A 341,988-nucleotide genomic window follows, 5' to 3' on the forward strand; every position below is an offset into this window, starting at 1 on the left:
ATACCTCGATGAGCGTTATCCCCATCCGCCGCTGTTGCCGGTGTATCCGGTAGCGAGGGCGAACAGCCGGTTGTTGATTCACCGTATCCAGCGTGACTGGTGCTCGCTGGTGGACCTGATCCTCGATGCTCGCAGCAAGGATGCGGCCCGCGTCCAGGCGCGCAAGGAGTTGCGCGAGAGCCTCACGGGTGTGTCCCCGCTATTCGGGGACAAGCCATGTTTCCTGAGTGAGGATCAAAGTCTGGTGGATTGCTGTCTACTGCCCATACTGTGGCGTTTGCCGATACTGGGTATCGAGCTGCCACGGCAGGCCAAGCCGTTGCTGGACTATATGGAGCGGCAGTTTGCCCGCGAAGCTTTCCAGGCAAGCCTGTCCTCTACAGAACGAGAAATGCGCAAGCTTTAAGGAGCTGTTGATGAACTCCAGTCGCCCCTACCTGGTGCGTGCACTGTATGAGTGGATCGTGGACAACGATTGCACGCCTCACATCCTGGTGAATGCCGAATACCCGGCCGTCCAGGTTCCCCAAGGTTTCGCCAGCGACGGTCAGATTGTTCTGAACGTATCGCCCAGTGCTGTGCGCAGCTTGCACATGGACAATGACGCGGTGAGTTTCGAAGGCCGGTTTGGTGGTGTTGCGCACAGCTTGTTCGTGCCCATCAGTGCCATTCTCGGAATCTATGCTCGTGAGAACGGCCAAGGCATGGTCTTCGAGCTGGAGCCGCCGGTGATTGATGATGAAGATGATGTCGAGCCGGATGACGACGGTCCGCCGGACGGTGGACAGCCGCCTCGCCCGAGTGGTCGGCCAAGTCTGAAAGTAGTGAAATGAAAAAAGGCGACCTTAGGGTCGCCTTTTTGCTGCAGAGCGTTCGTTGTTCAGTCGATGTATTCGAACAGCTTGACGATCTTCTGCACGCCGGACACACCCTGGACCAGGTTGGTGGCACGGCCGGCTTCCGCCTGGGTCAGCAGGCCCAGCAGGTAAACGATGCCGTTCTCGGTGATGATCTTGATCCGCGAGCCAGGAATACTGGCGTCGGTAAGCATCTGGGTCTTGATCTTGGTGGTCAGCCAGGCGTCGTTGTTGCGGGCGAGCAGGGAGGAGGGCTGTAGCACCTGCAACTCGTTGTGCACCTTCTTGACCTTCTGCACCTGACTCGCGGCCTGTTCGGCCAAGCTCTTCAGGTCGGCACGGGGTGTCTGGCCGGCGAGCAGGACGACGCCGTTGAAGCTGCTGACGACGATGTGTGAGTTCTGGTCCAGGTCAGGGCTGGCCTTGGCGACGTTGACCGCCACCTTGGTTTCGATCAGTGAGTCGTCGATTTTGCTGCCGAGGGTGCGGGTGCCGCGGTCGTCCTCGATCGGAGACTCACGGCTGGCATTGATCACCGAGCTGCAGCCGGTCAGGCTCAGGCACAGGGTCAGGGCCATCAGGCCGAGGCGATTTGGGGTCATTCTTCACTCCCGAACAGTTGGCTGTCGATCAGGTCGCAGAGGCAGTGGATCGCCAGCAGGTGGACTTCCTGGATACGTGCGGTGACGTTGGCCGGTACGCGGATTTCGACGTCTTCAGGCAGCAATAGCGAAGCCATTCCACCGCCATCGCGTCCGGTCAAAGCTACGACAATCATTTCGCGATCATGTGCGGCCTGGATCGCCTGAATTATGTTCGCCGAGTTGCCGCTGGTGGAAATGGCCAGCAGTACGTCGCCCGGCTGCCCGAGCGCGCGGATCTGCTTGGAGAATATTTCGTTGTAGCTGTAGTCGTTTGCGATCGAGGTGATGGTCGAGCTGTCGGTGGTCAAGGCGATGGCCGGCAGGCTCGGGCGCTCGCGCTCGAAGCGGTTGAGCAGCTCGGAGGAAAAGTGCTGTGCGTCGCCGGCCGATCCGCCATTGCCGCAAGCGAGCATCTTGCCCTCGTTCAGCAAGGCATTGACCATGATCTGGCTGGCTTGCTCAATGTGGGGTGCAAGGACTTCCATGGCCTGTTGCTTGGTGTTGATGCTGGCCTGGAAGAGCTGGCGAATTCGGGATTGCATGTCCATCAGTGTGACCTTAAATGGGGCTGGCCGGGCGGGGATTGAGAGGCTCCCGGCACATGACTGTGCAGCCCGCGAAGCAAAGAGCAAAAAGTTGAATAGGTAAAGGCGCGTTCGTCGCAGTGGAGTCAGCTGTCGAAGGCATTTTGCAGCCAGTCGAGCGGTTGTCCTGAATGACCGCTCCCTTGCAGGGCGATCACATCGAAACGGCAGGGGTGACTGGCCCAGCGTGATTCCTCTTGCAGGAAATGCTGCGCGGCGAGCGTCAGTTTTTCCTGCTTGCGGGCATCGATGCTGCCGAGGGCGCCGCCAAAGCCTGCGTGCAGGCGATAACGAACTTCGACGAATACTACTGTATCGCGGTCGAGCATGACCAGATCAAGCTCGCCGCGTTTGCATCGCCAGTTTCGCGTCAGAAGCGAAAGGCCCTGGGTTAGAAGGTAATCCAGGGCCTGTTGCTCGGCCGCCATTCCGGCGGCCTGGCGCGAAGGTGTGGGCATCAACGAGGCGTATCAGGCAGGCGTTTGACCTGGCCACCGGAGAACTCGGCCCACGGCAGTTGCCGCTCGATGCGCTGTGACGGGTTCATGCTCAAGCTGCCGGAGAGGCCTTCGATGCGGTTATCCGGCAGGGCCTTCAGCTGGGTGAGGCGTGGCGCCAGGCTGTAGGCGTCGACACCCATGGCGTACAGCCGACCCAGGCTGCCAGCTGCTTGTGGCCACTGGCGAACCACCTGCTGACGCAGGCCGTTGCTGCTGTCGAGCAGCCATGGCGTTTCGCAGAAGCGAATGCCGGTCATGTCGTTGTACTGGTTGACGTCGCCACTGGCGCTGTAGACGTTGGAGGTCGCATAGACCGGCACGTCGCCGGCGTATTGGAAGTTCAGCGTCGGCTTGATCTGCTGGGCCTGCTGCGGCGTTGCGGCGAGGAAGATGAAGTCGATGTCCTGGCGACGCGACGGTTGTGCGGAAATGTTGCCGCCAACGGTGCTCTGCAGGCTCTTGGCGCGGCCTTCGCTCTGGCGCAGTTGGAACAGATCAGCGATCTGCTGGGCCAGTGCGACCGGTTGTGCGACGCGTTCGGCAGCCAGCAGGGTGCCGCCTTTGGCTTCCCAGTCCTGGCGGAATGCCTTGAGTACGCGATCGCCCCATTCGCCGCTCGGGACCAGTGCTACGGCACGGCGCATGCCGTCGGCGTAGGCGCGACGGGACACTTCGCGCGCTTCGTCTTCGGCGGCGAGGCCGAACTGGAACAGCTGTGGCGGGGTGCCCTGGCCGGAATCGCTGTAGTTCAGCGCCAGCGTGGTGATCGGCAGTTGCGGGTAGCTGGCGAGTTGCTTGACCAGCGGTTTTTCCAGCGGACCAACCACCAGTTGCACGCCGGCGGCCTGTGCCTGGCGGTAGAAATCGTCGAGGGAGGTCAGGCGAGAGCTGTCGAAAACCTGGATGGCGGGCGGGTTCTGTCCCGCCTGCTGGGCCTGGAAATGTGCGGCCATGAAGCCGTCACGCAGGGCCCGGGCAACACCGGCCAGTTGGCCTTCCTGTGGCAGCAGCAGGGCGATCTTGGTCAGCGGCTGGCTGGTCAGGCTTTTGAGTTTGACCAGTGGCGATGGCAGTTGCAGTGCGGCTGGGTGATCGGGGTGTTGTGCTTTCCAGGTGTCGATGGCGGCTTGCTGTTGTTCAAGCGTGCCTGCGCTTTTGACTGCCAGGGCCAGGCTGGTCCAGCCGGCAAGGGTGTCGCTGCCCGCGCTCTGCAGTTGCTCTGCGGGCAGTGCCGAGACCAGGCTCCAGATGGCGTCATTGTTGGCGTTGGCGGCATTGCCACTCAACAGGGGCGCCAAGGCAATGCGTTCCTGTGCAGCGGCAAGGGCCTGGCCGTCGGCTTCGAACGCCGCAGCGTGCACGCTGCGGGTGCGGGCCTGCTGGTCTTGCGGCAGCTCGTTCAGTCGCGCCAGGCTCGGGTGGCTCAGGGCGGTCAGCGCGGCCTTGGGTTGGTTGCGGCTCAGTGCCAGTTCGGCGGCCAGGGTGCTGGCGAAAACCTGCTGGGCCGGTTTCAGCGAATCCAGTTGGACCTGCTCGAGAATCCGGGCGGCACGCGCAGTGTCTTTTTGCCGGTAAGCCTGATCGGCGGCGCTCAGTCGCAGCAGCGCAGCTTTCTCTGGCGTCTTGCTGGCGGCGGCCTGTTCGAGCAGTTGCTCGATGCTGGCGTCCGGAGTGCGCGGCAGGTCGCCCAGGCTGGACGAAGGCGAACTGGCGCAGGCTGCCAGCAGGGTAGCGAGGCAGAGGGCTGAGAACAGCCGCAGGCATGCGATCATGTAAGGGTCCTGTTACTCGATCAAATTAACCTGCGATTGTACCCAAGCGCTGGCCCCGGCGCGATCTTGCTGGCGTGAATCCTTCGATACAAGTCGTAGCACGGGGTTGTCGGCAGTGTGGGGAGGCATTGTTTTCGGCGATCACGCTACAATGGCGGCTTTATCCAGATGACAGGTATGTGCTGTGACCGATGCTCCAGGTGTTTCCAACCCCGCCGCCGGAACCCTTTATGTGGTGGCCACGCCAATCGGAAACCTGGATGACATCAGTGCCCGTGCGCTGAAGGTGCTGGGCGAGGTCGCGCTGATCGCTGCCGAGGACACCCGGCACTCGATCCGCCTGCTGCAACATTTCGGTATCAATACGCCTCTCGCGGCCTGTCACGAGCACAATGAGCGTGATGAGGGCAGCCGTTTCCTGACCCGGCTACTGGCGGGTGACAACGTTGCGCTGATCTCCGATGCGGGAACGCCACTGATCTCCGATCCGGGTTATCACTTGGTGCGCCAGGCGCGTGCGGCAGGTGTCGATGTGGTGCCGGTGCCCGGTGCCTGCGCATTGATCGCCGCACTTTCTGCGGCCGGCCTGCCCTCGGACCGCTTCATCTTCGAAGGTTTCCTGCCTGCCAAGGCCGTTGGGCGACAGGCTCGCCTGAACTTGCTCAAGGAAGAGCCGCGCACACTGATTTTCTATGAGGCACCACATCGGATCCTCGAATGCCTGCAGGACATGGAAGCGATTTTCGGTGCTGAGCGCCCGGCGGTGCTGGGGCGTGAGTTGACCAAGACGTTCGAGACCCTCAAGGGGCTGCCTTTGGCGCAGTTGCGAGCGTTTGTCGAGGGAGACAGCAATCAGCAGCGTGGGGAGTGCGTAGTTCTGGTTGCAGGCTGGACGGCTCCGGAAGACGAAGAGGCCGTCAGTAGTGAAGTATTGCGCGTACTTGATTTGTTGTTGGCCGAGATGCCGCTCAAGCGAGCTGCTGCATTGGCTGCGGAAATTACCGGTGTGCGCAAGAATGTTTTGTATCAAGTCGCGCTGGAAAAACAGAAAAACAAGTGATGTCACTGTGACATTATTTGTATTGTTCACTTGTTCTCGGATCGCTCTCCCGTTACTCTTTGCGGCGGAGAGTCGATTGGACAGTCGCTGCCTTCTTTTGTTCCGCAAAAGAGGGGGGAGGAAAGTCCGGGCTCCATAGGGCAGAGTGCCAGGTAATGCCTGGGGGGCGCGAGCCTACGGAAAGTGCCACAGAAAATAACCGCCTAAGCACTTCGGTGACGGTAAGGGTGAAAAGGTGCGGTAAGAGCGCACCGCACGTCTGGTAACAGTTCGTGGCTAGGTAAACCCCACTCGGAGCAAGACCAAATAGGGTTCCATATGGCGCGGCCCGCGTTGGAACCGGGTAGGTTGCTAAAGACGTCCAGTGATGGCCGTCGTAGAGGAATGACTGTCCTCGACAGAACCCGGCTTACAGATCGACTCTCCACCTCTTTCCCTCCCTGCTTGATTCGATAGCAGATGCGCTCTGGTAATACCGAAAAAGTCTTACTCTTAATAAATCACTTTAACTTCGCACTCTATTCATTTGAGTGAATTTGCATTTCGTCCTCGAAAACCCCTCCGAATTACCCTGTTGTCTGTCCTTGTTACGCTAAATCGCCGATCTGTAAGGGTTTTCCTTATATGCGCGCCTTGACGGTGCGGTAGGCGGATTCCTATAGTGTGCGCAAGTGGCAGAAAGTGGCATGAAGTGGGTTTTCAGACACCAAAAAGCTAACAATTAGGGAATCGCAGCCGTGTTCCGCGGAGCAAACGCCATCAACCTCGACGCCAAGGGCCGTCTCGCGATGCCGAGCCGGTACCGTGACGAGCTTGAATCGCGTAGCTCGGGACAGTTGATTGTGACGATCGATGCGGTTGACCCCTGCTTGTGTGTGTATCCGCTCGATGAGTGGGAACTGATAGAAGCCAAGTTGCGCGCCTTGCCGTCGTTACGCGAAGAGAACCGTCGCCTGCAGCGTTTGCTGATTGGCAATGCGGTGGATCTGGAGCTCGACGGCAGCGGCCGTTTTCTCGTTCCGCCGCGTTTGCGCGAATACGCCAAGCTCGACAAGCGGGCGATGCTGGTGGGGCAACTGAACAAATTCCAACTGTGGGACGAGGATGCCTGGAACGCTGTTTCCGCAGCGGATCTGGCAGCCATTCAACAACCGGGCGCCATGCCTGATGAACTGCGTGATTTGATCCTGTGACTATAGATAGCGGCTTTAACCACATCACTGTGCTACTGGACGAAGCCGTAGAGGCTCTCGCCGTGCGCGCCGATGGTTGCTATCTCGATGGTACCTTCGGGCGTGGCGGTCACAGCCGACTGATTCTCAAACACCTTGGGCCTGATGGCCGTTTGCTGGGTTTCGACAAGGACCCTCAAGCGATTGCCACCGGGCAAGCGCTGGCGGCCGAAGACGGCCGCTTTGTCATTGTGCAGCGCAGCTTTGCCGAGCTGGGTTCGGAAGTGGCCGAGCGCGGCCTCTCGGACAAGGTCAGCGGTGTGCTGTTCGATCTGGGCGTGTCCTCGCCGCAACTCGATGACCCGGAGCGGGGCTTCAGCTTCCTCAACGATGGCCCGCTGGACATGCGTATGGACCCGTCCCGGGGTGTCAGCGCCGCCGACTTCATCGCTTCCGCGCCTGAAGAAGAAATTGCCCGGGTATTCAAGGAATACGGCGAAGAGCGTTTCGCCAGGCGCATGGCCCGCGCCGTAGTCCTGCGCCGTGCGGAACAACCCTTCACCCGCACCGCCGACCTGGCCGAAGTGCTGAAGGTCGCCAATCCCGCCTGGGAGAAAGGCAAGAACCCGGCAACTCGGGCGTTCCAGGGGCTGCGCATCCATGTAAACAATGAGCTGGGCGACCTTGAAGTCGGTTTGCAGGCTGCACTCGATGCCCTGGAGATCGGTGGTCGTCTGGTGGTGATCAGCTTCCACTCCCTGGAAGACCGCATCGTCAAACTGTTCATGCGCAAGCTGGCCAAGGGCGAGGCGGACAACCTGCCGCGCAACCTGCCGGTTCAGCACAAACCGTTCGAGCCGAAGATCAGGACCATCGGCAAGGCACAGTTTGCTTCCGACGCTGAACTCAAGGCCAATCCGCGGTCGCGCAGCGCCGTCATGCGTGTGGCGGAGAAGCTGCGGTGAGCAGGCTATATGCCAAGCCTTTGCCCGGCGGGAGCTTCCTGATGCTCCTGCTGTTCATTGGCGTGCTCGTTTCCTCGGTCGCGGTGTCCTACAGCGCCCACTGGAACCGGCAACTGCTCAATACCCTGTACGGCGAGCTCAACGAGCGCGACAAAGCACAGGCCGAGTGGGGCCGTCTGATTCTTGAACAAAGCACCTGGACCGCCCATAGCCGCATCGAAACCCTGGCCAGTGAGCAACTGAAAATGCGCATCCCTGCCGCAGATGAAGTGCGGATGGTGGCGCCATGATGAAGCTCGAGGGCGCTCTCTACCCCTGGCGCTTCCGGGTAGTGCTCGGTTTGCTGGCGTTGATGGTCGGTGCCATCGCTTGGCAGATCATCGACTTGCAGGTAGTCGACCGTGACTTCCTGAAAAGCCAGGGCGATGCCCGCAGCATGCGGCACATCCCCATTCCTGCGCACCGTGGCCTGATTACCGACCGCAACGGCGAGCCTTTGGCTGTCAGTACCCCGGTGACCACCTTGTGGGCCAACCCCAAGGAAATGCAGGCTGCCAAGGATCGCTGGCCAGCGTTGGCCGTTGCCATCAACCAGAATCCGAAGCAACTGGCCGAGCGTCTCGAGCAACAGGCCAATAAAGAATTCATTTACCTGGTCCGTGGCCTGACCCCGGAGCAGGGCCAGGTCGTACTCGACCTGAAGGTTCCTGGTGTCTATGGCATCGAGGAATTCCGTCGTTTCTACCCCGCAGGGGATGTCGCGGCTCACATGGTTGGCTTTACCGACCTTGATGACCATGGTCGCGAAGGGGTCGAGCTGGCCTACGATGAGTGGCTGGCCGGCGTGCCCGGCAAGCGGCAAGTCATCAAGGACCGACGCGGTCGCTTGATCAAGGATGTCCAGGTCACCAAAAACGCCAAGGCCGGAAAGACCTTGGCGTTGTCGATCGATCTGCGCCTGCAATACCTGGCGACCCGCGAACTGCGCAACGCGATTGCCGAGCAGGAAGCCAAGGCCGGCAGCCTGGTGATCATGGACGTGAAAACCGGCGAAGTGCTGGCCATGGTCAACCAGCCGACTTACAACCCGAACAACCGTCGCAGCATGTTCCCGGCAGCGATGCGTAACCGCGCCATCATCGACGTGTTCGAGCCAGGTTCTACAGTGAAGCCGCTGTCCATGAGTGCTGCGCTTCAAAGCGGCCGCTGGAAGCCGACCGACAAGGTTGAAGTGTATCCGGGCACCCTCCAGTTGGGGCGCTACACCATTCGTGACGTTTCCAAGAGTGAAGGCCCGGTTCTCGACCTGACCGGCATTCTGATCAACTCCAGTAACGTGGGCATGTCCAAAGTCGCCTTCGATATCGGTGGCGAAGCGATCTACCGCGTCATGTCGCAACTCGGCCTGGGTCAGTACACCGGACTTGGTTTCCCGGGCGAGCGGGTCGGCAACCTGCCAAACCACCGCGAGTGGCGCAAGGCCGAAACCGCGACCCTGTCCTACGGCTACGGCCTGTCGGTTACCGCGCTGCAACTGGTGCATGCCTACGCGGCCTTGGCCAACGACGGCAAGATGGTTCCGCTGAGCATTCTGAAAACGGACAAGGCGCCGGAAGAAACCCAGGTGGTGCCGAAAGAGACTGCCGAGACCATTCAGCAAATGTTGCAACAGGTTATCGAGGCGCCGCGAGGCGTTTTCCGCGCTCAGGTGCCGTCGTACCACGTTGCCGGCAAGAGTGGTACTGCGCGTAAGGCGACCATCGGTTCGAAGGGCTACACCGAAAACGCCTACCGCTCGCTGTTCGCAGGCTTCGGCCCGATGAGTGACCCGCGCTACGCCGTGGTCGTGGTGATCGACGAGCCGAGCAAAGGCGGTTACTTCGGTGGCCTTGTATCCGCGCCGGTCTTCAGCAAGGTCATGTCTGGCACCCTGCGTCTGATGAACGTGCCGCCAGATAACCTGCCCGCCCCGACACCTCAGCAGCAAGCCGATGCTGCGTCCGCCAAAGGAGGGCGTGGTTGATGACGATGCCATTGAGTAAATTGTTCGCCAACGCCAGCAGCGATCCCCTGATTCGCGAACTGACCCTGGACAGCCGCAACGTGCGGGCAGGTGACCTGTTCCTGGCGGTGCCCGGGGCCAAGGTCGATGGTCGCGACCATATCGCCGATGCGTTGAAGCGCGGTGCAGCCGCCGTGGCTTATGAAGTGCAAGGTGCTACGGTCCTGCCGATCACCAGCGTGCCGCTGATCCCGGTAAAGGGCCTGATTGCTCAGTTGTCGGAAATCGCCGGTCGCTTCTATGGTGAGCCGAGCCGTTTGCTGGATCTGGTTGGTGTCACCGGCACCAACGGCAAGACCAGCGTCACGCAACTGGTCGCCCAGGCGCTGGACCTGCTGGGTCAGCACTGCGGCCTGATCGGTACGTTGGGCACTGGCTTCTACGGCGCACTGGAAAGCGGTCGTCTGACCACGCCTGATCCGCTGGCCGTGCAGGCGACCTTGAATAACCTGAAAAAGGCCGGGGCTCGCGCCGTGGCCATGGAAGTTTCGTCTCACGCGCTGGAGCAAGGCCGAGTGGCTGCTTTGGCGTTCGACATCGTCGTGATGACCAACCTGTCCCGCGATCACCTCGATTATCACGGCACCATGGAAGCCTATAAAGCCGCCAAGGCGCGCTTGTTCTCCTGGCCGAACCTGCGCTGCCGGGTGGTCAATCTGGATGACGATTTCGGTCGCGAACTGGCCGGCCAGCAAGGCGAATCCCGCCTGATCAGCTACAGCCTCAAGGATCCCGCCGCAACCTTGTATTGCCGCGAAGCCACCTTCGATGACGACGGCGTACGTGCGGTGCTGGTGACGCCACAAGGCGAGCACATGCTGCGCAGCCGTCTGCTCGGTCGCTTCAACCTGAGCAATATGCTGGCCGCTGTCGGCACCTTGCTGGCGATGGAGCATCCGCTCGACGAAATTCTCAAGGTCACCGCCAAGCTGGAAGGCCCGATCGGCCGGATGCAGCGCCTTGGCGGCGGCAGCAAACCGCTGGTCGTGGTCGATTACGCACACACGCCCGATGCCCTGGAAAAAGTGCTCGAGGCCCTGCGCCCTCACGCTCAAGGCAAGTTGACCTGCCTGTTCGGTTGCGGCGGTGATCGTGATCGTGGCAAACGCCCGCTGATGGCCGAGATGGCCGAGCGCCTGGCGGACCGGGTGATCGTCACTGATGACAATCCGCGTACTGAAGATCCGCTGGTGATTTTCGACGACATTCGTCCTGGCTTGACCAACCCTGAGTCCGCCACCTTTATCTCCGGTCGCGGTGAGGCAATTGCTGGTGCCATCGCATCGGCTGCTGCGGACGACGTCATTGTCCTCGCTGGCAAAGGGCATGAGGACTATCAGGAAATCAACGGCCAGCGGCATGACTTCTCCGACCTGGTTGAAGCCGAAAAAGCGCTGGCAGTCTGGGAGGCCTCTCATGCTTGAGCCACTTTCCCTCACCCAGTTGATCGAACCGCTGAAGGGGCGCCTGGTGGGCGCTGATGCGCGTTTCGACGGTGTCAGCATCGACAGCCGCAAGATCGACGCGGGGCAACTGTTCGTCGCGCTGGCGGGGCCGCGCTTCGACGGGCATGACTATCTGAATGAAGTCGCCGCCAGAGGCGCCGTCGCGGCGCTGGTCGAGCGGGAAGTCGCCGGCGCGAGCCTGCCGCAACTGGTTGTGGCCGATACCCGCCTGGCGCTGGGCCAACTGGCTGCGCTGAACCGTCGTGCATTCAAGCAGCCTGTAGCCGCAATCACCGGTTCCAGCGGCAAGACCACGGTCAAGGAAATGCTTGCCAGCATCCTGCGCACTCGTGGCCCGGTCCTGGCGACCCGCGGCAACCTGAATAACGATCTCGGCGCGCCGCTGACCTTGCTCGAACTGGCGCCCGAGCACACCGCCGCGGTGATCGAACTGGGCGCTTCGCGTATCGGCGAAATCGCCTACACCGTGGGCCTGACCCGTCCGAGCGTGGCGTTGATCAACAACGCGGGCACTGCTCATGTCGGTGAGTTCGGTGGGCCGGAGAAGATTGTCGAAGCCAAGGGCGAGATTCTCGAAGGGCTTGGAGAGGACGGCGTCGCGGTATTGAACCTCGACGACAAAGCCTTTGGCATATGGAAACAGCGCACAGGTAAACATGCGGTATTGAGTTTTGCGCTGAACAACCCGGCTGCCGATTTCCATGCCAGCGATATCGGCAACGACGAGCGCGGTTGCCCGGCCTTCGTGCTGCACGGCCCGCAAGGCCATGTGTCGATCCAGCTCAACCTGCTGGGTACTCACAACATCAGCAACGCACTCGCCGCCGCAGCCGCCGCCCATGCCTTCGGCCTGACGCTGGACGGTATCGCGCAGGGCCTGAACACGGTGCAGCCGGTCAAAGGGCGCACGGTGGTGCAGATGACCGACACGGGCACCCGGGTCATCGATGACACTTACAACGCAAACCCCACCTCGATGTGCGCGGCCGTTGATATACTTGCCGGCTTTTCCGGTCGCACCGTCCTGGTGCTCGGGGATATCGGCGAGTTGGGCCAGTGGGCAGAAGAGGGCCATCGTCAGGTTGGGGAATACGCCAAAGACAAGGTTTCCGCGCTGTATGCCGTAGGTCCGATGATGGCCCACGCGGTCAAGGCGTTTGGCAAGAATGCCCGCCATTTCGCAAGTCAAGCTGACCTGATCGACGCCATTCGCGGCGAGCAGGCCACTAACACCACTATTTTGATCAAGGGTTCGCGCAGCGCTGCGATGGAGAACGTCGTGGCGGCTTTGTGCGGTTCCAGCGGGGAGAAACATTAATGCTGCTGCTGTTGGCCGAGTACCTGCAACAGTTCTACAAAGGCTTCGCGGTCTTTCAGTACCTGTCCCTGCGCGGGATTCTGGGGGTACTGACTGCGCTGTCGCTGGCCCTTTGGCTGGGCCCGTGGATGATCCGCACCCTGCAGATCCGCCAGATCGGTCAGTCGGTCCGTAACGACGGCCCGCAATCGCACCTGTCCAAGTCCGGTACGCCGACCATGGGTGGCGCACTGATCCTTTCCGCCATCGGCGTCAGCACGCTGCTCTGGGCTGACCTGAGCAACCGCTACGTCTGGGTCGTGCTGATCGTCACGCTGTTGTTCGGCGCCATCGGCTGGGTCGACGACTACCGCAAGGTCATCGAGAAGAACTCCCGTGGCCTGCCGAGCCGCTGGAAGTATTTCTGGCAGTCGGTGTTCGGTCTCGGCGCCGCGATCTTCCTTTACATGACCGCACCGACCAGCGTGGAAACCACCCTGATCGTGCCGATGCTCAAGGATGTCACCATCCCGCTGGGCGTCGGCTTCGTGGTCCTGACCTACTTCGTGATTGTCGGTTCGAGCAACGCGGTCAACCTGACTGACGGCCTCGACGGCCTGGCCATCCTGCCGACCGTACTGGTGGGCGGCGCCCTGGGTATCTTCTGCTACCTGTCGGGTAACGTGAAATTCGCCGAATACCTGCTGATTCCTTACGTGCCGGGCGCGGGCGAGCTGATCGTGTTCTGCGGCGCGCTGATCGGTGCCGGCCTCGGCTTCCTCTGGTTCAACACCTATCCGGCACAAGTCTTCATGGGTGACGTCGGCGCGCTGGCACTGGGTGCGGCGCTGGGCACCATCGCCGTGATCGTTCGCCAGGAAATCGTCCTGTTCATCATGGGCGGCGTGTTCGTCATGGAAACCCTGTCGGTCGTCATCCAGGTCGCTTCGTTCAAGCTGACCGGCAAGCGGGTGTTCCGCATGGCGCCGATTCACCACCACTTTGAACTCAAGGGCTGGCCCGAGCCGCGCGTGATCGTCCGCTTCTGGATCATCACCGTGGTGCTGGTGCTGATTGGCCTTGCCACCCTGAAACTGAGGTAGAGCGCGTGTCACTGATCGCATCTGACCACTTCCGCATCGTTGTCGGCCTCGGCAAGAGCGGCATGTCCCTGGTTCGCTTCCTGGCGAACCGGGGCGTTGCGTTTGCGGTGGCTGATACCCGGGAGAACCCACCGGAGCTGGCGACGCTGCGACGCGACTACCCACAGATCGAAGTGCGCTGTGGCGAGCTGGATGTGGACTTCCTCTGCCGCGCCGACGAGCTCTACGTCAGCCCAGGCCTGGCGCTCGCTACGCCGGCCTTGCAGCAGGCCGCCGCTCGCGGCGTGAAGCTGTCGGGTGATATCGAACTGTTCGCCCGCAATGCCAAGGCTCCGATCATTGCCATCAGTGGTTCCAACGCCAAGAGCACCGTGACCACCCTGGTCGGCGAGATGGCCGCAGCGGCGGGCAAACGTGTGGCAGTCGGCGGCAACCTCGGCACTCCCGCCCTGGACCTGCTCAGCGATGACGTCGAGCTGTACGTGATGGAGTTGTCGAGCTTCCAGTTGGAAACCACCGATCAGCTCAACGCTGAAGTGGCGACCGTGCTCAATGTCAGCGAAGACCATATGGATCGCTACAGCGGCCTGCCGGCTTATCACCTGGCCAAGCACCGGATCTTCCGTGGTGCGCGGCAAGTGGTGGTCAACCGTCAGGATGCCCTGAGCCGTCCGTTGCTGACCGAAGGCCAGCCGTGCTGGACCTTCGGCCTGAACAAACCTGATTTCAAGGCCTTCGGTCTGCGCGAAGAGGGTGGCGAGAAGTACCTGGCGTTCGAGTTCCAGAACCTCATGCCGGTACGCGAGTTGAAGATCCGCGGTGCGCACAACCAGTCCAATGCCCTGGCGGCGTTGGCACTGGGTCATGCGGTCGGCCTGCCATTCGACGCCATGCTGGAAAGCCTGCGCAATTTCGGTGGCCTCGCCCATCGTTGCCAGTGGGTACGCGAGCGTAACGAGGTCAACTGGTACGACGATTCCAAAGCCACCAACGTTGGCGCCGCTCTGGCCGCCATCGAAGGGCTGGGCGCGGATATCGACGGCAAGCTGGTACTGATTGCTGGCGGAGATGGCAAAGGTGCCGATTTCTCTGGCCTGCGCGCGCCCGTTGCCGAGCATTGCCGCGCGGTGGTGCTGCTGGGTCGTGATGCCGAACGGCTGGCTGAAACGCTGGGCGACAGCGTGCCGCTGGTGCGGGTGAAGACACTCGATGAAGCGGTGCAGCAGTGTGCCGAACTGGCTCAACCGGGCGATGCGGTGTTGCTGTCGCCGGCCTGTGCCAGCCTCGACATGTTCAAGAACTTTGAAGAGCGTGGGCGCCTGTTCGCCCAGGCCGTGGGAGGGCTGGCATGATCTTCGGCGCCATCAAGCCCTACCCGTCGCCGCTGATCAGTGGCCGTGGCATCGACCTGGACTTCCCATTCCTGGTCGGCTGCCTGGCCTTGCTCGGTCTGGGCCTGGTGATGATCACCTCGGCGTCCTCGGAAGTGGCTGCGGCGCAGTCGGGTAACCCGCTGTACCACATGATTCGTCACCTGGTGTACGTGACCCTCGGGCTGGGCGCATGCATCGTCACCATGATGGTGCCGATCTCGACCTGGCAACGCATGGGCTACCTGATGCTGATCGGTGCCTTCGGCTTGCTGATACTGGTGCTGGTCCCTGGCATCGGTCGCGAAGTGAACGGTTCGTGGCGCTGGATCGGTTTCAGCTTCTTCAACGTGCAGCCGTCGGAAATCGCCAAGGTCTTCGTGGTCATCTACCTCGCGGGCTATCTGGTGCGTCGGCAGCAGGAAGTGCGCGAGAGCTGGATGGGCTTCTTCAAGCCATTCATCGTGTTGTTGCCAATGGCGGGGCTGTTGCTCATGGAGCCGGACTTCGGCGCCACCGTCGTGATGATGGGCTCGGCCGCGGCCATGCTGTTCCTCGGCGGGGTGGGCCTGTTCCGCTTCGGCCTGATGGTGGCGCTGGCGGTAGGTGCGGTGTTCGTCCTGGTTCAGGCCCAGCCGTACCGGATGGCCCGTCTGACAACCTTCACCGACCCGTGGGCGGACCAGTTCGGTTCCGGCTATCAGTTGACCCAGGCGTTGATCGCCTTCGGCCGCGGCGAGTGGTTCGGCGTCGGTCTGGGTAACAGCGTGCAGAAGCAGTTCTACCTGCCGGAAGCACATACCGACTTCGTGTTCTCGGTGCTGGCCGAGGAGCTGGGCGTAGTGGGCTCGCTGGCGACGCTGGCGCTGTTCGTCTTCGTCACCGTCCGCGCCTTGTACATCGGTCTGTGGGCCGAGAAAGCCAAGCAATTCTTCGCCGCCTACGTGGCGTTCGGGCTGGCGTTCCTGTGGATCGGCCAGTTCCTCATCAATATTGGTGTGAACATCGGCCTGCTGCCAACCAAAGGGCTGACCCTGCCTTTCCTCAGTTACGGGGGCAGTTCGCTGGTCATCTGCTGTGCCTGCGTGGGGTTGCTGCTGCGCATCGAGTGGGAGAGCCGCACGCACCTGGGCAGCGAGGAACACGAGTTCGACGAAGACGACTTTGCCGAGGAGCCAAATCATCATGGCCGCTGACGGCAAGAACGTATTGATCATGGCCGGCGGAACCGGCGGCCATGTGTTCCCGGCACTCGCTTGTGCCCGGGAATTCCAGGCGCGCGGCTTCACTGTGCACTGGCTGGGAACGCCACGCGGCATTGAAAACGAACTGGTGCCGCAGGCTGGCCTGCAATTGCACCTGATCAACGTCACTGGCCTGCGGGGCAAGAGCAAGCTGTCGCTGCTCAAGGCGCCATTCACCCTGATCAAGGCCGTGCTGCAGGCGCGCCGGATCATCCGTCAGCTCAAGCCGGTTTGCGTGGTCGGCTTCGGCGGTTACGTGACCGGCCCCGGCGGCGTTGCCGCGAGGCTGGCGGGCGTGCCGGTGGTGATCCACGAGCAGAACGCCCGTGCTGGCACCGCCAATCGGCTGCTGGTTCCGCTGGCCGGTCGGGTCTGCGAAGCGTTCCCGGACACCTTCGGCGCTAGCGAAAAACGCCGTACCACCGGTAATCCGGTGCGCAGCGAACTGTTTCTGGAACCTGTGCGTGAAGCCTTGCCAGGCCGCCGTGCGCGCCTGCTGGTGCTGGGCGGCAGCCTCGGTGCCGAACCCTTGAACAAGCTGTTGCCCCAGGCGCTGGCGCTGGTGCCGGAAGCCCTCCGTCCCGAGGTGTTCCACCAGGCCGGGAAGAATCATGACCAGATCACCGCCGAGCGTTATCGCGAAGCCGGGATCGAGGCTCAGGTTGAGCCGTTTATCAAGGATATGGCCCAAGCCTATGGCTGGGCCGACCTGGTGGTGTGCCGTGCCGGCGCGCTGACTGTCAGTGAACTGGCGGCGGCAGGCCTGCCTTCGATGCTGGTGCCCTTGCCCCATGCGATCGACGACCACCAGACCCACAACGCCCATTATCTGGCCCGCGAAGGTGCTGCCTTCCTGATGCCACAAGCGACAACTGGCGCAGCGCAGCTCGCTGAACGCCTGAACGAGGTACTGATGCAACCGGAAAAACTCGACACCATGGCCGCCACCGCGCGCCGCCTGGCCAAACCTGCTGCTACCCGCACCGTGGTCGACATCTGCCTGGAGGTGGCCCATGGTTGAGAACCAGAAAGCCATGCCTCAGCCCGAGATGCGCCGCATCCGCCGCATTCACTTCGTCGGTATCGGCGGCGTGGGTATGTGCGGTATCGCCGAAGTGCTGCTGAACCTGGGCTACCAGGTGTCCGGCTCGGACCTCAAGGCCTCGGCAGTGACCGAGCGCCTGGAGTCCTTCGGCGCTGAAATCTTCATCGGCCACCGTGCCGAGAACGCCGCGACCGCTGATGTGCTGGTGGTTTCCAGCGCGATCAACACCGCCAACCCGGAAGTTGCCACCGCGCTGGAACGTCGTATTCCTGTCGTGCCGCGCGCCGAGATGCTCGCCGAGCTGATGCGTTATCGCCACGGTATCGCGGTCGCCGGCACCCATGGCAAGACCACCACCACCAGCCTGCTGGCCTCGGTGTTCGCCGCGGGCGGCCTCGATCCGACCTTCGTGATTGGCGGTCGCCTGAATGCCGCGGGCACCAACGCGCAGCTCGGCACCAGCCGCTACCTGATCGCCGAAGCTGACGAAAGCGATGCCAGCTTCCTGCACCTGCAGCCGCTGGTGGCGGTCGTCACCAACATCGACGCCGACCACATGGCGACCTACGAAGGCGACTTCAACAAACTGAAGAAAACCTTCGTCGAGTTCCTCCACAACCTGCCGTTCTATGGCCTGGCGGTGGTTTGCCTGGACGACCCGGTCGTGCGCGAGATTCTGCCGCTGGTCAAGCGCCCGGCAGTCACCTACGGCTTCTGCGAAGAAGCCGACGTGCGTGCGATCAATGTGCGTCAGTCGGGCATGCAGACCCACTTCACCGTGCTGCGTCGCGACCGCGAGCCGCTGAACGTGTCGGTGAACATGCCGGGCAACCACAACGTGCTCAATGCGCTGGCGACCATCGCCATTGCCACCGACGAAGGCATCAGCGACGAAGCTATCGTCCAGGGCCTTTCGGGCTTCCAGGGCGTGGGTCGTCGCTTCCAGGTCTACGGCGAGCTTCCGGTCGAAGACGGCAGCGTGATGCTGGTGGATGACTACGGACACCATCCGACCGAGGTCGCCGCGGTGATCAAGGCGGTCCGCGGTGGTTGGCCGGAGCGCCGCCTGGTGATGGTCTATCAGCCACACCGCTACAGCCGGACCCGCGACCTGTACGACGATTTCGTCCAGGTGCTGGCCGACGCCAACGTGCTGCTGTTGATGGAAGTCTATCCGGCCGGCGAAGAGCCGATCCCGGGTGCCGACAGCCGCCAGCTGTGCCGCAGCATTCGTCAGCGCGGTCAGCTCGACCCGATCTACATCGAGCGCGGCATCGAGCTGGCGCCGCTGGTCAAGCCGCTGCTGCGCGCCGGCGACATTCTGCTCTGCCAGGGTGCCGGTGATATCGGTGGACTGGCGCCACAACTGTTGAAGAGCCCGTTGTTCGCTGGTGCGGTTGCCAGTCAGGAGAAATCGAAATGACTGAAGCCTACGCCAAACTGCATTCCACCATTGCGCCAAAAGACTTCGGTCGCGTCGCCGTGCTTTACGGCGGCAAGAGCGCCGAGCGCGAAGTGTCGCTCAAGTCCGGCGCCGCGGTGATCGACGCGCTGCGCAGCGGCGGTGTCGACGTGGTTGCCATCGACGTCGGTGACGACCTGCTGACCCGCCTGCAGAGCGAGAAGATCGACCGCGCCTTCATCATCCTCCACGGTCGTGGCGGCGAAGACGGCAGCATGCAGGGCTTGCTGGAGTGCCTCGGCATTCCCTACACCGGCAGCGGTATCCTCGCTTCGGCACTGGCCATGGACAAGCTGCGGACCAAGCAGGTCTGGCAGAGCCTGGGCATTCCGACCCCGCGTCATGCCGTGCTGGCCAGCGAAGCCGACTGTATTTCCGCGGGCGCGGAACTGGGCTTCCCTTTGATCGTCAAACCGGCCCATGAAGGTTCCAGTATCGGTATGGCGAAAGTGACCAGCGTCGATGAATTGGTCGCCGCCTGGAAAGACGCCGCCACCTACGATTCGCAAGTGTTGGTCGAGCAGTGGATTCATGGTCCGGAGTTCACCGTTGCGGTGCTGCGTGACCAGGTGCTGCCGCCGATCGCGCTGGGCACCCCGCATACGTTCTACGACTACGACGCCAAGTACCTGGCATCCGATACCCAGTACCGGATTCCGTGTGGCCTGGACAGCGCCAAGGAACAGGAACTGATCGACCTCACCGCCCGCGCCTGCGACGCCATTGGCATCGCCGGTTGGGGCCGTGTGGATGTGATGCAGGACGAGCAGGGCCGGTTCTGGCTGCTCGAGGTCAACACCGCGCCAGGCATGACTGACCATAGCCTGGTGCCAATGGCGGCGCGTGCGGCCGGACTCGATTTCCAGCAGTTGGTGCTGGCGATTCTGGCGGCGAGTGTCGAGGCGCGAGGTTAAGCCCATGCAAGGCGCGATGGTACGTCATCAGCAACCCGCTCCCGGCCGCAAGCCGGTGCCGCGTGGTGCCAGCCGGATGGTGGCGAAAGAGCCACTGTCGGCGCGCCTGCCCAAGCCTGGCTTCAGTGTTTTCAAGCGACTGTTGTGGCCGATCCTGCTGGTGGCCGCGGGCTTTGGCGCCTATGAAGGCGCGCAGCGGTTGATGCCGTATGCCGACCGGCCGATCACCAAGATCGCCGTGCAGGGCGACCTCAGCTACATCAGCCAGCAGGCGGTGCAGCAGCGGATCGCGCCTTATGTCGCGGCGAGCTTCTTCACCGTCGACCTGGCGAGCATGCGCGCCGAGCTGGAGCAGATGCCCTGGATCGCCCATGCCGAAGTACGCCGTGTATGGCCGGACGAGGTGGTGATCCGTCTCGAGGAGCAGTTGCCGGTGGCGCGCTGGGGTGATGATGCCTTGCTCAACAACCAGGGCCAAGCCTTCACGCCGCGCGAGCTGGCCAATTATGAGCACCTGCCGCAGTTGTTCGGGCCGCAGCGGGCTCAGCAACAAGTGATGCAGCAATATCAGGTACTGAACCAGATGCTGCGTCCCCTGGGCTTTTCGATCGCACGTCTGGAACTGCGCGAGCGTGGTAGCTGGTTCCTGACCACCGGCGCCGGAAGCGCCGGGCCGGGTATCGAACTGCTGCTGGGGCGTGACCATCTGGTGGAAAAGATGCGCCGCTTCATTGCCATTTATAACAAGACGCTCAAAGAACAGATCACGAACATCGCCCGCATCGATCTGCGTTACGCCAATGGCCTTGCCGTTGGCTGGCGGGAACCGATTGCACCGCCCGCGGCCCAATCCGCCGTGGCGAAGAATTAGAGAGAGGCAGGACCATGGCAAACGCGCATAGCGGCAAAATGATCGTCGGGCTGGATATCGGCACGTCCAAGGTGGTTGCACTGGTGGGCGAAGTCGCTGCTGACGGCACACTGGAAATCGTCGGTATCGGCACCCACCCGTCGCGCGGGTTGAAGAAAGGTGTGGTGGTCAACATCGAGTCCACCGTGCAGTCGATCCAGCGCGCCGTCGAAGAGGCGCAATTGATGGCCGGCTGCCGCATCCACTCGGCATTCGTCGGTGTGGCCGGCAACCACATCCGCAGCCTCAACTCCCACGGTATCGTCGCGATCCGCGACCGTGAAGTCAGCGCCGCGGACCTCGAGCGGGTACTGGATGCCGCCCAGGCCGTTGCCATTCCTGCTGACCAGCGCGTGCTGCATACCCTGCCGCAGGACTACGTCATCGATAACCAGGAAGGCGTGCGTGAGCCACTGGGCATGTCCGGCGTGCGTCTGGAAGCCAAGGTGCACGTCGTGACCTGCGCGGTGAATGCTGCGCAGAACATCGAGAAATGCGTGCGCCGCTGCGGTCTGGAAATCGACGACATCATTCTCGAGCAACTGGCGTCGGCCTATTCCGTGCTGACCGATGACGAGAAAGAGCTGGGCGTGTGCCTGGTGGACATCGGTGGCGGCACCACCGACATCGCGATCTTCACCGAAGGCGCAATCCGCCACACCGCGGTGATCCCGATCGCTGGCGATCAGGTGACCAACGACATCGCCATGGCGCTGCGCACACCGACCCAGTACGCCGAAGAAATCAAGATCCGCTACGCCTGCGCCCTGGCCAAGCTGGCGGGTGCCGGCGAGACCATCAAGGTGCCAAGCGTGGGCGACCGCCCGCCGCGCGAACTGTCGCGCCAGGCCCTGGCTGAAGTGGTCGAGCCGCGCTACGACGAACTGTTCACCCTGATCCAGGCCGAGCTGCGCCGCAGCGGCTACGAGGATCTGGTTCCGGCCGGCATCGTGCTGACCGGCGGCACTTCGAAGATGGAAGGCGCGGTCGAACTGGCCGAGGAAATCTTCCACATGCCAGTACGCCTGGGCGTGCCGCACAGCGTTCGCGGCCTGAGTGATGTAGTGCGCAACCCGATTTACTCCACTGGTGTGGGTCTGCTGACCTACGGCCTGCTGAAGCAGTCCGATGGCGTGCCCGTGCCAGGTATTAGAAACGACAGCTATGGCGATGAACCAAAGGCTCCTGTGCTTGAGCGTTTCAAGCGTTGGGTCCAGGGCAACTTTTAAGTTTCAAAGCAGTAGTGGTAGGCGCAAAAACTAGAGAAAAATGAAAGGAGAGGGAAAATGTTCGAGCTCGTAGACAACGTCCCGCAAAGTCCGGTCATCAAAGTGATCGGCGTCGGTGGCGGCGGTGGCAACGCCGTCAATCACATGGTGAAGAGCAACATCGAAGGCGTCGAATTCATCTGCGCCAACACTGATGCTCAGGCGCTGAAAAACATCGGCGCACGTACCATCCTGCAACTGGGTACCGGTGTGACCAAGGGCCTGGGTGCTGGCGCCAATCCGGAAGTCGGCCGTCAGGCGGCTCTGGAAGACCGTGAGCGCATCGCCGAAGTGCTGCAGGGCACCAACATGGTGTTCATCACCACTGGCATGGGCGGCGGTACCGGTACTGGTGCTGCACCGATCATCGCCGAAGTGGCCAAGGAAATGGGCATCCTCACCGTTGCGGTGGTGACCCGTCCGTTCCCGTTCGAAGGTCGCAAGCGCATGCAGATCGCCGATGAGGGCATCCGCGCGCTGGCTGAAAGCGTTGACTCGCTGATCACCATCCCGAACGAAAAGCTGCTGACCATCCTGGGCAAGGACGCGAGCCTGCTGTCCGCGTTCGCCAAGGCTGACGACGTGCTGGCGGGTGCCGTTCGCGGTATCTCCGACATCATCAAGCGTCCGGGCATGATCAACGTCGACTTCGCCGACGTGCGTACCGTGATGAGCGAAATGGGCATGGCAATGATGGGTACCGGCTGCGCCAGCGGTCCGAACCGTGCTCGTGAAGCCACTGAAGCGGCCATTCGCAACCCGCTGCTGGAAGACGTCAACCTGCAGGGCGCGCGTGGCATCCTGGTGAACATCACCGCCGGTCCTGACCTGTCGCTGGGTGAGTACTCCGACGTGGGTAGCATCATCGAGGCGTTCGCGTCGGATCACGCAATGGTCAAGGTGGGTACCGTGATCGATCCGGACATGCGCGACGAGCTGCATGTAACCGTAGTGGCCACCGGCCTGGGTGCGAAAATCGAGAAGCCTGTGAAGGTCATCGACAACACCCTGCAATCCGCCGCGGCCCAGGCTTCGACCCCGGCTCCAGCGCCTGTGCGCCACGAGCAACCGGCAGTGAACTACCGCGACCTGGAGCGTCCTACCGTGATGCGCAACCAGACGCACGCCGGTGCTGCAGCGGCTGCCAAGCTCAATCCGCAAGACGACCTGGACTATCTGGACATCCCGGCTTTCCTGCGTCGCCAGGCCGATTAATGAAATTTATCAGGGGTATTAGGGTGATTGGTGTTCAGCAAAGGCCGGGTCTGCTATTATCCCCAGCCTTTGTTGATACCAGTTCGCAATCTGTGCTGAAGCGGCCAATGCCATGATTAAACAACGCACCCTGAAAAATATTATCCGTGCCACAGGTGTCGGCCTGCACTCCGGGGAAAAGGTTTACCTGACCCTCAAACCTGCACCTGTGGACACCGGCATCGTATTTTGCCGAGCCGACCTCGATCCGGTGGTGCAGATCCCTGCCCGTGCGGAAAACGTCGGTGAGACGACCATGTCCACGACACTGGTCAATGGCGATACCAAGGTCGACACGGTAGAGCACCTGCTCTCGGCCATGGCTGGCCTGGGCATCGATAATGCCTACGTCGAGCTCTCCGCGTCGGAAGTTCCGATCATGGATGGTAGCGCTGGTCCCTTTGTATTCCTGATTCAATCTGCCGGCCTGGAAGAACAGGACGCGCCGAAGAAATTCATCCGCATCCTGCGCGAAGTGTCAGTCGAGGACGGCGACAAGCGCGCCACCTTCCTGCCTTTCGACGGGTTCAAGGTGAGTTTCGAGATCGATTTCGACCACCCGGTGTTCCGCAACCGGACTCAAAGTGCCAGCGTGGACTTTTCCAGCACCTCGTTCGTGAAGGAAGTCAGCCGCGCCCGTACCTTCGGGTTCATGAGCGACATCGAGTACCTGCGCAAGCATAACCTCGCACTCGGCGGTAGCGTGGAAAACGCCATCGTGGTGGACAAGGACGGCGTGTTGAACGAAGACGGCCTTCGCTATGAAGACGAATTCGTCAAACACAAGATCCTCGACGCCATCGGCGACCTCTACCTGCTGGGCAACAGCCTGATCGGCGAATTCCGTGGCTTCAAGTCCGGTCACGCGCTGAACAACCAGTTGTTGCGCAAGCTGATCGAGGAGAAAGACGCCTGGGAAGTGGTGATCTTCGAAGATGCCAGCACCGCACCGATCTCGTATATGCGCCCGGTAGCAGCTGTATAAGTTCGAACTCTCTCTCTAGTTTGAAGGCCACCTCCGGGTGGCCTTTTTTATTGCGCGGGATTCACTCGGTCGGCGGGTTCTTGTTGCCCTTGCCATGGCTGGCCAGGCGCTCCAGCGCCGCGCGCAGGTTCGGGTCGCTGATACCTTCCGCCGTGGCCTGGATGTTCTCCGCCGACTTGCTCGAAATATCCATTACATGACCGCCGGGGCGCGGGCTGCTGGCGGTCGGCTGGACCTTGAACTGGATGCGGTTGAGGCTGACGAACACGTCGAGTTGTTGCAGCGCACGCTGTAGGCGTTTCTGCTGGTAGCGCAGACGCGTTGCCCAGTGGCCATCGGTGACCACCAGCAACAACGTACCCTCGCGCCACGAAGCGACATGGCAGTGCTCGCGGGCTGCGGGCTGCAACTGGCTTTCTACCAGGCGCTGCAATTGCGCCAGACGCTGTGCATGGCTGAACAATGCCTTGAGGGGACGGGCTTCGCGCAGGAGTACGGCGGGGGCGCGAGCGGGAGAGGGGCGGTAGGCCATGAAGACACCTGCAATGACAGTGCTGGCAATCTTATCAGATCCCTCGCCGCACACCGGACGGATGCGATTGGCAGCAATCTTGCGGCTGACGGGTTGAAGTTGGCGAAAAAGCCCTTATTGTAAAAAAGCCCCGTCAAAGCGCTGTGCCAGCATCGTGGAATTCCACCACTTTCCTCACCATCGTTTCCGGGTAGAATGCTCGTTCGCATGCGGCCAATAAGGGCTGCACGGGCGACTCACGGGGCCGCCCTCCATCCCTATGTGTGGAAGATCCTGCCGATATGTTTGCGCCTTTGTTAAAAAAACTTTTTGGAAGCAAGAACGAGCGTGAAGTCAAACGCATGCTCAAGACGGTACAGATCGTCAATGCCTTCGAAGAGCAGATGGTGGCCCTCTCTGATGAACAGTTGCGGGCCAAGACCGCCGAGTTCAAAGAGCGCCTGGCCAAAGGCGAGACCCTCGACCAGCTCCTGCCTGAAGCCTTCGCCGTCACGCGTGAAGCGGGCAAGCGGATCATGGGCATGCGTCACTTCGATGTGCAGTTGATCGGCGGCATGACCTTGCACGAAGGCATGATCGCGGAAATGCGCACCGGTGAGGGCAAGACCCTGGTGGCAACCCTGGGCGTATACCTCAACGCACTGTCCGGCAAGGGCGTGCACGTGGTCACGGTCAACGACTACCTGGCCCGCCGCGACGCCAACTGGATGCGTCCTCTGTATGAATTCCTCGGCCTGACAGTCGGTGTCGTCACACCGTTCCAGCCGCCGGAAGAGAAGCGTATTGCCTACGCTGCCGACATCACCTACGGCACCAACAACGAATTCGGTTTCGACTACCTGCGCGACAACATGGCGTTCAGCATGGAAGAGAAATTCCAGCGCGAGCTGAATTTCGCTGTGATCGACGAAGTCGACTCCATCCTGATCGACGAAGCCCGTACCCCGCTGATCATTTCCGGTCAGGCTGAAGACAGCTCCAAGCTGTACATCGAGATCAACAAGCTGATCCCGCGCCTGAAGCAGCACATCGAAGAAGTCGAAGGCGAAGTCACCCAGGAAGGTCACTTCAAGGTTGACGAGAAGACGCGTCAGGTCGAACTCAACGAAGCCGGTCACCAGTTCATCGAAGAGATGCTCACCCAGGTCGGCCTGCTGGCCGAGGGCGAGAGCCTGTATTCCGCGCACAACCTGGGCCTGCTGACCCACGTCTATGCCGGTCTGCGTGCGCACAAGCTGTTCCACCGCAACGTCGAGTACATCGTCCAGGACGGTCAGGTTCTGCTGATCGACGAACACACCGGCCGTACCATGCCGGGTCGTCGTCTGTCCGAAGGCCTGCACCAGGCCATCGAAGCCAAGGAAAACCTGAACATCCAGGCCGAAAGCCAGACCTTGGCGTCGACCACCTTCCAGAACTACTTCCGCCTGTACAACAAGCTGTCCGGCATGACCGGTACCGCTGACACCGAGGCGTTCGAGTTCGCCCAGATCTACGCCCTCAACGTGATGGTGATTCCGCCGAACAAGCCATTGGCGCGTAAAGACTTCAACGACCTGGTGTACCTGACCGCCGAGGAGAAGTACGCGGCGATCATCACCGACATCAAGGAAAGCATGGCTTCCGGCCGTCCTGTCCTGGTTGGTACTGCGACCATCGAAACCTCCGAGCACATGTCCAACCTGCTCAAGAAAGAGGGTATCGATCACAAGGTCCTCAACGCCAAGTACCACGAAAAAGAAGCGGAGATCATTGCCCAGGCCGGTCGTCCGGGTGCGCTGACCATCGCCACCAACATGGCCGGTCGCGGTACCGACATCCTGCTGGGCGGCAACTGGGAAGTCGAAGTGGCTTCCATGGAAAACCCGACCCCTGAGCAGATCGCCCAGATCAAGGCTGACTGGCAGAAGCGCCACCAGCAGGTGATCGAGTCCGGTGGCCTGCACGTAATCGCTTCCGAGCGCCATGAATCCCGCCGTATCGACAACCAGTTGCGTGGTCGTTCCGGTCGTCAGGGCGACCCGGGCTCCAGCCGCTTCTACCTGTCGCTGGAAGACAGCCTGATGCGCATCTTCGCCTCTGACCGGGTGAAGAACTTCATGAAAGCCCTGGGCATGCAGTCCGGCGAGGCGATCGAACACCGCATGGTGACCAACGCCATCGAGAAGGCGCAGCGCAAGGTCGAAGGTCGCAACTTCGACATCCGCAAGCAACTGCTCGAATTCGACGACGTGGCCAACGAGCAGCGCAAAGTGATCTACCACATGCGCAACAGCCTGCTGGCCGCCGAGAACGTTGGCGACACTATCGCCGAGTTCCGTCAGGAAGCCCTCGACGCGACCATCAGCCAGCACATTCCGCCACAATCGCTGCCCGAGCAGTGGGATGTGACCGGTCTGGAAGCGGCCCTGGCCAGCGACTTCGGCGTGAAGTTGCCGATCCAGCAGTGGCTCGACGAAGACGATCACCTGTACGAAGAAACCCTGCGCGAGAAGCTGCTGAACGAGCTGCTGACCGCCTACAACGAGAAAGAAGACAGCGCTGGTGCCGAAGCCCTGCGTACCTTCGAGAAGCAGATCCTGCTGCGCGTCCTCGACGACCTGTGGAAAGACCACCTGTCGATGATGGACCACCTGCGACACGGCATTCACCTGCGTGGCTACGCTCAGAAGAACCCGAAACAGGAGTACAAGCGCGAGTCGTTCACCCTGTTCCAGGAACTGCTGGACTCGATCAAGCGCGACACCATCCGCGTTCTGTCCCATGTCCAGGTTCGCCGCGAGGATCCGATCGAAGAAGAAGCCCGTCTGCGCCGCGAAGCCGAAGAACTGGCCCAGCGCATGCAGTTCCAGCATGCCGCCGCGCCTGGCCTGGAAGCTGCTGAGTTGCAGGAAGACGGTGCCGAAGTCGCCGTTGCCGCTGCGCCGGTACGCAACGACATCAAACTGGGCCGCAATGAGCCGTGCTGGTGTGGTTCGGGCAAGAAGTTCAAGCACTGCCATGGTCAGATCGACTGATCTGACCCGCCAGTGTCACGCTGAAACATGAACACCACGCCGCGACAGGCCTGACCCGTCGCGGCGTTGTTCCATCTCAAGCGCCGTCGATCAACGGCGGCATCTCAATGTTCTAGGAGCGCTTTCATGGCTGTTGGTCTTGGTCCTTTGCCAACGTTGCACCCGGTCCCCGGTTTCGAACTCGGTATCGCCTCGGCGGGCATCAAGCGTCCTGGGCGCAAGGATGTGGTGGTGATGCGCTGTGCCGAAGGCTCCAGCGTCGCTGGCGTTTTCACCCTGAACGCGTTCTGCGCTGCACCGGTGATCCTGGCCAAGCAGCGCGTGCAAGGCACCGTACGCTACCTGCTGACCAACACCGGTAACGCCAACGCCGGTACCGGCGCACCCGGCCTGGCCGCTGCCGAGCGCACCTGCGCCAAGCTGGCTGAGCTGACTGGCGTCGACGCCAGCGCCGTGCTGCCGTTCTCCACCGGCGTGATCGGTGAGCCGCTGCCGGTCGAGAAGATCGAAGGCGCGCTGCAGGCCGCTCTGGACAACCTGTCCGAAAACCACTGGGCTGAAGCCGCCACTGGCATCATGACCACCGACACCCTGCCCAAGGGCGCCAGCCGCCAGTTTCAGCACGAGGGTGTGACCATCACCGTGACTGGCATCAGCAAAGGCGCCGGGATGATCCGTCCGAACATGGCCACCATGCTCGGCTACATCGCCACCGACGCCAAAGTTGCGCCGGCGGTACTGAAAGACCTGATGCTGGACGGCGCCAACAAGTCGTTCAACCGCATCACCATCGATGGCGACACCTCGACCAACGACTGCTGCATGCTGATCGCCACCGGCAAGGCCGATGTCGCCGAAGTCACTGAAGCCAGCGGCCCGCTGTTCGAAGCCCTGAAAAAGGCCGTGTTCGAAGTCTGCATGGAAGTGGCCCAGGCCATCGTCCGTGACGGCGAAGGCGCGACCAAGTTCGTGACCGTTGAGGTCAACGGTGGTGGCAATCATCAGGAGTGCCTGGACGTCGGCTACGCCGTTGCCCACTCGCCGCTGATCAAGACCGCACTGTTCGCCTCCGACCCGAACTGGGGCCGCATCCTGGCGGCCGTTGGTCGTGCCGGCGTGGCGAACCTCGACGTCAGCCTGATCGACGTGTACCTGGGCAGCGTCTGCATCGCCAGCAAAGGCGGCCGCAGCGCGACCTACACCGAAGACCAGGGCTCCGCGGTCATGGCTCAGGAAGAGATCACCATCCGTATCGAGCTGGGCCGTGGTGATTGCAGTGAAACCATCTGGACCACCGACCTTTCTCACGAGTACGTGAAGATCAACGCCGAATACCGGACCTGATCGAACACGCGTCTCCGGCGAGCCCGCCAACCGCGGGCGGGCTTGCCGGTTCGGGTTATGTACCCAAGTGTGGATTTCTGGCGGAGAGTGAACGTTGAAACGAATTCATGTAGCAGCCGCGGTCATCCGCGGTGCGGACGGGCAAATCCTCATCGCCCGTCGCGACAAGACCCAGCATCAAGGCGGTCTCTGGGAGTTCCCCGGAGGCAAGGTTGAAGACGGCGAAACCGTGGATGCGGCCCTGGCGCGCGAACTGCGCGAAGAGCTGAGCATCGAAGTGACCGCAGCGCGGCCACTGATCAAGATCAAGCATGACTACCCGGATAAACAGATCTTGCTGGATGTCTGGGACGTCAGCGGTTTCACGGGTGAACCCCATGGCGCCGAAGGCCAGCCGCTGGCCTGGGTGTCGCCGAAGGACCTGGCGCAGTACGAATTCCCCGAAGCCAACCGGCCGATCGTCGCCGCTGCGCGTTTGCCTAGTGAGTACCTGATCACGCCGGATGACCTGGAAGTCCCGCATATGCTGCGCGGTATCCAGAAAGCCATCGCCGGCGGGATCAAGCTGGTGCAACTGCGTGCGCCGAACATGTACGACCCCAAGTACCGCGATGTTGCGGTGGATGCGGCTGGACTCTGTGCGGGCAAGGCGCAATTGATGCTCAAGGGACCCCTGGAATGGCTGGGTGATTTCCCGTCGGCCGGCTGGCACCTGACTTCCGAGCAACTGCGCAAGTACGCCGCCAATGGCCGACCGTTCCCCAAGGAGCGCTGGCTGGCTGCGTCCTGCCATAACGCCGAAGAATTGGCCCTGGCTGAGCAGATGGGCGTGGATTTCGTCACCTTGTCACCGGTGCAGGCCACCCAGACTCATCCAGAGGCACAGCCATTGGGTTGGGATGCAGCACAGCAACTGATCGAAGGCTTCAACCGGCCGGTGTTCCTGCTGGGCGGCGTGGGCGCCGCCGAGCGCGAGCGCGCCTGGCGAGTTGGTGCACAAGGTGTGGCGGGGATCCGGGCGTTCTGGCCCGAGGTCTGAGTCGAATCCATTGGGGCTGCTTTGCAGCCCTTCGCGACGGTCCAGTGTCCCGGCAATCGGTGCAACCGTAGGCGCGAGCTTGCTCGCGATGTGGCCTGGCTCAGGGTTTCGCCGAGGCCTGCCATAGCACTTCGCCGATACCCTGGCGCCGCCCGATCAGGCGTGCCGCGACGAACAGCAGATCCGACAGCCGATTGATGTAAGCCAGCCCGACACCCGCCAGCGGCTCGATCGCGTTGAGCTGCTGGCAGCGCCGCTCGGCGCTGCGGGCCAGACTGCGGCAGACATGGGCCTGGGCCACCAGCGCCGAACCGCCGGGCAGGATGAAGTTCTCCAGCGGACCCAGCTCTTCGTTCCAGCGATCAATGGCTGCTTCCAGCCGCTCCACTTCAACGGCGTTCAGCGCCTGATAGCTGGGCATCGCCAATTCGCCACCAAGGTCGAACAAGCGATGCTGACAGGGCGCCAGCACCTCGATCACTTCCTCCAGCCCCTGTTCTGCCAGGCCAGCCAGCAGCAATCCCAGCTGACTGTTCAGCGTATCGACTTCGCCGATAGCTTCGATGCGCGGATGGTCCTTGGGCACGCGGCGGCCGTCACCGAGGCCGGTTTCGCCCTTGTCGCCGGTACGGGTGTAGATCTTCGACAGGCGAAAGCCCATGGTTCATGACTCCAGTTTGTTGGGCGCCGGGAGCGGCGCGAGGCTGGCGGCCAGCGGCAGGCGCAGGGTGAAGCAGGTGCCTTGGCCCGGCGCCGACTGCACTTCCATCTGGCCCTTGTGGTTGTTGGTGATGATGAAATACGACACCGACAGGCCGAGGCCCGTGCCCTGGCCGATTTCCTTGGTGGTGAAGAACGGTTCGAAGGTGCGTTTGCGCACCGCTTCGGGCATGCCGACGCCGTTGTCCTCGACCTGGATTTCCGCCCACGGCGGGTTCAGCCGGGTGCGCAGGGTGATCCGTCCGGGTTCGCGGTCGTCTTCGCGCAGGTGAATGGCCTGGGCGGCGTTCTTCAGCAGGTTGAGCAGCACCTGTTCCAGTTCATTGGCGGTGCCTGGCACCGGGCCGAGGTCGGGGTCGAACTGGCGGACGATGGCCTGGCCCTTGAAGTCGAAACCGATGGTCAGGTCGAAGTCGTTGCCGGCGATTTCCACGGCCTGGTCGATCAGCGCCGGCAGGTCGCAGGGCGCCAATTGCCGGTTGCTGCGCCGGCTGAAACTGAGCATGTGGGTCACGATCTTCGCCGCGCGGGCTCCGGCCTGCTGGATGCCGTCGAGCAGTTGCGGCACCTGGCGGCCTTCCAGGTAACGGTTGACGGTGGCCAGGTCGATCCCGGTCTCGTTGGCCTGTTCGAGGTTTTTCGGCAGATCGGGGGACAGGCGCCGGCGAATGTTCTGCACGTTGTGCAGGATGGCGCCCAACGGGTTGTTGATTTCGTGGGCCATGCCCGCCGCGAGGCCGCCGACCGAGAGCATCTTTTCCGATTGCACCATCATTTCTTCCAGCGACAGGCGCTGGGTGATGTCATCGATGCGAATCACCACGCCACGGCCGCCGCCACCCATCAGTGGATAGAAGGTCAGGGCGTAGTGGCGGGCGTCGTCGTCTTTGGTCCAGGTCACGCGCTCGATCTTCGCCACCCGATGCTTCTCGACGCTCTCCTTGAGCTGCGGCAGGAACGGCTTGAGCGGTTCGAAGGCGAGGAAGATCGGCTGGTTCAGGGCTTCGTCCAGCGGCGTCCCGGAAAGGGCGCTGGCCTCCTGGTTCCACTGGGTGACGTAGAGCTGTTCATCGAGGGCGATCAGCGCCGAGGGCATGGAGTCGATGATGCTGTTGAGGTAGTTCTGGAAGCCGGTGAGCTTGCGTTCGATCTTGCCGCGCACCTGGACTTCCAGCTCCAGCTTGCGGTTGGTGTGACGGGTTTCCTCGGCCAGCCCTTGCGCCTGGTCGAAGGCATGCTGGAACTCGTCGCGGGCGCGCTTGAGTTGCTGCTCGCGTGCTTCAATGCGCGACAGCATGGTGTTGAACGCTTCGGCCAGGCTGCCGATTTCATCATGGTTGCCAGGGCTGGCGCGCAGGGCGTAGTTCTCTTCCCGGGTCACCTGGCGCGAGAGCTGTTCGAGTTGGTAGATCGGCTGGGTGATCAGGCGCTTGATCTGCCGGGCGATGATCATCCACAGCAGCACGCTGAAGACGAGGATGCCCAGGCTGGCGGTGAGGGTGCCGGTGTAGAAGGCCATCGGCAGTTCGCTGCTGGCCACCAGCAACAAGTGCCCCGGCGGGCTGCCGGGGCGGCCCAGGCTGACCAGTTGGGTGCTGCGGAATTCGGTCAGGCGCCAGCCTTCGATATTGCGGTAGCGCTTGGGCAGGGCGATCGGCTCGCCGTGCTGCAACTGCGCGAGCAGCTTGCCATCGGAACCGTACAGGGCGGCGGCGCGCAGCGGCGAGTAGGTGTCGAGCTCCTGCAGCAGTTTGTTGGCGGCTTCGGGAGAGTCGGTGGCCTGCTGGGCGATCTGCGGAGTGGAGACCAGTCGGCCGATCGTTTGCAGGGCCTGTGGCGCCATGGCTTCCTGGGATATCCAGTAGGCGGCGCTGATAAAGGTAAGGTTGGCCACCAGCAGGATGGTGATCAGCAGCACCAGCAGGGCGGCCAGCAGTTTCTGGCCGACCGGCAGGTTTTCCAGGCGTTCGCGCAAGGGCATGGGGAAGGCGTGGTCCTGTGGTGGGAAGGGCAGGGTAACGCTGCCCTCAGTCGCTGGGCAATCCGTGGTTGTTCAGGTGTTCGACCAGGCGCCGGTAGAGCCGTTCCAGGTGCGCCAGGGTGTGTCCGTGGCGGGTGGCGGTGCGGCAGGCGTGGCCGAGCAGGTAGTGGATCTCGGTGCGGCGCCGGTTTCGAACGTCCTGGTACATCGAAGAGTAGTTGGCGGCGGTGGCCTGGATGACCCGTTCGACTTCCGTGGCCAGATTTTCGGCAGCCTGCGGCTGACCGCAGACCTGCAACAGCTCGGCCAGCTCCGCGCACAGCGTCGCGACCTCGCAGTGGTGGTCGGTCAGGCCACCGTTGCGGCAATCGTGGAGCACGGTCAGTGGGTTGATCGCGCAATTGAGCGCCAGCTTGCGCCACAGGCGGGTGAGGATATCGGGCGTCCACTGATGGGGGATGCCAGCGTCGCTCAGGTCATCAAGCCAGTCTGGCGGCGGCGGGTTGGCCGGATCGCCCAACCAGTTGAAGCCATGCCCGGCAAAATTCACCTGCCAGTCGTGCTCGCGAAAGGCGCCTTCGGTGCTGGATGCGAAGATGCAGCGGGCCAGCGGCACGCGGGCGGCGACTTCGTCCTGGCTGCCCAAGCCGTTTTGCAGCAGGATGATTTCGGCATCCGCCGTCAGACGATGGGCGATGCTGGCGACGGCCTTTTCCGCGTCGTAGGCCTTGCAGGCCACCAGCAGCCGGCTGATCGGCCCGGGGGCGGTGGTGATTTCCGCTGGGATGGGGAAGGTCCGCGGTTGTCCTTGCTCGACCAGCGTCAGGCCGCCTGTCGCCTCGTAGGCGTGCAGCCGTTGTGCGTCGCGCAGAATCAGCCGGACCGGTTTGCCCGCCCGCGCCAGGCGGCAGGCCCAGAGGCTGCCGAGGCTGCCGGCGCCGAGAATATGCCAGGTGCTGCTCATCAGCGTTTCCCAAGCGTTTATAATGAGCCCGCATTTTAACCGTCAAACCCGGTGCGCTCCATCGCGCTCCCCTCACAGGGGCGCCAGCGCGCCTTTATTTTTTGGAGAAAGATATGCCGTCGTTCGACGTGGTATCGGAACTGGACAAGCACGAAGTCACCAACGCCGTGGAAAACGCCGTCAAGGAACTGGATCGCCGCTACGACCTCAAGGGCAAGGGCAGCTTCGAGTTCAAGGAAAAGGACCAGACCGTCACCCTGACCGCCGAAGCCGAGTTCCAGCTCGAAGCGATGGTCGAAATCCTGCGTATGGCCCTGGTCAAGCGCAAAATCGACGTGCAATGCCTGGAAATCAAAGACGCCTATGCATCGGGCAAGGTGACCAAGCAGGACGCGGTGTTCAAAGAGGGCATCGATAAAGAACTGGCGAAGAAGATCGTTGCTCATATCAAGGACGCCAAACTCAAGGTTCAGGCCGCCATCCAGGGCGAGCAGATCCGCGTGACCGGCAAGAAGCGCGACGACCTGCAGGAAGCCATCGCGGCCCTGCGTGCCAAAGAGTTCGGCATGCCGCTGCAGTTCAACAATTTCCGCGACTGACAGCCCGCCTGGCGGGAACCTTGGCGTTTTGATGGCGTCCGAGGTTCCTGTAGCGCTGAAACGTTTGCGGCGCAATATTTTCAGATTTTTGCCGCACGGCTAGGAGAACAGAATGGATTTGAATGCTGAGGTCGATCAACTGGTCAGGACTTCGCAGGCCTGGATTCCGTTGATCATGGAATACGGCAGCCGCGTGCTGCTGGCGCTGATCACGCTTGCAGTGGGCTGGTGGCTGGTCAACAAGCTCACCGCCAAGCTGGGCCGTCTGGTCGCGTTGCGTAACGGCGATCCTGCCCTGCAAGGCTTCATCAGCACCTTGGCCAATATCATCCTCAAGGTGCTGCTGTTCATCAGCGTCGCCTCGATGATCGGCGTGGAGACCACGTCCTTCGTGGCCGCCATCGGTGCCGCGGGTCTGGCTATCGGCCTGGCCCTGCAAGGCAGCCTGGCGAACTTTGCCGGTGGTGTGCTGATTCTGTTGTTCCGTCCGTTCCGCCTGGGCGACTGGATCGAGGCGCAGGGTGTCAGCGGCACCGTCGACAGCATCCAGATCTTCCACACCGTGCTGCGTACGGGCGACAACAAGACGGTGATCGTGCCCAACGGCAACCTGTCCAACGGCATCATCACCAACTACAACCGCCAGCCGACCCGCAAGGTGGTGTTCGATGTCGGCGTCGACTACGAAGCGGACCTGCAGAAGGCCCGTAACGTCCTGCTCGACCTGGCCAAGAATGACCCGCGGGTACACGCGGATCCGGCGCCGCAAGCGGTAGTCGCGACCTTGGGCGACAGCGCCATCACCGTTTCCCTGCGCGTCTGGGTCAACACCGGCGACTACTGGGACGTGATGTTCATGCTCAACGAGCGTGCGCGTGATCGTCTGAAAAGCGAGGGTATCGACATTCCCTTTCCGCAGCGCGTGATCCGCGTGGTTCAGGAAACCGCCGCTCAGTAAACGCAGCCGTTGCAGCCATCGCCGGCACAGGCCTCTCCGGGGCATGTGCCGGCGATGTCGTTTGTGGCCGGGCATTACACTTATTCACCTCTTCTCGCTACCGGCGTCCGGGCTTTTCTGGCATACAGGCCGGTCTGATATCCAATGCTGGCCGAATCATGACACCGCTTCTCAAGATCACCCCGTTCAGGGCCTTCTGCTTCGCCATGACCCTGGCGCTGTTCGAACTCCTCACCTACCTCGCCAGTGACGTGGTGATGCCGGCCATGCCGCAGGTGGTGACAGACCTGCAGGCCAGTCCCGAATTCATCCCCCATGCGCTGAACCTGTACCTGCTCGGCGGCGTGCTGTTGCAATGGCTGATCGGCCCGCTGGCCGACCGCTATGGCCGACGTCCGTTGCTGTTGGGCGGTTGCGCGTTCTTCTGCCTCGCGTGCCTGGCGACCTTCTGGGTCGACGGTATCGAAGTGTTCAACCTGCTGCGCCTGTTGCAGGGCATTGGCCTGGGCTTCGTGGTCACCGTCAGCTATCCGGCCTTGAACGAAGCGTTCAGCGAAGCCGACGCGGTACGGATGATGGCGTTGTTGGCGAACATCGCCCTGTTGTCGCCGTTGCTGGGGCCGTTGGTGGGCACGCTGATGCTGGAGTGGGTGTCCTGGCGCTGGCTGTTCGTGCTGTTTGGCGGCGCTGCCGTACTGGCCTGGTTCGCCCTGTACCGCTTCATGCCGGAAACCCTGGGGGTGGAGCGCCGCGACGGCACCCGCCTGGAGTTCCAGCCCATTCACCTGTTGCCGCTCCTGGCCGGCTATGGCCAGTTGCTCGGTAACCGACGCTTCGTCGCCGGCAGCGCGGCGCTGGGCCTGATCGGCCTGCCGCTGATTGGCTGGATCGGCTTGTCGCCGGTGTTGCTGATCCACGACGAGGGCCTCAGCACAATGCAGTACGCGCTGTGGCAACTGCCGGTGTTCGGCGGGCTGATCCTCGGCAACCTGATCATCAACCGGATCGCCGATCGCTATCCGCTGACCACCTTGGTGCGCGGCGCGCTGTGGCCGTTCCTGGCGGGGCTGCTGGCGGCGGTGCTGGCGACCTGGATTTATCCGAGCGTGCCGAGCCTGGTGGTCGGGCTGTCCGTCTACGCGTTGGGACTGGGCGTGGCCAATGCGGTGCTGTACCGCATGACCCTGTTCAGCAGCGAACAGAGCAAGGGACTGGTGTCGGCCATGCTGGGGATGATCACCATCGCCCTGCTCGGTTTCGGCGGGGCGCTGATGGCGATGCTCGGGGCCGGTGCCGGACTGCTGGCATTCGCCCTGGCAGCGGGGCTGTCAGGGGTGCTGGCGCTGTGGCCATTGTGGGTGGTGCTGAGGGAAGGACGCGGGACGCTGGCGGTGCAGCCCTGATTCAGGGCTGCTGCTGCTCGCCGACCTGACCATTGCCGGGTTGCTCCGGCTCCTGCTTGCCGCGGCGCAGCTCCTGATGCCAGTGCAGGGCGATCAGGATCAGCGTCGGTACGCCCAGCAGCGCGGTAATCAGGAAGAAGTCGTGATAGCCGTACTTCTCCACCATCACGCCTGAGTAGCCACCGATCAGACGCGGCAGCAGCAGCATGATGGAGCTGAGCAGTGCGTATTGGGTGGCGGAGAACTTCAGGTTGGTCAGGCTCGACAGGTAGGCGACGAACGCCGACGTGGCCAGGCCCGAGCTGAAGTTGTCGAGGGAAATGGTCACCACCAGCATCTGCAGGTTGGGGCCCATGTCGGCCAGCATCAGGAACAGGATGTTGGTCGCCGCCGAGGCCGCGCCGCCGATGAACAGGATCGGCAGGATGCCGAAGCGCACGATCAGCAGCCCGCCGAAACCGGCGCCGACCAGGGTCATGATCAGGCCGAAGATCTTGCTGACGCTGGCGATCTGGTCCTTGGTGAAGCCCTGGTCGATGTAGAACACGTTGGCCATCACGCCCATCACCGTGTCGGACATCCGGTAGGTCGCGATCAGCCCGAGCAGCAGCAGGGCCTGCCAGCGATAGCGCTGGATGAAGTCGTTGACCGGGGTCAGCACCGGCGCCAGGCCGCGGCGGCCCATGGCCGAGAGGCATAGGCAGGTCAGGGTGATGTAGAGGATGGCGCGCAGGAAGGCGCGGTCTTCCAGCAGCAGGTCGAGCAGGCTGACGCCTTCGAACAGCACGCTGGCGAAGTCGGTGTTGTAGAGCTGGGTGAACATGGCCGGCACGGACACCAGCAGCACGATCAGCACGAAGACCGAAATCAATTGATGGCTGAAGCCGTAGCGGGCCGCCTGCAACTGGGTGCGCAGCGATACCGGGGGTTCACGCATCAACAGCGAGGTGAGCAACGCTGGCAGCATCATCACGCCGAACAGCACGTAGGTGCCAGTCCAGGCCTTGTGCATGTAGCTGAAGCCGGTGGAGCCAAACCACTCGGCGAAGAACAGCGCGCCGGCGGTGGCGAGCAGGGCGGCGACCCGGTAGCCGGCCATGTAGCTGGCGGCGAGGGCAGCCTGGCGCTGGTCGTCGGCGATTTCCAGGCGGTAGGCGTCGACGGCGATGTCCTGGGTGGCCGAGGCGAACGCCACCAGCACCGCGAGGGCGATCAACCAGGACAGGTGTTTTTGCGGATCGCAGAAGCCCATGCCGACCAGGCCGACCACCACCAGTATCTGCGACAGGACCAGCCAGGAGCGGCGTCGACCCAGCTTGCCGAGCAATGGCAGGCGCCATTGGTCGAGCAGCGGGGACCACACCCATTTGAATGCGTAGGCCAGGCCGATCAGGCTGGCGTAGCCAATGGTTTCGCGAGCGACTCCGGCTTCGCGCAACCAGACCGACAGCGTCGAGAACACCAGCATATAAGGCAGGCCGGCGGCGAAGCCGAGCAGCAGGAGCACCACGGTCGACGGGCTGGCATAGGCAGCAAGCGCAGCGCGCCAGGTTTTACGGGGCATGGGCCAACATCTGCCTCAAGATTACGAACACAAAGCGCGCACTCTAACTGTTGTGATCCATCGGACGCCAGCCATGGCGCGACATATCGACGCGATTATTGCGCAGGCTGACACCTTCGGCGCGCAAGCGCGCCCGTTGTTCATCCCCGGAGGGTGTGCCCTGGGCCAGACTCAAGCGACCACCGGCGCCCAGCACCCGATGCCAGGGCAGGCGGGTGTCGGGGGGCAACTGGCTCAGGGTGCGTCCGACCCAACGCGCAGCGCGGCCCAGACCCGCCAGATCAGCCAGCTCGCCATAACTGACGACTTTGCCCTCTGGTACCTGGCCCAACACCATATAGAGCGCCGTCCGTCGGTCTTCGGCGCGCTGCTGGGTCACGTCGGCTGAAGCTTTCATCGGGCACGAACCTGCCTGGCACGGGGGGAGTGGAAACACTTGGCAATTGAACTCATTGGCATTGGTCAGGTCTGTCCTTGCTCGGGGGCTGAGCATCTGGATAATGCCCCACTTTTTTCGCGAACCTTAATGTCCGTATTGCCTATGTATTCTAGAACCTTGTTGTGCCTTGCATTGGTCGGCGTTTGCGCACCGGCTGTAGCCGATACCGTCTGGATGAAGAACGGTGACCGCCTGAGCGGCAAGATCAAGGTGTTCGACGGCGGCAAGCTGTTGCTGGAAACACCTTATGGTGGCTCGATCCCGCTGGACTGGAAGCAGGTCAAGACCCTGGAAAGTGACCAGGAACTGCTGGTCAAGCAGGACGAGTACAACGGCGAGCGCGCCAAGTCGCTGCAGGCGGCGGACGCCGGCAAGGTGATCCTGGCCAACGGCGAGGCGCCGAAGACCGTGGAACTGGCCAGCATCCAGCAGATCATGAAGCCCAAGCCCGTGGTCGAAGACCTGGTCTGGAAGGGCAATGTCGACCTGGCGCTGGATTACAAACGCGCCGAGTCCAACACCGACGACTACGACGTCGACTTCAAGACCACCGCGCGTCACGGCCGCTGGCGGCACAATGCCGAAGGCGAATACAACCGCGACAGCAAGGACGACGTCACCACCACCAACAACTGGAGCGCCGAGTACGCACTCGACCGCTTCATCACCGACAAGTGGTTCTGGCAAGGCCGCCTGAACTACAAGCGCGACCATGTCGAAGACCTCACCCGTCAGCGCACCGTCGGTACCGGTCCGGGCTACCAGTTCTGGGATGACGAACTGGGCGCCTTCTCCCTCGGCTCGCTGCTCAACCGCACCGATTACGAATACTCCGACGGCGGCAAGGACAACTTCTATTCCGTCGGCGTGAAGTGGGATTACAACCGCTACCTGATCGGCAAGACCATCGAGGTGTTCACCAACGGCGAAGTGGGCAAGCCGCTGGGTAGCGTCGCCGACTACAGCCTGGATGCCGAAGTGGGCCTGCGCTACAAGGTCACCGAGTGGGCATCGCTCAATCTCAAGGCCGAGAAAGACATCATCAGCGGCACCAATGACAGCGACCTGGACAAGACCCGCTACACCGCAGGCTTCGGCGTGACCTGGTAAACCCGACCAAGCTGGCCCCTTGGCATTGCGCGGTGATAATGATTAGCTTGTCGCCATCACCGCCCGTGCCGGGCGGCCCGTTTTACCCAGGAGTCCAGACGTGAGCGCCAACGCTGCAAGGCAAGCCCGAGAACTGCTGCTCAAAGAGTACCGTGGGGTGCTCTCGACCCATTCCAAGTCGATGCCCGGCTTTCCTTTCGGCTCCGTGGTGCCGTATTGCCTGGACGCTGACGGCAACCCGCTGATCCTAATCAGCCGGATCGCCCAGCACACCCACAACCTGCAGAAAGATCCCAAGTGCTCGCTGCTGGTGGGTGAGCGCGGCGCTGAAGATGTGCAGGCGGTAGGCCGCCTGACCGTGCTGGCCGAGGCGCACAAGCTGGAACAGCCGGAGGCCATCGAGGCCGCAGCCGAGCGCTATTACCGCTACTTCCCCGAATCCCGTAATTACCACAGTGCCCACGATTTCGATTTCTGGGTGCTGCAGCCGGTGCGCCATCGCTATATCGGCGGTTTCGGCGCCATTCACTGGATCGATCAGGTCACGCTCGCCAATCCGTTCGCCGGCAAGGCGGAACTGAGCATGGTCGAACACATGAACAGCGACCACACTAACGCCATCGCCCACTACGTTGCCCTGAGCGGTTTGCCGGACACCGTGCCTGCGCAGTTGGCCGGTATCGACAGCGAGGGCATGCACCTGCGCATCGGTCAGGGCCTTCACTGGCTGGCCTTTGCAGAGCCTTGCAACAATCCGACACAAGTGCGCGAAGCCTTGGTTTCACTGGCTCACGCCGAGCAGTGGCCACAGGTGCAGCAGGCCGAGGCTTGAAATTTCGAGCTGAAGTTACCATTTGAGGTCTTATTGGAAGGATGTCTTCCGCAGAGGAACCCTCGATGCGTGCTTTTCTACTGCTTTTCCTGATTTTCCCGATCCTTGAGCTGTACGTCTTTTTCAAGGTGAGCAGCTCCATCGGCTTCTTCCCGGCGCTGCTGCTGATCTTCGCCGGTTCTGCGCTGGGTGTGCTGGTGGTGCGCGTGGCCGGGCTGGCCACGGCGTTGCGTGCGCGTGAAAGCCTGCAGCGCGGCGAGTTGCCCGCCGAAGACATGTTTCATGGCCTGATGCTGGCTTTGGCCGGCGGCCTGCTGTTGATCCCGGGGTTCATCTCCGATGTGGTCGGCCTGCTCCTGATGCTGCCGTTCGTTCGTCGCTTGTTCGTCAGCAAACTGCGCAGCCGTGCAGAAGCCCAGGCGATGCGCCAGCGGGCGTTCGCCGACGATCCGTTCGAGGGTGCCCGGCCCGGTCCACAAGGCCGTGTGCCGCGCGAGCCGAACGTGATCGAAGGTGAATACGAACACCGCGACAAGTGATTCACGCCTACGCGCAAAAGAAACGGCCCCGAGTGGGCCGTTTTTCATTCCGTCCGGCTCATAGCAAAAAAATTCCTTTGTGAGCCTTGTAATCGCCTTGGCCGACCTTATGTATGGGTCACCGCAAGGTTTCTGGGCATCCGCACCAGACAAAGACAACCGTGACCCGCCCCGCGAGTCACGACCGGCAACGCCGGAAGCATCAACCCGCCGGTATTGATACCGGCCGATGAAAACCACTATCAGGAGAGATCGACAATGAAGCTTCGTCCTCTGCATGACCGCGTCGTTATCCGCCGCAGCGAAGAAGAATCGAAAACCGCTGGCGGTATCGTTCTGCCAGGCTCGGCTGCTGAAAAGCCAAACCGCGGCGAAATCGTCGCCGTCGGCACCGGTCGCATCCTGGACAACGGTGAAGTGCGTGCGCTGGCCGTGAAAGTGGGTGACAAAGTGGTTTTCGGCCCTTACTCGGGCAGCAACACTGTGAAAGTTGACGGCGAAGACCTGCTGGTAATGAGCGAGAACGAAATCCTCGCTGTTATCGAAGCTTGATTCCGCTGGTTTTCCGTTACTCCCAAGTATTCAAGGATTAAACGATCATGGCTGCTAAAGAAGTAAAATTCGGCGATTCCGCCCGCAAGAAAATGCTTGTTGGTGTCAACGTTCTGGCTGACGCAGTAAAAGCGACCCTGGGCCCGAAAGGCCGTAACGTGGTTCTGGCCAAGAGCTTCGGCGCTCCGACCATCACCAAGGACGGCGTTTCCGTCGCCAAGGAAATCGAGCTGAAAGACGCCTTCGAGAACATGGGCGCCCAGCTGGTCAAGGAAGTTGCTTCCAAGGCCAACGATGCTGCCGGTGACGGCACCACCACCGCTACCGTTCTGGCTCAAGCCATCGTCAACGAAGGCCTGAAAGCCGTCGCTGCCGGCATGAACCCGATGGACCTGAAGCGCGGTATCGACAAGGCCACCGCCGCTGTCGTCGCCGAGCTGAAAAACCTGGCCAAGCCATGCGCCGATTCCAAGGCCATCGCCCAGGTAGGCACCATCTCCGCCAACTCCGACAACTCCATCGGTGACATCATCGCCGAAGCCATGGAAAAGGTCGGTAAAGAAGGCGTGATCACCGTTGAAGAAGGCTCGGGCCTGGAAAACGAACTGTCCGTCGTCGAAGGCATGCAGTTCGACCGTGGCTACCTGTCCCCGTACTTCATCAACAAGCCGGACACCATGGTTGCCGAGCTGGAAGGCCCGCTGCTGCTGCTGGTGGACAAAAAAGTCTCCAACATCCGCGAACTGCTGCCCGTTCTGGAATCCGTTGCCAAAGCCGGCCGTCCGCTGCTGATCGTGGCTGAAGACGTCGAAGGCGAAGCGCTGGCTACCCTGGTAGTCAACAACATGCGCGGCATCGTCAAGGTTGCTGCCGTCAAGGCACCTGGCTTCGGCGACCGCCGCAAGGCCATGCTGCAGGACATCGCTGTCCTGACCGGCGGCACCGTGATCTCCGAAGAAATCGGCCTGAGCCTGGAATCCGCTACCCTCGAGCATCTGGGCAACGCCAAGCGCGTCACCCTGTCGAAAGAAAACACCACCATCATCGACGGTGCTGGCGTTGAAGACGACATCCAGGCTCGTGTGAAGCAGATCCGCGCCCAGATCGAAGAGACTTCCTCGGACTACGACCGTGAGAAGCTGCAAGAGCGTCTGGCCAAACTGGCTGGCGGTGTTGCCGTGATCAAGGTCGGTGCCGGCACCGAAGTTGAAATGAAAGAGAAGAAAGCCCGCGTTGAAGACGCCCTGCACGCTACCCGTGCAGCCGTTGAAGAAGGCGTGGTACCTGGCGGCGGTGTTGCCCTGGTACGTGCTCTGTCCGCCATTGTCGACCTCAAGGGCGACAACGAAGACCAGAACGTCGGTATCGCTCTGCTGCGTCGCGCTGTTGAAGCGCCGCTGCGTCAGATCACTGCCAACGCCGGCGACGAGCCAAGCGTTGTGGCCGACAAGGTCAAGCAGGGTTCGGGTAACTTTGGTTACAACGCTGCTACCGGCGAATACGGCGACATGATCGAGATGGGCATCCTTGACCCAGCCAAGGTCACTCGCTCGGCGCTGCAAGCTGCAGCTTCGATCGGCGGCCTGATGATCACCACCGAAGCCATGATTGCTGACGCTCCAGTTGAAGCTGGTGCTGGCGGCGGCATGCCTGACATGGGTGGCATGGGCGGTATGGGTGGCATGGGCGGCATGATGTAAGCCAGCCTCACCCGCTGCACCCAAAAGAGCCCCGCCTAGTGCGGGGCTTTTTTTATGGTGGATTCTTCAGTGAGTGCTGTGGTCATGATTCTTTGGGGTTTTGGCTTGGGCTTGGGTGCTGGCTTGGGCGTTGTGAGCTTATCCATTCGGTGTGGCGAGGCTGCCGGCCCCTTCCGCCTCTACGGCGGGTCCATTTTGTCTTGGCAAAATAGACGAAAACCGCTCGCTCCTGCATCCGGCCCTACGCTGCGCTCCGGGTCCCCTCCCTCCGGTGTCTTGCGGGGCCACGCGGCCTACGACTTGCTTCGCAAGTCTACATCTCGCGTCTTCGGCTAACGCCGAAGGGTGCTGCGCACCTGCCCCTTCAGACACCTCCACTCGGCCTCCTGACGTCGCACCTTGTGGCGTCTGAACTTGCGCGCACGAAGATCAAGAGCTCTTTGGGTCCCACCTGTTAGTTAGATTCTGATTTCGAAGATCAGTCATCACAGGCGCCGCCCGTAACTTCGCGACTTCAGGAGGCCGAGCGGAGGTGTCTGTAGGGGCAGTGCGCAGCACCTTCGGCGTTAGCCGAAGACGCGAGGTGAAGACTTGCGAAGCAAGTCGTAGACCGCGTGGCCCCGAAAGGCGCCGGAGGGAGGGGACCCGGAGCGCAGCGTAGGGCCGGATGTGGGAGCGAGCGGTTTTGCCTACTTTTTCCAAGAAAAAAGTCGGCCGCCGTAAAGGCGGAAGGGGCCGGCAGCCTCGCCACATCGAATGGATAAGCTCACAGCACCCAAGCCCGTAAATGAATCAGTTGACCTGCACCACAGCATCGCTGGCCCTGGCCGGGGCATGCCGGCGGTACAGCACCAGGTAATAACAACCCAGCGCAATCAACCAGCAAAACACCGCAGTCCAGACGTTGTGCGAGAAAAAGTGCGCCCCCTGCAGCATGCGTCCGATAGAGAACAGCGTGCCGAGACCGAAGGCTACGCCCAACGCCACTTTCGCCAGGCGCGGGCGACGATCACGCAGGGCGAAGAACAGCGCGAACAGGGTGAAACCGGTGGCCGCGTGACCGCCGGGCCAGCAACGCCCAGGTTTATCGGTATCAGGTCGTGCTTCAAGCAACTTGCTGTAGGTTTCATTACCGCCGAATTGGCTCAGGCTCCACGGGCACTGCACGGCGGTCACCGCTTTGAGCGGGGTGACGAAGGCCGTCGAGAGACCCATGGCCAGCACCAGGCAGCCCAATTCCCGGCGCACCGGTTTTAGCCGTTCAAGCGCAAAACTGGCGGCAAACCCACCGATCGCCAGCACGCCGAAGACAATGACCAACTGCTTGGCGCGGTCATGCAGGATGTCTTCGAGAAAGTAGCTGTGCTTGCCAATGAACTGGCCAGCGGCTGGATCGAACGCCATCCGGGCCAACATCATGTCGAGATCGGTCAGTTCGAGCAGGACGAGCACCACCGCAACCAGCAGTGGAATGCCCAGAACCAGCCAGGGATTGAGTGGACGCGAGGGAACGAAATCGGGGTGTGCGGGCATGACGAGTCCAGGCGATGAGGGAAGACGACCGGCGATTCTCCATCCCGGCGCATGCCTTGTTTGTGAATCCACCGTGAAAAAAACGTCAGGTGACAATATCGCCCGGTTGGCCTAGCGGCTTGTCTACTATGACCGTAAGCTGCGCCAGCCAGACGGCCACAGCAACAGAAACGAGAGGACGCCATGCGCATACTACTGGTTGAAGATAACCGCGATATCCTGGCCAACCTGGCCGACTACCTGGGCCTCAAGGGCTATACGGTCGATTGCGCACAGGATGGACTGTCGGGCCTGCACCTTGCCGCGACCGAACACTACGACCTGATCGTGCTGGACATCATGCTCCCCGGCATCGACGGCTACACCCTGTGCAAACGCCTGCGCGAGGACGCGCGCCGCGACACGCCGGTGATCATGCTCACCGCCCGCGACCAGCTCGACGATCGCCTGCAAGGCTTCCGCTCCGGTGCCGACGATTACCTGCTCAAGCCTTTTGCCCTTTCCGAGCTGGCCGCGCGCATCGAAGCGGTGCTGCGCCGTGCCCAGGGCGGCGGACGGCGCAGTCTGCAGGTGGGCGAGCTGAGCTATGACCTCGACACCCTCGAGGTTACCCGCCAGGGCCGCCTGCTCAAACTCAACCCGGTGGGCCTGAAGTTGCTGGCGGTGCTGATGCAGAAGAGCCCGCACGTGCTGCGTCGCGAGGTGCTGGAAGAGGCCCTGTGGGGCGATGATTGCCCGGACAGTGACAGCCTGCGCAGCCACGTCCACCAATTGCGCCAGGTCATCGACAAACCGTTCGAAAAACCGCTGCTGCACACCGTCCACGGCGTCGGCTACCGGCTGGCCGAGGGCCGTGATGGAGTTTAAGCAAAGCCTTGCCCAGCGGATCATCATCGCCTTCGCGCTGATGAGCGCGCTGGTGGCGGGGGCGTTCGCGTTCGGTATCGTCGCGACGGTGCACCTGGTGGAAGAGCGCTTGATCTCCACCGTGCTGGGTGGCGACTTGCAGCGCTTGCTGCTGATGGACAGCGTCAGTGAATGGAGCCACCGGCCGCGGCCCGACCAGCTGTTCTATTACAGTGGCGGACGTGATGACTTCGCCCTGCCGTCGGACCTGAAGCACCTGAATCCCGGTTTCCACGAAGTGTTCCGTGAGCACCTGTCGTACCACGCCATGGTCGAGGTGGTGGATGGCCGGCGCTATGTGCTGCTGCAGGACCAGAGCGATTTCGAAGAACGCGAGCGGGTGCTGTTCGCCGTGGTGGTAGTGGGGTTTGTCCTCAGCCTGGCGCTGGCGGTGTTCCTCGGTTGGGTGCTGGCGCGGCGGGTGATGGCGCCGGTTATTCGTCTGGCGCGGCAGGTTCGTCATCGCGACCAGCTGCTCGGCCTGGCGCCGCCCTTGGCACCGGATTATGCCGCCGACGAAGTGGGGCAGTTGGCCGTGGCCTTCGATGCCACGCTGGGTCGCTTGCGCGATGCGCTGACCCGCGAGCGGCTGTTTACCAGCGACGTCAGCCATGAGCTGCGCACACCGCTGATGGTCCTGGCCAGCTCCTGCGAACTGCTGATGGAATACCCCGGCCTCAATGACCGTGCTCGCTCCCAGGTAGAGCGGATTGCCCGCGCCACCGAAGAGATGCAGGAACTGGTCAAGACCTTCCTGATGCTCGCCCGCGCCCAGCGCGATGAAGGCGCTGTCGCGTCGCGGACGACCCTCAAGGAAGTCGGCGATGAACTGATTGGCGTGTGGCGCGACACCATCGAGCAGAAGGGCCTCTCGCTGAGCCTTGTGGTCAATGCGGTCTCGCCGCAGCTCTACAACGCGACGTTCCTGCAATCGGTGATGGGCAACCTGCTGCGCAATGCTGCGCATTACACCGACTCAGGTTTTATCCGCCTGACACTGGACGTGGACAGCTTCATGGTCGAGGACAGTGGCGTGGGGATTCCCGAGGAGCAGCGCGAGGCGATGTTCCAGCCGTTCGTGCGCGGCGGCGAGAAACGTGGCGATGGTCTTGGTTTGGGTTTGTCACTGGTTCAGCGTATTTGTGACGATCAGGGCTGGGTGGTCAGCCTCAGCGCAACCCAGCCGCACGGCTGCCGTTTCCACGTGAACCTGGGCGACAGAGGAGTGACTCCTGACGCCTGAGTACGTTTTGGATCCAGGTAATACTTTGTAAAGCTTGAGAATTTGCGTGACATTTTTTTCACACGCACATGACCTGACGGCAACGTTGTCCCGCGTAACGTGGCGCTCATTGCAGTCAGGAGATGTGCCATGTCCAGTCCTATCAAGCTCGATTTTTCCGATAAGTACGATCAGAGCCACGCCCAGCAATACTACGAGAAGCACCAGGCCAGCTTTGCCCGTCGCCTGTCGCACCAGCGTGATGAGCAACTGGCCCGACGCGCCCTGATGCTGGCGGGAGAGCCGGGACTGGTGCTGGACCTGCCTTCTGGTGCCGGCCGCTTCTGGCCGCTGCTGGCGGAAAAGGCCAACCGCGTGATCATCGGGGCCGACAATTCCGCGGCCATGCTGGAGACCGCGTGTCGCTCGCAACCGGCTGAAGTGGTTAAACGGGTACGGCCCTTGCAGACCTCAGCGTTCGACATCAATCTGCCCGACAACGCGGTAGACAGCATTTTCTGCATGCGGCTGTTCCACCACATTGGTGAAGCCGCTCACAGGATGACAATTCTCAAGGAATTTCAAAGAGTTAGCCGTGATAGCGTGATTGTTTCGCTATGGGTGGACGGCAATATCAAGGCATGGCGTCGAAAAAAACTCGAAGCGCGTCGCGGGGCCACAGGTGAGACTGGAAGTTACCAGAATCGCTTTGTGTTACCTGCTGCTACGGTCGAGGAGGAGTTCAAGGCTGCCGGCTTCCGGATTCAAGAACAAATGGACTTTCTGCCGTTCTACGCCATGTGGCGAGTTTATGTATTGCGCAAGGGTTGAAAAAAATGGATGTGACAGACGCGGGCCGGACCTCCGGCACTGACCGGTTCGACTATTTCTGGAAGCAGCAGGGCGAGTGGGTGGAAGAGCCCAACCAGCGCCGTGGCGGCGAGAGTGGTGTGCAGCGCTTGCGTGATGAGCGCGGGCACATGCTGTATGCCAAGCGCCAGATTGGCCATATCTACCGCAGTCTGTTGCATCCTTTTGGCCGCCCTACGGTGTTGCGCGAGTACGAAGCGCTGCACAGTTTCGAGCAACTGGGCGTGCGTGTACCGAACATCGTCTATTGCGGTGTCGAGCGCGATGCCGATCACCAATGGCGTGCGCTGCTGGTCAGCGAGGCCCTGGACGGTTTCGAAGAGATCGACAACTGGTATGCCGCGGGTGGCCGTGAGCGCTATGGCGAGGTCCTGCACGACCGCGTGCTGGAAGACCTGGCACGTAACCTGGCGCGGATGCACCTGGGGCATTGGCAGCACGGTTGCCTGTATGCCAAGCATGTCTTCGTCAAGGTCGTGGGTGAGGGCACCGATGCCCGCGCCGAGATCGCACTGCTGGACTTGGAAAAATGCCGTCGGCGCCTCAGCCGGCACAAGGCCGCTGCCAATGACCTTCGCCAACTGCGCCGCCATTCGTCGTGGAATGATGCCGACTGGCAAAAGCTGCTCTACTTTTACCGAATGGCGTTTGGCAGCGCTGTCAAAGGTTTAGAGTGATGAAACTAGAAATAGCTCGAAGTTTGTTTCTCCTGGCGGCCCTGGCTACCGCGACCGTTGCGGTAGCGGCATGGGAGCAGCCTCGCCCGGGTGTGATCAGCGCCTCCGATGTGTCGGAGCGTTGCCCATTGCCGCGGGTGGCGAAACCGCAGGTCCAGGCCCAGCCCGACCATGATCTGCTGCTGTTTCTGTTTGGCATGAGCCAAGGGCTGCGCGCTCAGGGCTGATCCTGGGTGTATTTGGGGCTGCGATGCCCTTCGCGAGCAAGCTCGCTCCTACAAGGCTCGTAGGAGCGAGCTTGCTCGCGAAGGGCATGACAGCCGCAAATCATTTCAGATGGTTTGCTCGACGGTACGCGGTTCATCCTTACGCGCCAGCAGGGTGTAGACGCAAGGCAGCACGAACAGGGTAAACAGCGTCCCCACCGACATCCCCGTCGCAATCACCGTACCGATATCGAACCTGCTGACCGCCCCGGCACCGCTGGCGAAGATCAGCGGAACCATGCCGAAGACCATCGCCGCCGTGGTCATCAAGACCGGCCGCAAACGAATTGCCGCCGCTTCCTCGATCGCTTCACGGGCCGTCAGGCCTTTCTGTTCGCGTAGTTGGTTGGCGAACTCGACGATCAGGATCCCGTGCTTGCTGATCAGGCCGATCAAGGTTACCAGCCCCACCTGGGTGTAGATGTTCAGGCTCGACAGCCCCAGGAACAGCGGAATCAGCGCCCCGCAAATCGACATCGGCACGGTCACCAGAATCACCAGTGGATCGCGGAAACTCTCGAACTGCGCCGCCAGCACCAGGAAGATGATCGCCAGCGCCAGGCCGAAGGTCACCCACAGCGCACTGCCTTCCTGCACGTATTGGCGCGCCGCGCCGCTGTAGTCGAAGGCGAAGCCCGCTGGGGCTTCTTCCTGGGCGATGGTGCGCACGGTGTCCAGCGCCTCGCCCATGCTGACGATCGGGAAGCCCTGGATGATCGCCGAGTTGAGTTGCTGGAACTGATTGAGCTGGCGCGGTCGCGCACGGTCGCTGACGGTGATCAGGGTCGACAGCGGCAGCATCTGCCCCGCCTGGTTCTTCACGTAGTAGTTGTTCAGCCAGTCCGGGTTGTCGCGGTAGGCCCGTTCGACCTGGGCGATCACCTTGTAGCTGCGTCCGTCGATGGTGAAACGGTTGATTTCCGCTTCGCCCAGCAGCGTCGCGAGGGTGCTGCCCAGCACATCCATGGACACGCCCATCTGTGCCGCCTTGGCGCGGTCGATATCGACCACCACTTCCGGCTTGTCGAAGGCCAGGTCGATATCGAGGAAGGCGAACTTGCCCGAAGCCTCGGCCCGCTCCTTGATCCGCTGGGCCACGTCCAGCAGCGATTCATAGTCGTTCGGCGTGTTGATCACGAAGGCGAAAGGCAGGCCCTCGCCCGTACCCGGCAGCGATGGCAGGTTGAAGCCGAAGATCTGCAGGCCGGCGATGCCATTGAGTTTGGCCTGGACTTCCGGCAGCAACGCCATCTGCGAGCGCTTGCGGTCGTCCCACGGCTTGAGCAGGAAGCCGCCGATCCCCGACTGAACCCCATTGAATCCGTTGATCTGGAACGATGAGTAGTACTCCGGGAACTCCTTGAAGATCTTGGTGAACTCGTCGGTGTAGCTGTTCAGGTAGTCGAGGTTGGTCGGCTGCGGCGCAGTGGCCATCATGAAGATGATGCCCTGGTCCTCGTTCGGCGCCAGTTCCGAGGTGCTGAACTTGAGGAACACCGGAATCAGGCACAGCACGATGGCGCCGAACACCAGCACCACCGGGCGGGTATCGAGGGTGGCGTGGAGCAGCCGTTGGTAACGCTGCTTGAGCCGTTCGAAGAGCTTGTCCAGGCGGTGAGACAGGCCGGACGGGTTTTCTTCGTGGCGCAAGAGCATGGCGCACATCATCGGCGACAGTGTCAGGGCGACGATGCCGGAGATGACTACCGCGCCGGCGAGGGTCAGGGCGAACTCCTTGAACAGCGCGCCGGTGAGCCCTTCGAGGAAGCCGATTGGGGCGTAGACCGCGGCCAGGGTGATGGTCATCGAGACCACCGGCATGGCGATTTCCCGCGCACCTTCCAGCGCCGCGTTGAATGGGGTCTTGCCCTCTTCGATATGGCGGTGGATGTTTTCCACCACGACGATCGCGTCGTCCACCACCAGGCCGATGGCCAGCACCATGGCCAGCAAGGTCAGCAGGTTCAGCGAATAGCCCATCAACTGCATGAAAAACAGCACGCCGATCATCGACAGCGGGATGGTGATGACCGGGATCAGCACGGAGCGGAAGGCGCCGAGGAACAGGAACACGACCACGATGACGATCAACACGGCCTCGATCAGGGTTTTTACCACCTCATCGATGGACGCTTGAATGAACAGGGTGGCGTCGTAGGCGATGGAGGCCTTGAGGTTCGGCGGCAGCTGGCTTTCCAGCTCCGGCATCAGCTTGCGCACTTCCTTGATCACGTCCAGCGGGTTGGCGCCCGGCGTAGCCTTGATGCCGATGTACACCGACGGCGTGCCGTCGAAAGAGCTGACCGTGTCGTAGTTTTCTGCGCCCATCTCCACCCGCGCCACATCGCCGAGCAGCACCCGGCTGTCGCCGCTGGTCTTGAGCGGGATGTTGGCGAAGGCTTCGGCGGACTTCAGTTCGGTGCTGGCGTTGATGCTGGTGACCACGTACTCGCCTTTCACCTCACCGGCGGCGGACAGGAAGTTGTAGCGGCGTACCGCCTCGGTGACGTCGCTGGCGCTCAGCCCGTAGCCGGCGAGGCGCACCGGGTCGATCCACAGGCGCATGGCGAATAGCTGGTTGCCGAGGATTTCCGCTTCGGCCATGCCCGGCAAGGTGGCCAGCTTGGGCTGGATGACCCGCGACAGGTAATCGGTGATCTGCGGGTTGCTCAGTTCGCTGCTGTAGAAGCTGATGTACATCAGCGCCGAGGCATCGGCCGCTTCCTTGCTCAGCACCGGGTCTTCGGCGTCTTGCGGCAGCTTGTTCTTGACCTCGTTGGCCTTGGCCAGCAGCTCGGTGAACAGGCGGTCGCTGTCCGAGCCGATGCGCGCGTAGATCGAGATCACCGAGAAATTCTGCCGGCTCACCGAGGTCATGTAGTCGATGCCCTCGGCGCTCGCCAGGCTCTGTTGCATCGGTTGGGTGATGTAGCCCTGGATGGTTTCGGCGTTGGCCCCGGGGTAGGCGGTGGTCACCGTGATCAGGGCGTTTTCCATCTGCGGGTACTGGCGGATGGGCAACTTGCTCCAGGCCTGGAAGCCGAGCAGCACGATCAGCAGGCTGACCACGGTTGCCAGCACCGGACGGCGGATGAACGGATCGGTAAAAGCCATGACGGCTCCTTGTTCAGTCGGTGCCGGGCTGGCTGTTCGATTCGGCTTTCTGGGTCTTGTCGGGGCTGACGGCGATCGCCGCGCCTTGGGTCAGCTTGAGCTGCCCGGCGGTGACAACCTGTTCGCCCACCGTGAGCCCCTTGCTGATAACCACCAGGCCATCGCGGTGCTCGCCGGTGGTGACGAAGCGCCGTTCGGCGATCAGCACCGGCTTGCCTTCGGCATCGTGCTCCGGCTCGCCGTTCTCGGCCTTTTTCGGCACCGCGACATACACCGAGTTGCCGTACAGGGTGTAGGTGATCGCGCTTTGCGGCACCACCACTTCATTGCGCGGGTTGGGCAGCAGCACCTGCACACTGGCGAACATGCCGGGCAGCAGTTTGCCGTCGGGGTTGGCCAGCGTGGCGCGAATCTGCACGTTGCGGGTGGCGTCGTCGACCTTGGGGTTGATGGCGCTGATGGCGGCGGTGAAGGTCTCGCCGGGGAAGGCGGCGACGCTGATCAGCGCCTGCTGTTGCAGGCTGAGTTTCGGCAGGGCCTGCTCGGGCACGGAGAAGTCGACGTAGAGGCTGCTCAGGTCCTGAAGTGTGGCGATCACCGTGCCGCTGGGCAGGTATTGACCAACATCCACCTTGCGGATGCCGATGGTGCCGCTGAAGGGCGCGGTGATGCTTTTTTTGTTGAGCGAGGCCTTGAGTTGGTCGACCACGGCCTTGTTGCGCAGGTACTGCGCGGTCAGGCGGTCGTATTCACCCTTGGAGATGGCCTGGCTGCCCACCAGTTGGCCGCCGCGGTTGTAATCCACCTTGGCCAGGCCAAGGTCGGCCTGGGCGGTGCCGAGCAGGGCGTTTTCCACTTCGCTGTCCAGTTCGAGCAGCGGCTGGCCGCGCTTGACCTGTTGCCCGGACTCGAACAGCAGGGTTTTCACCGTGCCTTCGGTTTCCAGGCTCAGGTCGACACCTTGCAGCGCCTTCAGGCTGCCCACGGCGGGCAACCGGCTTTGCCAGGCGAGTTCCCGCGCCTCGGTCGCCGCCACGCTGACGGGCGGCTTGGGGGCGGAGAACACCTGGATCTGCTGATAGATGGCGAAGGCCTTGTAGCCCCCCAGAATCAGCACGATCAGCAGCACGATGCCCAACATGATCAGCATGCGACGGCGCAGCATATTCCAGTTCCTTGGATTCGGTATTGGCGAAGTCTACTCGCTTGCCCTACGCCCGGCGACCACGCTTCAGACCAGATGCAAGTGGTTATCCCACAGGCCTGAAGGCAGTTGCAGCGGCTGTCCTACCAACTCGTCCTTGCGGCAATCGTACAGGCGGCAGCGACCCTGTCCGGAGGTGACCACGAAACCATCGGCCACCGCGCCAACGCCGGCGCAGTCTGGCATCGGCGCGTCCAGGCGCACGCTGGCGTCGTCGAGGTTCCAGATGAACAGGCGGTTGGCCCGTGGCGCGGTCATCGCCACCAGGCGCAGTTCACTGTGCACGGCGACGCTGGCGGTGTACTGGGCCATGGACTGCAACTGATGCTCCGGCACCGGGAAGGCCGCGAACGGCTGGCCAGGACGCTTGATCGCCAACAGTTCGGCAGTCTCGTGGGCATCGCCCATGAACTGCTGGCAGGCGACCACGGTGCCATCGTTGCCGATGGCCAGGTGACGCACGCTGTTCATCTGTTGGCCGAGGGTTTCCTTGCTGATCAGGCTGCCATCGCGGTGCATCAGCACCAGGCTCGGCTCCATGGCGTTCAGGTTCATCTCGACCCGGCTTTCGGCCTCGGTGCGGATACCGCCGTTGGCCACCACCAGGGTCTCGCCGTCCGGCATCCACGACACCTGATGCGGGCCGACGCCGTGGGTGGAAATCTCACCGGTATACACCAGACGCTCGCCTTCGAAGCGGTACACGCCGAGCACGCCACGACCGGGATCGGTGGTGTCGTTCTCGGTGGCATACAGCCACTCGCCGCCTTTGTGGATCACCGCGTGACCGTAGAAATGCCGGTTCGGTTGCGAGGCGATGGTCTGCAGCAAGGCGCCGTCGCGCAGGTCGATCAGGTAGCTTTCGGTACCCGGGCGACGTGCGACGAACAGGGCGATGGGCCGTTCGGGGTGATTGATGATGTCGTGGCAACGCTGGGCGACCCGGGTGGCGAACACCTGGGTGCCGTCCAGGCGATAGCCGACCGCGTAGTGCTGGCCGTCCGCGTCATCGCGGGCAGACAACAGCAGCGGCGGCCGCTCCTTTTGCCGCAGCAGGGTCCAGCCGCCCAGGGTGAGGGCGCTGAGCAGAACACTACCGAGTTTCAGGGCCTGGCGTCGCAGCATGATCAGTCACCGTCGTTGGCGTTGAAGCCGAGTTGGATGTTCAGCGCCTTGGCCAGTTCGCCTTCGTGCAGGCGGTGGACCACGTTCAGGCTGTCATAGATCGCGTTGAGCTGCTGGCGGCCGGCATCGTCCTGCAGCAGTTCGTCGAGGGTGCGCTGGTTGGCGTCCAGCAGCTTGATCGAGTCGGCGTAGGCCGCGTCGATCTTGTCGGCCAGGGCTTTCTGATCCTTGCCCAGCAGACCACGCAGGCCCTGGTTGTCGACGCCGACCCAGACGGTCTGCGACGCGGCCAGGCTGGCGGCGATGCTCTTGAGCGACGACTGGCTGCGCCAGGCTTCGGCTTGCAGTGGCTGCGGGATGCCCTTGCTCAGGCGGCCCATCGGCGTGCCGAGCTTTTTCTTCAGGGTGTCCAGGGCGGTGACCTGGGCGCGCAGCAGGTCGGCGATGGCTTCGTGGGAGTCGGCGTAGCGCTGGTTGGGGAACTTGGTCAGTTGCGCGAGCATGCCGTCGTTGCTGTTCCAGTTCTTCAGGATGTCTTCGGCGAGGGTCTTCTGGTAGGCGGCGATGGCCACCAGCAGCGGGCAGTAGCGCGCTTTCTGCTCAGGGTTGGCGGCGTCCGGCTTGCTGTCGAAGAGGATGTATTCGTAGGCCGAGAGGCCGCGCACCACGACGCTGGACTTGGCCACGGTCTCGGCATCCACCGGCTTGTCACCGCTGACCAGTTGCTCGACCTGACGACCGACGAGGTTTTTCTTGTCCGGCCAGAACTGCACCTGCCAGGCGCGGTTGCCCTCGGCCAGCGGGCCGATAAGCAGTGGTTGCAGCTCGGCCCAGGCTTTCTGCGCGTGGAGGAAATCGGCGCGGGCGGTGTCCAGGCTTGCCTTGCCTTCGCAATAGGCGAGGGCGCTGACGGCCAACTGGCGGTCGGCTTCGACCCAGCGGCTGTAGGTCGGCATGATCACCTGCTTGGCGATGGCGGCGGAGGTCACGGCCTGCGGGTCTTGCGGCGAGCAGGCGCCCAGCGCGAGGGCGGCGAGGCTGGTGAACAACAGCTTGGGACGGAACATGTCCGGCTCCTTCTCTAGAGTGAGTTGAGGAACGCCAGCAACGCGGCGCGTTGCTCGGCATTGAAGGTCAAGACGTGACGCTGGGCGGCGTGTGCTTCGCCGCCGTGCCAGAGCACGGCTTCGAGCAGGTTGCGCGCGCGGCCGTCGTGGAGAAACTGGGTGTGGCCGCTGACGGTTTGGTTCAGGCCGATGCCCCACAGCGGCGCGGTGCGCCAGTCCTGGCCGCCGGCGGCGAATTCGCTGCGCTGGTCGGCGAGGCCGGGGCCCATGTCGTGCAGCAGCAGGTCGCTGTAGGGGCGGATCACCTGATTGGCCAGTTCCGGCTCGGCGGCATTCGCCGCGGTGGTGAACTGCGGGGTGTGGCAGCCCTGGCAGCCGGCCTGGAAGAACAGGTTCTTGCCGGCCAGCACCTGCGCCGACTCGACGTCCTTGCGCACCGGCACCGCGAGGTTGCGGGTGTAGAAGAGGATCAGGCGCAGGATGTTGTCGCTGACTTCCTGTTCGCCGTTGGCGCCATTGCCGTTGGGCGATTGCTTGCAGGCGGTCTGCGCCGGGGTGCAGTCGTCCATCGGCCGCAGGCTGCTGGTCAGGCCCATGTCGCCGGAAAGGGCGTGGACGTTCTGCTGGTTGAGGTTCGGTTGCCCGGCTTTCCAGCCGAAGCGGCCCAGCACGGTTTCGTGGCGGGCGTCGTCCCAGACCCGGTTGGGCCGGCCGCGAATGCCGTCGCCGTTGCGGTCGTCCGGGTCGGCGTTGGCGAGGATGGCGTATTCCGGGATCGCTTCGAGCAGGCCGAGGCCGATCATCGGCGGGGCGATGCGCGCGGAGAACAGCGTGTCGGGGTGCATCGGACCATAGCCGAGCTGGGTGATATTGAGTTGCGGCGTGCGCAGTTCGACCTGGGTGCCGTCCTTGAACGTCACCGTGTGCATCGTGTAATCGACCCGGACCTTGCCTTCCGGCGTCACGCCGGGGATTGCCATGTCCTGCAACTGTCCGCCATAGACTGGTTCCGGGACGATGCCCAGTTGCTCGATGACCTTTACGTATTCGGGCTGATTCGGGATCGACAGGCGCACCAGCATCGACACGGCATTGCTGTCACCGGGCTCTGGCGGATGGCCGCGGCCGTCGCGGATGTGGCAGTTCTGGCAGGCGTTGGTGTTGAACAGCGGGCCGAGGCCATCGCGGGCGGTGGTGGTCGACGGGGCGATCACCCACGGGTTGCGAAAGAAGCTGTTGCCGACATGAAAGTCCAGGCGCCGCGCCGCGCTCAGGTTGGCCGACGGCATCGAATAGGCGTTCTGGTCGCCGCGGTTCACCGTGGTATCGCCACCGGCACGGGCCTCGCCGGGCTCGGCCTGGGTGAAGCGCGGGGCTTCGTCGCAGGCGGCCAGGGGCAAGGCCAGCAAGAGGGGCAGACACAGGCGAAGCGGTGAGGGCATCCGACAATCCCGGGCGGTGTACGAAAAATAAGCCCGCAAGCTTAACAGGACGAGGCGGCGTGAATAAGAGGAGTTTGCGTTTGCTGGATGAAATCGGTGACTCGCTACAAGTCTCACGTTTCAGGCGGCTTAACGGAAAAAGGCGACCCGAAGGTCGCCTTTCTTGTCCGTTGCCGGCGCTGATCAGAATTCGTGATCGGCGGTGTCCGGGTTCAGGTCGGTGATGCCCAGTTTGCCCGCGGCCTGTTCGATGGCGCCGGTCTGCTTGACCAGCGACGCGATGGCGTCACGCACGATCTGGTTGCCGGCCGCATTGTCGGCGGCGATCAGTTGGTCGTAGTGCTCGCCTTTCAGGGCGTGGTCGACGATCACCTGGATCTTGGCTTCGGTGGCTTCCAGATCGGCCTTCAGGGTGGCGTCGGTGGCCGGGTCGACCTTGGCAACCAGCGAGGACAGGCTCGGGCCGGTCAGCTTGGTGCCGTCAGGACGGGCGTACTCGCCCAGGTAGACGTTGCGGATGCCCTTGGCGTCGTAGAAGTGCGAGTAGTGGGTGTTGTCGCTGAAGCAGTCGTGCTCGTCTTCCGGCGAGTTGGCTTCCAGGGAAACCTTCATGCGCTCGCCCGCCAGTTCACCCAGCGACAGGCTGCCCATGCCGAACAGCATTTTGCGCAGGCCGTTGGCCACAGGTTCGGCTTCCAGCGAGGCGCGGTAGTTGTCGGAAACGCCCGGGGCCCAGTTCTTGACCATTTCTTCCAGGTCGCTGACCAGCAGGTCTGTGACCGACTTCAGGTAAGCGCGACGACGGTCGTTGTGGCCGCCGGTGGCGCCCTGGCCTTCCAGGTAGTCCGACGCGGGACGGTTGCCGGCGCCCGGGCCGGTGCCGTTCAGGTCCTGGCCCCAGAGCAGGAATTCGATGGCGTGGTAGCCGGTGGCGACGTTGGCCTCGGAACCGCCCAGCTCGTTCAGGCTGGCCAGTTTCTCGGGGGTGATGTCTTTGACATCGACCTTGTCTTCGCCGACCTGGATCTCGGTGTTGGCGATGATGTTGGCGTTGGCGGCCGGGTTGCCCAGGGCGTGCTCGTAGCTCTTGTCGACGTAGTCGATCAGGCCTTCGTCCAGCGGCCAGGCGTTAACCTGACCTTCCCAGTCGTCGATGATGGTGTTGCCGAAGCGGAACACTTCGCTTTGCAGATACGGAACGCGCGCGGCGACCCAGGCGGCCTTGGCGGCGTTCAGGGTTTCGTCGTTCGGCTTGGCGAGGAAGGCGTCGATGGCGGTTTGCAGGGTTTTCGCGGTGCTCAGCGAGTCGCTGTAGACGGCATGGACGATCTCGGCGTAGTGCTTGACCACGGCCTGAGCGGCAGCCTCGTCCACCGCGCCGGCGGCGGCAGGTGCGGCTGGCGTGGCAGCCGCTGCCGGCGCCTGGGCTTGCGGTGCGGCAGCCTTGTCCTTGCTGTCGCCGCAGCCGGCGAGGGAGATGGCAATGGCCAGCAAACTGGCGGTGGCCAGAGGCATACGAATCATGGCGAATTCCTGCGTCGAAGGGTTGAACAGGCGTGCCGGGGCACGCAAAAGTGGCGACATAATGCGAAAGATTTGCATTTTGTGTAAAGAGGGCGCCGCGTAAATATTAGTGCGCTGTCGTCCTTGGGCAATTTTTGTGTCGTCTCAGAGTATCGACACGTGGTTGCGCTGCGATTGTTTGAGGAACGCCACCAGTTCCCGGGCGGGCAACGGCTTGCTGTAGTGATAGCCCTGACCTTCGTGGCAGCCCTGGGCAATGATGTAGGACTCTTGCTCGGCGGTTTCCACACCCTCGGCGATGACCTGCATGCCGAGGCTTTTGCCCAACTGGATGATGGCGCGCACGATGGTGGCGTCATCGTCGTCTTCCAGCAGGTCCTGGACGAAGCTCTTGTCGATCTTGATCTTGTCCAGCGGCAGCGATTTCAGGTAGCTGAGCGATGAGTAACCGGTACCGAAGTCATCGATGGCGATCAGCGCGCCGGAGCGACGCAGGCTCAGCAGTTGCTGGGCGGCGGTGCTGATGTCTTCCATCAGGCCGGTTTCGGTGACTTCCAGTTCGAGGCTGCGCGGCGGCAGGCGGTACATCTGCAACAGGTTGTTGACCACCCGCGGCAATTCGCTGTGGTGCAGTTGCACGGTGGACAGGTTGACCGCCATGCGCAGTTCGCTGAAGCCTTGATCGTGCCATTCGCGCAGTTGTCGGCAGGCCTGGTCGAGCACCCATTCGCCGATGCTGACGATGTTGCCGTTCTGCTCCGCCAGCGGGATGAACTGGTCCGGCGGGACCATGCCCAGCTCCGGGTGCTGCCAGCGCAACAGCGCCTCGACGCCGACCACGCGCTGGTCGCGGTAGCTGATCTGGGGCTGGTAGACGAGGAACAACTGGTTGCGCGACAGGGCTTCGCGCAGGTCTTTCTCCAGCTCGCGGCGGCGGCGCATTTCGCTGTCGACGCTGGCGATATAGAACTGATAGCGGTTGCGCGAGCGGGACTTGGCCAGGGTCATGGTCTGCTCGGCTTTCTGCAGCAGCTTTTCGGTGCTGTCGCCATCTTCCGGGAACAGGGTGATACCGATGGTGGCGCGCAGACGGATTTCCTGATGATCGAGGGCGAAGGGCGCCTCCAGGTCGTCGAGAATGCTCTGGGCCAGCTCGGCCGCCTCGTAGGGTTGCTCGATATCGGCCTGGACCAGCGCGAACTGGTCGCCGCCCAGTCGCGCCAGGGCGCCGAGCCGGCCGCTGTGGGCGCGCAGGCGATCAGCGAGCGCCAGCAGCAACTGGTCGCCGGCCTGGTAGCTGAATTGTTCGTTGATGCCTTTGAAGTCATCGAGGCCGACGCAGATTACCGCCACCCGGCGTTGCAGGCGGCCGGCATCGATGAGGATCTTGTCCAGTTGCTGTTGCAATTGCTGGCGATTCGGCAGACCGGTGAGGAAATCGTACTGGGCCATGCGCAGCAGGCTGTTTTCCGCCTCGTGGCGCAGATGGGTATTGCGCTCGATCGAGGCCAGCAACTGGTTGGCGGTATTGACCCACAGGCCCAGCTCGTTTTTCTCGTGACCCTTGAGCAGCGGCAACTGGTGCTGACTGGGGCGATCGGGATTGATCTGGGTGAGGTGTTCGATGATCCGCGAAAGCGGTTTGGTCAGCAGCCAGTGATAGATCAGATACAGCACCAGGCCCATGGCCAGGGCGCGCAGGACGCCGGAAATGAAGATGATCACCGAGCTGAAAATGAACCCTTCGCCGTAGGAGGCGGTGTCGAGGGTGATGTTCAGGTCGCCGTAATACTCGCTGTACGAACCGCGCCCGACCAACTGGGTGCTGAACGCACGCTCCTTGCCGAGGATCGGGTCGGTGAGCCAGCGGGTGCGCGTCTCCTGCAGCGGGCGGGATTTTTCCGCGAGCATGGTCTCGTTGGGATGGCCGATGGAGGCCATGCGCACCGCCCGGTCCTGGAACAGACCTTCGATGACCTGCATGCCCATTTCCCGGTCGAGGCTGTAGACGGCCTGGGTCGACGGGTCGCGGAACATGTCGAGGATGCGCTGGGCATCATTGGCGACGGCCTGCTGGGTCTTGTAGGCGTCGAACACGATCTGCGCACAGCTGAGCACCACTCCGACGATCAGCGCCGAGAGCAGGACAACCCTGAGCAACTTGACCGATAAGCTGTTCTTGAGTTCCAGCTTCAATGGGGTTTCCTTAATCCATGCGCATGGCATCATTTTGCCATCAAATGTGGCAATCCACTATCGGCCTTTGCAGCAGGCCGTGCGTGGTGGTTTTGCAGTGTTCCTGCTACCGGTCCGACCGTTGCGACGGTCGTTTAGGCACTGTATCGGTTGACCTGCCGCGCGACTTGAGTGCCGGAAGATGAAAGTTTCCAAGGTCTTGATGTTAGCGCGCCTTGCGCAAGCGGCAAGAGCAATGCTGCTGTGGAGAAGCGAAATAAAGGCTCTTCGCGGAGTTCCGGAGGCGGTGATGTTCGGGTTTGGGCTTTGGGGGCTTATCCATTCGATGTGGCGAGGCTGCCGGCCCCTTCCGCCTCTACGGCGGCCTACTTTTCTGCTTGGGAAAAGTAGGCAAAACCGCTCGCTCCCGCATCCGGCCCTACGCTGCGCTTCGGGTCCCCTCGCTACGGTGCCTTTCGGGGCCCCGCGGCCTACGACTTGCAAGCAAGTCTACATCTCGCGTCTTCGGCTACGCCGAAGGTGCTGCGCACTGCCCCTTCAGGCACCTCCGCTCGGCCTCCTGAAGTCGCGAAGTTACGGGCGGCGCCTGGGCTGACGCATCTTCGAAATTACAGCTTGGTGAAACCACCGATTTGCTCTTTTTTGCTCTTGATCTTCGTGCGCGCAAGTTCAGACGCCACAAGGTGCGACGTCCGGAGGGAGGGGACCCGGAGCGCAGCGTAGGGCCGGATGCAGGAGCGAGCGGTTTTCGTCTATTTTGCCAAGACAAAATGGACCCGCCGTAGAGGCGGAAGGGGCCGGCAGCCTCGCCGCGTCGAATGGATAAACCCGCAACATAGACTCCTAAAAGCCCAAGCTCAAATATCATCGTCCTCGTCGAAGAACCAAAAAAAACCCGGCAAGGCCGGGTTTTTTCAGGAGTGCGTGACTCAGGCAGTGAAGGTCTTGCCTTCGAACTGCTCGGCGACGAACTTCCAGTTGACCAGGTTCCAGAACGCCTCGACGTACTTCGGACGGACGTTGCGGTAGTCGATGTAGTAGGCGTGTTCCCAGACGTCGCAGGTCAGCAGCGGGGTGTCGCCGTTGGTCAGCGGGTTGCCGGCGCCGATGGTGCTGGCCAGGGCCAGGGAACCGTCAGCTTTCTTCACCAGCCAGCCCCAGCCGGAGCCGAAGGTGCCGACGGAAGTCTTGGTGAACTCTTCCTTGAACTTGTCGAAGGAACCGAACGCAGCGTTGATGGCTTCAGCCAGGGCGCCGGTTGGTTGACCGCCGGCGTTTGGCGCCAGGCAGTTCCAGTAGAAGGTGTGGTTCCAGACCTGAGCGGCGTTGTTGAAGATGCCGCCGGAGGAGGTCTTGACGATTTCTTCCAGGGTCTTGCCTTCGAACTCGGTGCCTGGCACCAGGTTGTTCAGGTTCACGACATAGGTGTTGTGGTGCTTGTCGTGGTGGAATTCCAGGGTTTCCTTGGAAATGTGCGGCTGCAGGGCATCGTGGGCGTAAGGCAGCGGCGGCAATTCAAAAGCCATGGTGAATCTCCTAATCAGGTCTGGTGCGGTGAACGCAAGGCCGATCACGGGCGGCCGGAAGAGCGTCGGCGAGTTTGTACTCTTTGCGACGCAGACCCGGGATCATAGCACCGGGCCCACGTCTAAACCACGCAACAAGTGTATGGACAAGAGGTTCCAGAGCCGTTTCAGCCGGCGGACAAGTGGCTGTTTCAGTTGAAGATCAGTTGCGCCGTCACCGCGAACATCATCACCGCGACCATCAGGTCGAGCAGCCGCCAGGTGCTGGGCCGCGCCAGCCATGGTGCGAGCCAGGCCGCACCGAGTGCGAGGGTGAAAAACCACAGCAGTGAAGCGCTGGCGGCGCCGGCCACATAGGCGCCCGGCACGGTTTGCTGAGCACCGAGCGAGCCGATCAGCAACACGGTGTCGAGGTAGACGTGCGGGTTGAGCAGGGTCACGGCCAGGGCGCTGAGCAACACCGCGCGGCGCGAGCGCAGGCCCTGGCCCTCACCTTGTTCCAGGCTCTGCTTCGAACAGGCACGCTTCAGCGCCTTGGCGCCGTACCAGATCAGGAAGATCGCGCCACCCCAGCGCGCCACCGCGAGCAGCGTCGGGTTCTGCGCCAGCACCGTGGCCAGGCCGAAGACGCCGAGCGCCACCAGCACCGCATCGCAGAACACACACAAGGCCGCCACCGGCAGGTGATGCTCGCGGCGCAGGCTCTGCGCGAGGACGAAGGCGTTCTGGGTGCCGATGGCCATGATCAGGCCAAATGCGACGAGGAGGCCGTTGAGGTAGCTTTGCCACATGGGGAATTGACTCCGGATTGCAGGATTCAAGGGACCGCGTTGCGGTCCATCGCGACGGTTCGGCGCCCCGACAAACTCGCTCCTACAACACCAATCTCTGTAGGAGCGAGCTCGCTCGCGATGGACCGCCTGGCGGCACTCTGTCGCTGGCAATACTGGCGATTCCTGCGCTATAAGAAAAACCAATAAACCTCATCCCGCATTAGGAAAAGTGATGTTCGACTACAAGCTGCTCTCAGCCTTGGCCGCGGTCATCGAACAGGCCGGTTTCGAGCGGGCCGCGCAAATGCTCGGGCTGTCGCAATCGGCCATCTCCCAGCGGATCAAACTTCTTGAAGCGCGGGTCGGACAGCCGGTGCTGGTGCGCGCGACGCCACCGACGCCGACCGAGATCGGCCGGCGCCTGCTCAACCATGTGCAGCAGGTGCGCCTGCTCGAGCGGGACCTCCAGGGCCAGGTCCCGGCGCTGGATGAAGAAGGCTTGCCGGAGCGCCTGCGGATTGCGCTCAACGCCGACAGCTTGGCCACCTGGTGGGCGGAAGCGGCGGGCGATTTCTGCGCCCGCACCCAGGTGTTGCTGGACCTGGTGGTGGAAGACCAGGAAGTCGGCCTAAAACGCATGCGCGCCGGCGAAGTGGCCGGTTGCCTGTGCGCCAGTGAACGCCCGGTGGCCGGTGCGCGCAGCGTGCTGTTGGGTGCCATGCGGTATCGGGCGCTGGCCAGCCCGGCGTTCATGACCCGGCATTTCGCCGAAGGCGTCGAACCGCGTCGGCTGGCGCGGACCCCGGCGATCGTGTTCGGCCCGGATGATTTCCTGCAGCATCGCTACATGGCTTCATTAGGCATCAGTGATGGATTCCTGCATCATCTGTGCCCCTCGTCCGAAGGCTTTTTACGCCTGACCGAGGCGGGGCTGGGCTGGGGGCTGGTGCCGGAGTTACAGGCACGCGAACAACTGGCGAGCGGGCGGCTGGTGGAAATTCTCCCTGACCGTCCCATCGACGTGCCACTGTACTGGCATCATTGGCGCAATGGCGGGCAACTGCTGGGCCAACTCACGGATCATCTGCTGCGCAGTGCCGGCACCTGGCTGGTGCCGTGGAGCGAGTCGGCGGCGTCTGCAACATCTGGAAAAAAATAGTAGGCGGAGAGCTTCATGGGAATTCTGGTCACCGGCGCAAGCGGCTTCATCGGCGGGCGCTTCGCACGCTTTGCGCTGGAGCAGGGCCTGGAGGTGCGGGTCAATGGCCGGCGCCCCGAGGGCGTCGAGCATCTGGTGCGGCGCGGGGCGCAGTTCATTCCCGGCGACCTGGCCGACCCGGAAGTGGCCCGGCGCCTGTGCCAGGGCATCGACACCGTGGTCCATTGCGCCGGCGCGGTGGGCAATTGGGGTCGTTATCAGGACTTCTATCAAGGCAATGTGGTGCTCACCGAAAACGTGGTCGAGGCCTGCCTGAAAGAACATGTGCGCCGGCTGGTGCACCTTTCGTCGCCGTCGATCTACTTCAATGGCCGCTCGCGCACCGGGATCACCGAAGATCAGGTGCCCAAGCGTTTCTACGACCATTACGGCAGCACCAAGCACCTGGCCGAACAGAAAGTCTTCGGCGCCCAGGAGTTCGGTCTGGAAGTGCTGGCCCTGCGCCCGCGCTTTGTCACCGGCGCCGGCGACATGAGTATTTTCCCGCGGCTGATGAAGATGCAGGCCAAGCGCCGCCTGGCGATCATCGGCAACGGCCTGAACAAGGTGGATTTCACCAGTGTGCAGAACCTCAACGAGGCGCTGTTCAGTGCGATCAACGCCGGCCCCGAGGCGCTCGGCCAGGCTTATAACATCAGTAACGGCCAGCCTGTGCCGGTCTGGGACGTGGTCAATTACGTGATGCGGCGGATGTCGCTGCCGCAGGTCACCCGTTATCGCTCCGTGGGCCTCGCGTACACCGCCGCTGCGCTGAACGAAGGCTTCTGCATGCTCTGGCCGGGACGCCCGCAACCGACCCTGACCCGCCTCGGCACCCAGGTGATGAGCAAGGATTTCACCCTGGACATCAGCCGCGCCCGCCACTACCTGGACTACCGCCCGCAGGTCAGTGTCTGGGCCGCGCTGGATGAATTCTGCAGTTGGTGGCAGGCGCAGCACGGCGGTCACTGAACCAGAACCGCTACTTATGGTCGATGAGGGCGCCGCGCAAGCGGTTTATACTGGCGCCCATTTTGCTATCACCGTGGTTGAAAACTATCCATGCGCAACGATGCTCGAGACGACTTTGATGACGTGCCCACCCTCAAGGCGGTGGAGCGCGATGACGACGAATTCGCCCCGCCGGCTCATCCGCGGGCGGTGCGCGTGAAAGCGCCAAAGGCGCCGCTGACCGGGCCGCTGTGGGCGCTGCTCGGCGCTTCATTCATCGCGTTGGGCGGTGTGGCCTGGTGGAGCTTCCAGCAGATTTCCCTGATGGAGCAGCAACTGGTGGCGACCCAGGAGAGCTTCGCGCGTATCAGCGAAGAGGCGGCGGGGCGCTTGCAGGCGATTTCCGGCAAGGTCAGCGCCACCGAGACGTCGGTCAGCACCGAGAATGAAGCGCTGAAACTGCAAGTGCGTCAGTTGCAGAGCAGCCTCGTCGAACAGGGCAAGCAACAGGAAGGCGTTGCCGGTCAGGCGGGCGACCTGAGCAAGCGCCTGGAAGCGGCGATGGCCCAGGTCAGCCAGCAGCAGGCGGCCAATGCCCAGTTGCAGAGCGAATTGCAGACACAGTTGAAGACGGTGGCGACCGAGTTGGCGGCGTTGAAGGCGGCCCAGGTGGACGGCGGCAAGATCGACGCGCAGCTCAAGAGCGTGGCGGATGAAGTGGCGAGCCTGAAAGCCGCGCGGGTGGATGGCGGCAAGATCGATGCCCAGTTGAAAAGCCAGGCGGCCGCGACCCAGCGACTGGAGCAGGACCTGCTGGTGCTCAAGAGCGAGCAGGAAAACCGCCCGGCGGCCCCTGCGGGTGCGGCGGCTGGCGGAGCATCGACAGCCGAGTTCGATGCGTTTCGCGGGCAGGTGACCCGCAACCTCAATACGCTGCAGAGTCAGGTGCAGAATCTGCAGCAGCAGATCAATGCGCGGAACTGATGCTTTCTGAAAAGGCTGACGGCCTTATCGCCAAACCACAGCGATAAGGCCATCACCTCCTTTTACATCCGCGGATAGTCGATGTAACCCACCGGTCCACCGCCATGGAAACTCTCCGGGCGCGGTTCATTCAGTGGTGCATCCGCCGCGAGACGAGCCGGCAAGTCCGGGTTGGCGATGAACGGCACGCCGAAGGCCACGGCATCGGCCCAGCCATCGGCCAGGGCTGTGTTGGCGCTCTGCTTGTCGAACTTCTCGTTGGCGATGTACAGGCCGCCGAAGGCTTCCTTGATCTGCCGGCCGAGGCTGTCGTCGGCTTCCTTCTCCCGCGAGCAGATGAAGGCGATTCCGCGCTTGCCCAGTTCCCGGGCGACATAGGTAAAGGTCTCGACGCGATTGGCGTCGCCCATGTCATGGGCATCGGCCCGTGGCGCCAGGTGCACGCCCACGCGGTTGGCGCCCCACACTTCGATGACTGCATCGGTCACTTCCAGCAGCAGGCGGGCACGGTTTTCCAGCGAGCCGCCGTAGCAGTCGGTGCGCTGGTTGGTGCTGGTTTGCAGGAACTGGTCGATCAGGTAACCGTTCGCGGCATGCACTTCAACGCCGTCGAAACCGGCCGCCTTGGCGTTTTCGGCGGCGGTGCGGTAGGCATCGACGATATCGGCCAGCTCGGCGGTTTCCAGCGCCCGTGGGGTCGGGAACTCGGTGATCGGGCGCACCAGGCTGACATGGCCTTTGGGCTGGATCGCGCTGGGCGCCACCGGCAGTTCGCCGTTCAGGTAGCTTGGATGCGAGATGCGGCCCACGTGCCAGAGCTGGACGAAGATCCGTCCGCCAGCGGCGTGCACCGACTTGGTGACGTTGGTCCAGCCGCGGACCTGGTCGTTGGACCAGATGCCCGGGGTATCCGGGTAGCCGACGCCCATCGGCATCACCGAGGTCGCTTCGCTGAGGATCAGGCCGGCGCTGGCGCGCTGCACGTAGTACTCGGCCATCAGCGCGTTGGGCACGCGGCCGGCGTCGGCGCGGCAGCGGGTCAGCGGCGCCATGATGATGCGGTTCGGCAGTTCGAGATCGCCGAGGGTGAGCGGATCAAACAGAGTTGTCATTGCACGGACCTCGTATCCATCAGTGGGTAGCGGGCGCCAGTTCGGCTTTATTGCCGCCCTGGCTGAAAGTGATGAGGGTGACGATCAGCGCCAGCACGGCCAGGGCCGCGGCGGCCAGCGGCACGCGGGTCAGGCCCAGGCCTTGTTCGATGACCACGCCACCGGTCCAGGCACCCAGGGCGTTGCCCAGGTTGAAGGCGCCGATGTTGAGGGTCGACACCAGGTTCGGCGCGGCCTTGCCGAAGTTCACCACGTTGATCTGCAACGCGGGAACGGCAGCGAAGGCGGCGGTGGCCCAGAGGAACAGGGTGATTTCCGCCGGGATCAGCGCGGTGCTGGTCCAGCTCAGTACGGTGGAGACCACCGCCATGCTGGCGAACACGCCCACCAGGGTGGCGCCCAGGCGCCGGTCGGCGAGTTTGCCGCCGAGGACGTTGCCCAGGGTCAGGCCGAGGCCGATCAGCAGCAGGGTCCAGGTCACGCCGCGCGGCGAAACGCCGGTGACATCGCCCAGCAGCGGCGCGACGTAAGTGAACAGGGCGAACATCGACGCCGAAAACAGCACAGTCATCGACAGCGAGAGCCAGATTCCGGCGCCTTTGAGCGCGGCCAGTTCGGCGCGCATGTCGAGTTTTTCCTCGTCGTGGCGCAGTGGCAGGAAGCGGATCAGACCGATCAGCGCAATCACGCCAATCACCGTCACCGCCCAGAACGTCGAACGCCAGCCGGCAACCTGGCCCAGCGCGGTGCCCAGTGGCACGCCGAGGACGTTGGCCAGGGTCAGGCCGGTGAACATCAGGGCGACCGCCGACGCACGGCGGTTGGCCGGCACCAGGCTGGCGGCGACCACCGAGCCGATACCGAAGAAGGCGCCGTGGCACAGCGCCGTGACGACGCGGGCGAACATCAGCACGTTGTAGTCGCTGGCGACCGCGCAGAGCAGGTTGCCGATGATGAACACGCCCATCAGCGAAACCAGCGCCAGCTTGCGTGGCAGCCGCGAGGTGGCCATGGCCATGAACGGTGCGCCGATGGCCACGCCGAGGGCGTAGCCGGTCACCAGCCAGCCGGCGCCGGGGATCGACACACCGAGGTCCTGCGCCACTTCGGGCAGCAGGCCCATGATGACGAACTCGGTGGTGCCGATGGCGAAGGCGCTGAGCGCCAGTATCAGAAGTGAAAGGGGCATTGCGGTGTCCTTTGTCAGAGCTCGCGGCTCAGTTGCTGGAGGAACGCCTTGATGGTGTCCTCGTTGCGTTTGAAGAAGCTCCACTGCCCGACCTTCTGGCTGCTGATCAGGCCTGCCCGTTGCAGGGTCGCCAGGTGCGCCGAGACGGTGGATTGCGACAGGCCGCAGCGCTGGTCGATCTGTCCGGCGCACACGCCGTTTTCCAGGCTGTGATGCTGCTCGGGGAAGTGCGCCTGCGGGTCTTTCAACCAGTTGAGGATTTCTCGTCGTACCGGGTGGGCCAGGGCTTTTATTATTTCGTCGAGATCAAGAGGCATGGTCGGGCTCGTGGGATGTGTAGCGGTATATCGCGATGGAGCGAAATATAAATCGGTATTTCGCGATATACAAATATGAAAAGGTTTGGGGTCAAGCGTGAATCGTTATATCGGGTTATATCGATATAGGAGGCGAAGGTTTTTCAGCCAAATCTCGCCGACTTTTCCCGCAGGCTTTAGACTCAATTCCCATGAACTACCTCGCACACCTCCATCTGGGCGGCGACCAGCCCGAACAATTGCTCGGCAGTCTCTACGGCGATTTCGTCAAGGGACCGCTGCAGGGTCACTATCCCCAGCCCCTCGAAGGGGCGATCCGCCTGCACCGGCGCATCGATGTGTTCACCGACAGCCATCCGCTGGTGCTGGCGTCCCTGGCGCGTTTTCCGTCCGCGCGGCGGCGCTATGCCGGGATCATTCTCGATGTGTTTTTCGATCATTGCCTGGCCCTGCACTGGAGCGACTACGCCGAGCAGTCGCTGGATGATTTCACCATGCGGGTCTATCAGGTGCTGGCCCAGCAACCGCAGCTGCCGGGGCGCCTGGCGGGGATCGCGCCGATGATGGCGGCGAATGACTGGTTGGGTTCCTACCGCGAGTTCGCGGTGCTGGAGCAGGTGTTCCGCGGCATCGCCCGGCGGTTGTCACGCCCGGATGGCATGGCTGGGGCGATGGCGGAAGTGGAGGCGTTGTACCCGTTGTTGCTGGAAGACTTCCGCCAGTTCTACCCACAATTGCAGACGTTCGCCGGGCAGCAACTGGCGCAGGATCAGGCCGCCTTGGCGCGGCGCTGAGGCAGGGTTTCGGCTTCGCTGCCGAACAGCGTCAGGCTGATTGCCTGCTGAGCCTTGAAGGCCAGCGCGGCACGTTCCTCGCCTTGGCTGGCAATCGGCGCCAGCAGATGGATTTCCACCTCGCCACACGACTGCCCGAACAGGCGCATCAGATGCGACAGCAGGTCGTCGTCGCCAATGAACGGCGCGATCGCATCCGCCTGGCCGTTGCGCAGGTAGCGCAGGGCGATCGGCTGCAGCGGCACTTCGGTGTCGATGGCGCTGGCCAGCAGGCGGCCGTGAAAGGTGCGCAGGCTGCGGCCATCGGTGGTGGTGCCTTCCGGGAAAATCAGCAAGGCGCAGTCTTGTTGCAGGTGCTGGCTGATCTGCCGGCGCAGCAACTGGCTGTCGCCACCGCCGCGACGGATGAACAGGGTGCCGGCCTTGTGCGCCAGCCAGCCGGCCACCGGCCAGGTGCGCACTTCGGCCTTGGACAGGAATGACAGTGGCGCCAGCATGCCCAGCAGCGGGATGTCGGTCCATGACACATGGTTGCTGACCCAGAGCATCGGTCGCGTCGGCAATTCGCCAATGACCCGGACGCGGAAGGGCAGGGCGTGGGCCAACCGCTTCATGAATACCTGCGACCAGCGCTGGCGCCGCTGCGCCGAGGCGTTGATGCCCAGGCGCTCGAACACGCCGAACAGGGTCGCCATGCCCAAGCCGAACGCCACCACCAGCAGCACCCGGACGATGCGTGCGTACACACGCAGGCGCTGCATCAGACGGCCGCCTTGAAGTGGCGGGCGTAACGCGGGCAAAGCTCGTCGCGCTTGAGCAGGATGAACACGTCGGCCACCTGGAAATCCTCGTCCCAGCACGGCTCGCCGCAGATCTTCGCGCCCAGGCGCATGTAGGCCTTGAGCAGTGGTGGCATCTGCGCGATCACGTTGCTCGGCAGGGCCAGGTTGGGCAGCGGGTTCTTCGGTTCGGCGCGCAGGTGTTCGGTGCACAGGTGCTGGTCGCGCAGGCGCTGCATGATCGCGTGGGCCTGCACGCCGCCGTCCTGCATCGGGATGCTGGCGCAGCCCATCAGGTAGCTGTAGCGGCCTTCGTTGAGGATTTCCGCCAGTTCGCTCCAGAGCACGGCGATGGTGCCGCCGTTGCGGTAGGCGGCATCGACGCAGGTGCGCCCCAGTTCCAGGATCGGGCCTTTCAGGTGGCCGAGGCCATGCAGGCTGAATTCTTCTTCACTGTAGAAACGCCCCAGGCTGCTGGCGGCGTGATGATCGAGCAGACGGGTGGTGGCGACCAGCCGACCGCTGTTGAGGTCGCGCACGCCGATGTGCATGCAGTGATCGTCGTAATCGTCCATGTCCAGGCCCAGTTCGGCGCCTTTGAGCTTGGCCTTGAATTCACCACTGAAGACACTGAAACGCAGGGCCTGGGCCTCGCGCAATGCAGCCGGGCCCACCAGGCGTTCGGCTTGCAGACGGCGTTCAGTGCTGTTGTCGCCAGAGCGAGCGATCTGAGTCATTGCGAGTCTCCATAAGCCAGCCATGGGGTTGCGGCCGGTCGACTTTGTTGTGCAAGCTCAGGCTAGGTAGCGGCGGTGTCACCCCCATGAATGTTTGGTGATGCTTGTATGACAGCCCCAAGGAGTACTTCGATGGCCTGGCTGGAACGACTCGATCAAGCGCATTCGCAACCCCTGCTGGAGAACCTTGGCGACACCTGGGCGAGCCTGCTGGAACGGCTCGGGCCGGTGTCACCGTTCGAACTGGCGGTGCTCGGCGGCCAGGCCATGCCGACCCCGGGGCTGGCGTTTCTCACCGGCTACCAGGCGGCGCTGCGGGTGCTCTGGCCCAGCGCACCGGCCAGCCTTGGCGCGCTCTGCGCCAGCGAGAAACGCAGCGTGCGCCCCGCCGACATGCACATGCGCCTCGACGTGGACGCGCTGCGCCTGAGCGGTGACAAAGACTTCGTCACCGGCGGCATGGACGCAGACTGGCTGCTGGTGGCGGCGCGTTGTGAAAGCATTTCCGAAGACCCGCGGCTGAGCCTGGCGGTGGTCTATCCCGGTGAGCCGGGCGTGCGCCTGGAGCCATTGCCGGCCCTGCCGCTGATGCCCGAGGTGGGGCATGCCCGGCTGCATCTGGATCAGGCGCTGTGCGAGCGCCTGGCCGGTGATGGTTGGGACGCCTACGTCAAACCCTTCCGCTCCCTCGAAGACTTGTATGTGCTCAGTGCGTTGACGGCATGGATGTATGGCATTGGCCGGGCCAACGGCTGGTCGCAGCGTCTGCTGCTGCGTTTGTTGGCGCTGCTTGCCGGTTGCGCGGAAGGCAGTCGGCAGAGCCCGGAAGTCTCCGCCAGTCATTTGTTGCTGGGCGGGCTGTTCGCCCAGTTCAGCGACCTGCGCGACGAACTCAACAAGGCGCTGGCCGACACCGAAGGCGAGTGGGCGAATGTGTGGATGCGTGATCAGGGCATCCTCGATATCGCCAGCGCGGCGCGGGCGAAGCGTTTGGAGAAAGCGTGGAGGTTGGCGGGGTTTTCGTGAGGGGATGTGGTGGCTGCTATTTGCTAGCCGATAGGTTTTTAGCGCTCTCAAGATCGAGCGCCGCCCGCGCGGCGCATCGCGAGCGAGCTCGCTCCTACAGTGGTTGCAACGTGCCTATGTCTGTCAGGCCATAGTTGACCGCTTTGTTCGTACGACGCGGTATCGAGTCGGCCCCAACAGCCTCCCCGCGACTCATCGCCAAACTCAAAGAGCGGGCAACACAACTCATTGTAGGAGCGAGCTCGCTCGCGATGCGCCGCGCGAGCGGCGCCCCCAACCATCCTGTCATGAACCCCTGCTACCCTTGCCCGATCACGCTCTCCGGGTAACGGCCATGCGCACCGCGCTCATCGGGTTTCTGTTGTGGACGATCTGCACCGTCGCCAGCGCCAGCGACGCGCCGGCACTGGCGGCCTTGCAGTCCTACACCTTCCCCCCACGCAACGATCAGACCCGCGACGGCGTGCGCACCGATGCGCTGTTGGTGATCCGCGACGGCCAGGTGGTCTTCGAGCGGTACGCCACCCCCAACACCGCAGACACCCCGCACCTGACCTGGTCGATCAGTAAAAGTGTGCTGGCGACGGTGCTCGGTGTCGCGCAGGGCGAGGGGCGTTTCACACTGGATGACCCGGTCTCCCGGTTCTACCCGCCAATGCAGGCCCATCCGAATGTGCGTATCGCCGACCTGCTGCACTGGGCCAGCGGCCTCGACTGGCAGGAAGACTATGAATACGCGCCGCTGAAGTCCTCGGTGGTGGCGATGCTCTATACCCGCGGCCGCAGCGACATGGCCGGCTTTTCCGCCGCGCACGGCGTGGCCGCGGCGCCGGGCGAGCGTTTTCTTTATTCCAGTGGCGACAGCAACCTGTTGGCCGCGGCGCTGCGGCAGATGGTCGGCCCCGAGGCGTACGCCGATTATCCGTGGCAGGCGCTCTTCGAGCCGCTGGGCATTCGGCAAGCGGTGTGGGAGCGGGACGCGCAGGGCACTTTCGTGGGATCTTCCTACCTCTACATGACCGCTCGCGAGCTGGCGCGGATCGGCCAGTTGATGCTGGACGACGGTCGCTGGCAGGGCCGGCAACTGTTGCCGGCGAGCTGGGTGGCCTTTAATCGCGAGCCCTTCGACAAGGCTGCTGCCTCATCCGGCGAGGCGATGCCGGGCGGGCACTGGTGGCTCAACCGTGCCGCGTCGGGCCAGCCATTGCCCTGGCCGGATGCCCCGGCGCAGGCCTTCGCCGCCCTCGGCCACTGGGGGCAGGCGCTCTACGTGCTGCCGGAGCAGAAGCTGGTGGTGGTGCGCTACGCCGATGACCGCGACGGCAGCTTCCAGCACAACACGCTGCTGCGTCATGTGCTGGCAGCGTTCGGCGGAGAGCGGCCATGAAGCGCCTGTTGCTGGTGGTGGTCCTCGGCCTGCTGGTCTGGGGCTGGTCCGAGCGTGACGCGCTGACGGCGTTTTCCGGCATTCTCAGTGCCTACTCGGCGAAGGAATATTGTTCTTGCCGCTATGTTATGGGCTTCGATACAGGTTACTGCCGGGGCTATGTGAAGCAGTACCTGCCATTGAGCGAGCTGCGCGACGACCCGTCGAGTCGCCGGGTCGAGGCCGCGGGCCTTGGTCGGCGCAGCAGCGCGATATGGCTGGGGCCGCGCGAGGGCTGTCGCTTGCTGCCATGAGGGCAGCCGGGTAAGGTTGACGACCAAAGTGTTTCAGGATTTCGCATGCCCAGCCCGCTTCGTCTCGCTCTCGCCTTGCTGGCGATCGTCTGCCTTCCCGCCCAGGCCAATTGGTACCTGGACAACGAGTCATCCCGCCTTTCCTTCATCACCAGCAAAAACGGCGACGTGTCGGAAGTGCATCGTTTCCTGGTCCTGCACGGCAAGGTCGATCGCAAGGGCGCGGCCGAGCTGGAGGTCGAGATGGAATCCGTCAGCAGCGGCATCCCGCTGCGTGACGAGCGCATGCGCAAGGAGCTGTTCAATGTCGAGACCTTCCCCGACGCGATCATCAATGCCCAGTTGAACCTGCGCCCGATCAACGACCTGGCCAACGGCGCGCAGCTCGAACTGCGTCTGCCGCTGACCGTCACCCTGCATGGCAAAAGCCACAGCTACAACGCCCAGTTGCTGGCGACACGGCTGGACGAGCGGCGCTTCCAGGTGGTGACGCTTGAACCGCTGGTGCTGCGCGCCGAGCATTTCGACCTGGCCCCCGGCCTGGAAACCCTGCGCAAGACGGCCGGGCTCAAGTCGATCAACCTGTCGGTGCCGGTGGGTGCGGTGCTGATCTTCACGGCCCGCTGATATGGCAGGGCCGGTCTTTCCCTGGCGTTCCGGCAATCAATTCGAACTGCTGATCGACGGTCCGGCCTTTTTCCCGAACATGCTCACCGCCATCGCCCGGGCCGAACTCCAGGTAGATCTGGAGCTGTACCTGGTGGAGGCGGGCGCTTGCGCGGACGCCATGGTTCAGGCCCTGGTCAGCGCCGCCGAGCGCGGCGTGCAGGTGCGTTGCCTGTTCGATGACTATGGCTCCATGGCCTTCACCCTGGGTTTGCGCCAGCGTTTGCAAGCGGCGGGCGTCGAGCTGCGCTGGTACAACCGCCTGCGCTGGCGCCGGGGCGTGCGAAACCTCTATCGCGATCACCGCAAGATCTTGCTGGTGGACCAGAGCGTCGCCTGGGTCGGCGGCACCGGCGTCACCGATGAGTTCTGGCATCCCGGCAACGATGTCAGTGAATGGCATGAGGTGATGGTGGAAATGCAGGGGCCGCTGGTGACCGACTGGCAGATGCTTTTCGACCGCCAGTGGCGGGCCAATCCGCGCCGCGTCGCCTGGCGCCCGCCGACCCACTTCGGCCTGCCCCGGTTACCGCGAATACCGGTCAGTGGCGAGGGCATGGGCCGGGTTGCCTATGCCGACGCCCGGCAACACCGCGACATCCTGCAGTCGCTGGTGCGTGCGCTGAACAGCGGCAAGCGCCGGATCTGGCTGGCGACCCCGTATTTCCTGCCAACCTGGAAAGTCCGCCGTTCCCTGCGCCGTGCCGCCTCGCTGGGCGTTGACGTGCGCCTGCTGCTCACCGGGCCGCGCACCGATCATCCGTCGGTGCGCTATGCCGGCCATCGCTATTACCCGCGCCTGCTGCGCGCCGGGGTGAAAATCTTCGAATTCCAGCCGTGTTTCCTGCACCTGAAAATGGTGCTGGTGGACGACTGGGTGAGCATCGGCTCATGCAACTTCGACCACTGGAACCTGCGCTTCAACCTTGAGGCCAACGTCGAAGCGATCGACCCGGCGCTGACCGCAGCGGTGGCCGAGAGCTTTATCCGCGATTTCAGCCAGAGCGTGCAGATCGACCTCGATGACTGGCGCGCCCGGCCCTTGTGGCGTCGCCTGCAACAGCGGGTATGGGGCTGGCTGGACCGGGTGGTGGTCAATCTGCTGGATCGCCGCGACTGACAGACGTAGTAGCGACCTATTACCCGCGAGTGTCCGGCTGGGTCTAACGTGTCTGGGTACCTTTTCCCTTGCACACGAAGGAGATCGAGAAATGGCGGCCAAGAAGATTCTGATGTTGGTGGGCGACTACGTCGAAGACTACGAAGTCATGGTGCCGTTCCAGGCGCTGCAGATGATCGGCCACACCGTGCACGCGGTGTGTCCGGGCAAGCAGGCCGGGCAATCGGTGCGTACCGCGATCCATGATTTCGAAGGCGACCAGACCTACAGCGAAAAGCCTGGGCACAACTTCGGCCTCAATTTCGACTTTGCCAAGGTGAAGGCCGAGGATTACGACGCGCTGGTGATTCCCGGCGGTCGCGCGCCGGAATATCTGCGTCTGAACGAAGACGTGCTGGCGCTGGTGAAAGCCATCGACCAGGCGGGCAAGCCGATCGCGGCGGTGTGCCATGGCGCGCAACTGCTGGCGGCGGCGGGGGTGCTGGAAGGCCGCGAATGCAGCGCCTACCCGGCGTGCGCCCCGGAAGTGAAGCTGGCGGGCGGGCGCTATATCGATATCGAAGTGACGCAGGCCCACGTCGAGGGCAACCTCGCTACCGCGCCGGCATGGCCTGCGCATCCGGCGTGGCTGGCGGCGTTCCTCGGCCTGCTCGGCACCCGCATCACCCTGTAAAAGGAGGGCCCATGTGCGAGCTCTACGTCAAAGCCGATCCGATCCTCTATGAATCGCGCAGCCGCTCGCTGCGCATTCGCGGGGTGGTGACCACGCTGCGCCTGGAAAACCAGTTCTGGGATGTATTGCGGGAAATCGCCGAGGTCGATGGGATGACCACCAACCAACTGATCACCAAGCTCTATGACGAGGTGATGGAGTACCGCGGCGAGGTGGTCAACTTTGCCTCGTTCCTGCGGGTCAGTTGCATCCGTTACCTGAGCCAGCGGCGCAGCGCCGAGCCGATCCCGCTCAAGGCTGTGGCTCGCTGAAATCCGGGCAGAAAAAGGTTCTTCACGGAGTGGTGGGGGCGATGATCTTTGGGGTCGGGTCGGGTCGGGTCGGGTCGGGCCGAGCTGGCTTGGGCTTTGGTGCTGTGAGCTTATCCGTTCGATTTGGCGAGGCTGCCGGCCCCTTCCGCCTCTACGGCGGGTCCATTTTGTCTTGGCAAAATAGACGAAAACCGCTCGCTCCTGCATCCGGCCCTACGCTGCGCTCCGGGTCCCCTCCCTCCGGTGTCTTGCGGGGCCACGCGGCCTACGACTTGCTTCGCAAGTCTACATCTCGCGTCTTCGGCTAACGCCGAAGGGTGCTGCGCACCTGCCCCTTCAGACACCTCCACTCGGCCTCCTGACGTCGCACCTTGTGGCGTCTGAACTTGCGCGCACGAAGATCAAGAGCAAAAAAGAGCAAATCGGTGGTTTCACCAAGCTGTAATTTCGAAGATGCGTCAGCCCAGGCGCCGCCCGTAACTTCGCGACTTCAAGAGGGGACCCGGAGCGCAGCGTAGGGCCAGATGCAGGAGCGAGCGGTTTTGCCTACTTTTCCCAAGCAGAAAAGTAGGCCGCCGTAGAGGCGGAAGGGGCCGGAAGCCTCGCCACATCAAATGGATAAGCCCACAGCACCCAAACCCATAAAAAAAGCGGCAGGGAAAACCCCACCGCTTTTGCCTTTCACTTGAAACTTACCGCTTCAAGCTCGCAGCTTTATTTCACTTCTACCGCCAGGCTTTCGGCAATCTTGCTCTGCCAGATCGCAGGGCCGGTGATGTGCACCGACTCACCTTTGCTGTCGACCGCGACAGTCACCGGCATGTCCTTGACCTCGAACTCGTAGATCGCTTCCATGCCCAGTTCGGCGAACGCCAGCACCTGGGATTTCTTGATCGCTTGAGCCACGAGGTACGCAGCGCCGCCGACGGCCATCAGGTACACGGCCTTGTTGTCCTTGATCGCGTCGATCGCGGTCGGACCACGCTCGGACTTGCCGATCATGCCCAGCAGACCGGTCTGCTCGAGGATCTGGCGAGTGAACTTGTCCATACGGGTCGCGGTGGTCGGACCGGCTGGGCCGACGACTTCTTCACGCACTGGATCGACCGGGCCGACGTAGTAGATGAAGCGACCTTTCAGATCGACCGGCAGCTCTTCGCCACGGTTGAGCATCTCGACCATGCGCTTGTGCGCAGCGTCGCGGCCGGTGAGCATTTTGCCGTTGAGCAGGACGGTCTCGCCCGGCTTCCAGCTCTGCACGTCTTCCGGGGTCAGGGTGTCGAGGTTGACGCGACGCGCCGAAGGACCCGCTTCCCAGACGATTTCCGGGTAGGCGTCCAGCGACGGCGCTTCCAGCTCGGCAGGGCCCGAACCGTCGAGGACGAAGTGGGCGTGACGGGTGGCGGCGCAGTTCGGGATCATGCAGACCGGCAGGGACGCTGCGTGGGTCGGGTAGTCCATGATCTTCACGTCGAGCACGGTGGTCAGGCCGCCGAGGCCCTGGGCACCGATACCCAGCTGGTTGACCTTGTCGAACAGCTCGAGGCGGATTTCCTCGATGCGGTTCTGCGGGCCACGGGCTTTCAGTTCGTGGATGTCGATGGATTCCATCAACACTTCCTTGGCCATGACCGCAGCTTTCTCGGCGGTGCCGCCGATGCCGATGCCGAGCATGCCAGGTGGGCACCAGCCGGCGCCCATGGTCGGAACGGTCTTCAGCACCCAGTCGACGATCGAGTCGGACGGGTTGAGCATGGCCATTTTCGACTTGTTCTCGGAGCCGCCGCCTTTGGCCGCCACGTCCACTTCCACGGTGTTACCCGGGACGATGGAGTAGTGGATGACCGCCGGGGTGTTGTCCTTGGTGTTCTTGCGTGCACCGGCCGGGTCGGCCAGGATCGAGGCGCGCAGGACGTTTTCCGGCAGGTTGTAGGCGCGGCGCACGCCTTCGTTGATCATGTCGTCGACGCTCATGGTGGCGCCGTTCCAGCTCACATCCATGCCGACGCGGACGAACACGGTGACGATACCGGTGTCCTGGCAGATCGGGCGGTGGCCGGTGGCGCACATGCGCGAGTTGATCAGGATCTGGGCAATGGAATCGCGCGCAGCGGGCGACTCTTCACGCAGATAGGCTTCGTGCATCGCCTGGATGAAATCAACGGGGTGGTAGTACGAAATGAATTGCAGGGCATCGGCGACGCTCTGAATCAGGTCGTCTTGCTTGATCACGGTCATGCAGCGCGCTCCTCTTAAACACGGGAACATTCAATAAGGTATTCCGACGCGGACAGGCCGAGTTGTCGAAACGACCTTTCAGACGCGCCAGGACGGGGTGTCCGACGCAAAAAAGGCGCGGCAGTATAGCGCGGCTCGGCTTTTGGTTCACGCGCCAGTGGTCCAACCATGGTCGGTTATCGCCCGGCATCGATCTTGCTGGTTTTGCTGCGAGCGCTGGCCTGACGTGAGTAACAGGCCTAGATTGGCCGGAGAATATTCCAGGGAGATGAACAGCAATGCCCGAACTGCGTGTAGGCGAGCGCCACTGGTCGGTGGCGGCCGGCAGCAACCTGCTCGACGCCCTCAATGAGGCGGGTTGTGCCGTGCCTTATAGCTGCCGCGCTGGCAGTTGCCATGCTTGTCTGGTGCGCTGTCTCGACGGTGCGCCGGCGGACGCGAGCCCCGAGGCGCTGAGTCTGGCACAGCGGGACGCGGGCTGGCGGTTGTCCTGCCAATGTCGGGTCGAGACGGACCTGCGCGTGGCGCTGTTCGATCCGCACCGCGACGGTCAGCCGGCGCGGGTGCTGGCTGCCGACTGGCTGGGCGGCGAAGTGCTGCGCTTGCGCCTTCAACCGTTGAACGGCCTGCGTTATCAGGCGGGCCAGCATCTGCTGCTGTGGAATGCCGAGGGCGTGGCCCGGCCTTACTCGCTGGCCAGCGTTCCGGGCGAGGATCCGTTCCTGGAGTTTCATATCGATTGCCGTCATCCCGGCGCGTTCTGTAGCTCGGCGCGGGCGTTTTCGGTGGGCACGGAATTGCGCCTGGGTGAACTGCGTGCCGGCGCGCTGCATTACGACCCGGACTGGCAGGAGCGGCCGCTCTGGCTGCTAGCGGCGGGCACCGGCCTGGCGCCGTTGTGGGGCATTTTGCGCGAGGCGTTGCGTCAGGAGCACCGTGGGCCGATTCGCCTGTTGCACTTGGCGCGGGACCGGGACAGCCATTATTTGGCGTCGGCATTGCAGGAGAGGGCGGCGCGGCACCCGCAGGTGCAGGTGGAGCTGGTGACACCGGATGAACTGCCGGCGGCCCTGGCCTCATTGAAGGTGCAGTCGCGGCAGACCGTGGCGCTGGTGTGCGGGGCGCCGGGGAGTGTGGAGCAGTTTTCGCGGCGGTTGTTTCTGGCGGGAGTGCCGAGGAATCAGGTGTATTCGGATCTGTTTGTCGGGCATGCGTGATTTTCGAGCCCCACTGGCCATAAACAAAAACGCCCGGCCTAAGGCCGGGCGTTTTCATTTACAGCAGCCAGATCAAACCAGCGGGTCACCGACGTGCAGGATCTTCATGCCGTTGGTGCCACCGATGGTGTGGTAGCTGTCGCCCTTGGTCAGGATCACCCAGTCACCCTGCTTGACCACGCCACGCTTCAGCAACTCGTCCACTGCTGCTTGGCTGACCTGCTCCGGCGCCAGTGCGGCCGGGTCGAACGGCACGGTGTAGACACCACGGAACATCGCCACGCGGGCCTGGGTCTCGCGGTGCGGAGAGAAGGCGAAGATCGGGATCGAGGAACGGATCCGCGACATGATCAGCGGGGTGTAGCCACTCTCGGTCAAGGCGATGATCGCCTTCACGCCCGGGAAGTGGTTGGCGGTGTACATGGCGGCCAGCGCGATGCTTTCGTCGCAGCGGCTGAACTGGGTGCCCATGCGGTGGCTGGAGGTTTTGCTGGTCGGGTGCTTTTCAGCGCCGAGGCAGATCCGCGCCATGGCCTGCACCGCTTCCAGCGGGTAGAGGCCGGCAGCACTTTCCGCGGACAGCATGACGGCGTCGGTGTAGTCCAGCACGGCGTTGGAGACGTCGGACACTTCCGCGCGGGTCGGCATCGGGTTCTGGATCATCGACTCCATCATCTGGGTCGCAACGATCACAGCCTTGTTGTGGCGGCGCGAGTGCAGAATGATTTTCTTCTGGATGCCCACCAGCTCGGCGTCGCCGATTTCCACACCCAGGTCACCACGGGCAACCATCACCGCGTCACTGGCGCGGATCAGGCCGTCGAGGGTCTCGTCGTCGGCCACGGCTTCGGCACGTTCGATCTTGGCCACCAGCCAGGCGGTACCGCCGGACTCGTCACGCAGGCGACGGGCGTATTCCATATCGGACGCATCGCGCGGGAAGGAAACGGCCAGGTAGTCCACGTCCATTTCCGCAGCCAGCTTGATGTCGGCCTTGTCTTTCTCGGTCAGGGCCGGCGCGGTCAGGCCGCCACCCTTGCGGTTGATGCCTTTGTGGTCCGACAGCGGGCCGCCGATCAGTACCACGCAGTGCAGCGAATCTTCGGTGGCGGTCTCGACGCGCATGACCACGCGGCCGTCATCGAGCAGCAGTTCGTCGCCGACGCCGCAGTCCTTGACCAGATCCGGATAGTCGATGCCGACGATTTCCTGGGTACCGGCAGTCAGCGGGTGTGCGGTGGAGAAGGTGAAGCGGTCGCCGACCTTCAGTTCGATACGCTTGTTGGCGAACTTGGCGATACGGATCTTCGGACCTTGCAGGTCGCCCAGCAGCGCCACATGGCGGCCGTGGCGAGCGGCGATTTCACGGATCAGCACGGCGCGAGCCTTGTGCTCGTCCGGGGTGCCGTGAGAGAAGTTCAGGCGGGCGACATCCAGGCCGGCAAGGATCAGTTGTTCGATCACTTCCGGTGAATTGCTGGCGGGGCCAAGGGTGGCGACGATTTTGGTACGGCGGATGGTCATGCACAGACTCCTGTAGTGAAGCGCAGCGAAAGGCTACTCCTGAAAAACGCTGTAGTCATTGTTCCTTTGCACTACCTTGGGAGGGGTGTGGGTGGCGTTTGAACGGCCATCGCGGGCGTTGTCGGGCCACTGCAGTCAAACCTGACAACGGCTATAGATTTGTAGGAAAACGCCGATATAGTGCTCAGCAAAGGAGAACCCCCATGCGAGCCCTGATCATCCTGGCGCTGGCGACCAGCGTCGTCGGTTGCACCCGCTGGTCCATGGACCATCATCTGAACAACGCCTACCGGGCTTACGACCGGGGCGATTGCGAGCGCGTCATGCTGGAGCTGTCGCAGGTCGACCGGACCAGTCGCGCACGTCCGTTCATTCACCCGGAAGCCTCGATGCTGCGTGGCCAGTGCCTGGAGCGACAAAAGCTGTTCGTCGACGCGGCGCAGACTTACCAGTTCATCATTCAGCAGTACCCGCAGAACGAATACGCCTACCGCGCCCGCGCGCGTCTGGAGACCCTGGAGCAGTTGGGGCACTACCGCGCCGGTGAAGCGGCGGTGACCCATCCGGTGGGCGTGACGCCTCTTCGCTGATAACGCGCCGGGGCATTTTTGCTGTGGAACCTTTGTACCAGTCTGCGCTACTCTGATTGAAACAGACTGTGTACAAAGAGTTCACATCTGTACAAGAGCGGCACTAGCGCGACCCTGCTCAAAGGGTCATCCATTGCGATCCTCGCCATGCATACAGAGCGCCGAATAGAGCGTCACCTGCTCCCCTGTTTCCTCAAGGTATTCAACCGCTTCACGGATCAGCCCATCGGTTACCTGGGCAATGCTTCGGAAGACGGCCTGATGCTGATCAGCAACCTGCCACTGCTGGTTGGTCCGGACTTCGAACTGCAACTCAGGATCCCGAGCCGCACCGACGGGGTCCAGCGGGTCAACCTCACGGCCAGTTGCCTGTGGTGCCACGAAGACGAAAGTCCTGGCTTCTACGATTCCGGTTTCATGTTGTTGCAGGCGCCGCGGGAGTACGAGCAGTTGGTGGAAGCCTTGCGCGGCTACTTCAGTTTCCGCCCGTTGAACGCGTCGGCTTGAGTTAGACTTCGGCGATTTCCCCGTTCAGGACGAGGCCCGCCGTGAGCTCCATTTTCTGGCACGACTACGAAACCACCGGCATCAATCCACGCTGCGACCGGCCCTTGCAGGTCGCAGGCGTGCGTACCGATCTGGACCTCAACGAGATCGAGGCTCCGGTCAATCTCTTCTGCCAGCCCAGCGACGATATCCTTCCGCACCCGGCCGCGTGCCTGATCACCGGTATCAGTCCGGCGCAACTGGCCAGGGACGGTTTGGCCGAAGCCGACTTCATGACCCGGGTGCATGCCGAGCTGTCCCGGCCAGGTACCTGTAGTGCGGGCTACAACACCCTGCGCTTTGACGATGAAGTGACGCGCTACAGCCTTTATCGCAACTTCTTCGACCCCTACGCCCGTGAGTGGCAGGGCGGCAATACCCGCTGGGACCTCATTGATACGGTGCGCACCGCCTATGCCCTGCGCCCGGAAGGTTTTCAATGGCCCGAGGTGGACGGCAAGGTCAGCCTGCGCCTGGAGTTACTCAGCGCGGCCAATGGCATCGAACATGGCCAGGCGCACGAAGCGCTCTCGGATGTGCGTGCCACCATCGCTCTGGCCCGTTTGATCCGGCAGAAACAACCGCGCCTCTACGACTGGTTGTTTGCCCTGCGCAGTAAACAGAAAGTTCTCGACCAGATTCGCCTGTTGCAGCCCCTGGTACATATTTCCGGACGCTTCTCGGCCGCGCGTAATTATCTGGGGGTGGTGCTGCCGCTGGGCTGGCACCCGGCTAATCGCAACGCACTGATTGTTTGTGATCTTCATCAAAGCATTGAGCCGCTGCTGACGGAGGATTCCGAAGTATTGCGTCAGCGTTTATACACGCGGCGTGAGGAAATGCCTGACGGACAACTGTCAGTTCCCCTCAAGTTGGTGCACGTCAATCGTTGCCCGGTGCTGGCACCATTGAAGGTATTGCGCGCTGAAGATCAGCAGCGTTTAGGGCTGGATATGTCTGACTTGCTACAGCGGAGTGAACAGCTGATTGCCGCGAAAACGCAGTGGGAGAATAAATTGGCGTCAATTTATTCCGCTACTGAGTTCGCCGCCAGTGAAGACCCGGAACAACAGCTATATGACGGATTCTTTGGTGACCGTGATCGACGTTTGTGCGAGCAGGTGCGCAGTGTCGACCCACAACAATTGGCGGGTGAGCGCTGGATGTTCGATGACTCGCGGTTGTCCGAGTTGTTGTTCCGATATAGGGCTAGGAACTTTCCGTCGACCCTTAGTGAACAAGAGCAGTTGCAGTGGCGTGAATTCTGCCGGCAGCGCCTGACGAATGAAGCGATGGGCGCACCGCACACGCTGGCGGCGTTCGAATCCGCTTTGGCGCAGGCGTTAGGGGATGCTGACGGGGCGAAACGAGTATTGCTGGAGGAGTGGCGTAGCCACGCGCAAACGTTGAAACAACGATTGGCGCTATAAGATTTGTAAAGGAGAGGTAAATAAAAACGCCAGCAATGCTGGCGTTTTTCATGAATCCGCAAGGCAGGACCCGGGAATTAACCCAGCAGGGTTGCCCAGCCTTCAACAACATCACCACCCCATTTGGCTTTCCACTCTTTCAGCGTTTTGTGGTTGCCGCCTTTGGTTTCGATGACTTCACCGTTGTGCGGGTTCTTGTATTGCTTGACCTTGCGCGCGCGCTTGGTGCCGGCTGGTTTTGCCGCGGCGCCACGAGGTGCCTTGTTCAGTTTGGCTTCCGGATCCAGCAGGGCAATGATGTCACGCAGGGATTTGCCGTGGGCCCCCATCAGGTTGCGCAGGTCCTTTTCGAATTCCAGTTCTTTCTGCAGCTTGTCGTCTTCAGACAGATTCTTCAGACGGGCTTGCAGTTCTTTGATGGCTTCTTCAGTCGCGCGATATTCGTTGATCAGGGACATGCGGCATTCCTTGGATTAGGTAGTTCGGGATAAACAGTGGGGCAATAATAGTCAGACAATGTGACCAAGTAAACATACAAGTGCGAGGGGATTTCAATGTTTGTTTGCCACGGCAGATTGTAGAGATAGAAATTTACAAATGTGTGCGGCGGCAACTACCCAACTTTTTAATGCAACGGTCGTTTCCGGGTGATGTTGTGCCCCGTCTTCGGGCGTGCCGTGGATGCGCCCGGACGTCACATCACTACTGTTGTTTTGCCGGGCAATCGTTAGAATGTGCGCCTTTGCGAGTTTCTGGAGCCCCCTGCATGCGTACCTATCGGCTGGTGATCGCTTGTCCCGACCGTGTCGGCATCGTCGCCAAAGTCAGTAATTTCCTGGCGTCCCACAATGGCTGGATCAACGAAGCGAGCCATCACTCCGATGACCTGAGCGGCTGGTTCTTCATGCGTCACGAAATCCGTGCCGATACCCTGCCATTCGATATCGAAGGTTTCCGCGAGGCGTTCGCGCCAATCGCCGAAGAGTTCTCGATGACCTGGCGGATCACCGACACCGACCAGAAGAAACGTGTCGTGCTGATGGCCAGCCGCGAATCCCACTGCCTGGCCGACCTGCTGCACCGCTGGCACAGCAATGAGCTGGACTACGATATTCCCTGCGTGATTTCCAACCACAACGACCTGCGCAGCATGGTCGAGTGGCACGGCATTCCGTTTTTCCACGTCCCGGTCGATCCGAAAGACAAACAGCCGGCGTTCGCCGAAGTGTCGCGTCTGGTCAAGGAACACCGTGCCGATGTCGTGGTGCTGGCGCGCTACATGCAGATCCTGCCGCCGCAGTTGTGCCAGGAATATGCCCAGCAGGTCATCAACATCCACCACAGCTTCCTGCCGTCCTTCGTCGGCGCCAAGCCGTATCACCAGGCATCCTTGCGCGGTGTGAAGCTGATCGGTGCGACTTGCCACTATGTCACCGAAGAGCTGGACGCCGGTCCGATCATCGAGCAGGACGTGGTGCGTGTCAGCCACAGCGACAGCATCGAAGACATGGTGCGTTTCGGTCGTGACGTCGAGAAGATGGTGCTGGCCCGTGGCCTGCGTTATCACCTGGAAGACCGCGTGCTGGTGCACGGCAACAAGACTGTGGTCTTCAACTGACAGCACGAGGGCGGTGCGATGCGTGATCCACTGGATAAAGCCGCCGCCCATGCCCCGCCCACCCTGGGCGAGGGTTGCCTGAGTCGCTATGACCCCGACGCGCTGAGCAGCGAGGATGGCACCGAGTTTCCCGGTGCCGCTGAGCTGTGGCAGGCGCAGCTAGCGGGTGATGCGCTCGAGCAAGTGTCGACCGAGCAGCCAGAGGAACACCGGCCCGCCGGCGACCAGGTAGAAGTAGTAGGTCACCACACGCCAGACCAGCACCGCCGCCGCCGCGGTTGATTTGCCCACCATGGGCGTCAGTAGCGTGGCCGAGGTCAGCTCCGCGGCGCCGGCGCCACCGGGCAGCAGGCTGACTTGCCCGGCGCTCAACGAAAGCACCTGCACCAGGAAGCTCGTTATCCACTGCAAGTTCCCGCCCAATCCGATCAATACCAAATACAGCACGCTGTAGCGCAGCGCCCAGTGCAGGCAGGTCAGGCCGAACACCAGCGCGAGAACGCGCCGTGGCAGGCGCAGGGTGGCCCGGAAGGCGCGGAAGAAATGCAGCAGGCGCCGCGCCCAGCGACGCCGGGTCAGTGGCGAAACCTTCACGCGCTTCAATAGCCGGCCGTTGAACCGCATCACTCCCCGTCGCCAGCGCACCAGCACCAGGCCCAGTCCCAAGGTGGCCAGCATCAGTACCGCGCTGCTGATCAGCAGTCCTTCGAGGCTACGATTGAAGCTGTGGAACAGGGTGTAGACGACGATCCCGAGGACGGCGAAGAGAAAGAACAGCAAGTCGTTCAACTGATCCATGGCGAACACCGCGCCGCTGTGGGCGGGCCGCACCCGGTCGCGGGACAGCAGCGCCATCAGCGTAAGCGGTCCGCCGCTGCCGCCTGGCGTGGAACAGATGGCGAACTCGGTGGCCATGATCACGCCGAGGCTGCGTAGGCGGCCGATCTTCTCGCCCTGGCTGCCCAATAACAGACGCAGACGCATGGCGTTGAGGGTCCAGCACAGCACGATCATGCCGAACAGCGCCAACAGCAGACCGGGCGGGAAACTGCGCAGTCGCGGCAGCAGTTCGCTGCCGCCAAGCACGGCTGGCACCAGCGCCGCCATGACCAGCGCCGCCAGCAACCAGCCGATGCGATTCACGGGCCGGGCCTGCTGGCCAGCCAGGCCATCTTGGTCATGGGCGTGCGCCCGTCCGCCAACAGGCGTTGCAGGGTCTGCAGCCAATAGCGCCGGGAAAAACCGTGGCGCATGTCCACCGGGTGCAGGCCGAGGCGAAGGGTACTGGCCTGTTGCTGGCGGCTTTCCTGATAGGTGCAGACCATTTTCGACAGACCCCGGCGCCAGGCGCTGCGGGCGCTCCAGACCAGCCCCGGGGCTTTCACCGTGCTGAAATCGGGCAGGCGATATAAATGCTGTGGATCGCTGGTGTAATGCAGCGGCAGTGTGCGCAGCGCCTGCCGCGTGCCTTCGCTCATCAGCCAGGCAGGCGCGACGAAGCCGCTCAGGGGCCAGTCCATCCGCTCGAACACCTCGATCCCGGCGCTCAGTCGCTGTAAGGCCTGATCCTGATCGAGGCTATGGAATTCGCCTTCCCACGTATAAATGCGGCGCATGAAGTACTCGCCGGGCGAGCGCGGCGGCGGGCCGTCGTCGGCGTGGTAGTAGCCGTGCAGCGCCAGTTCGTCGCCACGGGCCAGGCGCTGATCCATGACGCGGCGAAAGTCAGGGGCGTTCTCCAGCGCGTTGCACTTATGGAAGTCGGGTACCACCAGCAAGGTCATGGGAATGTTGCCGAGGGCATCCACCGCTTCGACAAAGGGCTGGTAGTCCGGCCAGGTCTTCGGCGCCACGTCGTGCAGCACCAGTAGCACACTGCGCTCGGGCGCGGGATTGGCATCAGGCATGGGCGCGCACCGGCAGGATGCTGTAGCCGAGCACGGCCCGGTAATGCTCCAGCAGGCCGCTGACCACGCTGTCCCAGCTGTAATGCTGCTCCACATGCAGGCGCGCCCGCTGGCCGAGGAGGGTGACATTGCGTTCGAACACTTGCGCCACGGCAGCGGCCATCGCCTGTCCGTCGCCCGGGGCGCAGAGTTGGCCGCAGCCAGGATCGACAATCTCGCGAAACGCCCCGGCCGCCACCGCCACCACCGGAATGGCGCTGGCCATCGCTTCGAGGATCACCAGGCCGAAGGTTTCCTGATCGCCGGCGTGCACCAGCAGGTCGGCGCTGGCCAGCAGCCGCGCCACTTCGCTGGCCGGGCGGAAGTGATCGAAGACGGTGACGTTGTCCGGCACATGGGCGGGCATGTGCGAGCCCACCAGCAACAGGTGATACGGCTTGCCCAGGCGCTGGATGCAGTCCAGCAGCACCGGCAGGTTCTTCTCCCGCGAACCGCGTCCGGCGAACACCAGAAGGCGGGTGTCGTCCGGCAAGCCCAGTTCGGCGCGCAGGCCCGGATCGCGATGGTCTGGATGGAAAGTGGCGAGGTCGACCCCGAGGCGCTGTACGTGGACATTGTCGATGCCGAGCCTGCGCAGCTTGCTGGCCATCACCTGACTGGGCGCCAGGACCCGGTCGAAATTGCCGTAGAGCTTGCTGACATAGGCTTCCACGTTCGGCGTGAACCAGTTGCCCATGCGGTTGCTCACCAGCAGCGGCAGGTCGGAGTGATAGAAACCGATCACGGGTACGTCCAGGCGCCGGCGCGCGCCGAGGGCGGCCCAGGCGGTGAGGTAGGGGTCACCGACCTCGATCAGGTCCGGTTGCAGTTCGTGCAGCACATTGCACCAGGGCGCGAGGCGCAGGGGGAAGCGATAGCCGTTGCCGAAGGGCAGGGGAGGTGCCGGGACTTCGTGGATGCCGTTGTGCTGGCAGGCGGTGGCGCCGGGGATCAACAGGCTGTGGCGTACGTTCGGGGTAAGTCCCAGGCGTCGGTGTTTGGCATCAAGATAGGTACGCACACCGCCGCTGGCGGGGGCGTAGAACATGGTGATGTCCGCGATATGCACGATCAGCATCCCTCCGGGATCGTCTTCAGAGACTGTCATCCGGCGTACTGGCTGCCGCGATGACGCGCCCTAAGGTTGACCTTCGTTAAGGATAGTTTGTTCGATCGGCGACAAAGGGCCCGGCGGCATTGCGCCGCCGGGCGGGGAGGGGTCAGATGCGGAAGCTGCCGACCAGATGTTTCAGGCGGCCGGCCTGTTCTTCCAGGTCGGAACAGGCGCGCAGGGTCGATTGCAGGTTCTCGACGCCTTCCTGGTTGAGCATGTTGATTTCGTTGATGTCCATGTTGATCGAGTCGACCACGGCGGTCTGTTCTTCGGTCGCGGTGGCGACCGACTGGTTCATGCCGTCGATCTCGCCGATGCGCTGGGTCACGCTGTTCAGGCGCTCGCCGGCCTGGTTGGCGATGGACACGCTGTCGTGGCTGTGGCGCTGGCTTTGACCCATGGTTTCCACCGACTCGCGGGCGCCGACCTGCAGTTCCTCGATCATGCTCTGCACTTGCTGCGCCGACTCCTGGGTGCGGTGGGCCAGGTTGCGCACCTCGTCGGCAACCACCGCGAAGCCGCGACCGGCTTCACCGGCACGCGCGGCCTCGATGGCGGCGTTCAGCGCCAGCAGGTTGGTCTGCTGGGAAATGCTGGTGATCACTTCGAGGATCTGACCGATGTTCACGGTCTTGCTGTTCAGCGTCTCGATGTGGGTGCTGGACGTGGAAATCATGTCTGACAGACGGTTCATCGCCTGGATGCTGCGGTCCACGACCTGCTGGCCTTCTTCCGCCAAGTGCCGCGCGGAGCTTGCCTGTTGCGACGCCTGGGCGGCGTTGTGGGCAATTTCCTGGGCGGCCGCACCGAGCTGGTTGATCGCTGCGGCGACACTGTTGGTGCGGTTGGTCTGCTCGTCGGAGTTGACCATCGACGAGTTCGAGGCACTGACCACGCGCAGGGCCACTTCGTTGACGTGCTCGGTGGCCGAGGCCACTTCGCGGATCGACTCGTGGATACGCCCGACGAAGTGGTTGAAGGCCTTGCCGAGCGTGCCGAATTCGTCGTGGTTGTGGATGTTCAGGCGGCGGGTCAGATCGCCCTCGCCCTGGGCAATGCCTTCCATCGCGCGGGTCATGGTGTGCAGCGGACGCATCAGGACGCTGATCAGCAAGCCCAGCAGGCCGATGATGAAGCCGACCGCAATAATGGTGGCAACGACCGCCGAGGTGCGGAACTTGCTCAGCATTGCGTAGGCTTTGTCCTTGTCGACGGACAGACCGATGTACCAGTTCGCCGACGGCAGACCTTTCACCGGGGTGAAGCTGAGGATGCGGGTCTTGCCGTCGAGTTCGACTTCAACCGGGGCCTTGGACAGGCGCGGCGTGTTCTGCGGGAACACGTCGGTCATCGACTTCATCGTCAGGTCTTTGTTCGGGTGCACCAGGATCTTGCCCTGGTCGTTGACCAGGAAGGCGTAGCCCATGCCGCCGAAGTTCAGCGAGTTGATGATTTCCACCAGGCCGTCCAGCGCCAGGTCGCCGCCCGCCACACCGATTTGCGGCGACACCGGCGAAATGATGGAAATCACCATCTTGCCGGTACTCGCATCAATATAGGGTTCGGTCAGAATGGTCTTGCCAGCGGCCAGGCCGTCCTTGTACCAGGGGCGTACGCGCGGATCGTAGCCGTCCGGCATTTTCATCAAGGGGCGAATGGTGAAATCACCATTGGGGTGGCCCAGGTAAACAGTGAGGAAACTGGAAGTCAGTGCCTTCTGGCCAAGCAGGTTGCCGGCATTCTGTGGATCGGCGGCAATGTTCTGAACAGCACTTTCTACCAGGAGCATCCGGCCATCGAAGAGGTTCTTGATGTTGGTGGCCGTGGTATCGCCCATTTCCTGAAGATAGTTCTCCAGGTTTTCGCGAATCGCATTACGCTGCAAGTAATCGTTGTACAGCGTAAACAGGGAAAACGCGATCATCACGATCAGTGAGGCGGCCAACAATATCTTGTGGCTGAAACGTAGGTTTTTATTCATGGCGTGTTGGGTCCGCTAAGGTCTTGAAGTCCGGGTCGCTTGCACGAAAGAGCAGCTTTAAAGCTGCGTGTGTCCCATATCCTTGTCGGGTTTTTCCTCACTTTCGGGTAATCAATCACACTTCGGTATCGGCTGAGTCACACCAAAGCTTTATATGGAGGATGAAAAAACATGCCAGATTCTTCGCAATTCGTGCTTGGCGGCGACTTGAGCGGAAAACCCGTGTCGCAGGCCATGCGCCTGGCCAACCGCCATGGCCTGGTGGCCGGCGCCACCGGTACCGGCAAGACCGTGACCCTGCAGCATCTGGCCGAGGCGTTCAGCGATGCCGGAGTGGCGGTGTTCGCCGCTGACGTCAAGGGCGACCTGTGCGGCCTCGGCGCTGTGGGCAACCCTCAAGGCAAGGTCGCCGAGCGGATCGCCGGGATGCCTTTCCTTGATTACCAGGCGCAGGCGTATCCGGTAACTCTGTGGGACATTCACGGTCAGTCCGGCCATCCCTTGCGCACAACGCTGAGTGAAATGGGCCCGCTTTTATTAGGCAACCTGCTGGAGCTGAACGACAGCCAGCAGGCCGCGCTGTATGCCGCGTTCAAGGTCGCCGACCGCGAAGGGCTTTTGCTGCTGGATATCAAGGACCTCAAGGCATTGCTCGGTCACTTGAAAGACAATCCGCAAGTGCTCGGCGAAGACAGCGCACTGATGACCAGCGGTTCCTCCCAGGCCTTGCTGCGCCGGTTGGCGACGCTGGAGCAGCAGGGCGCCGAAGCGCTGTTCGGCGAGCCGGCGCTGCAACTGGAAGACCTGTTGCACCCCGCTGCGGATGGGCGCGGGCGGATTCATCTGCTCGATGCCAGCCGGCTGGTTCACGAGGCGCCCAAGGTCTATGCGACGTTCCTGCTGTGGCTGCTGGCTGAGTTGTTCGAGCAACTGCCGGAGCGCGGCGATGCCGACAAACCGCTGCTGGCGCTGTTCTTCGACGAGGCGCACCTGCTGTTCAATGGCACGCCCAAGGCATTGCAGGATCGCCTGGAACAGGTGGTTCGGCTGATCCGCTCCAAGGGCGTCGGGGTGTATTTCGTCACGCAGTCGCCCAGCGACCTGCCGGACGATGTGCTGGCGCAGTTGGGCCTGCGGGTTCAGCACGGGCTGCGTGCGTTCACCGCCAAGGAGCAGAAATCGCTGCGTGCGGTGGCTGACGGCTTCCGCCCGAATCCGGCTTTCGACACCCTGGCGGTGCTGACCGAACTGGGAATCGGCGAGGCGCTGGTCGGCACCCTGCAGGACAAGGGCACACCGGCGATGGTCGAGCGGGTGCTGATCGCGCCGCCGCAATCGCGGATCGGTCCGTTGAGCGAGGCCGAGCGCGCGGCGCTGATTGCCGCGTCGCCATTGGCCGGTCGTTACGACAAGCCGATTGATCGCGAGTCCGCCTACGAAATGCTTAACGCGCGCAAGGGCGAGGCGCCCGGCACGCCGGTGGCGGCACAGAAAGAAGAAGAGAGCCTGGCCGACAAGGCGGGTGAGTTCCTGCAAAGTGCAGCGGGGCAGGCGATCAAGTCTGCGGTGCGTCAGGCGGCCAACCAGTTTGGCCGGCAGTTGGTGCGCGGTTTGATGGGGTCGCTGTTAGGCAGCAAGCGCAAATAGTGGTTTCGCAGGCATGAAAAAGGCGCCCTTGGGCGCCGTTTTCAGTGCGGTGCGTTTTAGCTGATGAACTTGGTCGCCAGCCAGAACAGTCCCGCCGCCAGGCCCATCGTGGCCGGCAGGGTCAGGACCCACGCCAGCAGGATGGTCTTGACCGTGCCGCCTTGCAGGCCGCTCTTGTTGGCGACCATGGTGCCGGCAACACCCGAGGACAGCACGTGGGTCGTCGATACCGGCAGGCTGAAGATGTTGGCCATGCCGATCGCGCACGCCGCGGTGATCTGCGCCGACATGCCCTGGGCATAGGTCATGCCCTGCTTGCCGATCTTCTCGCCGATGGTCAGTACCACGCGCTTCCAGCCAACCATGGTGCCCAGGCCCAAGGCCAGGGCGACGGCCAGGATCACCCAGAACGGTGCGTATTCGGTGGTGGCGGTCAGGTCTTTACGCAGCTTGTCGAGGTCGGCCTTTTCACGGGGTTGCAGGACCGGCAGCTTGCCAACCTTCTTCGCCGTGTCGTCCAGGCAGAGCAGGTAGCGGCGCACTTCGACACGTTGCTCGGAGCTCAGGGCGCGGTAGTCGGTCACGCCTGCCAGCGACTGCTGCAGCGCGGCGATGGTCGGCTCGGTCTGGTGCGGGTTGCAGCTGAACTGCTCCGGCAGATCGCCCTTGGCGGCCTTGCCCAGAGCGAGGAATTCGCCCAGGGTTTCGTGATTGCGCTCGTAGAACTGGCTCAGGTGCAGGGTCGCGTCGCGGGTCCGCTCGATCTGGTAGGTCGTGCTGTTGAGGTCCAGAACGAACTGCGCCGGGACGATACCGATCAGCACCAGCATGATCAGGCCGATACCTTTCTGGCCGTCGTTGGAACCGTGCACGAAGCTCACGCCCATCGCGGACATGATCAGCACCAGGCGGTTCCAGAAGGGTGGGTGTTTCTTGTCGTCGAGCATGCGGCGCTGTTCTGGCGTCTTGTGCATCTTCGACAGCGGGCGCCACCATTTCAGGCCCAGCAGCACCAGCGCGGCAACGACAAAGCCGGCCATTGGCGAGAGCACCAGCGACATGCCGATATCGATCGCTTTCTGCCAGTTGACCCCGTCACCCAATGGAATGTCGTTGATCAGGGCGTTGGCGAGGCCAACACCGAGGATCGAACCGATCAGGGTGTGGGAGCTGGAAGCCGGGATGCCGAAGTACCAGGTGCCCAGGTTCCAGGCGATGGCTGCGGCCAGCAGCGAGAAGACCATGGCCAGGCCGTGCCCGGTGTTGACGTTGATCAGCAGCTCGACCGGCAGCAGGTGAACGATGGCGTAGGCAACGCCGACGCCTCCCAGCAGTACTCCGAGGAAGTTGAAGATCCCCGAGGCGAAGACCGCCAACTGAGGAGGCATGGCTTTGGTGTAGATGACTGTCGCAACCGCGTTTGCGGTGTCATGAAAGCCATTGATGAACTCGAAGGCGAGGACGAAGGTCAAGGCGAGCAGGAGACTCACCAGTACCCACGCATCAAGTCCGCTGAATAATTCGATCATGAAGGTTTTCTGACCCGGTCATAAGGGGGCGCGATTATGCCAGAAATCCCCGGTAATCGATGCACTGGCTGCCGACCGGTTGATCGCTTCAGCGAAAGTTCCGTTCAGGTATCGAATGTGGCGGGTATCGGAAAACGTCGGCAAAAAGCCGGGAGAATGTGGCTTTCTGAAGGCAACAGGATGAATTTTTGATGTCGGAAAGGTTTCAAACAAACGTATGAAATTTGTGAGAATCCATTACGGTTTCATGTTCGCACGCGCAATGATAGACCCGGGTACCTGTTCGAACAGGTACCGGGAGGTCTTCGCGGCACGTTAATGAAGGGCGTGCGTCAAGGCTCTTCGGGCTTGAGTTCCTCTTCGATCTTGCGAAGTTCCTGGGCAAACGCCTGGTCCATGACGGTGGCGCGTTTGCGCCAGGGTTTGCGTTCCGGGTCGGGTTGAGCGGCATAAGTCGTGACTTCTCCGCCATAAACATCCTTGTAACGTTGTTCCTGGCGCTCAAGTTCCGCGCGCAGTTCTTCTTTCGTCACAGTGCTACCTGTTAATCAAAGTTAACGCTGGCTTTTCGCGAGGGCGTTGTTGCGAGAGTGCGTAACGCGCACGCGGCTACGTTGCCAGTGTAGTAATGGCTGTCGCAGCTACAGACATTCAGTAGGTGCCGACGCGCACTGGCGTCTGACACGCGGGATCTGGCAACTGACAACTTTACGTCAGTATTGGATCCGTTCTCGATGGCGCCGGGTGGGCGGCATCAGGTTTTGAGTATAGCAATTGCAATCAGGAAGGATACCGTTCAAGTAAGCCTTGCAAGAATGGACAATAAAAGAAGGGTCTTTGTTTCAACCGTTGTGGCGTACACCACTACTTCCGGGAAACATCCGGAGCGGGTTGCTCGATTGTGCTTTAAATGAAAAACGGCCTCGCTGGTGGGCGAGGCCGTGCCCGGGGACTTCTACGGTGGGTACCTGACCAGTCTCTCCAAGAAGCCACATTGTGGCTGGGGAAAGGTATAAGCAATTGTGGTCAGCGGTCAATTGCGATTATCGGTCGATGGTTCGATAATCGCCCTTGTGTGTGAGTGACCGAGGTGAGTCATGAGTGATGAAGCAACACCCAAAGGACCTGGTTTGAACGACAACGTGCGCAGCTCCTTTGCGTCCCTGGCGCCGCCCATCGTGGCTTCGCCGGCCCGGCGCATCCAGGCGTTCACCGGTGATCCGGATTTCATGACCTCTCTCGCGCGAGGTCTGGCAGTGGTGCAGGCGTTCCAGGAGCGCAAGCGGCACCTGACCATCGCCCAGATCAGCCACCGCACCGAGATTCCCCGGGCGGCGGTGCGCCGCTGTTTGCATACGCTGATCAAGCTCGGCTATGCCACCACCGATGGCCGCACCTATTCGCTGCTGCCCAAGGTGTTGACGCTGGGCCATGCCTATCTGTCTTCGACGCCGTTGGCGGTGTCGGCGCAGCCTTATCTGGACCGTATGAGCGACCAGCTCCACGAGGCCTGCAATATGGCCACCCTGGAAGGCGATGACATTCTTTATATCGCCCGCTCGGCCACGGTCCAGCGGCTGATCTCGGTGGACCTGTCGGTAGGCGGCAGACTGCCGGCCTATTGCACGTCCATGGGCCGGATCCTGCTGGCGGCGCTGGATGACGCGACCCTCCACGAATACCTGGAGCACGCCGACCTGCAGGCCAAGACCAGCCGCACCATCCACGACCCGCAAGCGCTGCTGGAATGCCTGCAACTGGTGCGGCAGCAAGGCTGGTGCGTCGTCGACCAGGAACTGGAGCAGGGCCTGCGTTCGATTGCCGTGCCGGTGTACGACGCTTCCGGCCAGGTGCTGGCCGCGCTCAACGTCAGCACCCACGCCGGCCGGGTCAGCCGCAGCGAACTGGAGCAGCGGTTCCTTCCGATCATGCTGTCCGCCAGCCGCGACCTCAGCACCCAGTTGTTCGCCTGACGGCAGCGCGATCCTGTTCGATAAACGCACACTGTTGCGTTTATCGAATTGCGCCGTCCGGTGCGCCTGATTAATGTCCCTCGCAACGGTTGGCCCGCCCCGACTGTCAATAATAATGAAGCGAGAGGCATAGCCCCATGACCCGCACCCTTTCCCCGAGCCGCCCGTCTCCCTGCCGACGATGCGGACGCTAGAAATTCCCGTCTGACTACACTGATCCGCCTTCGCTACGACGTGCGCGCCTGTCCGGTGCTCGCGCGCTTTCTTCTGGATAAAAAAACAATGAATAGTCCGCAAGCTGCTATCGGAACGCCACTGGATGTCCAGTCGTTCATCAACGCCCAGCCCCTGTCGCGCTACCAATGGCGGGTGGTGATTCTCTGTTTCCTGATTGTCTTCCTCGACGGCCTGGACACCGCCGCCATGGGCTTTATCGCCCCGGCGTTGTCGCAGGACTGGGGCATTGACCGCGCCAGCCTGGGCCCGGTGATGAGCGCCGCGCTGATCGGCATGGTCTTCGGCGCCCTGGGCTCCGGGCCGCTGGCCGACCGATTCGGACGCAAAGTGGTGTTGGTCGGTGCCGTGCTGGTATTCGGTGCCTTCAGCCTGGCCTCGGCGTACAGCACCAACGTCGACCAGTTGCTGGTGCTGCGCTTCCTGACCGGCCTGGGTCTTGGCGCCGGCATGCCCAACGCCACCACGCTGCTGTCCGAGTACACCCCCGAGCGCCTCAAGTCGCTGCTGGTGACCAGCATGTTCTGCGGCTTCAACCTGGGCATGGCCGGTGGCGGTTTCATCTCGGCCAAGCTGATCCCGGCGTACGGCTGGCACAGCCTGTTGCTGATCGGCGGCGTGTTGCCGCTGCTGCTGGCGCTGGTGTTGGTGGTGTGGCTGCCGGAGTCGGCGCGTTTCCTGGTGGTGCGTAACCGCAGCATCGAGAAGATCCGCAAGACCCTCGCGCCCATTGATCCGGCGACCGTGGCCAAGGCCAGCGCCTTCACCGTGCCGGAACAGAAAACCGTCAAGAGCCGCAACGTGCTGGCCGTGATCTTCTCCGGCACCTACAGCATCGGCACCTTGCTGCTGTGGCTGACCTACTTCATGGGCTTGGTGATCGTCTACCTGCTGACCAGCTGGTTGCCGACCCTGATGCGCGACAGTGGCGCGAGCATGGAGCAGGCGGCGTTTATCGGCGCGCTGTTCCAGTTCGGTGGCGTGCTCAGCGCGGTGGGCGTGGGTTGGGCGATGGACCGTTTCAATCCGCACAAGGTTATCGGCACCTTCTACCTGCTGGCCGGGGTGTTTGCCTACGCGGTAGGGCAGAGCCTGGGCAACATCACCTTGCTGGCGACCCTGGTGCTGGTTGCCGGGATGTGCGTCAACGGCGCGCAATCGGCCATGCCATCGCTGGCGGCGCGGTTCTATCCGACCCAGGGCCGGGCGACCGGTGTGTCGTGGATGCTGGGCATCGGCCGCTTCGGCGCGATCCTCGGCGCCTGGATGGGCGCGACGCTGCTGGGGCTGGGCTGGAACTTCGAGCAGGTGCTGACGGCGCTGGTGATTCCAGCTGGTCTGGCGACTGTGGCGGTGGTGGTGAAGGGGATTGTCAGCCACGCGGATGCGACCTGAGAGTCTTTGTGGGCCATCGCGAGCAAGCTCGCTCCTACAGGGAGGTGCTGTTGGCCGGCCTTCTGTAGGCGCGAGTTTGTCGGGGCGCTGAACCGTCGCGATGGCTCATAAAGCTTGCTAACAATCTGTTCGATAATCGAACGCTATGCCGATTATCGGATTGAACAGCCCCGCCCCCCGCCTTAATCTGAATTCATACCGGCGCCGCTCAAGGCGCCTTGAAACCGACCTCGACTCAGCACATCCAGGAGTCTTCCATGGCTGCAATTCTCTCGCTCCACGACGCCGTGAAGCAGTTCGTCCACGACGGTGACAGCGTTGCCCTTGAAGGCTTCACGCACCTGATTCCGACCGCCGCCGGGCATGAAATCATTCGTCAGGGCAAAAAGGATCTGACGCTGGTGCGCATGACCCCCGACCTGATCTACGACCAACTGATCGGCGCCGGCTGCGCGAAAAAACTGATCTTCTCGTGGGGCGGCAACCCAGGTGTCGGTTCCCTGCACCGTCTGCGTGATGCCGTCGAGAAGCAATGGCCGCACGACATCGAAATCGAAGAACACAGCCACGCCGACCTGGCCAACGCCTACGTCGCTGGCGCTTCCGGCCTGCCGTTCGCGGTGCTGCGTGCCTACGCCGGTTCCGACCTGCCCAAGGTCAACCCGCTGATCAAGACCGTGACCTGCCCGTTCACCGGTGAAGTACTGGCCGCCGTGCCGTCGGTACGCCCGGACGTCACCGTGATCCACGCACAGAAAGCCGACCGTAAAGGCAACGTGCTGCTGTGGGGCATCCTCGGCGTGCAGAAAGAAGCGGCCCTGGCGGCCAAGCGCTGCATCGTCACCGTCGAAGAAATCGTCGACGACCTGAAGGCACCGATGAACGCCTGCGTCCTGCCGACCTGGGCCTTGTCCGCGGTCTGCCTGGTACCGGGCGGCGCGCATCCGTCCTACGCCCACGGTTACTACGAGCGCGACAACCGCTTCTACCAGGCCTGGGACCCGATCGCCCGCAACCGCGAAACCTTCACCGCCTGGATCGACCAGTACATCCGCGGCACCGCCGACTTCAACGAATTCAAGGCAAAACTGGCCAGCGCTTCGGAGGCTGCACAATGAGCTACTCCACCAATGAAATGATGACCGTCGCCGCCGCCCGCCGTCTGCAGAACGGCGCCGTATGCTTCGTTGGCATCGGCCTGCCGTCCAAGGCTGCCAACCTGGCCCGCCTGACGTCCTCGCCTGACGTGGTGCTGATCTACGAATCAGGTCCGATCGGCGCCAAGCCGACCGTACTGCCGCTGTCCATCGGTGACGGCGAACTGGCCGAAACCGCTGACACCGTGGTGCCGACCGGCGAAATCTTCCGCTACTGGCTGCAAGGCGGGCGAATTGACGTCGGCTTCCTCGGCGCCGCTCAGGTCGACCGCTTCGGCAACATCAACACCACCGTGGTCGGTGACTACCACGCGCCGAAAGTGCGCCTGCCGGGTGCTGGTGGCGCGCCGGAAATCGCCGGTTCGGCGAAGACCGTGCTGATCATCCTCAAGCAGTCCAACCGTGCGTTCGTGGACAAGCTGGACTTCATCACCTCCGTCGGTCACGGCGAAGGCGGCGATTCGCGCAAACGTCTGGGGCTGCCAGGCCAAGGGCCGGTGGGCATCATCACCGACCTGTGCATCATGGAGCCGGAAGCCGGCACCAATGAATTCGTGGTCACCGCGATCCACCCGGGCGTGACCCGTGAGCAGATCGTCGCCGCCACCGGCTGGGCCATCCGTTTCGCCGACAACGTCGAAACCACCGCCGAGCCGACCGAAGTCGAGCTGACTGCCCTGCGTGACCTCGAAGCCCGCACCGCCGCGGCCCACGGCCAGGCACCAGGAGAAGCGTGATGCGTGACGTATTCATCTGCGACGCGATTCGTACCCCGATCGGCCGCTTCGGCGGTGGCCTGGCCGGCGTGCGCGCCGACGACCTGGCCGCCGTGCCGCTGAAGGCGCTGATCGAGCGCAACCCGACCGTCCAGTGGGACCAGATCGACGAAGTATTCCTCGGCTGCGCCAACCAGGCCGGTGAAGACAACCGCAACGTGGCGCGCATGGCGCTGCTGCTGGCCGGTCTGCCGGAAAGCGTGCCGGGCGTGACCCTGAACCGCCTCTGCGCCTCGGGCATGGACGCGGTGGGCACCGCCTTCCGCGCCATCGCCAGCGGCGAGATGGAGCTGGCGATCGCCGGCGGCGTCGAGTCGATGTCCCGCGCGCCGTTCGTGATGGGCAAGGCCGACAGCGCCTACTCGCGCAACATGAAACTGGAAGACACCACCATCGGCTGGCGCTTCATCAACCCGCTGATGAAAGCCCAGTACGGCGTCGACGCCATGCCGCAGACCGCCGACAACGTGGCCGATGACTACAGCGTTTCCCGCGCCGACCAGGACGCCTTCGCCCTGCGCAGCCAGCAGCGCACCGCCGCCGCCCAGGCTTCCGGCTTCTTCGCTGAAGAAATCGTGCCGGTGCGTATTGCCCACAAGAAGGGCGAGACCATCGTCGAGCAGGACGAGCATCCCCGTGCTGAAACCACGCTGGAAGCGCTGACCAAACTGAAGCCGGTCAACGGCCCGGACAAGACCGTCACCGCCGGCAACGCCTCGGGCGTCAACGACGGTGCCGCGGCGATGATCCTCGCCTCGGCCGACGCGGTGAAAAAGCACGGCCTGACCCCGCGCGCCCGCGTGCTCGGCATGGCCAGCGCCGGCGTGGCGCCACGGGTGATGGGCATCGGCCCGGTGCCCGCGGTGCTGAAACTCACCGAGCGCCTGGGTGTTGCGGTCAGCGATTTCGACGTGATCGAACTCAATGAAGCCTTCGCCAGCCAGGGCCTCGCCGTGCTGCGCGGTCTCGGCCTGGCCGACGACGCGCCGCAGGTCAACCCGAATGGCGGCGCCATCGCCCTCGGTCATCCGCTGGGCATGAGCGGTGCGCGACTGATCCTCACCGCCTTGCATCACCTGGAAAAAACCGGTGGCCGCAAGGGCCTGGCGACCATGTGTGTTGGCGTCGGGCAGGGCCTCGCCCTGGCTATCGAGCGCGTGTAAAACCAATGACCCCGGACGGGCGGCCTCCACGCAAGGCCGGTTGTCCGGGGTGATTGTCTGGCGGAACGAGAGTGTTACCGAGTGTGTCTAGACTCAGTGATACCCTCCAGGAGTAAACAGCCATGACTTCAACCTATTACACCGGTGAAGAACGCAGCAAACGCATCTTCGCCATCGTTGGTGCGTCCTCGGGCAACCTGGTCGAATGGTTCGACTTTTACGTCTACGCCTTCTGCGCCATCTATTTCGCGCCAGCGTTTTTCCCCTCCGACGACCCCACGGTGCAATTGCTCAACACCGCCGGTGTGTTTGCTGCGGGCTTTCTTATGCGCCCGATCGGTGGCTGGCTGTTCGGCCGCGTCGCCGACCGTCATGGCCGCAAGAATTCGATGATGATTTCCGTGCTGATGATGTGCGCCGGGTCGCTGGTGATTGCCTGCCTGCCGACCTACGCCAGCATCGGTGCCTGGGCGCCGGCGCTGCTGCTGGTGGCGCGGCTGTTCCAGGGCCTGTCGGTGGGTGGCGAATACGGCACCACCGCGACCTATATGAGTGAAGTGGCGCTGCGCGGCCAACGCGGGTTCTTCGCCTCGTTCCAGTACGTCACGCTGATCGGCGGGCAACTGTTGGCGGTGCTGGTGGTGGTGATCCTCCAGCAACTGTTGAGCGAGGACGAACTGCGGGCCTGGGGCTGGCGCATCCCGTTCGTGGTCGGCGCCATCGCCGCCGTGATCTCGCTGTTCCTGCGCCGCTCGCTGAAAGAAACCAGCAGCGCCGAAACCCGCAACGACAAGGAAGCCGGCAGCATCGCCGGGCTGTTCCGCAATCACACCGCCGCGTTCATCACCGTGCTTGGCTACACCGCCGGCGGCTCGCTGATTTTCTACACCTTCACCACCTACATGCAGAAGTACCTGGTGAACACTGCCGGGATGAGCGCCAAGACCGCCAGCTTCATCATGACCGGCGCGCTGTTCCTGTACATGTGCATGCAGCCGCTGTTCGGCATGTTGTCCGACCGGATCGGCCGGCGTAATTCGATGCTGCTGTTCGGTGCCCTGGGCACGCTGTTCACCGTGCCGATCCTGCTGGCGCTGAAGACCGTCACCAGCCCGTTCCTGGCCTTCGTGCTGATCACCCTGGCGCTGTGCATCGTCAGTTTCTACACCTCCATCAGTGGCCTGGTGAAGGCCGAGATGTTCCCGCCACAAGTGCGCGCGCTGGGCGTCGGCCTGGCCTACGCGGTGGCCAACGCGTTGTTCGGTGGCTCTGCTGAATACGTGGCCCTTGGCCTTAAATCCATGGGCATGGAAAACACTTTTTACTGGTACGTTACCGCGATGATGGCCATCGCCTTCCTGTTCAGCCTGCGTCTGCCGAAGCAGGCCGCGTACCTGCATAACGATCATTGACCCAGCGGCGCGCCCTGACCGGCGCGCCCCGTTGAAGGACCTGTCATGACTCCACGACCGGGCAACCAGTTGTTCGATGCCTACTTCACCGCGCCCGCCATGCGCGAGATCTTTTCCGACCGTGGCCGCATCCAGGGCATGCTCGATTTCGAAGCCGGACTGGCCCGGGCCGAAGCCGCCGTCGGGGTGATCCCGGCGGTGGTGGTGGCGCCGATCGAGCTGGCCTGCAAGGCCGAGCGCTATGATTTCGCCGCCCTGGCCGAAGCCATCGGCATCGCCGGCAACTCGGCGATCCCACTGGTCAAGGCGCTGGGCAAGGTGATCGCCAGCGGCGTGGCCGAAGCCGAGCGCTACGTGCACCTCGGCGCCACCAGCCAGGACGCCATGGACACCGGCCTGGTCCTGCAATTGCGCGATGCCCTGGCCCTGATCGACGACGAACTGGCGCACCTGGCCGACGCCCTCGCCACCCAGGCCCGCGCCCACGCCGACACACCGCTGGCCGGGCGCACCTGGCTGCAACATGCGACCCCGGTGACCCTGGGCATGAAGCTCGCTGGCACCCTCGGCGCCTTGACCCGCCATCGCCAGCGCCTGCGTGAACTCAAGCCGCGTCTGCTGACCCTGCAGTTCGGCGGCGCGTCCGGCACCCTCGCAGCGCTGGGCGACAAGGCGTTGCCTGTCGCCGAAGCGCTGGCCGATCAGTTGGGCCTGAACCTGCCGGAACAGCCTTGGCACACCCAGCGCGACCGTCTGGTGGAATTCGCCTCGGTGCTCGGCCTGGTCGCCGGCACCCTCGGCAAGCTCGGCCGCGATATCAGTCTGCTGATGCAGACCGAAGCCGGCGAAGTCTTCGAGCCGTCGGCGCCGGGCAAGGGCGGTTCCTCGACCATGCCGCACAAGCGCAACCCGGTGGGCGCCGCCGTGCTGATCGGGGCCGCGACCCGCGTCCCCGGCCTGCTCGCCACGCTGTTCGCCGCCATGCCCCAGGAGCACGAGCGCAGCCTCGGCCTGTGGCACGCCGAATGGGAAACCCTGCCGGAAATCTGCTGCCTGGTGTCGGGCGCGCTGCGTCAGGCGCGGATCATTGCCGAGGGCCTGGAAGTGGACGCCGCGCGCATGCGCCGCAACCTCGACCTGACCCAGGGCCTGGTCCTGGCCGAAGCGGTGAGCATCGTTCTCGCCCAGCGCCTGGGCCGGGATGCCGCGCACCATCTTCTGGAGACTTGCTGCAAACGCGCGGTCGCCGAACAACGCCATCTGCGCGCCGTGCTCGGCGACGATCCGCAGGTGAGCGCCGAACTGTCGGCGGACGAACTCGACCGTCTGCTGGACCCGGCTCACTACCTCGGCCAGGCTCGCGCCTGGGTTGAGCGTGCGCTGGCCGAACATCAACGATTCAAAGCCTGAGGAGGCTGCTGTGGGAAGCGTACAACTCGCCGATGGCGTTCTGAACTACCAGCTCGATGGCCCCGAAGGCGCACCGGTTTTGGTGCTGTCCAACTCGCTGGGCACCAACCTGCGCATGTGGGACACCCAGGTGCCGGCCTTCGCCACGCATTTCCGCGTGCTGCGTTATGACACCCGCGGCCACGGCGATTCGCTGGTCACCGACGGCCCGTACAGCATCGAGCAACTGGGCCGCGACGTGCTGGCGCTGCTGGATGCTTTGAAGTTGGACAAGGTGCATTTCTGCGGCCTGTCCATGGGCGGCCTGATCGGCCAGTGGCTGGGCATCAATGCACCGGAGCGCCTGAACCGCCTGATCGTCTGCAACACTGCGGCCAAGATCGGCACCCCGGAGATCTGGAACCCGCGCATCGAGATGGTCCTGCGTGACCGCGAGGCAGCGATGGTCGGCCTGCGCGATGCGTCCATCGAGCGCTGGTTCACCCCGGCGTTTGCCGGCGCCAACCCGGACCAGGCCAAGCGCATCACCGACATGCTCGCGTCCACCTCGCCTGAAGGCTACGCGGCCAACTGCGGCGCGGTGCGTGATGCCGATTTCCGCGATCAGTTGGGCGCAATCAAGGCGCCGCTGCTGGTCATCGCCGGCAGCGCCGACGCGGTGACCCCGCCGTCGGGCAGCCTGTTTATCCAGGAGCGGGTGGCCGGTGCCGAGTTTGCCGAGTTCCACGCTGCGCACCTGTCCAACGTTGAAGTGGGCGAGCCGTTCAGCCGCCGCGTCATCGATTTTCTGCTGGCCCGTTGAGGAGCTGTTTTCGTGGATGAGAAACAACGTTACGACGCCGGCATGCAAGTGCGTCGCGCGGTACTGGGCGATGCCCACGTGGACCGCAGCCTGACCAACCTGACCGAGTTCAACAGCGAGTTCCAGGAAATGATCACCCGCCACGCCTGGGGTGATATCTGGACCCGTCCGGGCTTGCCGCGGCACACCCGCAGCCTGATCACCATCGCCATGCTGATCGGCATGAACCGCAATGATGAGCTGAAACTGCACCTGCGCGCCGCCGCCAACAACGGCGTGACCCGTGACGAGATCAAGGAAGTGCTGATGCAGAGCGCGATCTACTGCGGGATTCCGGCGGCCAATGCCACCTTCCACCTGGCGGAGTCGGTGTGGGATGAGTTGGGGGTTGAGTCCAGGGCTTGATCGTCAGGGCCTCATCGCCGGCAAGCCGGTGCTTTGTGGGAGCCGGCTTGCCGGCGATGAGGCCATCTGAATCAAACCACAGCCTTCTTCTGCCGAATCGCCACCGGCCCCGCGTTATGCTCCACCGCCGCCTTCAGCTCCGGCCGCAGCCCGAGCATGAACGCCAGTTCCGCGACCACGAACAACGGCCCGACGATCAGCCCGCTGATATCGTCGACGAACGCCGGTTTGCGCCCCTCGTAGTAATGCCCGACGAACTGGATCACCCAGCCGATGAAAAACAGTCCCAGCCCGGCCACCAGCCACACCGATGTGCCTTGCACCGCCAGCGCTTGCCCGGCCCACAGGCAGGCACCCAGCAGTGCACTCATCAGCACGCCGAAACGCAGGTCCAGGCGCAGGTAAAACCACACCGACGCCAGCGCCGCGGCGAAGGCCGGCGACAGCCGGATCCCGCCTAGTTCCAGTCCCGGCCGTGACAGCAGCACGGTGACCGCCACCACAATCATGGGGATGCCGATGAAGTGGGTGGCGATGTTGCGCGGATCACGGTGGTAGCTGGCATATTGACTCAGGTGTTCCACGAGGTTTTTCATTGTTATTCCTCCGGTTGGGATGGCCCAGCATGGACCGCGGCCGGGCGTCAGTCTGTCGCCTGGCCGACAGAGTCACTTTTCGAGGCTTTGGATGAACGATCGTTGCGCCTGGCGCGAGCAACTCTTGCATGGCCACTGGTTCCGGCAACTCTCACCTGCGTTGCAGGATAGCCTGCTGGACGCCGCCCGCCCGCGCACCCTGGCCGCCGGCGAGCGCCTGTTCCAGCGCGGCGATGCGCCCTGCGGGCTGTATGCGGTGCTGGCGGGCGCGGTGCGGATTGGCGCGGTGAATGCCGGGGGAAAGGAGGCGCTCTTGACCCTGATCGAGCCGCCGCACTGGTTTGGCGAAATCTGCCTGTTCGACGGCCAGCCGCGCACCCATGACGCTTTTGCTGAAGGGCCGACCACACTGCTGCGGGTGCCGCAGGCGACGCTGCTGAGCTTGCTTGACCAGCAACCGGCGTACTGGCGCGAGTTTGCCTTGTTGATGAGCCACAAGCTGCGTCTGGCGTTTGTCGCCCTGGAACAGCAAAGCCTGATGGGCGCCGCCCCGCGTCTGGCGTACCGGCTGTTGCAGATGGCGGCGGGGTACGGCGAGGTGGATGGTGAGCGGCGGGTGTTGCAGTTGTCCCAGGAGCAACTGGCGCTGATGCTGTCGCTGTCGCGGCAGACCACCAACCAGATTCTCAAGGCGCTGGAGCAGGACGGGGCGGTGCGTTTGAGTTATGGCGAGATCGAGATTCTTGATCCGGGGCGGTTGGAGCGGTTGGCTGGGAAGTGAGGGTGGTCTTCCATGCTCCTCTCGGCGACTATGTTCTAGTCGACGGTATATCAGCGTTCTCAAGATCGAGCGCCGCCCGCGCGGCGCATCGCGAGCGAGCTCGCTCCTACAGTGGTTGCAACGTGCCTATGTCTGTCAGGCCATAGTTGACCGCTTTGTTTGTACGACGCGGTATCGAGTCGGCCCCAACAGCCTCCCCGCGACTCATCGCCAAACTCAAAGAGCGGGCAACACAACTCATTGTAGGAGCGAGCTCGCTCGCGATGCGCCGCGCGGGCGGCGCTCGATCTTGAGAACGCTAAAAGCCTGTCGGCGAGCACTTGGCAGCCATTACCCGATTTACTGACTGGTGCCTGATGGGCTTTATACAACCATGAGGTGTGTAGAGACCCATGCAGCGATCAGCCCCCAAAAGCCACCCCATCAATCCGGCTGAAACGGCGACTGACTCAAAATCACCCCCGTCTCTTCCACATACTTCTGCCACTCCGCCAACAGCGCCTCCAACTTCGCCGGCTGCTGCGTCGCCAGGTCATGAATTTCCCCCGGATCCCGACTCAGGTCATACAACTGCCAGGTCGCCGGCCCCACCGGCCCCGGGATATACACCGCTTTCCAGTGGCCCTGGCGAATCGCCCGGCGGCCGAACAGTTCCCAGCCGGTGACGGTGTGTTCGTCATGCACCTGCTCGGTCTCGCCCGACAGATACCCCAACCACGACTTGCCCCGCAGCGGCGCGACATCGCGACCGCGCCAGCGCTTGCCGGGATGGCGCACGCCCGCCAGGTCGAGCAGGGTCGGGGTGATGTCCATCACGGTGCTGAATTCATGGCTGATCTGTTTCTGCCGCGATAGCGCCGGGTAGTGCAGCAGCGCTGGCACGCGGATGCCGCCTTCGGTGGTGAAGGCCTTGAACAGCCGTGACGGCGCGGTGGCCGCCTGCGCCCAGTGCGGGCCGTACCAGACGTAGGAGTTGGCCCGGCCGATGTTTTCCAGGCTGTTGTCGTAATGCTGGTCGAGATAGCTGGCCAGGTGCGGGCCGAATTTCGGGAAGGCTTCCAGCAGCGCGCCTTCGGCGCCGTTGTCGGACATGAACAGCACCAGGGTGTTGTCCAGTTGGCCCTGGTTGCGCAGGTAGTCCAGGACCCGGCCGATGTTCCAGTCCATGCGCTCGACCATCGCCGCGTAAACCTCCATCGACCGTGCCGAACGCTGGCGTTGTTCGTCGCTCAGCGCCTGCCACTGGCCGTCCACCGGATGAGCTTCGGTGTCGGCGGCGATCAGGCCGAGGGCGCGGAGTTTTTCCAGGCGCTCCTGGCGCAGCACCTCGGGGCCGGCGTCGTAGCGGCCCTTGTAGCGCTCGACCACCTCGGCCGGCGCCTGCAACGGCCAGTGCGGTGCGGAGAAGGGCAGGTAGGCGAAGAACGGCCGGCTCTGGTCGCGCTCCTTGAGGTACTGCAGCAGCTTGTCGCCGAAGGCGTCAGAGGAATAGAAATCCTTCGGCAACTCATCGATGAATTGATCGTCTTCGATGTACAGCGCCGGGGTGGATTTCAGCAGGCCCGGGGTGTTGTCATCGTAGGTCGGCTCGAAGCCATAGTGGTTGGCGGCGCCCGGCAGCAGGGCGAAGGAACGTTCGAAACCGCGGGCGTGAGGCGCCAGTTCGGCGGTCAGGCCCAGGTGCCATTTGCCGCTCATCAGCGTCTGGTAGCCGGCTTCGCGGAGCAATTCTGGCAGGGCCACCACGCGGTCGTTGAGGTAGCCCTCGTAGCCGGGCTTGCCGATCAGTTCCGGGGTCAGCGCCTCGGCCATGGTGCCGATGCCGGCGATATGGTGGTCGGTGCCGGTGAGCAGCATCGAGCGGGTCGGCGAGCAGGTGGGCGCGGTGTGGAAATCGGTCAGGCGCAGGCCGGCGCTGGCCAGGGCGTCGAGGTTCGGCGTGGCGATCTCGCCGCCGAACGCGCCGATGTCGGAGAAGCCCAGGTCGTCGGCAACGATGACCAGGAAGTTGGGGCGATGGCTCATGAAGCGCTCCTCAGCAGGCCAGGTAGGTCAGGGGCAGGTCGTGGATGCGCGCGACGGACGGCGGCAGGTAGCGGTCGTCGCGGGTCAGCTCGTGCAGCAGGATTTCGCGCAGGCGGTGGAAGTCCAGGCTGGCGCGCTCGCGCGGGTGCGGCAGGTCGATCTCGACCACGCGCTTGATCCGCCCCGGCCGCGGCTCCAGCACCACCACGCGGTCGGCGAGGAAGATCGCTTCCTCGACGTCGTGGGTCACCAGCAAGGTGGTGATGCGCGCCCGTTCGCGGATCGCCAGCAGCTCGTCCTGCATCTGCTGGCGGGTCAGGGCGTCGAGGGCGCCGAAGGGTTCGTCCAGCAGCAGAATGCGCGGGCTGGCCACCAGGCCGCGGGCGATCGCCACGCGCTGGGCCATGCCGCCGGAAAGTTGGTGCGGGTAGGCGGCGCTGAACGCTTCCAGGCCGACCAGGGCGATGAAGTCCTTGACCCGCTGCTGCTTCGCCGTCGCGTCCAGCGCTTCGTTGACCAGGCCCAGCTCGATGTTCTCGGCCACCGTCAGCCAGGGGAACAGGCGGTGTTCCTGGAAGACGATGCCGCGCTCGCTGCCGATGCCGCTGACCCGCTTGCCGTCGATCAGGATCTGCCCCTGATAGTCGTTGTCCAGGCCGATCAGCAGGCGCAGCAGGGTGGACTTGCCGCAGCCGCTGGCGCCGACGATGGCGACGAATTCGCCTTCGCGGATGTCCAGGTTGAAGTCGCGCAGCGCCTCGACTTCGCCATCGCTGACGGCGAAGCGCTTGCTGACCTGTTGAAAGCTGACCAAAGGGGAAACCCGTGCGTTCATGCGCGTCTCCAGCGCGTGGCACGCGCTTCGATATGTTGTCCGAGGGCGCTGAGCAGGGCGCCGTTGACCCCGACCAGGAGCATCCCGGCCATGATCTGGTCCATGCGCAGCAGTTGCTGGGCGGCGATCATCAGGCTGCCGATACCACCGCCCGAGGGCATGAAGTATTCGGCGCCGATGGTGCCGAGCCAGGAATAGATCAGGCCGATGCGCAGGCCGGCGAAGATGCCCGGCGCGGCGTTGGGCAGCACCAGCCGGCGCAGGCGTTGCCAGCGGCTCAGGCGCAGCACCCGGGCGGCTTCGTGCAGTTGCGGCGAGACGCTGGCGACGGCGCGCTGGGTGGCGATGAACAGCGGGAAGAACGCCGCCAGGCCGACGAACACCCACTTCGCCAGTTCGCCCAGGCCGAACCAGGCGGTCAGCAGCGGCACCCAGGCGAACAGGGCAATCTGCCGCAACCCCGAGAGGCTCGGGCCGAGCAGTTGCTCGGCGCGCGGCGAGAGCCCCAGCCACAGGCCGAACAACAGACCCAGCCCGCCCCCCAGCAGCAGGCCGCCGAGGGCGCGGCCGACGCTGATCGCCAGCGAGCCGCTGAGGCTGCCGTCGAGCACGCCGTTGCCGAGGGTGTCGAGCACCGCCAGCGGCGCCGCGAGAATATTCGCGTCGACCCATTCGGCCTGGCTCGCCACCTGCCAGAGGGCGAGCAACGCCAGCGGCAGGAACAGCGCCTGCACCCGCTCCACGCCGCGCAAGCGTTGGACCCGCAGTTCGGCGGTCGGCGGGTGCGGCCAGTGCAGCAGGCGGCGGTCGAGCCAGCCGAGGCCACGGTCCATCAACAGGCCGAGCACGCCGATCACCGCGATGCAGACGAAGACGATATCCAGCATGAACAGTTGCCGCGCCCAGACCATCAGGTAGCCGAGGCCTTCGCTGGAGGCCAGCAGTTCCACCGCCAGCAGCGAGGTCCAGCCGGTGGCCAGCGCCAGGCGCAGACCAGCGAAGAACGACGGCAGCGCCGCCGGCAGGATCAGCCGGGTGATCAGCAGGTGCGGCGGCAGGCGCAGCACGGCGGCAGCTTCACGCAGACGGGGCTGGGCATCGCGCACGCCGACCAGGGTGTGCAGGGTGATCGGGACGATGATCGCCTTGACCAGCACCACCAACTTGAGGGTTTCGCCGATGCCGAACAGCGCCATGAACAGCGGCACCCAGGCCAGGGTCGGAATCTGCGCCAGCGCACTGAACGTCGGCAACACCAGGCGTTCGCTACGCCGGCTGAAGCCCAGCCAGGCGCCGAGCGCGGCGCCCGCACTGACCCCCAGCAGCAAGCCGACGAACAACCGCCAGAGACTGATGCCCAGGTGTAGCCAGAGTTCGCCGTGGCCCAGTTCGACCGCGCTGCTCCAGACCAGCGAAGGCGGTGGCAGGATCTGTTCGCTCATCCATTCATGGCGGCTCGCCAGCCACCACAGCGCGGCCAGCGCCAGCGGCAAATACCAGGCGTTCAGCCGCTGCCAGGGCAGGCGGTTGAACCCTCGCGCGGTGGGCGGGGCGGTCAGCGGCAGGGCTGAGCGGGAAGCGTGGGCCATGAAGACCTCCGGGTCGGCTGCACAGGCGGTTCTGTGCTTATTTCTTATGGATCTATTTATTGATTGGTAAATTCGATCGGGTAATAAGAGAGGCATTTAAAGCCCAGTGTCGAAGCAGCGGCCAATGCATTCGAAGCATATTTTTCTTGTGCTTCATGCATAGCCAGTTGGAACGCTGGATACAGCGCTTATATGTAATCCGGTTATTAAAATGTAATTTCTTAGTATTTAACTTGCGCGGCCGAATAGCGTTAGGTGGCGGCACCATTACAAGGAGCCGCGTGCCATGAACCTGTCGCTCAACCGTGTTTTCAGCCTGTTCGCCGTCCCCGCCCTGGCCGCTGTGGTCGGCTGGCTGCCCGCCGAGGCGCTGGGCGCCGAGGTCAAGCAAATCCGCATCGCCGTGCCCGACCTGAGTGCCGGCACCCAGCACTCGGGCGGCGGCATCACCGACGTGTTGCAGGAACAGCAACTGCTGGAAAAAGCCTTCGCCGCCGATGGCATCAGCATCCAGTGGAATTACTTCAAGGGCGCCGGCCCGGTGATCAACGAGGCGTTCGCCAATGGCCAGGTGGACTTCGCCTACCTGGGCGACCTGGCGGCGATCATCGGCAAGGCCAACGGTGTCGATACCCGCCTGCTCGCGGCGACCGCGCGCGGGGTCAAGCACTACCTCGGTGTCGCCCCGGACAGCGGCATCAAGACTCTGCAAGACCTCAAGGGCAAGCGCGTGGCGATCTTTCGCGGCACCGCCACGCAACTGTCGTTCGATGCCGCGCTGGCCAGCCAGGGCCTGAGCGAGAAGGACCTGAAAGTCATCAACCTGGACTTCAACGCCGCCATTGCCGCGCTGGCGGCCAAGCAGATCGACGCCACCTGGGGCTCCACCGGCATCACCGCGCTGAAGGAACGCGGCCTCGCCGAACTGCCGCTGAGCACCCGCGACCTGGGCGGCGCCGGCAATGTCCAGGCGGTGCTGGTGGGATCCGGTGCGTTTATCGATGCCCATCCCGAGATCGTGGCGAAGTTCCTTGCCGCGCAGCAGCCCGCCGTGCAGTGGCTGACCAGTGACGGCAACAAGGACGCCTATGTGCAGCTGGTCTCGTCCCGCGCCAGCTATCCGCCGGCGATCCTCACCCATGACCTGAAGGACGAGCAGCTGAGCCAGATCTTCCCCGCCACCCTCGACGAGCAGTTCCTTGCGCGCTTGCAGGCGTCGGTGGACCTGGCGGCCAAGGAACGGCTGATTCGCAAGCCGTTCCAGGTCAACCAGTGGCTGGCGCCTCAGGCTATCCGGCCAGTTCCTGTGGCACAGGCTGGCGGTCAAGAGTGACCAGGGTTTCGATCATCGCCCGGGCGGCGGGGGACAGGCGGTAACCGCTGCGGCTGACGATGCCGCAGCGGGCGCTGAGGCTGTCGAGGTTGGTGGGCAGGTTGCGCCAGTGCAACTGGACCAGCTCGCCGCGACCGATGTACGAAGAAAAGGCCTCTTCGGTGCCGATGCCAATGGCATTGCTGTCCTGCACCACCCGCAACAGGGTCGGCAGGTGTTCGGTCTGCACCTGGGGCGAGAAGTCGGTCTTGCCGCTCAGGTTGGCCAGCAGCTTGCGCACCCCGGGCGGGATCAGCGAGGTGGCCAGCGGGTAGTCGAACATGTCGTTGGTGGACAGACTGTCCTTGGCCAGCAGCGGGTGGCCGGGGCGGCAGAAGAACAGGCCGCGACGGGGCGTGAGGGCTTGGGTGTGGAAATTCGGATCGGCCTCGAAATGGCGGATATCAGCGACGAAAAACTCCACCTCCTCACGGTTCAGCGCGCGGCTGAGCTTTTCCCAGTTATCCACTTGCAGGCGGGTGTGCACCTTCGGGTGCGCATTGACGAACTGCGCCAGCGCTCGCGGCACCAGTTCCGCTGCCGGCGCCGGGCCGCAGCCGAAGCGCAGTTCGCCGGCATCGAGCTTGGTCATCTGCAGCACTTCGCTGCTCAGTTGCGCCGCGCCTTGCACCAGGCGCAGGGCGTGTTGCAGCACCACTTGACCTTCGGGCGTGGGGCGCAGGTCCTTGTTGCCGCGGTCCACCAGCACGCAGCCGAATTCCTGTTCCAGGCCCTGGATACTGCGGCTGAACGCCGGCTGGGTAATGCCCATGGCCTCGGCGGCGCGAACGAAACTGCGGTGTTCAGTAAGGGCGATGAAGTAGCGCAGTTGACGAAGATCCATATGCATTTCCGGCATTTCAAAAATAGGGCGAAGGTATTTGCCGCCACGGGAGACTGGGGTTTTAAATGCAAGCTCTTATTCCGTCAATGAAGCAGCTATTTATCTGTTAGTACTTATTTGCATAACGATAGAGCACTGTTCCAACGACAACTTCCGTGTCGTCAGCCAATGAGGGTTTGAACCATGAGCAATGCCGCACTCGCCGCAACCCCTGTCAGCCAAGCGCTGGACATTCACCCGGTCGCCGGACGCATCGGCGCCGAAGTGCGTGGCGTGCAACTGAGCGCCGATCTGGAGCCGGCGCTGATCGAGGCCATCCAGGCCGCGCTGGTGGAGCACAAGGTGCTGTTCTTCCGCGCCCAGCACCACCTCGATGACCAGGGTCAGGAAGCCTTCGCTCACCTGCTCGGCGAACCGATCGCCCACCCCACCGTGCCCGTGCGTGACGGCACTCGTTACCTGCTGGAACTGGATGGCGGCGAAGGGCGCCGCGCCAATTCCTGGCACACCGACGTGACCTTCGTCGACGCCTACCCCAAGGCCTCGATCCTGCGCTCGGTGGTGGCGCCGGTGTCCGGCGGCGACACGGTCTGGGCCAACACCGCGACGGCCTACAACGACCTGTCGCCGGCGCTCAAGGCTCTCGCCGAGGAGCTATGGGCAGTGCACAGCAACGAGTACGACTACGCCGGGGCCAAGCCCAATGTCAGCGTCGAGCAACTGGAAAATTATCGTCGGGTGTTCACTTCGACCGTGTACGAGACCGAGCATCCGGTGGTGCGCGTGCACCCGGTCAGCGGTGAGAAACACCTGCTGCTGGGGCACTTCGTCAAGCGCCTGAAGGGTTATTCGCAGAACGATTCACAGCACCTGTTCAGCTTGTTGCAGGGGTATGTGACGCGTCTGGAGAACACCGTTCGCTGGCGCTGGCAGGCGGGGGACGTGGCGATCTGGGACAACCGCGCGACCCAGCATTACGCGGTGGATGACTACGGCACCCAGGGCCGAGTGGTGCGCCGGGTGACGTTGCAGGGGGATGTGCCGGTGAGTGTGGCGGGGGAGCGGAGCCGGACGGTGAAAGGCGCCTGATTCATTTTTTGGGGGGGAGCATCGCGAGCAAGCTCGCTCCTGCAGGGGACTGAACTGTAGGAGCGAGCTTGCTCGCGATGAGGCCCGTGAAGCCTCAGAGAATCCCGATCGGATAGCTGATGATCAGCCGGTTTTCATCAAACGAGTTGGTGCTGTAGTCCCGACGCATGGTCGAGTTACGCCACTTCATCGACAGGTTCTTCAGCGCGCCGCTCTGGATCACGTAGGCCAGTTCCGATTCCCGTGCCCATTCTTCACCGTCGTCCACCGTCGCGGTGTGCACGTTGTCGCCCTTGATATAGCGGTTCATCAGGGTCAGGCCGGGTACGCCGAGGGCGGCGAAGTTGTAGTCGTGGCGCACTTGCCAGGAGCGTTCCTGGGCGTTGTCGAAGCTGGAGTTGTAGCTGTCGTTGGCCAAGGTGCCGCCGCTGGTGCCGTTGACGCGCATCCAGGCATCGTCGCCGCTGACTTTCTGCAGGCCGACGTAGAAGGTGCTGCCACCGTAGCGGGCCGAGAGCATGGCCGAGGCGGTGCGGTTGTCGAGGTCGCCGGCCCGGGCCGAGCCATCTTCCTTGCCGATGAAGTAGCCGAGGTTGGCGCCCAGGGTCCAGTCGCCCAGCGGCTGGCTATGAACCAGGTTGATGTACTGCTGCTGGTAGATGTCCTTCAGTTGCGCGTTCCACAGACCGATCAGGGTGCGCTTTTCGTTGAAGGTGAATTCACCACCGGCGAAGTTGAAGCGGTCGGAGGTGATTCCGCCGCGGCCGTTCATGAACATGTCTTCCATGCTCGCGTCGTTGCGCGGGCTGTTGCCGCGGAACTGACCGGCATAGAGGGTCAGGCCGTCGATTTCCTGCGAGGTGATCTGGCCACCGCGGAAGGTTTGCGGCAGCGAGCGACCGTCGTCGGAACGGAGGATCGGCAGCACCGGCATCCACTCGCCGACTTTCAGTTCAGTCTTCGACACCTTGGCTTTCAGCGCCACACCGAGGCGACCGAAATCGTCGGCCGGGCGGCCGTCGTCATGCACCGGCAGCAGGTGGGTGCCTGCGGTGCCTTTGCCGCCGTCGAGCTTGACCGAATACAGGCCGAGGATATCGACACCGAAGCCGACAGTGCCTTGGGTGAAGCCGGACTTGGCGTCGAGGATGAAACTCTGGGTCCATTCCTCGCCTTTGCCCTGGGCGTTGGCCGGGTCGACGAAGTTGCGGTTGATGTAGAAATTGCGCAGGTTCAGGGAGGCCTTGGCGTCCTCGACGAAGCCGCTTTCAGCAGCCAGGGCGGGGAGGGCGCAAGTCATGGCAATGAAGCCGGGAAGCAGGTGTCGTGCTGGGTGCGGAGTGTTCATCGTCAATGTGTCTCTTGTTTTTATGTAAGCGAAACCATCCGCCATGACTGAAAAGGGTCACAGGCCGGGTTGCGTCTTTGGGGTTTGCGTTGGGAAAAGCGGCAAGAGGATGGTGCTGTGACGGACGGGGGCGAATCAATTCGTTACAGGCGGAAATGGGCGATTATCGAACGATAACTGAATGGTTAGTTTCTTTTGTTGCGTTGAAAACGCACGGGGCGGGAGAGTTGCAGGAGAGCGGTGTGCAGCCATGAAAAAGCCCACCGCAGAGGGTGGGCTTTTCTACATCAGGTTCAGCCAGTTCAGCCTTTCGGCGTCTCGACCGAAGCTTGCTGCTGAGCATCACCGGTGCGCTCGTACCAGCCGCCACCGAGGGCCTTGTACAGATTGACCTCGCTGACCACCTGCGACAGCCGGTCAGTGATCAGCGACTGCTGGGCACTGAACAGGTTGCGCTGGGCGTCGAGGAACACCAGGTTGCTGTCCACGCCGATACGGTAGCGACGCTCGGCCAGGCGGTAGTAATCCTGGTTGGCGGCGACCAGATCGCGCTGGGCCTGCAACTGCTGGTTGAAGGTCTGCCGCGCAGCCAGACCATCGGAGACTTCCTGGAAGGCGGTCTGGATGGTCTTTTCGTACTTGGCGATGTTGATGTCTTTCTGGATCTTCGAGTAATCGAGGCTGGCCTTGAGCGAACCGGCATTGAAGATCGGCAGGTTGATCTGCGGCTGGAACAGCCACGTGCCGGAGCCACCCTTGAACAGGCCGCTCATGTCGGAGCTCAGGGTCCCGGCATTGGCGGTCAGGCTGATGCTCGGGAAGAACGCCGCGCGGGCGGCGCCGATATTGGCGTTGGCCGCCTTGAGCAGGTGCTCGGCTTCCATGATGTCCGGACGCCGGGTCAGCAGGTCCGACGGCAGGCCGGCCGGCATTTCCGCGAGCAGGTCGCCGTCCAGCGGCAGGGCCGCCGGCAGGTTGCCCGGCAGACCGGCGCCGACCAGCAGGGTCAGGCTGTTGAGGTCCTGGGCCACCAGGCGCTGGTACTGCGCCAGCTTGACCCGGGCGCCTTCGACCGCGGTACGCGCCTGGCTCAGGTCCAGTGCCGAGGCCACGCCGACGTCGCTGCTGCGCTGGGTCAGCTTGAAGCTTTCCTCGTAGGTCTTGAGGGTTTCGCCGGTCAGCTTGAGCAGCGCCTGGTCGGCCTGCCAGGTGTAATAGGCGTTGGCGACGCTGGCCACCAGGGCGATCTGCGTCGAACGGCGCGCCTGTTCACTGGACAGGTAGGTTTCCAGAGCCTGTTGGCTCAGGCTGCGCACCCGGCCGAACAGGTCCAGCTCATAGGCGCTGACGCCGATGGTGGCCGAATATTGGCTGCTGATGCTCGACTGGCCGGTCTGCGACATGTCCGCCGGCGTGCGCTGGCGTTGGCCGCTGGCGTTGGCCGAGACAGCCGGGAACAGGTCGGCGCGCTGGATGCGGTACTGCGCACGGTAGGCGTCGATGTTCAGCGCCGCGACCCGCAGGTCGCGGTTGTTTTCCAGCGAACCCTGGATCAACTGCTGCAGCGCCGGGTCGTGGAAGAACTGGCGCCAGCCTTGCTCGGCGGCGGCCACCTGGGCCGACTCGGCCGGCGAGTAGGCCGGACCTGCCGGCCACTCGGCCGCGACCGGCGCCTCGGGGGTCTTGTACTCGGGGATCAGCGAGCATCCGCCCAGGATGAACGCGGTGACCGCCAGGGATATCAGGGACTTGGTCATTGCCCAGCCTCATAGCGTGGAGTTTCAGGTGTGGCGTCTTCTTCGGGCTGTTTGCTGCCGAACAGCGACGACACGCTAACGAAGAACAGTGGCACCCAGAAGATGGCCAGAACGGTGGCCGTGATCATACCGCCGATCACCCCGGTACCAATGGCGTGCTGGCTGCCCGAACCCGCGCCGGTGGCGATGGTCAGCGGCACTACGCCGAGGATGAACGCCAGCGAGGTCATGATGATCGGACGCAGACGCATGCGGCAGGCTTCGATGGCGGCGTCGGCCAGGCTGCGGCCCTGTTCGTGCAGTTCCTTGGCGAACTCGACGATCAGGATCGCGTTCTTCGCCGCGAGGCCGATGGTGGTCAGCAGCCCCACCAGGAAGTACACGTCGTTGGACAGCCCGCGCATGCTGGCCGCCATCAGCGCACCGATGATACCCAGCGGCACCACCAGCACCACCGCGATCGGGATCGACCAGCTTTCGTACAGCGCCGCCAGGCACAGGAACACCATCAGCAGCGACAGCGCGAACAGTGCTGGCATCTGCGAACCCGACAGCTTCTCTTCATACGACATGCCGGTCCACGCGAAGCCGACACCGGCTGGCAGTTTGGCGGCCAGGCGTTCGACTTCGGCCATCGCCTCACCGGTACTGTAGCCAGGGGCTGGCGCACCGAGTACTTCCATTGCTTCGACGCCGTTGTAACGCGACAGCTTCGGCGCGCCGTAGATCCACTCGCCCTTGGCGAAGGAGGAGAACGGCACCATCTCGCCGGCGGCGTTGCGCACGTACCATTTCTGCAGGTCTTCCGGGCTCATCCGCGACGAGGCTTCGCCCTGGAGGTAGACCTTCTTGACCCGGCCACGGTCGATGAAGTCGTTGACGTAGCTGGCACCGAGGGCGATCGACAGGGTGTTGTTGATATCGGAGATGGTGACGCCCAGCGCGCTGGCGCGTTCATCATCGATGGTCAACTGGTACTGCGGTTCGTCGTTCAGGCCGTTCGGACGCACGGCCGAGAGGATCTTGCTTTGCGCCGCCATACCGAGGAACTGGTTGCGCGCTTCCATCAGCTTGGCGTGGCCGACGCCGGCACGGTCCTGCAGGAACACGTCGAAACCGGTGGCGTTACCCAGTTCCAGTACCGCAGGCGGGGCGAAGGCGAACACCATCGCATCGCGGAAGGTGAAGAAGTGCTGCTGGGCACGGGTTGCCAGGTTGAACACGCTGTTTTCGGCAGAGCGCTCGCCCCACGGCTTGAGCATGATGAAGGCCATCCCCGAGCTCTGGCCACGGCCCGCGAAGTTGAACCCGTTCACGGTGAACACCGAGGCCACCGTGTCTGACTCCTTGTCCAGCAGGTAGGCGCGCATTTCATCGACCACCGCCTGGGTGCGCTCGGCACTGGAGCCGGCCGGGGTTTGCACCTGGGCGAACAGAACGCCCTGGTCTTCCTCTGGCAGGAACGCAGTCGGGATGCGCATGAACAGCCAGACCATGCCGACCACGATCAGGATGTAGGCGAGGAAGTACGGGGCCTTGTGACGCAGGATGTTACCCACGCCGCGCTCGTAGCTCTGCACGCTGCGGTCGAAATTGCGGTTGAACCAGCCGAAGAAGCCGCGTTTGGCGGTGTGGTGCTCACCCTTCTTGACCGGCTTGAGCATGGTGGCGCACAGCGCCGGGGTGAAGATCAGTGCGACCAGCACCGAGAGGCCCATGGCCGACACGATGGTGATCGAGAACTGCCGGTAGATCACGCCCGTGGAGCCGCCGAAGAATGCCATCGGCAGCAGTACCGCCGACAGTACCAACGCAATACCGACCAGTGCGCCCTGGATCTGGCCCATGGACTTCTTGGTCGCTTCCTTGGGTGAAAGCCCCTCTTCGGACATCACCCGCTCGACGTTTTCCACCACGACGATGGCGTCGTCCACCAGCAGGCCGATGGCCAGGACCATCGCGAACATGGTCAGGGTGTTGATGCTGAATCCGGACGCCGCGAGGATGCCGAAGGTCCCCAGCAATACCACCGGCACGGTCATGGTGGTGATCACCGTGGCGCGGAAGTTCTGCAGGAACAGGTACATCACCAGGAACACCAGCACGATCGCTTCGATCAGGGTGTGGATCACGCCGCTGATCGATTCGGTCACCACCGGGGTGGTGTCATACGGAAACACCGCCTTCATGCCTGGCGGGAAGAACGGTTCGAGGTCGGAAATGGTCTTGCGCAGCGCCTTGGCGGTATCCAGGGCGTTGGAGCCGGTGGCCAGTTTCACGGCCAGGCCGGAAGCCGGCTTGCCGTTGAACTGGGCGCTGACCGCGTAGTTTTCACCCCCCAGGGCGACCTTGGCGACATCGCCCAGGCGTACTTGCGAACCGTCGCGGTTGACCTTGAGCAGGATCTTCTCGAACTGCTCGGCGGTCTGCAGACGGGTCTTACCGATGATGGTCGCGTTCAGTTGCTGGCCGGGCAGGGCGGGCAGGCCGCCGAGTTGACCGGAAGACACCTGGACGTTCTGCGCGGCAACGGCGGTCTTGACGTCAACCGGGGTCAACTGGAACTTGTTCAGCTTGGCCGGATCGAGCCAGATGCGCATCGCGTACTGGGCACCGAAGACCTGGAAGTCACCGACACCGGCGGTCCGCGAGATCGGGTCCTGCATGTTCGAGACGATGTAGTTGGCCAGGTCGTCCTTGGTCATGCTGCCGTCTTCGGACACCAGACCGATCACCAACAGGAAGTTCTTCACCGCCTTGGTCACGCGGATACCCTGCTGTTGCACTTCTTGCGGCAGCAGCGGGGTGGCCAGGTTCAGCTTGTTCTGCACCTGGACCTGCGCGGTGTCAGGGTTGGTGCCCTGCTCGAAGGTCGCGGTGATGGTCATGCTGCCGTCGGAGTTACTTTCCGACGACACATAACGCAGGTTGTCGATACCGTTGAGCTGTTGCTCGATCACCTGGACCACGGTGTCCTGCACGGTCTGCGCGGAGGCGCCCGGGTAGGTCACGGCGATGGCGATCGCCGGCGGGGCGATGCTCGGGTACTGGTTGATCGGCAGCTTGAGGATCGACAGCGCCCCGACCAGCATGATCACCAAGGCGATCACCCAGGCGAAGATCGGGCGATCGATAAAGAATTTCGACATGGTTTATTCCCCTTTGGCCCCTGCGGTCGCGGCATTGGCCTGGGCTGGCTGGGCAGGCTTGATGTTGGTGGCTTCGCTGGCCTTCACCTCGGCACCCGGCTTGACGTATTGCAGGCCTTCGGTAATCAGGCGATCGCCTGGGTTCAGGCCTTCCTCGATCAGCCAGTCACTGCCGACGGTACGGCTGGCCTTGAGCTGACGCAGCTCGACCTTGTTGTCCTGGTTGACCACCAGGGCGGTCGGCTGGCCTTTCAGGTCGCGGGTCACGCCTTGCTGCGGGGCGAGGATGGCGGCGGCGTTCACACCGTTGTTGAGGCGGGCGTGGACGAACATGCCGGGCAGCAGGTTGTGCTCGGGGTTGGGGAACACGGCGCGCAGGGTCACCGAACCGGTGGTCTGGTCGACCGAGACTTCGGAGAATTCCAGGCGGCCTTCCTGAGCGTAGGTGCTGCCGTCTTCCAGCTTCAGGGTGACCTTGGCGGCGTTCTCGCCGACCTTCTGCAACTTGCCGCTTTCCAGTTCGCGACGCAGCTTGAGCAGCTCGGCCGAGGACTGGGTGACGTCGACGTAGATCGGGTCCAGTTGCTGGATAACCGCCATGGCGTCGGCCTGGCCGTTGCTGACCAGCGCGCCCTCGGTGAAGTTGGAGCGACCGATACGGCCGCTCAGCGGTGCCAGGACCTTGGTGTAGCGCAGGTCGATCTCGGCGCTTTTCAGCGTCGCTTCAGCCTGCAAACGTTTGGCCTGCGCGTCGTCGAATTCCTGGCGGCTGACGGCTTGTTCGGCCACCAGTTGCTTGTAGCGCTCGGACAGCGAGCGAGTCGATTGCAGGTTGGCCTTGGCGCTGGCCAGGGTTGCTTCATAGACCGCCGAGTCGATCTGGTAGAGCTGCTGGCCTTCTTTGACCTCGCTGCCTTCCTTGAACAGACGCTTGAGAATGATGCCGTTGACCTGCGGACGCACTTCCGCGACCCGGTACGCAATGGTGCGACCTGGCAGATCGGAAACGAGGGTATAGGGTTGGGCCTGGAGGGTGACAACGCCGACCTGAGGAATCTGCGCCACGGGCGCCGCTTCTTCCTTTTTACAGCCGCTGAGCAGTGTTGCCAGGGCGACGGCGGAAACCAGAGCGGAAACAGCTGGCTTGAATTGCATGAAGATCCTCGGGTCAGAAAGAGCTGAAGACGCTCAAGAGTAATGGAAAACAGGATGTAGGAAAAAACTCTATCCGGGTGGATAAGTAGCATGCTAATGAATATACTTACATTCATGCTTGTTTGTAAACACCCGTTACCTTGTCCTCCCATTGCACAAGGCACGAAACTAGAACACCCGGAACGCGGCCCCACCCCGGTCGCACCGGATCAGAAATCGGTCGTCCGATGCAGGCGACCGGCTCCTTGATGAGGTTGTACTGCCATGGTCCGTCGAACCAAAGAGGAAGCTCAGGAAACCCGTAACCAGATCCTTGAAGCTGCGGAAAAAGCCTTTTACAAGCGCGGGATTGCGCGTACCACCCTTGCCGACATCGCCGAACTGGCCGGCGTGACCCGCGGCGCCATCTACTGGCATTTCGACAATAAAGCCGAACTGGTGCAGGCCCTGCTCGACAGCCTGCAAGAACCGCTCGACGCCTTGGCCAGGGCCAGCGAGAGCGAGGAAGAACTCGACCCGCTGGGCTGCATGCGCAAGCTGCTGGTGCAGTTGATGCACCAGATGGCCAGCGATCCGAAGACGCGGCGTATCAACGAAATCCTTCATCACAAGTGTGAATTCACCGACGAGATGTGCGAGATCCGCCTCCAGCGCCAGAGCGCGACCGTCGACTGTCATGAACGCATCACTCGCTCGCTGGGCAACGCCATCAAGCGCGGGCAGTTGCCGACAGATGTCGACCCGGAGCGCGCGGCCGTGGCCCTGTTCGCCTACATCGACGGGCTGATCCGGCGCTGGCTGCTGCTGCCGGACAGCTTTGACCTGTTCAACGATGCCGAACGCTGGGTCGATACAGGGCTCGACATGCTGCGCGTGAGCCCTGCCCTGCGCAATTGAGGTTTTGTGAGCATTTGTGAATCTTTGTATTTCAAATTGAGCTGAGTTGTTTCCAACGCCGGGCTGAGCAAGAATCGGCCTGGCGTTCGTCATTATGGGCGCTGGGGTCCAGACGGATACTTAGCTGGCTAATTAAATTTTCTTCATCGAGTCCGGACATGACCGCGCAGACCCCGACCCTCAGAGGCGCCGAGCAACCGCTGCGGGGGATTGCCCTGATCTGCCTGGCGGTGCTGCTGTTCGCCAGCCACGACGCCCTGTCCAAATACCTTTCCGGTTTCTACCCTATTGTCATGGTGGTGTGGGCGCGCTACGTGGTGCACACGTTGCTGATGCTGGTGGTGTTCGTGCCGCGTACCGGGCTGTCGGCGGTGGTGCGAACGCGGCGGCCGCTGCTGCAACTGGCCCGGGCGCTGTGCCTGATCGGCACCAGCCTGCTGTTCACCACGGGGCTGCGTTATATCCCGCTGGCCGAAGCCACGGCGGTCAACTTTCTCGCGCCCTTGATGGTGACCGCGTTGTCGGTGCCGCTGCTGGGTGAGCGGGTCAGTCGCGGGCAATGGATCGCGGTGCTGGCCGGCTTTGTCGGCGTGCTGATCGTGATTCGCCCCGGCGGCGCGCTGTTCACCCCGGCGATCCTGCTGCCGCTGGGCTCGGCGTTCTGCTTCGGCTGCTATCAGTTGCTGACCCGCAAGCTCAGCGCCACCGACAGCCCCACCACCAGCAACTTCCTCACCGGGATCTTCAACAGCCTGATCATGACCGCGCTGGTGCCGTTCTTCTGGACCGTGCCGACCTTTGGCCATGCCTTGTTCATGCTCGGCCTTGGCACCTGCGGGATGCTCGGTCACATGCTCCTGACCCAGGCCTTCCGTCACGCCGCGCCGGCCATGCTGGCGCCGTTCAGTTATGGCCAGATCCTCTTCGCCGGGATGTTCGGCTACCTGATCTTCGACCACAGCCCGGACGTCTATGGCGTGGTCGGCATTTCCGTCATCTGCCTCAGCGGCCTGGCCGTGGCCTGGGTGCAGCGGCGCGGTTGAGCACCTGTCAGTGACCGCGCAGTTCGCGGTTGGGCAGGGCCAGCGCCGCTGCCAGGCCGAACAGCGAAATCGCCGCGCTGCCCAGCAACAGGTTGCGGAAGGTCACCGACAGCTCGGCCTGTACCGCCAGGTTCGCCTCGCCGGCGCGCAGGCTGCCGAGTAGGGCTTCGCCCGCGAGGGCGTAGCCGCCGTCCTGCAACATCGCCAGCAACAATGCCGACATCAGGGCCACGCCCACCGCGCCGCCGAGCGAGCGGAACAGGTTGGTCGTGCTGGTGGCGACGCCGATATCCTGCTGCTGCACCGCGCTCTGGGTCGCGACCAGCGAGGTCGGGAACTGGGTGCCGGCGGCGATGCCGGTCAGCAGCATGAACAACCCGCTGAGCAGGCCGGAGGAGGGCGGGCTCAGCGCCATGCCGACAATGGCCAGCGGCATCAGCAGGCTGCCGAAGAGAATCTGTGGCTTGAAGCGGCCGGTCATGTTGGTCAGGCGACCGGCGCAGTACGCCCCGATCGGCAAGCCCATGGCCAGTGGCAGCAGGTGCAGCGCGGCGCTGTCGGCACCGGCGCCGGTGATGCTCTGGTAGCGCAGCGGCATCAGCATGGTCAGCGAAATGGCCTGGAAGCTGGTGAAGAAGATGGTGCACCAGCACAGCACCGCGACCCGGTTGCCAAACAGCTTCAGCGGCAGCAGCGGTTCCGGCGCGCGGCGTTCATACAGCACGAACAGCGTCAGACCGAACAGCGCGGCCGCCAATAGCGCCAGCACCGCTTGGCTATGCCACGGGTGGCCCTGGCCGATCAGGGTGATGGCCAGCAGCAGGCCGGTCAGGCCGAGGATCAACAGCAAGGCGCCGGGATAATCGACCTTGGCCTGGCGTTGCGGCGTCGCCAGCCCGCGCAGGCTGTTGCGGGTCACCCACCAGGCGGTCAGGCCCAGCGGCAGGTTCAGCCAGAACACCCAGCGCCACGACAGGTACTCGGTCAGTAAACCTCCGAGCACCGGCCCGGCCACACTCGCCGCCGCGTACATGCTGCTGAAGTAAGCCTGGTAGCGCCCGCGTTCCCGGGGTGGCACCAGATCGCCGAGGATCGCCTGGCTGACCGAGACCATGCCGCCAGCGCCGATGCCTTGCAGCACCCGCGCCAGCACCAGTTGTTCCATGTTCTGCGCCGCGGCGCAGAACACCGAGGCGAGGGTGAAGATCGCAGTGCCGGACAGGATCATCCGCCGCCGCCCATACAAATCGCCGAGCTTGCCGTAGATCGGCGTGGCCACGGTCATCGCCACCATGTAGCCGGAAATCACCCAGGCCAGCAGGCCGACATCGTTGAACTGCGTGGAGATCGCCGGCATCGACACGGCGATGATGGTCTGGTCCAGGGCGCCGAGGAAGATCGCCAGCATCAGCGCGACGAGGACGGTCTTGATGGCGGGCTGGGGTGTGCTCAGTTGGGTCACGGCAGGCTCGTTACTTATTGGAGTCTTCAGGGCCTCATCGCTGGCGTGCCGGGGCGCCGAACCGCAGCGATGAGGCCCTTGGGGGCAAATAAAGTATGTCCGAGTCTATCCGATAGCTTGCTAAGCGTCTGCAATGGCCTCGTAAGGCAGCCCGACGTAGTTTTCCGCCAGGGTCTTGCGGCCCGCCTCGGAGCTGACGAAGTAATCCAGTTCAGTCTGCTGGATGCGTTGGCTGAACGGGTCGCTGTCAGGGAAGCGGTGCAGGATCGAGGTCATCCACCACGAGAAGCGTTCGGCCTTCCAGATCCGCCGCAGGCAGATGGACGAGTACTGCTCGAGCAAGTCAGTGCGGCCTTCGGCGTAGACCCGGCGCAGGATGTTGAACAGGGTGCTGACGTCACTGGCGGCCAGGTTCAGGCCCTTGGCGCCCGTCGGCGGGACGATGTGCGCGGCGTCGCCGACGAGGAACATCCGCCCGTATTGCATCGGTTCGACCACGAAGCTGCGCAGCGGCGCGATGCTTTTCTCGATCGACGGCCCGGTCACCAGACGCTCGGCCAGCTCGGCGGGCAGGCGGGTCTTGAGTTCGTCCCAGAAACGCTCGTCGGACCAGTCCTCGACTTTTTCGTCGGCGCCCACTTGCACGTAATAGCGGGTGCGGGTCGGCGAGCGCATGCTGCACAGGGCGAAGCCGCGTTCGTGACGGGCGTAGACCAGTTCTTCGTTGACCGGCGGGGTATCGGCGAGGATGCCCAGCCAGCCGAACGGGTAGACCCGCTCGAACACCTTCAGCGCATCAGCCGGGATCGATTGCCGGGCGACGCCGTGGTAGCCGTCACAGCCGGCGATGTAGTCGCAGTCCAGGCGGTGCACCTGGCCGTCTTTTTCATAGGTCAGCCAGGGCTGCTCGGACTTCGGCTCATGAGGCTGCACGTTTGTCGCCTCGTAGACGGTGACGGCGCCGCAGGCTTGGCGGGCGGCCATCAGGTCGCGGGTGACTTCGGTCTGGCCGTAGATCATCACGCCCTTGCCGCCGGTCAGGCCCTTGAGGTCGATGTGTTCGCGGCGACCGTCGAAGGCCAGTTCGAAACCGTCATGGGGCAGGCCTTCGGCGACCATGCGCTCGCCGACCCCGGCCTCGCGCAGCAGGTCGACCATGCCTTGCTCCAGCACCCCGGCACGGATGCGGCCGAGCACGTAGTCAGGGCTCTGGCGTTCGACGATGACGTTGGAAATCCCCGCGTTGTGCAGCAACTGGCCGAGCAGGAGACCGGACGGACCGGCACCGATGATTGCGACTTGAGTTTTCATTGTTATTGTCCCAGGCAGCTTCAGCACAACGCCGAAGGCATCTTAGAGTGGTGAGCGCCTGTATTTTTCGCCTGTAATTGCGGCGGAAGAAGGGATAAAGGCACAGCAAAACTGTACTTTTCGCCAATACGGGCGATTATCGAGCATTCAGCCAAGGGGCGGACGATGGTGGCAAAAGCGGCGATTCCGGTGTTCAAGCTCTACGGCGAGTCCCTCGACTGGCCGACCCCCGACCTGCTTCACAGCGAGTCGATTCCGGCCCGCAGCCGCCTGCACCATTGGGAAATCGAGCCGCACCGGCACGCCGACCTGTGTCAGGTGCTGTTCCTCTACAAGGGCACCGCCGAGGTCGAACTGGAAGGCCAGGTCCGGACCCTGCGCGAGCCGGCGCTGCAAGTGGTGCCGCCGCTGTGCGTGCATGGTTTTCTTTTTTCCGAGGATGTCGACGGCTACGTGGTGACCCTGGCCGCGCCGCTGGTGGCCTTGCTCCACCAGCAACTGGCGGGCGCCCCGGCGCCGTTGATCCAGGCCGGGACCTGGCTGGCCGGCGCCGATGCCGACTATCTCTACAGCCTGTTCAGCACCTTGCAGGCCGAATACCAGAGCGACCAGCCGGGGCGAGACCTGCAACTGCGTTCGATCATCAACCTGCTGGTGGTGTGGATCAGCCGCCGGCACCTGCAACGTCAGGCGGGGGCGCAGGTGCCCGAGCGCGGCCGCGAGCAGTTGCGGCGCTTCAATCAACTGGTGGAACGCAGTTTTCGCCAGCATCCGGCAGTGGAGGACTTGGCGCATGAGGTGGGGGTTTCGGTGACGTCGCTGAACACCCTCTGCCGCGAACTGGCCGGGCAATCGGCGCTGCAGATCATTCACCAGCGGCTGTTGCTGGAGGCCAAGCGCGAGCTGATCTACACGACCTTGAGCATCAACCAGTTGGCGGACAGCCTGGGGTTCGCCGATCCGGCGTATTTTTCGCGGTTCTTCCGCCGTCTGACGGGCTTGTCACCCCGCGCCTTTCGCCAGCGTGAACCCAACGAGAGCGGGCTTACCTGAGCGCACTGAGGGTGGCGGTGTGCGGCACGCAGTGGGCGAGGCCGCAACTGGCGGCGGACCACGGCTGGTTACGGGTCTGCTCGACCCGGTAGGCAGCGGTTGCGTAAAGCCCCATGACGGCGACGATACCCAGGACGATGGCGCATTTTGCGGTTTTGACACCCATGATGCTGTCCTCCGGCGACCAACACATGCTGTTACTCGCATGTTTTTACGAAGGATAGTCCAGCACCGCGCAAGTTGCTCAGGCCAGCGCCTGGTCCCATTCCGGGATGTCGGTGAAACGCTCGGCGAGGAAGTCCAGCATGCTGCGCAGCGTCGCCGGCATGTGCTTGCGCGAGGTGTACACGGCGTAGAGGTTCAGCGTCATCGGCCTGGCTTGGGGCAGCAGGCGTATCAGTTCGCCGCTGCGCAGTTTTTCCGCCGCGAGGTAGGTCGGCAGCATGGCGATGCCGGCGCCGGCCAGGGTCGCTTGTTGCAGGGTCAGCGCTTCATTGGCGCTGATGTTGCCGTGCACCGGCACCGCGACATTCTCGCCAGCCACGTCGAAGTGCCAGAGGCTGCGGCCGAAATAGGAGTGGGTCAGGCAGTTGTGGCTGCTCAGGTCTTCTACCCGCGTCGGCGTCGGGTGCCGCCGCAGGTACTCGGGCGAGGCGCAGATCACCGAGTTGCAGACGCTCAGGCGCCGGGCGATCAGGTTCGGGTCGATGTCGTTGCTGGTGCGGATCGCCAGGTCGATGCGTTCGTCCACCAGGTTGACGGTGCGATCGAGCATCTGCAGATCGACCTTCACCAGCGGATAGCGTTTGACGTACTCGGTCACGGCGTCCACCAGTTGCGCCTGGCCGAACGAGGTGCTGACGCTGATCCGCAGCTCGCCCCGCGGCGCTTCGTCCGGGGCGCTGACCGCCGCTTGCAGGTCGCCTGCGAGGTCAAGCATCTGTCGGCAACGCGGGAGAATTTCATTGCCGGCGGCGGTCAGGCTCAGCTTGCGCGTGGTGCGCTGCATCAGGCGGGCGCCGACCCAGTTCTCCAGGTCCGCCAGATAGCGCGAAATCACCGGGCGCGACATGTCCAGATGGTCGGCGGCGGCCGATTGGCTGCCCAGGTCGACGACGGTGACGAAGACCCGCATTGCGGTAAGACGGTCCATGATTTGTCCGATTTCTGAAACAAACTATGTCCAAGCATCGCATTTTTTGCGTCGAATCGCGCAACTAAGCTGTGAGCCATTGCCCCTCACAGGAATTGCCCGATGCTTCGCCTTTTCTCGCCACGCCGCCTGTTGCTGGCCCTGTTTGCACTGCTCTGGATCGCCCGCGCCAACGCGGCGGGTGCGCCGCTGGAACTGACGGTCTACAACCCGGGGACCGATGCGCTGTTCCCGGTCAGTTCGGTGATCGTTGCCGGCAAGCACGACGCCATTCTGGTAGACGCCCAATTTGGCAAGGCCCAGGCCGAGCAGGTGGTGGACAAGCTGCGCGCCAGCGGCAAACACCTGACCACCATCTACATCAGCCACGGCGACCCGGACTACTACTTCGGCCTCGACACCCTGGTCAGCGCCTTCCCTGACGCCCGCGTGGTCGCCAGCGCGCCGACCGTCGAGCACATCAAGAAGACCATGGACGCCAAGCTCGCCTACTGGGGCCCGCAAATGGGCAGGGACAAACCGCAGCGGCTGATCGTGCCGCAGGTGCTGGACGGTGATCGCCTGCTGCTGGAAGGCCAGGCGTTGCAAGTGATCGGCCTCGACGGCCCGCAGCCGGATCGCAGCTTTGTCTGGATTCCGTCGATCAAGGCGGTGGTGGGCGGCATCCTGGTCGCGGAAAACCTTCATGTGTGGATGGCCGACACCCAGACCGCGCAATCCCATGCCGACTGGCTGACCGGCTTGCAGCGTATCGAAAATCTGCACCCGGTCACCGTGGTGCCGGGGCATTTCCTCGGCAAGAACAGTGGTTCGCTGGACGCTGTGCGCTTTACTGCGGGATACATTCGCGCCTTCGATGAAGAAAGCGCCCGCACCGCTAATGCCGCCGGTCTGACGGCGGCGATGAAGCAACGTTACCCAGGCCTGGCCGAGGAAAGCTCCCTGGAGCTGGGGGCCAAGGTCGCCAAGGGCGAAATGCAGTGGTAAGTCATTCAATCCTGATCGGAGGTGTTTCATGAGCAAGATCGCAATCATCGGCGCGACCGGCCGTGCTGGCAGCCAACTGCTGGAAGAGGCCCTGCGCCGTGGTCACAGCGTTACCGCCATCGCCCGTGATCCGTCGAAGTTGCAGGGCCGTGCCGGGGTGACCCCGCTGGCGCTGGACATCAAGGATGCTGCGGCGCTGGAAAAGGCGCTGGCCGGGCATGACGCGGTGCTGAGCGCCGCGCACTTTACCGGCATCCCCGTCGAGACGTTGCTGGCGCCCGCGAAGAAGGCTGGCGTCAAGCGTGTGCTGGTGGTGGGCGGCGCTGGCAGCCTGCTGCTGCCGGACGATTCGCGGGTCATCGACAGCCCGGACTTCCCGGAAGCCTACAAGGCCGAAGCCAGTGCCGGCGCCGCGTACCTCGATGCGCTGAAGCAGGAGAAGGAGCTGGACTGGACCTTCCTTTCGCCATCGGCGGAATTCGTTGAAGGCGAGCGCACTGGCAGCTACCGGCTGGGCAAGGATCACCTGCTGATCGGCGCGGACGGCAAGAGCTGGATCACCTTTGCCGATTTCGCCATCGCCTTGCTGGATGAAGTTGAGAAACCTGCGCATTCGCGCCAGCGGTTTACTGTCGGGTATTGATCTTCAGGCCTCATCGTCGGTTTGCCGACGATGAGGCCCTTGAAGTCATCGGCTGTTCGCCTGCTCCACCAGCCACTCAAACAACGCCAGCAACCCCGGCGGCGCCTCTTTCTCCGGCCGCACCAGGTAATACGCTTTCCCCGTCGCCACTCGCAGCTCGAACGGCGACACCAATCGCCCGCCCGCCAGATCCTCGCCGATCAACGACCAATCGCCGATCGCCACCCCGGTGCCCTGCACCGCCATCGCCATGGCCATGTCCAGCGTTTCGAAATGCTGGCGCTTGCCCTGTGCCGACAGGCTCGATCCCGCCGCTTCCAGCCAGGTCTGCCAGTCGCGCTCGTCTCGCGCCGGGTGTAGCAGCATGTGTTTTTCCAGGTCTGCCACCTCCCGCAGTGGCAGTTTTCCCGCCAGCAACTGCGGCGAACACACCGGCGTCAGTTGTTCATCGAACAGCTTCAGCAGCGGCATCGCGGTCTCGGGCTCGGCGCCATAGACCACCGCAGCATCGAAGCCTTCACGACGAAAATCCCCGCCGTGCTGGAGGGTGGTGGTCAGTTCCACCGGCACGTCCGGGCGCAGCGCCTGCCATTCCATCAGCCGCGGCAGCAGCCAGCGCATCACGCAGGTCGGCGCCTTGAGTTGCAAGGTCGTTCCGGGCGCGCCGATCTGCTGCACGCCGTCCTCGATCAGCGCGAATACCTGCTGCACCCGCGGCAGCCATTCCTGGCCCTCGCGAGTCAGGCTCAGGCCACGGGCCTGGCGCACGAACAGCGGGTAACCGAGCTGTTCTTCCAGCCCGGCGATCTGTCGGCTGACGGCACCCTGGGTCAGGTGCAACTGCTGCGCCGCGTGGGTGAAATTGCAGCACTGGGCGGTGACCAGGAAGGTGTGCAGGGCGGGGAGGGGCGGAAGTCGTTTCATTTGTCATGAGCCATGATCTGGACGCATGGCTAGTATGAGGAACTTTGCATTGTGCCGGTAGCCGCCCGGCGGTCCAATTAACGCCTGCTCCGAAAACCAACAACAGGCGAACGAACATGGCGACTTGCGGCGAAGTGCTGGTAAAACTCCTCGAAAACTATGGCGTGGACCATGTCTTCGGCATTCCCGGCGTGCACACCGTGGAGCTGTATCGCGGTCTGGCCGCATCGACCATTCGTCATATCACCCCGCGCCACGAGCAAGGCGCCGGCTTCATGGCCGACGGCTATTCGCGTACCCGCGGCAAGCCGGGCGTGTGCTTCATCATCACCGGTCCCGGCATGACCAACATCACCACCGCCATGGGCCAGGCCTACGCCGACTCGATCCCGATGCTGGTGATTTCCAGCGTGCAATCGCGCAACGCTCTCGGCGGTGGTCGCGGCAAGCTGCACGAACTCCCGGCGCAGAGCAATCTGGTGGCCGGCGTCGCCGCCTTCTCCCACACCTTGATGAGCGCCGATGATTTGCCGGCGGTGCTGGCCCGGGCTTTTGCGGTGTTCGAGGGCGCGCGTCCGCGTCCGGTGCATATCGAGATCCCGCTGGACGTGATCGTCGAAGAGGCCGATCACCTGCTGGCGAGCGAGCCGGTGCGTGTCGCCCGGGCCGGTGCTGCGCCTTCGACCGTGGCGAAAATGGCCGAGTTGCTGGCGGGCGCGCGGCGTCCGCTGATCCTCGCCGGTGGCGGCGCCATCGACGCCAGCGCCTCGCTGACCCGCCTCGCCGAATACCTGCAGGCGCCGACCGCGCTGACCATCAATGCCAAGGGCATGCTGCCGTCGAATCACCCGCTGCTGATCGGCTCGACCCAGTCGCTGGTGGCGACCCGCGAACTGGTGCGCGAGGCTGACGTGGTGCTGGCCATTGGCACCGAGCTGGGCGAGACCGACTACGACGTGACCTTCAAGGGCGGCTTCGAGATCCCTGGCACCTTGCTGCGCATCGATATCGACCCGGACCAGACCGTGCGCAATTACCCGCCGAAACTCGCGCTGGTCGCCGACTCCCGCGAAGCCAGCGATGCGTTGCTGCTGGCCCTGGCCGAACAGCCGGCGCCGGTGCGTGCCCTCGAATGGGGCCCGGCCCGTGCCGCGCGCCTGCGGGAAACCCTGGCCGGCCAGTGGGATGTGGCGGCGCAAGCGCAGACCCTGTTCCTGCGCACCATCCTGCGGGCGCTGCCGGATGCGGTGCTGGTGGGCGATTCGACCCAGCCGGTCTACACCGGCAACCTGACCTTGGACCTGGACCAGCCACGCCGCTGGTTCAACGCCTCCACCGGTTACGGCACCCTCGGTTACGCCTTGCCGGCGGCGATGGGCGCCTGGCTGGGCAGTGCCGAAGATCCGCAGGCGCGGCTGCCTGCGGTGTGCCTGATCGGTGACGGCGGCATCCAGTTCACCCTGCCGGAACTGGCCAGTGCCGTGGAAGCCCAGGTACCGCTGATCGTCCTGCTGTGGAACAACCAGGGCTACGAAGAGATCAAGCGCTACATGGTCAACCGCGATATCGAACCGGTGGGCGTGGACATCCACACCCCGGACTTCATCACCATTGCCAAGGGCTTTGGCTGTGCGACCGAGGCGGTGAGCGATATCGAGCCCCTGCGTCAGGCCCTGCTCAAGGCCCGTGAGCGCAAAGGCCCGACGCTGATCGAAATCGATCAGTGGCAGTGGACCGAGACGGTGCTGGCCTGAGGCTGCTGACTGCGGTAGCGGCTACAGTGCGCTGCGCAACCGCGCCATGTCCCGCAGCGGCGGCGCGCCGTAGGCCCGGCTGTATTCACGGCTGAACTGCGACGGGCTTTCATACCCCACCCGATAGCCCGCCACCGCCGCCTCCAGCCCGTCGTTGAGCATCAACCGACGGGCTTCCTGCAAGCGCAACTGCTTCTGGTACTGCAACGGGCTCATCGAAGTCACCGCCTTGAAACGGTGGTGCAGGGCCGAGGCGCTGAGGTTCACTTCCTTGGCCAGGTCTTCGATGCGCAGCGGTTTGTTGTAGTGGTCGTTGAGCCACTGGATCGCCTGGCAGACGCGGTGGGTCTGGCTGTTGGACATGGCGATTTCGTACAGCCGGTAACCTTGTTGCCCACGCAGCAGGCGGTAAAGGATCTCGCGACGAATCAGCGGCGCGAGGACCGCGATGTCCTTCGGCGTTTCCAACAGGCGGATCAGGCGCAGCAGGGCGTCCAGCAGCGGTACATCCAGCCTTTCCACATACAGCCCGCGCCCCGACGCGGCCGGTACGCCCATGGGCCCGCCCTCGGCAATCAGCTTGTTGATTTCTGCCGGGTCGATATCCAGGCGAATGCCCAGGCTCGGGTTCTCCGGGCTGGCATCGAGGTAGACGCCACTGATCGGCATCGCCACCGACACCACCATGTAATGCAGCGGGTCGTACACATAGCGTTCGTCGCCCAGGTGCACCGCCTTGCTGCCCTGCGCGAGGATGCACAGCGCCGGCTGGGCGAGGGTCGGCATCGAACGGATGTTTTCTTCGTGACGCACCAGATACAGGCCGTTGATTGCCGAGCACTCTGGCGCGGCGTGGCGGCGGACGAGATCGGCCAGCGCCTGGCGCTGGGATTCGAGGGCGGAGTCGAGCAGTTCGGGGGATGACATGGAGAGGCTTCCTCGGCGGATCCTCGCAGCATAGTTTTGTGCAAGTGCGCACGCTAGCCGGATGCTGTCGTGTTCTTGCACGATCCTGCTGCCACCTTGGTGCCGTCACCAAATTGAAGCGATTGCCATTGCCTGATGCCCTCTCGGCGAAATCGCCGTGGGTGCTGGCTCGCCGCAATGAACTCAGTGAGGCATGCAGGATCAGGCAATCGTTCGACAGCTTTCGCCTAACGTCCTCGCGCGGCGGCCCGTACTCTTGGCAGCCTGGCAGTTTCCCTCTGGCCGTCTTCAGGAGCACCGCACATGACGTCATCTCAACCGGTCAGCCACCTTTCCTTCGTGCGCGCCAGCGCGGGCCGTTCCGCCGAACTGGGCGAACGTCTTCAGCAATTGCTCGAACCCAGCCGGCGTACCCCGGGTTGCCTGGCGTTCACCCTGCAACGTTCCACCTGCGATGCCGACTTGTGGTTGCTCAGCAGCCACTGGCGCGACCAGGCGGCGATGAGCGGTTACTTCAACTCGCCCAGCCTGCAGGTGTTTGGCGAGCTGGTGCAGGCGCGGGTGCTGGACAGCCTCGATCTGCACACCTTCAGCGAGCCCGGCGCAGGTTAGAATGAGCGCCTTTTTTCGTCACTGATGGGGATCGAGCAACATGGCTCGCAGAGTATTCGTAGGTTTCGAAGCAGTATCGGCGGTGGTTCCCGGCGAAGGCGGCTACAGCGCCGCCATCGCGGTGAAAGGCCTGGGCGCCAGCGGCGCGCCGCGTTTCCACAAGGTGCTGCCGGAGCAGACCTTCAAGACTGCCGCGGACGCCGATGAAGCGGCGTCCGCCGAGCTTGAGCGGCTCAGCGGCGTCAACGCGGACGCCGAGCTGGTCTGGTAAGCGCAAGACTCAGACCTGTGGGCGCCTCATCTGGAACAGGTTGCCCAGCTCGAAATAATCCGCCGGACCGCCGCCACGCAAAATAGGCTCGGCGGCGGCGGTGTCGTAGATGCCGTCTTTCAGCAGGTGTTCGGCGATATGCACGGCCACCACTTCACCAAGAATCAGCCAGCTCGGCACCAACGCGTGGTCAGCGCGCTGCAATTGCACGATCTGGCTGACCTTGCATTCGAACGACACCGGGCTTTCCTGCACCCGCGGTACGGCGATCACCCGTGAGGCGGCGGGGGTGAGCTGGCTCAGGGCAAACTCATCCACTTCCGGCGCGACGGCCGCGCAGCTCTGGTTCATCGCCTCGGCGAGCGGACGGGTGGCCAGGTTCCAGGCGAATTCACCGGTCTGCTCGATGTTGTTCAGGCTGTCTTTGCGCCCGACGCTGCAGAAACCGATGATCGGCGGAATGTAGTTGAAGGCGTTAAAGAAGCTGTAGGGCGCAAGGTTCAGGCGGCCTTGGGCGTCCTGGGTGGAAATCCAGCCGATGGGACGTGGGCCGACGATGGCGTTGAACGGATCGTGGGGCAGGCCGTGGCCTTTTGCGGGTTCGTAGTAGTACATCGATCAAGCCTTGTGGCGAGTGCACGGACGCCTAGTGTGCCAAGTGCCGCGTTCCCTGAAAACGATTAAGCCCGGCCGAAGCCGGGCTGTGAAGACGTTGCATCGGTGTTAGCTGATGCGGCCAGCCGGGGTACGGTCGAAACCGTCAGCGGCGACTTTGCCAGCCGGGGTGCGGTCGAAGCCGTCAGCGGCGATTTTGCCGGCCGGGGTGCGGTCGAAGCCGTCGGCGGCGACTTTGCCAGCCGGGGTGCGGTCGAAGCCGTCAGCGGCGATTTTGCCAGCCGGGGTGCGATCGAAGCCGTCAGCCGCCACGGCCGCCGAGTGGGCTTGTGCCTGGCCGAAGTTGTGAGCGTTGGTGCGGTCGAAACCATCGGCGGCGAAAGCGTTGGCGGTCAGGATCGAGAAGGCCAGGGTCAGGATCAGTTTGCTTTTCATGGTCGTTGCTCCGGGGTAGTGAGGGTTGTTTGTTTCTATGGGTTTGATGCTACGCCGATTAATTCGATTAAAAAGCGCAAAAAATCGGCTATAGAAATCGATTTAATCGATGTATTTGGGCGCGATCAGTCCGTTTCAACTGCTCGGATTGCTCTGGACTGCGTGCTTGCGGGGAACAGCGCTGCCCGTCTCACAAAGCATGCGCGCCCAAGGTTATTGCCGGATTAACGGGATTTTCTCGGGCCAAACGCTTTTTTCATTTCGCGCTGACCTCTTTTTCATCGCCGCTTGCCCAGTCTCTGCCGCACTTGCCCTCTGGAGCTTCGAGCCGATGAATAAACTCCCGCAAATCACCCTGGCGTTCTGGATCATGAAGATCTGCGCCACCACGCTTGGAGAGACAGCGGGCGACCTGCTGTCCATGACGCTCAACGTGGGTTACGCGCTGAGCTCCGTGATCCTGATCAGCGTGTTCCTGGTCACGCTGGTGACGCAGTTGTTTTCCCGGCGTTATCACCCGGTGCTGTACTGGCTGGTGATCCTCTCCACCAGCACGGCCGGCACCACCATGTCGGACTTCATGGACCGCACCCTGGGCCTGGGCTATGCCACCGGCTCGGCGATCCTGATCGGCATCCTGGCGTTGACCTTCGCGCTCTGGCGCCTGAGTGGCGATCCGATCAACGTCAACAACATCAGCACCCGCCGTACCGAGCTGTTCTATTGGGTGGCGATCCTGTTTTCCAACACGCTGGGCACGGCCCTGGGTGACTACCTGGCCGACGACTCGGGCCTGGGCTTTGCCGGTGGCGCCCTGGTGGTGGGGGCGGCGATCGGGGTGGTGGTGCTGGCGCGTTATTGGACACGGATCTCGGGCGTGTTGCTGTTCTGGATTGCCTTCGTCCTGACCCGGCCATTCGGAGCGACCCTGGGCGACTTCCTGACCAAACCCCACGAAAAAGGCGGGCTGGATTTCGGCACGGTGGGATCGTCGCTGGTGCTGGGCGGGATCTTGCTGGGCTTCATCCTCATGGCGCATCACTTCAACCGGCGCGAGCAGCCGGCGCGGGTGGCGGAGCTGTCCTGAGTTCTGAGCGCTCATGAAAAAAGCCCCCGGCCAATTGGCCGGAGGCTTTGTTTTTATAGCGAGCGAGTGTCGTGTGGATCAGTCCGTCACGATTCGCGAATGTTTCTGGGTGTCTTTCATGAACACATACACCAGCAACGAGCAGGCGATGCAGGCGGTGACGTACCAGTAATACCCGGTTTCCATGCCGACGCTCTTGAACCACAGGGCGACGTACTCAGCGGTGCCGCCGAAGATCGAGACGGTCAGGGCGTAAGGCAGGCCGACGCCCAAGGCGCGGATTTCGGTTGGGAACAGTTCGGCTTTGACCACGGCGTTGATCGAGGTGTAGCCGCTGACGATGATCAGTGCCGCCATGATCAGGAAGAACGCGCCCCACCAGCTTTGGATGGTGTGCAGGGTGGTGAGGATCGGTACGGTGAAGATCGTGCCGAGAACACCGAAGGCGATCAGGATCGGACGCCGGCCGATCTTGTCGGAGAGGCCACCGATCACCGGTTGCAGGCACATGAACAGGAAAAGGGTGGCCGCCGAGATCATGGTCGAGTCGGTGATGCTCATGCCGACGGTGTTGACCAGGTATTTCTGCATGTAGGTGGTGTAGGTGTAGAAGGCCAGGGTGCCGCCCATGGTCAGGCCGACCACGGTGGCGAGTTCCTTCGGATGGCGCAGCAGGGTGCGCATCGGCCGCTCTCTGCCTTTGGTTTTTTCCTTCTTGGTGAAGGAAGCGGTTTCTTCCATGCCGCGCCGCAGGTACAGCGCAACCACCGCGCACAGCGCGCCGATCACGAAGGGTACGCGCCAGCCCCAGGCGTAGAGCTGTTCGGTGGTCAGGGTCTGTTGCAGGACGATCAGCACGGCGAGGGCGATGAGCTGGCCGGAAATCAGCGTGACGTACTGGAAGCTGGAGAAGAACCCGCGGCGTTCCTTGGTGGCCATTTCGCTGAGGTAGGTGGCCGAGGTGCCGTATTCGCCACCGACCGACAGGCCCTGCATCAGGCGGGCGATGATCAGCAGGACCGGTGCGGCGACGCCGATGGTTTCATAGCTCGGGGTCAGGGCGATGACCAGGGAGCCGAAACACATAAGCAATACCGAGGCCATCAGCGCGGCCTTGCGGCCCTTGCGGTCGGCGTAGATGCCCATCAGCCAGCCGCCGATTGGGCGCATCAGGAAGCCTACGGCGAAGATCGCGGCGGTGTTGAGCAGTTGCGCGGTGGTGTCGCCGGCGGGGAAGAAGGCCTTGGCGAAGTACAGGGAAAATGCGGCGTAGACGTACCAGTCGTACCACTCGACCATGTTGCCGACCGATCCGCTGAAGATCGACTTGAGGCGACTGGAAGTGGTTTTTACCGGCGCGGGCGTGGCAATCGCCCCAGCAGGCACGGAGGTGGAGTTATCCATTGACGGGACCTTCATCGTTGTTTTTGTGGAGCGCGCCGAAACGCAGCCTGGCGGGTCTATAGCAGGAGCTGTGCCAGGGGAGCTCCGTCACCGCCATCGCTGGCCAGCCAGCGCCCACAGAAACACCGGCAGCCCTGGAAATAGAGGCGTGCGAAGAACCTGTGGGAGCTGCCTTGCCAGCGATGGCGGCGACACAAACAACAACGATTAGAGATCAAATGAGCGGAAATCCGCTTATTCGGAAGATGGCCTGAGCAGGAATCCGCCGATGCTCAGGTGCGCTCGAGGAAATCTTCACGGACCAGGCCGTGGCGCTGCATTTTTTCGTTGAGGGTGCGCCGCGGCAGTTGCAGTTCCTCCATCACCGCCTTGATTTCGCCCTTGTGCCGGCGCAACGAGGCGCGCAGGCAGTTGGCCTCGAAAGCCTCCTGTTGCGCGGCCAGGGACTGGCCGGGTTCTTCGGGAGGCGATGTCGGATCGGCCAGGCCGAGGGCGTGGCGTTCGGCGGCGTTGGCCAGTTCGCGAACATTGCCCGGCCAGTCGTGGCCGAGCAGTTGCGCCAATTGTGCGATGCTCAACTGCGTTGCTTTGCGGCCGCTGCGTTCGGCGGCGTGGCGGGCGAAGTGCTCGAACAGCAGCGGGATGTCCTCGCGCCGCTCGCGCAGCGGTGTCAGACGCAGCTCGGCAATATTCAGCCGATACACCAGGTCTTCACGGAAACGTCCGGCACGGGCTTCTTCGAGCAGGTCGGGTTTGGTCGCGGCGATGATGCGCAGGTCCACCGCGATGCTCTGGTTGGAACCGAGGCGTTCCAGACGCTGCTCCTGGATCACCCGCAGCAGCTTGGCCTGTTGGGCCAGCGGCAGGCTCTCGATCTCGTCGAGGAACACCGTGCCGCCGTCGGCGTATTCCAGCTTGCCGATGCGTTTGCCCTGGGCGCCGGTGAAGGCGCCGCTTTCATGGCCGAACAGTTCGGCTTCGAACAGGTGTTCGGGGATCGCCGCGCAGTTCAGTGCGACGAAGGGTTTGCTGGCACGCGGGCCGAAGTCGTGCAGGCAGCGGGCGACACGCTCTTTGCCACTGCCGGTTTCGCCGCGGATCAGCACGTTGACCGGCAGGTTCGCCAGTTCCAGCACCTGGCGCCGCAGTTGCTGCATGCCTTGGGTCATGCCAAGCAGGGCGGACTCCAGCCGACTCTTGATGTCGGCCTGTTCATGCAGGCGGCGGTTTTCCAGGACCAGCCGGCGTTTTTCCAGGGCGCGGCACAGGCTGCCCATCAGGGCGTCGGGGCTGAAGGGCTTTTCCAGGAAGTCGTAGGCGCCGTTGCGCATGGCTTCGACGGCCATGGGCACGTCGCCATGGCCGGTCAGCAGGATCACCGGCAGGTCGGCATCGCGGCTGCGCAGTTGTTCCAGCAGTTGCAGGCCGTCGATGCCGGGCATGCGCACATCGCTGAGGATCACTCCGGGAAAGTGCGCCGGCAGGTTCGCCAGGCATTCGTCGGCGCGGCTGAACAGCTTGACCTCGAAGCCCGACAGGCTCAGCCACTGTTCGACCGCCGTGCGGATGCTGGCTTCGTCGTCGACGACAATCACCGAATTCAACATACGGGCTCCGGATCGCGGGGAAGGGTGAAACTGAAGCGGGCGCCGCCAGGCTGGTTTTCGACCTGCAGCCGGCCGCCCGCCTCGTGGATGATGCCATAGGAAATCGCCAGGCCCAGCCCGAGGCCTTCGCCCACCGGTTTGGTGGTGAAGAACGGGTCGAACACGCTGCCCAGGTGCTCCGGGGCGATGCCGCCGCCGCTGTCGAGCACGCTCAGGCGCCAGCCGTCACCTTCACAGTCGATGCGGATTTCCAGGCGGCGATAGCCTTTGCCGGCCATGGCATCCAGGGCGTTGTGCAGCAGGTTGATCAGCACCTGCTCCAGGCGGATCGCGTCGCCGCGGACCCAGGCCGGACGGGCCAGATACAGCGCAGTGCTGACGCTCTCGGCGCGCAGGCGGGTATCGAGCAGTTGCAGGGCGTGATCGACCACCGTGGCCAGGTCGAGGCTCTCGCGCAGGCCGCTGGGGCTGTTGCGGGCGAAGGTTTTCAGGTGCCCGGTGAGCGCGGCCATGCGCGTGAGCATCTGCTCCAGCGGTTGCAGGGCCTGGCGGGCATCCTCGATGCGGTCGTGGTCCAGCAGCAGGCGCAGCGACGCCAGTTGCATACGCTGGGTGGTCAGCGGCTGGTTCAGTTCATGGGCGAGGGCGGCGGACATCTGTCCCAGCGCCGCCAGCTTGGTCGATTGCACCAGGCCTTCCTGGGCGGTGCGCAGGTCGCGGGTGCGTTCTTCCACCAGGCGCTCCAGCTCCTCGCGGCTGCGCTGGCGCAGGCGGGCGAGGCGCAGGCGCTGGTTGACGAAGAGCGCGGCGAACACCAGGGTCAGCCAGATTGCCGCGGCGGCCAGCGCGGCGTTGCGTCCGTCATCGCCGGTCTGCGGCGTGCGCAGCAGGTGCAGGGTCCAGCCTTCGGCTTCCAGCGGCAGGCTTTCCCACAAGTAGTCTTGCGTGCCTTCCGGGCCCTGGACGCGGACCAGATTGCTGTTGTCGTCGAAGCGGTTGAGCACCTGGCTCTGCAAAGGCACCAAGGGCTGTTTGTCGTACTGGCGGGTCTGTTCCAGTTCGTTGAAGTCATGGGCCGAGAGGGCGTTGAGCTTGCGGTAGCGCCAGCCCTCCTGGTTGGCGATGAAGACGATGCCGCGCGAGTCGCTGACCAGCAGCACGTCGTTGCCCATGCGCCATTCCCGTTCCAGCTCGGGGAATTCCAGCTTGACCACCATGGCGCCAAGGAAGCGCTGGTTGTCGTCCTTCACCGCGCTGGACAGGAAGTAACCGGGAATGCCGCTGGTCACGCCCACGGCGTAGAAGCGCCCGGTGCCCTGGCTGAGGGTCTGCTTGAAGTACGGCCGGAAGCCGTAGTTGTGGCCCACATAGGTGCTCGGCAGGCGCCAGTTGCTGGCGGCCACGGCCAGGCCGGTGTGGTCGAGCAGTTCCAGGGTGGAGGAATTGGCCGCGCCGTTGATGCGCTCCAGCTTGCGGTTGAGCAGGTTCTGGGTGGCGGCATCCACCGGCCCGCCGAGGGCGGCGATCAGTTCCGGGTCCAGCGCCAGCACCGCGGGCAAGGCGCGGTAGCGTTCGATCAGGGTGTGCAGCGAAGTGGCGTACAGGCCCAGTTGCTGGTTGGCCCGTTCCGCTTCCTCGACCATGGCCTGGCGTTGTGCGTGGTGCATGGCCCAGGCCGCGGCGAGCAAGGTGCCGGCGCTGATCAGCAGAAGGATCAGGCCAAGGCGCAGGGTGCGAAAGGAAAAAAGCATCGATAAGCCATCCGCGGCGATGGGGAAGGCCGCGAGGCGCTTCCCCTTGGGCAGGGCGGCGCGTTACAGCAGCTCGAAGCTCTGCTGTTGCACCGTCTCGGAGTCCAGGCCGACCTGTACGTTGAACTCACCCGGTTCGGCGGCGAGTTTCAATTGGCTGTTGTAGAACTTCAGGTCGTCTTCGCTGATACGGAAGGTCACGACCCGCTCTTCGCCAGCCTTGAGCAGGACTTTCTGGAAGTTTTTCAGTTCCTTGACCGGGCGGCTCATGGATGCGGCGACATCCTGCAGGTAAAGCTGCACCACGGTTTCGCCGTCACGCTTGCCGGTGTTCTTCACCTTGACGCTGGCTTCCAGGCTGCCGCCCTGTTTCAGGGTCTTCGCTGAAAGGGTCAGTGGCGACACGGAGAACTCGGTGTAGCTCAGCCCGTAACCGAACGGATACAGCGGGCCGTTGGGCTCCTCGAAGTACTGCGAGGTGTAGTTGCCCGGCTTGCCCGGGGTGAACGGCCGGCCGATGCGCATGTGGTTGTAGTACATCGGAATCTGGCCGACCGAGCGTGGGAAGGTGATCGGCAGCTTGCCGGACGGGTTGTAGTCGCCGAACAGCACGTCGGCGATGGCGTTGCCGCCTTCGGTGCCGGAGAACCAGGTTTCCAGCAGGGCGTCGGCCTGTTCGCGTTCCCAGTTGATCGACAGCGGACGGCCGTTCATCAGCACCAGCACCAGCGGCTTGCCGGTGGCTTTCAGCGCCTTGATCAGGTCGCGTTGCACGGCCGGGACTTCCAGGGTGGTGCGGCTGGACGATTCGTGGGACATGCCACGGGATTCGCCAACCACGGCCACGATCACGTCGGACTGTTGGGCGGCCTTGACCGCTTCGTCGATCAATACCGCGGCAGGGCGCGGGTCGTTGACGATTTCCGGGGCGTCGAAGTTGAGGAAGTTCAGGTAGTCGAACATGGCTTTGTCGCCGGTGATGTTCGAGCCCTTGGCGTAGACCAGTTTGGCCTTGTCGCCGACCGCGCGGCGCAGACCTTCGCGGACGGTGACCGAGTGCACCGGCTTACCGTCGGCGGCCCAACTGCCCATCATGTCGATGGGCGCATCGGCCAGCGGCCCGACCAAGGCGATGGTGCCGGCCTTTTTCAGCGGCAGGGTCTGCTTGCGGTTTTCCAGCAGCACCAAGCTGCGGCGCGCCACGTCGCGGGCGGCTTCGCGGTGCAGGCGGGAATCGGCGTAGTAGTCCGGCACATCGTTTTCCGGCTTGCCGATCCGTACGTACGGGTCCTTGAACAGGCCCATTTCGTACTTGGCGCCGAGCACCTCGCGCACCGCCTGGTCTAGCTCGGCCTGGCTGACTTCGCCGGACTTGAGCAGGCCCGGGAGTTCTTCGCCGTAGAGCGAGTCGTTCATGCTCATGTCGATGCCGGCCTTGATCGCCAGCTTGGCCGCCTCGCGGCCGTCGCGGGCGACGCCGTGACGGATCAGCTCCTGGATGGCGCCGTGGTCGCTGATGGTCACGCCGTTGAAGCCCCACTCCTTGCGCAGCAGGTCGTTCATCAGCCAGGTGTTGGAGGTGGCGGGCACGCCGTTGATGGAGTTCAGCGCCACCATCACCCCGCCGGCACCGGCGTCGATGGCCGCGCGGTAGGGCGGCAGGTAGTCGTTGTACATCTTCGGCAGGCTCATATCGACCGTGTTGTAGTCGCGCCCGCCTTCCACCGCGCCGTACAGGGCGAAGTGCTTGACGATGGCCATGATGCTGTCGTGCTCGGCCGGGCTTTTGCCTTGGAACGACTTGACCATCACTTCGCCGATCCGCGAGGTCAGCCAGGTGTCTTCGCCGAAGCCTTCACTGGTGCGGCCCCAGCGCGGGTCGCGGGCGATGTCGACCATCGGCGCGAAGGTCATGTCGAGGGCGTCGGCGGAGGCTTCGATGGCCGAGGTGCGGCCGACGGTGGCGATGGCGTTCATGTCCCAGCTCGACGCCAGGCCCAGGCCGATCGGGAAAATGGTGCGGTTGCCGTGGATGGTGTCATAGGCGAAGAACATCGGGATCTTCAGCCGGCTGCGCATGGCCGCGTCCTGCATCGGCCGGTTTTCCGGGCCGGTGCGCGAGTTGAAGGTGCCGCCGATGCGGCCGGCGGCGATCTCCTCGCGGATCTTCTCCCGCGGCATCTCCGGGCCGATGCTGATCAGGCGCAACTGGCCGATCTTCTCGTCCTGGGTCATCTGGCCCAGCAACTTGTCGACGAACACCTTCTTCTCTTGCAGGTGCGCGGCGGCGGCGGAGGTGTCGGCCAGGGCCGTCTGACTGGCCAGGCTGACGAGCAGGCCCAGCAAACACAGCTTGTTCATGGATTCAGTTCTCGAGGCTCGCGCCGGCATTCACGGTGGATACCGGCCAGCCGAAATTGGGGGAGCGGCTATTGTTGTAGTTTGCTGGGGCATGTTTTTAGCCGATTGGGCCTGCACTATCCAGCGGCGGCCACGGATTATGCCTCAAGTCCGGTGCGTTACGGATAATCAAGGAGCGTTGCGACGATGCGGGTATTCAAGGGTGCGAAGCCGTGGTTGCTGGTGCTGCTGGCCAGCCTGCTGGCCGGCTGCGGGATCAACAATATTCCCAACTATGACGAACAGGTGAAGGCGGCCTGGGGCCAGGTACAGAACCAGTACCAGCGCCGCGCCGACCTGATCCCCAACCTGGTGGAAACGGTCAAGGGCTATGCCCGGCATGAACAGGAAACCCTGACCGCGGTGATCGAGGCGCGGGCCAAGGCGACGTCGATCCAGGTCGACGCCAGCACCCTCGACGATCCGGAAAAACTGCGCCAGTTCCAGGCCGCGCAGTCGCAGTTGAGCGGTGCGCTGAGCCGGCTGATGGTGGTCTCGGAACGGTACCCGGACCTCAAGGCCAATCAGAACTTCCTCGCCCTGCAGTCCCAGCTCGAAGGCACGGAAAACCGCATCGCCGTGGCGCGCAAGGATTTCATCGCCGCCGTGCAGCGCTACAACACCGAGATTCGCACCTTCCCCGGACGGATCTGGCACAGCGTGATGTACAGCGACCTGCCGCTGCGCGAGAGCTTCGAAGCGACCAGTGCCGATGCCGACAAAGCCCCTGAAGTGAAATTCTGATGCGCCTGTTCAAGGCCGTGGTGCTGCTGGCGCTGTTCGCCATGGCCCTGACGGTGCGCGCCGAGCCGTCATTTCCGGCGCTTAGCGGGCGGGTGGTGGACAACGCCAACCTGCTCGACGCCCATACCCGCGGCCAACTCGGGCAGATGCTCGAAGCCCATGAACAGAGCACCGGCGAGCAGGTCGTGGTGGTCACGCTGACCGACCTGCAAGGTCTGCCCATCGAGGATTACGGCTATCAGTTGGGCCGCCATTGGGGCATCGGCCAGAAGGGCAAGGACAACGGCGCGCTGCTGATCGTCGCCCCCGAGCAACGCAAGGTCCGCATCGAAGTGGGTTACGGGCTGGAAGAACGCCTCACCGACGCGCAGTCGTCGGTCATCATCAACCGGATCATCCTGCCGGCCTTCAAGCGCGGCGAACTCAGCCAGGGCATCGTCCAGGGCGCGGCCGCGATCCTGCAGGTACTCGGCGGCAACCCGCTGGCCCAGCCGTCCGCGCTCAGCGGCGGGCAAAGCGAGGGTGAGTCGCCGTCCTTGCTGTCCATCGGGCTGTTCATTCTGATGGTGGTGGTTGTGCTGTATTTGCAGGGCCTTGGTGGCGGCGGCCGGCGTGGCGGGCCGGGTGGCGGTTTTGGCGGTGGCTTCGGCGGGCTGGGCGGCGGCGGTGGATTCGGTCGCGGCGGTGGAGGTGGTGGCTTTGGCGGCGGTGGCGGCAGTTTTGGCGGCGGCGGATCGTCCGGTAGCTGGTGAGTGCGCGGGTGTGGCGGGAAACCCTGTAGGCGCGGCCGGCCGGTCGATCCCGTGGAAATCGCGGCGCATTTGAATTGTGTTCAAGGAACAACCTGATGGCATTGCTCAATGAGTTGCAACAACGACAGGTCGCGGAGGCGATCGCTGCGGTCGAGAAACACACCGACGCGGAGCTGGTCACGGTGCTGGCCCGCAGCGCCGATGACTATGCCTATGTGCCGCTGGTCTGGGCCAGCCTGCTGGCGCTACTGGTGCCGGGGCTGGTGTATTACGTCACGGGCTGGTTCAGCGCCCACGGTCTGCTGATTACCCAATGGCTGACGTTTATCGTGCTGTGCCTGGTGCTGCGCTTGCCGCTGTTCACCAGTCGCCTGGTGCCGAAGGCGGTGCGCCACTGGCGCGCGTCGAACCTGGCGCGGCGGCAGTTTCTCGAACAGAACCTGCACCACACCGAAGGCCGCACCGGTGTGCTGATTTTCGTCAGCGAGGCGGAGCGTTATGTGGAAATCCTGGTGGACGACGGCATCGCCTCGCGCCTGGACAATCAGGCCTGGGAGGCCATCGTCGCCGGCTTCACCGCCCAGGTGCGCGCGGGCCAGACGCTCGCGGGTTTTCTCACCTGCATCGAGGCGTGTGGCGAATTGCTCAAGGCTCATGTGCCGCTGACCCATAGCCGCAACGAGCTTCCCAATCGTCTGGTGATCCTCGACTGATGCCGCGCTGATCGACAAAAGCTGTGCGCTGGCCGGGCATCAACGTAAAATGCCCGCCATTGCGCGCCGGCTGGCGCCCCCGCAACCCCCGAGGCACCCAATCCCCATGTCCGCTACCCCCACCGCCCAGGCCGCGCCGGATGCGCGTGCGCAGTTTCTCGCCCTGTTGGCCGAGAGCCTGCACCAGCAGTCCTTCGTCAAGCTGGTACTGGCCCGTCACGTCGGCGCCGAAGCCGACCTGCAACGCATCATCGCCAAGCCGCTGACGGTCAAGGGGCAGGCCTGCCTGTCATTCGTCCATCGCTACAAGACCCGCGACATCACCCGCAACCTGCCGCTGGACGAAGCGCTGGCGCAGATCGGCGAATGGCTGCCGGGCGCGTTTCGCAATGCCCACCTGCTGAGCCTGGCCGATGACGCGCAACTGGAGTTCAGCAAGAAGGGCAAGCCGATGCTGCACCGCAACGCCGCGCAGCAAGAGCGCCAGGCCGCGGGCGGCGAGCATGACCGCGAGAAGAAACGCTACCTGGAACTGAGCCGGCCGTTCCTTCAGGACCTCGGCGTGACCGACAAGCAGCAGGCGCTGATCCCGGCCATGTCGCGCAAGTGGAAGCAGATCAACAAGTTCATCGAGGTGTTTTCCCATGCCTTCGCCAGTGTTTCGCTGGCGGACGACAAACCCGTGCGGGTGGCGGATTTCGGCTCGGGCAAGGGCTACCTGACCTTCGCCATCCACGATTACTTGAGCAACACGTTGCAGCGTCAGGCGCAGGTGACGGGTGTCGAACTGCGTCCGGACATGGTCGAACTGTGCAACGCCGCCGCTGCTCATCTTGAACATCCGGGCCTGGTGTTCGAACAGGGTGACGTGCGCACCGTCGTGCCGGCCGAGATCGATGTGATGATCGCCCTGCATGCCTGCGATATCGCCACCGACTACGCGATCCACACCGGCATCCGTTGTGGCGCGGCGATCATCATGTGCTCGCCGTGCTGCCACAAACAGATCCGTCCGCAACTGCACAGCCCGGGGTTGCTCAAGCCGATGCTGCAATACGGTCTGCACCTCGGGCAGCAGGCGGAAATGCTGACCGACAGCCTGCGTGCGCTGTACCTGGAAGCCTGTGGTTACGACACCAAGGTGTTCGAGTTCATCTCGTTGGAACACACCAACAAGAACAAGATGATCCTTGCGACCAAGCGCAAGGACGCGGGGGATCCAGCGGCGTTGCTGGAGAAGATCGCGGAGCTGAAGGCGTTCTATGGGGTTTCTGAGCATTGTCTGGAGACATTGCTGCGGGCGGATCAACTGATTCCGGCGTGAGTGAATCGGGGCCGCAAGGCGGCCCCCACGTTACTCAGAAGAACCGGGTAATGCTCACCTTGGCATTGCGCCCCGTGCTGTAGACGTTGTTGTCGCTGAGCATCGGCACGTAATCGCGGTTGAACATGTTGTCGAGGGTGAAGTTGACCTCGGTGCCCTTCAGGTACTGCTGCTTCGGTTTCCAGCTGGCGAACAGGCCCTGGACGTTGTAGGCGTCGTTGGCGCGATGGTCCCAGGCGCTGTCACCCAGTGCGCTGCCCATGAAACCCGGTGGGTATTTGTCGCTCGGCAGACGATCGGTCTGGCGTACCCACAGGCCTTTCCAGCCCACCACCACATCCCATTCGGGAATCTTCACACCCAGACGCGCCACCCATTTCGGTGCTGGTACATCCCGCGCCCAGACATCCGGGCCCCACGGGTTGTTGTAGGCGCCTTCGTGTTTGCCGGTCATCCAGGTGTAGGAGAGGGTGCCGAACAGGTAGGTGGAATCGTAGAAGCTTTCCACCTCGAAGCCCTTGTAGGTCACGCCGTCGAGATTGCGGTAGTTGCCGATCAGGTAGTTGCCGCAGGCCTGGCTGATACTGCCGCCGGTCACGTTCTGCGCCTGGCACTCGACACCGAGGTTCTTGAAGATCTCGTCCTTGATCTTGTTGTGGAACAGGGTGGTGCGGACCTGCAGGTTGTCGTCGGCGAAGAACAGGCCGGAGAAGTCGGTGACGTTACCCGCACGCAGGGCGGTGACGCGCTCTGGATCGAGGTCGCGGCTGGTGGCGCTGCGCGTGCTGGCCGCGCTCTGTACTTCGTATTGCTCGTCGATGACCGGCGCACGCCAGGTCTTCGAATAGTCGGCGAAGAACGCAACGTCGTCGGTGGCACGCCAGAACACGGACAGGCGCGGCGACCAGCCGGTGTAGGTCTTGGCGCTGTAGTCGTGGCCAGCCGAGGCTACGTTGTAGAACGGCGCGTCGTTATCTTCGCCGCGGTTGCGCACATGGTCGTAGCGCAGCGACGGGGTTATGGTCACCTGGCCGAGGGTGATGGCGTCCTGCACGTAGGCGCTGTTGGTGTCCACTTTGCCGTGGGGCATGAAGTTCGGCTGGAAGTGGCCGTAGTTGTAGGCTGCGGTGTTTTGCGCGGTGCCCGGCATCCACATTTCGGTTTCGCGGGAGTGGCGGTGCAGTTCGGCGCCGGTGGTCAGCGAGTGCTCCAGCACGCCGGTACTGAACTGCGCGGTGTTGCGCACTTCGAAGTTGCGGTCCTTGTATTCGGTCTCCATGCGCCGGCCGCCGGTGGCGAGCTGGAAGAAGGCGTTGGGCCCGCGTTCGTCGGTCTGATCGACATCGGACTCCGAATAGCTGACTTCCAGGTTGACCAGCGGATTGTCCACCGGCTGGAAGCGGTACTTGGCCGACCAGGTGGTGTCGATGGTTTCGCGGTGGGCGAGGAAGCGGCGAATGGCGTCGCTGTAACCGTAGCGGTCGATATTGGCCTGGGTCGGCGGCGTCGAGTAGTTGGTCGACGAGTAGCGGGTCATGCGTTGGTTGTTCGAGCGCGAGTAGGACAGGCCGAGCGACTGCTCATCGGTGAGCTGGACATTCAGCTTGAACAGGCCGCCTTCCAGGTCCTGGGCGCTGTCGGGCAGGCGCTTGGGATTGATCGGGTACTGGTTGCGTGGGTCGGGCTGCGACGAGGCCAGCTTGAAATCGTCGCCGTCGCGCTTGGTCAGGTAGACCAGACCGTCGATACGGCGGTCTTCAGTGCGCCCGAACAGGGCCGTACTGTAGACCTGTTGATGGTCGTTGCTGGAGTAGCCGTATTTGACCATCGCGCCGGTGTCGCGGCCTTCCTGCAGCAGGTCCGGGGCATTTTTGGTGGTCATGTGCACGCTGCCGGCAAGGCCCGTGTTGCCCACGAACGGCGAGTGCGGGCCTTTCTCGACCTCGATGCTCTTGATCAGCTCCGGCTCGACGAACATCGTGCCTTGCTGATAGCGCTCGAAGCCGGTCTTGGTGGCGCCGTCGACGGTCAGTTGCACGTCCTCGGCGTCGCCCATGCCCCAGATATTGATCTTCTGCCCGCCGGGCATCATGGAACCGGCCATTTCCACGCCGGGCAGGGTGCTCAGCAGGGACGGCACGTTGTTCGCCTGTTCACGGTCGATATCGCGCTGGGTCAGGGTCGAGCGGCCGACGGTGGCCGGGGTCACCTGCTGGCCGTCGCCGACGATGCTCATGGCGCCGAGCTGGATGGACGTGTTGTTGTTGCCGGGAGGCGTGGTTTCGTCTTCCTTCGGGCGCACCACGTAGGTGGTGCCCACCTTGACCAGCGTGAAGCGGCTGCTGGCGAGCAGGCGGGCAATCGCTTCCTCGGCGCTGAAATTGCCGCGCAGGGCTGGCGCGGAAACGTTGCGCAGCAACGACTCGTCGAACAGCAGTTGCACTTTGGTCTGTTGCGCCACCTGGCTCAGCGAGGTGGCCAGTGGCTGGGCTGGCAACTGCAGCTCAACGGGTGCGGCCTGGGCCTGAAGGCTAAGGGCCAGGCACACGGCAAGCAGCGATGGACGGGCAGACAACGGCTTGGAAGGTCGAAACGCGCGAAACATGAAATCCCCCAGTGCGGCCAAAGGCCAGAAAAAGTCAGTGCGCAGGGCGCGGACGGGGAGGAAGACGCGGGGCGAGGAAAAACCCTCACATGCGAATGAAAAATATTCTCAGAATTTTTCAGCGGCTTGCTGCGAAGCGGTGGTTCTACTTTCCGGCGCGCTCGATTCGCATCCGCCCATCCGCCAACACGGCGGTCTTCACCGGCAGCAACGCCGGCAAGGCATTGAGCAGGGCGTCAGGGTCATGCACATCGAGATTGCCGGAAACCCGGTACTTCGCCAGCGCCGGGTCAGCCAGCAGTACCGCCGCCGGGCGGTACAGCGACAGCTCATCCACCAGGCTCGCCAGCTCGCGGTTGCGGAACGAGACATGGCCGCTGCGCCAGTCGGCGACTTCGCCGTCGCTCAGGGTCTGCCGCACCAGGTCGCCGCGGGCCAGGTTGTACACCGCGCGCTCGCGGGCACCCAGCAGCATCGGTTCGCGGCGCTCGCCCGGCGCGTCGAACGCCACCAGGCCGTGGTCCACGCTCAGCACCAGTTCCTGTTGGCCGCGGCGCAGGTCGAACGCGGTGCCCACCACCCGGACCCGGGCGGGGCCGGCATCGACGAACAACGGTCGCTCCTTGTCCGGGCTGACTTCCAGGTAGAGCTGGCCTTGATCGAGGTGCACCAGCCGCCGTTCGGCATCGAAATCGATCCGCACGCGGGAGTTGGCGTTGAGGTTGAGACGGCTGCCATCGGGCAGGGTGATGGTGCGCGGCTGGCCATCCAGACTGGCCAGTTGTTGTTCCGCCGACGCGGCTGGCTTGCCCAGGTTGCTTGCCAGCAATGCGCAGACCAGCGCTGCCGCCGTGGCCAGCGCCGGGCGCCAGTACGAGGCTTTGCGCGGGCGTAGCTGCACCGGCTTGTTCAGTTCCTTGAGGGCGGCAAGGTCGTCCCAAAGTTGCTCGAACTGATGGTATGCGCGGGCGTTTCCGGGGTGTTCCAGCCACTGGGCGAAGGCTTTGCGCGAGGCCCGCGAGCGCTCATTGCGGTTACGGGTAAACCAGCTCGCCGCCTGGGCGTCGACCGAACGGCTGTCCATGTCAGGAAGGGTCATTCTGGTTGCTCCGCAACGTTGTCACTGTCCAGGCGCTGCTTGAGGTACAGCAGCGCGGCGGCGATGTGTTTCTCCACCATGCTGACTGAAATGCCCATGCGTTCACTGATCTGTGCCTGACTTAAACCTTCGAAGCGGTGCAGCATAAGGGCTTCGCGCCGTCGCGGCGAGAGTTCGGCAAGGACAATTTTCAAATGATCCAGGCGTTGCAGGTGCTGCGCGCTGGCCATCGGGTCGCTGCTTGGGGCTTCGCAGGCCTGGGTTTGCTCCGCCGACTCGGCATGTTCGTCGAGCACCGTGTGGCGCACTTTCTGCCGCCGCCAGTGATCGCGCAGCAGGTTGCGCGCCATCTGGAACAGGAACGCGCGAGGCTGCTCCACCCGGGCTTTGTCGCGGTAACCCAGCCATTGGGTGAAGACGTCCTGGGTCATGTCCGCGGCATCGCTGGCGTTGTCCATGCGCTTGCGCAGGAAATGCAGGATGTCGCTGTAAAACCCATGGCAGGTTTCTTGCGCGAAAGGATCGGGTTTGGGGCGGCGCATGCGAGCTTTCCAGGAAAGTGCCGGAGAGAAAGGTCGCAAATGTTATCGAGAATTATTGTTATTTACTATGGGTGTTTCAGCATGTTCCTGCCGCGGGCGTCTTTCAGCGGCGCCGCCGGGTGATTGGCGCGGGGGCCGGCACGTTCAGTTCGGCACGGCCGAGCGGGTGACTGCTGGCATCGAAGAAATGCAGGGTGATCTCCGGCGATTCACCGAAGATGCGCGCGTAATGCTGCTTCTGGCTGATGATCGAGGCGTCGTTCAACGGCAGGATCGCGATCGCCAGATGGGCCGGACGGGCCTGCTGGATCGCCCGCAGCAGATGGCTGTCGGCGCGATCAAGGTGATGGCCAAAAATACACAGGCCCTCATCGTGGGCGGCCAGCGCGGCGTAGCTCCAGGTCAGGTAATCCGAGGCGCGGATCGCTTGCAGCTTATGTTCGCTGGTGTCTTCGTTGACGAACAGCGGCACGTCGCCCGGCGTGTTGATGGCAAAACCGTCGAGCAACTGGCTGCCGTTGGCCGCGCGCTGACGGGTGCCGCCGTCCTGGGTCTTGAGCAGGTGCAGGCCGCCGTGCAGGTAGTGCATGCGCGTGCCTTCGCCGTGGGTGCGGCTGACGTCGAAGTGGCCTTCTTCATCGAACAACGGCTGGAAACCCTGCGGGTCGTGGCTGACGGCCCAGTGGTTGAGCAGGTCGTAGTTGCCGGAGAACACCGCGCGGTAGTTGCGCAGCTCGGTATTGATCGCTGCCAGGGTGCTGGATGGCAGCAGTTTCCACGGGATGTGCACGCTGCGCACGGCGTGGATCAGCGCTTCCTTGATCGCGTAATAGCGGTTCAGCGGCGCCGACGAACTGATCGCCAGTGCGGCGTTGACCCGCACGGTGGTGTTGAGGGCGCTGAGCACCGGCTCGAACAGTTCGCTGCCGAGGGATTTGAACAACGCCTGGTCGCTCACCCCCAGCGGCTTGTTGCGCACGCGCTGGGCCAGCTCGAACAGCGAGAAATAGCTGAACGGCCGCCAGATCGCCCGGCTGGCGCCGTTGCCCAGCAGCAGGCCGCTGCACGGGTGACGGGTGTTGAGATCCGGCCAGGAGGCGAGGGTGGCGTCGACGTCGGCGAGGGGCATGCTTGTCTCGTAGGAATCTGTTGCAAATTGGCAGGGCGGGACTGTAGCACGTCACGGGCTGTCATCCGTGTCGGCGACTATGCTCTGGGCCGGTTTTGATGAGGAGCGGTCGATGTCATTCAAGGGGATCTTTCTGGGGCTGGGCATTGCGCTGCTGGGGTTGAGCGCGCCGGTCATGGCCCGCGACGGCGCGGTGCTGGCCAAGGCGCAGGGCATTGCCTATCCGGCGGTAATCGCTCATCGCGGGGCATCGTTCGATGCGCCAGAGTCCACGGCACCGGCCTATGCACTGGCTCGCGACCTGGGCGCCGATTACCTGGAACTGGACCTGCAACGCAGTAGCGATGGCGTACTGGTGGTGGTGCACGACAATGATCTGCACCGCACCAGCGATGTGGCCGAGCGTTTTCCCGAGCGCAAGGACAGTCCGGTCAGCGCCTTCACCCTCGCCGAATTGAAATCGCTGGATGCGGGAAGCTGGTTCAACCAGGCCTATCCCGAGCGCGCCCGGGCGGCGTTCGCCGGCCTCAAGGTGCTGACGCTCGAGGAAGTGATGGACATCGCCGAAGCCAATCCTGCCCTGCGGCCCGGGCTGTACATCGAAACCAAGGTGCCGAACCTGTTTCCCGGTATCGAACAGGACCTGCGGCGCGCCTTGCAGGCCCGCGGCTGGCTGGATGTGCCGGGGCGGGTGGTGTTGCAGAGTTTCGACCGCGACAGCCTCGCGCTGCTGCACACGGCCATGCCGCAGGTGCCCAAGGTGCTGCTGTTGTGGCTGGGCAAGGGGCATATCGAGCCGATGCCAGGCCCGACCTTCGCCGAGTCGGGCGAGCGCGATAAAGCCGCCTTCCTCGCCCGCCAGCACCCCAGGGATCGCGCCGAGTTCGAGCGCTGGCTCGATCATGCCAAGGCGGCGGGCGCCGTCGGCGTCGGCCCGTCCGCAGCGTTGGCGGCGGGAGGCGAGCAGAGTTACGCCGACCTGGTGCAGCCATGGATGAACCGCATGGCTCACGACAAGGGCCTGCTGGTGCACGTCTACACCGTTGATGAGGCGGTGGATTTCCAGCGCGTCAGCGACGCCGGGGTCGATGGCATCTTCACCAATCGCACGGGTGCGCTGTTGCGCTTTTATGGGCGAGGGGTGCCGCAGGACGAGGCGATATTGTTGAAGTCCGGGGGCTATTGAGCCTCTGGTCGATTGCCCTGGAGGCGGCGTAGACTCTGGCGTCTACCTGATACGGACCTCCTCCCCATGACGCTATCGCTGCTGTTCGCCGTGCTCGCTTCCGGCTTCATTTATGGCATCACACCGGGCCCTGGCGTGCTGGCCGTGCTGGGGATCGGCGCTACCCGTGGTCGTCGTGCTGGCGCCGGCTTTTTGTGCGGTCATCTGTTGGGGGATGTGCTCTGGTGCAGCACCGCGCTGGTGGCGATTGTCGGTGCGCGGCAGATCGGCAGTTCGGTGTTCGACATCCTCGGCCTGATCAGCGGCCTGTACCTGTTCTGGCTCGGCCTGCGGGCACTGCGCAGTCGCCCGGGCGCCGCGGGTGGCGAGCAGGGCGCGGTACGCCAGCCGTTCTGGCACGGTGTGGTGTTCGGTTTGACCAATCCCAAGGCATACCCGGTGGCCGTGGCGACCTTCACCGCGCTGCTCTCCAGCCGCGCCGAAGCGCTGGACTGGTCGATGCTGCCGGCGCTGATCGCGCTGAGTTTCCTCGGTGGCCTGATGGCCTACCTGATCCTCATCGTGGTGGTCGGCGCACGGCAGGTGCGCACGGTGTATACCCGCTACGAGCTGTGGATCACCCGGGCGTGCGGGCTGATGTTCATTGGCTTTGCGGTGAATGCCTTGCTGCATGCGCTGCCGGGGCTGCTGCCGCGGCGCGGCTGATGTAGGAGCGAGCTTGCTCGCGATCTGGTGTGTACGGGATCGCGAGCAAGCTCGCTCCTACAGGGTTTGTGTCCGCCATCCTCAAGGCAGATCAGGCACCGGCGCTACGCGCCCGGCATCCTCTTCATCCCGTCTGACCTTGTTGCGCCACAACCGGTACGCGCGGATCCCGGCGCGTACCGAGCCATACAGCAGATGGTTGTCCATCTCCCGCGCCAGGCCCGAGCGCACCAGCATCCTGAGGAAATTCCCGCGGGCCCGGGCGATGCCCATTTCGATGCCCTGGGCATTCAAGGTATCCCGCACCTCGCGCAACGCCGCGATGCCACTGACATCGATGGAACTCACTGCCTCGGCATCGAACAGCACGGCCTTCGGCTCGGGCTCGCGCTGCACGGCGTCGAGCAGGCGCATCTTGAAGTAGTCGGCGTTGAAGAACAGGATCGCGTCGTCGAAGCGATACACCACCAGGCCCGGTACGGTGCGGGCGTCCTTGTGGCGGCTGATGTCCACTTGGCCCTCGACCCCCGGCGCCCAGCCGAGCACCGCGTCGGTGGGCTGATAGATGCTGTAGAGCAGGCGCAGGATCGCCAGGGTCACGGCGATGATGATCCCCGGCAACACACCAACGCCGAGCACGCCGATGGTGGTGAACACGCACAGGAAGAATTCGAAGCGGCTTAGCGCCCAGATCTTGCGCAGCGACTGCACGTCGATCAGGCCCCAGCCGGCCATCAGCAGCACCGCGCCCAGCGCCGCCTGCGGAATCCAGGCCATGGGCGTGGTGAAGAACATCAGGATCACGGCGATCACCAGCGCGGCGATGATCCCCACCAACTGGCTCTTGCCGCCGACCATGTCGTTGACTGCGGTGCGCGAGTCGGCGCCGCTGATGGCGAAGCCCTGCGACACCCCGGCGGCCAGGTTCGAGACGCCCAGCGCAACGAACTCATGGTTGGCGTTGATCGCGTAGCCGTGCCGAGCGGCGAAGCTGCGGGCGGTGAGCATGGCGCTGCAGAAGCTCACGGTGGCGATACCCAGGGCGTCGCGCAGCAGGCTTTTCATTTCTTCCAGCGAGGTCTGCGGCCAGGCCAGTTCCGGCATGCCGCCGGGCACATGGCCGAGCACCGCGACGCCGTACTGGTCGAGGCCGAACACACCGGCGATCAGGGTGAACACCGCCACCGTCACCAGCGCCGAGGGCAGTTTGGGGTAGCGTCGCGGCAGCCAGATCAGCATGGCCAGGCCGGCGAGGCCGATGATCAGGGTCAGCCAGTGGATCTCGCCGACCCGCTCGAAGAAGTTGATCAGGCTGAGGATGAAACCGTTGCCCTCGATCTTGAAGCCCACCACCTTGCCCAGTTGCCCGGCCAACAGGCTCAGGCCGATCCCGTTGAGGTAGCCGATCAGAATGGGTCGCGAGAAGAAGCTGGCGATAAACCCGGCCCGTGCCACACCCGCGGCGATCAGCATCAGCCCCACCAGCACCGTGACCACCACCGACAACTGCATCAGCCGTTGCGGATCGCCCATGGCCAGCGGCGCGATCGCCCCGGCGACCATGGCGCAGGTGGCCGCATCCGGGCCGACCATCAACTGCCGCGAACTGCCCACCAGCGCATAAACGATCATCGGCAGGATGCACGCATACAGGCCCACCTGCGGCGGCAGGCCGGCGATCTGCGCGTAGGCGATGGCGATGGGAATCTGGATGGCGGCGACCGAAAGGCCAGCCTGCACGTCCGGGCGGAACCACTCGCGACGGTAATGCAGCAGGTTGGCCAGGCCCGGAAGCCAGCGGGAAAGAAACATGATCAGGTCCTTTTGATGTATCGGGCAGACGCTAGCGCAATACCTCGACGCCCGGCGCGTCCTCGGGGGGACGGTCGGGGTCGTGGACAGCATTTGGCCAGCATCCTATACCCTGAGCAGTTGTGAGGCCAATCTGAAGCGGTTGTTGTGGTTTTTAGAGCCTCATCACTCCGCCCACTCCGGATCCCCGGTAAACACCACCGTCAACCACCGATCCGGCCCTTCACCGCCAATGGCATTGCCGATCTCATCCCGCCACGCGTCCCACTCGGCGATGTTTCGGGCGGGCATGGTCCGGGGCACGATGAAGTACAGCTCGATTTCCCGCGACCGCCCGACCTTCGCCACATAGGCCCGGTACGACAGCATGCTGTGGCGCTCGACAAAAGCCTGGGCGACTTCATCGACGTGTTGTTTCAAATCGGCCGGTGTCACCAGGAACATGTCCGCCAGCGCCTGGCGCACCACCGAGATCGGCATCGGGATGATCACCACGCAGACCAGCGCCAGCACCGCCGGGTCGATGTACGGCGACAGCCATTCCCAGCGCGTTCCCTGGACCGCGAGGCCGAAGCAGAACGCAATCAGCAGCGCGGCGGTGATGCTTGCCGACATGACCCAGCCTTTCACGTCCATCGCCACGAAGTCCGAGCGGATCTTGCGGTTGGCGCGGGCTTCGAGGATGGCGATGGCCAGGCAGGCACTCACGGTGACCACGGCGTACACCAGTGCCACGCCGAACTCCAGGTCTCGACCGCCTTCGAGCAGGCTGCTGGCGGCGTTGATCAGTGCATACAGCGCCACGCCGGTGAGGAGGATGCCATTGAGCGCCAGGACCATCGGTTCCAGGTGCCAGAAGCCCATGGTGAAGCGCTCGCGCAGCTTGCGCGACATGCGTTCGGTGCGGGTGTGGGCGGTGATCAGCTTGACCACCACGAGGGACAAGCCGCTCATGCTGGCATCGACCATCGAGTAGACACCATCGAAGACGATGGAGAACGAGCCTGAGGCGAGGCCGAAGCCGATGCCGATTGCGGCGATGAATAAAGTGACGACGATGGACGTGCGCAGCACGCCCTGTTCGCTGGTCAGGTCAAAAAAACGCGTACCCATCTAATCGGGGCTCCCATGATTTCCGGGCGTCCACCACGGCACGCCCGATTTGTTGCTGGTCATATCCTAGACCCGGAATTGCTCCATCAAAGCTTGTTGTTGGTTGGCGAGACGGTTCAGTGCCTGGCTGATGCGCGCCGACTCATCGGCCTGCCCGGACAGCGACTCGGTCACGTCGCGAATCCCGGCGACGTTGCGGTTGACCTCCTCGGCCACGGCGCTCTGCTCTTCCGCGGCCGAGGCGATCTGCAGGTTCATGTCGCTGATCACTGTCACCGCGTCGCCGACCCGTTGCAGCGCGGGCACCGCCTGTTCCATCCGGGTCGCGCTGTCCTTGGCCTGGCGCTGGCCTTCGTGCATGGCGTCGACCACGTCCTGGGTGCCGAGCTGCAACGCCTCGATCACATGGCGAATCTCTTCCACCGAAACCTGGGTGCGCTGGGCGAGGTTGCGCACTTCGTCGGCGACCACGGCAAAACCGCGACCCGCCTCGCCGGCGCGGGCGGCCTCGATGGCGGCATTGAGGGCCAGCAGGTTGGTCTGTTCAGCGATGGCGCGGATCACGTCGAGCACCGAGCCGATTTCCTCGCTGCGTCCGGCCAGGGCGCGGACCCGGTCCATGGCCAGGTCCATGTCGGCGGCCAGCCGGTCGATCGATTCGCGGGTGACCGCCACCAGTTCCAGGCCCTCGCGGGTCGCCTGGTCGGCGCCGCGCGCGGCATGAGCCGCCTGTGACGCGTTGTGGGCGACGTCATGGGCGGTGGCGCTCATTTCGTTGGCGGCTGTCGCCACCTGTTCGATTTCCCGTTGCTGTAGCTGCATGCCGCCGCTGGTTTGACTGGCGATGGCGGCGGACTGGTCGGCGGTGCCGCGAGCCTCGTGCAGTGATTCCTTGACCTGGATGATCACCGGCTGGAGTTTGTCGAGGAAGCGGTTGAACCAGCCGCTCAACTGGCCCAGTTCGTCTTCGCGGGTGTAGTTCAGGCGCTGGGTGAGGTCGCCGTCGCCGCTGGCGATGTCGCGCAGGCGCTCGGACACCGCGAGGATCGGCCGGGTCACGCTGCGCGCGGTCAGCCAGACCAGCAGCAGGCCGACCACCGCGGCGGCGATGGCGATCAACAGGCTGGTGAGGTTGGCCGCCTGGTTGTGGGCGGCCAGACGTTGATTGAGGGCGATGGCGGGCGCCTGCAGCACCGCTTCCGGTACTTCCAGCAGCACCTGCCACGGCGCCGCGCCGGGAATGGGCGCGAAGGGGCGGGTGATGTGCATCTCGCCATTTTCCAGGCGCTCTACCGTTTTGCCGGAGCGGATCGCGGTAACCAGTTCGCCTGCCAGCGGGCCGAAGGCCTGTTCCAGGGTCTTGCTCAGTTGCGTGGCGTCGCGGCTGTAGCCGGCCAGCAGCCCGGCGGGGCTGACGATGCTGACCTGGCCCTGGCCGTCGAACAGCTCCTTGCGGCTGTCGAGGCTCAGTTGTTGCAGATTGTCGAGGCCGATATCCAGGCCGATCACGCCGATGACCTTGCCGTCTTCCAGCAAGGGCAGGGCGATGCTGGTCATCAATACCTGGCGCCCGTTGACCTCGTCGAAATAAGGATCGAGCACGCAGGCCCGGGCGGTATCCAGCGGGCAGGTGAGCCAGCGGTTGTAAGGCGAACCATTGGCGGCGGTGCTGGTGTCGGCCAGCATCGACTCGGGCATCGCTTCCGATTCCAGTGTGCCCGGCTTGGGCTGCGACCAATACAGCGAGAAGCGGCCACTGTCGTTGCTGCCCAGGCTGTCCTGTCCGGTGAAGCGGGCATCCTGATGGTCCAGCGCGCCGGGCTGGAACACCAGGTACAGGCCGATCAGGTCGGGATTGCCGGCCAGCGCGGTGCGCGCCTGGCTGACCAGCTCGCCGCGCAGGTCGGCGTCGCCGCGAGTCTTGAGGACCTGGACCACGCGGGCGAAGCCATTGCCGTACTGCCAGGCATCCATGAAATAACGCTGGATCCGCAGCGCCTGGGTTTCGCCGTGGGCCTGCAGGCGCAGGCGGGCGTTTTGGTCGAGCAGCTCGGTGTTGGCCGCGAACACCTGCTCCGCGCTGCGCCGGGCCTGGGTCAGCGAGGTGAGCATCAGGAACACGATGATGGCCGAAACGCACAGGCCGGTAAGGAGAATGATCTTCCACTGAATGGAGAGGCGGCGCGGGAACATGGGGTGATTTCCTTCTCGATCATGAGCAACGCCCGCTCAGCGGCGGGCGTTGTCGACGGGCTGGCTCATTCGGCGATGTAGGTGGGCGGCGCGACCCGGAAAGACTTGGTCAGCCAGGTCAGGTAGAGCACGCCGAACAACGCCCAGGCGCCGCCGAACAGCAGCGAGTGTTCGTCGAGGTCGAGCCAGAGCATGGCGATGATGCAAAAACCGATGGTGGGCAGGACCAGGTACTTGAGCTTGTTGGCCAGCCCCTGGTTGCGACCTTCGCGCAGGTAGCAGTGATTGATCACCGACAGGTTGACGAAGCTGAAGGCCACCAGCGCGCCGAAGTTGATCACCGACGTGGCGGTCACCAGGTCGAAGAAGATCGCCGACAGGGCGATGAAACCGACGACGGCGATGTTCAGCACGGGCGTCTTGAACCGTGGGTGCAGTCGCGCGAAGACGTTGTGCGGGATCACTTTGTCGCGGCCCATGACAAACAGTAGACGCGACACGCTGGCCTGGGAGGCGAGGCCTGAGGCGATGGTGTTGATCACCGTGCAAGCGATGAAGATCGACTGGAACAGCTTGCCGCCGACATACAGGGCGATTTCCGGCAGCGCGGCTTCGTGGTCATGGAAGCGGTCCATGGTCGGGAAGTAGGACTGGATGAAGAACGACATGAGGATGAACACCACGCCGCCGATCAGGGCGATCAGGAAGATCGCGCGGGGGATGACTTTCTCCGGCTGGTGGGTTTCTTCCGAGAGCGTGGTGACCGCATCGAAGCCCAGGAACGAGAAACAGAGAATCGTCGCCCCTGCCATCAGCGCGCTGAACTGGGTTTTCTCGTCGGCGAACGGGGTCAGCGACCAGGCCGTACCCAGGCCTTCACCCTGGTGCAGGCCGCGCAGGCAGAGGTAAACGAACACCGCCATGATCAGAATCTGCACGGCGACGAACAGCGTGTTGAAGTTCGCCACCAGATTGATGCTGCGCATGTTGACCAGGCTGATCAGCGTGACGAAGCCCGCCACCCAGATCCACTCCGGCACTTCCGGGAACATCGCCGAAAGGTAGAGCTTGGCGAGGAGCGCGTTGACCATCGGCAGCAGCAGGTAATCCAGCAGCGACGACCAGCCGACAAGGAAGCCGACATAGGGATTGATTGCCCGTTGGGTGTAGGTGTACGCCGAGCCGGACTGCGGGAAGCGTCGTACCAGCGTGCCGTAGCTCACCGCCGTGAAGAGGATGCCGAGCAGGGCCAGGACATAGGCGCTGGGCACGTGGCCGGCAGTGATGCCAGAGACGATGCCGAAGGTGTCGAACACCGTCATCGGTGCGATATACGCAAGGCCTATGACCACCACCTGCCAGAGGCGAAGGGATTTGCGCAGTTGGACGTTGCCGGCGCTGCTGTGTTCAGGCTGCATGGGGGCGATGCTCCTGAAGCAGGACGGCGGATACGGCGCGCGGCGGGCACGGCAAGGTTGAGCGGATCAGCTCCATGTTGTTTACCTTTTATGGCGGAGCGGAAATGGGCGCGGGCAAGGCGCCGGTGTCAGGTTTTGCAGGACCGGAACGACGAAGGCGGTGCGTGTGGGCAAGGGCGGACGGGCGTCATGATGGCGGCGGCGCTGTTCTTCTTCGTTTATCGGGCGCAGGGCAAGGTGTGAAAAATAAGAAACGAAGGGGCGGTAGCGTGTCAAGTAAAACGCTACATTATTTTTATTTCATGAATATTTATCGAGATTTTTTGTATTTTTGCGGCGTATTTTTGCAATCGACAGCTATTAGTCGATTTAAATGTCCGTAAAAATTGACGGTATTTACCGTGCTATTGGCCAGTTGATCTGGCAACTGGTTAATTGGGGAAGGGGGAACGGCCCATGTCAGGCCTCTTGCAGCACCTTTAGCGCGGCGGAGGCCAGAAAGCCGGAGCGGCTGCGTTGTTCGGGGTGGTGTCTCACATACTCGTCGATCCGGGTCAGCAGATGACGGGGCAGGGTGATATTGAGCTTCTCGGCTTTGCCCAGGTATTTGGAGACATCGATTTCGATCAAGGCCCAGATGCAGCCGTCGAATTCAGGGTTTGCGGAGTGAAATGTTACTTTTCGCGCAGCAGGAATTGGCGTTCCATCTTCAGCCAGCAACTCCAGATGCCCTTCGATCGCTTCCCGGGCCATTGCCATGGCGTCATCCAGATCATCGCCTGCCGAGAAGCATCCCGGGATGTCGGGCACTTCCACCCCCCAGGCATGGCTGTCATCTCCAGGACGAATCGCGATTGGATAGAGCATTGCTGTGTCCTCCTCGGACGGCCTGACGAAAAGCTTGGGCTCCTTGATCGGAGTCATTCAGAGCTGGGCTTGTTTCAGAATGCTGGCAACCGTTTTTGCCAGAAGATCCTTCTTGGGATGTGGAATGGTGACGAGTCCCGGTTTCTCCGGGTGCTTGAAGTGATGGTGGCTACCTCTGGTGCGCACGAGGAACCAACCGTCTGACTCAATCTTCGCTATCAGCTCCCGGCTATTCACCCTACCTCCTGGTGGTTAGTATACCTACCGACTTCATGCGATCAACACTATACCTACCCGCCCGATTACGAGTGCAGGGGAGGTGTATCAGGGTGCGATAGAGGAAATCGAAGCACGCCAAACGTAAACCGGCCCCCTGGAAAGGGTCGATGGAGGCATATTCAGGATGGGAGTTGAAGCGAGGGGGAATCTGGAGCGGGTGAAGGGAATCGAACCCTCGTTATCAGCTTGGGAAGCTGGAGTAATGCCATTATACGACACCCGCGCAGGCCGACTTTTTACCAGAACCGTGAAACGATTTGAAGCTTTATCCGTGAATCGTGCGTGCGACCTGTAGCGACAGGGCGGTGATCTTCATTTTGCCCGGCAGGGCGATCGATACCGCTGGCTGTGCTACAGGCGCCCGTTCCTCTCAGATGGCCAGTGCATGCTGGCCCTGTACAGGCTGGTAACGCAGACGTTGTTCACGTTGCGTCGGCTTGAGGAAGTTCAGCAGCACATCGCGGGTGTCGCGGCAGGCCGATTTGTTTTCCATGTCGAGAAAGTGCCCGGCGCTGCGGATCTCGCTGAAGTGCGAGTTGCGCACGTGACGGCCGAACTGCCGCGCATCGGTGGCGGTGGTGTATTCATCCCACTCACCGTTGACGAACAGCACCGGGATGTCGATGGCCCGGGCCGAACTCAGCGCCTTTTCCAGGTCGTGGTCCAGCACCTGGTGGATGTGGAAGTGCATCTGCGCGTATTCGTGGTTGTCCAGGCTGCTGACGTGCCGGTAGTTGAAGCGCTTGAACAACGGCGGCAGGTACTTGCCGATGGTGTCGTTGACCAGATTGCCGACCTGATAGCGGTCGCAATCCTTGAGGAACCTCGACCCGCGTTGCAGGTAGTCGCGCATCGGTTCGTTGATCACCGGTGAGAACGAGCTGACCACGGCACGCTCGATGCGCCGTGGCTTGTGCGCCAGGGCCATGAGGGTGCAGGCGCCGCCCCATGAGAAGGACATGACCTGGTCGGCGGCGAAGTGGTCGATCAATTCCAGCAGGATCTGCCCTTCGGTTTCCTTGGTCAGCAGTCTTTCGTTGCTGTTGTGCGGCTTGGACTTGCCGGCATACGGCTGGTCGTAGAGCACAACGTTGAATTGCGGGAGCAAGTTGCGCACGGTCTGCGAAAAAGAAGCCGTGGTAGCCAGCGAGCCGTTGACCAGGATGATCGTTTTCTCGGCCTCTTGCGAACGGTGGAACTCCGTGTAAACCCGGTACTGCCCCTGTATATCCAGCACAGCGATTTCTGGCCTCATGTCATCGACTCCTGGCGCAAAAAAGGGTATCCGTCCAAGCAAGCTTGCACGTTCTTTATGACAGGTAGGCATACGCCTGGAAGTGAAGCGAGGGGCCCTTGTCGATCCGATACCGGCTTGGTCGACGGGTGTTGTTCTTGGTGGGCAATCTGCCGGTCTCCTGCGCATCGAGGCACGGGTAGCCAGCAAAAAGGTGTCTTGGACTACGACTGTGACCGGCAAGTCACATGAAGACCGACGATTCGATTCAAGCAGCCCGTGGACGATGCCGCAAGTGCCGTTCGGGCAATTAATGAATTTTTTCTGTCGGACGCGGGCGGTTCAGATTGCCAGGATTTCGTCCGCACGCAGCGGCCGGTAGTGCCCGGGGGCAAGCGCCGGGTCCAGTTCCAGCGGGCCCATGCGCTCGCGATGCAGGCGCACCACCTTGTTGTCGTAGTGGCCGAACATGCGTTTCACCTGGTGGTAGCGGCCCTCGATGATGCTCAGGCGTGCGCTGTGGCTGCTGAGCGGCTCCAGGTCGGCGGGCTGGGTGGTGAGGTCTTCGAAGGCGAAGTAGAACCCCTCGCGAAAGCGCGCGACGTAGTGCTCCTCGATCGGCTGCTCGGTCTCCACGTAATAGACCTTGGGCAGTTTGGTCTGCGGCTGGGTCAGGCGTCGCGACCATTGCCCGTCGTTGGTCAGCAGCATCAGGCCGGTGGTGTTGAAGTCCAGGCGCCCGGCAATGTGCAGGTCGTCCTTGTCTGGCTCGTCGAGCAGGTCCAGCACCGTCGGGTGAACCGGGTCCGTGGTGGCGCTGACGCAGCCGGCCGGTTTGTGCAGCATGAAGTAACGGGCCGGATGCCCGGCCTGCAACACTTGCTCGTCCACTTCGACGCGGCTGAACACCCGGACTTCATGCCGCGGATCATTCACCACCTGGCCATCGACCCGCACGCGGCGCTCCACCAGCAGCAAGCGCACTTGCTGGCGATTGAAGCAGGGCAGGTTGGTGAGGAAACGATCGAGGCGCATGGGTAAGGACGGGCGATAAAAGGGCGCGCAGTTTAGCCGTTTGGTGAAACGTCGGCAGCTTTCAGTTGGGCATCGACCTGCGCACAGGACGGGCACAGGCAGGCGACGTTGCGCAGCTCGGCGGGCAGCGCCTCGATCAGCGCCGGATCGATCTGCACGCTGTAGCACCAGCAGGCCCGGTCCGCGGTGCGCGGATCGGCGAGGCTGCACTGATTAAGGGCGCCGCAGGCGGGGCAGCGGTCGGGATCAGCCATGGTCGGGCGCTGAAGGTTCGCAGCAGACGCGATTGCGCCCGCTCTGTTTGGCCCGGTATAGCGCCAGGTCGGCGCGGGCGATAAGGCTGTGCAGGGTGTCGTTGGCGTGGAGGCTGCTCAAACCGATGCTGGTGGTCAGTTCGATGGCGGTTTCACCGAACATGAACGTCCGCTCTTCGGTGCGCTGGCGGATCTTCTCGGCCACGGCGAGCCCCTTCGTCGCATCGGTGTCCTTGAGCAGGACGACAAATTCCTCGCCGCCCCAGCGGCAGAGTATGTCGGCCTGGCGCAGGCTGCCTTCAAGCACCCGGGCGAACTGGCGCAGCACTTCGTCGCCGGCCAGGTGGCCATAGGTGTCGTTGAGTTCCTTGAAGTGGTCGAGGTCGATCAGCAAGGCGGTCAACGGCGCTGGCGTGCGCTCTGCTTCCAGCAGCGCCTGGGCCGCCAGCAGGTCGAAGGCGCGGCGGTTGTGCAGGTGGGTCAGGCTGTCGAGGGTCGCCAGTTCCTGAATACCGTCCTGATGCCGGCGGATCATGCCGTTGATCATCGCCAGGACAATCAGCGAGATGACCCCGCAGATCGCCAGGTTCAGGTACAGCGACTGCTTCGCGCTGTCGAGGCTGTCGCCGATGGGCTTGTCGACGAACAGGTACCAGTCCAGTTCGGGAATGAAGCGCACATTGAGGTAGTGGCTCTGGCCGTTGCGCTCGTAGTCGCGGCTGCCGGTGGTCGGCGTCGGCATGCGCGCCAGCAGGGGGCTCAGCGCTGGAATGCTGTCCAGCGAAATCCCGGCGCGGGCGCCTTCCGGGCCGCCGGACGAGCCGGTGAGGACAATCTTGCCGCGGGCATCGACGAAGTACACCGCCCGCTGGTAACGCAACTGGTAGGCATCGATCAGCCTGACCACCGCATCGACCGTTAGCCCGACCCCGGCTGCGCCGATGAAATTGTGGTTGTAGTCGAACACCTTGTAGTTGATGAACACCGTCATGCGGTCCTGGTTGGCCATGTCCAGGTCGACGTTGATTTCGTAGGGCGCCGTCATCTGCTTGACCCGCGCGTACCAGCGGTCGCGCTCGGTGCTCGGGTCGATTTTCTTGAGGATGCCCTTGGCCTGGTAATAGGTGCCGCTCGCCTCGGACACGAAGAACGCGGTGTAGGCGCGCTGCTGGCGCTCGACCTCACTGAGGTAGCGGGTGACCTGCTCCGGGTTGGTTTCGCCAGCGAGAGTCCAGTCGCGCAGGAAGGTGTCCTGCGCCATCATCGAGGACACCACGATGGGCCGGATCAGGTCTTTCTGGATTTCCGAATAGACCGTGTCGGACGTCAGCGGCAGTTCGGTATTGACGATGTTGTCGCGGATCGAACTGCGCGAGGCGTAGTAGCTGACCAGCGAAGTCGAGATGAAGCCGCAGCCAAGTAACAGCAGTAATGCCAGCAGCAGGGACCGTTGCGAAAACAGGGCGGAACGAAGCGGCATGGGAATCCCGGGAGCAGCTACCAATGCCTCCTATTCTAGAGGTGTAACAAAAAAATAACCGGAGGATTTTTGTCGGCTTCAACCTATTTCAAATTATTGCTGAAATCGCACGGCACGGACTTTTCGCGGTCTGATTCAATGTCGATGAACGTTTGCCGATCGACGCCGACCAGCGCCGCTGGGATGGGCAGTTCCGCGGTCCAGGAGGCCGCCATGTATCGCCAACTCTCTCTGCTTGCCGTATTGGGTTTGTTGCTCACCGCTTGTGCGCCTTATGGGGGCGGTGGCTACTATCGAACCGATGTCTATTCGGTCGATCGCTATGACTATCCGGGTTACTACCGGCCGGCTTATCCCTACAACCGCGGTTACTACGTAGTACCCCAGCAACCGCGTTACTACGCTCCGGCGCCGCGCTACTACCAACCGGCGCCAGGCCCGTCCCACCGCCCGTATCCCGGCCCTGGTCGCTATGACGGTCATGGCCCTGGTCGTCCAGACGGCGGTTGGAACCGCGGGCCTGACCGCAATGATCACGGCTGGAACCGTGGTCCTGATCGCAACGACCATAACTGGAGCCGCGGACCAGGTCGTGACGACCGGGGTGGCGGTTGGCGTGGCAATCGCGGTGACGGCCGCGGCGATGGACGCAATGGCGACCGCAACGGCGACCGTGGCCGGGACCACTGATCGCTAAATCCGACACCCCCTGACGCCTGGCCTCACGCCAGATCCGCCAGGGGGTGTCGTCCTTCCCAGGCCTTGTTGAAATGCGCTTCGACCACCGCCTCCGGCACCTGGGCAATGTCCGGCCAGTGCCAGTGGGGCGTGTTGTCCTTGTCCAGCAAACGCGCCCGCACGCCCTCGCTGAATTCCGGGTGCCGGCAGCAATTCAGGCTCATGGCGTATTCCATCTGGAACACCTGCGCCAGTGACAGATAACGCGCCCGGCGGATCTGCTCCCAGACCAGATGCGCGGTCAACGGGCAGCCCTTGAGCAACGTCCGCGCGGCATTGGCCAACACCACGTCGTCCTGCTGCGCCAGTTGAGCGATGCCCTTCCAGGCGCAGGCCGGATCACTGACATCCAGAACCTTGTCGATCTTCTCCCGGCGCGGCAGCCATTGCGCCGCGGGCAGCGCTTCGTGCGCCTCCTGCTCCAGCGCCTTGAGCAGGCTGTTGAGTTGCATCGCGGTCTGTTCCTGCCAGTTCAGTTGCAGCAGACCGTCGATCAGTTGCTCTTGTTGTTCGTCTTTCATGAAGCGGTCGGCCAGGCCCAGGTCAATAGCGTCGCGGCCATTGATCGGCGCACCGGTCAGGCCAAGAAACAGGCCGAGACGGCCGGGCAGGCGGGCGAGAAACCAACTGGCGCCGACGTCCGGATAAAGCCCGATACTGATCTCCGGCATGGCCAGGCGGCTGGACGGGGTGACGATGCGTACCCCGGCGCCCTGCAGCAGCCCCATGCCACCACCGAGCACATGGCCGTGGCCCCAGCACAGCAGCGGTTTGGGATAGTGATGCAGCGAATGGTCGAGACGGTATTCGGCGGCGAAAAAGTGCGCGGCCAGCGGCGGCACTTCGCCGGGGTGGGCGCGACACGCCTCCACCAGGCTGCGCACGTCGCCGCCGGCGCAGAACGCCTTGGCGCCGTTGCCGCGCAGCAGCACGCAGACGATCGCCGGATCCTGGGCCCAGGCACGCAGGTGCAGGCTCAACTGCTCGATCATCGGCAGCGACAGGGCGTTGAGGCTCGACGGCGCATCGAGGGTGGCAATGCCGAGACGCGCGCCGTCGACACCGGTGAGTACTTCGAACTGCACAGCCATGGGCGACCTCACTCAAGTAGACCCGACAAGTATGGTCGCTGAGGCTGATCGTGCAGGTCGCCGGTCGGATCGATTGACAAGCGCGGACAGCTTTCCTAGTGTCCGCCCCATTGTTCAACGGATACCCCCATGACCGACGACGACCGTATCAAGCTCGAACCCAGTTGGAAGGAGGCCTTGCGCGCCGAATTCGAACAGCCCTACATGCACGAACTGCGCGAATTCCTGCGTCAGGAAAAGGCCGCCGGCAAAGAGGTCTATCCGCCTGGCCCGCTGATTTTCAACGCCCTCAACTCCACGCCGCTGGACCAGGTGAAAGTGGTGATCCTCGGCCAGGACCCGTACCACGGCCCGGGCCAGGCCCACGGCCTGTGCTTCTCGGTGCAGCCGGGCGTGGCCACGCCGCCATCGCTGGTCAATATCTATAAAGAGCTGCATCGCGACCTGAACATCGAGATCCCCCGCCACGGCTACCTGCAATCCTGGGCCGACCAGGGTGTGCTGCTGCTCAACACCACCATGACCGTGGAGCGCGCCAACGCCGCGTCCCACGCCAACAAGGGCTGGCAGTTCTTCACCGACCGGATCATCCAGGTGGTCAGCGAGCGGCAGTCCAATGTGGTGTTCCTGCTCTGGGGCGCTCACGCGCAAAGCAAGAGCAAGCTGATCGATGGCAGCAAGCACCTGGTACAGAAATCCGTGCACCCGTCGCCGCTGTCCGCCTATCGCGGATTCCTCGGCTGCGGGCATTTCAGCCGTACCAACAAGTTCCTCGAAGAGCGTGGACTGACGCCGATCGACTGGCAGGTTCCGCCGCTGTAATCAACTCAGGGCCCGCGCCTTGCAGGTGCGGGCCTAGGGTTCTGGCGGTGGCTCGCTGGCCGCCCAATGCCGGAACAAGGGTTCCGCCAAAAACAACACGAACAACAACCGCATCATCTGCAGTGCCGTCACCAGCGGTACCGACAGTTGCAGGGTTTCCGCGGTCAGGCTCATCTCGGCGATACCGCCGGGCATCATGCCCAGGGTCAGCGAACGCAGGTCGAGGTTGGTTGCAGCACTGAGCACCAGGGCTGCGATGGCGGCAATCAGCATGGTCAATACGGTGGCCGCCAGGGTGCGGGCGAGGAACGAAGGCGCGCGCCGGAAGAACGCGCGGTTGAAGTGACAGCCCAGACCGCTGCCGATCAGCCACTGGCCGATCTGGCTGGCGCCGTCCGGCAGACCCAGGTGCAGGTTCCAGCCAATACTGGCGACACCCGCCACCAGCAGTGGCCCGAACAGCCACGGATTGGGCTGCTTCAGGCGTTGCCAGGTCCACGCCACCAGCGCGCCGAGCGGGAACAGCAGCGCCAGCCAGGCCCAATTGACCGCACCGGCATGGGCGATCGGCACACCGTCTCCCAGCAGGTACTTGAACGCCGCTGGCACGCACAGTACCACCGCCAAAACCCGCAGACTTTGCCCGGCCGCCACGCGGCTGAGGTTGGCGCCATTGCGCGCGCCAAGGTTTACCATCTCGCCCGAGCCGCCCGGCATGCTGGAGAAGAACGCGGTGGCGCGGTCCTCACCGGTGCGCCGCAGCAGCCAGACGCCGACCACACTGGAAAAACTGGTGATCAGCGCGCCGAAGAAGATCAGGCCGAAATGGCTGGCAACCTGTTCAGCGACATGCGGCGTGAAGTGCAGACCGATGCCGATCCCGACCACCCATTGCCCGCACTTGCGCCCGCCCGGGATCTCCGCCAATTGCCACGGCGTAAGGCAGCGCACCAGGATGATCGCCAGCAACGAACCGACCATGAACGGCAACGGCCAGCCGATGGCGCTGGCCGCGAACCCGCCGGCCAGGCCGACCAGCGGGGTTGCCCACCATTGTCTGAAAGACGACTCAGACATCGGCCAGGGCGCGACGCTGCAGGACCCGGCGACGCCAGATGCGGATCAGCGGCAGGGTCATCATCAGCACGGTCAGGGTCCACACCGCGACACTGATCGGGCTCGACCAGAGGATGTCCAGAGCGCCATTGGAGATCGACAGCGCGCGGCGCAGGTTCTGTTCCATCAGGCCGCCGAGGATGAAGCCAAGCAGGATCGGCGACAGCGGGAAGTCCAGCTTGCGCAGGATGTAACCCATGATGCCGATGCCGACCATCAGGAACAGGTCGAAGGTGGTGGCGTGCACGGCGTAGACGCCGATCGCGGTGATGATCGCGATCACCGGCACCAGCGCCCAGTTCGGTACGGCGAGGATGCGGGTGAAGATGCGGATCATCGGGATGTTCAGGATCACCAGCATGATGTTGGCGATGAACAGCGAGGCGATCAGGCCCCAGACGATGTCCGGTTGTTGTTCGAACAGCATCGGCCCGGGGGTGATGTTGTACAGGGTCAGTGCGCCGATCATCACGGCGGTGGTGCCGGAACCTGGAACGCCGAGGGTCAGCATCGGCACCAGGGCGCCGCAGCAGGAGGCGCCGATGGCGGTTTCAGGGGCCGCGAGACCACGGGCGTCACCTTTGCCGAACTTGCCGCTGGCACCGGCGATGCGCTTCTCGGTCATGTAAGCCACCGCGCTGGCGAGGGTCGCGCCGGCGCCGGGGAGCACGCCCATGATGAAGCCGAGCAGGCCGCAGCGGATATTCACCACGAACACCGAGGCCGCTTCCTTGAAGTTGAACAGCATGCGTCCGGTGGCTTTCACCGCTTCGTGGCCGTGGTGGGTCTTTTCCAGCAGCAGGAGGATTTCGCTGATGGAGAACAGGCCCAGCACCAGCACGACGAACTGGATGCCGTCGGCCAGGTGCACGCTGTCACCGGTGAAGCGGTACACGCCGCTGTTGGCGTCGATGCCGACGCTGGACAGGAACAGGCCGATCAACGCGGCGATAAAGGTTTTCAGCGGTCGGTCGCCGGCCATCCCGCCGAGACAGACGATGGCGAACACCATCAGCACGAAGTACTCCGCCGGTCCGAAGGCGATCGCCCATTTCGCCAGCAGCGGGGCGAACAGCACCATGCCGCAGGTGGCGATGAAGGCACCGATGAACGAACTCCACGCCGACAGCGACAGCGCCACACCGGCCAGGCCCTGGCGGGCCATCGGGTAACCGTCGAGGGTGGTCATCACGGTGGAGGCCTCGCCCGGGATGTTGAGCAGGATCGAACTGATCCGGCCGCCGTATTCGCAGCCCAGGTACACCGCCGCCAGCAGGATCAGCGCCGACTCCGGCGGCAGGCCGAGGGCGAACGCGATGGGGATCAGCAGTGCAACGCCGTTGATCGGGCCGAGGCCCGGCAGCAGGCCGACCACGGTGCCGATCAGGGTGCCGCAGAGTGCGGTGACGAGGTTGTACGGGCTGAGGGCCACGCCGAAGCCCTGGCCCAGATAACTTAAGGTATCCATGTCAATTCTCCAGAACGTCGAGCAGGCCAAGCGGCAGTGGAACGTCCATCACCCGGTCGAACAGCACATACAGGGCGATGCTCATGAGGCCGACGATGATCACGCTGTGCAGCCAGCGACCACCGTACAGGCGGGCCATCGGCACGCCGATGAGGATGCTGCTGATGATGAAACCGAGGGATTCGAAGGTGGCGGCAAAAACCACCAGCAGGCCGACGCAGAGGCCGATTTTGTTCAGGGTTTCGCGGTCCAGTTCCGGTTCGTCCTCACTGCGGACAATCGGGGTGGGGCGAAAGGCCAGGTAGAGCAGGGCCAGGCCCATCAGGCCAAGCATCAACAGCGGGTAGGCGCGGGGGCCGACCGGTTCGTAGGAAAATGCGGCCTGGTAGGGCCAGGCCATGACGGCCAGGGCGGCACACACCGCCAGCAGGATCAGGGCGAAGACACGTTGCAGGATCATCAAGAAATCCTCGGTGAGGGCAGGGGGCCGCGTTGCGGCCTTCGCGAGCAAGCTCGCTCCCACAGGGTTCGGTATTCAGGATTGGCTCGCCCCGGCGGGAGCGAGCCTGGCGGGTTGCCGCACGGTCGCGAAGGACTGCGCAGCAGCCCCGGGGAACTACTGAATCAGCCCGAATTCCCGAGCCAGCGCCTTGTAGTCGGCGACCTGTTTCTTGACGTAGGTGTCCAGCTCTTCACCGGTCATGGCGAACGGGAACAGCTCGCGCTGGTCACGCAGTTTGGCGAACTCTTCGGAGGCCAGCAGTGTGTCGAAGGACGCTTTCCACCAGGCGTAGTCTTCGTCGCTCACCTTCGGCCCGAGGTAGAACCCGCGCACCACTGGCCAGACGATGTCGTAGCCCTGTTCCTTCGCGGTAGGAATGTCCTTCATCTCCGGCTCGTCCAGGCGCTTGTCGGAGAACACTGCGAGCAGGCGCATGTCGCCGCTCTGGATATGCGGCATGGAGTCGGAAATGTCGGTACTGCCGACCTGAATATGGCCGCCGAGCAACGCGGTAGCAATTTCGCCACCGCCTTCCAGGGCCACGTAGCGCAGGTCACGCGGGTTGATGCCGGCGGCCTTGGCGATCAGCGCGGTCTGCATCCAGTCCTGGCTGCCTACGGTGCCACCGGAACCAATGACCACTTTGCTCGGATCTTTCTTCAAGGCCGCGACCAGATCGTCGAGGGTCTTGTAGGGCGAATCGTTTTTAACTGCGATGGCACCGTAGCTGGTGCCCACCGCCGCCAGCCAGCGCACGGCGTTCTCGTCGAACCGGCCGAACTTGCCCTGGGCCAGGTTCAGCAACGAACCGCTGGACCAGGCCACCAGCGTCCCGGCGTCGCCCGGACGCTGGGCGACCACGGCGTTGTAGGCCACCGCGCCGACACCGCCGGGCATGTAGGTCACACGCATTGGCTTGCTGAGAATTTTCTCGTTGACCAGTGCGCTTTGCACCAACTTGCAGGTCAGGTCGAAGCCACCGCCCGGCGAGGCCGGGGCGATGCATTCAGGGCGTTTCGGTTCGGCAGCCAGCACCTGGCCGGCCAGCAACAGGCAACCGGTGGCGAAGGCGATTCGGCGTAGTGAAAAGGTCATCGTCAGTCTCCGTAGCTTTAATTGTTATAGGCGGATTACCACAGGGCCACGCTGTAGCTCACCAGCAGCCGCACCTCGTCCGCGTCGCGGGCGAAGTTGGAGCGGTAGGTGGCGTTGCGCAGGCGTACGGCGACGTTTTTCAGCGTCCCGCTCTGCACCACGTACTTGAGCTCGGTGTTGCGTTCCCATTCTTTGCCTTCGCTGCCGTTCGCCAGGCTGACGTTGTCCCCGTTGACGTAACGGGTCATGAAGCTCAGCCCTGGAATGCCGATTTTGGCGAAGTCGTAGTCGTAACGCACTTGCCAGGAGCGCTCGTCGGCCCCGGCGAAGTCGTTGATCTGGACGAAGTTGACGAGGTACGGGTCGGAGCCATCCACGTAGGGGAAGGCGCTGTCGCCGGACATGCTCTGGTACGCGGCGCTGAACTTGTGGCCGTTGAGGCCGTAGCTGAGCATGCCGTTGAGCGAGGTGTTGTCGATCTTGCCGCCGCGGGCCTGGCCCTGGTCGTCGCTGATCGCCAGGCGCAGGTCGGCGCCGAAGGTGCCCGGGCCGAACGGCTGGGTGGCGACCAGGCCGGCGAAATGCTGGCGATACACGTCGTCGAGCTGGGCGAAGTGATAGCTGCCGGTGATGCGGTCAGTGAATTTGTAGTCCAGGCCGGCGAGGTCGAAATGATTGCCGGCGACGGTGCCCAGGAAGCGACCGTTCTTGTTGTTCAGTGCGATGTCTTCCTTGTTGGTGTCATCGCGATCCTTGGCCTTCTCCAGGCGCCCGCCGGTGAAGGTCAGGTTCTTCAATTCTTTGGAGGTCAGCAATCCGCCTTCGAAGGTCTGCGGCAGGATCCGCCCGTCGTTGGGCTTGAGGGTTGGCAGTTCCGGGATCAGCGTGCCGATCTTCAGCTCGGTGGCGGAGATCTTCACCTTGCCGGTCAGGCCGAGCTTGGAGTATTCGTCGGCGGCGCGGCCGTCATCATGGGTCGGCAACAGGCCGGTGCCGGTGCGGTCGGGGCTGGAGTCGAGCTTGATGCCGAGCATGCCCAGCGCATCGACGCCAAAACCGACGGTGCCTTCGGTGTAGCCGGACTGGAGGTTGAGCATGAAACCCTGGGCCCATTCGTCGCGCTTGGATTGCTGCGCGCTGGTGCCGTCGCGAAAGTCGCGGTTGAAGTACATGTTGCGGGTTTCGAAGGTGGCGCTGCTGTCTTCGATGAAGGCGGCCTGGCTCAGCGGGGCGACGCTGCAAAGGGCAATGGCGCTGGCGAGGGAAGTCGGACGAGCGGAAGGACGACGAGTAGGCGCGAACGCCTGCGGCTGTGATGACAGCATCGTGGAGTAACCCCGTTTATTGTTCTTATCGGTTCGAACACTGCGGTTCGTTCTACGGCTCCCGGAAAGGGCCGTGAACGGATGCTAGGGGCTCAACCTTTCGCTAACCTTTCAATCGACTTTCATCCGCGCGGTGGCTTCACAGGCCATGCTTCCTCTGTAAACTCCGCGCCACTGAACGCGATGCGACCGGGAGAAATCGATGCGAGTGCTGCTCGTCGAAGACCATCTGCAACTGGCCGAAAGCGTGGCCCAGGCGCTGAAAAGCACCGGCCTGACCGTGGACGTGCTGCACGATGGCGTGGCCGCCGACCTGGCCCTGGCCAGCGAGGAATACGCCGTGGTGGTGCTCGATGTGGGCCTGCCGCGGATGGACGGCTTCGAAGTGCTGGCGCGCCTGCGTGCCCGTGGCAAGACCGTCCCGGTGCTGATGCTCACCGCGCGCAGTGACGTCAAGGACCGGGTCCACGGCCTCAACCTTGGCGCCGACGATTACCTGGCCAAGCCGTTCGAACTGACCGAACTGGAAGCGCGGGTCAAGGCCCTGCTACGGCGCAGCGTGCTCGGCGGCGAGCGCCAGCAGCGCTGCGGTCCGCTGGTCTACGACCTCGATACCCGGCGCTTCACCCTCAGCGATGAACTGCTGACCCTGACCTCCCGCGAACAGGCAGTGCTGGAGGCGTTGATCGCCCGTCCTGGCCGGGTGATGAGCAAGGAGCAACTGGCCTCCCAGGTCTTCGGCCTGGACGAGGAAGCCAGCGCCGACGCCATCGAAATCTACGTCCATCGGCTGCGCAAGAAACTCGATGGCCACGCTGTCGCCATCGTTACCTTCCGTGGCCTCGGCTACCTCCTTGAGCACCGTGATGCGTAGCGCCGGCAGCCTGCGCGGCCGCCTGCTGTGGAACCTGGCGCTGCTGCTGGTGGTGTTGATGATCGCCAGTGGCCTGAGTGCCTACTGGAACGGTCGCGAAGCTGCCGACACCGCCTACGACCGGACCCTGCTGGCCTCGGCGCGGACCATCGCCGCCGGGTTGTCGCAGCGCGATGGCACCCTCAGCGCCGACGTGCCCTACGTGGCGCTCGACACCTTTGCCTACGACAGCGCCGGACGCATCTACTACCAGGTCAACGACATCCACCAGAAGCTGATTTCCGGCTACGAAAACCTGCCGGCGCCGCCGCCCGGCACCCCACGCACCGACGATTACCCGGCGCTGGCGCGGTTCTACGATGCGCGCTACCTGGGCCAGGATGTGCGCGTGGTCAGCCTGCTCAAGGCGGTCAGCGAACCGAACATGAACGGCATGGCCGAGATTCGCGTGGCCGAGACCGAGGAAGCGCGGGTCCGCATGGCCCGCAGCCTGATGGCCGATACGTTGCTGCGCCTCGGCATGCTGGCGCTGGGGGCATTGCTGCTGGTGTGGTTTGCCGTCAGTGCCGCGTTGCGACCGCTGGAACGGTTGCGCGGCGCCGTGGAAGAGCGCCAGCCGGACGACCTGCGGCCCTTGCCTTCGGTCGAGGTGCAGCACGAACTGGGGCCGCTGGTGCGCGCCTTGAACCACTTCACCGAACGCTTGCGCGAGCAGTTCGAGCGTCAGGCGCAATTCATCGCCGATGCCGCTCACGAGTTGCGCACGCCGTTGGCGGCGCTCAAGGCTCGAGTCGAGTTGGGGCTGCGCTCGAAAGAGCCGCAGGTCTGGCATGAAACCCTGCAGGCCACGGCGCAGAGCACTGACAAGCTGACCCACCTGGCCAATCAGTTGCTGTCCATGGCCCGGGTGGAAAACGGCGCCCGGGCGATTGCCGAGGGCGGCGCGCAATTGCTCGATCTCAGTCAGTTGGCGCGGGAACTGGGCATGGCCATGGCGCCGCTGGCCCATGCCCGCGGGATCGCCCTGGCGCTGGAGGCCGAGGCGCCGGTGTGGGTGCGTGGCGAGCCGACGCTGCTCAACGAGTTGCTCAGTAATCTGGTAGACAACGCTTTGGCGCACACGCCCAAGGGCGGCAACGTGATCTTGCGGGTCACGGCACCGGGCGAGCTGGAAGTCGAGGATGACGGGCCGGGTATACCGGAGCAGGAGCGCGAGAAAGTCTTCGAACGCTTTTACCGGGGCAGTGCCCAGGGCACCGGGTTGGGTCTGGCGATTGTCGGTGAGATCTGCCGCGCGCACCTTGCCGCCATCAGCTTGCATGATGGCGAGAAGGGCGGGTTGAAGGTTCGGGTCAGTTTCAATCCGGCGGGGTGATGGTTTCAGGCCTCAATGTCAGCGGAACATCCGCTTCGCATCCATCAGCTCTTCCGACAGCACCGGACTGCTCGCCGACAACCGCAGATGCCTGAACGCCGGCAACGCCGCCAGCGGCCGTTCCCACTCGTTGCTATCGCACAGCACCCGGGCGATCTGGACGATGTCGATGTAGTCCACCTTGGCGGATTCCCGGTCCAGGTTCTGCACCTCTCCCGGTAACCCGGCCAGTTGCTCGGGGAACTCCCAGACGCTGAGGATCTTGTCGCCCAGCACCGGTTGGATCTGCTCGATCACATGGTTCAGGCAAACCGGGTCCGACAGCAGTTCGTTGTGCTCCTCGGCATAGGTCAGGATCGGCAGCACGCCGATCTGATGGACCAGCCCCGCGAGGGCGGCCTGATCGGGCTTCAGCTCGGTGAAGCGTTGGCACAGTTCATAGCTTATCCCCGCAACCTCAAGGCTTTTCGCCCAGATTTCCCGCATTTTTTGCTCGATCACTTCCGAGCGGGCATGGAAGATCTGCTCGATCACCAGGCCAATCGCGAGGTTGCAGCTGTAGTTGACCCCCAGTCGGGTGATCGCGGTCTGCAGGTCGGTGACTTCAGTAATAGCGCGCAGCAGCGGGCTGTTGACCACTTTGATCAGGCGAGCGGCGAGGGCGGCGTCGCTGCCGATCACCTTGCTCAGGGTGCTGACACTGATCTCGCTGTCTTCCGCCGCTTCGCGGATGCTCAAGGCAACCTCGGGCAGGGTCGGCAAGACCAGATCGTCATTGTCGATGGCGGCCAGTAACTGCGTTTGGACCATCTCGGCCAGCGTGTTCATCGTGATTCTCTCCCGCGTTCAGGGATGGCCCCGTCGGTATGCGCGGTGGGGCGTGGCGGGTTCAGCGCTGGATCTCGCGGTCGCGGTCCAGTTCGTAAGGTAACGGCAGCAGGCTCAGGCGTGGACCTTCGAGACTGCCCAGGTGCAAGTTGTCGTCTTCGACGGCGTCGGCCGTCAGCACCGCGAGCAGTTCGCCGCGGGCGGCAATCACCACTTCACCGACGGATGAACCGTGGGTCGGCGAGAAAATTTCGCTGCCGGGGGCCGGCATCTCGCCCTCGCTCAGGGCCAGCCGGTACAGGCGGCGCTTGAGCTTGCCGAGGTATTGCATGCGGGCGACGATTTCCTGGCCGGTGTAGCAGCCTTTCTTGAAGCTGACGCCACCCACCGCCTGCAGATTGATCATCTGTGGAATGAACAACTCGCGGGTCTGTTCCATGACCTGTCCGATACCGGCGCGGATTTGTCCGAGCAGCCAGTCGTCCAGCTCGCCTTCCGACAGATGGTCGCTCAATTTCGCACGCACCGAGTCGGCCTGGGCGGCAGGCACCCACAGTTCGACACGGTCAGGAGAAACATTGATCGCGATCAGACCGTCATGGCGCACGGTGGCGCCAGCCTGATCCGGCACTTCCAGGCCCAGGGAGGCGAGGGCAGCTTCACCGTGGCTCAGGCCGAAACGGACCCAGGCAGCGCTTTCGTCGGTGAGCTTGGCCTTGGAGAACACGGCGTACTTCTTCAGGTCGGCCAGTTGCGGCTCCAGCAGCTCGCGGGTCATGGCCAGAAGGAAGCCATCGCCTTCGGGAAGGATGCGGAAGCTCGATTGCATCCGGCCTTTCTGCATGCAGCGCGAGCCGAGGCTGGAGGTGTTTTCGCTGAGATAACCGATATGGCAGGTCAGTTGACCTTGAAGGAACTTGCCAGCGTCCGAACCGCGTACAGCGAGGACGCCTTCATGGGAGAGGGTGCAGAAAAAAGCGGAGTCGGCCATGGTTCATCGCAGGTGAAATAAGACTGGGGGCCATCATAGAGTGCCATTGGCAAAATAGGTAGCGGACCTAGACCAATGCCGTGTGCCCTTGTGGGGTCCGGTCTGTATACTGGCCGCCTATTCGAGGAGGGCCCCATGGTCGAACAAACTGAACTCAATCGACTGTTCTGGCACAGCCGCCGCGGCATGCTGGAACTGGACGTACTGCTGGTACCTTTCACCCAGGAGGTTTACTCGACCCTGAGCGAGACGGATCGCGAGCTGTATGTTCGTCTGCTGAGCTGTGAAGACCAGGACATGTTCGGCTGGTTCATGGAACGCTCCGAGTCCGAAGACCCGGAACTGCAACGCATGGTTCGCATCATCCTGGACCGTGTCCAGCCCAAGTAACAGTTTCGAGTGCCGCTGGCAGGGCTCGAAGCTACTGCTGGCGGCTTATCTCGCCTGTCTCGCGCTGGCCATCACGGCGCTTGCGCTCCTGGCGATCCCGCCACTGCTTGCCCTCGCGGGCCTGGCCCTTTGCCTGGGGCATGCCTTCTGGGTCATTCCCCGCCAGATCCTCCTTTCCCACCCCGACGCCATCACCCGACTGCGCCTCGATGCCCATGGCTGGCAGCTATGGAGTGCCGTTCGTGGCTGGCACGCGGTGCAATTGCGCCGCGACAGCATGGCGCTGCCGGGGTTGGTGATCCTGCGTTTCCGCAGGCCCGGGCAATTCTTCGCCCGCAGCCAGTGCATCGGCCATGACGCGCTGGAGCCGGTGCAGCACCGGCGCCTGCGCTTGCGGCTGAAGTTCAGTCGGAAAAGGTGGGCGGCTGCAGAATAGTGTCCCTGGCATCCGGCAGCAGGTTCGGATAGTCCAGGGTGTAATGCAGGCCGCGGGACTCCTTGCGCTGCATGGCTGACTTGATCATCAGCTCGGCAACCTGGGCCAGGTTGCGCAGCTCGATCAGGTCGCGGCTGACTTTGTAGTTGCTGTAGAACTCGTCGATTTCATCCAGCAGCAGGCGCACGCGGTGCTCGGCCCGTTGCAGGCGCTTGTTGGTGCGCACGATGCCGACGTAGTCCCACATGAACCGCCGCAACTCGTCCCAGTTGTGCGCGATGATCACGTCCTCGTCCGAGTCGGTCACCTGGCTGGCGTCCCAGCAGGGCAGGGCGTTGGGCATGCCGACCTGTTCCAGTTGCGCGACGATGTCGGCAGCCGCCGAACGACCATAGACGAAACACTCCAGCAGCGAGTTGCTGGCCATGCGGTTGGCGCCGTGCAGGCCGGTGAAACTGGTTTCGCCGATGGCGTAGAGGCCCGGCACATCGGTGCGACCGTCCTGGTCGATCATCACGCCGCCACAGGTGTAGTGGGCGGCCGGGACCACCGGGATCGCCTGGCGGGTAATGTCGATGCCGAAGGTCAGGCAGCGTTCGTAGACGGTCGGGAAGTGGCTTTTGACGAAATCGGCGGGCTTGTGGCTGATGTCCAGATAGACGCAGTCCACGCCCAGTCGCTTCATTTCATGGTCGATGGCGCGGGCGACGATATCCCGTGGCGCCAGTTCGGCGCGCGGGTCGAAGCGGGGCATGAAGCGTTCGCCGTTGGGCAGCTTGAGCAATCCGCCTTCGCCACGCAGGGCCTCGGTGATCAGGAAACTTTTGGCCTGCGGGTGATACAGGCAGGTCGGGTGGAACTGGTTGAATTCCAGGTTGGCCACCCGGCAACCGGCGCGCCAGGCCATGGCGATGCCGTCGCCACAGGCGCCGTCCGGGTTGCTGGTATAGAGGTAGACCTTGGCTGCGCCGCCGGTGGCCAGCACCGTGAAGCGAGCGCCGAAGGTGTCGACCTCGCCGGTCGCGCGATTGAGCACGTAGGCGCCGAGGCAGCGTTCGCCGTCCAGGCCGAGGCGGCGTTCGGTGATCAGGTCCACCGCTACGCGCTGCTCCAGCAGTTCGATATTCGGCCGCTGCCGGGCCTGGTCCAGCAAGGTTTTGAAGATTGCCGCCCCCGTGGCATCGGCGGCATGGATGATGCGCCGGTGGCTGTGACCGCCTTCGCGGGTCAGGTGGAACTCGAAACCACCGTCGTCGACGCTGGCATGTTCGTCGCGGGTGAAGGGCACGCCCTGGTCGATCAGCCACTGGATCGACTCGCGGCTGTGCTCGACGGTGAAGCGCACCGCGTCTTCGTGGCACAGGCCGCCGCCGGCATTGAGGGTGTCTTCGACGTGGGATTGCACGGTGTCGGTATCGTCCAGCACCGCGGCGACGCCGCCCTGCGCCCAAAAGGTCGAGCCGTTGGCGAGATCGCCCTTGCTCAGTACCGCGATGCGCAGATGGGAGGGCAGGTTCAGTGCCAGGCTCAGGCCCGCGGCACCGCTGCCGATCACGAGGACGTCATGTTGTAATTGTTGGCTCATGTCTGGATTTTCCGCGCGGGGCGACCACGAAGGACACTGGTATAAGGACGGTGGTATCGGCACAATGGTCAAGCGTTTATGGCATTGTGAAACTATCGTGAATCTGGGTGGGGTGCCTTTATAGCAGCCTCAATGCCCTGATTTCCATGTCACTGACGCGCTTCTGGCAGCCACGCGTGGAACTTTACTGGAAACGTACCTATCCATAGAGGGTTGCCTGTACGCCAGCAGCCGCAGCGGCAGGAGGCGACGGTCGTTTTGATCGTTGCCCATGTATAGAAGACTGATTTATTGACGCAGCCGGCAGCGACCGCGCTGCGTTTTTCGTGCGAGCCGATCAAGGGCCGCCGGAAACTTGTCTGGAGGGGGAGAACTTTTGCAAAAAGCCCGAGTCTATGGTTGCAAGCCTGAACGATGGCCAATGCAGCACCCCTCCAGGTTCACCGAGGAGTGTTCATGCTAACCCAGGAAGAGGATCAGCAGCTTGTCGAGCGCGTGCAGCGCGGCGACAGGCGAGCGTTCGATCTGTTGGTGCTGAAGTATCAGCACAAGATTCTCGGGTTGATCGTGCGATTCGTGCACGACACCCATGAGGCCCAGGATGTAGCGCAGGAAGCGTTCATCAAGGCCTACCGTGCTCTTGGCAATTTTCGTGGTGACAGCGCTTTCTATACCTGGCTGTACCGCATTGCGATCAACACGGCGAAAAACTATCTGGTGTCCCGCGGTCGGCGGCCACCGGACAGCGATGTCAGTTCCGAGGATGCAGAGTTTTACGATGGCGATCATGGCCTCAAGGACCTCGAATCCCCAGAACGGGCGCTGTTGCGGGATGAGATCGAAGGCACCGTCCATCGAACCATCCAGCAACTGCCAGAAGATTTGCGTACGGCGTTAACTTTACGTGAATTCGATGGTCTGAGTTACGAGGACATTGCGAGCGTCATGCAGTGTCCGGTGGGTACCGTGCGCTCTCGTATTTTCCGCGCTCGGGAGGCCATAGACAAAGCCCTGCAGCCGTTGTTGCAGGAAACCTGAGACAGCGGCGACAGCCAAGAGAGGAACCGCCATGAGTCGTGAAGCTTTGCAGGAATCGCTGTCCGCGGTGATGGATAACGAAGCGGACGAACTGGAATTACGTCGGGTATTGAGTGCCATGGACGATTCCGACACCCGAGCCACCTGGTCGCGTTACCAGGTCGCCCGTGCAGCGATGCACAAGGAACTGCTGCTGCCGAAACTGGATATCGCCTCCGCGGTCTCCGCCGCGCTGGCCGATGAAGCTACGCCGGCCAAGGTTACTCGCGGCCCATGGCGTACTGTTGGTCGCCTGGCGGTAGCCGCCTCGGTGACACTGGCAGTGCTGGTCGGTGTACGCCTGTACAACCAGGACGAAATCACGGGTGCCCAACTGGCTGCTCAGCAACCGGTTCAACAAGGCCTGGTTGCACCACAGGTCCAGGGTCCGGCGGTTCTGGCAGGCTATAGTGAAAGTGCTGAACAGCCTACCGGGCCGATGGCCAATGGCGTGCTGCAAGGCCAAAGCGGCTGGCAAGACCAGCGTCTGCCAGGCTATATGCGCCAACACGCTCAGGAAGCAGCAGTGAAGGGTACTGAAAGCGCACTGCCTTACGCTCGTGCCGCCAGCCTGGATAATCGCTAGGAACACCAAGGAGGATCATGCGCGCGCTACCTCTCATACCGCTCTTGCTCAGCGGCTGTCTGACGCTGCCGGCCTTGGCCGCCAACTCGTCGACAGATGCCGCTGATTGGCTCAACCGTCTGGCCAAGGCCGAGCAGGAGCAAAGTTATCAGGGCACTTTCGTTTACGAGCGCAATGGTAGTTTCTCCACCCACGATATCTGGCATCGGGTCCAGGACGGTAAAGTCAGTGAGCGGCTGTTGCAGCTCGATGGTCCGGCCCAGGAAGTCGTGCGTGTCGATGGGCAGACCCAATGCGTGAGCGGGGCCCTGGTTCCGGGTGTGGGCAATGCGACGCAGTCGTCGGCGCGAGTCCTCGATCCTCTGAAACTCATGAACTGGTACGACTTGAGCGTCGCGGGCCAATCCCGCGTCGCCGGGCGCGATGTGGTGATTCTTACCCTGCGCCCGCGTGACCAGCATCGTTATGCATTCGAGTTGTACCTGGATCGTAAAACAGCGCTCCCGCTGAAGTCCCTGTTGATCAACGACAAGGAGCAACTGCTGGAGCGCTTCCAGTTCACCAGCCTGGAGACCAGGGTCCCCAGCGACGGTGAGCTCAAGTCCAGTGCCAATTGCCAGCAGGTTGCCCCGGCGTCAGGTCAGGCCAATGAGGCAGTGGTGGGCTGGCGTTCGGATTGGCTGCCGCCCGGTTTCGAGCTGGTCAACAGCAGTGTGCGCAAGGACCCGGACGGCAAGCACAGTATCAGCAGCATGATGTATGACGATGGTCTGGCGCGGTTTTCGGTGTTCCTCGAGACGATCGACAGTGGTGCCGGCTCTGACGCTCGCACCCAGTTGGGCCCGACTGCCGCTGTCTCGCGTCAACTGACCACGCCAAAGGGCGAAATGATGGTCACGGTCGTGGGAGAAATCCCGATTGGCACCGCTGAGCGTGTGGCGTTGTCGATGCGCCTGCAGGACGCTCAAGCCAGCCAGTGATAAACCCTGGAGTTGTTTTAGTACATGGATGACAAGGATGAAAAGCATGTCCCAGAGCCGCTGACATGATTGGTAAGCCTTCAAGTTTGCAAAAACATCCAGATTTTTCTATAGGTCAGCCCCTTCGGGGTCTGGCCTTTCCTGCTGTTGCAGCATCAAGAATGCCAATGTTTCTGGCCTGGTCGCAGCCCTTGGGTTTGTCACCAGGCCTTTTTCGTTGGCAGGTCCCTACTGCTTAACCACGCTCGTTGTGACGGGAGCCGTATGTCAATACCACGCTTGAAATCCTATCTATCGCTGTTTGCGGCCGTGCTGATGCTCGGCCAGATGGCTGCTGCCCAGGCTGAAGCCCTGCCGGACTTCACCACCCTGGTCGAGCAGGCTTCGCCGGCCGTCGTTAACATCAGTACCAAGCAGAAACTGCCGGATCGCCGCGTCGCTGCCGGTCAGATGCCGGACCTCGAAGGCCTGCCACCGATGTTCCGTGAGTTCTTCGAGCGCAGCATTCCGCAGCAACCTCGCGGTGGTGATCGCCAGCGTGAAGCGCAGTCGCTGGGTTCGGGTTTCATCATTTCCGATGATGGCTACGTGCTGACCAACAACCACGTGGTCGCCGATGCCGACGAAATCATCGTCCGCCTGTCCGACCGCAGTGAGCTGCAAGCCAAGCTGGTCGGCACCGACCCGCGCACCGACGTGGCGCTGCTCAAGGTCGAAGGCAAGAACCTGCCGACCGTGAAGCTGGGCGACTCGTCCAAGCTGAAAGTGGGTGAGTGGGTACTGGCGATCGGCTCGCCGTTCGGTTTCGACCATTCGGTGACCAAAGGTATCGTCAGCGCCAAGGGCCGTACCCTGCCGAACGACACCTATGTGCCGTTCATCCAGACCGACGTGGCGATCAACCCGGGTAACTCCGGTGGCCCGCTGTTCAACATGAATGGCGAAGTCGTGGGTATCAACTCGCAGATCTTCACCCGTTCCGGCGGCTTCATGGGCCTGTCGTTCGCGATCCCGATCGATGTGGCAATCGACGTTTCCAATCAGTTGAAGAAAGACGGCAAGGTCAGCCGTGGCTGGCTGGGCGTAGTGATCCAGGAAGTCAACAAGGACCTCGCTGAATCCTTCGGTCTGGACAAGCCGGCCGGTGCCCTGGTAGCCCAGGTGCTGGAAAACGGTCCGGCCGCCAAAGGTGGTCTGCAGGTGGGGGACGTGATCCTCAACCTGAACGGCCAGCCAATCATCATGTCCGCCGACCTGCCGCACCTGGTGGGTGGTCTGAAAGACGGTGCCAAGGCCAAGCTGGAAATTATCCGCAACGGCAAGCGCCAGAACCTCGACGTGACCATCGGCGCGCTGCCGGATGACGATCAGGAAGTCAGCGCCAGTGCTGGTGGTGGGCTCGAGCGCAACAGCAACCGCCTGGGCGTTACGGTCTCCGACCTGACCGCCGAGCAGAAAAAGTCCCTGGAACTCAATGGTGGCGTCGTCATCAAGGAAGTCCAGGACGGTCCGGCGGCCTTGATCGGCCTGCGTCCAGGTGACGTCATCAGCCACCTGAACAACCAGGCGATCGCTTCGGCCAAGGAGTTCACCGAAATCGCCAAGGAACTGCCGAAGAACCGTTCGGTGTCCATGCGCGTACTGCGTCAGGGTCGTGCCAGCTTCATCACCTTCAAGCTGGCTGAATAAGCCGGTCTGACCAGAAAGGGCAGCCTCGGGGCTGCCCTTTTTTGTGCCCGCCACTTGATGAAATCGGCAGCGTCGGGCGTTTGCCTGGCGAATGGAATCTCCCACAACCCATCGGCATCAGGTACAATTCCCGGCTATTTTTCGGCGGGCGTCCGGCCTGCAGCCTTTTTGAGTGTTGATCCGTGAGTGATTTGAGTCATATCCGCAATTTCTCCATCATCGCCCACATTGACCATGGCAAGTCGACGCTGGCCGACCGCTTCATCCAGATGTGCGGTGGCCTCAGTGCCCGCGAGATGGAAGCGCAGGTTCTCGACTCCATGGACCTCGAGCGCGAGCGCGGGATCACCATCAAGGCCCACAGCGTCACCCTGCATTACAAAGCCAATGACGGCGTTACCTACCAGCTGAACTTCATTGACACCCCCGGCCACGTTGACTTCACCTATGAAGTCAGCCGTTCGCTGGCGGCCTGTGAAGGTGCGCTGCTGGTGGTCGACGCGGGTCAAGGCGTGGAGGCCCAGTCGGTCGCCAACTGTTACACCGCCATCGAGCAGGGCCTGGAAGTCATGCCGGTCCTGAACAAGATGGACCTGCCCCAGGCTGACCCGGACCGCGTCAAGGACGAAATCGAGAAGATCATCGGCATCGATGCCACCGACGCCGTTGCCTGCTCGGCCAAGAGCGGCATGGGCGTCGATGAAGTGCTGGAGCGTCTGGTACAGACCATTCCAGCACCGACCGGCGATATCGAAGCACCGCTTCAGGCGCTGATCATCGACTCCTGGTTCGACAACTACCTGGGCGTCGTCTCCCTGGTGCGCGTGCGTCATGGCCGCGTGAAGAAGGGCGACAAGATCCTGGTCAAGTCCACCGGCAAGATCCACCTGGTGGACAGCGTCGGTGTCTTCACCCCGAAACACACTGCCACCGCTGACCTCAAGGCCGGTGAAGTGGGCTTCATCATTGCCAGCATCAAGGACATTCACGGCGCGCCAGTGGGCGACACCCTGACCTTGAGCTCGACTCCTGATGTCGATGTGCTGCCAGGTTTCAAACGTATTCAGCCGCAGGTTTATGCCGGCTTGTTCCCGGTCAGTTCCGACGACTTCGAAGATTTTCGTGATGCGTTGCAGAAACTGACCCTGAACGACTCCTCGCTGCAGTACCTGCCGGAAAGCTCCGACGCCTTGGGCTTCGGCTTCCGTTGCGGCTTCCTCGGCATGCTGCACATGGAGATCATCCAGGAGCGCCTGGAGCGCGAATACAACCTGGACCTGATCACCACCGCGCCGAGCGTGATCTTCGAGGTCAAGCTCAAGACCGGCGAAACCATTCACGTCGACAACCCGTCCAAGCTGCCGGACGTGTCGTCGGTCGAGGATTTCCGCGAGCCGATCGTCGCCGCGACCATCCTCGTGCCCCAGGAGCACCTGGGCAACGTCATCACCCTGTGCATCGAGAAGCGTGGCGTTCAACGCGACATGCAGTTCCTCGGTTCGCAGGTACAGGTACGCTACGACCTGCCGATGAACGAAGTGGTACTGGACTTCTTTGATCGCCTGAAGTCCACCAGCCGCGGCTACGCCTCGCTGGACTACCATTTCGATCGCTACCAGTCGGCCAACCTGGTCAAGCTCGACGTGCTGATCAACGGCGACAAGGTCGACGCCCTGGCACTGATCGTGCACCGTGACAACGCGCACTACAAAGGTCGCGCGTTGACCGAGAAGATGAAGGAGCTGATCCCTCGGCAGATGTTCGACGTGGCAATCCAGGCCGCCATTGGCGGGCAGATTGTGGCGCGGACCACGGTCAAGGCACTCAGAAAGAACGTACTGGCCAAATGTTACGGTGGCGACGTGAGCCGTAAGCGCAAGCTGCTCGAGAAACAGAAGGCCGGTAAGAAACGCATGAAACAGGTCGGCAACGTGGAAATCCCACAGGAAGCCTTCCTCGCCGTGCTCAGGTTGGATAGTTAGGTCCTATGTCACTAAATTTCCCGCTGTTGCTCGTCATCGCTGTCGCTGTGTGTGGGCTGCTGGCCCTGATCGATCTGCTGTTCCTGGCACCTCGCCGGCGTGCGGCGATCGCCAACTATCAGGGCAGCGTCACCCAGCCCGAGATGGCGGTGGTCGAGCAGTTGAACAAGGAACCGTTGCTGGTCGAGTACGGCAAATCGTTCTTCCCGGTGCTGTTCATCGTGCTGGTGCTGCGCTCGTTCCTGGTTGAACCGTTCCAGATCCCGTCGGGCTCGATGAAGCCGACCCTGGAAGTGGGCGATTTCATCCTGGTGAACAAGTTCTCCTATGGCATCCGCCTGCCGGTGATCGACAAGAAGGTCATCGAGGTGGGCGATCCACAGCGTGGCGATGTGATGGTGTTCCGCTACCCAAGCGACCCGAACGTCAACTACATCAAGCGTGTGGTAGGTCTGCCGGGCGATCAGGTGCGCTACACCAGCGACAAGCGCCTGTACGTCAACGGCGAGCTTATCGCCGAGCAACTGGTTGGCGCCGAGCCGGGCACTTTGGGCAGCGCCGAGCTGTACAAGGAAAAGCTCGGTGAGGCCGAGCACCTGATCCGCAAGGAGATGAGTCGCTACCGCATGCCGCCGGACCAGCAGTGGGTGGTGCCCGCCGGGCACTATTTCATGATGGGCGACAACCGCGACAACTCCAACGACAGCCGCTACTGGGATGATCCTTCGATTCCCAAGGAACTGCTGGGCATGGTCCCGGACCAGAACATCGTCGGCAAGGCCTTTGCCGTCTGGATGAGCTGGCCGGAACCGAAACTGAGCCACTTCCCGAGTCTGTCGCGGGTAGGGCTGATCAAGTAGCACCTTCACGGCGCTGTCCTTCGGGACGGCGCCGAGTGCTTTTCTGGCATAGGCTGTATCGAGGGACTGCGCAAGTGGTTCCCAGCCATCCAGGCCAGCAGGCATGAATCCACACCGTCTTTCAGGATCTGCATTTGAACAACGCTTTATTTTCGACGGCCGCCGGCCGGATTGAACCGTGCGGCACCGGCGCCCAGGCGTCGCCGCTGACCATCGACCACGAACTTCGCGTGGGTACACCGTGAGCGTTTCCTTGAGCCGCCTCGAGCATCAGCTCGGCTACACCTTCAAGAACCAGGAGCTGATGCTGCTGGCCCTGACACACCGCAGCTTCGCCGGTCGCAACAACGAGCGGCTGGAGTTCCTGGGTGATGCCATCCTCAACTTCGTCGCCGGCGAAGCCCTGTTCGAACGCTTCCCTCAGGCCCGCGAAGGCCAGTTGTCGCGTCTGCGTGCCCGCCTGGTGAAGGGCGAGACCCTGGCCGTGCTGGCCCGTGGCTTCGACCTTGGCGAGTACCTGCGCCTGGGCTCGGGTGAACTGAAAAGCGGCGGTTTCCGCCGCGAGTCGATTCTGGCCGATGCCCTTGAGGCACTGATCGGTGCGATCTACCTCGATTCCGACATGCAGATCGCCCGTGAGCGCGTGCTGGCATGGCTGGCCGGCGAGTTCGAGAGCCTGACCCTGGTCGACACCAACAAAGACCCGAAAACCCGTTTGCAGGAGTTCCTGCAGTCGCGGGCCTGCGACCTGCCGCGCTATGAAGTGGTGGATATCCAGGGCGAGCCGCATTGCCGGACGTTCTTCGTCGAGTGCGAAGTGACCCTGTTGACCGAAAAAAGCCGGGGGCAAGGTGTCAGCCGGCGTATCGCCGAGCAGGTTGCAGCCGCAGCGGCACTGATCGCCCTGGGCGTGGAGAATGGCAATGACTGATACGAACACTACCCGTTGCGGCTATGTCGCCATCGTCGGCCGCCCCAACGTGGGCAAGTCGACGTTGCTCAACCATATCCTCGGGCAAAAGCTGGCGATCACCTCGCGTAAGCCGCAGACCACCCGTCACAACATGCTCGGGATCAAGACCGAGGGTGATATCCAGGCGATCTACGTCGATACCCCCGGCATGCACAAGAGCAACGAAAAGGCGCTCAACCGCTACATGAACAAGACCGCTTCGGCGGCGTTGAAAGACGTCGACGTGGTGATCTTCGTGGTCGACCGTACCCGCTGGACCGACGAAGACCAGCTTGTTCTGGAGCGCGTGCAGTATGTGCAGGGCCCGGTGATCCTGGCGATCAACAAGACCGACCGGATCGAGGAAAAGGCCGACCTGATTCCGCACCTGCAATGGCTGCAGGAACAACTGCCGAATGCCGAAATCGTGCCGATTTCCGCCCAGCAGGGACACAACCTCGAATCGCTGGAAGGCCTGATCGCCAAGCACCTGCCGGAAAACGATCATTTCTTCCCGGAAGATCAGATCACCGACCGCAGCAGCCGCTTCCTGGCCGCCGAACTGGTCCGCGAAAAGATCATGCGCCAGCTCGGTGCCGAGCTGCCGTACCAGATCACCGTCGAGATCGAAGAGTTCAAGCAGCAGGGTGCTGTGCTGCACATCCATGCCCTGATCCTGGTCGAGCGTGATGGCCAGAAGAAAATCATCATTGGCGACAAGGGCGAGCGCATCAAGCGCATCGGTACCGAGGCGCGCAAGGATATGGAAGTGCTGTTCGACGCCAAGGTGATGCTCAACCTCTGGGTCAAGGTCAAAGGCGGCTGGTCCGACGATGAGCGCGCGCTGCGCTCGCTGGGCTACGGCGACCTGTAATCCCCCAAGGCCCGATACCGTCCGGTATCGGGCCGACTTTTCCCGAAGCCGATCATGGAACAACCAGAGGCCCGACCGGCCTACGTTCTGCACAACCGCGCCTACCGGGAAACCAGTGCGCTGGTGGACTTCCTCACCCCCGAAGGGCGCGTGCGCGCGGTGCTGCGCCGTGCCCGTGGCAAGGGCGGCAGCTTGGCGCGGCCATTTTTGCCACTGGAAGTCGAACTGCGCGGGCGTGGCGAGCTGAAGAACGTCGGACGGCTGGACAGCGTCGGTGTGGCCGCCTGGCTGCATGGAGATGCGTTGTTCAGCGGGCTCTACCTCAATGAACTGCTGATCCGCCTGTTGCCGGCGGAAGATCCTCATCCCGCGTTGTTCGAGCACTACGCCGCGACCCTGCAGGCGCTCGGTGCCGGGCGTCCGCTGGAGCCGTTGTTGCGCTCGTTCGAATGGCGACTGCTGGATGAGCTGGGCTACGCCTTCGCCCTGGACCAGGACATCAACGGCGATCCACTCGCGCCAGATGGTTGGTACCGCCTGCAAGTGGATGCCGGACTGGAGCGGGTCTACCTGCTGCAACCCGGCCTGTTCACCGGCGCTGACCTCGCCGCCATGGCCGAAGCCGACTGGGAGGCGCCGGGTGCTCTCGCCGCGGCGAAACGCCTGATGCGCCAGGCGCTGGCGGTTCACCTGGGCGGTCGTCCGCTGGTCAGCCGCGAACTGTTTCGCAAGCGCTGAGCTCGTCGTATGCTGTCGGGCTCAATTTCCAGGAGAGTTTCTTCGTGACCCACAGCAACCGCATCCTTCTCGGCGTCAACATCGACCACGTGGCGACCCTGCGCCAGGCCCGTGGCACCCGATACCCCGACCCGGTCAAGGCCGCGCTGGATGCCGAAGAGGCCGGTGCCGACGGGATCACCGTGCACCTGCGCGAAGACCGCCGGCACATCCAGGAGCGCGACGTGTTGCTGCTCAAGGACGTGCTGCAGACGCGCATGAACTTCGAAATGGGCGTTACCGAGGAAATGATGGTGTTCGCCGAACACATCCGCCCGGCGCACATCTGCCTGGTTCCGGAAACCCGTCAGGAACTGACCACCGAAGGCGGCCTCGACGTGGCCGGCCAGGAAGCGCGGATCAAGGCGGCGGTGGAGCGCTTGTCGCGGATCGGTGCGGAAGTCTCGCTGTTCATCGACGCCGATGAGCGCCAGATCGAAGCCTCGCGCCGTGTCGGCGCGCCAGCGATCGAGTTGCACACCGGTCGTTATGCCGATGCCCACACCCCTGCTGAAGAAGCCGATGAGCTGAAGCGCATTGCCGATGGCGTGGCCTTTGGTCTGGGCCAGGGCCTGATCGTCAATGCCGGGCATGGTCTGCATTACCACAACGTCGAGGCGGTCGCGGCGATCAAAGGGATCAACGAGCTGAACATTGGTCATGCGCTGGTGGCGCATGCGTTGTTCGTCGGGTTCAAGGGTGCTGTGGCGGAAATGAAGGCGTTGATTCTGGCGGCTAGCCGGGGTTGATCGCATTGGGGTCGCTTGGCGACCCTTCGCGAGCAAGCTCGCTCCCACTGAGCCATGGTGTTGCTTGGGGGGAGCGAGCTTGGCGGTCCGAGTAACCGTCGGGAAGGGCTGCAAAGCAGCCCCAAACCATTTACCCCGGAAAAACCAGACTGAACCGCGTCGGCCCCTCCACCGCGCTGCTCACTTCGACCCGCCCGCCATGCACTTGCATGATCGACCTGACGATCGCCAGCCCGAGTCCCGTCCCGCCATCCTGCCGCGAACGCCCGCAGCCCACTCGATAGAACCGCTCGAACAGATGGGGCAAATGCTCCGCTGCGATCCCCGGTCCGCCGTTCTGCACCCAGCAGTGCATTCCGTCATTCTTTGCTTCGATGCCGATTTCAATCTGTTGCCCCGCCGGGCCATGGCGAATGGCATTGCTCAGTAAATTCGACAGCGCCCGTTGCAGCATCAGGCGGTCGGCCTGCACCGTGCCCCAGCCGCGTACCTTCAGCTCGATATCCTTGCTTTCGGCACTCAGGTCGAACAGCTCGGCAACCCGCCGTGCTTCGTCGCCCAGCGCCACCGTCGTCAGTTGCACATGCGTCAGCGGTTGGTCGACCTGGGCGAGAAACAGCATGTCGGTGATGATCCGGCTCAGCCGGGTCAGTTCCTCGATGCTGTCTTCCAGCGCCACCCGGTAATCCTCGGTCGGGCGTTCGCGGCTCAAGGTCACCTGGGCCTTGCCCATCAGGTTACTGATGGGCGTACGCAGTTCATGGGCCAGGTCATCGGAGAACTGCGCCAGTTGCTGAACGCCGCTGTCCAGCCGGTCGAGCATGATGTTGATGCTGTGTGCCAGTTCGCGCAGTTCCCGGGGCAGTTTCTCTTCCGGCAGACGGTGGCTCAGGTCCTGCGCCGACACTTGCGCGGCGATATGGCCGAAGCGGCGCAAGGGCGCCAGTCCGCCCTGCACCAGTTTCCAGGCGCACACGCCGATCAGCAGCAGCAACAGCGGCAACGCCAACACGGTGGAGCGCAGGTAGGCCTGGAGCAGGTCGAGGTCGTCGCTGCGGTTGACCGTCAGCAGTACTTGCACCGCCGTGCCGTCCTGCAGGCGCATGGCACGGGCAGCGGAGAGCAGCGGATTGTCCTGGCTATCACGCCACTGGGTGAAGGACAGCGCGGGACCGGCGACGACGGTGTCCGGCGGCGCCTCCAGCGGCGGGCCGAGGCTGAGCAGTTCCGGATGGCGGCCATGGCGTGCGGCGACGCTCAGGCTCAGGTTGTCATGGCCCATCACCACATCCAGCAGGGGATGGGCGCGGGCGCGCAGGTCGGCGACCCTGAGGTCGACATTCAGGCTGTGCTCGATCTGATCCATCTTGCGGGTCAACTGCGCCCGTGCGCGGTTGTCCAGTTCGTGCTCCAGCGCCACCACTGCCAGCGCTGCCAGCAGCAGCACCAGCGCCGCGCCCATGACAATCACGCTAAGGCCCAGGCGCAGCGACAGCCGCGTCGTTCTCATTCGCGGGCTTCCAGCACGTAACCGACGCCGCGCAGGGTGTGGATCAGTTTGTCCTCGAACGGGTCGTCGATCTTCGCTCGCAGGCGCCGAATCGAGACTTCGACGACATTGGTGTCGCAATCGAAATTCATGTCCCAGACCAGCGAAATGATCTGCGTGCGCGACAGCACGTCGCCGCTCTGGCGCATCAGCAGGTGCAGCAGGGAGAACTCCTTCGCGGTCAGGTCGATGCGCTGGCCGCCGCGCCAGGCGCGGTGGCGACCGGGGTCGAGTTCCAGGTCGGCGACTTTCAGGGTGGTGGGTTGCAGCGATTGCTCGCTGCGCCGCAGCAAGGTGCGCACGCGAGCCAGTAACTCGGGAAACTCGAAGGGTTTGAGCAGATAGTCGTCGGCCCCCAGGTCCAGGCCCTTGACCCGGTCGGACAGTCGGCCATGGGCGGTGAGCATCATGATTCGCGTGGCGGAATGGGCGCGCAGGCGCTGCAGCACGCTCCAGCCATCCAGCTCGGGCAGGTTGACGTCGAGGATGATCAGGTCATAGGCCTGCTGCCGGGCCAGGTGCAGACCGTCCGGGCCGGTGCGGGCGCAGTCGACCACGTAGCCGTTTTCGGAGAGACCCTGTTGCAGATAGTCGGCGGTGCGGACTTCGTCCTCGATGATGAGCAGGCGCATGAGGTTCTCGGCATGGCGGAAAGAGGGGGGCGATTCTCGACCCTGAAGTCACTTCAGGGTCAAGCGGCGCTCGGCATGGTAAGCCAGGCGGCGGTGCTCGAAGGCGGAAATGACAGATTTGTAATATTTCAGTCACCTTGCCGATAAAGCCCCCTCCCTAGAGTGGCTCGCTCCGAAAAGTCAGCCGCCCTGCCGGCCTGCGACAGGGCGCAGGGGAGTACAGCCATGCGTTGCACAATCACCACCGGACGTGTCGGCCGCGGTCCGCGAAAAGCGCGGGCCTGGCCGCTGTCATTGAGCCTGGCGCTGTGGGTGCTGGCCCCGGCCAGCCTGGCCTCGACCCTAACGCTGGATGACGCCTTGCGCAGCGCCCGCGAACTCAACCCGGAACTGGCGGCCGCGCGCTGGGGCACCGACATCGCCGCTGGCGAGCGCATCCAGGCCGGTGTGCTGCCCAACCCGGAGTTGAGCTGGGAAGTCGAAGACACCCGTCGCCGCAGCCAGACCACCACCGTCACCCTCAGCCAGCCGATTGAGCTGGGCGGCAAGCGCGGTGCGCGGATCGCCTTGTCCGAGCGCGATCAGGCGGTGGCCGCGCTGGAACTGGAGCGCCGGCAAAACGCCCTGCATACCGACGTGACTGCGGCCTTTCATGACGCCGCCCGCGCCCAGGAAAGACTGGAACTGGCCGGGCAGTCGCTGCGCCTGACCGAGCGTGGGTTGCAAGTGGTTCAAGGCCGGGTTCGGGCCGGGACGGCATCGCCCATCGAGGCGACGCGGGCGCAGGTGCAGGTGTCGCAGATGCGCCTGGAGCAGCAGCGGGCGGAGCAGGCCGTCGCGGTTGCCCATCAGCAACTGACGGCTATCATCGGTATCGCCCAGGCCGGTTTTGACCGGGTCGAGCCGGTGACGAGCGGCCTGTCGCCGGTGCCGGCGTCCGAGCCGCTGCTCGATCGCCTCCCACAGACCGCCGATGTGCGCCTCGCCAGCCTGCAGATCGACCAGAGCGAAGCGGCCCTGGGCGTGGCCCGCAGCCAACGGATTCCCGACCTGACCCTGAGTGTCGGCAGCCAATACGACCGCACTGAGCGCGAGCGGGTCAACGTGCTCGGGGTGTCGGTCCCGCTGCCGTTGTTCGACCGCAACCAGGGCAATGTGCTGGCCGCCGCGCGCCGCGCCGACCAGGCGCGCGACCTGCGCAACGGCACGGAGCTGCGGGTGCGTAGCGAAGTGGTCCAGGCCTTGGCCCAATGGCGAACCGCCGGGCACGAAGTGCGCTCGTTCGAGACCTCGATCCTGCCGGCCGCGCAACAGGCGGTAGACGTCGCCACCCGCGGTTTCGAACGCGGCAAGTTTGGCTTCCTCGATGTGCTCGACGCCCAGCGCACCCTGGTCGAGGCACGCACCCAATACCTCGCGGCGCAGGCGTCGGGTACCGACGCCCAGGCCCGCATCCAGCGGATCTTCGGTGACCTGACCGGCACCCCGCTCTGATTCCCCCACGTTTCGAATCTGACTGCGCACGGCCGGCCCCGGCCCGTCGCGCCTTTGCCGAGGAATTTGCATGAACAGGAAAACCATCACGCTGCTGTCCGTGACGCTGGTGCTCGGGCTCGGCCTGGGCACCGTGCTCGGGCAACGGATCGCCGCTCCGCATGCCGAGCAACCGGCCCGCGCCGCAGGGCACGATGAACATGGCGAAGAAGGCCATGGTGACGAGAAGCATGAAGAAAAGGGCCACGGCGACGAGGCTGAAGCCGGCCATGGGCACGGCGAAGAAGGCGCCGAAGGCGAGGGCGAGGAAGGTCATGTACGGCTGAGCGACGAGCAGATTGCCGTGGCCGGAATCGAACTGGCCACGGTGGAGGCGCGGACCCTGAGCCGCAGCCTGCACTTGCCGGGCGAGGTCCGTTTCGACGAAGACCGCACCGCCCATCTGGTGCCGCGCGCGGCTGGCGTTGTCGAGTCGGTGGCGGTCAGCCTCGGTCAGCAGGTCAAGGCCGGCGAGCTGTTGGCGGTGATCGCCAGCCCGCAGGTGTCCGAGCAGCGCAGTGAACTGGCGGCCAGCCAGCGTCGGCTGGAGATGGCGCGCAGCACCCTGGCGCGGGAAAAGGACCTGTGGGAGGAAGGTATCTCCGCCGAGCAGGATTACCTGCAAGCCCGGCAGGCCTTGCAGGAAGCCGAGATCGCCGCGGCCAATGCCCGGCAGAAAATCAGCGCCCTCAGTGGCAGCGTGGTGCTGGCCGGCGGCAATCGCTATGAACTGCGCGCGCCATTCGCCGGACAGGTAGTGGAAAAGCATCTGGTGCCCGGCGAAGTGGTCAGCGAAAACAGTGCCGCCTTCACCCTGTCGGACCTGTCGAAAGTCTGGGCGACCTTCGGCGTGGCCCCGCGTGATCTGGCCTCGGTGCGGGTCGGCATGCCGGTCACGGTGGTGGCGAGCGACCTCGGCGAGCAGGTCAGCGGCACCATCAGCCATGTCGGCAGCCTGCTGGGCGAGCAGACGCGCACCGCCACGGTCCGGGTGACCCTGGACAACCCGCGTGGCGCCTGGCGTCCGGGGTTGTTCGTGGCGGTGCAGGTGCCGACCGAGCGCCTGGCCGATGCCCTCGCCGTCCCCGAGCAAGCGGTGCAGACCGTCGAGGATAAAGCCGTGGTGTTCGTCCGCAACGCCGAAGGCTTCGTCGCCCAGCCGGTGCAGCCGGGTGTGGCCGCCGAGGGCTTTGTCCAGGTGAGCGGCCTGCAGGCCGGCCAGCAAGTGGCCGCGCAGGGCAGCTTCATTCTCAAGTCGGAACTGGGCAAGGCCAGCGCCGAGCACTCTCACTGAGCCGCCACGGGTAATCGTCATGTTCGAACGCATCATTCAATTCGCCATCGAGCAGCGCCTGATCGTGCTGCTCGGTGTGCTGCTGATGGCCGGGCTGGGATTGGCCAGCTACCAGAAACTGCCCATTGACGCGGTACCTGACATCACCAACGTCCAGGTGCAGATCAACACCGCGGCGGACGGTTTCTCGCCGCTGGAGACCGAGCAGCGCATCACTTTCGCCATCGAAACCGCCATGGCCGGTTTGCCCGGCCTGGAACAGACCCGTTCGTTGTCGCGCTCAGGGCTGTCCCAGGTGACGGTGATCTTCGAGGACGGCACCGACCTGTTCTTCGCCCGGCAACTGGTCAATGAGCGCCTGCAACTGGCCCGTGAGCAATTGCCCGAGGGCGTCGAAACGGCCATGGGGCCGATTTCCACCGGGCTGGGGGAAATTTTCCTGTGGACGGTGGAAACCGAGGAGGGTGCGCGCAAGGCGGATGGCAGCCTCTACACACCGACCGACCTGCGCGAGATCCAGGACTGGATCATCAAGCCGCAACTGCGCAACGTCCGTGGCGTGGCCGAGATCAACAGCATCGGCGGCTTCGCCAAGGAGTTCCAGATTGCGCCTGATCTCAAGCGCCTGGCCGCCTACAAGCTGACGCTCAATGATCTGCTCACCGCGCTGGAGCGCAACAACGCCAACGTCGGTGCCGGCTACATCGAGCGCCAGGGCGAGCAGTTGCTGATTCGCGCGCCGGGGCAACTGGCAGGCATCGAGGACATCGCCAACATTGTTCTGGCCAATATCGACGGCACGCCGATCCGCGTGCGCTCGGTGGCCGAGGTCGGCATTGGCCGCGAACTGCGCAGCGGCGCGGCCACCGAGAATGGCCGCGAAGTGGTGCTCGGCACGGTGTTCATGCTGATCGGCGAAAACAGCCGCAGCGTGTCGCAAGCGGTGGCGCAGAAGCTCGAGCAGATCAACAAGACACTGCCGGCCGGGGTCAAGGCGGTGACGGTGTACGACCGCACCGACCTGGTGGACAAGGCCATCGCCACGGTGAAGAAGAACCTGGTGGAAGGCGCGATCCTGGTCATCGCGGTGTTGTTCCTGTTCCTTGGCAATATCCGCGCGGCGCTGATCACCGCGATGGTGATCCCGCTGTCGATGCTGTTCACCTTCACCGGGATGTTCAGCAACAAGGTCAGCGCCAACCTGATGAGCCTGGGCGCGCTGGACTTCGGCATCATCGTCGACGGCGCGGTGGTGATCGTTGAGAACGCCATTCGCCGCCTGGCCCACGCCCAGCAGCATCATGGCCGCCTGCTGACCCGCGCCGAGCGCCTGCGGGAAGTTTTCGCCGCTTCCCGCGAAGCGCGCCGGCCGCTGATCTACGGGCAACTGATCATCATGGTGGTGTACCTGCCGATCTTTGCCCTGAGTGGTGTCGAGGGCAAGATGTTCCACCCCATGGCCTTTACCGTGGTCATCGCCTTGCTTGGCGCCATGCTGCTGTCGGTGACCTTCGTGCCGGCGGCCCTGGCGCTGTTTGTCACCGGCAAGGTCAAGGAAGAAGAAAACGCCCTGATGCGCGGCGCCAAGCGTGGCTACGCGCCGCTGCTGCGCTGGGTGATGGACCATCGCCCGCTGGCGTTCAGCCTGGCCGCGGTGATGGTGTTGTTGTCCGGCGTGCTGGCCGGGCGCATGGGCAGTGAGTTCGTGCCGAGCCTGAGCGAAGGCGACTTCGCCTTGCAGGCCCTGCGCGTGCCGGGCACCAGCCTGAGCCAGTCGGTGCAGATGCAGCAGCAACTGGAGCGCAGCGTGCTGGAACAGGTGCCGGAAGTGCAGCGGGTATTTGCCCGCACCGGCACCGCCGAGATCGCCGCCGACCCGATGCCGCCGAACATTTCCGACAGCTACGTGATGCTCAAGCCGAAGGCGCAGTGGCCGGATCCCGGCAAGTCCCGTGAGCAATTGATCGCCGATATCCAGCGCGCGGCGGCACGGGTGCCTGGCAGCAACTACGAGCTGTCGCAGCCGATTCAGTTACGGTTCAACGAGCTGATTTCCGGGGTGCGCAGTGATGTGGCGGTGAAGCTGTTCGGCGACGACATGAGCGTGCTCAACCGCACCGCCGCCCAGATCGCCAGCACCCTGCAAGGTGTGCCGGGTGCTTCTGAAGTGAAGGTCGAGCAGACCAGCGGCCTGCCGGTGCTGACCATCGATGTCGATCGCGACAAGGCTGCCCGCTACGGGCTGAACGTTGGTGATGTGCAGGACAGCATCGCGGTGGCGGTGGGCGGGCGAAAGGCCGGCATTCTCTATGAAGGCGACCGCCGCTTCGATCTGGTGGTGCGCCTGCCGGACGAGTTGCGTACCGATATTCAGGGCATTTCGCGGATGTTGATTCCGGTGCCGGCCAGCGGCGGCAATGCGCAGATCGGCTTCATCAGCCTGGCCGACGTGGCGCGAGTGGAACTGGTGCAGGGCCCCAACCAGATCAGCCGCGAGGACGGCAAGCGTCTGGTGGTGGTCAGCGCCAACGTGCGTGGCCGGGATATCGGCTCGTTCGTCGCCGACGCGCAGGAACGGATTGATGCTCAGGTGCAGATTCCTGCGGGCTACTGGGCCAACTGGGGCGGTCAGTTCGAGCAGTTGCAGTCGGCGGCGCAACGCTTGCAGGTGGTGGTGCCGGTGGCGCTGCTGCTGGTCTTCGCCCTGTTGTTCATGATGTTCAACAACCTCAAGGACGGTCTGCTGGTGTTCACCGGCATTCCCTTCGCCCTGACGGGCGGGGTGGTGGCGCTGTGGTTGCGGGACATTCCGCTGTCGATTTCCGCAGGCGTCGGTTTTATCGCCCTGTCGGGTGTGGCGGTGCTCAACGGGCTGGTGATGATCGCCTTCATCCGCAGCCTGCGCGAGCAGGGCATGCCGTTGCGCCAGGCAATCGATGAAGGTGCGCTGACTCGCCTGCGGCCGGTGTTGATGACGGCGCTGGTGGCGTCGCTGGGCTTTATCCCGATGGCCCTGGCTACCGGCACCGGCGCCGAGGTGCAGCGGCCATTGGCGACGGTGGTGATCGGCGGGATTCTCTCGTCCACGGCGCTGACCCTGCTGGTGCTGCCGGCGCTGTATTACCGCGCCCATCGCAAGGATGAAGCGCTGGAGGATGCAGAACGGGAGGAGGCCAGAGCCTGATCGATGACGCCCGCTGGCGAGCCTTGCAGCACTGTAATGTGCGGCTCACCTTGTCGTTAGGCGGGCGTCCTTATGATCGCGGTGAATTCATTCACGAGGTCAGATCCATGAACTTCAGCAAATACGCACTGATCGCCGCGCTCACCCTGGGCAGCACCAGCGTCATGGCCGAAGGCGGCGCCGAGCGGGCCCGGTTGTTCGTCCAGCAATTCAAGGAAAGCCAGCAGCAGCTTTGGGGCGACAAGGGCGTCAAGGCGCAGAAGACCGAGCAGGTTGCCAAGAGCGATCAGCGCACGCCGAAAGGCAGCAACAAGTAACAGCCATTCACCGCTCCACAACTCCTTTGCGAGGTGAATGTTTTGGGCGCCCCTTGGGGTGCCCTTTTTTTTGGTTCTTCACGGAATCGCGGGGACGATGGGCTTTGGTCCTGGTTTTGGCTTTGGCTTTGCGAACTTATCCATTCGATGCGGCGAGGCTGCCGGCCCCTTCCGCCCTTACGGCGGCCTACTTTTTTCTTGGAAAAAGTAGGCAAAACCGCTCGCTCCCACATCCGGCCCTACGCTGCGCTCCGGGTCCCCTCGCTCCGGCGCCTTTCGGGGCCACGCGGTCTACGACTTGCTTCGCAAGTCTTCAACTCGCGTCTTCGGCTAACGCCGAAGGTGCTGCGCACTGCCCCTACAGGCACCTCCGCTCGGCCTCCTGAAGTCGCGAAGTTACGGGCGGCGCCTGGACTGGCGCATCTTCGAAAGCAAAGTCTGGTGCTGGTTTGCCAGATGAGGTCAGGTGGTTTGCGAGCAAGGAACAGCTTACTCGGCGGCGGACGCTATCGCCGGCAAGCCGGCTCCCACAGGGGGCGCGGTGTGAGCAGTTTTTGTGGGCCACTGATTTGCTTTTGCTGTTGCTCTTGATGCGCGCAAGTTCAGACGCCACAGATTGCGACGTCAGAAGGCCGAGCGGAGGTGTCTGTAGGGGGCAGGTGCGCAGCACCCTTCGGCGTAGCCGAAGACGCGAGGTGAAGACTTGCGAAGCAAGTCGTAGGCCGCGTGGCCCCCGAAAGGCGCCGGAGGGAGGGGACCCGGAGCGCAGCGTAGGGCCGGATGCAGGAGCCAGCGGTTTTCGTCTATTTTGCCAAGACAAAATGGACTCGCCGTAAAGGCGAAAGGGGCCGGCAGCCTCGCCGCATCGAACGGATAAGCTCAGATCTCCCAAGCCCAAAGCCCCCAGTATTCCGTGAAGAACCCTTACTTGCGCGCCACCAACACCGCCCGCCGTGGCGCCGGCAGGCCTTCGATGGTCAGGCTGTGATCATTCGGATCGAGAAAATCGCTGAGCGACTGATAGCGCATCCAGTCGGTGCTGCGCTGTTCTTCCACGCTGGTCACGCTGACATCCACACAGCGCACATCCTGGAACCCAGCCCGGCGCAGCCAGCGCTCCAGCGCCGGCACCGACGGGAGATACCAGACGTTGCGCATCTGCGCGTAGCGGTCTTCCGGCACCAGCACCTGGTTTTCGTCGCCTTCGATCACCAGGGTTTCCAGCACCAGTTCGCCGCCTTTGACCAGGCAATCCTTGAGCGCCAGCAGGTGCTCGATGGGCGAACGGCGATGGTAGAACACGCCCATGGAGAACACGGTGTCGAAGCCTTCCAGTGCTGCGGGCAGGTCTTCTAGGGCGAAGGGCAGGTGCCAGGCCGGCAGTTCCGGCAGGTAGCGCTGCACCGCCTGGAACTGGCAGAAGAACAGCCAGTTGGGGTCGACGCCGATCACGCTGTCGGCGCCGGCGCCGAGCATGCGCCACTGGTAGTAGCCATTGCCGCAGCCGACATCCAGTACGCGCTTGCCGCGCAGATCGAGGTGCGGCGACACCCGCGACCATTTCCAGTCCGAACGCCATTCGGTATCGACGTGCACGCCGAACAGGTCGAACGGACCCTTGCGCCACGGCGACAGGCCCATCAGGGCACTGCGTGCCTGTTCGCGGGTGGCGTCGTCGCAGTCGAAGTCCAGGCGCAGGCCATTGACCAGATCAACGTCGCGCGGGGTCAGGGCCGGCAGGGCATCCAGCGCGCTTTGCCAGCGCTCCAGGTCGCCATGGCCTTTTTCCAGTTTGCTGTCGAGTTGCGCTTGCAGGCCCTGGGACCATTGCGCCAGGGGCGTGCCCGCCAGGCGGCGGACGAGGGGAGAAAGATCGATCATGGCAAGGCAATCAGAGAGGCGAAGTTCAGGCACTGGAACCACGGCACCACCTTGGAGAAGCCCGCGGCCAGCAGGCGTTCGCGGTGTTCTTCGAGGCTGTCGGGTTTCATCACGTTTTCGATGGCGCTGCGTTTCTGGGCAATTTCCAGTTCGCTGTAGCCATTGGCGCGCTTGAAGGCGATATGCAGGTCGGTGAGCAGCGCGTGCTCCTCGGCGTCTTCGAAGCGCAGTTTTTCCGAGAGGATCAGCGCACCGCCCGGCACCAGGGCCTGGCGGATCTTGCCGAGCAGGGCCAGGCGCGCGGCCGGCTCGACGAATTGCAGGGTGAAGTTCATCGCCACCACCGACGCCGGTTGCAGCTCAAGGGCGGTAATGTCGGCCTCGATCACCTGTACCGGCAGCAACTCCTGGTACATGGCGTCCTGCGCCTTGAGGTACTCGGTGCAGCGCTCGACCATGGCCGGCGAATTGTCCACCGCCAGTACCCGGCAACCTTCGCTGCGCACATGCCGGCGCAGCGCCTGGGTGACGGCGCCGAGGGAGCTGCCGAGGTCATAGAGCAGGGTGTCCGGGCGGGCGAACTGCGCGGCGAGGACGCCGATGTTCTCGACGATGGTCGGGTAGCCGGGCACCGAGCGCTTGATCATGTCGGGGAAGACCCGCACGACATCTTCGTTGAAGGTGAAGTCGGGCACCTGATCCAGCGCTGCGGAGAATAGACGGTCGGGTTCTTGGCTCACGGTATGTACACGGGATGGTCGAAACGGGGCGACATTCTAGCCAAGTGGGGAAGGGATGCCTATGAGTTACCGGACCAGCGCCCGTCTTCAGCAGCTTCTACAGGATGTTTCCGCCCTTCAGGACGGAACCCGGCGGCTCCCATAGCGCGAGCAGGTCCTTAGGGTAGTCCTCCTGTCATGTCGTCCATGACAGCAATCAGGTCCGGGAAGGACTTCTTGATGAGGACACACCAATGATCATTCATGAACAGAATGAGTCGCTGCAGGCGCTGGATAGCCAGCAGCGAGCCGAGTTCGTTCCGAAGCAGTATTTCGATGTCATTTCCAGACGTACTGAAAAAAACAGGATGCAACCGGCGCTGATTTTTACCGCCGACAACCTGAGATCCATCAAGCGGTATGTGGAGTACGTCTATCGCTTGCCGAAAAGTGCTGACGAAATCAGCGAAGGCCACAACTTCGCGCTGCTGGGGCTCGATGCCAATCTCGTTCTCAGGCACTACGCCAGCCTGCGCAAGCATGCCGAGGCGTGGGACATCATCGAGCGTGAGTCCAAGCGCCTGGGCACCCAGCTTGAACAATTCGCCAAAGAGTTCCTCGCACAGGGCGACCACCTGCTCTCCGCGTTGAAAAGCACGGCTGCCTATGGCCGGCTCAGTGAACGCCTGGTTGACGTGATGGATGACGTCACGCTCCAGCACCTGCCGTACCGGGTGCTGGACAGCAAGGATCAGGCGCAGATCGTCAATGTCGGGGTCTACCTTTCGTTCATCAGGGAAGACATCGACGAGGCCAAACAGGACATTGCGACGATCAAGGAGCGGGCAATCTGGTTCACCGATGCGGTCGTGAAGCAGTTGCGCCCGGAAATCGATTGGTTGATGCAACGGCTCAACAATGTCGAGGCCGAGAAAATAATCAGTACGCTGCGTGCGGAAATCGAGCCCATGGATGGCTTGATTGCGCAGAAGAGTGCCGAGTATCAGGCGCTGGTGGGCTATGCGTTTTCCGGGCTGGCATTCGGCTTGATCGGGGTGGCGATTACTGGCGGTATTTATGGCGCGCAGGCCGAGCAAGTCCGCGCCGAAAAAAACGAGTTGATATGCCGCCGGGATGCGTTGGCACAGAAAATCGCTGCCATCAGCCCGATGATCGGGAGCTTCGAAAAGACCTCGTTGCAGATCGCCGACCTGAAGTTTCGCCTGACCGAGGTGCAGACGGCCGCGAAGAACCTCGAGGATGTCTGGAGCATGCTGGGCGTGTACGTCGAGGAGTCGGAGGAGGAAATGCGCCGGATCGATACCGACATCAAGCTGGCGACGTTCATCCACCGCTTCGAGCGTGTTGTGCGGCCGTGGGAAAGCATTCGCGGCCTCTCCGCGCAACTGTCGCGGATCTTCAACGAAACGCTGGATGAAATCAGCCGCAAAGGAGCCCTTCGATGAACAATCCCATGACACCCGTGGATGATTACCCGCTTCCCGCAGTGGCGAAAATGACCGTCTTGAGAGAGCGGATTCTGGAGGTTATCTACAACGACACTCAGGGGCTGTTGCCCGTGTTCGTTGAAAGCGCGCAGAACCTTGCCAGTGCGGTACTGAAAACCGATCGGATGCTCAACGATCAGGTACTGAGTACGTTGGTCCTGCTGCGCAACCATATGTGGGACGACCTGTGCACATCCCTGGAGGAGGCCCGCCGCCTGCCGGCTCAGGGTGAGCAGCGAGACATGGCTGTGCGCAACCGCGAGCGGGACCTGGAACAGGATGCGCAACGCGATGTTGAGCGCCTGGAGAGCAAGGAAATGGAGATCGAGGAGCAGTTGCGCGCACTGGAAGCGCTCAGGCTACCGGCGACGGGGCAGCGTTCCGCCAGCCTCATCGAACAGCGCGATAACCTGCTGAAGCTCATCGCCAGCGAGCGAGGGCGTATGAGCAGCCTGGATGCGCGGATTGCCGACACGACGTTGGTGATCGACGCCTTCGATACGCCGAGCGTATCCAAAGTGTTCAAGGGCTTGATTCCTACGGAACAGGAGGTAGAGCAGGTGACCAAGGCGCTTGCCGGCAAGGGGGTGAGTTCCGACCTGTTGATAAGTGCGTCGAAGAGGTTCGTGGACAATCTGTCGGGCGTCATGGAAGGGCGAAAACTGCTCGACCTGACCCGCGCGCGGAACCGGCTGGTGAGCGAACGCGATGCCATCCGCAGGGAACTGTTCGATTGGGACGCGAAACAGGCGGGGCTGGAGCGTGAACTCGGGCAGTTGCCCAACGTGACAGTGTTGAGCGATCTGCGCAGTCAATGGCTGGAGCAAGGGCGGGTGCTGACGCGCAGTTGGACCATGCAGGTCGCGGTGATGAAGCAGCAGACCAGCCTGGCGGACCTGGCGGACAGGTTGGCGGCGATGACGCGGTACTTGCTGGCCGTACGCCGCCTTTATGAAGCGGTCTAGCGTACCGAAACCTGGCAGTCGAAGGTCCGCTCGGGCTTGACCTCGGGCGCCCAGGGTTGCTGGTAAACCAGCAGCAGGTGGCCGCTGCCGGCGGTGCGGGCGCGGAAGCGCCAGGTGGACTGGCCGGCGCTGCCGACCATGCCGTCGGTGTCGGCGCTGCTGTAGACCTCGGGGCCGAGGGCGGTGAGTACGCTGTTGGCGGGATTCTGCAGCAGCCAGCGGTAGCCGGTGCTGGGATTGCTCGGGAGGCTGAGGGTCAGGGCCTGGCCAACGCTCAGGTTGATCGGGCACTGGCTTTGGCTTTCGACGATAAGGGTTTCGGGCTGCACGGCATCGCGCGAGCAGGCGGCCAGCAGGCTCACGCCCAACAGCAGGGCGGTACGGCGGATAGTCATGATCGCTCCGGAGCGCGAGTGGGTATGGGCTCGGAGCTTAAACCGGATGGAGGTTCAGGTTCTACTGGTGCTGGGGGAGCGGGCGTACCCGCTCCCCCAGGTAACCATCAGGCGAACATCACCTTCGCCACATCGCCGAAACGCTTGGCGAAATGCACGGTCAGCCCCTGCTTGAGGTAGTCCGGCAGTTCCTGGAAGTCGCCGCGGTTGGCTTCCGGCAGGATCAGTTCGAAGATCTTCTGCCGCCGCGCCGCAATGACTTTCTCCCGCACCCCGCCAATCGGCAACACATGCCCGGTCAGCGTCATCTCGCCGGTCATCGCCACGCCTTTCTTCGGCGACTGGTCGCGGGCCAGTGAGAGCAGGGCGGTGGCCATGGTGATACCGGCGCTCGGGCCGTCCTTCGGCGTGGCACCTTCTGGCACATGCAGGTGGACGAAGGCTTCGTTGAAGAAGGTCGGATCACCGCCGAACTGCTTCAGGTGCGAACTGACGTAGCTGTAGGCGATTTCTGCGGACTCCTTCATCACGTCACCCAGTTGCCCGGTGAGCTTGAAGCCGCGATTCAAGGTGTGGATGCGGGTCGCTTCGATCGGCAGGGTGGCGCCGCCCATGCTGGTCCAGGCCAGGCCGGTGATCACCCCTTTGCCGGCCAGCACCTGTTCGCTGCGGAACACCGGCATGCCCAGCGCCGCCTCGAGGTCTTTCGGGCCGATCTTGATGACGGCGTCCGGTTCGTCGAGCAGGCGCACCACGGCCTTGCGCACCAGTTTGCCCAGTTGTTTTTCCAGTTGCCGCACCCCGGCTTCGCGGGCATAGCCCTCGATCACCAAGCGCAAGGCTGCGTCGCTGATGCTCAGGCTGGTCTTGGCCACACCGGCTTTCTGCAACTGCTTGGGCCACAGGTGGCGCTTGGCGATGGCCAGTTTTTCCTCGGTGATGTAGCCCGACAGGCGGATCACTTCCATACGGTCGAGCAACGGACCGGGGATTGAATCGAGGGTGTTGGCGGTGCAGACGAAGAGCACTTTGGACAGGTCCAGGCGCAGGTCGAGGTAGTGGTCGAGGAAGTCGACGTTCTGCTCCGGGTCGAGGGTTTCCAGCAGTGCCGAGGCCGGGTCGCCCTGGTAGCTCTGGCCCATCTTGTCGATCTCGTCGAGCATGATCACCGGGTTCATCACTTCCACGTCCTTCAGCGCCTGCACCAGCTTGCCCGGTTGGGCGCCGATGTAGGTGCGGCGATGGCCCTTGATCTCGGCCTCGTCACGCATGCCGCCGACGCTGAAACGGTAGAACGGCCGGCCCAAGGACTCGGCGATGGACTTGCCGATGCTGGTCTTGCCCACGCCCGGCGGGCCCACCAGCAGCACGATGGAACCGCTGATCTCGCCTTTGTAGGCGCCCACGGCGAGAAATTCGAGGATGCGTTCCTTGATGTCGTCCAGCCCGGCGTGGTGCTGGTCGAGCACCTTGCGCGCGTGTTTGAGGCTGAGCTTGTCGGTGCCGTACACGCCCCACGGCAGGGCGGTCGCCCATTCCAGGTAGTTGCGGGTGACGGCGTATTCGGGCGAGCCGGTTTCGAGGATCGCCAGCTTGCCCATTTCTTCGTCGATGCGTTTTTTCGCGGCGGGCGGCAGGGTCTTGCCTTCCAGGCGCTGCTTGAACTGTTCGAGGTCGGCGCTGCGGTCGTCCTTGGTCAGGCCCAGCTCTTGCTGGATGACCTTGAGCTGTTCCTTGAGGAAGAACTCGCGCTGGTGCTCGCCGATCTGCCGGTTCACCTCGGCGGAAATCTCGTTCTGCAACCGCGCGACTTCGACTTCCTTGCGCAGCATCGGCAGGACTTTTTCCATGCGCTTGAGCATCGGCACGCAGTCGAGGACTTCCTGCAACTGCACCCCGGTGGCTGAGGTCAGGGCTGCGGCGAAGTCGGTCAGCGGCGATGGATCGTTGGGGCTGAAGCGGTTGAGGTAGTTCTTCAGCTCTTCGCTGTACAGCGGGTTGAGCGGCAGCAGCTCCTTGATCGCGTTGATCAGCGCCATGCCGTAGGCCTTCACCTCGTCGGTGGGATCGGCGGGCTGGTGCGGGTATTCGACTTCCACCAGGTATGGCGGACGGTGGTGTTTGAGCCAGGTGCGGATGCGCACCCGGGTCAGGCCCTGGGCGACGAACTGCAGCTTGCCGTTCTCGCGGCTGGCGTGGTGCACCTTGACCAGCGTGCCGTACAGCGGCAGGGCCGAGGTGTCGAAATGACGGTGGTCTTCGACCGGCGTGTCCATGAAGAACAGCGCCAGGGAGTGGTGCGGGGTTTTCGCCACCAGGTCCAGGGTTTCCGCCCACGGTTCTTCGTTGACGATCACCGGCAGCACCTGCGCGGGGAAGAACGGGCGGTTGTGAATCGGGATGACGTAGACCTTGTCCGGCAACTGTTGGCCGGGCAGGGCGAGGGTCCGGCCGGTGGGATCGTGATCTTCGAGATGTTCGACTTCGGCGTATTCGTCTGGGTGTTCCGGTAGATCCTGCTGGTCGCTCATGGGGCACCTGCGTGAATGACTATGGTGCTTAGATGGGGCGGTAGGTGGGTGGTTTCAATGCCTGACGGATTTTGTCGGAGAGTCTGACCGGACGGTCGATGCCGATCGAAGCTTAGTGCAGTGATTGCCAAATGCTACTGTGACGGTTTGTCGGTTAACCACTGGGCAGGGAGGTAAGGCGATGGACGTTGCACTCAAGCGCATCAACCGCGAACTACATGATTTCAGCAAGGATCCACCGGCCAATTGCAGCGCGGGGCCGGTTGGGGACGACCCGTTTCATTGGCAGGCGACGTTGATGGGGCCGTCGGGCAGCCCGTATGAAGGCGGGGTGTTTTTTCTCGATGTGCAGTTTCCGCCGGATTACCCCAATCATCCGCCGAAGTTGCGCTTCAAGACGCCCGTGTGGCATCCCAATATCGGGGAGGACGGCGAGGTCGGGCTGGATATCCTGGACGAAAACTGGACCCCGGCGCTGACCCTGGCGAAGGTGATGTTGAGCGTCAGTGCGTTGCTGGTCGATCCGGATCCGCGGGGGGCGTTGCAGCTGGAAGCGGCGCTTGAGTATCAGCGGATGCGGGTGGAGTTCGACCGGAAGGCGCGGGAGTGGACGCGGAAGTTTGCCATGTAGGTTTGCGGTGGTTTTGAGGGCCCTATCGCCGGCAAGCCGGCGATAGGGCCTCAGCCGCACTCAGTTCGGCAATTTGTAAGCGATGATGTAATCGCCCATCTTGGTGCCCAGCGAGCCGTGGCCGCCGGCGGTGACCAGCACGTACTGCTTGCCGTCCTTGCCGGTGTAGGTCATCGGGGTCGCCTGGCCGCCCGCCGGCAGGCGGGATTTCCACAGTTCCTTGCCGGTGTTGACGTCATAGGCGCGCAGATACTGGTCCAGGGTGCCGCTGAGGAAGCCGAGGCCGCTGGCGGTGACGATGGAGCCGCCCATGCTCGGCACGCCGATCGGCAGGCCGATCGGGATCGGCGAGCTGTCGCGGCTGGTGCCGTTCTTGTGTTTCCACACCACTTTGTTGCTGAGCAGGTCGATACCGGCCACATAGCCCCAGGCCGGGGCCTGGCACGGCACGCCCAGCGGCGACATGAACGGGTGCATGATCACCGCGTATGGCGCGCCGGTATTCGGTTGCACGCCGCTGGTTTCGCTCTCGCGCTTGCTGCCTTCGGCCACCGCGGCACGCGGCACCATCTTCGAGACGAAGGCCATGTAGTTCGGGCTGGTGAACAGGATCTGCCGAACCGGGTCCACCGACACGCTGCCCCAGTTGAACACGCCGACGTTACCCGGATAGACCAGCGAACCCTGCTCCGACGGCGGGGTGTACTGGCCTTCGTAGCGCAACTGGCGGAACTGGATGCGGCAGAGCATCTGGTCGAACGGACTGGCGCCCCACATGGCCTGTTCGGTGAGGTCCGGGCCGAGCAGGTTGAGGTCGGAACGGGCCTGGGTCGGTGCGGTGTGGTCGCCTTCGACCGCGCCTTGCGGTGCCGGGATCTCACGGATCGGCACGATGGCGCTGCCGTCGCGACGGTCGAGCACGTATAGGCTGCCCTGTTTGGTCGGGGCGATCAGCGCCGGCTTGATGCCGTCGGCGGTCTTCAGGTTGAGCAGGGTCGGCTGGCTGCCGACGTCCATGTCCCACAGGTCGTGGTGGGTGAACTGGTAGTTCCAGCGCACCTTGCCGGTGGCCAGGTCGAGGGCGACGATGCCGGCGCTGAATTTCTCTGCGCCCGGGGTGCGGTCGGCGCCCCACTGGTCCGGTGTCTGGTTGCCCAGCGGCAGGTAGACCATGCCGAGTTTCTCGTCGACGCTGGCCAGCGACCACATGTTCGCCGAGTTGCGGCTGTAGGTCTTGCCGGGGGCGAGCGGCGCGGTCTGGTCAGGGTTGTTGCTGTCCCAGTTCCACACCAGGCGACCGTCGTGGACGTCGTAGGCGCGGATCACGCCGGACGGCTCGTTGGTCGATTCGTTGTCGGTGACGTGGCCGCCGATAATCACCAGGCCGCGGGTGATGGCGGCGGGCGAGGTGGAGTAGTAGCCGCCGGCGGTGAACGGGCCGATGCCTTGGGTCAGGTCGATCACGCCCTGGTTGCCGAAGCCTTCGCAGACTTTGCCGTTGTCGGCGTTCAGCGCGATCAGGCGAGCGTCGGCGGTGGGCAGGTAGAGGCGACGCGGGCAGGCGCGGGCCACGGCCTGGCCGGCCTCGGAGATTTTCGGCGCCGGGCTGCCGTCGGCGTTCACGTAGCCGTTTTCGTCGTAGTAGGAGACGCCGCGGCAGGTCATGTGGGCGAAGCCCTTGAAGCCGGACGGGCTCTTGATCTGCGGGTCGAAGCGCCAGATTTCCGCGCCGGTGTCGGGGTTCAGGGCCAGCACCTTGCTGTGGGCGGTGCAGGCGTAGAGCATGCCGTTGACCTTCAGCGGAGTGTTCTGGTTGGTCAGCTCGACCGGATCGTTGTCGGTGGGCATGTCGCCGGTGCGGATGCGCCAGGCTTCTTCCAACTGATAGATGTTGGTCGGGGTGATCTGGCGCAGTGGCGAGTAGCGGTCGCCGAACTCGGTGCGGCCATAGGCCTGCCAGTCGCCGTCGGGCATGTCCGGGGCGGTGCTGCCCAGGGTGGTGGTGTCGCGCCCCAGCTCACCCTTGATCTCGCCGGGGTAGGTGAATTGGCTGGCGATGGCGGTGGCGCCGGAGGCCACGACGGCCACGCTCAGCAGCGCGATGTTGACGCGCGCCGGCTGACCGGCCAGGCCGCGCAGCGGACGCCGCGCCCACGGCAGCAGCAAGACCACGCCGATGGCGAACCACAGGGCCAGGCGCGGCACCAGTTGCCACCAATCCAGGCCGACTTCCCACAGTGCCCAGGCGGTGCTGCCCAGCAGCACCAGGCCATACAGGCCCAGGGCATGCTTGCGCAGCGCCAGCAGCAGGACGCCGGACACGGCGAAGCCGATCCCGGCGATCAGGTAATACAGCGAACCATCGAGCTGCATCAGCTTGATACCGCCGGCCACCAGGGCCATGCCCATCAGCAACAGCAGCACGCCGAGCAGTCTCGGTAACCAGCGGGTTCTACTCAGGGCACCCTCAGTGCTCATCGTCAGTTCTCCATCATGTTGAAAACGTCAGGCCCGGGGGCCGGTTAAAAGCTGCTCTGGATCTTCAGGCCACCAATCAGCGCGTCGTCCACCTCGCTGACGCCGCCCGGATGGCGGATGTACTGCAGGTTCGGGCGCACGGTGAGCCAGTCGGCCAGGTGAATGCCGTAATACAGCTCGGCGCTGTATTCGGTGTCCTGGACCGGCAGGAAAGTGGAGTCGTCGTAGGTGTCGACGCCGGCGACGGCATTGCGCGTCTCGGCGTTCTTGCGGTAGGCGGGATTGACGTGCACGCGGGCCAGGGCGAAGCCGATGTCGTCCTTGGCGCGGGCATCGAACGGCCCCTTGTACACCACACCTGCCTGAACATAGTTGTCGATGGCATTGGTCTTCTTATCGTGCAGCGTGGCATTGGCGAAAACGCTGAGGCCACGGGAATGGTCGCTTGCCAGCGACGTCACCTGCTGCTGCGCCCCCAGCCAGAATCCGTACTTGCCCGCATGACGGGCGTAGGCCTGGCCACTCATTGCCGCAGCGTGATCGTCGTTGTCGCGGTAAACATCGTTTGCCTTGGCATTACTGTAGTAGTAGCCGGCGCGATATTCCCCTTTGAGGCCTCTGACTGCCGGGCTCCAGACCAGTTCAAGCGGAAACATCGCGCCTTGGGTGCCGCTGCCGCTGAGCTTGAAACCGTTCTGCCGGTCGAGGTTGGACGGGTTCTGCTCGAAGGCGCCGGCCTGCGCGTACAGCTCGGGCGTCAGGTTGTAGCGCACCCGCGCCGCCCACTGGCTGACCGGCCAGTTGTACCAACTGTCGCCAACCCAGTTGCCGACCTGCGAACCGCAGAAGGCCAGGTTCTGGAAATCGCAGGGGAAGCTGTTGAAATCCTCGCCTTCGCCGAAGCGGCCCACTTTCACGTCCAGCGCGCCGTCGAAGTACTTCTGTTTGACCCACATCTGCGTCAGCCGCCAGGTCTGGCCGCGGCCCCAGACTTCCTGGGCCGAGGTGAAGCCGCCGACGCGCGGGTCGTTGATGCGGTCGTTGCTGATGTTGTTGCCGTGGCGCTCGGTGACGGTCAACTGGAACTCAGCGTCGTGCCAGCCGAGGATCTTCTCCAGGTCCAGATGGCTGCCGAAGCCGAACTGGTCGCTGTAGCGGGCGGTGCGGTCGTGGTCATGGCCGCCTCGCAGGTTGCTGCCCATTTCCCCGGTGTAGGTGAGGCTGAAGTCGTAGCCGCGTTCGGCCAGTTCGGTGCGGCTGCCGTTCCAGTCGCCGAGCATCCACGGCGAGTCGGTATCGAACAGCGAAGCGCCGTGGGCGGCACCGGCGAAAGCGCACAGCAGCGGCGCGGCAAGGAGGCGGGGAGCAGGGAAGCGAGGCATGAGATAGCGCTATCTTTTGAGTGTTGAAAAAACGGCAAATGTCCCGGCGGGTGGAGGATCGCCAGGATTGTGTAGTGATTTTGGTGGATTAAGCGTTTCAGCTTGGGGCGGGAGAATATAGAGGATCGCGGGGATTGGAAAGGCGGAGCCTAGCGATGGAGTGTTGTGGGATTGGTAACAATCCTGCTTGCAGGCCTTCGCGACGAAGCGTCCGAAGGCCTGCAAAAAGTCAGAACGTCGTACGCAAACCGACTTCCACACTGCGCCCGGCCGCCGGCACGATATCCCGCAGGATCGAGCTGGCATAGCGCACCGTCTGGTCCGTCAGGTTCTCGCCGCGGACGAACGCCAGCCACTCGCTTTCACCGACATTGAAGCGGTAGCCGAGGCTTGCCCCGAGAGTGGTGTAGCCATCGGTGCTGGTTTCGTTGCCCGGCTTGCGGTGCTGCGAGGCGGCGTGTTGCACGTCGATCCGCGCCTGCCAGCGCTCGAGGTTCCACAGCAGCCCGCTGTTCAGGCGCAGCGGGGCGATGCGCGGCAGGTCTTCGCCGGTGTCGAGGTTCTTCGCGCGGGTGTAGTCGCCGGACAGCTCCAGGGCGAAGCTGCCATAGCGGTTTTCCAGCAGTTGCCAGCGGTCCTGCGCCTCGATGCCGTAGAAGCGCGCACGCACGCCGCGGTAGAGGTACTCGGGCACGTCGCCTGCGTGGTCATGATCGTGGTCGTGGTCATCATGGTCATGATCGTCGTCGCCGTGGTCATGGCCTTCGCGCATTTCGCCGCTGGCCAGCAGGCCGATGTAGTTGCTGAAGTGGCTGTAGAACACCCCGACGCTGCCTTTGTGCGTGCCGTTGTCGAAACGCAGGGCCAGGTCGCTGGCGATGGCTTTCTCTTTCGACAGGTTCGGATCGCCCACCTCGTAGCTGCCGGTGGCGACGTGGGCGCCGTTGGCGTACAGCTCGTAGAAGGTCGGCGCGCGCTCGGTGTAGCCGAGGCTCGCGGCCAGCGACCAGACCGGCGTCAAGCGGTACACCGCGCCGGAGGACAGGCTGGCGGCGGTGAAGCTGCTGGCGCTGTCGGCCTCGGCGAAACGCTCGCTGCCTTTGCTGTCGGGATCGACCCGCGTGTGTTCCAGGCGACCGCCCAGGCTCAGGTTGAGGCGCTCGGTGGCTTGCCACTGTTCCAGGATGAACAGCGCGACGCTGTTGGTATCGGTCTGCGGGACGAAAGCTTCTTCACCCAAGGCCGAGAATTCGTTGCGGCTGACCTGCGCGCCGATCACCCCTTCCACCGGGCCCAGCGGCTGATGCCGGGCTTCGACGCGGGCCTCGTAACCCTTGTTCTTGAAGGTGGTGTGAACCTCGCCTTCTTCCAGTTCGCGGTGTTGGTAATCGGTGTAGCCCAGGTCGAATTTCAGCGAACTGAACGGGCCGTCGAGGTCGCGGATTTCCGAGGCGAATCCGTAGTGATCCTGCTCCATCGCCAGGCGCACGCCGGGTTCCGCCACCGAGCCGTAGTTGGAATCGTAGCGGCTGTAGGACAGGCCAGTGTAGCCATGCTCCCAGGTGTAGGAACCGCCGATGGCGCCGCCGTCCTGGCGACCGTCGCTGTTTTCCAGACGGTGACGGCTGCCGGGTTCGTCGGCATCGCGAACCTTCGCGCTTTGCGCGTATCCGGGAATGCGCAGGTCATTGAACTGACGGCTGTTGGCGTCCAGGTGCAGGGCGAAACGACCGTCGCCCGCTTCCAGTTTGCCGGCGCTGCTGCGGGTGGTGTCGGCGCCACCGTATCTCAGTTCGCCAGCACCGTGGATGCCTTCGATGGCTTCGGTGGGAATGCGGTTATCGAAGGTATTGACCACCCCGCCGATGGCGCTGCCGCCATAGAGCAGGGCGGCGGGACCGCGGACGATTTCCACGCGCTCGATGTTCACCGGGTCCAGCGGAACGGCGTGGTCGTAGGACAGCGCCGAAGCGTCCAGCGCACCGACGCCGTTGCGCAGCAGGCGAATGCGGTCGCCGTCCAGACCGCGAATGATCGGCCGGCTGGCGCCCGGGCCGAACCAGGTCGAGGACACGCCGGGCTGGTTGTTGAGGGTTTCACCGAGGCTGCCTTTCTGTTGCAGCAGTAACTGGTCACCTTCCAGCACGCTGCTCGGCGTGGCCAGTTGCGCGTTGCCCAACGGGTTGGCAGTGACTACCTGAGGTTGCAATTCCAGCGCCTGGCTTGGTGAGCTGGCAAGCCAGAGGGCGACGGCAAGGGGTGAAAGGGGGAGCGGGAGGTAACGCATGCAAGGTCCTTGGCAGAGGTCATTTGTCGTTACACTATAACATTGCCGTGAAATCAAAATGCAATCCCTCTCGTGGCGCATCCCGCCAGCTAGACTCCTGAAAGCCTCGATCCGGATGAAAGAGGCAGACGCGCGCCGACACCTGGGCTAAGGTGCGCACCTTTGTTTTGCTGGAGACAGGCATGAGCGCCGCTGACAAGAATCCGCTGCATGGCGTGACACTGGAAAACATCCTCACCGCGCTGGTGGCGCACTACCAATGGGACGGGCTGGGGCAGCGCATCGACCTGCGCTGTTTCAAGAGCGACCCGAGCATCAAGTCGAGCCTGACCTTCCTGCGCAAGACGCCGTGGGCCCGTGAGAAAGTCGAAAGCCTGTACCTGAAGATGCTGCGCGATATCAAACGCGGGCAGTAAGGCGATGACCGCGCGACACTGGACCGGCGCGGCGGCCTGCCTCGGCTGGTTCGGCCTGGCGATCCAGTTGTACCTGGTGCTGTGGGCGCGCTGGCAGGACCAGGCCAGCCTGTTGGGCGGGCTGGTCAATCTCTTCGGTTTTTTCACCGTGCTCAGCAATGTGCTGGTCGCCACCGTGCTGACCCAGGCGGCGTTCGGCCGTGAGTCGGCGGCGCGGCGTTTCTGGTTGTCGCCGTGGGTAGGTTCCGGCGTGTTGGTCAGTATTGTCTTCGTCGCTGTGGCCTACAGCCTGTTGCTGCGCCATCTCTGGCAGCCCGAGGGCTGGCAATGGCTGGCGGACGGCTTGCTGCACGACGTCATGCCGGCGTTGTTCGCGGTGTATTGGTGGCTGCGGGTGGAGAAGGGCGCGTTGCGGCTCAGGCATCTGGCGGCCTGGTTGCTGTACCCGCTGGGGTATTTCGGCTACGCGCTGTTGCGCGGCCATTGGGTCGGGTTTTACCCGTACCCGTTCATCGATGTGGCGACCTTGGGCTACCCCCAGGTAGTGCGCAATGCGCTGGCGATGCTCGGCGCGTTTATCGTCCTCGGCGTGTGTGTCATTGGTCTGGACCGCTGGCAGGGCAAGCGCCTGGCGCGAGCCAGGACGCAGCCCTGATTGACTTACGCCGTCACTCGTCGGCGGTGCCGTCCAGACGCCAGTAGGCGGCAGCCTTGAGGCGGTCTTCCGACACACCTTTTTCTTCCAGCAGCAGCGCCTTGGCCTTGCGGGTCAGGCCTTTTTCCAGCGCCACCCAGGCGTACAGTTCGCCTGGCGGCAGGCTCACCTCGGCCAATACATCCAGCACATTCTGCTTGTGCCGCTCGATCCAGATCACCTCGACCTCGGCCTTGCTCGGCAGCGGCTGGCGTTCTTGTGCGTCTTCAATTTCAACCAGCACCAGCACCTTGCGACCGGCTGATAATTCTTCCAGGCGGCGACCGATGGCCGGGATCGCGGTTTCATCGCCCACCAGCAGGTAGCTGTCGAAGATGTCCGGCACCACCAGCGAGCCGCGCGGGCCGGCGATGTTCAGTTTCTGGCCGGGCGCGGCCTGGGCGGCCCAGGTCGAGGCAGGGCCGTCGCCGTGGAGGACGAAGTCCAGGTCCAGCTCGTTGTTGGTCAGGTCGATGCGCCGCGGGGTGTATTCGCGCATGGTCGGCTTCACGCCTTCCTTGGGCAGGTCGACGGCGTCCATGGCCGCCTGTTCTTCGGCGTTGTTGGCGAACAGCAGTTTGACGTGGTCATCGCTGCCGAGGCTGATGAAGCCTTGCAGTTGCGCGCCGCCAAGGGTGATGCGGCGCATGCGCGGGGTCAGGTCGGTGACCCGCAGCACGGTCAACTGGCGGTGTTTGATCTCGTGCATGACGCGGTGGATGGTGTTTTCGCTCACAGTCATTCGGATGGCTCCTGGGAAGGGGAGGTTGCCGGGCCGGCAACGATGGCTTTCGCGGTTTGGTTGAGCAGGTTGCGCACCCGCTCGATTTCTTGTGGGTTCCAGCGCCCGCTGTGCATCTGCAGGGCATGGCGCAGGTTGTGAACGGCTTCGTGGATCTCCGGCGGACGGTCGTGCCCGCGCAGCGAGCGCTTGCTGACTTCGATGCGCATGCGCACGCCGTCGAGCGCCACGGCCTGATCTTCGAGGGATTGGCGCCCGGCGTCGGTGGCGCGGTAGAGCTTTTTGCTGCCGTCGATTTCGCCGCTGATCAGTTCGCTTTCTTCGAGAAAGGTCAGGGTCGGGTAGATCACGCCCGGGCTCGGGCTGTAGTTGCCGTCGAACAGGCTTTCGATCTGGCGGATAAGGTCGTAGCCGTGGCAGGGCTGCTCGGCGAGCATCGCCAACAGCAGCAGTTTCAGGTCACCCGGAGCGAAGACCCGGGGGCCGCGGTCGCCGCGTTCGCGACGGCGTTCGAAGCCCTCGGATTCGCGGGGGCCGTGGGGGAAATCGCGCATGAGGTTTCTCCTGTGTGCTTACGATATGTCTCAAGATATTACTCAAGATATATCTTATTGCAAGCGGGAGATTGGTTTGGTCAGGCCTCATGCGGCTTAAAAGGACGACGGAGAACTTAATTTGCCTGGGTAACACTCGACCCTGGCTCAGCCATCAGTGGCGGCGCGCAGAGGGTGTTGCCGCCCGGTTTCAGGTACGGCAGAAGAATCGGCGCCATGCCCTTGAGCACTTGCACCGGCAGCGCCGAAGTGAATTTGAACGCTTCGGCCGCCCGGCCCGGCACGAAGGCGGTGAGGGTGCCGAAGTGGTTCTCGCCCAGGTAGAACACGAAGGTCGCCGTGCGGTTCAGCGAACGCGAGCCGATCAGCCGGCCACCGGCGCCGAAGCTTTCGATGCGGTTGTCGCCGGTGCCGGTCTTGCCGCCCATGGTCAGCACGGTGCCGTCATCGAGCTTGAACGCCCCGGACACACGCCGCGCCGTACCGGCATCGACCACTTGCGACATCGCCCCGCGCAGGGCCTGCGCGACTTCCACCGAAAGCACCCGTTCGCCGCGGTCGGGGTCACCGGCCAGGCTGGTTTCGTAGGGGGTGCCCGCGGCGAAATGTAGCGTGTCGATCCGCAGCACCGGCAGGCGCACGCCATCGTTCTGGATGATCCCGACCAGTTCGGCGAGCGCTGCCGGGCGGTCGCCGGAGCTGCCGATGGCGGTCGCCAGCGATGGCACCAGGTGATCGAACGGGTAACCGACGCGTTTCCAGCGCGCATGGATATCGAGGAATGCCTCGACTTCCACCAGGGTGCGGATGCGGCTGTCGCGGGCGCCCTTGTGTTTGCTCTTGAACAGCCAGCCGTAGACTTCCTGGCGTTCGAAATGGCTGGCCAGCACCGCCTCCTGGAAGCTGGCGCCCGGGTGCTTGAGCAGGTAGCCGACCAGCCACAGGTCCAGCGGGTGGGACTTGGCGATAAAGCCCTGGTCAGGCAGGTCGTACTTGCCGGGGCCGTAGGCGAGGTACAGGTCTTCGAGGCGGCCATCGCTCAGCGGATCTTTCTTGCCGGCCAGCGGCTTGCTGACCAGGCCTTCTTTTTTCATGTGGGCACGGACGAAGGCGTTGAAGGTGCTCTGGTCCGCTTCGGGGAACAGGTAGCGGTGCACGGCGGCCAGGCGAATCGGGGTCGCCCGCAGGCCGTCGAGGAAGGTGTCGAGGCGTTCCTGCGAGGTTTTGCGCTGGTATTTTTTCCAGAACCGGCGAAGGAAATCGGTGCCTTCGCGGTCAGCGAAGCGCGCCAGGTATTCCTGACGCCGCGGCTCGGCATCGTCCTTCAGCAGCGCAGAACTGTTGCCCGGCGCCTGGTAAGTGCTGTAGCGCACCAGATCGCGCATCAGACGGATGAAGGGCAGGTTGATCGACTCGCGCAGGGCGTCTTTCAGCGTCGGAATACGACCGTTGTCTTCCTTGCGGAAGTTGTTGAACACATGCAGGCCGCCACCGGTGAAGAACGCCTCGCCGGGGCTGGCCGAATACTTGCGCTCCAGCGCGGCATCGAGCATCGCGGTGATGTTGCGGTCCTTGTTCTGGATCAGGTAGTCGATGGCCCAGCGGGTGATGAAGTCGACATCGGTCACTTCGACTTTCTTCAGTTCCGGCACAGACAGGCCGCCGTAGCGGTCATGCAGCTCGGAGATGATTTCCAGATAACTGGTCAGCACCCGCAGCTTGGCGGTGGAGCCCAGCTCCAGCTTGCTGCCTTCGTTGATGTCGAAGGGCTGGTCGGTGCTGTCGGTCTGTACCCGTACCCGCGAACCGTCGGCGGTGCGCTCCATCAGGGTGAAGCTGTAGCGCACCTGGGTGGTGCTGGTGGGGGTCAGCAAGCGCTCGCCGAACAGGCCCATTTTTTCGGCGAACGCCGGGTCGGCGAGGTTTTTCAGGTAATCACTGACCTGGGTCTGCAGGCCGGATTGCAGGGTGCTGGTGGCCGACAGATCCAGGCGGTCGAGGTCGTACAGCGGCCGCGCGAGCATGCTCGAAAGACGACTGCGGGCGACGCTGATGCCCTTGTTGGTGACGATCGGCACGATGGTCGGCTGCGCGACCCAGTCGCGGTAGATCGCCTTGCTCGCCAGGGCGGCGTCGGCCAGCGGCTGGTCGATGATGTTGTTCGCCGCCAGCAGGCGGACATGGCTGTCGGTCAGCACCGCCAGTTCATTGCGGCCCTTGGCCAGGAAGTGCGAAGGACGGCGCTGGGCGATCATCAACGAAAGTACCTGGCGCAGGGCCAGACCACGGGCGGCGAGGGTTTCCGGATCGGTTGCGGTGGAAGCCAGCAGGCGGTTGACCTCGGCGAAATCGGCGCCGTACCAGACGCGCAAGCCCTCGGCCATGCCGTGCACTTCACCGTGGCCGGGCACCGCCGAGAGCGGCACGCTGTTGAGGTAGTCGCGGACGATACGCTGGCGCGCTTCGAGGGTTTGCGGGCCGTCCTGGTAGGCGCGCACGCTGGCGGAAATCATCTGGCGGATCTTCTCGCCGCCAGACGCCGTCAGGCCGTCCGGCGAGTGGCGGTATTTCTCCAGTTGGGTGGCCAGGGTGCTGCCGCCCGCCGACTGGCCGGGCAGGGCGAGGTACTTGGCGATCTGGGTGTAGGCCGCTTTGGCGAAGCGCGGCCAGTCCACCGCCGGGTTGCCGTTGGGGTCGTTGGGATCGAGCAGGTCGCGGTTCTCGATGAACAGCAAGCTGTGCACCATCACCGGCGGAATAGAGGCGAAGTCCGGATAAAGGTGTTGCGGGTACTGGTACTGATAGAGCACATCGCCCTTGCAGTCGGTGATGCTCAGGCCGGCCTGAATTTTCTCGGTGTAGGGTACGAAAAAGCCGCGATCAACGTAGTTCATCAGTGCTGGAGAAAAGCGAGTCTGCTCCACCACCACGTAGTCCCGCTTCAGCAGGCGAGGAATGAATTCACCGAGAGCGCTGTAGCCCAGACGCTTATCGAACGGCCCTTCGCCGGGGTAGACCATGGCGTCGGTGGGGCCCTTGTGCATCGAATAGCTCAGGGTCGCGGCGAACTTGCTGAACTCGCGGGATTGCAGGCGCGAACTCTGCATTTCCTTGGTGGCGGCATAGCCCAGCAACGCCAGCGTGATCAGCACGATCAGGGCGATCAACCACCACAAATAGCGTAGGCGGGAGCGGCGAGGCGATGGCGTTTCTTCCGTGTTTTCTGCGGGGGCTAGGGTATTTCCGTGATCCGAGTGCCACTGTGCGCCCATAGTCTTAAGCCCGGTTTTGTCTTTTTCGTCTTGCTTGCCTGAAGCTTAGACGCTGACCGGAGGCGGTGAAAAAATTGTTGAGAGCTGTCAGTTAATTCCTAAAAACGAGTCAGAAATCATAGGTTTTGCGCGTCATATTGGCCGCCCTATTTTGGTGCCAAACTTCCCGCAATCAATGAGCGATCCGCGCTTTGTGGTGAAAGCCACTCCACAAAAGCCGTTCTGGCCGAGACTTCCCGCCAAATATGCCGCTGTTTACAGTGAAAACACCTGCATTCGCCTCCCTATACTGCTGGCCCTTTCGCTCTGCGGGCACCTTGACTGCCCGCGGACGGGCTCACCCACAAGGTCGAGCCCGGCGAGGCACCGCGTCCTGCCTACCGGCGATGCGCCTGCCTGCGTGATTGCTCATATCCAATAACAAAATGAGGTTGTATCTCCATGCCAGTCGGCAACCCTTCTCCTGCCGAGACCGTCCAGGGCGGTCCACTCAAACGGGAACTCGGCGAACGCCACATTCGCCTCATGGCCCTTGGCGCCTGCATCGGCGTCGGCCTGTTCCTCGGTTCGGCCAAGGCCATTGAAATGGCCGGCCCGGCGATCATGCTGTCCTACATCATTGGCGGCCTGGCGATCCTGGTGATCATGCGGGCGCTCGGCGAAATGGCCGTGCACAACCCGGTGGCCGGGTCCTTTAGCCGTTACGCACAAGATTATCTCGGCCCGCTGGCGGGCTTTCTGACCGGCTGGAACTACTGGTTCCTCTGGCTGGTGACCTGCGTCGCGGAAATCACCGCGGTGGCCATCTACATGGGCATCTGGTTCCCCGATGTACCGCGCTGGATCTGGGCCCTGGCGGCGCTGGGCAGCATGGGCGCGATCAACCTGATCGCGGTCAAGGCCTTCGGCGAGTTCGAATTCTGGTTCGCCCTGATCAAGATCGTCACCATCATCGCCATGGTCATCGGCGGCATCGGCGTCATCGCTTTTGGCTTCGGCAACGACGGTGTCGCGCTGGGCATTGGCAACCTGTGGAGCAACGGCGGCTTCATGCCCAACGGCGTGACCGGCGTGCTGATGTCGCTGCAAATGGTGATGTTCGCCTACCTCGGCGTGGAAATGATCGGCCTCACCGCCGGTGAAGCGCGCAACCCGCAGAAGACCATCCCCCAGGCCATCGGCTCGGTGTTCTGGCGCATCCTGCTGTTCTACGTCGGCGCGCTGTTCGTGATCCTGTCGATCTACCCGTGGAACGAAATCGGCAGCCAGGGCAGCCCGTTCGTGATGACGTTCGAGCGCCTGGGCATCAAGACCGCCGCCGGCATCATCAACTTCGTGGTGATCACCGCTGCGCTGTCGTCCTGCAACGGCGGCATCTTCAGCACCGGGCGCATGCTCTACAGCCTCGCGCAGAACGGCCAGGCCCCGGCCGCCTTCGCCCGCACCTCGCGCAACGGCGTGCCGCGCAATGCGCTGCTGCTGTCCATCGCCGCCTTGCTGCTGGGTGTGCTGGCCAACTATCTGGTGCCGGAAAAAGTCTTCGTCTGGGTGACCTCGATTGCCACCTTCGGCGCGATCTGGACCTGGGCGATGATCCTGCTGGCGCAACTGAAATTCCGCGCCGGCCTGAGCGACGCCGAGCGTGACCGCCTGCAATACCGCATGTGGCTGTGGCCGCTCAGCTCCTATCTGGCGCTGGCGTTCCTGGTGCTGGTGGTGGGCTTGATGGCGTACTTCGAAGACACCCGCGTGGCGCTGTATATCGGCCCGGCGTTCCTGGTGTTGCTGACGGCCCTGTATTACGGGTTCAAGCTGGCGCCGAAGGGTGAAGAAGGCGGGCTGGTACGCCCGACCTCATAACATCGAAAACCTGCAGGAGCGCGCTGGTCCCGGCGCTCCTGCACGGATCAGGCTGCGGGGGCCGGCACCACCCGCGTCAGCCGTTTGTTCCAGTCCAGCCACACCGCCAGCAGCATCATCAATCCCACCCCCACCAGTGCACTGAACACCTGCATCGACCAGTGTTCACCGCCCAGCGCGTTGGCCATGTCCGCCAGCGGCGCCAGCAGCACGCCGAAGCAGAACACTTCCAGCGAATACCGACCCATCCGGCAGCTTTGCCGCGCCAGCCAGTTTTCCAGCCATGCGCCTGCGGGCAGCAAACGTGCGGTGCAGTAGGCGAGGGCCAGGAAGTGCAGCAGCCGCGCCGGTGACAGGTTGGTCTTGCTGATCGGGTACAGCCACTCGGCCAGCACCTTCGGCATGAACGCGTCGTGCACGTCGGGCCAGCGCCACGACAAGGCGATCAGCGCACACAACAGCAAGTAGCCCGCCGCGACCATGAACAACGGCTGCCGCCAAACCGGCCGCAGCTCCGGCGTATGCTCGCGCTGGGAATGAATCGCCACCGCGCCGCCAAGAATGAACAGCAGTTGCCAGGCCAGCGGATTGAAGAACCACACCCCGCCTTCCTGCGCCGCCAGGTTCCACTGGAACATCGGCGCCATCAGGTACAGCGCCACCGAAAAGCCCACCACGTATTCCGCCCGGCGCAGCATCAACGGCAGCACCAGCGGCAGCCCGAGCAACAGCAGGATGTACAGCGGCAACGGGTCCATCAGGTTGGGTTTGAAGCGCAGCAGCAACTCGTCCACCAGCGCCTGCTGCGGATTGCCGAGGAAATAATAGAGGCCCATTTCCTCGATCATGTCGCGGGTTTCGACGTGGTTGTTGGCGACGAAGACAATGCCCATCAACAACACCAACAGGAAGATGTGCACCACATACAGGACCCAGGCGCGGCGCAGGATGCGCACGCACGCGACGACCCAGCCGTCGCGCAGCGCCACCTTGCCGTAGGCCAGCACCGCGGCGTAGCCGGCGAGGAAGACGAAGATTTCCGCTGCATCACTGAAGCCAAAATTGCGCACGGTGAGGTTGGCCAGCGGGTTGCCGGGGATGTGGTCCCAGAAGATGAAGACCAGCGCCAGCCCTCGAAAAAAGTCGATCCGGTGATCGCGCCCGTTAATCATGATGAAGGCTCTTGAAGAAGGGTGTTTCAGTAGAGGATCAGCGCAGGCGATCTGCGGTTCCGCGCCGCTGACCTTTGCCGATCAGTGGCGCGGAGGGTGGGGAGTTTTGCCGGATATTGCAACGACGGCGTGTTACCGAATGTCTCTCAGGCGGCCTCGGCGTTCGGCTCGAAACTGTCCGCCCGGGCCATCGCCCACATGTGCTGGTAGAACTCGCCGCTGACCTCGCCGCTGAGCAACTCGCCCGGCTTGAGGAATACATGCAGTTGCGAGAACAGCTTGATCTCGGTGGCGGACTTGCGCCGCACCAGATGTTTGGCCTCCAGTTGCGCCGGGTGGTCGAGGCCGGCGGCGGCGAGCATTTCGGCCAGGGCCTTGAGGGTGTTGCGGTGGAAGTTGAACACCCGCTGGGCCTTGTCCGGCACCACCAGGGCGCGCTGGCGCAGACCGTCCTGGGTGGCGACGCCGGTAGGGCACTTGTTGGTGTGGCAGCTTTGCGACTGGATGCAGCCGATGGCGAACATGAAGCCACGCGCGGCGTTGGCCCAGTCGGCGCCGATGGCCAGCACGCTGGCGATGTCGAAGGCGCTGACGATCTTGCCGCTGGCGCCGAGCTTGATCTTGTCGCGCAGGTTCAGCCCGACCAGGGTGTTGTGGACGAACAGCAGGCCTTCGCGCAGCGGCACGCCGATATGGTCGGTGAACTCCACTGGCGCCGCGCCGGTGCCGCCTTCCTTGCCGTCGACGACGATGAAGTCGGGCAGGATGCCGGTTTCCAGCATCGCCTTGGCGATGCCCATGAATTCCCACGGATGGCCCAGGCAGAACTTGAAGCCCACCGGTTTGCCGCCGGACAGTTCGCGCAGTTGAGCGATGAAATGCATCATCTCGATCGGCGTCGAAAAGGCGCTGTGCCGCGACGGCGAAACGCAGTCCTCGCCCATCATCACGCCGCGGGTCTCGGCGATTTCGTGGGTCACCTTGTGCTTGGGCAGGATGCCGCCGTGGCCGGGTTTGGCGCCCTGGCTCATCTTGATTTCGATCATCCGCACCTGCGGGTTGCGCGCCTGTTCGGCGAAGCGCTCGGGGTCGAAGCGGCCGTCGGCGGTGCGGCAGCCGAAATAGCCGCTGCCCAGTTCCCAGGTCAGGTCGCCGCCGTGTTCGCGGTGATAGGGGCTGATGCTGCCTTCGCCGGTGTCATGGGCGAAGTTGCCCAGCTTGGCGCCGAGGTTCAGCGCGCGGATGGCATTGGCGCTCAGCGAGCCGAAGCTCATCGCCGAGATATTGAACACCGACGCCGAATACGGCTGGGTGCATTGCGGCCCACCGACGATGACCCGGAACGCCGACGGATCGCTCAGCGGCGCCGGGCGCATGGAGTGGCCGATAAACTCGAAGCCGGACTGATAGACATCGATCAGCGTGCCGAACGGCTTGTCCGCCCCTTCGTTCTTGGCCCGCGCGTACACCAGCGAGCGCTGCGCGCGGGAGAACGGCAGGGCATCGCTGTCGGATTCCAGCAGGTACTGGCGGATCTCCGGACGAATACCTTCGACCAGGTAGCGGATATTGCCGAGGATCGGGTAGTTGCGGCGCACCGCATGGCGCTTCTGCAGCAGGTCGAACAGGCCGATCAGGCTGAGAATCGCAGTGGCGAGGGTGAAGGGCCAGAGCCATTCATGGTGCAGGAACGGCAGGCTGGCGAGGGTGAACAGGACGCAGGCGGCGAAAAAGGCGTAGCGGCTCAGAAGTGACAGGCTCATACGGTTTCCTTTGTATTGGCACGGTCAGGCAAGCCGTTAACCATATAGCCGATAAGGAAATGAAGCCAGTCAGGCGCCGCGAATCAACCGGTCGCGCAGCGCGGCATGATCCTCGTCCGCGACCTCCGGCCAGTACTGCACCGCCCCGGCCACCAACGCCGCGACCGGTAGGCCATCGCGGTACAGCAGCCGGTTGCCGGCCAGCGCCGGGACTTTGCTGCCGGGCAGCAAACTGCCGCTGAGGTTGAGCGGGTCGCTGCCGCTGACCGCCACCAGGCTGCCGTCCAGCGGACGCCGGCGCACCCCGCGCAGCACGGCGATGGCTTCCGGCAGGGCGAACTGTTCGCCGGCCAGGCCGCTGACGAAGCGGCCGCCACGGATTTCGCCGCGGGCTTCCAGGCGGTGGAAGGTGCGCAGCAGCTCGCGCCAGCTCGGCAGCCAGTCGGCTTCGCGCTCCAGCAGGCGCCAGAACACCACGCCGTAGCGGCGCAGCAAGGTCCGGGCGATGTGTTCGCGGACCGCTTCGCTGTCGTCGGACGCGGCACTGCGGCGCAGCAGCGACCAGCGCCCGGCGTCGTCCATGCCGCCGAACAGCGGCCCGCGTCCGCGCCGGCTGCTGTGGGCCTGGCGTTTGCTGGCGGGGGTGATCAGCGCGCGCAGGCCGGCGAAGCTGTCGGCGCTGACCAGCCCGGCCGCCACCAACTCTTGCAGGGCGGTTTCCAGTTCGGTGGGCAACAGGTGGGCGTCGTCGCGCAACTCGTCGAAGAACAGCGCACCGTGCTGGCTCAAGGCGCCGTGGACTTTCTGTGCCCGCGGCGACAGCGCTTCGAGGTCGAAGGGCTGACCGAGGCCCTGCCAGATCCCCAGGCAGCTGCGCGGCAGCAGCACCAGCGGCGTGCTGCGCAAGGTGCTGGCGGCGGCTTTGCCGCTGGGGGCCAGGCGCGCCCAGACGAATTTGCCGGCGCGACAGGCTTCGTCCAGCCAGCGCGGGCTGTAGTCGCCAAGGCGTGCGGGCAGCAGGTCGTTTTCCCAGGCGCCGGCCGCCGCCGCGTAGCCTTCGAATTGCTCCAGCACTTCGCCAAGGGCGGCGTTGCCTTGCAGGCGGCTGCCGCTGGACAGGTGCTGCCAGTCGAACAGGAACCGCATGAAGTCCTGCAGGCTGACCGGCTCGATTTCCCGGCGCAGGCGCTTGAGGGTGTAGCGGTGGATACGCGCTAGCAGGTGCCGTTCGCACCATTGCTCGCGGGGTTCATCGGGGTGGAACCGGCCGCGCATGACATAGCCTTCGCCTTCCAGGCGGGCGAGGGCCTGCTGGATGACGGCGAGGTTCAGGTGCAGCGGCGCGGCGATCTGTTCCGGGGTCAACGGGCCGAAACCGCTCAGCCGGGCGCGCAGCAGTTCCAGCACGGCGCTGTCTTCATCCATCGCGGCATCGAAGCCTGGCAGCGGCGCCACGGCGGGTTGCAGTTCGGCCTGCGGATACACCGCCAGCAGCCCATTCAGGCGCTCGCGGGCAAGCCACACACCGGCGCCGTCCGCCAGTTGCAGGTGGCAGGCGCGGCCGCTTTCGGCGAGGGCGTCCAGCCACTGCGCCCAGTCGGGATTGGTGGCCACTTCCGCGTCGTTGATCGCCGCGAGGCTCATCAGCGCTTCATGCATTTCGTCGCTGTTGCCCGGTGCCGGCCAGGCTTCCAGCGCGACGGCGGCGATGGCATCGCGGTCGAGGGCGCCCAGTTCATCAGCGCTTTGCGGCTCGCTCCAGCGCCGGTTGAGCACGGCCTGGGTGCGCCGCTCTTCCAGCGGGGCGTCGTCAAGGAAGGTGTAGGGACGGGCATTGAGGATCGCCGCCGCCAGCGGCGACGGCGCGGGCAGGTCGCGGCAGATCAGGCGGATGCCGCCCGCTTCGATGCGCCGCAACAGGGCCAGCCAGCCGTCGGCGTCCATGGCCTCGTGCAGGCAATCATCGAGGGTTTGTTCCACCAGCGGGTGCTCCGGCACTTCGCGCTCGCCGGCGAGGTTTTCCAGGCAGGCCAGTTGATCGGGAAACACCGCGGCGGTCAGGTCTTCGCTGCGCATGCGCTGGATCTGCGGGGCGATTCGCTTGCCGCCGGCAAAGCGCGGCAGGGCCAGGGCGACCCCGGCGTTCCAGCGCCAGCGCACGCCGAACAGCGGCGCGTCGAGCACCGCCTGGATCAGCACCTGTTCGGCGCTGGCGCTGGGCAAAAAGCGCCAGACGTCTTCCAGCGGAAAACTGTGGCCCGCCGACAGCGAAAGAATGATCGCGTCTTCGCTGGCCGCCGCCTGCAATTCGAAGTTGAAGGTGCGGCAGAAGCGCTTGCGCAGGGCCAGGCCCCAGGCGCGGTTGATGCGGCTGCCGAACGGCGAATGAATGATCAGTTGGGTGCCGCCGGATTCGTCGAAAAACCGCTCCATCACCAGGGTGTCCTGGGACGGCAGGGCGCCGAGGACCTGGCGGGTCCGGCCGAGGTAATCGAACAGTTGCGCGGCGCTGTCCGCGCCGAGGCCGAGGGTTGCGGCGAGCCAGTCCAGCAGGGGTTGTTCGCGGCCCTGGTGGTCTTGCAGGCAGTAGTCGATTTCGCCTTGCAGGCGGGCCACGGCGCGGGACAGTTCATCGCTGCGCCCCGGTGCTTCGCCGAGCCAGAAGGGGATGTTCGGCGGCAGGCCCTGGGCATCCTCGACCCGCACCTTGCCCGGCTCGACGCGGAGGATGCGGTACGAGGCGTTGCCGAGCTGGAAGATATCGCCGGCGATGCTTTCCACGGCGAAGTCTTCGTTGACGCTGCCGATGTTCAGCGCCTGCGGCTCCAGCATCACCGCGTAGTCGGCGTTGTCGGGGATGGTCCCGCCGCTGGTCAGGGCGGTCAGTTGGCTGCCGCGCCGGCCACGCAATTCGCCGCTCACGGCGTCGCGGTGCAGGTAGGCGCCGCGCACACCCTGGCGACCGCTGTAGCCCTCGGTGAGCATGCGCAGCAGCGCTTGATAATGTGCTTCGTCGAGTTCGGCGTAGGGCCGGGCGCGCCGGAAACAGTCCAGCAGCGCGTGTTCCGGCCACGGCTGGCAACTGACCTCGGCGATGATCTGCTGGGCCAGGACATCCAGCGGCGCCTTCGGTACATGCAGTTCGTCCAGCTCGCCGCGGCGCACGCAGTCGAGCAGGGCGACGCATTCGATCAAATCGTCGCGGGTGGTGGCGAACAGTCGGCCCTTGGGCGTGCCTTCGACCTGGTGGCCGGAGCGGCCGACGCGCTGCAAAAACGCCGCGATGGAGCCGGGCGAGCCGATCTGGCAGACCAGTTCCACCTCGCCGATATCGATGCCCAGTTCCAGCGACGCGGTGGCCACCAGCACTTGCAGCTCGCCGCGCTTGAGGCGCTGTTCGGCGTCCAGCCGCGCCTCTTTCGCCAGGCTGCCGTGGTGCGCCGCCACCGCTTCGCGGCCCAGCCGTTCGCTCAGGTGCCGGGCGAGGCGCTCGGCCAGTCGCCGGGTGTTGACGAACACCAGGGTGGTGCGGTGTTCGCGGGCCAGTACCGCAAGGCGGTCGTAGACGCGCTCCCAGACATCGTTGGCCATCACCGCGCCGAGGGGCTGCGGCGGGACTTCGATGGCCAGGTCGCGCTGGCGCGCATGGCCGATGTCGACCACCGCGCAGGAGCGTCCCGTGCCCACCAGATAGTCCGCCACACGTTCCACCGGCCGCTGCGTTGCGGACAGGCCGATGCGTCGCAACGGCCTGCCGCACAGGGATTCAAGACGCTCCAGGGTCAGGCTCAGATGGCTGCCGCGTTTGTTGCCGGCGATGGCGTGGATTTCATCGACGATCACCGTGTGCACGGTCGCCAGCCCCTTGCGCCCGGACTCCGAGCCGAGCAGCACATACAGCGACTCGGGCGTGGTCACCAGGATGTGCGGCGCTTGCCGGCGCATGGCGCTGCGTTCTTTCTGCGGGGTGTCGCCGGTGCGCACGGCGGTGCGGATGGCGGGAACCGGCAGACCGAGCTGCTCCAGTTCGGCACTGATGCCGGCCAGCGGATTCTGCAGATTGATCTGGATATCGTTGGACAGCGCCTTGAGTGGCGAGACGTAGACCACCCGGGTTTCATCCGGCAACTGGCCGTCGTTGGCCAGGCCCTGTTCGAACAGCTCGTCGAGCACGGCGAGAAAGGCGGTGAGGGTCTTGCCGGAACCGGTCGGCGCCGCCACCAGCAGCGATTCACCGTTGCGGATCAGCGGCCAGGCCTGCGCCTGCGCGGCCGTCACCGTGGGGAAATGGCGGCGAAACCAGTGGCGGACAGCCGGGTGGAAGAGGTCCAGCACCGGATGGTTGTGGGCGGGCAGATTCATTCGCTGTTTATGCGTCCTCTATCCGATGCTTGCAAGGTGCCACTGGTCAGTTGCGGCATGACCGTGGGATCCTTGCCGGCCTTTTTTCCGCTGTGAGCTGTCGCCATGAGCAAGACCATCCGCATCGCCGCCGCCCTGTTGATCGACCCGCGCGGGCACACCCTGCTGGTGCGCAAGCGCGGCACGCAGGCGTTCATGCAGCCGGGCGGCAAGATCGAGGCGGGCGAGGCGCCGGTGGCGGCCTTGGCGCGGGAGTTGTTCGAAGAACTGGGGCTGCGCATCGATCAGGAGCAGGCCGGCTATCTCGGCAACTTCAGCGCACCGGCCGCCAATGAGCCGGGCTTCGAAGTGGTGTGCGAGCTGTTCCGCGTCGACACCGCTGAGACCGTGGTGCCAGCGGCGGAAATCGAGGAAGCCCTGTGGGTGGATGCCGAGGCGGCCGAGCGGCTGGTGTTGGCGCCATTGACGCGGGACCTGATCCTGCCGCTCTACCGAGGCGTTTGACTGGGCGGGGCGCCTTACCTGACCACACTCACCCCGTCGAGGGTGGAGAACGAGGTGTCCTTGGCGGTCAGCAGGAAGTCGCGCATGTACGGTGCGTCCAGCATGTCGGTGCGGATCGCGGCGTACAGCGTGGCGAACAGGCCTTTGTCGCCCAGGCGCTTGCCCTTCACATAACCCCGCGAGCTGTATTCGTGCAGCGCCCAGTGCGGCATGCCGCAGACGCCGCGGCCGCTGGCCACCAGTTGCATCATCATCACCGTCAGTTCCGCCGTGCGCACCTGCCCCGGTTCGACATCGGCCGGCTCGAGGAAGCGGGTGAAGATGTCCAGGCGGTCGCGCTCCACCGGGTAGGTGATCAGGGTTTCCGTGGCCAGGTCTTCCGGCACCACATAGGGTTTGCTCGCCAGTGGATGCTGGTTGGCTACCGCCAGCATGGCTTCGTAAGTGAACAGCGGAACGTAGGTGATCCCGGCCAGGTCCACCGGGTCGGACGTCACCACCAGGTCGAGGTCGCCGCGGGCCAGGGCCGGCAGCGGGGCGAAGGCGAAGCCCGAGGCCAGGTCCAGTTCGACTTCCGGCCAGGCATCGCGGAACTGGTCGATGGTCGGCATCAGCCACTGGAAGCAACTGTGGCACTCGATCGCCATGTGCAAACGCCCGGCGGTGCCGCCTGCCAGCCGGGCGATGTCGCGCTCGGCGCCGCGCAGCAGCGGCAGGGTGGCGTCGGCCAGTTGCAGCAGGCGCAGGCCGGCGCTGGTGAAACGGATCGGTTTGGTCTTGCGCACGAACAATTGCATGCCCAGGCGCTCTTCCAGTTCCTTGAACTGGTGCGAGAGCGCCGATTGGGTCAGGTGCAGGCGGTCAGCGGCGTCGACCAGGCTGTCGGCCTCGCGCAAGGCGTGCAGGGTTTTCAGGTGGCGGATTTCGAGCACCCGGCTTCTCCATGAGTAATATTTGAGTGAAAGTCGAATTGGTTGAGTTTGTCTCATGATGAGCAGGCTGTCGACCACAACGTTGTAGACGCCAGCAAGCCGGACCGCTCTGCAACGGTCCGGCTTCGGGTTTTGGCGATGTGCCGTCGATCAGTCGAACAGCGCGGCAAAGTGCTTCTGCGCCAGCACCTTGCCGATATCTCCGCGCCAGATCCGCTCCGCCGACTCGCCTTGGCCTTGTTGCCATTGCAGACCACGGCGGCGTTGTTCAGGAATCTTCAGATGGGCCTTGGCGAAGCTGGCGAACCCCGGATTCGCCGAGGTGTAGTGAAAGTGCGCGTACCACAGGGGGCACGGTGGGATGCGGGTCAGGTCGCGTATTTCGTACTCCAGCAGGTATTCGGCACGGCCCTCGGCGCGCTTGGGCATTTGAGTCATTTCGCCGACCTTGATGATGTCCACCGACTGGTGCTCCAGCAGGTAGTCCAGCATCCCTTCGCTCGGGGTCTTGCTCGCCAGCGTCTGACGGATGCGCAGTTCCCGTCCTTGTGTCACCAGCTCATCCGCCTTGGCCCGGAGTGTGTCGAGCAGCGGCGCCTGCGGGTCCTGTTCGGCGATGAGCGTGGCGCGGGTGCGAAGCTCGCCGGCTTCGCTGACCAGCAGGTGTTCCAGGTCTACCGGCAACATGTTCTGGCGGGCGTAACCCTGCACCTTGGCGGTGTAGGCGGGGAGGTTGTCCAGGCGCTCCCGGGCTTCGCGCATGAGTTGCTTGAGGTCACTGGGCGCGCTCGCGGGCGCGGGCCTTGGATTTTCCAGGCGCCAGCGGCCTTGCGGGCCTTCGACATAGATTTCGGTGTTGTTGTTGATCCCGGGAATGGTCATGCGCCGCTGCCTGTCGGCATGCTCCTCGATCCCCATCAACACTTGGTTGTCCTCGGTTTCGAACAGTCGACGCGCGGGTTGCGCCGGGCCGGGTTGGCGCGTCTGCGTCGGGAATGCGGACTTCTTTCTCCAGCGTTCGGCCAGTTCAGTGATATGGCGCAGGCCTTCCAGGAACGGCTCGACATGGGGCTGATCGAAGAATTGCGGGTAGCTGGCGTTCCAGGCCAGAAAGTCGCGGTGATAGTTCTGGTAGGTTGCGTGGCAGTCCTGAAGTACGCGCTCGCGCTGGGTCGCACTGGCGCGCACCTCCGTCAGGTGGAGCTGGTTGTTCAGTGCACGGTCAAGCCGGCTCCGGCTTCCTGCGATCCCCCGTTGGAGCAGGATCCAGGAAACATCGATGGCGGCTTCGTAGCGGTTGACGATTTCCAGGTAGTTGCCGACCTTAAGGAGCTCGGTGGTGGCCTGGCTGAATTTCTGCTGCACGACTTCTACGTCTTCCTGCACGTTGGCACGCTGTTCGGCCACGGTGATGCGCTTGTTCCAGGCCTCGACCTCTTGCATCACCCTGCTGGTTTCGTCCAGCTTCTTCACCAGTTTCAGGCGCACCTGTTTGCGTTGTTGCAAGAGCAGCAGGTGGCGCTGGATGTCCATGACGGGGGTGGTTTCTATCTCGCTGCCAATCGCATCGATTCGCTCCAGATGCGCCAGCGCCTTGGGTTTGATGATGTTCAGCTCGTTGAGCCTGCGATCGACCTGCAGCCAGGCAACGCGGCTTTGCAGCCCTTTCAGTCGGGTCCGATTGTTGCCGGTGCTCAACTGGACCAGTGCCTCGAGGTCGGGGTACAGCTCGGTGGCGATTTCTCTTTCCTTCAGGTAGCGGGCGCGCAATTCGATGGTCAGCGCGTTGCGCGCCTCCGGGTCGACTGTCTGGTTGAAGCGGTTCTGCTGCGCCTGGGTGCCCGAGTTGAGGTTTTGCAGTTCGTACAGCCTCCGGTCGGCGCTGATTTTGAGGGCTTGCTGGCGACGCAGGACCGGGTCGGTCCACCAGCGTGGCAGGTGTCGGCGGATGGCCGCGGGCCACAGCGGGTCGGCGAATTCGGCCAAATGCCCCAGCGCGGCGCCGCCCCCGGCTGCGGGGCTGATGATATTGACGCCATAGAGCGCGCCGTGCGTGTCCCAGTTGCCAAAACCGTCGAGGGCGACCGGCTGTTTGTACGCGGAGTTGGCTTTGCCGGTCAGGCGCCAGGTATGCCGGCTTGCATCGAATATCACCGGATAGACCCGGCCGCTGTTGAGGATGAACGTGCCTTCGGTGTGGCGGTAGATACCGCGATAGATACCCTCGGTGCCTGGCGTCAGGCCGACCAGTGACAGTTCCCCCGCGTATTCGTAGCCGCTGAAGCGATCCACGGCGGTACGTCGCCGCCCGCCCGGCGCGGCATGCAAGTGGCCGCTGGCGACCAGTTGTTTCAGTTGCCGTTGGTGGATCCGCGCACGTGCCGGGCCGGGTTTGAGGCTAGCGCCGGGGAGCAGGTCCATGGCGGCGTCGATCAGCGATTGCAGGAGCGATTCAAGCGCCTCCAGGCCCTCGGCGACCTGGTTGTGGAGAAAGGCCGCCACGGCCCGGTTGGCGCTGGTCCAGGCGTCATAGAGTGCGATCACCGTGCCCGCGAAAGGCAGCACGCCCAGCGCCATTTTGATGTAGTCGAAAACCCTCCCGCTCTCCAGCGCGGCCAGCTCCAGGCGCAGTTCCCGGTTGGAGCGCGAGGTGCTGCGGTGGGCCTGGATCAGGCGGCCCAGGTGCGCGTTGAGTTGCAGCGCCGCCAGCGAAGTGGTGGCCGGCCAGGCCTGCTCGATACCGATCAAGCCGTCGAAATGACGAACGCAGGCCTCGTTGATACGGCTGACGTGGTAGTCCACCTCGCCCTCCAGCGCCCGGTCGGCCAGGTACGCCGCGATGCTGCTGTCGAACGCCAGGTTGAACAGCGCGATGCGCGCACTTTCCAGGCTGTCGTATTGGCGCAGGAAGATCGCGTCAGGGCAGTCAGGCAAATACAGCAGGGTCAGGCCGCTGACGCTTTCGTGGATGAACGTCACGCCGGACAGCGTCGTATTGCGATCGCCGGTGTCCTCACCGCCCGGCATCAGCATCGCCGGCAACAGGCTGACGCGTTTGCCGCCGGTATTGAACGCTTCGCTTGAACTGGCATCGATGGTCAGCGACAGGAGCTCATGCCCGGCCTGGGTGATATGGCGCTGGTGCCGGGCCGCTTCGCCGCGAATCGCCAGCATCAGCCGGATAGGCGCCAGCAAGCATTCCTGCCGGTATTGCTGATGGAAAAGGGGCGCGTCCACGGCGCCCAGCAAGGCATCGCGAATGCGTTGCTCGTAGCGCCCGGCGAGGTCCAGTTCGCTGACGAAGCGGCGCAGGTATATGGCATCCAGGCCGGAGGCGAGCGTGGACTGGTCAGCGGAGTCGCCCTCCGTGAGTACCAGCCCCATGAACTGCAGGCGGTTGGACATGCTGTGGTCGATGTTGCCCAGGGCCAGTTCCTGGAGGCTTATCAGGCTTCTGCTTTTACTGGGTTTGAGGACGAGCGTGAGCGGCGTCCCCGGGGCGCCTGATCCTGCAATCGCTTCCCTCACGAACTGGGTCGAATCGGGCAAGTCGAGATGAACCTGCACGGCGCTGCCCAGGGCGAAATCGCGGATCAGGCGGGCCGTGACCTGTCGCGTGGCGAAGTCCTCGCGGCGGGGAAGTTCGCGTTCCAGCAAGGCCTGGGAGCGTCGCGCGGCAGGTACGCAAGCCTTGATCAGGGCCCTGAATGACTGACGTTCGGAAGGCGCCAACTGACGCAGCCATTCGGGTTGTCCGCGGTTCAGGGCCAGGGATCGGTTTTGTTCAAGGAAGCGCTCATAGGCCAGGTCGCGAGCGGTATTGACCGGGACGTTCAGTTCATCGAGGACTGTGCGCCGCAGTTCCTCCCGTGCGCTCTGGTACTGCGCTTCATCGTTTGCGGCAAAGCGCTGGCGCAGTTCGAGCGCGGCCTGTTCGCAAGCGGCCAGTTGGCGTTGCAGGCCATAGTCGAACGCGTCCCCGGCCAAGGGCGTGAGCAGCAGCTTGCGGGCGTCGTCGCTTGCCGACAGCTTGAAGAATTCGCGCTCCAGCGCCGTCACTGAAGCGAACTGCTGCAAGCCGCCCGCGCTGCCAGGCCAGAACAGCAGCAGCGGGCGGTCAGCCACGACGGTGTTGGCCTCGGTGCCGTGGGCGATGACCAGCACACCGTCCAGCGGTTGTGAGGTGATCTGTTGGTCGTCGCCGGTCATTTGCAGGGTCAGCGCGGCCGCAACCACCGGGATGCCGCGCTGCGCCGCAGTGGGTGAGCGGAGCAGCGCTTCGAGCATGTGCCACTCGTCGTCGCCGAGCTGTTTCATGGCGTGCTGGACAGCGGCCTCGGCGCGCAGGCCGTCCTGGCGCGCCTGTTTCAGGTCGGCGTAGGCGTCCTGGGCCCGGCTGCGCAATTCGTGTAGCCAGGCGGTGTCGAGTAACGAAGAGGCCGCGCTGTCGGCGCGGCTCTGCGCCATTGACAGGGCATTGAGTGTTTCTCTGAGTGATTGCAGTGTTGGCGAATCAGGGTCGTCCTGCTCGCCTGCCAGGGCTTCGAAGGCCCGCAGTTGCTGTTTGACCATGCCCAGGCGGGTGCTGAGCGCGATGTCCTGGTACAGGTTGCCAAAGTCGGTGTGGCGAGGGGATTCGCCATCGTCGGCAGCGTTGGCCAGCGAGTGAAACAGCGGCGGTTCGGCGAACAGGGTGTTGCTCGCTCGCGCGTTGTCGTAGGCGTCGACGGCGGCAAGGGGGGCGCTCGCGGTGGCCGCCGGCTCGGCGTCGCTGTTTTGTTGCAGGGAAGCGAGATAGCCAGCCCGCAGATGCCCCATCAATTGCCGGAAGGCGGCATCCAGCGGCGCGTCCTGGACTTGGTAGTCGATGGTGTTGCGCGGTCGCAGGTCGTTGCTGGTGTAGGACCACAGCAGGCGCTGGCGGTGCAGAAGCTCGCTTTCCATCGCTGCCCGATCGGCAAACACCTGTAGCGCGGGGGTGTACGACGGCAGGTAGAGCACGTGGTCGGTGCCCTCGCTGGCGACGGTGATGACCAGCGCGCCCGGCAGCCTGAGCCTGCTGCCATCGGCCAGAACCAGTTGCAGCGTCTCGAAACCGCTGGACACGGCCGGTGTATCGGGGCGCGGAAGCGCCGTTTGTAGCACTTGCCACTGGCGTGCGGTCAGCGTGCCATCGGCCACGGCGAGATCGCAGGCCGCCTGGAAGTGCGCGTGATACTGCCGCGCCGCCCAACTGCGCCGGGACAGCGGGGTGCCGGGCGCCCGGCCATTCCAGTAGACGATCCACTGTCTGTTGAGGCTGCTGCTGAGTTCCAGGGTCTTGAGTGTCTCCAGCAGCGCCGTTGGCGACAGGCCATGCAGCGGGTGATCCGCGGGCAGGCCAAAGACGTCACTGGCCTGGTTCAGGGTCGGGTCCAGCGGAAACTGCAGGACGAATACGGCGGCTTCATCAAGGCACAGGCGCTGCCCGGTGTGGAAGCGCAGGCCGGCAAGGTCGCTGTCCAGGCCCCAACGCTCGGTGATCTGTTGCCTGATCGCGCCACGGATTGCGGGAAGCTCGCTGAACAGCTCGAGCATGTGCTTACGGCATTCGTGCCAACGCGCCGAGGCGCTGGAAAACAGGTTTTCATCGTGGGGGAGGGGGGCGTCGAGATTCTGTTCAAAAGCGAAGTCGATCACGGTCAAGGTGTCGACGTGGTCTGGGGCGGGCATCGGGTTTACCTCGGGCTCGGCGAAAACAGGCCGTACTGGCGCTGTGGTCGGCGGATTTGAGGTCAAGCCGGGGAAGGGCGGGCGGTACATAGGTATCCGCTCGGCGAGGTTCATGAAATTGTCACGGAACTGTGGCAGCGCGCCGGCACAAACATCATCACACTCGCGCTCTACTGGGGATTTCGTTTTCGGTGTTTTTCCATGCGGTTGTATTTATTTCTCCTGGCGCTGCTGAGCGCCTTTCCGTCGTTCGCCGCGCCGCGTTGCGACGTCCATGCGCCGGTCGAGCAGGCCGAGCTGAAGCAGGTCAGCCTGGCCTACCAGAGCGTCGGGCGCAGCACCGACCCGGCGCTGTTGCTGGTCATGGGGCTGGGCGGGCAGTTGATCCACTGGCCTGATGAAGTGGTCGAGGCCTTGTGTCGCCAGGGCTTCCGGGTGATCCGCTACGACAACCGCGATGTCGGTCTGTCGCGCTGGAACCAGCCGCCCGCCGATGCCAGCCTGACCTACGAACTGGTGCGCTATCGCCTCGGGTTGTCGGTGAGTGCGCCCTACACCCTCGAAGACATGGCCGAGGACGGCCTGGAGCTGATGCAGTACCTCGGCGAAAGCCGCTTTCATGTGTTGGGCGTGAGCATGGGCGGGATGATCGCCCAGCACCTGGCGGCGATGGCGCCGGAGCGGGTCGAGAGCCTGACGCTGATCATGTCCAGTTCCGGCGCCCAGGGCCTGCCGGCGCCAAGCGCGGCGCTGATCCAGCAACTGGCGCGGCGCGGCGCGCCCAACCGCGAGGTGGCGATCGAACAGCAGGCCGACCTGCTGGCGGCGCTGGGCAGCCCGCGGGTGCAGGATGATCGTCAGGCGTTGCTGCAACAGGCGGCGGTGTCCTATGACCGCGCGTTCAACCCCGAAGGGGTCAAGCGCCAGATCATGGCGATCCTCGCCGAACCCAGCCGGGTCGAACTGCTCAACCGCCTGCGGGTGCCGGCGCTGGTGGTGCATGGCACCGCCGATCCGCTGTTGCCGGTGATGCACGGGGTGCACCTGGCGGCGCATATCCAGGGCAGCCAGTTGGCATTGATTCCCGGGCTGGCCCACCGATTCCAGGAACCGTTCAAGACGGCGCTGCTGGCGGCGGTGTTGCCGTATTTACAGGCGCACCGCAATGATTTCAGCCATCTCGCCCAGCGCTAGTGAAGGCGCACCCAGACACTGACCAGAATCGCCGCTGCCACCAGCCACGCCAGTGCGGCCAAGGCCAGTGAGGCTTCCAGGCGCAAGCGGTCGACGAGGAAATACAGCGCGGCGAGGTAGACGAAGTACGGAATGATCGACCACATGCCGAACACGATGGTGGTCTTCAGGTCGTCCAGCGAGCGGCCCTTGCCGACGATGTAGTGGGCGATCAGGGCGAAGGTGGGAAACAGCGGCACCAGCCCGGCGATGTAGTAATTGCGGGTCTTGGCCAGCATCGCGAGGATCACCACCACGGCGGCGCCAAGACAGGCTTTGAGTATCAGGTCCATGTGGTTTTCCGCCTTGTCAGCCGAGGCCGTATTTCTTCACTTTGTCGAACAGGGTGGTCTTGGCCATGCCCAGCTCCTGGCTGGCCTGGCTGAGATTGCCCCCGGTGCGTTGCAGCGCGTCGCTGAGCAGGTTGCGCTCGAAGGCTTCCACCGCCTCGGCAAAGCCCACGCCCTGGGACGGGCTGGTGCCGCTCTTCTTGAACGCCGGCAAGCCGAGGGCGAAGCGCTCGGCGACGTTGCGCAGTTCGCGCACGTTGCCCGGCCAGTCATGGCTCATCAGGCGCGACAGGGTCTGGCTGTCCAGTTGCGGTGCCTCGCGGTCGAAGCGCAGGGACGACAGTTGGAGGAAGTGTTCGAACAGTTGCAGGATGTCTTCGCGGCGCTCGCGCAGTGGCGGCAGTTCCAGGGTCACGACGTTGAGGCGGTAGTACAGGTCGCTGCGGAACTGGCCGCTCTGGCCGAGGGCGTCGAGGTCGGACTTGGTCGCGGCGATCACCCGGCAATCCACGGCGATGCTCTGGTTAGAACCGAGGCGTTCGAGGGTGCGCTCCTGCAACACCCGCAGCAGTTTGATCTGCAGGTTGATCGGCATGCTCTCGACCTCGTCGAGGAACAGCGTGCCGCCATTGGCGTGCTCGATCTTGCCGATCCGCCGCTTGCCCGCGCCGGTGAAGGCGTTGGCCTCGTGGCCGAAGATTTCGCTTTCGAACAGGTTTTCCGGCAGGCCGCCGCAGTTCAGCGCGACGAAAGGCTGGGACTGGCGCCGGCTGAAGTCGTGCAGGCAGCGGGCGACCAGTTCCTTGCCGGTGCCGGTCTCGCCTTCGATCAGCACGTTGGCCGAGGTGTCGGCGACGTTGGCGATCAGTTCGCGCAGGTTCTGCATCGCCGGCGAGCGGCCGATGATGCGGCCTTCCAGGGTGCTGCGCTCGGCCAGTTGGCGGCGCAGGGCGAACACTTCCCGGGCCAGCCCGCGCTGTTCGAGGGCGCGGCGCACCACGTCGACCAGGCGCTCCGGCGAGAAGGGTTTTTCCATGAAATCGTAGGCGCCGTTGCGCATCGCGCCGACGGCCATGTCGATGTCGCCGTGGCCGGTGATCAGCACCACCGGCAGGCTGCTGTCGCGGGCCTTGAGGCGGCTGAGCAGTTCCAGGCCGTCGATGCCGGGCAGGCGGATGTCGCTGACGACAATCCCGGCGAAGTCGTCGCCGATCCGTTCCAGGGCCTGTTCGGCGCTGCTCACGCCTTCGCTGGCGATGTCTTCCAGGGCCAGGGCCTGCTGGCAGCCGAGCAACACATGCGGGTCGTCTTCGACGATCAGGACGGTAAGGGGCGATGGGTTCATAAGGACTCGGCGGGTTCAGTGGCGGTTTTGACCAGCGGCAGGCTGATGACGAACGCGGTCCCGCCGTTGGCGGGGTGTTCGACGTTCAGGCTGCCACCAGCGGCGGCCGCGAGGCTGGCGGACAAGGTCAGGCCCAGGCCGAGGCCATGCTCGCCCGGTTTGGTGGTGAAGAACGGTTCGAACAAATGCTTGCGGGCTTCGTCGTCGATGCCGTGGCCGTTGTCGCGGACTCGCAAGCGGTATTTGTCGTCCTGGCGCTCGCCTTCCAGCCAGAGCTGCGGCAGCGGCACCGTGGCCATGGCGTCCAGGGCGTTGCCGATGAGGTTGACGAGAATCTGTTCCAGGCGGGTCTGGTCGATGGCCAGTTGCTGGTCGCTGTAGTTGCTGTGCAGCTTCAGGTGGCACCCTTCGATGCGCGCGTTGAGCACTTGCAGGGTGGCCTCGACGGCCTTGCTCAGCGAGGCCTGGCCGCGGTCGTCGCCGCGCCGGGCGAAGGAGCGCAGGCTGGCGGTGATGCGGCCCATGCGGTCGATCAGGTCGTTCATGGTCAGCAGGTTGGCGCTGGCGATTTCCAGCGAGCCGCGTTCGAGGAAGCGCACGGTGTTGCCGGACAAGGTGCGCAGCGCGGCCAGCGGCTGGTTCAGTTCGTGGGCGATGCTGGTGGACATCTGGCCGATGGCCGCGAGTTTTCCGGCCTGCACCAGTTCGTCCTGAGCGTGGCGCAGAGTCTGCTCGGCCTGACGGCGTTCGCGGATCTGCGCTTTCAGCCGGTCGTTGCTGGCGCGCAGGTCGGCGGTGCGTTCGGCGATCTTGCGTTCGAGCTGGTTGTTGGCTTCTTCCAGCGCCTCGCGGGCGGCCAGGCGGGTGGCGATCACCTTGCGTCGCTCGTTCCAGGCGATGGCGAGAATGGCCAGCAGGGCGAAAGCCACGGCTACCAGAACACCCTGGATGATCGATTCGCGGCGCAGGTCCTGCAGCGGCGTCAGCAGGGTGAAGTGCCAGGGCGTGTCGACCAGGCGGCGAGTCTGCGCCAGGTAAGCGACTTCATGGGTGCCGTCATCGAGCCGAGCGTTGGCCGGGAAGGTCAGTTTCTCCAGGTCGTCGCCGAGTTTTTCCCGGCCCAGCGGTTGCAGCTCGTTGAGCGAGAACCAGTAGTACTGCAGGCTGCGGGCCAGGCGTTCCTTGAGTTCCGGGTTGAGCGGACGCACTGACTTCAGGCGTCGGGCCGGGTCGCTGGAGAGGATGATGATGCCGTTCTCGTCGCTGACGAAGGCTTCCAGGCGGGCGCGTTGCCAGCGTTCTTCGAGCGGTTCCAGGCGGACTTTGATGACCGCGACGCCAATGATCTTGCCGTGTTCTTCAAGACCGTGGGCCAGGTAGTAGCCCGGCTCGCCGGTGGTGCTGCCGATCCCGTAGAAACGTCCTGGCTGGCCGCGCACGGCGTCCTGGAAATAGGCACGGAACGACAGGTCTTCGCCGAGGAAACTGTCGACATCGCGCCAGTTGCTGGAGGCCTGGACCCGGCCGCTGGTGTCGAGGACGAAGATCGCCCGGCTGCGGCTGCGCCGGTTGAGGCCTTCGAGGTATTCGTTGACCACCTGGCGGTGTTCGCCATCCGGTTCGGTCAGCAATTTCGAGACGCTGTCTTCCAGCTCCAGCAGGCTGGGCAGGTAGGTGTACTTGCTGATTTCGCTCTCGACGGTGCGCGCGTGCAGCTCTAGCTGGCGCTCGCCGTTGTCGCTCAAGGTGCGGATGCCGTTGTGTTCGCTGACCATGAAGCCGGCGACGCCCAGTCCGATCGTCAGCAGGAGGATCAGTGGGGGAATGATGAGCTGGCGAATCAGGCGGGGTTTCACGGCAAGGGCAGGCTTGGCTGGGCGAAAGAGCGTGGGATCGCATTTCATCACAGTGGCCTTATGACGACCAGCGCCCGCTGCCCGGCGAACACCGGACAGCGGGCTGCGGTCTGCTTAGTGCTGCAGGATCTTGCTGAGGAAGTGTTGGGTACGTTGGTCACGCACGCTCTGGTCACCAAAGAATTCTTCCTTGGTGCAGTCCTCGATGATGTTGCCTTTGTCCATGAAGATGACCCGGTTGGCGACCTTGCGGGCGAAGCCCATTTCGTGGGTCACGCACATCATGGTCATGCCTTCGTTGGCGAGCTGGACCATGACGTCCAGTACTTCGCTGACCATTTCCGGGTCCAGGGCCGAGGTCGGTTCGTCGAACAGCATGACGATCGGGTCCATGGCCAGTGCGCGGGCAATCGCGACACGTTGTTGCTGGCCGCCGGAAAGCTGGCCGGGGTGCTTCTTGGCATGGGCGCTGAGGCCGACGCGGTCGAGCAGGGCCAGGCCTTTCTTGCTGGCTTCGGCCTCGCTGCGACCCAGCACTTTGCGCTGGGCGATGGTCAGGTTTTCGGTAATGGTCAGGTGCGGGAACAGCTCGAAGTGCTGGAACACCATGCCCACTCGCGAGCGCAGCTTCGGTAGGTTGGTCTTCGGGTCGGCGATGGAGGTGCCGTCGACGATGATGTCGCCTTTCTGGAACGGTTCCAGCGCGTTGACGCACTTGATCAGGGTCGATTTGCCCGAGCCGGACGGCCCGCAGACCACCACCACTTCACCTTTCTTGACCTCGGTATTGCAGTCGGTCAGTACCTGGAAGTCGCCGTACCACTTGTTGACGTTCTTGATGGAAATCATACGGTTATCCTTTTCTGCAGACGCTTGACCAGGAAGGAAGCGGAGAAGCTGATGACGAAGTACACGACGCCGGCGAAGATCAGGAACTCATTCGAGCGTCCGATGATGTCGCCACTGGCCCGTGCCGAGTTGAGAAAGTCCACCAGGCCGACGGTGTAAACCAGCGAGGTGTCCTGGAACAGGATGATGCTCTGTTGCAGCAGCAACGGGGTCATCTTGCGGAATGCCTGGGGCAGGATGATCAGGCGCATGGTCTGGCCGTAGGTCATGCCCAGCGCTTGTGCTGCGCCCATCTGGCCCTTGGCGATCGACTGCACGCCCGCACGGACGATTTCGCAGAAGTACGCCGCCTCGAACATCATGAAGGCCACGACGCAGGAGGTGAACGCGCCGATCGGGGTATCTTCGCCGGTGATCCAGCGCAGCACGAACGGCACCGCCAGGTAGAACCAGGTGATCACCAGCAGCAGCGGGATGGAGCGGAAATAGTTGACGTAGGCTCCGGCCAGGTTCGACATCAGCTTGTTCGATGACAGCCGCATCAGCGCCAGGATAGTGCCGAGCACGATACCGCCGACGATGCCCATGACCATCAGTTGCAGGGTCATGCGCATGCCGTTCCAGAGGCCCGGCAGGGCGGGAATGATCCCGCTGAAGTCCAGTTCCATCATTTACCTCCCACGGAGATCAGGCCCGGTACCGAAACTTTCTTCTCGACCATGCGCATGAGCAGCATCAGGCCCATGTTCAGGGTGAAGTAGATCAGCGTGGCGAGGGTGAAGGCTTCGAACAGGTTGGCGGAGAATTCGGCGGTCTGCTTGGTCTGCGCCAGCAGCTCCATCAGGCCGATCAGCGAGGCGACCGACGAGTTCTTGAAGACGTTGAGGAACTCCGAGGTGAGCGGCGGAATGATGATCCGGTAGGCCTGGGGCAGCAGCACGTTGCTGTAGATCTGCGAGAGGCTGAAACCCATGGCGCGGGCGGCGGCTTCCTGACCGCGGGGCAGGGCCTGGATGCCGGTGCGGACCTGTTCGCAGACCCGTGCGGCGGTGAACAGGCCGAGGCAGATGACCACGCTGATCAGTGCCGAGGTCGTCGGGTTGAGGTCCTGCTTGAACCATTCCTGCAGGCCTTCGGGCAACAGGTCGGGCACCAGGAAGTACCAGATGAACAGTTGCACCAGCAGCGGTACGTTGCGGAAGAGTTCCACGTAGCAGGTGGCGATACCCGATACCACGCGGTTCGGTACGGTGCGCATGACGCCGAGGACCGAGCCCAGCAGCAACGCGATGATCCAGGCGGCGATCGCAATGGCGATGGTCCAGCCCAGACCGGTGATGTACCAGTCGAGGTAGGTCTCGTCGCCCACGCCGGTGGACTTGAAGAATACGCCCCAGTCCCAGTTGTAATTCATCGGGGTCTCCCCTCAGATCAGTTGTTTCACGGGCACCTTCGAGCATCCGGGGGCGCGGGCGCCCTCGGATGAAAGGTTAGACACTAACTAAACGGGATTCAGGACTTCTTTTCGTCCGCGGCTTTGTCGGTAGGGTTGGCGATCAACGCCTTGAGCTCTTCGCTCATCGGGAAGCCGAGGTTCAAGCCTTTTGGTGGGACCGGCTGCTGGAACCACTTGTCGTAGATCTTGTTGATCTCGCCCGACTTGTAGAGCGCGACGATGGCCTTGTCGACCGCCGCCTTGAACGGTGCGTCGTCCTTGCGGACCATGCAGCCGTAGATTTCATAGGATTGCGGCGTACCGGTAACGACCCAGTCGGTCGGCTTCTTGGCCTTGGCCATTTCGCCTGCGAGCAGGGCATCGTCCATCATGAAGGCAACGGCGCGACCGGATTCGAGCATCTGGAACGACTCGCCGTGGTCCTTGGCCGAGATGACGTTCATCTTCATCTGCTTGTCGGCGTTCATGGCCTTGAGGATGCGCTCGGAGGTGGTACCGGCGGTCGTCACCACGTTCTTGCCGGCCAGGTCCGGGAAGTCCTTGTAGGCGGGTTGACCGTCCTTGACCTTGGTCAGCAGGCGGGTACCGACTTCGAAGATGCCGACCGAGAAGGCGACCTGCTGCTGGCGCTCGACGTTGTTGGTGGTGGAACCACACTCGACGTCAACGGTGCCGTTCTGTACCAGCGGGATGCGGGTCTGGGAGGTGACCAGGTTGTATTTGACGTTCAGGTTGGGAAGGTCCAGATCCTTTTTCAGGGTCTCGACGATTGCCAACTGGATGTCGTGGGAGTAACCGACCGGTTTACCCGAAGCGTCGGCGATGTAAGAAAACGGAATGGAAGCGTCCCGATGCCCCAGCGTAACGGTGCCCGAGTCCTTGATCTTCTTCAGGGTGCCGGTCAGTTCTTCGGCCATGACGGGCGAAGCGATCACAGCGGCCGCGATAGCGGCGCCCAACAGATGACGAACGATACGCATCTAATTTTCCTCGACGTTGTTTTTTTTATGAGGCCGTTGTCGGCCGTTTCGTTCAGCGAACACTGCAATAAAGCGTTTGCGCATTCGGGTACTGAGTGTAGAGCATGAGTCGTGCCAGGCGCTGACTTCGGTCATGAAGGCCCGGTTTTACTGGATAGCAGGGTTATTTGACGGGCGTTTGACAGGAGGCCGTGTACGGTAGGCCGAATCTTACGAAGGTTGTCGTTCGGAAAGCCGAACGAAGGCGGCGATGGGGTTGACGCGGAACTTGTGAGAGTGGCTGTTAGCCGCGCTCCCACGGGTTCCGTGTCAACCGCCGCGATTCAGGCAGCCTGCACCCGGCCACGCTTCAGCTCGGCCCGCTGCAGATACTCACGCAGCGCCTGCTGTTCCGAGGCGCTCAGGAACAGCCCCAGTTTGCTGCGGCGCCACAGAATGTCGTCGGCGTTCAGCGCCCATTCTTCGCGGCACAGGTAATCCACTTCACGGCTGAACAGGCCACCACCGATGGCTTCGCCCAGATCTTCCGGACCTTGCGCGCCTTCCAGCAGCGCCAGGGTACGGCTGCCGTAGGTCAGCGCCCAGCGTTTGGCCAGGGCCGCAGGCAGCCAGCCGTGGCGGGCGAGGATTTCGTCGCAAAGGGCTTGCGGCGTGCTCATGCCTTCACCGCCGGGCAGCGGTGCGGTGGCGGTCCAGCTTCCGGTCATCTGGGTGAACCAGGGGGCCAGTTCGCCCATGGCCGATTCGGCCAGCTTGCGGTAGGTGGTCAGCTTGCCGCCGAACACCGACAGCAGCGGTGCCTGGCCGTTGTCCGAGGACAACGCCAGGGTGTAGTCGCGGGTCACCGCCGACGGGTTGTCCGACTCGTCGTTGCACAGCGGACGCACACCGGAATAGGTGTGGAGGATGTCGCTGCGGCTGAGTTGATGATTGAAGTGCTGGTTGACCACGTTGAGCAGGTAGTCGGTCTCGGCTTCGGTGATTGCCACCTGGGCCGGGTCGCCGCTGTATTCGCGGTCGGTGGTGCCGATCAGGGTGAAGCGTTCCAGGTAAGGAATGCAGAACACGATGCGCTGGTCTTCGTTCTGCAGGATGTAGGCATGTTCGCCTTCGTACAGCTTCGGCACGATCAGGTGGCTGCCCTGGATCAGGCGGATGCCGTAGGGCGCGTCGAGCTTCAGGTCATCCTTGATGAACTTGGCCACCCACGGACCGGCGGCGTTGACCAGCGAGCGGGCCTGAATGGTCTGCTGGCTGCCGTCGGCGCGTTCGACCTGCACGTTCCACAGCTTGCCGCTGCGACGCGCGCTCAGGCAGCGGGTGCGGGTGAGGATGTGCGCGCCGCGCTCACGGGCGGCCATGGCGTTGAGCACCACCAGGCGGGCATCGTCCACCGCGCAGTCGGCGTATTCGAAACCGCGGGTGATCGCCGGCTTGAGCGGGCTGCCCGGGCCGAAGCGCAAGCTGCGCGAGGCGCCAAGTTGCTTGCGCTTGCCCAGGTTGTCGTAGAGGAACAGGCCGGCACGGATCATCCAGCCCGGACGCAGGTGAGGGCGGTGCGGCAGGACGAAACGCATCGGCTTGACGATGTGCGGAGCCTTGGCCAGCAGCACTTCGCGTTCTGCGAGGGCTTCGCGCACCAGGCGGAATTCGTAATGTTCGAGATAGCGCAGGCCACCGTGGATCAGCTTGCTGCTGGCCGATGAGGTGTGGCTGGCGAGGTCGTCCTTTTCGCAGAGGAACACCGAAAGACCGCGTCCGGCAGCGTCGGCGGCGATGCCGACACCATTGATGCCACCACCGATGACGGCAACGTCATAGATTTCGGCAAGGATGGGGGAGCTGGAATTGGACACGGCGCGGCCTCTTGTAAAGTCGTTCTGGTATCTTTTCTGAACATTAATGTTCGTATTCGAAAATGTTAGCCGAACGGAAAGCCGCCGACCAGTGACTTTCCATAGAAAATACTGATCTGGTTACAAATAAGTGAAAAAAACCGAACATTGAAACCGCCACCCTTGCGATGGCGGTTGCGGGGCCGTCACACCACTTCGAGACGGATCTTGTTCTGGTTGAGCAACTGGCTCAGGGCGGCGACGGGAGCCTGGTCGGTTACCAGGCAGTCGATCAGGCTGATCGAGCCGAGGCGGACCATGGCGTTGCGGCCGAACTTGCTGGAGTCGGCGGCGAGGATCACTTGCCGGGCATTGGCGATGATCGCCTGGGAAACGCGCACTTCCTGGTAGTCGAAGTCCAGCAAGCTGCCGTCTTCGTCGATGCCGCTGATGCCCACCAGGGCGAAATCGACCTTGAACTGGTTGATGAAGTCGACGCTGGCCTGGCCCACCACACCGCCGTCGCGGCGCACATTGCCGCCGGCCAGCAGCACTTCGAAGTCGTCCTTGGCACTGAGGATCGAAGCGACATGCAGGTTGTTGGTGATGATTTTCAGGTGATTGTGGTTGAGCAGGGCGCGGGCGATGGACTCGGTGGTGGTGCCGATATTGATGAACAGCGAGGCGTTATCGGGGATCTGCTGGGCCACGGCTTCGGCGATGCGCTGTTTCTCATCGCGCATCTGGTCGGCGCGCATGGCGTAGGCGGTGTTTTCGATGCTGGAGTCGTAGGCCGCGCCACCGTGATAGCGCCGCAGCAGATTGACCTCCGCCAGTTGGTTGATATCGCGGCGGATGGTTTGCGGGGTGACGACGAACAATTGCGCCATTTCTTCGATACTGACGTAGCCGCGTTCGCGGACCAGTTCGAGAATTTGTTGTTGGCGGGGAGGCAGATTCATTGGCGTCCTTCAGGGGCGGCCGAAAAATGCTGCAATGATGCCGTAGGAAGTAGCCGGGGACCAGCCTGAGTGCGGCAGCCGCATAGCACAGGGCGCATCCATTGCGGATGCGCCCTGTATGCACTGCTTACTCTTCGTGGGGTTCCCAGTCGCGCGTGCGATCAACGGCCTTGAGCCAGCCGCTGTAGAGTTTTTCCTTCTCCGCTTCCGCCAGTTGCGGGGTGAATTCGCGCTCGATCAGCGCCTTGCCGCGCAATTCGTCCAGGCCGCTCCAGAAGCCACAGGCCAGGCCCGCCAGGTAGGCGGCGCCGAGGGCGGTGGTTTCGCGCATCTGCGGACGCTCGACACAGGTGCCGAGGATGTCGGCCTGGAATTGCATCAGGAAATTGTTGGCTACCGCGCCACCGTCCACGCGCAGCGCGCTGAGGCGTTGGCCGCAGTCCTGCTGCATGGCGTCGAGGACGTCGCGGGTCTGGAATGCGATCGACTCCAGCGCGGCGCGGATGATGTGGTCCACCTTGACCCCGCGGGTCAGGCCGAACAGGGCGCCACGGGCGTACGGGTCCCAATAAGGTGCGCCGAGGCCGGTGAAGGCCGGCACCAGGTACACGCCGTTGCTGTCCTTGACCTTGCTGGCGAAGTACTCGGTGTCGTGGGCGTCGTTGACGATCTTCAGTTCGTCGCGCAGCCACTGCACGGTGGAGCCACCGTTGAACACGGCGCCTTCCAGTGCGTAGGCCACTTCGCCACGCGGGCCACAGGCGATGGTGGTCAGCAGGCCGTGGGAGGACTGCACGGCTTTGTCGCCGGTGTTCATCAGCAGGAAGCAGCCGGTGCCGTAGGTGTTCTTGGCCTGGCCCGGCTCCACGCACATCTGGCCGAACAGCGCGGCCTGCTGGTCGCCGGCGATACCGGCGATGTCGATGCCGCTCTTGGTCTTGCCGTAGATTTCCGAGGACGAACGAACTTCGGGCAGCATCTGCCGCGGGATGCCCAGCACTTCCAGCATCTTGTCATCCCACTGCAGCGTGTGGATGTTGAAGAGCAGGGTGCGCGAGGCGTTGGTGTAGTCGGTGACGTGAACCTTGCCGCCGGAGAATTTCCAGATCAGCCAGCTATCGACGGTGCCGAACAGCAGGTCGCCGCGCTCGGCGCGCTCGCGAGCGCCTTCGACATTGTCGAGGATCCACTTGAGCTTGGTGCCGGAGAAGTAGGGGTCGGTGACCAGGCCAGTGGTTTCGCGGATGTAGTCCTGCAGGCCGTCGCGCTTGAGTTGTTCGCAGATCTCGGTGCTGCGTCGGCACTGCCAGACGATGGCGTTGTACACCGGGCGACCAGTTTCCTTGTCCCAGACCACCGTGGTTTCACGCTGGTTGGTGATACCGATGGCGGCGACCTGGTCGTGGCTGATGCCCGCCTGAGCCAGGGCTTCGACCATGGTCGCGCTCTGGGTGGCGAAGATTTCCATCGGGTCGTGCTCGACCCAGCCGGCCTGCGGGTAGTGTTGGGCGAACTCGCGCTGGGAGGTGCCGACCACGTTGGCATCGCGGTCGAAAATGATGGCCCGCGAACTGGTCGTGCCCTGGTCGAGGGCAATGATGTAGTTCTTGTTCTGACGGTCTGTCATGTCGTTGGCCTTGCAGTGAAATAGGTTGGAGTCAGGGCAGCTCTGTCCGCGTGCGGATCAGGAAGTCTGGGTGTTGCCCTGGGTCTTGTCGTCGGTCGGGGTGCTGGCAGCGGCGCTGGGCAGGCTGCGGGCGAACACGCCGCGGTACAGGGCGGCGCCAAGGCACGCTCCCATGATCGGCGCGAAAACCGGAACGAGGAAGTAGGGAATATCACGGCCGCCGGTGAAGGCTACTTCGCCCCAGCCAGCCAGGAATGTCATCAGTTTGGGGCCGAAATCACGTGCCGGGTTCATCGCAAAGCCGGTCAGCGGGCCCATGGCGCTGCCGATCACGGCGATCAGCAGGCCGATCAGCAGTGGGGCGAGGGCGCCGCGCGGCAGGCCGTTGTTGTCATCGGTGAGGGCCATGATCACGGCCATGAGAATCGCGGTGATGATCACTTCAACGAGGAACGCCTGACCGGTGGACAGCGCCGGGTGCGGGTAGGTGGAGAACACCGAGGCCAGTTCGAGGCTGGCCTGGCTGCCGCGAATCATCTGGTGGGTTTGTTCGTAATCGAAGAACAGGCTGCTGTAGAGCGTGTAGACCAGCGCCGCGCCGCAGAAGGCGCCGGCGATCTGGGCGACGATGTAGAACGGCAGCTTGCCCTTCTCGAAACCGGCGAACAGGCACAGCGCGATACTCACGGCGGGGTTCAGGTGCGCGCCGGAAATACCGGCGGTGAGGTAGATCGCCATGCTGACGCCCACCCCCCAGATGATGCTGATTTCCCACAGGCCGAAGCTGGCACCCGCCACCTTGAGCGCGGCAACACAGCCAGTACCGAAGAAGATCAACAGTGCGGTGCCGAAGAATTCGGCCATGCATTGGCTGGACAACGTCGGTTGTTGTAGAGCAGTCGTCATTCGATACCTCGGTTTTTGTTGTTGTGAGGCGCAGTGAGCGCTCGACAGAAACCCGAACGAAATCCCCATTTCGGTCAGGCAGACGATAGAAATGCACCTTATAAGGGCATCACCGATATTCAGATTCGAAAAAATATAGACAAGAAACGCTGATGTCAAAGGTCGAAAGTGAACTGTCATTCATAATCTGACTGCCGGCCTACGAGTTGTCATGTTCGTGTCCTACAGGCCAATGGTTGTGGCACACGATTTGTCCTACAGTAGCCGCCGAATACAGAACGAATGTTGGAGCCCCGCATGACCCCTGCTCTGGACCTGTTGAAGAAAGTTCGCGCCGAACACCGCATTCACAGTTATGAACACGACCCCAAGGCCGCGTCCTACGGCCTGGAGGCTGCTGAAAAACTGGGTCTGGACCCCAAGCGGGTGTTCAAGACCTTGCTGGCCAGCAGTGAGAAGGGCGAGTTGCTGGTGGCGGTGGTGCCGGTGGGCGGCAGCCTCGATCTGAAGGCACTGGCCCAGGCGGCGGGCGTGAAGAAGTGCGAAATGGCTGACCCCGCCGCAGCGCAGCGTTCAACGGGCTACTTGTTGGGCGGAATCAGCCCGCTGGGTCAGAAGAAACGTCTGCGCACTTTTATCGACCAATCGGCCGAGGCTCACGAGACGATTCATGTCAGCGCCGGACGGCGTGGGCTGGAGGTGGAGCTGGCGGCTGCGGTACTTGCTGAGCACACCCAGGGCAAGTTCGCGGATATTGGTCGCGAATAGAAACGGGGATGCCCCAACGAAAAGGCCGCCACGATTGTGGCGGCCTTTTTTGTATCAGCTGACCGAGCCGTATCGGCGAACGCCGCTCTCGCCAGCCGGCAACCTCGCTTCGACACTGCCTGAAGCAGCGAACAGCACCAGGTGATCCGCCGCAACGGCGATCCCGACGTCCTGGCCAATCTGGTAATCGATATGGCTCGGGAAGATCGCTTCGAGCTGGGTGCCGGTGCCCAGTTGCAGGCGGTACAGCGTTGAGGCGCCCTGGAAGCTCTTGCCGTTGATCCGCGCGCTCAGGGTACTGTCCGGGGCATGGATGATGTCATCAGGCCGCAACAGCACATCCACCGCGCCGCCGACCGGCAGCGCATAGGCGCGGTTGCCGCGCAGCGTGCCGAGTTCGGTCTGGACCGTCTCCGGGTCGAGCAACTGGCCGCGAATGAAATAGCCCTGACCGATGAAGCTGGCAACGAACGGGGTCGCCGGCTCGTGGTACAGGTTGTAGGGCGTATCCCACTGCTCCAGCCGGCCTTCCTTGAAGACGCCGACATGGTCGCTGACGGCGAAGGCTTCTTCCTGGTCGTGTGTCACCAGGATCGCACTGGTGCCGCGGCTCTTGAGGATGTCGCGGACTTCGTGGCTGAGGCGCCGGCGAAGTTCCACGTCGAGGTTGGAGAAGGGTTCGTCCAGCAGCAGCAACTGCGGCTCGGGTGCCAGGGCGCGGGCCAGGGCGACCCGTTGCTGCTGGCCACCGGAAAGCTCGTGCGGGTAGCGCCCGCCGAGGCCGTCGAGCTTGACCAGTTCGAGCATCTCCTTGACCACCTGCTGCTTGTGCGGGTGTTTGCCGATGCCGAACGCGACGTTGTCCGCCACCGTCAGGTGTGGGAACAGCGCGTAGTCCTGGAACACCATGCCGATCCGGCGTTTCTCCGGCGCCAGGGTGAACCCGGCCTTGGAGATGGTCTCGCCGGCCAACTGGATGTCGCCATCGTGGATCGGCTCGAAGCCGGCGATGGCGCGCAGGGTGGTGGTCTTGCCGCAACCCGAGGAGCCCAGCAGACAGCCGATGTCACCGGCGTTCAGGTGCAGGTTGAGGTTCTGGACGATGCGCGCCTCGCCATAGCCGCAGGCGAGGTTGCGCAGGTTGAGCAATAGGGGACGACTCATGCGTGGTGGTAGGCCGGTTCAACAAGGAATTCGAGAAGCGCCTTCTGTGCATGCAGACGGTTTTCCGCCTGGTCCCAGGCGACCGAACGAGGGTCGTCGAGCAGGTCCACACTGATTTCCTCGCCACGGTGGGCAGGCAGGCAGTGCATGAACAGGGCATCGGGGGCTGCCAGGTCGAGCAGTGCGCGGTTGACCTGATAAGGCGCGAACCGCTCCAGGCGCCGTGCAGTTTCCTCTTCCTGGCCCATGGAAGTCCAGACATCGGTGCTGACCAGATGTGCACCGCGTACCGCTTCCTTCGGGTCGCGGACGATCTGTACGCGGTCACCGGCCTGGGCGACGAATTTCGGGTTCGGCTCGTAGCCTTCCGGGCAGGCGATGCGCAACTGGAAGTCGAACTGGATGGCCGCTTCTATATAGCTGTTGCACATATTGTTGCCGTCGCCTATCCAGGCCACGGTCTTGCCCTGGATCGAGCCGCGGTGTTCGAGGAAGGTCTGCATGTCGGCCAGCAACTGGCACGGGTGCAGGTCGTCGGACAGGCCGTTGATCACCGGAACCCGCGAATTGGCGGCGAATTCGGTCAGGGTGCTGTGGGCAAAGGTACGGATCATGACCGCATCGAGCATGCGCGACATGACGATGGCGCAGTCGCCGATCGGCTCGCCACGGCCCAGTTGGGTATCGCGCGGGGACAGGAAGATGGCCTGGCCGCCGAGCTGGATCATGCCGGCTTCGAAGGACAGCCGGGTACGGGTCGAGGATTTCTCGAAGATCATGCCCAGCACGCGGTTTTTCAGGGGCTCGAAGAGTACGCCGCGGTTACGCAGGTCTTTCAGCTCGATCCCTCGGCGGATCACACTGACCAGTTCTTCGGCGGTGAAATCCATCAGGGAGAGAAAGTGCCTAGCGCTCATCATTGACTACCTTTTTGCAACAGACCGCAGATCAGCAAAAACCGGTTTTTCGGAAACACGGATGAGACCTGCGGCGAAAGCCGCACGGGGCGACGAAATAGGGGAAGGCGCAATACTATAATTAAATGTCGCGTCTTACCAAGTGGGGCTGCATCCATGGCGTGAGCCGGGGATTTGGGCAAGCCGTTGGTCTGCTTCTTTTTCCAGAGCAAGAGAGCTTTTTACACTGCCCCAGACGGGCTTGGCAATGAATCGGCCAGGCTTTGTCGGTCATCTGGAACCATCGTTCCTCCTGATGCCCGGGGATTCACGCCGCGAAGGTCGCTGGCAGCCCGCGCATGCCGGGGCCATAGTCGGGGACGGCACTCCCCCCTGATCCGAGAACAAGAGGCGGCCATGACCAAGACCGTGCACCACCGAGCCTGTCACCTGTGCGAGGCCATCTGCGGCCTGACCTTCGAGCTTGATACCGAGGAGGGCGGCGCCCCGCGTATTACCTCGATCAAGGGCGATGCCCAGGACAGTTTCAGTCGCGGCCACATCTGCCCCAAGGCGGTGGCGCTGCAGGACATTCAGAACGATCCCGATCGACTGCGCGGGCCGGTAGTGCGCGTGGGCGACCAATGGCTGCCCATTCCCTGGGAAGAAGCCTTCGAGCTGGCCGCCCGCAAGCTTTACGACATCCAGCAGCGCCACGGCCAGAATGCCGTCGCGGTCTACCAGGGCAACCCGAGCGTGCACAACTACGGGCTGATGACCCACAGCAACTACTTCCTCGGCCTGCTCAAGACCCGCAACCGCTTTTCCGCGACGTCGGTCGACCAATTGCCGCATCACCTGACCAGCTACCTGATGTACGGGCACGGCCTGTTGCTGCCGATCCCGGACATCGACCACACCGATTTCATGTTGATCCTCGGCGGCAACCCGCTGGCCTCCAACGGCAGCATCATGACCGTGCCGGATGTCGAGAAGCGGCTGAAGGCGCTCCAGGCGCGCGGCGGCAAGCTGGTTGTGGTCGATCCGCGGCGCAGCGAAACCGCGGCGATGGCGGATCAGCATCTGTTCGTCCGTCCGGGAGGCGACGCGGCGCTGCTCTGTGGCGTGCTCAACACCCTGTTCGAGGAAAACCTGACCCGCGTGACGCATTTGCCGGTCAACGGCCTGGATCAGGTTCGCGAGGCCCTGCAGTCGTTCACGCCGGAGATCATGAGCCTGCTGTGCGGTATCGATGCGGGGTTGATTCGGCAGCTGGCGCGGGACTTCGCGGCGGCGGACAAGGCGGTGTGTTATGGGCGCATGGGGGTGTCGACCCAGGCGTTCGGCACGCTTTGTCACTGGTTGGTGCAGTTGATCAACCTGGTCAGCGGTAACCTCGACCGCGTCGGCGGCGCGCTGTGCACCGAACCTGCGGTGGACCTGGTGGCGACCACCAGCGGCGGGCATTTCAATCAGTGGCAGAGCCGGGTATCCGGGCTGCCTGAATATGGCGGCGAGCTGCCGGTGTCAGCCTTGGCTGAAGAGATGCTCACCGAAGGCGAAGGACAGGTACGCGCGCTGGTGACCGTGGCCGGCAACCCGGCGTTGTCCACGCCCAATGGCCGACAGCTCGAACAAGCGCTGGACGGCCTGGAGTTCATGCTCAGCATCGATCTCTATATCAACGAGACCACGCGCTACGCCGACCTCATCCTGCCATCGACCTCCGCACTGGAGAACGATCACTACGACACCACGTTCAACCTGTTCGCGGTGCGCAACGTTTCTCGCTTCAACCGGGCGATTCTGCCCAAGCCCCAGGGCGCGCTGCATGACTGGGAGATTTTCGTCGGCCTGGCACGGGCCTTCGCGGCGATCAGCGACAAACCCCTCAAACCGACCCTGCCGCCCGCGCAGATGATTGATCTGGGCCTGCGCGGCGGGCGTTACGGGGAAGGTTCGGCGTTCGGCCTGTCACTGGAGACGCTCGACCAGCACCCGCATGGCATCGATCTGGGCCCTTTGCAGCCCAATCTGAGCGGACGCCTGAAAACCGCGAGTGGCGCCATCGAAGCGGCCCCGGCGGAGATCCTCGCCGACCTGCAGCGCTTTGCCGCGCAACAGCCACCCAGCGCCGCGCAGTTGCTGTTGATTGGCCGGCGTCATGTGCGCAGCAATAACTCCTGGATGCACAACTATCATCGACTGGTCAAAGGCAAGCCCCGCCATCAATTGTTGATGCACCCGGAGGACCTGGCCGGGCGCCAATTGCAGGATGGGCAGCGGGTGAGGGTGACGTCGCGGGTCGGCAGCATCGAGGTGGATGTGCAGGCCAGCACCGACATGATGCGCGGCGTGGTCAGCCTGCCCCACGGTTTCGGCCACGCCAGGCCCGGCGTGCTGCTGGACATCGCGCGGGCGCAGTCCGGGGCCAGTGCCAATGACCTGACCGATGACCGTCTGCTCGACGCGTTGTCCGGCAATGCGGTGCTCAACGGTGTGCCGGTGGAGGTGGTTGCTGCATGATTGTCGGCAAGGCCGAGCGTCGTGCTCGGCTTTCCGATACAATTCGCCACCGTGCCGACAACCAGGTCGGAAAGTTCAGCCGAGGTGCTTCATGGATATCATCGAAACAATCAAAGAGCAGATCGCCAACAACACCGTTCTGCTTTACATGAAAGGCTCGCCGAATGCCCCGCAGTGCGGCTTTTCGGCAAAAGCGGCGCAAGCCGTAATGGGCTGCGGCGAGAAGTTCGCTTACGTGGACATCCTGCAGAACCCGGAAATTCGCGCCAACCTGCCGAAGTACGCCAACTGGCCAACCTTCCCACAACTGTGGGTGGCCGGTGAGCTGGTCGGCGGTAGCGACATCATGATCGAGATGGCCGCCAATGGTGAGCTGCAGACCCTGATCAAAGAAGCTGCTGCCAAGGCCAAGGCTTCCGAAGCCTGATCACCTGCCAGCCGTCATGAAGAGCCCCGCGATGCGGGGCTTTTTCATATCTGGTGCCTCTGAATGAAAAAAAGCGCCGCGGCCCTTGAAGGCGCGCGGCGCTTTTATCTTGCAACTGGGAGCTTGAAGCTCGCGGCTGCGTTACTCTCCCATCTGCGATTGCAGGTAGTTTTCCAGACCAACCTTGTCGATCAGGCTCAACTGGGTTTCCAACCAGTCGATATGCTCTTCCTCGGCCTCGAGGATGTCTTCCAGCAGTTCGCGGCTACCGAAGTCGCCAGCGGTTTCGCAGTGAGCGATGGCGGCTTTCAGGTCGATCAGGCCTTTCTGCTCGATCTTCAGGTCACATTCCAGCATTTCGCGGGTGTGCTCGCCGATCAGCAGCTTGCCCAGGTCCTGGACGTTGGGGATGCCTTCGAGGAAGAGAATACGCTTGATCAGTTTGTCAGCGTGCTTCATCTCGTCGATGGATTCTTTGTATTCGTGCTTGCCGAGTTTTTCCAGGCCCCAGTCTTCGTACATGCGCGCATGCAGGAAGTATTGGTTGATCGCGACCAGCTCGTTTCCGAGGATCTTGTTGAGATGCTGGATGACGCTTACGTCGCCTTTCATGATTGAGGTCCTGCTCTTCAAGTGTGCCAATAAGCAGGAGTTTGAGCCTGGCAACTTTCTCTGTCAAACCTAAGTTATTGAATAATAAGTGAAAATTAATCGGAATAAGAATGTTTGTGTTCCGCGTTTTACACCTAACTAGTTGAATTATGGGAATAAAAAAACCGGACACTAGGTCCGGTTCTTTATAAATGGGGAAAAGATTTTTTCAGGCGGCGGAGAATTCCACGGGATAAGGCAGGGCAGAAGCCTGGCTGGCCTGGATTTCAGTCAGGGTCTCGCGGACGACCTGCTTGGCAACACACGCACACTTGCCACATTGGCTGGCCACGTTGGTGGCGGCGCGGACTTCCTTGTAGCTACAGCATCCTTCATAGATCGCATCGCGGATCTGTCCGTCGGTTACACCAACACAAAGACACACATACATAGAAGAAGACCATCAGGGTGGCGGACTCAATGGAACGAAGCTTAATGTTAATGAGAATGCTTGTCAAAACTCTTCTTGTGAGCCGCGAGATAGAGCGACCGCCGGTAGGTCAAACTGTCTGATCGCCATTACTCGGCGTCCCGCGCAGCGCGGTGTATGATGCCCAACTCGTGTCAGGCGACCTCGATCGCCTGCGTAGTTAGTTTCACACCATCAGGAGAAATCGAATGAGCGTGCTCGTTGGCAAAAAAGCCCCGGACTTCACCGTCGCCGCAGTACTGGGCAATGGCGAAATCGTCGACAGCTTCAACCTGGCTTCGGCTATCAAGGGCAAGTACGGCCTGGTGTTCTTCTACCCGCTGGACTTCACTTTCGTCTGCCCATCCGAGCTGATCGCCCTGGATCACCGCATCCCTGACTTCCAGGCGCGCAACGTCGAAGTCATCGGCGTTTCGATCGACTCGCACTTCACCCACAACGCCTGGCGCAACACCCCGGTCAACAACGGCGGTATCGGTCAGGTCAAATACACCCTGGCAGCCGACATCTCCCACGAAATCTGCAAAGCCTACGACGTTGAGTCCGAAGGCGGCGTAGCCTTCCGTGGCGCGTTCCTGATCGACACCAACGGTGTCGTCCGTTCGCAGATCGTCAACGACCTGCCACTGGGCCGTAACATGGACGAGCTGCTGCGTCTGGTCGACGCCCTGCAATTCCACGAAGAGCACGGCGAAGTCTGCCCTGCCAACTGGAAAAAAGGCGACAAGGGCATGACCGCTTCGCCAGAAGGCGTTGCTGCTTACCTGAGCGAGAACGCTGGCAAGCTGTAATCCGCCAGGCATAAAAAAACCGGCCCATGTGGCCGGTTTTTTTGTGCGTTGAAAACGACTCACTCGTCGAAATCGTGCCAGCCGCCCATTTCTTTCCAGCGGTTGACGATGCCGCAGAACAGCTCGGCGGTCTTCTCGGTGTCGTAGCGGGCGGAATGCGCCTCGCGGCCATCGAAGTCGATATCGGCGCTCTGGCAGGCCCGTGCCAGGACGGTCTGGCCATAGGCGAGGCCGGCGAGGGTGGCGGTGTCGAAGCTGGAGAACGGATGAAACGGGTTGCGCTTCATGTCGGTGCGCGCCACGGCAGCGTTGAGGAAGCCGAGGTCGAAGCTGCTGTTGTGGCCGACCAGGATCGCCCGCTTGCAGCCATTGGCCTTCAGCGCCTTGCGTACACCACGGAAGATATCGGTCAGCGCCGCTTCCTCACTCACTGCCATGCGCAGCGGGTGATCGAGCTTGATCCCGGTGAATTCCAGGGCCGCCTGTTCGATATTGGCGCCTTCGAAGGGCTCTACGCGGAAGAAATAGGTGTGTTCCGGGAACAGGAAGCCCTTTTCATCCATGCCGATGGTCACCGCGGCGATTTCCAGCAGCGCGTCGGTGGCGCTGTTGAAGCCGCCGGTCTCGACATCCACCACGACGGGCAGATAGCCACGGAAACGTTCGGCCATCGGGTGGCGCGAACCGCCGCCAAGACCTTCCTGGTCGTCGAACTGATCGTCACTCACGCGTTTTCCTCCAGCAGGCGCCAGCGCAGTTGCTCACCGGCGCGCAGCGGGACGACAGTCTGCTCACCGAAGGGCAGGCTGTCGGGTGCGGTCCAGCTTTCGCGGACCAGGGTAATGGTGTCGGTGTTCGCTGGCAGGCCGTAGAACGCCGGGCCGTGCAAGCTGGCGAACCCTTCGAGTTTGTCCAGGGCATTGCGCTGTTCGAAGGCCTCGGCGTACATCTCGATCGCCGCATAGGCGGTGTAGCAGCCGGCGCAGCCACAGGCGGCTTCCTTGGCGTGACGGGCGTGCGGTGCCGAGTCGGTGCCGAGGAAGAACTTGCTGTTGCCGCTGGTGGCGGCGTCGAGCAGGGCGACCTGGTGGGTGTTGCGCTTGAGGATCGGCAGGCAATAGAAGTGCGGGCGAATACCGCCAACCAGCATGTGGTTGCGGTTGTACAGCAGGTGCTGGGCGGTGATGGTCGCACCGACGTTGGCCGGGGCTTCGCTGACGAACTGCGCGGCATCGGCGGTGGTGATGTGTTCGAAGACCACTTTCAGCGTCGGGAAACGCTCGACCACGCGACGCAGGTGCTCGTCGATGAACAGCTTCTCGCGGTCGAACACGTCGACCTCGCTGCGGGTCACTTCACCGTGCACCAGCAGCAGCATGCCGACTTCGGCCATGGCTTCGAGCACCGGGGAAATCTTGTCGATGCTGGTAACGCCGGAATCCGAGTTGGTGGTGGCACCGGCCGGGTACATCTTGGCAGCATGGACGAAGCCGCTGGCCTTGGCGGCGCGGATTTCTTCCGGCTGCGTGCGGTCGGTGAGGTACAGCACCATCAGCGGCTCGAAACGGCTGCCGGCCGGACGGGCGTCGAGAATACGCTGGCGATAAGCGCCGGCTTCGTCGGCATTGCGTACCGGCGGGACCAGGTTAGGCATGATGATGGCGCGGGCAAAGGTGCGCGCCACGTCAGCGACGGTGTGAGGCAGGACGGCTCCATCGCGAAGATGGATGTGCCAGTCGTCGGGACGCAGGAGGGTCAGGCGGTCGGACATTGGGGATTCCAGGCGGTTCGAACTCTGGGCGAATGCTACCGGAAAAGCCTGGGTCGAGCACTCGCTATCAAGTTTTGCCAAAGCCGTCCGATAGCCTGCTGGTAAGTCGAAAGAATTTTGTGGAGCCGCCCGTGCGCCAGCGTTATCTAGCCCTGTTCAGCCTCTTTGTCAGCCTTCCGGCCGCCGCGCTCACGTTCCAGACGCGCGTGGAAAATATCGAGTGGAAGGTCGAAGGCGATCAGTTCGAGTGTCGCCTGATCCAGCCGATTGCCGATTTCGGCAGCGGCGAGTTCGTGCGTCGCGCCGGCGAGCAGGCGACGTTCCGCCTGCGCTCGTCCAGCAACATGCTCGGCGCGGGGTCGGCCACCCTGCTGGCCGCGGCCGCGCCGTGGCAACCGGGGCGCGGCGACATCAACCTGGGATCGATCCGCATGTCCGGTAGCGGCGTGCTGTTCAATAGCTCCCAGGGCCAGGCCAGCCGTCTGATCAACGGGCTGATGGATGGCCGCAGCACGGTGGTTCGCAACTACGCCGGGGAAGCCGGGCGGGCCATGGAAGTCCGCCTGCTGCCGGTGAAGTTCAACAAGGCCTTCGCTGACTACCAGGCCTGCACCGCCAAGCTGCTGCCGATGAACTTCGACCAGATCCGCCAGGCGCGCATCGGGTTCCCCGGCAATGGCATCGACCTGGACGCCGATGCCCGCGCCCGCCTGGACGTGATCCTCGACTTCCTCAAGGCTGACCCCACCGTCAACCATATCGAGCTGGACGGCCACTCCGACAACAGCGGCAACCGCCTGACCAACCGTGATCTGTCACGCCGTCGTGCGCTGGCGGTGATGGAGTACCTCAAGGCCCATGGCGTACCGGAAAGCAACATCGTCGTGCGTTTCCATGGCGAGCGTTATCCGCTTGCAGCCAACAATTCGGCGGGCAACCGTGCGCGCAACCGGCGGGTGAATATCGAGCTGGACCGCGTGACCCCGGTCGAGACGCCAGCAGCGGAGAAACCCGCAGCGCCAGCACCGACGCCAGCTGCCACTCCCGCCGCACCGGCGGCCTCGGCGCCTGCGGCAACCCCGGTGGCGCCGGCGAAGTCGAATACCCCCGCCACGCAGCTGACGCCAGGCAAAACGTCGCTGAAGTCCTGAGTGCGACCGTCCGTCGCGCTCACAACAGTTCCTGTCGCTTTGTCGTCACAAGCTGTCGCCCCACTGTAAATTCCGCACCAAGAGCGGTAGAATCCGGGGTTTTCCGTACAACCCCGTGGAGTGATGGCATGGCGGACGTAAAAAAGGTCGTACTGGCGTATTCCGGCGGCCTTGATACTTCGGTGATTCTCAAGTGGCTGCAAGATACCTACGACTGTGAAGTGGTGACGTTCACCGCCGATCTGGGTCAGGGCGAAGAGGTCGAGCCGGCCCGCGCCAAGGCTCAGGCCATGGGCGTCAAAGAGATCTACATCGATGACCTGCGCGAAGAGTTCGTCCGAGACTTCGTGTTCCCGATGTTCCGCGCCAACACCGTCTACGAAGGCGAGTACCTGCTGGGTACTTCCATCGCCCGTCCGCTGATCGCCAAGCGCCTGATCGAAATCGCCAACGAAACCGGCGCCGACGCCATTTCCCATGGCGCTACCGGCAAGGGTAACGACCAGGTTCGTTTCGAGCTGGGCGCCTACGCGCTGAAGCCGGGCGTCAAGGTCATTGCTCCATGGCGCGAGTGGGACCTGCTGTCCCGCGAGAAGCTGATGGACTACGCCGAGAAGCACGCCATCCCGATCGAGCGTCATGGCAAGAAGAAGTCGCCGTACTCGATGGATGCCAACCTGCTGCACATTTCCTACGAAGGCGGTGTCCTGGAAGATACCTGGACCGAGCACGAGGAAGACATGTGGCGTTGGAGCGTCTCGCCTGAGAACGCCCCTGACCAGGCCACCTACCTGGAGCTGACCTACCGCAACGGTGACATCGTCGCCCTCGACGGCGTCGAGATGTCCCCGGCTACCGTTCTGGCCGAACTGAACCGCATCGGCGGCGCCAACGGCATCGGCCGTCTGGACATCGTCGAGAACCGTTATGTCGGCATGAAGTCCCGTGGCTGCTACGAAACCCCGGGCGGCACCATCATGCTGCGCGCCCACCGCGCCATCGAGTCGATCACCCTGGACCGCGAAGTCGCTCACTTGAAAGATGAGCTGATGCCGAAGTACGCCAGCCTGATCTACACCGGTTACTGGTGGAGCCCTGAGCGTCTGATGCTGCAAAAAATGATCGACGCCTCCCAGGTCAACGTGAACGGCGTCGTTCGCCTGAAACTGTACAAGGGCAACGTCATCGTTACCGGCCGCAAGTCCGACGATTCGCTGTTCGATGCCAACATCGCCACCTTCGAAGAAGACGGCGGTGCCTACAACCAGGCGGACGCGGCGGGCTTCATCAAGCTCAACGCCCTGCGTATGCGGATCGCTGCGAACAAAGGTCGTTCGCTGGTCTGATCGCGCCTGGTTGATAAAGAGCCCCGGCACTAGTGCCGGGGTTTTTTTATCCGTCCAAAGGTGGCGAGTGATTGTTGGGCCACTCGGTAATGATGGTCGTGTGAGTGCCGGCCTCCAGGTTTTGCAGGATCAGGCGGTTCGAGCTTGGCCGCGTTACAGCATGTCGGGCCAGTAGTTCGAGTAGGGTCTGCGCGTTGGGTCCGGAAATGACAACCGTCGATATTGTAACTTCAGATATTGGCGAAGCTGCGCGCGGAAGTAATAGCGGAGTTGTTGAGCTACTTGTTATGGGTGATGGCTCTTGTGTAACGTTATTGGTTTCAGGTGTTTCCGTTGTGCCCGAATGTTCATCGGGGCCGTACAGACTTTTGGTATTGAAGTTGAGTGTAAGAAAGAACAATAGCGTGAGAAAAGGCGGAAAACCGACCAGGAACCACGTGTAGATACTCTGGCTACTTTCCCCGAGAAAGGGTAACGAGGCCAATGCCGACGCTTCGATAATGCCGGCGAAGATAGCGATAGTGGTCAGCGGGCTTTTCGGTTCCTGGCTGCTCATGGTGAGATCTCTGCGTGCGGTGAGCGTTCGTCTGCCGGCTCTCGGGCAGGGAGTACAAGGGGCGTGGGCGCAGTGTGCCGCAAATGGGATCCAGCAATCACAGGGTGATGGGTCTTATTGAAGAAGCATTTCAGGGGGAATTTGTTTCCTTGCGGCGTGAACGGTCTGTCACTAGGACTTGTTTGGCGAATATTAAGGATATTTCCTTCATATGTTTTTCCGTTATTCGTAGCGATATTTTCTGCGCGCGAGGCTAGCATCCAGAGATGCCTTTTTTGATCTTCAAATTAAGGTTCGCAATAACGGTAAATACGCTGCCTGTAGGAATCTTCTGTAAGAAGCTTCTTTTATTTTTGTAGTCCATGTCTGAGTGTGCGGGTGTTCAGAACATACGCCCTGCAATCAACAAGCTGACTGGGCTATTGTGCGGGCTTCTAACAAGTCGAATAGTAAAGAATGGATCTTGCCCATGAATAAAGTGCTGATCGTCGATGACCATCCGGTCATTCGCTTGGCCGTGCGCATGCTGATGGACCGGCATGGTTATGAAGTGATTGGGGAAACGGATAACGGGGTGGATGCGCTGCAACTGGCCAGGGAGCATTTGCCGGATATCGTGATTCTGGATATCGGGATTCCAAAGCTTGACGGGCTTGAGGTGATTGGTCGCCTCACGGCCAATGGAATCGTCATCAAGGTTCTCGTACTGACTTCCCAGGCGCCGGGACATTTTTCGATGCGTTGCATGCAGGCGGGAGCTGCCGGCTATGTGTGCAAGCAGCAGGACCTTACCGAGCTGCTCAGTGCAATCAAGGCCGTGCTCTCGGGCTACAGCTACTTTCCCAACCAGGCGCTGCACTCGGTACGCGCCAATCTCGGCGGCTCCAGCGAGGCGGACATGGTGGGGCGTCTGTCAGGGCGGGAAATGATGGTGTTGCAGCAATTGGCCCGGGGCAAGTCCAACAAGGAGATCGCCGACGGCATGTTTCTCAGCAACAAGACGGTAAGTACCTACAAGACGCGTCTGTTACTCAAGCTCAATGCTCGCTCATTGGTCGATCTGATCGAGTTGGCGCAGCGCAACGGCCTGGTCTGACCGCTTCCCCCAAAACGCAAAAAGCCTCCGCAATGGAGGCTTTTGTTTTTCCAGGCCCGTAACGTCTCAAAGATCGAAGTCGTAATCAGCCAGTCGCTTTTGCAAACGGCGTTCTTCCAGCAGGTTGTCGATGGTGCGGCGCTTGCTCAGATTGGTTTTTGCAGCTTCAACCGGGGTGTCGTTGACAAACTCGTCGGACGCCGGGGCTTCGTCATCAACATCAAGGTCTTCTTTTTCAGTGCTCACGAGTCACTCCGTTACAAGAGGGCCATTCGCGCTCCTTATAACGATATTCCTGAAGCGGGTAAAAAAGATTTTTTCAATCACCCTGTGAAGGTTTTCACTATGTTCTCAATCGTCGGAGGTCTTGTGCTTGTACTCGCACAAGTCTTCGATCCGGCAACTTCCGCAACGGGGTTTGCGCGCTTGGCAGACATAGCGGCCAAGCAGGATCAACCAGTGATGCGCATCCAGCAGATAGTCCTTGGGAACGAACTTCAACAGTGCCTTCTCCACGTCCACAACATTCTTTCCCGGGGCGATGTTGGTGCGATTGCTCACCCGGAAAATATGCGTATCAACGGCCATGGTCAGTTGCCGGAATGCGGTGTTGAGCACCACGTTGGCGGTCTTGCGGCCCACGCCCGGCAACGCTTCCAGCGCTTCGCGGGTTTGCGGGACTTCACCGCCGTGTTGCTCCACCAGAATCCGGCAAGTCTCGATGACATTCTTCGCCTTGCTGTTGTACAGACCGATGGTCTTGATGTACTCGGACAGGCCTTCCACACCGAGCGCATGAATCGCGGCGGGCGTGTTGGCGACCGGGTACAGCTTGGCGGTGGCCTTGTTGACGCCCACGTCGGTGGACTGGGCAGAGAGGATCACGGCGATCAGCAGCTCGAAGGGCGAGCTGTAGGCCAGCTCGGTTTTCGGCTCGGGGTTGTCTTCGTGTAGCCGGCGAAAAATCTCCAGGCGTTTGGCGGCATTCATGGATCAGCTATTTCCTTCACGGTCTGGTGTGGCCTGTTTCGGACAGGCTCGTTTGATCAGGGCCAGCAGCACGCCGAGCAGCAGTAGGGCGCCGGGTGCGAGGCTGGCCAGGCGCAGGCCGGTAATGTCCGGCCCGCTGATGGATGTCAGATTGAGGGCGCCGCTGGCCAGCAATTCGCGAATCGTGCCCAGCAGCAGGTACAGCACGCAGAACCCTCCCAGCAATATGAACGCCCGGCGCCCGGCCTTGCCGACGCTTTGTTCGAAGAGCAGGCACTGCAGGGCGATCAGCTCTGGGTAGACGCCGAGCGCGTTGCGCAATTCCAGGTCCCAGGCGTGCAGGGCCAGGGTCTGGCACGTGACCAGGGTCGCGGCGACCAGAATGCTGGTGATCTCGCCCGCGACGCCATCGAGCCAGCGCCGCAGGGGTGTCATGCAGGTGAGATGAACCAGCACCGTCGACAGGGTAAGCCCGGCCATGGCGCTGGCCTGGAGCAGTGTCTGGCTCGCGCCGAGCAGTGGCGCCAGGCTGAGGGCCGCCAGCCAGGACCTATTCATGGGCGGGGCCCTCCGTCAGCCAGCCTTGGACGTGTTCGTCGAAGTAGCGCAGGGCGTCCTGGATGGCGTGGATCACCGCCCGGGAGGTCACGCTGGCGCCGGCCAGTTGATCGAACTGGCCGTTGTCGCGCCTCAGGGCCCAGGCTGCCTCTGGCGTGTTGGCCTGGCTGTGGCCGGCGAAACCCTGCAGCCAGCGGTTGCCAGGTTCAGTCAGGCGAGCGCCGAGCCCTGGGGTTTCCTGATGCTGTAGAACATGGCTGGAGATCACCCGGCCATCAGGAGCGATGGCGATCAACAGTTGAATGGGGCCGGCATAGCCTTGCACACGGCTATGCAGCACCACCGCGGTGGGCTTGCCGGCCAGGGTGGCGAGATAGCCGCCAAGCAGGCTGCTGTGGGCCAGTTCCGGCTCGGGCAGGGCGAGCGGCTGTCGCAGCGGCTCGTTGTCGTAGCTGCCTGCGGGCAACACGCTGAGCCAGGTGCGTGCCTTGAGCTGTTCTTCAGCTGCGCTGATCCCTGGGGCCAAAAGCTGTTGCCAGGTGACACTGGCACCCACGCCCAGCAGCGCCAGGACGGCGATCAGCACGACGCTGCGAGCGTTCATGTCGCCTCCGCTTGCCGACGCTCCGCCCAGCGGTCCAGCGCCGGCACACAGAGGTTCATCAGCAATACGGCAAAGGCGGTGCCGTCCGGGTAATTGCCCCAGGTGCGAATCAGGTAGGCCAGCACACCCACCGCGGCACCGAACAACAGCCGGCCCCACGGGGTTTTCGGGCCGCTGACCGGTTCGGTAACGATGAAGAATGCGCCCAGCATGGTCGAGCCGGCCAGCAGGTGCAGCAGCGGCGAACCGTTGGAATCTGACCCCGAACCGTTCCAGCAGAGCAGGCTGATCACGAACAGTGCGCCCAGCATGGCGACCGGTGCCTGCCAGGCGATCACCTTGCGTTGCAGCAGGAACAGGCCGCCGAGCAGGAAGCCCAGGCTGGCCCATTCGCTACCGCGGCCGGCGAAGTGGCCAAAGCCCGGATGGCTGGCGAACAGCTCATCGATGGTCAGGCTCTTGTTCTGGCGTAAACCGTCCAGCACCGTGGCCTGCGCCCAGGCGTCGGGACGTTCGCCGAGGCCGAACAGCGCATTCAGGCTGTGGCCCAGGTCCAGCGGCTGGGGCGCCGGCCAATGGGTCATTTGCACCGGGAACGAGAGCAGCACGACAACGTAGCCGAGCATGGCCGGATTGAACGGGTTGCGACCAACGCCGCCGTAAAGCTGCTTGCCGAGGGCGATGGCGCTGGCGGCGGCAATCACTGGTAGCCACCAGGGGCTGTGAGCGGGCAGGGCGGCAGCCAGCAGGGTCGCGCTGACCAGCGCGCTGCCATCGTTCAGCGCAGGGAGCACCGGACGCTGACGCAGGCGCAGCAACAGCGCTTCCGTGAGCAGGGCGGCGCTGCCAGCCAGCAGCAGATTGAACAACACCCCCCAGCCGTAGACCCAGAACAGCGCCAACACACCCGGCGCACAGGCCAGCAGCACCTGTTGCATGGCGCTACGCAGGCGCAGGTCGGTATCAGCAACAGCGCTCATGATGTGAACAATCCGCTGAACCCGAGAAAAGCCATGGCCATGATCCCGGCGCTCATCAACTCGATGGGCAGACCACGAAAGGCCAGTGGAATATCGTCATGCTGGCTGCGTTGGCGCAGGTCATCGAACAGCGCCAGCACCAGCCAGAAGCCTAGCCCGCTGCCCAGGCCCACCGCCAGGCTGAACAGCACGCCGCGCTGTTCTTCGGCCAGTTGCAGGCACAGGCCAAGCAGCGCGGCATTGCCCATCAGCATCGGCTTGAGCCCGTCGAACGCCGCATTGTTCCGCCAGCGGTGCAAACCATGAAGAATCGGCCCGGCGCTCAGCACACAGAGCGGCAGAAAGACGAACAGGCGCAGGTAGCCGAGTTGCAGCGGCAGCAGGAGGTAATGGTGGAGCAGTTGCCCGAGGGTGCTGATCAGTGTCATCGCCACCAGCGTTGCCAGCCCCAGGGCATGGACGCGTGGGCGGCTCGTCCGGTCGTCCGGACGCAGCAAGGGATCCAGCGCCAGCGTCTGTTGCAGGACGATGTTGTTGATCAGCGCTGCGCCGATCAGGGCGAGGATCAGTTCGGTCATGGCGGTGCCAGCGGCAGGGTGCAGGACGCCATTATCCGGCAATGACGGTTCAATGAGAACGCCCCGGCGGGTGAGGCCGGGGCGTTGGTTTTACTTGATGCGCTGACCCGGCTTGGCGCCGCTGTCAGGGCTGAGCAGGTAGATCTCTTCGCCGCCAGGGCCGGCGGCCATGACCATGCCCTCGGAGACGCCGAAGCGCATTTTCCGTGGTTTCAGGTTGGCGATCATCATGGTCAGGCGACCTTCGAGCTTGGCCGGGTCCGGGTACGCCGACTTGATGCCGGAGAACACGTTGCGTTGCTCGTCACCGATATCCAGGGTCAGGCGCAGCAGCTTGTCGGCACCCTCGACGGCTTCGGCCTTGAGGATCAGGGCGACGCGCAGGTCGACCGCAGCAAAGGCATCGAACTCGATCTCGGGAGACAGCGGGTCCTTGGCCAGCTCGCCGTTGCCGGCAGGCGCCGACGAAGCCTGGCTGGCGGCCAGGTCTTCCTTGGAGGCTTCGACCATGGCTTCGACCTTGACCGGGTCGATCCGGGTCATCAGTGCCTTGAACGGGTTCAGCGTGTGGTTTTCCAGGCGGGTCAGGTGGTCGTTCCAGGTCAGCGGCGCGACGTTCAGGAAGGCTTCGGCCTCGGCGGTCAGCACCGGCAATACCGGCTTGAGGAAGATCACCAGTTGGCGGAACAGGTTGATGCCCTGGGCGCAGACCGCCTGAACTTCATCCTGCTTGCCTTCCTGCTTGGCCAGGGCCCATGGCGCCTTGTCGGCGATCCAGGCGTTGGCACGGTCGGCCAGGCCCATGATTTCGCGCATGGCGCGGGAGAAATCGCGTGCCTCATAGGCTTCGGCGATGCTCGGCGCGGCGGCGAGGAAGGCTTCGGTCAGTTCCGGGGCGGCATCGCCCGCGACCATCACGCCGTCGTTGCCCTTGTGGATGAAGCCTGCGCAGCGGCTGGCGATGTTGACCACCTTGCCGACCAGGTCGGAGTTGACCTTCTGCACGAAGTCTTCGAGGTTCAGGTCCAGGTCATCGACGCCACGGCCAAGCTTGGACGCGTAGTAGTAGCGCAGGTATTCCGGCGACAGGTGATCCAGGTAGGTGCGGGCCTTGATGAAGGTGCCGCGGGATTTGGACATCTTCTGGCCGTTGACGGTCAGGTAGCCGTGCACGTTGATCGCGGTCGGCTTGCGGTAGCCGGCGCCCTGCAGCATGGCGGGCCAGAACAGGGCGTGGAAGTTGACGATGTCCTTGCCGATGAAGTGGTACAGCTCGGCCTTGGAATCCTTGTTCCAGAAGGCGTCGAAGTCCAGTTCGGGACGGCGGGCGCAGAGGTTCTTGAAGCTGGCCATGTAGCCGATCGGCGCGTCCAGCCAGACGTAGAAGTATTTGCCCGGCTCGTCCGGGATCTCGAAGCCGAAGTACGGCGCGTCACGGGAGATATCCCACTCCTGCAGGCCGGAATCCAGCCACTCGGCGAGCTTGTTGGCCACGGCGTCCTGCAGGGTGCCGCTGCGGGTCCACTCCTGGAGCATGGCCTGGAAGTCCGGCAGCTTGAAGAAGAAGTGCTGGGAGTCCTTGAGCACCGGAGTGGCGCCGGAGATGGCCGACTTGGGGTTCTTCAGCTCGGTGGGCGCGTAGGTGGCGCCGCACTTCTCGCAGTTGTCGCCGTACTGGTCTTCCGCCGCGCATTTCGGGCAGGTGCCCTTGATGAAGCGGTCGGCCAGGAACATTTTCTTGTCCGGGTCGAAGTACTGGGTCACCGAACGGGTGGCGATATGGCCAGCGTCGCGCAGTGCCAGGTAGATGTGGCTGGACAGCTCACGGTTCTCTTCGGCGTGGGTCGAGTGGAAGTTGTCGAAGTCGACGAGGAAGTCTGCGAAGTCGCCGGCATGTTCCTTCTGGACGCCGTCGATCAGCTGCTCCGGGGTAATGCCTTCCTTTTCCGCACGCAGCATGATCGCCGAGCCGTGAGCATCGTCGGCGCACACATAGATGCACTGGTTGCCACGGTGTTTCTGGAAGCGCACCCACATGTCGGTCTGGACGTACTCAAGCATGTGGCCAAGGTGGATGGAACCGTTGGCATAGGGCAGGGCACTGGTGACAAGGATCTGGCGTGGCTCGGACATGGGGGCTCGGCTACTTTATTCGGCTAAACAGGAGGAAAACGTGATCGGCCACTATAAAGCGCCGGGAAATATATTTCACCCTGTGGACGTCCCGGCGGTGGCTCGCGGGTTAGCATAGCGGCCTGTTTTACTCAGTCTTTTTATCGGGAGTCTCCATGAGCGCCGTCACTCGCGCAGCGGTTGAAGCCGTCCTTCGTCAATACACCGACCCATACCTGAACCAGGATCCCGTCAGCGCCGGCAGCGTCCGCGCCATCGAGATCGAGGACGGCCGCGTCAGCGTGCAGATGCAACTGGGCTATGCCGCGGGCCTGTTCAAGAATGGCTGGGCCCAGGTGCTGCAGACCGCGATCGAAGGGCTGGACGGGGTGAGCGCGGCGAAGGTGAGCATCGATTGCGTGATCGAGCCGCACAAGGCCCAGGCGCAGATTCCGGGCCTGGCCAACGTCAAGAACATCATCGCCGTGGCCTCGGGCAAGGGCGGTGTCGGCAAGTCCACCACCGCCGCCAACCTGGCGCTGGCGCTGGCCCGTGAAGGCGCCCGGGTGGGGATTCTCGACGCGGACATCTATGGCCCGAGCCAGGGCGTGATGTTCGGCATCCCCGAAGGTACGCGCCCGCAGGTCAAGGACCAGAAGTGGTTCGTGCCGTTGCAGGCTCATGGGGTCGAGGTCATGTCGATGGCCTTCCTGACCGACGACAACACGCCGATGGTGTGGCGCGGCCCGATGGTGTCCGGCGCGCTGCTGCAACTGGTGACCCAGACCGCCTGGGACAACCTCGACTACCTGGTGATCGACATGCCGCCGGGCACTGGCGACATCCAGTTGACCCTGGCGCAGAAGGTGCCGGTCGCAGGCTCCGTGATCGTCACCACGCCGCAGGACCTGGCCTTGCTCGATGCGAAGAAGGGCGTGGAAATGTTCCGCAAGGTCAACATTCCGGTGCTGGGTGTGGTGGAAAACATGGCCGTGCACATCTGCTCGAACTGCGGTCATGCCGAGCACCTGTTCGGCGAAGGCGGCGGCGAGAAGCTGGCGTCGCAGTACGGTGTCGAACTGCTGGCTTCGCTGCCGCTGTCGATGCTGATCCGCGAGCAGGCCGATAACGGCAAGCCGACCGCGATCGCCGAGCCGGAAAGCCAGATCGCCATGGTCTATCAGGAACTGGCCCGCTCGGTGGGTGCGCGCCTGGTGTTGCAGGAAGCGGCCGCCCCGGCGATGCCGAATATCACTGTCAGCGACGACTGAGTGCTGGCCCGGCCCGCTGCGCTGTTGCGCGGCGGGCCTGCAAGAACCGATCGCCCATAAAAAAACCCCGCTCGAGAGCGGGGTTTTTTCAAGCGATGAAGCAGAAGTTAGATAACTTCAACTTCTTCAGCTTGCATGCCTTTCTGACCGCGGGTAGCGATGAAAGAGACCGCTTGGCCTTCTTTCAGGCTCTTGAAGCCGTCAGCCTTGATGGCTTTGAAGTGTACGAACAGGTCGTCACCGGATTGTGGGGTGATGAAGCCGAAGCCTTTTTCATCGTTGAACCACTTAACGGTACCGGTTTGGCGATTGGACATGGTCTGTCTCCTTGGACAAAAGTTTTCCGGCTCAGGAACGCCCTGGCCGAGACTGAGTGCAAAAAGACAGAAAATTCATGGATGGTTGATCGAGATCTTGCATCGAGTAGAGATTCTCAGTGACAGCGTGCAGCACAGTGTCGGCACCTTACCGGTTTTTCTTCGAGGTGCCAATGGTCTTGCGCGGCTTTTGCGCAATTCATGACTGACGGCGTCATTTGCGGCCTGTAGCCATTCGCCACTAACGGATCGACGGCCGGATGCAGGCTAATTCTTTGAAGCGGGCGCTCGTCCCGGTAAGATGCCGCTCACCTTTTTCACCACGCTACTTCAGGACACCCCGCCATGAGCATCAAATCGGACAAGTGGATTCGCCGCATGGCGCAGGAACACGGCATGATCGAGCCGTTCGTCGAGCGCCAGGTGCGCAATGACGGCAACGACAAGCTGATCTCGTTCGGTGTCTCCAGCTACGGCTACGACGTGCGCTGCGCCGATGAATTCAAGGTGTTCACCAACATCAATTCGGCCACCGTCGATCCGAAGAACTTCGACGCCGGCAGCTTCGTCGACGTCAAGAGCGACGTCTGCATCATCCCGCCGAACTCCTTCGCCCTGGCCCGCACCGTCGAGTACTTCCGCATTCCGCGCAACGTGCTGACCATCTGCCTGGGCAAGAGCACCTACGCCCGCTGCGGCATCATCGTCAACGTCACGCCGCTGGAACCGGAATGGGAAGGCCACGTGACCCTGGAATTCTCCAACACCACCACGCTGCCGGCGAAGATCTACGCCAACGAAGGCGTGGCGCAAATGCTGTTCCTGGAGTCCGACGAGGAATGTGAAGTCTCCTACAAGGACCGTGGCGGCAAATACCAAGGCCAGCGCGGCGTCACCCTGCCGCGTACCTGAACCGACGAACTGGTGGGAATTCCGCCGCCTTGTGGCACTCCAAGAAGATGAACCGTCCCGGCGCGCATGACGTGCGCCGGACCTCGTCAGGAGCAGCCAATGAAACTCGATCCCGCAATCAGCGCCAAGCTGGCCGTGCTGCAGCCCAACCACATCGGGCTGCCGGTATGGTCACTGCTGGCCCATCCGCATCCGGCGATGCACGCTGGCGGTGTTCCCGGCCAGCCCGACCCGGACACCCCGCAACCGCCGCAACCCGGTGAAAACCCACCGATGGAACCCGGCGAACCCACCCTTCCCGATGAACCGCCACCCGCCCCGGTAGCCTGACTCAGCTTCAGCGCGCCAGCGGCCAGACCCGGCCGGCGCCCGCCAGGAATATCCTGGCCGGTGCGGCCGGGGTCACCCGCCAACCGCCGGTAAATTCGCCGAACGCCGGCAGCAGGCTCACTTGCTCGTCGATCACGAAGCACGGCAGACGCAGCCTTTGCCGTGCCTTGCCATGCAGTACGCAGACCGGATGCACATGCCCGCACAGCACCGGGTGTGTCGGGTGAGCCACAGGGTCGTGCTGCAAGGCGAAGGGCTCCAGCAACCAGGGTTCGTCCAGCATCTCGATGCCCAGGCCAGGCGGCGGATCGCCGGCATGCCGGTCGTGATTGCCGCGAATCAGGCGGATTTGCAACGCGGGGTGGCGTTCACGCCAGGCCTGCAATAACGCCAGGGTTGCCGGCGCGCGGCCTTGGCGGGCATGGATGAAATCCCCCAGCACCACCAGTTGCTCGCTCGGATAGCGTTCCAGCAGAGCGTCCAGCCGCTGCAAGGTTGCGGCGGTGGTGCCACGCGGTACCGGCTGATGCTGGGCGCGGTAGCTGGCGGCCTTGCCGATATGCACGTCGGCCAGCAGCAGCGCCTTGCGTGCAGGCCAATACAGGGCGCGGTCGGCGAGCAGCCACAGACGCTCGCCGCACAGTTCGATTTCACAGTGCTCGTGCATTCCGGCGCCCCCCGTCCGCAGCTTTTTCCAGATCGGCGACCATCCGTGCGATGCGGTCGGCGAGCTTTTCCGTGCTCATGGTCTCGCGCATGCCCTCGACCACCAGCGCGAAGGCCAACGGCCCCGGCCGGCGCAGCGCGTGCAGGTCCAGGCGCTGGCCGCTCATCTTCAGCAACTGGCGATGCAGCCGCTCGATTTCCAGTTCCTCGCGCAACACTTCATCCCGTGCCTGGCCCAGCAGCAGGTTGTCAGCGTCGTGACGGCGGAACACTTCGAAAAACAGCCCGCTGGAGGCCTGGATCTGCCGGGTGCTTTTCTGCGCGGCGGGGTAGCCGCCGAACACCAGCCCGGATATCTGTGCGATCTCGCGAAAACGTCGTTGGGCCATTTCCCCGGCGTTGAGGCTGGCGAGCACGTCTTCCAGCAGGTTGTCGGCGCTCAGTGCTGCCGGCAGGATGCTGGCCCAGTCCACGGCGGTCGGGCTGAGCAGTTCGAAGCCGTAATCGTTGACCGCGATGGACACACTCAACGGCTGCTCGCGACTCGCCCGCCAGGCGATCAGGCTGGCCAGCCCGAGGTTGGCCATGCGCCCGGCGAAGGGGTACAGAAACAGGTGCCAGCCCTGCCGCGAGTGCCAGGTTTCCGCGAGCAGGCTGCTTTGCGTCGGTAGCGCCGACCAGGCGGCCTGCAATTCCAGCAGCGGGCGCACGGCCTGCATTTCCGCGCCGCTGAATTGCCCCTTGGCGGCGGCATCGAGCTGCTCCACCAAGGCGTCGGCCAGTTCGCTGGAAAGCGGCATGCGCCCGCCATTCCAGCGCGCCAGTGCGGCCTTGCGCGCGGTGCTGCGCCGCACATAGGCGGTCATGTTCTCGACCCGCACCAGCTCCAACACCCGCCCGGCGAAGACGAAGGCGTCGTTGGGCCGCAGACGGGCGATAAAGGCTTCTTCGACGCTGCCGAGGTTGGTGCCGACGCCGCCCTTGCTCCAGAACTTCAACTGGATGCTCGCGTCGCTGACGATGGTGCCGATGCCCATGCGATGCCGTCGTGCCAGTCGCTCGCTGGCGACCCGACAGATACCGTCGGCATGAACCTCGACCCGCTGGTAGTCGGGATAGGCGCTGAGGGAACTGCCGCCATGCCGGACGAAATCCAGCGCCCATTGCCACTGGCTGTCGCGCAGGTCGCGGAAGGCGAAGGTCGTGCGCACTTCCTCCAGCAACTCCAGCGGCCTGAAGCCCGCGCCCAGCGCCATGCTCACCAGATGCTGCACCAGCACGTCCAGGCACAGCCGCGGCGATTGCCGCGCCTCGATATGCCCGGCCGCCAAGGCCTGGCGCGCGGCGGCGGCTTCCACCAGTTCCAGGCTGTGGGTCGGCACCAGGGTGATGCGCGACGCCCGTCCCGGCGCGTGCCCGGAGCGACCGGCGCGCTGCATCAGGCGCGCCACGCCTTTGGCCGAGCCAATTTGCAGAACGCGCTCCACCGGTAGAAAGTCCACCCCAAGGTCCAGGCTCGAGGTGCATACCACCGCCTTCAGTCCGCCTTCCTTGAGACTGCGCGCTACCCACTCGCGGGTGCCGCGGGCCAGCGAGGCGTGGTGCAGAGCGATCAGTCCGGCCCACTGCGGACGGGCTTCCAGCAGCGCCTGATACCAGCGTTCGGCCTGGGCGCGGGTGTTGGTGAAGACCAGGCAACTGTGGCAGTCATCGATTTCCCGGCAGACCGGCTCGACCAGGTTCAAGCCCATGTGCCCGGCCCAGGGAAAACGCTCGATGGCGGCGGGCAGCAAGCTGTCCACCAGCAGGCGTTTGTCTTGGCGGCCTTCGATCAGCCGGCCGTTTTCCGGCACCAGCACGTCAAGGGCGTGGGGAAGATTGCCGAGGGTCGCCGACAGCCCCCACACCACCAACTGCGGGTGCCATCGACGCAGGCGGGCGAGGGCCAGTTGCAGTTGCACGCCGCGCTTGTTGCCGAGCAGTTCGTGCCACTCGTCGACCACTACCATGCGCAGGCTGGCGAAGTCGTCTTCGGCCTGGGCGCGGGTCAGCAACAGGGTCAGGCTTTCCGGGGTGGTGATCAGCGCGCTCGGCAGGCGCCGGGCCTGGCGGGCGCGTTCGGCGCTGCCGGTGTCGCCGCTGCGCACGCCGATGCTCCACGGCAGTTCCAGCTCGTCCAGCGGTGCTTGCAGGGCGCGGGCGGTGTCGGCGGCGAGGGCGCGCATCGGCGTGATCCACAGCACCTGCAAGGGCGCGGGCTGCGGGCGTTTGGCGTTGACGACGGGTTTGCCGGCGAAGGCGCGCAAGGCGGCCAGCCACACCGCGTAGGTCTTGCCCGCGCCGGTGCTGGCGTGCAGCAGCCCGGATTCGCCGCGGCCCACCGCCGCCCAGACCTGCCGCTGAAAGGCGAACGGCGTCCAGCCACGGGCGGCGAACCAGGCATCGGCGAGGTTGGGGCTGACTGGCATGGGCGCGTCCGGCTCGATGAGGGCTGTGTCTTCACAGACCATCGGCCGGACGCATTGGTTTTATTTCAGATTGCCCCGCAGGAACTGCTGCAAGCGCTCGCTCTTCGGTTGGCCGAGCACGTCCGCCGGCGTGCCCTGTTCTTCCACCAGCCCCTGGTGGAGAAACATCACCTGGCTGGAGACCTGACGGGCGAAGGCCATTTCATGGGTGACCATGATCATGGTCCGGCCTTCCTCGGCCAGGCCCTGGATCACCCGCAGTACTTCGCCCACCAGTTCCGGGTCGAGGGCCGAGGTCGGTTCGTCGAACAGCAGCACTTCCGGCTCCATCGCCAACGCGCGGGCAATGGCCACCCGTTGCTGCTGGCCGCCGGACAGAAACGCCGGGTACTGGTCGGCGACTCGCGGCGCCAGGCCGACCTTGTCCAGGTAGCGGCGGGCGCGTTCTTCGGCGTCGTGCTTGCTCACGCCCAGCACGCGGCGTGGCGCCATGCAGATGTTCTCCAGCACGCTGAGGTGGCTCCACAGGTTGAAGTGCTGGAAAACCATGGCCAGCCGCGTGCGCAGGCGCTGCAACTCGTCGGCGTCGGCGACATGCAGGCCATGGCGGTCATGGACCATGCGGATGTCCTTGCCGTCCAGGGTCATGCGCCCGTCGTCGGGTTGTTCGAGGAAGTTGATGCAGCGCAGGAAGGTGCTTTTGCCCGAGCCGCTGGCGCCGATCAGGCTGATGACGTCGCCGGTGTTCGCCTTGAGCGAGACGCCCTTGAGCACCTTGTGGTCGCCGTAGCTCTTGTGAAGGTCTTCGATGGTCAGTTTGTACACGTACAAGCCCTCATGGCGACAGCAGATAACCGCTTCGGTAAGCCTCGCGGCCGGCGACGTGGGCGATGACCATCCCGGCGGTGGCCATGCGCCGCAGCGAACGGGCGTAGAGCAGGCCCGGCTGGACGTTATGCACCGGGGTCACGCGGTCACTGAGCGGGTCGATGACCTCGGCCACCCGTTGTCCGGCTTCCAGGTATTGGCCGGGGCTGACATGAAACACCAGCAACCCGCCCAGCGGCGTGGCGACCGGCTCGACACCGGCCAGCGGCGTGGCCGGATACAGCAGCGGCGGCAACGGCGCCGGCTCGTTGTCGATGGCGCCGAAGTGGGTCAGGTAATCGAGAATGGCCTGGCAGTCGGCCTGGGCCAGCGGATGGCTGACGTCGCCCTGGCCGCGCAGCTCGACGGTGACCGAGAAGCTGCCCATCGGGATCGGGAAATGCTTGCCGAACCGCTGCTGCAATTGCCACCAGACCAGGGTGAAGCACTCATCGAACGACTGCCCGCCGGAGTCGGTGGCCAGCAGGCTGGCCTGCACCCCGAGGTAGCGCGACAGCGGCTCGACCTGCGCCCAGGCTTCCGGCGTGGTGTAGAGGTGTTTCACGGCTTCGAAGTCGCAGTGCAGGTCCAGCACCATATCGGCATCACAGGCCAGCCGTTGCAGGGTCAGGCGCTGGGATTGCAGCGGCGTGTGCGCCGGGTGCCCGGCCAGGGCACGGCGCAGGCTCTCGCGGATCAGCTCGACGTTGTGTTGCGGGTCCTGGTTCAGGTGGCCTTCGATCTGGTCGCCGACCAGGTCGGACAGGTCGACGAAGCGCCGGTTGAAATTCTCGCCGCTCTGCAACTCGTAGCGGCCCAGCGGCACGTCCATCAACACCTGCTCAAGGCCCACCGGGTTGGCCACCGGCACCAGGACGATTTCCTGGCGCAGGCGTCCCTGGCTTTCCAGTTCGGCGAGGCGTTGCTTGAGGTGCCAGGCCACCAGCATGCCGGGCAGTTCGTCGGCGTGCAGCGAGGCCTGGATGTAGATCTTGCCGCCGGCCCGCGGGCCGAAGTGGAAACTGTGGATCTGGCGGGAAATGCCGGGGACCGGGGCCAGAAGGTCGTGGGTCTTGTGGTGCATGAAAAGTCCTAGTGAGCGGGGCCGAGGAAGGCCAGCCAACGCCGCTCGGCGAGGCGGAACAGACCGACCAGGGCGAAGGTGACGCACAGATAGATGATTGCCGCGGTGCCGAACGACTGGAACGTCAGGAAGGTGGCCGAGTTGGCATCCCGGGCCACTTTGAGGATATCGGGCACGGTGGCGGTGAAGGCCACGGTGGTCGAGTGCAGCATCAGGATCACCTCATTGCTGTAGAACGGCAGCGAGCGCCGCAATGCGGACGGCATGATGATGTAAGCATAGAGTTTCCAGCCTTGCAGGCCGTAGGCGCGGGCGGCCTCGATTTCGCCGTGGTTCATCCCGCGGATCGCCCCGGCGAAGATTTCCGTGGTGTAGGCGCAGGTGTTGAGGGCGAAGGCGAGGATGGTGCAGTTCATCGCATCGCGGAAAAACGCATCCAGCAGCGGCTGTTCGCGCACGGCGGCGAGGCTGTAGATGCCGGTGTAGCAAATCAGCAACTGGATATACAACGGCGTGCCGCGGAACAGATAGGTGTAGAACTGCACCGGCCAGCGTACCCAGAAACGCCGCGAAACCCGGGCGATCGACAGCGGGATCGAGACCAGGAAACCGATTGCCAGCGAGGCGCTGAGCAGCCACATGGTCATGGCCAGGCCGGTGATGTGGGTGCCGTCGGTGTAGAGGAAGGCGCGCCAGTATTCCTGTAGCAGTTCGATCATCGCAGGGCCTCCCGGGTGCCGACGTTATAGCGCCGTTCCAGCCAGCGCAGGGCGATGTTCGAGGCACTGGTGATCAACAGGTAGATGAGCGCCGCCACGATCAGGAAAAAGAACAGTTGATAGGTGCTTTTGCCGGCGTCCTGGGCGGCCTTGACCAGATCGGCGAGGCCGATGATCGACACCAGCGCGGTGGCCTTGAGCATCACCATCCAGTTGTTGCCGATGCCCGGCAGGGCGAAGCGCATCATTTGCGGGAAGACCACGAAGCGAAAGCGTTGCATGCGCTTGAGCCCATAGGCCGTGGCCGCCTCGACCTGGCCGCGGGGCACGGCAAGGATCGCGCCGCGAAAGGTCTCGGTGAAATAGGCGCCGTAGATGAAGCCCAGGGTGATGACCCCGGCGGCAAACGGGTCGATCTCGATGTATTCCCATTCCAGGTAGTCGGTGAGGCTGGTGAGCCAGGTTTGCAGGCTGTAGAAAATCAGCAGCATCAGCACCAGGTCAGGCACGCCGCGGATCAGCGTGGTGTAGAGCTGGGCGGGGAGGCGCAGCATGCGCAGTGCCGAGAGCTTGGCGCTGGCGCCGAGCAATCCCAGGCCGACGGCGACCAGCAGCGACATGAAAGACAGTTTCAGGGTCATCCAGGTGCCCTGCCACAACAGTGGGCCGAAGCCCTTCAGGCTGAACGCCGAAAGCCCGAGCAGCGCAAGCAGATCGTCGAACATGAAGCGAACCCTTGGGGTGAAAAAAAGATGCCCATCCGTGGGATGGGCACCGGTTGGCGGTTATTTACCGCTGTAGAGGTTCAGTTCACCGAAGTGCTTCTTCTGGATCTCGGCGTAGGTGCCGTCGGCGTGTAACGCTTTGATACCTTTGTTCAGGAGGTCCTGCAGGTCTTTGTTACCTTTGCGGATACCGACTGCGGTTTTCGACGGCAGCAGTTCGCTGTCCACCGGCTGGCTCACTTCATAGTTGGCGCCTTGCGGCGACTTCAGGAAGCCCAGTTCGGCTTGCAGCATGTCCTGGATCGAGGCATCCAGGCGGCCTGAGATCAGGTCGGAATAGACCTGGTCCTGGTTCTGGTAGGCCTGGGTCTTGACCCCGGCCTTGTCCAGCACGGCCTTGGCGTAGGCTTCCTGAATGGTGCCCTGCTCGTAGCCGACGGTCTTGCCCTTGAGCGAAGCGATATCGGCGCTCAGGCCCGAACCTTTCTTGAAGACGAAGGAGGTAGGGCCGGAGAACAGCTCTTCCGAGAAGTCGATGACCTTCTGCCGCGCTGGCGTCACGGTCATGGACGAAATCACGCCATCAAACTTGTTGGCCTTGAGGCCCGGGATCATCCCGTCGAAATCGCTTTCCACCCACTTGCAGGTGACCTTCAGTTCCTTGCAGATCGCGTTGCCCAGATCGATATCGAAGCCCACCAGCGAGCCATCGGCGGCTTTGGACTCAAACGGCGCATAGGAAGGATCGACGCCAAAACGCAGCTCCTTGTACTCCTTGGCCAGGGCGTTGCCGGCAGCCAGACACAGAGCAACAGCGGAAAGCGTCAGCCATGCTTTTTTCATCGTGTAGTCCTTGAGAAGCAGCGAAATATTGGGGTGGCCGTGCACCGTTACCGGTCGCGGCCCGACATCACAGTGATAGCAAGTTTTGCACCACTCTGACGGATACCTTGTCCTGGAGGCTTTATCCGGGCACCTCGGGCGGTGCCTGTCGTGCGGGGAAAGCGGTTTGGCGGCGGTGTGCGTTTTTCCAGTGCGTGCCTCGCACAGTTCGATCCGCTCAGTGCACTGTCTTGCAGCACGGCGTGGCCGGGTCTCACGTGACTAACTAAAACAGTCTGTATGTTTGAACTGTTTATATCGTGTGCGAAACGGGCGACGGTCATCTCCCAAAGTTCATGCTCGAACCGATTGTTTATTGTCGGCCAGCACAGAGTCTCTTAAGGTCCCCTGTGAAGTGTGCTGCCCAGGCTTGCAGTGTTTTTATTATGTGTGCGAGAGGCCATAAGGCCGATGTGAATGTGCCTCCCGGCTGCGGCTGTTGCCTGCCTGAACACTGGCGGATCTGACTTTATTCTTTGAAATTAATGTTGGAGATGACCATGGTGTACGACGTTGTTGTAGTCGGGAGTGGGGCGATTGGTGGCTCCATTGCATTCGAACTGGCCAGCCGCGGGCTCTCGGTCTGCCGCGTGGGCGAGACCGCCCGGCGCAATGCGGCGTCCCGGGCTGCGGGGGCGATGAATGGCTGTTTCGGTGAGGTGACCAGGACACTGTTGTCTTCGGAGCCTGGTCGCCTGAAGTTGGTCATGGATATACAAGCGAAAAGTCTGTGGGCCGACTGGGAAGAGCGCCTTGCAACGGCCAGCAGCAATAACAAGGGATTACTGGCCGCCTGCGGAACGCATGTAATTCTAAACTCTGCGGGCATGGCGGAAGTTGACAGTGCCAACTACGCCGCCATTGAACAGAGCCTGCGTGATTTTCAGGTATTGCATACTTCGGTGGCGCCGGATGAACTTGAATGGATCAAGGCCAATGATCTGGTCAGGCCGATGCGCGCGCTGTTCATTCCGGATGAAAACGCAATCGATCCCCACCTGCTGCTGGAGAAACTTGATACGGCATTACTGGGAACCGGCGGCACGATCATCGATGCAACGGCCCGCAAGATCCTCGTGGAAGGTGCCGTCGCCACCGGCGTGATGCTGGACGACGGCCGCTCTATCGCGGGAAAACACGTGGTGGTGGCGGCGGGCGTGCAGTCACTGGACCTGTTCGACGAACTGGAGGACGTGGGACGCAAGATTCCGCCGCTGTTCGCCGGCTATGGCGTGTCGCTGCTGTTGCGGCCCAAGGCCGGCCAAAAACTGCCTGAAACCGTGATCCGTACGCCCAATCGCGCCTTCGCCTGTGGCTTGCACTGTCTGCCCCGGGGCGATGACCTGCTCTACCTCGGCGCGACCAATATCCTCGCGGAACAACCGCGCAGCCAGGCCCTGGTTTCCGACGTGCAGTTCCTCCTCGACTGCGCTGTAGACCAGCTCAACCTCGACCTTCATGACGCCGAAATCGTGGATATCCAGGTGGGCAACCGGCCGATCGCCGCCGATGGATTCCCGTTGATAGGGCCGTGCGGATACGACGGCCTGTGGATGGTCACTGGCACCTACCGCGACGGTTTGCACCAGTCGCCATTGTTGGCGGCCTGGGTCGCGGACCAGATCGAGGGCCGCGACAACAAGCTCGACCTGTCGGCCTTCACCCCGTTGCGGGCGCCGCTGCAGGTCGCGTCGCGGGCTGACACCCTCACCGAAACGGTGCGGCAGATGTTCGCCACCGGTTACGAATACCGCTGGGATATCAAGCCCTACTGGATGCCGCTGCTGGATCGCGGCATGAACGAGAACTACACCCGGCTGGTCGAGGCACTGCACCCGAGCTTCACGCCGCCGCCGGAGCTGATTGCCTTCTCCTGGCTGTACCCCTCGATGTTCCAGAGACTGGCCCGTTACTACGAGGCGTGGTCATGACCGCGGCATGGATCGCAGGGCACCGCGCGGCGGCATTGCGTGCCCTGGCCGACGCCGGGGTCTGGGATCCGGGTGCCGACACGGCGGCGCTGGTGGCAAAGCACTTGTACGGCGTCGAATGCTTCGACGAGCAGCGGGTGCAGGCGTTTCGCGCCGATGTGGCGGAGCGCTGCGCGCGCATTCCGCTGGGGCACATACTCGGTTACGCCGATTTCGGCTTCCTGCGCCTGATGGTTGGCAGCGGGACGTTCGTGCCCCGGTGCCAGAGCCTGGCAATGCTGCGCTGGATCGAGCGCAACCTGAGGCTGGATTCCCAATCCTGCGTGTATGACCTGTGTGCCGGAGTCGGAGCGCTGGGGTTGTCGATCTGGTCGGCGTGCGGCGCGAGGGTGACCTGCGTCGAATCTGATCCCACCGCCCAGGCCTATCTGCAGCGCAACATCGGCCGGCTCGGTGCCGAGCGCCACCTCAACCTGATGGCGGCGGACATCACCCAGCCCACCCCCTTCGAACACGACCGCGGGCTGATCGATGTGGTCGTCGCCAACCCGCCTTACGTTGCACCGCACACCGACCTGCTACCGGAGTGGAGTCGTCATCACCCGCCTGGCGCGATTTACGCCCGGGACGAGGGCGCTGAATTGATCGAGGCCTCGGCCCGGCTGGCCAGCACCGTGCTGAAGCCTGCGGGCGCCTTGCTCATCGAGCATGGCGAGGCCCAGGTGGAGCAGGTTGAAACCTTAATGAGGAGGCACGGCTTTCAGTCGATCAGTCATTGCGTGGACGATGACTTCGGCGATGCGACCGGACCCTCCGTTTTCAGCGTAGGGAGAAAGGCATGAATCAATACGGCAAGCACAACACGGGCAAGGGCGACACCTGGATGGGGCTGCGCCATCAACGAACCAGCGATGCACTGGGCACGGCCGCCGCCGGTGGCCTGACCGGATTCGATGTGGTCGCGCGCAAGGGCAAGGAACTGACCCTGGCCGATGGCTCGACCTGCACCGAGTTCGTTTCCTGCTCCTATCTCGGGCTGGAGAGCCACCCGGCGCTGGTCCTGGCTGCCCGGGAGGCGCTGGAGCGGATCGGCATCCACCTGTCGGCCAGCCGCGGGGCGATGAGCCCGGTGTACCTGCGCCAACTGGAACAACTGCTGTCAGAGATCTACGACGGGGCGTCGGTCACGGTCTTCACCTCCACCAGCAATGCCCATCTGGGCGTCCTGCCGCTGCTGGGCAGTGGCGTGATGGAGGGCTATCCCGTTCGCGACAAGGGCGTGATGTGGCTGGTGGATCGCACCGCCCACGCCTCGATGCAGGTCTTGCGCGGGGTGCTGGAGCAGTTTGGCCCGGTATGCCGGGTCGACACCGCGGATATCGACGCCGTCGAAGAGGTGCTGCGTGGCTGCGACCAACAGGGCGTGACACCGGTCCTGCTGATCGACGGCGTGGGCTCGATGTCCGGCCTGCTGCCGGTGGCCCGGCTGAGCGAACGGCTGCGCACCCACGGCGGCTACCTGTACGTCGATGACGCCCACGGCATTTCGATCACCGGACGCCATGGCGCCGGCTACGCCTTCGAGAACCTGGGCCACCGGCTGCCGGCCAACACCCTGATCGCCGGCTCCCTGAGCAAGGCGTTCGGCGGGGCGGGAGGCTTCATCGTACTGCGGCCCGGCTACGACGCCCGGCAACTGCAGGCGCTGGCCAACCCGTTGGTGTTCGGTCACAGCATCGCGGTGCCCATGCTGGCGGCGAACGTGGCGGCTGCGCAGATTCACCTGTCTTCCGATATCCACGCGTTGCAGCAGCGGCTGTGGCGCAACGTCCGGCGGCTGGATGAAAGCGTCGCACAGCCGATGATGAACGCCGACCTGTGTGCGCCGATCCGCGGCGCCCTGTTCGCCAGCGAGCGTCAGGGCGTCACTGCCGCCCGGGCCCTGAGGGCGGCGGGCCTGGTGATGTTTCCGGTGTTCTATCCCATCGTCGAAAGCGGCAAGGCGATGCTGCGCTGCGCGGTGTCCGCCGCCCATACCCCGGCCCAGATCGACACCCTGGCGCTGCAGCTCAACCAGCACCTGAACGCACAGGCCGTGGAGGAATGAACCATGTCGAACGATGCCGCTGTAGTGCTCGGCTCGCACCGGGCGCAACTGGACAGGATCAACGGGCAACTGGTCGATTTGCTGGCAGAGCGAATGCAGCTCTGCCGGAACATCGCCAGGCTGAAATCAGCCCATGGCATTTCGATGATGCAACCGCAGCGCATCAGCTCGACGCTTGAGCTGGTGCGCTCGCTGTCCAGCGCGAGGCAATTGCGCCCGGACTATGTCGACCGGCTGTTCCGTCTGATCATCGATGAAACCTGTGATGAAGAACTGCGGGTCATGGCCAGCGCCGCCAAGGACGAGGGATGAACGATGCGCGTACTGATCATCGACAACCTCGACTCCTTCACCAACAACATCGCCCAGTACCTGTATGAGGTCTGCGGCGAGCACCCGGTGGTGGTGCCCAACACCCACAGCCTGGCGCAACTGGAACTGGACCAGTACGAGGCCGTGGTGCTGTCGCCCGGCCCCGGCCATCCCGGCCGCCCTGGGGATTTCGGTGTGTGCCGGGATGTCCTGGAACATGGCGGTCTCCCGGTGCTGGGCGTGTGCCTCGGGCATCAGGGCATCAACTGCTTTTTCGGCGGGCAGGTGGAGCACGCACCGGCGCCGGTGCACGGTTACAGGACCCGGATCCGGCATGCGGGCAGTGGCCTGTTCGAAGGCATCGAGCAGGACTTCACCGCCGTGCGCTACCACTCGCTGGTGTGCACCGAAGTGCCGGAATCACTGGAGGTGACGGCCCGTTCCGAGTGTGGGCTGGTCATGGCGCTGGCCCATCGGCAGCGCCCGGTCTGGGGCGTGCAGTTTCATCCGGAGTCCATCGACTCGCAGCACGGCAAGCGGCTCTTCGGCAATTTCCTGCGCATGGTGAGGCAGTGCCAGAAAGGCGCTATCGAGAAACAGGTGGCTCATGCCTTGCGCCTGGCGGGCGGCCCGTCGACGCTCGCTCCGGACTACCGGCTGATGGACCCCGCCACCGATCCGCTGGCCACCTTCGAACACCAGTTCGGTGACTGCGTGGCGGCGTTCTGGCTCGACAGCGAGCGGGCCGAGCGCAGCAGGGCGCGCTATTCGCTGATGGGCCGCTGCGATCCCGATTCGGCGCTGGTGTTCAGCTATAACGTCGAGCAACGGCTGCTGACGATCGAAGGGCCGGCGGGGAAGACCGCGCTGGCGGGTGACTTCTTCGATCTGATGGCCGGGGTCACCGCCTCGTTGCGTCCCGAGTGCTGGCCGCAGGCGCCGTTTCCGTTTCGTGGCGGGCTGGCGGGTTATCTGGGGTACGAACTCAAGGCGCTCAATGGTGCTGAAAACCTGCACGTGTCGCCGCTGCCCGACAGCCTGTTGTACCTGCCGAAAAACATGATCGTGTTCGATCATCAGCTTGGCGTTGGTTATCTCTGCCACCTCTGGGGCGAGCGCCTGTCGCTCAAGCCCGTGCCGCCGGTCAGCCGCGCCGCTGCCACCGCATTTTCACCGGGGCCGGTGGCCGAGGCGGCGTTGAACCTCGCCGACGGCTCGACCGCCTACCAGGAAAAAGTCAGGGCCTGCCTGGCGCAAATCACCGAAGGCGAGTCATACGAGATCTGCCTGACCAACCGCGCCCGCATGGTCTGCCCGGATGCGCCGCTGGCGGTCTACACGCGCATGCGTGCTATCAGTCCCGTGCCTTATGGCGCCTATATCGACACCGGCACCTTCGCGATCCTCAGTGCGTCGCCGGAGACCTTCCTGAACATCGATGCCACTGGCCGTATCCGCTCCCGGCCGATCAAGGGCACCCGCCCGCGTGGCAGCAGCCCCTTGGCGGATCAGGCGCTGCGCGACGACCTGGCCGCATCAGCCAAGGACCGTGCCGAGAACCTGATGATCGTCGACCTGGTCCGGCACGACCTCAACGGCATCTGCGTGGCGGGGTCCGTCGAGGTGCCGGACGCCTTTTCGATTGAAAGCTATTCGTCGGTCCACCAACTGGTGTCCACCGTGCAGGGGCAGCTGCGTGCGGGCGTCGATGCGTTTACCGCCATCAAGGCGTGCTTTCCGGGCGGCTCCATGACCGGCGCGCCGAAAGTGCGCACGATGGCTATTATCGACCGGCTCGAGGCCTCCGCCCGTGGCGTTTACTCTGGCGCCCTGGGCTGGATCGGGGTGGACGGCTACACCGAACTGAGTGTGGTCATTCGCACGGCGGTGGTGAAGGACGGCATGGCCACCTTCGGTATCGGCGGGGCGATCGTCGCGGCCTCCGACCCCGCCGACGAAATGGAGGAAACACTGGTGAAGGCGAGCGTTCCGTTTCACAGCATCAAGGGATGAACATGGAAAAAATTCTGATCATTGGCGGCGCGGGCTGCGTCGGCCAGTTCATGGCGGGCCTGCTGGCGGACGCCGGCCATGCGCCGATCATCATCGATCGGGTGGCCGCACCGTCGGGCCTCGATCAGCGGGTCATGGACGCGCTGCTGTTGCCCGAACAGGCGCCGGAACTGCTGCGGGCCGCCACCACGCTGATCATCGCTCTGCCGGAAGAGGCGGCTTTGCAGGTGCTGGAGCGTTACGCCGGTGCCATGCCTGCGTTGCGGGTACTGGTCAATACCTGTTCGGTGCAGACTCCGTTCCAGTTACGCGCCTCCCGGCTGTTTTGCGATGTGCCGTCGCTGGGCCTGAATCCGATGTTTTCGCCGACCCTCGATTGCCGGGGGCGGCCGCTGGTGCTGTGCGAGCGCGGGCGCAGCGAAGCGGGTGAATGGTTCGAGCAACTGCTGGTCGAGCGCGGCATGCTCGTCACCCGCCTGGCCCCCGACGAGCATGACCGCACCTTGGCGGTCTGCCAGACGCTGCCCCATGCGGCGATCCTCGCGTTTGCCGTTGCCCTGCAACACAGTGAGTGCGATCCGGCGCTGATCGCGGCGCTGGCGCCGCCGCCGATGAAAACCCTGCTGAGCCTCGCCGCCCGCATCCTGCAAAACCAGCCCGAGACCTACTGGGATATCCAGAAGCACAACCACAACGCCGCGCGCCAGCGCGAACAACTGGGCAAGGGGCTGGACCTGCTGCATCAGTTCTGCCGGCAAGACACGCCGGAGCATTTCAGCGCCGAACTGGACGCCGTGCGCCGCTACCTCGGCGTCGGGGTCGAACAGTACGGCAAGGCGTGTGCCGGCATTTTCACGTTGTTGAATACACCTCAGGGAGAAGCACTCCATGCAAGAAGCAGCGAGCCCGCTGTACGCGATTCTCGGCAACCGCACGAAAGCACTGGCGTTGCTGGCGATCATGCTGCCCGTTCTACTGGTCACCATCGATAACACCATTCTCAACTTCGCCTTGCCGCGTATTGCCGTGGCGCTCAATCCGTCCGCCGCTGGCCAGTTGTGGATGATCGATGCCTATTCGTTGGTGCTGGCCGGTCTTTTGGTGACCATGGGCGGCACCGGTGACCGGGTCGGTCATCGACGCATGCTGTTCATCGGGTGCGGCGGGTTCGCGCTGGTGTCGCTGCTGCTGTCGCTGTCGGTGCACGCCTGGCAGTTGATTGCCGGACGCGCCTTGCTGGGCGTATTCGGAGCAATGATTTTGCCGGCGACCCTGGCCCTGATCCGCAGTGCCTTCAGCGACCGTGAAGAGCGGCGGGTGGCCGTGGCGGTCTGGGCCACCTGCCTGACCATCGGTTCGGCGCTGGGGCCGTTGCTGGGCGGTGTGCTGTTGCAGTTTTTCGACTGGCCTTCGGTGTTCCTCGTGGCCTTGCCGTTCTTGCTGCCGGTCCTGGTGCTGGCGCCGTCGCTCAGTGAAACGCAACGGCAATCCGGGGGCTCGGCGGATTACCTCAGCATCCTGCTCAGCCTCGGCGCCATGACCGGCGTAATGCTGGCGCTCAAGCACGGCGCGACCACCGGTCTCGACGTCCAGGCCCTGCTCTTGCTGGTGGCCGGTGTGGGCCTGGGCCTGTTGTTCGTGCGGCGGCAGTTTCGACTCGCAGAGCCGCTGCTGGACCTGCGCCTGTTCCGCAACAGCACCTTCAGCGTGTGCATCGCGGTGAACCTGGTGAGCCTGGGGCTGCTGATCGGCTTCATCTTCTTCGCCACGCAACTGCTGCAATTGGTGTTCGGCATGGCGCCGCTGGCCGCCAGCCTGATCCTGGTGCCCGGCCAGGTGCTGGCGATCATCGCCGGCATGGCCGTGGTGCCGTTGGCGCGGAATGTGGCGCCCAACCGGTTGCTGGCGGCCTGCCTGCTGCTCGCGGCGCTGGCGTTCGCGGTGATGGCGCTGGTTCAGGCCAGTGTGGTCAGCGTCTGTGTTGCCTTCGTACTGCTCAATATCAGTGTCGCGGCGATCACCACGGTCTCCAATGACCTCGTGTTGAGTTCGGTCCCCGCCGAGCGTGCGGGCAGTGCATCGTCGGTCAGTGAAACGGCCTATGAGGTGGGCGTGGTGCTGGGCACGACGCTGATCGGTGGCGCGGTCGCGGCGCTGTACCGGTTGTCATTGGTGCTGCCCGAAGGGCTGTCGGACGAGGCGACCCGCGCGGCGGCGACCCTGGGTGGCGCGCGCACGGTCAGCAGCGGCGAGCATGCGGCGGCGCTGTTGCAGGCGGCGGATGCGGCGTTCCGCGAAGGTGTATCGCTCACCAGTGCCGCGGTGGCGCTGACGGTGCTGGCGTTCGCGCTGCTGACTTTGCGCTGCCTGCGTTCGCCTAGCTGAGCAACGCCTGCAATGTCGCCAGGTCATCCGCTTCTTCTACCGGCTTGTCCTGGCGCCAGCGGGCCATGCGCGGGAAACGCACGGCGATGCCGCTCTTGTGGCGGCGGGACAGGGCGATGCCTTCGAAGGCCAGTTCGAAGACCATGCTGGGGGTGACACTGCGCACCGGGCCGAAGGTTTCGATCGTGGTCTTGCGGATGATGGCGTCGACGCTGCGCATCTCGGCGTCGCTGAGCCCGGAATAGGCTTTGGCGAACGGCACCAGGGTGCGCTCCGGCGTGCCGGGCGGGGCGTCCCAGACGGCGAAGGTGTAATCGCTGTAGAGGCTGGCGCGGCGGCCGTGGCCGCGTTGGGCATAGATCAGCACAGCGTCGACGGTGAAGGGGTCGATTTTCCATTTCCACCAGACGCCCATGTCCTTGGTCCGGCCCACGCCGTAGAGGGCATCGCGCGCCTTGAGCATCAGGCCTTCGACGCCGAGGTCGCGGGAGTTTTCGCGCTGGCGGGCGAGGTCGGCCCAGTCGCTGGCGGCGAGCACGGGCGACAGGTGCAGCACCGCGTCCTGGCCCTGCTCGACCACGGTTTCCAGTTGGCGCCGGCGCTCATGCTGCGGACGGCTGCGCCAGTCTTCGCCCTGCCACTCCAGCAGGTCGTAGGCGAGCAGGGCCACCGGCGCGTCGGTCAGCAGTTTCTTGCCGAGGGTCTTGCGGCCGATCCGTTGCTGCAACAGGGCGAACGGCTGGACGGCGATAGCGTCGGCCTGGGTATCCGGCTTCCACACCACGATTTCGCCGTCGAGCACCGTGCCGTCGGGCAGGCTCGCGGCCAGCGTGTGGAGTTCGGGAAAACGTTCGGTGACCAGTTCCTCGCCCCGCGACCAGACCCACAATTGGCCGTCGCGCTTGACCAGTTGTGCGCGGATGCCGTCCCACTTCCATTCCGCCTGCCAGTCGCTGACCGGCCCGAGCAGGGCGTCGAACTGCTCCACCGGTTGTTGCAGGGCGTGGGCGAGGAAGAAGGGATAAGGCTGGCCGCCGCGCTGGGCATGCTCGTCGGCGGACGCCGGGGCGATCAGCGCGCGGTAGCTGTCCGCCGTGGGGCGGTGACTGAGGTCGGTGTAGCCGACCATTCTCTGGGCTACTTGCTTGGCGTCGAGGCCGGCCAGTTGCGCCAGGGCGCGGGTGACCAGCAGCTTCGACACGCCAACGCGGAAACTGCCGGTGATCAGTTTCAGGCACACCAGCAGGCTGTTGCGGTCCAGTTGCGCCCAGAGCTGCGGCAGGCGTTGCGACAGGGTTTCCGCTGGCAGGCCGCGCAGCGGCAGCAGTTCGTCCTCGACCCAGTGCGCCAGGCCCGCGTCGCTGCTGTGTTCGACCTCCGGCAAGAGCAGGGAGAAGGTCTCGGCCAGGTCACCCACGGCCTGATAACTTTCCTCGAACAGCCATTCGGGCAGTGCCGCGAGGCGGGTGGCGATGTCGCGCAGCAGGCGAGTGGGCACCAATTGCCGGGGACGACCGCCGGCGAGAAAGTACACCGCCCAGGCGGCGTCCCGCGCTGGCGCCTGACTGAAGTAGTCCTGCAGGGCTTGCAACTTGGCGTTGCTGGAGGTGGTGGCGTCCAGGCGCAGGTAGAGCTCGGCGAAGGCTTTCATGCCTCGGCCTGCGCTGCGGTCGGCGCGTCGTCTTCGTCGCCGTATTCGGTGACGAAGGGGCGGGCGTCGAGACCCTGTTCGCTGAGATAGCGCACCAGCACACCGACCGAACCATGGGTGACCATCACCCGCTGCGCCCCCGTCTCGGCGATGGCCCAGAGCAGTCCCGGCCAGTCGGCGTGGTCGGACAGTACGAAGCCGCGATCGACCCCGCGCCGCCGCCGGGTGCCGCGCAGGCGCATCCAGCCGCTGGCGAAGGCGTCGCTGTAATCGCCGAAACGGCGCATCCAGGTGCTGCCGCCCGCCGAGGGCGGGGCAATGATCAGGGCCTGGCGCAGCAGCGGGTCGTTGCGCGGAATATCGCCGGCGTATTGCGTCGGCGGCAGATGGATGCCGGCCTCGCGGTAGACCCGGTTGAGCGGTTCGACCGAGCCGTGGGCGAGGATCGGCCCGAGGCTGGCATCGATGCCGTGGAGGATGCGCTGTGCCTTGCCGAAGGCGTAGCAGAACAACACGCTGGCCTTGCCGCGGGTCTGGTTGCCGCGCCACCACTCATTGATTTCGCTGAACACCTCGGCCTGCGGCTGCCAGCGGTAGATCGGCAGGCCGAAGGTGGATTCGGTGATGAAGGTGTGGCAGCGCACCGGCTCGAACGGCGCGCAGGTGCCATCGGCCTCGACCTTGTAGTCCCCCGACGCGACCCAGATTTCGCCCTGGTATTCCAGGCGTACCTGGGCCGAGCCGAGGACATGGCCGGCGGGGTGGAAACTGAGGGTGACACCGTGGTGCGACAGGCGTTCGTGGTAGGGCAGGGTTTGCAGATTGATCTCGGCGCCGAGGCGGGCTCGCAGGATCCCGGCGCCGGGGGCGGCGCACAGGTAATGGCGGTTGCCGGTGCGCGCATGGTCGCCGTGGCCATGGGTGATGATCGCCCGTTCCACCGGGCGCCAGGGATCGATATAGAAATCACCGGGCGGGCAGTAGAGGCCTTCGGGGCGGGCGATGACAAGGTCCATGGCAGGGCTGCTGGTGGAGGGCTTGTATCGGTAGAGCGGTTACTGGGTGGGGAAGTTCGGTGTTTTTGAGGGCCTTATCGCTGATTTGTCGGGGGACCGAACCGCAGCGATAAGGCCCTCAAGGCCGATAAATTACTTCCCTGGCACCAAGGTCAGGCGCTTGTTGCCATACGCCCGTTCAAAGTTCTGCGTCTGCAGCGGCACGCTCTGGTACTGCCCGCGGAACCACGCATCCAGGCCGTTGGCGAACTGCGGGCTGGCCGGGTTGCCGGACTGGCCGCTGCTGGTGAGCAATTGCAGCGGCTCGACCTGGCCGAAGTCCACCACCATGCGTACTGCCGGGCCGAGGCTGGCCTTGAAGTCCTGGCCCCAGGCATAGGCCGACGGGTTCAGGGTGCTGTGGTCGCCGCCCACCGCTTGCGCCCGTCGGCTGAGGTTGTCGCCCAAACCATGCAGGTTGGCCGTCGGCCATTGGTACTGGTGCAGCTTGCCCCACTGCCAGGTCTTGCGGTCGGCACCGAGTTGCTGTTCACCGGCACTGATCGCCGCGGCCAGGCTGCGGGCAATGATGGTCGGTTTGTCCTCTTTTGCCGGGGTCGTGAGGTCATCCCAGAACGGACTGTCGTCGCGGCCCAGCAGGTGGTCGGCCTGGGCCGAGTAGGACAGCCGCGCATTGGCGACGAACGCCTGCCACGCCGGGCTCGACTCCGGGCCGAGTTCGTCGAGGAAGGTCAGCCGGGTGCTTTCCTGGAGGAACAGCTCGTACACCGCGGCATCGGCGGAGGTCTGGCTCAGGCGGCCATCGAAAGCCATCAGGCGGGTGTACGCCTCGCGGGCGCGGGCCTTCTGCTCGGCGGGCAGGCTGTCGATGGCCTTTTTCAGCGGCTGGGCCATGCCCGGTGCTTCGAACATGGCCTTGAGTTTGCCGGCGAACAGCGTGGTCTGATCGTTCTGCATGGCGATCACGCTGCGGCTGTCGTGCTTGCCGTTGCCGGCCAGTTGCGCCAGGCGCTCGGCGCGCTCCGGGTACGACCAGCTATTGGACAACTGCATGCCGTAGCCACGCGGTGCGCTGCGCTGGTTGGCGTTGCCGATCCAGCCTTGCAGCGGGTCCTGGTCGTACGGATGGAGCATGGCGTCGGCGTAGCCGTCCCAGTCGTAGCGGCTGTCCCAGCCCGGCGAGGGCAGCAGGCCCTGGCCTTCGCGGCGGTTGGGGTAGCGGCCGGTGACTTGCCAGCCGATGTTGCTGGCATCGGCGAACACCATGTTCAGCGCCGCGGCGCCGATCTCGCGGCTGGCGTCGAAGGCGCGCTCGACGTTCTGCGCCCGCGACAGGTCGAAGAACGCGTCGAGGCTCTTGTCGCCCTTGAGGTCGGGCATGCGCAGCGCCAGGCCGAGGCCGCCCTTGTCGCCGGTGAGCAGAGCGCCGTGGCCGGTTTCGTAGATAACTTCGCGCTGCGGGCGCTGGCCCTTGACGAAGAAGGTTTCGTTACGCGCCCGCGCCGGCTGCCAGCGGCCGTCCACTTCATAGAGCAACTGGCTGCCCTGGCGGCGCAGTTTTTCCAGGTACAGGTCCTGGTTGTCGCCCATGGCCGCGCTGCCGCTCCAGGCCAGCTTGCCGTTGAAGCCGGCGAGCACGAAAGGCAGGCCGGGCAGGCTGAAGCCGGCTGCCTGGTACTTGGTGGTGCGGATCTGCACCGGGCTCAGCACCCAGCCGCCCTGGCTGTCGCTGGCCAGCAGGCTGCGGCCGCTGCGGCTGCGCTGTGGGCCGAGGGCCCAGTTGGCCGAGTTGGCATTGCCGAGCACGTTGAACGCCGCGAGTTGCGCGCTGACCGCCGCCACCGGCGCCAGGCCGGTCAACTGGCTGGTGAGGTTCAGGCCCTTGAGCTTGTCGGCCTCGGCCTCCGGCAGCGGTTCGTCCGGGTAGTTGGGCAGCAGCCAGGCCAGTTTGTCGGCACCGACTTTCTGCGCCAGGGTCAGGGCGGCAATTTCTTCTTGCAGGTTCACCGACTGGCTGAAGCTGTAGAGGGCGAAGACCAGCGCCGAGTCTTCGGCTTTCCAGTACTCCGGGCGGTAGCCGGCCAGCGGCGACGGCAGTTTTTCGCGATAGCGGAACAGGTAGGCGTTGACGCCGCGGGCATAGACCTCGAAGAAGCGCTTCAGGCGCGGCGAGGCGTCGGCATAGAGCTGGGTGGCGCTCTGACGGAGGTTGGTGGCGCGCATGAAACGGTCGATGTCCAGCGCCTCGGCGCCGGCCATCTCGGAAAGTCGACCCTGGGCCAGCAGGCGCATGCCGAGCATCTGGCCGATGCGGTCGGAGGCGTGCACGTAGCCGAGGCTGAACAGGGCGTCATGGAAGGAGCTGCTTTCGATCAGCGGCATGCCCTGGGTATTGCGCCGTACCGAAACGTTCTGCGCCAGGCCCTTGAGCGGCTCGACCCCGACGGTCGGTGGCACGCTGTCGCGAACGTTGCCCATCTGGCAACCACCCAGGCTGAGCAGCCCGAGTGCGGCCGCGGCGACGCCGAACCGAAGACGTGAAAGGGGAAAGGCTGGCGAGGCCATGGCAAGGCTCCTGCAAGGGGGGGGCGGCTGAAAGGCGCTACGTTAGTGAGCGCGATGGCCCCGTGCAAGCGGGGGCGCGGGCTTTATTTGCAAAGCGCCGCGCCGGTGACGCGGGCTTATGGCTGCGGCGGGTTGATCTTTTCCACCAGGGCGTAGGCGCGCTGGGTGGCGGGACGGGCCTGAATGCGCTCGAACCAGCCTTTAAGGGCCGGGAAGTTGTCGAGATCCTGCCCCTGCCATTTGTGCGGGACGATCCACGGGTAGATCGCCATGTCGGCAATGCTGTACGCCTCGCCGGCGACGAACGGTCGGTCTTCCAGGCGCTTGTTCAGCACCCCGTAGAGCCGCGCGGTCTCGTCGACATAGCGCTTGATGGCGTAGGGGATCTTTTCCGGCGCGAAGCGGTTGAAATGGTGGTTCTGCCCGGCCATCGGGCCGAGGCCGCCCATCTGCCAGAACAGCCATTGCAGGGCTTCCTGGCGCCCGCGCAGGTCTTGCGGAATGAACTGGCCGGTTTTTTCGGCGAGGTACAGCAGGATGGCCCCGGATTCGAACAGCGACAGGGGCTGGCCGTCGGCGGTGTCGTTGTCGACGATGGCCGGAATGCGGTTGTTGGGGGCGATTTTCAGGAAGTCGGCGGCGAATTGCTCGCCTTTGCCGATGTTGATCGGGTGGATCCGGTACGGAAGGCCGGTCTCCTCAAGAAACAGGCTGATCTTGTGGCCGTTGGGGGTGGTCCAGTAGTACAGATCGATCATGAGGCGCTCCATCAGGAAACGGCAGCATGGTGCATGCTGCCGTCGTTCTGCCGCGCTCGGGCGCAGCGGTCGGCGTTATGGATATCACAAAGCGCGACCGCTGTTACAGGAAGTCACACTCAGGCGCCGTGGCACTTCTTGAATTTTTTCTCGCTGCCGCAGGGGCAAGGGTCGTTACGGCCGACATCTTTCAACGTGTTGCGCACCGGCTCCTGGGGCGCATGGTTGCAGTGCGGACCGTGCACATGGCCGTGGTCGTGATCGTGGTGATGGTCGTGATCATGATTGCAATCAGGGCCGTGAACGTGGGGTTGCTGGGTCATCTGGGTTACTCCGGGACAAAATCGCCGGGAATTATCTCACCACTGCGGGACAAGTGCAGGTCGCGGGTGAAGAATAATCCGGTGCGCAGGGTGCCTTCGAGGCGGTAGTGCAGCGGTCGGTGGGTGCGCAGCATCTTCGCCAGCGGTTTCAGGTGCTGCCAGAGGTTGGTTCGCACCTCGACCTGGACGGTGCGCCGGCCGTGGGCGTCGATCCGCAGCCACTGGCCGTCGTCGCCCTCGGCCAGCAACAGCTCGTTGAGCCGTACCGCGTAGCTCAGGCCGCGAACCTGCAAGGCGCTGTCGTTGGGGTTGTCGATACGAAAGTGAAGGATGAAGCGCTGCTGCATCAGCCGCGCCTTGACCGTTTCCACCTTGATCAGGTGCACCTCGGGATCGCGGAAGTCGCTGTCCAGCCAACTGGCGCAGCCTGTCAGGCTCAGCAGGAGCATGAGCACTGACAGACGGGCCAGACGGCGCATGGTCGCTATCCGCCTACATAACTGGAACAGCACTTCTTGAATTTCTGCCCGCTGGCGCAGGGGCAGGCGTCGTTGCGGCCGGCCTTGAGGCCGACGGTCGGGTCGATGAAGTGCCAGTGGCCCTGGTTCTGCACGAAGGCCGAACGCTCGCGGTGGCTGTGTTCGCCATCAGCGTCATGCCAGCGCGCGGTGAAGGTGACGAAAGCGTGCTCGGGCTGGCCGCCGAAGACCTCCGCCGATTCCACTTCCAGCCCCAGCCAGGTGCTTTGCGCACTCCAGGCGGCGATGGCCGGGCGGTCGAGGCCGGCCTGTTGCACCGGCAGGGTGGTTTTCACCAGATAGTCCACCAGGCCCAACACATAGGCGCTGTAGCGCGAACGCATCAGCGTTTGGGCGTCCGGGGCGGGTTGCCCGGCGTGATAGTGCCCGCAGCAGGTATCCAACAGGTTGCCGCTGCCGCAGGGACAAACCGAAACACTCATCGCGTCACCACCAGTACTTGCCGAAGTTTTGCGGATTGGCCCAGAACTTGGCGTTGAGCCAGTCGGGTACCTGTTTATAGTCACGCAGATCGTAGCTGAACAGGCCGAGGACCTGGTCATCACGCTGGAAACGCTCGTTGGCCTGCAGCGCCAGCGAGTAGAAATCAGTGTCTTCCCAGCCGCTGGCGGCGAGGTCGGCCAGCACGGCGATGCGGCTGGCGTTGAGGTTGCGGATGCCGCCCACCAGTTCAAGGCCATTGCGCTTGGGCAAGTGCTCCAGGCAGTCCACCAGCAGCGCCAGGTCGTAGCGCTTGCCCGCCAGTTCCGCTGGCAGCGGGCCGGGCGCGGCGACGTCGATGCTGGCCTGCGGGTGCGCCGCGGCGAAGGCTTCCAGGGCGGGGAAGCGGGTGCCCACCAACAACAGGCGTTGCGGGGCGTGGTGTTCCAATAGCGCGGCCAGGGCCTGTTGCGGCGTGCGCGAAGAAAAGCTCTCGGTCATCGAAGGTCCTCATCTGATCCGCCAAGACTAGCGGGCCACGGCGCCAAGGCAAAGGGGCGCGGTGGTTGCGTCATGGCTTATTGCTGGCGGAGATGGACGCTGCGGTCTTTACTCCCAGAGCATCGGTTTTGCACCGAATCCTCCTGGGAGATGCAACAAATGAGCATAGTTCGCACAGCTTTACCTCTGGTTCTGCTAGCCAGCGTATTGACTGGTTGTGCAGGTTTGCAAAAAACCGACTGGCCGAAATGTGCAGCCGTCGGAGGCGTCGGTGGCGCCGCATTGGGCGCGATCGAGAGCAGCAGTTGGGCCGGTTGGGGCGCATTGGTGGGCGGCACCATGGCCGCGGCTTATTGCTATGTCCATGGTGATGGCGATGAAGACGGCGATGGCGTGCCGGACAGCCGCGACAAGTGCCCAGGCACTCCGCGTGGTGTCCAGGTCGATGCCAACGGCTGCCCGCCAGAGCCTGTGCCGGTCGCGGTGGTCGAAGAAGTGGTGGTGGTGAAGGAAGAGACCATCGTGATCCGTGACATCCACTTCGAGTTCGATTCGGCCAAGCTGACCGCGGCTGACAAGTCCCGCCTGAACACCATCGCCACTCGCCTGAAACAGGAAGCGCCAAGCGCCCGGCTGAGCGTGACCGGGCACACCGACAGCGTCGGCTCGGACGCCTACAACCAGAAACTCTCCGAGCGCCGGGCGCATTCGGTGACCGAGTACCTGATCGAAACCGGCGTGCCACGCGCCAGCTTCGTTTCGGTGCGCGGTGCCGGTGAAAGCCAGCCTGAAGCCGACAACCGCACCGCGGACGGCCGGGCACAGAACCGCCGCACGGAAATCCGCATCGAGCGTTGAAGCCTCGCGGCCCGTGGCTTGTGAAGTGCCACGGGCCGGTCTTTACTCCTGTGTGCTGGTAATAGCCAGTAACACAGGAGGCATTCCCCCATGACCGCACTTACCAGAGCCGCGCTTCCCGTGTTGTTGGCGGCCGGCTTGCTTTCCGGTTGCGCGACCCACAGCGATGGAAGCGCACCGCTCAATCAACGGACCTGGCCGCTGTGCAGCCTGCTCGGCGGCCTGGTAGGCGGTGGCCTCGGTGCCATCGAAAGCTCGGCATGGGCAGCCGGCGGTGGTGCCGCCGGTGCCATTGCCGGCGGCCTGATCTGCTTCGCCCATGACGGCGACGAAGACGGCGACGGCGTGTTCGACCGCCGTGACCGCTGCCCGGACACCCCGGCCAATACCCCGGTCAGCCACAACGGCTGCCCGCTGCCGCAGTACCCGGTATCGGAAAAAGTCGCCGAGCCTGAGCCGGTGCAGGAAGTCATCACCCTCAGTGACCAGGGCAATGTGCTGTTCGCCTTCGACTCGGCCGAATTGATGCCGGCCGCGCAGCAGCAACTGCAAGCGCTGGTCGAGCGCCTGAGTAACCCGGCGGTGACCCGCATCCGCGTGGTCGGGCACACCGACAGCAAGGGCACCGACGCCTATAACCAGAGCCTCTCCGAGCGCCGCGCCAGCGCCGCCGCCGAGTACCTCATCAACCAGGGCGTATCGCCGCAGAAAGTCACCAGCCAGGGGCGCGGCGAAAGCGAGCCGGTCGCAGACAATGAAACCGACGCTGGCCGTGCGCAGAATCGCCGGGTAGAGCTGCACCTCAATTGATCGGCGCGGCGTCAGCCGTTATGGTGGCAGTCTGTCTCCTGGCGGACCGCCACGGCTGACGCGAACCCTTCAGGAGGCAAGGCTATGAAAGGCTTTCTCGGCTTGTTCAAGGCGCTGACAGTGGTGTTCTGGTGGGTGGTGCTGGTGAATCTGCTGATTCCCGCGCAACCGCCGTTCCACCAGTTGATCAACCTGGCCGGCGCCTCACTGCTGGGGCTTCATCTGCTCGAAATCCTGTTCTTCAACGGTCGCCTGCGCCAGCGCAGCCACCGCTGGTTCGACCGCCTGCAGATTCTGCTGGTGGGCATCTTCCATATCCTCTCCATCCCCGCACCTCCCAAGGAAGCCAAGCATGCGTAAGCTGATGCTGTTGACCGCGTTGTTCAGCCCGCTGAGCATGGCCGATGCCCTGAGCGTTGCACCGCATTCGGTGCTGCGCCTGGCAAACAAGGCCAGTGTCGTTCACCTGGAGCGCCTCGATGTGGCGGATTCCGCCACCTTGCTGCTGCCGTCCAGTCTGGTGGAGCTGAAAGTCGATCAACTGACACTCGGCCGCGATGCACGAATTGCCGTGGTGCCGGCCCAGGACACCCTGCGTATCGAGGCGGGCAGCGCGCAGCTCGCCGAAGGCAGCCAGATCGCCGCCCATGGCGCGCCGGGGACGTATGAAAAGCCGGCACAGTCAGGCCGTAACCTGGACCTGCGGCTGAACCGTTTGCAGGCACCGCTGCTGTCCATCGACGCCCGCGGTGGCGCCGGTGCGCCGGGCTACGTCGGCCTCGATGGCGCCAACGGCAAGGCTGGTGGTTGCACCTGGGGCCAGGCCAGCCGTGGCGCCAATGGTGACAACGGCGGCAATGGTCATGACGGTGCTCCCGGTGGCCGGGTGCGCCTGAGCCTGCCGGCGGATTATCCGGCGGAGCAGATCAAGGTGCGTCTGGACGGCGGCGCGCCAGGTGCGCCGGGCGTTGCCGGCAAACCGGGGCAGGGCGGGGCGAGCAAAGGCTGCCTGGTCTATCGCACCGATGGCGGTGCCGACGGGCGTCCCGGCGCCGCTGGCCAGCCTGGGCTGGCCGGGTCGCCGGGTGAGTTGAGCGTGCAGCGGCTGTAACGCGTGGTGTGAGGGGCGGCGGCGTTGCCGCGGCCCTCAGAACGACAACCGCGACGCCGCCACCACGATTACCGCAATCCCCAGCAACAGATTGATCCCCACCATGCGCCGGATGCGACCCATCACACCGGCGCCCGCTGCCCAGTCGCCAGCCTCGACGGCCTTGCGCAGCTCAGGCAGCAACAGGCTCTGCACCCGCATGAACAGGGCGAACATGGCGATGGCACCGCCCATCATCACCTGCACATGGCGCGGCGCATGGTCGAAGCCGGAATAGTGCATGTGCAGCATGCCCACGCCACTGACTGCCAGGACCAGCACGGCGATCCACACCCAACTGAAAAAACGCGGAAACACTTCCAGCCACAACTGCAGCCGGGGCGGGCCTTCGAGGACCGTGGCGGCCGCCGGGCGCAGGATCATCCAGGCGAAGAACATGCCGCCGACCCAGACCATGGCGGCCAGGACATGCAGGCTGTAGGGAAGGGCGTAGGCGGTCATCGGGCACTCCATTCGGCGCAAAGGGCAATAGCGGGGTATGATAGCCGGCCCACTCGAAACACTGAAAATTTATCCAGCCTTTTGGGCGCCCCGAGACCATGATCAGTAACGAACTCAAGTCCCAGATTCAGGGCGCCTACTCCCGTTTTCTCGAAGCCAAGAGCCTCAAACCGCGTTATGGCCAGCGCCTGATGATCGCCGAAGTGGCGAAGGTGCTCGGCGACATCGACTGCGACGACGAAGGTCGGCGCTCTGGCGACCCGGCCGTGGTGGCGGTCGAGGCCGGCACCGGTACCGGCAAGACCGTGGCCTACAGCCTGGCGTCGATCCCCGCGGCCAAGGCCGCTGGCAAGCGCCTGGTCATCGCTACGGCGACCGTCGCCCTGCAGGAGCAGATCGTCTTCAAGGACCTGCCCGACCTGATGCGCAACAGCGGCCTGAATTTCAGCTTCGCCCTGGCCAAGGGGCGCGGCCGTTACCTGTGTCTGTCCAAGCTCGACCTGCTGTTGCAGGAAGGCCACGCGCAGAGCGCCACGGCGCAGTTGTTCGAGGAAGAAGGCTTCAAGATCGAGGTCGATGAAGTCAGCCAGAAGCTGTTCAACAGCATGATCGAGAAGCTTGCCGGCAACCGCTGGGACGGTGATCGCGACAGTTGGCCCATGGCCCTGGAAGACAAGGACTGGATGCGGGTCACCACCGACCACAGCCAGTGCACCGGCCGCCACTGCCCCAACTTCGGCCAGTGCACCTTCTATAAAGCACGCGAGGGCATGGGCAAGGTCGATGTGATCGTCACCAACCACGACATGGTCCTCGCCGACCTGGCCCTGGGCGGCGGCGCGGTGTTGCCCGATCCGCGCGACACCATCTATGTCTTCGACGAAGGCCATCACCTGCCGGACAAGGCCATCGGCCATTTCGCCCATTACAGCCGCCTGCGCTCCACCGCCGACTGGCTGGAACAGACCGCGAAGAACCTGACCAAGTTGCTGGCCCAGAACCCGCTGCCGGGTGACCTCGGCAAGTTCATCGAGCAGGTGCCGGAGCTGGCCCGGGAGATCAAGAATCAGCAGCAATTCATGTTCAGCGCCTGCGAGCAGGTCGCCGATTTCCGTCCCAGCGATGACCTGGAAGGCCGCGAGCGGCCTCGGCATCGCTTCGTCGGCGGTGTGATTCCGGAGCATATCCGCGAGATCGGCATCGAACTGAAGAAGGGCTTTTCCCGTCTCAACGACCTGTTCTCCCGCCTCACCGACCTGCTCAAGGAAGGCATGGATGGCGAGGTCAATATCGGCATCGCCAGCCACCAGGCCGAGGAGTGGTACCCGCTGTTCGGCACCTTGCTGACCCGCGCTCAGGGCAACTGGGAACTGTGGACCGCCTTCACCGCCGAAGACCCGGAAGACAGCCCGCCGATGGCGCGCTGGCTGACATTGGCCGAGAGCGGCGCGCTGTTCGACATCGAAGTCAACGCCAGCCCGATCCTCGCCGCCGAGATGCTCCGGCGCAATCTGTGGAGCGTCGCCCACGGCGCCCTGGTGACCTCGGCGACACTCACCGCGCTGGGCACCTTCGACCGTTTCCGCATGCGTTCCGGTTTGCCGCGGGCGGCGGTCACCACGGTGGTGCCGAGCCCGTTCCACCACGTCGATGCCGGCGTGCTGCGGGTGCCGGACCTGCGCGCCGACCCGCGAGACGCCGCCGCCCACACCGCGGCGATCATCCGCGACCTGCCGGAACTGGTGGAAGGTTCGCGGGGTTCGCTGGTGCTGTTCTCTTCGCGCAAACAGATGCAGGACGTGTTCGACGGCCTGGACCGCGACTGGCGCAAACAGGTGTTCATCCAGGGCAACCTGTCCAAGCAGGAAACCTTGAACAAGCACAAGGCGCGGGTCGATGGCGGTGATTCCAGCGTGCTCTTCGGCCTCGCCAGCTTCGCCGAAGGGGTCGACTTGCCGGGTGCCTATTGCGAGCACGTGGTGATCGCCAAGATCCCCTTCGCCGTGCCGGATGACCCGGTAGAAGCGGCGTTGGCCGAATGGATCGAGGCGCGCGGCGGCAACCCGTTCATGGAAATCGCCGTGCCGGATGCGTCGCTGAAACTGATCCAGGCCTGCGGTCGCCTGCTACGGACCGAAGAGGACCGCGGAATCATCACCCTGCTTGACCGCCGCGTGGTCACCCAACGCTACGGCAAGGCTATTCTTAACGCGCTGCCGCCGTTTCGTCGGGAAATTTCCTGAGGCCAATCGCTGCGCTTCGGCGTCCCGCCAGGCCGCAGCGATCAGGCGCTGAAAATCTTTTGTATTTCTCGCTGTCTATTCACCGGACCCAAGACCCGCAAGGGTCCTTCAAGGAGAACTCGAGCCCCATGTTGCGCCGTACCCTTCCCGCCGTTTTCGCGCTGATGTTCTGCCCGCCACTGTTGGCCGCGCAGCAGACGCTGTTCAACTTTGTGCGCCCCACCTCCGTGGTAAACGTGGCGACCGAGGAGGCCAGCCTGCCGCAGTACAACGCTGAGCAGACGGCCGAAGGCGAAGTGCTGCGCCGAGTGGTGTTCAATCCGGTGCAGCGCCCCAACCTGCGTATGAGTCCGCAGACCGGCGTTTGGGACTGGTCCGCGCAAAAGGCCCTGACCCTGCGCCTGCAAAGCGGGATGGACTGGGCCCTGACCGTCAACGTGACAATCCAGAGCGCCGACGGCAAAACCCTCACCAGCCGCATCGACCTGCCAGCCGGCCCGGCACAGACCGTGCTGATCCCGCTTCAGGCCAGTTCGCCGCTGAGCCAGGGCATGCGCGCCGGCCCGCCGATGCCCTGGACCTTCGAAGGCCAGCGTCTGATCCTGACCGGCAGCGCCGGCGAGCTGGACCTGAGCCAGGTCACCTCAGTCACCCTGTCGATGAACCAGCCGAATGTCGCCCAGAGCGTGTTGATCGAACGCATCAACGTGCAGGACGACGAGCGCCTACAGCAGGCGGCGTACAGTCAGTTGATCGATGGCTATGGCCAGTTCAGCCGAGGTCGCTGGCCGGAAAAGGTCAGCAGCGACGAGCAACTGCGCAGCGCCGCCGCCAAAGAGCAGCAACAACTCAAGACCTGGCTGGCCGAACGCCAGAAGCAGCCGTTGGACCGCTTCGGCGGCTGGACCGGCGGGCAGACCTTCGATGCCAAGGGCTTCTTCCGCACGGTCAAACGTGATGGTCGCTGGTACCTGGTTACGCCGGAGGGGCATCCGTTCTATTCGCTGGGCGTCAACGCGGTGAACGCTGAACCCGGGCGCACTTATGTCGCCGGACGTGAAGCGATGTTCAGCGGGCTGCCGGCGTCGGATTCGCCATTGGCGGCCTTCTACGGTGAAGGCAACAACAACGACGGCAATGCCTCGTCCAAGGGCCGCGGCTTCAACCAGGGCCGCTGGTTTGATTTCTATGCCGCCAACCTCGAACGCGCCTATGGCAAACCCTGCACGCCAGCCGCGGCAACCGGGCAGCAACCCGCCGCGCCATGCCCGCCGGTGGCCTTTGACGCCGGCCGCTGGCAGACTCACGCCCTCGACCGTTTGCAGGCCTGGGGCTTCAACACCCTCGGCAACTGGAGCGACCCCGACCTGGGCCATGCCCAGCGCCTGCCTTACACCTTGCCGCTGGCGATCGTCGGCGATTACGCCAGCATCAGCACCGGCATGGACTGGTGGGGCGCGATGCCCGACCCGTTCGATCCGCGTTTCGCCATGGCCACCGAACGTGCGGTGGCCATTGCCGCCCGCGATCACCGGGATGATCCGTGGCTGATCGGCTACTTCGCCGACAACGAGCTGGCCTGGGCCGCGCCGGGAGACGATCCCAAGTCGCGCTATGGCCTGGCCTACGGCACCCTGCGCTTGACCACCGACGTGCCGGCCAAGCGCGCTTTCCTCAAGCAACTGCGCGACAAGTACCGTAACCAGGAAGGCCTGTCCAAGGCCTGGGGCATCGAGTTGAGCGCCTGGGAACTGATGGAAGACCCGGGCTTCGAGCCGCCGCTGCCAAGCGCCGAACACCCGGAAATCGAAGCGGACTTCAAGCATTTCCAGCGCACCTTCGCCGACGCCTACTTCAAGACCATCTCCGATGCGCTGAAGTGGCATGCGCCGAACCAACTGCTGCTGGGCGGCCGCTTCGCCGTTACCACCCCGGAGGCCGTGGCGGCCTGTGCCCAATACTGTGATGTGCTGAGCTTCAACTTCTATACCCCGAAACCTCAGGACGGCTACGACTTCGCCCAACTGCGGGCGCTGGACAAGCCGGTGCTGGTCTCCGAGTTCCACTTCGGTTCCCGCGATCGCGGGCCGTTCTGGCCGGGGCCGATGGAAGTCGCCCGCGAAGAAGATCGCGGCCCGGCCTACACGGCGTTCCTCAAGGCGGCGCTGTCCGAGCCGAGCATTGTCGGCGCGCACTGGTTCCAGTTTGCCGACCAGCCGGCCAGCGGACGTCTGCTCGATGGCGAAAACGGCCACTTCGGCCTGGTCGGCATTACCGACGTGCCGTTCCAGGGCTTCGTCGAACAGGTGCGCAAGGCCAACCTGCAGGTGGAGAAAGAGATCGTCGGCAGCGCACCGGCCCGGCAACCGGCGAGCGAGCCGGGCAAACCCTGAGCCTTACATGAATGATGCTGCCGTCTGACCCGTGTCTGTTCCCAAATCCGTCGCGTGCTGAAACAATGCACGCCACTTTTCAGGCAGGTCGCGCAGGAGTCGTCGGGTGCAGATTCAGGGTCATTTCGAACTGAAGTTCGAAGCGGTACGCGAGGCCTTCGCGGCCCTCTTCGACGATCCTCAGGAGCGCGGTGCGGCGTTGTGCATCCAGGTCGGTGGCGAGACAGTCCTCGACCTGTGGGCCGGCAGCGCCGACAAGGACGGCCAGGAGGCCTGGCACAGCGACACCATCGCCAACCTGTTTTCCTGCACCAAGACGTTTGCTGCGGTCACCGCATTGCAACTGGTGGGCGAGGGCAAGCTGCAACTCGACGCGCCGGTTGCGCGCTACTGGCCCGAGTTCGCCCAGGCCGGCAAGGAGTCGGTAACCCTGCGCCACCTGCTCTGCCATCAGGCCGGCCTGCCGGCGATCCGCGAACTGCTCCCCGCTGAAGCCCTCTACAACTGGCAAACCATGGTCGACACCCTGGCCGCTGAAGCGCCGTGGTGGACGCCGGGCAGTGCGCATGGCTACGCCGCGATCACCTATGGCTGGCTGGTGGGTGAGCTGATCCGCCGCGCCGATGGCCGGGGCCCGGGCGAGTCGATCGTTGCGCGTACGGCAAAACCCTTGGGGCTGGATTTTCATATCGGCCTCGCCGACGAGGAATTCCACCGCGTCGCCCATATCGCTCGCGGCAAGGGCAACCTCGGCGACGAAGCGGCGCAGCGCCTGCTTCAGGTCACCATGCGCGAGCCGCAGGCCCTGTCGACCCGGGCCTTCACCAACCCGCCGGCAATCCTCACCAGCACCAACAAGCCCGAATGGCGGCGCATGCAGCAGCCGGCGGCGAATGGTCACGGCAACGCCCGCAGCCTGGCCGGCTTCTACGCCGGGCTGCTCGATGGCAGTTTGCTGGAATCCGAACTGCTTGACGAACTGACCCGCGAACACAGCCTGGGCGAAGACAAGACCCTGCTCACCCGTACCCGTTTCGGCCTCGGCTGCATGCTCGACCAGCCGACGGTGGCCAACGCCACCTTCGGCCTCGGCGCTCGTGCGTTCGGGCATCCGGGCGCGGGTGGTTCGGTCGGTTTCGCCGATCCTGAGCATGACGTTGCCTTCGGCTTCGTCACCAACACCCTCGGCCCCTACATCCTCATGGATCCCCGTGCGCAGAAACTGGTGCGGGTCCTGAAAGCGTGCCTTTGATCGGTTGGTTCTGTACTCATCAGGCCCGTTGGCTATTCTGCATTCCACGTACTTTTTCTTTCATTTTCATGGTGTATCGCTGATGTCTTCACATAAAACCTTAGCTCTTGCCCTGTGCCTGGCCATCACCGGCTGCGCCCAGAACCCCCAGAAAGACGCCGCCGACAACGGTCATAGCTGGTGGCCTTTTGGCTCGGACAAGGTCGCCGATCAGGAAGTGAAGGCAGCCGTGACCGAGAAAGTCGCCAAGTCCGAAGCCAAGTCCGAGGGCGGTAGCTGGTGGTGGCCTTTTGGTGGTGGCGAAGAAAAAGAGGTCGCAGCGGCGGCGGTACCGAAGATTGACGTGAAAGCCACCCAGGCCTGGCTGGACGCTTACGAGCCGCGCCTGCGCGAAGCGGTCAAGGACAGCAAACTGGAACTGGAGCGCCGTGAAGACGTGCTGGTGGTGATCTTGCCGGTGGACAGCGGTTACAACCCGGATCGTCCGGCCATGCTGCTGCCGGTCACCCTCGGCCCGATCACCCGGGTGGCCAAGATCGTCGAAACCGACACCAAGACCGCCGTCCTGGTTCTCGGCCATGCCGACAGCAGCGGCGCCGCCGCGGTCAACCAGAAGCTGAGCCAGGAGCGTGCCCAATCGGTGGCGGCGATCTTCCGCCTCAGCGGCCTGCAACGTGATCGCCTGGGCCTGCGCGGTCTGGGTTCGGTGGCGCCACGGGCAGCCAACGACAGCCAGCAGGGCCGTTCGCTGAACCGTCGTGTGGAAATGATCCTGACCCCGCAAGCCACCATGGTGGCGCTGCTTGCCAAGTACCAGCAGCCAACCCCAAGCCCGGCTGCGCTGGTCGCTGTCCAGGATGCCAAGCCCGCGGTGAAAGCACCTGCGGCCAAGCCGGCCGCCAAGGCCGCGGCTAAAGCCCCGGCCAAAGCGGCTCCCGCGAAGAAAGCCGCCCCGGTGAAAGACACCGCGGCCAAGAAGAAAGCGGCACCAGCCAAACCGGCTGCGAAAAAAGCCGAGCCCGCAGCCAAGAAGGTTGCGGCCAACAGCCCTGCGAAGACCAACTGATCCTCAAGGAACGCTGTAGATGACTCAGACGCTGGCAGATATGCGCCGTGACTACACCCGCGACGGCCTGGCCGAAGCCCAGGCCCCGAGCGAGCCCTTTGCGCTGTTTCACCAATGGTTCGCCGACGCGGTGAAAACCGAACAGGCCCCGGTGGAAGCCAATGCCATGACCGTGGCAACCGTGGACGAGCACGGCCGTCCGCATTGCCGCATTCTCCTGCTCAAGGGCCTGGACGAGCAGGGTTTCACCTTCTTCACCAACTACGAGAGCGCCAAGGGTCAGCATTTGCTGGCCAATCCGTACGCGGCCATGACCTTCTTCTGGCCGACCCTGGAGCGCCAGGTGCGTATCGAAGGGAAGGTGGTGAGGGTTTCGCCGGAAGAGTCCGATGCCTATTACCAGGTGCGTCCGCTGGGCAGTCGCCTGGGCGCCTGGGCATCACCGCAGAGCCGGGTGATCGCCGATCGTGGCGAGCTTGAAGCGCTGCTCAAGGCGACCGAACAGCGTTTCAGCGACAGCCAGCCGCAGTGCCCCGAGCACTGGGGTGGCTACCGCCTGTTGCCGGAGCGTATCGAGTTCTGGCAGGGCCGTCCGAGCCGTCTGCATGACCGCCTCAACTACCGCCTGGAGCAGGGCGCCTGGCTGCGTGAGCGGCTGGCGCCTTAACCGACGCTGTATCCGGCGGCCTCGCGTTCCAGCCAGGCCGCCAACTCCTTCCGTTTGACCTTCTGTGCCTTGGCGGCTTCGAGCCGCTGGAGCATGAATTCGCGTTTTTGCTCATCCTTCCCCGCAAACGACAGGGCCAGGTCCCGGTCGGTCCAGCGCCTGATCCGCACGTACAGCCAACCGTGAAAATACAGGCCGGCCACGGTGGTGACGGCGATGATGAAGTAATCCATGTCTATCCTTGTTAACCGAGCCTTCTGACAGTTCCAGGTGTGCTGCCTGTACCCAAGCTGAATGGAAGCAATTTTATCCGGTGCGTGTCGTGACAGTCGTCAATGTGCGGAGTCTAATGAGCACCTGTCTTAAGGAGATGATCCTATGCGTAAGTCTGTTCTGCTGGTTGCATCGTTCACCACGATGTCGCTGCTGCTGGGTGGTTGTGCCTCCAACCTGTCCGGCGACTCCTACTCTCGGGACGAGGCACGCCGCGTCCAGACCGTGCGCATGGGTACCATCGAATCCCTGCGCCCTGTGAAAATCGAAGGCACCAAAACCCCGATCGGCGGTGGCGCCGGTGCGGTGGTCGGTGGTGTAGCCGGTAGCGCCATCGGTGGCGGTCGCGGCAGCATCGTCGCCGCAGTGATCGGTGCGGTCGCCGGCGGCTTGGCCGGTTCTGCCGCCGAAGAAGGGCTGACCCGTACCCAGGGTGTGGAAGTCACCGTTCGCGAGGATGATGGCAGCATGCGCGCCTATGTACAGCAGGTTCAGGAAAACGAGATTTTCCGGGTCGGCGAGCGCGTGCGTATCGTGACCGTCGATGGCACCAGCCGCGTCACCCACTGATCGGCAACGCCAGAAAGACAAAACCCCGACACGGCTCGCGCCGTTCGGGGTTTTTTATTGCTGCCTGAAAAGCCGTGGATCAGCTCGCCTGGGCCTTGCGGCTGCACAGGGCAGTGATGCCGTAGCCGATCAGTGCGGCAAACAGCGAACCGGTGAGGATGCCCATCCGGTCCATGCCGGCGTACTCGCTGCTACCCGGCATGAAGGCCAGCGAGCCGACAAACAGGCTCATGGTGAAGCCGATGCCACAGAGAATCGCCACGCCGAGGACCTGTCCCCAGTTGGCGCCGCTGGGCAGGGCGGCCATGCCCAGCTTGATGGCGATCCAGGTCAGGCCGAACACGCCGATGGTCTTGCCCGCCAGCAGGCCGAGGGCGATGCCCATGGGCACGGTGTGGGTGAAGCTTTCCAGGGTCACGCCGGCCAACGATACGCCGGCATTGGCAAAGGCGAACAACGGCAGGATGCCGTACGCGACCCAAGGGTGCAGGGCATGTTCAAGGCTGCGCAGCGGCGAGGTCTCGGCATTGCGGGTGCGCAGTGGAATGCACAACGCCAGGGTGACCCCGGCCAGGGTCGCGTGAACCCCGCTTTTCAGCACACAGACCCAGAGGATCAGGCCGACCACCATGTACGGACCGAGCTTGACCACCCCCAGCCGGTTCATGGCGATCAGCACCAACAAGCAGGCGGCGGCCAGCATCAGCGAAAGGCTGGAAAGCGAGCCGGAATAGAACAGCGCGATGATGATGATGGCGCCAAGGTCGTCGATGATCGCCAGGGTCATCAGGAACAGCTTGAGCGAGGCCGGCACCCGCTTGCCCAGCAGGGCCAGCACGCCAAGCGCGAAGGCAATGTCGGTCGCGGTAGGAATCGCCCAGCCGGCGATGGCGGCGGGGTTGTCCCGGTTGAGGAACCAGTAGATCAGCGCTGGCACCACCATGCCGCCCACTGCGGCGGCGGCGGGCAGTACCACTTGCGACGGTTTGGACAGTTGTCCTTCCAGCACCTCGCGCTTGACCTCCAGGCCGATCAGCAGGAAGAACAGCGCCATCAGGCCGTCGTTGATCCACAGCAGCAGTGGCTTGGCGATGTTCAACGCGCCAACCTGGACCGCCACCGGGACTTCCAGCAGCCCGCTGTAGAGCCAGGACAGTGGTGAATTGTTGATGATCAGGGCCAGGACCGCGGCAGCGATCAACAACAGGCCACTGGCGGCTTCCAACTGAAAGAAACGAGTGAATGTGCTACGAAGAGGCAAGATCGCTTCCTCCCATCAAATGTGCAAAAGGCCGGCCACCCTAACCCTTTGTGTTATTCATTAAAATAAAAACTATATTCTTTTTTGTTATAAGTAATTTCGATCGTTTCAGTTTCGTCGATGTTTTCCGATTGGCATGTAGGAATTGGCTTATGTGGACGGTAGTTGGTTAAACCGGATTTGTAATTTGAGGCGCGCTCGTGATTTTTAAAGCGCTACACATCCTGTGTTAGCGTGCTGTAGTCCTTTCGCTTGAGAACCCCCTATGAGCCATGACCGCACCTGGGCCCGCGAAGCCATCCGCATCATCGAGGCCGATTTCCAGCGCAGCGCCGACACGCACTTGATTCCGTTGCCGATGGCCGGCTTTCCCGAGGTCGATCTGTATTTCAAGGACGAGTCCAGCCATCCCACCGGCAGCCTCAAGCATCGGCTGGCGCGGTCGCTGTTTCTGTATGCGTTGTGCAACGGCTGGTTGCGGCCCGGAGCCCCGGTCATCGAGGCTTCCAGCGGTTCGACGGCGATTTCCGAAGCCTACTTTGCCCGCTTGCTGGGCCTGCCCTTCATTGCCGTGATGCCCGCCACGACCTCGCGGGAGAAGATCGCCCAGATCGAGTTCTACGGTGGGCAGCCGCATCTGGTGAAAGATCCGACACAGATCTATGCCGAGTCCGAACGGCTGGCACGGGAAAGCGGCGGGCACTTCATGGACCAGTTCACCTATGCCGAGCGCGCCACCGACTGGCGGGCGAACAACAACATCGCCGAGTCGATCTTCAGTCAATTGCGTTTCGAGCGGCATGCCGAGCCAAGCTGGCTGGTTTCCAGCCCTGGTACGGGCGGCACCACCGCGACACTGGGGCGTTATGTGCGCTATCGGCGCCACGCCACCCGAGTGTTGTGTGCCGATGCCGAGCGGTCGGTGTTTTTCGATTGCTACCGCACCGGTGACCGCGACTTGCGGCTGGACTGCGGGTCGCGGATCGAAGGCATTGGCCGGCCGAGGGTCGAGGCGTCGTTCTTGCCGGCGGTGATCGATGCGATGGTCAAAGTGCCGGACGCCTTGTCGCTGGCGGCCATGCATTACCTGGCGCGTCGGCTGGGGCGGCGGGTCGGTGGTTCCAGTGGGACCAACCTGATCGGGGCGTTGCAGGCAGCATTGCAGATGAAGTCGGCAGACGAGGCGGGATCGATCGTGGCGATTCTCTGCGACAGCGGCGAACGCTATGCGACGACCTACTACGACGAGCAGTGGTTGAAGGCGCAGGGCTATCAACTGGAGGCGTTGATCGAGGTGGTGGCAGGGTGTGTCGAGCGGGGCGAAGCGCTGCCCGAGACGGTCTTGCGCGAAGGGATTTGACTCGCTTGTCGCGACGGCTCGGCACCCCCGAACCGTCGCGTCAGGCGTGATTACTCGGTCAGACCCAGCATGCTGCGGGTCACGGCCTCGGCGATGCGGATCCCGTCGACACCGGCGGAGAGAATCCCGCCGGCATAACCTGCGCCTTCACCGGCCGGGAACAGCCCTTTCAGATTCAGGCTTTGCAGCGTCTCGTCGCGGGTAATCCGCAGCGGCGACGAGGTGCGCGTTTCGATGCCGGTCAGTACCGCATCCGGCAGGTTGTAGCCTTTGATCTGGCGGTCGAAGGCCGGCAGGGCCTCGCGGATGGCTTCGATGGCGAAGTCCGGCAGGCTCGGGGCCAGATCGCCAAGGTTGATGCCCGGCTTGTAGGAAGGTTCGACGCTGCCCAAGGCCTTGGACGGACGACCGGCGACGAAATCGCCGACGAGTTGCGCCGGCGCCTGGTAGTTGCTGCCACCCAGCACGTAGGCGAGGGACTCCAGGCGTTCCTGCAACTCGATGCCTGCCAGCGGGCCGCCCGGGTAATCCTGCTCGGGGGTGATGCCGACGACGATGCCCGAGTTGGCGTTACGTTCGTTGCGCGAGTACTGGCTCATGCCGTTGGTGACCACCCGGCCCGGTTCGCTGGTAGCAGCAACCACGGTGCCACCCGGGCACATGCAGAAGCTGTAGACCGAGCGGCCGTTCTTGGCGTGGTACACCAGCTTGTAATCGGCGGCGCCGAGTTTCGGGTGACCGGCGTATTTGCCCAGGCGAGCCTGGTCGATCAGCGATTGCGGGTGCTCGATGCGGAAACCGATGGAGAACGGCTTGGCTTCCATGTACACGCCGCGGCTGTGCAGCATGCGGAAAGTGTCGCGGGCGCTGTGACCAAGTGCCAGGACTACATGCCGTGAATGCAGCGTTTCGCCGTTCTGCAGCACCACGCCGGTCAGTTGACCGTCGTCCATCACCAGGTCGGTGACCTTGTGTTCGAAGCGCACTTCGCCGCCCAGCGCACCGATTTCCTCGCGGATGTTCTCGACCATGCCGGTCAGGCGGAAGGTGCCGATGTGCGGCTTGTTGACGTAGAGAATCTCGTCCGGCGCACCGGCCTTGACGAACTCGTGCAGGACCTTGCGGCCGTAGTGTTTCGGGTCCTTGATCTGGCTGTACAGCTTGCCGTCGGAGAACGTGCCGGCGCCGCCCTCGCCAAACTGGACGTTGGACTCCGGGTTGAGCTCGCTTTTACGCCACAGGCCCCAGGTGTCCTTGGTGCGCTGACGGACTTCCTTGCCGCGCTCGAGGATGATCGGGCGCAGCCCGGCCTGGGCCAGGATCAGGCCGGCGAAAATACCGCAGGGGCCGAAACCGACCACGATCGGACGCTCGGCAAGGCCACCCTCGGGGGCTGGTCCCACGGGTTTGTAGGTGACGTCGGGAGCGATGCCGATGTTGTGATCGTCGGCGAACTTGCTCAGTACGGCCGCTTCATCACGGACATTCAGGTCGATGGCGTAGATGAACAGCAGTTCGGTGTTCTTCTTCCGCGCATCGTAGCTGCGCTTGAAGATGGTGAAGTCCAGCAACTGGTCGTCGCTGATGCCCAGGCGTTGCACGATAGCGTCGCGCAGGGCTTCGTCGGGGTGATCCAGCGGCAGCTTCAGTTCGGTAATTCGTAGCATGACAGGGTCCAGTATCCCGGCCATGGAGGGGCCGGCGGCTTTACACAAACCGCCGAGTATAAAGGTTTCACCGCGCGAGCACTCAGGTTGAATGCGCGCCGGCTGTCAGTCGTTGCGCGAGCCGCCGTAGTAGGCGCAGCCGTTCAGGGTCTTGCCGTCCAGGCGCAATTGCGCACTGAGGTGGCTGATGCCGCCGGTGGCGCTGTCGACGCAACGTTGTGGGGCGAGCCACAGGTCGATCTTCTGGCCGTTGGCCTCGGTGCTCAGGTTGATGCGGCCTTCCGGCAGTTGCTCTTCCAGGTACGGCAGCGCCAAGGGCGGCTGGCCCGGACGGTCGAGGACCATGCCCTTGCCGCTGATGTTCAGGTTCCAGTCCGGCTCGTGGCCGAAGGCGCGCAGGGTCAGGCGTTTGAAGTTCGGGTCGCTGCAGGCGTTGGCGGCGTGTTCGACACGGTAGACCTGGTGCACGTTGAACTGCCCGTCGGCACCGGCGTTCTGGCTGCCGGCGAGGGTGCCGCGGATATCGGCGAACAGTGCTCCGGGCGTGTTGGCCAGGGCTACGGCCTCCTGCAACAGGCTGGTGTTGCCGGTGTCCTTGATGACGAAGCGGCGGCTTTCGGTGCAGGGCTTGAACAGCAACTGGCCATTGGCGGCGCTGAGTTCACCTTGCAGGCGGGTCATGCCGGCGGTGGAGACGGGTTCCGGCTGGTCGGCCAGCAACTGGCAACCGGCGAACAGCGGCAGCAGGGCGGCGACCAACAGGGAATGAGCGATACGCATCGAGGAAAACTCCGGGATCTCGACCAGAAAAGTTTTCAACGGTACGCAGGGAGGCGTGGGATCACAAGTGAAGTTGAAACAGAAAATGCGCGAGTAGCTGGAAGGCCATCACTGCGGCTCGGCGGAGCGCCGAACCGCAGTGATGGGGCCTTGTGGATCAACCGCCCAGGTAAGCGTCGCGAACCTTCGGATCGGTCAACAGCGCTTCACCGGTGCCCTGCATCACTACCCGGCCGTTTTCCAGCACATAGGCGCGGTCAGCGATCTTCAGCGCCTGGTTGGCGTTCTGCTCCACCAGAAACACTGTCACGCCATCACGGCGCAGTTGTTCGATGATGTCGAAGATCTGCTGGATGATGATCGGCGCCAGGCCCAGCGATGGTTCGTCGAGCAACAGCAGCTTGGGCTTGCTCATCAGCGCACGGCCGATGGCCAGCATCTGCTGCTCGCCGCCGGACATGGTGCCGCCACGCTGGCTGAAGCGCTCCTTGAGGCGCGGGAACAGTTGCAGGACCTTGTCCATCTGCGCCTGGTAGTCGCCCTTGTCGGTGAAGAAACCGCCCATTGCCAGGTTTTCCTCGACGGTCAGTCGCGAGAACACCCGACGGCCTTCCGGCACTACGGCAATGCTCTTGCGCATGATGTGCGAGGAACTCTGGCCGACCAGTTCTTCACCCAGGTAACGGATGCTGCCGCTGTGGGCTTGCGGCGAACCGCAAAGGGTCATCAGCAGGGTCGACTTGCCGGCGCCGTTGGCCCCGATCAGGGTGACGATCTCGCCCTGGCGGATTTCCACGTTGACGTCGTGCAGCGCCTGGATCTTGCCGTAGAAGGTGGAAACGTTTTCGAACTGCAGCATTTACGCTTCCCCCAGGTAGGCTTTGATCACATCAGGGTTGTCACGGATTTGCTCCGGCGTGCCGTCGGCCAGCGGAGTGCCCTGGTTGATCACGACGATATGGTCGGAAATGCTCATGACCAGTTTCATGTCGTGCTCGATCAGCAGCACGGTGACGTTGTGGGACTCGCGCAGGTAGCCGATCAGTGCCTTGAGGTCGTCGGTTTCCTTCGGGTTGAGGCCGGCCGCAGGCTCGTCGAGCATGATGATCCGCGGTTGGGTCATCATGCAGCGGGCGATTTCCAGGCGGCGCTGCTGACCATAGGCCAGGGTGCCGGCGGTGCGGTTGGCAAACTCGGTCAGGTTGACCTTGTCCAGCCAGTACTGGGCCCGCTCCATCGCTTCCTTCTCGCTGCGGCGGAACGCCGGGGTCTTGAACAGGCCCGCGAAGAAGTTGGTGTTGAGGTGGCGGTGCTGGGCGATCAGCAGGTTTTCCAGCGCGGTCATTTCCTTGAACAGGCGTACGTTCTGGAAGGTCCGCACCACGCCCTTGCGGGCGATCTGGTGGCCGGCCAGGCCCTGGATCGGCTGGCCATCGAGCAGGATGGTGCCGCCGCTGGGCTTGTAGAAGCCGGTCAGGCAGTTGAACACGGTGGTCTTGCCGGCGCCGTTCGGGCCGATCAGGGCAACCACCTGTTTTTCCTTGACGGTGAGGGCGACGCCGTTGACCGCCAACAAGCCGCCGAAGCGCATGCTCAGGCCGCTGACTTTCAGAATTTCGCGGCTCATCGACGCAGCTCCATATGAGGACGTTGCATAGGCAGCAGGCCCTGCGGACGCCAGATCATCATCAATACCATCAGGGCGCCGAACATCAGCATGCGGTACTCGCTGAAGTCGCGCATCAGCTCAGGCAGCAGGATCATCACAATGGCCGCGAGAATCACGCCCAGTTGCGAGCCCATGCCACCGAGCACGACGATGGCGAGGATGATCGCCGATTCGATGAAGGTGAAGGATTCCGGTGTCACCAGACCTTGGCGGGCAGCGAAGAAGCTACCGGCGAAACCGGCGAAGCAGGCACCCAGGGTGAAGGCCGACAGCTTGATCACGGTCGGATTCAGGCCCAGCGCACGGCAGGCGATTTCGTCTTCACGCAGCGCTTCCCAGGCACGGCCGATCGGCATGCGCAGCAGGCGGTTGATGACGAACAGCGCCACCAGCGCCAGCAGCAGCGCTACCAGGTAGAGGAAGATCACCTTGTTGATCGAGTTGTATTCCAGCCCGAAGAACTCGTGGAAGGTCTGCATGCCTTCGGCGGCCTTGCGTTCGAACGTCAGGCCGAAGAAGGTTGGTTTCTCGATGTTGCTGATGCCGTTGGGGCCGCCGGTCCACTCGGTGAGGTTACGCAGGAACAGGCGGATGATCTCACCGAAGCCGAGGGTCACGATGGCCAGGTAGTCACCGCGCAGGCGCAGCACCGGGAAGCCCAGCAGGAAGCCGAAAGTGGCAGCCATCAGGCCGGCGATCGGCAGGCAGACCCAGAAGCTCAGGCCGAAGTAGTGCGACAGCATCGCGTAGCTGTAGGCGCCGACGGCGTAGAAGCCGACGTAACCCAGGTCAAGCAGGCCCGCCAGGCCGACCACGATGTTCAGGCCGAGGCCGAGCATGACGTAGATCAGGATCAGGGTGGCGATGTCGACCGCGCCGCGCGAGCCGAAGAACGGCCAGACCAGGGCGACCACGATCAGGCCGAGGATGATGTAGCGCTGGGTCTTCGGCAGGGTCAGGTAGTTGCTGACATTGGCGGGGATCAACGGACCGTCGCGACGGGACTTCATCGCCGCGCTCCATTGCTTGTCGAACAGCACGCGCAGGAACATCAGCACCGAGCACAGGGCGATGACACCGAGGGTGAAGGGACCCTGGCCATGCACTTCGAGGTTGATGCCGGCAATGCTGAGCTTCAGGCCCAGTACCGGGAATGCCACGGCCCAGACCAGCAGGGCGCTGAAAAACGCCGATTTGAGATGTCTGTTCATACTTTCTCAACCTCCGGACGGCCCAGGATGCCAGTCGGCCGGAACAACAGAACGAGAACCAGCAGGCCGAACGCCACGACGTCCTTGTACTGGTCGCCGAAGATGTCAGCGCCGAAGGCTTCGGCCACACCCAGCACCAGGCCACCGAGCATGGCGCCCGGAATACTGCCGATGCCGCCGAGGACTGCCGCGGTGAAGGCTTTCAGGCCCACCAGGAAGCCGGCGTTGGGGTTGATCACGCCATATTGCATGCTCAGCAATACGGCCGCGACGGCCGCCAGCGCGGCGCCGATGACGAAGGTCAGGGCGATGATGTTGTTGGTGTTGATACCCAACAGGTTGGCCATCTTGATGTCTTCGGCGCAGGCCCGGCAGGCCCGGCCCAGACGGGAGCGGGAGATGAACAGGGTCAGGCCGGTCATGGCGATCAGGGTGACCACGAAGACCAGGATCTGCATGTAGGAAATCAGGACTTCTTCCGCGCCGCCCGGGCCGAAGGAGATGCTCCCCGGGATCAGGTTGGGAATGGACTTGTCCTTGGAATCCTGGGAAAGCAGTACGGTGTTCTGCAGGAAAATCGACATGCCGATGGCGGAAATCAGCGGGATCAGGCGGTTGCTGTTACGCAACGGCCGGTAGGCGACCCGTTCGATACTGTAGCCATAAGCACTGGTAACGAGGATCGTCGCGACAAACGCGGCGGTCATCAGCAACGGCAGTGAGTGGATACCCATCATGGCCAGTCCGGCAAGGACGATGAAGGCCACGTAGGAACCAATCATGTACACCTCGCCATGGGCGAAGTTGATCATTCCAATGATGCCGTAAACCATTGTGTAGCCAATGGCTATCAAGGCATAGGTGCTGCCAATGGTCAGGCCATTAACAAGCTGTTGGAAGAAGTGATAGATCTCAGGCATTACAGCGCTCCTAAAAACCTGATACGCATTTCTCTGGTGGGTTTGTACCCGGCACGGCCTTGTGGTCTATAGCCACTTCGACGCGCGCAACTGCCAGGGAACCGCTGGTGACGGTTTTAAGATTTTCAGGTGAACCCGATCCCGGATCGCGGGAAACAGGTCCATGAACCTCGTAAAACAAAGCCCACTGCTCGCACAGTGGGCTTTTCGGTCATGTATCAAACAGTGTTACTGAGGGGAAACTTCGGTTTTCGGTTTGCCGAAATGCCATTCGTAGACCACGAATTTGAAGTCCTTCAGGTCGCCCTTGGCGTCGTACGACAGGTCGCCGGTCGGAGTCTTGAAGGTGCCGGCGTGGATGGCGGCTGCCACCTTGTCGGTGTCTTCGCTCTTGGCTGCCTTGATGCCTTCGGCGATCAGCTCGACTGCGGAGTAGGCCGGGAATACGAACGGACCGCTTGGATCCTTGCCGTCAGCCTTGATGGCATCGGAGATCGCCTTGTTCGCAGGGTCGGTGTCGAAGGACTTCGGCAGGGTCACCAGCAGGCCTTCGGAGGCGTTCTGGGCGATTTGCGAGATGGAGTCGTTGCCGACGCCTTCCGGACCCATGAACTTGGCTTTCAGGCCTTTTTCCTGGGCTTGGCGCAGGATCAGGCCCAGCTCTGGGTGGTAGCCGCCGTAGTAGACGAAGTCGACGTTGTTTTGCTTGAGCTTCTGGATGATCGAGGAGAAGTCCTTGTCACCGGCGTTCAGGCCTTCGAAGACGGCAACCTTGGTGCCTTTCTTCTCCAGGGTTTCCTTGACCGCGGTGGCGATGCCTTCACCGTACTGTTGCTTGTCGTGCAGGACTGCGACGACTTTCGGCTTGACGTGATCGGCGATGTAGTTGCCGGCGGCCGGGCCCTGGGCGCTGTCCAGACCGATGGTGCGGAAGATCAGCTTGTAGCCACGAGCGGTGATTTCCGGGCTGGTAGCGGCCGGGGTAATCATGATCACGCCTTCGTCTTCATAGATGTCGGACGCTGGCTGGGTGGAGCTGGAGCAGAGGTGACCGATCACGTACTTGACGCCATCGTTGACCACTTTGTTGGCAACGGCCACGGCTTGTTTAGGGTCGCAAGCGTCGTCGTACTCCTTGGCTTCGAGCATCTTGCCATCGACGCCGCCCTTGGCGTTGATGTCTTTGATGGCCTGTTTTGCACCGAGGAACTGCATGTCACCGTATTGAGTGACCGGACCGGTTTTCGGGCCGGCGATGCCGATCTTGATGGTATCGGCTGCAAACGAATGGCTGGCGACGCCGGCCAGAACCATTGCGGCAAACAACTTGGAAATTTGCTTGGTAGCCTTACTCATAGTGCTCCACTCATTCTGTTGTAATTTTTATAGTCCTAAGCGCCAAGGCAGAGGACCTGACCAGATCCCGGTGCGGCTACGCCGTACCGCGAGCCTGATCTTCCGGAATCGCCCCCGGTGAATGCCCTGGCAACTGTACCGGTACAGTGTAGAGCGCTGCTTCCTCGCTTGAAAAGCAGGCGCGCCGAGGCAAAAACCGAGGGTGTCGCCTGATCGACATAAAGTTACAAAAAAGCGTCTTTTATTGTTCCGGTATTGCCCGGAAAGACTTGGCTTTGCTGTATCCGCCGATCAATTACTTATTTGAAACTGGGTTTTTCTGCAAAAATACCGGGCTTTATTCAAGCCGGATTATTTTTGGTGGAACCCATGACTGATGAACCAAGCACCCTCTATGCCAAATTGCTCGGTGAGACGGCGGTAATCGAGTGGAAAGCCTTGGAGCGTTTTTGGGCGAAGGGTGACCTGATTTGGGTCGAGCCTACCGTCGACCTGATCGAAGTCGCACAGGCAATGGCCGAGAATCGTGCCGAAAGCGTGGCTTTGTGGCGCAATGCTGGCACCGTCGGCGCGGTCACCGCCGAGCAGGCCCTTGACCTTCAGAGCCGCGATCCAGAGATATGGGCGGTGGTGGTTTCGCCGTTCATCCTGATTCAGGAACGCAAATCCGCCTGATCGCGAGCTGAATTGGTGCGTGAAAACGCACAGCGAGTCCATTTTGGTGCGCGAGCCTGTTCAGGCAAGGTGACCGTTGGTAACAGTCCTGCCGCATCACAGGCGGGCGGTAACAGTCACCAGCCTTGAAACAGGGCAAATACAAAACGGGGCGCCTTTATGGGCGCCCCGTTTTTGTTTTCCCGCCGACTCAGTAGTCGACTTTACCGGTGTGGTAATTGAGCGAAATGACTTTGGTCTTGCCAATCCGGTGGCGGTAAATCTCGCGCAGATACTTCACGGCTTTCTTCACGCACTCCCGCGACAGGCGAATATCGTTGATCGAGACGAACTTGCTCTTGTCGTTGATCAACTCGCGATATTTCTTCTCGTACATTGGTTTGATCGCGTACCAGTTGGTATCGAGGATCTTCGCCGGGTTCTCGAATTCGTTGAGCAATTCGTCGATCCGTTCCTCTTCGAATTCCTCCTGGGTGATGAAGTCGAGGATCGCGTTATCCAGGGTTTCATCGAAGCGGTAGGGCGCGCGGGCGAAGCAGCGCTTGATGAACGCCACGATCAGGGTCAGGAAGTCGTCCGACAGGCACGGGCTCTTGGCGATCAGCGTGGTCAGCGACAGGTTGGCCGAAGCGCCGATCACCAGCGCGTAACGCTTGAGGGTGGTGTTGGGGAACAGGCTGTTGAGGTGGGTCTTGAGCCGGTTCAGGTCCATGTAGGACAGCTTGTAGTCCTTGGGCAGCGAAACGATCGACACCACCGACGAGCAGTTCTTGAAGAAGTGCAGGTCATGCAGCGCCGCGGCGTCGCAGCCTGAATTACGGTACTGCTCCAGGGCCGCGCGATAGCGTTTAGACTCGATCGGCAGCAGGCTGATGCCTTCGATGGCCTGGGTGTCTTTGTTGAAGTGCGGCAGGTCGATGGAGCGGAAGAACAGGTCGTCGATGTCGAGTCGCGGTTGTTCCTTCTCGAACACCTTGAAACCCTTCTCGGAACTCTGGCCCTGGGTTTCCGGCACTACCGATTCGGCGTAGGCGATGGCCACCGGGCCGGCCAGGCTCATGAACAGGTCGTTGGCGTCGAGGCGGATGGTTTCGCCGATGTCGATGCCGGCGCGACGGAAGTAGTTCTGGTCGTAGTCGGTGGTCACCGCCTGGGCGGTGAGGATGTTGAAGATTTGCTGGGAGATGTACTGGTTGGCGTGCTTCTCCATCGCGTTGACGTCGATGTTCTGGATGTTGCCGTCATCGCTTTCTTCGGCGTAGCGCATGATGTCGTTGGAGATCAGCATCATCGCGTTCCACGGGCGAATGCGGCCCATGACGCTGGCTTCGCTGCTGTCTTCGTTATCGAAGTTGTACGAGAAGTCCCATTCTTCCGACAGGTATTTGCACAGTAGTCGACCGGCGTTGATGTGCAGCGCCTCGGACATTTCACTGCGATGGTCGGAAATGTTCGGCAGCACGCAGATGCCGCTGGTGAAGATTGGCTCGAAGACGAACGAGTGCCCGGACTCGCCGTCTTGCTCGTCGGCCGGCTTGGTGTCGAAGGTCTTGTTCATGTACGAGAACTGCTGGGCCAGGCCGAACTCCGAGGCCATGCCCGAGCCGGTACCGCCGCCGGCGCTGAAAATGTAGAAGTACAGCCGCGACTGGTTGGCCTTGATCCCGCAGGAATCGATCAGGTACGAGTGGATCAGCTTCCAGTCGGCGCTGGAGAAACGGTGGGTTTCCTTGTTGAGGATGATCTTCGCCAGGTACTGGCCGAGGATCGGCGCGTTACCGGCGCCGCCGGCATGGACTTCGGAGAGGTCCATGATTTTCATTTTGCTGTAGTCGCGCAGGAAGCCGCTTTTCTCGCCTTTGCGCGAGAAACGGATGCGTCCGGCGATGTCCTTGTCCAGATCGCCAAGCATGACCAGCGGTTCGACCAGGAACACCGGCTTGGCGCTCTTGGCCTGGACCAGGCGCAGGTTGTTGCGGATCCAGCGCGCCGGGTTATAGCTCGGGTCGGTGCCGGTGCGTTCGTCGTTGTTGAATTCGTTGAGGTAGAACGTGCGGGCGTTGTAGACCAGCTCGGCGACATCCAGGGCGATGTTCGAGCCGCAGCGGCCAAGGCCAATGAGACAAACCGAGGGGAATTGCTGGTCCAGCCGCAACTGGCTGTCGTCTTCGACATGCAGGCTCGGCGGGAACACCAGATCGCGCAGGCCGTCGAGGTTGTCGAGGATGCGCTGGGTGTCTGGTTCGGTGAAGTAGAGGTATTGCTGTGGCGTCAGGGTGGGCTGGTTGTAATAGCTGCGGGCCCCGTAATTGGAGGGCGCGGTGGCTGCAAGCAGCTCGGAAATCACGTTGGCTGGAGTATTCTTGGAGGTCATTTTGCGCCGTTTGCCTGGGAGGGTGGCAGTGAAACAGTCGATATCATTCAGCCATCCCTGGATAAGTTTCGCGACTGTATCAGCGCGTCTCTGGCGTACGCGATCAGGTTTTACCCTATAAACCCTAGGGGTTTTCCCTCGTACCCCTTCTGAATCGTCCAAGTCGTCAACTTCTTTAATTGTCTGGAGCTGTAGATGAGCAATCCAATGCCGTTGTCCCTGGGCTTTGCCGGTATCGGTCTGATGGGCCTGCCCATGTGCCGACGCCTGTTGGCTGCGGGTTTTTCGCTGACTGTGTGGAACCGCTCGCCGGATAAATGCGCACCGTTGGTGGCCGCCGGAGCCCGGCAAGTGGCGACGCCGGCCGAGCTGTGCGAGGCGGCGGATGTGGTGATGCTGTGCCTGGCGGACACTTCGGTGGTGCATGACGTGGTGTTCGGTGCCGAGGGCATCGCCAGCACGGCGAAGGCCGGACAGTTGCTGGTGGACTTCTCCAGCCTGGAACCGACCGCCACCCGCGAAATGGCCGCGCGGCTAAAGGCCGCCAGCGGCATGAGCTGGCTGGATACGCCGGTATCCGGCGGCACCCCGGGCGCTGGGGCCGGCACTTTGGCGATCATGGTTGGCGGTGAGGCGGACGACCTGGCACGGGTGCGCCCGGCCTTGCTGTCACTGGGTCAGCGGGTGACGCATATGGGTGGGGTAGGGGCGGGGCAAGTGACCAAGGCCTGCAACCAGATGATCGTGGCCTGCAACGCGCTGGTAATTGCCGAAGTAGTGGCCTTGGCCGAGCAGTCCGGGGTCGATGCCAGCCTGATCGCCGAAGCCCTGGCCGGTGGCTTCGCCGACTCGAAACCCTTGCAGATCCTTGCGCCGCAAATGGCCGAAAGCCGTTTCGAACCGGTGAAATGGCATGTACGGACCTTGCTCAAGGACCTCGATACCGCCGTTAAATTCTCCCGTGAGCAGGGCTCGGCAACCCCGGTCAGCGGACTGGCCGCGCAGTTGATGCGCCTGCATGGCGCTCAGGGCTATCTGGAAAAAGATCCCGCGACGCTGATTGATCTGTATCGCAGCAAGCCATAAGCCGTTCTTCGCGATGGTTGAGCTCGTTGAGCACATCGCGCAGCGCTTCCAGCGGCACCGGTCGGCTGAGCAGGTAACCCTGAATGGCATCGCACTCCAGTTGCCGGAGGAACTCGTACTGTTCCTCGGTCTCCACACCCTCGGTGATCACCTTCAGGTGCAGGGTGTGGGCCATGACCATGATCGCCTGGACGATGTCCTTGTCCGCCCGCGAGCGCGGCACATCCTGGATGAACGAACGGTCGATCTTCAGCGTGTCCAGCGGCAGGCGCTTGAGATAGGCCAGCGATGAATAGCCGGTGCCGAAGTCATCGATGGACAGCGACACGCCCTGCTCGCGGATGCGCCGCAGCAGGGCGATGGTGCTGTGGATATTGGCCATCAAGGCGTTTTCGGTTACCTCCAGCTCCAGGCGCCAGGCCGGCAGACCGGCACCGAGCAGGGCTTCCTGGACTTCGTTGGCCAGTTCATCGCGGCCCAAGGTGAGGGCGGAGCAATTGACCGTCACTTTCAGATCACCGAAGCCGTGCTGGCTCAGTTCGGCCAGGTCCAGGCATGCCCGGCGCATCACCCACAAGTCCAGATCGGCGATCAGGCCGTTGGTTTCGGCGATGCCGATGAAACGGTCGGGGCTGAGCAGGCCATGTTGCGGATGCTGCCAGCGAATCAGCGCTTCGAGCTTGGTCACCCGGCCACTGGCCAGTTCGTAGATCGGCTGGTAGTGAATGCGCAGGCCGCGCTCTTCCAGCAGGGCGATGCGCAGTTCTTCCTCCAGTTGCAGCTCCAGGGTGGCGCGGGTCTTGAGGTTGTCGCTGAAGAAATTGAGCTTGTTGCGCCCACTGCCTTTGGATTGATAGAGCGCAAGGTCGGCGTGCTTGAGCAACTCGTCGCAACTGCCGCCGTCGTCCGGGAACAGGCTGATGCCGATGCTGGTGGTCATGACCATGCGCCGCCCGGCCAGGTCGATCGGCTCGCGGACCTTCTGCAGGATGCGCTGGGCAAGGCCGCGGGCTTCGTCCGGGCTTTTCAGGTTGAAGAGGATGCAGAACTCGTCGCCGCCGAGCCGCGCCACCACGTCCTGGTTACGGGTCGCGGCCTTGATCAGGTTGGCGATGGCCTTGAGCAACTGGTCGCCGGCGTCGTGGCCGAGGCTGTCGTTGATGCGCTTGAAATGGTCGATGTCGAGGAACATCACCCCGAGCATGCCGCCGATCTGGCTTTGCTCGGCCAGGCGCTCGGCGAAAATCTGGTTGAAGCCGCGGCGGTTGATCAGGTTGGTCAGGGCGTCGTAGTGCGCGGCCTGTTGCAGCGAAACCCTGGCCTGGTCGAGCTGGCTCAGCAGGGTGTTGACCCGCTGCAGGTCCTGCTCCTTGCTTTGCAGCTTCTTGTCCGACAGCGCCGCACTGATGCAGCTGCCGCTGATCAGCAGGGTGATCACGGCGATGGTCAGGCTCAGTTGCAGGCTGTTGTCGCTCAGGGCCATCTGCGTGCTGGTGCCGTCGGGCAGGGTCAGGCTCAGGGCGCACATGCCGGTGTAATGGGTGGCGATGATGCCCCCGGCCATGACCACGGCGGCGCTGTACTTGAACAGTTGCGGGCGGGAGCTGTTGCCACCACGCAGGTAGCGGGCCATCAACAGCGGCAGAAGCGCGGCGATCAGGGCGACGATCACCGACACCAGCACCAGTGCGGGGTTGTAGTGCTGCAAGGCGTTGGAGCGCATGGCGGCCATGCCGGTGTAGTGCATGATCGCTACCCCGGCAGCGACGCACAGCGCGGCGAGGCAGTAATGGCGGGTGCGTGGCTGGGGCTGGCCGAGGATGTTCATGGCGCAGAGGGCGGCGGACAGCATGATCAGCAGCGAAACGCCGGTCAGGAACATGTCGTAGTGGACTTCCAGCGTCGTTTCGAAAGCCAGCATACCGATGTAGTGCATGGCCCACACGCTGCAGGCCAGACAGCAGGCGCCCAGTATCTTCCAGCGTCGTCGGGCTGCAGCGTGTTCGCTGTCGCCGATGCGTTCGATGATATCGAGGGTGGCGAAGCTGCCCGCGCACATCACCAGATAGGCGAGCAGGATCAGGTAGGGGTTATGGCGTACAGCCAGAGCAAAATGGCCCGCCGGATGATCGGCAAGCAGCATGTGCAGCCATTCCATAGCGTGCCTCCCAGTTCAGCCGAGTTCGCACTCGTCCCCACACCGCCTGGAGACTCTTTTCTTTTGCTGAGTATAGAAAGACCGCGCTGAGGCATCGGGATTAATGGCAGATTGATTTCAATGAATTGGCAATCACTTCCATAGCCAACGGTTCTAATGGCGCAAATGGTTACAATTACCCGCCATCAAGCTCATCGATGATGGCAGACAGCCTTGAGATTGCCCTCTAGATTTTGTCCGGCGTAGTGGCGCGCACTGACAAAAACAAGAGGGATCTGACTGATGCATACCCCCACCCAAGCGGCCAATGCCTGGCGCATTCTGTTCCTGTTGTTCCTGGCGAACCTGTTCAACTTTTTCGACCGCACCATTCCCGCCATCGTCATCGAGCCGATCCGCCTGGAATGGCACCTCAGCGACTTGCAGATCGGCTTGATCGGCACCGCATTCACCTTGGTGTACGCCATCGCCGGCCTACCGTTGGGACGCCTGGCCGATACCGGTTCACGCAGCAAAGTGATGGGCTGGGGCCTGGCGGTCTGGAGCGGACTGACTGCAGTGAACGGCATGGTTGGCAGTTTCTGGACGTTCCTGCTGGTGCGCATGGGCGTTGGTGTGGGCGAGGCCAGCTATGCGCCCGCAGCCAACTCGCTGATCGGTGACCTGTTTCCCGCCGAGCGCCGCTCCCGGGCCATGGGTATCTTCATGCTCGGGCTGCCGCTGGGCCTGTTGCTGGCTTTCTTCACCATCGGGGCGATGGTCCAGGCCTTTGGTAGCTGGCGCGCGCCGTTCTTCATTGCTGCGGTGCCCGGGGTGATCCTGGCGCTGTTCATGTTCATGATTCGCGAACCGGCGCGGGGCGCGGCGGAAGCCGTTGCCTCGTCCCAGACGCCGCTGGACCGCCCGCTGCGCCGGGTCTTGAGCATTCCCACCTTCGGCTGGCTGGTGTTGGCCGGGCTGAGCTACAACTTTGCCACTTACGCCTGCAACTCGTTCATGGTGCCGATGTTGCAGCGCTACTTCCTGCTGTCGTTGCAGCAGGCGGCGGTGGCGACCGGGGTGATCGTTGGTGTGACCGGGCTGTTTGGCCTGACCCTCGGCGGCTGGGTTGCCGACAAGATCCACCAGCGCATGCCCGCCGGACGCTTGCTGTTCGGCGCGTTCAGCATGCTGGTGGCCACGCTGGGAACGGGCTGGGCGCTGTATGCCGGGCGGGTGGAGATCGGCGTATTCGTTGCGATGTTCGGCGTGGGTTGGCTGTTTGCCTACAACTTCTACACCTGCGTCTACACCGCGATTCAGGACGTGGTCCAGCCGCGCCTGCGGGCGACGGCGATGGCGTTGTTCTTCGCCGGGCTGTACCTGCTGGGTGGTGGCTTGGGGCCGGTGGTGGTGGGATCGCTGTCGGATCACTACGCCAAAGTGGCGATGGCGGAGGCGGGGGCGCTGGAAATGAGCGAGGCGTTCAAGGCCGTGGGTCTGCATGACGCCATGGGGCTGATTCCGGTGGCCTTGCTGTTTACGTTGGTGTTTCTGCTGTTTGCGGCGCGGAGTTTCAGTCGCGATGCGCAGAAGATGAAGGCGGGGATGTTGGAGGAAGCTGAAGGGCTTGGCGGCAAGGCCGCCGAAGCGGTGTGATATTGGGGCCGCATTGCGGCCCCAATGGTTTCAGCCGGCGACGAGAACCCGAATCGCCTCAAGCCGCAGCGCTGCCTTGTCCAGCATCGCCAGGCCATCTTCCCGCTGCTTGCGCAGCGCGTCGATTTCGCTGTCGCGCACGGTTGGGTTGACCGCTTGCAGCGCGGTCAGGCGTGCCAGCTCTTCTTCGGTTTCCGCAGCCAGGCGGCGTTGCGCTTCGGCTACGCGCTCGTTGTGGCGCGGCTGGATCTTGGTTTCGCCGGCGTTGATCCGTGGCGTCAGCACATCGCGCTGGGCCTGGATGAACTTGTTGGCGCTGGCCTTAGGCACGCTTTCGAGCTGGTCGTTGAGGGTTTCGAACGACACCCGCGAAGCCAGGTCGTTGCCGTTGGCATCGAGCAGGCAGCGCAGCGCCGCCGGCGGCAGGTAACGGCCCAGTTGCAGCGCGCGCGGGGCAACCACTTCGCTGACATAGAGCAGTTCCAGCAGCACGGTGCCGGGTTTGAGCGCCTTGTTCTTGATCAGCGCGACGGCGGTGTTGCCCATCGAGCCGCTCAGGACCAGGTCCATGCCGCCTTGCACCATCGGGTGTTCCCAGGTGATGAACTGCATGTCCTCGCGGGACAGCGCCTGGTCACGGTCGTAGGTGATGGTCACGCCTTCGTCGTCGCCCAGCGGGAAGCTGGCGTCGAGCATTTTTTCGCTCGGTTTGAGGATCAGGGCGTTTTCCGAATGGTCCTCGCTGTCGATGCCGAAGGCGTCGAACAGGGTTTCCATGTAGATCGGCAGGGTGAACTGGTCGTCCTGTTCAAGGATCGCCTCCACCAGGTCCTGGCCTTCGCCGGCACCGCCGGAATTCAGTTCAAGCAGGCGGTCGCGGCCGCTGTGCAGTTCCGTTTCCAGGCGTTCACGCTCGCCGCGCGCTTCGTCGATCAGGGCTTTCCACTGGTCGTCGTCGCTGTCTTCCAGCAGCGGTAGCAGGCGCGGGCCGAACTGATGCTGCAGGGCGTTGCCGGTCGGGCAGGTGGCGAGGAAGGCGTTCAGCGCCTGGTCGTACCACTGGAACAGGCGTTCCTGCGGGCTGTTCTGCAGGTGCGGAACATGCAGCTCGATGGTGTGTTTCTGGCCGATCCGGTCCAGACGACCGATGCGCTGCTCCAGTAGGTCCGGGTGGGCCGGCAGGTCGAACAGCACCAGGTGATGGGAGAACTGGAAGTTGCGGCCTTCGCTGCCGATTTCCGAACAGATCAGCACTTGCGCGCCGAATTCTTCGTCGGCGAAGTAGGCCGCGGCGCGGTCGCGCTCAAGGATGCTCATGCCTTCGTGGAACACCGTGGCCGGGATGCCGGAACGCACGCGCAGGGCGTCTTCCAGGTCCATGGCGGTTTCGGCGTGGGCGCAGATGACCAGCACCTTGACCCGCTTGAGCATCTTCAGGGTGTCGATCAGCCAGTCGACCCGCGGGTCGAAACGCCACCAACGGTTTTCTTCATCGCTGTCGCCCTGGGCCTGGAAGCTGACTTCCGGGTAGAGGTCGGCGTGCTCGCCAACCGGCAGCTCCATGTACTGATCGGGGCACGGCAGCGGATAGGCGTGCAACTGGCGCTGCGGGAACCCCTGGACGGCGGCGCGGGTGTTGCGGAACAGCACGCGGCCGGTGCCATGGCGGTCGAGCAGCTCGCGAATCAGACGAGCGCTGGCCTCGGTGTCGCCATCGTTGACGGCTGCCAGCAGGGCTTCGCCCTCGGCACCGAGGAAACCCTGGATGGTGGCGTGGGCCTTGGGCGACAGGCGGCCTTCGTCGAGCAGTTCCTGCACCGCCTCGGCGACCGGGCGATAGTGCTCGCTCTCGGCGCGGAACGCGGCCAGGTCGTGGAAACGGTTCGGGTCGAGCAGGCGCAAGCGAGCGAAGTGGCTGTCCTGACCGAGTTGTTCCGGGGTTGCGGTGAGCAGCAGCACGCCGGGGATGACCTCGGCCAGTTGCTCGACCAGCGCGTATTCCGGGCTGGCGTTTTCTTCGTGCCAGACCAGGTGGTGCGCCTCGTCGACCACCAGCAGGTCCCAGCCGGCGGCGAACAGTGCGTCCTGGGCTTTCTCGTCCTCGACCAGCCATTCCAGCGCGACCAGCGCCAGTTGGGCGTCTTCGAACGGGTTGCTGGCGTCGCTTTCAATGAAGCGCTCGGCATCGAACAGCGCGACTTCCAGGTTGAAGCGTCGGCGCATTTCCACCAGCCACTGGTGCTGGAGGTTTTCCGGGACGAGGATCAGCACACGGTTGGCGCGGCCGGACAGCAGTTGGCGGTGGATCACCAGGCCGGCTTCGATGGTCTTGCCCAGGCCCACTTCGTCCGCCAGCAATACCCGCGGGGCGATACGGTCGGCCACTTCACGGGCAATGTGCAACTGGTGCGCGATCGGTTGGGCGCGCACGCCACCCAGGCCCCAGAGCGACGATTGCAACTGGCGGCTGGTGTGCTCGAGAGTGTTGTAGCGCAGGGAGAACCACGGCAGCGGGTCGATCTGCCCGGCGAACAGGCGGTCGCTGGCCAGGCGGAACTGGATGAAGTTCGACAGTTGGGTTTCCGGCAGGGTGCACGCCTCGTTCTGTGCGTTGAGGCCGTGATAGACCAGCAGCCCATCGATCACTTCGACTTCGCGGACGGTCAGTTTCCAACCTTCGAAGTGAGTGATCTGGTCGCCTGGAGAGAAACGCACCCGGGTCAGGGGGGCGTTGCGCAGTGAGTACTGGCGAGTGTCGCCAGTGGCCGGATAGAGCACGGTCAACAAGCGACCATCCTGTGCGAGGACGGTACCCAGACCCAGCTCGGCTTCGCTGTCGCTGATCCAGCGTTGCCCCGGTTGATACTGCTGCACCATACTGCCTGACTCCCGCCATGAAAAAGCTGGCTATCTTAACGGATAGCGGCGTATTGACCAAAGGTTCTGGCCCTCGAGCGGGTGACCGGGCGTCGGTATCCGCGCCGTGATGCCGCTCACAGTTGCCGGCACTCTGTCCTCAAGCCGTGGTCAAACGTGCCGACACAGGGGCAACAGGAGACCCTTCACCATGCTGCCACCGATGATTCCGCTGAGCGCCGTGCCCGTCACGTCGCAACTGGACCCGGTCAAACCGACCCCGGACATCAAGCCCGTGGTGCCCACCCAGCCCGCCTCCAGCGACGGGACGATCGACCTCAAGCATCGCCATCCCGAGCAGGCTGCCGTGCTCTTGCGTGAAGAACAGCGCAGGCGCCAGGGCCAGCAGGCGTCGCAGGAGCAGGACGACGACCCTTATCAGCCGATGCCCGGCGACGAACTCAACGCCGACAACACCGTGCCGGTGGCCCCGCTGATGGGCGGTGAAGGCCGTCAAGGGCTGCTGGTGGACATCGAAGTCTGACCGCCGGGCTGTTCAGCACCGGCAGCAGCCTTCATCATGGGGCCTTCGCTGCCTCAGAGCCTGACCATGAGCCAAGACGACAACCTGATTGATTTCGGCGCCGAGCGCGCCCGTCGTGTTCACGACCTTAATGAAAAGCGCCTGAACGAAGTGCGCAAGGCCTTCGAGCAGGCCATGCCTTTGGGCACCGCCAAGAAAGGCAAGAAAAAGCCCAAGGGCAAACCCGCCAAGCGCTGAAAATCTTGATGCAGGTCAAGCCTGCCCCCGCCTCCGGCGCCCGCTCAGGGCGCTATTGACCTCGGTCAATTTTCCCTCCCGGCACATTCGCTACTGTTCACTCATCGGACAGGCACTGGCAAATGGAGGCCGACATGTTCTTCGATAATGTGGTTGTCGCAGGGGTAGTCACAGTCGGACTGATGTTTGTCTTCTTCGCCGGCTTCGGACTTTTCATCTGGAAGGACTCGCAGAAGCGCAAAGATCGCTGATTCCTTCCCGATACAACGAGCACGCAAGGCATTTAGGGCGACTTCGGTCGCCCCTTTTTTTGTCTGCGATTTTTGCAGGACACGGCGGGTAAGCAGACAACATCGAAAAAGACGCTGGACTCTGATAGTTAGCTAGCTAATAATTTGTTTCAGGTCGTTTCCTGTTACCTCTGTCTATCGTTAACCCCACCGTCCTCAGGTTCGCTCCGTGCCGATCACCCTGCAGGCGCTTTTCGCGCCCAACACACTTGCCGTGCAATTCGCCATCAAGACCTTGCTGGGTGGCGGGCTGGCGCTGTGGCTGGCGTTGCGCTGGGGACTGGAGCAGCCGGCTTGGGCCTTGATGACCGCGTTCATCGTCGCTCAGCCGCTGTCCGGCATGGTCTTGCAGAAGGGTTTGGCGCGCCTGGTCGGGACGCTGGTGGGGACGGTGATGTCGGTGGTGTTCATCGCCGTGTTCGCCCAGACACCCTGGCTGTTCCTGATCTGCCTGGCGCTGTGGCTGGGCCTGTGTACAGCGTGCTCGACCCTGCTGCGCAGCGCCTGGGCCTACGCCTTCGTGCTGGCCGGATACACCGTGGCGATCATTGCCCTGCCCGCAGTCAATCACCCGTTGCTGATCTTCGATCAGGCGGTGGCGCGTTGCACCGAAATCAGCCTCGGCATCATCTGCGCCACGTTGAGCAGCGCCTTGCTTTGGCCGATGCGGGTCGAGCAGCAATTGGGCGTGCAGGCGCGCCAGGCCTGGCAAAGCGGATTGCAGGCGGCCAGCGCGACGCTTGCCGGCGACGAGGAAGGGCGCAAGAGCCTGGTGGAAATCCTCGGGCGCATCGTCGCCGTCGATTCGCAGCGCGAACATGCCTGGTTCGAAGGCCGCCTGGGCCGCGAGCGCGCCCGCGCCATTCGCGGGTTGAGCCAGAAGCTGTTGATCCTGCTGCGCATCGCCCGGTCGGTGCGCCGGCAGTGGCGACAACTGGACGAGCGCGAGGCGGAGCACTTGCGGCCTTGGCTCGACGAGGTGCGCGCGGCCCTGGCGACACCTGACGCGGAATCACTGATGGCACTGCGGCAGCGGGTCTGGCAGGCCTCGCAGGACCTGCGTGACAGCGCCGCCGAACACTATTGCCTGGCGCGCCTGACCCTGCTCCTTGATAACGCCGCCGCCGCGACTCACGCGCTGCACGCGGTGGAGGAAGGCAAGGCGCCGGCGGACCTGCCGGACAGCCTTGCCGTGCACCGCGATTTCCCGTTGGGCCTGTTGTTCGGCTCGCGCAGCGCCCTGGCATTCCTGGCCATGGCCAGTTTCTGGCTGGCCACCGCCTGGGCCGCGGCGCCGGGTGGGCTGGTGTTGACCTGCGTGGTCTGCAGCCTGTTCGCCAGCCGCGAAAACGGCGCGCAAATCGGCATGAGTTTTCTGCGCGGCATTCTGCTGGCGCTGCCGGTAGCGTTTTTCGTCGGACAAATCCTGCTGCCGCAGTGGAGCAGCTTCGCCATGCTCTGCCTGGGGATGGGCGTTCCGCTGTTCTTCGGCGCGCTGGGCATGGCCAACCCGCGAATCGGCGCCACGGCCACCTCGTACTGCCTGCATTTCATCGTGCTGGTGTCGCCCCTGAACACCATGAGCTTCAGTGTCGAGGCCTTCCTCAACAATGCCCAGGCGATGATGATCGGCGTCGGCGCGGCGGTACTGGCGTTCAAGCTGCTGGTGCTGCGCAATCCCGCCTGGCACGGCCGGCGTTTGCGCGCAGCGACCCAGAGCGATCTGGTGCGCCTGACCCGACGTGAATTGCGCGGCGCCGAAACCTGGTTCGGCGGACGCATGGCCGACCGCCTGTTGCAACTGGCGCGGCACTTCGCGGCGCTGCCCGAGCAGGAACGCGGGCGTTGGGATGACGGCCTGCACGGCCTGGACATGGGCGACGAGTTGTTGCACTTGCGCATGTGCCTGGCGGTAGCCCGCGCGCCGGTGGAGCCGGCCCAGCGCGAGTACCTGCAACAACTGGAAGCGGTGCTGGCGCAAGGTCCGGGCCCCGGTCGCGAGCACCGCCTGGATGGGCCGAGCGCCAATTTTATCGCCGCGCTGCAGGACCAGCCGAGCAGCGACGCTCTGCGCCTGGCGGTGGGCGCCGTTCTGCAACTGCAAAAGAGCTGGGGCCGCTGGTGCCGCCGGCTGGAGGAAATCCATGGGCTTGCGTGAATGGGCGCTGGGCGGAGTCCTGCTCAGTCCGTTTCTGATCTACGTATTGCTGGCGCTGTTGCTCACCGGCGCGGTGCGCCTGCTCCTGCGCCTGACCCCGCTGGGGCGCTGGATCTGGCATGAAGCGCTGTTCGATTGCGCCTTGTTCGTTTGCATCCTGACCCTGGTAACGCTGTACCTGGGAACTGTCTGAGGAGTTTGTCCATGCGTACCACCGTGCGTATCGCCCTGACCCTGTGCCTGGTGGCTGTGGCCGTGTTCGCCGGCACCCACTTGTGGCAGTACTACATGCTCACCCCCTGGACCCGCGACGCGAAAATTCGCGCCGATGTGGTGATCGTCGCCCCGGACGTTTCCGGCTGGGTGCGCGAACTGAAAGTGAAGGACAACCAGCAGGTAAAAGCCGGCGAGTTGCTGATGTCCATCGACAGCGACCGCTTCGAGGCGGCGCTGGAAAAGGCCAACGCCGTGGCCGAAACCCGCCAGCAACAGTTGCGTCTGCGTGAGCACGAGGCTTCGCGCCGGGCCGCTTTGGGGCCGCAGGCGATCAGCGCCGAGTTGCGCGAAAACGCCCAGATCAACGCCGCCGTGGCCCGCGGCGAATTGCGTCAGGCCCAGGCCGATGCCAAACTCGCCGCCATCAACCTGGCCCGCAGCAAGGTCCAGGCGCCCCGCGACGGGCACGTCACCAACCTGCGCCTGGCCGAAGGCAACTACGTCAACGCCGGGCAACCGGTGATGGCCCTGGTGGACGACTCGACGTTCTACGTGCAGGCCTATTTCGAGGAAACCAAGTTGCCGCGGATCAAGGTCGGCGCGCCGGTGAAGATCTGGCTGATGAGCGCCGGCGAGCCGATGAAAGGCCATGTGCAGAGTATCAGCCGCGGCATCACCGACCGCAACGCCACCCCCGACAGCCAGTTGCTGGCCGAAGTCGAGCCGACCTTCAACTGGGTGCGCCTGGCTCAGCGCATTCCGGTGCGGATCAGCCTCGATGAGGTGCCGGAAGGGTTTGCCCTGAGCGCCGGGATGACCGCCAGCGTCCAGGTCGAGGAGCACTGATCAGGGCTGCTGGCGGGTGGCGGCGAGGACGATTTCGCGGATGCACACGTGCTGCGGCTGTTGGTAGGCCCAGAGGATGGAGCCGGCAACGTCCTCGGCACTGAGTACCTGGCCGCCCATGTCCTGCTGTTTCCAGTCTTCGTAGCCGCGCTTGATCGCCTCGTCGGTGGTGTGGCCGAGCAGCTCGGTTTCCACCGCGCCGGGGGCGATGGTCACCACCCGCACATTGTGCGGCGACAGCTCTTCACGCAGGTTCTCGGAAATCCCGTGCACGGCGAACTTGGTGCCGACGTAAGCGACATGGTTGGGGAAGGTCTTGCGTCCGGCCACCGAACTGACGTTGATCAGCGTGCCGTGGCGCCGCTGCACCATGCCGGCGGCGAGCAGGTGAATGCCGTTGAGCAGGCCCTTGACGTTGACGTCGAGCATGCGCTCCCACTGCGCCGGGTCCTGTTCGTGCATCTGCCCGAGCAGCATGACGCCGGCATTGTTGACCAGCGCATCGGCCGGGCCGTAGGCCGTCTCGGCCTCGTTCACCGCAGCGGCGAAGGCCTCGCGATCACGAATATCGACGGCGCGGCAAAGGGTGTCCGGTAGCTCCAGTGCCTGCATCCGTTCCAGGCGGCGTGCCAGCAACAACAACGGGTGGCCGGCCTGGGAAAACAACCGCGCGCAGGCTTCGCCGATACCGGAACTGGCACCGGTGATGATAATCAGGGGCTTGAGCATGATGACCTCCAAGGCATAATCAATTTGAATGGCTGAATTCTATTGAGCCCGGAAAGTCTTGAGAAACGGCTTATTCCGCTGGCTGGCATCGGAAATGACTATGGATATTCGACACCTGAAGGCGTTCATTGCGGTCTTCGAAGAACGCAACATCACCTCGGCCGCGCAGCGCCTATGCGTGGCCCAGCCGTCGCTGTCGGTGACCATCCGGCAACTGGAGGAGGAACTGGGCGTGGCGCTGTTCCTGCGTCAGGCCCGCGGCGTCGACGTCAGCGAACAGGCGCGGGTGCTGTATCCGCAGGCGCAGCGGATGGTGGCCGAGGCCGAGGCGCTGAGCGTGAGTTTTCGCGAGGGCCGCCAGCGATTGGTGCTGCAACTGGGGATCGAGGCGGATATCGCCGGCAGCCAGGTGGAATCATTCCTGCGCATGGCCAGTACGGCGCTGCCGTCATTGCAACTGACGCTGCTGGACGGCTGCGCCGGCGATGCGCGGCTCGGCGTCGAATCACTGTGCTGCGAGGATGAACTGTTCCTGCCGCTGTGGGATGAGCCGTTCGTGCTGGCGCTGCCGAGCAGCGGCGCGCCGCTGCGCTGGATCACCTGTCCGCAGCAGCCGTCGCACCAACGCCTGCTCGGTTTCTACGGCGATGCCGCGCAGGACTGCGCCGGCACCGCCGCCAGTCTGCAGCAGGCGGTGCAGATGGTGGCGGCGGGGCTGGGACAGGCGCTGCTGCCGCAATCATTGGTTGAACATCATCCGGGTGTGCACTGGCGACCGTGCCAGGGCGCGGCCCTGAGTCGCCGGGTCGGTTTGTGCTATGCCGCCCAGGCCCTGCAACTGCCGGCGCTGGCGCAGTTGCGGGTGGCATTGGGCGCTTCGGCGGATTAAAGGAACATCCCGCCCGAGACTTCCAGACGCTGGCCGGTGACCCAGCCGGCGCCGTCACTGGCCAACAGCGCAATGGCGGCGCCGATATCGTCCGGCAGGCCGACCCGGCCCAGCGCGGTGTTGCTGGCGACGAAGGCGTTCACGTCCGAGTTGTCGCGCACCACGCCGCCGCCGAAGTCGGTCTCGATGGCCCCCGGCGCGAGGATGTTCACGCGGATACCGCGCTGGCCCAGTTCCTTCGCCTGATAGCGGGTCAGCACTTCCATGGCGCCTTTCATCGCGGCGTAGGCGGCATAACCGGGCAGGGCGAAGCGGGTCAGGCCGGTGGAAACGTTGATGATCCGGCCTTGATCGGCGATCAGCGGCAGCAGGCGCTGGGTCAGGAAGAACGGGCCCTTGAGCTGGATGTTGAGCAACTGGTCGAACTGCGCCTCGCTGGTTTCGGCGAAGGGCGCGTTGATGCCGATGCCGGCGTTGTTCACCAGCACATCAATGTGATCGCGGCCGAAGTCGCGTTTCAGTGTTTCGCCCAAGGCGCTGGCGAAGGCCTCGAAGCTGGCGCTGTTGCCGACGTCGAGTTGCAGCATGGCGGCGCGGGCGCCGCTCTGTTCAAGCGTGGTTACCAGGGTTTGCGCTTCGCCGGCCTTGCTGTGGTAGGTGCCGATGATGTCGAAACCTTGCGCCGCGAGGTGCAGGGCGGCGTTCTTGCCGAGGCCACGGCTGGCGCCGGTGATGAGTGCGATTCTGCGGGACATGTTCTCTACCTCTGGAGGGGATGGTCGGGATGGGCAAAGTCTATTGGTCGCGTATTGGCTGATAAATCCGTCGGGTTCGGAAATACTGCTCGGGTCATTCGAACAATCAGGCGCTGCCCCCATGCTCAAGCCGGAACTGCTGCGGACCTTCATCCGGGTCAATGAACTGGCCAGTTTCACCCTGGCCGCCGAGCAACTTGGTCTGCCGCGCTCGACCGTATCCGAGCAGATCCGGGCGCTGGAAAGCCAGCTCGGTGCGCGTGTGTTCAACCGTTCTACGCGCCGTGTGCAGGCGACGCAGGACGGCCTGCTGCTGTACGAGCGTAGTAAAGAGCTGCTGTCGCGGATGGAGGAAATCGAAGGCCTGTTCCGCGCCGATCCCGCCGAGCTGAGTGGCTGCCTGCGGGTCGATCTGCCGACCCGCATGGCCCGGCGCATCATCCTGCCGCGACTGCCGCAATTCATGGCCGCGCATCCGGGATTGACGGTGGAGCTGAGTTGCACCGACCGCCAGGTCGACCTGCTGCGCGAGGGCTTCGACTGCGTGATGCGCATCGGTGCCTTGAGCGACCTGGCGGTGGTGGCGCGGCCATTGGGCCAGTTGACCATGGTCAATTGCGCCAGCCCGGCTTATCTCGCGCGTTTCGGCACGCCCACGTCGCTGGCGGAGTTGGAGACGCACCATCTGGTGCACTACGTGCAGGCCCTCGGTTCACGCAGCCCCGGCTTCGAGTATCAGGAGCAGGGCGCTACCCGCTTCGTGAACATGGGCGGGCCGATCACCGCCAACAACACTGATGCTTATGAAAGCGCCGGCCTCGCCGGGTTGGGCATTATCCAGGCGCCTTGGGTAGGGTTGCGCGACTACCTGGCGCGCGGGCAACTGGTGGCGCTGTTGCCCAATCATGTCCCGGCGGCCATGCCGGTTTCCCTGCTCTATGCCCGCCAGCGCTACCTGCCGCCGCGGGTACGGGTGTTCATGGACTGGCTGGCCGGGGTGCTGGCGTCTCAGCTCGATCCACCGGCAAGTACAGACTGAACAACGTTCCGGCCTCGGCGGACGAGCGCACTTCCATGTGCCCGCCATGGGCCAGGGCGATCTGCTTGGCGATATACAAGCCAAGCCCGAGGCCGACCTGTGGCGTTTCCGAAGGCAGTTGGGAAAACGGTTCGAAGAGTTGCGTCACCACCTCCGGCGCGATCGGCGGACCGAAGTTGTGCACGCCGAGGATGAACAGGTTGTCTTCCATCTTCGCCGAGACGGTAATCGGGCTGCTCTCGTCGCCATACTGCACGGCGTTGGCGATCAGGTTGGAGAGCAGTTGGCAGATGCGTTCGCGGTCGCAATAGATGCTCGATAGATCGGCGATATTCAGTTGCATCTGGCGTTGCGGATGCACCCGGTGCAGCTCCGAGGCGACATGTTGCAGCGCCTCGCCCAGGTCCGGGCAGGGCAGGATGCTCAGCGGAATGCCATCGCCCAGCCGCCCACGGGCAAAGTCGAGAACATCGCGCACCAGTTGGGTGGCCCGGCGACCGGACGTGAGGATGTGTGCGGCAATGTTGCGCGAGCGTTCGTCGCTCAGGCGCTTGACCAGCAATTCGGCACCGGCGGTGATAGCGAATAGCGGATTGCGCAGGTCATGGCCGAGTACCGCGATGAACTTCTCACGAAGCACGGCGATTTCTCGTTCCTTCTCCAGGGCGATTTCCGTTCGCTGGGCGCTTTCCTCGCTTTCGATCTGGATCGTCAGCAGCCGGGCGAAGGCTTCCATCATCGGCTGGATGGCGCTGCCTTTCAGCGATTGCGGCTGTGGATCGAAGGCGCAGATGGTGCCGAAAAAACTACCGTCGCTGCGAAACACCGGCACGGCGATATAGCTTTCGAAGCCGTAGGTGCGCGGGGCGGGGTGGTCGAGGTAAGTGGCATCCTCGCTGGCCTTGTCGATGACGATGGTCCGATGGGTGCGGCGGATTTCACCGCACAGGGTGCTGCGGGCATCCAGTTCGTCGCCGATCTTTATGCCGAACCCCAGGGTGTCGAGAACGGCGAGGGCGGTCCAGCGGGTTTCCGTCACCCGGGCGACGGCGGCAAAGCGCAGGCCAGTGGTTTCGCTGATGACCTGGAGAATGGCTGGCACTACTTGAATACGGCTGATGGTAGCGCTGTCTGGAAATATTGAAGTCTTCATGGAACATCGGCTGCAGAAAATCGAGTGTCGGCTGCAAGTGTAGCGAGCATCCGTGATGAGATAGAAAATTCGGAGCAAGCGGTAGGCAAATTCCATTACTCTTGTCCGACCCGATCATTCCCGTCAGAGGAATGCCCATCTACTTGCGTGCCAACTCTTTTTGACCTGCATCCTTTTGGGTGTTTTCAGCGAGGTTTGACATGCACATCACGTCCCAGGACATCTGCTCCGCCGCCGACCAGCTCAAGGGCTTCGTCGGTTTCCACCGCAAACTCGGCAAGCACATCGTGCGTTTCAGCGAAGACTCGTTCGGTATGGATGTGGCCGATGACAGCATCACCCCCAGTAGCGAATTCGTCTGGCAGGGCAGCGATGGCGAGGTCATGACCCTCAGCCGTGAACTGATCGATGTGCTGCTGGCACAGAATGTCGATGACCGGCTTAACGTCAGCGAGCCACTGCGGATTTACCAGCGGCGGCGTGACCTGCCGGAAATCATGGCGCAGCGGCGTCGAGTGGGCTGAGCTCGTCGGGCGGACGCTGCCGGTCTAACCTGCTTGCCCGCGTTCGCTTCTTTCTTCGCGATGACGTTCGAGCAGTTGTTCGAACGCCTCGCGCTCTAGCGGGCGGCTCAGGTAGAAACCCTGGACCTCATGGCAGCTTTCCATGCCCAGCGCCTTGAGTTGCTGCTCGGTTTCAACCCCTTCGGCGGTGACGGTCAGGCCCATGGCCTTGCCGAGATTGATGATCGCCTGGACTACCGCGCGGTCATTGCTGTCGCTGCTGAGGCCGGCGACGAAGCGTTTGTCGATCTTGATGCTGTCGAAGGGGTACGTGCGCAGGTAGCCCAGTGACGAATAGCCGGTGCCGAAGTCGTCCATGTTCAGGCGCACGCCGAGCTCCTTCAGTGCATTCATGGTGCCGAGCGCCCCTTCTATATCGTTGAGCATGACGTTCTCGGTGATCTCCAGTTCCAGGCGCTGGGCCGGGAAGCCGGTTTCCATGAGGGTCTGCCGGACATCGGCAACCACATCGCTGCGGGAGAACTGCGCCGGCGACAGGTTTACCGACACCAGTAACGCCCCCGGCCAGCCGCGGGCGATCTCGCACGCGCTGCGCAACACCCACAGGCCCAGCGGGACGATCAGGTCGGTCTGTTCCGCGAGCGGGATGAACGTGTCCGGGCCGAGCAGCCCTTCGACCGGATGCTGCCAGCGCACCAGGGTTTCGACCGAGACGATTTCCAGGGTCTGCAGGCGATAGCGCGGCTGGAAGTGCAGGACGAATTCGTGGTTCTTCACGGCGCGGCGCAAATCGTTCTCCAGTTGCCGGCGGTACTGGATCTGCTGGTTCATCTCCGCCGAGAAGTAACGCCAGGTGTTCTTGCCCTGGGCCTTGGCCTGGTACAGCGCGATGTCGGCGCAGCGGATCAGTTCGCCGGCATCGGTGCCGTGCAGGCGGGTCTGGGCGATGCCCAGGCTGGCGCCGATATGCAGGCTGTGATCTTCATAAAGGATGGGGGTGTGCAGGTTTTCGATCAGACGGGCGCAGAAGCGGTCGATTTCGCTGCGGTTGTCCAGCTTGGCGATCACCAGCACGAATTCGTCACCGCCAAGTCGAGCCACCAGATCGCCGTCCCGGGTCGAGTCGCGCAGCCGTGCAGCCACCTCCAGCAACACCGCGTCGCCGGCAGCGTGGCCGAGGGAATCGTTGATCGGCTTGAAGCTGTCCAGGTCCAGCAGGATCAGAGTGAGGGGCGGCGCATCCGGGCCCTTGAGCAGCGCCTGCTCAAGGAACCGCGAGAGCTTGTTGCGATTGGCCAGGCCGGTCAGGGCGTCGTGCATCGACAGGTGCTGGATGCGCGCATGGGCCGCGACTTCGTCGGTGATGTCGCTGGCGGTGCCGCGAAAGCCCGTAGGCTGGCCCTTCAGATAGATCGGTCGCGCCGAAAGTCGGCAGAAACGCAGCAGGTTGTATTGGTCACGGTAGGCGCAGCGCAGGTGGGATGCCTGCTGGCCGGGTGGTTCATCGAGGTTGTCGAGCCAGGCGCCCAGCGGCGTGGTTTCGCAGGTGAGCAGCAGGTTCAGCGGCTGGCCCAGCCAGTCCTCGGTACGGTAGCCGGTGACATCGACGAAACGTTGCGACAGGTAGGTCAGGCGGTGATGGCTGTCGACTTCCCAGATCCAGTCCGACGCAGCCTCGGCCACCGCGCGGAAGCGCTGTTCGCTGGACTCCAGGGCTTGATTGCTGGCTTGCAGGGCATTCAGGTTGCTGTCGATTTCTCGTGAAGCGCGCAGTGCGTAACGAAAGAAGTAGGCCATCAAAAGGCTCAGCATGATGATCGCACCCAGCAGTGGCGGTAGTACCGCCCAGAGCAAGTGGTCGCCGGGACGCGGCGGGCTCCATTGCAGGCTATAGCCGATATTGTCCAGTGGCAGGTGCGCGAGGCCGGTAGATTCGTCGCTCGCCTTGACGATGTGCATGGTATCCAGGCCGACATCGCTGGCGAGCTTGTCGAGCTTGGGTTGGGTCAACTGGTCGACGAAGAGCAGAACCGGGGCGGTTTGCGGATCAATGCTCAGCACCTCGTCGTCCGGGCGAATCGCCGCGGCGCTGAGCACCGCCGGCCAGCCGTTGAACAAGACGTAGCGGCTCAACTGGCGACGGCTCGCGGCAAGGCCCCGGGCTTCGGTGATAACGGCTTCCAGCGGGGTATCGAGATAAGCGCTGATCGGGGAGTTGCTGAGCTGGCCCTTGAACAACGCGTACTTGGTGCGCTGCTCATCAATGACGAACACACCTTCATAACCGCTGGCGGTGTAGAGGGATTCGCCGATGTTCTTCTCTATATAAGCCCAGCGTGTGTCCGGGTCGCTTTTGAAGTGCTGGTAGGCGGCATCCCACACGGCGTAGCTGGAGAGAAACTGGCGAGAGGCGTCGAGTCGCTGGTGCAGGGCCCGGTCGGTGTGAAAGATGCTTCGCCGGCTTTCGCTCTGGTTCAACTGATGGGCGATGTTGAACAGGGCGCCCAGAGCAATCAGGCAGGCCAGCGAAAACAGCAGGACGGCGCCGGTGATCAGTTTTCGCGTTTGCAACCTGGGCTGAGCCCAGCGTTGACGAGCGGTGGTGTTCCTTTCCATGGCGGTGCCAAATCCTGTGGGCGCGCTCCGCACGGGCTCGTGCGGCGCGGGCTGACTTCACTCAGGATAGGCGACTCTGGGCGGCACGTTTTCCCCACCGACAAAATTGACCCGGTCGCGGCCACTGTTCTTGGCGGTGTAGAGCGCCTTGTCGGCCTCGTTGAGCCAGGCCACGGGGTCGTCGAAGTCGGTGCGGCAGATGGCCAGACCGATACTCAGGCTGATGCGCAGTTCCGGGAGGGCGGGGTCGCGGTAGCTGGCAACCCGTTCGCGCAGCCGCTCCATGATTCTTGCGGCCTGCTCCAGACTGGCGTCGGGCAGGATCACGCAGAACTCGTCGCCGCCGTAGCGTCCGGCCAGGTCATCCTCTCGCAGGCCGATTTTCAGCTCGGCGCTCAGATGGCGTAGCACTGCGTCGCCGACCACATGGCCGTAGGTGTCATTGATGGTCTTGAAGTGGTCGATGTCGATGATCGCGATCACGGCGCTGCTGAGTTGTTGCTGGCAGGTCTGGAACTTGAGTTGCAGCAGGTCCTTCCATGAGCCGTGATTGAGCAGGCCGGTGAGGCTGTCGGTACGGCTCAGGGCGCTCAGGCTGCGTTTGTGCTCGGAGAGCTGGATCGCCAGGCGATAGCAGACCCAGCCGAGCGCCAGCGGATAAAGCGTGAGCATCGGCAGGCAGGCATAGACCTGCAGGTTGCTGCTGACCAGTTGCAGGCCCGGGCCGAATATGGCCATGGAGAGCAGCATGCCGGCGATCTGCGCGAGCAGCCCGCGGACGAACAGGCGCTGGCCGCCGGCGGCCACGTTGTTCATGGTCATCATAGACAGGATGGTGATGCTCGGCAGCGGATTGAAATGCATGCTGGCGGTCCAGAAGCCGCCCGTCATGGAGTCGATCAGCTGGTTGCGTTGTTCCGCCTGGTAGGGCGTGGGCGAGCGAAGGCCTATCTGATAGGCCAGGTGCGGCCAGAGCAGTCCATTGAAGAACATGACTGCCCATACCCATGGTGGTGGGTCCAGAGGCAGCATGCCGGCGTACACACCGAGCAGGCCGATACCCATGCCGATGGTGCGCGGTGCATAGATCCTCCTGACAAATGAAAGTCCCTTGCCTCGTTTATTGTCCGTCATGGTGTTCGTTTTTTCCGGGGGCGCCGTTTATCGCATAATTCGCCTGAATATTGTTGAACATTCACGCACCGCTCAAGAATGGCCTTGCGAGCCATTTAAAGGTTGCTGGCGGCAACCTGTTAATCCATACGAAAAATATGGGGTTGTTCTCCCTCTATATAAGGAAGGGTTTTCTAGCCGGAAAAGCACTTGTTGAACGGGGACGTAAATTTCTGAAAATTCTCGAAATATTCTCTTGACGGGGTTTTGTAGTTCTGTAGAATGCGCCCCCACGAAGCGAGCAAACGCCGCAGAGTGAAGCGAGTCAAGTGTTTGAAGTTGAAAGAGAAATTCTGAAAAACTTCAAAATAAACGCTTGACAGGCTGAGAGGAGAGCGTAGAATGCGCGCCTCGGTTGAGACGAAAAGCTCTTAACCAACCGCTCTTTAACAATTGAATCAAGCAATTCGTGTGGGTGCTTGTGAATTCGGACTGATAGTCAGCAAGATTATCAGCATCAC

Annotated in this window: 302 protein-coding genes, 1 tRNA gene, 1 other RNA gene and 3 pseudogenes (1 of these 307 cut by a window edge); 150 read left to right on the forward strand and 157 right to left on the reverse strand. The window is 63.4% G+C overall.

Annotated features, from left to right (window positions below):
* Both CKW37_RS05575 and CKW37_RS05580 read left to right on the forward strand, forming a co-directional pair.
* A protein-coding gene (locus tag CKW37_RS05575) for a glutathione S-transferase N-terminal domain-containing protein (protein ID WP_095154639.1) crosses the window boundary here: on the forward strand, positions 1–406 show its 3' portion. 218 nt of this gene lie to the left of the window's left edge; 406 of the gene's 624 nt are visible here — the last part of the coding sequence; its start codon lies beyond the left edge, outside the window; its stop codon occupies positions 404–406.
* A 10-nt stretch (positions 407–416) separates the two neighbouring features.
* Positions 417–833 carry a ClpXP protease specificity-enhancing factor gene (locus CKW37_RS05580; protein WP_095154641.1) on the forward strand — a complete coding sequence of 139 codons (417 nt, stop codon included), beginning with the start codon at positions 417–419 and terminating at the stop codon, positions 831–833.
* 47 nt (positions 834–880) lie between these two features.
* Here CKW37_RS05580 and CKW37_RS05585 read toward each other — a convergent pair whose 3' ends face one another.
* From CKW37_RS05585 to CKW37_RS05600, 4 genes are all read right to left on the reverse strand, one after another.
* Positions 881–1,459: a BON domain-containing protein gene (locus CKW37_RS05585; RefSeq protein ID WP_095154643.1), complete on the reverse strand. Its 579-nt coding sequence runs from the start codon at positions 1,457–1,459 to the stop codon at positions 881–883.
* Positions 1,456–2,049 carry a phosphoheptose isomerase gene (locus CKW37_RS05590; RefSeq protein ID WP_095154645.1) on the reverse strand — a complete coding sequence of 198 codons (594 nt, stop codon included), beginning with the start codon at positions 2,047–2,049 and terminating at the stop codon, positions 1,456–1,458. Before CKW37_RS05590 ends, CKW37_RS05585 begins: the two co-directional genes overlap by 4 nt.
* A gap of 122 nt (positions 2,050–2,171) precedes the next feature.
* On the reverse strand, positions 2,172–2,543 hold the full coding sequence (locus CKW37_RS05595; RefSeq protein ID WP_095154647.1) for a YraN family protein: 372 nt from the start codon (positions 2,541–2,543) through the stop codon (positions 2,172–2,174).
* Positions 2,543–4,357, reverse strand: coding sequence for a penicillin-binding protein activator (locus CKW37_RS05600; protein ID WP_095154649.1), 1,815 nt, complete (start codon positions 4,355–4,357; stop codon positions 2,543–2,545). The genes CKW37_RS05595 and CKW37_RS05600 overlap by 1 nt, the downstream gene beginning before the upstream one ends.
* A 184-nt stretch (positions 4,358–4,541) precedes the next feature.
* On the opposite strand from CKW37_RS05600, the gene rsmI reads away from it, so the two are divergent.
* From rsmI to lpxC, 18 genes are all read left to right on the forward strand, one after another.
* Positions 4,542–5,417 (forward strand): 16S rRNA (cytidine(1402)-2'-O)-methyltransferase, encoded by an 876-nt coding sequence (rsmI, locus tag CKW37_RS05605; RefSeq protein WP_095154651.1) that lies wholly within the window; start codon positions 4,542–4,544, stop codon positions 5,415–5,417.
* 68 nt (positions 5,418–5,485) lie between these two features.
* Positions 5,486–5,845, forward strand: an RNA gene (rnpB, locus tag CKW37_RS05610) — RNase P RNA component class A.
* A gap of 309 nt (positions 5,846–6,154) precedes the next feature.
* Positions 6,155–6,610, forward strand: coding sequence for a division/cell wall cluster transcriptional repressor MraZ (gene mraZ / locus CKW37_RS05615; RefSeq protein WP_095154653.1), 456 nt, complete (start codon positions 6,155–6,157; stop codon positions 6,608–6,610).
* The gene (rsmH, locus tag CKW37_RS05620; protein ID WP_371864270.1) at positions 6,607–7,554 is read left to right on the forward strand and encodes a 16S rRNA (cytosine(1402)-N(4))-methyltransferase RsmH; all 948 of its coding nucleotides are present in this window, start codon (positions 6,607–6,609) and stop codon (positions 7,552–7,554) included. The genes mraZ and rsmH overlap by 4 nt, the downstream gene beginning before the upstream one ends.
* Complete coding sequence (ftsL, locus tag CKW37_RS05625; RefSeq protein WP_095154655.1) at positions 7,551–7,844, forward strand: cell division protein FtsL; 294 nt, start codon at positions 7,551–7,553, stop codon at positions 7,842–7,844. Before rsmH ends, ftsL begins: the two co-directional genes overlap by 4 nt.
* Positions 7,844–9,577, forward strand: a complete 1,734-nt coding sequence (locus CKW37_RS05630; protein ID WP_177454402.1) for a penicillin-binding protein 2 — start codon at positions 7,844–7,846, stop codon at positions 9,575–9,577. The genes ftsL and CKW37_RS05630 overlap by 1 nt, the downstream gene beginning before the upstream one ends.
* On the forward strand, positions 9,577–11,040 hold the full coding sequence (locus tag CKW37_RS05635) for a UDP-N-acetylmuramoyl-L-alanyl-D-glutamate--2,6-diaminopimelate ligase (RefSeq protein WP_095154658.1): 1,464 nt from the start codon (positions 9,577–9,579) through the stop codon (positions 11,038–11,040). The genes CKW37_RS05630 and CKW37_RS05635 overlap by 1 nt, the downstream gene beginning before the upstream one ends.
* A complete protein-coding gene (gene murF / locus CKW37_RS05640; RefSeq protein WP_095154660.1) occupies positions 11,033–12,400 on the forward strand; it encodes a UDP-N-acetylmuramoyl-tripeptide--D-alanyl-D-alanine ligase in 1,368 nt (455 codons plus the stop codon). The genes CKW37_RS05635 and murF overlap by 8 nt, the downstream gene beginning before the upstream one ends.
* Positions 12,400–13,482 carry a phospho-N-acetylmuramoyl-pentapeptide-transferase gene (gene mraY, locus CKW37_RS05645; RefSeq protein ID WP_095154662.1) on the forward strand — a complete coding sequence of 361 codons (1,083 nt, stop codon included), beginning with the start codon at positions 12,400–12,402 and terminating at the stop codon, positions 13,480–13,482. Before murF ends, mraY begins: the two co-directional genes overlap by 1 nt.
* A 5-nt stretch (positions 13,483–13,487) precedes the next feature.
* On the forward strand, positions 13,488–14,834 hold the full coding sequence (gene murD, locus CKW37_RS05650; protein ID WP_095154664.1) for a UDP-N-acetylmuramoyl-L-alanine--D-glutamate ligase: 1,347 nt from the start codon (positions 13,488–13,490) through the stop codon (positions 14,832–14,834).
* Positions 14,831–16,048: a putative lipid II flippase FtsW gene (gene ftsW / locus CKW37_RS05655; protein ID WP_095154666.1), complete on the forward strand. Its 1,218-nt coding sequence runs from the start codon at positions 14,831–14,833 to the stop codon at positions 16,046–16,048. The genes murD and ftsW overlap by 4 nt, the downstream gene beginning before the upstream one ends.
* The gene (gene murG, locus CKW37_RS05660; RefSeq protein WP_095154668.1) at positions 16,038–17,117 is read left to right on the forward strand and encodes an undecaprenyldiphospho-muramoylpentapeptide beta-N-acetylglucosaminyltransferase; all 1,080 of its coding nucleotides are present in this window, start codon (positions 16,038–16,040) and stop codon (positions 17,115–17,117) included. Before ftsW ends, murG begins: the two co-directional genes overlap by 11 nt.
* On the forward strand, positions 17,110–18,564 hold the full coding sequence (murC, locus tag CKW37_RS05665) for a UDP-N-acetylmuramate--L-alanine ligase (protein WP_095154670.1): 1,455 nt from the start codon (positions 17,110–17,112) through the stop codon (positions 18,562–18,564). The genes murG and murC overlap by 8 nt, the downstream gene beginning before the upstream one ends.
* Entirely contained in the window at positions 18,561–19,517 is a 957-nt protein-coding gene (locus CKW37_RS05670) for a D-alanine--D-alanine ligase (RefSeq protein WP_095154672.1), read from the forward strand. The genes murC and CKW37_RS05670 overlap by 4 nt, the downstream gene beginning before the upstream one ends.
* 4 nt (positions 19,518–19,521) lie before the next feature.
* Entirely contained in the window at positions 19,522–20,388 is an 867-nt protein-coding gene (locus CKW37_RS05675; RefSeq protein WP_095154673.1) for a cell division protein FtsQ/DivIB, read from the forward strand.
* A gap of 14 nt (positions 20,389–20,402) precedes the next feature.
* Positions 20,403–21,656 (forward strand): cell division protein FtsA, encoded by a 1,254-nt coding sequence (gene ftsA / locus CKW37_RS05680; RefSeq protein ID WP_095154675.1) that lies wholly within the window; start codon positions 20,403–20,405, stop codon positions 21,654–21,656.
* Between the two features lie 57 nt (positions 21,657–21,713).
* A complete protein-coding gene (gene ftsZ, locus CKW37_RS05685; protein ID WP_095154677.1) occupies positions 21,714–22,910 on the forward strand; it encodes a cell division protein FtsZ in 1,197 nt (398 codons plus the stop codon).
* Positions 22,911–23,022: 112 nt separating this feature from the next.
* The gene (gene lpxC, locus CKW37_RS05690) at positions 23,023–23,934 is read left to right on the forward strand and encodes a UDP-3-O-acyl-N-acetylglucosamine deacetylase (protein WP_095154679.1); all 912 of its coding nucleotides are present in this window, start codon (positions 23,023–23,025) and stop codon (positions 23,932–23,934) included.
* Between the two features lie 61 nt (positions 23,935–23,995).
* Here the strand turns inward: lpxC and CKW37_RS05695 are convergent, their stop codons facing one another.
* On the reverse strand, positions 23,996–24,466 hold the full coding sequence (locus CKW37_RS05695; protein ID WP_095154681.1) for a DUF721 domain-containing protein: 471 nt from the start codon (positions 24,464–24,466) through the stop codon (positions 23,996–23,998).
* A 281-nt stretch (positions 24,467–24,747) separates the two neighbouring features.
* Between CKW37_RS05695 and secA the strand changes: the two genes are divergently transcribed.
* The 3 genes from secA to CKW37_RS05710 all read left to right on the forward strand — a co-directional run bounded on the left by secA (position 24,748) and on the right by CKW37_RS05710 (position 29,866).
* Positions 24,748–27,483: a preprotein translocase subunit SecA gene (gene secA / locus CKW37_RS05700; protein ID WP_095154683.1), complete on the forward strand. Its 2,736-nt coding sequence runs from the start codon at positions 24,748–24,750 to the stop codon at positions 27,481–27,483.
* A 126-nt stretch (positions 27,484–27,609) separates the two neighbouring features.
* Positions 27,610–28,827, forward strand: a complete 1,218-nt coding sequence (argJ, locus tag CKW37_RS05705; RefSeq protein ID WP_095154685.1) for a bifunctional glutamate N-acetyltransferase/amino-acid acetyltransferase ArgJ — start codon at positions 27,610–27,612, stop codon at positions 28,825–28,827.
* Between the two features lie 94 nt (positions 28,828–28,921).
* Positions 28,922–29,866, forward strand: a complete 945-nt coding sequence (locus CKW37_RS05710; protein WP_095154687.1) for a Nudix family hydrolase — start codon at positions 28,922–28,924, stop codon at positions 29,864–29,866.
* Positions 29,867–29,966: 100 nt separating this feature from the next.
* Here CKW37_RS05710 and CKW37_RS05715 read toward each other — a convergent pair whose 3' ends face one another.
* Genes CKW37_RS05715 through CKW37_RS05725 form a run of 3 tightly spaced genes read right to left on the reverse strand, consistent with a single transcriptional unit; the run spans position 29,967 to position 33,531 of the window.
* Positions 29,967–30,527 carry a cob(I)yrinic acid a,c-diamide adenosyltransferase gene (locus CKW37_RS05715; protein ID WP_095154689.1) on the reverse strand — a complete coding sequence of 187 codons (561 nt, stop codon included), beginning with the start codon at positions 30,525–30,527 and terminating at the stop codon, positions 29,967–29,969.
* 3 nt (positions 30,528–30,530) lie between these two features.
* The gene (locus CKW37_RS05720; protein ID WP_095154692.1) at positions 30,531–32,567 is read right to left on the reverse strand and encodes an ATP-binding protein; all 2,037 of its coding nucleotides are present in this window, start codon (positions 32,565–32,567) and stop codon (positions 30,531–30,533) included.
* Positions 32,568–32,613: 46 nt separating this feature from the next.
* On the reverse strand, positions 32,614–33,531 hold the full coding sequence (locus CKW37_RS05725; RefSeq protein WP_095154693.1) for a putative 2-dehydropantoate 2-reductase: 918 nt from the start codon (positions 33,529–33,531) through the stop codon (positions 32,614–32,616).
* 113 nt (positions 33,532–33,644) lie between these two features.
* On the opposite strand from CKW37_RS05725, the gene CKW37_RS05730 reads away from it, so the two are divergent.
* The 3 genes from CKW37_RS05730 to CKW37_RS05740 all read left to right on the forward strand — a co-directional run bounded on the left by CKW37_RS05730 (position 33,645) and on the right by CKW37_RS05740 (position 36,491).
* Positions 33,645–34,130, forward strand: a complete 486-nt coding sequence (locus CKW37_RS05730; protein ID WP_095154696.1) for a YajQ family cyclic di-GMP-binding protein — start codon at positions 33,645–33,647, stop codon at positions 34,128–34,130.
* A 112-nt stretch (positions 34,131–34,242) separates the two neighbouring features.
* Positions 34,243–35,088, forward strand: coding sequence for a mechanosensitive ion channel family protein (locus CKW37_RS05735; protein WP_095154699.1), 846 nt, complete (start codon positions 34,243–34,245; stop codon positions 35,086–35,088).
* Positions 35,089–35,246: 158 nt separating this feature from the next.
* Positions 35,247–36,491, forward strand: a complete 1,245-nt coding sequence (locus CKW37_RS05740; RefSeq protein ID WP_095154701.1) for an MFS transporter — start codon at positions 35,247–35,249, stop codon at positions 36,489–36,491.
* 1 nt (position 36,492) lies between these two features.
* Here the strand turns inward: CKW37_RS05740 and CKW37_RS05745 are convergent, their stop codons facing one another.
* Both CKW37_RS05745 and CKW37_RS05750 read right to left on the reverse strand, forming a co-directional pair.
* The gene (locus CKW37_RS05745; RefSeq protein WP_095154703.1) at positions 36,493–38,055 is read right to left on the reverse strand and encodes an AmpG family muropeptide MFS transporter; all 1,563 of its coding nucleotides are present in this window, start codon (positions 38,053–38,055) and stop codon (positions 36,493–36,495) included.
* 43 nt (positions 38,056–38,098) lie between these two features.
* On the reverse strand, positions 38,099–38,452 hold the full coding sequence (locus tag CKW37_RS05750; RefSeq protein WP_095154706.1) for an MGMT family protein: 354 nt from the start codon (positions 38,450–38,452) through the stop codon (positions 38,099–38,101).
* Between the two features lie 144 nt (positions 38,453–38,596).
* Here CKW37_RS05750 and CKW37_RS05755 point away from each other — a divergent pair, with 144 nt between their 5' ends.
* The 5 genes from CKW37_RS05755 (at position 38,597) to groL (ending at position 43,227) form a co-directional block, all read left to right on the forward strand.
* On the forward strand, positions 38,597–39,604 hold the full coding sequence (locus CKW37_RS05755; protein ID WP_095154708.1) for a DUF481 domain-containing protein: 1,008 nt from the start codon (positions 38,597–38,599) through the stop codon (positions 39,602–39,604).
* A gap of 100 nt (positions 39,605–39,704) precedes the next feature.
* Complete coding sequence (locus CKW37_RS05760) at positions 39,705–40,436, forward strand: HugZ family protein (protein WP_095154710.1); 732 nt, start codon at positions 39,705–39,707, stop codon at positions 40,434–40,436.
* A 65-nt stretch (positions 40,437–40,501) separates the two neighbouring features.
* Positions 40,502–40,975 carry an FxsA family protein gene (locus tag CKW37_RS05765; RefSeq protein WP_095154712.1) on the forward strand — a complete coding sequence of 158 codons (474 nt, stop codon included), beginning with the start codon at positions 40,502–40,504 and terminating at the stop codon, positions 40,973–40,975.
* A 258-nt stretch (positions 40,976–41,233) separates the two neighbouring features.
* Entirely contained in the window at positions 41,234–41,527 is a 294-nt protein-coding gene (locus CKW37_RS05770) for a co-chaperone GroES (RefSeq protein ID WP_095154713.1), read from the forward strand.
* A 47-nt stretch (positions 41,528–41,574) separates the two neighbouring features.
* Positions 41,575–43,227 carry a chaperonin GroEL gene (gene groL, locus CKW37_RS05775; protein WP_095154714.1) on the forward strand — a complete coding sequence of 551 codons (1,653 nt, stop codon included), beginning with the start codon at positions 41,575–41,577 and terminating at the stop codon, positions 43,225–43,227.
* Between the two features lie 792 nt (positions 43,228–44,019).
* Here groL and CKW37_RS05780 read toward each other — a convergent pair.
* Entirely contained in the window at positions 44,020–44,760 is a 741-nt protein-coding gene (locus CKW37_RS05780; protein ID WP_095154715.1) for a phosphatase PAP2 family protein, read from the reverse strand.
* Positions 44,761–44,943: 183 nt separating this feature from the next.
* On the opposite strand from CKW37_RS05780, the gene colR reads away from it, so the two are divergent.
* The 5 genes from colR to CKW37_RS05805 all read left to right on the forward strand — a co-directional run bounded on the left by colR (position 44,944) and on the right by CKW37_RS05805 (position 48,662).
* Positions 44,944–45,627 (forward strand): two-component system response regulator ColR, encoded by a 684-nt coding sequence (gene colR / locus CKW37_RS05785; RefSeq protein ID WP_095154716.1) that lies wholly within the window; start codon positions 44,944–44,946, stop codon positions 45,625–45,627.
* Positions 45,617–46,909, forward strand: a complete 1,293-nt coding sequence (locus CKW37_RS05790) for a HAMP domain-containing sensor histidine kinase (RefSeq protein WP_095154717.1) — start codon at positions 45,617–45,619, stop codon at positions 46,907–46,909. Before colR ends, CKW37_RS05790 begins: the two co-directional genes overlap by 11 nt.
* 129 nt (positions 46,910–47,038) lie before the next feature.
* Entirely contained in the window at positions 47,039–47,719 is a 681-nt protein-coding gene (locus tag CKW37_RS05795) for a class I SAM-dependent methyltransferase (protein ID WP_095154718.1), read from the forward strand.
* A 5-nt stretch (positions 47,720–47,724) separates the two neighbouring features.
* Entirely contained in the window at positions 47,725–48,435 is a 711-nt protein-coding gene (locus tag CKW37_RS05800) for a lipopolysaccharide kinase InaA family protein (protein WP_095154719.1), read from the forward strand.
* Positions 48,435–48,662, forward strand: coding sequence for a hypothetical protein (locus CKW37_RS05805; protein WP_095154720.1), 228 nt, complete (start codon positions 48,435–48,437; stop codon positions 48,660–48,662). Before CKW37_RS05800 ends, CKW37_RS05805 begins: the two co-directional genes overlap by 1 nt.
* A 105-nt stretch (positions 48,663–48,767) precedes the next feature.
* Here the strand turns inward: CKW37_RS05805 and CKW37_RS05810 are convergent, their stop codons facing one another.
* The 9 genes from CKW37_RS05810 to CKW37_RS05855 all read right to left on the reverse strand — a co-directional run bounded on the left by CKW37_RS05810 (position 48,768) and on the right by CKW37_RS05855 (position 62,690).
* Positions 48,768–51,815, reverse strand: coding sequence for a multidrug efflux RND transporter permease subunit (locus CKW37_RS05810; protein ID WP_095154721.1), 3,048 nt, complete (start codon positions 51,813–51,815; stop codon positions 48,768–48,770).
* 13 nt (positions 51,816–51,828) lie between these two features.
* Positions 51,829–52,980, reverse strand: a complete 1,152-nt coding sequence (locus CKW37_RS05815) for an efflux RND transporter periplasmic adaptor subunit (RefSeq protein WP_095154722.1) — start codon at positions 52,978–52,980, stop codon at positions 51,829–51,831.
* Between the two features lie 66 nt (positions 52,981–53,046).
* Entirely contained in the window at positions 53,047–54,144 is a 1,098-nt protein-coding gene (locus tag CKW37_RS05820) for a DUF1513 domain-containing protein (RefSeq protein ID WP_095154723.1), read from the reverse strand.
* A gap of 2 nt (positions 54,145–54,146) precedes the next feature.
* Positions 54,147–55,211, reverse strand: a complete 1,065-nt coding sequence (locus CKW37_RS05825; protein WP_095154724.1) for an imelysin family protein — start codon at positions 55,209–55,211, stop codon at positions 54,147–54,149.
* Positions 55,212–55,225: 14 nt separating this feature from the next.
* Complete coding sequence (locus tag CKW37_RS05830; RefSeq protein ID WP_095154725.1) at positions 55,226–56,653, reverse strand: di-heme oxidoredictase family protein; 1,428 nt, start codon at positions 56,651–56,653, stop codon at positions 55,226–55,228.
* A 183-nt stretch (positions 56,654–56,836) separates the two neighbouring features.
* Entirely contained in the window at positions 56,837–58,177 is a 1,341-nt protein-coding gene (locus CKW37_RS05835; RefSeq protein ID WP_095154726.1) for an imelysin family protein, read from the reverse strand.
* A 144-nt stretch (positions 58,178–58,321) separates the two neighbouring features.
* On the reverse strand, positions 58,322–60,373 hold the full coding sequence (locus CKW37_RS05840) for a bifunctional diguanylate cyclase/phosphodiesterase (RefSeq protein ID WP_095154727.1): 2,052 nt from the start codon (positions 60,371–60,373) through the stop codon (positions 58,322–58,324).
* 929 nt (positions 60,374–61,302) lie between these two features.
* Positions 61,303–61,899 (reverse strand): superoxide dismutase, encoded by a 597-nt coding sequence (locus tag CKW37_RS05845; RefSeq protein ID WP_095154728.1) that lies wholly within the window; start codon positions 61,897–61,899, stop codon positions 61,303–61,305.
* A gap of 191 nt (positions 61,900–62,090) precedes the next feature.
* Entirely contained in the window at positions 62,091–62,690 is a 600-nt protein-coding gene (locus tag CKW37_RS05855) for a LysE/ArgO family amino acid transporter (protein ID WP_095154730.1), read from the reverse strand.
* Positions 62,691–62,904: 214 nt separating this feature from the next.
* Between CKW37_RS05855 and CKW37_RS05860 the strand changes: the two genes are divergently transcribed.
* The 3 genes from CKW37_RS05860 to CKW37_RS05870 all read left to right on the forward strand — a co-directional run bounded on the left by CKW37_RS05860 (position 62,905) and on the right by CKW37_RS05870 (position 65,805).
* A complete protein-coding gene (locus CKW37_RS05860) occupies positions 62,905–63,831 on the forward strand; it encodes a LysR family transcriptional regulator ArgP (protein ID WP_095154731.1) in 927 nt (308 codons plus the stop codon).
* A 15-nt stretch (positions 63,832–63,846) separates the two neighbouring features.
* Positions 63,847–64,842, forward strand: a complete 996-nt coding sequence (locus CKW37_RS05865) for an NAD(P)-dependent oxidoreductase (protein ID WP_095154732.1) — start codon at positions 63,847–63,849, stop codon at positions 64,840–64,842.
* Positions 64,843–64,932: 90 nt separating this feature from the next.
* On the forward strand, positions 64,933–65,805 hold the full coding sequence (locus CKW37_RS05870; protein WP_095154733.1) for an ATPase: 873 nt from the start codon (positions 64,933–64,935) through the stop codon (positions 65,803–65,805).
* A gap of 62 nt (positions 65,806–65,867) precedes the next feature.
* Here CKW37_RS05870 and CKW37_RS05875 read toward each other — a convergent pair whose 3' ends face one another.
* From CKW37_RS05875 to CKW37_RS05885, 3 genes are read right to left on the reverse strand one after another with little or no spacing between them, the layout of a single operon-like run.
* A complete protein-coding gene (locus CKW37_RS05875) occupies positions 65,868–66,917 on the reverse strand; it encodes an alkene reductase (protein WP_095154734.1) in 1,050 nt (349 codons plus the stop codon).
* 19 nt (positions 66,918–66,936) lie between these two features.
* Positions 66,937–68,106, reverse strand: a complete 1,170-nt coding sequence (locus tag CKW37_RS05880; protein ID WP_095154735.1) for an MFS transporter — start codon at positions 68,104–68,106, stop codon at positions 66,937–66,939.
* 14 nt (positions 68,107–68,120) lie between these two features.
* A complete protein-coding gene (locus CKW37_RS05885) occupies positions 68,121–68,423 on the reverse strand; it encodes a helix-turn-helix transcriptional regulator (RefSeq protein WP_095154736.1) in 303 nt (100 codons plus the stop codon).
* Positions 68,424–68,614: 191 nt separating this feature from the next.
* Between CKW37_RS05885 and CKW37_RS05890 the strand changes: the two genes are divergently transcribed.
* Complete coding sequence (locus CKW37_RS05890; protein ID WP_095154737.1) at positions 68,615–69,217, forward strand: ACP phosphodiesterase; 603 nt, start codon at positions 68,615–68,617, stop codon at positions 69,215–69,217.
* Here CKW37_RS05890 and CKW37_RS05895 read toward each other — a convergent pair.
* Complete coding sequence (locus tag CKW37_RS05895; protein ID WP_095154738.1) at positions 69,193–69,978, reverse strand: 1-acyl-sn-glycerol-3-phosphate acyltransferase; 786 nt, start codon at positions 69,976–69,978, stop codon at positions 69,193–69,195. The genes CKW37_RS05890 and CKW37_RS05895 overlap by 25 nt on opposite strands.
* Positions 69,978–70,733 (reverse strand): L-ornithine N(alpha)-acyltransferase, encoded by a 756-nt coding sequence (gene olsB, locus CKW37_RS05900; RefSeq protein ID WP_095154739.1) that lies wholly within the window; start codon positions 70,731–70,733, stop codon positions 69,978–69,980. Before olsB ends, CKW37_RS05895 begins: the two co-directional genes overlap by 1 nt.
* Before the next feature lie 132 nt (positions 70,734–70,865).
* Between olsB and CKW37_RS05905 the strand changes: the two genes are divergently transcribed.
* The 7 genes from CKW37_RS05905 (at position 70,866) to CKW37_RS05935 (ending at position 76,209) form a co-directional block, all read left to right on the forward strand.
* On the forward strand, positions 70,866–71,759 hold the full coding sequence (locus CKW37_RS05905; RefSeq protein ID WP_095154740.1) for an acyl-CoA dehydrogenase: 894 nt from the start codon (positions 70,866–70,868) through the stop codon (positions 71,757–71,759).
* A 334-nt stretch (positions 71,760–72,093) separates the two neighbouring features.
* Positions 72,094–73,146, forward strand: a complete 1,053-nt coding sequence (locus CKW37_RS05910) for a serine hydrolase (protein ID WP_095154741.1) — start codon at positions 72,094–72,096, stop codon at positions 73,144–73,146.
* Positions 73,143–73,439, forward strand: a complete 297-nt coding sequence (locus tag CKW37_RS05915) for an amidase (RefSeq protein ID WP_095154742.1) — start codon at positions 73,143–73,145, stop codon at positions 73,437–73,439. Before CKW37_RS05910 ends, CKW37_RS05915 begins: the two co-directional genes overlap by 4 nt.
* Before the next feature lie 45 nt (positions 73,440–73,484).
* Positions 73,485–74,066, forward strand: coding sequence for a YceI family protein (locus CKW37_RS05920; protein WP_095154743.1), 582 nt, complete (start codon positions 73,485–73,487; stop codon positions 74,064–74,066).
* A 1-nt stretch (position 74,067) separates the two neighbouring features.
* Entirely contained in the window at positions 74,068–75,225 is a 1,158-nt protein-coding gene (locus CKW37_RS05925) for a phosphatidylserine/phosphatidylglycerophosphate/cardiolipin synthase family protein (RefSeq protein WP_095154744.1), read from the forward strand.
* 91 nt (positions 75,226–75,316) lie between these two features.
* Entirely contained in the window at positions 75,317–75,898 is a 582-nt protein-coding gene (locus CKW37_RS05930) for a DJ-1/PfpI family protein (protein WP_095154745.1), read from the forward strand.
* An 11-nt stretch (positions 75,899–75,909) separates the two neighbouring features.
* Positions 75,910–76,209: a ribbon-helix-helix domain-containing protein gene (locus CKW37_RS05935; RefSeq protein WP_095154746.1), complete on the forward strand. Its 300-nt coding sequence runs from the start codon at positions 75,910–75,912 to the stop codon at positions 76,207–76,209.
* Between the two features lie 714 nt (positions 76,210–76,923).
* Here the strand turns inward: CKW37_RS05935 and CKW37_RS05940 are convergent.
* A complete protein-coding gene (locus CKW37_RS05940; RefSeq protein ID WP_095154747.1) occupies positions 76,924–78,447 on the reverse strand; it encodes a fumarate hydratase in 1,524 nt (507 codons plus the stop codon).
* A gap of 278 nt (positions 78,448–78,725) precedes the next feature.
* Between CKW37_RS05940 and CKW37_RS05945 the strand changes: the two genes are divergently transcribed.
* On the forward strand, positions 78,726–79,664 hold the full coding sequence (locus CKW37_RS05945; RefSeq protein ID WP_095154748.1) for an iron-sulfur-binding ferredoxin reductase: 939 nt from the start codon (positions 78,726–78,728) through the stop codon (positions 79,662–79,664).
* 72 nt (positions 79,665–79,736) lie between these two features.
* Here the strand turns inward: CKW37_RS05945 and pyk are convergent, their stop codons facing one another.
* Positions 79,737–81,188, reverse strand: coding sequence for a pyruvate kinase (gene pyk / locus CKW37_RS05950; RefSeq protein ID WP_095154749.1), 1,452 nt, complete (start codon positions 81,186–81,188; stop codon positions 79,737–79,739).
* 203 nt (positions 81,189–81,391) lie between these two features.
* Between pyk and CKW37_RS05955 the strand changes: the two genes are divergently transcribed.
* The 3 genes from CKW37_RS05955 to sbcB all read left to right on the forward strand — a co-directional run bounded on the left by CKW37_RS05955 (position 81,392) and on the right by sbcB (position 83,754).
* On the forward strand, positions 81,392–81,778 hold the full coding sequence (locus tag CKW37_RS05955) for a hypothetical protein (RefSeq protein ID WP_095154750.1): 387 nt from the start codon (positions 81,392–81,394) through the stop codon (positions 81,776–81,778).
* Positions 81,779–81,925: 147 nt separating this feature from the next.
* Complete coding sequence (locus tag CKW37_RS05960; protein WP_095154751.1) at positions 81,926–82,285, forward strand: PilZ domain-containing protein; 360 nt, start codon at positions 81,926–81,928, stop codon at positions 82,283–82,285.
* A 41-nt stretch (positions 82,286–82,326) separates the two neighbouring features.
* On the forward strand, positions 82,327–83,754 hold the full coding sequence (gene sbcB, locus CKW37_RS05965) for an exodeoxyribonuclease I (RefSeq protein ID WP_095154752.1): 1,428 nt from the start codon (positions 82,327–82,329) through the stop codon (positions 83,752–83,754).
* Between the two features lie 77 nt (positions 83,755–83,831).
* On the opposite strand, the gene mvaT is transcribed toward sbcB, so the two are convergent.
* Positions 83,832–84,212, reverse strand: a complete 381-nt coding sequence (gene mvaT / locus CKW37_RS05970; RefSeq protein ID WP_095154753.1) for a histone-like nucleoid-structuring protein MvaT — start codon at positions 84,210–84,212, stop codon at positions 83,832–83,834.
* A gap of 308 nt (positions 84,213–84,520) precedes the next feature.
* Between mvaT and purU the strand changes: the two genes are divergently transcribed.
* Both purU and CKW37_RS33515 read left to right on the forward strand, forming a co-directional pair.
* Positions 84,521–85,372 carry a formyltetrahydrofolate deformylase gene (gene purU, locus CKW37_RS05975; RefSeq protein ID WP_095154754.1) on the forward strand — a complete coding sequence of 284 codons (852 nt, stop codon included), beginning with the start codon at positions 84,521–84,523 and terminating at the stop codon, positions 85,370–85,372.
* A gap of 18 nt (positions 85,373–85,390) precedes the next feature.
* Entirely contained in the window at positions 85,391–85,654 is a 264-nt protein-coding gene (locus CKW37_RS33515) for a hypothetical protein (RefSeq protein WP_371864271.1), read from the forward strand.
* On the opposite strand, the pseudogene CKW37_RS05980 reads toward CKW37_RS33515, so the two are convergent.
* The 5 genes and pseudogenes from CKW37_RS05980 to CKW37_RS33525 all read right to left on the reverse strand — a co-directional run.
* A pseudogene (locus tag CKW37_RS05980) lies at positions 85,637–86,479 on the reverse strand (lysylphosphatidylglycerol synthase transmembrane domain-containing protein); the annotation flags it as partial. The gene CKW37_RS33515 and the pseudogene CKW37_RS05980 sit on opposite strands and share 18 nt — an antisense overlap.
* Positions 86,480–86,511: 32 nt before the next feature.
* The gene (locus CKW37_RS05985) at positions 86,512–87,279 is read right to left on the reverse strand and encodes a DUF2334 domain-containing protein (RefSeq protein WP_095154756.1); all 768 of its coding nucleotides are present in this window, start codon (positions 87,277–87,279) and stop codon (positions 86,512–86,514) included.
* The gene (locus CKW37_RS05990; RefSeq protein ID WP_095154757.1) at positions 87,272–88,396 is read right to left on the reverse strand and encodes a glycosyltransferase family 1 protein; all 1,125 of its coding nucleotides are present in this window, start codon (positions 88,394–88,396) and stop codon (positions 87,272–87,274) included. The genes CKW37_RS05985 and CKW37_RS05990 overlap by 8 nt, the downstream gene beginning before the upstream one ends.
* A 142-nt stretch (positions 88,397–88,538) precedes the next feature.
* Entirely contained in the window at positions 88,539–89,303 is a 765-nt protein-coding gene (locus CKW37_RS33520) for a methyl-accepting chemotaxis protein (protein ID WP_371864274.1), read from the reverse strand.
* Positions 89,304–89,393: 90 nt separating this feature from the next.
* A pseudogene (locus CKW37_RS33525) lies at positions 89,394–90,413 on the reverse strand (cache domain-containing protein); the annotation flags it as partial.
* Positions 90,414–90,584: 171 nt separating this feature from the next.
* Between CKW37_RS33525 and CKW37_RS06000 the strand changes: the two are divergent.
* A complete protein-coding gene (locus CKW37_RS06000; protein WP_095154759.1) occupies positions 90,585–92,060 on the forward strand; it encodes a helicase HerA-like domain-containing protein in 1,476 nt (491 codons plus the stop codon).
* 56 nt (positions 92,061–92,116) lie between these two features.
* Here the strand turns inward: CKW37_RS06000 and CKW37_RS06005 are convergent, their stop codons facing one another.
* On the reverse strand, positions 92,117–93,589 hold the full coding sequence (locus CKW37_RS06005) for an inorganic phosphate transporter (protein WP_095154760.1): 1,473 nt from the start codon (positions 93,587–93,589) through the stop codon (positions 92,117–92,119).
* Positions 93,590–93,921: 332 nt separating this feature from the next.
* Positions 93,922–94,122: a hypothetical protein gene (locus tag CKW37_RS06010; protein ID WP_095154761.1), complete on the reverse strand. Its 201-nt coding sequence runs from the start codon at positions 94,120–94,122 to the stop codon at positions 93,922–93,924.
* A gap of 564 nt (positions 94,123–94,686) precedes the next feature.
* Between CKW37_RS06010 and pcaR the strand changes: the two genes are divergently transcribed.
* The 9 genes from pcaR to pcaC all read left to right on the forward strand — a co-directional run bounded on the left by pcaR (position 94,687) and on the right by pcaC (position 104,316).
* Complete coding sequence (pcaR, locus tag CKW37_RS06015; protein ID WP_175652194.1) at positions 94,687–95,562, forward strand: pca regulon transcriptional regulator PcaR; 876 nt, start codon at positions 94,687–94,689, stop codon at positions 95,560–95,562.
* A gap of 282 nt (positions 95,563–95,844) precedes the next feature.
* On the forward strand, positions 95,845–97,191 hold the full coding sequence (locus CKW37_RS06020; RefSeq protein WP_095154763.1) for an MFS transporter: 1,347 nt from the start codon (positions 95,845–95,847) through the stop codon (positions 97,189–97,191).
* A gap of 257 nt (positions 97,192–97,448) precedes the next feature.
* Positions 97,449–98,309, forward strand: a complete 861-nt coding sequence (locus CKW37_RS06025; RefSeq protein ID WP_095154764.1) for a CoA transferase subunit A — start codon at positions 97,449–97,451, stop codon at positions 98,307–98,309.
* The gene (locus tag CKW37_RS06030; RefSeq protein ID WP_095154765.1) at positions 98,306–99,085 is read left to right on the forward strand and encodes a CoA-transferase subunit beta; all 780 of its coding nucleotides are present in this window, start codon (positions 98,306–98,308) and stop codon (positions 99,083–99,085) included. The genes CKW37_RS06025 and CKW37_RS06030 overlap by 4 nt, the downstream gene beginning before the upstream one ends.
* A complete protein-coding gene (pcaF, locus tag CKW37_RS06035) occupies positions 99,082–100,287 on the forward strand; it encodes a 3-oxoadipyl-CoA thiolase (protein ID WP_177454401.1) in 1,206 nt (401 codons plus the stop codon). The genes CKW37_RS06030 and pcaF overlap by 4 nt, the downstream gene beginning before the upstream one ends.
* Positions 100,288–100,409: 122 nt before the next feature.
* Entirely contained in the window at positions 100,410–101,699 is a 1,290-nt protein-coding gene (locus tag CKW37_RS06040; RefSeq protein WP_095154767.1) for an MFS family transporter, read from the forward strand.
* A 45-nt stretch (positions 101,700–101,744) separates the two neighbouring features.
* Entirely contained in the window at positions 101,745–103,109 is a 1,365-nt protein-coding gene (locus tag CKW37_RS06045; RefSeq protein WP_095154768.1) for a 3-carboxy-cis,cis-muconate cycloisomerase, read from the forward strand.
* 10 nt (positions 103,110–103,119) lie between these two features.
* Complete coding sequence (pcaD, locus tag CKW37_RS06050) at positions 103,120–103,911, forward strand: 3-oxoadipate enol-lactonase (protein WP_095154769.1); 792 nt, start codon at positions 103,120–103,122, stop codon at positions 103,909–103,911.
* A gap of 12 nt (positions 103,912–103,923) precedes the next feature.
* On the forward strand, positions 103,924–104,316 hold the full coding sequence (gene pcaC, locus CKW37_RS06055) for a 4-carboxymuconolactone decarboxylase (RefSeq protein ID WP_095154770.1): 393 nt from the start codon (positions 103,924–103,926) through the stop codon (positions 104,314–104,316).
* Positions 104,317–104,387: 71 nt separating this feature from the next.
* On the opposite strand, the gene CKW37_RS06060 is transcribed toward pcaC, so the two are convergent.
* Positions 104,388–104,912 carry a DUF962 domain-containing protein gene (locus tag CKW37_RS06060; protein WP_095154771.1) on the reverse strand — a complete coding sequence of 175 codons (525 nt, stop codon included), beginning with the start codon at positions 104,910–104,912 and terminating at the stop codon, positions 104,388–104,390.
* A 91-nt stretch (positions 104,913–105,003) separates the two neighbouring features.
* On the opposite strand from CKW37_RS06060, the gene CKW37_RS06065 reads away from it, so the two are divergent.
* Positions 105,004–105,693: a Crp/Fnr family transcriptional regulator gene (locus CKW37_RS06065; RefSeq protein ID WP_095154772.1), complete on the forward strand. Its 690-nt coding sequence runs from the start codon at positions 105,004–105,006 to the stop codon at positions 105,691–105,693.
* 423 nt (positions 105,694–106,116) lie between these two features.
* Here the strand turns inward: CKW37_RS06065 and CKW37_RS06070 are convergent, their stop codons facing one another.
* The 3 genes from CKW37_RS06070 to CKW37_RS06080 are packed head-to-tail and all read right to left on the reverse strand — an operon-like array spanning position 106,117 to position 110,142.
* The gene (locus tag CKW37_RS06070; RefSeq protein WP_095154773.1) at positions 106,117–107,718 is read right to left on the reverse strand and encodes an arylsulfatase; all 1,602 of its coding nucleotides are present in this window, start codon (positions 107,716–107,718) and stop codon (positions 106,117–106,119) included.
* A 10-nt stretch (positions 107,719–107,728) separates the two neighbouring features.
* Positions 107,729–108,553 (reverse strand): ABC transporter ATP-binding protein, encoded by an 825-nt coding sequence (locus CKW37_RS06075; protein ID WP_095154774.1) that lies wholly within the window; start codon positions 108,551–108,553, stop codon positions 107,729–107,731.
* Positions 108,550–110,142 (reverse strand): ABC transporter permease, encoded by a 1,593-nt coding sequence (locus tag CKW37_RS06080; RefSeq protein ID WP_095154775.1) that lies wholly within the window; start codon positions 110,140–110,142, stop codon positions 108,550–108,552. Before CKW37_RS06080 ends, CKW37_RS06075 begins: the two co-directional genes overlap by 4 nt.
* Positions 110,143–110,428: 286 nt before the next feature.
* Here CKW37_RS06080 and CKW37_RS06085 point away from each other — a divergent pair, with 286 nt between their 5' ends.
* Positions 110,429–111,475: an ABC transporter substrate-binding protein gene (locus CKW37_RS06085; RefSeq protein WP_095154776.1), complete on the forward strand. Its 1,047-nt coding sequence runs from the start codon at positions 110,429–110,431 to the stop codon at positions 111,473–111,475.
* On the opposite strand, the gene CKW37_RS06090 is transcribed toward CKW37_RS06085, so the two are convergent.
* Positions 111,432–112,358, reverse strand: a complete 927-nt coding sequence (locus CKW37_RS06090; protein WP_095154777.1) for a LysR family transcriptional regulator — start codon at positions 112,356–112,358, stop codon at positions 111,432–111,434. The two genes, CKW37_RS06085 and CKW37_RS06090, sit on opposite strands and share 44 nt — an antisense overlap.
* Before the next feature lie 183 nt (positions 112,359–112,541).
* On the opposite strand from CKW37_RS06090, the gene CKW37_RS06095 reads away from it, so the two are divergent.
* Positions 112,542–113,447 (forward strand): TauD/TfdA family dioxygenase, encoded by a 906-nt coding sequence (locus tag CKW37_RS06095; protein WP_095154778.1) that lies wholly within the window; start codon positions 112,542–112,544, stop codon positions 113,445–113,447.
* A gap of 94 nt (positions 113,448–113,541) precedes the next feature.
* Here CKW37_RS06095 and CKW37_RS06100 read toward each other — a convergent pair whose 3' ends face one another.
* The 4 genes from CKW37_RS06100 to CKW37_RS06115 all read right to left on the reverse strand — a co-directional run bounded on the left by CKW37_RS06100 (position 113,542) and on the right by CKW37_RS06115 (position 120,856).
* The gene (locus tag CKW37_RS06100) at positions 113,542–114,795 is read right to left on the reverse strand and encodes an OprD family porin (protein WP_095154779.1); all 1,254 of its coding nucleotides are present in this window, start codon (positions 114,793–114,795) and stop codon (positions 113,542–113,544) included.
* A gap of 302 nt (positions 114,796–115,097) precedes the next feature.
* On the reverse strand, positions 115,098–116,552 hold the full coding sequence (adeC, locus tag CKW37_RS06105; RefSeq protein WP_095154780.1) for an AdeC/AdeK/OprM family multidrug efflux complex outer membrane factor: 1,455 nt from the start codon (positions 116,550–116,552) through the stop codon (positions 115,098–115,100).
* Positions 116,549–119,701 (reverse strand): multidrug efflux RND transporter permease subunit TtgB, encoded by a 3,153-nt coding sequence (gene ttgB, locus CKW37_RS06110; protein WP_095154781.1) that lies wholly within the window; start codon positions 119,699–119,701, stop codon positions 116,549–116,551. Before ttgB ends, adeC begins: the two co-directional genes overlap by 4 nt.
* A 3-nt stretch (positions 119,702–119,704) precedes the next feature.
* Positions 119,705–120,856: an efflux RND transporter periplasmic adaptor subunit gene (locus CKW37_RS06115; protein ID WP_095154782.1), complete on the reverse strand. Its 1,152-nt coding sequence runs from the start codon at positions 120,854–120,856 to the stop codon at positions 119,705–119,707.
* A gap of 264 nt (positions 120,857–121,120) precedes the next feature.
* On the opposite strand from CKW37_RS06115, the gene CKW37_RS06120 reads away from it, so the two are divergent.
* Together CKW37_RS06120 and CKW37_RS06125 are read left to right on the forward strand one after the other, a co-directional pair.
* Positions 121,121–121,753, forward strand: coding sequence for a TetR family transcriptional regulator (locus tag CKW37_RS06120; protein ID WP_095154783.1), 633 nt, complete (start codon positions 121,121–121,123; stop codon positions 121,751–121,753).
* 158 nt (positions 121,754–121,911) lie between these two features.
* Positions 121,912–122,796 (forward strand): DMT family transporter, encoded by an 885-nt coding sequence (locus CKW37_RS06125; RefSeq protein ID WP_095154784.1) that lies wholly within the window; start codon positions 121,912–121,914, stop codon positions 122,794–122,796.
* A gap of 7 nt (positions 122,797–122,803) precedes the next feature.
* On the opposite strand, the gene CKW37_RS06130 is transcribed toward CKW37_RS06125, so the two are convergent.
* Together CKW37_RS06130 and pobA are read right to left on the reverse strand one after the other, a co-directional pair.
* The gene (locus tag CKW37_RS06130; RefSeq protein ID WP_095154973.1) at positions 122,804–124,204 is read right to left on the reverse strand and encodes an MDR family MFS transporter; all 1,401 of its coding nucleotides are present in this window, start codon (positions 124,202–124,204) and stop codon (positions 122,804–122,806) included.
* A 174-nt stretch (positions 124,205–124,378) separates the two neighbouring features.
* Complete coding sequence (gene pobA / locus CKW37_RS06135; RefSeq protein ID WP_095154785.1) at positions 124,379–125,569, reverse strand: 4-hydroxybenzoate 3-monooxygenase; 1,191 nt, start codon at positions 125,567–125,569, stop codon at positions 124,379–124,381.
* A gap of 165 nt (positions 125,570–125,734) precedes the next feature.
* Between pobA and CKW37_RS06140 the strand changes: the two genes are divergently transcribed.
* On the forward strand, positions 125,735–126,622 hold the full coding sequence (locus tag CKW37_RS06140; RefSeq protein ID WP_095154786.1) for a helix-turn-helix domain-containing protein: 888 nt from the start codon (positions 125,735–125,737) through the stop codon (positions 126,620–126,622).
* On the opposite strand, the gene CKW37_RS32930 is transcribed toward CKW37_RS06140, so the two are convergent.
* Positions 126,615–126,788 carry a hypothetical protein gene (locus CKW37_RS32930; RefSeq protein WP_175652214.1) on the reverse strand — a complete coding sequence of 58 codons (174 nt, stop codon included), beginning with the start codon at positions 126,786–126,788 and terminating at the stop codon, positions 126,615–126,617. The two genes, CKW37_RS06140 and CKW37_RS32930, sit on opposite strands and share 8 nt — an antisense overlap.
* Before the next feature lie 78 nt (positions 126,789–126,866).
* On the reverse strand, positions 126,867–127,775 hold the full coding sequence (locus CKW37_RS06150; protein ID WP_095154788.1) for a LysR family transcriptional regulator: 909 nt from the start codon (positions 127,773–127,775) through the stop codon (positions 126,867–126,869).
* 102 nt (positions 127,776–127,877) lie between these two features.
* Here CKW37_RS06150 and CKW37_RS06155 point away from each other — a divergent pair, with 102 nt between their 5' ends.
* Entirely contained in the window at positions 127,878–128,762 is an 885-nt protein-coding gene (locus CKW37_RS06155; RefSeq protein WP_095154789.1) for an MBL fold metallo-hydrolase, read from the forward strand.
* A gap of 28 nt (positions 128,763–128,790) precedes the next feature.
* A complete protein-coding gene (locus tag CKW37_RS06160) occupies positions 128,791–129,405 on the forward strand; it encodes an NAD(P)-dependent oxidoreductase (RefSeq protein WP_095154790.1) in 615 nt (204 codons plus the stop codon).
* A 45-nt stretch (positions 129,406–129,450) separates the two neighbouring features.
* On the opposite strand, the gene CKW37_RS06165 is transcribed toward CKW37_RS06160, so the two are convergent.
* Complete coding sequence (locus CKW37_RS06165) at positions 129,451–130,329, reverse strand: LysR substrate-binding domain-containing protein (protein ID WP_095154791.1); 879 nt, start codon at positions 130,327–130,329, stop codon at positions 129,451–129,453.
* 116 nt (positions 130,330–130,445) lie between these two features.
* On the opposite strand from CKW37_RS06165, the gene CKW37_RS06170 reads away from it, so the two are divergent.
* Positions 130,446–132,083: a 5-guanidino-2-oxopentanoate decarboxylase gene (locus CKW37_RS06170; RefSeq protein ID WP_095154792.1), complete on the forward strand. Its 1,638-nt coding sequence runs from the start codon at positions 130,446–130,448 to the stop codon at positions 132,081–132,083.
* 21 nt (positions 132,084–132,104) lie between these two features.
* Here the strand turns inward: CKW37_RS06170 and CKW37_RS06175 are convergent, their stop codons facing one another.
* The gene (locus tag CKW37_RS06175; protein ID WP_095154793.1) at positions 132,105–133,010 is read right to left on the reverse strand and encodes an AraC family transcriptional regulator; all 906 of its coding nucleotides are present in this window, start codon (positions 133,008–133,010) and stop codon (positions 132,105–132,107) included.
* A 303-nt stretch (positions 133,011–133,313) separates the two neighbouring features.
* On the opposite strand from CKW37_RS06175, the gene CKW37_RS06180 reads away from it, so the two are divergent.
* Both CKW37_RS06180 and CKW37_RS06185 read left to right on the forward strand, forming a co-directional pair.
* Positions 133,314–133,622 carry a putative quinol monooxygenase gene (locus CKW37_RS06180; protein WP_095154794.1) on the forward strand — a complete coding sequence of 103 codons (309 nt, stop codon included), beginning with the start codon at positions 133,314–133,316 and terminating at the stop codon, positions 133,620–133,622.
* Between the two features lie 40 nt (positions 133,623–133,662).
* Positions 133,663–133,893: a hypothetical protein gene (locus CKW37_RS06185; RefSeq protein WP_095154795.1), complete on the forward strand. Its 231-nt coding sequence runs from the start codon at positions 133,663–133,665 to the stop codon at positions 133,891–133,893.
* 9 nt (positions 133,894–133,902) lie between these two features.
* Here the strand turns inward: CKW37_RS06185 and CKW37_RS06190 are convergent, their stop codons facing one another.
* Positions 133,903–134,508: a flavin reductase family protein gene (locus CKW37_RS06190; RefSeq protein WP_095154796.1), complete on the reverse strand. Its 606-nt coding sequence runs from the start codon at positions 134,506–134,508 to the stop codon at positions 133,903–133,905.
* Positions 134,509–134,616: 108 nt separating this feature from the next.
* Positions 134,617–134,943: a hypothetical protein gene (locus tag CKW37_RS06195; protein WP_095154797.1), complete on the reverse strand. Its 327-nt coding sequence runs from the start codon at positions 134,941–134,943 to the stop codon at positions 134,617–134,619.
* 331 nt (positions 134,944–135,274) lie between these two features.
* Between CKW37_RS06195 and CKW37_RS06200 the strand changes: the two genes are divergently transcribed.
* Entirely contained in the window at positions 135,275–136,030 is a 756-nt protein-coding gene (locus CKW37_RS06200; RefSeq protein ID WP_095154798.1) for a hypothetical protein, read from the forward strand.
* A 78-nt stretch (positions 136,031–136,108) separates the two neighbouring features.
* On the opposite strand, the gene CKW37_RS06205 is transcribed toward CKW37_RS06200, so the two are convergent.
* The 4 genes from CKW37_RS06205 to bglX form a co-directional block, all read right to left on the reverse strand.
* Entirely contained in the window at positions 136,109–137,434 is a 1,326-nt protein-coding gene (locus tag CKW37_RS06205; protein ID WP_095154799.1) for an MFS transporter, read from the reverse strand.
* Between the two features lie 272 nt (positions 137,435–137,706).
* Complete coding sequence (locus CKW37_RS06210) at positions 137,707–139,041, reverse strand: sigma-54 dependent transcriptional regulator (RefSeq protein ID WP_095154800.1); 1,335 nt, start codon at positions 139,039–139,041, stop codon at positions 137,707–137,709.
* Positions 139,035–140,792, reverse strand: coding sequence for an ATP-binding protein (locus CKW37_RS06215; protein WP_095154801.1), 1,758 nt, complete (start codon positions 140,790–140,792; stop codon positions 139,035–139,037). Before CKW37_RS06215 ends, CKW37_RS06210 begins: the two co-directional genes overlap by 7 nt.
* A gap of 63 nt (positions 140,793–140,855) precedes the next feature.
* Positions 140,856–143,153 carry a beta-glucosidase BglX gene (gene bglX, locus CKW37_RS06220; RefSeq protein ID WP_095154802.1) on the reverse strand — a complete coding sequence of 766 codons (2,298 nt, stop codon included), beginning with the start codon at positions 143,151–143,153 and terminating at the stop codon, positions 140,856–140,858.
* 186 nt (positions 143,154–143,339) lie between these two features.
* Here bglX and CKW37_RS06225 point away from each other — a divergent pair, with 186 nt between their 5' ends.
* The 4 genes from CKW37_RS06225 (at position 143,340) to CKW37_RS06240 (ending at position 146,725) form a co-directional block, all read left to right on the forward strand.
* A complete protein-coding gene (locus CKW37_RS06225) occupies positions 143,340–143,936 on the forward strand; it encodes a LemA family protein (RefSeq protein ID WP_095154803.1) in 597 nt (198 codons plus the stop codon).
* Positions 143,936–144,688: a YgcG family protein gene (locus CKW37_RS06230; RefSeq protein WP_095154804.1), complete on the forward strand. Its 753-nt coding sequence runs from the start codon at positions 143,936–143,938 to the stop codon at positions 144,686–144,688. Before CKW37_RS06225 ends, CKW37_RS06230 begins: the two co-directional genes overlap by 1 nt.
* A 95-nt stretch (positions 144,689–144,783) precedes the next feature.
* Positions 144,784–145,401 (forward strand): TPM domain-containing protein, encoded by a 618-nt coding sequence (locus CKW37_RS06235; protein WP_095154805.1) that lies wholly within the window; start codon positions 144,784–144,786, stop codon positions 145,399–145,401.
* A gap of 106 nt (positions 145,402–145,507) precedes the next feature.
* Positions 145,508–146,725, forward strand: a complete 1,218-nt coding sequence (locus CKW37_RS06240) for an SAM-dependent methyltransferase (RefSeq protein ID WP_095154806.1) — start codon at positions 145,508–145,510, stop codon at positions 146,723–146,725.
* Between the two features lie 34 nt (positions 146,726–146,759).
* On the opposite strand, the gene CKW37_RS06245 is transcribed toward CKW37_RS06240, so the two are convergent.
* From CKW37_RS06245 to CKW37_RS06260, 4 genes are all read right to left on the reverse strand, one after another.
* Entirely contained in the window at positions 146,760–149,330 is a 2,571-nt protein-coding gene (locus CKW37_RS06245; protein ID WP_095154807.1) for a TonB-dependent receptor, read from the reverse strand.
* Between the two features lie 145 nt (positions 149,331–149,475).
* On the reverse strand, positions 149,476–150,429 hold the full coding sequence (locus tag CKW37_RS06250) for a FecR domain-containing protein (protein WP_095154808.1): 954 nt from the start codon (positions 150,427–150,429) through the stop codon (positions 149,476–149,478).
* Positions 150,426–150,971 (reverse strand): RNA polymerase sigma factor, encoded by a 546-nt coding sequence (locus CKW37_RS06255; protein WP_095154809.1) that lies wholly within the window; start codon positions 150,969–150,971, stop codon positions 150,426–150,428. The genes CKW37_RS06250 and CKW37_RS06255 overlap by 4 nt, the downstream gene beginning before the upstream one ends.
* A gap of 103 nt (positions 150,972–151,074) precedes the next feature.
* Positions 151,075–152,100, reverse strand: a complete 1,026-nt coding sequence (locus CKW37_RS06260) for a DUF4917 family protein (protein ID WP_095154810.1) — start codon at positions 152,098–152,100, stop codon at positions 151,075–151,077.
* Positions 152,101–152,212: 112 nt separating this feature from the next.
* Here CKW37_RS06260 and CKW37_RS06265 point away from each other — a divergent pair, with 112 nt between their 5' ends.
* Both CKW37_RS06265 and CKW37_RS06270 read left to right on the forward strand, forming a co-directional pair.
* Positions 152,213–153,286: a glycerophosphodiester phosphodiesterase gene (locus CKW37_RS06265; RefSeq protein ID WP_095154811.1), complete on the forward strand. Its 1,074-nt coding sequence runs from the start codon at positions 152,213–152,215 to the stop codon at positions 153,284–153,286.
* 66 nt (positions 153,287–153,352) lie between these two features.
* Positions 153,353–153,991: a LysE family translocator gene (locus tag CKW37_RS06270; protein ID WP_095154812.1), complete on the forward strand. Its 639-nt coding sequence runs from the start codon at positions 153,353–153,355 to the stop codon at positions 153,989–153,991.
* 81 nt (positions 153,992–154,072) lie between these two features.
* Here the strand turns inward: CKW37_RS06270 and CKW37_RS06275 are convergent, their stop codons facing one another.
* From CKW37_RS06275 to CKW37_RS06290, 5 genes and pseudogenes are all read right to left on the reverse strand, one after another.
* The gene (locus CKW37_RS06275; protein WP_095154813.1) at positions 154,073–155,803 is read right to left on the reverse strand and encodes a SulP family inorganic anion transporter; all 1,731 of its coding nucleotides are present in this window, start codon (positions 155,801–155,803) and stop codon (positions 154,073–154,075) included.
* A gap of 165 nt (positions 155,804–155,968) precedes the next feature.
* The gene (locus CKW37_RS06280) at positions 155,969–156,916 is read right to left on the reverse strand and encodes a cation diffusion facilitator family transporter (RefSeq protein WP_095154814.1); all 948 of its coding nucleotides are present in this window, start codon (positions 156,914–156,916) and stop codon (positions 155,969–155,971) included.
* A gap of 66 nt (positions 156,917–156,982) precedes the next feature.
* Positions 156,983–157,738: a methyl-accepting chemotaxis protein gene (locus CKW37_RS33530; protein ID WP_371864275.1), complete on the reverse strand. Its 756-nt coding sequence runs from the start codon at positions 157,736–157,738 to the stop codon at positions 156,983–156,985.
* Positions 157,739–157,840: 102 nt separating this feature from the next.
* Positions 157,841–159,109: pseudogene (locus CKW37_RS33535) on the reverse strand (HAMP domain-containing protein); the annotation flags it as partial.
* A gap of 65 nt (positions 159,110–159,174) precedes the next feature.
* A complete protein-coding gene (locus tag CKW37_RS06290; protein ID WP_095154816.1) occupies positions 159,175–160,527 on the reverse strand; it encodes an APC family permease in 1,353 nt (450 codons plus the stop codon).
* Between the two features lie 74 nt (positions 160,528–160,601).
* Between CKW37_RS06290 and CKW37_RS32345 the strand changes: the two genes are divergently transcribed.
* Positions 160,602–160,910 carry a hypothetical protein gene (locus tag CKW37_RS32345; protein WP_143501918.1) on the forward strand — a complete coding sequence of 103 codons (309 nt, stop codon included), beginning with the start codon at positions 160,602–160,604 and terminating at the stop codon, positions 160,908–160,910.
* Positions 160,911–160,986: 76 nt separating this feature from the next.
* On the opposite strand, the gene CKW37_RS06295 is transcribed toward CKW37_RS32345, so the two are convergent.
* From CKW37_RS06295 to CKW37_RS06325, 7 genes are all read right to left on the reverse strand, one after another.
* On the reverse strand, positions 160,987–161,394 hold the full coding sequence (locus CKW37_RS06295; RefSeq protein ID WP_095154974.1) for a type II toxin-antitoxin system HicB family antitoxin: 408 nt from the start codon (positions 161,392–161,394) through the stop codon (positions 160,987–160,989).
* A gap of 57 nt (positions 161,395–161,451) precedes the next feature.
* Positions 161,452–161,631 (reverse strand): type II toxin-antitoxin system HicA family toxin, encoded by a 180-nt coding sequence (locus CKW37_RS06300; protein WP_095154817.1) that lies wholly within the window; start codon positions 161,629–161,631, stop codon positions 161,452–161,454.
* Between the two features lie 191 nt (positions 161,632–161,822).
* Positions 161,823–161,896 (reverse strand) — tRNA-Gly (locus CKW37_RS06305).
* Positions 161,897–162,043: 147 nt separating this feature from the next.
* Positions 162,044–162,928 (reverse strand): alpha/beta fold hydrolase, encoded by an 885-nt coding sequence (locus tag CKW37_RS06310; protein ID WP_095154818.1) that lies wholly within the window; start codon positions 162,926–162,928, stop codon positions 162,044–162,046.
* A gap of 321 nt (positions 162,929–163,249) precedes the next feature.
* Positions 163,250–163,942 carry a pseudouridine synthase gene (locus CKW37_RS06315; protein WP_095154819.1) on the reverse strand — a complete coding sequence of 231 codons (693 nt, stop codon included), beginning with the start codon at positions 163,940–163,942 and terminating at the stop codon, positions 163,250–163,252.
* 32 nt (positions 163,943–163,974) lie between these two features.
* Positions 163,975–164,196 (reverse strand): cysteine-rich CWC family protein, encoded by a 222-nt coding sequence (locus CKW37_RS06320; RefSeq protein ID WP_095154820.1) that lies wholly within the window; start codon positions 164,194–164,196, stop codon positions 163,975–163,977.
* Entirely contained in the window at positions 164,189–165,676 is a 1,488-nt protein-coding gene (locus tag CKW37_RS06325) for a sensor domain-containing diguanylate cyclase (protein ID WP_095154821.1), read from the reverse strand. The genes CKW37_RS06320 and CKW37_RS06325 overlap by 8 nt, the downstream gene beginning before the upstream one ends.
* A 213-nt stretch (positions 165,677–165,889) precedes the next feature.
* Here CKW37_RS06325 and CKW37_RS06330 point away from each other — a divergent pair, with 213 nt between their 5' ends.
* Positions 165,890–166,366, forward strand: coding sequence for a hypothetical protein (locus CKW37_RS06330; RefSeq protein ID WP_095154822.1), 477 nt, complete (start codon positions 165,890–165,892; stop codon positions 166,364–166,366).
* Between the two features lie 32 nt (positions 166,367–166,398).
* Here the strand turns inward: CKW37_RS06330 and CKW37_RS06335 are convergent, their stop codons facing one another.
* Complete coding sequence (locus CKW37_RS06335; RefSeq protein ID WP_095154823.1) at positions 166,399–167,505, reverse strand: enoyl-CoA hydratase/isomerase family protein; 1,107 nt, start codon at positions 167,503–167,505, stop codon at positions 166,399–166,401.
* Between the two features lie 129 nt (positions 167,506–167,634).
* Between CKW37_RS06335 and ung the strand changes: the two genes are divergently transcribed.
* A complete protein-coding gene (gene ung, locus CKW37_RS06340) occupies positions 167,635–168,327 on the forward strand; it encodes a uracil-DNA glycosylase (RefSeq protein ID WP_095154824.1) in 693 nt (230 codons plus the stop codon).
* Between the two features lie 33 nt (positions 168,328–168,360).
* Here ung and CKW37_RS06345 read toward each other — a convergent pair whose 3' ends face one another.
* From CKW37_RS06345 to CKW37_RS06365, 5 genes are all read right to left on the reverse strand, one after another.
* Entirely contained in the window at positions 168,361–169,404 is a 1,044-nt protein-coding gene (locus tag CKW37_RS06345) for an AbrB family transcriptional regulator (protein ID WP_095154825.1), read from the reverse strand.
* Entirely contained in the window at positions 169,397–170,911 is a 1,515-nt protein-coding gene (locus CKW37_RS06350; RefSeq protein WP_095154826.1) for a tripartite tricarboxylate transporter permease, read from the reverse strand. Before CKW37_RS06350 ends, CKW37_RS06345 begins: the two co-directional genes overlap by 8 nt.
* 1 nt (position 170,912) lies before the next feature.
* Positions 170,913–171,371 carry a tripartite tricarboxylate transporter TctB family protein gene (locus tag CKW37_RS06355; protein WP_095154827.1) on the reverse strand — a complete coding sequence of 153 codons (459 nt, stop codon included), beginning with the start codon at positions 171,369–171,371 and terminating at the stop codon, positions 170,913–170,915.
* Between the two features lie 156 nt (positions 171,372–171,527).
* Positions 171,528–172,508, reverse strand: coding sequence for a tripartite tricarboxylate transporter substrate binding protein (locus CKW37_RS06360; protein WP_095154828.1), 981 nt, complete (start codon positions 172,506–172,508; stop codon positions 171,528–171,530).
* A gap of 35 nt (positions 172,509–172,543) precedes the next feature.
* Positions 172,544–173,833 carry an OprD family porin gene (locus CKW37_RS06365; RefSeq protein ID WP_095154829.1) on the reverse strand — a complete coding sequence of 430 codons (1,290 nt, stop codon included), beginning with the start codon at positions 173,831–173,833 and terminating at the stop codon, positions 172,544–172,546.
* A 202-nt stretch (positions 173,834–174,035) separates the two neighbouring features.
* Here CKW37_RS06365 and CKW37_RS06370 point away from each other — a divergent pair, with 202 nt between their 5' ends.
* Positions 174,036–174,707, forward strand: a complete 672-nt coding sequence (locus CKW37_RS06370) for a response regulator (RefSeq protein WP_095154830.1) — start codon at positions 174,036–174,038, stop codon at positions 174,705–174,707.
* Positions 174,700–176,082, forward strand: coding sequence for a sensor histidine kinase (locus tag CKW37_RS06375; RefSeq protein WP_095154831.1), 1,383 nt, complete (start codon positions 174,700–174,702; stop codon positions 176,080–176,082). Before CKW37_RS06370 ends, CKW37_RS06375 begins: the two co-directional genes overlap by 8 nt.
* Before the next feature lie 18 nt (positions 176,083–176,100).
* On the opposite strand, the gene CKW37_RS06380 is transcribed toward CKW37_RS06375, so the two are convergent.
* Both CKW37_RS06380 and CKW37_RS06385 read right to left on the reverse strand, forming a co-directional pair.
* Complete coding sequence (locus CKW37_RS06380) at positions 176,101–176,910, reverse strand: HDOD domain-containing protein (protein WP_095154832.1); 810 nt, start codon at positions 176,908–176,910, stop codon at positions 176,101–176,103.
* A gap of 61 nt (positions 176,911–176,971) precedes the next feature.
* Positions 176,972–177,901, reverse strand: coding sequence for a folate-binding protein YgfZ (locus CKW37_RS06385; RefSeq protein WP_095154833.1), 930 nt, complete (start codon positions 177,899–177,901; stop codon positions 176,972–176,974).
* 135 nt (positions 177,902–178,036) lie between these two features.
* On the opposite strand from CKW37_RS06385, the gene CKW37_RS06390 reads away from it, so the two are divergent.
* Together CKW37_RS06390 and CKW37_RS06395 are read left to right on the forward strand one after the other, a co-directional pair.
* On the forward strand, positions 178,037–178,291 hold the full coding sequence (locus CKW37_RS06390; protein WP_095154834.1) for a succinate dehydrogenase assembly factor 2: 255 nt from the start codon (positions 178,037–178,039) through the stop codon (positions 178,289–178,291).
* Positions 178,275–178,727 carry a protein YgfX gene (locus CKW37_RS06395; RefSeq protein WP_095154835.1) on the forward strand — a complete coding sequence of 151 codons (453 nt, stop codon included), beginning with the start codon at positions 178,275–178,277 and terminating at the stop codon, positions 178,725–178,727. Before CKW37_RS06390 ends, CKW37_RS06395 begins: the two co-directional genes overlap by 17 nt.
* Here the strand turns inward: CKW37_RS06395 and nadB are convergent.
* Positions 178,696–180,312 carry an L-aspartate oxidase gene (gene nadB / locus CKW37_RS06400; protein WP_095154836.1) on the reverse strand — a complete coding sequence of 539 codons (1,617 nt, stop codon included), beginning with the start codon at positions 180,310–180,312 and terminating at the stop codon, positions 178,696–178,698. The two genes, CKW37_RS06395 and nadB, sit on opposite strands and share 32 nt — an antisense overlap.
* Positions 180,313–180,768: 456 nt before the next feature.
* On the opposite strand from nadB, the gene rpoE reads away from it, so the two are divergent.
* From rpoE to pdxJ, 10 genes are all read left to right on the forward strand, one after another.
* Complete coding sequence (rpoE, locus tag CKW37_RS06405; protein ID WP_010220971.1) at positions 180,769–181,350, forward strand: RNA polymerase sigma factor RpoE; 582 nt, start codon at positions 180,769–180,771, stop codon at positions 181,348–181,350.
* Positions 181,351–181,381: 31 nt separating this feature from the next.
* Entirely contained in the window at positions 181,382–181,975 is a 594-nt protein-coding gene (locus CKW37_RS06410; RefSeq protein ID WP_095154837.1) for a sigma-E factor negative regulatory protein, read from the forward strand.
* Between the two features lie 17 nt (positions 181,976–181,992).
* Complete coding sequence (locus tag CKW37_RS06415; RefSeq protein WP_095154838.1) at positions 181,993–182,955, forward strand: MucB/RseB C-terminal domain-containing protein; 963 nt, start codon at positions 181,993–181,995, stop codon at positions 182,953–182,955.
* Positions 182,956–183,270: 315 nt separating this feature from the next.
* Positions 183,271–184,644 carry a DegQ family serine endoprotease gene (locus CKW37_RS06420; protein ID WP_256587697.1) on the forward strand — a complete coding sequence of 458 codons (1,374 nt, stop codon included), beginning with the start codon at positions 183,271–183,273 and terminating at the stop codon, positions 184,642–184,644.
* A gap of 182 nt (positions 184,645–184,826) precedes the next feature.
* Positions 184,827–186,626: a translation elongation factor 4 gene (gene lepA / locus CKW37_RS06425; protein ID WP_095154840.1), complete on the forward strand. Its 1,800-nt coding sequence runs from the start codon at positions 184,827–184,829 to the stop codon at positions 186,624–186,626.
* Positions 186,627–186,631: 5 nt separating this feature from the next.
* On the forward strand, positions 186,632–187,486 hold the full coding sequence (lepB, locus tag CKW37_RS06430; protein ID WP_095154841.1) for a signal peptidase I: 855 nt from the start codon (positions 186,632–186,634) through the stop codon (positions 187,484–187,486).
* 241 nt (positions 187,487–187,727) lie between these two features.
* A complete protein-coding gene (gene rnc / locus CKW37_RS06435; RefSeq protein WP_095154842.1) occupies positions 187,728–188,417 on the forward strand; it encodes a ribonuclease III in 690 nt (229 codons plus the stop codon).
* Complete coding sequence (era, locus tag CKW37_RS06440; RefSeq protein WP_095154843.1) at positions 188,410–189,312, forward strand: GTPase Era; 903 nt, start codon at positions 188,410–188,412, stop codon at positions 189,310–189,312. The genes rnc and era overlap by 8 nt, the downstream gene beginning before the upstream one ends.
* A 54-nt stretch (positions 189,313–189,366) precedes the next feature.
* On the forward strand, positions 189,367–190,050 hold the full coding sequence (gene recO / locus CKW37_RS06445; protein ID WP_095154844.1) for a DNA repair protein RecO: 684 nt from the start codon (positions 189,367–189,369) through the stop codon (positions 190,048–190,050).
* A 44-nt stretch (positions 190,051–190,094) separates the two neighbouring features.
* Entirely contained in the window at positions 190,095–190,838 is a 744-nt protein-coding gene (pdxJ, locus tag CKW37_RS06450) for a pyridoxine 5'-phosphate synthase (protein ID WP_095154845.1), read from the forward strand.
* A gap of 130 nt (positions 190,839–190,968) precedes the next feature.
* On the opposite strand, the gene CKW37_RS06455 is transcribed toward pdxJ, so the two are convergent.
* Both CKW37_RS06455 and CKW37_RS06460 read right to left on the reverse strand, forming a co-directional pair.
* On the reverse strand, positions 190,969–192,348 hold the full coding sequence (locus CKW37_RS06455) for a heavy metal sensor histidine kinase (RefSeq protein ID WP_095154846.1): 1,380 nt from the start codon (positions 192,346–192,348) through the stop codon (positions 190,969–190,971).
* Complete coding sequence (locus tag CKW37_RS06460; RefSeq protein WP_095154847.1) at positions 192,345–193,019, reverse strand: heavy metal response regulator transcription factor; 675 nt, start codon at positions 193,017–193,019, stop codon at positions 192,345–192,347. Before CKW37_RS06460 ends, CKW37_RS06455 begins: the two co-directional genes overlap by 4 nt.
* A 225-nt stretch (positions 193,020–193,244) precedes the next feature.
* Between CKW37_RS06460 and CKW37_RS06465 the strand changes: the two genes are divergently transcribed.
* From CKW37_RS06465 to CKW37_RS06480, 4 genes are all read left to right on the forward strand, one after another.
* On the forward strand, positions 193,245–194,513 hold the full coding sequence (locus tag CKW37_RS06465; RefSeq protein ID WP_095154848.1) for a TolC family protein: 1,269 nt from the start codon (positions 193,245–193,247) through the stop codon (positions 194,511–194,513).
* Between the two features lie 70 nt (positions 194,514–194,583).
* A complete protein-coding gene (locus CKW37_RS06470) occupies positions 194,584–195,846 on the forward strand; it encodes an efflux RND transporter periplasmic adaptor subunit (RefSeq protein ID WP_095154849.1) in 1,263 nt (420 codons plus the stop codon).
* A gap of 19 nt (positions 195,847–195,865) precedes the next feature.
* On the forward strand, positions 195,866–199,030 hold the full coding sequence (locus CKW37_RS06475) for a CusA/CzcA family heavy metal efflux RND transporter (RefSeq protein ID WP_095154850.1): 3,165 nt from the start codon (positions 195,866–195,868) through the stop codon (positions 199,028–199,030).
* 107 nt (positions 199,031–199,137) lie between these two features.
* Complete coding sequence (locus CKW37_RS06480; RefSeq protein ID WP_095154851.1) at positions 199,138–199,347, forward strand: hypothetical protein; 210 nt, start codon at positions 199,138–199,140, stop codon at positions 199,345–199,347.
* A 924-nt stretch (positions 199,348–200,271) separates the two neighbouring features.
* Here CKW37_RS06480 and cmoB read toward each other — a convergent pair.
* Complete coding sequence (gene cmoB / locus CKW37_RS06485) at positions 200,272–201,228, reverse strand: tRNA 5-methoxyuridine(34)/uridine 5-oxyacetic acid(34) synthase CmoB (RefSeq protein WP_095154852.1); 957 nt, start codon at positions 201,226–201,228, stop codon at positions 200,272–200,274.
* Positions 201,225–201,968: a carboxy-S-adenosyl-L-methionine synthase CmoA gene (gene cmoA / locus CKW37_RS06490; protein WP_095154853.1), complete on the reverse strand. Its 744-nt coding sequence runs from the start codon at positions 201,966–201,968 to the stop codon at positions 201,225–201,227. The genes cmoB and cmoA overlap by 4 nt, the downstream gene beginning before the upstream one ends.
* Positions 201,969–202,201: 233 nt before the next feature.
* Between cmoA and CKW37_RS06495 the strand changes: the two genes are divergently transcribed.
* Positions 202,202–203,413: an alpha-xenorhabdolysin family binary toxin subunit A gene (locus CKW37_RS06495; protein ID WP_095154854.1), complete on the forward strand. Its 1,212-nt coding sequence runs from the start codon at positions 202,202–202,204 to the stop codon at positions 203,411–203,413.
* Positions 203,410–204,420: an alpha-xenorhabdolysin family binary toxin subunit B gene (locus CKW37_RS06500; RefSeq protein ID WP_095154855.1), complete on the forward strand. Its 1,011-nt coding sequence runs from the start codon at positions 203,410–203,412 to the stop codon at positions 204,418–204,420. The genes CKW37_RS06495 and CKW37_RS06500 overlap by 4 nt, the downstream gene beginning before the upstream one ends.
* On the opposite strand, the gene CKW37_RS06505 is transcribed toward CKW37_RS06500, so the two are convergent.
* Together CKW37_RS06505 and lon are read right to left on the reverse strand one after the other, a co-directional pair.
* Positions 204,417–204,815, reverse strand: coding sequence for a protease inhibitor I42 family protein (locus CKW37_RS06505; protein ID WP_095154856.1), 399 nt, complete (start codon positions 204,813–204,815; stop codon positions 204,417–204,419). The two genes, CKW37_RS06500 and CKW37_RS06505, sit on opposite strands and share 4 nt — an antisense overlap.
* A gap of 107 nt (positions 204,816–204,922) precedes the next feature.
* Positions 204,923–207,346 carry an endopeptidase La gene (lon, locus tag CKW37_RS06510; protein WP_095154857.1) on the reverse strand — a complete coding sequence of 808 codons (2,424 nt, stop codon included), beginning with the start codon at positions 207,344–207,346 and terminating at the stop codon, positions 204,923–204,925.
* Positions 207,347–207,527: 181 nt separating this feature from the next.
* Between lon and CKW37_RS06515 the strand changes: the two genes are divergently transcribed.
* A complete protein-coding gene (locus CKW37_RS06515) occupies positions 207,528–207,977 on the forward strand; it encodes a ubiquitin-conjugating enzyme family protein (protein WP_095154858.1) in 450 nt (149 codons plus the stop codon).
* 60 nt (positions 207,978–208,037) lie between these two features.
* Here the strand turns inward: CKW37_RS06515 and CKW37_RS06520 are convergent, their stop codons facing one another.
* The 3 genes from CKW37_RS06520 to CKW37_RS06530 all read right to left on the reverse strand — a co-directional run bounded on the left by CKW37_RS06520 (position 208,038) and on the right by CKW37_RS06530 (position 214,124).
* Complete coding sequence (locus CKW37_RS06520; protein WP_095154859.1) at positions 208,038–210,455, reverse strand: glucose/quinate/shikimate family membrane-bound PQQ-dependent dehydrogenase; 2,418 nt, start codon at positions 210,453–210,455, stop codon at positions 208,038–208,040.
* Between the two features lie 44 nt (positions 210,456–210,499).
* Positions 210,500–211,837, reverse strand: a complete 1,338-nt coding sequence (locus CKW37_RS06525; protein ID WP_095154860.1) for a carbohydrate porin — start codon at positions 211,835–211,837, stop codon at positions 210,500–210,502.
* A 229-nt stretch (positions 211,838–212,066) separates the two neighbouring features.
* Positions 212,067–214,124, reverse strand: coding sequence for a TonB-dependent receptor (locus CKW37_RS06530; RefSeq protein WP_095154861.1), 2,058 nt, complete (start codon positions 214,122–214,124; stop codon positions 212,067–212,069).
* A 182-nt stretch (positions 214,125–214,306) separates the two neighbouring features.
* Here CKW37_RS06530 and CKW37_RS06535 point away from each other — a divergent pair, with 182 nt between their 5' ends.
* The gene (locus tag CKW37_RS06535; protein ID WP_095154862.1) at positions 214,307–214,540 is read left to right on the forward strand and encodes a VF530 family DNA-binding protein; all 234 of its coding nucleotides are present in this window, start codon (positions 214,307–214,309) and stop codon (positions 214,538–214,540) included.
* A gap of 4 nt (positions 214,541–214,544) precedes the next feature.
* Positions 214,545–215,195, forward strand: coding sequence for a Pr6Pr family membrane protein (locus CKW37_RS06540; RefSeq protein ID WP_095154863.1), 651 nt, complete (start codon positions 214,545–214,547; stop codon positions 215,193–215,195).
* A gap of 13 nt (positions 215,196–215,208) precedes the next feature.
* Here CKW37_RS06540 and CKW37_RS06545 read toward each other — a convergent pair whose 3' ends face one another.
* The 3 genes from CKW37_RS06545 to CKW37_RS06555 all read right to left on the reverse strand — a co-directional run bounded on the left by CKW37_RS06545 (position 215,209) and on the right by CKW37_RS06555 (position 219,802).
* Positions 215,209–215,976 (reverse strand): siderophore-interacting protein, encoded by a 768-nt coding sequence (locus CKW37_RS06545; protein ID WP_095154864.1) that lies wholly within the window; start codon positions 215,974–215,976, stop codon positions 215,209–215,211.
* Entirely contained in the window at positions 215,973–216,530 is a 558-nt protein-coding gene (locus CKW37_RS06550; protein ID WP_095154865.1) for a PadR family transcriptional regulator, read from the reverse strand. The genes CKW37_RS06545 and CKW37_RS06550 overlap by 4 nt, the downstream gene beginning before the upstream one ends.
* Before the next feature lie 116 nt (positions 216,531–216,646).
* Positions 216,647–219,802, reverse strand: a complete 3,156-nt coding sequence (locus CKW37_RS06555; RefSeq protein ID WP_095154866.1) for a transglycosylase domain-containing protein — start codon at positions 219,800–219,802, stop codon at positions 216,647–216,649.
* A gap of 441 nt (positions 219,803–220,243) precedes the next feature.
* On the opposite strand from CKW37_RS06555, the gene CKW37_RS06560 reads away from it, so the two are divergent.
* Complete coding sequence (locus tag CKW37_RS06560; RefSeq protein WP_095154867.1) at positions 220,244–221,662, forward strand: amino acid permease; 1,419 nt, start codon at positions 220,244–220,246, stop codon at positions 221,660–221,662.
* A gap of 47 nt (positions 221,663–221,709) precedes the next feature.
* Here CKW37_RS06560 and CKW37_RS06565 read toward each other — a convergent pair whose 3' ends face one another.
* The 3 genes from CKW37_RS06565 to CKW37_RS06575 all read right to left on the reverse strand — a co-directional run bounded on the left by CKW37_RS06565 (position 221,710) and on the right by CKW37_RS06575 (position 228,959).
* Positions 221,710–222,834: an OpgC family protein gene (locus CKW37_RS06565; protein ID WP_095154868.1), complete on the reverse strand. Its 1,125-nt coding sequence runs from the start codon at positions 222,832–222,834 to the stop codon at positions 221,710–221,712.
* A gap of 146 nt (positions 222,835–222,980) precedes the next feature.
* Positions 222,981–224,597 (reverse strand): FMN-binding glutamate synthase family protein, encoded by a 1,617-nt coding sequence (locus CKW37_RS06570; RefSeq protein ID WP_095154869.1) that lies wholly within the window; start codon positions 224,595–224,597, stop codon positions 222,981–222,983.
* 69 nt (positions 224,598–224,666) lie between these two features.
* Positions 224,667–228,959: a DEAD/DEAH box helicase gene (locus tag CKW37_RS06575; protein WP_095154870.1), complete on the reverse strand. Its 4,293-nt coding sequence runs from the start codon at positions 228,957–228,959 to the stop codon at positions 224,667–224,669.
* A gap of 105 nt (positions 228,960–229,064) precedes the next feature.
* Here CKW37_RS06575 and CKW37_RS06580 point away from each other — a divergent pair, with 105 nt between their 5' ends.
* Positions 229,065–229,463 (forward strand): NUDIX domain-containing protein, encoded by a 399-nt coding sequence (locus tag CKW37_RS06580; protein WP_095154871.1) that lies wholly within the window; start codon positions 229,065–229,067, stop codon positions 229,461–229,463.
* A 14-nt stretch (positions 229,464–229,477) separates the two neighbouring features.
* Here CKW37_RS06580 and metR read toward each other — a convergent pair whose 3' ends face one another.
* Together metR and CKW37_RS06590 are read right to left on the reverse strand one after the other, a co-directional pair.
* A complete protein-coding gene (gene metR / locus CKW37_RS06585; RefSeq protein WP_095154872.1) occupies positions 229,478–230,395 on the reverse strand; it encodes a transcriptional regulator MetR in 918 nt (305 codons plus the stop codon).
* 150 nt (positions 230,396–230,545) lie between these two features.
* Positions 230,546–236,107: a dermonecrotic toxin domain-containing protein gene (locus CKW37_RS06590; RefSeq protein ID WP_095154873.1), complete on the reverse strand. Its 5,562-nt coding sequence runs from the start codon at positions 236,105–236,107 to the stop codon at positions 230,546–230,548.
* Positions 236,108–236,308: 201 nt separating this feature from the next.
* Here CKW37_RS06590 and CKW37_RS06595 point away from each other — a divergent pair, with 201 nt between their 5' ends.
* On the forward strand, positions 236,309–237,301 hold the full coding sequence (locus CKW37_RS06595; RefSeq protein WP_095154874.1) for an alpha/beta fold hydrolase: 993 nt from the start codon (positions 236,309–236,311) through the stop codon (positions 237,299–237,301).
* On the opposite strand, the gene CKW37_RS06600 is transcribed toward CKW37_RS06595, so the two are convergent.
* The 11 genes from CKW37_RS06600 to CKW37_RS06650 all read right to left on the reverse strand — a co-directional run bounded on the left by CKW37_RS06600 (position 237,298) and on the right by CKW37_RS06650 (position 249,446).
* Complete coding sequence (locus tag CKW37_RS06600; protein WP_177454403.1) at positions 237,298–237,624, reverse strand: GlpM family protein; 327 nt, start codon at positions 237,622–237,624, stop codon at positions 237,298–237,300. The two genes, CKW37_RS06595 and CKW37_RS06600, sit on opposite strands and share 4 nt — an antisense overlap.
* 25 nt (positions 237,625–237,649) lie before the next feature.
* A complete protein-coding gene (locus tag CKW37_RS06605; RefSeq protein WP_095154876.1) occupies positions 237,650–238,975 on the reverse strand; it encodes a sigma-54 dependent transcriptional regulator in 1,326 nt (441 codons plus the stop codon).
* Positions 238,972–240,879: an ATP-binding protein gene (locus CKW37_RS06610; RefSeq protein ID WP_095154877.1), complete on the reverse strand. Its 1,908-nt coding sequence runs from the start codon at positions 240,877–240,879 to the stop codon at positions 238,972–238,974. The genes CKW37_RS06605 and CKW37_RS06610 overlap by 4 nt, the downstream gene beginning before the upstream one ends.
* Before the next feature lie 66 nt (positions 240,880–240,945).
* Entirely contained in the window at positions 240,946–241,680 is a 735-nt protein-coding gene (locus CKW37_RS06615) for an amino acid ABC transporter ATP-binding protein (protein ID WP_095154878.1), read from the reverse strand.
* Positions 241,677–242,348 (reverse strand): amino acid ABC transporter permease, encoded by a 672-nt coding sequence (locus CKW37_RS06620; protein WP_095154879.1) that lies wholly within the window; start codon positions 242,346–242,348, stop codon positions 241,677–241,679. Before CKW37_RS06620 ends, CKW37_RS06615 begins: the two co-directional genes overlap by 4 nt.
* Positions 242,348–243,094, reverse strand: a complete 747-nt coding sequence (locus CKW37_RS06625) for an amino acid ABC transporter permease (protein ID WP_095154880.1) — start codon at positions 243,092–243,094, stop codon at positions 242,348–242,350. Before CKW37_RS06625 ends, CKW37_RS06620 begins: the two co-directional genes overlap by 1 nt.
* 98 nt (positions 243,095–243,192) lie before the next feature.
* Positions 243,193–244,116, reverse strand: coding sequence for a glutamate/aspartate ABC transporter substrate-binding protein (locus CKW37_RS06630; RefSeq protein WP_095154881.1), 924 nt, complete (start codon positions 244,114–244,116; stop codon positions 243,193–243,195).
* 323 nt (positions 244,117–244,439) lie between these two features.
* On the reverse strand, positions 244,440–245,972 hold the full coding sequence (gene glpD / locus CKW37_RS06635) for a glycerol-3-phosphate dehydrogenase (RefSeq protein WP_095154882.1): 1,533 nt from the start codon (positions 245,970–245,972) through the stop codon (positions 244,440–244,442).
* A 185-nt stretch (positions 245,973–246,157) separates the two neighbouring features.
* The gene (locus CKW37_RS06640) at positions 246,158–246,913 is read right to left on the reverse strand and encodes a DeoR/GlpR family transcriptional regulator (protein ID WP_095154883.1); all 756 of its coding nucleotides are present in this window, start codon (positions 246,911–246,913) and stop codon (positions 246,158–246,160) included.
* Positions 246,914–247,040: 127 nt separating this feature from the next.
* Positions 247,041–248,540, reverse strand: a complete 1,500-nt coding sequence (gene glpK, locus CKW37_RS06645) for a glycerol kinase GlpK (RefSeq protein WP_095154884.1) — start codon at positions 248,538–248,540, stop codon at positions 247,041–247,043.
* A gap of 57 nt (positions 248,541–248,597) precedes the next feature.
* Complete coding sequence (locus tag CKW37_RS06650; RefSeq protein WP_095154885.1) at positions 248,598–249,446, reverse strand: MIP/aquaporin family protein; 849 nt, start codon at positions 249,444–249,446, stop codon at positions 248,598–248,600.
* A 297-nt stretch (positions 249,447–249,743) separates the two neighbouring features.
* Here CKW37_RS06650 and ybaK point away from each other — a divergent pair, with 297 nt between their 5' ends.
* Complete coding sequence (gene ybaK, locus CKW37_RS06655; protein WP_095154886.1) at positions 249,744–250,214, forward strand: Cys-tRNA(Pro) deacylase; 471 nt, start codon at positions 249,744–249,746, stop codon at positions 250,212–250,214.
* A 54-nt stretch (positions 250,215–250,268) separates the two neighbouring features.
* On the opposite strand, the gene CKW37_RS06660 is transcribed toward ybaK, so the two are convergent.
* Both CKW37_RS06660 and argF read right to left on the reverse strand, forming a co-directional pair.
* A complete protein-coding gene (locus CKW37_RS06660; RefSeq protein ID WP_095154887.1) occupies positions 250,269–251,378 on the reverse strand; it encodes an ABC transporter ATP-binding protein in 1,110 nt (369 codons plus the stop codon).
* Positions 251,375–252,295, reverse strand: coding sequence for an ornithine carbamoyltransferase (argF, locus tag CKW37_RS06665; RefSeq protein ID WP_095154975.1), 921 nt, complete (start codon positions 252,293–252,295; stop codon positions 251,375–251,377). Before argF ends, CKW37_RS06660 begins: the two co-directional genes overlap by 4 nt.
* Before the next feature lie 396 nt (positions 252,296–252,691).
* Here argF and CKW37_RS06670 point away from each other — a divergent pair, with 396 nt between their 5' ends.
* Both CKW37_RS06670 and grxD read left to right on the forward strand, forming a co-directional pair.
* Positions 252,692–254,800 (forward strand): molybdopterin oxidoreductase family protein, encoded by a 2,109-nt coding sequence (locus CKW37_RS06670; RefSeq protein ID WP_095154888.1) that lies wholly within the window; start codon positions 252,692–252,694, stop codon positions 254,798–254,800.
* Positions 254,801–254,891: 91 nt separating this feature from the next.
* Positions 254,892–255,227: a Grx4 family monothiol glutaredoxin gene (gene grxD / locus CKW37_RS06675; RefSeq protein WP_095154889.1), complete on the forward strand. Its 336-nt coding sequence runs from the start codon at positions 254,892–254,894 to the stop codon at positions 255,225–255,227.
* A 141-nt stretch (positions 255,228–255,368) separates the two neighbouring features.
* Here grxD and bfr read toward each other — a convergent pair whose 3' ends face one another.
* Together bfr and CKW37_RS06685 are read right to left on the reverse strand one after the other, a co-directional pair.
* Positions 255,369–255,839, reverse strand: a complete 471-nt coding sequence (gene bfr, locus CKW37_RS06680) for a bacterioferritin (RefSeq protein ID WP_095154890.1) — start codon at positions 255,837–255,839, stop codon at positions 255,369–255,371.
* A gap of 208 nt (positions 255,840–256,047) precedes the next feature.
* On the reverse strand, positions 256,048–256,269 hold the full coding sequence (locus CKW37_RS06685) for a bacterioferritin-associated ferredoxin (protein ID WP_095154891.1): 222 nt from the start codon (positions 256,267–256,269) through the stop codon (positions 256,048–256,050).
* Between the two features lie 227 nt (positions 256,270–256,496).
* On the opposite strand from CKW37_RS06685, the gene CKW37_RS06690 reads away from it, so the two are divergent.
* Positions 256,497–257,099, forward strand: coding sequence for a peroxiredoxin (locus CKW37_RS06690; protein ID WP_095154892.1), 603 nt, complete (start codon positions 256,497–256,499; stop codon positions 257,097–257,099).
* A 59-nt stretch (positions 257,100–257,158) separates the two neighbouring features.
* Here the strand turns inward: CKW37_RS06690 and rnt are convergent, their stop codons facing one another.
* Both rnt and pyrC read right to left on the reverse strand, forming a co-directional pair.
* Positions 257,159–257,827, reverse strand: a complete 669-nt coding sequence (gene rnt, locus CKW37_RS06695; RefSeq protein ID WP_095154893.1) for a ribonuclease T — start codon at positions 257,825–257,827, stop codon at positions 257,159–257,161.
* Positions 257,824–258,870, reverse strand: a complete 1,047-nt coding sequence (gene pyrC / locus CKW37_RS06700; protein ID WP_095154894.1) for a dihydroorotase — start codon at positions 258,868–258,870, stop codon at positions 257,824–257,826. The genes rnt and pyrC overlap by 4 nt, the downstream gene beginning before the upstream one ends.
* 131 nt (positions 258,871–259,001) lie before the next feature.
* On the opposite strand from pyrC, the gene CKW37_RS06705 reads away from it, so the two are divergent.
* Positions 259,002–260,021: an OmpA family protein gene (locus CKW37_RS06705; RefSeq protein WP_095154895.1), complete on the forward strand. Its 1,020-nt coding sequence runs from the start codon at positions 259,002–259,004 to the stop codon at positions 260,019–260,021.
* Positions 260,022–260,149: 128 nt separating this feature from the next.
* Positions 260,150–261,367, forward strand: a complete 1,218-nt coding sequence (locus CKW37_RS06710; protein WP_095154896.1) for an argininosuccinate synthase — start codon at positions 260,150–260,152, stop codon at positions 261,365–261,367.
* Between the two features lie 46 nt (positions 261,368–261,413).
* Here CKW37_RS06710 and CKW37_RS33145 read toward each other — a convergent pair whose 3' ends face one another.
* A complete protein-coding gene (locus CKW37_RS33145) occupies positions 261,414–261,923 on the reverse strand; it encodes a hypothetical protein (RefSeq protein ID WP_256587692.1) in 510 nt (169 codons plus the stop codon).
* A gap of 469 nt (positions 261,924–262,392) precedes the next feature.
* Between CKW37_RS33145 and CKW37_RS06720 the strand changes: the two genes are divergently transcribed.
* Positions 262,393–263,019, forward strand: a complete 627-nt coding sequence (locus tag CKW37_RS06720) for a response regulator transcription factor (RefSeq protein ID WP_095154897.1) — start codon at positions 262,393–262,395, stop codon at positions 263,017–263,019.
* A 66-nt stretch (positions 263,020–263,085) separates the two neighbouring features.
* Here the strand turns inward: CKW37_RS06720 and CKW37_RS06725 are convergent, their stop codons facing one another.
* The 7 genes from CKW37_RS06725 to metG form a co-directional block, all read right to left on the reverse strand.
* Positions 263,086–263,265: a PA3496 family putative envelope integrity protein gene (locus CKW37_RS06725; RefSeq protein WP_095154898.1), complete on the reverse strand. Its 180-nt coding sequence runs from the start codon at positions 263,263–263,265 to the stop codon at positions 263,086–263,088.
* 105 nt (positions 263,266–263,370) lie between these two features.
* Positions 263,371–264,009, reverse strand: a complete 639-nt coding sequence (gene nth, locus CKW37_RS06730) for an endonuclease III (RefSeq protein WP_095154899.1) — start codon at positions 264,007–264,009, stop codon at positions 263,371–263,373.
* Positions 264,010–264,012: 3 nt separating this feature from the next.
* On the reverse strand, positions 264,013–264,567 hold the full coding sequence (locus tag CKW37_RS06735; RefSeq protein ID WP_095154900.1) for an Rnf-Nqr domain containing protein: 555 nt from the start codon (positions 264,565–264,567) through the stop codon (positions 264,013–264,015).
* The gene (locus tag CKW37_RS06740; protein ID WP_095154901.1) at positions 264,560–265,171 is read right to left on the reverse strand and encodes an RnfABCDGE type electron transport complex subunit G; all 612 of its coding nucleotides are present in this window, start codon (positions 265,169–265,171) and stop codon (positions 264,560–264,562) included. The genes CKW37_RS06735 and CKW37_RS06740 overlap by 8 nt, the downstream gene beginning before the upstream one ends.
* A complete protein-coding gene (locus CKW37_RS06745) occupies positions 265,168–266,151 on the reverse strand; it encodes an RnfABCDGE type electron transport complex subunit D (protein WP_095154902.1) in 984 nt (327 codons plus the stop codon). Before CKW37_RS06745 ends, CKW37_RS06740 begins: the two co-directional genes overlap by 4 nt.
* Positions 266,148–266,729, reverse strand: coding sequence for an Rnf-Nqr domain containing protein (locus tag CKW37_RS06750; protein WP_095154976.1), 582 nt, complete (start codon positions 266,727–266,729; stop codon positions 266,148–266,150). The genes CKW37_RS06745 and CKW37_RS06750 overlap by 4 nt, the downstream gene beginning before the upstream one ends.
* Positions 266,730–266,819: 90 nt before the next feature.
* Complete coding sequence (gene metG / locus CKW37_RS06755) at positions 266,820–268,862, reverse strand: methionine--tRNA ligase (RefSeq protein WP_095154903.1); 2,043 nt, start codon at positions 268,860–268,862, stop codon at positions 266,820–266,822.
* 155 nt (positions 268,863–269,017) lie between these two features.
* On the opposite strand from metG, the gene apbC reads away from it, so the two are divergent.
* A complete protein-coding gene (gene apbC, locus CKW37_RS06760; protein ID WP_095154904.1) occupies positions 269,018–270,112 on the forward strand; it encodes an iron-sulfur cluster carrier protein ApbC in 1,095 nt (364 codons plus the stop codon).
* A 107-nt stretch (positions 270,113–270,219) separates the two neighbouring features.
* Here the strand turns inward: apbC and CKW37_RS06765 are convergent, their stop codons facing one another.
* Entirely contained in the window at positions 270,220–270,429 is a 210-nt protein-coding gene (locus tag CKW37_RS06765) for a cold-shock protein (RefSeq protein WP_010221054.1), read from the reverse strand.
* A 345-nt stretch (positions 270,430–270,774) separates the two neighbouring features.
* Here CKW37_RS06765 and dcd point away from each other — a divergent pair, with 345 nt between their 5' ends.
* Positions 270,775–271,341 (forward strand): dCTP deaminase, encoded by a 567-nt coding sequence (dcd, locus tag CKW37_RS06770; RefSeq protein ID WP_042122772.1) that lies wholly within the window; start codon positions 270,775–270,777, stop codon positions 271,339–271,341.
* Between the two features lie 99 nt (positions 271,342–271,440).
* A complete protein-coding gene (locus CKW37_RS06775; protein WP_095154905.1) occupies positions 271,441–271,671 on the forward strand; it encodes a hypothetical protein in 231 nt (76 codons plus the stop codon).
* Between the two features lie 7 nt (positions 271,672–271,678).
* Here the strand turns inward: CKW37_RS06775 and pdeM are convergent, their stop codons facing one another.
* Genes pdeM through CKW37_RS06810 form a run of 7 tightly spaced genes read right to left on the reverse strand, consistent with a single transcriptional unit; the run spans position 271,679 to position 279,043 of the window.
* Positions 271,679–272,338 (reverse strand): ligase-associated DNA damage response endonuclease PdeM, encoded by a 660-nt coding sequence (gene pdeM, locus CKW37_RS06780; protein ID WP_095154906.1) that lies wholly within the window; start codon positions 272,336–272,338, stop codon positions 271,679–271,681.
* The gene (locus CKW37_RS06785; protein ID WP_095154977.1) at positions 272,322–274,805 is read right to left on the reverse strand and encodes a ligase-associated DNA damage response DEXH box helicase; all 2,484 of its coding nucleotides are present in this window, start codon (positions 274,803–274,805) and stop codon (positions 272,322–272,324) included. The genes pdeM and CKW37_RS06785 overlap by 17 nt, the downstream gene beginning before the upstream one ends.
* A 60-nt stretch (positions 274,806–274,865) precedes the next feature.
* Entirely contained in the window at positions 274,866–275,630 is a 765-nt protein-coding gene (locus tag CKW37_RS06790; protein WP_095154907.1) for an ABC transporter ATP-binding protein, read from the reverse strand.
* Positions 275,631–275,640: 10 nt separating this feature from the next.
* Complete coding sequence (locus CKW37_RS06795) at positions 275,641–276,756, reverse strand: succinylglutamate desuccinylase/aspartoacylase family protein (RefSeq protein WP_095154908.1); 1,116 nt, start codon at positions 276,754–276,756, stop codon at positions 275,641–275,643.
* 8 nt (positions 276,757–276,764) lie between these two features.
* On the reverse strand, positions 276,765–277,475 hold the full coding sequence (locus CKW37_RS06800; RefSeq protein WP_095154909.1) for an ABC transporter permease: 711 nt from the start codon (positions 277,473–277,475) through the stop codon (positions 276,765–276,767).
* Positions 277,472–278,200, reverse strand: coding sequence for an ABC transporter permease (locus CKW37_RS06805; RefSeq protein ID WP_095154910.1), 729 nt, complete (start codon positions 278,198–278,200; stop codon positions 277,472–277,474). The genes CKW37_RS06800 and CKW37_RS06805 overlap by 4 nt, the downstream gene beginning before the upstream one ends.
* 60 nt (positions 278,201–278,260) lie before the next feature.
* Positions 278,261–279,043 carry a transporter substrate-binding domain-containing protein gene (locus CKW37_RS06810; RefSeq protein WP_095154911.1) on the reverse strand — a complete coding sequence of 261 codons (783 nt, stop codon included), beginning with the start codon at positions 279,041–279,043 and terminating at the stop codon, positions 278,261–278,263.
* Positions 279,044–279,582: 539 nt separating this feature from the next.
* Between CKW37_RS06810 and CKW37_RS06815 the strand changes: the two genes are divergently transcribed.
* From CKW37_RS06815 to CKW37_RS06845, 7 genes are read left to right on the forward strand one after another with little or no spacing between them, the layout of a single operon-like run.
* Positions 279,583–281,013 carry an FAD-binding oxidoreductase gene (locus CKW37_RS06815; RefSeq protein WP_095154978.1) on the forward strand — a complete coding sequence of 477 codons (1,431 nt, stop codon included), beginning with the start codon at positions 279,583–279,585 and terminating at the stop codon, positions 281,011–281,013.
* Positions 281,010–281,855: an RsmD family RNA methyltransferase gene (locus tag CKW37_RS06820; RefSeq protein WP_095154912.1), complete on the forward strand. Its 846-nt coding sequence runs from the start codon at positions 281,010–281,012 to the stop codon at positions 281,853–281,855. The genes CKW37_RS06815 and CKW37_RS06820 overlap by 4 nt, the downstream gene beginning before the upstream one ends.
* On the forward strand, positions 281,852–283,120 hold the full coding sequence (locus tag CKW37_RS06825; RefSeq protein WP_095154913.1) for an aminotransferase class I/II-fold pyridoxal phosphate-dependent enzyme: 1,269 nt from the start codon (positions 281,852–281,854) through the stop codon (positions 283,118–283,120). The genes CKW37_RS06820 and CKW37_RS06825 overlap by 4 nt, the downstream gene beginning before the upstream one ends.
* A gap of 3 nt (positions 283,121–283,123) precedes the next feature.
* Positions 283,124–283,432 (forward strand): chorismate mutase, encoded by a 309-nt coding sequence (locus CKW37_RS06830; RefSeq protein WP_095154914.1) that lies wholly within the window; start codon positions 283,124–283,126, stop codon positions 283,430–283,432.
* Between the two features lie 3 nt (positions 283,433–283,435).
* On the forward strand, positions 283,436–285,445 hold the full coding sequence (pabB, locus tag CKW37_RS06835) for an aminodeoxychorismate synthase component I (RefSeq protein ID WP_095154915.1): 2,010 nt from the start codon (positions 283,436–283,438) through the stop codon (positions 285,443–285,445).
* A gap of 2 nt (positions 285,446–285,447) precedes the next feature.
* Positions 285,448–286,437: a prephenate dehydrogenase dimerization domain-containing protein gene (locus tag CKW37_RS06840; RefSeq protein ID WP_159985228.1), complete on the forward strand. Its 990-nt coding sequence runs from the start codon at positions 285,448–285,450 to the stop codon at positions 286,435–286,437.
* Positions 286,334–287,830, forward strand: coding sequence for an MFS transporter (locus tag CKW37_RS06845; RefSeq protein ID WP_095154917.1), 1,497 nt, complete (start codon positions 286,334–286,336; stop codon positions 287,828–287,830). Before CKW37_RS06840 ends, CKW37_RS06845 begins: the two co-directional genes overlap by 104 nt.
* On the opposite strand, the gene CKW37_RS06850 is transcribed toward CKW37_RS06845, so the two are convergent.
* The 8 genes from CKW37_RS06850 to CKW37_RS06885 all read right to left on the reverse strand — a co-directional run bounded on the left by CKW37_RS06850 (position 287,823) and on the right by CKW37_RS06885 (position 295,603).
* Positions 287,823–289,481 (reverse strand): ATP-dependent DNA ligase, encoded by a 1,659-nt coding sequence (locus tag CKW37_RS06850; protein ID WP_095154918.1) that lies wholly within the window; start codon positions 289,479–289,481, stop codon positions 287,823–287,825. The two genes, CKW37_RS06845 and CKW37_RS06850, sit on opposite strands and share 8 nt — an antisense overlap.
* Positions 289,478–290,497, reverse strand: a complete 1,020-nt coding sequence (locus CKW37_RS06855) for a ligase-associated DNA damage response exonuclease (protein WP_095154919.1) — start codon at positions 290,495–290,497, stop codon at positions 289,478–289,480. The genes CKW37_RS06850 and CKW37_RS06855 overlap by 4 nt, the downstream gene beginning before the upstream one ends.
* 132 nt (positions 290,498–290,629) lie before the next feature.
* Complete coding sequence (locus CKW37_RS06860; protein WP_095154920.1) at positions 290,630–293,062, reverse strand: penicillin acylase family protein; 2,433 nt, start codon at positions 293,060–293,062, stop codon at positions 290,630–290,632.
* A gap of 116 nt (positions 293,063–293,178) precedes the next feature.
* Complete coding sequence (locus CKW37_RS06865) at positions 293,179–293,820, reverse strand: glutathione binding-like protein (RefSeq protein WP_095154921.1); 642 nt, start codon at positions 293,818–293,820, stop codon at positions 293,179–293,181.
* A gap of 119 nt (positions 293,821–293,939) precedes the next feature.
* Positions 293,940–294,143 (reverse strand): SEC-C metal-binding domain-containing protein, encoded by a 204-nt coding sequence (locus CKW37_RS06870; protein WP_095154922.1) that lies wholly within the window; start codon positions 294,141–294,143, stop codon positions 293,940–293,942.
* Between the two features lie 5 nt (positions 294,144–294,148).
* On the reverse strand, positions 294,149–294,622 hold the full coding sequence (locus CKW37_RS06875) for an LEA type 2 family protein (protein WP_095154923.1): 474 nt from the start codon (positions 294,620–294,622) through the stop codon (positions 294,149–294,151).
* 5 nt (positions 294,623–294,627) lie between these two features.
* Positions 294,628–295,104 carry a YchJ family protein gene (locus CKW37_RS06880; RefSeq protein ID WP_095154924.1) on the reverse strand — a complete coding sequence of 159 codons (477 nt, stop codon included), beginning with the start codon at positions 295,102–295,104 and terminating at the stop codon, positions 294,628–294,630.
* Positions 295,105–295,108: 4 nt separating this feature from the next.
* Positions 295,109–295,603 (reverse strand): DUF6231 family protein, encoded by a 495-nt coding sequence (locus CKW37_RS06885; RefSeq protein WP_095154925.1) that lies wholly within the window; start codon positions 295,601–295,603, stop codon positions 295,109–295,111.
* A 159-nt stretch (positions 295,604–295,762) separates the two neighbouring features.
* On the opposite strand from CKW37_RS06885, the gene CKW37_RS06890 reads away from it, so the two are divergent.
* The 4 genes from CKW37_RS06890 (at position 295,763) to CKW37_RS06905 (ending at position 298,382) form a co-directional block, all read left to right on the forward strand.
* On the forward strand, positions 295,763–296,461 hold the full coding sequence (locus tag CKW37_RS06890; protein ID WP_095154926.1) for an OmpA family protein: 699 nt from the start codon (positions 295,763–295,765) through the stop codon (positions 296,459–296,461).
* A gap of 90 nt (positions 296,462–296,551) precedes the next feature.
* Entirely contained in the window at positions 296,552–297,271 is a 720-nt protein-coding gene (locus CKW37_RS06895) for an OmpA family protein (RefSeq protein ID WP_095154927.1), read from the forward strand.
* 84 nt (positions 297,272–297,355) lie between these two features.
* On the forward strand, positions 297,356–297,631 hold the full coding sequence (locus tag CKW37_RS06900; RefSeq protein ID WP_095154928.1) for a DUF1145 domain-containing protein: 276 nt from the start codon (positions 297,356–297,358) through the stop codon (positions 297,629–297,631).
* On the forward strand, positions 297,624–298,382 hold the full coding sequence (locus CKW37_RS06905) for a collagen-like protein (RefSeq protein WP_095154929.1): 759 nt from the start codon (positions 297,624–297,626) through the stop codon (positions 298,380–298,382). The genes CKW37_RS06900 and CKW37_RS06905 overlap by 8 nt, the downstream gene beginning before the upstream one ends.
* Before the next feature lie 36 nt (positions 298,383–298,418).
* Here CKW37_RS06905 and CKW37_RS06910 read toward each other — a convergent pair whose 3' ends face one another.
* Positions 298,419–298,883: a CopD family protein gene (locus CKW37_RS06910; RefSeq protein WP_095154930.1), complete on the reverse strand. Its 465-nt coding sequence runs from the start codon at positions 298,881–298,883 to the stop codon at positions 298,419–298,421.
* A gap of 98 nt (positions 298,884–298,981) precedes the next feature.
* On the opposite strand from CKW37_RS06910, the gene dinG reads away from it, so the two are divergent.
* The 5 genes from dinG to pdxH all read left to right on the forward strand — a co-directional run bounded on the left by dinG (position 298,982) and on the right by pdxH (position 306,504).
* Positions 298,982–301,126: an ATP-dependent DNA helicase DinG gene (gene dinG / locus CKW37_RS06915; protein WP_095154931.1), complete on the forward strand. Its 2,145-nt coding sequence runs from the start codon at positions 298,982–298,984 to the stop codon at positions 301,124–301,126.
* A gap of 128 nt (positions 301,127–301,254) precedes the next feature.
* On the forward strand, positions 301,255–303,519 hold the full coding sequence (locus CKW37_RS06920) for a beta-galactosidase (protein ID WP_095154932.1): 2,265 nt from the start codon (positions 301,255–301,257) through the stop codon (positions 303,517–303,519).
* Between the two features lie 106 nt (positions 303,520–303,625).
* A complete protein-coding gene (locus CKW37_RS06925; protein ID WP_095154933.1) occupies positions 303,626–304,771 on the forward strand; it encodes a serine hydrolase domain-containing protein in 1,146 nt (381 codons plus the stop codon).
* 82 nt (positions 304,772–304,853) lie between these two features.
* Positions 304,854–305,837 (forward strand): OmpA family protein, encoded by a 984-nt coding sequence (locus tag CKW37_RS06930; RefSeq protein WP_095154934.1) that lies wholly within the window; start codon positions 304,854–304,856, stop codon positions 305,835–305,837.
* Between the two features lie 19 nt (positions 305,838–305,856).
* Positions 305,857–306,504 (forward strand): pyridoxamine 5'-phosphate oxidase, encoded by a 648-nt coding sequence (gene pdxH / locus CKW37_RS06935; protein ID WP_095154935.1) that lies wholly within the window; start codon positions 305,857–305,859, stop codon positions 306,502–306,504.
* On the opposite strand, the gene CKW37_RS06940 is transcribed toward pdxH, so the two are convergent.
* A complete protein-coding gene (locus tag CKW37_RS06940; protein ID WP_095154936.1) occupies positions 306,501–306,737 on the reverse strand; it encodes a hypothetical protein in 237 nt (78 codons plus the stop codon). The two genes, pdxH and CKW37_RS06940, sit on opposite strands and share 4 nt — an antisense overlap.
* A gap of 145 nt (positions 306,738–306,882) precedes the next feature.
* On the opposite strand from CKW37_RS06940, the gene CKW37_RS06945 reads away from it, so the two are divergent.
* Positions 306,883–307,347 carry a glycine zipper 2TM domain-containing protein gene (locus CKW37_RS06945; protein ID WP_095154937.1) on the forward strand — a complete coding sequence of 155 codons (465 nt, stop codon included), beginning with the start codon at positions 306,883–306,885 and terminating at the stop codon, positions 307,345–307,347.
* Between the two features lie 79 nt (positions 307,348–307,426).
* Here CKW37_RS06945 and nhaA read toward each other — a convergent pair whose 3' ends face one another.
* Complete coding sequence (gene nhaA / locus CKW37_RS06950) at positions 307,427–308,608, reverse strand: Na+/H+ antiporter NhaA (protein WP_095154938.1); 1,182 nt, start codon at positions 308,606–308,608, stop codon at positions 307,427–307,429.
* A gap of 265 nt (positions 308,609–308,873) precedes the next feature.
* Here nhaA and CKW37_RS06955 point away from each other — a divergent pair, with 265 nt between their 5' ends.
* On the forward strand, positions 308,874–309,968 hold the full coding sequence (locus tag CKW37_RS06955) for a PLP-dependent cysteine synthase family protein (RefSeq protein ID WP_095154939.1): 1,095 nt from the start codon (positions 308,874–308,876) through the stop codon (positions 309,966–309,968).
* Between the two features lie 50 nt (positions 309,969–310,018).
* Here CKW37_RS06955 and CKW37_RS06960 read toward each other — a convergent pair whose 3' ends face one another.
* The 7 genes from CKW37_RS06960 to CKW37_RS06995 all read right to left on the reverse strand — a co-directional run bounded on the left by CKW37_RS06960 (position 310,019) and on the right by CKW37_RS06995 (position 317,571).
* Entirely contained in the window at positions 310,019–311,635 is a 1,617-nt protein-coding gene (locus tag CKW37_RS06960) for an NAD(P)/FAD-dependent oxidoreductase (RefSeq protein ID WP_095154940.1), read from the reverse strand.
* Between the two features lie 105 nt (positions 311,636–311,740).
* Complete coding sequence (locus tag CKW37_RS06965) at positions 311,741–312,415, reverse strand: COG3650 family protein (protein ID WP_095154941.1); 675 nt, start codon at positions 312,413–312,415, stop codon at positions 311,741–311,743.
* Positions 312,416–312,572: 157 nt separating this feature from the next.
* Positions 312,573–313,274, reverse strand: a complete 702-nt coding sequence (locus CKW37_RS06970; RefSeq protein ID WP_095154942.1) for an ABC transporter ATP-binding protein — start codon at positions 313,272–313,274, stop codon at positions 312,573–312,575.
* Positions 313,275–314,042, reverse strand: coding sequence for a high-affinity branched-chain amino acid ABC transporter ATP-binding protein LivG (livG, locus tag CKW37_RS06975; protein ID WP_095154943.1), 768 nt, complete (start codon positions 314,040–314,042; stop codon positions 313,275–313,277).
* Positions 314,039–315,295: a high-affinity branched-chain amino acid ABC transporter permease LivM gene (locus CKW37_RS06980; protein ID WP_095154944.1), complete on the reverse strand. Its 1,257-nt coding sequence runs from the start codon at positions 315,293–315,295 to the stop codon at positions 314,039–314,041. Before CKW37_RS06980 ends, livG begins: the two co-directional genes overlap by 4 nt.
* On the reverse strand, positions 315,292–316,215 hold the full coding sequence (livH, locus tag CKW37_RS06985; RefSeq protein ID WP_095154945.1) for a high-affinity branched-chain amino acid ABC transporter permease LivH: 924 nt from the start codon (positions 316,213–316,215) through the stop codon (positions 315,292–315,294). The genes CKW37_RS06980 and livH overlap by 4 nt, the downstream gene beginning before the upstream one ends.
* Positions 316,216–316,443: 228 nt before the next feature.
* A complete protein-coding gene (locus tag CKW37_RS06995; RefSeq protein WP_095154946.1) occupies positions 316,444–317,571 on the reverse strand; it encodes a branched-chain amino acid ABC transporter substrate-binding protein in 1,128 nt (375 codons plus the stop codon).
* 369 nt (positions 317,572–317,940) lie between these two features.
* Between CKW37_RS06995 and CKW37_RS07000 the strand changes: the two genes are divergently transcribed.
* The gene (locus tag CKW37_RS07000; RefSeq protein ID WP_095154947.1) at positions 317,941–318,246 is read left to right on the forward strand and encodes a DUF2288 domain-containing protein; all 306 of its coding nucleotides are present in this window, start codon (positions 317,941–317,943) and stop codon (positions 318,244–318,246) included.
* Between the two features lie 190 nt (positions 318,247–318,436).
* On the opposite strand, the gene CKW37_RS07005 is transcribed toward CKW37_RS07000, so the two are convergent.
* Complete coding sequence (locus CKW37_RS07005) at positions 318,437–320,620, reverse strand: hypothetical protein (RefSeq protein WP_095154948.1); 2,184 nt, start codon at positions 320,618–320,620, stop codon at positions 318,437–318,439.
* A gap of 195 nt (positions 320,621–320,815) precedes the next feature.
* Between CKW37_RS07005 and CKW37_RS07010 the strand changes: the two genes are divergently transcribed.
* Positions 320,816–321,706, forward strand: coding sequence for an NAD(P)-dependent oxidoreductase (locus CKW37_RS07010; protein WP_095154949.1), 891 nt, complete (start codon positions 320,816–320,818; stop codon positions 321,704–321,706).
* Here CKW37_RS07010 and CKW37_RS07015 read toward each other — a convergent pair.
* Positions 321,606–323,864 carry an EAL domain-containing protein gene (locus CKW37_RS07015; protein WP_095154950.1) on the reverse strand — a complete coding sequence of 753 codons (2,259 nt, stop codon included), beginning with the start codon at positions 323,862–323,864 and terminating at the stop codon, positions 321,606–321,608. The two genes, CKW37_RS07010 and CKW37_RS07015, sit on opposite strands and share 101 nt — an antisense overlap.
* A gap of 282 nt (positions 323,865–324,146) precedes the next feature.
* Between CKW37_RS07015 and CKW37_RS07020 the strand changes: the two genes are divergently transcribed.
* Positions 324,147–325,502 carry an MFS transporter gene (locus CKW37_RS07020; RefSeq protein WP_095154951.1) on the forward strand — a complete coding sequence of 452 codons (1,356 nt, stop codon included), beginning with the start codon at positions 324,147–324,149 and terminating at the stop codon, positions 325,500–325,502.
* Positions 325,503–325,532: 30 nt separating this feature from the next.
* Here the strand turns inward: CKW37_RS07020 and rapA are convergent, their stop codons facing one another.
* Positions 325,533–328,379: an RNA polymerase-associated protein RapA gene (gene rapA / locus CKW37_RS07025; RefSeq protein WP_095154952.1), complete on the reverse strand. Its 2,847-nt coding sequence runs from the start codon at positions 328,377–328,379 to the stop codon at positions 325,533–325,535.
* Positions 328,380–328,569: 190 nt separating this feature from the next.
* On the opposite strand from rapA, the gene CKW37_RS07030 reads away from it, so the two are divergent.
* The 6 genes from CKW37_RS07030 to CKW37_RS07050 all read left to right on the forward strand — a co-directional run bounded on the left by CKW37_RS07030 (position 328,570) and on the right by CKW37_RS07050 (position 332,649).
* Complete coding sequence (locus tag CKW37_RS07030) at positions 328,570–328,902, forward strand: aspartate-semialdehyde dehydrogenase (RefSeq protein ID WP_095154953.1); 333 nt, start codon at positions 328,570–328,572, stop codon at positions 328,900–328,902.
* Between the two features lie 66 nt (positions 328,903–328,968).
* Positions 328,969–329,139 (forward strand): hypothetical protein, encoded by a 171-nt coding sequence (locus tag CKW37_RS32935; protein ID WP_095154979.1) that lies wholly within the window; start codon positions 328,969–328,971, stop codon positions 329,137–329,139.
* Between the two features lie 134 nt (positions 329,140–329,273).
* Complete coding sequence (gene ccoM / locus CKW37_RS33435; protein WP_042122864.1) at positions 329,274–329,390, forward strand: cytochrome c oxidase subunit CcoM; 117 nt, start codon at positions 329,274–329,276, stop codon at positions 329,388–329,390.
* A gap of 208 nt (positions 329,391–329,598) precedes the next feature.
* Positions 329,599–331,587 carry an FUSC family protein gene (locus tag CKW37_RS07040; protein ID WP_095154954.1) on the forward strand — a complete coding sequence of 663 codons (1,989 nt, stop codon included), beginning with the start codon at positions 329,599–329,601 and terminating at the stop codon, positions 331,585–331,587.
* Complete coding sequence (locus tag CKW37_RS07045; protein ID WP_095154955.1) at positions 331,574–331,780, forward strand: DUF1656 domain-containing protein; 207 nt, start codon at positions 331,574–331,576, stop codon at positions 331,778–331,780. The genes CKW37_RS07040 and CKW37_RS07045 overlap by 14 nt, the downstream gene beginning before the upstream one ends.
* Before the next feature lie 11 nt (positions 331,781–331,791).
* On the forward strand, positions 331,792–332,649 hold the full coding sequence (locus CKW37_RS07050; RefSeq protein ID WP_095154956.1) for an HlyD family secretion protein: 858 nt from the start codon (positions 331,792–331,794) through the stop codon (positions 332,647–332,649).
* On the opposite strand, the gene CKW37_RS07055 is transcribed toward CKW37_RS07050, so the two are convergent.
* Positions 332,650–333,378, reverse strand: coding sequence for an SDR family oxidoreductase (locus CKW37_RS07055; protein WP_095154957.1), 729 nt, complete (start codon positions 333,376–333,378; stop codon positions 332,650–332,652).
* Positions 333,379–333,478: 100 nt separating this feature from the next.
* Between CKW37_RS07055 and CKW37_RS07060 the strand changes: the two genes are divergently transcribed.
* On the forward strand, positions 333,479–334,267 hold the full coding sequence (locus CKW37_RS07060; RefSeq protein WP_095154958.1) for a LysR family transcriptional regulator: 789 nt from the start codon (positions 333,479–333,481) through the stop codon (positions 334,265–334,267).
* On the opposite strand, the gene CKW37_RS07065 is transcribed toward CKW37_RS07060, so the two are convergent.
* Positions 334,264–335,022, reverse strand: a complete 759-nt coding sequence (locus tag CKW37_RS07065; RefSeq protein ID WP_095154959.1) for an SDR family NAD(P)-dependent oxidoreductase — start codon at positions 335,020–335,022, stop codon at positions 334,264–334,266. The two genes, CKW37_RS07060 and CKW37_RS07065, sit on opposite strands and share 4 nt — an antisense overlap.
* A gap of 121 nt (positions 335,023–335,143) precedes the next feature.
* Here CKW37_RS07065 and CKW37_RS07070 point away from each other — a divergent pair, with 121 nt between their 5' ends.
* Positions 335,144–336,061 carry a LysR family transcriptional regulator gene (locus CKW37_RS07070; RefSeq protein WP_095154960.1) on the forward strand — a complete coding sequence of 306 codons (918 nt, stop codon included), beginning with the start codon at positions 335,144–335,146 and terminating at the stop codon, positions 336,059–336,061.
* Here CKW37_RS07070 and CKW37_RS07075 read toward each other — a convergent pair.
* On the reverse strand, positions 336,000–337,214 hold the full coding sequence (locus CKW37_RS07075) for a GAF domain-containing sensor histidine kinase (RefSeq protein ID WP_095154961.1): 1,215 nt from the start codon (positions 337,212–337,214) through the stop codon (positions 336,000–336,002). The two genes, CKW37_RS07070 and CKW37_RS07075, sit on opposite strands and share 62 nt — an antisense overlap.
* Before the next feature lie 200 nt (positions 337,215–337,414).
* Between CKW37_RS07075 and CKW37_RS07080 the strand changes: the two genes are divergently transcribed.
* Entirely contained in the window at positions 337,415–337,738 is a 324-nt protein-coding gene (locus tag CKW37_RS07080) for a DUF2025 family protein (protein WP_095154962.1), read from the forward strand.
* A gap of 24 nt (positions 337,739–337,762) precedes the next feature.
* On the opposite strand, the gene CKW37_RS07085 is transcribed toward CKW37_RS07080, so the two are convergent.
* Together CKW37_RS07085 and CKW37_RS07090 are read right to left on the reverse strand one after the other, a co-directional pair.
* Positions 337,763–340,354, reverse strand: coding sequence for an EAL domain-containing protein (locus CKW37_RS07085; RefSeq protein ID WP_095154963.1), 2,592 nt, complete (start codon positions 340,352–340,354; stop codon positions 337,763–337,765).
* Between the two features lie 57 nt (positions 340,355–340,411).
* Positions 340,412–341,488, reverse strand: coding sequence for a diguanylate cyclase (locus CKW37_RS07090; RefSeq protein ID WP_095154964.1), 1,077 nt, complete (start codon positions 341,486–341,488; stop codon positions 340,412–340,414).
* Between the last annotated feature and the right edge of the window lie 500 nt (positions 341,489–341,988).

Source organism: Pseudomonas sp. Irchel 3E13 (genome assembly GCF_900187455.1).
In the GTDB taxonomy this organism is placed as follows: Bacteria; Pseudomonadota; Gammaproteobacteria; order Pseudomonadales; family Pseudomonadaceae; genus Aquipseudomonas.

What these genes read in the sequence shown, in the direction of transcription:
- CKW37_RS06580 (WP_095154871.1), top strand. Translation starts at nt 229,065, where the DNA reads ATGAGCAAGACCATCCGCATCGCCGCCGCCCTGTTGATCGACCCGCGC.
- CKW37_RS06480 (WP_095154851.1), top strand. Translation starts at nt 199,138, where the DNA reads ATGAACTTCAGCAAATACGCACTGATCGCCGCGCTCACCCTGGGCAGC.
- CKW37_RS06710 (WP_095154896.1), top strand. Translation starts at nt 260,150, where the DNA reads ATGGCGGACGTAAAAAAGGTCGTACTGGCGTATTCCGGCGGCCTTGAT.
- CKW37_RS06555 (WP_095154866.1), bottom strand. Translation starts at nt 219,802, where the DNA reads ATGGGCGCACAGTGGCACTCGGATCACGGAAATACCCTAGCCCCCGCA.
- CKW37_RS06630 (WP_095154881.1), bottom strand. Translation starts at nt 244,116, where the DNA reads ATGCGTATCGTTCGTCATCTGTTGGGCGCCGCTATCGCGGCCGCTGTG.
- CKW37_RS06930 (WP_095154934.1), top strand. Translation starts at nt 304,854, where the DNA reads ATGTCTTCACATAAAACCTTAGCTCTTGCCCTGTGCCTGGCCATCACC.
- CKW37_RS06750 (WP_095154976.1), bottom strand. Translation starts at nt 266,729, where the DNA reads ATGACCGAACTGATCCTCGCCCTGATCGGCGCAGCGCTGATCAACAAC.
- CKW37_RS05815 (WP_095154722.1), bottom strand. Translation starts at nt 52,980, where the DNA reads ATGCTGCGCCGTCGCATGCTGATCATGTTGGGCATCGTGCTGCTGATC.
- argF (WP_095154975.1), bottom strand. Translation starts at nt 252,295, where the DNA reads ATGAGCGCTAGGCACTTTCTCTCCCTGATGGATTTCACCGCCGAAGAA.
- CKW37_RS06315 (WP_095154819.1), bottom strand. Translation starts at nt 163,942, where the DNA reads ATGCGCCTCGATCGTTTCCTCACCAACCTGCCCTGCTTCAATCGCCAG.
- CKW37_RS05800 (WP_095154719.1), top strand. Translation starts at nt 47,725, where the DNA reads ATGGATGTGACAGACGCGGGCCGGACCTCCGGCACTGACCGGTTCGAC.
- CKW37_RS06045 (WP_095154768.1), top strand. Translation starts at nt 101,745, where the DNA reads ATGACTCCACGACCGGGCAACCAGTTGTTCGATGCCTACTTCACCGCG.
- CKW37_RS05740 (WP_095154701.1), top strand. Translation starts at nt 35,247, where the DNA reads ATGACACCGCTTCTCAAGATCACCCCGTTCAGGGCCTTCTGCTTCGCC.
- lpxC (WP_095154679.1), top strand. Translation starts at nt 23,023, where the DNA reads ATGATTAAACAACGCACCCTGAAAAATATTATCCGTGCCACAGGTGTC.
- CKW37_RS06080 (WP_095154775.1), bottom strand. Translation starts at nt 110,142, where the DNA reads ATGGCCCACGCTTCCCGCTCAGCCCTGCCGCTGACCGCCCCGCCCACC.
- CKW37_RS06465 (WP_095154848.1), top strand. Translation starts at nt 193,245, where the DNA reads ATGCGTTGCACAATCACCACCGGACGTGTCGGCCGCGGTCCGCGAAAA.
- CKW37_RS06515 (WP_095154858.1), top strand. Translation starts at nt 207,528, where the DNA reads ATGGACGTTGCACTCAAGCGCATCAACCGCGAACTACATGATTTCAGC.
- CKW37_RS32930 (WP_175652214.1), bottom strand. Translation starts at nt 126,788, where the DNA reads ATGGGTGTCAAAACCGCAAAATGCGCCATCGTCCTGGGTATCGTCGCC.
- CKW37_RS05735 (WP_095154699.1), top strand. Translation starts at nt 34,243, where the DNA reads ATGGATTTGAATGCTGAGGTCGATCAACTGGTCAGGACTTCGCAGGCC.
- murF (WP_095154660.1), top strand. Translation starts at nt 11,033, where the DNA reads ATGCTTGAGCCACTTTCCCTCACCCAGTTGATCGAACCGCTGAAGGGG.
- CKW37_RS06575 (WP_095154870.1), bottom strand. Translation starts at nt 228,959, where the DNA reads ATGAATCTGCCCGCCCACAACCATCCGGTGCTGGACCTCTTCCACCCG.
- CKW37_RS06910 (WP_095154930.1), bottom strand. Translation starts at nt 298,883, where the DNA reads ATGACCGCCTACGCCCTTCCCTACAGCCTGCATGTCCTGGCCGCCATG.
- CKW37_RS06470 (WP_095154849.1), top strand. Translation starts at nt 194,584, where the DNA reads ATGAACAGGAAAACCATCACGCTGCTGTCCGTGACGCTGGTGCTCGGG.
- CKW37_RS06690 (WP_095154892.1), top strand. Translation starts at nt 256,497, where the DNA reads ATGAGCGTGCTCGTTGGCAAAAAAGCCCCGGACTTCACCGTCGCCGCA.
- CKW37_RS06190 (WP_095154796.1), bottom strand. Translation starts at nt 134,508, where the DNA reads ATGTACTACTACGAACCCGCAAAAGGCCACGGCCTGCCCCACGATCCG.
- CKW37_RS05750 (WP_095154706.1), bottom strand. Translation starts at nt 38,452, where the DNA reads ATGAAAGCTTCAGCCGACGTGACCCAGCAGCGCGCCGAAGACCGACGG.
- CKW37_RS05885 (WP_095154736.1), bottom strand. Translation starts at nt 68,423, where the DNA reads ATGCCTCTTGATCTCGACGAAATAATAAAAGCCCTGGCCCACCCGGTA.
- CKW37_RS06670 (WP_095154888.1), top strand. Translation starts at nt 252,692, where the DNA reads ATGACCAAGACCGTGCACCACCGAGCCTGTCACCTGTGCGAGGCCATC.
- pyk (WP_095154749.1), bottom strand. Translation starts at nt 81,188, where the DNA reads ATGACCATCCGCCGTACCAAAATCGTCGCCACCCTTGGCCCCGCCAGC.
- CKW37_RS06025 (WP_095154764.1), top strand. Translation starts at nt 97,449, where the DNA reads ATGGCTGCAATTCTCTCGCTCCACGACGCCGTGAAGCAGTTCGTCCAC.
- CKW37_RS06290 (WP_095154816.1), bottom strand. Translation starts at nt 160,527, where the DNA reads ATGCAGCCTGAACACAGCAGCGCCGGCAACGTCCAACTGCGCAAATCC.
- CKW37_RS06855 (WP_095154919.1), bottom strand. Translation starts at nt 290,497, where the DNA reads ATGGACCTTGTCATCGCCCGCCCCGAAGGCCTCTACTGCCCGCCCGGT.
- CKW37_RS05795 (WP_095154718.1), top strand. Translation starts at nt 47,039, where the DNA reads ATGTCCAGTCCTATCAAGCTCGATTTTTCCGATAAGTACGATCAGAGC.
- CKW37_RS06170 (WP_095154792.1), top strand. Translation starts at nt 130,446, where the DNA reads ATGGCGACTTGCGGCGAAGTGCTGGTAAAACTCCTCGAAAACTATGGC.
- CKW37_RS06260 (WP_095154810.1), bottom strand. Translation starts at nt 152,100, where the DNA reads ATGCCCCTCGCCGACGTCGACGCCACCCTCGCCTCCTGGCCGGATCTC.
- CKW37_RS06545 (WP_095154864.1), bottom strand. Translation starts at nt 215,976, where the DNA reads ATGACTGTGAGCGAAAACACCATCCACCGCGTCATGCACGAGATCAAA.
- lon (WP_095154857.1), bottom strand. Translation starts at nt 207,346, where the DNA reads ATGAGCGACCAGCAGGATCTACCGGAACACCCAGACGAATACGCCGAA.
- CKW37_RS05860 (WP_095154731.1), top strand. Translation starts at nt 62,905, where the DNA reads ATGTTCGACTACAAGCTGCTCTCAGCCTTGGCCGCGGTCATCGAACAG.
- CKW37_RS06520 (WP_095154859.1), bottom strand. Translation starts at nt 210,455, where the DNA reads ATGAGCACTGAGGGTGCCCTGAGTAGAACCCGCTGGTTACCGAGACTG.
- CKW37_RS06720 (WP_095154897.1), top strand. Translation starts at nt 262,393, where the DNA reads ATGAATAAAGTGCTGATCGTCGATGACCATCCGGTCATTCGCTTGGCC.
- CKW37_RS05730 (WP_095154696.1), top strand. Translation starts at nt 33,645, where the DNA reads ATGCCGTCGTTCGACGTGGTATCGGAACTGGACAAGCACGAAGTCACC.
- CKW37_RS06850 (WP_095154918.1), bottom strand. Translation starts at nt 289,481, where the DNA reads ATGAAAGCCTTCGCCGAGCTCTACCTGCGCCTGGACGCCACCACCTCC.
- CKW37_RS06475 (WP_095154850.1), top strand. Translation starts at nt 195,866, where the DNA reads ATGTTCGAACGCATCATTCAATTCGCCATCGAGCAGCGCCTGATCGTG.
- CKW37_RS06505 (WP_095154856.1), bottom strand. Translation starts at nt 204,815, where the DNA reads ATGACTATCCGCCGTACCGCCCTGCTGTTGGGCGTGAGCCTGCTGGCC.
- CKW37_RS06905 (WP_095154929.1), top strand. Translation starts at nt 297,624, where the DNA reads ATGCGTAAGCTGATGCTGTTGACCGCGTTGTTCAGCCCGCTGAGCATG.
- CKW37_RS06020 (WP_095154763.1), top strand. Translation starts at nt 95,845, where the DNA reads ATGAATAGTCCGCAAGCTGCTATCGGAACGCCACTGGATGTCCAGTCG.
- pabB (WP_095154915.1), top strand. Translation starts at nt 283,436, where the DNA reads ATGCGCGTACTGATCATCGACAACCTCGACTCCTTCACCAACAACATC.
- CKW37_RS05630 (WP_177454402.1), top strand. Translation starts at nt 7,844, where the DNA reads ATGAAGCTCGAGGGCGCTCTCTACCCCTGGCGCTTCCGGGTAGTGCTC.
- CKW37_RS06075 (WP_095154774.1), bottom strand. Translation starts at nt 108,553, where the DNA reads ATGAACGCACGGGTTTCCCCTTTGGTCAGCTTTCAACAGGTCAGCAAG.
- CKW37_RS06030 (WP_095154765.1), top strand. Translation starts at nt 98,306, where the DNA reads ATGAGCTACTCCACCAATGAAATGATGACCGTCGCCGCCGCCCGCCGT.
- ccoM (WP_042122864.1), top strand. Translation starts at nt 329,274, where the DNA reads ATGTTCTTCGATAATGTGGTTGTCGCAGGGGTAGTCACAGTCGGACTG.
- CKW37_RS05725 (WP_095154693.1), bottom strand. Translation starts at nt 33,531, where the DNA reads ATGAGCAGCACCTGGCATATTCTCGGCGCCGGCAGCCTCGGCAGCCTC.
- CKW37_RS06205 (WP_095154799.1), bottom strand. Translation starts at nt 137,434, where the DNA reads ATGGATAACTCCACCTCCGTGCCTGCTGGGGCGATTGCCACGCCCGCG.
- CKW37_RS06745 (WP_095154902.1), bottom strand. Translation starts at nt 266,151, where the DNA reads ATGAGCGCTGTTGCTGATACCGACCTGCGCCTGCGTAGCGCCATGCAA.
- CKW37_RS06320 (WP_095154820.1), bottom strand. Translation starts at nt 164,196, where the DNA reads ATGGCTGATCCCGACCGCTGCCCCGCCTGCGGCGCCCTTAATCAGTGC.
- CKW37_RS33145 (WP_256587692.1), bottom strand. Translation starts at nt 261,923, where the DNA reads ATGAGCAGCCAGGAACCGAAAAGCCCGCTGACCACTATCGCTATCTTC.
- CKW37_RS07020 (WP_095154951.1), top strand. Translation starts at nt 324,147, where the DNA reads ATGCATACCCCCACCCAAGCGGCCAATGCCTGGCGCATTCTGTTCCTG.
- CKW37_RS06200 (WP_095154798.1), top strand. Translation starts at nt 135,275, where the DNA reads ATGAATAAACTCCCGCAAATCACCCTGGCGTTCTGGATCATGAAGATC.
- CKW37_RS05990 (WP_095154757.1), bottom strand. Translation starts at nt 88,396, where the DNA reads ATGCTGATCGTGCATATCGCGGACATCACCATGTTCTACGCCCCCGCC.
- CKW37_RS06735 (WP_095154900.1), bottom strand. Translation starts at nt 264,567, where the DNA reads ATGAATAGGTCCTGGCTGGCGGCCCTCAGCCTGGCGCCACTGCTCGGC.
- CKW37_RS07010 (WP_095154949.1), top strand. Translation starts at nt 320,816, where the DNA reads ATGAGCAATCCAATGCCGTTGTCCCTGGGCTTTGCCGGTATCGGTCTG.
- nth (WP_095154899.1), bottom strand. Translation starts at nt 264,009, where the DNA reads ATGAATGCCGCCAAACGCCTGGAGATTTTTCGCCGGCTACACGAAGAC.
- CKW37_RS06965 (WP_095154941.1), bottom strand. Translation starts at nt 312,415, where the DNA reads ATGCGTATCGCTCATTCCCTGTTGGTCGCCGCCCTGCTGCCGCTGTTC.
- CKW37_RS06740 (WP_095154901.1), bottom strand. Translation starts at nt 265,171, where the DNA reads ATGAACGCTCGCAGCGTCGTGCTGATCGCCGTCCTGGCGCTGCTGGGC.
- CKW37_RS06940 (WP_095154936.1), bottom strand. Translation starts at nt 306,737, where the DNA reads ATGGATTACTTCATCATCGCCGTCACCACCGTGGCCGGCCTGTATTTT.
- CKW37_RS06895 (WP_095154927.1), top strand. Translation starts at nt 296,552, where the DNA reads ATGACCGCACTTACCAGAGCCGCGCTTCCCGTGTTGTTGGCGGCCGGC.
- CKW37_RS06095 (WP_095154778.1), top strand. Translation starts at nt 112,542, where the DNA reads ATGAGCAATGCCGCACTCGCCGCAACCCCTGTCAGCCAAGCGCTGGAC.
- CKW37_RS06225 (WP_095154803.1), top strand. Translation starts at nt 143,340, where the DNA reads ATGCGGGTATTCAAGGGTGCGAAGCCGTGGTTGCTGGTGCTGCTGGCC.
- CKW37_RS05930 (WP_095154745.1), top strand. Translation starts at nt 75,317, where the DNA reads ATGGCGGCCAAGAAGATTCTGATGTTGGTGGGCGACTACGTCGAAGAC.
- CKW37_RS05825 (WP_095154724.1), bottom strand. Translation starts at nt 55,211, where the DNA reads ATGTTCCGTCCCAAGCTGTTGTTCACCAGCCTCGCCGCCCTCGCGCTG.
- colR (WP_095154716.1), top strand. Translation starts at nt 44,944, where the DNA reads ATGCGCATACTACTGGTTGAAGATAACCGCGATATCCTGGCCAACCTG.
- CKW37_RS05935 (WP_095154746.1), top strand. Translation starts at nt 75,910, where the DNA reads ATGTGCGAGCTCTACGTCAAAGCCGATCCGATCCTCTATGAATCGCGC.
- CKW37_RS05745 (WP_095154703.1), bottom strand. Translation starts at nt 38,055, where the DNA reads ATGCCCCGTAAAACCTGGCGCGCTGCGCTTGCTGCCTATGCCAGCCCG.
- CKW37_RS06945 (WP_095154937.1), top strand. Translation starts at nt 306,883, where the DNA reads ATGCGTAAGTCTGTTCTGCTGGTTGCATCGTTCACCACGATGTCGCTG.
- CKW37_RS06625 (WP_095154880.1), bottom strand. Translation starts at nt 243,094, where the DNA reads ATGAATTACAACTGGGACTGGGGCGTATTCTTCAAGTCCACCGGCGTG.
- CKW37_RS06785 (WP_095154977.1), bottom strand. Translation starts at nt 274,805, where the DNA reads ATGCCAGTCAGCCCCAACCTCGCCGATGCCTGGTTCGCCGCCCGTGGC.
- CKW37_RS05810 (WP_095154721.1), bottom strand. Translation starts at nt 51,815, where the DNA reads ATGGCTTTTACCGATCCGTTCATCCGCCGTCCGGTGCTGGCAACCGTG.
- CKW37_RS06875 (WP_095154923.1), bottom strand. Translation starts at nt 294,622, where the DNA reads ATGCGCCGTCTGGCCCGTCTGTCAGTGCTCATGCTCCTGCTGAGCCTG.
- CKW37_RS06215 (WP_095154801.1), bottom strand. Translation starts at nt 140,792, where the DNA reads ATGCTTTTTTCCTTTCGCACCCTGCGCCTTGGCCTGATCCTTCTGCTG.
- CKW37_RS06980 (WP_095154944.1), bottom strand. Translation starts at nt 315,295, where the DNA reads ATGAACAGACATCTCAAATCGGCGTTTTTCAGCGCCCTGCTGGTCTGG.
- pobA (WP_095154785.1), bottom strand. Translation starts at nt 125,569, where the DNA reads ATGAAAACTCAAGTCGCAATCATCGGTGCCGGTCCGTCCGGTCTCCTG.
- CKW37_RS06525 (WP_095154860.1), bottom strand. Translation starts at nt 211,837, where the DNA reads ATGCCTCGCTTCCCTGCTCCCCGCCTCCTTGCCGCGCCGCTGCTGTGC.
- CKW37_RS06230 (WP_095154804.1), top strand. Translation starts at nt 143,936, where the DNA reads ATGCGCCTGTTCAAGGCCGTGGTGCTGCTGGCGCTGTTCGCCATGGCC.
- bfr (WP_095154890.1), bottom strand. Translation starts at nt 255,839, where the DNA reads ATGAAAGGCGACGTAAGCGTCATCCAGCATCTCAACAAGATCCTCGGA.
- CKW37_RS06100 (WP_095154779.1), bottom strand. Translation starts at nt 114,795, where the DNA reads ATGAACACTCCGCACCCAGCACGACACCTGCTTCCCGGCTTCATTGCC.
- CKW37_RS06900 (WP_095154928.1), top strand. Translation starts at nt 297,356, where the DNA reads ATGAAAGGCTTTCTCGGCTTGTTCAAGGCGCTGACAGTGGTGTTCTGG.
- metG (WP_095154903.1), bottom strand. Translation starts at nt 268,862, where the DNA reads ATGTCCGAGCCACGCCAGATCCTTGTCACCAGTGCCCTGCCCTATGCC.
- apbC (WP_095154904.1), top strand. Translation starts at nt 269,018, where the DNA reads ATGAGCGCCGTCACTCGCGCAGCGGTTGAAGCCGTCCTTCGTCAATAC.
- pdxH (WP_095154935.1), top strand. Translation starts at nt 305,857, where the DNA reads ATGACTCAGACGCTGGCAGATATGCGCCGTGACTACACCCGCGACGGC.
- CKW37_RS05835 (WP_095154726.1), bottom strand. Translation starts at nt 58,177, where the DNA reads ATGATTCGTATGCCTCTGGCCACCGCCAGTTTGCTGGCCATTGCCATC.
- CKW37_RS05955 (WP_095154750.1), top strand. Translation starts at nt 81,392, where the DNA reads ATGCGAGCCCTGATCATCCTGGCGCTGGCGACCAGCGTCGTCGGTTGC.
- CKW37_RS06120 (WP_095154783.1), top strand. Translation starts at nt 121,121, where the DNA reads ATGGTCCGTCGAACCAAAGAGGAAGCTCAGGAAACCCGTAACCAGATC.
- CKW37_RS06805 (WP_095154910.1), bottom strand. Translation starts at nt 278,200, where the DNA reads ATGTTCGACGATCTGCTTGCGCTGCTCGGGCTTTCGGCGTTCAGCCTG.
- CKW37_RS05915 (WP_095154742.1), top strand. Translation starts at nt 73,143, where the DNA reads ATGAAGCGCCTGTTGCTGGTGGTGGTCCTCGGCCTGCTGGTCTGGGGC.
- CKW37_RS06295 (WP_095154974.1), bottom strand. Translation starts at nt 161,394, where the DNA reads ATGCTCTATCCAATCGCGATTCGTCCTGGAGATGACAGCCATGCCTGG.
- CKW37_RS06420 (WP_256587697.1), top strand. Translation starts at nt 183,271, where the DNA reads ATGCTCGGCCAGATGGCTGCTGCCCAGGCTGAAGCCCTGCCGGACTTC.
- CKW37_RS05855 (WP_095154730.1), bottom strand. Translation starts at nt 62,690, where the DNA reads ATGTGGCAAAGCTACCTCAACGGCCTCCTCGTCGCATTTGGCCTGATC.
- CKW37_RS05880 (WP_095154735.1), bottom strand. Translation starts at nt 68,106, where the DNA reads ATGCCCCTTTCACTTCTGATACTGGCGCTCAGCGCCTTCGCCATCGGC.
- CKW37_RS05875 (WP_095154734.1), bottom strand. Translation starts at nt 66,917, where the DNA reads ATGACAACTCTGTTTGATCCGCTCACCCTCGGCGATCTCGAACTGCCG.
- CKW37_RS05895 (WP_095154738.1), bottom strand. Translation starts at nt 69,978, where the DNA reads ATGCAGCGCCTGCGTGTGTACGCACGCATCGTCCGGGTGCTGCTGGTG.
- CKW37_RS06140 (WP_095154786.1), top strand. Translation starts at nt 125,735, where the DNA reads ATGGTGGCAAAAGCGGCGATTCCGGTGTTCAAGCTCTACGGCGAGTCC.
- CKW37_RS06255 (WP_095154809.1), bottom strand. Translation starts at nt 150,971, where the DNA reads ATGCGCCGCCCCAAACCCGATCCTTTCGCGCAAGAAACCTGCCATGGG.
- CKW37_RS06240 (WP_095154806.1), top strand. Translation starts at nt 145,508, where the DNA reads ATGTCCGCTACCCCCACCGCCCAGGCCGCGCCGGATGCGCGTGCGCAG.
- CKW37_RS05925 (WP_095154744.1), top strand. Translation starts at nt 74,068, where the DNA reads ATGGCAGGGCCGGTCTTTCCCTGGCGTTCCGGCAATCAATTCGAACTG.
- murG (WP_095154668.1), top strand. Translation starts at nt 16,038, where the DNA reads ATGGCCGCTGACGGCAAGAACGTATTGATCATGGCCGGCGGAACCGGC.
- CKW37_RS05600 (WP_095154649.1), bottom strand. Translation starts at nt 4,357, where the DNA reads ATGATCGCATGCCTGCGGCTGTTCTCAGCCCTCTGCCTCGCTACCCTG.
- CKW37_RS06325 (WP_095154821.1), bottom strand. Translation starts at nt 165,676, where the DNA reads ATGCCGCTTCGTTCCGCCCTGTTTTCGCAACGGTCCCTGCTGCTGGCA.
- CKW37_RS06365 (WP_095154829.1), bottom strand. Translation starts at nt 173,833, where the DNA reads ATGCTGTCATCACAGCCGCAGGCGTTCGCGCCTACTCGTCGTCCTTCC.
- mraY (WP_095154662.1), top strand. Translation starts at nt 12,400, where the DNA reads ATGCTGCTGCTGTTGGCCGAGTACCTGCAACAGTTCTACAAAGGCTTC.
- CKW37_RS05695 (WP_095154681.1), bottom strand. Translation starts at nt 24,466, where the DNA reads ATGGCCTACCGCCCCTCTCCCGCTCGCGCCCCCGCCGTACTCCTGCGC.
- CKW37_RS05670 (WP_095154672.1), top strand. Translation starts at nt 18,561, where the DNA reads ATGACTGAAGCCTACGCCAAACTGCATTCCACCATTGCGCCAAAAGAC.
- CKW37_RS33515 (WP_371864271.1), top strand. Translation starts at nt 85,391, where the DNA reads ATGCGTGATCCACTGGATAAAGCCGCCGCCCATGCCCCGCCCACCCTG.
- olsB (WP_095154739.1), bottom strand. Translation starts at nt 70,733, where the DNA reads ATGACTCAGATCGCTCGCTCTGGCGACAACAGCACTGAACGCCGTCTG.
- CKW37_RS07060 (WP_095154958.1), top strand. Translation starts at nt 333,479, where the DNA reads ATGGATATTCGACACCTGAAGGCGTTCATTGCGGTCTTCGAAGAACGC.
- pcaR (WP_175652194.1), top strand. Translation starts at nt 94,687, where the DNA reads ATGAGTGATGAAGCAACACCCAAAGGACCTGGTTTGAACGACAACGTG.
- CKW37_RS05770 (WP_095154713.1), top strand. Translation starts at nt 41,234, where the DNA reads ATGAAGCTTCGTCCTCTGCATGACCGCGTCGTTATCCGCCGCAGCGAA.
- CKW37_RS32345 (WP_143501918.1), top strand. Translation starts at nt 160,602, where the DNA reads ATGTTGTTTACCTTTTATGGCGGAGCGGAAATGGGCGCGGGCAAGGCG.
- CKW37_RS06660 (WP_095154887.1), bottom strand. Translation starts at nt 251,378, where the DNA reads ATGAGTCGTCCCCTATTGCTCAACCTGCGCAACCTCGCCTGCGGCTAT.
- CKW37_RS07000 (WP_095154947.1), top strand. Translation starts at nt 317,941, where the DNA reads ATGACTGATGAACCAAGCACCCTCTATGCCAAATTGCTCGGTGAGACG.
- CKW37_RS06830 (WP_095154914.1), top strand. Translation starts at nt 283,124, where the DNA reads ATGTCGAACGATGCCGCTGTAGTGCTCGGCTCGCACCGGGCGCAACTG.
- argJ (WP_095154685.1), top strand. Translation starts at nt 27,610, where the DNA reads ATGGCTGTTGGTCTTGGTCCTTTGCCAACGTTGCACCCGGTCCCCGGT.
- mvaT (WP_095154753.1), bottom strand. Translation starts at nt 84,212, where the DNA reads ATGTCCCTGATCAACGAATATCGCGCGACTGAAGAAGCCATCAAAGAA.
- CKW37_RS05755 (WP_095154708.1), top strand. Translation starts at nt 38,597, where the DNA reads ATGTATTCTAGAACCTTGTTGTGCCTTGCATTGGTCGGCGTTTGCGCA.
- CKW37_RS07050 (WP_095154956.1), top strand. Translation starts at nt 331,792, where the DNA reads ATGCGTACCACCGTGCGTATCGCCCTGACCCTGTGCCTGGTGGCTGTG.
- CKW37_RS05865 (WP_095154732.1), top strand. Translation starts at nt 63,847, where the DNA reads ATGGGAATTCTGGTCACCGGCGCAAGCGGCTTCATCGGCGGGCGCTTC.
- CKW37_RS05910 (WP_095154741.1), top strand. Translation starts at nt 72,094, where the DNA reads ATGCGCACCGCGCTCATCGGGTTTCTGTTGTGGACGATCTGCACCGTC.
- pyrC (WP_095154894.1), bottom strand. Translation starts at nt 258,870, where the DNA reads ATGTCCGACCGCCTGACCCTCCTGCGTCCCGACGACTGGCACATCCAT.
- CKW37_RS06620 (WP_095154879.1), bottom strand. Translation starts at nt 242,348, where the DNA reads ATGGAACTGGACTTCAGCGGGATCATTCCCGCCCTGCCGGGCCTCTGG.
- CKW37_RS05715 (WP_095154689.1), bottom strand. Translation starts at nt 30,527, where the DNA reads ATGGGCTTTCGCCTGTCGAAGATCTACACCCGTACCGGCGACAAGGGC.
- CKW37_RS07045 (WP_095154955.1), top strand. Translation starts at nt 331,574, where the DNA reads ATGGGCTTGCGTGAATGGGCGCTGGGCGGAGTCCTGCTCAGTCCGTTT.
- rpoE (WP_010220971.1), top strand. Translation starts at nt 180,769, where the DNA reads ATGCTAACCCAGGAAGAGGATCAGCAGCTTGTCGAGCGCGTGCAGCGC.
- CKW37_RS06815 (WP_095154978.1), top strand. Translation starts at nt 279,583, where the DNA reads ATGGTGTACGACGTTGTTGTAGTCGGGAGTGGGGCGATTGGTGGCTCC.
- CKW37_RS33530 (WP_371864275.1), bottom strand. Translation starts at nt 157,738, where the DNA reads ATGCAGCTACAGCAACGGGAAATCGAACAGGTGGCGACAGCCGCCAAC.
- CKW37_RS06535 (WP_095154862.1), top strand. Translation starts at nt 214,307, where the DNA reads ATGAGCGCCGCTGACAAGAATCCGCTGCATGGCGTGACACTGGAAAAC.
- CKW37_RS06165 (WP_095154791.1), bottom strand. Translation starts at nt 130,329, where the DNA reads ATGAAACGACTTCCGCCCCTCCCCGCCCTGCACACCTTCCTGGTCACC.
- CKW37_RS06920 (WP_095154932.1), top strand. Translation starts at nt 301,255, where the DNA reads ATGTTGCGCCGTACCCTTCCCGCCGTTTTCGCGCTGATGTTCTGCCCG.
- CKW37_RS07065 (WP_095154959.1), bottom strand. Translation starts at nt 335,022, where the DNA reads ATGTCCCGCAGAATCGCACTCATCACCGGCGCCAGCCGTGGCCTCGGC.
- CKW37_RS06610 (WP_095154877.1), bottom strand. Translation starts at nt 240,879, where the DNA reads ATGAAATGCGATCCCACGCTCTTTCGCCCAGCCAAGCCTGCCCTTGCC.
- CKW37_RS06265 (WP_095154811.1), top strand. Translation starts at nt 152,213, where the DNA reads ATGTCATTCAAGGGGATCTTTCTGGGGCTGGGCATTGCGCTGCTGGGG.
- dinG (WP_095154931.1), top strand. Translation starts at nt 298,982, where the DNA reads ATGATCAGTAACGAACTCAAGTCCCAGATTCAGGGCGCCTACTCCCGT.
- ftsA (WP_095154675.1), top strand. Translation starts at nt 20,403, where the DNA reads ATGGCAAACGCGCATAGCGGCAAAATGATCGTCGGGCTGGATATCGGC.
- CKW37_RS06310 (WP_095154818.1), bottom strand. Translation starts at nt 162,928, where the DNA reads ATGAGGCCAGAAATCGCTGTGCTGGATATACAGGGGCAGTACCGGGTT.
- CKW37_RS06650 (WP_095154885.1), bottom strand. Translation starts at nt 249,446, where the DNA reads ATGACGACTGCTCTACAACAACCGACGTTGTCCAGCCAATGCATGGCC.
- CKW37_RS05920 (WP_095154743.1), top strand. Translation starts at nt 73,485, where the DNA reads ATGCCCAGCCCGCTTCGTCTCGCTCTCGCCTTGCTGGCGATCGTCTGC.
- glpK (WP_095154884.1), bottom strand. Translation starts at nt 248,540, where the DNA reads ATGACAGACCGTCAGAACAAGAACTACATCATTGCCCTCGACCAGGGC.
- pdeM (WP_095154906.1), bottom strand. Translation starts at nt 272,338, where the DNA reads ATGCACGAGCACTGTGAAATCGAACTGTGCGGCGAGCGTCTGTGGCTG.
- CKW37_RS06390 (WP_095154834.1), top strand. Translation starts at nt 178,037, where the DNA reads ATGGTCGAACAAACTGAACTCAATCGACTGTTCTGGCACAGCCGCCGC.
- CKW37_RS06530 (WP_095154861.1), bottom strand. Translation starts at nt 214,124, where the DNA reads ATGCGTTACCTCCCGCTCCCCCTTTCACCCCTTGCCGTCGCCCTCTGG.
- CKW37_RS06590 (WP_095154873.1), bottom strand. Translation starts at nt 236,107, where the DNA reads ATGCCCGCCCCAGACCACGTCGACACCTTGACCGTGATCGACTTCGCT.
- murC (WP_095154670.1), top strand. Translation starts at nt 17,110, where the DNA reads ATGGTTGAGAACCAGAAAGCCATGCCTCAGCCCGAGATGCGCCGCATC.
- cmoB (WP_095154852.1), bottom strand. Translation starts at nt 201,228, where the DNA reads ATGATCGATCTTTCTCCCCTCGTCCGCCGCCTGGCGGGCACGCCCCTG.
- CKW37_RS05960 (WP_095154751.1), top strand. Translation starts at nt 81,926, where the DNA reads ATGCATACAGAGCGCCGAATAGAGCGTCACCTGCTCCCCTGTTTCCTC.
- CKW37_RS06085 (WP_095154776.1), top strand. Translation starts at nt 110,429, where the DNA reads ATGAACCTGTCGCTCAACCGTGTTTTCAGCCTGTTCGCCGTCCCCGCC.
- CKW37_RS06275 (WP_095154813.1), bottom strand. Translation starts at nt 155,803, where the DNA reads ATGTTTCTTTCCCGCTGGCTTCCGGGCCTGGCCAACCTGCTGCATTAC.
- CKW37_RS06060 (WP_095154771.1), bottom strand. Translation starts at nt 104,912, where the DNA reads ATGAAAAACCTCGTGGAACACCTGAGTCAATATGCCAGCTACCACCGT.
- CKW37_RS06500 (WP_095154855.1), top strand. Translation starts at nt 203,410, where the DNA reads ATGAACAATCCCATGACACCCGTGGATGATTACCCGCTTCCCGCAGTG.
- secA (WP_095154683.1), top strand. Translation starts at nt 24,748, where the DNA reads ATGTTTGCGCCTTTGTTAAAAAAACTTTTTGGAAGCAAGAACGAGCGT.
- grxD (WP_095154889.1), top strand. Translation starts at nt 254,892, where the DNA reads ATGGATATCATCGAAACAATCAAAGAGCAGATCGCCAACAACACCGTT.
- CKW37_RS06070 (WP_095154773.1), bottom strand. Translation starts at nt 107,718, where the DNA reads ATGAGCCATCGCCCCAACTTCCTGGTCATCGTTGCCGACGACCTGGGC.
- CKW37_RS06375 (WP_095154831.1), top strand. Translation starts at nt 174,700, where the DNA reads ATGCGTAGCGCCGGCAGCCTGCGCGGCCGCCTGCTGTGGAACCTGGCG.
- CKW37_RS06040 (WP_095154767.1), top strand. Translation starts at nt 100,410, where the DNA reads ATGACTTCAACCTATTACACCGGTGAAGAACGCAGCAAACGCATCTTC.
- CKW37_RS06090 (WP_095154777.1), bottom strand. Translation starts at nt 112,358, where the DNA reads ATGGATCTTCGTCAACTGCGCTACTTCATCGCCCTTACTGAACACCGC.
- CKW37_RS06825 (WP_095154913.1), top strand. Translation starts at nt 281,852, where the DNA reads ATGAATCAATACGGCAAGCACAACACGGGCAAGGGCGACACCTGGATG.
- CKW37_RS06955 (WP_095154939.1), top strand. Translation starts at nt 308,874, where the DNA reads ATGAGCCATGACCGCACCTGGGCCCGCGAAGCCATCCGCATCATCGAG.
- CKW37_RS06685 (WP_095154891.1), bottom strand. Translation starts at nt 256,269, where the DNA reads ATGTATGTGTGTCTTTGTGTTGGTGTAACCGACGGACAGATCCGCGAT.
- CKW37_RS05590 (WP_095154645.1), bottom strand. Translation starts at nt 2,049, where the DNA reads ATGGACATGCAATCCCGAATTCGCCAGCTCTTCCAGGCCAGCATCAAC.
- CKW37_RS06065 (WP_095154772.1), top strand. Translation starts at nt 105,004, where the DNA reads ATGAACGATCGTTGCGCCTGGCGCGAGCAACTCTTGCATGGCCACTGG.
- CKW37_RS06115 (WP_095154782.1), bottom strand. Translation starts at nt 120,856, where the DNA reads ATGCAATTCAAGCCAGCTGTTTCCGCTCTGGTTTCCGCCGTCGCCCTG.
- CKW37_RS06330 (WP_095154822.1), top strand. Translation starts at nt 165,890, where the DNA reads ATGTATCGCCAACTCTCTCTGCTTGCCGTATTGGGTTTGTTGCTCACC.
- CKW37_RS05595 (WP_095154647.1), bottom strand. Translation starts at nt 2,543, where the DNA reads ATGCCCACACCTTCGCGCCAGGCCGCCGGAATGGCGGCCGAGCAACAG.
- CKW37_RS06155 (WP_095154789.1), top strand. Translation starts at nt 127,878, where the DNA reads ATGCTTCGCCTTTTCTCGCCACGCCGCCTGTTGCTGGCCCTGTTTGCA.
- CKW37_RS06160 (WP_095154790.1), top strand. Translation starts at nt 128,791, where the DNA reads ATGAGCAAGATCGCAATCATCGGCGCGACCGGCCGTGCTGGCAGCCAA.
- CKW37_RS06335 (WP_095154823.1), bottom strand. Translation starts at nt 167,505, where the DNA reads ATGGCTGTGCAGTTCGAAGTACTCACCGGTGTCGACGGCGCGCGTCTC.
- CKW37_RS07075 (WP_095154961.1), bottom strand. Translation starts at nt 337,214, where the DNA reads ATGAAGACTTCAATATTTCCAGACAGCGCTACCATCAGCCGTATTCAA.
- CKW37_RS06885 (WP_095154925.1), bottom strand. Translation starts at nt 295,603, where the DNA reads ATGACCGAGAGCTTTTCTTCGCGCACGCCGCAACAGGCCCTGGCCGCG.
- CKW37_RS06795 (WP_095154908.1), bottom strand. Translation starts at nt 276,756, where the DNA reads ATGCACCACAAGACCCACGACCTTCTGGCCCCGGTCCCCGGCATTTCC.
- CKW37_RS06130 (WP_095154973.1), bottom strand. Translation starts at nt 124,204, where the DNA reads ATGCTGGCGATCTTCCTCGGCGCCCTGGACCAGACCATCATCGCCGTG.
- dcd (WP_042122772.1), top strand. Translation starts at nt 270,775, where the DNA reads ATGAGCATCAAATCGGACAAGTGGATTCGCCGCATGGCGCAGGAACAC.
- CKW37_RS07080 (WP_095154962.1), top strand. Translation starts at nt 337,415, where the DNA reads ATGCACATCACGTCCCAGGACATCTGCTCCGCCGCCGACCAGCTCAAG.
- CKW37_RS06180 (WP_095154794.1), top strand. Translation starts at nt 133,314, where the DNA reads ATGACGTCATCTCAACCGGTCAGCCACCTTTCCTTCGTGCGCGCCAGC.
- CKW37_RS06000 (WP_095154759.1), top strand. Translation starts at nt 90,585, where the DNA reads ATGCCAGATTCTTCGCAATTCGTGCTTGGCGGCGACTTGAGCGGAAAA.
- CKW37_RS05580 (WP_095154641.1), top strand. Translation starts at nt 417, where the DNA reads ATGAACTCCAGTCGCCCCTACCTGGTGCGTGCACTGTATGAGTGGATC.
- ftsW (WP_095154666.1), top strand. Translation starts at nt 14,831, where the DNA reads ATGATCTTCGGCGCCATCAAGCCCTACCCGTCGCCGCTGATCAGTGGC.
- CKW37_RS07070 (WP_095154960.1), top strand. Translation starts at nt 335,144, where the DNA reads ATGCTCAAGCCGGAACTGCTGCGGACCTTCATCCGGGTCAATGAACTG.
- CKW37_RS05780 (WP_095154715.1), bottom strand. Translation starts at nt 44,760, where the DNA reads ATGCCCGCACACCCCGATTTCGTTCCCTCGCGTCCACTCAATCCCTGG.
- ttgB (WP_095154781.1), bottom strand. Translation starts at nt 119,701, where the DNA reads ATGTCGAAATTCTTTATCGATCGCCCGATCTTCGCCTGGGTGATCGCC.
- CKW37_RS06775 (WP_095154905.1), top strand. Translation starts at nt 271,441, where the DNA reads ATGAAACTCGATCCCGCAATCAGCGCCAAGCTGGCCGTGCTGCAGCCC.
- CKW37_RS07090 (WP_095154964.1), bottom strand. Translation starts at nt 341,488, where the DNA reads ATGACGGACAATAAACGAGGCAAGGGACTTTCATTTGTCAGGAGGATC.
- CKW37_RS06565 (WP_095154868.1), bottom strand. Translation starts at nt 222,834, where the DNA reads ATGATTAACGGGCGCGATCACCGGATCGACTTTTTTCGAGGGCTGGCG.
- CKW37_RS06595 (WP_095154874.1), top strand. Translation starts at nt 236,309, where the DNA reads ATGCGGTTGTATTTATTTCTCCTGGCGCTGCTGAGCGCCTTTCCGTCG.
- CKW37_RS05720 (WP_095154692.1), bottom strand. Translation starts at nt 32,567, where the DNA reads ATGCCCTTGCGCGAACGCCTGGAAAACCTGCCGGTCGGCCAGAAACTG.
- CKW37_RS05945 (WP_095154748.1), top strand. Translation starts at nt 78,726, where the DNA reads ATGCCCGAACTGCGTGTAGGCGAGCGCCACTGGTCGGTGGCGGCCGGC.
- ung (WP_095154824.1), top strand. Translation starts at nt 167,635, where the DNA reads ATGACCGACGACGACCGTATCAAGCTCGAACCCAGTTGGAAGGAGGCC.
- CKW37_RS06345 (WP_095154825.1), bottom strand. Translation starts at nt 169,404, where the DNA reads ATGTCTGAGTCGTCTTTCAGACAATGGTGGGCAACCCCGCTGGTCGGC.
- CKW37_RS05845 (WP_095154728.1), bottom strand. Translation starts at nt 61,899, where the DNA reads ATGGCTTTTGAATTGCCGCCGCTGCCTTACGCCCACGATGCCCTGCAG.
- era (WP_095154843.1), top strand. Translation starts at nt 188,410, where the DNA reads ATGACTGATACGAACACTACCCGTTGCGGCTATGTCGCCATCGTCGGC.
- CKW37_RS06355 (WP_095154827.1), bottom strand. Translation starts at nt 171,371, where the DNA reads ATGATCCTGCAACGTGTCTTCGCCCTGATCCTGCTGGCGGTGTGTGCC.
- CKW37_RS06495 (WP_095154854.1), top strand. Translation starts at nt 202,202, where the DNA reads ATGATCATTCATGAACAGAATGAGTCGCTGCAGGCGCTGGATAGCCAG.
- recO (WP_095154844.1), top strand. Translation starts at nt 189,367, where the DNA reads ATGGAACAACCAGAGGCCCGACCGGCCTACGTTCTGCACAACCGCGCC.
- CKW37_RS06800 (WP_095154909.1), bottom strand. Translation starts at nt 277,475, where the DNA reads ATGATCGAACTGCTACAGGAATACTGGCGCGCCTTCCTCTACACCGAC.
- CKW37_RS06415 (WP_095154838.1), top strand. Translation starts at nt 181,993, where the DNA reads ATGCGCGCGCTACCTCTCATACCGCTCTTGCTCAGCGGCTGTCTGACG.
- CKW37_RS06250 (WP_095154808.1), bottom strand. Translation starts at nt 150,429, where the DNA reads ATGACCCTTCCTGACATGGACAGCCGTTCGGTCGACGCCCAGGCGGCG.
- CKW37_RS06810 (WP_095154911.1), bottom strand. Translation starts at nt 279,043, where the DNA reads ATGAAAAAAGCATGGCTGACGCTTTCCGCTGTTGCTCTGTGTCTGGCT.
- CKW37_RS06970 (WP_095154942.1), bottom strand. Translation starts at nt 313,274, where the DNA reads ATGCTGCAGTTCGAAAACGTTTCCACCTTCTACGGCAAGATCCAGGCG.
- CKW37_RS06245 (WP_095154807.1), bottom strand. Translation starts at nt 149,330, where the DNA reads ATGTTTCGCGCGTTTCGACCTTCCAAGCCGTTGTCTGCCCGTCCATCG.
- CKW37_RS06605 (WP_095154876.1), bottom strand. Translation starts at nt 238,975, where the DNA reads ATGAACCCATCGCCCCTTACCGTCCTGATCGTCGAAGACGACCCGCAT.
- CKW37_RS05870 (WP_095154733.1), top strand. Translation starts at nt 64,933, where the DNA reads ATGCGCAACGATGCTCGAGACGACTTTGATGACGTGCCCACCCTCAAG.
- livH (WP_095154945.1), bottom strand. Translation starts at nt 316,215, where the DNA reads ATGCCTGAGATCTATCACTTCTTCCAACAGCTTGTTAATGGCCTGACC.
- CKW37_RS33520 (WP_371864274.1), bottom strand. Translation starts at nt 89,303, where the DNA reads ATGGTCAACTCCGACGAGCAGACCAACCGCACCAACAGTGTCGCCGCA.
- bglX (WP_095154802.1), bottom strand. Translation starts at nt 143,153, where the DNA reads ATGAACAAGCTGTGTTTGCTGGGCCTGCTCGTCAGCCTGGCCAGTCAG.
- rapA (WP_095154952.1), bottom strand. Translation starts at nt 328,379, where the DNA reads ATGGTGCAGCAGTATCAACCGGGGCAACGCTGGATCAGCGACAGCGAA.
- adeC (WP_095154780.1), bottom strand. Translation starts at nt 116,552, where the DNA reads ATGACCAAGTCCCTGATATCCCTGGCGGTCACCGCGTTCATCCTGGGC.
- CKW37_RS07015 (WP_095154950.1), bottom strand. Translation starts at nt 323,864, where the DNA reads ATGGAATGGCTGCACATGCTGCTTGCCGATCATCCGGCGGGCCATTTT.
- CKW37_RS05765 (WP_095154712.1), top strand. Translation starts at nt 40,502, where the DNA reads ATGCGTGCTTTTCTACTGCTTTTCCTGATTTTCCCGATCCTTGAGCTG.
- CKW37_RS06560 (WP_095154867.1), top strand. Translation starts at nt 220,244, where the DNA reads ATGCCAGTCGGCAACCCTTCTCCTGCCGAGACCGTCCAGGGCGGTCCA.
- CKW37_RS05905 (WP_095154740.1), top strand. Translation starts at nt 70,866, where the DNA reads ATGGCCTGGCTGGAACGACTCGATCAAGCGCATTCGCAACCCCTGCTG.
- CKW37_RS06185 (WP_095154795.1), top strand. Translation starts at nt 133,663, where the DNA reads ATGGCTCGCAGAGTATTCGTAGGTTTCGAAGCAGTATCGGCGGTGGTT.
- CKW37_RS06865 (WP_095154921.1), bottom strand. Translation starts at nt 293,820, where the DNA reads ATGATCGATCTGTACTACTGGACCACCCCCAACGGCCACAAGATCAGC.
- CKW37_RS06615 (WP_095154878.1), bottom strand. Translation starts at nt 241,680, where the DNA reads ATGATTTCCATCAAGAACGTCAACAAGTGGTACGGCGACTTCCAGGTA.
- CKW37_RS07005 (WP_095154948.1), bottom strand. Translation starts at nt 320,620, where the DNA reads ATGACCTCCAAGAATACTCCAGCCAACGTGATTTCCGAGCTGCTTGCA.
- CKW37_RS32935 (WP_095154979.1), top strand. Translation starts at nt 328,969, where the DNA reads ATGAGCCAAGACGACAACCTGATTGATTTCGGCGCCGAGCGCGCCCGT.
- CKW37_RS06280 (WP_095154814.1), bottom strand. Translation starts at nt 156,916, where the DNA reads ATGGGTACGCGTTTTTTTGACCTGACCAGCGAACAGGGCGTGCTGCGC.
- CKW37_RS06845 (WP_095154917.1), top strand. Translation starts at nt 286,334, where the DNA reads ATGCAAGAAGCAGCGAGCCCGCTGTACGCGATTCTCGGCAACCGCACG.
- CKW37_RS06235 (WP_095154805.1), top strand. Translation starts at nt 144,784, where the DNA reads ATGGCATTGCTCAATGAGTTGCAACAACGACAGGTCGCGGAGGCGATC.
- CKW37_RS05820 (WP_095154723.1), bottom strand. Translation starts at nt 54,144, where the DNA reads ATGCTGCGACGCCAGGCCCTGAAACTCGGTAGTGTTCTGCTCAGCGCC.
- CKW37_RS06540 (WP_095154863.1), top strand. Translation starts at nt 214,545, where the DNA reads ATGACCGCGCGACACTGGACCGGCGCGGCGGCCTGCCTCGGCTGGTTC.
- CKW37_RS05635 (WP_095154658.1), top strand. Translation starts at nt 9,577, where the DNA reads ATGACGATGCCATTGAGTAAATTGTTCGCCAACGCCAGCAGCGATCCC.
- nadB (WP_095154836.1), bottom strand. Translation starts at nt 180,312, where the DNA reads ATGAGCCAACAATTACAACATGACGTCCTCGTGATCGGCAGCGGTGCC.
- CKW37_RS06350 (WP_095154826.1), bottom strand. Translation starts at nt 170,911, where the DNA reads ATGGATACCTTAAGTTATCTGGGCCAGGGCTTCGGCGTGGCCCTCAGC.
- CKW37_RS05940 (WP_095154747.1), bottom strand. Translation starts at nt 78,447, where the DNA reads ATGACCGTGATCAAGCAAGACGACCTGATTCAGAGCGTCGCCGATGCC.
- CKW37_RS06370 (WP_095154830.1), top strand. Translation starts at nt 174,036, where the DNA reads ATGCGAGTGCTGCTCGTCGAAGACCATCTGCAACTGGCCGAAAGCGTG.
- CKW37_RS06195 (WP_095154797.1), bottom strand. Translation starts at nt 134,943, where the DNA reads ATGAAAAGCAAACTGATCCTGACCCTGGCCTTCTCGATCCTGACCGCC.
- CKW37_RS06550 (WP_095154865.1), bottom strand. Translation starts at nt 216,530, where the DNA reads ATGCGCGATTTCCCCCACGGCCCCCGCGAATCCGAGGGCTTCGAACGC.
- CKW37_RS06960 (WP_095154940.1), bottom strand. Translation starts at nt 311,635, where the DNA reads ATGCTACGAATTACCGAACTGAAGCTGCCGCTGGATCACCCCGACGAA.
- CKW37_RS06820 (WP_095154912.1), top strand. Translation starts at nt 281,010, where the DNA reads ATGACCGCGGCATGGATCGCAGGGCACCGCGCGGCGGCATTGCGTGCC.
- CKW37_RS05985 (WP_095154756.1), bottom strand. Translation starts at nt 87,279, where the DNA reads ATGCCTGATGCCAATCCCGCGCCCGAGCGCAGTGTGCTACTGGTGCTG.
- CKW37_RS06125 (WP_095154784.1), top strand. Translation starts at nt 121,912, where the DNA reads ATGACCGCGCAGACCCCGACCCTCAGAGGCGCCGAGCAACCGCTGCGG.
- CKW37_RS07030 (WP_095154953.1), top strand. Translation starts at nt 328,570, where the DNA reads ATGCTGCCACCGATGATTCCGCTGAGCGCCGTGCCCGTCACGTCGCAA.
- purU (WP_095154754.1), top strand. Translation starts at nt 84,521, where the DNA reads ATGCGTACCTATCGGCTGGTGATCGCTTGTCCCGACCGTGTCGGCATC.
- CKW37_RS06175 (WP_095154793.1), bottom strand. Translation starts at nt 133,010, where the DNA reads ATGTCATCCCCCGAACTGCTCGACTCCGCCCTCGAATCCCAGCGCCAG.
- CKW37_RS06455 (WP_095154846.1), bottom strand. Translation starts at nt 192,348, where the DNA reads ATGAGAACGACGCGGCTGTCGCTGCGCCTGGGCCTTAGCGTGATTGTC.
- CKW37_RS06360 (WP_095154828.1), bottom strand. Translation starts at nt 172,508, where the DNA reads ATGACCTTTTCACTACGCCGAATCGCCTTCGCCACCGGTTGCCTGTTG.
- livG (WP_095154943.1), bottom strand. Translation starts at nt 314,042, where the DNA reads ATGAGCCGCGAAATTCTGAAAGTCAGCGGCCTGAGCATGCGCTTCGGC.
- CKW37_RS06860 (WP_095154920.1), bottom strand. Translation starts at nt 293,062, where the DNA reads ATGGCCTCGCCAGCCTTTCCCCTTTCACGTCTTCGGTTCGGCGTCGCC.
- CKW37_RS06150 (WP_095154788.1), bottom strand. Translation starts at nt 127,775, where the DNA reads ATGGACCGTCTTACCGCAATGCGGGTCTTCGTCACCGTCGTCGACCTG.
- CKW37_RS05890 (WP_095154737.1), top strand. Translation starts at nt 68,615, where the DNA reads ATGAACTACCTCGCACACCTCCATCTGGGCGGCGACCAGCCCGAACAA.
- CKW37_RS06410 (WP_095154837.1), top strand. Translation starts at nt 181,382, where the DNA reads ATGAGTCGTGAAGCTTTGCAGGAATCGCTGTCCGCGGTGATGGATAAC.
- CKW37_RS05675 (WP_095154673.1), top strand. Translation starts at nt 19,522, where the DNA reads ATGCAAGGCGCGATGGTACGTCATCAGCAACCCGCTCCCGGCCGCAAG.
- ftsZ (WP_095154677.1), top strand. Translation starts at nt 21,714, where the DNA reads ATGTTCGAGCTCGTAGACAACGTCCCGCAAAGTCCGGTCATCAAAGTG.
- ybaK (WP_095154886.1), top strand. Translation starts at nt 249,744, where the DNA reads ATGACCCCTGCTCTGGACCTGTTGAAGAAAGTTCGCGCCGAACACCGC.
- CKW37_RS06380 (WP_095154832.1), bottom strand. Translation starts at nt 176,910, where the DNA reads ATGAACACGCTGGCCGAGATGGTCCAAACGCAGTTACTGGCCGCCATC.
- CKW37_RS06995 (WP_095154946.1), bottom strand. Translation starts at nt 317,571, where the DNA reads ATGAGTAAGGCTACCAAGCAAATTTCCAAGTTGTTTGCCGCAATGGTT.
- CKW37_RS07085 (WP_095154963.1), bottom strand. Translation starts at nt 340,354, where the DNA reads ATGGAAAGGAACACCACCGCTCGTCAACGCTGGGCTCAGCCCAGGTTG.
- CKW37_RS06005 (WP_095154760.1), bottom strand. Translation starts at nt 93,589, where the DNA reads ATGATCGAATTATTCAGCGGACTTGATGCGTGGGTACTGGTGAGTCTC.
- groL (WP_095154714.1), top strand. Translation starts at nt 41,575, where the DNA reads ATGGCTGCTAAAGAAGTAAAATTCGGCGATTCCGCCCGCAAGAAAATG.
- CKW37_RS06460 (WP_095154847.1), bottom strand. Translation starts at nt 193,019, where the DNA reads ATGCGCCTGCTCATCATCGAGGACGAAGTCCGCACCGCCGACTATCTG.
- CKW37_RS06210 (WP_095154800.1), bottom strand. Translation starts at nt 139,041, where the DNA reads ATGTTGAATTCGGTGATTGTCGTCGACGACGAAGCCAGCATCCGCACG.
- CKW37_RS05830 (WP_095154725.1), bottom strand. Translation starts at nt 56,653, where the DNA reads ATGCCCTCACCGCTTCGCCTGTGTCTGCCCCTCTTGCTGGCCTTGCCC.
- lepB (WP_095154841.1), top strand. Translation starts at nt 186,632, where the DNA reads ATGTCACTAAATTTCCCGCTGTTGCTCGTCATCGCTGTCGCTGTGTGT.
- CKW37_RS06765 (WP_010221054.1), bottom strand. Translation starts at nt 270,429, where the DNA reads ATGTCCAATCGCCAAACCGGTACCGTTAAGTGGTTCAACGATGAAAAA.
- CKW37_RS06880 (WP_095154924.1), bottom strand. Translation starts at nt 295,104, where the DNA reads ATGAGTGTTTCGGTTTGTCCCTGCGGCAGCGGCAACCTGTTGGATACC.
- CKW37_RS06270 (WP_095154812.1), top strand. Translation starts at nt 153,353, where the DNA reads ATGACGCTATCGCTGCTGTTCGCCGTGCTCGCTTCCGGCTTCATTTAT.
- CKW37_RS06640 (WP_095154883.1), bottom strand. Translation starts at nt 246,913, where the DNA reads ATGAATCTGCCTCCCCGCCAACAACAAATTCTCGAACTGGTCCGCGAA.
- CKW37_RS05790 (WP_095154717.1), top strand. Translation starts at nt 45,617, where the DNA reads ATGGAGTTTAAGCAAAGCCTTGCCCAGCGGATCATCATCGCCTTCGCG.
- CKW37_RS06840 (WP_159985228.1), top strand. Translation starts at nt 285,448, where the DNA reads ATGGAAAAAATTCTGATCATTGGCGGCGCGGGCTGCGTCGGCCAGTTC.
- CKW37_RS05585 (WP_095154643.1), bottom strand. Translation starts at nt 1,459, where the DNA reads ATGACCCCAAATCGCCTCGGCCTGATGGCCCTGACCCTGTGCCTGAGC.
- CKW37_RS06570 (WP_095154869.1), bottom strand. Translation starts at nt 224,597, where the DNA reads ATGAGCCTGTCACTTCTGAGCCGCTACGCCTTTTTCGCCGCCTGCGTC.
- CKW37_RS07055 (WP_095154957.1), bottom strand. Translation starts at nt 333,378, where the DNA reads ATGCTCAAGCCCCTGATTATCATCACCGGTGCCAGTTCCGGTATCGGC.
- CKW37_RS05805 (WP_095154720.1), top strand. Translation starts at nt 48,435, where the DNA reads ATGAAACTAGAAATAGCTCGAAGTTTGTTTCTCCTGGCGGCCCTGGCT.
- CKW37_RS06870 (WP_095154922.1), bottom strand. Translation starts at nt 294,143, where the DNA reads ATGACCCAGCAACCCCACGTTCACGGCCCTGATTGCAATCATGATCAC.
- CKW37_RS06890 (WP_095154926.1), top strand. Translation starts at nt 295,763, where the DNA reads ATGAGCATAGTTCGCACAGCTTTACCTCTGGTTCTGCTAGCCAGCGTA.
- CKW37_RS06385 (WP_095154833.1), bottom strand. Translation starts at nt 177,901, where the DNA reads ATGGCCGACTCCGCTTTTTTCTGCACCCTCTCCCATGAAGGCGTCCTC.